Source organism: Paenibacillus baekrokdamisoli, assembly GCF_003945345.1.
Lineage (GTDB): Bacteria > Bacillota > Bacilli > Paenibacillales > Paenibacillaceae > Paenibacillus_Z > Paenibacillus_Z baekrokdamisoli.
Map to the genome: position 1 here is coordinate 4,105,172 of NZ_AP019308.1, position 461,373 is coordinate 4,566,544.

Consider the following 461,373-nt stretch of genomic DNA (forward strand, 5'->3'; position numbering starts at 1 on the left):
ACAGATCCTTCATATAACCGAATAGCTCTTTGCTATCGTTCTCTTCGGACTCTGTCTCCTTCTTATCCTCATCCGACTCAATGCCCAAGTCTCCGCTCGATACAGATTTGAATGCTTTTTCCTTGTAAGTCATGATCATCTTGATCGCGAACTCATCGATATCATCGGTGAAGTACAAGATTTCATAGCCTTTGTCGGACACTATCTCCGTCTGCGGCAGCTTGTCGATTCTCTCGTTCGTCTCACCGGAAGCGTAGTAGATATACTTTTGCTCTTCAGGCATTCTCGATACATACTCATCTAGAGTAACTAGCTTCTTCTCCTTGGAGGAGTAGAACATCAAGAGATCCTGCAGGACGTCTTTGTGCATGCCGTAGTCATTGTAAACACCAAACTTCAGCTGTCTGCCGAAAGACTTGTAGAATTGCTCGTATTGCTCTCTCTCATCCTTAAGCAAGCTTTGCAGCTGGCCCTTTATCTTGCTCTGGATGTTCTTAGCAATAAGCTTCAATTGCCTGTCATGCTGAAGCATCTCCCTAGAGATGTTCAGGGATAGATCCTCCGAATCGACCATTCCTTTAACGAAGCTGAAGAAGTCGGGAAGTAAATCAGCACACTTGTTCATGATCAATACGCCATTGGAATAGAGCTCTAAGCCCTTCTCGAATTCCTTGGAATAATAGTCAAAAGGCGTGCTGCCAGGAATATAAAGAATCGAATTGTATCTGACTACACCATCAACGCTAATATGGATATGTTTCATCGGTTTATCGAAGCCGTAACGCTTCTCTGCATAGAACGTATCGTAATCCTCTGGAGTCAGCTCGCTCTTATTCTTCTTCCAGATCGGAACCTGGCTATTAACAATCTGCTCTTCCTGATAGTCTTCAAATTCATTGTCGCTGCCTTCTTTAGGTCTCTTGCCAGCAACATCCATCTTAATCGGATATCGAATGAAATCAGAGTACTTCTTGATAATCGACTTTAATCGGTACTCCTCCAGAAACTCGTCATAGCTCTCTTCTTCGGTGTTCTCTTTGATTTTCAAAATAACCTCAGTACCCACCGAATCTTTCTCGCATGGCTCGATCGTGTAGCCGTCCGCGCCCATAGATTCCCATTTGTAAGCCACGTCGCTGCCCAATGGCTTGCTAATAACCGTAACAACGTCTGCTACCATGAACGCGGAGTAGAAGCCTACACCGAATTGACCAATGATATCATGGCCATCCTTCGATTCATTCTCTTTCTTGAATGCTAGAGACCCACTCTTGGCAATAACGCCAAGGTTGTTCTCCAGATCCTCTGGTGTCATCCCAATGCCGGTATCCGTGATCGTAAGTATCCGACTGGCTTTGTCAGCTGTTACTTTAACAAAGTAGCTGTCCTTATCGAATACCAAATTCTCATCAGTTAGAGCCTTATAATAAATTTTATCGATGGCATCGCTGCTGTTGGAAATCAACTCTCTTAAGAAGATCTCCTTCTGTGTATAGATGGAGTGGATCATCATATCCAATAGTCTCTTAGATTCTGCTTTGAACTCTTTCACTGCCACTGCTATCTCTCCCTCCGAAAATGAAAAACACATCTTGTTTAGCACTCTAACTATTCGAGTGCCAACACCTATTATATAACATTCCTATTTTTGGTTGTCAATTATGGATTTAATATATTTCTAGCTCAACACTAAAATAAGAGTTTGATAAATGCGAAGCATGGTGCGCATAAGCCCGCTGCGCGGACGGATCATTCTTACGATCGCTGTTATCTCCCTATTTCTTGATTCTATCCCTTAGGGGTAGAAATACGGAGACAAAGGCGAACGCTATCGCTTCTTCAGAACGATTCCGTCCGCTTCGCTAGGTTGTTCGTGATGCGAGCAATTAACGCTATATACGGCATAATCATTTTTACCTCTAATCTCCAAACAATTAAGCTGCAGTCCGTAAGCACATCCGCCATCTATACCTATTTTATCTCCTCCAAACCACACATCCGCTTTGCCGTGGATATCCATAGCTTTTGTATGTCCAAATACTACAATCTTGTCAACTGTAGTTGGATGGTTTAAAAATGGCTCTTTAATGTACATAAACTCGTGTTTAGTTTGTTCTTTCCAATTTTCATATTGTGGATTTAATCCAGCATGAACATAGATATGATGGCTGTCCTCATGGAAAAATGGGAACCCGATGATAATACAAAGTGGGACATGGAAAAGCCCTCCACTTGAGTGCATTGGAGGGCTCACATTAGTTGAAATGAACAATTACTAGTTAAAGATCATTACTAAAGTTTACTAAAGATCTCTACCTTTTAAACAATTACGCCATACATGCAGATCCCGATACTAATAATCAACACTACGATATCTGATTTGCCAATTGTGTATTCCCTTATAACAGTCCGTCCAACATCTCCGCGGTATCCGCGAGATTCCATCGCAATGGCTAAATCCTTGGCACGCTGAATAGATAAGACAAAAAGAGGGATTAGCATAGGGATAACACCGCCGAATCGAGCAAGAGCTCCTCTTCGGTGGAATCCGCCGCCTCTTGCTGTTTGTGCTTTTCGGATGGTATCGAATTCCTCGAATAGGAGCGGAACGAAACGCAAGGCGATAGAGAACATCGTAACGGCATCATGAACGGGAATCTTCCATTTTTTCAGAGGCTCACACAGCTTTTCCATCCCTTCTGCTAATACCATCGGGGAAGTGGTGCGAACGAGCAGGGATAAGACGATGACAACGCCCGCAATCTGCTCACACATCAGAATGCCAGACACGATTCCTTCGTGCGTATAGGTCAACCACCACCAGTGGATCACTTCATCCCCAGGATTAATATTAAGCACGGCATGAAAGATCATTGTCGTCAGGAAGAAAAAGCTCAATGAGAGCATTGTCCAACCAAAGGTGCTCCACCGAAGCTTCGCAGCAGACCAGAGCGCAATCAAGATGATAATTTGGGCAGTCTTAAGGACAGGCGAGTGATGTATCAATAAACTTAGTCCGAATAACGAAAACGCCACTATTTTGATGCGGGGATCCCATTGTTCTACCCAAGAGTTTCGTTTCTCATAAATTAAATAACTGCTTGTGGACATGGGACATTCCTCACTAAGATAGATTGACATGCTTTCGCCATTTCTTCCACAAGCCATGGCCGGCTTATGTCTATGCCGTGATTTTCGTACAGCCACCTGCGGAGTGTAAGTGCAGGCGGTTCCTCCCAACCGAACAAAGATCGCAAGGATTCGCTTGCAAGCTGCTCCTCTGGTGCTCCATCTGCTACGAACACGCCCTGATGAAGAGCAAGCATACGAGGGGCGTGCTCCAGGATCTCCTCCAGCTGATGGCTCACCCAAATCACCGTTGTCCCTTGCTCCTCATTCAGGTTCTTAAGAAGCTCAAACAACGCAATTCGTGAAGACATATCTAAGCCTGCGGTCGGTTCATCCAATAGCAATACTTTGGGCTCTAGTACCAAGACACCGGCTATGGCTACTCTTCGTTTCTCTCCACCGCTTAGCTCCAGTGGGCTGCGCTGTGAGAAAACGGAGTCCTGCATACCTACTGCCTCAAGGGCCTGCCGAATTTTGGTCTCCTTCTCTAGCGCAGTTAATTTGGCATGGCGAAGACCGAATCCGACATCCTCTGCCACCGTTGGGGCAAATAATTGATGCTCTGGATATTGGAACACATAACCAATTTGATCGAATAGCTCAAGCCGTTTATCCAGGTGGGGATTAATACCATCCAGCTCTACTATGCCTTCCGTCGGCTGAGTGAAGCCTTTTATTAATTGTAGAAAAGTCGATTTACCACTGCCAGATAAACCAGCAATCGCAACCTTGGATCCTGATTCAATGGTTAAATCAAGCCCCTTCAAGATCAAGGACGACGGATCGATCTTCTCTCGTTTTTTGGGTTTGCCATGTCGGAAGCGTATGTTATTTAACTTGATTTGCATAGCTTCCTCCCCCATTCATCCAGATTGGCAGCATCCATATCACCCGTATGAACCCCATCTTGCTCCAACATTAATGCCAGCCTGTTCAAATAGGGCAGCTCAAGTCCACATGATTGCAATAACTCTGGCTTTCTCCAAAGCTCTTCAGGTGTCCCAATCGCACGAACACGTCCTTCAGAGAACAAAACCCAACGATCTGCAGCCATTACTTCCTCCATATGATGAGTCACATAGATAAGGGAAAAAGGTCGAAGACGACGGGCCTCGGCCAAAGAAGTGACGAACTGCTTTCGGGCAGATGGATCAAGCATGGAGGTAGCTTCATCGAGGATGAGATATTCAGGTCCGATAGCCAGAACAGCGGCAAGCGCGAGCTTCTGCTTTTCTCCTCCAGATAATTGAGAGACAAGTCGGTCCACGTCTACATTCAGCCCTGCTGTCTGAAGCGCCCATTGAATTCGGGAAGGCATACTCTCACGAGGCCAACTGAAGTTGGACAAGCCAAAAGCAATATCTTCTCCCACCGTAAATCCAACCTGCTGATTTTCTGGATTTTGAAATACCATTTGTACCTTGCGCCGGATAGATGGAATAGAAGCTTGATCCTCCGTGCTTAACTCATCTACTGCTATTGAGCCTTGTTGAGGAAGCTCTATTCCGTTCAAAAGTCTGGATAATGAAGATTTTCCCGAGCCATTCGGCCCGAGAAAAGCGACAAATTCATTCTCTTGAATATCAAGACTTACATTTTGCAAAGCCCACCTGGGATCATCCTCGAAATCGGAATAGGAGAAGAATACGTCATGGATACGAATCATATGAGCATCCCCCTTATGTCTAGTAATAGTTAGCGCTCAGCCCGCGGGACTTCTCCGAATATACTTTTGGAATCTAATGGATCGAATAGTCCTTCGGCCGTATTCGGTATTTGCCAGAAAAAGTTTACATTTAAGCCGAATTCATCTGAAATTTCATGAAAATCTCGCATGAATATACCTTTGCCTGGATCACAAGAAGGACTGTCCGAGATGCCGATACCACCTACAATTTCGTATCCATAGTCTTGGTAGACTTTTAATTGTTCAATTACCGGAAGAAGAATCTTACGATTATGGGCATGAAATTCAGGCGTATCGTATTCTTCTACTGTCATCGGGGGACGTTCTGGACCAAGAAACGTAAATTCTGGACATGGCAGTTGAAAAATACCGTATGCTTGATCGTTTGCCCAATCCACAGCAGATTTCATAACCCCAGGACTTCTAGCTTCTCCCGCCACGACAGCGTTCTGGTTAATCACACAGTGAGAGACGACGACGATTTGTTTATTACGTTGCATAGGAGCCACCTTTTTTACGAGTCGAGCGTTTCAATAAGGATTGTGGAATTCCCTTCAGAACATAATAGATCAGCACGGCCGACAATATTTTATCGACCAAGTTGTCCCAGAGTCTTGGGAAGAATGAAGCAGCGAATACACTAGTACCCGCATTTTTCAACCATAGAACAAAGATATCCTGTGCGCCGCCTGTTAGTCCTCCAAAGACAGCAACAGCAATAACGGTACCAATAACCGGGCATATGATACCAAGGAGAATGCCTGATACAATTGCCGTTTTCAATGTATAGCCGTATCTCGTTGCCGCAAACCCAATAATGAGTCCGACAATAATATTGACTAGCGCGAACGGAATCGAGGTATAGCCAGATGTAACCCCTAATACAAGATTAGTGAGTAATCCAACCAATGCACCCCAATAAGGGCCATATAAAGCAGCAATGAAAATAGTTCCAATTACATCAAGAAAAAGAAAAGGGATCTTCAGGTTGCCAATAACCGTTCCCGCGATCACATTGATCGCAACTGCCAGAGCACTAAGCGTTAGTATTAATGTTCTCTGATTCATAGGTTACCTCCGTCAATTTGGTATAGGATTGCCGGTGAATGAACAGTTGAAGCCACTTCCCCCTTTGTACATACACGAGCCCTGCTGATTACCGGCTTGAATTCAGCGTCTCCGACGGATAACCCCAATAACAAGTAAACATATCAATTTACTTGTTATTATAGGTCAGCTAATTTGTTAATGTCAACAGTTTTAATCGGAATACTATGATTTGATTCGAGATGTACAATAAAACTGAAAATCTGACACACGACGGATACTGGTAACTGCAATTAAGGGTGATGGCTTTCATGGTGGGGGCCCCAAAACAGAACGACTGCTTCCCCGTATCTAGAGGGAAGCAGTCGTTGCATAAAGTGACTTATATTGTGTCTGTCGATGGGGTTGTAACCGTCGTTCGACCTTTAAATCAATTCAGACTTCTGAAGCAGTCTTTGGATAATAGCAGCTGCTTCTGATCTTGTCATATACGCTTTTGGAGCAAGCTCCGTACTGCTTCTGCCCATAATGATTCCTGCGTGCAGGCTGTCGGCCGAAGCGCTTTTCGCCCATACAGATACTAGCTTTTCATCCGCGAACAGACCAAGTAATTCGTCTGCTGCTTTAGATGTAAGCTTCGCTTTCAGACCGGTTATTTTCATTGCTTTTGTGATGATGAGCATGGCCTGCTCTCGTGTAATCAAGTCCCCAGGACGGAATTTTCCATCCTCGAACCCGTTGATTAAACCATACTCATACGCTGTTTGAACAACATCGCTGTACCAGTCCGCTATCTTCACGTCAGTGAATGGGGTTGTTCCGCTGCCTGCTTGCAGCCCCAGTCCCCGAATGAGAATCGCTGCAAATTCAGCTCGAGTCATAGTTCTGTCCGGCAAGTAACGATCTTTGCCTACACCAAGCACCACAAGCCTTGATGCTAAATCTTGGACCGCTGCTTTCGACCAATGGTGCTCTGTATCCTCGAATGCTAGTCGATGACTCACGAGCGTGTAAATACCGTTGTATAGACTATTGATTCTCGCATAATAGACGCCATTGATCTGTTCGATCTTGGTTGGTACATGCGACATTGTTCCATCTTTACCGATAAGAACACCAGTGGTTACTTTCATTGGATTGATGTCGGCTGAGAGCTTAATCTGTCTTTCAACATAACGCTCAAACTTGTCAACCTTCACGGTTTTTCCGGCGTAACTGCCGGTGATTGCAAACTCCACAGGGGTCAACAGCGCTTCATGCGATGATGATGCCTCTGCTAGCGAGATGGAAAGCTTGATGTTCACCTGGCTCAAGTCTGACGGATTGCCCAGTGAAGCTAGTAATCTCTCTACATTTATTGCCGTAACCGGAAGGATCACCGTTGCTCTTTCCGTTTCAAAGCGGATGCTGTGAGACTTTGCATACATCAGCTTGAGAAGCTCGCCGTTCAATTGAACTTCAACATTCTTGGCCGAAGATACCTGAGGAATCGTCAAAAATACTTTCCCCTTTCTCGCCTTGAAGCTTGTTGATTATAGCTTCATTATCAACAAGGGTGGAGATTAGGCTGTACCCTTCTGCAGCTCATCAATAATGTACATCCGTCATCAGATTCAGCTCTGCATTTCTGTCAGCCATAGCTGGTAATGCACATGCTCTACAGCCTTTCGACCTGATTCGACTTCATCATACAGAATCTCACTTAACAAACACTTAACAGGCTTTTGGTAACGCAAAAAAACCTTATGTATCAAGGGTAGTTATGGTATCTCCTCCTATCCATTCGGGAAATTATACCCCAGATTGGAATTCCATAATAACCGCCGATTTGTCGTCTGATTTTTTATGACGGGGAAAATGTATACAGAATGGATCTTGTTCCTCAATGCAGGTTAAATGATCCATATAATGTTCCAAGCCCTTTTTATTGATCTCCATGATGAACTTGTCCCATTTTTGCGGATCGTCGGAAGCCTCAATATGATGAAATAACCCATCGGTTACCGCATAAACCTTACTAACATTAGCTCTGGAGATACGACCATATTCCAAGAAATCTGCAAAGGCAGGATCTCCATTCATGACGGAATATCCCTCTAGGGTATTAGCTTTATTGCGATTGCTTTCCGTTAGGGGAAAGAGCTGAAGCTGGATATCTTCCTTCGAATGGCCAAGTTCTATCAGCTCTTGTTTCTTATTCAGGATTCGTGTATCGAATGCTTCAACCTGATTCCGCGTCAGCACGCGAATGCTTTGATCGTTGTATTGAACGAATAACATGCAATCCCCGCACTGCACATATTCCATATAGGTTGGATGGATCTGCACCACAGCGAATACAGCACTCCATAATTTCCAGCTGCAGGTCACATCAATGCCTTCTGCTTCCATTCGCTGCCTGAGCTCAACATTCGCTGCAAGAACGGCCTCTCTAATATTTATATCTTTGGATTGCACATGTAAATGAGAGGCAACTAATTGGGCCGCAATATAACCTCCTGTGCGCTGATCGTGATCAAGAAACATTTCTATAGAAGAAACACCATCAATCACCCCATAAACCTGCTTATTAGCATTCAGAACCAAGGCATCCTCATTTAAAGCCGAGATCCCCTTCTGGGTGCTGGACTCAACACTGAAATCGACTGAAATATTCTTCGGCATAGGATCATCTCTCTTCCAAATGGGCTGGCTGGAGCTTGGATAGGATCGAGCTCCATCTTTCCTTATGGCTTTCATGCTCATCAACAGGCTGGAAAGCTAGCTTCAAATACGTTTTGATAGCAGGTATCCGAAAATCGTCGGTTTGCAGAACCGCTTTAAGCTTCCCTTCCTTGCGCATTTGCAGTAGAGCAGCAAGGCTCACCGCATAGCCTAAGCCCCAACCTGCATAATCCGGATGTGCGCCGACCATGTGCAAATAACCCGCTTCTTCCTCCAGCTTATCTTGAAACCAAGCAGTAGCTGTAGCCACCGGCGTATCACCAAAGAAGATAAAGATAACCCGCTCCGGGTGAAAATACGGATGACTGCCGATTGCTGTTTGAAAGTCTCTCTCCCTTCCAAAGGAGACGGAAACCAGCTGCTCCCAATGCTGTTCATCTCCGGATTGAAAGGAGCGGATATGAAATCCAGGTGGGCAAATTAATTCCGGCAATTCAAATAAATTGTCATTCTTCATGACTAACTGAGGTAATTTCCTTTCTTCCGTCATCGTTAATCCCTCCGCGAACGAGCTTGGTTATTCTTATTGAAATTCGGAAAGTTGATTACTTGCCCACCAGCAGCCACAGACTCCATCGATAAAGGAAACACACAGCTCAATGTGACCGCATCATATACATCGATGATAGGCGCACGATTCTCTTGAATGGCCGCTATAAACTCCTCCAAAACAAAAAAATCTCCACCGCCATGTCTAGTCTTAGCTGCTTGCTTCTCCCATCGCTTCCATAGAGGATGATCGTATTCTGGCTGATACGTTTGTAAAGGCTCCCACCCATTTTCTCCATCCTCCATCTTAGGAGAACGGCCCCGAAGCCAGATCAGACCTTCTTCTTGATCGTGACGTCCTGACACATAAGCCCCCTCCGTACCTTGCAGCACATAATGCCTCGCATTATGCGGCCGCTCCGAAGACCAATCTACGCGCAACGTGATCAGCACGCCCTTCTTCGTCTTTAGAACGGTTACCGCTGAATCACCCTGCTGCCAATAATCGCTCTGCGCACCCGGATGCCCCTTTCCAAAATGCTCCTCGTAATAGTTTTGTAGAGCACGAGATTTGGAGACAAAGGTCGCCATGCTCTCCAGCTCATCCCCATTACGTTTGTTTAATTCAATCCATTGCGCAACTGGACCGAGCGAGTGGGTCGGATAATTCATCCCGTTATATTGTTGATGAAGCTGGCCTCGCCAGGTTAAGCTCCCATCTGCATGATGAGTCGATTCTCGTAATTCATGAATATAGCTGCCTTCTAAATGCGTGATTTCGCCAAACATTCCCTGCTTCACCATATGATGAATCATCAAATTGGAGCGAGTAAAGCAATAATTTTCTGCCATCATATAGACTAGGCCGGTCTTCTCCACCGTTTCTACAAGCTCCCATGAATCTTCCAACGTATGCGCGGCTATCACTTCACTTAACACATGCTTCCCTGCTTGCAAAGCAGCGATAGCTTGACGTGCATGAAGCAGTAATGGACTGGCCAGAACAACAGCATCAATTGAAGGCTCCTGCAGCATTTTATCGTAATCCGTATAGGTTTGGATCTCCGGATATTTGTCCTTCCATTCCTGCAAGACCTTTTCATTCAAATCGCAGATCGCGACTAACTCGATCCGATCAGCCAGCTCTGAGAGTGCGATATAAAAGCTGCCACCTCGATTACCCCCTACAATAGCAAGACGTACTCGTTTATCTCCCATTCTGCTCAATCCTCCACATGCAGCTCTATTTAACTGAACCGACCACTAATCCTTTTCTAATATAGCGTTGTAACGTCATGTAAATAAGGATGGGGGGAATCGACGTCATCAATAACCCTGCTAATAGTAAAGGCTGATTGGTATCAAATCTTTTTAATATGGTCGCAACCGCCAAGGTCATCGTCTTAAGCTCATCCGATTGCAAAAAAATCAATGGCGTGAATAGGTCATTCCACCAATCGGTTGTATTAAAAATGGCAAGCGTAATGATACCGGATATCGATAAAGGCATGACCACGCGCAGCAGTGTTTGAAAATAATTGGCTCCATCGATCTTAGCGGCAGCCAGAACCTCATTAGGTATTCCCCGCATCAGCGAGGTCAGTAGAAAGATATTGGTAGGGATACTGGTGATTGCCCACATCAGCACAACGGAGACCAAATGATCCACTAAGCCCAAACGTGCCATGATCTGGAAGTTAGGAATAATAAAGGTGATGCTTGGAATGGTCATTGTCGAGATAACCAGTAAGAATAAAGCAGAGCGGTATCGAAATTCAATTTTGGAAAAAGCGTACGAGGCTGGAATGGTGAAGAAGATATTGAGGCTGAAGGCTGCAAGGACACAGAACAGCGTATTCCCAAACAAACGCAGCACATCGAAACGATAATATAAAGCCTCATAATTTAACCCATACCATGTACCGGGAAGCCCACTCGGATTTTTGAAGAAGTCAACGGAGGTTCTTACGCTGTTAATCGCCATATAGAAGATCGGATAAAGCGAAACACAAGCAATCGCCAGCAAAAAGAGAAAAATAACCGCTCTAGAAAACATAAATTTGGGCTTGGACATCGGATAAACTCCTTTTATTCTGCAAAACGATTTGATATACGCAATTGAACCCAAGATATCAATAACACGATGATAAATAAGATAATCGATAACGCACTGGCATAACCAAGCTGACCAGGTGACTGAAAAGCTTTGATATAAATCATATAATCAATAGGTGTGGTCTCTAGGCCCGGCCCTCCGCCAGTAACGGAGAATACGAGAGAAAAGACACCGATGAAACAATAGATGATATTGGTTACTGTAAAATAGAAAATCGTCGGTGTGAGAGAAGGAATGACGATATGGATCAGTCGCTTCCACCAGCTAGCCCCATCCGTCTTGGATGCTTCAATCATTTCTTGAGAAATCGAAGACAGCCCCGATAAAAAGATCAGCGTGCCTTGACCCATCGTTTGCCAATAAAAGCAGAAAATTAGAACCATAAACGCAGTCGGCGTATAGGAAAGCCATTGCAAATGCCACTCGGGAAGCCCGAGAGCCCGGATGATTTGGTTAATCACACCGGACTGGGCAAACATCGTTTTCATTAGAAACCCAACCACGACCGCCGAAAGGATCGTGGGAATATAATAGACGGAGCGAAAAAACCGCCAGCCTGGTACTTCTTCAAACAAGAGAACAGAAACAATCAGGCAGATGAGCAATATTCCCGGAACAGACAGCAAGAAGATCAAATTATTACGAAGCAGCTTCCAAAGCTCGCCGTTCGTTAGAATAAATTTGTAATTGTCCAAACCGATCCACCGTGAGATATTCCCGTCCCACTTCGTAAAGCTGTGAAGGAACGTATTGATCATCGGATAGAAAACGACGATGATCAATACGATTAATGCGGGAACAACGGATAGATAACCGGAAAGTCTTTCTTTTACCATATATCGCATAGGGGGAAGCCTTTCTCAATCCAAGAATAAGTAGCTTACTTCTGTGCTAGTATTTCATTGCGCTTCTGATCAAGCTTCGATAAAAAGTCATCCGCAGAAAGCTGATCCTTGACCACCAATGAATTGAGCGAGTTGATATAACTCGATAGCTCGGAAGGATAAATATTATCCGGCCAAAAAATCGTACTCGGTTCGTTTGCCCATTCCTGCTGTTGAACGATCAACGGGTCTTTAGAAAGGCTCTTGGCATCGATGCCTTTAATATTGATCATGTTATATCCCTCTTCAAAACGCGCAGCCTGTTCTTCTTTACTTAAGAGAAACAGAATAAATTTAACCGTCTCAGCGGGATGCTTGGCGTATTTCGATACCACGAAGTCGCCTCCGCTTCCACCGACACCGCCATCATGGATTAAGGCGGATTCGCTGAAATCAGGAATTTTGATCATCCCCAGATTATCGCCCAGCGCGGCCCTCGCATCTTTGATCCCCTTGAAGCCGCTGAAGATTAAAGCCACCTTACTGTTATAAAATTGCGATTGTGCGCCATCTGTAGTGACAAAGCCTTTCCTATTCAGCTCGATATACTGATTAACGACATCCAGCAATTTCGGATTATGAAAATCCATTTTGCCGTTAACGATATCATTAATACCTGCTGGCCCGATCATTTGGGCGAACCAATAATCGACGAAATAGTCGAACTCTCCATCCTCGCCGAGTCCCATTGGAGTCACATTCTTGTCTTTGATTTTCTGGAGCATGTCCATAAATTCCTTGACGTTGTGCGGACGATTGTTCACTGGATCGACGCCAGCATCTGCAAACAGCTTCTTGTTATATAGGATCGCAATCGTTCCATCTGTTCCATCAGGCACGCCATAGATCGTGCCTTTCTCCGCAAAGTTCTCTGTAACTGCCTTCCAGCCTGTCAGTTGATCGATATCCTCCGGCTTTAAATAATCATTCAAGGGTTGAATGTATGATTTCAAATCCAGCGTATAGTTGCCAGACCAAAGATTCGTTAGATCCGGTCCATTCTTGGCAATGCCAGCCGTTTGAAATTTGGTCATTGCATTCACACCATCAGGAATATTCTGAATATCGATCTTAATGCCAGGATTCGCTGCTTCATAACGCTGGATCGCTTTGTAAATATAGAAGTCTTCCTTTTTCTTCGTCTTGTCATTCTCATCAATAGTTGGGTAGGACGTGTTCCAGAACACCAGTTTAATGTCTTTATCTGTTGAGGCTGTATCGTTTTTCCCGCTCTTGCCGCAGGCCGAGAGCAAGATAATACTTGCTCCCAGCAGCAGCAGAACTCCACTTTTTCTCAAGTTCATGCGCTTTTCCTCCACTACTCTCTTATTTTGTATCTTCGGAAATCATGCCATAGTAACGTGCCATCCAGTAAGGAGCGTTGTATGCATTCCCATAATCCCATGAGCTTTCATCGCCTCCATTGACGACGAACATTGTATCGCCCGGTCTTGTGCGTGGACGTTCATCCGGCGAAACAGCAATCTTCATTGTAGGGTCATCCTTAACAGCTGTTTGGACACGTCTTCCTTCCTGCCTTCTTGTTCTTGTTACAAAAAGGTCACCTTCCTTAACAGCTTTCTTAATATATTGCTTTTTACCAGGGTCGTAGACAATTCCATTCTCCGCTGGCAGACCAGCCGGAGTAACAAGATCTCCACCTGATACTTTGTTGTTATAGCCATCATCCGCATCAACGATTGCTTTAGCAACAAACCAGGAAATATCGGTACGACCTGTAAGATTAACCGAATAATCCGTTCTATCTATTGGCGTACGTTTTAACACCCACGCTGCTTTGTTGAGATCAATTTTAGGCACATTTGGATAAGCAAGCTGATAAATGTAATCCCAGAGCGGTTCATTTTCATACTGCATGTTGGACTGGTACCAGTTATCAACTCCGGCACGGATCATGACAGCAATATCTTGGTCCTCTGCTTGATCAGGAATAGCCAGCAGGCTGTAGTAGGTTAACATAGCTTGCCTCTCATCCGAATAGTTGTACCAAGTGAATGGGTGCGGGTCACCATCTCTACGGCAAGCATAGAAGTAGCTGGCCCAGCGCTGATTCAACCGATTCATGTATCCTACTGCTTCTCCGTTCTGTGGAGGCATTTTAACACCGTTAAGCGCCTGCTGCCCCGCAAGCGGACCTTGTCCTTGGATTCCATTGACTACATCGTTATAGGCATCTTGATTCTCAAATACAGAAGGGTAAATATAATCTCTTGCTACCTTTCTGTATTCATCAAGGAAGATTTGATTGCCTGTAACATAAGCAGCTGTCTTGAAGATCGCCATTAGCTCAGCGGCACGAAGCGGCGTATCTTCACCAGCGTCTTCGGTTTGTCCCATTGTGCTGCCGTCATATTTGCCGGCACTGGTTGGCTGTCCAGTGATATCAACAATCGTGTAGCCATTGTCCATAACATGCCTTGCAAATTCTCCTGCAGCATTAGCGATTAGCTTACCGAGCTCTATATCTGCATTAGGACCTGTGCACAAGGTATCATAAGCAATCTTATACATATACATATGGCCGAGAATTTCATCAGCACTTGTATCGCCTTTATAATAAAGGTCTGATTCCTTTGCACCAAGGCTCTCATAAAGCTTAGCTAGTCTTGCTGGAATTGGATTAACAGAATTAATGACGGAGCCTGCGTGTTCGCCCCAGCCTTTCTTCCTTACATCTGTATTCCCCGTATTTTCTGGGTCTTTTAATGAATCGGTGGTGTTGTAGGAATAGCTCTTGCCATCAATCATTAAGCCCTTTTTGTAATAAATACCGTCCCAGCTATTATCATGAAAGTCGAAGCCTAGTTTGTTGATTCCCATGGTTCGGCTTATAAAGCCTTGTACCGTGCGTTTCTCAGTAGCCGCGGGACCTGTGTAAACATAATCGTTCAGGTTGTTCTTATCTCCGCCGGCTCTTAGATACGAATAGCCCATCATGCCAATATCCATCGAGCTGGACGGAGCTTGCTTCACCTTGACATCTATTTGACCGGAGCGTCCTGTAACATACATCAGCAATAAATCCGCTTCTACCGATCTAGTTGCTCGCATTCGCGCCTCAATTGCTTGAGCGCTATTCGGATTCTTGGCTTCCTCTACTGCAGTACGGAACATTTCACCTGCAATAGCATCAGCTGTCCAGAGCCCATCATTATCCGCTTCAGTGCCACGGTAGTTTCCTGGCGTACCCGAGGCAGTATTAAGGTAAGGCATAGCAATTTGACCTTCTGGGCCGCGGCGAATGTTATTTTTCTCCAAATTATCGCTCATAATCTGTGCTTTATCTTCATAACCCATCAGCTTCATCTCGATATGGGATACGCCAGTTGCCGTTACTGCCCATATGCCGCTGTGATCGTCAGAAAGAATAAATTGCACATCGTCGTCAGGCAAATAACGATGAGTGTTGAAGAACTGGACGACATCACGGGAGTACACTTCACTCTTGTTCACACGTACAACGCCTTTGCTAGAAGCAAGCCATGTCGTCTGGTCTGCGTCTACAATACTGAATCGAATATCCGACGCAGCTACTGGAAGTATTTCCCCAGGAAGACTACCCTCCAATACAGGAATTACTTTATCTGTTGGAGCAGCAATTGCTCCATTTATAAAGCTCTTCACACCATCAGGCAGATTCGTATCTGACTTGGTGTATTTGGTTACGACCTTCTGGAAGACGTCACCAACTTGAGCCGTACCTACATTTGGTTTAACCGTCTGAGCGGCTGTCGGTCTATTCGAGATATCGATAGCAGGCAGCGGTTCAATGTTGTCAGGGTCCGGATCAACGATGAGCCTAGTTCTTACCGTTTGACCGTTGACTACCGCAGTGACAACCGTATTCCCTACTTTAAGTGCCGTAACAATCCCATTCTCGTTCACTGCTGCAACCTCAGTTGAACTTGATTTCCAATCTGTCGCAGCATTAACCTTTGCCATGATAGGCGCAAGATCCACTGTTTTATTGATTTTGCTATTAAGGGTGAGCTTAATATTATAATTAACGACGGTTACCGTAGCTGTATCCTCCTGATCCAAGGCCGATACGCTAATTGTGCTTACACCAGGACCCTCCGCCTTAATTGCGCGTCTGTTGCCATGGTCATCAGACTCTTTAATGCTGCCGTTCTTAGGAATATCCCACTCTGCTTCTGTATCTTGGGCAGCATTCTTAGGAATATTGACATCCACCCATGCAATCTCATCTTTGAAGAGAACGATGTCATGTCCGCCCTTGATCGTAACAGCTCCATTATATGCATTGAAATTAGCTGTCACCTCGGACGCGCTCAGTGCACGTGAGTAGACCTTCACATGATTAATCGCACCTTCAAACAGATGAATAACATCGCCGTAGCCTTCAACATCACCGCCAATAATCAGGTCATTGGTTTCATTGATTGGAAGTGGTTCTGAAGCTGTATTGCTTCCAGCCAAAACGCCATTCACATAAAGCTTGATGGAGCCGTGAGCATAGTTGCCTGCTTGATCCCCATCATAAACAGCCGTGAGGTAAAACATTTTACCTTTTACATCTGGAATAACATCTGATTCTGCCGGATCATCTGAATTTTTGATATCAAACACAAACTTCTTATCTTTAGTTGAATAGTAGAGATAATAGCCGCCATCCTCATAGTTGCCGAGGATATGATACTCATCCTTGGACAAGTCACTATCCGGTGAGATATACACAGCAGTCTCAATCGTCACCGCATCCTGCTTGAACATGCTGCTGTTGTATGGAACTCGTGCAACTGAGCTTGGCTTGCCTCTTTCTCCCTTACCGTCGAGAATGAGTGCCTGCTTGCCAAATACGGAATCATAAGCAACCTTCGCGTTGTTCTCAAGAGCAGCATCGTTATGGTTTAGGGTGCTGTCCAGCACTGATTTACCATTGAGCTTCGTAAAATCCATATCGAGAACATCCGCTTTCAGAGGATCATACCCATCAGGCGCATTCTCTGTTTTGAACTTTGCTGTAAGCGGTGCTGATACTTTGCCATAAGCATCGTGAGCAACGATCGTTACGGTGTAATCAGTATTAGGCGTTAAGCCCTTTGCTTCAAAAGTATGACTTGCCGCCTCCACATAAGGGGAAATGACTGACGGTGCGCCGATAAGCTTGTTATTCACTTTGATTTCGTAGAAATCAACCTTCGTATCGTCAATTGCCTTAGGCCATGACAGAGTCGCTGATACCGCAGTAACAGAAGCTGCTGTCAGCTTGGCATTCTGGTTAAAAGCAGGATTGCTGCTATCTGTCGCATATTTCTTAGCTGAAGTTACAGGATCCTTCAGATCAATAACATAAGGAACTCCGATTACAGCCCCGTTGTTATCCAGTTCTCTTCGTTCAATGACGAGCTTATTGTCATATACCTTCACCATCAAGCCCTGTGATTTGTTCTTGTCCAAATAAATGTCGCTGTCATTGCTGTACCCATGTGCCTGAACAAACGCAACAGCTGAATCATTAATCTTGATAAAGCCATCATCCGCATTCATTGTATTCGGATGCTCAAGCGTGTAATGGGTGTGGCCTGTAAACAGCATGGCATTTTGATGCTTCGCCATAATAGTTTTGAATTTGGTATATTGAGCTGGGTTATCCCAACCCGCACCTTCGCTGCCATAAGTGGTGCCTTTATACGGATAATGGGAGAAAACAAATACCGGCTTGGCAGGGTCTGCCTTCTTCCCCTGTTCATCCTCGCTGATCTTTTTCTCAAGCCAACTGTACTTAGCATCGGACATTTCACTACGGTCGTGATACATCACAATGAAGTGGTAGCCCTTCACCCAAGTATCGAAGAATACACCGGACTTCTCGGTAATCTTATCTACAGCCTCTACCTGATAGCCGGCTGCATTCATGCCTGTCTTATCGTAGAAGCGTTCCGCGGCTTTGAATTTGTCATCACCTAATTCTTTTTTGGCGGCATAATATTCATGATTGCCGGGAGTGATGATAGCCTTGGCCCCAGTCAGCTTCTTCTGGTTAAGCAGATTCATGGCATCGGCATACTGCTGCTCCGTCCCGCTGTCCACCATATCACCGTTGATAACAATGGCATCATACTTAGCCATATCGCCATAAGCTTTCAAGGCTTGCGTGAACTTGGCTGCAGCATCCACCGATACATCATTAATGCCAATATGAGTATCGCTCATAACTGGAAAAGTAAGCAGTGGCGCCTTTTCCGTTGGTGGGTTTGGATCTGATCCATTGCCACCGCCAGTAGGAGGCGTTGTACCCGGATTGGTTGAACCAGAGGTTGCGCCCTCGTTCTTACCAGCAATCCATGCGTTAACTCCATCTTTAAACGTAACATGCGCTGGCTTCTGCGCTAGCGTAGAGCCTTGTGCTTGGATCGATGCATTGTCGATTGTGCCTGCGCCGTTAACTGTAACAGCTGCTTGAAGAGTAAGGTTCGTTACAGCTGCTCCGTCTTCAATTGTCACTACCGAACCGCCGGCATTTGCTGCTGCTATGAAATCAGCAATTGTTCCGCTGATAATAACAACTTTCGCCTTGCCTTCAAGGGTAAGCTTGCTTATTGCTCCCTTGGTGGTAACGGTATGGCTTGGATCAATATTGCCCTGCAGTATAACTTGGCTCAGGGCCGTATCCGAATTGTTCTCCACAATTGCACCAGACCAAACGAGAATCGATGCGGCGCGGCTGCCTTTACCAAAAACAACGCGTACCTTGCCATCTTTTTTGTTGATAAACAGCTTGCCTAGAACCGCGTTCTCCAGCTTGATGCTGTTAGGTCCGCCGCCTTCAACGAATGTGGTTCCAGTGACCTTTACATTCTGAAGTGTAATATCTCCCTCACCAATACCCTGAGTCAGATATAAGTTCCCTTGAATCGTCATATTGGACAGGGTAACATCCTTCGCATTGACAACGAGATTACCTGACTTGTCCCCACTGAAGGTACCCTTAGTAGAAACTAATTCACCCATTACGTTATCGATCATCTTGACCGTTTCAGCCCGAGTGATGGAATCAACAGGAGCGAATTTATTGCCGCCCTTTCCTGCGATAAAGCCCTCACTCTTCATCGCTCCAACGGAGGCCTTCGCCCAGTCTGCAATGGTGGAAGCATCCGCAAAGCTGCTTGCTGCGCTCGCATTCCCCTCAAGCTTGAACGCCTTTGCAACCACTACAGCGGCTTCCTGCCTAGTGATTCGTGCTTTCGGGTTCATGTTGCCTTTGTTATCGCCTTGAATGATTCCGGCACTGTATGCCTTAGAGATGGCATCCTCGTACCAAGCATCCGCCTGTACATCAGGGAATGCTTGCTTCGATTTGTCCGTGAGGCGAAGCACCTTGTTTATAAGAGTTATAAATTCTGCCCGTGTAATCAACGCGTCTGGATGAAGAGAACCATCCGCGTATCCCTCTAGTAGATTTTGCTTCACCCATGCATTGAGCTCCTTTTCTGCCCAATGAGACTTTACATCGGATGATGCCGAATACAGGGTTTGCTGCGTCATAGTAAGCATCATGCAGCAGACAAGCATTAGAGCCAGACAGCTTTTAAACGATTTTTTCATTCTTTTCCCCTCCTCTTTTTCCTTCACTTCAACATTATGAACGGGAAATAAGCGATTGGACATCACGCAGCTTGACCAATCGCTTATCTAGATAGGAGAATTCATTCGATTTATATGAAGATTAAATTTATAGGAATTATGAAGATTGCGGGGCTTTTTATCATCTGATGCGAAATGAGTTATCAGGAAGAAGGAGTAAACTTGGAAGGCGACATGCCGCGAACCTTTTTAAACATACGTGTAAAGGAACTGAGGTTTAAATAGCCCAATTTCTCGGAAATTTCCGTCAAGCTTTTGCCATTCTGCATCATGAGAATGGCCATTTCCGTTTTTTGATGCAGCACATATTCGGTAAACCCCATCTGAGCAACTTCTCTGAACAGCCTGCTTAAGTAGGAGGTGTTCATATGGACCGTATCCGCAATTTCCTGCAAGGAAATCTCTTTATGCAGATGATTATTCACGTACTGCTTGATCAGATCAACGACCCTAGTTTTATCATCTATTTCATCCATGAATGATAGCTGCTGCCTAACTCTCTCCATATCCTCTAGCAGCAGTCGCACGGCATGTTCTAATTTCTGTGTCAGATACATCTGATCAATTAGCTGACGATTCGTGATTTGATGCTCAGAAGCAAGCACATCACTTACCGACCAAATCCGAAATAGAAATTCCGTAAACATATTTTTTACAATATCCGGATGAAGGTGCGGCGTGCTATTTAGTTCAACACACATGGTCATAATATGAGCCCTCACTCGCTCAAATTGCAGCAGCCCAATTTGTTCGTTGATCTCTTTTTTCAAGCTCAGCACCGATTTGGACATCACTTCACTAAGCGGACTCTCCTTCTCACTCACATAAAGCTGACCACCCTGATGATAAAATTGAAGCTGCAGCAGCTCACTTGCTCGGCGATCATTTACCTGCCACTCATGAGGGTGGACGAAAACGCCGCTTTTCCCAATGGAGATAGGAATGCCAAAGCTGTGCTTTAACATTTCCATCCAGCTTAAAATGTCGGCTGCTGCCGGGATATCGTACATAATCAAGTGCCATCTATACTTTTGAATTTCCTCTACCCCACCGATATAACTCTCTCCAAAATGCTGCACAGCTTGCTCGATGATTTTACGGCCAAAGTGCTGCACATCCGTTAAAGAAAATTCGATATTGACCAGTGCATCCAGCTCCAATTGAATAACCCATGCTTGAAACCGACGATTTGTTGTCTTCATAGATGGAGCCATTTCTTGAAGCTGCAGAAGGATTTGACCCGAACTAAACTGAATCCCATTCAACCAATTCTGAAAAAAAACAGTGTCCGGGATTGCTTTCACAGCATTCAGCGTACGCAGCTTTTCTGCTCGATTACGCTCTTGTACAATCTCAGCCGCAATGCTTTTTAGAATCTCGCACAGCTCATCCATATCCAGGGTCGATTTCAAAATGAAATCCGATACATGCAGTTGAATGGCTTCACGTGTGTACTTCATATCCTGATGGCATGTGAGAACAATGAATTTGCTGTCAGGACGATGCGTTCTGGCAAGTTGAATAAATTCGAATCCATTCATTAAAGGAAGCTCAATATCCACAATCACAATGTCAGGAAGATGAATATCAAACAGCTCCGAGGCTTCCAAGCCATCCTTAGCTTCACAGATCAAATCCATTCCTAACGTAGACCAGGGAATAGCTTTTCTTAAGCCCAATCGAACCAAGATTTCATCTTCAACAATCATCACCTTCATAACGAATCTCCTTTCGCCTCTATGCTTGTGTAAGGAAGTATAATTTTCACCTGTGTGCAGCTATGGACTTGGCTTTCAATTTGGATCCCAAAGTCCTTGCCGAATTCCAATTGGATTCGCTGTTCCAAATTGATCAAGCTAATACCAGAACCCGAGGCTTTCCGCTCTGACTTCCGCATTCGACTAGGATCTAACAGATGCTCTAGCATTTGCGGTTCAATGCCGTTGCCGTTATCGACCACACGAAGGATCAGCTTATCCTCTTGAACGTCTGCATGTATTTGTATACAAGGCTCTTTGTCAAATGACGCTGTGAAGCCATGTGTAATCGCGTTTTCTAATATAGGCTGAATCGTAAACTTTGGTATTCTTGCTTCTAGTGATCGCGGATCCAAATTCAGGTGCACTTGGATTTTCTGCATCGAACGAATTTCCTGAAACCGCACATAGCTGAGTGCATATTCTCGTTCCTCTTCCAGCGTACTAAAGATCACATCTGTATTCTTCAAGGTATAATCCAGCATACGAGTTAGCGATAGAATCGCGTCCTCCATCGTTCGATCACCGTGTAGAACAGCCATGAACCGCAGCGAATTTAAACAATTATGCCAAAAATGCGGTCGCATTTGTGATTGCAGCATATGCAGCTCCAATCTTCGCTTTTCACTTTCCCCCTGCTTTATCGTTTCGATTTGAGCTTGAATCTGATCGAAAAATTGATAAATCCCCCGATTCAGCGTTTCCAGCTCTTTAAACCCTCTATAGGGATACGACTTTGGACTTTGGCCTTCTCCTGCATCTTTAACAATGGTCGATAATTGATGAATGGGAAACGTCACTTTGATGTATAAAAAATAAATAAAGGTACCGAGCAATATGATCGAGAGCCCTGTCGTCATCATCGTTGTTCGCCATATATTCATGCTGCCTGAATCCAGAGATTGCAAGGGAGAGACTGAAACTAACACCCACGGCATGGAGGGTATTTGTTTATATTTGTAATAGTACATCGTACCTGAGGAACGAATTTTATCCGAGCCAAAATCCGCATTATTCCTCTTTATATCTTGATATATTTTTTTCGTATCCAGATTCGTTCCCAGAACGGTTGGAGCTTGCGAGGCATAGGAGGAAGAAGATTCATTCTGAAAAAGAATTTCCCCATCTACAGAAAGGATAAAAACGGAGTTCTGTTCATTGATCTGGGCTCTATTGAGCATCCGTTCGATTAATGAGCCATTCATTTCGATCACCAATAAACCTAGAGAAAGGTTATTCTGAATAATGTTTTTGCTTAAGTACAAGGCATTAGACAGCTCGTTATGATGAAAATCGCGCACGATATTGGAATGAATGTAATTGTTGTCCAAAGACACGCGTCGATTAAACCAGGAGAAGTTGGATATGGTTTGTTTTAACTGCTGCTCTTCCTCAGCGTCCAGTGACGGATAGGCGTACATTTGATCTTCATTGGTTAGAACCTGAATGAACAAGGGCAATCTTAGATGATAATAATCGGAAAATGATTGTATATGGTCCTTTATTTTCCCTTTTGCGTTCGCATCATTGTGCTGCAGCGTCGCAATTAATTCTGGATTATTAGATAACGTACGAGCAAAATCATCGATATAATTTAAAGAATTCGCTATATTGACTGATAACGAATCCATGTTCTCAAACATGATTTGGTTGTACTGCTTCTCGATTGTTTTCGTGGATTGCTTACTAATGACATACCCTTGAAAAGCAACAAAAAGTAAAATTAAACAAGCGATAAACACAAAAAATAGTAAATTCCAACCCGAGACAACCCAGCTAAGCTTATGCCTCCATCTCATGCCACCTATCCGCCTCATTCCATATCTGAATGTCATCAGCCGACTCCTGATAATCTCAATCTCTATGAGAAAACAATCTAAGATTAGTATAGCAGTCTTGAAAAAAGCGTTTTTTAAGATTAAGTAAACACGGGCAGCAAAGCTCGCTTCCTTTGGGGTATGTCTTCGCAATGGATAAATACTACCGTGAGTAATTGATAAGATCGACATGGCGCATTAAAGCCCGCTGCGCGGACGGAACATTATTACGATCGCTAACGCTTCTTCAGAACGATTCCGTCCACTCCGCTAAGTTATTTCGCCTAGTCCATGCATTGATAGATGGCTTCGCCCATGCTCAAACTCGTAAGTGGTCCGCTCTCCAATGCGTGATAGATTGCTTAATTTTCCTAGGCTCCATCCCCATTTCGGCTGCGTTTAAGCATAAGGCAGGGAACGATTCATCCCCCTCGAAACGAAGTGCAATAATCTGCTGCAAGGTGAGTCTCGCATCCAATGGTTTGCCTGTCAGCTGAAAATGTCGAAAATTCTCCTCTTGAACAATGCTGCGATCCTGCAAGTTGGTTGCAAACTGCCGAACAAGTACACCTAGTATCACAATACATAATGAAATACCAAAAATTAAAAGGGAAGAATAACTAAATTGCTCTGTGAACAAGTGAACAATAGACGCTACGAAAATAATAATTGTGATTGGTGCTAAGACAAAATGGAACAAAGGAACAAATTTCTTATGATTGTCATAGCTTTGCGGTTTGAGCTTACTCATTTTTTTTGCCTCCCTTTATGACAGATACAACCGAATGGACCTCACCTGTGGGATCCCTTGTTTCATAAACTACTTGATCGGATTGCTTCACACATCCCACCTTCTGCCGCGTAGTAGATCTCTTTAATTTATTCAACAAAGAGACGCAACATCCTGTTAATTCCCTCTTTCTGTTAAAGAAATCGTTCTTTCACTGCAGTTAAATGCCACACCGACGAAGATATAGTGTTAACCATTTATTTATATCGAACGTTTGTTATATAATAAATGAGAGGAAACAACAGTCAGTATCTATAAATGGAGGTGTATAGCAATTCCAAAAGTAGTTGATCATGAACGCTTTCGAACGGAACTGCTAGATCGCTGCTTCGACCTATTTGCCAACAAGACTATATCTTCGTTGACCATGCGGGAAATTGCAAAGCAACTGGGTATTTCAACAGGAAAAATATATCATTATTTTCCTGATAAGCAACAATTGTTCGAGCAGATGGTCCGTCATCTAACAACAAAGGATATCTTTCAAAGTAATTTTGATATTTCGGGCAATACATCGGAGCAACGGCTTAGACATTTGTTCCGGTATGTGTTGGAACAGGAAAACAATTATACTCGAAAATTATTATTCATCGTCGATTATTACCGAAGCACCGATCTCGCAGCGGAACATAGAAACATATTGCATGAAGCGGTAGAGCAGTACATCGCCATGCTTCAGCGAATCGTCCCGAATCGAGAAGACGCCTTTTTTCTTCTTATTATCATTCACGGCTTACTGCTTCTGAGATATTTTGACGGGGGAGAGACGTTGTTTGAGTCGCACGCAAAGCAAGCTATTGAATGGGTAATTAGTCGTGAAAACAAGTAAATTCAAAATACGAGGGTGAACGTGCATGAAGAGAGAACATGGTTATTTGCTATTAACTTTTTTAGGAATCGTGCTACCTTATTGGTACTTTATTCCGTTCCTCCAGACGCACGGATTCGATGTAAAAGAGCTAGTAAACCAATTATTTGTAAACAAAATATCCGGTTTTTTTGCCATGGATGTCATAGTTTCGTCCGTGGTACTATGGTATTTCATTCTAATCGAGGGGAAAAAGCTGGGGATGAAGCGCCTTTGGGTGTACGTAATCGCAAGTTTGGCCGTTGGTGTCTCTCTGGCGTTCCCCTTATTTCTGTATATAAGGGAGCGCCAGAAGAGCAGGGGAGTTTAATTGAATAACCTGCCCTTACGTCATCGCAATTACTCCAACAACGTACACCTTTAATTAAATGACATCCATACCGTATTCCCCAGAACCTCAAAACCTTGTTTAAACCAAAAGTTCCGTGATTTATCCAGTGTATACACATACATTTTCTTATTGGGGTATTTCACTTTAAGCCAGTTAATAAAGAAAGCTGCATACCCCTTGCTTTCGAATTCCTCCAGAACATCTAATGCTTCTATAAATACAAAATCTGTTTTGTTCTTAATATCCACATAGAAGTCCTTTTCTAGGTACCTCTCATCCTGGCTAAAATAATCTTTTTCCGCCTTCTGGATTAACTGTTTCCCATTACTGTATTCCCAAATTACGCCGTACCCGACCATATTATTCTCAGCTTCAATGACGTAGATCTCTCTAGGTATTTCCGATTTATCCTTCTTGCTCAATTCCCCTGCATGATACCCAGATGTTAATTCTCCTAATAGGGACTGCATGTCTTGATTGAATGGTTTTGCAATAATAGTAGGCATTTTCGATCTCCTTTTGCTATGGTATAGCGTGTATAGTCTCTAAAGAAAAAGAAGCAGGGTGCTATTCCGTACCCTACTTCTCATCATTTATTGTGATGTTCGATTGTCCTTAAGCGCCTTTAAGAGTAACTGATTCGTTTCCAGCCGTCAATCCATATTATCGCTTTTGTTATCCATATTATCACTTTATGAGATGAATTTAATTCGACAGCTCCATCCACGATTCCAAAAGTGTATCAAGCTTCGATTGCTCCTCTTCCCGCTCAAGCCACCTTGCTTCAAGCTCGGCAGTATCGCCAGTATGATCCCAAAGGTGCAGGTCTTCATCGATATGAGCTAGCTTCGCTTCAAGTACAGCAATATCAAGCTCCAGCTGCTCACGTCTCCGCTCGTTTGTGCGTGTCATGCTGCTGCTTTCAACCGCCCTTTCTAAGGGCTGCTGTCGATCTGATGCTGCATTGGTTTTCTTCTTTTCGGCGAACTGCGGAATACTCGAACGTTCTCCACGTTTCTCCTTAAAATCATCATAATTGCCGAGATACGCGGCTATCCTGCCTTGATTCAGCTCCCATACGCGTTTCGCCAGACGATTAATAAAATATCGGTCATGGGAAATCGCCAGTACCGTTCCCGGAAAATCCTCCAGTGCCTCTTCCAATGCTTCGCGTGAAGCCATGTCGAGATGATTCGTCGGCTCATCCAGCAGAAGCAGGTTCGGCTTGCGTCTTACAAGCAATGCTAGCCGCAGACGGGACCATTCGCCGCCGGAGAGCATTTGCAGCGGCTTGAAAACGTCAACACCATAGAACAAATATTTGGCCAATATATTTCGCGCTTCGCCTTCCTCCAGACCGCCCTCCGTGCGGAAATAATCCAGTACCGTCAGCTTGTTATCCTTCACCGGCTCCTGCTGAGCCAAATAACCGATCTCTACACGCGCCCCTTGCACGACCTCGCCTGCATCCGGCGCAACCACACCCATAAGCAGTTTGAAAAGCGTCGTTTTCCCCGAGCCATTATCCCCGAGCAGCACGACCTTCTCACCATATTGCAGGCTCCCCTCTGCTCCATTCAAAATCACGCGATCCCCGAATTGCTTGTTCACACCTTCGAATGCGATGACCTTACGACCAGAACGATCAAGAGGGGACAGCTCAAAATCTGCCGTCTTCTGCTCCATGACAGGACGCTTTACTGCCTCCATCCGCTCCAGAGCTTTTCGCATCGAGGCTGCCCGTTTGAAGAACTTTTCATTATCTCCAATGCGCCCCCATTCCTCCAGCTTACGGATCGTTTCTTTCATTTTTTTCATCACCTTCTGCTGCTCTTGATACTGAGCGAACTGCTGCAAAAGGCGCTCTTCCTTCTCCTTCATATACCCGCTGTAGTTGGTGAGATACGTGTGAGCCTCCCCGTCCTCCAGCTCAATCATTTTCGTGCCGACGGCATCGAGAAAATAACGATCATGCGACACGATGACACATGCGCCGTCATAACGTTGAAGAAATTGCTCCAGCCACTCTATACCCTTGAGATCCAGGTGATTCGTCGGCTCATCCAATAGCAGCAAAGCTGGACGAACTACTAACTGGGATGCCAGAACAATACGCGTCTTCTCACCACCGGACAAGCTGGCAAATTTCCGCTGATTGTTGTTTTGATCAATTTGCAAGCCGGCTGCCACTTGATCAATAGCCGTATCCATCTCATAGCCGCCGCCTTGTTCGAATCTCTCTTGAAGCAATGCATATGACTTGAGCAGCTGCTCCATCGCGTCCGGATCGGAGGCTGCCTTAGAGCTGGACATCTGCTGCTCCATGACCGACATTTCCTGCTTCATGACCATCAGCTCCCGATAACCATAGGTAAGCACCTCATATACAGTCAGTTCCTCGAACGCTGCAGGAATTTGCGGCAGATAGCCGATTTGCAAATCCTTCTTAATGGTTAACATACCCTCATCTACCTGCTCATGGCCCGAAATTAATCGGAGCAGCGTTGATTTCCCACTCCCATTGCGGCCGATTAGACCGACTTTTTCACTGTCTTGCAGTTGTAACGTTACCCCATCCAAAACAAGGTTTGCTGCATGGTATTTCTTTATCTGTTGAACGTTAATAATTATCATTGAAAGAGCCTCCTGTTAGATGAAGACCCTAGCTTACATGCACAAAAAGAGCCGCGGCAACAAGCCCGCGACCCTCTGGATGATAAAGCTATCCGTTGTGGTTAAGGTAGGCGTCTTCTCGCGAATGGTTCAAACGTATGTTCATAATTGGACAGACTGATCCCGTTCGCGGAAAATACATGAACAATGCCAGCCATAGCAATCGGCAGCTGGCTAATACGGTTGTTAACCATTTCGTGATTCACCTACCTCACCCCCTCACTTTAATATTGTTACTGTAACATAAACCATGGTGTCGCAGCAATGTAAATACCCCCATTACGCAAATAATGCTTGATGAAATCCCAGTAAGTGCTTACTATAAATATGCATGACTATGTAAGATGAGTTGCCACAAAAAACCATTTATGGGAAATGAGGATAATATTTTGCAAAAGAACGGCACATCCACACCAAAGACAGGTTACTCCCAAGAATTAAAGAGAACGCTTACCATGAAAGATCTGGTCATCTTCGGCTTAATTACGATGCTGCCAATTGCACCAACACAGGTGTATGCAGGTGCATCGATTGCCAGCTTTGGTATGGCCCCATTAGTCTATTTAATTGGTATGATTGCCATGTTTTTCACTGCACTTAGCTATAGTAAAATGAGCCAGGAGTTTCCCATTGCAGGATCCGCCTACTCCTTCGTTCAACGGGGAATGAATCCTCATATCGGGTTTTTAACAGGGTGGTTAATTGTTCTCGATTACATTATTGTACCCGGCTTGTTGGTATCCTTCTCTACCCTATGGTTATCCGTGGTTCTTCCTGACTTCCCTTCATGGCTTCTAATTATTGTGTTCGTCGGACTTATGACTTTCGTGAACGTAAGAGGTATCGAAGTCGGTAAGCGAGTGAATCAATTCTTCCTATTGGGTCAATTAACCCTAATTCTTATCTTTCTGATCTGTGCCATTAAGTTTGTTTTCATCGATGGTCATGGTACTGGAGGCTTCTCGCTTTCTCCTTTCTGGCAATCTGATAAAATAGATCTTAAGTTTATCGCCAATGCCGCTTCCATTGCGATGCTTGGCTTTATCGGTTTTGATGCGATCAGCACTCTCTCTGAGGAAACGAAAGATCCAACAAGAACCGTTGGTAAATCGGTAGTAGCCAGTTTAGTTCTGATCGGCCTGCTGTTCATGGGTCAAGGTTACATGGCATCATTAGCTCATCCTGATTATGCGAATCTGGATGCCGACATGGGATACTTCGACATCATTCGCGAAGTCGGAGGAGACGGCTTGTATTATACCTTTATTATCGCTGGCGTTATCTGCGTAGGTATTTCTAATGCGTTAACGGTACAATCTGCAATATCCCGTGTATTGTTCTCTATGGGTCGTGATAAAGTTATCCCATTCTCCGGTTTCTTAGGTAAAGTACATCCGAAGTATAAAACACCTGCTAACGCATCGATCTTTGTCGGTGTACTGTCCGTGTTTGTTGGACTCTTTATTTCACTGGAAACCTTGACTCGACTAGTCAACTTCGGCGCAATGTCTACCTATATGCTGCTGAATCTTTCCGTTATCACGTATTTCTTCTTTAAAAAGAAACAACGCAGCAACTTCAAGCATCTCATAGGCTATCTGCTCTTCCCGCTCATTGGTTTCTTAGTTATCGGATTTATTTGGACAGGCTTTGATACGTTAACTTACGTTATCGGGTTCTCGTGGCTAGCTATCGGATTGGTCATCGTCGCTATCAAATCTAAAGGATTTAAGGAAGTACCGCCAGCACTTAAGGGCGTATAATGAGGAGGAACAACAATGAGATTAAACAATAGAATCGCTATCGTCACAGGATCAGCGCGCGGTATTGGTTTTGAAATTGCAAGACGTTTTGCCGAAGAGGGAGCTAAGGTAGTCCTTGCTGATATTATCGAAGCCGGAGTTGAATCCGCTCAAGCACTGCATGATTTAGGGCATGATGTTGCATTTTTCCGTACCGATGTAGCAAGCAATGATTCCGTAGAATCACTTGTAGCTTTCACATTAGAGCGTTATGGACGTGTCGATATCCTCGTTAATAATGCCGCTATTAACATCCCAGGATCTATTCTGGAGGTATCCGAGGAGATATGGGACAAGACGTTTGCCGTTAACGTAAAATCTCAATTCCTGTTATCTAGAGCGGTTGTTCCTTTGATGCAAAAGGATGGCGGAGGAACGATCATCAACATGGGTTCAGGTAATAGTTACGTAGCCGAACCTCGTTTATCCGCCTATGTAGCGTCTAAGGGAGCTATTCTCATGCTGACCAAACAGATGGCTTTGGACTTTGCTAAGGACAACATTCGTGTGAACTGTATCTGTCCAGGTTGGGTAGATACATCGTTTAACGATGCCCATTGTGATCTCTATGGTGGCAGAGATGAAGTATTGAAAATGATTGATGATATTCATCCGATTGGAAGAACGATTAAACCAGTGGAAATTGCGAATTCGGCTGTATTCCTTGCTTCTGATGAATCAAGCGCTATTACAGGCACAGGACTTATTGTTGATGGTGGCCTTACAGCTAGGTAATTATATAATTTCCACTTAATAACGACCCTTCGGGGTCGTTTTTTATTCCATGAAAAAATCCCCTTCAAGCAGAAATGTATAGATTCATGAAACCATGAGTCTATACACCTTCTGCCATTAGGGGATGCAGCAACATTCTCTATATGAAAATTTCTAGCGGATCGATTAGGCTGATTCTTCAATTTCCTCATGCACCGTTTTGATCTGAATCATGACCGTAGTCGGATCAGTCAACACTTCAATTCCATCCTGGAAAATGAGATCGGAGACGAGAAGCTGATCACCAGCATCAAGGCCACTTATATCCACTTCCATGGAAGTCGGCAAATCACCAGGCATACAGCGAACTTCTACTTCATAGATTTCCACCTTCAGTACCCCACCTGATTTCAGGCCAATTGCTTCTCCTGCGAAATGGATGGTCACTTTGCTATCCATGATTTGAGTCATGTTCACATGGTGAAAGTCGATATGCATCAATTTGCCCGACATGATTTCCCTTTGTATGTTCTGAACAACGATCGGAACCACTTTTTCATCGGATGTCTTGCCTTGCAGAATCGCGCGTGGATTTTTTTTCAAAATATCCAGCATTTCTTTCTCGTTCACTTCTACGGACAAAGTATCTTTACCAATCCCATACAACACAGCGGGGATGCGTCCCTGTTTTCTTGCTTGATTCAAGTGGGACTTTGTTTCACCAGTGCGCTTGTTTAGTTGAATAAATTTACTCATTTTTACTTCCTGCTCTCTTTTGACCATAAATTCTTGTCAGTTCGATTATAACATGACCATAGAATCTAGTCAAACAAGCCGGTTCTCATCATTCATATTCGATAAAAAAGAAGAGTTGAGAGAACTCACTATCTCGTTCCTCAATTCTTCCTAATATGACTTCCTCCCCGTCATATTGAAACGGGGCCGTTATCTTCATGATGCTCAATCGATTCATCCTTGGTGCTATGACTTTCATCAGCCTCTTCGATTCCAATGAGATGTCCTGGACTGACATTAAAATAGAGACAAAGCTTTAGAAGCAAATCCCTAGGATACTGTACCATCTCATCCTTGTACATACGGCGAACGGAATCAAAGTGGTAATTAATATCTTTTGCAAGCTTTCGTATCGATAATTTGGGATCATGATTTTCCATAACCTCTTTTAATTTACTGCGTATGACTGACATTCATACACCTCCTACGCTAATATATAGGGAAAATGAGGGACAGTCAATAAATTGACAAGAAAAAATGGTCATGTTATATTGGGAACGAGAAAAGTTTAGAATTTTCAGAAAATAAAATACCTCTGTCCCTTTAGAAAATAAAGATCTCTTTGTTTTCTTTTTTTTATTCAAAAAATCGCGGATCCATATGGAGGTTCTTTATATGAAACAAACAAACAGCAATAGGAATATCGTTTTTCTAGGAACCAGCCTGCCCAGAGAATGCGGAATTGCTACCTTTACACAGGATTTAATCGACCAATTCGAACCTATTCAAGGCTTCAATAAACCTCGTATCATTGCAATTAACAACAACGAAAATTACCCCTATCAGGAGCAAGTGATCAGAGAAATAGACCAGCATACGCTATCCGATTATATAGATACAGCCAATTACCTTAACTTTTCAAACGTTGATCTTCTCGTTATTCAGCATGAATTCGGTATCTATGGCGGAGAAAGCGGGGAATATTTGATTCCATTCGTCGAGAAGCTGAATATTCCGTTCATCGTCATTTTTCATACCGTGTTAACGAAGCCTTCTGCCAAGCAGCGGCATATCATGAATCTCGTTGCCAAGTTAAGTGTTAAAGTCGTAACGATGGCGCTGTCAACCGTAAAGGATCTAACCTCTATTTATGGTATTGACTCCAATAAAGTCGCTTTCATTCACCATGGCGTGCCTGATGTCAAAACCGCCTCAAGAGCAAAGCTTAAAGAGCAATATGGCTTCGCAGACCGGAAAATCTTATCCACCTTTGGCTTTCTGAGCCCTGGCAAAGGCATTGAATATGGCATAGAGGCGATGCGCGGAGTGGTCAAACAGCATCCGGATTCTCTTTATATCATCTTTGGGAAAACACATCCGGTAGTCAAACAAGAGACTGGCGAGGTATACAGACAAAAGCTGATGGATCTCGTAAAAGAATTTGATTTGAGTCACAACGTTCTCTTCGTCGACAAGCTATTGACGCAGGAGGAAGTCATTGAGTCACTTGTCATGTCAGACATCTATATGACTCCTTATCTAGGCAAGGATCAGGCTGTTAGCGGCACTTTAGCATATGGAGTCGGTTATGGAAGAGTCATTGTTTCTACACCTTACCGATATGCCGAGGAAATGCTGGCTGAGGACAGAGGCTTGCTGGCAAACTTCCGCGATTCTGCCTCCTTGGAAGCTTGTATCCTCCGATTACTAGATAACCCTACTCTAGTCAAAGAAATGGAAGATCGCACACTTGAACTCGGTAGAACCATGCTGTGGAGTGAAATCGCCAAAACCTATGCCGCCATCTTCCAAGAGAAAATAATGATTTCAGAGTTTGCTAAAGATACTGCTTACGATGCCAGTTTTGCTAAAGCAAAACTCTTAGGAGTGTGATTTAATGGTCGTACAAACGATAGTACCGTTTAAGTCTGATTATTTGTACAGAATAACGGATGATACAGGCATCTTTCAGCATACCAAGTTTGGCGTTCCCGACCGCTCAAAGGGTTATACGACAGATGATAACGCCCGGGCATTAATCGCAGCCGTTTTATTGTACAGCAGCAAGAAGGATTCCGTAACATTAGACCTCATTCATACTTATATTTCCTTCATTCATCACGCACAGAATGCAGACGGAAACTTTAGAAACTTTATGGATTATAACCGCTCCTTCATCGAGGATAGCGGCTCTGAGGATTGTCAAGGACGGACGCTATGGGCACTTGGATTCGCACTCTCCCATGCCTCTTCTCTGCCCGATAATATACTAAATACCTGCCGTTATTTAATCAATCAGGCATTACCGCATATCGAAGCGCTTGGTTCTCCTCGTGCTGGGGCCTATGCCATAATCGGTCTAAGTTACCTGATCGAGACCCCTAATGCTTTAACTTACTCCTTTCCCTACCCCCATACGCCAAGCACCAAGGAAGAGAAAGCGTTCCTGCCCAGAATATTCATTATCAATCTGATCGATACGATAGCAACAAGATTACACAATCAATACTCTAACAATAAGGGGAACGGTTGGAATTGGTTTGAAGACAGCCTAACCTACGGAAATTCAATGCTTCCATGGGCGCTGCTCAAAGCATTCCGTATTTCAGATCGAGTTAGTTTCAGGGAAACGGCTAAGGAAAGCTTGGATTTTCTAGCATCCAAAACCTTCTCTAAAGAAGGCTATTACAAGCCAATTGGCAGCCATGGCTGGCTGCTTCGAGACGGAAAATCCGCTCCCTATGATGAACAGCCGATTGAAGCTTGTGAGATGCTTCTCGCATGTAAGGAGGCCGCGAATGTGCTCCAAGACGCCGCTTATCTGAAACAAGCAGACTTATGCTATGAATGGTATGTCGGACATAATTCATTGGGAATCCCTCTAATTGATCCTCATACCGGGGCTTGCTATGACGGCATCCATTCCGCAGGGCTGAACCTTAATCAAGGCTCGGAGAGTATCATTTCCTTCTCTATTGCCCATTTGGTGATTCATCATGAATAAATTTGCTACGATCCTTGCGGGCGGAGGCGGAACCCGCTTCTGGCCGCTGTCTAGACAAGAGGTTCCGAAGCAGCTTCTGAATATTAGCGGAAACGATATTATGTTGAACGATACGATCGAACGATTCAAAGGCATTATCCCTCAGGAGAATACAGTAATCGTTACGAATCGTTCGCAAGCCGTTTTGCTGGAGAGCATTATGCATAGCAGTGTGTTGAAACACAATATCTTGATCGAGCCGGCCGCGCGAAACACGGCTGCCAGCATCCTTTTCGCGGCATTATCTATCGAGAAATCCCACGGTGATTCTTTGATGGTCGTATTGCCTTCCGATCATTATATAACGGATGAAGAGCAGTTCCGACTTACACTAGATGAAGCCTGTACGGTTGCAATGGAGACGGACAAGATCGTAACGATCGGCATTAAACCGACATTCCCTTCCACCGGCTACGGCTATATCGCTTATAATCAACATCCGATTGCTTCGAATCCTGTGGCCATATACGATGTAGAAGAATTTGTAGAGAAACCGAGCTTCCAGAAAGCACAAGGCTATCTGTCGTCAGGTAATTATCTATGGAATAGCGGGATGTTCATTTGGAAAACATCTGTCATTATTGATAATTACAAGCGTTACCTGCCTAGGCTGTATAAGACGATGCTTCCAATCAGTGAATATCTGGGTACCGAGCAGGAAGAAGAAGTCATTAATAGGATTTATCCGACGCTTCAAAGCATTTCGATTGATTACGGCATCCTTGAGCGCTCCGATGAAGTCATTGTTCTGTCTGGTCAATTTGGCTGGAATGATATTGGCAGCTGGGATGCGCTTGGCGCGATCTTCCCTCCGGATGAATCGGGCAACATTATTAAAGCCAACCACATAGGCATAGATACACGCAATTCGATCATCTATGGGAACGGCAGACTAATTACAACAATAGGCGTAGACGGCTTCATCATTGCGGACACAGGAGATGCGTTATTAATCTGTCCCAAGGAAAAGGCGCAGTCTGTCAAAGAAATCGTTGATCTGCTGAAGGAGAAGGGAATGACCGAATATATTTGATTTCAATAGAATCATCAAAAAGCTCTTCGGGCAATTGAGCCAGGAGAGCTTTTTGACGTCAATTAAGATAATAGAAGGACGAGTATCAAATTACTCTACTCTGATACAAGCCTCTGCCTCATTTAGCATTCTACAGCAGAGTTTAGATTTTTCGTCAAAATACGACATAAAACGATGATTATTATAAGAATTCCACCCATTCTGACCGATAAAAGAGGTGATCCGAAAAATATACATCGTTAAAAAAGGAGCCATAATGACAAAATTAAATTTAAAACACAACCGTCGGACCTTTTCAAGTGTATCACTGAGAGTTAAACTCCCCGTATGGATCAGCCTACTCGTTGTTCTCGTTCTCACCGGATCCAGCATATTTACCTATACGTTTGGGGCCAGAATTGTTCTCATGAAAAGCAAGGATGAAATCAATGCGAATGCAGAACGGATTGGGCAATATTTATTTTCCACTATGCAGCTGGAAGAGCAGAGTCTTTACCTTGTTTCAGGCCATACTGAAATTATGGATTTGCTTAAGCTCAGCAACGGCAAAAATTTATCCGATCAGGACTTCTTCTCTCCTAAAAATGAACTGCAAGTAAAAACGAATGCCATCTTTGCTCAAAGCAAGCTAGGAACCCAAGGCATTGAGGGCATTACACTGATTAATATCCAGGGCAAGGCGATTGCCAGCAGTAGTCCAAGCTCTGTTAAGCTTGATCTCTCTGAACGTGAGTATTTCAAAGTGGCTCTGCGCGGAAAGTTCACCATCAGCGACGCACTCATCTCCAAATCGACAAAAGCCTTAGTTACAGTATTTGCTGAACCCATCAAGGCTGAGGACGGTACCGTGCTTGGCGTATGTGTTTTCACCATTGATAGATCTCTGTTTGTGGATAAGCTGAAAAACATTAAAATTAATGATGAAGGAAGTGTCTTCGTCGTAAGCCGCCAAGGAACGTATATCTATCATTCCACAGTTCCTGGTCTAGTAGGAAAGAAGCTGGATTCGGCATTATTTACAGATATCCTGAAACAAAAAGCATCTGGTGAAATTCTAACGGGGAATATCAAGAACGATAAAACCTATATCCGTTATGCCAAAATCCCAGATGCTGACTGGATGGTTGTCATCGAGGACGACTATGCCGATATTCAAAAACCGTTAGATGTTTTGCTGAATAATATCATTATCGTTACAGCGGTTTCTGTCCTGATCGCAATTGCAGCTGGACTGCTAATATCCAGAGGTATCACGACTCCGATTTCAAGATTAACGGTTCTATTCAAAAATCTCTCTTCCGGAGATTTGACTGTGAGGGCGGATGGAAAGTACTACAGCGAATTTAGAGAATTAGCGGATAGCTTTAATACAATGGCTGCGAAAAACAAAGAGTTGATCGGTCACATGAACACCTCTATCGAGGTGTTGAATACTAGCACAAGCGAGCTAGATCAAACCTCGAAGAGTACCGCTCAATCTCTCCGAGAAACATCGGTGACAACAATGGAAATTGCGAGGGCCATGGAATCTCAATCAAATGAGACCGAACTCATTGTCGGCAAGTTTTATGGATTAGGGGAGCAAATAGCAACAATTAGCCAGACAGCGCAATCCGTAAAAAATCGCTCGGAAGCTATCGTTGAGGTATTCCATACGAGCAATGAAGTGATCGAAAATCTGATAGAAATTAACAATCGGAATGAACAGGAAGTTCAAAAAATTTCTTCTATCACAGCATTACAAGTTGAAAGCTCGAACCATATTCAAGCCATTACAGGGAAGATTGGAGATATTGCCAACCAGACCAACCTGCTCGCTCTGAATGCTTCGATCGAAGCTGCAAGGGCTGGTGAGCATGGAAGAGGATTTGCTGTTGTTGCGGGAGAAATTCGCAAGTTGGCTGAGCAGTCTTCCAAGCAGTCAGCTGAAATCAATGAAATTATCAAACAATCGCTATTGCATGTCAAAGAAAACAACTTGAGCGTCGGTGAAATTCAGACGATAACGTTGAGACAGAATGAGTTCGTCGGCAAAACTCAGCAAGCATTCTCGGTTATTTTGGAGCATGTCAAAGATATTACGATGCAAATTCAGTCAATGGCAAGTGAAGTCACACATATGGCGAAAGATAAAGATGAGGTACTTGAATCAGCCCAAACTCTATCTGCTTCTGGAGAAGAAGTTTCGGCCTCTATCGAAGAGGTAACGGCAACGGTTCAGGATCAATCTTCCATGGTTCAAACACTTGCAGGTATGGTAGAGAGTATAGATAACCTGACCAAGGATCTTGCTAACTGTGCATCACAGTTCAAAGTGAAATAACAAAAAAGGAACCTTAGCGGGGTTTTTGCCACACCATGCATTTGTTAGGGGGGTGCGACAACCCCCTTCTTCTAACATCGGCTCGTTTGGCGGCGCTATTGGATGTTCCACAAACGATACCATAGTTAAGCTTTCTTCGTACCTCTTGTTCCAAATTCTTGAATTTCTGTCTTTACCTTTACTTCTATTGGTATCTCACTAAATGATTCATCCCAATCTTTTTTCACCTTTTTCCACGTCTTGGGATATTTAATACTAAGCTTCTTTCCAAAACCCACTACATCAACCTTAAATTTCTTCTGCGTTTTGGTGAGTGCCCTCTCTGCTGCTTTCTTAATGGATATTTCTATTGCTTGTTCTGCTCTATTAACAAAGTTCGGGTCAAAAGCATTTCCGGGATCAACCCAATCTTCCCGCAACTTTCCTTCTGTCTTAATTTCTACTGTGAAGGAGATCTTACTCCCCTTTACTAGGGGCTTGATTTTAGATGTCATTGACCGAACTTCATATACAATCATCTCGCCACTCTTTGATTCCACACCTTCCATGATTCCCGCGGCTTTCTTTTGTCCCTTCAACCAATTCAATCCTGCAGTCTCCTCCTCTCCTAGCCATCCAATCATCTTTGCAGTCTTTCCTTTAATTACAGCAGCACCGGCAATCTTTGTTTCCTTTTTGGAGGAATCTACCCGCTGAATAACAAAACTGATTTTTCCTGTTATATTTTCCGACATATCGCCCATTTTCATTTCAGGGGACATACTAAAGGAGTTATGGTAATTTTCTGCTAACTCCCTTAGTTCCAAAGCCGGGTTTCTAACGCTTCCCTCTTTTTCAAAAACGTCTCTAGCTTTTCCTTTAGCTATCATTACTCTAATCGATCTTCTCGTTTCTGAATTGCGCATTAGAAAATTGATAATATTATTAAAATCGATGGTCCGTGCCACATCCTCACTGATCACAACTTCTCTCAAATGCTCATAGCTGGGGTAACGCGCTGTACGCGTTGACAATTTGCGTATATTTTCAAAAACAAGGTCACCTTTACTGATGAGATTGATGTAATTTTTCTGTGATTTACCCCCTCCACTTGTAGAAAATTGTTCTGGTATCGCAATATGATGAATCATCATAATTGGATGCTTTCCTCGTATTGTACCTTTCTCTCCTTGTTCTGTTATTCCCTTAGCTGGCTTGTCAAATCCGATACCCAGTACAATCCCGACATCCTCAATCTCCTTTCGATCCCAGCAGCCCATTATGGGAATGAGGAGAAGAAGCCCCAACAATATACAGCTCCTCTTAGCTTTTCTCAATGCCTTTCCTCCTTATCTTGGCGATTAGCCAGAAGCAGGGCGGCATGATACCCGCAACAAACAATGATAGTGTCCATCCGAGAATATCACCAAATTTAAATACATCATTCAAATCGGCAGGAAACATTGCAACCAGATAAATAATGGGCAGAGACGCATAAACGAATGTTTGATGTTTCTTCCGGAAAATCTGACTTAGTCCGAGGGACGAAGTATATTGATAGAGAACAAAAGCAGTGTACATCGATATCACCCAAAGGACGGTAAACAAAGATTCGAATCGTTCAAAGAATCCTCCTGGCAATTCAATGTCCTTGGCTACTGTCATCGTTGGCCAGATCACCGTCTTCAATTCATCTACAGAGATCGTACCGAAAGAGATCACTATGACTAAACCGTACAAGAGGACAACCAGACTAATACCTGCAATTGCAGATTTGACTGCTTTCTGAGGTTCTTTCATGAAAGCAGTTAGAACTAGCATGACTTCGAAACCACTATAAGTAAAGATCGAACTCTTTGTGCCTTTCAATACAGGCATTACTCCATCACCGAGTACCGGACGCATATTATCCAGTTCAAAACTCTGCGAACTGAATACAATAAACGCAATTAAAATAATAATAATAATGGGGAGAAACAGTTCGACAAGACGTGCAATAGGATTTATACCTGCCACCGTGAGATAAGTTGCCACAAACAAAAAGATAATCATTATCACTTCTAGAGGGGTTTTTTCTAATAAGAACATCCGGATTACTTCACCCATAACACGCAGTAGATACCCGGCACAAAGAATGAAATAGACGCTCATTACGATTCCAAAAAACTTGCCCAACAACGGTCCAACTACGATTTGACTGTATTGGTAGAAGGTCTGGTTTGGAAACCGTTGACTTAATTTGACGATTATATATCCAGCCAGTAAGGCGATGAGCCCGCTCAAAATCACGGAGATCCATCCATCGGGAGTTCCGACTTCCTTCGCTATTGCCCGAGGCAATATGAGGATTCCGGTACCGATCATGCTTTTCGATACCATCGCGGTAGTCTGAATCGTTGTGATTTGATCTTTAGGGTTTACAATCATTATGTAAGGGCTCCTTATGCAATCTACTGGCGCTTACGATCTTGCGGTTTGTTCAATTCCGGACGCCACTTCATCATTTTGAGCGGCATTCTTATAATTAGATCCTTCCAATCCCTTGGATTAATGGAGACGAATGGAGACAAATAATTGACCCCAAAACTCTTTAACCGCACAAGATGGACCATGATTAGGATAAAACACAGGATGATCCCGTAAAGACCAAATACAGCAGCTGCCATCATCATCGCAAATCGAAGCATACGGATAGCAATGCCTGCTGCGTACTGCGGAAAGGCAAAGGTAGAAATCGCGGTCAAAGCAACTACAATAACCATGATAGGACTCACAATTGCTGCTTGCACTGCTGCTTGACCAATAACCAAGCCGCCGACTATACCAACTGCTTGCCCAATTGGCTTGGGCAAGCGAAGCCCTGCTTCCCGAAGGATTTCAAGGGTAACTTCCATGATGAGCGCTTCCACGATAGATGGGAAGGGGACCCCTTCTCTTCCTGCAGCGATGGAGATGGCTAGCTTCGTCGGAATTAATCCATGATTATAGGAGATCAATGCAATATAGACGGAAGGAAGGAATAATGCAATGAACGCCGTACCATATCGCATGATGCGGATCAACGAAGCTGGAAGCCATCGATCGTAGTAATCCTCAGGTGAAGTCATCATCATGGAAAATGTGACAGGAACAATCAAAGCTTCCGGGGTCCCGTCAGTCAATAGCGCGATACGTCCCTCCATTAATGCACTCACCACTCGATCCGGGCGCTCTGTATTTTGCACCTGCGGAAACGGGGAGAGATCATTATCTTCAATCAGTTGTTCGATATACCCCGAATCGGGAATCTCATCAATATCGATTCGCTCTATTCTGCTCTTCACTTCATCCACCAGTTCCTGGTTGGTTAATCCTTTGATATAAATCAGGGAAACATTTGTTTGTGAACGGCGTCCAACCTTATAATTAATCATTGTGAAGTTAGAATCTTTGATTCTACGTCGAAGCAGTGCCGTATTATTGCGGATGGTCTCATTAAATCCGTCCCTTGGCCCACGCACAACCGCTTCGGAGACGGGTTCTTCTATCGCTCGACTTTCCCAGCCCATCGTACCAAGGATAAGAACAACGGCCATACCGTCGATGAATAAAGCAGCATTTCCGGACAACACTTCGAGTATACAATCACTCTGGTTGTGAACTTCTTTCACTTCCATGATTGTTATAACAGAATCTGTAATCATATTCTTCAGCTGATCTGCTGAAATGTCGGGATTCTGCTTAAGTACGTCTTGATTCCTCATCAGTGGCTTGATTACTTGTTCGTTTAGAATAGCTTTATCAATCAAACCATCAACATAAACAACAGAGGCTTTCCATTGTGAATCACTTATTATTAATTGGCGGAAAATGACATCCGGACTATGTCCAATGGTTTCTTTCATCATCTGCAGATTAGCCTGTAAACTTTCAGTCAATTGGGAGGCTTCTTGTTGAATTGGTGTCTCTGTCGGCTTTTTTTTCTGCTTTTTCCAATGAAATAACCTAGAAATTCCAAATGGAATAGCGAACGAAATGAAAGCACCCAACCATACATTCAGATTAAGAAAAAACATGATTATTTTGCCGCTCACTAATGATCTCCACCATCTTTTTGAATATTTTAAATGATTGAGTTATTTCTTTCCAACTTCTTATATTATAGTCTTGCCCCTTGGATTAGGGTTTGATTCATAGGGTGTACTGGATTAGACGCCCCCCTCTTACTCGAGTGGCAGTAAGAGAAAGCCAAAAGGCCGCGATGAAAGATTCATCGCAGCCTTTGACATGTCCGGGTTATGATTGTTTATTTGATGGGATTGGTTTTACGCGGTTCTATGCGATTATCGTTCGGTTTCTCCCCGTTTCCTTAGCCCGGTACAAGGCCTTATCCGCCAATTGAAACAGCTCATCGGACGATTCAGCTTGAATGGGAAACTCGGCGATGCCAATGGACACTGTCAGCGGCTTGGAGGTAGGATTATCGCTGTTTTCCATAAACATGCGAATTCTCTCAGCAGCCAAGAAAGCCTCTCTTGCCGCGGTTTCTCTAAGAAGCACAACAAACTCTTCCCCGCCGTAGCGGCAGCATACATCATCAGGTCGAACGAATAAAGCAATCGTTCTGGCAAGCTCCTTAAGCACATCGTCTCCTACTAGATGTCCATAGGTGTCGTTAACTAATTTGAAACGGTCCACATCGATAAGGAGCATCGAGAAGGGAGTTTGATCTTCAATCCATTTGCTGCTGATCAATTCAAACATCCTGCGATTCGTTAATCCGGTTAATGGATCGGTCATGGCCTCGCCCGTTAATTGATCCGTCTGCTTCTGAATAGCCGTCAAAGCCTCGATTATTGCTTTCGTTAACAAATCGGCCTCTCTATTCCAGTGCTGCTTGATCTCCGGAAGCTCTACCTTCTCTCTTCCAACCTTGCTTACCAAATTAGCCAAGCATACGAACGGCTTCGCCAGCCTGCGAGCAAGCCATATAACAAACAGCATCAATAGAGCCAAAGGAGCCAAGGTGAACAACAAAAGTGACTTGATATGTCGGTTCAATTGTTCATTTACGACAGTCATGGGAGTCACGACGATGACTCCCCACCCGTTCTGCGGAACCTTCGTGTACCCCGCGAGCAATTCCTCTCCTAGCAGATTGACATGTCGTTCCTGTCCGCTCTGCCCCTCCACCAACTTGCGCACGATCGGGTTTGCGCTGATATCCTTGCCGATCCGATCTTTGTTCGGATAAAATAACAAGTGCCCATCGGAGCTTACTAAATAGAAATAACTGCCCTTATCGTCTTTTAGATTGTTCCCGAAGATCATATTCAAAATATTGTTCTCCTGCAGGTAAATGGTTCCTCCTATATATCCCTTATATTCGCCGTCCTTGTCGAATAATGGCTCGCTCATAAATACAATGAGCCGTTTGGTATTCGTTGTTATGTAGGGTTGGGAGGTATAGGGCTTCCTCGAAGCCAATGCCTCCTTCGCCGCTTTGGTTGTAATCGACTTGCCTACTGAACCGATGGATGCGGGCGACACGTTCCGGATCTTCCCCTTCTCGTCCACTAAGGCGACAGAATTAAAGTAATTGCTGCTATTACGCATCAATTCCAGTCCGGAATACGCCTCCTCTTTGCTCATGCTTTGGAGATTTGAATAGATGCCTGCGGAATATTGAAGGCTCGCCCGCATTGATTTAAACAAGGAATCGACCGTCTGACTCATATTGCTTGCGCTTGTATAGTTCAATGCAAGCGTTGTATCGATCAATGATTGTTTTTTGGAATGGTAGGAAGCGATCAGAAGCAGGGTCAGCGTCAGTAGAACAGATAGAGTGACCAATCCCGTCAGAAGCGTGGGCAGGCTTACCTTGTTTTTTGCTGTAATTTTTCTCAGGAAAGGCATCTGCCAAAACCCCCGGATGTCATAAAATCAATTTTCCAATCCGCCAATAGGAATGCTTTCCTCACCATGCAGACTTCAATAATCGACTATTCGACGTTTTTTACCAAATCCCTTTTTATTCTCACTGCGCAATGACAATCGTTTGCCATACTCCACCTTCACGCCGATGGATCGCTAAGCTATACAAGAGTCTCATTGGAGCGAACTTCGGCTTACAGAGATAGCGCCCATGCTAGGCGCACACTAAAAAAAGCAGCCAAATCGGCTGCTTAGGTTTAATAAGTTTGGTAGAGTCTAGTGTTGGAGCGCTGGCTTGTACCTGAACACGGTACATGGCACATGGCACGCTCATAGGACGTCGCTTTATTTGAACCGCTGGGCTTGCCTTGAAGGCATAATGGTCAGTTCCGGAATGCTGACATGCTCAGGCTGCTCCAGTGCATAGAGTGCCGCCTCTGCAACATCATCGGGATGTAACGGCAGGACTTTCGAGGCAAACGCGCGAATTTCATCCTCGGAATACCCGGCCACCTGAGAAAATTCCGTTGCCACCGCCCCGGGCTGAATCGTCGTAACTCGAATCCCCTGATCGATTGTCTCCAACCGTAATGCAGACGCTATGGCGTTAACGCCATATTTGGTAGCGCTGTATGGACCTCCTCCGGCAATCACTTCCTTGCCGGCAATGGAGGAGATGATGATGACATCTCCCTTGCCCTGACCTAGCATCGGCGGAAGCCCGTAGTGCAGCGTCAACATTAGACCGTGTACATTCGTCCTATACATCTCCTCCCATCTTTCCAGATCCACTTCTACCAAAGGACTTCGATACCCGAATCCGGCATTGGCGACTACTATATCAAGACGTCCCCAGCGCTTAATCGTTTCATTGATCACATGCTGTACTTCTTCAGCCTTTTGAATATCAGCAGGTACTGCCATAACCTCGTACAATCCCTCTTTATGCAATTCCTGAACCAGCTCATCCAATCGATCCTGTCGACGTGCCACTACAGTCACATAGGCGCCGCGCTTTGCCAGTTTCCTGGCGATCGATGCCCCGATGCCGCTGCTAGCGCCTGTCACCAAGGCCACTTTGCCGATCAGACTCTCCTTGTCATTCCAAGATAGCCCCAAATCATCCAGATTCATTTCGCACCCTCCCGGATTCCAACCTTATTTTGTTAAAAGCACGCGATGAACGCCCTTGCTGCCTCCAGGTGCCGTTCCTATATATAAATATCCGTTATGGCTTGCAGCCGTAGTTACGCCATACAATTTACCTTCCGGATCATGCCAGCTTCCGATAAGCTCTCCCTGCGGACTGAACTCCGCAGCAAGCCCATGCTTCACTGGTGCGCTTGCGCCGTTAAGCAGCGACTGCGGCACTTTGGCCATGGTACTGGCCAACCAAGGGTTGCTATGCATCTGATCTACAAAAGAAAGGCGAGTCGTGAAGATACCGACCCAGAAATGACCTTGCTCATCACGCGTAATGTTGTCTGGGAAGCCTGCGAGATTGTCTGCGAAAATATCAGATGTCCCCTTCTTCGGTCCTTTGAGCCAGTATCTGGTTATCTGATAATGATACGATTCCGCCACAAGTACAAAATCTTCATCCGCGGACAAGGCAACCCCGTTTGCAAAATAGAGGCCTTCTAATAGGACGGTCGTCTTCTTGGTCATTGGATCGTACTTCAGCAAACGTCCATGCGGCTTGTTCTCGGCAATTTCTTTGAAGGTCACTTTGCCATAATCCGAAGTATCGGAGAAATAAATGGAACCATCCTTGGCAATATCAAGCTCGTTAGCCAGATAGATCGGCTTGCCGTCCACATGATCGGCCAATACCTCTATGTTCCCGGATGGGCTTATAGACAGCAGTCCCTTCTTGACATCAGTAACGATCAAATTGCCATTGGCATCGAATATAAGCCCATTAGGCGTTCCTTTGGTGTCTGCAAACAGTTGGGCTTTTTGCGGATTGCCCTCTGCATCGAAAGGAACCTTATAAATCTTCCCGTCTGAATCTCCAGTATATAGCCGGCCTTCTTTATCGAATGTAATGAATTCCGGGAATTGAGGGGCATCCGTAACAAGCTGAGCCGAGCTGAGTTTGTTGTTCTGTTTCCACGGACCCGCTTCCTCAAAAGACGGAGCCGTCGGTGCGGACCATTTTGCCGGCTTAATTGGTGAAGGCATAAGCAAGAAAATGAGTAAGCCTAGAACGAGCACCGCGAGCAGCGATAGCCCCCATCTGCATATCCTAGCACGCAGTGAGCGTTTAGGACGATTCACGCCTTCAGTAGATTTAACGGAGCGATCTTGTGTATTAGGCATTAGTGTGTCTCCTTTGTCATTTTAGCGAGATTTAGATTTGGACTACAATTTTACCGAAATATTGCTTTCCTTCAGCCAAGAGCGCGAATGCTTCTCCAATGCGATCCAGAGGGAATACACGGTCGATGACGGGATGTAAACCATGATGGGCAATCGCTCGATTCATCTTTTCAAAGTGATCCCGGTTGCCGACTTGACTGCCGCGAACAGTTGCGGCTTTCTGCAGGATGCTGGAGACATCGTATTCCGGAATGGTTAAGCCCGATAAGAACCCGACCATACTCACGGTCCCTCCAGTGCGAAGCGCATTTATGGATTTCCCCATCGTTGCCGCTCCTCCGACATCCAGAACATGATCAACTCCGCCAGTCAACTCTAACGCTGCCTTATCCCAATCGGGAACTTCCGAATAGTTTATCGTTTGCCATGCGCCAAGAGCTTTTGCTCGTTCCAGCTTGTCGTTGCTGCTCGACGTGATGATGACTCGGGCTCCAGCCATAAGCGAGAATTGAAGACCGAAGATGGAGACACCGCCTGTTCCTTGCAGCAGCACGGTATCGCCCGCTTGCAAACCACCGTATTCGATTAGCATGCTCCATGCGGTTAATGCCGCGATCGGCAAGGTGGAAGCCTCCTCATAAGTGAGGTGATCGGGAATAGGGACGACTCCGTCTTCATGCAGAACGACATACTCGGCTGCAACTCCGTTCAACGGACCTCCCAGACTTTCTTCTAACACCCCTGGTCTTGGGTTGCCGCCAATGAAGCGCTGTTGAAAATTACCCGCTACTCGGTGTCCGACCTGAAACCTTGTTACTCCTTGGCCAACAGCTACAATTTCTCCCGCTCCGTCTGATAATGGAATGAAGGGGAATTTGACTTCGATCGGCATTAATCCGCTGATGACCACTAGATCCCGGTAATTGAGAGAAGCTGCCCTCATGCGGATCAGCACCTCTTTAGGTCCTGGTGTTGGTATATCGAGTTCCGTCATGGTTAATTCCTCAAAGCCGAAGCCGTTTTTCAGTTGTATAGTTTTCATTTAATTGTCCTCCCTGCGAGATCAGATTGATTACCTGGATTTTTATTATTGCTGTTGTATCCTTCACGCGGACGAAGCATGCTTCCAACAAGCCGAAGACCTTGCTTTCGTGTAATGAAACGCGATAACTGCGCCCCTAGATAATTCTGCACACCCGGAACGACATACACTTTCCCTTCCTTCAGCGCGCGAAGTGCAACCTCTACGACTCTCTCTGGCGTGTCTTTCTTTCCGACGGAGGCTTCTTCCGCTCCTACGACATTAAAGAAACTGGTGTCCGTCGAACCGGGACAAAGTGCAAAGAATTTGATGCCGCGGTTGCGGTTTTCAAACCATAACGCTTGAGTAAACGACAGGACGAAAGCTTTCGTTGCCCCATATACGGCCATATAGGGAAGTGGTTGAAATCCGGCGGTTGAAGCAACATTGATAACTGCACCTGAGCTTCTGCGCAACATGTCCGGCAAGAACAAGTGGGTCATATCTACAACAGCGGCGACATTGAGCATAACCTCTTCATGTTGCCGCTCACCTGACACTTCTTCAAACAAACCATGTGTAGCAAAGCCTGCATTGTTGATCAGCATTTCAATATCCACTTTCAAAAGTCGACATTTCTGATATAACTCGCTGGGAGCGCCCTCTTTCGAAAGATCCATAGAGATAACCTCAGCTTTGATGCCATGCATCTTTCTGAGTTCTGATGCCAGACTCTCAAGCTTGCTCTCCGATCGGGCGACGAGTACCAAATGGCTGCCTTGTTTGGCTAGTTGTCGCGCGAATTGCTCTCCAATACCGGAAGAAGCTCCCGTGACGAGCGCCCATTTCCCTTGCATTGTCATAACACTACTCTCCTTTTAGATACTGTGTTATACTATAGAAACACCGTTACCAAATGACCAAAAATAAAACCTGCATTCCTAACTCCTAAGAAAGTTAAGCGTCATCGCAGTTGGTAACAGTGTTACTCTCGGGATTCATTGTAACCCCGCAATTTTAGAATGTCAATATTATTTTTGAACACCCAACGTCTCTTTGACAACTGCCTAACATCTGTATAAAATTCCTGATAAGAGAGCAAGAAACTTTGTTTCCTGACGAAAATATGATAACCGAAGGTGATGATTATGAGCGATCAAGATATCTCCTCCAATGCGAACACACGAAAGTTGAAAACTTACCAAGAAGCTCGCTTGCAAAATACTGAAAATCTCCGCAAGCTCGTTGTTGATGCTGCGGCAACGCTCTTACAAGAAGAGGGCCCGGAAGCCGTTACGGTGCGTAAAGTAGCGCAGAAAATGGATTGCTCGACAAAAATCATTTATAACTTGTTTGTTAATAAAGAGGGCTTGGCTCAGCAGTTGTATCTGGATGGTTGTAAGCTTCTCGCTAATGAATTCGAGGGGACGCCGCAAGCTGCTGATCCGGCACAGCAAATGCTGAATTTCGGAGAAACCTTTTGGCAATTCGGGCAGCGTTACTCCAGCTATTATAAGCTGATGTTCGGAGGAGCCTTCGCAGATTTCAAACCGGACGAGGAAAGCATGCATGGCACCGCAACAGCCATGCGTCAATTATTGACCGTGATTGGCAATGCGAAAGAGCAAGGACTGATTCCCGACCCGTATGACACGGAATCCGTTATACGTATATTCTGGGCCTCCCTCCACGGCGTTATTCATCTTTATATGGGTGGACATTTGGGAGATGTACAATCGGCCCATGCGGTATACAGGCAAACGTTGTCTTTGATTGTCAGCTCGTTGTTACCAGATCGCAGCACCTAAAGGGGATCACAATCCACCCCGGGCGCATTAAAAAAGGGACAGTGGCCATATCGGCACTGTCCCTTTGCATTACGTTTGCCCACTATATGGTCAGCTATTCTGACGAGAAGCAATGACATTTCGTCAGTAGTCGTATTTATTTCTTTGACATTTTTCCCACTTCAAACACATACTTCTTCAGATAATCCTCTACGGTTATCTTCCTGCAAAGCTCTGCTATCAGATCATAAGGAATGCTAGCTATCTTTTTAAAACGTATACATCCCTTTCCCATATCAAGCTTCGTTGTTACATGCTTCGGATACTCCTCCTGGAACCACGCTAAAATAGCTGGAGAACCATAAATCCCCATATGGTATAGAGCAATAAAGTTCTTCTGGGAAGCTATGCTCATGAATGGGAGAGGTTCCTTAGGATTGGCATGATAGCCTGACGGATAAATACGATGGGGGACGACATAACCAATCATTCCGTAGGCTATTGTTTCTTCAAAACCTTCCGGCAAATTCCCCTTGATCGTTGTTCTTAGCCTCTCCATAGCTTCCTGCCTGTCTTCGGGCAATTGACTGATGTATCCTTCTGGACTATTTGCTTCGTACTTCATCTAATATCCCTCCATTTTGTGTCACTTAGTTCATTCTCTACTTCCTTCAAAAAAGAAAGCACAGCAGCATTCATCTGCCCTAGCCCCGGCTGTTCAATTGGAAAATGGCCAGCGCCCTCTAAAATCACAATTTCCTTTTTACCTTTTATATGATCAAAAAACGGCTTACTGAAACGGTACGGAGTCATAGGGTCAATTTCAGGATGAACGAGTAATACCGGACAAACATCAAAATTTTCAGGTTTTATTACGGGTTGCATATTTAAAAACGTTCTTAATAAGCGTAAAGGGATTTTCGTGCCTGCCGCATGAGTATCTTTAATAATGAGTTTGGTCATTTCAACATTGTTCGTAATCAATTGCATGCGAGATACATGATTAACAGAGATAGGTAAGGGATCTAAGAAAAGAGGGAATTTGTCCATAAAAAATTTACCTAACCGACTAATGAGTTTGTTAGGAGCTAATTGATCACGAACTTCCGATTTACTCGTATCAACAAATGTCGTTGCAATTAACCCTTTAACTCGCTTACTCTGTACGGCCGTGTGATAGGCTAACATGCCTCCAATACTGCTGCCCAGCAAGATAATAGGTTTGCCGTCCCGATTCATTTCCCGATCGATTATCTCAGTAAGTATGTCAATCCAAAGCTGATAATCCAACGTTTTTTTCGACTTCGACTTCGACTTCATATAACTTAAACCATAGGGCGGTAGATCTGGCGACACTACTTCATAACCGTATTTTTGCAGCATTCGTGCATAAGGAGCTAACAATCTGCCATTGCCGCCAGCACCATGAATGAAAACAATTTTTAATTTTGCATGCTCAACAGGCATACGATCTAGATGAATATGAACATTGTTCCAGGTCAACCATTCTTCTACTGGTAAATGATTTTCATTGATCTGCATTTCTTCAGGAAAAAACTTCTGATATTGTTTCCAATAAACGACTGATTCATTATAGGTTGAAATATTATTCATGACTGTTCCGTTCCTTTCTCCCTAAGGGGAGGTCTCATCCCAGTTCGCAACAACAATTGCACCGTTACCAATCCCCCTCCGGCAAAAATATTGAAAGGATAGGTTGTAAAACCATCCATCCGATGATTAGCACCATTTTACCGCAAACTATGCTGTTTGTGCACGAAATCATCCCGAGCTTGCAGGCCAAACCATTTAAGTACAGTAAAAAAAAGGGTTCCCCTTAGGCCTAATTAGACCTTTCGGGACACCCCATCACGAAGTACCTAGCGAAGCGGACGGAAACATTCTGAAGAAGCGATAGCGTTCACCTTTGTCTCCTTATTTCTACCCCTAAGGGATAGAATCAGGAAATAGGGAGACAACAGCGATCGTAAAAATGTTCCGTCCGCGCAGCGGGCTTCTACGCACCATTCTTCGAACTTATCGAGCACTTATTTTAGTGTTGCGCCAAAATCACATTTTAGAAATTTTCGATTACAATTTTCCCAATGGTATTCCCTGTCTCAACTAATGCATGAGCTTTTCTAATCGTAGCTGCATTTATCGGAGATAATTTCTTGTTCATTGTAGTCTTCAATTCCCCAGCATCAATCAATTTACTGATTTCGTTCAATAAAAGATGCTGATTTATCATATCTTCAGTTTGATACATAGATCTAGTAAACATGAATTCCCAAACAAATGTCGCACTCTTACTCTTAAGCACGTTAAGATCAATCGGTTCTTTATTTTCCACTATGGAACAAATTTTCCCTTGAGGTCTTATAACTTCCCCCATGCCTTTCCAGTGGTGATCCATATTATTAAAACAAAGAATGTAATCCACCTGCTCGATATGAATCTGCGCCAATTGCTCCTTCAAGGATCCATGATGATTGATCACATCATCAGCGCCAAGATTCCTTACCCAGCTTATTGTTTCTTCCCGAGAGGCGGTTGCAATAACATGAAGACCCGCCCATTTAGCTAACTGTATCGCAATGGATCCGACTCCTCCTGCACCACCTATAATTAGGACCTTCTTTAATTGGTTCCCCTCTTTATTAGTGGGATCAATAGCTAAGCGTTCGAACATGGCTTCCCATGCTGTAATGGCTGTTAAAGGCAATGCTGCGGATTCCGCATGAGTGAGTGCTGTAGGTTTCTTTCCAACAATTCGCTCGTCCACCAGATGATATTCACTATAAGTACCCGGTCTCGTAATGCTGCCTGCATAATAAACCTCATCACCTACTTTAAACACTTTACAATCCTCACCAACTTCTACTACAACACCACTGGCATCCCAACCAAGCATTCTCGGTTCTTTTTCCGTCAATGCTTTGGGTGAACGTACCTTTACATCTACGGGATTGATAGAAATCGCATTAATTTGGACGAGTAGGTCTTTACCTTGCGGAACGGGTTTCTTTAATTCAATATCCATCAGACTCTCTTCATTTTCAATCGGCAAATATTTTAACAATCCTATAGCTTTCATTCTTATTCCTCCAATATTGTTAGGCATTCCCCTCTGTATTATAGAAGGAAGTCGCAACTTCATGTAAGAGGGCACATTCATGTAGTATAGTATCATTAGTGTGACTAACATATATATGAGGTTGGAGTGATTGATTCATGCGAAATAGAAAAAGCGGTTATGGCTGCCCGGAAGGCTGTCCTGTGGAATCCACATTAGATGTTATAGGCGGGAAATGGAAGGGAGTTATTTTATATTATCTCCTAGATGGCACCAAACGCTTTAATGAGTTACGCAGATTAATGTCAGGCATTACACAGCGGATGTTATCATTACAACTGAGTGAATTAGAGAAGGATGGAATTGTGAATAGAAAGGTTTTTCCCGAGGTTCCGCCTAAAGTAGAGTATTCTGTAACTGAATTTGGTAGGACTTTGGAGCCTATAATCACCCAGATGAATGAGTGGGGAGAGAAATATAAATCAAGAATGAAAGGAGGGGTTTGAAGCGGCCTGCGTGTTTACCGCCAAACAGGTAAACCCTGACTCTGCCTCCATATGCCAACGGCTCCAACAATCAAAATGAAAAGAAATGCAGCAATCAAAAAAGCAAAAATAAATTTATTAGCAGCTTCTTGGTTACCATAGCCCCTTCATTCCTTGCAAAAATCACTCGCTCGTCGTCAATCCTCCGCGGTTTAATCATTGCCATCATCTCCTTCTATCCAAAATAAATCATCCAGTTTTTTGTTAAGTGCCTTACTTAGCGCAAGACAAAGCTTAATAGTCGGATTATACTTTCCAGACTCGATTAAGCAGATGGGCTGCCGGCTAGCACCAATTAAGTCCGCCAGTTCTTCTTGGGTCAAATCTCCTCGTTCAACCCTAGCAATTTGTACAATATATTTTTAGTTTGTACAATATATTTTTAGTTTGTACAATATATTAGTCAATTATATTATATCAAGTTAGCGCGATAATTGATTAAACAAAGTGAGCAAAAAAATGACTGTCGAGGTTTCTCGACAGCCTGAGGCTCCCATTAGGGCGCCTTAATTGTTGTACCTTGTACATATTCGTCCGCGTCTTTCCACTGGACACGTATCGATTTGGAAGTAAACAGATCTGCACCGTCGGAAACTTGAAAGTGAAGATGGGCTTCACTGGAATTCCCTGAGTTACCGCATTTTCCGAGGGCATCTCCTGCCTTAACTTCGTCACCAACTTTGACACTAATCGAACCTTTTTGTAGATGGGCGTAATAGCTGAACTCTCCGTTGCCATGATCAATAACGACATGGTTTCCAGCGGGATGTTTTTCATCCATTGCACCGACAGGTACGTTATCTTTAATGTCATTGACGACTAGAACGACTTTACCTGCAGCTGCCGCCACGATCGGTTGGCCGAAAGCATAATAGCTTTCATTTTTTGCAGCATCACCTTTATAGCTGCTGCCTTTATCCCTCCTAATAATGTCATACGCATAGCGCTGGCTCTCATAGTCGTAATGATAATTGACTAGTGCATTCGTTCCGCCCCAAATGGTAAACCAATTTCCGTGAAAGGGATGCTCGAACGTCGTTTTCGTACGCTGTGCATCCGTCTCCGGGAATTTTTGTATCGTTTTGAAAAGCATACTATGAATAACGTTTTTACTATCGAAAATGGCTTCTACGCCTTTTCCACTCTTACTATCCAGCCACGCATATCTCTTAAAATCATTCTCGGGCAGCAGTGATAGCAATGTATAGGAGGCAGTTCCTTTATGGAATGGAATGCCTATTTTCTTCAAATCCTCTAACGAGATTTGTTTTTTGAAGGCAGGACTCAATTGCGGATAGATACGATCATACTTTTCTTGCTTCAGAAGCCTGGGCAATTGGTCCGGTGCAAAGACTGTCATTTGTGGTGTTTTCTCCTTTTTCACGGAAGTGCTGGTGCTTGTTTGGGAACCTGAGGTCTTGGAGGCTCCTGAGGCTCCTGCGTATGCAGTGACTGAACTGGCGGCAACTGCGCAAATTAGGCTTAGCAGCATGATATTCCGTTTCGTTCTACGATTGTTCTCCATTTCTTCTCTCCCTTTGGCTTCTTAGGGCGCTTTTATAAATGTACCTTGCTCATAATCATCGGCGTCCTTCCAGTGAACGCGCAGCGACTTCGTAGTGAACAGATCCGCACTATTTGCAACCTGGAAATGAAGATGCGGCTCGCTGGAATTACCCGAGTTGCCGCATTTGCCCAGCTTATCTCCGGCTTTCACTTCGTCGCCGACTTTGACGCTGATCGATCCTTTTTGCAGATGGGCGTAGTAGCTGAACTCTCCATTACCATGATCGATAATGACATGGTTCCCAGCTATCTGCTCCTTATTCTCGGTACCGACAGGCTTATTGTCATGGACGTCATTGACGATTTTCACGACTTTGCCTGCTGCGGCAGCTAGTATTGGCTGACCGAAAGCAAAGTAGCTTTCATTTTTGGTGGCATCGCCCTTATAGGTGAATCCATTTTTCACCATAATGATGTCATACGCATAACGCTGCTGCTCGGCCCCGTAATGATAATTGATTAGTTCATTCGCTCCCCCCCAAAAGACAAACCATTTCCCTTGAAAAGGAAGCTGAAATGTCGTTTGGGTACGCTTCGCGTCCGTCTGAGGATACTTTTGCAGCTTACTAAATAAGATGACCTCTATCTTGTTCTTGCTGTCAAACTGAACTTGTATCGTTTTTTCCCCTTTGGGGGCCGTCCAAGCATAGTAGTTGGCATTGTTTAGAGTCACATGACTCACCAGTTTATAGGAGGTGGCGTTCTTGTGGTAAAGGCTGGCTTGTTTCTTGAAATCCTTAAGCGAGTAAACCTTCTTGTATGCGGCTCCTATCTGTCCATAAATACGTTCATATTTCTCTTGTTGCAGCAGCCTTAACAGTTGGTCCGGCTTGAAGGCAGAAGTTTGGGATTGCGAATCATTTACTGCTGCTGATTTCGAGACAGAGCTTACTGATCCTGCCTCAGGCTTGGCGGATTCAGCCGAAGCCGATGCAACGAGTGAGCTCACAGTCAGTGTGCCAGCGAGACTCAACAGCAATAGATTTCTTTTGCTAATGATATTGTTCATCGATTTCCTCTCCTTTATATGGGGTTTCATAAATGAGTGTAAGCGATGAAGTTTATCACCTGCGAAACGAGATCTTATGATTGTATTAATCTGGAGATTGTAAATTAAGGCTCCGTTAAGATTTTATTGTGCTGCTGGAAAAAAACAAATGGTATATTAAATTCATGCTATGTAATAGGGAGATAAGGAAGAGATGAATCAATCGAAGATTCTTATTGTGGATGATGAATCATCCATTCTTAAACTACTGAAAACCGTGTTAAATAAAGAGGGATTCCCATTCGTCGATACAGCCGCAACAGGAGAACAGGCCGTATTAGCCTGCCAAACGACGAAGTATGACCTCATCCTGCTGGACGTTATGCTGCCGAAGCAAAGCGGCTTCGAGATCTGTCCATGGATTCGACAAACAACGGATGCCCCCATCCTTTTCTTAACAGCTCGAATGAGCGATTTTGATAAATTGACCGGATTTGCCGTCGGTGGCGATGATTATATTACGAAGCCATTCAATCCGCTAGAAGTGATTGCGCGTGTCAGGGCACAGCTGCGTCGGTACCACAAAGCTGCCGCAGTTCCCAGTAAGAACCGGATCCACACTTTCAGAACGTTTCAAGTAGACGAATATGCCGGAGAGCTTCGAGTGAATGATGTCACGGTCGATTGTCCCGCTCAGGTATTTCAGCTCCTCTTGTTTTTTTGTCAGAATCCCAACCGGGTATTCAGTAAAAAACAGCTGTATGAGCATGTATGGGGCGAGCAAAGTCTTAGTGACGACAATACAGTCATGGTTCATATCCATCGTATTCGCGAGCGCATTGAACCAAGTCCCAGTGAGCCGATATATTTGATTACGGCGCGCGGCTTAGGTTACAAACTTGTGCAAAGATCAGAGGATCAATGAGATGAACGTCAAGAAAAGGTTTATCTTTCAATATATTAGGCAATTGCTGTTTGTCGGCCTTCTTCTATTGGTTCTTATTTTAGGAACATTTACTTTGACCATTGTGAAGCTGGAGCGACTAGATCAAGAATCGGACTTCATTAAGTCCGGCTTGCCTGTGCTCGCGGACTCCATTACGGAACATGACGGTAAGATACAATTCGATCCGAAACTGCTTGCTCAGGTGCGCAAGCAGGGGGGCTGGCTGCAGGTCATTGGTAAAGATGGAGAGGCTACTGCCGCCTACAATACGCCAGCTGATGTACCAGGACGGTACAATCCTGGTGAGCTGATGAGCTATTGGAAAGCAGAGAAGGATTTCCCTTACGGGCTATATGCATGGATCCAAGAGCTTGATGGACAAAGCTATACACTTTTATACGGGGTAAAGAATGATATTCCCAAGCTCAAAAGAAATTTGCTGCAGCAAGTGACATGGAGAGCGGGCAAGATTGAAGTGAACGGGACCTTCAAGCAAGAGCTCAATGATACTCACGGTTGGATCGAAGTGCTGGACGGCAATGGGAAGGTTCTCGGGGGTTACGGAAAAACGAACGAAGAGGACGAAGCACCAGACCATTATAGCGTTCAGGATTTAATGCTGCGCAGCCAATATCCGGAACGCTATGGCATGCAATTATTTACGGTTTATGATACCGAGTCGGGCAATACCTGGATCATTCATGCTCCACTGTCCTCATCGGCGGCTTCATCGGCCAATGGCGATACGTATAAAGGAATTATTAATGTATTTATCTGGAATGCTGCTGCTTTGCTTGTGATGGTTCTTCTTCTCTTCTTGCTTCTGGCGCTTTGGTATGGTCATCGATTTGGTACACCTATTCTGCATATGATTGATTGGCTGCATCATTTGGCTAAGGGCGAATTACATGAACCTACGGGGCGTAACCCGAAGGGGTTACCTTTTAGCCGTAAACGATCTGGGCGTTTAAAAGGAAGATTCCGTGCACATTCCGAGATGATTGAATCCTTGGCGCATTTAACCGGGACACTGCAAAAGAACGAGCATATTCGCAAGCAGCTGGAGACAACAAGAGAAGACTGGATTGCAGGCGTATCGCATGATATGAAGACGCCGCTTTCTTCCATATTGGGGTACGCACATTTAATGGAATCGAGAACGTATGAATGGTCGCAAGCAGAAATTCGCGAATTTGCTGCCATTATGCGTGAGAAATCCTCTTATATGGATGAAATGATTAACGATTTAACCTTAACGTACCGGTTGAAAAACGAAGCCTTTGCGTTTGAATTTATCCCAACAAACATGAATGAATTCATCGAGCAAACGATACAAAAGTGGAAGCACCATCCTCAATTCGCCAACGTTCCGATTCATTTTACAGCTTCGGAACCATCGATTATCTATCCGATAGATGCCAAATACTTCAGACGTGTGCTGGAGAATCTGCTAGCCAACGCTGCCCTCCATAATCCTGAAGGCACGTGGATCAACGTTTCTATGGTTAAGGATAACGGTTCGCATTTTGTAATCCGGATACAAGATAACGGGGTAGGCATCGATGAAGAAACGAAGCAGCTGCTATTCGAGCGCTACTATCGCGGCACCAATACGGATGAATTAATGCAAGGCACTGGACTCGGTATGGCGATTTCCAAGCAGCTTGTGATTCAACATCAGGGACAGATCGAAGTGCAAAGTCAACCGGGAACTGGGACGACAATTTCATTGATTTTCAGAGCGGCAGAATTATAAAAACCCGACTCCCACAATTGAAAAACAATTCATGTATGCTGCCAAGAGACGGCCCCCCTAAATTCATGGGAGGTCGTCTTATTTTATGTTCAATGCGCTGCCCGAGACCCCGTGAAGTTATATGGACGCTCGTCTAATGCTCGCCCTATTAATTAAGCAATGTAAGTATCACTTTTATCGTATTATCAACAAATGATCGCTTTGGACGAGACTTCATCATTACAGTTAGACCAATTAACGATACGATTAGCGACTGTGATAAAGCCTTCGCGTCTACAACGGTCTCTAGCTCACCTGAATGTATACCTCGTTCAATGGTTTCTTGAAATATGACCGATAGGTACATTTGATGTTCCCTTGTAAGAATTTCAAATTTCTCATCATGAGGCGCAAGTTCGACCATTGTATTGATGCAGAAGCATCCTCGACTGCGACTTTCTGTATATTCCTCAGCAACCACATCTTCAAAAAAAGTGCGAAATGCTTCTTTTACAGATGGATTGTTTTGAAGTCTGGTTCGGGCATCAGAAGCACGGGACATCGTGTATTTGCGCAGCGCAGCTTCGAACAATTCTTTTTTGTCTCCAAAGGCTGAGTATATACTGGGTCGTTGAATTCCCATTCTCGAAGTTAAATCGCTTAATGAGGTAGCTTCATATCCCTTCTCCCAAAATAGTTGCATAGCTGCATCTAATACTTTTTCTTCGTCAAATTCGCGGGTTCGTCCCATAAACAATACCTCTCTTTACTGCCTCTAGTTACGTACCAAACAGTATATTATAATTTTATAATTAGCCGTTTATTTTGTCAAATGCAGGTTAGTTTAACCTAACAAGGGAAGATCACATATTAGTTATAGGCAAGTTAAATCTAATATATTGGTTGACAGTAATCGTTTCTGTGAGTTATATTTACTGGGATTTATAACGTACTGATCAGTACGTTATATCTATCGGTATTTAAATTTAATGGAAATGGGGGGAGTACAAAATGGAGAAGGTTAAAGTAAAAGTAGCAGTCAATGCCGATACAAAGGCGAATTCGTCACAGGGGACGCTCATCACGTCTGATTCCGTTCATAGTTCTTCCATGTTTCGTTATGTGACACTATTGTTTGCGGCTGCCTGCGGGATGTCTGTTGCCAATATCTACTTCGCACAACCACTACTTGATAATCTGTCGAGTGAGTTCAATATTGACTATTCAATCATTGGCATTCTCATTACCATCACTCAGATCTTTTATGCATTGGGACTGTTGCTGCTGGTGCCGCTTGGAGATTTACTGAACCAGCGCCGATTGATTATCGGTCAGATGTTATTATCCACGATAGCTCTGGTTATAGTTGGCACTGCCTCCTCCAGCGCGGTTCTATTCGCAGGTATGGCTTTGGTGGGACTGCTTGCCGTTGTGACGCAGACTATTGTGGCGTTCGCGGCGACAATGGCTGCCCCTGCCGAACGAGGACGTGTCGTTGGCATGGTAACAAGCGGAATTGTAATTGGCATACTTCTTGCGCGAACCATTTCAGGGATATTAACAGATCTTGCGGGTTGGCGTTCCGTATATCTGGTCTCTGCTGCATTGATGCTTCTTATGGTTTGTGTATTATTTAGGGTGCTGCCAAATGTTGAGCGTGAGGTAAAATCACTGTCCTATCCCCAGCTGCTTAGGTCGGTGTTTATGTTGTTCGCACAAGAACGAGTATTGCGTATCCGCGCTATTCTGGCTATGCTGATTTTTACTGCTTTCAGTATTTTGTGGACTTCACTAGTACTTCCTCTTAGCGCGCCGCCATTATCGCTTTCGCACACTGCAATTGGGGCGTTTGGTCTCGCAGGAGTTGCCGGAGCGTTAGCTGCAGCACGAGCGGGGAGGCTAGCTGATCGAGGTTACGGACAGAGAACGACGGGCATAGCTTTGATCCTATTGTTGATATCATGGTTGCTAATCAGCTATACCGAACAGTCGCTGTTCGCATTGGTCATTGGCATTGTTCTTCTTGACTTGGCGGTGCAGGCCGTGCATGTCACTAATCAAAGTATGATCTTCGCATTGAGTACGGAGGCGCGTAGTCGGCTCACCGCCGGGTACATGGTTTTCTATTCTATCGGCAGTGCTACCGGTTCAATTGCTTCGACCCATATCTATGCACACTATGGATGGGACGGGGTATGCTGGCTCGGGGCCTCTGTTAGTGCTTTAGCTCTTCTGTTTTGGGCAATGACCAGCCGCGCTACGGCTGCCGCATTAAAATAAATTGTGTCCTATGATATACAGATATACGGATATGAGGATATACAGATTCAGCAGCATTAATCTGAGCTACAGATCAATCTGCTTGAAAAGAACCGAATAATAGTTCAAAGCTGTTTACAGAGAAAGCTATTAGAATAGGAGAGATTGACCGTGGAGATAGGTATTACTTCGTTTGTAGAAACAAAGCCGGATGTTCAGACAGGTGAAGTGATGAGTCACGCACAGCGATTGCGTGAAGTTGTCGAGGAAATTGTCCTTGCCGATCAAGTGGGACTTGATGTGTTTGGCGTAGGTGAGCATCATCGGAAGGATTATGCGGCATCTTCACCAGCAGTTGTGCTGTCCGCGGCTGCATCGCAGACGAAACGGATTCAGTTGACCAGTGCAGTGACGGTGCTCTCTTCAGCTGATCCGGTGCGCGTTTTTCAGGATTTTGCTACGCTCGATGGCATTTCAAATGGACGTGCGGAGATTATGGCCGGTCGTGGTTCCTTTATAGAATCTTTTCCACTGTTTGGCTATGATTTGAATGACTATGATGAGCTGTTTGAAGAACATTTGGAATTGCTCCTTAAAATACGGGGATCCGAAAAAGTAACCTGGAAGGGCGGGCATCGGCCAGCGATTAACAATTTGGGCGTGTATCCACGGCCCGCTGCCTATTCTTTACCGATATGGATTGGCAGCGGGGGCAATCAGGAGTCTGCTATCCGTGCAGGTCTGCTAGGACTGCCACTGATGCTGGCGATAATTGGTGGAAAACCGACGGATTTTGCACCGCTCGTGCAGCTTTATAAGAAAGCGGCAGCGCACGCTGGTCATGACGAATCGCGGCTTAAGGTTGGGGCGCATTCGATAGGATATATTGCTGAGAATACTGAACTAGCGGCAGATACATTTTTCCCTTCTACCCAGGCAGGCATGAATAAACTCGGAAAGGAGAGGGGATGGGCGCATTATGACCGTTCTAGCTTCGATGCCGCGCGCAGCTTTGAAGGTGCACTGTATGTTGGCGATCCGGAGACTGTTGCCCAAAAGATCATTCACCTTCGCAAAAATGTAGGCGTTACACGATTTATGATGTACGTACCGTTAAGCACTATGCCGCATGCCGAGGTGATGAGAGCCATTGAGCTGCTAGGAACAGAGGTAGCGCCCCGGGTTCGGGAGGAAATAGCCAAGTGGGAAGCTGAGACGGAAATAGGATCATCATTCAATTTGTGAGAAAAACAACAAGGTTGCTCCGTGCCGACTTGAACACAGAGCAGCCTTGTTGTCCCCTCTTACCAACTATTTATTCCACAATCTCACATTGTAATTCATTGGCCCCCAAACGAATCGTTTGGTTTTGGAAAGAAATAAGCTTCTCCTCAGCGGAATCATTCCAGAATACGAAGAGTCTTCTCGCATTATGAATGTATTCCGTCTTGATGATTCCCTCAGGCAGCTCCATGTCGGTATCCAGTGAAAAGGTGCCGTGATAGAAAAATTCGGAGTAGCGGTCGCGTAAGGCGATCAATTCCTTGATATGGCTTGCATAGGCCTCAGCCGCAGTCACTGTTGCCCGACAGCGGTAAATGGAAATGTCAAAGCGATATCCATACACAAAAGCGAAGTGAAGCTGCCGTTTAAAGTCGCTTCTCTCATCATGAATGAACCGATTGGACATAATCGTCTCCGGGAACGTCTGCCGATAAAGCTCGGGGAACGAGTCATCGTCCTTGAAGCTGGCATACCCGCAGCTATGATGGAAATCCAGAAGCGGCGCATAGCAATCGACAACGAATTCAGAGCCGAAAGCTTTGTCCTCCTTGCATAATTCACGCAATTGCTGCAAATTGCGCCGACGCCAAACCGTCTCGTTATCCCCCCGATTTCCATGATCATGTGAGGCATCGAAACAGAGATGAGGAAAATGTCCTGCAATCTGATCGTAGAAAATGGAGTCCGGATTGTAGCTCAGTTTTTGTTGACCGATCTGGATAAGCTGCTTATTCCATTCATCAGTAGCCTGACAGGCAGAGACAAAGCTTTTGTAGCCAAAATTTCGCAGCAGCATGCCGTCATTGTTGAATTTATAATGCTCCCTGTACTCCACACCATCAATATTTTTGCGGCAAATCCGGTGCCCGGTTTCCTTGTAATAGTCTGAGTTTACATCGATCAGTACGCCATTTGTGTAAAGAGCAACACGTCCCCCCCGACGCTGCACTTCCGCAATCGCTGCTTTAAGCCCTTCTTCTCCGCCAAGGGCAGGATCCGGCTCATATACGGGATAACCGTTATCGAAGCCGCCCTTCCACCAACCGAAGAGCAGAATCATTTCAACCCCGACCGCCTTGCCTTCCTCGTAGACTCGCGGTAAATCTTCATAACGGAAGTAAATTTTGCCGAACTGATGCTTCATGATAATTCGCTGCCATCCTCGAAGCTCTTGTACCCATTCGGGTTTCTGCGGTTCGCTGAACCAACCATCCGCCCATTGCCTGTAAATGGCCGAGCCCTTCCGCCAATCCCCGGGAACGAACGCTACTACAGAGGTTGGGGATGAAACTTCTTCTCCTCCTTGCACCAAGGGGAACTGTGAAACGGCTAGAACGAGACGCGGATCGCTGTTGCGCGGACCTATTCCTGCGGCCAACACACAAGTAGTGAAGTTATCATCATGCCGACCTACATAGAGGAAATGCGAACCGCTCTGCACACCGAACCAAGCCATGCTGCCGAAACTCGGATAGGTCATGTCGAGCCAAACCTCATGGTTATCGCTGGACATGTATTCACTATGAGCCCTGTCAATTGCCGTCCAAGGATCTGCAAGTCGGTGTCCATGCCCCTCACTGCGGTACAGAACATCGCGAGAGCGCTGTTCATCCGCAACAACGGATACATCTACGAATGGAAGTTTGACCTCATTGACTCGTACCTCGCTTTGATTGGTTACCTTGTAGGAGAAGTGCAATTGTTCTCCAACTACGAGGATCTGCACGCGAAACAAGACTGGATAGGTATTACCGTCCTCTGCTTCGAGCTGATTATATTGGATAGCCAATCCACCCTCAATTTCGGTTACGATCCCGCTCTGAAGGCTTGAACGAACGGACATGTCGCGAAACTCGCCGTCGTCGAGTTGAACTCTCCAGAAATCCGCCCCTGCACTCTCTTGTAATAGAAGTCCCTCCGCCGACCAACTCACGGACCGTCCCTGCGGATCAACAGCAAACTGTAATTGTCCTGCCTTAATTGAAAGAGTCATTTTCCCCACTCTGTCCTTTCCTTATCTTAAATAAAGACCGCCGTTCACATCCAGGATAACTCCGGTAATGTACCTGGCTTCATCACTGGCCAGGAATACCGCCGCAGCCGCAACGTCTTCAAGCTTCCCTAAGCCTAGAGGGACGGATTCTGTTAACTTGTTTACCTTCTCATCCCCATGCGTTTGAAGCAATAATTCAGTTTCGATAATGCCTGGAGCAATCGCGTTTACGGTAATGCCATAAGGAGCAGCCGTGCGAGCGAGCGTTTTCGTGAAACCGATCTGTCCGCTTTTACTAGCAGCGTAGTGAACATGGCCATACAATGCACCCTGGTGTCCAACGACCGAACTGATGGAAATAATCCTTCCGCTTTTTTGCGGCATCATGATATCCATGGCATACTTGGAACATAAGAACGTGCTCGTCAAGTTGTTGTTGATGATTTCATTCCAACTTTGCAGCGACGTTTCAGCTATCGTTTCCGCTCTGGAAGTGCCGGCATTGTTGACCAGTATATCGAGACGGCCATACTTCTCTACCGCCATATGAAACAATCTTTGGACATCCTCTTCTTGGCTGACATCAGCTTGGATCGCAATGGCCTCCCGCCCTATCGCCTTGACCTGCTCAACAAGCAGAAGTGCTCTTTCATTGACATCAATAGCGTTAATAATCACATTAGCACCGGCTTCAGCCATGCCTAAGATCATCCCGCGTCCGAGACCTTGCGATGACCCCGTAACCAGGACCACCTTTCCAGATAAATCAAACATAACGCTTCTTCACCCCGGTTTCTTATAGGACTCAAAAATAGGGCTCGGCAGCCGGAGGGCGAATTTGAATGAGTTGCCCATTATAATGCCGCAAATCATGCGGGACATAAGGATGTTGGATTGCTGCGTCTTCATTCAATTCTATGCCTAATCCCGGTTTATCCGGGATCGTCATAAATCCATCTTCGAAATGCAACTGCTCGTCCGTAATCTCTTTTCGCCACGGCACATCGCTTGCCATAATTTCCAGATAAAAAAAGTTAGGCGTGCATGCGGCCAATTGCAATGTAGCGGCGTTAGCTACCGGACCGCTTGGATTGTGCGGGGCGAATGGAATATAGTTCGCCTCCGCCATTGCAGCAATTTTGCGGCATTCCATAATGCCTCCGGCATGACTGATATCCGGTTGAACATAGTCCAGCGCTCGTTTCTTAAACACTTCACAGAACGCTTGCCGAGTAAACAATCTTTCCCCACCTGCGATGGCCACCGGAGATTTCTGCCTTACATCTAGCATGGCGTCCAAATTATCTGGTGGAACCGGTTCTTCGAACCACACCGGCTTGAAAGCCTCAATCTCCTTGGCGATCTTGATCGCTGTAGGTACATTAAACCGGCCATGCCCTTCAATGAACAGATCCACGTCATAACCGACTGCCTCTCTCACAACTCCAATGCATTCGAGGGCCTTATCCAGTTCCTCGTTCGAGAGGGTCATGTACGCTTTGCCGAACGGATCCCACTTCAATCCCTTGAAACCTCGCTTCACCGCTTCCTTGGCTTTTACACCAAAATCCTCGACGCAGGTGGCGCCGGCAAACCACCCATTGGCATACACCTTCACCTTCTCGTGAACCTTGCCCCCAAGCAGCCTGTGAACGGGAACGCCCAACGATTTGCCGTTAATGTCCCACAACGCCATCTCCACTGCACTAAGCGCGGACATCAGAACAGCACCGCCTCGCCAGTAGGCATCACGGTATATATTGTGATAATGCGCTTCGATATCAAGCGGGCTTTTACCGATAAGATAACGTTTCAAATCTTCTATTGCCCCAGTTACAGCGTTCTCTTTATACTCCAGCGTTGCTTCGCCAACCCCTGAAATACCTTCATCTGTGTAAATTTTGACGAACACGAAGTTCGTACGGTAACAATCGACGACGAACGTATTCACACCAGTTATTTTCATCTGCACACCCCTAAGAAACCTTATCATATTTTCTTTGTTTAAAATCATCACGCGATCCAAAGGATCGCGTGATGATTGGTATTCACTCTACTTCTTATCCGGATTTTCCTTTTTATAAATTTCTGTGGCTTGTTCAATCCACTGCTGACCACCCGCGTCCAAATATTTAGTCTTGAACGACTCGTATTCTTTGTCGAGATCGCCTTTAGATACGATCAACGAAGTAAAGCCTTCCTTCGTAATGTCCTGCAGAATTTTTCCACTATTGCGCTCGACTTCCGGAATATCATAAAGATAAGCGTCTTCGATCGTATTGTCTGCTGAAAGCTTCAAGCCAGCTTTTGTTTGATCGTTCAACAATTGAACCGAAAAGCCATTGATTCGATTCATCACGCCGTTGTAGGCGAATCCGCCCTCATTTCGCAAGCTAGCGGCATCGTCGTATGGTTTGATCCACTCGAATTTTCCGTTCTCCATTTTGTAATGCTTGTTTTCGATCCCTGCCCAGGTCAATTTGTCACCTTCATCGCTGATCAAGAAATCCAACACCTTCATGACTTCTTCCGGATGCTTGGAGGCTTTGCTGATATGCATCCATGGACCGGAATCCTCAAGGTATAAACGCTGGGTGCCGCCTTGATTGTTCGGGCCCTTAATAACGGTAAACTCAAATTGCGGTTTTGGATCCTCCACGTAACGGGTCAGCCAGTTTTGCGTAGTCCCGTTCGGGGTGAATTCAAACGTCCCCATCTTTCCGTTCCATAACTTCTCAAATTCCTTCAAATTAGAAATCGTGGTAAACTCGGGATCCACCAAGCCTTCTTTATACAATTTATTCAGGAACTTGATTCCATCCATGAATCCGGGCTGCAATAGCCAAGGTATCACTTTCCCGTCAATCAGCTTGCCCCTTCCGACCGGAACGCCGTAAGCCGCAAAGATATGAGCAAACGTACTGTATACATCGCTCTCTTTTCCTCCCGCAAAGTAAGCACCAACGCCGATCGTATCTTTTTTACCGTTGCCGTCAGGATCCTGATTGGCGAATGCTTGCAACACCGTATAGTATTCATCGATCGTCTTTGGAACGGGCAGCTTCAATTTATCCAGCCAGTCTTTACGAATGGTCAAAGCGTTTCCGAATCCCCAACCACGCGGAATGCCGTACACTTTGCCATCCACTTGAGCAGCGCCTTTTAATATGGAACCCTTGTTGTCCGTAATGTTTTTCCCATAGGTCTTCATTAAATCATCCATAGGAATAATCACTTGATTACTAACCAGATCTTTGATTTTCGCTTTATTCGGGTTCAGGAATGCATCGGGCATATCATTTGACGCGATCATCGTATTTAGTTTCGTTTCCAAGTCCGGAGAATCCACAGTCAAAAACTGGACATTCACACCCGTTCTTTTGCGGATTTCCTGGACTACCGTGTTATCTTCAGGAAAGTTAGTCGTCTTGTCGATCAAAATTCGTACCGTTACCGGTTCTGCGGGTTTATTGCTTTCACCTGTTTTATTGCTTTCACCTGGTTTATTGCCTTCTTTGCCTGTGGTCTCTCCGCTAGAGCAAGCGACCATACTAATCGTCATCCCGGCGATTAGTGTCATAATGACTGTCTTCTTTAACTTCAACATATAAGTACCCCCTATGAATGTATCTATTTTGAGAGCTTTCGCTCTTCAAAATCTAACCTTTGATGGATCCTACCATTACGCCTTTGACGTAATATTTTTGCAAGAACGGATACACGATCAGCATCGGAATCACGGAAGCAACAACAGTAGCCATTTTGACCGATTCTTCAGTGACCAATCCGATTGAGGCAGCAAAGTTATCCGTCCCTTGGACCTGCTGTAACGAGCTGCTCTGCAGCATCGTTCGCAAAAACACTTGAAGGACTTGTTTGGCATCGGAGTTGATGTAAAGAATAGCATCAAAATACGAGTTCCAATGGGCTACTCCGTAAAATAAAGCGATTGCGGCGATAACGGGACCCGATACGGGCAGGACTATCGAGAATAAAATACGCATCGGAGTGGCTCCATCAATATTTGCTGATTCTTCGAGCTCGACGGGTAAACTCTGAAAGTAATTTTTCATGATGATCAGGTTCCATGCACTGATAGCGCCTGGAATAATGAGCGACCATATGGAATCGATCAAACCGAGTTCTTTGACAACCAAGTAACTTGGGATCATACCGCCGCTGAACAGCATCGTGAAAAAAATCAGGAGTGTAATGAAGTTTCTTCCCACAAATCTTCGAATGGATAGGGGATAAGCCAACATGGCGGTAAACACAATATTGATCGCAGTCCCTACAACTAAGCGAAAAATAGAGTTTCCATAGGCGTGAAAGATCCCTTTGCTATGAAGCAACAGCTCATATGAAGTTAGAGAAAAACCTTTCATCCAAATAAACAGCCCTCCACCCATAGCCAGCTTCGGATCGCTCAGCGAATACATCAGCACATACCAAAACGGATACAGGGTAACGATGGATAGCAGCAGCACACCGACATTCAAACTGAATTGCCCTATACGTTCTCCCGTCGACATTCTCACCAGGTGATCCTCCTTTGCATGAATGCGGTTACATCAAACCGCTTTCTTTATCAATTTTTTTCGCAATAAAGTTTGTAAATAAAACAAGTACTAGACAAATGAGTGATTTGAACAAACCTGATGCCGTAGCCAAATCGTATTTCGCTTCCTGAAAAGCCAGTTTGAAGATGTACGTGTCTAAAATTTCGCTAACCTCGTAAACCTGTGGGTTGTAGAGAGCGAACACTTGATCCAGACCGGCATTGAGCAAGCTTCCCATACGGAAAATAAGCAGAATGACAATCGTTGTCCGCAAACCCGGCAGCGTAATATGCCAAATTTGCTGCCATTTCTTCGCGCCATCCACTTTAGCCGCCTCGTACATCTGCTGATCAATCGTAGCAATGGTAGCGAGATAAAGAACCGTACCAAAGCCCGCCTCCTTCCAGATATTCGATACGACAAGCAGGCTGCGGAAATATTCCTTGCTGCTCAGCAGGTTGACGGTCGAACCTTCATACCCGAAAAAATCAGCGATTTCTTTTATTACTCCGGTGGATGGAGAGAAGATGGCAAACAAAATTCCTGAAATAATAATCCAAGACACAAAATGAGGCAAATAAATAGCAGTTTGAACGAATCTCTTATATAATTCACGCCGGATTTCATTCAGCATAATAGCCAAAATAATGGGAACCGGAAATGCAAATACCAGTTGGTATAAAGAAATGATGATGGTATTTTTCAAGGCTCTGTCGAATCCGTACATACCGAACAAATTTTTGAAATTTTCCAGCCCAATCCATTCACTGGCGAAAAAACCTTGGTAAATGTTGTATTTTTTAAAAGCAAGCAAAATGCCATACATCGGAATGTAATGGAACACAAGAAAGAACAAAATCCCTGGTATAGCCATGAAATATAACAGCTTGTCTTTCCGGATCTGGGACAATTTTCTTCTCCACTCTAGTGACTTTGCAGACACCTTCAGATTCGTCACTGTTTGATCGCGCAAGACGTCCCCTCCCTTTTTCCTGTAAGCGCTTTATTTTATTGGCGAAAGCAACATCTAGCTATTCGTTTTTTTCCCCGTTGCTTTGATTCTCGCAATCAAATCCTCTTTGGCCTTGATAACGTGATCTCTGGTAATGTTTGCGGCAGCTTCCGCATCTCTATTTTTCAAAGCCTCCAGCAGCATCCGATGATCGTTCGCAATATCGATCCCCCTGTTCGAACCAAATATTTGGCGCATGCTGTCAATGAGTCCCCAATGCCGATCAATAATACGAATCGCTTCGTCATTTTGCGCTAAGTTATTGATAATTTTATGAAAGCTTTCATTAAGCTTCAGGCATAACAACAGCTCCCCTTCCGAGGATGCCTTCTCGTATTGCTCTTCAATGCTGACAAGTCTGTTGTAATCGCTTTCCTTCATGAAAGGTACGCCATTGCGAACTAACATCGTTTCAATCGCCATTCGGATATCGTACATGTCAGACACAAACTTCTCATTCACCTCACGTACGCTTGCTCCTTTATGAGGCAGCAGGCTAACGAGCCCTTCTCCTTGAAGCTGCTGAAGCGCTTCCCGAATCGGCATCTGACTGACGCCGTAACGAGTGGATAAATCGACGATTCGCAAGCGTACGCCTGGTTTAAATACACCCGATAAAATATCTCCGCGCAATTTATCACAAACCCGTGAGTAAGTCGTTTCATTTAATGCTGATTCCGGTATTACATCCATACTCTTCTCTCCTGTTAAACTTATTTATTTGATATTTGATACAATATCATATCCAGATTAACCCTGCAAGCGTTTTTTTGATATTGTATCAAATATCAAATATCAAAAGAATAGCTTACCATTCAAAAACGGACTGCTATTCATCCGAAGTTCGAGAAAAAAATTGATTTAACAAAACAAGCATAATCAGACAGCTAGTCAGCTGTACTGATTATGCTTGTTTCTATGGAGCTGGTAGCTCCACATATAAGTCATTTGCTTCTAATGATTGAGCAAATATAATAGCAAAGACTTTTGAGCATGCATCCTGTTCTCCGCTTGTTGATAGATAACGGATCGTTCTGATTCGATTAGCTCCTCTTCAATTTCGAATCCGGGATGGATAGGCATATCATGCATGATGTAAGGGGAATACCCATTGAGGTTCTTCCTATTCAATTGAAAGGGCAGCATCTGCTCAATTCTTCGTTTTTTCTCACCTTCATAATGACTCTCGTGAAGAAATTCCATATCAACCCACGCGTCCGTATAAACAAAATCAGACTTCGAAACAGCCTCAGATAGACTACTTACGTTCTCCACACATCCGCTTCTGAATGCAGTCTGCATCAGTTCTTCATCCCACGAGGGGGCGTTAATAATAGGAGTCACTAAGAGAAGCTTGATACCTAATGATGTACACCCTGCAATCAAGGAATTTGCTACATTGTTAAGAATTCCAACATAAGTAAGGGTTATCCCCGAGAATGTTCCTGCTGCTTCATAAATGGTCATCAAGTCTGCTAACGCTTGGCAAGGATGATATTTATCGCAACATCCATTGATTACTGGAACTTTGGCGTATTTAGCTAATTCAAGTAGATCGGAATGGTTCTTCAATCTCGCCATGATCACATCACAGTTCCTTGATACATATTGAGCTTCATATTGAATGGGTGAAATACTGAAGTTACTGGAGTCCCAATCCATCGCAACCGAGTACCCACCCATTTGATTGATTGCAGACTGAAAAGATAAGTTTGTTCTAGTGGATGTTTTCTGAAAAAGCATGAGGAGACCTTTTCTTTCGGATGCATGATAAAATTTTTCTGGACTATTCTTAATCTCAATTCCCTTTTGGACGATAGAGTGAAGAGTATCCTTGTTAAATTCTTTCAATGATAATAGATGATTCATTGTATCCCCCTTTTTATTTTATGAATATTTATGCGTTATTATGAATTTATATTCATAATAACGTAAAAGGGGTTATTTGTACACCGTATCAAGTCGCCAACACGAAACAAAAGCGACCCTTAAGAATGATCTGTCTGCGTAGCGTGCTTCTACGCACCATGCTTTAGCTTGCTAGGAAGTTCGTTTTCCACAGAAGGACGCAAATAAAGAGAAAGGCTACCTAAATCGGCAGCCCTTCTCTTTATTTAAATGCAACTGTGTCAAGCTTTTTGGCCTCGAAGGTATGGTTCTCTTGTTCCTCATACAGCATCCCATCCTTAATCGTCACAATACGATCGCATAAATCTAAAACACGCTCATCATGGGTAACCATCACAGCAGCCTTCCCTCTTTGCTTCACCTCTGATGCGATTAACTCTACAACCGCTCTACCCCGTTTAGAATCAAGGCTGGCTGTAGGCTCGTCGGCAAGAATAACGCCTGGATCATTCATGAATGCTCGAGCAATTGCCACCCTTTGACGCTCACCACCAGAGAGCTTTTCTGGATAGTAGTTCATTCGCTGCAGTAATCCTACCTGCTCCAGTAACGCTTTAGCCTTCTGTTCCGCTTCTTTTCCGCCTTTACCCGCTAATTTTGACACGAGTAACAGCTGATCCAACACTTTCAAATACGGAACAAGATTGGAGGCTTGGAAAATGAAGCCCAGATTTTTCACTCTAACCGCACTCATTTCACGTGAAGAGAGATTCGTTATATCCTTCTGATTAATTAAAATACGTCCACTTGAAGGAGAAAGCAGGGCTCCCGCAATGGAGAGAAACGTGCTTTTACCAGAGCCAGAGGGGCCAACAACGGCAACAAACTCCCCCTCTTTAACGTTTAACGAAACTTTTTGTAACGCCGTAACAGCTGTCTCGCCTTCTCCATAAATTTTATTCACATTCTCAAGAATTAGTTTATCCTTCATCATTCAACCCTCCCAATGGCTTCAATGGCATCCACTTTTGCGATCCGATTCAAAGACAACAATGCGCCGACAATCGACACTAGAATAAGCAGACCCGAATATTGAGACAATACATCTGAGCCTAATTCAAATGGCATACTCTCCGGCAGGATCGCACTCACACCAAAGGTAAGTCCAATACTTATGGCAACAGCTACGATCGCAAGAAGTAATACTTGTCCGACTAAATTTACTGCAAGATAGGATGTCTTCGCTCCGATTGCCTTTAGCACACCGAACTGGCTAATTTTCTGCAGGGTGATGACATAGAAGAATACCGCTTGTATAAAGGCTGCAATGACAATCAAGAACGCAATCATCATCGTCAAGGAGCCTTGTTCCTCTTTGAAGCCCGGAATGCCTTGTACGGCCTCTTTCTTCGTAATGACTTCTACATCAGATAAGCTCTTTTGCAGGGAGTCCTTAGTAAGACTGCTTGTTGTAACGACAATCGAACTATAGGAAGCCGTTTTTTTCCCGAAGGATGTTTTCATAAGATTTTCATAATGATCCATATTCATAAATGCTACCGGCGTATGGCTGAATTTCTGATTCTTCGTGAAACCAACGACCTTCCATTCGATTCCTAACTCCTTATCACCCAGCGTATCGCCTAATTGAATGCCTTTTTCTTTAAGCGATGAGTCAAGGACCACTTCGTTGTCAGCACTCATAAGCTTGCCTTCTGTGATGCTGGGCATGAGCGTCCCCTTGGGGTCGACTCCAAAAAGAGCGATATCCATCTTTTTCTTCGAATCATTCTGATAAACAGACAACATTGTTTGAGCAAGCGGCTCGGCTTGTATAGCTCTATCTAGTTTGCGAACTTCATCTAACTTCTCTATAGCTAGCGTAGATCGCGTCAGTTTATGGTCCGAATCTGCCTGTAAGACAAAGTAATCGGCATTCATATCCTTCAAGATTGACGCATTATCTGAGGAAAGCCCGCTGGCTAATCCAGACACGATAAAAGTTAACCATGCAACAAGAACCATAATTAATCCGATTAAAAAATAACGACCTTTCGCATATTTCAATTCGCGCATCGCTAGAAACATAATTCAATCATCTCCATTCATTTTGTTGATAGGTCTAATTTACGTTTGTAATATGAATGGAGTGTGAATGACTCATTACAAAGTCAGCTAACTTACGCATAATGCAAAAAGCTTAAGCCAACTATCGGCTCAAGCTTCGACTTTCATATGGGCGGCTCAACAATGAGTATCTAGTCTCCCACTAATCAATACGTATCTCTTTGATCTGAATATCATTTCGTTTACTTAAATCTATAAATTCTTCGTTAACTTTAATGAATGGGGTCTCAATGTTATGAGGATTCAGTGAAACAACTTCCCCTACTCTCCCATCCGTAAGGACCACATTCTCACCAACCATTCTCTTCACGATGTTAGCTAGAAACACAGAAACAATGCTCGGATCAAGCTCTCCAAAAATCCCTCTCCTCATTTGGCCCACGATTTCATGGAATGGAAGGGGATCGTGATACGGACGCTTAGAAGACATGGCATGAAAAATATCGGCAACTGCTACAATTCTGCTGAAGAACTCGATTTTCCCCTCTTTTAGCCCTAAGGGATAGCCTTTGCCATCATTTCGCTCATGATGCTGAAGGGCTACTAGTGGAATCCGTTGGTCTATACCAATCGTATCCTTCAATAGCTCATATCCATAAACCGTGTGCTTTTTTATCAGCGCAAATTCATCATCCGTTAACTTACCTGGCTTATTCAATATTTCAATGGGTACCTTCACTTTTCCAATATCATGCAAGGTAGCTGCTAGGGAAAGAATAGCAATTTCTGATTCCGTTAAATGCAGCCATCTGCCAATTAGAGTCGATAATATGCCAACCCCAATATTATGCTGATACGTATACTCGTCCGTTGCCTTCACAGCTTCAAATAATTGAAATACATTTGCCTGCTCAGAAGCTTGCTGAACAGCGGGAAGAATGTTCTTCTGTATATCCAGCAATGGAATCTTTCCAGAAGTTCGAATCGACTGAAACAGTTCCTTCGACGTATTAACAACCTGTTTAATGGATTGCTCATATCCGTCTTCATCTTCCGATACGAATACTATAGAATAGAGATCAATGGAATGATTTTTTAATAAGGTAAGATGTTCCTGATAAAGCGTTGTATGTGCAGGGATTAAGGACAACCCGTTCAAATTTGTGATATCACTTTTGACTTTCCTACCAAAGAAGCTATCCATTCCTCACCCTCCAATAAACCCCGAAATCATCCATTTCGGTATCGATTCCATTATTTTTTAAACTTCCAATTATCTGTTTATTATTCTTGTTGCACTTGTCGCTGTACATTTTTCTGTCGGCAATCTTAATAAGATCATTCAATTCCACACCTTCATCTGGATAAGTTGCGTAACCCACTGACACAGAAACGGGCACTGAAATCGTATTCGATAATTTATTTAATTCATTGTGGAGGCGGGTTTGTAATCCGTTCATTCCTGATTGCTCTACGCAAGGTAAAATACCGACAAATTCATCGCCGCCCCACCTAACGATATAGTCCGAATCTCGGAATGACTTCTTAAGTGTGCTTGCAATCAGCTGCAGCACCTGATCACCCGTTGCATGGTCATAATGATCATTGATTGATTTGAAATCATCTACATCAATAAGGAAAATGATAAGCTTCTGCGCTTTTCTATCCGAAATGCGCTTCAATTTTGGGAATAGATCCATTATGAATCGGCGGTTGTAGCTTCCCGTCAATACATCCTTTTCAGAAAGGAATTTGACCTTGTCGTAATGTTTACCGAGCCACCATCCTAAGAATAAGTAGAAGGCTGAGACAAATACAGCAGTCACATCCAAGTAATCATGGGCGATATTGGTATAGAGAAGGAACCCGAGCAAACTTATGACAACGATCAACAGGGATATCATGCGCCCCGTATGTTTCATTTGTTATTGCACCCCTCTTATATTCATGAATTAGGATCTGAGCCCTAGCTTTTCTTATTTCATGGCTGACAATTTTCGAGATTATTCGTTGTATATTTGTAATTCTAACGGTGTGCTGCATATAAAAAAATCCCCCAAATGGGGGATACGTCTCATTCCAATATTTTTAAATCTTTGGCACGTTGCAGTGCTTGCACGCGATTGTTTACTCTAAACTTTCTATACAAGTTTTTTATATGCGACTTTACGGTCTCACCCGTGATGTTCAAATGGTGCGCAATCTCCTTGTTCGACAATCCGCCCGCGATCAACCGTAAAATCTTTGTTTCCTGTTCGGTCACTATTATTTTAAAAGACAGCTCATCTTCCGACGTGACATTCAACGCTAACAGCAGCTGCTTCACATAGGCTAAGGAAGCCGAGGGGGTGTTATTGCTTAAGAGAATCCCTTGCTGCACTTCCAAATATGCGGAAAGCATCTCCGCCATCATAGGACCTTCGTCAATAAAGCTGCGGATATACCCCTCTGGTTCCGCCAAATGCAAAGCGTTCCCTAGCTGATTAAGCGCAGTCTCCGTTTGACCCAAACGCATAAGCGTTATACTTTGCAGAATCAATCCCTTAATTCGATCCCGGAGACGATCTTCCTTGTGGAGTAAATGATCTAGCCGTTCTAATAGGTACAATGCATCTTCCAACCGTCCACATGCCACAAGCACTCTAGCCAAGGTCAGATGCTCTATCATACGATACAGAGAAACCTCATCCGTATGCGCCAGACCGCAGCTTTGCAACCAATCATTTGCATCTTGGACTAAGCCTTGCCGCAGGGATAGACAAGCTTGCTCCGCTTCGATATTTAACATAAATAATTCATAATCGGGGGAGTCTATCTGTGACTTCACATTCGCGAGCAGCTCTGAAGCTCGGTTTGCATTTCCTTGTGCTTGCTGAATCCGCGAAGCGCTAATGGCAATCGAAATCAAAAGCCGCGCAAAGGGCTGTACGTCCTTGCGTGAAAGTGCCTGACTTACATAGAAGTCTGCCTCTTCCAACCGATTCCACTCGTACAGCAATTTGCTATAAGAAGCTAATAAGAGACCGATAAAGGGGTATTTTTCCTTGCCACCAAAAATATGAATCCATTTCGATAAAAAAACATCCGCCGCATGAAGATCATTAATAAAAGCCAAATGATCATCAAACGCATCATAGCCTTGATATCTGTTGCGCCCCATCGTTTGAAAGAAGCTGCCTTCTGGCATATATCGTTCTACCAACTCAAAATAGGCAGACGTTCGCTCCAAGTCCTTTTGAAGATATGAGGTAATCGAACAGAAAAAATAGATATTGCCCATTGCCTGGTTCCATTGCGCATCACTCAATCTCCCCTGCATCCCTTGAAACCGGACTTCGGCTTGCTCTACTCTTCTAAAAGCGGCTTCCCATTCTCCGACTCCCAGCAATACGGATATGTAAAACATTTCAATCATCGGCTTCTCTGCAAAGGAATTTTCCGGTAAAACAGATACCCATCTATTCAACGTAACACTCTTCGATTGCATCAATGTATACAGGTTTTTCTCGATTAGCCGAACGGCATCGTCATATTGTTTTCCTTCTAAAAAATGCTCTACCGCTTCTTCATCAAATCCATGATCCTCCAACCAATTCGCCGCACGGATATGCGCTTGCCTCCATTTATCCGGATCTGATCTGGACAATATTTGCTGCAAAAAATCGGAAAGCAAATGATGATACCTATACCAATTCCTGTGATCATCAAGTGGGATAATAAACAAATTCAGCTGCTCTAGCCTTTCCAATTGCTCCTGACCATTCATTTGACCCGTTACGAACTGACACAGAGAATGATTCATCCGGCTTAAAACGGACGTTTCCAATAAAAAATTGCGCATTGACTCGGATTGATGCTGAAACACTTCTTCTAGCAAATAATCGGAGATATTATGCTGCTGACCGCTAAATTGATGAATAGACTTGGCTATATCATCACTGCGCTTTAGAGAGATCGCCGCCAGCTGCAGCCCGCTAATCCACCCCTCTGTCTGATGGAACAGCTGAGTCACTTGCTCCTTTGTTAACAATAAATCTGTCATATCTCGAAAAAAGACAAGCCCCTCATCCAGTTGAAAGCGCAAGTCCTGCATGTCGATTTGATGTAATTCTCCTTTCGCCAGAAGGCGAGTGGTAGGGATCGACAATTCAGCACGGCTTGCGATATAAAGATGGATATGAGAAGGCAAATGCTCTATCAAATAGATGAACGAATCATGAATAGTAGGAAGCGCAATGAACTGGTAATCGTCGAGAATGATCACCAGTTCGCTAGTTAAACCATTCAGTTCATTCAGCAGCGCCGTAATCACAGGCTCGAAATGTACCGAAGGACCTTTCTCAAGAAGAGACCCGACCGTCTTGCCAAATCCAGGTACTTTCTCCTGAATTGATGCGGTTATATATCTCCAGAACCTTATCCAATCATTATCCTGCCTATCAAGCGACACCCACGCAACAAGTGCACGGCATTGTTTCACCCACTCACTTAACGCCGTTGTTTTCCCGTAACCGGCCTGAGCGGAAACAAGCGTCAACTTGGCTTCCATTCCCTCATTAAGCTTGCGTATCAGCCTCGGTCTGGACACCAAAGCATTACGCCCATGGGGGATATGAAGCTTAGTACTTACAATCATTGGAATATCCTCCGTATTTACAAGATGACTGGAAATGAATTTATAGTAAGAGTGCTTCAAACACCACGATTTCTCAACTTGGAATATTCAATAATTGTATCAATGATCGTCAAATTTCACCACAAAAACTCATCTGCTCAAACAAAGCAGACCTGTCCAAGTACCCGACAGATCTGCTTATTTGTGATGATTCCAGATTTTCCGATAATTGAATCAACTGCTACGCGGCAATGGCTCATTTCTAATGCCGCACGCGTCTAACCAATTAAGCGCCATGAGTAAATTACCGGTCGAGTTCATATGGACCTGATCATAAGTGAGAACTTTCCCTTGCTGAGTCCTCAAGTACTGGGTAAAAACCTGATACTGCGGTACAAGGATCGCAGAGAACTTTTCCGCCATTTCCCTAATAATTTGGTTATACGGAAGCAGTCGCTCGTTCTTCCCATCGTTAGGATTCTCCGAGATGATCGTCGTCTCCATTAAGATCAGAGAAGCGGCCGTCTGCTTCTTCGTCTCCGTCAACAATTCGCGATACGTGTCTCTATATTGCGTAAGACTGACCTCTTTCCAATCATCGTTAATGCCGATGGACACCGATAACCAATCGGGATTTAAAGCAATAACATCCTCTTGCCAGCGTGCCTTAAGGTCCAGAATGGTCTCACCGCTTATTCCTCTGTTCTCCACCTGCAAAGAAACCGCTGGTAAACCGATCGACAGATAATCCCTTACTACCCGTACGTAGCCATTGCCGATCCCCTCCGGATCACTTTTCCTTCCGCAATCCGTGATGCTGTCTCCAATGAATACGATCCTCTGTCCTTGCTGAAATAACATCTGTCATCTGCTCCTCTTAACGACCTTCAGCCGCAGCTTCCTTGTTCGTTTCTTCAATGACCTTCGTACCGCCTTTTGCCAACCATGTTTCCTTGAACTTAGCGAAATCGGCCGTTACGTCCTTGGAGTTGACGATCAGCTTAATCATCTCCTCATTGACTAAATCATTAAGCTGAGTGGGGACGCTCGGATCCAATGCCTTCTCACTAATATTTAAGTACGCCAAAGGGTTAGGGACGGCATAATCCCCGGTAGATTTAGAAAGCGCCACGATATCTTCCTTGTTAGGCATACTGTCAGGAAGATAGTTCGAGTTCCAAGATACAAGCGCTTTAAGACTGAACGCCTTGTCTTTGGATTTTTCTTCATCCGTCATCAGCGGAACAATCTTGTCTCCATCTTTCTTATAATGAACGCCTTCGATCCCGTTAAGCATTAAATCTTGGCCTTCATCCGAGAGGAGGTAGTCCAGCAATTCCAAGGCCTTCTTCTGTTTTTCTTCCGAAATACCGGCATTAATAGACGTTTCACACCAGAAATTGTTGAAGCCGTCCATTCGTTGAATACCTGTTTTTCCTTTCATTGTACCTACCCAAGTAAAGATGGACTTCGGGTCTGCTTCCGGTTTCGCCTGTTTGAACTTGTTATAGATATCATTATAGAACGTTGCATTCGCATTATGGATAATTATTCCAACTTTTCCTGTAACGAATTTCTCAATCTTCTTGTCATCTGTGTTAAGCATGAATTCAGGATCGAGGATCTTCTCGTTGTACATCTTGTTCAAAAATGATACCGCATCCTTCATCTTGTCGGAGATAACCTCAGGCGACCATTGTCCGTCTTTATTCTCCCAGCGATCCGTGCTCGTATCGAACGCATTAAAAATCGGATATTGCCACCATACTCCGCCGGAGCTCGAAGTGTAACCATAAGTATCCTTCTTGTTATTGCCATCAGGGTCATTCTCCGTGAATGCCTTGGCAACTGCGTAGAATTCATCGAGTGTCGTCGGCACTTGCAAATGCAGCTTGTCTAACCAATCTTTGCGAATAAGAATGTTATGCCCGCTTACCGCATCCTTGCCGCTTCCTGCCTCGTTATAAATGGGAAGCGCATAATGCTTATCTCCCGTTGTCTTAGCCAGCACAGCAAAGTTAGCCAGTGACTTTTGGATGTTCGGGTACTGACCAGCATAATCTGAGATCGGAAGGATCATTCCCTCTTTAATCCATTGACGATATTGAACCGGACGGTCAATCCCATAAGAGACGAATACGTCGGGCATTTCGCCGGATGCGATCATGACATTAAGCTTTTCCTCCCAGTCATTCCATGAAGCCGTGATCGGTTTAATACGAATATTTAATTTTTCCTGCAGCTTCTTATAAATTAAGGAATCCGGTGCGTCCGCACCTTCAAACATCCAACTAAATACGGATAACTCAACAGGCTCCGATGATGGGGTAGACGTATCTTCGGTGCCGTTCGTAGACGAAGGGCTTGTAGCTGCTGTTTTCTCGTTATTGTTGCCGCCACAACCGGACAGGATGCTAACTACCGCGAATATAACCATGAATAATAAGACCAGCTTGTTACTTTTTCTAAACATGCATACCCAACTCCCCTAGTATTAGTTAGATTACTTTCTTCTCGTTAAAGGGTCAACTTTTTATTGAACCAATCATCACCCCTTTCACAAAATGCTTCTGAATGAAGGGATATACGATGATGATGGGAACGACGGAGACCATGACAACCGCATTCTTGATCGTATCGCCTAACATGAATTCTTTGCTGACGAAGCTGCCGCCGCGAGTCAGCTCCATATTGTTGTTGATGAGAATATCCCTCAGCACTATGGCTAACGGCCATAGGTCCTTGTCGTTCAGGAACAGCATCGGGACATACCAGTTGTTCCATTGTCCTACGGCAATGAACAATCCAATGGTGACCAGGGAGGGAACCGATAAAGGAAGGATAATCTGGAAAAAGATTCTCATGTATCCCGCACCGTCCATTTTGGCCGACTCTTCGAGCTCGATCGGTATGTTCTGGAAAAAAGTCTTGAGAACGATCATGTTATACGTACTTATCGCAGCCGGGATAATCATAACTGCAAGACTGTTGACCATCCCCAAGCTCTTGATTAACAAATAATAAGGGATGAGTCCCCCACCGAAGAACATTGTGAAGATGATGAAGAGGAATATCGCCGATCTTCCCGGTAAATCTTGCTTGATCAGAGGGTATGCCGTTATAGCGGTTATTAATAATTGATACAAGGTGCCTGCCGCCGTAACAAACAAGGAGACAAGCAGTGATTTAACAATCGTATCTTTAGAGAAGACATATTCGTATGCCTCGAAAGACACTTTTCCAGGAAAGAAATGAAGACTGGATTTGATTGATTCCTCATAAGGCATTATGGAACCCACTAGAACATGCCAGAAGGGATATAAAGTGATCAAAGCCATGAATAGGAGAAATAGAATGTTCAAACCATCGAAAATTTTGCCGGATAGGCTCGTCGACTTAATCATGAGGTATCGCCACCTTTAGTAAATTCCCTGACCGCTCAGCTTCTTAGCTATACTGTTAACCATTACCAACAGAACAAAGTTAATCACATTCAGGAAAAGTCCGATAGCAGTTGCTACGCTATACTTCCCTTGCGTTAGTCCGATACGGTAAACGTAAGTATCGATAACGTCGCCACTGTCGTACACCATCGTGTTGTACAGGTTAAATACTTGGTCGAATCCGCCATTCATCATGCTCCCGAAGTTTAGGATGAGCAGAATGGAGATTATGGGGACCATACTTGGCAGCGTAATGTGAGTAATTTGCTTAAACCGGTTAGCTCCGTCAACAGTTGCAGCCTCGTATAAATCCGGGTTGATGCCCGACAAAGCCGCCAAGTAAATAATGGTCCCCCAGCCGATCTCCTTCCATATGCCCGAGAGAATCAGGAGCGGTCTGAACATGCTGTTGCTCGTCAGGAAATTAACGTTCTCTCCACCAAAAGCTCTAATGATCGTATTGACAAGCCCTTCATTCGAGAGGATGGAGAAAATGATACCCGATATGGTTACCCAGGAGATGAAGTGCGGCAAATAAACAATCGTTTGGATCGAGCGCTTGAAGAGCTTATGACGCACTTCATTTAATAGAATGGCTAGCACAATAGGGGCAGGAAATCCGAATATCAATCTCAACAGGTTTATCTCGATCGTATTGCGAAATACTTGCCAGAACTTATCGGTCTCGAACAGCTTCTCGAAATGCGCGAAGCCTACCCATGGACTCCCCAGAATACCCTTTTTTATCCAGAAATCCTTAAACGCAATGGTTGCCCCATACATGGGGATGTAACTGAAGATAATTAAGAATACAACAGCCGGGAGCAGCATGAGATAGAGCGCTTTATATTTGAAAATCCGCTTCATCAAATCATTTTTAACATCCACTGTTACCGTGCTTGCTGCCATGTGTTCACTTCACCTGCTTCCTTCCGCTCGAATCCGGTGTTGTTAGATAAGGACACATTCGTACTTGTATCCGGTTCGATGTAAATATGATCCGCAGTCGTCGGAATGGTAGCCAGTCTTCTGTTGTTCTCGATGAAGATGTCCCTGCAATGGCTGACCATCAAGCTTCCCTGATAATAATCCCGGTTGGGAACGCAATTCTCGTCTCCGTCCGAATCCGTCTTGACCGCTCCCGCATTTGAATTCATGATCGCATTATCTCGAATAAACACCCGTCTGCAGGAGGATGCATAGATCGCTTGCTGCGGGCAATTCAGTATGGTGTTGTGTTCGATCCTGATCTCATTGAAGACGGGGTAGCATGTTCTTCCTTGCTCCAGGTAGACGCCCATATAGATCACGGCCATGTTCCAGTGGTTCACATCGCTGTTCTCGATCAGATTATTGCGGATCAGGACATTCTCGACGCCGAACCCCTCCGCCCACCGCGCCTCCGCACCGCATTCAATCTGAATCGCGGAGCCTTGGTTCATGTAAAAATGATTATTCTCGACCAAGCCATTGCCGGAATGAAGCAGTATGCCTCTAGCGCGGTTCTGATGAAAGAAATTGTTCCGCACGATATAGTTGCTGGAGTTGTATCTCCGATTGAATAGAATGGATTGATTGGATAGCCCGGAGGGAAGGGGGCTTTCGAACTCAATCGTGCAATGCTGGTTCCGCTCGTCCCATAGCACGCTGGCAATGCTCACAGTAATTCCAGCCGGTGACAAGTCGGTGTTACGGAACTCGATCGGATCGCCTGAGCCAAAGGGATTTCGCCATCCTTGCACGCGGCTTAATCGAATGGTTGTTTCATTGAATCTCTCGAAGCCCTGAACTGAATTATCATGAATATTTAAGCAATCGTCTCCGTTATAGCTGAAATCACAATTCTCGATTATGAAGTAGCCCTGTGAGTTGCTAACGTGACACCCGTCCGCTGTTACAGAGATACAACGGGTCGTTCCGGGACGCTTGATGATTCGGCAATGCTCCAATGCCCAATGATGCTGATCTCCGGTCGTAACGAAGGCATGGCCTGGGGCTGAATAGATCGTCACGTTCGCCATACGCAGGTGTTGATTCCCATGTAATTCAAAGGCATTCGCGTCATAAATGTAATGGCGTACGATATAGGTCTGACCTTGTTTCAGGAAATGGAAGGATTCATGCCTTGGCAGTTCAACGCGGACAATGTTGTTGCTCATCACCGAGATCTTGCCGAATAGATTCCCGTTAATCTCTCGTCCAAGCTCACAGCCTGGCGTCAACGTCCGAGGATTCATCGCATTCATCGTGCGGATAGCCAGAGCCTCCGGAACCAAGTCATACTCAGGGAAGCACAGGTCGAAGGACGATCCGTCTTCCGCAATCGCCTGCACCTGACCAATGCTTGCGAGCTGTCCTGTCTCCCAATCCCAATCCACAATGAAGTCCTGGAATATAGCCCGTTCGCAATGCCGAATGGTGAAATAAGCGGATACGGTGGAAAATATAAATTCAGATCCCCCGCCGTTAAACCGGAAATCCCGCAATCCATCGAATACCGGATGATTTCCATTCAGAAAAGGGTACACCCCTCTCGGGACGGTTAATTCCGCTACTCTCTCTTGCTTGCAATAATCAATGGCTCTCTGGAATGCTGCTTCGTTGCAACACCCTTCCTCTGCTTTCGCGCCGAAATCCGTAACACTGACTTTCTTATATTCCTTCCAAACAGGGCTGTCGATCTGTATATCCATCACACTTGATGACGCTTCATTAAAATTAAGATCCTCCAAGTAAACTTCCCCTTCCAGCCACTCTTGTCTATCTCGTTTCTTTATCTATTCTGATTATGCCATGCGCCGTCATGTGGTTATATGTACTCAGCTTGGAAACTGGGATGTAGTTTGTTACGATGTTCAAGCCATGTCAACCAGCTCAAACTAGAGTTCACACTTTCTCACTTCACAAAAAAATACCCCACGAATCGAATCGCGAGGTATTGAGCCATTTTCTATGCGTGCTAATTAATCCTGTCTTCTTGTGGTTTCATACGCTGTTTGTATTCGAATGGCGATAGACCGACATGCTTCTTAAACAGCTTGCTGAAGTGGGCATAGTCGTCGTAGCCTACTAGTCTTCCCACTTCATAGAGCGAAATATCCTTCTCCAGCAAGGCAATAGCAGCTTCAAGCCTTCTCTGGATCAGGTAGTTGATAAAGCTTTGCCCCTTCTCCTGTTTAAACAAGTGGCTTAAGTAATTCGGGCTAATATAATATTTCTGCGCCATCTCTTTGAGCGATATTCGATGTGCGAACATTCGATCAAGGCTTCGCGTAATCTCTTCTACAATCGGGAGCGCGATTACATCACCTGGCTTCTTCTTCTGTTCTTCAATCATCATCGTCATATCTTCAAGCAGGTCGTGCGGATTCCCATAATGAAGAATAAGATCCTGGGTCATTATGGGATCTATCATGTCTGAGGCGTTAATTGCTGACAGATTGGCAATAGAGACGACAAAAAGATTATAAATCTCGACAAGTCCGTTCAGATGAATACGTCTCTTGGCAATCGCTTTTTGCACGCCGAATAACGCCGCTTCCAAATGCTCCAGCCTGGATGCCTTACTGATCTGTTCCCTTAATGCAGATACCGCTGCATTCACTTTACTCTGATACTGGTAAACACCAGTCTTCCCATTCAAGATTGATGTATCAACCATTAGGTTCGATTGGTGGTAGAGTCTGCCGACTCGACTCCCCGCAACGCTTAGCGAGCTAATTCCGACATCCCATTGTCGATCTGCAGACTTACGTTTAACTTCCCTCAATAAATTTCTTACAGATAACTCAGGAATACATAACAAATATGTCCATTTGTACGAACTGACTCGCCCTCGAAAGAAGGAAATCCCGTATTGCTGAAGCAGACGATCAGCAGAACGCAAGTCTTCATCCGACATTGTTTCTTTGCTCTTCACTGTCACGAATGCATAATGCTTGTCCGATTTGAATGGTATACCGGACATTTTCAATTGTTCAACAACCTGCTGTATCGTCAAATCTTTTTCGATCCACTCCATAAACATCATGGAATGCTTATGGTCTTTCCGGATGCTCTGTTCGTTCTCCATCTCCGATAGTCGCTCCGAGCATCTTGCCAGCGTTTGCAATAATTCCTCGACGTTAACCGGTTTAAGAAGATAATTAAAACAACCGTTCTCAATAGCTTGCTTCGCGTAAGTAAATTCGCTGTACGCGCTCATGAACACAACTAACGTTCGGGGAGACACCCGGTTGACGAATGAAAGGAGATCAAGTCCATTCTTACCTGGCATTCTGATATCGCTTATGACAACATCTATATGTTTGCGTTTCAATAGGCTCTCAGCTGCGTTTACATCATTCAGCGAAGCTGCAATGTTAAACCCCGCTTTATTCCAGTCGATAATCTGCTCCATATCCTTCAGAATCCAAGGCTCGTCATCTACGAGAAGTAAGTTATACATCGTTATCCTCCTTGATTCTGAGTGGGACTGTAATCGTAACTAGCGTACCCCTGTCCTTCCAGCTCCTAATTGTTAATCCATAAGGCTCGCCATAATAAATTTGAATTCTTTTGTGAATGTTTACCAAACCGATTCCTTGACCTAATCCGCCATTATCCATAGCTGAGGAGGATATGCCTTTGAGATCGGCATCTAGACTTTCCATCTTATCCTCGCTCATTCCCATCCCGTTATCCATTACTTGAATCAGCAATTCATCCTTTTCCTTCACGATAGCCTTGATCTTAATGATCCAACGTCCGCTTTTTCCTTCAAGCCCATGGAAAAGAGAATTCTCAACCAATGGCTGTAAAATAAGCTTAACGATAGACTGGCCTCTAAGCGCAGGATCCATCGAAACTTTGAACTGCAGGCGATCTCCGAACCGTATTTTCTGAATGGCAATATATCTTTCCAGATGTTCGAGCTCTTTATAGAGCAGGACGTATTCATCAGTGCGGGTAATATAGCGGAAATAGGAGACTAAATTATCGATAGCCATGGCGACTTCTTTCTTGGCATTGGATAAAGACATTCCTCGAATGGAATGAAGCACGTTATACAAGAAATGGGCATTGATCTGGCTTTGCAGCCCGTTCAGCTGAAAGAGCTGCTTCTCCATCTCCGTCTCATGAAGCTGCTGCTGCGATCGAAGCAAATTATCCGTCAGCTTCTTGATCTGATCTAGCATATTATTATAGTGATCCTGGATCACAGTAATCTCATTCTTATAACCGAACCTCAATTTAGCGTCAAGGTCTCCGCTCGCCGCGCTATCGAAAGCATCCGCCATCTTGGTGATAGGATGAGTCAACCGAATATTAAAGGACACAACAACCAGTATAACGATAAGAATCATAAGGACTATAACCGCTATTAACGAATATTGAATGAAATTGGCCTTCTCCAACAGCTTGTCTTTATTAATCAGAGCAATAAACTTCCAATCCAGACTCTTGATCGGACTCGACTGGTACAAATAATTCACTTTGTCCATACGGACGTTGGATACTTTGTTAATCGGCTGCTTTTCAATAAGAGACTGTATTTTCTTATAATCAAACTGGTTTGTGGAGGAGCCGATAAGGTCCCCATTTTCGTTAACGATATACAGATTGGCTTTGCCATCCAAAGTGCCGGTATGCAAGATTTGCTGGATCCATTTGGTATCAAGAAGCAGAACCCCGATATAGATTCCTTGCAAATACCTATTCTGCTGTATCGATTTAACCTGCCTGAAAGCGAGTAACCCCTTCTCATTATATTTACTTTCTATAGGCGGAGAAATTTGTAATTTGTTATTCAGAAGATTGGTTTGCTTCTTGCGGCTGATATAATCCAGCATTTCTCTGGTCATCAACTGTCCTATCGAGATGATGCGAAAATCATCGGCGTTGATCATTCCGACAGCTTTAATTGTAGGATCTAACGACATGTAAGAGTTCAGGTTTCTCAACAGGGCGTCGGATTCCTGCCAGGACTTGTTCTCAACCATCATTTGTTGGACGTTTCGATTGAAGAAGATAGACTTGGATAATTGGTCTATCCGAACGAAGTATTCATCGAGGCTATTGTTAGTCTGGGTTACAAATTGATCTATATTTGCTAGAGCATTCTTCTTCATAATATTAATATACGAAAAATAACCCACTGACCCCAGTAGGAGTATGGGTAATACAGCTATGCAGATGTTGGTCACGATCATGCGGTAGCTCAATCTATATTTCTGGGTGTAAGAAATTATCTGCTTATACATGAGTGCCTCCGTGAAGTGTTTTGAAAGCGAATACATATAGACAAACAAAGCCTTTCAAGAAATGTAGTAGTCTTCATAATGTCATATTCGACAAAGATAGTCCATGTATTTTTCCATCTGAAGTACATGTTGTATTGTGGGATTATAATGATCTCCTGTACAATTGCAGATCTAACTTCAAAACCATAAAAACACATGCCAGTTCACTTGCTAAACACATGTTAGCTGAAGCTATCGAGGTGATAGATTGGTAAAGATGAAACCACATAAAACGGAGGATGAATAACAATGCAGAGATTAATCTATCATCGAGTAATCATTATTATGATGGCCCTGATGCTTGCAACAATGAGTATTCCGATGGGACTGAGTGTGTCATCTGCTGAAGAATCCCCTAACACGATGCTGCACTCGGACTTTGAGGAGGGAGGATCCTCAGCGTGGACTCCCGTCAGCGGTAATTGGAGCATTGACGAAAGCGGCAACGACACGCTATTCTTTGATGACTTTGATAATGGAAGCGCTGCCCGGTGGACAAATAACGGGGGAACCTGGTCCATTATCCAGAATGGCACTTCTCAAGCTTACCAGCAAAGCAGCGGCAATGGCGCATCCGAGATGATCGCAGGGGATCCTTCCTGGACTGATTATTCCTATGAAGCAGATGTCAAGCTCATGAGTGGCGCAGGTGCCATGATGAATTTCCGCTATCAAGATCGTCAGCATTTCTACTTTTTATACATGAGTTCAGACTACATCAGAATTATGAAACAAGACGGCAGCAATCAAGACTGGTTGAAAGCATACGATGGACCGTCCCTTAAGCTATCGGAATTTGTGCGAATCAAGGTTGAAGTCGCTGGCAATCTAATCAAGGTATACAGGGACGGAGAGTTGGTGTTATCTACTACGGATGACCCTAACTATTTTACTTCCGGGAAAATAGCACTTGCTACATGGGCAAGCGCTGCGGAATTTGATAATGTGTCGGTGAAAAGCACTTCAATGAATCACGTCTATTCGGAGTCAGATAGCAATGGCGGAGAATCCCATGCCGGAGATCTTGCTTGGTCTAATTATTCCGTACAAGCTCAAGTAACTCCAAAAGCTCTAAGTGAAGATGGCACAATAGGCATAAGCTTGCGGTATCAGGATAGCGATAACAGATACAGCATGCAGTACGCCGCTAATGGCAATATTCAAATTATTAAAATCGTGAATGGAGTGGCGACGACTCTTGCGGAAGCCCCCTATAGCATCGTACCCGGCAAGTCCTATTCATGGAAAGGCGTTGCGAGAGGCAAATATTTGGACTTCTATATCAACGACATCAAGCTGCTATCCGCTGTAGATACTGCATTTATTAGAGGTAAGATCTCGCTGCACTTGTCAAAGGCAACGGCAAGCTATGACAATATTACCGTTACCCAAGTATCGGTTCCCGTTGTTTCCGACGGAAATACAACCTATTACGTGAGCTCAAGTATGGGCGATGATGCCAATGACGGATTAAGCGAAGCTGCTCCATGGAAAACATTGAATAAAGTAAACGAAGCCTCATTCCAGGCAGGCGATAATATTCTTCTACGATCCGGAGATATCTGGAACGAACCGCTTATCCTGAAGGGCTCAGGCTCAGAGGCTCTGCCCATCACAATTGCATCCTATGGATCTGGTAATAAACCCATTATTACATGGAATGCTCCAACTGGTGGAGCGGTTGTGACGGGACATAATTTAAGCAACTGGGTTATTAAAGGGCTAGCTGTAAAGATCATCGGCTCTTCAACATTATCTTGGAGCAATATTACAGCAGGCATTCAAATTTTCTATGACAATTCAACGCTTTACAAAAATTTGCTGATCGATGGAAATGATGTATACAGTACGAATTTTAATAGCAATACGAACGGAATTATGATCTCAGCCTTCGTTCCTGGAACGGATAACAAAGAAGCAGCCAGCAATATCACGATATCCAATAATACAGTTCATGACGTGGGCTGGTATGCAATAACAACAACAGGCTGGGATACTGCGAAGAATGAAGAGCTGCGATCACAAATATTGTATGGAAATGTAAAAGTGTCCGGCAACCATGTCTACAGCATGGCCAGCCAAGGTATCGTCGTTCAGAATGCCCATAATTCCGTTATTGAACGCAATGGCGTGCATGATGGAGGGCTGGGGACTGATACTTGGGGACCTGGAGGTCTATGGTTCATAGCCTCACGTGATTCCGTCATCAAGTTTAATGAGGTCTATAACATGAAGGATGCAAGCTCCGGCTACGATGGATCAGGTATCAATGTGGATTGGAACTGCGACAACATCATTGTGCAATATAATTATTCGCATGGTAATAAAGGCAATGGCATCACAACTATGAGTAATTACGGCACCAAAATTTTGAATAATAAAGTTCAGGGCAACCAAGCGCTGCAAGCGAACGGGCGCGGCCAAATCGCTCTCGGTAATTTCACGGGAAGACCGGACCTCTCTACCGGACTTCATGACGTAGAGGTTGCGAACAATACAATTATTGTGGATCTTGATCATACGGTTGCCGTCAACACAGCCTTGAATCCTTATGGCACATGGACAGGCAATTCCATTCATGACAATAACATCATTATTAAAGAAGGGCTAAGCAGCACGGGCGTGTTCAGCATCGACCGGGATACGAGCGTGGATATCATCGATCATAACAACGTCTTTAGCGAACTATCGCAGTTCAGGTCGATCTTCCACGGGACTTCTTACGCAAGCTTGGCTGCCTGGCAAGAAGGAACAGGTTTTGATCAAGCCACTCGGGTGCTTCCCCTGGATCAGAGTTTACCTACAAGCGTCACCGAAGTTGTTGCCGTGCCCGATGGCTATGTGAAATTATCTTGGGCAGCCTCTGCAGATCAGGATGACGAAATCGCGCACTACAATATTTATAGAAGCACGGAGCCAGCATTTACCCCGGCATACTCCAACATGGTTGGTGAATCTACTTCGACTTCTTTTGTAGACCGTGAAGAGGTACAAGCCGGCACTACGTATTACTATAAAATAGAAGCCGAAGACCGGAATGGAAACATAGGCATGACATCAGCAACAGTAAGTATAACTACGGGGCCAACCATTCCGACTGTTGAACAGCCGAAAGTTGTCGACTTTATGTCATTGCGGGATGGTTATTCTTTCAACATTATAGATTTGCCTACCCTGCCTTATATAACAGGCATACCGAATATCCAGAAGGTGCAATTATATGTAGACGATATAATAGCGCAAGAACTGAAAACGCCGCCATATGCTTATACGATTACGGGTCTAAACAACGGAGAGCATCGCTTGAAATATAAAGTATATGATCAAACCGGTGCCAGCATTGAATCCAAACAGATCAGAATAATCAAGCAAGTTAATGCTTTACGCAGTTTATTCACACCAAACAAACCAATCATTGACGGAAGCCTGAATGACTGGAGCTCACCAGATTTTCACATGAATCAACGCTCCCAGGTTAAGAATATCGAGAACAATTTTTCGGATCTTTGGTCTCCGCAGAAGCTGGAAGCTGCCGGGTATACCCGATGGGATGAACAAAATCTATACATGGCTATAGAGGTTTCCGAAGATCAACATCATTTGGCAATTACGAATGCAGAAGACCTATGGAAAGGCTCAAGCGTACAAATAGCCATCGATCCAGAAAGAGGAAACGCTCCCGGTAGTAAAGGGTATACTGAATTTGCGTTCGGACTATCGGATGATGGAGAAATAATGGGGTATCGTTATCATGCCATAACCGGTAAGTCGAATGGTGTGTTTGCCGCAGGTGAAATCAAGATAACCCGTGATCATACAGCTAAGAAAACAAGCTATGAAATCGCCATTCCATGGAACGAGATTATACCTGCAGGTGTTCAGATCAAAGAAGGCTCCGCATTAGGCATTTCAATTCTGGCTAATTATAGTGACGGAAGTTTTAACAATCCGAATAATGGAGACGCCAGGAATGGTTGGATTGAGTACAATAGCGGAATCGGTGCAGGGAAAGCCCCCAATCAATATGGCTATTTGGTGCTAAGCAAGAAACCTTTTGCAGTTCCCACGCTAAGCGGAAAAACCGCAGACGGAAAGGTATTGTTAAGCTGGCTGCCGGTAGATGGCGCAACCGGATATACCCTTAAATCCGGTACGACAACCGGTGTGTACTCCAGCGTCGTTCATGTCGGGAACACAACAAATTATGAAGCAATTGGACTGGCTTTGGGTATAACCCGCTATTTTGCGATAGAAGCTTACGATTCATACGGGGAAAGTGGTCTCTCTAACGAAGTTAACTTTACCCTTGCGTCTACTTCTAACACTGTTCCGAATAACAATACGAATAGCAACAGTCCTGATAAAGCAGTTGTAGTCATTAAGGATGGAACAGCTTATGTGAAGCTCGGAATCAATCAAACGAAAGTCGATGTACCCTTGAGTGAAATCGGGGTATATCCTCTCCAGGTTCAGTTCAATCAAGCTTCAATAACCGTAAGCCAAGCGGTGCTGAATGCTTTGAAGGTGCAGGGCGGTAATATCGATGGCGCATCGGTCGAGGTACGCATGACACCTGTTGCAGATCCAGCTCTGACAGCCACGCCGATCAGCAGCGATAAGGCCCAGATCAAAGTCGCAGGTCAGGTCTACGACTTCAGCGTCTCCTTGCTTACGACCGACCAACGAAGGTTTACAGCCGAGAAATTCTCAGGCGGCATCACCATTTCTTTGCCTTATGATCGAAGCGATGTCAATGAACAGCTTCTGGGTATTTACTATTACAATGAAGTTGCAAAGCAATGGGAATATGTCGGCGGTATCGTCGATAGCGCTTTACAGCAGGTAAGCTTTACCCCACCGCATCCTGGCATCTATTCCGTTCTTGAATACAGGAAGACATTCAGCGATGTACCGTCCGGCCACTGGGCGGAGCAAATGATTCAGAATCTTGCGGCCAAGCATATTATCCAAGGTGTAACTGACTCCAAATTCAACCCATCAGGAACCACCACGCGTGCTGAATTCGTTACGCTACTGGCCAAAGCTCTACAATTGCAGAGCACCGATTCGAATGCTTCTTTTTCCGATGTAAAGTCCGATGCTTGGTACGCTAATAGTATTGCGTCTGCCGTTCAAGCAGGGATTGTTTCAGGTATAAGCACAAGCCATTTCGCACCGGAGCAACAAATTAGTCGCGCAGAAATGGTAACCATGATCATCCGCGCTCTCGGAATTCCAATAAATGTCGAAGCAACGACTCATTATGCCGATGCAAGCGATATCCCGGCATGGGCATTGCCTTACGTTGCCGCCGCTTCGGAAGCAGAGCTTGTGCGAGGAAGAAGCCATAACCAGTTTGCTCCGCAACTGAAGGCTACACGGGCAGAAGCTGCTCAGCTCATTTACAACCTGCTCGGCTACATCGAAGATAAACAACGCTAATCGAATATTGACCGCTTCTGTAGAGTAGAGAACAGAAATTTCATTGGAGGGCGAAAGCCCTCCTTTTACTTGTATTGTATAGGAAGATTGCAGCTAACCTCGGTGCCGGACTAGATCTGGCGTTAGATCAACTGAAAGGCGAACTAAGGCAGAATCGGACGTACCCATCGCATATAATATAGCAACCCGACAACCAGCGCCGCCGCTGTCAGTAGAAATGGCATTCGGTAGTCACCACCAGTCAACATCCATCCCGCAAAATAAGTCGCGCCTGAAGAACCGATACTGCGGAACACGGATCTCATACCCGCGAAGAGGTTCCTTTCTTGTTCCTTAAAGGTAGACATTAACTCGCCGTCCACCAAATTGGAGAGCATGGTGGCGCCTCCCCCGCGAAGCAGAAATAATATCGTAAACATCCATACGGGCATCAGCCAAAAGAGTGCGGAGAAGAGAAAAATATTGATAATAAAAACCGAAAGGATGGCCGTATTCGAGCCGAACCGTTCCAGTACATAAGGGGTCAATAAGGAACTCATGAAGAGGACAATGCCTGTCACGGCCAGCAGCAGAGAAACTTTATCATCCATCCAGTTGAGCCGGTATTTGACGATGACGTTCAAGAACGAACCCGTCATCGCGAGCGCCCCGCCGAGTAAGGCCATGAACAAAGAGAACAGCCAAAGCTTTCTCTTAGGCAGCTTCAGTTTAAGCTTCCAACTGGACAATCTTTCTCGGCTTTTGCCTTGTCTATTCTCATTACGCGCCACGTTACTCTCCGCAGGCAGCCAGAAACCTCGGATAATCCCTTGTATAAGAAGCACCAACCCAGCTAGCAATAGTGGAATCTGATAGCCTATCCCATTCCCCGCTCCAGTTGGCAAGTACCCCGCAATTAATGTTCCTGCACCCGTGAATGCCGTAAAGACAGCGAACATCAAGGAGAATGCACGCATCTCCTCTTTCCGCGAGGCGCAATAATGGAACAATAGCTGCACTTCGGTCGTCTCGACCAGCGTAAAACCGATGGATACCAGAGCTTGAGCCAAATAGAAATAGGCAATCTCCCCACTGAGCGCATAAAGCATATTACCCGCCGCAACAAACAGAATGCCCGTAACCAAAAGTCGCTTGCGCCCAACACGATTTGCAAATATGGATATAGGGATGGCTAATGCTCCCATGATCAAAATACCTACGGATACCAGCGCTCCGATTTGGTCTTCTTTCAATCCTTTGGACAACAAATGCAAATTAAGAACGAGCGCATACATACCAATTCCGATTCCGTACAACGCTTCGGTCATCAAGAACCGCCGAACGCCTACTGGCAAACGCAGTAAGTCTTTTAAATAATCGGACATCTCCTGCTCCTTTCTTTGAACCTGTACAAACAGGAAAGGCCCCTCACGGAGCCCTTCTGGTAGGAAAACCTATAGATGAAGTTAGGATAGAGACGATGGATATCTCTTTACTCCGCTTGTGTCTTTTTCAAATAGGACCGCCATGTGATGCACCACTGCTTCGGATCATCTAAGGACGATTCGTCGTTCCGGTGAACGGTACTGTTATGCGGAGCGGATTTCACGATATCCGGCTGCGTATAGGCTTCGCCCGAGATATGCTCAAGCGCATGGATATATTCATCCAAATCTTCTTTGGAATAAGACTCTGTCGGCTCCAAAGTGAACGGCTGCTTCACGATATACGGGTGGTGCGATGTCCAGTAATGCAGGCCAAAATCGCACATACGGCGAGTGATATCCTCTGTCGTGACACCCGTTTCATCTGTAAGCTGCTTCCAGCTGTAACGAACCTGCTCGAGGCGGCGACCTTTGATATAGGGTGCGCTAGCTCCGCGAATTTGCAGTATTTTATGATAGAGATAGTTGTTGTTCAGTACTGCAATTTGAGCGACATCCTTCAGTCCATCCGGACCTAAGCTCATAATCCAAGCGTAGGAACGCAGCACGGTCTGTGCAACACCATGGAAGCTGCGAACTTTGCCAATGCTGTCTTCCGTTTGGTTAGTCAATACGTAACGGCTTCCGTCATAATCCACGAGCGGCCCTGGTAAAAAACGTTTGAGCTCTTCACTCACGCCAAGAGCACCTGTAGCAGGTCCGCCACACATATGAGGAGCAGCAAACGTCTTATGCAAATTAAAGAAGCTCATGTCGAAGCCCGCTTCCTTCGCACGGGTAATGCCAAGCAAGCCGTTGGCATTGGCTTGATCGTAGAAGCAAATACCGCCTGCTTCATGAACAACGTCCGTAAACTCGCGGATTCGGTGGTTATAGATTCCGGTATCCTCTGGGTTCGCAACGACAAAACCAGCTGTTCGTTCGGACACAGCATTCTTCAGCTTCTCAAGGTCCGGGAAGCCATCTTCGTCAGGATGAAGCGTAATGATTTTGTAGCCTTTTACCGCAGCAGTCGCGGCTTGGGAAGGATGGGAGAAAATCGTCGTAATGATCTCATCCCGCTGATCCCCCTCGCCCCGCGAATCATGGTAGGCGCGAACGATGGAAGCCATTGCGAGCAGCGCCTGCGTGCCGCTGCTTGGCTGGAACGAGAAGGCGTCCATCCCGGAAATCTCACGCATCGCAAGGTCCAGCTTATAGAAAATCTCCAGCATGCCCTGAACGGAATCTGCATCCTGCAGGGGATGAAGCTCCATCATATGGGGCGTGCGGATCAGCATTTCGTTGATGCGCGGAATATATTTCATCGTACAGGTGCCTTGTCCGATCTCGACGTTCATATCTGAGCCGAGTGTCTCTTGAGATAAGCGCAAATAATGCCGAAGCACCTTGGCCTGACCGATTTCGGGAAGCGCCGGCACAGTGCTGCGGCGCATGGACGAAGGAATACGTCCGATTCCGTCTCCTACCTCTGCTGCAATGCCAGCCTCAGTTCCCGGCGGAATGACACCTCGCTCGCCCTTACGGTGAAGTTCAAAAATAACCGGCTCATCCCATTTGGCTTGATGAAAATGACGGACCTTATGATCTCTGCGAATCCTCTTCATGGCGTTTCGTCCTCCCTCTATATAAGTCGATCACGGTTTGCGAACGATAGTTTGAATGGTATCTGCCAGGCGATCCAGATCAGCCTGCGAATGAATTTCAGTGACGCAATAGAGGGCACATTGTCCCCACGCCGGGAAAGCGGCGGACAAATCTTTGCCTCCGAAAATTCCCGCTTCCGACAGCTGCTTGTTAATCTGTGCGACGGTTAAGCCTGTGTTGTTGAAATCAATAACAAACTCCTTGAAGAAAGCTGCTTCACCGAAACGGAGGGAGACACCTGGTATAGCCGAGAGCTTCTTCGCCGCATATTGCGACTTCTGCATGATGGTCTCGCCGACCTCTTGCATGCCAGTTGGCCCAAGTAAGGACAAATAGACGCCAGCCGTTATGCCCCATAATGCAGTCTGGGTACCGACGGATTCCTTCCCCTTCTCGCGAAGCGCGAAGGAGGTACGTTCGTAAGCCACATCACCGAAGCCGTACTCGCCTTCCACCTCAGTCGGCACGATTCCAAACAACCGGGATGGGTATTCCATGACATAGGTCTCTTCATCACGAGTAGCGATAAATCCGGCTTGCCCGCCGCCATAGTTCATATGCATCCCGAGCGGCTGCAAATCTCCGCAGACGATATCGGCGCCATATTGGCTAGGTGGCTGAAGGACGCCAAGTGAAATCGGGTCCACGCCAACGATTGAGATGGCATTCACGGAATGAGCAAGCTCCGAAATGGCTTGGCCTTGGTCTTCGATGATGCCCAGATAACCTGGATTCTCGAAGTAAACGGCTGCCGTGTCGCTCGACAGCTTGCTGCGCAGATCATTCAAGTCCATTTTGCCCGTTGCCTCGTCGATTTCAACAAAACGAAGCTCCATCACGGGCGTGCAGTAGTTGTTGATAATCATCACTTTATCAGGATCGACCGACTGTGGAAGTAAGGCGACCGAGCGGCCAGTAATACGACCTGCCATCCGAATCGCTGTCGAGGCCGCTTGTGCCCAATCAAAGGTAGGGACATTAACGACATCCATATCGACCAGCTCAGCCATCAGACTTTGATACTCGAACAGCGTTTGGAATCGTCCATGATCTTCATAGGGTTCTCCGGCATAAGCCGTTACGAACTCGGAGCGCTGATTGATTTCATCACAGATCGCCGGTATAAAATGCTGCCAGCAGCCCGCTCCGAGAAAATTCAGATAGGCCGCGCCATGCTTGTTCTTCGCAAGCAGACCCTCAATATGACGGCGCAGCTCATACTCCGTCATCGCAGGCGGAAGGTTCATCTCCCGGTTCAGCTTCAATGTATCTGGAATGGCGTCATGGAGCTGTTCCATCGAGGTGAGGCCGATTTCCTTCAGCATCGCATCGCGAACCTCCGGCACGGTGTTCGGTATATAAGGATGGGCATACGTTCTGTTCTCAGACAAAGTTAACGCCTCCATTCATCGTTGTCAGAATAGGTTCTGTCATGCGGCAGCCGAGCCGATTCACCAATCTTTCGTTGCTAGGCTGCTTACAAGATATAAATTGCCGCTTGCGACAGCCTTGTCGTCAATAGGCATGAATTCAGTTGGGACAACAACACTCTTATGCCCTTAATTAGGCAATACCTCCGCCGTCAACAACTAGCACACTTCCCGTTACCCAAGAAGACATATCGCTCGCTAGAAACAAGACCGCATTGGCGATATCACGAGGCGTTCCGAGCCGTTCAAGTGGACGTCCGCCGGCAGAAGCTACCAGGAATGCAGCTTCGTCTTGCTGCAGCTGCTTCGCTTCATCACGCAATAGCGGCGTGTCCGTATCGCCTGGCGATACGCAGTTCACACGAATGTTGGCAATGCCGTGATCGATGGCCATCGCCCGGGTCAGATTCACGACGCCAGCTTTGGCCGCGCAGTAAGCAGCAGCGCGGTCGCCGCCTTTAAGGCCCCAGCCGGAACCAGAGTTAATGATGCTTCCTCCTCCGCTGCGCTCCATGATCGGAATAATATATTTGGAGAGCAGATAAACACCCTTCAAGGAAACATCTATAACTAGATCCCAATCGCGTTCTTCTAGCTCAACAACGGTCTTGCGACGAATAACGCCGGCATTGTTGAACAAAATATCAATTCGACCATGTGCAGCATCAATCTCTGCTGCAACACGCTGACAATCCACCGCAGAGGACACATCACAGCGATAAAAACTCGCTTGTCCCCCCTGCTGTTTGATTCCAGCAACTGCCTGTTCCCCATGGGCTTCGTTAATATCGATAAGGATGGCATACGCCCCGAAGCTGGCTAGCAGCTCAGCTGTTGCAAGGCCGATCCCTGATGCACCGCCAGTCACAACTGCTACTTTTCCTGTTAGGTTCAACACATCTTGTGTGTTAAGCATGGTTTGTTCCCTCCTGTTGTAGGTGTTTCGCTTTCGCTTCTACTCTCATTTGATGACTGAGCCGCTCTGGAGCGGCATCTTCGGATAGATAAGGCTTCAGCAGCATCCGGAAACGGAATGCCTCTGAAGTAACTGTGTTCTCCGGTGATTGAGCAGGTCCGCAGCTATTGCTGCCCAGACCATTCTGTCGGTAATCAAGATTAAGTGTGATGAAGTCCCGCGGAACAAGATCACTTGCATGCGTAGCCGCTTCCAAGTCAGCGTCTGTATAGCGTCGTGCGCTGAATTCAAGCGTCGGCGCACCCGCTGCTAACAGCCCGATTCCGGCACCATCTGTGATGGATACCCACCTAACATCCGTACGATTGCCGTTCTCTTGCGGATAGATATAAGGCGTGAATAGTTCATCAACGGACTTCCTATATACTCCGAAGCGTCCTGCTTCCTTGCTGTCAGAATAATTCTCTCCCGGACCACGGCCGTACCATTTAATGGCATCCATGTCTCCTGGCAGCTCCATTTGGAGTCCAATCTTAGGAAGCATTGCTGGCGGTTTGCCTTCTGGAACGCCGTGAACGTCGATAACGATAAGACCCGAGCCGGTTACGGTGTAGGTCGTTTCACAACGGAAGCCCCAATCGTAAACTGGCGGTGCAATACGGGAAGTCCAGCTTATGCGAATCGTTCCCTCATCCAATCGCTCCCAGCGGCAATTATCGATGCGTTCCGTGAGTCTATCGAGATGCGCCTTGCGCCAGTCGGGCAGGACGTACATATCGTTGTCAATCGGCGCACGCCAGAAATTCAGACGTGGTCCGCTGTTTACAAGCTCTTGGCCGTTTATTCGGAGCGAGCTGATGCCTGATTGCCGAGAGTCGAACGCGATTCGGAATGAATCGTTCGCAAGGACGAGCTGACGTCCTTCCTCTGTGAGGGACAAGCTCCGAATTGGCAGACTAGCGGCTGCCTCATTCCCCACTGCTTCCAGAGCAAACTGCGCCCAAGCGACCGAATGTCCTCGCTCTCCCCATGTGCAAGCTGCCGCAAGCGAAAATCCGACATTCAGCCAGCGCTCCGCATCCTGATCTAATAAGGCAAGCTGCAAATCAGCCCGAATGGGAACGTACAGCTCTGCACTTTCTCCTGGACCAATTCGAGGCAGCACCAGCACTCCGCTTTGGACCGTACGCCCGTCTACTGTAATGCTCCAATCTGCATAGAGATGATCAAGTGTTACAAAATCATAACGATTGAAGATTCTTATGCGACCCTCATTTATATACTCGGCCCTGACAGGCTCGATAATCTTCTTATATTCAATGAGCCCAGGGGATGGCGTCCGATCCGGACGAACAAGACCATCGATGACGAAGTTGCTGTTGTTTGGCACATCACCATAGTCTCCGCCGTACGCGTAATCGTCTTTACCATCAGCCGTCTTCCTGCGAATACCGTGGTCAATCCATTCCCAGACGAAGCCGCCCTGCAGTCTTCTGTATGCATCGAAGGTATCAAAATACGGCTTAAGTCCGCCTGGGCCATTCCCCATCGCATGAGCGAATTCGCAGAGGATATGCGGTTTCGGATGATCGACCATCTGACCGAAGCCTTCCATCTTCTCCACGGAGGAGTACATGGTACTCACAATGTCGCACACTTCCGCTTCTCGATCCTCTTCATAATGAATGAGCCGGGTTGGATCTGCCTGTTTGCACCACTCCGACATCGCTCGGAAGTTGCAGCCGAAGCCGGACTCGTTACCGAGCGACCAGAAAAGGATCGAAGGATGATTCTTATCGCGTTCCACCATACGGCGAACCCGATCTACATACGCTTCCTGCCAGGCAGGATCATCACTTAACTTAGAAATATTGCCCAGAGGCTCGAAGCCATGGGTCTCCAAGTCGGTTTCTTCCATCACATATAAGCCGTATTCATCGCAAATATCGTAGAACCGCGGATCATTCGGATAATGAGCGGTTCTGACCGCATTAATGTTATGCTGCTTCATCATCGTTACATCTTCGATCATCGTGGACAGCGTGACCGTACGCCCCGTATCCGGATGATGATCATGCCGGTTCACGCCTTTGAGCAAAATCGCTTTGCCATTCACTAGGAACTGGCCGTCCTTCACTTCAATCTTACGGAAGCCAACTCGCTGGGCAACCGTCTCGACCACTTGATCATTGTGATCCACCACAATGATCGCCAAATGATAGAGGGCTGGAGCTTCTGCACTCCAGAGCGTAGGGTTCGTGACCGGAATCGCAAACTCAACGAAGATAGACTGATCATCAGCAGCGGCTATTTCATTTACTGCCGAAGAAACAAGCGCGCCTTCTTGATCGAGAAGCTGAAGTCTCACTTCCCCCCGCATTGCTGGTGCTGGTGCTGGTGCTTCTGCTACTGCCTCTGCTACTGCTACTGCCTCTGCTAATGCTTCTCCACTCAGCTCTACCTGCACGGATAGCGTCGCATCACGATAATCGGCGTCCAGCTCCGTTACAATCCGATAGTCCACAATGCGGATAGTGGATGGCTCCGAGATCAAGTAAACATCCCGAAAAATACCACTCATATACCACATATCTTGATCTTCCAAATAGCTGCCGTCCGACCATTGATAGACACGCACAGCCATACGATTCATTCCTGACTTCACATAAGGCGTTAGATCAAACTCCGATGTCAACCGACTTCCTTGGCTGTAACCGACGAATGTCCCGTTGACCCACATATGGAATGCACTATCCACCCCATCGAACTTCACGGCTAGCTTTCTTCCGTCCCAATGCTTCGGAAGCTCAAATTCCCGCACGTAGCTGCCTGTCGGATTATCGTTAGGCACATGAGGAGGATCGACAGGAAACGGGTAATACAAGTCCGTATAATGAGGATGCCCATAACCCTTCAGCTGCCAATGTCCTGGAACTTGGATCTCATCCCAGCCAGATGTATCATAATTCTCTTCATAAAATCCATCCGGTGCCCACTCAGGCCCTTTGGCGTAATTAAACTTCCATTGACCATTCAATGATTTGAACCAAGGAGAGCTTCCTCGGTCATAGCTCATAGCTCCGGCATGATCAGAATAAGGGATAAAATAAGCTCGGCTCTTCGCACGATTTCGCTCCAGCACCCCAAGGTTATCCCAATCGCGTTCTACTTTCTCGTTTCGCATGGCTGCTTCTCCTCTCGAATCACTTTCTATCTCTCTAATAAACTATCCCTTAATCCCCGTACCCGCGATGCCACCAACAATATAACGCTGTGCGAAGAAGAACACTGCTAGCGGCGGGATCGAGATTAGACAAGTAATGGCCATAATAGATTGCATATCAACGCCGAACATGCCCTTGAACTGTGACAATCCGAGCGTCAGTGTGTACTTCGATTGATCATTAAGGAAAATTAGCGGTCCGAGGTAATCATTCCAGCAACTCATAATTTGAAACACGCCGACTAGAATGAGCGAAGGCCCCATAAGCGGAACAATGATCCGCACAAGAATACCGAACTTGTTCGCTCCGTCGATGGTCGCCGCTTCATCCAATTCACGAGGAATCGTCAGAATAAACTGCCTCAGCAAGAAGATGAAGTAAGCCGAGCCAAACCACGAAGGAACGATAAGCGGTTTGAGCGTATTAATCCAGCCCATATAGTTAAACTCCATATACTGCGGAATCATCGTGACTTCCCAAGGGATCATCATTGTCGCGAGTACGACAAGAAACAGCTGATTGCGCCCCCTGAATTCAAATCTCGCGAACCCGTAGGCCACGAGTGTACAGGATATCAACTGGCCAATCGTAGACAACATCGTCACGATGACCGTATTTTTCAGGAATAAGTTAAAGGGCTGAATGGTCCACGCATCCGCGAAGTTACTGAATTTCCAAACAGAAGGAAACCATTTGGGCGGAAAAAGATACAGCTCCGATTGCGATTTGAGCGCTGTCGTCACCGCCCAGAAAAGCGGAGCGGCGAACAGCAGCGAGCAGAAGATCAACAGCGCATAAACGATGATCCGTTTCATGCAGATCTCCCCCTTCCGCCAGACTTGGAATTCTTCTGCGGCTTCCGCTTCATTTCGCCTTCATAGAACACCCAGGCCTCTGACGACTTGAATACAAGGAACGTCAGACTGAGCACAATAAGGAACATGAACCATGCATTTGCTGCGGAATAACCCATTTTGAAAAACTTGAATGCATTCTCGTACATATACATCGCGTAAAAATACGTTGAATTCATCGGGCCGCCTCCAGTGAGCAATAGTGCGAGGGTCAGCTGTTGGAAGGCCGCGATAATGGATGTAATGAGATTGAATAGAATCGTCGGGCTAAGCATCGGAATCGTAACGCTAATGAATTGTCTAATCTTCCCTGCGCCATCGATCGAAGCGGATTCGTAAAGATCCTTCGGTATTCCTTTCAGCCCTGCGAGAAAGACGAGCATCATCGAGCCTTGTCCCCATAGGCTGGCAACGACCATTGCCACTAGAGACCAGTGCGTATCATTCAACCAGTCCGGACCCTGCACACCGATGATCGACAGAAAATAATTCAGAATGCCGTAATCGCCGCTGTACACCCAAGACCAGATCATAGCCAAAGCAACGCCCGAGATTACAGAGGGCAGATAGAATGCTGTTCGAAAAATGGCACTGCCGCGAGTTTTCTGATTAAGCAAAATCGCAAGTCCCAGCGCAACCATAATATTGAGCGGTACAAACAGAGCAGCGAACTTGAGCGTAACGCCGAACGACTTCCAGAACAGCGGATCGTCCGTAAACATTTCTACATAATTGCCTAAACCGATAAAATGCACTTCTCCTACAATCGGCCAATCAAACAATGAGATGATAAGCGAGAACAACAACGGACCTAAAGTGAAAACGAGGAATCCGAAGATCCATGGAAAAATGAAGAGGTAGGGAGCAGCCCCACCCCAACTGCGTTTCCTTCTAGGCTTGAGGCTGGCCGTTTGTTCCCCTGCTTGCTGCGGGTAGGTCTGAGCCATCTCTTAACCTTCTTTCTGTAGAAACTGTAATGTTATTTCAAATAACGCTCGCTATCTTTGACCGCTTGATTCAATGCATCCTGCGCATTACTGCCATGCACGACTGCTTCTACTGCCGCAGATAGCTGTCTATTGACTTCATTCCACTTGGCATTGAGCAGGAATGCCGGTGTATTGTCGGAACGCTGCAGCATCGTGTAATACGGCTTGTACAAAGGATCCTGATCCTTCTTGAGCTCGTTCACGACACTTACTCTTACCGGCAAATCCGCTACGCGCATCTTGATCGCTTCATTGGAAACGTAATATTTGATAAATTCCCAAGCGAGATCCTTCTGCTTCGAATCCTTCGCAATGGATAATGCAGATTCGGCAACTACACCTTTGACCGGTTTGCCTGCGAAAGCTGGCATCTCCACGGTGCCTACATTAATGCCCGCTTGCTTGAACGATTCGAGCGGCCAGATGCCGCTTTCCCACATCGCGATTTTGCCGCCTTTGAAAATGTCCTCGCCGCTTTGTTGTCCTTTGCCGCCAGCTAGCACAGCTGAACCGTTCTTCACCATGTCGCCAAACATTTGAATGGCTCCAGCCGTTTCTTTACTGTTCATGAAACCATTTATCGTTTTGCCGTCATCTGAGATATAAGAGCCACCGTTACTCCAAACAAACCCTTGTAGATCATACGTATCGTTCTCGGCGCGAACACCGAAGCCATACTGCTTCTTCGCTTTATCCGTCAGTTTCTTGGAGATAGCTTGGAAGTCATCCCATGACCAGCCATCCTTCGGATAAGGGATCTTCGCATCATCAAACATCTTCTTGTTATAGTACACAACGCGAGTCGTGAAGCCCGCTGGAATCCCATAGAGTTTGCTATCGATTGTGGCATAATGGAATAATCCGCTGTAGAAATCATCCTTGTTCAGATCCTTATCCCCATTTGCGTAGCTATCAAGCGGCTCAAGTGACTGGTGATACGTTGGAAAATCCCACATGTACATCACATCCGGGGGATTCGTGGCGCCAAAGCCTGCGGCTAGCTTCTGGTCGAAACCGTCCGCGTAAGCTTCTACCTGAACCTTCGTTCCAGGATGGTTCGCTTCGAATTTCTTCGCAATATCCTGCTCGATCTTCAGCGCATCTCCGGTATCCCATGTGGCGAAACGAAGCGTTTTCACATTGGCAGAACCGTTACCGTTCGCAGGCTGTGTCGCCCCGCCGTTCGTGCTTTCGTTATTACCGCCGCATGCTGTAAGCGCGGTCATCGTTAAGGCAGTCGTAAGAACCATGAGTGAAATTTTCTTGTTCATTCTGTCAGCTCCCCTATCAGTGAGTGAGGTATATAATAATTGAACCGCTTTCATCATAACTAAAATGAAAGCGGTTCAAAACCGATAACTATTCGAATGTTTGTGCGTTTTTGTTCGATTCACGAGTGTAGGTGTCCTTCTGTTCGGACTATCCCGTCTTTTTGTTGTGCGCGGTAATGACTAGGCGTTTGGCCCGTGCAGCGCTTGAACCATTTACTGAAATATTTGCTATCGCCAAGCCCCGTGCGCTCGGCAATATCCTGCATCGTAAGTGACGTATCCTTCAATAATCCGTATGCCAGCTTGAGTTTCCTTTTGTATTGAAAAGCGACGAAGCTGTCTCCTACCGCTTTCTTGAACAGGATTGAGAAATGGCTTCGGCTAAGGCCAACCTGTCCCGCTACATCACTAACTGACCATTCCGCCGCTGGATGATCATGCAGCAATTTAACCGCTCGCCAGATCGCTTCTGGCCAATCCGCTGCAGATACGCCGTAGGTTTTCTCCAATTCCGCTTCTTTATGCAAGGCTAACAGTGATTGAAGCCGTTCTTCCGTACTTAAAAGCGGCCCTCTTCTGGCCCACTGTACCTTCGCACTCTCGCTCTTCTTCTCGACAAGCAAGCTATCCGCGGCATTCCGATGCGATTCTGGCACAATCCAGTAGCAGCGCTCCTCCCCATATGGAATAACCGCCCCTTCACAGAGCTGGCGATCTTCATCAACAGCTTCCTTCAAGAGATCAAGCCATGATGCCTCGCAGCCGGAAGTCTTGATCAGATAGATATAGACGGGCTCACCATGGAAGGACCACTCCTTGCGAGTACGCGCCTCCATCTCGCCAACGAGCTTGTCATTATGTCCGTTCAGCCAAGCATACAGCAAGGTACTAAGCCGTTCACCTCCGTCGTTTCCGCTTTCCTCAGAAACCAGAAGAGCCGATGCTGCAAGCTCACTTTGAAACTTCTCCAGCATCCCTTCCAGCTCTTCATCCTCGAAGGCGGTTTTGAGCAGATAGCCGGATGCTCCCAATTTGATCCCTTGCTGGGCATATTCGAAATCCCGGTGGCAGCTGAGCAGGATAATTCTCGTATCTGGAGCCGTTTCCTTTACTCTGCGAGACAATTCGATACCATCCATCTCAGGCATGACAATATCCGTAATAACCACTTGGGGCCGATGCTCCAGGAAGGCTTCCCAGGCTTTGCGGCCATTCGGGGCGTCCGCCACCACTTCCATCCCGTATTTATTCCAAGGGACGGTGGACCGAAGTCCCTTACGGACGATGCTTTCGTCGTCTGCTATTAACACCTTAATGATTTTGTTTGTCTCCATCCGGACTCTCCTCCTTCTTCGGCCACTCCATGATGATCGTTGTCCCTTCACCTTGGGTCGATTGCACCGTTAAGCCATACTGCAGGCCAAAATGCAGCTTGAATTTCTGATTTGCATTTTGCACGCCGAGCCCTCCCCTGCCCTTACGTTTCGCCATATTCGGCAAAAGTAGACCCTTCAGCTTATCCGCTGGAATACCAGCACCGTTATCAGATAGCGTGAGCAGTAAATGATTGCCTTCTTCCCGAACGCTTAACCGAATTACTCCTTTGCCGTCCTCGAATCCATGGAAGAAAATGTTCTCAAACAACGGCTGCAGCGTCATGCGAGGAATCAGATAGCGCCTCAGCAGCTCCTCGCATTCCAGTTCATACTCGAATGCGGGACCATAACGAATTTCCTGGATCTTCAGAAAATGCTCGATCATTCGAAGCTCTCGGCCAAGCGGGATCAGCTCCTGCGAAATATCCAAATTCCCTTCAAGCACCATCGTCAGATGGTACAGCATTTGACGGATATCCTCCGCTCCCTGCAGCCTCGCTTTCCATTGAATGGAGTTTAGCGTGTTGAACAGCAGATGCGGATTGATTTGATAATGGAAGGCCTTCAGCTCCGCTTCCTTCTTAAGACGCTCGCTCCGCTCAACCTCGCCAATTAACGATTGAATGCCGCTCACCATGCTGTTAAAGCTCGTATCCAGACTGCCAAGCTCATCTTTGGCTTCGACCTGCGTCCTCGTATGCAGCTTCCCGAAGCTTACCTTCTGCATCGCATCCTTAAGACGGCGAATTCGCGCTGTAAATCGGGAAGAGAACAAGTACGCCAGTCCAAAGGCCAGCAGACAGGAAGCAATAGCGACGATAATGGTATTTGACCTTATAATGCCAGAAGAGCGATAGAATGATGTGGCAGGCAGCCTCGCCTCGATGCTCCAGCCATTAACAGCAAGCGTTTTGTTCCAGACGATATCGCTATTTTGCGAGGTGAAGGCGGTTGCCGTCTCATAGATAATCCGTCCCTGCGGATCAGCTATTCTCAGGTGAGCCTTCGTATCATTCTCGAACAGCTGGAACATATGAAGCAGATCTTCAGCATTTTCTTCTATTAGAATTTTGCTGCCTCGCAGCGCTCCGTAAGGATTATTGATCGGAACAGCCAAGCCAAGCACCGGTATCCCGTTCTCAATTGTATCCTTCATTCCGTGATTCTGAGGGTAGAATCCCAGCCAATACTTACCAGCATAGGAATTCGACATCGCTTGCCACGCGGGGATACGACTAAGTTTAGAGACATCGAGATTATTTTCCCCATAATAATAGCCTGAGGGGGTAATAATATAGATGCCGATCGTTCGATCGGTTTTAAGCGCTTTCAGAAGGACTTCAAAATCATCCTTGTCCATGATCTCTTTATAAGTAGTCGGAACCTGTTCCCCCAGATCAACCCTCGCAGGATCAAGTAAATAGGAATAGATGGTCTCCGTCGTTTGATTCATTCGGTTCAGATAGGAGCTCGTCTGCTGTTCCAATTGCGCCACTGCGTTCTCGCCATATTTGCCAAACTGGGAATTAATGACCTTCGCGGACTGGTAATAGGACAAGGCCCCAAGCGAGAGCAGCGGAATAATCGTCACAATGAGAAAACAGAATAGCAGCTTGGTACGAATGCTCCGATAAGAGCCTGCCAGAAGGCGGACGTTGAGCTGCTTAAGCAAATAACCCATCATGATGGCGCTCCCCCTCTCGCTTTTCCTGCAAAATCATACTTGAAGTGTAGCATGGACCGCTTGGAGCGAACAATGAATCTTCTCCCTCTATTGGAAGTCCTGGGCGGCGGTAGGTTCAACATCTGCAAAGATTGCCTCCGAAACGTCAAAAGCACCTCCCCTCAGCCCGTTTTTGCGGCGTGGGGGAAGTGCAGCACTTCCTTAGTTTGTATACTCATTACCTAGGATCAGGAATACACTCGACGTCCAGGTAAAAGCCCGATCGCGCAAGCCTTGTCCCGTAATCGCGTCGAAATTCTCAGCCATTCCGCTGCGATCCAGCATCGAGCAGAATCGGCGTGAGACCTCCTCTGCCAGCTCACGATCTCCCGCTGCGGCGACCCCTTCCACAAGCAGCATAGTTGAGGGTGCCCAGATGGGGCCTCGCCAATAGCCGTCCGGATTATAGAAAGAACTATTCACGCTCTCTGTCGCCCATCCATTAGCTGTTAAGAAACGCCCTTCCTCCCTTAGCCCATTCAAAAGAGCTGTGCGGATCGGCTCAGGTAGACGTTTGCCCAGCAGAATCGGAACGAACAAGAGGAGACTGTCTCCTTCGGAAATCTCATGCGTACCAGAGCGGCAAGCCGTAAATCGGCCATCCTTCCAGAAATGGCTAATCATCTTTTCCAGTGTGCCCTCAGCAAGCCGTCGCCATTCGGTCGCTTCTTCCGTATGCCCGAGCAGTCCCGCGATTTCTGCCAAAAGCTCCGCTTGCAGAATAAGAAAGGCTGCTAAATCCGGGCTTTCGACCGGAATGCCATTATTGAAAGCCGTGCTGTTATCCCAGCCAGAGTCGTTGCCGTGATTGTATTGCGGAATTCCATCTCTATCGCCGTCGCGATAACGGAACCACCACTTCGTCCATTTGGACAGAGGTCCATAGACCTCACGAAGCTGCGCGTCCTTGATGTAGTCCGTTCTGGCCATCATCCAGGCAAGTGTCCACCCGTGTATGGGCGGTTTGTTACAGTTCCAGAGCTCATACTTATCATTGATAAAGTCAGGAATCAAGCCGCTCTCATCCTGCCGGTCGAAGAAGATCATGAATTGATCCCACGCCAGCTTCGGATCATGGCGAACAAGCGCCATCGCATTGAAGCAGTGATCCCAGCTCCATATATTCGTCATCCAGTTCTTCGACATATACATCGCTGGTCTGGTCAGACAGCCCTCTGCCGGAACAAAGCAGGACCAAGTGATATAGGCGGCCAGCTCTCGACTTTCTTCCCAGTGCTCTGGCAAGGGTAGACTGCGATCCAGCCACTGGTTAAATTCCTCTTTCACTTGTTTCACAGCATCGTCGAACGATTCCCATTCCGCTCTTGGCTCCCAAACCGTGCGGAATTCTTCAATGGCGAACTCGGAAATACCCGATTGGCCATCTGGCAGGAAATTCGCGATTACGTAGGAGCTTTTGATTTTGTCCCATGGTACTTCCATCTTCAGATCGCCAGTCAGCGCAGTCAGCATGAACCTGCATTCATGCGTAAAGCTGTTCACTTCCCAGCTGCTCGGCGCCGCTTGATACGCATAATCGTAAGCGGCTGTACGGAAGGTCAAGCGAATTCCGCATTTTCTCGTACGAACTCTGAATGTCCGGCGGTCAGAGATACAGATCTCAGCCGTTAAGCCTGCCGGCGATTCAAGCCGAATCCGCTCGGGGCAAGCTTCTGCCTTGAACGGCACGGAATGACCGCTTTCATCCAGCATATCAATATGGAACGCCTCGCCGAATTTATCATCGCCACCACGCACCGTGCGCAGATACAGGCCTTGTTGTCTATCTTGGGCTTCAGGCAGAATCGAGATCGCTAGGAAGGATTCTCTACGGCTGAAAGGTACAATGTTCAGGTCAAAGTTCATTTATCTATCTCCTCGTATAGTATTTCTTGAAGCTATTTGAATGCCAGTTTCCAGCCCCCGAGGGGGCTGGAAGGCCACTTCAAAATTTCCAGCAAATCGCACCTTGAAAATTAAAAAGGGACTGGACTTTCCGGCATGCCTCTGGACAATGGAACTTAGGGTCCATTCGGGGAAATTCTTATTTCTCCTGTAGCACTGTCTACTCTCAAAGTCTGTTTCTCCGGTATTCGTTTGAACTTCTTACCCGCTGGCTGTTCCCTTCGGTAGCCCATGCCCGGTTTTAGCAGGTCCGGGGCAGCTCATGGACCGAAGCGTGTTCTTATATGCGAGGGTGATTGATCTGCGAGTGCGCCGGAGGCATCCCGGAGAGTCCGTTCCCTGGATCCCCTGTAGAAAGGAGGAGATTCCACTTGAAGCTATTTGTCGGTATTGACGTTAGCTCGCAAGAGCTAGAAGCGTGTTTTATGAACTCGGACGGCGATAAGCTGGAATCGTTCAAAGTGAAAAACGACTTGCAGGGGGCTTCCCATCTGCGTGATCGTATCGTCATTGCGGTGGACAAGCATTCGTCTTCGGAAATACACATTGGGCTAGAAGCCACCTCGGTCTACAGCTGGCATCCCGCCATGTACATGCATGAAGATCCAGCGCTGAAAGAGCGAAAGACCAAAGTCTTTACGATCAATCCGAAGCTCGTCAGCAAGTTCAGAGAGGCTTACCCCGACCTAGACAAGACCGACCGTCTCGACGCATGGGTCATTGCAGACCGGCTTCGCTTCGGCAGACTGACGACCACCATCGTCATGCAGGAGCAGTATGTCGCACTTCAGCGCCTAACCCGGATGCGGTTTCACATGGTTCACAACTTGACTCGTGAGAAGCAATACTTCCTGCAGAACTTGTTCTACAAATGCAATGCCTTTACTACCGAAGTGGATAGCTCCGTTTTCGGCCACGCTCTCATGGAAATGCTCTCAGAGAAGTTCAGTCTAGATGACATCGCAACGATGGACGTCACTGATTTGGCTGACTACTTGCGAGATAAGGGACGCAATCGCTTCCCAGACCCAGAGAATGTCGCTCGCTGTATCCAGAAAGCCGCAAGAGCTTCTTACCGACTCTCAAAGGTTGTCGAGGATTCTATTGATCTTGTGCTCGGCACATCCATTCAAGCTATACGGAGTATCCAAGCCCAGCTCAAAGATCTCGACAAGGCCATAGAACGCATTCTTGAAAGCATGCCGGAGTCTAAATGCTTGCGCTCCGTTCCTGGCATTGACCGCGTTTACGCCGCCGGTATCCTCGCTGAAATCGGCAACATAGACCGATTCAACGACCAAGCCGCTGTGGCCAAGTACGCCGGTCTCACATGGCGCAGACACCAGTCCGGCCCGTTTGAAGCAGAAGACACTAAACGCATTAAATCCGGCAACCGTTTCCTTCGCTATTACCTGGTTGAAGCTGCCAACTCGGTGAAAAACCGCGATGATGAATTCGGTGAGTATTACCGGAAGAAATACAAGGAAGTACCCAAGCACCAACACAAACGCGCCCTCGTCTTAACGGCAAGAAAACTTGTGCGTCTGGTCGATGTACTGCTACGCAACGGCCAACTCTACACGCCTAGAAGGAAGGTGAATAGCGCGAAGGATTAACGCCTCCTTTGCCAAGGTCCTTCATTAATTCCCAGTAAAAATATGGTAATTAGACGTTTTTTCTACTGGGTTAGGTTTGATGCGCCCATTTTTCCTGGCTGAAACGCTTTATAGCCAAGATAATTTCCAATTCGTAAGAATCATGGGCTTGACATCATACCGCTGGACTTTACGGAACAGTATGCGCTTTCATTATACCGAAAGGAACGCTGCGGAAGAACCGACAGTTGTTTGTGATGGTTCGGGTATTTGTTGCGTGATGGAGGGTTGTGTGGTGAACAGGGGGCATTTTGTTCGGTTTCAGGGGTGATTTTGTTCGAATGTGTGAGGGCATTTACTAAAATCCTTTACAGATAAAGCTTTTAGTAATTCTGATGTGGACTTAGTACGTCCTTCTATATAGGCTTCCATGCTTTCATTCATCATTTGTCCAAGGTCAGGATTCGATTGGATATCCGCAGCAATGGAATTGTGATCTTCCTCTTGAAGAACGATAGTGAATTTTCCTTTTCCAGGAATAAAGACTTGGCGAACAGAATTCTCTCTGTTCATGTTTGATAACTGTTCCATTAAGTCTTCTGTAGTTCGAACTTCTTCCATTTAATCACCGCCAATCTAAATTTATATTTTCATCATACCATAGTAAACGCTGGAATAAACGAATCAAGTACTCGGCAAAGATGAGGATTGAACCGTTGGCCTCACCCATACAACTTAACCGAACGGATTGTCATAACGTTCCGAGTCATCACTTATGCAGGATGCTACTTTCCAACGGAACGATAAGCTCAAACACCTTAGCAATATCTTCTTGGCTTACATTGAAGTGCTCAAGCGTGCCTTGAAGATGCTTCGCGATGGCTTGGAAATGCTCACGTTGAAGGTTAAATCCCTGATGGGCCTTCTCCATGGATTTGCCCGTATACTGATTAGGTCCGCCGAGAGCAAAGCTAAGGAAATGGGCTTGATGCCTTCGCAGTCGGTCAAGGTCCGTATGCTCAAAAAAACGATTTACCGTTTCATCCTCCAACACGCGTTTGTAGAACTCATCTACTACCGGAGCTAACCCTTCTACTCCCCCGAACTTTGCATACAATGATTGTTCCATACTCGTTCCTCCTCGATCTCTTGTTACCCGCAAGTATAGCTGAATATGATGTTCAATACTGTGAACGGGTTACATTTTGCGATATTTGGGGAACTGTAGAGTAAAGGTTGTCCCTGCACCCTGATTGCTTGACACCTTGATGCTTCCGTCATGCTTCTGCATGATAAGATAGCAATATGACAAGCCAAGCCCGAAGTTCTCCTCCCTCTTCTTCGTTGAATAGAACGGATCAAAGATTTGCGCTTCGGCTTTCTTAGCCAATCCTTTTCCATTATCGGCAAAGTCGATCCGGATTCCGCTCTTGCCCTCATATATTCTTATTGCAAGTGCTCCGCCTTCACCCTCCATGGCATCTATCGCATTGCAGATTAAATTACTGAACACTTCCTGTAGATGGAGCTTATCGCACATCATATCGCCGACGAAGGAATAATCCGTGCTAACGGAAACTCGTTTACTTTCGAGCAGATAACGATTGGAATGCAGCGCATGTGTCATCATATCCATTAAGTTCGCCCCACCTTCCACAAGCTCCACGTCTTCAATTTGCTTCTGAATCCGTTTGACCATATGCATCACTTGCTTTGTTTCTGCCAAAATTCGTTCAATATCTTCGTCTATTTGTTCGCTGCGTTGGGCATGCACATGCTCCTTCACTCTTCCCGTCAGCATGTCAATGTTAGTTATACGATTCTTCACGGCATGGTTAAACATAGCGGCGCCAGATGCAAGTCCTTTTATCATCTGGTCATGCAGTTGTCTCTCGAATCTTATTCTCACCCCAAGTACTCCGAAACGAATTGCAGCAATGATAAAAAAAACAAAGCCGCACCAAACAACGATAGAGAGGTTCAAGTAGCCGTCAAACTTCTGATTCACAGCTCTGTTCATATGGTTGAATACGACAATGGCGATAATCGGCGGAACAAAGAAGCAGGACGTAATGAGCCGATATTTTCTCTTTACACGGTTCTTTTCCTTTAAATAAGAAGAAACAAGCAAGCAGCAGCCCCCCAAATAATAAGGAGCCGTCCATAAGAGCATGAGAATAAAATCAATCTGTATTTCAGGTCTCAACGGACTGACAAGCAGCGTTACAGCGATAGGCAGAGGAAGCACGTAAGCTAGTAATTTCTTGGTGTGGTGGGTTACAGCTTCGGAATAGGAGATTGCGAACATAACAAATCCGTATGGAGAACAAGCTTGAAGGATGAAGAAGAGGAAGCTGCGCAGTTCGGACTGGACAACCACATCGGAAAGACTACCTAAACCGGTAAAAAGCAAAAAAAGAACCGCCCACTTATTTGACTCCTGCTTCGGACCGTAATAATAAAGAAAACCAGCAAGCGACAGATCCAGGATGGCTGAATAAATCAATTTTATTCCCCCCGCCAACTAACTAACCCTACATCGATTATACGTTAGTTAATGTGGTTTGGAAATATTATACAATGCGAGATTTGGGTAAATGAATGGTGAATGTCGCTCCTGTCTCCTGCTTGCTCGCCACTTCTATTTTGCCCCCATGCTTCCGCATGACAAGATAACAATAGGACAGCCCTAGTCCAAAATTGTCCTCCTTATGCTTGGTGGAATAGAAGGGATCGAATATTTTAGGAACAGCTTCCTTGGCAACCCCTTTGCCATTATCGGTAAAATCTATCAAAATGTATTTTTTATTTTCATAGATAGTTATGGAGAGTGCCCCGTTTTCCCCTTCCATCGCATCAATCGCGTTGCGGAGCAAGTTGTTAAACACTTCTTGCAAATGCACCCTGTCGCACAGAATTTGAAATTGTGCAGTATCATTCATCGTGACAGAAATGCGTTTGTTTTCAAATAAATTTCTATTGGCATGCAGGGCATGGCTGACAATATCAATCAGATTGTCGGTATCCTCTATGATCTCTACCTCTTCGATTTGCTTCTGAATTCGTTTGATCATCTGCATCATTTGCTTGGATTCCGCCAGAATAAGCTCAACGTCGCCGTTGATATGTTCATATTGCAGCAGCCGGGAGGTTTCTTTCAACCGTGATGCTAACATGTCAATGTTGGTTATCCGATTCTTCAAGGTATGATTCAGCATGGCTGTGCCTGAAGCAACTCCCGTGATGGTTTGATCAAGCAATTGTTTCTCAAATTTGATTTTCACGCCAAACACGCCGAAGCGAATCGCGAACAAAATATTGATACTAAATACAATCGCTCCAGAAAGATAAAAGTACTCTACTTCATTCACTTGAAAGCCAAATACCCTAACAACATTGTATAACGCAAAATTAACGACAATGGATGGAACAATTACGCATGCAGCGACAAGGCGCAAGGTTTTCTTTTTGGTTTTTTTCTCCTTGATATAAGCAAAAATGAGCAAGAAGCAAGTGGTGAGATAGTATGGAGCATTCCATAATAATAACACTCTGTAATCAACCACAAGATCGGGCTGCTCAGCAGCGAAAGCACACATCATCACGATTGGGAAGAGCAGCCAGACAGCCAACCTGTTGTTCGTGCGACGACTCATCAATTCCGAGTCAACAATGGAGAACATGAGGAATCCATAAGGGGTAACGATCCCCTGCAGAACAATAATCAAAGGATTTGCCTTCGTTAGTGCCATATAAAGCGAGGAATTGCTCCATTGAGAGGATTTCATTGCGGGCAATATCACGTTGGCAATCAAATGTGCCAGATCGTATAGAGCGGCGAAGCTCATTGTGAATAGCAGCCATTTGATCGATTCTTTTTTCGGACCATAAATATACAATAAGGTAACCGCTATTAACCCTAATGTAGACATGTAACCCTCCGATCGTCAACAAGCTTAAAAACTAGTTACTTTATCTGACAACAGATGCTTGTTTTTAACGATAATCCGCTTCTTATTTACTACAATGATGTGATCTGCCTGCAGTTCAGTCAATACTTTCGATACCATTTCTCTCGTGCAGCCTACCATATCAGCAATTTGCTGCTGCGTTAATCGCAAGTTGATCATGATCGTTTGATTGAGCGTAATGCCATATTCCTCGGCTAAACAGAGCAGCTGTTTATAAATGCGTGTGCGTACGTCCAGGAATGTGATGTCATGAATGCGATCGTTGGCTCGCCGCAGCCGCTTGATTAGAATCGTTAGCAGCTTATAAGTAACTCCCGGATTCGTTTCAAGCAAGCCTTGTAAATTACGCCTCTCAATTGCTGCAAGTACTGCTTTGTCCACAACCTCCGCATTGGCCGAGCGACATTCACTTCCATCAAACAATGACATTTCCCCAAAAACATCGCCTTCCTGGAGGGTAGACAGCACAAACTTCTTGCCATTATCGAATCGATTGATTTCCACCGTTCCCGAGAGAACAATATACAATTCATCCCCAATATCACCTTCCATGAAAATAAACGAGTTCTGATCGTACCTCTTTTCACTCATATATTGAGAGGTATGCTCCATGTCACTCGTAGTGAAGTCATCAAAGAATGATAGTGATTTCAATCGCTCTACGTTCATCGGAACACCTTCCTTCATTCCTTCATACTTACTTCTGATAGTATGAACTTTTGATCATAAAAAAAAATACTCAATGAATAGAGTATTTAATCGAATATAATTCTATGGTATAATATTTAACTTTTTAGCCAAATCTACAATTTCACTTGTGTTTTGTTTTTTAAGACGTAACCATTCCAGGTAGGGAAACTTCCCCTTCAATAACTTACTTACTTTAAAAATCTCATTGTTGATCGATTGCTCCGTATAGAATAGCTCATCCGCTATTTGGCTGCGATCATACCCCTCGCTTAGCAAGCGAAGAACTTGCACCTGAAGCTTGGTGATTTGCGATTTTAATTGCTGCTCCTGGGTATTAATCAATTGATTAACCAGCTTCCGCGCCGATGAGTGATGGATTCCCGATTTCTTAGTATGAGCTTGACGAATGGCTTCTGGAATATCACTGTAATATTCCTTCGTAATATAATTGACTACCCGACCGAATGTCATGGCTTGTAGAACCACTTCTTCTAAATCAAATGAAGATAGAATGATGATCTTCAAATCGAACCCTAGCCACTGCGATTCGAGCGCTACATTTAATCCCCCTTGGTAGTCTCCGGAAAGGTTCATATCCAGCAGCAGCACATCGATGGCTGCGGTTCTCAATAGTTCCATTAAATCAGCTTTGGTCCCCGATACACCAACTACCTCGAGATCCGCTTCTTTACCTATATAATCGGATAATAGATCTAGAAATACAGGATCGTCATCACATATACAAACACGAATGGTCATTCATTTCCACCCCATACTGGATAACAATTCGCTAAATAATGATCTATCTCCTTCTTTCCTTTTCCTACAATTAACCCTCATTCTTGTCTATCTATTCCTCACTCACCAACATAATAGAATGATATATCTTGAATGGACGGTACACCTTCCGAGTTCACAATGGTAAGAACGACGCTTCGAACTTTAATCGCAGGAATTCGGATAATCGCCTTGTGGCCAATATTTTGTCCCTCATAAATCGTAATCGGCCGATGCGATTTCTCGGTAATTATGCTGATTTGAAAGTTTCGGACCTGTTCGCCAAGCGTTAAATCTTCTTGAATAACAATATGGTCAAGCAAATGCGGAAGAGTTGGCTCATAAACCCATTCCAGTTCGTTATGCGTACATTGTTTCAAGGTTGCAATAGGGTTCTCAAATCTTCTGCGAATTTCCGATCCCATCGCTTTTAATTGACTTGTGTCTTTAGCCGGCAATAATCCTTGTCGATCAGGACCAATATTCAGCAGCAGGTTAGCACCCCGTCCTACGGAATAATAGTACAAGCCCATGAGCTGATCCAGACTTTTGACGGTATGCTCATCCTGATCGCTATAGAACCAATTCGCCCGCATCTGAACATCGCATTCAGCCGGCAGCCACAATTGTTCCCCTAATGCTTCTTTCTCTTCGGTTAATATTGAAAATTCAGTCGCATCCACCACATTCCAGCAAGGAAGCGGCGCAATACCATCCTCATTCCCTACCCAGCGAAAATCAGGATCTCCCATATTAAAAATTAATAGATTCGGTTGAAGACGGCGAATTTCTCCGATAATTCGTTCCCAATCGTATTCATGATCTTCAGAACCGCAGCCGTCGAACCAAAGGATATCAATGTCTCCGTAGTTGCCTAACAACTCTGTAATTTGATTAACAAAATAATCATCATAAGCCTGTGCGTTCTGATTATAGAAACCCGCAGACCCGTCAAATGGAGAATAGTATAATCCAGGTTTCACATCATATTTACGACAAGCATCAATGAACGCCTTAACGACATCCCCTTTCCCCTCTTTCCAAGGCGATTGTGCGACGGAGAAGTTCGTATACTTGGAGGGCCAGTTAGAGAACCCATCATGGTGTTTAGCCGTAAGTACGGCATAATTCATTCCCGCTTCTTTCGCTGTACGTATCCATTGCTCACAATCCAAATCGGTCGGGTTAAATAACGAAGGGGACATTTCTCTTTCATCAAAATCAACATAACCCTCATAAAAGGTTCTCAGACCAAAATGCACAAACAATCCAAACTCCCACGCCTGATAGGCGAGCTGTTTCGGGGTTGGTTTTATCATCGAATTAAATTTCATTTAAGCACCTCTTATCTTATTTTTGTATAGCTGGATCGATCTTCGATTTTCACATTATGCGAAACTTCAATAAAGCTCTTAATCGCTAAGCTGCATATAGGAAACTAGCGGTTTATGATCAGAAGCTTCAAAGTTATCAACAACATAAATCGCATTCATCGTCCAGTTGTTTGACTCCCGGTACAGGATGTAATCGATTTGATGGATAGGTAATTGAGAAGGCTCCGTGAGCAAGGTTTGACCTAAACTCTCAAGCATCCAATCCTTTTGGAATGCTGTTAATGTAGCACTTGTAGGCGTATCGTTCAGGTCCCCACAAAGCATCGCTGGTTTGCGAGGGAGGGATGCACAATACGTTTCAATCCTGCTTACCGATTCGGTTCGGCTTTGTTCATTGTCCCAATCCAGATGAGTAACAATAAGGGTTATTGATTTCCTAGTACCGTAAATCTCGGTAATATCGGCATCAACGAATAAGGCCGCACGCGGTTCGTTACCTGGAAGAGGGAGATTTCTCAAAACATGGAGTGGATATTTGGATAAAATGGCATTCCCATATTCTCCTCCGTCGTGATAAATGGCTCTCCCGAATACATAATTACTCATTCGAGTTAAGTTCGCTAACGAGGCAGTTTGGTCCACTTTACCGGAACGATTCATGTTCATATCCACTTCCTGCAGAAGTACAAAATCAGGTTCCTCCCCCTTGATTACAGAGGCTATTCGATATAAATCCAATGCGTCATCCGTTCCCACACCGCCATGAATATTATAAGTCATTACTTTTAATACAGGCGCCGCACCCCTAAGAGGCTCACTATTCATTGCCATCCCTCTCCCCTTCTCCATTAGTTGGAATCGTGTAAATTCGGATAATGCTATTATTGCATGGCGCTTATGCTGTTGGTTTATTTTCAAGTGAACTGCTCATATAATCCATGCAACTGATCATGAATTGCATTTCCCCCTCATTTTAATCATGGTAATTTAGAGTGAATCGTACGAGTGTGTAAACGGAGGCCCTTATAATGAGTAATGCAAACGTTAACAATGCAGCTCCCCTAGTCATTCCGAGCTTACTAGAATGGACGGGAGAAATAGGGACATTTCAGTTAAAGGATTCCGCGCAAATCGTCGTAGATTCCCTATTCAGTACGGAGCTTAAGCACACAGCAGCCGCATTAAAGGATGACCTGACTACAGTTACCGGCCATGATGCTGCAATTATCTACGCCAATTCCGCTCAAGCCGGGGACCTCTTCTTGACCTTAAGTACGGATGATGGTGGTATTGGAGATGAAGGGTATTTGCTGGAACTGCAGCCGAGTTCTTCACCCGCGTGAAGCAAATTGGAGACGAACCCTCCGTTAGCAATGCAGGCTCAACACAAAAAATAAGTGCTTTATAAATGCGAATCATTATGCGAAGCAGGTCGCTACGCTGACGGATCATTCTTACGATCGCTGTTGTCTCCCTATTTCTTGATTCTATCCCTTAAGGGTAGAAATCCGGAGACAAAGGCGAACGCTATCGCTTCTTCAGAACGATTCCGTCCGCTTCGCTTTTGTTTCGTGATGGCATACACTGATTATGGTATAGAACCATAATTGCAAAAAGAAAAAGCTATCCCTCAAGTAGCTTGTTTAGCTGTTTGAAGGATAGCTCTTGATGTAACACCTGCTGATTTAAATCAGTTCAGACTTTTTCAGAAGTCTCTGAATAATTGTTGCCACCTCTGCTCTAGAGATGTAGGCCTGTGGAGCAAGTTCAGTGCTGTTTCTTCCAGTAACGACTCCCGCTTGCAGACAGTCTGCAATGCTGATCTTCGCCCATTCCGAAACGTTCTTAGCATCTGTAAATGTGCCCAGCAGCTCGTCAAGCGGTGTATATTTACAATTCCATACCGCTATATCCCATGGCACGATAACCCTTTATTCTTTTCTTGTACATGCTCATGAGAAGAGGTACCTGGATATCGACATAATCGTATATCTGAACATCTTGTTTGTTAGCATGTGATCGGTGTAATCTCCCTGCGTATTGCTGCAAGCTTCCTTTCCATGAGATCGGATGAACTAAAAACAACGTATCTAGCCTAGCATCGTCGAATCCTTCCCCAATCAATTTACCCGTAGCAATAAAAACTCGCTCTTCCGTGTCAGTTATGTTAGCTATCCGTTGCCGGAGTTCCTCTCGCTGCTTTTTACCCATCCCGCCACGCAACACGATCACATTCTTCGCGAACTTTTCCAGTTTCTTTTCAAAATACTCAACATGGGTTGTTCGCTCTGCAAGAAGAATTGGTGATCTTCCTTGATTTAAACATTTTAATAGATCATCGAAAATTAATTCATTCCTTATTTCATCTTCTACTAACAACTGATAAATAGTCTGTATAGAAGGACCGGGAATACCGGGCATCTGAGTAGGTAATTGGAACGATGTATACCTTGGCACTACCTTATGCTCAAAACCTCTCACTAAAGCCTGGGATTTCGCATCAATTCTAGTTCGAATGGGACCACACTGCATAAGTACAATAGGTTGATGTCCATCCTGCCTAGTTGGAGTAGCCGTAAGACCAACGACATATTTGGCATTAGTCTTTTTCAACACTTGTTCGAAACTAAATGCCGAAACATGATGACATTCGTCGACAATGATTTGTCCGTACTCAGTTAAGTAATCCTTTATTTTTCCTTTATTGTTCAAGCTTTGAATGACGGCAATATCTATAATACCCGTTCGTTTCTCCTTCCCGCCCCCTATGACACCGATATCTTTTGAATGTAAATTTAGAAAAGTACTTAATCTTTCCTTCCACTGATCCATCAATTCTCGCCGATGCACCAACACTAAGGTGTTCACTTTTCTGGAAGCGATAATTGAAGCTGCAACTACCGTTTTTCCAAAAGCTGTTGTAGCAGAAAGAATACCCGTATCATGAGCTAGGATTGATCTAGCCGCGGCATCCTGCAAGGTCGATAGTTGTCCTGAAAAATGTAAGTCCACTTCTATTCCCTTGTATCTCTCATCAGTTATCGATAATTCAACACCATACTTCATAAAAAAATTCGAAACTAATTGCAGACAACCTCTAGGAAGAGCAATATGCTTAAGAAAGTCCTCTGCACAACCTATGACACGGGGTTTTCCAAAAGTAGGTAACCGCATGGCCTGGGTTTTATAAAAATCAGGATTTTGAAAGGAAGCAAGCCGCCCAATTCGATTTATCATCCATGCTGATAATCCATTCTTTTCAATATAGATCATATTAGATAGAATGATATGAACCTTCGATGGCAGTGTCATCTCCTTATCTTTTTCATCAAAATCAATTTGCTTATTTTCCCACGGTCTATCTTCTTCTTCCTCTTCCCAAATACCCACGTTTAACACCTTTGAACTCCTTGTAAGCTCTTGTAGTTTACTCTCAACTTGAGATAAACTCATTTTTCTTAAACCAGATAAGAAGCTCCACTGATCTTCATAGGGAGTAAAATTCTCGTCTACGAAAACACTGTTTCCTTCTTTCCGAGGGCCTCCTTGCAAAGGTAGAGCTATCAAATTGCCAAACCCACCTTTTGGAAGCGTATCTTGATTAGGAAATAGACGGTCGTAGGAATCCAGACCAAGCTCATATCTGTTCTCCATTGTTTTGGTTAAAAGAACACAGCCGAATTTCCGAGCTAAACTTGCTTCAGCAGGCTGCTCAAAAAATATCCATATATGCCCCCCATTTCCTGAACGGGAACGTTCCAACGCAACAGGTATCTGAAGATCTTCACAGGTTTTCATGACAGCGGCCGCATCCTGCATCCAATTTTGTTTATCAAAATCAATTGCTAGAAACCAACAAGTTTCATCTTGGAGCATCGGGTAAACTCCGATAGTACGATTAATCTTTGCATCAAGATGACTTGATATAATCTCATCCGTTATGGAGAGAAACTCTCTATGAGAGCACTCCGAACATTTTATTTGAGGTTTCTTACAAACAAAAGACCATTCATTCCCACATGCTGGCGAATACCCTGATTTCCCTGTTTTACTTTCCCATCTATTGGGATATACGTCTTCACGACCACGAAATAGATTACGAAATAAAGCAATCTTTTCACTCGGAGTAGAGTAAATATGGACGTTGCCCTTTTCAGGTTCTTTCTTGGCAATACGTTCATTAATCACAACCGCATCATTAGCAATAGGAGATCGACTAAAACCAATCGTCTCAGAATCATCTTTTGTAATATCAGCAAACTTTTGCTTCAATTGATGATTCTCCTGATTCAAGCGTTCAATTTCCTTCAGGGCAAGCACAAGCCTTTTTTCCAGGTCCTTCATATTCCCTCCGGTAAGCGAACGTTTGTAAGACTAATTTATCAAATGAATGTGAATATGAATATTAGAGACTAGAGTATCACGATTAGCCAAAATATAGCAGCACAAACTATAAAAAGCCGCCCACTCACATTAAATCGTGACAATAGGCGGTGGCTTTATTATTATAAAGAATCTATATTTTTATTAAAGATATTCCGAGTTCATTATGGACAAAGTTCATGTCGGAATCTCTTGATATTAGAGATAATTCATTAACCAGTGCAGTGGCTATAATGATGGCATCTGGGGTCTTTAGCTTTCGTCCCATACCTTTTTGATCCCTTCGAATAGTTCCAGCCAGCTTGGCAATTTCAGATGTTACCTCTATACATCTTTTAGATGTAAATAGTTTTTCTGCCCGCAATTGTTCCTCTGGTTTTAAGCCTGCAAATACCTCGCACTCTGTTATTGTAGAAAGATAAATCGGCATTTTATCTCTTGAGGATTGCTGGATAAAATTGATTACAGTATCCTCATTAATAAGAATTGCAATCGCAATATTCGTGTCAAGCAAGTAACCGCTATTCATGAATCCCATTCCTCGCGTGATCTATTCACTTCTTCGAGTAGTTCTCTACCTCTTTCAGGTGATAACGTCCCAGCTGCTTCAAGAAGATCATCAATGGAATAATCATCCTCTTGAGCTTCGACTGTTTGTTTTTCAAGATCTATGAGAACACGGGCATTATATATATTTAATTTTTGAAGCATCAATTTAATTGCACTTGCCGTTTGATAATCAATTTTTTTGGGAATCATGTTTATCCCTCCAACGCAATTTGATAAATCCATTATATCACACAGTTTAAAGTTTCAACTAACAATGATATCTCTTCCCTTATCCTCGCCTTAAGTGAAAGAATGGGCCACATGCACTCTTTCCGAATTCCGGTAGGATTTATGATATGCGAGTCAACCGACATGATGCGCCAAAGAAGGAGCTTGAAGTGTACGGGAAGCGCTGGCGAATTGAAGTGTTTTTCGCAAAGCCAAGCAAGAACTTGGCTTTGAAAAGTGCCACTCTAGATCCGAAGCACTCCAGCAAGCACATTTGGAGTTACTTTTTGCTGTGGAAATGCTACTAGCCTATATTTTATGACAAGTAAACAAAGAAAAAGAGTAGAAAAAGAGCTACCCCTCAAGCCACTTGTTCAGCTGCTTGAAGGATAGCTCTTGATGTAAGACCTGTTGATTTAAATCAGTTCAGACTTTTTCAGAAGTCTCTGAATAATTGTTGCCACCTCTGCTCTAGAGATGTAGGCTTGTGGAGCAAGTTCAGTGCTGTTTCTTCCAGTAACGACTCCCGCTTGCAGACAGTCTGCGATGCTGATCTTCGCCCATTCCGAAACGTTCTTTGCATCTGTAAATGCACCCAGCAGTTCGTCTAGCGGTTTGGACTGGAGTTTAGCTTTAAGACCCGTAATCTTCATCGCTTTGGCAATAATCGTCATCGCCTGTTCTCTCGTAATTTTGTCCATCGGACGGAAAGTACCGTCTTCGAATCCACTGATCAAGTTATACGAGTAAGCCGTTTGAATAGCACTGCTGTACCACTCCGAAGACTTCACGTCAGAGAATGGAGCAGCTCCATCTTCAAGCTTCAGTCCCAATCCCCGAACCATAATCGCGGCAAACTCCGCGCGTGTAATGTCTTGATCCGGATTAAAGTTATCACTGCCAATACCGCTAATGATCATTCTCGATCCCATGTCATTCACGGCATCTTTTGACCAATGCTGAGCAACATCCTTGAATGCAATCGGATGCCAAACGATGGCGTACGTACTGTTCGTTAAGCTTTTCACTTTGGCGTAGTACTTACCGTCATTAGTGATGATCCTTGTCGGTACATGACGCACGGTTCCATCCGGTTCTACCACGATTCCTGTGGTGATTTTATTAGGATCCACACCTTCAGGAATGGCAATTGTTCTTTCCATATAAGCTTTGAATTTCGACAACTCAATCGTGATATCCCCATAGGATACTTTCACCGTAAAGTTGATCGGCGGAGCTACGATAGTGAAATGACCCTTAACCGCTGAGTTCTCAACAATCTTCATGCTCTCCGCTGTTGGTGCAGCAATTTCAAATTGCACTTTAATATCTTGAAGCGCTACGCTCTTCCCAAGCTGTTTCAATATAGCGTTCATATCAATTTGCTGTGCGGGTATTGTGTAACTAGCGTTCTCGGTTTTGATTTCCAAAATCGACTGCTTTTGATCCATGTTATTGACCATCCGACCGTTCAAGTCCCAGACAACAACATCAGACTTTATAAGGACTGGAATCGTAATCACAGCATGCTGACCAGCTGTCGCTAGCCTATCTTCCAGTTTGTTCTCGTCAATGGTTACGGTTGTGACTGTTTGATCATGTACTTTGGTTGTTGTCGCTGTGCCTGCACTCTCCACTTTGCCATTGACCAGAACATCAACATTAGTAGTCACTGATGTGGTCGGCTGTCCAGTGTAAACAGGAGCAGGAGCAGGAAGGGTCACAGTCGAACTCGTCAATGGAGTCAAGCCTGTTGCATCAAAGGCAAGTTGGGCTCCGTTTACATTCGCTGCGTTCGCTGCTTTCAGACCCGTAAAGGTCGCTACGCCGGAGCTTGCCGTTACGCTCGTAGTTCCTGTAAGCGTCCATGAGCCTGCATCCTTTTTCGATACAGTGATCACGGTCGAACTATCACCTACGCTCGTGTTTCCATAGGCATCAAGAAGCGTAATCACTGGCTGCTGCGCAAACACGCCTCCATTACTTGCAGGTGCTGTAAGGTCAGTTGTCAGTTTCATCGATGACGCAATTCCTGCCGCCGGCGTGATACTAAGTGTATTCGCAGCCGGAGTCGCTACTCCGGCTATGCTGATTCCAATCGTCTGTGCCGAAGCTTTGTTCAGTTTGAGGTTCGCGGTCGCTGCACCGTTTGTGAAAGTCACGCTAATCGTATTCGGCGATGCAGTTAGAGCTGTTCCATTAAAGCTGCCATAGGAGCCATCCGGTGCTACTGTATATCCTGAGATCGTCACGTCAGTAGCTCCGTTAAAAGTCGTATCCGTGTTCCCCAGAGCATCCTTCACCGTTAAGGTGATCGCATTATCCTCACCCGTAATCGGTGTCAATGCAGCTGCTGCTGCCGCTGCTGTCTGCGCAGGTGCAGGTGCCGGTAGGGTCACGGTCGAGCTCGTCAATGGAGTCAAACCTGTTGCATCAAAGGCAAGCTGGGCTCCGCTTACACTCGCTGCGTTGGCTGCTTTTAGGTCAGTAAAGGTTACTACGCCAGAGCTTGCCGTTGCGGTCATAGTTCCTGTAAGTGTCCATGAGCCTGCATCCTCCTTCGATACGGTGATCACGGTCGAACTATCGCCTACGCTCGTGTTTCCATAGGCATCAAGAAGCGTAATCACTGGCTGCTGCGCAAACGCGCCTCCATTACTTGCAGGTTCTATAAGGTCAGTTGTCAGTTTCATCGATGACGCAATGCCTGCCACCGGCGTGATACTAATTGTATTCGTAGCTGGAGTCGCTACTCCGTCTATGCTGATTCCAATCGTCTGTGCCGAAGCTTTGTTCAGTTTGAGGTTCGCTGTCGCTACACCGTTTGTGAAGCTAACACTAATCGTGTTCGGCAACGCACTTAGAGCTGTCCCATTAAAGCTGCCATAGGAGCCGTCCGGTGCCTCTGTATATCCTGAGACCGTCACGTCTTTAGCTCCGCTAAAAGTCGTATCCGTGTTCCCAAGAGCGTTCTTCACCGTTAAGGTGATCGCATTATCCTCACCCGTAATCGGTGTCAATGCAGCTGCTGCTGCCGCTGCTGTCTGCGCAGGTGCAGGTGCCGGAAGGGTCACGGTCGAGCTCGTCAATGGAGTCAAACCGGCAGTATCAAAGGCAAGCTGCGCCCCACTTACACTCGCTGTATTGGCTGTTCCAAGATCAGTAAAGGTCGCTATGCCGGAGCTTGCCGTTGCGGTCATAGTTCCTGTAAGTGTCCAGGAGCCTGCATCCTTCTTCGATACGGTGATCACGGTCGTAATATCGCCTACACTCGTGTTTCCATAGGTATCACGAAGCGTAATCACTGGCTGCTGCGCAAACACGCCTCCATTACTTGCAGGTGCTGTAAGGTCAGTTGTCAGTTTCATCGATGACGCAATGCCTGCCACCGGCGTGATACTAATTGTATTCGTAGCTGGAGTCGCTACTCCGTCTATGCTGATTCCAATCGTCTGTGCCGAAGCTTTGTTCAGTTTGAGGTTCGCTGTCGCTACACCGTTTGTGAAGCTAACACTAATCGTGTTCGGCAACGCACTTAGAGCTGTCCCATTAAAGCTGCCATAGGAGCCGTCCGGTGCCTCTGTATATCCTGAGACCGTCACGTCTTTAGCTCCGCTAAAAGTCGTATCCGTGTTCCCAAGAGCGTTCTTCACCGTTAAGGTGATCGCATTATCCTCACCCGTAATCGGCGTCAATGCAGCTGCTGCTGCCGCTGCTGTCTGCGCAGGTGCAGGTGCCGGAAGGGTCACGGTCGAGCTCGTCAATGGAGTCAAACCGGCAGTATCAAAGGCAAGCTGCGCTCCGCTGACGCTCGCTGTATTAGCTGTTTCAAGATTAGTAAAGGTTGCTACGCCCGAGATTGCCTTAACGGTCGTAGTTCCTGCAAGTGTCCACGAGCCTGCATCCTTCTTCGATACAGTAATCTCAGTCGTACTATCGCCTACGCTCGTGTTTTCATAGGCATCAAGAAGCGTAATCACTGGCTGCTGCGCAAACATGCCTCCATTACTTGCAGGTGCTGTAAGGTCAGTTGTCAGTTTCATCGATGACGCAATGCCTGCCACCGGCGTGATACTAATTGTATTCGTAGCTGGAGTCGCTACTCCGTCTATGCTGATTCCAATCGTCTGCAGCGAAGCTTTGTTCAGTTTGAGGTTCGCTGTCGCTACACCGTTCGTGAAAGTCACGCTAATTGTGTTCGGTGATACGGTGAATGTCGTTCCATTAAAGCTGCCATAAGAGCCATCGGGCGCCTGTGTATATCCCGAGATCGTCACATCATAGACTCCGCTAAAAGTCGTATCCGTGTTCCCCAGAGAGTTCTTCACCGTTAAGGTGATCGCGTCGTTCACACCCGTAATCGGCGTCAATGCAGCTGCCGATGCACCTGCAGTCTGCGCAGGTGCAGGTGCCGGAAGGGTCACGGTCGAGCTCGTCAATGGAGTCAAACCGGCAGTATCAAAGGCAAGCTGCGCTCCGCTTACACTCGCTGTATTGGCTGTTCCAAGATCAGTAAAGGTCGCTATGCCGGAGCTTGCCGTTGCGGTCATAGTTCCTGTAAGTGTCCAGGAGCCTGCATCCTTCTTCGATACGGTGATCACGGTCGTAATATCGCCTACACTCGTGTTTCCATAGGTATCACGAAGCGTAATCACTGGCTGCTGCGCAAACACGCCTCCATTACTTGCAGGTGCTGTAAGGTCAGTTGTCAGTTTCATCGATGACGCAATGCCTGCCACCGGCGTGATACTAATTGTATTCGTAGCTGGAGTCGCTACTCCGTCTATGCTGATTCCAATCGTCTGCAGCGAAGCTTTGTTCAGTTTGAGGTTCGCTGTCGCTACACCGTTCGTGAAAGTCACGCTAATTGTGTTCGGTGATACGGTGAGAGTCGTTCCATTAAAGCTGCCATAAGAGCCATCGGGCGCCTGTGTATATCCCGAGATCGTCACATCATAGATTCCGCTAAAAGTCGTATCCGTGTTCCCCAGAGAGTTCTTCACCGTTAAGGTGATCGCGTCGTTCACACCCGTAATTGGTGTCAATGCAGCTGCCGATGCACCTGCAGTCTGCGCAGGTGCAGGTGCCGGAAGGGTCACGGTCGAGCTCGTCACTTGAGCCAAACCCGCTGCATCAAAGGCAAGCTGCGCTCCGCTGACGCTCGCTGTATTGGCTGCTTTCAGGCTAGTAAAGGTCACTACCCCTGAGCTTGCCGTCGCGGTCATAGTTCCTGCAAGTGTCCACGAGCCTGCATCCTTCTTCGATACAGTAATCTCAGTCGTACTATCGCCTACGCTCGTGTTTTCATAGGCATCAAGAAGCGTAATCACTGGCTGCTGCGCAAACATGCCTCCATTACTTGTAGGTGCTGTAAGGTCAGTTGTCAGCTCCATCGATGACGCGCTGCCTGCCACCGGCGTGATGCTGAGTGTATTCGCAGCAGAAGTCGCTACTCCAGCTATGCTGAACCCAATCGTCTGCAACGAAGCTTTGTTCAGTTTGAGGTTCGCTGTCGCTACACCGTTCGTGAAAGTCACGCTAATTGTGTTCGGTGATACGGTGAGAGTCGTTCCATTAAAGCTGCCATAAGAGCCATCGGGCGCCTGTGTATATCCCGAGATCGTCACATCATAGACTCCGCTAAAAGTCGTATCCGTGTTCCCAAGAGAGTTCTTCACCGTTAAGGTGATCGCATCGTTCACACCCGTTATTGGTGTCAATGCAGCTGCCGATGCACCTGCAGTCTGTGCAGGTGCAGGTGCCGGAAGGGTCACGGTCGAGCTCGTCACTTGAGCCAAACCCGCTGCATCAAAGGCTAGCTGCGCTCCGCTTACACTCGCTGTATTGGCTGCTTTCAGGCTAGTAAAGGTCACTACCCCTGAGCTTGCCGTCGCGGTCATAGTTCCTGCAAGTGTCCACGAGCCTGCATCCTTCTTCGATGCAGTAATCACCGTGCTATTATCGCCTGAGCTCGTGTTTCCATAGGTATCGCGAAGCGTGATCACTGGCTGCTGCGCAAACACGCTTCCATTACTTGCAGGTGCAGTAAGGGCAGTTGTTAACGCCATCGATGACGCACTACCTGCTGCCGGCGTAATGCTGAGTGTATTTGTAGCCGGAGTCGTTACTCCTGTTATGTTAAATCCAATCATCTGTATCGAAGCTTTGTTCAGTTTGAGGTTCGCTGTCGCTACACCGTTTGTGAAAGTAACACTAATCGTGTTCGGTGATGCGGTGAGAGCTGCCCCATTAAAACTGCCATAGGAGCCATCTGGTGCCACTGTATATCCTGAGATCGCCACGTTTTTAGGTCCATTAAAAGTTGTATCCGTGTTCCCCAGAGAGTTCTTCACCGTTAAGGTGATCGCATCGTTCACACCTACTACCGGTGTCGATGTAGCTGCCGATGCGGCTGCTGTATGTGCAGGTGCAGGTAAGGTCGTAAAGGTCTGATCGCTACCAGTAGTGGTTCCCACGTTGTTCACGGCCTTAACTCGGTAATGATAAGTTGTATTTGATAACAAGCTTGAGAGGGACAAGGATGCCGGTGTACTGCCTGAACCTGCAGCAATCGTACCCCCAGTAGTCGCTGCTGTAGTAGTACCGTAGCTAGCGGTTGTACCGTACTCAAAGCTAACGGTAGTGTCAGTTCCGTTGTCATCAACCGTACCGTTCAGTGTCGCTCCCGTGGGAGAAATACCACTCGCGGCACTTGTTGCAGCAGTGGGAGCAACTACAATCGCAATATTATTGATACCAATCCAACTAAAAGTGGATACTGGAATTGGCCTATAAATTCGAGCTTCATCAATGTTCTTAAAGTTGGCATTCGAACTAAGATCTGCATGCACATAATCTTCATTTGTATTCCCAATGAAACTGACTGGAGCGCCTACTGGACTACCATTACTGTAAGCCTGAATATTAAAGGTACCCCCATCCCAATCCCCCCAATCGTTAAAATCCAAAGAAGACATCGAAAAATTAATAGATGACGACGAACTTTTAATGGATATTCCATAACTACCGTTAGGTGGTGCAACCATAGGGGGAACACCCCAAGCATCTGTCATATCGTGATACTCCATACTAGATCCACTTGGAATATGACCACTTACATCAACGGGAGAAATCTGAATTACTATATTTGCAATATCTGCTGATCCACCCTGTCCATCTGTAACTGTCGAACCACTGATACCTGTACTATTTTTAAATGTTATCGTACGGGATCCCACTGCAGCATCCACAGGGAGATTAAGAAAACAAAACACTGCAAGGAAGCAGATTAGAGTCACACCAAGAGTTATCTTCACGGATTTAATTGAAAGGACCCTTTCGTTCCTTCTCTTTTTTTCATTTAATCTAACTAGTTTCATAAAAACCTCCTAGAATATGTAACTGTTTAAACGCAGGGAGACCTGATGCTCTGTGGTTAAGCGCGCGCACACACCGATAACTCTATCCTTGCTAAAACGATCATCCCCCTTTAATTGATATTCGTTCGCAATCCCCATAATAACGTTAGATCATACAACACTTCACTTTTTTTATCCAAAAAAAGTCATTTATATTAGTTCGACATGCCTATAAAAACCCCTTCTTTTTCGCCAAATTTTGCAAGTTTCTTCAACAAAAATAACTCAAGCATGTTGCCGCTTGAGCTACTAATAATGTTTCTTTATTTATCAGTTCCGCTTGTCTATCAGATTGATAATGATCTTAAAATCTGAATCTAATGTTATCTGCTTGTTTTACTTCCTGCTTTACTTCCTTTTTTAAACCACTCGGACTTGGGCTTGCGCACCGGGTTTGCTTTGGATTTAGCAGGCTTTTGGGGTTTTTGGACTGCTGATATCGATGGTCTATCCGCCTTTACAGGCTGCGTTCTACTCATCATTGGATAGGGATGGTCTTTCACTTCAGGAATGGTCTTCCCAATCAATTTCTCAATATCCCTGCGATACGGAATTTCGTCAACTTCGCAAAAGGAGATCGCGATCCCGCTCATTCCTGCTCTACCGGTACGGCCAATTCGATGAACGTAGGTCTCTGGAATATTAGGGAGATTCATGTTGATTACATGCGAAAGCTCCTCAATATCAATTCCTCTTGCCGCGATATCCGTCGCTACCAATACTCGCGTTACGCCACTCCGGAAATTGCTCAATGCACTCTGGCGGGCATTCTGAGATTTGTTTCCATGAATGGCCTGAGCGGCAATATTCACTGCAGTCAACTCGCGCACAACACGGTCAGCACCATGCTTGGTACGAGTGAATACCAGTGCCGAAACAATGGATTTATCTTGTAAAAGGTGATTCAATTGTTTTTGCTTGTTTTCCTTATCTACTAAATAAATAGATTGCTTTATTCGATCCACAGTAGAAGACACCGGAGTAATCTCTACTTTCACTGGATTAACGAGCAGCGCTTTGACCATCTTGGATATTTCTGGGGGCATCGTTGCCGAGAAGAAAAGCGTTTGTCTTTTGCTTGGCAATTTGGTGATGATCTTCTTCACATCATGAATAAAGCCCATATCGAGCATTCTGTCAGCTTCATCCAGTACTAATATTTTGACATGTTTCAAATCAATATGCTTTTGATTGATTAAATCGATGAGTCTGCCCGGAGTTGCAATAATAATATCTGCACCTTGCTTTAGCGCCCGCTCCTGTACTCTTTGCGAAACGCCGCCAACGATAGCAGAACAACGCAATTGGGTGTATTGACTATATGCCTGAATGTTATCAGCAATCTGAAGAGCAAGCTCTCTTGTCGGTGTTAAAATCAATGAGCGAATATGGCGCCCCGTATTCGGTCTCATTTGCTGCTCACTTAATAGCTGGACAATCGGCACAGCAAATGCAGCCGTCTTCCCTGTTCCAGTTTGAGCACAGCCAAGTAAATCTTTACCGGCTAACACAGCTGGAATCGCCTGTTCCTGTATGGGGGTCGGCGTAGTATAGTTCTCTTTGCTTAAAGCTTTTAAGATAGCGGGTATAAGATTCAAATCATTAAATGTCATTTTGTCTCCTTCATATATATGCGTAACTTTTAATACTCTTGAAAACGACTCCACAAACCGTTCCATTACGTCATAACACATAAGGATAACACATATGAGTGTATAAAAAGAAGCGTAAGAAGGAACAACAGAGAGAATTCCTTCTCCCTGTCATTCGATACTAATCCCAGCGGGCTTTCACCCCACTTTTTATCTCTGTATATCCATTATATTACGCCTCATTCAATAGCTTCTTTAGTGTGGCAATATCGTTAACCGACACTAACTGCTCAAGATGATCAAATATCCTTTTCTCATCCCAGTTCCACCATTGAAGCTCCAACAATAATGGAATCATCTCATCACTGAATCGCTTCTTAATAACGTTGGCTGGATTGCCGCCAACAATGGTATACGGTTCAACGTTCTTTACAACCGTTGAATTCGCTGCAACAATTGCACCGTCGCCAATTTTTACCCCCGGCATAATCGTGACATGTTGTCCCAGCCATACATCATTACCAATTAAAGTATCGCCTTTGAAAGGCAACTGCTCTATCGTTGGAGTGACCTTTTCCCAACCGCCGGCAAAAATATTGAAAGGATATGTTGTCAAACCATCCATCCGATGATTAGCACCATTCATAATAAAAGTAACCCCTTCAGCCAGGGCGCAGAACTTACCGATGATCAACTTATCACCTAAGAAGTCATAATGATGCAGAATATTGTCATAGAAATTCTCTGGTGAGTTTGTATTATCGCTGTAGTATGTATAATCACCAATCTCAACGTTTGACCTGCTTGGTAGATTCTTAATGTAACAAACGGTTTTAATATTTTCATTTGGATAAAGCTTATTTCGATCCGGAGCTATTGTCATACTTACACTTCCTCTCTATACGTTGTTGCCTGACTGTCTGTTACGTTTCATATCACGAAGCAATAATTTACCCGTTGCTTCGCTGACTGCAAGGAGTGTGATGGTGCGGAACGCTTGCGGATTGACGATAGGAATTGCTTTTAAAAGAGGGTTGCTAATGTGCGCTGCAATCATTTCGGGAACAATACTAATCCCTGCACCGGCAGCTACATAGCCAAGGATAAAATCACCAAATGGAATCTCACTCTTAATAAAAGGACTCGTACCCTGCTCGGCATAAAGTGAGGACACGCATTTGCGAATGCTGCAAGCAGGCGGGTACATAATCTGGGGTTCGTTTTTGATTTGTTCTAGGGTTAGGGAGTTTAAGGCGGATAGGGGATGGCTGATGGGCAGCACCACATAAAATGACTCGGAAAACAGCTCCCTGCTCCAGAAAAAGCTTGATTCGTATAAAGTATCAATGATGGCTGCATCGATGGTATGATCACGGAGCATGTCCACTAATTGTTCGGAAGTGTTCTGAACGGTGAGATCAACATGAATGCCTTTGGATTCCAAGTCAAAAATAGCCTTCGGAACATAGTAAGCAGACAAGCTGGGAAGTGTTCCTAGTTTTATTTTTTTGCTGCCTGTTAAGGAGTGAATTTCGTTCTGAATCGCTTCAAGCTCGGACAGAACATGAGGAATACGCTGATAAAGCAGCTTGCCAGCCTCCGTCAGCTCAACTCCAGCAGCAGATCGAATGAATAAGGATGTGCCATAAAAAGCTTCCATTTTGCGTATCTGCTTGCTTATTGCAGGATGAGATAGGTTAAGCTTTTCGCTGGCTTTGGCCATACTTTTAAGCTGTGCTGTTACTAAGAAACTTTTAAACACATCCAGATTCATGAAATGTACCTCGCTGTCATTAACATCCTAATACAAGAATATCACACTCCAGTAATTAGGGGTGAAACCATTGGTTGCATCTCTGCAATTATTCTGAAATTCCCGCACTCCTCTTCGGCTGATATGATGTCCTCAGCAGCAGATAAGCAAACACCTACGCTGTAAGTTTCTAGGGAGGAATCAAACATGAAGATCAGTGTAATCGGAACAGGACGTATGGGAAAAGGGTTAGTACAAGTGCTGAGCCCCTTTGTTGAGAAAATAATGTGGGGATCGCGTTCCAGCGAAAAGGTGCTGGGCCTAGTGGAAGCAGGCAAGTATGAACACGTAAAGCCGGTTGAGACTACAGAGGCTCTTCAAGCAGATATTATTATTCATTCTTTATGGTTTCGGGATCTGCAGCCTTGGGCCATAGCGAATGAAAAGACGCTCGCCGGCAAAATCCTCGTTGATATCTCGAATCCTTTCACGGAGGATTTCAAAGATTTTACATTGGATTGGGGAACCTCAGCCGCAGAAGAACTGCAGCGCCTGTTACCTAATACAACTGTTGTCGGTGCGTTCAAGAATACGTTTTTTAAAGTGCTGGAGCAACCGATTTATCAAGGCCAGCAGAGTGATATCTATGTAACTGGAGATGATGAATCTGCCAAGAGGATCGTTATGGACTTGCTTGATCCTATTCCATTTCGTGTTCTTGACGGTGGACGACTTATGAATAATCGGACGATTGAACGAATGACGCTTTTTGAGCGGGAAGTGGCTATTCGATATGGGAATTATCCTTACATTTCCTATCGCATGTTTGGTATTGGCAACTAAATGGCCGCAGACAACGCATGGCCACAGACGACGCATTGTATTATTTTGCAAAATGCATTATAATACGTTTAAACAATTAAGCATTAGAACGGAGTGAGCCATGAACGAATTTACCGGCAATCAGAAGGCCATTCATATTTTCGAGAATCTAAGCCCCTATTTTCAAGGCTTGGGAGACCCCATTCGTCAGCAGATCATAGCGCTGCTGATCGACAAAGAGAGTATGAATGTGACGCAAATCGCTGAGCATATTCCGATGTCGCGGCCTACCGTCTCTCATCACCTGAAAATATTACGGCAAGCAGGGCTGCTTACGGTTCAGAAAAAGGGAACAGAAATGTACTACAGGCTTGAGTTTAACGATGCGATATCGCTTATGAAACAGCTTGTCCAATTCGTGGAAGAGGAATGCCAGTACTAGTGCCATCAACTTGGCTAGTACAATGACATTCCTATTTTTAAAAGCATTACGTTCAATAAATTAAACATATAAACATTTAAACGGAGGTTGGTTTTATGAATAGAAAGAAGGTTCTTATTGTGGGGGGATACGGTGCCGTGGGCGTACAGATCGCCCAAATATTACATGATCGGCACCCCGATCTGGATATTGCACTGGGAGGAAGATCACTGGGAAAAGCAGCACCTTTCGAGTCAGAACGAGTCCAAACAGTCGTTGTTGATACTAATGCGGAAGATCCGCTGCTTCATGCAGGTGACAATGTGTCGCTGATCATTAACTCCGTCAACGATCTGCAGGATCGGCTGCTTCTGTCTGCAGTTAGAAGAAAGATTCCACTCATCGACGTTACGCGGTGGACGGAGATATTCGAACAATCGATCGCCAAATTGAAGAACACAGAGCTTCATGCTCCTGTCGTGCTGTCTTCCGGATGGATGGCGGGAACTGCTTCACTGTTCGCCATGCTGCAGTCGGCCTCACTTCAGAACGTCGCCATCAATATTCATGCGCTTTACTCGCTGCGGGACAAAGCAGGACCTGATTCCGCGGCGTATATGGATCGTATGACCATTCCATTCCATATTAAGGAATCACAGGGAAGTCGTCTTGTATTTCCAATGACCGATCCGGTCAAAGTGCAATTTCCAAACGGATACGCAACAAAATGCTATCGACTCGACACCCCGGATCATGTGACCCTGCCCAAGGCAGGCCATGTCGACACAGCCAGCTTCCGCATCTCCTTCGACAGCAAAGCATCCACCTACACGCTTGTCGGACTGGTCAAGAGCGGAATATTGAAGATGATCAGCGGTGATCGATTCCGTTCGTTTAGACGAAGTCTGCTCTACAATCCGGGTACTGGCAGTGCACATCACGTCCTCATTCACCTTAAGGGCCGTGATCATAATGGGCGCTGGGTTGAACGGAGGATCGCGATTACTGATCCGCTTGGTCAGACTCATCTCACCGCCTTAGGAGCTGCCGTCCAAGCAGAAAAGCTATTGCGATTACCAGAGGACGAACCGCTGGCTCCAGGCATTTATTATCCAGAAGACCTTCCTGATGCGCGGATGGACACCACTGCAATTATCAACTTTTTCAAACAATATGGGGTCCTTATCTCTCACTAATGATCTATAGTTAATCTGCGTTGCAATTATGTATCGTTATAGAAAGCAAATAAGAGCGAGACGATAAGCATTAGCTTATTATCTCGCTCTTCTTGTTAATGCTCAAAGTCAGGAATCCGGCGATATCCCCTTCATACAAGTTTATCCACTGTCCAGCTTATCGTACAATTACTCGCCTTCGATCATTCCGTAATAGCGTCCCATCCAGCTCCAACAGAAGACTAGATCAGTCATGCACAATCCTTTGCTGGCCCAATTTGAATCAAGTTGTAGGGATCGTGGATATTTTTACATGAAAAAAATCCCTCTCTAGGGAAAGAGAGGGCAAACCCACAATAACTTCTCACTTCGTATTTCCGTTCCAAACTAACTGTGAACAACACTCCACGTGCTGGAGATGACATCTTTGTGCTAGGCCTCCTCTAAAATAGCCTTTTTATCGATTAGATCAATCGATCAGCGGTAAATTAAGAACTCAGCTCATCAGTTTTGTTTACATCTAGAATATCCAAAAGAAAAACAAATATTGGAACACCAATTATTAATCCCCATACCCCTAAATAATGTTCCGAAAAAATTAAGATAACAAAACTATAAAACATCGGCAATTTAGTTTTTGAAGACATAAATCTTGGGTTAAGGAAATAACTCTCTATCAAATGAATCACAATTATCATAATACCAACATAGACAATCATCATTACTCCACCAATTTGAAGACCAATTAAGGAGAGTGGAATCATTGAGATAATTACGCCAACAACAGGAATCAAACTGAGTATGAATACTGTAATTGATAAAGCGAATAAATATGGGAAACCCAATATCCACAGACCAATTGTTGTTAGTAGAGTGTTAGTAATTGCGATAAGAAATTGAGCCTCAATTACCTTGCCAAATGAGACAACAAATTTCTTCCCGAAATACTCTGCTTCGTTATAAAACCAAGATATTTTACTTGTCTTGAATTTTGAAGTAAACCTCACAATCCTCTCCTTTTCAAGTAAGAAAAAGAGACTCAGCAACAATGATAAGAAGAATGTTTTTCCCCAGTCACTTAATTTGAGTAAAAATCCAAATCCTTGTTGTGCATATGATTGTAAATCTAAACTATCTAAGGCACTAGTAATACTATCTGGTAGAGAATTAAATTCTGGTGAATTAGACAGTTTTATTAACTCATTTGATACTGCTTTAATCTGATCAACAATTTTCGGTAGCAAATTCGAGATACCAGCAACAAACACTATTATAAGAAGCACATAAATAATAATTATTACTGCTTGGTAATTTATCTTAAAAAATCTATTTATAATCCTTCTAACATTGCTTTGTAGACTATTCATGATGTAGGTAATCAGTAAAGTTAGCAGTATTAGATTTAACATGCTTTGGAGACTAATTAATAAAACGCATATTAATAGTAGTATGGAGAATCTTCTAAACGTTATTGATGATAATATCCCTTTGATATACTCCATTAGCTTTTTTGCTCCTCACTTTAATAAATATAACTACTACAGCCAACCAACCATAACCAAGCTATTGTAATAGACTCGTATGTACCCTGATATATTATATTATACGGCTTGAGGGACTGCTTTCTGCACCCAAGCTCCGATCTTCACGGAATCTGAGAAAGTCAGCTCCACTCCTGCTTCTTGTGGCTTCAACGCAAGTTGTTTTATAGAGTCATTGACTGCCCATGCCTTGCTAAATATGCTTCCTTCTCTTTATAATCCGGCATTATACTTCCAACACGTCTCCAAAAGGATCGATCATGATTCATATGAAGCAGATGACATAGTTCATGGATGATTACATAATCGATCACTTCAATTGGAGCCATGGCAAGGCGATAGTTAAAGGTTAAATTTTTATTTGAACTGCAGCTTCCCCACTTGGTTTTCGACTCTACAACCTCAATGGTTTTGGGCTTTACTCGCAGTTGGTCTTGATATCTACTTATCCGTTCTCCTATTATCTTCTTGCAGCTTGAAATATAGAACTTCTTGAGATTCTTCTTAAGCTCCTCTTCATTTAACTCTTCAGTCTCGATTAACTCATGAAGAAAATATTCTTTCCCCAGATGAAGGAACTTTCCCTGATCTTGATACTCTCTGGTCTTAGGGGCTTTTCGAGCCTCCGCAAGTTGATGCGTCTTCTCCAGTATCCATTTGCCATGATGCTCCACAGCTCTTATGATAGTCTCTTCACTTGTTTCATTGGGGACTTTAACCATTATAATGCCTGCCGTGTCAATATGAATGGAAATCTTCTTCCTAATTCCGTATTGAACATGAAATTCTATTATTGTATTATCCATTTCAATTTTCATAACAACCATCATTTCTATAAGGTTATTTCTAATTCATCAATGCTCGCTGAGCTCACATGCATGATTGATATCATTTTATATATTACCATAAGCGAGAGATGCAGGTCCTTTTCCACTCCAACGACTCCATAAACGTACAGAGATTGGAACAGCAAACAGGGAAGGCGAATGATTATTCATTCGGCCTGCCCTGTTCTGTTACGAATTCATCAACCGACAGGCGGAGCAATCGGAAGCTTAACAGTTATTGTCGTGCCTTCCCCAAGCGTGCTCTTCACTTGAATGCTTCCATGATGAAGAGAGACCATTTTCTTAACGATGGCAAGCCCCAGACCGTTGCCGTTATTGCTGCGATTTCGCGACTTGTCTGCTTTATAGAAGCGTTCGAAAATGGGGTTAAGTTCCTCCGGTGAAATGCCGATCCCCGTATCGGTAATAGACACTTCAACTTCATTGGACTGGTGACTCATACGGATATGGATCATTCCACCGTCCGGCGTGAATTTAATACTGTTCCCGATTATATTCATCCAGATTTGATTAAGCAGATCCGCGTCGGCTGTTATTTTGGCAGCAGCTGGTAGCTCCAGGTCAATACGAATGTTTTTGGCCGACCATTGAGGTTCGCATGTGACAACAATTTGCCTGATTTGCTCCACAAGATTAAACGTCACCGGTTCAAAAGGATGATGTTCCGAGTCCAGAGAAGCGAGTTTAAGTAAATTATCGCCAAGCCGGGACAATCGTCCACTTTCTGCAATAATGATGTCCAGGTAATACACACGATCACCTTCGGCAACCAGGTTATTGTACTTTAAAGCCTTTGCAAAGCCGGAGATGGATGTGAGCGGTGTCTGAATTTCATGAGATACATTGGAAACAAAATCCTGCCTCATCTGCTCCAACTGCTTAAGCTCACTGGCCATTTCATTAAAGCTCTGAGCCAACTCTCCCATTTCATCTGTGCGTTTCAATTTTAATTCCACGTCAAAATCGCCCTTCGCCAGTCGTTTGGTCGCTTTTTTCAACACTTTGAGAGGGTTCACCAAATATCTGGCGGCAATGAGAATACACAAGCTTCCAATCAACAGTGCGAGTAGCAGAACAATAAGCACCATGCGATTGATCATATTTTCGTTCTGAGAGGAATTTTGTAAAAACATCGCATGCTGCTTCCCGTCGAAAGAAAAGGGGATACCGATGAATGCATCTTCTTCCTTGGCTATCGAGCGGTAATATTTACCCTGCAGCACTTTTTGAATCGCTTTGGGTGGAACTTGGATGATATTATTTTTCTCCAAACCGTAGAAGGTTTCTTCTCCAGCATCATTGAATAAATGAATCTGATAAGCAGATAGCTTCACCATACGTTTGATGTAGGTATCCGTATCTTTAGGTTTCGTCTGTTCATAGAGCTGAATGATTTCCTCACCTGCTGCAATCATGTCATTCTGCCCTACTTCGTTAATTTCTTTCTTGAATACAGCAAGTCCGATCAGAGTGGACGTAAGCAGGCTAAAGATAATGACGGCCAGAAACGTAAGAATGACGCGGGCATACAAGGTTTTTATCATGGTGTTACTAACCTGTACCCGAGACTGCGAGCTGCTTCAATTTGAAAATGCTGCGTATCAGCGACAAACTTCTCCCTTATCCGCTTGATGTGGACATCGACAGTCCGGTCATCACCTTCATAATTCATCCCCCAAATCTGCGTGATGAGCTGTTCCCGAGTGAATATTTGACCTGGATGGCTGGCCAGCAAAAACAGCAGTTCGAATTCCTTCAAAGGCAGATTCAGCACTTCGTCTCCCCGAATGACTTGATAAGACCGGCGATTCAGCATGATCCCGCCCAACTGTACGGTCTGGGAGGAAACGATCATAGAACGTTTCAGCAGCGCCTTTACCCTCATTACAAGTTCCATCGGGTCGAACGGTTTCGTCAGATAATCATCCGTTCCAAGCTGGAAGCCCTTCACCTTCTGTGCCGCTTCCGCTTTGACCGTCACCATCAAGAGAGGGATATTCGAATCCCGCTGCCTGATCTCTCTACATAAATCCCAACCGTTCATTACCGGCATCATAATGTCAAGGATCACCAGATCTATCCGAGAATCCTCTATAATGGAGAGGGCTTCGGAACCGTTTGTTGCCTCTACGAGTTCAAACCCTTCATTTCGCAGGAACAAGGACATCAGCTCACGAATGCGAGCGTCATCATCCGCGATAAGTATTGTGGCCATGAGAACGATACCCCCTATCAAATTCTAACATGACAATTTGCACATCTATAGAATGAGCAGGTTCATTATATCGTTAATTGCGCTGCCTTGAAAACTTCCTGCTGAGAATCGGCCGCCATCAGAAGATGGTCATCCCGATTAACAAGGATGACCATCTTCTGATCTGCCAGCGACTCTAATTTCAACCAAACTGCCATCCTAGTAAGTTCCAGTGGTAGAAAAACAGACTCAAAGCCATCGCGGCAAGCACCACAAGCGTGTAATACACCCGCATGAATACATTCCAATATTTATCTCTCCATGCCATAATAGCCGATAGAATCATCGCCACAGTCAATCCAACAAAAATAATGGGCATAACCAGAACTAATTTTACGGAAATGGAAATGTGGCTCAGTCGTTCTAATGTGTCCATATTCATAATGAAAGTAACGATCAGTATGCAGGTTATTAGTCCCCAAACTGCAGTAGCCGCAGAGAGCCAAGCTGCCCGCTTTTGCGGTGCTTCCATCTTGTTAACTGCGCGTATTCGGAAAGCAAATCCGATTAATCCAACGATAAACAGTACAATTGAGCTGCCAAGCAGGGGAAACCAGAACTTCGTTTCATCAATTAAGTGCGCACGCTCGAGCGGCAAGAACGTGAGAAAGTCAAACATCATTTCAGTGACTTCTCCTGATGCATTGGTGCGGAAGCCGATCTGATGCGGGCCTCCAACTTGCTGGAACAAATCCTGTCCAATCGGAACGTACAGCATTTGTTCTTCTCCCTGTCCAATGGCCAACTTGTTATCGGATATGGATATGTTCATCTCAGTCATAAAACCATAAAATTTATCTATATCACTGTAGTTGCGGCGAGTGAACTTATAGGAGCCGGCATATTTCCCGATTATTTCTGCAATGTTGGCGGGCATAGGCGGGAGTTTGACTTCCGGCGCCGGGAAATAGTGGTCGAAAAAGGCTTGTAACATCCCTTCCGCAGCCACTCCACCATCACCGCCGCTATAGGATACAAAAATACCGATTTGCTTATCGGGAACGAGATAAAGTTCCGTACTGAACAGTGTGTCGGCGCCGCCATGAGAAATCAAACGATGTCCGTTGACATTTAGCTCGAAAAAGCCAAGATCTATACCCGGTAAACGTTTATCGAACTGGAACGCCGTCGAATGCATTAATTTGGCGGTTTCCGGCTTCAGAATCTGCTTGTTTTCGTAGCGCCCTTCATTGAGGTGGGCCATCATGAAATGGGCCATATCGAGCGCAGAGACCGACCCCGATCCGGCGGGGCGGAAGCCACCCTCAAACGTAGGCGGTTTGCTGACAAAACTACCGTTCTCACTAGCATAGCCAAGCACTTTATAAGGGTCTAAAGACGCCGGTATAGGTTCCTTAACTGTCGCATATTTCATGTCGAGCGGTTCGAAAATGTTTTTTTGAATATAGTCATCATAAGGCACGCCGCTAACCTCTTCAACAATCAATCCCGCCAAAGAAGCGCCATAGTTGGAATAGGATACCTTCTCGCCTGGCGGCCGAATCCGTGCCAGCATGTGCTTGGAAAGCGTATCGGAAATCGACACGGGCAGTTTCTTCGGATCTGTGGTGATCTGATAGCCGACACCTCCTTCTTCGAACCCCGCAGTATGGGTTAAGAGATGGCGTAACGTGATGGGCTGCTTATAAGTATCCGGTATCTTCACCGTTTTCAAGTATTTGTTGACGTCCGTATCGAGGTCAAGTTTGCCCTGCTCGACCAATTGCATCACCGCTGTCCAGGTGAACAGCTTCGTTGTCGAAGCGATCCGGAACAGGCTGGTTTCAGGGTCTATGGGGACGTTTTTTTCGATGTTAGAATGTCCATAACCTTGGGCGAACAGGAGCTTGTTATCCTTCACAATGGAGATGACTGCCCCTGGAATTTTGAATAGATCCATACTCGATTTCATCTCTTTGTTGACGAACGCCTCAACCTCGGCGGAGTTGTTCAGATCCCCAGGCGCTTCATCCGGTTTAACAGCTTGCTGCGAAGTCGTCTCGGAAGCTGCCGCAGAGACCGGTTCCTGTACCCAGAAGAAGCTCGATCCAATTCCAATTACCAAGAAGGATAGTAAAAGCAGCCCGGCTACAAATTTCTTTTTCCTTAAATCCGGAAAGGTAAACATCTTAGTTGTCGACATCATAAGCCCCCAAAATTCATCGTATTTGTGATTCACACCATTCTCCCGACTTTCCTTGTACCTTTTTTGCACCAAACATTTCCACGACTTTCTTTGGAAAGCTTATCAAAAAGTTATGAACGGACAGTGAACACTTACAACTTTTATTAGGGGCCTGATTAAACACAATCACTGAGCAAAGATGCAAATTGGCAAACTAAAGGGGAAGGCAACTTTGCCTTCCCCTCTTGGCCTATTGTAATCCAGCACATCTGTAATGAATTCTAATCAGCAGATATATACTGAAATACTCCTACCGTTACAAGAAAAATCATCAAGTAAATGAAAATCATGATCAAGACCAAGACACCGAATCTTTTTTTCTTGTGTACTACCTTTTCTTTAATCAAGGAAAGTAAGCTGTTTTTTTGTGCCTCTGTTACACATCGGAGTGGAAGAATCTGCGCCGAACGATCTGTGATAAAGAAATACATTGCATTCTTGGTAGTGATTACTTGTCTTAAGTCGTTCCATTTTATAAGAGCACTCATTGATTCAGATGCAAGTCTTATTCCTTCCTCACTAAATTCATAGCTTTTCGTTTCTTGAATAAATTTATTGTTGTAGCTTTTCTTTGCACTTCTGTATGTAACGATCGGTATTAATATCATGAATAACAACCAAAACCAAACCACTCCCGGAACAGAGAAATAACCCTGATTACTAATAATAGATATCCACGAAACCAGTATAATAAAAGTAACTGTTAGTAGAATAGCCATCGCACTTTTCCTGAACAAATAGCCAAAATTAAATTGCACGAGATCCTTGCTTGTTAGTTTAACTTCGACTGATATATCTCTTGTATGATTCAATATAACTCACCCTTCAAATTCTATTTAGCCATTTGGTCTTGCAAGGATCGGTAGAGTAGAATCCCTCTATGTTGCGGCATGCCGCTCTTCGGGTGCTTGGTCATAGGCTCCAGTTCCACGTATTCACGGAATACAACATCACCACTCAGCTCTGCTCCCTGCCATTTAATCAGATTTCGGACAACATATTGCACATGCTGGCTGTTCGATGCATCCGGTATGAAACAAGCTTCTTCCCATTCATGCTTACGAGACTTCGCATAGTCCTTAATCATAATCGGCTTACATATTCCTCAGGTGTATTGACGAGGTTGAGATTCTTGAACTTCAGGGTATCATGAACAGTTGTGATTATATACCTTAATAGTGACATTCTATCACACAATTTTTCTTATTTGGATAAAATTTCTCAATATATACCGCCATTTCATTGTTCCATCAAAATCCAGATCCTTTTCTGATTGCGCAACGACGACATAAACCATGCGATCTCCAGCAATTTTATAAATGAACTGCTTCGTGTAGCCTCATATGCTGCGACTCCTGAGATTGACGAGACGAATTGCTCTTGTTACAGGACAAGGCAAATAAGAGGGAGACGATAAGCATCCGCTTATTATCCCCCTCTTATGACAATATACTGCACTCTCATACACTACTATTTATTCATCTAGATCCATAGCAGCTACACTGTCTAGCAAAGTAGAATACCCTTGTACATGAAGCCATAACGAATCCCGTACTTTGGGCACATAACAGAAGAAGGATCCGCCGCAGCGGATCCTTCACCTGAGTTAATGCTAAGTTTTGAATATGTATCGGATAATGTCGCAGTATCTTCAATTAAATCTATGTTTTCTGGTTGTGGCTTAGTAGACTCGCTAACAATTGAGTTATCATAAAACAGAAGATTTTTTACTTATTGACAAGAAATCAAAATATTTACCATTGTCAATCCTGCAAATATAGATGATAAGGCCAAAAATGTATAAAATAATAAATTATTTTTATTCATATTTTTAATAGAAGAAACTAGTAGAAAAATAAATAACCCGAAATAAACTGCAATAATAATCTCCATTTTATCCTCCAATAAAAAATAATAGAAGTAGAATATTCTACTTCTATTATTATACTATAAAACCGAATTTTATTGGGTCCAATTCCACTGGTACGCAATATCAGGCGATTTATCATAATTTGTACTTCCTGCGATTTCAATCGTCACAGAACCAGTTATTGGATTGAAGCTAAGCGATCCAGTAACTGCACCTTGTTTATGGAAGTAGTCAGCAACGGCAGCCGAGCTCATTTTTTGTCCAGGAGTGGTGATAGCTTTTTGGATAGCAACTTCTCCCCATCCTTTGTGTTCCTCTGTTGAGAAGTTGTTACCTGTAAGTCCGTTGTCATCTTTACAAGTCGGTGATATGTAGCTTTGTATAATATCTGCAGACCAGCCAATGCCTTTTTTAATAGTGTAATCTGTGTAAGTACTGATATTTCCAGTTGCTTTCTCACAGTACGTATGAGGTAATTGATTTCCATTATGGATGGCTTTGTAATTATATACAGCTGTGGCGGGGATAGCATCAAAGTCGTCGGACCAAGAAATCCCGAACTTATCGGTCAGAGTGTAGTTTGGTTGATACTTCCAATCCCAATAGTAGTCTAACAAAAATTTCTTATATCCAGATGGTGCTGTGATAGAACTTCCTACTAAGCTTCCTGTAAAGTTTGCTAACGATCTTGGAGCAACGGTTAGCGACAACTGTCCATCCTTACCTTCAACAAGATTTCCAACCGTTTCTTCGATGCCTACAAAAGTGCCCTGATTATTGTACAGGTTCACTTTTGTGTCGAGTTCAAATAAAGAAATAACATTTGCAGGATACCCGGCGGAGGTGAGGTAAGCATTAAGTTCTGCTTCTGTCGGTTGCGCGCTAGAAGGAAGTCCTTCTAGCTCCTCTTGTGAAACACCAACCTCATCTACTAAAATACTTTTTGCTGATGTCGTAAGTTCATTAATACCATCACCCTCAGATGTTGCGAAGGCAGAACTGGAAATCGAAAGCATCAGACACAAGCAGCCCAAAGCTAACCCCATAAATCTCTTTCTTTTCATAAAATTTCCTCCTATTCTTTGTATTGGAATCTATCATCTTACAAATATCTAACAAAGTAAAGATAAATTTTCATTAAGAAACCATAATTGTTCCTTAGGCGGCCGCCTTTGCGATAGGGTCGTAAACGCGATGAAAGCAAGTTGAATGGGGTCATAATATGGGTTAACCGGTTCCTATTGGCGGTACCCAATAGAATTTTTTTCAGCAGACACCTAGATCAAAGATATTTTTTTCATATAGTAAGCTAGGACAATTTAAAACCTCTCCTCCCCCGTCTCCTCCTCCTGGTACGGGGTCTCTTTTTGTGTTAAAAGATTTTCATAGCAAGAATACTAAAGAGAACGAATAAGCACAGACATCTGTATATAACCTCATATTTTGTGCAATAGTCTATCCTCTCAAAATTTGAAAGGCGGAGCAATTAGAAGCTAGCGTACGAAAACACAAAAACGGCCTCTTCGCTTTCAATGCGAACAGAGGCCATTTTTTGTAATTGTTCCACGGAATGGAAAATCAGCTCTAATGAACGAATATGGCCAAATTCCGAGATCGTTTTTCTGGCTTTTCTTTTCTATCGGGCTACCCGTAACTAGAGGTAGCGGCTATTTCTATATTGTTTGAGAAAAGGCAAACATCCGTTTTAGTACGGAAAAAAAGCGTTTTATCAATCATTTTGCGTTATTGCTGCGCTGCTGCGGTTGTCTCTTAAACCCCAAAATATATAGTTGAACTATGCAGCTTAGAAACTAGCCTCCTTTTGTGGGGCGAAGATATTTGGGAGCTAAATAAAAGAATTTCTAAGGATAGCGACAAGATCTGAGCATTGAACTCCCATGAAAAATAAATTCGCAGTTACAGAAAAAGGGATCACGAGCAAAATCAATAAAAAAGAGGTCTCGTCAAAAAATAGCTAATAACTACTCCAATAACGAATAAGACAACCACTACCAAAAGCACCTTAATATCTCGACTTACCATATTTGCCTCCTGTAATTAGATTAATTGATCTCTCTCCCTACTAGACTCGCAGGCGGTGTTCGGAAGGGTTTATTCCGAATACCGACAAGAGTGCTATTCCTTTTCTACATATGGGACTTCGTTCCGTTCCGCCGATGGATCGTATACCACTTCTGTTTTTCGTCCGTCTGGATAGACAAGAATGACCTTTCCCTCTACCCCATAGCTGTAAGGTAAACCGGCAGCCCAAGCCTCTGCACGCGCTTTCTCACCGGCGATTCGACCCAACTCATGTAACTCTATCGTTATTTCCTTCATCGCTTCCACCGGCCTTCTGCTTCAGCAATGTCATTCAGGCTAAGTCATATCCATTTACTACTGAAATAAACATTGATACTGGTGTACTTTTAAAGTCATTTCTAACCATAATTCTAATAAATTAAAAAAATTGCAACCAAGTCCACTTTATGGGTGTTCATGTTTTTAGAAGGTAGAACATGCTCTGTTCTAGCCATATATCTCCACTAAAATTAAGAGCATGTTTCGTTGGTTTCATATGTTTCTAGAAAACCTTCTCTAGGAGAATTGTACTTTCTATGAAAAGGAGGGTTTACAGAAGGACTAGGACAAAGTCTGCCGCATTTGCAATTACTTCTTTGTCTTTTGAAACAGGGGACGAATAAACCGCCCTCTTACCGCTCTTTCTTAACACGAGGGAGGTAATGTGATTTGTTTCGGAAGGTTATCCCTCTAGGAGGAATCCTATTATTGGGCTTCTCACTCCTTACCGGTTGTCAGTCATCTAATAACGTTCGAGTCGACAATCCTACAGTACAAAATGACAATACAACCCCAACATCTGCCTTAACAAAACCTAATGCTGATTTAAAACAAGCCGTTGAAGCAAAAGCAACTTTACGTGAACATGTGGCGACTGCATTTCAATATTTGGATAATGGGGATCGAATGGACAATCCCGACGAGTTTTTGGAATACGTAATGGGCAAATTGCAGACATTTCTATCGTTAGATGAATCCATGCAGCTTAACAATGATGCTTTCAGTAAGATATCCAAAGGGATTCAGATTATTGAAGTTCCCAATGGTAGATTCTTTTCGTATCGGGGACAGCCAATTGTTTTTGGTGATTCTGCTCCGTCCTCTTATAGTTTATTGCAGACCTTCTCAGGAGATCATCTATTAGTCTTTAAGATATTTACCGCTGATACACGGCAGCTCTTGAATGCTCAAGTGCTAGGAAATAATCAATTTATTGTGTCGGGAATGGATGTTGAGCGGCCAAGAAAAGCTTTTTTCGATGTTGTTAGCATAAATAAAGGAAAACTCACAATAGAACCAGGGCTAGCGCCATATAATGATGGAACCTGGAATATTGAAAGTACATCCGATTTGATCTCTAGAATGGATAACGAGCTTATCGAGACCTATGCAACCAAGGTAGAGAAGAATAACACGATTGTCAGCTCCAGTGATCAGAAGGAGTTAACACTTAGATGGAACGAGCAGATGAAGAAGCTGGAAGTTCTTAAAAAATAATTGTGAGCTTAAAAGAGAGGGATGTTTTTAAATGAAAAAAACAAGAATTCCATCCAAGTCCATTTTTGCCTTTATCATTACATTATCATTTATTCTAGTACCGACAACATCGTTTGGAGCAGTAGCCCAGAGGCAGACCCCTCTGACTTCACCACCACCAACAGAAATTCGCATGCAGGGTTTTTTCGAGTCAAACAACAAGTATCTCGATCAAGGTGATGTTAGCATTAAAGATAATTTAGATCAAACTGTTACTATTACCGTTAGCACGGTATCAAAATCCACCGTATCTTCGATAGGCGCTACGATCTATCTGCAAAAGTACACAGGCTCTACTTGGATAGATGTGGGGCCTGCAACAACAATAACGGGATCGAATAAATGGTACTTCACAGGAGAGGCCAAAAAAACCACTACCAAGGGGTATTACTTCCGAGCTCGCACGGTTCACTGGGTCAGTAACAACGGCACTTATGAGCAAGGAGAGATCACTTCCGACTACATATTGGCAAACTAATAAAAACTAAGGGGGAAGGCCACTATGCCTTCCCCTTAGTTTATGTTTTTTGCTACTTTAATCATTTCTTCTTTGCTTAAACTTCCCGAGATTGAAACATACATGTTCACAGTCATATACTCCAAACTTACCCTATTATCGTTAGCAATAAAAAGATACGCTTCGTTGCTGTTTATTTTAATCGTTTCTACGGTTCCGCTTTTTTTCGTATTGTTAGAAGTAAGTGTCTCGTTTTTGTCGAGCACTCGTATCGTGATCATCAGCCGTTGACTTGCGTTGTTGTCGTACAATAAGACTGCTTTACCGGCTCTTTCTTGTGTCTGCCTGAAATATAAAGTAATGTCTGTTTGCTTCAATTCCTTAGGAACATAGTTAATTGAAATGGGAGCGAAAGCAACTTGTTTTGATGCTTCCTCCCAAGTATTATATTGCCTTTCAATCATTTCACCGTTATACATATCCGACCCTTCAGAAGTACTGCCGCTATCGCCAGGGGCTGAAGTCTTTGGTTCCGTATCCGCCTTGTCCTTTGAACCGAAGATTAAACTAACCACATCAATTTGTATGCTTTTAATGGTATGAAAAAAAGGAGTAAAGGCTTTAGTAACAGTTGGAGTTCCAAATATGAATGCACCTAATAGGAATGAAGCGGCAACGTAGGGCAGTACTTTAAGACGCTGCAATCTCTTTTGTCGACGTCTCACAACATCTTCAACACGCTTCCAAGATGCTGTTGAATCTGGAACCGTTACATAGTTATTAGAGGCTTCATCGAAGGCATCATCAAACATACGATCAAATTCATCTTTGTTCATGTGCTTCACCCCACTTCCTGTGAACTCTCTTCTTTATTGCTTCTCTGGCTCGGTGTAACTTATATTTGACCGTTTGTTCCGTAGTATCCAGTACATCTGCAATTTCCTTATAACTCATATCTTGCTTCCATCGCAGTTCGACAAGAGCACGGTATTCGGGTTTTAATTCATTCAGACACTCGTCAATCTCTTCAATCATGATTTTTAACTCAACTTCATTCTCAATGGTTTCTGCATCTGTTGCGTATTTGATACTGTCGTTAATAAAAACACTCTCAGCATCAACTTCGTTGCGATTTTTCTTGCTCTTCCTCAAATAATTATAAGTCGTATTTTTGACAACGACTCTAATCCATCCCTTTAACTTGTACTCTGAATCGATATCGGGCAGCTTTCTAATCGCTTTTAAAAATGATTCCTGAATGATATCTTCTGTAGCTGCGTGCTCCTTGACCATATAAATGATGGACCCATAGACCATCCTGTAAAACTCCATATACACTTCTTTCTGCAATTCTGTCTTTAAAGCTCCAAAATGGCATTCAAGCAAGAGGAGCAGTTTACTTTGCATAAATCGGTGATTCCCCCTCAAATTTATATCAAGTATAGGCAAAGAAAGTAAACGAATGCTCAAAATCCAATTATATCCTATCTATTAGTGTATTGGTTCATCATTTTCCAATTTCAGCAGGCTATAATGACTTTTTTAAAAGAGGTGTAAGGTGAGTACCAGAACCTCACGGAATATGAAGGAGAAAGCAAATAAGAGCAAGACGATAAGCATCAGCTTATTGTCTCGCTCTTTCCATTCACTACCGACAGCTGATGAATGAATTGTTTATACATATTCAATATTCATTCTTTGAAGCAGCCAGTATCGAACATTAAATTTCTCAATTCAATTGTTTTATTCTGATACGTACACGAGAATGAAACTAACGGAAGACCGTTCTCAAGCCTAAGTCCAATAATTATCTTCGAACTCCTGTAAAGTATTCCTCAATAACTTCAATTTTTGGTTTGCTAGTATGAAATATATAAAATTCCCGTTCTGGGTTTTCCTTATGATGGAGCTTATAACCTTCCCAAGCACTCATTGAATTACCATATTCTTCAACTAGTGTCATTTCTTCAATCGTTCGTAAACGATTCTTAGATACTACTTTAATTGCTTCTACCAAAACAAAACGACTGGGGTAATGGCTGCAAATTTCAGACCATTTCATATCACACAGTCCCTTCATATCATTTTTCTAGTATAACATACATTTACAATTCCATACCGCGACATCCCATGGCACAATATTCATTTACCCTCTTCATACTTATGATAATAAGAGGGAGACGATTAGGAGTGACCCCCTATTGTCTCCCTCTTATGTTGACTACTCCTTCGAGGCATTCAAGAAAAATAAAGATATAGGTTGTATCGCTCCCGTTACTTTTATCCAGCGTTTCCTACTAACCCTTAATCCTAATCAGTTAAATCCAGTGCAGCTACTCGCTCCTTCAATGTAGAATATCCTTGTACGGATTGAGCGATGTACGAAAGTACAGTTTCACTCCAACCGTAAATATAGAAGGTTTGAGGATCCTGATCTGGAACCATCGCAGTCCGATAAGGCGCTATATCTACGATAAAAGCCTTCACATCACGGTTGATCTTCGAGCGGTACAGTTTCAATTGACTGTAGAACGGGCTCCCGCTGTTTTGCTGCTCATCGGTAATGATGATGATTTGGTCCACTTTTTTTCGCTCCTGGATCAGCTTCTGTATCGGTGCCCCCGTATCTGTTCCACCACGGGCATGTATTTGCGCCGCCTGAGTTAAGATACTATCTTTACGAGAGGGGTTCGCATCGTATACATCCGTATCGAACAGCCAGAACAGGGAGTTCCCCTGCGTCTTCTTATACAACGCCAATGCGAAGACCGAACCGATTTCTAGGTAATCTCCGTCCATCGAGCCTGAAATATCAAGGAAAATAGCCGTACGTTCTCCGAGCTCGGGCAGGTTGTCAAAAGTTAGCTCAGCCGCTTCTCGCAAAGCGTCCCGTAACTCCGGATGTTCGACTTGCCGGAAAGCGGTCGCTAATCGGAACGGCAATATTTTGGCTTTTCTCAGCGCCTGTTTATTGGTTAGACGGTTTACGACATAATCTAGATTCTGCTTTTCCTCCAAAACACCTGCCCTCTGCAAAGCATTCATATGTCGCAGCATTGCGAATGTAGGCATTTGGTAAAGTAGCGCTTCCCAGACTGCCTTGGTTGGCTTAATTGCACCTGTAACTGTTTCATACGGAAGCTTTCCACGTTCGATCCATGTAATCTGCTCATGCTCCGTAGAGGCAAGCTTTAAGCTCTCCAGTGCTTTCACCTGTGGCAGCAAGTCGAGATTAGCCTCTTGCCCGCGCAAATAACGGAATAGTGCCTGCTGCTTCAGGTCATCCGGTTTCGGATGTGCAGTAGCAATGGCATCCCCCAGGCTGTATCCGCGTCCACGTCCGTTGTACTTGATCGCCCAGTATTCAGATATCCCAGATAAGAAGCGGTTCACTTGCCTTTTTACAGCACGACCGCCTTCCCCCCGACCGAGTCCCTTCAGAATCGTTAAGAAATCGGACAAATCGGAAGGAAATCGCACAACCTGCAAGAAGATCTTTGCGAACAAATCTGGGCGATAGACGGACAAAATCGCAAGGCCGAACAGCGGTTGCAACCTCATAAAGCCTTCGTTTCGAGCAAACACAATCGCCTTAGCCATGAAAGTCGGGTTTGTCTCAGCCATCTCGTGATGGAGCTGCGCCGCCTCGGTTAGCAGCACATTTTGGTCCGCATAAAAGGTATTGCTCATTGTGTTGGTGAGAAGTGTCTGCAGATATTGCTCCTCCACAGATCGTGTGAATGCAGGGTAGTTATCTTTGTTAAATATATTGGGCCTAAGAGACCCGAATAGTTTCTTTGCTATACTCATCTTTCGTAAGCCTCCTTAAAGTTCTCGAAGAAGTTGCCTTGTAAACGTTGATAACACTGGTGAGGAAAAGGCAGGATAGGCTGCTGCAGGAGTCGAACCTGCCGGATTGCCCAGGTATATCAGTGCTCGATTAAGTTCGAAGTACCCCATCCCGGCGCCTCACCGGTTATTATTGTATAATTTGTTGGAAACGAAGCGAGGAAGTGATTGAAAAGGCCATTAGTGTCCATATGGACACCATCAATACTTAACCCTAATAAGTCGAAGGATCCCTTTCTGGCGCCTCGCTTCGTGGTTCAATTGTGGAAGATCATCGAGGAAGTTGGTCGGAAGGGGACAATGCTGCTCTACCAACTGAGCTATTCCTCCGATTGGAGGAAGTTGGACTCGAACCAACGACAAGCCGATTAGAAGTCGAAGTAACCCTTCCATGCGCCTCGATGATCTGTTCTGGCCAACACTTTATCATGCCGGCCTTCTGAATCTATCTTCGCTCATTTTCGAGCTTACGAACATGGCGAAAGTATTACGACAGTAGATAAATATTCCAATTTCATTATCACTGCGGCTACTTCTCAGTGAAAGAATAATAAAAGAATCGGCAAGAAAACAAAGAAAAACCGCGCAGCATCAAGCTTTCCCGGTTTTTCGAACGTTAAATATTTTATTATTTATTAAATAAGAAGCACAGCCTCGTTGGCTTATGCTGAGGATATTCAGGATAGGGGTATGATTTCCTTGTGAATATCTATACCTGTGGATATGTTAATAACTTTATTCAAACTTATTCACAGTAAGGATTTTATACTTGTGGGTAATGTGCATAAACCTGTGTATAGTTTTACCTTAAACATCGGTTGGTCCTCATGCACGCCGATCAACGGCACAAAAAAGAGCCGTCCCACAGCCCATTAACGGCCGAATAAACAGCTCTTCCTTTCATTCCTTCACATCATATGCGGTTCTGCTTCTACCTTTGCCTGTTTGCCCTTCGGCTCCGAATGATACCGTTCCGAACCGGTCCATACAGCCGCTACGACTCCCGCGGCAGCCGCGGCGAGCAGAAACCAGAAACCGTACTGCACAGTATCTCCAAGCACTTCACGCAGCACCGCTTTTGTCGCAGCAGGGAGACCCGAATCGACATTCAATAGTGCCTGTGGATCAACGAGCTCCTGAACACCGTCCGCCGACAGATTCAGTTTATCCGCTTGCTCGGCAATCTTGGAAGCGAGTCTGTTGTTAATAATGGCAGACAAAACTGCCGTTCCGAACACGCCGCCGACGGAACGCGAGAATCCTACTGTCGACGTCGCCACGCCTTTGAATTTCTCCTCCGCACTCATGCTGACGGCCATTTGTCCGACCATCATCATAATGCCGATTCCCATGCCGATGAGAACCATAATGAGCCTCATCAGCCATACATTGACGTCAAGCGGCATAGCGATCATCGCTGCAAGTCCCGTTCCAGTCAATATCATGGATAGTAAAATATTCGAGCGCCAGCTCCAGCTCTTAATAAGCGAGGTTCCGACTGATGCTCCCACCATTACTGCGAACATTAATGGAGTTAGTGCGTTGCCGGCATCGCTGACATCGCCGCCAAGGCTGCCCTGTACGAACAGCGGAATGTACACAAGCGCTCCGAACATCATGATCCCTTGTAGAAAGGTCGCTGCAAGTGTGCCGGAAATCACTTTGCTGCGGAACAAGGCCAGAGGAAGAATCGGTTCTTTGACCCTCATCTCCACAATCAAGAAGATAGCCAGGAAGGCAGCGCCCAGCACAAGCAGTCCAACGATTTGCCAGGAAAACCAGGCATAATCAACACCGCCCATTTTCAGCCCCAGAAGGATGGATAATGTAGCGCCGGCAAGTAACAGCGCTCCTGCAACATCGATAGAGGGACGCTTTTCGCCAACCTTGGATTTCACTAGCAACTTGTTCAGTACCAAGAAAATAAAGAGACCGAACGGAAGATTGATGTAAAAATTCCAGCGCCAGTCGAAATATTCCGTAATAAGTGCGCCTAACGACGGTCCTATGACCGACGAAAGAGCAAACACACTCATATACAGCGTGTTATAAATGCCCGCTCTTTCCCTTGGCATGATCGAGAACAACAGTGTAAACGTAATCGGCGTAAGAAAGCCCGCCCCGATACCTTGAATACCGCGAAACAATACAAGCTGCACCATACTGCCGGCCACGCCGCATAAGGCTGAGCCAGCCACAAACAGAACTAAACCAAACATGTAAAATTGTTTTCTTCCATAAATATCGGACAGTTTCCCCGCAATCGGCATGACCACCGTCGATGCAAGCATGTATACAGTAAAAACCCAACTCATTTGGTCGAACCCATGCAGCTTGGCGACAATGGTCGGCAGTGCTGTGGACACGATTGTCTGATCAAGCTGCGTCAAAAAAATGCTAAATAACAGCGCCGCCATCATCCAATTCAAACGGGATTTCGACATTGTACCCGATTCCGTTTCCATGGTACCATCACCTATTCTGCTGCGCTGCTGCTCCGTCACATCCCCATCAGTTTAGCACAACGTTTAATGTAGTCTCGGGGCGATTGGCCGGGAATACGGGCTGCGGAAAAAGCGCCTAGACGGTTAAAAGCATCCTCCAGCATACGCTGAACGCCCTCAGCCGCCGGATTGTCCCGTATCGTCCACACCGCGACCAATCGATCTGCCGCAGACGAACCATCCTGCTCTAGCGTTTGCAGCAGCCGCACGATCCAAGGCGGCATCTCCCCATATTTTGTGGAAGCGAATACAAAGAACAATCGACTGGTGCCAGGCAGCACCTTAAGCTGCTCTTCTTCTTCAATTACGTTCACCGTTACGCCAGTCAGCGACTCCAGACAGCCAAGCAGCTTGGCGGTATCCTCGTGATCACGGTAACCTTGTCCGCCTGGCATAAGAACGGTCACCTCCATACGACCCGCTTCGGTCTCCTCCTGCCTACACCCGCCAATTTCAAGCTTATCTCCTGCCAAAATGCCATGCATCGCAAACTGGATCATCTGCTCGACAACTACCGAATGCAGCTCCTCCGTGCTGCCCTTCAACCCGGTAATCGATTGTAAATCATCTTGTTCCCGGTAGTAAAACTGATTCATCATGCCCCACAAGGAAAATAAAAGCACATTCACATTAAGCTTCGAGTTGATAATGCCCGCTTCTTTCCACTTATTGAACAGCTGCGCCTTCTCCAGAAAATCCTGTGTCCAGGTGGAGGATGCATATTTATTGAAGAGCTCGCCGCCCTCCAGCGCTTCCCAGTGAAAAATTTTGTACAAGTTAGGAATATCGCATTTCAGTTCATAGTGAATTCGAATATATTCCCGAATGATCGACTCCGGATCAAGCCCATCCCAGGACCACTTTTGGACATACGCCTCCCATTGCTGAAAAAGGGCCGTTAACACTTCCTGATAAAGTCTTTCTTTCGAGTCAAAATAATAGTGGATAAGAGCCTGGTTCACTTCCGCCTTCACGGCGATTTCGCTAATTCGCGTTCCTGCAAAACTGCTCGTCGCGAACGCTTCTTCTGCCGCCTTCAAGATGCGTTCCTGAACCGTCACCTTCACTTCTTCCGTTTCGTTTGTTTCCAACAATCGCGTTCCTCCATTTCGGCTTCACGCCATTCGGGATAATCCGAATTTCGACGCAACTTCTTCGGCGATGGTGTACGTTTTCGATTTTGCCTTCGGATTTCCTACTACCGCTGTTATTTTCAATGTCGTCATCCTCCTATTATATTCAATTTCTCGTATTTTCCTCTATAGAAAAGAAGCGGCTCTGTTACGCCGGTCGCAAACTTCCCCATTGTATTTCACTATGACCTTGGATCCAGCAGGGCATTCTCCTTCGCATCTGCGCCCATTGAAGCTTACCTTTTCGGGCTATTGCAAATTTGCCAAGCAGTTAATGCGTAGGCGATAGCTGCATCAACCATATCGTTCACCGTCGGCTGGAACCGGGCTGGTCCGTAAGTGGCCGAAGGGATGTTGAACATATTGAATACATTATGATCACGCCACATGCTGGAATAGATCGGATGGCTAAGAGCAGTTTCTCCGCGGCCTATCGAATGGCTGGCCAAATTAATCGATTCATAGAGTCCCCGTATTTTATCCTTATCCGCTTCAAAGCCTTGTCTGTAGACGATGGGTTCGATTCGTCCTTCAAGCCCTTCCGCTTTCATTAAGGCTTCCAACTGCCGCTGCACATCGGCTATCGACTGCTTCGGCGTCAAATTAACCTCCAAGTAAATGGCACACACCTCGCTGCCGCTGCCCATCATATGCGGATCGCCGCCGCGAATCGCACTGATTTGCACCTTTGGAACCGCTGTTCCAGCATGAGATCGGTACGTATTGACCTGCTCATATTCCACCGCCCAGCGCTGCAGCGCAGCGATCATAATCGCGACTGTCACAAGCGGGCTAGGGTGATCCTTCAGCAAAGGCGGATGCTCCAGTACAGGCGTAAACACGTCCTCGCCATAAATATCGATGCGGTAGCTGGCATGTCCGCAGGACATCCACGTAATGCCGAAATCCGTCCCCTCTGCAGCGATAGCAAAATCCGGTGCTACGCCGCCATGCGTCAGCATATAATGCGCACCAATTTCTTTGCCATGAAACGTCGGGCCTTGAAATTCCTCCACATGCTCTGGACCAATCTCGCCAGGGCTAGCCGTCACATAAAGATGACCTGCCAGTGGAAGACCGGCTTTCTTGAGCGCCTTGGCGGCAATCAACGTACAGGACATCGGTCCCCGGTCGTTCTCAACGGGACGTCCGGAGAATACGCCGTCCTTGAGACGCGCTTCCAGCCACTCGGGCCGTTCAACAGAGCCCGGACGATGCTTCCAGCTGTCTCGCCAGTTATACTGCGGCGACTCCGTATCCAGATGACTCGTGAACAGCAGGTTGCGTCCTGCACTCGTATCTTGCCCGCCGAGTCGTCCAACCACGCTGAAACGATCTTCGATCATGCCCACGCGTTTTGGCGCAAGTCCTTCGCGTTTCATCCATTCATAGACGTAATCGCCTGCGTCTTTCTCATAGCCTGCCAGGCTTCGAATATTGCCCAGCTCCAATATAAGATGAGTCAGTTCCTCGCGGTCCACCGCTTCACGTATTACCTCAACAGCTTCGCGCAGCTCCGAGCTGGAGAACCCCTCCATGCTTTCCGGTATCATGTTCATCGTCATTCACCATCCTTATTTATGCGAAGAGCCCCAGCTAGCAAGTACATCATCAGCCGAAACGATCGTTGCAAAATTCAACGCCATCAGCTTCAACGACATTTCGTGAAGCTCCGGTTCATAAGCGGCGCAGGCATCCGACACGACGAACGTCTCATAATCGCGCATGAAGCCATCGCGAACCGTTGACTCAACACAGCATTCTGTCGTCACTCCCGTTACGATCAACGAAGTCACTCCCAAACGATTTAACATGAGCTCGATATTCGTTCCGACAAAGGCGCTGAAGCGCTGCTTGCCAATTGCATAATCGCCCGGCTCCATACGGAGACGATAATCCTCTGCGCCGAAGGTGCCCGCGCGGCATACCGCCGCGCTTGACGCCTCGATTCCCTGCCTCGCATACAAGGAGAGCATCGCCTTGGAATCGGTCTCTGGAGCAGTAAGCAGCCGGATAAAGATGACAGGAACTGCGGCTTGACGGGCCGCTGCGGCCAGCTCTTCAATCCGGTCGACTGCTTTGTCCACTTCTGTCATCGCCATGCCGAATTCCGCCATTTTGCCATTTGCAGCACAAAAATCATTTTGCACATCGACGATCAATAAGGCCGTTTGCCGCTTGGGCACATCCACTGTCAGATTCATCATATTCGTTCCACCCATCTCTTACTTCGATGCCCTAAGAGCAGGGAGCACCTTTTCACCGAAGAAGCGCAAATCGTCTACATAATCAGGGAAAGTAAGCATCATGCCGTCAATGCCCGACACTTCAATAATATGTTTGATCCGTGCCACGATTGTTTCGAGGCTTCCGGAAATCGTTTCACACATAAACGCGCTCTTCGCACGTGCAACCATCGAGTTCTCGCGACCGTCCGGCTCAAGGCCATAGCTTCTCAGCATGCCTTTGATCGCGCCGAAGTCGGCGCCTTCCTGATAGACACGCATCCGCTCTTCAGCCAGCTCATCCGTATCAGCAGGAATGATGGAGAACATCGCATACGTTTTGACTGTTTTGTTCCGTTCCACAGCCATTTCTTTGGCACGGCGGCTAACTGCTGCCAGCTCCTCCAGGTCACGGCCTCCGATGAAGCAAGCGTCGCCCTCATCAATTGTAAAGCCCATTCCCTTCTCGGATTGTCCGGCACAAATGATCTCCGGACGCGGGCTTTGCAGCGGCTTCGGATAAGACATGCAATCATCCATCTTGAAGTATTCGCCTTCAAAAGTTACGGAATCTTCGGACCACAGCTTCTTCACCGTCTGAATCCATTCCTTCGCTAGATCATAGCGTTGGTCATGATCCAAATGCTCCGGCCACATGCCCATTTGAGCAAATTCATTCGCGAAAGAGCCAGATACGACGTTCATGCCGACACGGCCATTGCTGATTTGGTCAAGCGTCGCGAACATTTTGGCTGCAACTGCCGGATTGTACAGCAGCGTGTGTACGGTCGCATAGATTTTCACGCGAGAAGTCGCTTCCGCCAGGCCAGCCATCAGCGTCATCGATTCAAGCGAAGTTCCCCAGTGATTTGTCGTACCGCCGTATCCACGCCATTTGGCCATCGACATAATGAAATCAAGTCCAGTTTCTTCAGCGATAATAGCTGCTGTTCTATTTTGCTCATAGCTTCCGACTATCTTTGGTGATGTCTCCGAAATAATCCAGCCGCCGTTTGTTACCGGAAGAAAGACACCGAAATCAATGTTGTTATAATCGATAGTAGACATAGTCACTCACTCCAATGATTGAATTTGTATAGGGTTCAAGTGAAGATTGCAAGAACGATCAGATCCATTAGGATTGAGGCCAGATCAATAGTTCTCTATCATAAATGGAATCGATATAACGGTTATCCATTACATCGTTAACATCGAGCGTTTTTTTGATAACTTTGGAATTAAACAGCATCGTAATTTCACGCTGCCATTGCTCGTTTGCTTGCCAAGCTACACCATGGCCTTTTGATTTAGAGCCTTCGAGAATTTTGCTCTCAACGGACCAACGGTTCGTCTCCGCCTTAATATCATAAGTGGACTGGGATTGCTTCTCGAGCACCTTCAACGACTCATCCGGATGAGCTAGCGCATATCCATGTGCTTTGGATACGGCGCGAAGGAAATCTTCAACCGCCTCAGGATGTGCTTTGGCAAAATCGTTGTTTGCTGCAATGACGCCAAATGACGTTTCTGCACCATATTGGCCTGGATCGATCAGGCGCACTTTATGTCCTGCTTGCTCCATAATATAAGGCTCATTGGATTTGTAGACCGTCAAAGCGTCTACTTTGCCAGAACTAAGAATAGTAGGATCATAGCCGACGGAAACACCTTTAATCTTCGTCACATCAACGCCGGAATTCTTGAACATCGCTTCATAGTTGGCAGGGAGAGCACCATGGAAACCAAGCGTTTTGCCTTCCAAATCCTTCGGCCCCTTGATTGGGGAATCATCCATCACCATAATTGCGCCCGTACCGGATGCACCGAATGTCGCAATCCCTTTAATAGGTGCGCCGCTTGCTACGGATTGAATAACTAAGCTAGGTGTACCTGCACTGGCAATTTGGGCTTGGCCTGCCGCTAGAAACTTCATCCCTTCGGAATCAAGTCCCGGCTGAATCTTCACATTCAAGCCAAGCTCTTTGAAGTAGCCAAGCTCTTGGGCCATGACAGTTTCAATATCAGGCGGCGATGCCGCATAGTAGTAACCGGTGATATACGTAATTGTACCCACTTTTTCATTCTCCGCTTTACGTGCGGCCCAATCTGTACCAGATTCCGTTGCTGCAGGCGTATTTGTGCTTGTATTCCCTGGTGTGTTATTGCTTGCAACCGACTCTGCCTTATTCCCGCAGCCTGCTGCCACCAACATTAGACATCCCATCAACAATACGGATAAAACACGCGCCTTCGCCTTTTTCATCACCATCGTACAGTCCTCCACCCATTTATCTATTTTTGTTTGAAAACAACGGAGATCACAGCTGCTGAATTAGTCGTTGCGCTGCTCAGACACATGCCAAGATAGTACTTTTCGTTCTATCAAACGAACTAGGTTCGTCAGGAAGATTCCCATAATCGCCAGCATAAGGATGGCCGCAAACATTCGCTGCATCTGCATATAGTTACCAGCAAGCATAACCAGATTGCCAAGGCCCTCAGTCGCTCCGCTCCACTCGCCTACAACCGCGCCGATAACGCTGAGGCTGACGCAAGTTCTGGCTGCAGAGAATAAGTAGGGCAGACTGTTAGGTAGTCGAAGCTTCATGAAAATTTCGAGCTTGCTTGCATGAAGGGATCGCATAAATTCATAGTTGTTTTCGTCGATGGAGCGGAATCCCGTAATGGAGTTCACTAACATGGGGAAGAAGGTAATAATGGCGGAAATCAATATTTTAGGCATAGCCCCAAAACCGAACCAAATCATTAATAGAGGCGCAATCGCAACGACCGGGGTAACGTTGGCCAGAATGGCGATCGGGAGCAGCGTGCGCTCCAGCAGCCGCGAATGCGCCATGAGTATACCGCCGATAAAAGCAATTAGCGTGCCGGCTAGAAATCCGATGACCGCTTCATACAACGTTACCCATGTGTGCGGCAGGTAGAAAGTGAACTCACTGACTAGCTCCACTAGTACGGAGGAAGGAGTCGGCAGCACCAGCGGGTTAATGTTGAATAGTCGAACACCTAACTCCCACAGGAGGAACAGCCCAATAAAAGCAAGCAGCGGCGGGAAAAAGGATGATTGTGCGAACCAAGCCTTGAATCCCCCTCGGCCGGAATCGGTTGATTGTACCCGTTTTGTGAGCTGCACGGCTTCAACGGCTGCTGCAGCGGCAGCTTTATTATCGCTTTCCAATATGGTCTGGCGCATCATATGCTCATCCCCACCTTTCACGCAATTGCCCTCTAATTAAACTAACGTAATGATGAAACTCGTCGCTGTCTTCAATATCGGGAGTACGTGGACGAGGCAAATCAATATCGATTACTTGTGATATGCGACCTGGCCGGCTCGACATGACGACGACTTTGTCCGAGAGCAGCACGGCTTCACGCAAGCTGTGCGTTACGAATATAACGGTCTTCTGATGGGTTTCCCAAATGTTCAGCAGCTGATAGCTGATCATCTCACGCGTAATTTCATCTAAAGCAGAGAATGGCTCATCCATAAGCAGAATGGGAGCGCCGGAGCCGAAGGCTCTGGCAATACCGACACGCTGCTGCATGCCACCCGATAATTCCTTTGCATAAGCATGGATGAAGTCGCCAAGTCCAACGGACTGAAGCAGCTCCACCGGATCTTCCCGATCACTTAGGTTGATACCAGCCTTGCGGTTAACCTCAAATGGCAGGTTCATATTCTCCAGCACGGTCCTCCAAGGAAACAATGCGGGCGCTTGCGGTACGAAGCCGAATTGCTTAGCGGCTTGCGCCTGCTGCGGCGTTTGTCCACCGACCGAAATCATTCCTTCTGAAGCTTCCATCAAGCCCCCGATAATCCGAAGCAGCGTTGATTTGCCGCAGCCGCTTGGGCCGATCAGACTTACGAAGGTACCTTGCTTAAACTCCAGGTTTACGTCACGCAATGCATCCGTCATCTGTCCACGCCGTACAAAGCGTTTGAATACTTTTTCTACCTTGATGTTAGACAATCAGCATCACCACTTTTGTCGTTTTTTAAGGAGAGCCTGTGCTGCAGCTGTGAGGCTTTAACCAGACGTTTAAACAGTTAGTTAAATTGAATTAACTATTTAGTTAATATCTTTGTCTGTATTCTAGCATGCACAGTTCTTTTGTGTCAACTTATCTAACATATAAAATTGTTTTTTTGATAAATTACTCGAAAAAGAACAGGAATTGAAAGTGAAATGCTGATTACAATGAAGTTATGTTATATTAATGTTATGTATTTAAACATCAAATGCCTGAATTCCCTATTTAAATGATAGGTTATCTCACTAAAAATTACATTAAAACTGTATTTCTTCTCGCAAAAACGCAATAAGAGCTAATTTGAGGGTCTAAGTAGACCTTCAAATTAGCTCTTTTAATTGCAATACTGTTTTGTTGTAGCTATCACGATTAAACAGGTTGCCCATTAGCAAAATGAGCAACCTGTTTTCTTTCGTTGATTCGAACCTTGTTGTATGGGATCATCAAATATGGATTGGTTTTTCTAATCGTAAACGGTATTATTTCAAGGAATCCAATAGATTTCTGGAGATTGCTGCAAGGGTGCGGGGTAATTTTCTGCAAAAGTAAAACAAGGTTATCCTGCACGGCTGCTTTCATCCGTTTGCAGAATAACCTTGTTTGAAATGACTCCAAATAACCTGTTTTTACTTGTTCACTTGCGTCAGCATTTTCAAGATCACGGTTACTGCTTCAGCTCTTGTTGCTGTAGCAGTCGGATCGAATTTGTTGCCGCCTTTCCCTTCGAGCAGACCAAACTTCTTCAATGCGCCTACTGCGCCCTTCGCCCATGATGGAATGTCCTTGTCATCTGCGAAACCAGTTGAGCTATTCGATTCGCTTGCCAGCTTGAGTGTATTCGCAATCATTGCAGCCATCTCAACGCGAGTAATGACTGCATTCGGACGGAAAGTACCGCCCTCATAGCCTTTAATAATCCCAGCTTGTACAGCTTGAGCGACTGCTTGCTGTGCCCATGCTCCGATCTCCGCTTTATCTGTGAAAGTCAGTGCCGCTCCTTCTCCTTGCGGCTTCAGCGCATTCATCAGCATAACCGCGAATTCTGCACGGGTCACCGTCTTACCCGGCTTAAACGTTCCATCGGTATAACCCTTGACGATTCCGCCGCTCACCGCTTGCTTGATGCTAGCTTCAGCCCAGTGTCCAGCGATATCACTAAATGTAATACCTACAGCAGGATCTGTTGGCTGCTCTGGTTTATTCGTAGTTTGGTCAACAACGAGTACCGCATACTTCGTGAAATGATTGACCTCTACAGTAATACGATTCCCGTTTGTCTGGCCGCCTGTGACTTCGACCCAAACCTTCTTCACTTCGTCATAAAAGAATACAGCTGCTCTTTGGTTGCTCTTCACCTTGGATGAATCGAAAACAAAGCTCAGCGTTACCGGTTTAATGAAGTTATTCGTAAAGTTTTTCAAGATCTCGAATACGGAGCTGGCTGGAACCTCATTATTTGTTAGAAGCTTTTGAGTCTCTAGTATTTTGGCAATCGTTAATTTCAGTTCTTCGCTTGTTGCACCTGCCGGAATAGAGATCGTCACTTCATTATCCAAGCTGACCTCACCCGTTCTACCTACTGGAAGCGTTAAACGGCCATCTGTGGAAGTCACTTTGTCATTGCTTGGTGTTGTTATAGCGCCATTGCCATTGCCATTGTCACCGCCGGGTGCTGCATTCACAGTCACCGTATAGGTTACCTTTGTAATTCCATCCTCCGCTGTAACAATAACCTTCGTGCCTGTTGCCAAAACTGTTGCTACGGTCGTTCCGTCTGCATCGTAGACTTGAACCGTTGCACCCGCTGCTGGTGTGATCGCTGCCTTAAATGCAGCTAAAGTTGTTGCATTAGGAATGTTCGTAATGGTTGCACTTGCTGTTCCATTTGCGCTTACTGTTCCAATTGTGGATGTTAACGTTGCTGCATCACTTTTCCAAAAAGCCAGTAATTGAGGATATTGATTGGTGCGCATATACCAATCATTGACAAAATTCCAACCCGAATCCGCATACGTATACGTTTCCTGCTTCTTCATCTCATCGCTTGACTTACCTACGCCTTTACCAGTATCTACTTGCCCAGATGTATCCGTGTTGTAGAAACTGTTGTGGACTACTCCAGCATGGGTAGCGTAACCAACCAAGCCCCCTACGTCTTCACTTCCAGACACATTGCCTATAGAGTAGCTGTTGTTAATTGTTCCATTAAGTTGCGGATTAAAATAACCAACTAAACCGCCTACAGAATATTCTCCAGCCACATTTCCTGTAGCGTAGCTCGTATTAATTGTTCCATAACTGGTACCAATCAAACCGCCTGCTTCTCCATAACCATACACTTTTCCTGAAGCATAGCTTTTGTTGATTATTCCTGCATTAGCATTGTAACCAACTAGTCCACCTACAGAATAACTGTCATCACCATCAACAATGTCAATTCCAGTTACACTTCCTGTTGCGTAGTTGGTATCGATTGTTCCACTATTTGAACCTACTAAACCACCAACACTACTAATTCCACTAACAGTTCCAGTAGCATGGCTGTTGCTAATTTCGGAATTAGAATTAGAATAACCAACCAAACCGCCTACATCGTAATTCCCAGTGACATTTCCTGAAGCATAGCTTTTGTTGATTATTCCTGCGTTAGCATTGTAACCAACTAGTCCACCTACAGAATAACTGTCATCACCATCAACAATGTCAATTCCAGTTACACTTCCTGTTGCGTAGTTGGTATCGATTGTTCCACTATTCGAACCTACTAAACCACCAACATTACCATTTCCGCTTACAGTTCCTTTAGCATTGCTGTTGCTAATTAAGGAATCAGGACTAGTATCACCAACCAAACCACCTACAAAGTTCGTTCCATCCACGTTTCCTTTTGCGAAGCTATTATTGATTGTCCCACCATTGCCTCCAACCAAGCCACCAACTACGCCATCTGTATTATCACTATTCTTCACATTTCCTGTAGCATTGCTGTTGCTGATTGTCCCTAAATTAACTCCAGCCAGACCACCAACTGCGCCACCTTTACTATTATCACTATTCTCCACACTTCCTGTAGCATAACTATCGATGATTATTCCAGCACTTCCATCAGGAAGAGAACTAGCTACAGAGTATTCACTTATTCTTAAATCCGAGACTCTACTAGCATCATAATTAAAGCCAACCAAACCACCTATAGTAGAAGTTCCATTCACAACTGTAGTAGAATCGCCAGTCACAACTGCTGTAGAATGACTTTTACTAATTGTTCCTCCATTGACACCAACTAAGCCGCCGGCTAATCCAGAAGTATCTATACTCCCTTCGGAATAACTGTTACTAACAGTGCCAAAGTTCTCAGCAACCAAGAAACCAGCAAAAACATTTCCATTCACTGTTCCTTTGACGTAGCTGTTACTAATTGAGCCTTCATTCTTACCAGCTAAACCAGCTGTATAGCTATTACCTGTAATATCGACATTCTCCAATGCCATATTTGTGATCGAACCACCCTTACCTATTGCACCAAATAGCCCAACATACTTAATTGACGAATCAATCCATAATCCTGTGATTGTATGGCCATTTCCATTCACATTCCCGTTAAAAGGACTTTCATCTGATCCTATTGGCTCCCAGCCGTTGTCTGTATCCTTAAGATATTCACTTAAATTAATATCTGCTGTCAGTTTGAAATAAGTGTTATTTCCAAAATACCTAGCATCGTCTAGCTGATCAGCATCTGCAATCGTATAAGGGTCTTCTACTGTACCACTCCCGCCACCTATATATTTCGTAGCTGCATAAGCTTTCCCCGCTCCGGCTGTGAACAATCCTGGCATACTGCTGATCACTACCATCATCACCAGAATCAACGCTAATACTTTTGTACTCATACTGTTCCTCTTATTCATACCTCAATATCTCCTCCAACTTCCATTCATTTTATATGGGCTTAAGTATAGGTCCTAGGCATGATAAAATAACACTAACTAAAGTTATGGTTATGCAAATATAGTCGAAAAAGCCAACAAAATTGCGCCTTTTGGCTCCTTTTGCTGGCTCTTACTGCTTACCGTTATCTCATATAACTAATCTAATAATCCTAGTTCTCTTGCTCGTGCAATCGCCTGAACCCGCCGTTTAGCCCCTAATTTCCCGTATAAATTGAATACATAACTTTTGACTGTGCCCTCCGTTAATCCAAAACGATAGGCAATCTCCTTATTGGACAGACCGTCTGCCAGCGCGTATAACGTCTCCGTTTCACGGTTCGTCAGCGGATCGACGAGCGGCTGTGCATCTATGGCGGGAATCGTCGATGGATCATTCCCTGGTTCGCTTGACACACTCGTCTGTGTATGGGAATCCTCCAAGGATTGCAGATAAACCATCCGGGTAATCATGAGCTCCAGCACTTCCAGCCTCTCCGTGGTGAATACGCCTGAGATGAGGTTATTCTCCAAATAAAGGACAGAAGGCAATAACTTCCTTGGAATAAGAATAGGCATACAAAGAACAGATTGCAGCTGATTGTCGCGGATATATGGATCAGCCGCATAAGAGCTGCGCGAAGCATCTGCAAGGACGATGGACTCGCCTGTCTTGATCACATAGCGAACAATGGTCTCCGCATAAGAAGCATCATCATGAGGATCTTCGAGACTGCTTATCACATATCCCTTCTCTGCACCCGAATAGCGAAGGACCGATTCAAGGAATTGATCCCTGACATCCGGGCTTTCTCCTGTATTTGACCATCCCGTAATTTGTCGAATAAGTACTTTATCTTCAACGATAGCAGGCGTCTTATCATATACGGCGGCCTCCTGGTCCGGGTCTGCTTCCTCTGCGAGCACTCTATCTTCTTGCCGTTCAGCAGCTAATAAAGGCAGGGAAGGATATAATTCTCTCAGCCTTCTTACTTTGGCAGCCGCTCCCCACTTGGAATAAGCAGCACAGGCATCCTCCATTAGTACATCCGCTCCGGTGATGCTCCCCTCTTCCCTATAGAATGTGGAAGCCCGTTCGCAGGCGATGGCTTCCATTAATCCGTTCCTTTCCCTGCGCGCTTCGCGGGTCGCATCCTCATATCCTCTAGCAGCAGCTACTCGGTTTCCGTCGATTCGATGGCATTCCGCTGTGATGAGCAGATAAGCCGAAGACTTCTGCCCGTAATAGCCTGACCATTGCTTCATGGCATGCCATTGTTTACTAAGCTTAGCACGAATGCTTTTACGCTCTTCCGGCGGCGCCTCCGCATGAATTGCAGCAAGCGTTAGTGCTTGATAGACATGCTGCTTGCGAACTTGCATCCGAGTCTGTCTGAAGGTATTGAATTTGCCTTGCTCTACCCATTGGAGGGCCTCCTGGTACCGCCCGGACAAATAAGCAATTTCGATCTGGCAGGTGCATATATAATAAACCTCATGATTCAGTGTCTCCTTGAAGCGATCGCTCTGTAACGGAACTACAACTCCATCGTTGTGGCTGTCATCGCCTTGTAATTGCGCCATATACCATCTCGCGATGCGAAAGATGTTGAGCGTTACTTCATCCACAAGCTTCTGGGAAAGCTCTTCATAATCCGTTATTCGTGATGACAATGTATACAGATCCCCGGTATGTGTGGTCGTGCATGTTAGCATTGCAATGCTAACGTACGTCAGATTGGCGGATTCCATCCCGTAATGTATAGCCCTCTCAAAATGTTCAACGCCTTCCTCCGGATTCTGCAGCATTATAGCCAGACCCCTAATATAGTGCAGTCGACATTGCAGGTCCACGCTTACAGAAGATGCTGAAAGTTGAAAGGCTTGATCTATATAATGAAGCCCCGTTTGGAAGAAAGAAATTTTATTCCTAAGAATCACTAAGCCGTATCCAGCAAGAATAAACGCAAACGCTTCGTTATTACCATGCTTCAGACCATAACGAACGAATCTTGAGAACAGAACGGCAGACAGTTCCAAACTTAATGTAAATACCGAAGTCGCTATCGCCATGACCAAATTCGACAAAGCTTTATAATGAGGTTCATCATTTAACGGTAACCGCGGCAGCTCATTGCGCATTCTGTATAATGCGCTTTGCGTCATGAGAACTTCTTTCACGACAGCTGCTTTAGAAGGCTTTCTCGGCAAATGCCAGCCGAATTCCGCCAGCGCCTGCCACCCGATATTGACGGCTGCCTCATCATTCTTCAGATACGTATTCATCGCGATCCGAATCAGGTAAATATGGGATCGCTCCACCAAGCCCGTTGTACGGATCATTAAGCGGTCGAGCAGCTCTTCCGCGCGGTCTACGCGACCGCACATATACTCGCATTCAGGCAGCTCCAGCATTAATCGGTAGGCAAGCGAATTCGTCCCTACCCCATCATCCTTGGTAAGACGCAAGCCCGTTTCCAAGAAGTGCAGCGCAACCGCAAATGCCGTTGTTGCTTTGGACTTCAGCCCGGCCTGAAGATTATACGCAGCCAGCTCCAACTTCTCCGCCTCATGGAACAGCTCACTGCTGCCCAGATTCAGATGATAAACCATGTCGAAGATAGACGATCCCTGCTGGTCGAATGCATGCTCTTGCATCACGCGCCCGATTTTCAAATGTAGGGCTGCTTTTTCCACTTCGGGAATCGTCATATAAGCGGCCTGCTGTACCCGATCATGTAAAAAGGTATATACAAGGTCATCCGCTTCCGCTTTGTCAGCGTCATCCACACGGCCAATTAAACCTTCCTCCTCGACTGAAAGCAAAAGCTTACGTGTAAGAGGCAAGGAATACTCGCTTACTAAGGCAATCAATTCTGGACGGAAGCGATGCCCGGTTGCTGCCGCTATGCCAAGCAGCCCAATTGTTTCATGGGAGAGCATACGAATTCGAGACTCAATCAACTGTAGAATATCAGGATCTTCAGGCATCTGTGTAACTGCCGCTGCATCCCAGGTCCAAATGGCCTGCTTCTCATCAAAATAAAGCTTTTTCTCCCGATACAAGCTGTCCAGAAACCGGTGTAAGTATAGCGGATTCCCACCTGTTCGATGGTAAAGCGCTTCCGCAAGCAATCGGACGCGAGCCGAATTTTCATTGAGAATAGAGGACACAAAATGCCTCACATCGATGTAGGACAGAGGGGAGAGCGCAATATGCTGCACCCGAAGAGGCGTGTCAGCCTTATGCAGGGAAAGTAAATCTCCCATTCCTAAAGCAGCTGCAGCTTGGGTCTCTGCATTATCCATACCGCCTGGCGCTGCTTCCTCTCGGAACGCGCCTATGACTAATAAACTATGCAGGCCCCCGTCATATGCAAGCGTACGAAGGACATCCATCGTAGCAGAATCTGCCCATTGCAGATCGTCCAGAAACATAACGAGAGGATGTTTCCTATCGATAAATACTTTTATAAAAATAGGAAACAAGCGATGGAAACGAATAGCCGCTTCAGCAGGAGGGAGTGGTTCAACAGAAGGAAGTTCTCCGAGAAGCTTCCCCGCTTCCGGTAGAAGCTGTGCGATAACGCCCTTTCCTTGCCCTAATGCCTTTGTTAACTGTGTCTTTATCCTCGCAACTCTTTCTGGCGATTCTCTCCAGACCTGCCGAATCAAGATGCGAAGTGCCTGCAGGATCGGCGAGAGGGGAATATCCCGATTCATCAGATCGCATTTACCCGTAATGAACGGACAGTCTTCCCTTGTAACCCGTACCTGAAGCTCTCGAACAAGCGCGGTTTTACCGCTGCCTGCCCGCCCGGAAACAACTATGAATGCTGATTCCCCGGCACGGGCCCGTTCATAAGCCTCTCGAAGCTTTTCTTCTTCCGTTTCAATGCCGAAGAGATTACGCGGGAGGCGAAACCGACTGGCCTCATCGATACGAGCAATCTCGAAAGGAACGATTTCTCCCCTCTCTTCCATAGATGAAGCACACCGTCTTAGATCGGCTAACAAACCATAAGCACTCTGATAGCGCTCCTCAGGTCCCTTTGCCAACAGCTTCATGATGATGTCTTCGAGCGATCCCGCAATTTCCTGACGCAGCTCTCTTAGCGGTTTAGGCACAATCGCAAGATGAGCATGTACCCACTCTTCAGCACTCTGCGCTTGAAATGGCAAGCACCCTGCCAGCATTTCGTAATACATCATGCCTAGCGCATACAAATCGCTGCGCCCATCAGGCATATGATTGATCCTGCCCGTTTGCTCGGGAGATAGATAGGCGTAATCCGCCTCACGATTGTCTGCTAGCGCCGCTAGATTTGTTTCCTCCCGAATCAGAATACTAGCGGGATTCAGATCGCCTATGACGGTGTTCCTCTTATGTGCCTCATGAACCATTTCCGCCAACACTATCGCTATATGTATGAAAGAGGAAACCTCCATGAAGTTCCCATTCCGTAATTCCTTTAGCCTGATATCCTCTGCTAATGACATGATGTCCAATCCTCCATATGACCTGTCAAAGTACTGCTTAATTTCAGAAATCCAGATACTTCATCCTATTCTATCATTAATTGGTAACACACAGCACTCCACATCTGTCATATGCTGCGGTATGGGGCGTCCCCTCGCCATGACTAATACTGGCTTGACAGAGTGGTTCATCTCCTATATGTTTTATTTATTCTGTCTGTTCGGTATAAATAAATAAATCAGTAGTCTTTCCATGAAACGGGGAATCGAAAAAAATGCCTAAAGTAGGAATGGAACCCAAGCGTCGAGCAGATGTAATTAACGCCACACTAATGTGTATTAGCAGACATGGGATTGATGGCATGACTCTGGATAAAGTCGCTGAGTATGCGAATTGCTCAAAGGGTGTTGTAACTTATTACTTTAAGAATAAAGATAACTTGATTATTGAGGCTTTCAGGTCGTTCTTAGCCTATTATGGTTTGAAGATCAATTCTCAAATTCAGAATACAATGACTCCAGAGGCAATGATCGAGGTCACACTGAAGAACATCCTCCCACCTTATAGCGAGGATACACAAGGGTCAATCAATGTATCGGATCTTGAGGGTATTGAAAGGATGTATATCCCACACGAGGCTCAAGCAAAGCTTTTTCTTCATTTCTTTTCTAAAGCAGTATTGGATCCCAGTTTACAAGAAGTCGTTTCAGCGGGGTATAAGGAAGACATTAAAGGTTTAGTGAAAATCTTTGACTATGGCAGCATGCTAGGGAATATGAAGGTGGATGACTCGAATAGCGCTGCTTATGGCCTGCTAGCAATGGTGGTAGGGCTTAGCTTCTTTAGAGTAGCCAATATTCAGCCAATGAACGGTGAAGATAATCGATATATCTGTGAGGACTATGTCAAAAGGCTAATTGGAGGATGATTATGAAGCCACTAGTTAACTCTGAAGATGAGGAGGTATGCAGAGTGTCAGATGCATTAAAGAGCGATTTTGATTATCCAATGGTCAACATTCCAAGTGGAGAAATAGAATTAAGAGACGATCGAACAAAAAGGATATGGAAGGCCCAAATAAGACCGTTCCTTCTTGCCCAGTATCCTGTAACAATGGAACTGTATTGTGAGATTACGGGAAAATCACCCACTTCTATCGACAGAAATCAAAAGCCGGTTGTGAATATTTCATGGAATGAAGCCATTTACTTATGCAATCTACTTTCTCAGAAAGCTGGATTGAATGAGTGTTATTCTATAAGTAATGACAGTGACGAAATCATCTGTGATTGGGAATCAGACGGTTATCGCCTTCCTTCAGAAGCAGAATGGCAGTATGCATGTAAAGCAAGAACTACTGGATATAGATACGGAGAAATAGATAAGATCGCTTGGTACAATGAAAATTCAGAAGGCGAAATTCATGAAGTAGGACAAAAGGAACCGAATGCATGGGGTCTGTATGACATGGTAGGAAATGCTTGGGAGTGGTGTTGGGATTTATATGATGAGAACGTATATGGATCCTACCGAATTTTTCGCGGTGGCAGCTGGGCTGAAGAGGCCAGGGGTTGTGGGTCTTCGTGCCGTCGTCGCAGCCACCCGTCATTTTGCATCGACGACCTTGGATTCCGCCTTTCCCGGTCTTTTTAATGTGGGGGGCTGATTACAGCACTCCACATGAGTTGACTCCCGTAACATAAACACCAATCTGTAACTTTAACATTGCAGCTTCTTCTCTCAACTCAACTTTCTGCTTTACCAGTATGTACGATTAACTTCTATAGAGTGAAATTTAAGGGCACCCGTTTGGGTGTCCTTAGTTTTGGAATTGAGCTCAGCGAGGCGAACCGTGGCTGTGCAAATCCACAATCCTCCGTTCCACAATCTGTCTGTACCCTCTATGCCAGGACTGATAAGGTTCTCCTCTATCCAATAGTTATTTCGGAACAAATTATGTACGTAGAGAAATAAGGGAGAAATCGGTCTGGGAACGGAATTGGAAAGGGAGAGATTCATTACTGCCAATCAGCCTGCTTCGGCCTCTTCGCTGCTAAGCAACCGGTTCGTGCAAGCGATTTTGATTTCCACGCTGTTTTTGCAAATCGGGATTTGGGTGCCGAAATATCGCCATCCCCGTTTTCACCTTCGGCATTTTGGGACTTGGGTGAAACAAGAAGAGGACACCTCGACCTGTCCGGTCGGGTGTCCTCTTCCTTTATTGCTTTATAGAGTTTGGTTCGATCATTTTCAGCAGGAAACGGAATGTCAAAACAAACCGTACCTAATTAAAACCGGTGCGATTTGGTATGCCGGACACACAATACGAACTGCTGATCGATATCATTTTTCCCCTGAAGGCCGCCAAGCAGCCATCCCTCCCTTCTACTCCCTGCCACATTGGAACATCCAACCATTTCCTGAACAATAGAAAACGATTACTTTTCACCTGCAACCCTGATCCTTAAATGATTATCCAGAACCGCAAACCATTGGTACAACTGGGAATCGGCGGATAGTCAATTTGGTACGTTTCAGATTATTGACGGTTAAGCTTCACGACACCTACACTGGGATTTACCGATAGAAAGCATCGATTTTTTCCACGACTTTTCCCATTGTGCTGGCGATTCTGTTGAACGAATATCGTCGTCTCAATGATCCCGATACTTTGCGTCTATCCTTTCCTGCAGAAATATTTCACGAAAGGCATTTTCCTCGGATCTAACAAAGGAGATCACGATTTTGGCCGGAGGAGGTTCATTCCGGAATGGAGGTGAAGCGATATAAACCCGAGCCGGCCAAATCTGATACATATAAACATGCTGTTATTATTTAGGGAGGTTTAACCATGTCGAATCGCCAAATCGTCAACAAGCGTCTCTTTCATTGCTAGTCAAAGTATGTGTGCTCCCGCTTCTAGCCATGATGCCCCGAACTAAATGCACCCGAGAGTATGAACGATATTTATACGATTTGAAAGCATTTACAAAACAAGATCCTTCAGGGTTTTTATGGAAAAATAAGATCAGAAATTGGAGGCGATCAAGTTGATTAGAAAATCGATAGCCGGTATTTTATCTCTCATGCTAGTGTTTACGATCTTTCCTGGTTTTACATCCGCTGAAAATAATTTGATTGTAGGCAATAATGTCATTCTGGCCAATAACGGTAGCGCCATGTACAAGGTGTTCGTCCATTCAGACGCAGACAGCATGGAGCAGCATGCGGCTGAAGAGCTAGTCGATTATTTGACACAGGTTACCGGTGCTCCGTTTCAACTAACGGTGGACACCGCTCCGCCCAATGATCCAGTGGTACTTGTGGGGAGAAACGCACTGACAGAAAGTCTGGTTCCGGAGCTGACCGGGAATACGTTAGGCGATGACGGCTTTATCATCCGCAAGATAAATCAGAACATAATCATCGCAGGCAGTCATTCACGCGGCACCATGTACGGTGTCAGTTTAAAACCAGCGAGACTGAGCAATTGCCAGAGGTCGCTCTTTTGGCGAACCGAAGAGTGTGGCTGATCAGGAAACTATCTACGCTTGGAAAGTAGTGTTAGCTGTTGAGTAAAGTAAAATTCCGCAAAAAATATCAAAACAGAGCGTTCCATCTGTCGTAAAGTGAGTATATCGATATGGAGGCATTAAAGTGGATTATAAGGATTTGGTAATCAAGGCCATTACCTACATTGAGGATCATCTGACCGATGAGAGCTTAAGCACCAAGGCTATGGAGGCTGCGGGCTATTCGCCGTACCATTTTCACCGGATCTTCCTATCGGTTACGAGAAACTCCGTCTCGGAGTACATACGTAAGCGGAGATTGACTCAAGCAGCATACGATTTATTTTATACCAACCAAAGGATCATAGATATTGCCATCTTGTACCGGTTCGAGTCTCAGGAATCCTTCGCCCGAGCCTTTTGGAAAATGTTCTCCATCTCGCCTGGACAATTTCGAAAGCAAAGGGACATGAAGGACACGCTGTTCCGGGCAATGGAGAAGCTTCCTTTGGATGAAGTGGGGCTACAGCATTTGAATAAGAGCGTCTCCCTCGTGCCAGCTATTGTCTGCCTGAATAAGCTGAATCTGGTCGGCATGTCAATACCGGGTGTTAATTCGGACGAGGTCGGAAAGCTATGGCGGAGCTTTAGGCAGCGTTTGTTTGAAATTGAGCGAAAGCCGGATACGGAAGACATATTTTATGCGGTCATTGAACTTACAGGTAGGCAATGGGAAATCACGTATATCGCTTGTGTCGAGGTGGCTAGCGAGGAGAGTGTAGTTCCCTTGGGAATGGTCGCTAAGCTGCTCCCAGTGGTAACTTATGCGGTTTTTACTCATAAGGGGACATTATCGAGACTCAACGATACGTTCCAGTACATTTATGAAACGTGGTTACCCCAGTCAGGCAGCGTTCGTACGAATTGCCCGGAGTTTGTGCGTTACGACCATCGATATCTAGGACCGATGAACGAGGATTCGGTATTAGACATATATATTCCCGTTGGCTCGCCATATTAGGAGCATGTAGCTCAAGGAGAGGAAGAGATCAAGATGAACAAAATAGAAGACATTGTTGAAGTATATGCAGGTTGCTGCGAGGTACAAATTACCGACAACGCATTGAGGGTGACCGTTCCCATGATCGTGATGTATCCGACAGATGCACCGGAACAGACTGATAGGATAGGGCCGTACTCGTTGGAGGTGGCCAGAGACGCAGCGCCGCTGGATGGAAAATTTAGGCTAGTCCTCATTTCACACGGTACAGGCGGTTCACCGCTTGTGTACCGGTCGCTCGCTCGGCATTTGGCGCGCAGCGGCTTTATCGTTGGCCTGCTCGAACATCCATTCAATAACCGCAACGATAATAGTTTGGAAGGTACTGTCCAAAACCTCACCTATCGCCCCCGGCACCTTCGCATGGCAGCCGACTGGTTTTTTGAAGATGAGAGGTTTAAGGGGCTTCTCCAGCCGGGAGGCCATTCGGTCATCGGGCATTCCATGGGGGGCTACACCGCGCTTGCAGCAGCTGGCGGCATCCCGACCTCCTTCCCTACTGAGAGCCCGGATGGGAAGCCGCAGCAGATCGATGTTCCTTATGATTCACGCATCCGGTCCCTGATTTTGCTAGCCCCGGCGTCCGTTTGGTTCCGTAATGAGGGAGCATTAAGCAACGTTCGGCTCCCCATTCTCATGTTGGATGCCGAGCAAGACCCTTACACACCTCCTTTTCACGCGCAGATCATCATGAATAGTGTTGCTGAACCGCAAATGATTCGCTATCGGACGGTGGAGAATGCCGGACATTATTCCTTCCTGACTCCTTTCCCAGCTGAGATGATTTCACCAGCCTTTCCCCCCTCGCAAGACCCGCCCGGCTTTGATCGCGTGCAATTTCACGAAACGCTGAAGACTGAAGTAGTAGAGTTTCTGTTGACTTAACATTAGGAACAATCACTTTCCGTCGAAATCAAATGTTAACTAAGAGTTCGATTAACTAATCGTTACGCTAACTGGGGAATGTTAGTTCAATAACAGGCTGAAACAGCAGCGGCAGTCTAAGACTTTATTTTCACGTCTTAGTCCGCCGCTGCTTACTTTATTGGAACAGTGGGCTAATCATCACTTCAATTGGGAAGCGGAAGAAGCGTCCAAATACAACCACCAATCGCTATGGGTATTCAAGATCGAAGCCGGAACCTCGCGGGAAATCTCTTCGTTCAGAGTCTGCTTGATCGCGTTCGCTTTCACTTCGTGGGGAACGCAGGAAATAATAGTGGAACTTTCCATAATTTTTCTTACCGTCATCGTAATCGCCTGAGCAGGGACCTGATCGATGGAGTCGAACCAACCCTCGCCCACCTGCTGTCTTTTGCATGCTTCATCCAATTCGACAATCTTATAAGCTTCAGTTGTATCAAAATCCGCCGGAGGATCGTTGAATGCTATGTGCGCATTTTCTCCGATGCCAATGAGTGCCAGATCGATCGGCAACCGGTTGATTTCTTCCGTTAAATCCGCAATATTTCTTGCGACGTCTCCTTCCCCGTTGACCAAATAAGCTTTCTTAACTGGTGCGTAGGACAGAAACCGTTCGCGCAAATATTTTCGGAAGCTCGCGAGATGCGACTCCGGAAGCCCGACATATTCGTCGAGATGAAACATCTCGACCTTGCTCCAATCCACCTGTTTCTGGGCGAGTGCCTCTAAAAAAGGAAATTGCGATGCGCCGGTGGATAAAATAATCCGGGCGGCTCCTTGTTTCTCGATACATCCGTTGATGATCTCAGCCGCTTTGTCCGCCGCTGTTTTACCCAATTGTTCCGCTGTTTCGGCAACATGTAAATGCATGGTGATCCCTCCATAGTTATCAATTAGATTATCGGGCGTAAACCGAACAACCGGCTACAACCGTCTCCCGTACCGAGATGGCATAAGTTTGTTCATCATAATCAAACAGGGTCAAATGAGCGGGGCAGCCAACTTCGAGACGGCCTAAACTCGAAGCCCCCAAAGCTCTGCTAGGACGAACGGTCACCGCTTCAATCGCTTCCCGGAGATCCATGTCCGTGTAACGGATCGCACCGGTTATTCCCCTGTCCAGCGAGTAAGCAGATCCAGCCAGTATGTCTGGGTTCGCTGCCGTTGACAATCGTCCGTCCTCCCGAAGCTCGACTTCATCCCCGATCAGGCTTTTGTATCGTCCGGGCGGCATACCTCCGAATTTGACGCAGTCGCTGACTAGGATCGCTTTGTCGCGTTTTGCGCGTACCATGGCCTTGATCACGGCGGGCTGCAAATGATGGCCATCCGGGATGAACGTTGCCCATAGCCTGTCTTCCGCTAATTGGCTCCAGATGTAGTTAGGGTGTCTTGGGAGAATCGTATGCGAGCCGTTGCCCAAGTGCGTAGAGATCGTCGCTCCCGCATCAACAGCCGAATTCAATTGTTCATCGCTTGCCATCGTATGGCCAATGCATACGATGATATCGTGTTTCACCGACTTTTCGATAAAAGAGATTGCGCCTTCCGTCTCCGGTGCGATCGTCACCATTCGAATCAGCCCGTCCGCCGCATCCTGAAACCGAAGGAACTCCTCCCAGTCCGGTTTGCGGACATGCTGTTTGGAGTGGGCTCCTCGCGGTCCATCTTCCGCAGAGATATAGGGGCCCTCCAAATGAATGCCGTAAATCGATTCGCGAACGGAAGAATCGGATCTTTTGACGGATGCAATCACCTTAATAGACCTTATGATACGATCGTGATCACCGGTAACGACAGTCGGCAAATATGCGGTAATTCCTTTTGAATGCAGAACCTTGGACACGGCAAGAACATCATCCGAAGTCACCGAGGCGTCGTTAAAATCGAACCCGGCGAATCCATTGACCTGCAAATCGATCCATCCCGGTGAAATCCACGCCATGCCCTCTGCCTCTTCGACCTCGCTTATTTCCGCAATTATGCCGTTATGGGCTGTTTTTTCCACAGCGCAGCCCGTTTCCGTATTCCTACCCCGCCATTTCATCTGCATACTCCTTCCTCGGTTAATCCGATGTACAATCATCCTTCTTCTATCTATCATAAGACAAAATAAGTTTCTTGTATTGGTCAATTTTGCTATAATAACACCAAATATGATTTATTTTGTTATGGAGTGATCAAATGCAGACCGGAGAAATCGAAGCCATCGACTACGGTGAGCAAGAGGGCGATTTTTACATCCAACAAGTGATGCGTACGACTCCTTATGAGAAAACAAGCCATTTCCACGGCAACTATGAGATATACTACCTTCTCTCGGGCCGCCGTAATTATTTTATTAAGGATACCGCCTACACGATTGCAGCCGGCGATCTCTTGTTCATCAACAAGCATGACGTCCACAAAACATCCGTGCTCGGATCCTCTCAGCACGAAAGGATAGTTGTCAATTTCAGCGATTCTTTTCTAGGGTCCGGCCATCCGCTGTTTCGTCCCGAACTGCTGCACGTATTTCGCAGAAACAACCACCTCTACCGGCTGAAGCCGCGGGAGCAATGGTTCGTTGAGGATTCTTTCCGCAATATGATAAGCGAGATCGAACGCAAAGAAGACGGATTCGAATTGTCGATCCGCCTTATCCTTGCGCAGCTTCTGCAATTCGCCTCTCGATTGAAGGATGGTTGTGCAGCGGTAACCGACGACCCGCTAAGTCCAACGCATCGGAAGATCGCCGATGTCGTCAAACACATTAACGCTTGCTACCAAGAAAAGCTTCCTCTTTCGGAGTTGTCTAAAACCTTCGACATGAGCCCCGCTTATCTTAGCCGAACCTTCAAGAAGGTGACCGGCTTTACCCTAGTAAGCTATCATAACTTGATACGCATCCGCGAAGCTCAAAAACTGCTGCAAGAAACGGACAAGAAGGTTGCGGAAATATCGGAAAGAGTCGGCTTCGAACAATTCGCCCATTTTAACCGGACATTCAAGAAGACCGCGGGAATGAATCCCCTGCGTTACCGGAAAATTTTTGTGAAGTGAACATATTACTCTGATTGCTAGGACGGCATCCCTAATTCAAAAAACTACACAGGAATGAAGCTGCTCCAGAATGAAGTTCACCTTGGCCAGCTTCGCCGTCACCTTCTGCATTAAATGGTCTAAGGTTAAGAGACAAAAACGGGAGAGTCTGCGCGACACCTACTAGATTTACTAAGAAAAAAGTGTTCCTTCTCGCTTAAACGCACTAAGAGCTAATTTGAGGGTCTAAGTAGACCTTCAAATTAGCTCTTTTGATTGCAATACTGTTTTGTTGTACCTATCTCGAATAAAAGCTTGGCTATCAGGGGCCAAGCTATGAAGGCTCAACAGACCCTCTTAAAGCTTGAATGATCTCCTGAATAGACTTACTGGACACTGGGATATAAAGGGGCTCTTCATTAGCTTGGAGATTTATCACCTTTAGTTCCGGATCATATAACCAAGCTTTACTCAAATTGACGATTGTTCCACGGTCAACCCGCAAGAAGCCCGCCGAATCCAGCAGAAGAGCCCACTCTTCTACCCGTTGAATAGATTGAAACACCTCATTGCCCGTATGGAATAGAAGACTTCCTTTCCTGTTCGTTTGCATATATAGCACATCCCGGTGGACATCGAGCATGTGAATATTTCCTTTGGTATCTTTCACGGGAATCTGCATAGAGGCTCCTTACTTTTGTTATTTAATAACGGAGCAATAGGGAGCAGAGCTGCCGTCTACGACTTTTGGTGATAAGTGACTTAAGAAGAGATCTATCTGTTCGAAACAAATTCGCACACGCTCCTTAGAGGGCACAGGGGTAATTTCCTTTTCAAAAGAGTGGCATTGCAAGCCAAGAACATTTATGAGCAAATCACTACCTACGTTTACATCAGTGAACAAATGGACATGACTTAGCCAGACATCTGGTCTTTGCGATAACTTGGGAAGAATACCATTCACTTTTAAGTAATACGCTTTGAACATAGCATTCACAGCCATCTCCGAAACGGACTGACATTGCTCGTACATCCCATGATTGAAGAAGATTACAGCCGATTCCATGTAACGCTGGGAGATATCATGCCAGTATTGAGGGTTTAACAGCACGCTATGTGATAATGAACGCCATTCATCCAATCGCTTCATCTTCATAGCCTCTCTTCATTAGCTGCATGCAGCAAGGAGTCGGACTCTCATTGCCTTTACGATATATATTACACGATATATGTATCGTTATAAAGCGTAAATTTATTCGATACCATAAGGGTAAAGCAGTTAGGAGTAATCCCTTTGAAATTAAGTGAAGCCAGAAAAAATAAAAATATAGTCCAAGAAGATTTTTCGCATATGATTGATGTATCTTTAAGGTACTACCAGCGGTTAGAAACCGGGAAGTCAATTCCAACCGTTAAGATAGCTTTACGTATATGCAAAATACTAGAGGTTAGCCCATTTGATATTACTGAGTGGCAGGATGAACTACGGTCGTAATTACATCGCCGGTGGAGGGTCAGTACCAGAAACTCATCGGATATAAAGGGGAACGCAAATAAGAGCGAGACGTTAAGCATTAGCTTATTGTCTCGCTCTTATTATTAATATTTTCATCTAGGGGATTCAACGGTTTGCGATATCTATGTTCTACTGAACAGGTGTGATAAATAATGTTTTTCCCCTTTGAAGTGTTACTACTACTCTTTATTTAGCATATCAACAAATTTAATATCCGCTGGAGCAAATGCATATTCATTTAGTTCATTCCGGTACACCCATCGGTAATCGTCATGATCTATAAGGACAATCTCTCCACTAATGTAGGTTGCTTTGTATGCAAATAAACGAATGTATGTTGGACCATATTGATGATCATTTACACCAAATGACTCATAGGAAACAATCTCGATATTCATTTCCTCTAATAGCTCTCTTCGCAGACAATCTTGCACAGTTTCGTTCTTCTCCAGTTTACCGCCTGGGAACTCCCATAGGCCTTCTTGAGCCTTACCTTCTTTACGTCTAGCGATCAAGATTCGACCTAACTTGTCCTCAATTATAGCTGCCGCTACCTCAATCATTTGCTCCCACATCCTAACATGAGACTCCTAATTCGACTCTTACAACGCTTCTTGCTGGTCTAGCTTGGATAGTATTTTATTAAAAAGGTTCATTCTCTAAATATAATTACATCATTCAGTGCCTTTACCACGCGTTGGATAAAGTTTATGTCTTGATTTTCTATGTTTCTAGTATCTCCTGAAGCAAAAGTCAGTTCTACTCTATGCTCTGGTTTATAGAATATCAAATGTACTATTGCTGCAAGAAAAATTACAAGTCCTGCAAAAATAAAGCAACTAAAAATAAATCTTAAATTTTGTCTATATACTACCGTGTTCGTAATAAATCCGAAGACCATTAATGTCACACCCAAAAGAATAAAGCCAATATTATTACCTTTTTTGCCTTCGGTAACTTTTACGGATTCCAGTAAATTGAGAACATACATCTCATCATTAAATGCCAGGCGTTTACTGGTAATTAAGACTTCATTTTCGTTCAGTAGAATTCTTTCCTCCATTTGATCTCCTTCAAGAGTCATGATTACAAGACTTATTCATGTAGGGATCACTAACTCTCAGTAATCCCCACAATCCTACTGGCCAAATTCACCTGTTCATGATCGAGCTCAACCTTCACCCGTCCAAGCCTTCGCTGCTCACGCCATTGCCTGATATCCTCTTCCGTGTTCAGCTTCAGCTCGGCAATCTCCAATGCGCGGTCGAACACATACTTTGAAGTATAGAGAAGTGTATATATTCCACGTCCTCCAGAGACAATTGGTGTGTCCCGCTTCACCCACTTCTCAACAGTAAATTTCACATATAGCTTCTCCTCGTACCTGGTCTCGCCGGAAGCTCGGTAATCTCACGGCGACGAATCACCTTCCAGTCCTTGATCCTCCCGAACCAGTGGATGCCAGATTCTCTCCCTAGAGATTCGAACTTCTTTACGGATTGATAAAAAGCCATTTGATTTCTTAAAGGATTCATATTCACTGAAGGGAGTTTCTGAATCTCATCACTATGTAAACTTTTTTCCATTTCATCACCCCATGTAATCACTATTATCCAATCCTACTCTAATAGGAATTAGATCCCATTCCTTTTGTTTAATCCAGAAACCCTTTCCAATTTCGACAAATAGAAAGACCCCCGCCTACAGTAGCAGGAGTCTCATCTCAATATTAGTTCTATCTACCTTAATCCACCAGACCGCCAACCTCGACACCCATCGTACCAATGAACTGGCTGTTCAGCAGTTTGAAGTGTACCTTGATTCCATCTCTACGGATCTCGATACCGCCAATGATCGTCCGAAGCATCTTCTGCTTTTGTTGGGCTGAAGCCTGGTTAAAACACCTTGCGCCAGTTTGGAATGTGCCGCTTCAGCGTCTCCAGTTACTTCCGTTCGATAAACTAGACTTCCATAAATATAGAAACCCGAGCGCTTAATGCATTCGGGTTTCCTATAGTTAGGTAAATGTGGCTCCATCACTACGATCTCATCAGCGACACACAGCATTCAACATGTGTTGTCTTCCTGTCCATTTAATTCCTTCAGCGAATCCGTCACTTCTCATTTCTTTTCTTATCCTAATCTTTGGTAACCAGTCCCTCTATGCTAAGTTGTTCAAAATCTTCAGACTTAGGTGTCTGATATGGTTTTTCCGAGTGATATTTTTTCTCAAGCTTAAATTGTGAATCTAACTGGTCTAAAAACAATTTTTCAATCGTTTTTTTATCCATACCTTCTGATTCTGCGCATTCTACTAAGTCCTTTATCTTTTGGTTAATTTTACTCAAGATTTTTGAACTCCCTTGCGTATTAACCTTATAGACATCCTCTAACGATATAAATAACTTTGCTTTTCCATCATTCTTCAGCTTAACTATACCTTCACTGTTACCAATGACATAAAGGGGTGACCATTGCAAGTTTAGATTTTCTTTTACACCTTCCCAAGTTCCACTCGATTTTTCTCCTGATATTCTTGATGATGCAACGAGCACAGCATCAGAAGGTGCATGAATAAATTTATTACGCTGCATCGCATATGATCCAGAAAATGGCGCATCGAGTTTTTGAGTGGACATAATCAAAAGTTGCCCATTCTTAATGTACTCTCGGATTTCACGTTTCTTCACCCATTTTGCTAAGCCATCAGCAGGAAATATAACTGCTTTGCCTCCATTTTGAAGAGTAGAATCCACTGCTGTAGAATCTATCCCTCTTGCACCACCAGATATAATTATAACCCCCTGTGTAGCAGCTTCTCTTGCAATTATCTCTGTTTGTGCCAATTCATCAGAGTTTGCATCCCTAGCACCTACTACTCCCAATGCACGATATGACAAAATTGATGGATCACCAGCATAATAAAAAAACGCGGGAACATATTTTTGAGTTAACTTTTTAATACGTTGAGGCATTTCGGATCGAAACATAATTCCATATCCTTGATGAATAATTTCTTCAAGTTCAAGCATTGAGATTCCGAGTTTTCTTCGCGCCTCAATCTTATTTATTATTTTAGTTTTCTGAGAAGTTGTCGCTTGTGTTAATATATTCAACAATGCAGCTGAGTCCATTGACAACAAAGCTTCTGGCTGAAGTTTATGACAACCTAATGACTTAACAATTGTGTTCCACTCCAAGATAGTCAGTGGAATAGTTCTCGTCTGTGATAGCTGAGCACAAAATAAATATGTTGCTTTTTCATTGTCTGTAAACCGCATATTACTCACCTCACATCAATCACTACCGCTCGTTACAGCTAAAGCGAACGGAGTTACTGAAATATTATCAAATGTCTCTCCGAGTAGTTCAGTTGCCACTGTAAATGTCCATTTAGAGTCAACAAAATCATCCACTAATAATATTTGCTGAGTATTCAAATTCACATCTTTATGTATATACAAATAATCTCGGATTCCTTGCTCTTGATGTCGACTATTAAGTGAAGCCTTTTGCTCAGGTTCATTCGGTCTCTTCGCAAGAATATGTGCGTATTTACATTGTAATGTGTTGGCTAGTCGTTGTGCAAATTCAGGAACTAATTTTTGTCGGCGATTCGATGGAATTGGAATGATTGTTAAGTCAGACACCCGAATTTCTTGATCTCTGAAGAAACGCTTTAGCTTATCAGCCGAAGCTTTAACCAGAACATCTGAGAAATAATTATCAACATACTTGCCTCGACTCGCCTCCTGACCGAGTAGTTCATGATAATAACTCAGAGCAAGTCCATTCTCATGCATAAATAACAATTTCCTATTCGTCACCGCTGATTTTTTTCTTGGTTCGATTATTATAAAGCTCTTCTCAAAAAAATCAGAAACTTTATTAATTTCCTTTTCAACTAATATATCATCTGTCCATTTCCAAAATCCAAGACATGTACTACATTTCCCACATGGATGAGCATTTGGATCATCCAGTGCTTTTGTTAAGAATTCCATTTGACAGTCATTTGTTTTCTGAAAATTAATAAGCTCCTGATAATCGCGCATCTTCATATTTATTACAGAATCATAATATTCTTCTTTAGAAAAATAGGGTTTGATTGTACGAGAATATCGACTTCTTGAATCCTTCATTATTAATCCATCAATTAAGAGAAGTTTTATGATTTGGTCTAATATTGATGGTTTAATATTCATTTCCTGTTCTATTGTGGATTTTTTAACCTCATCGTGATTATCTATAAAATTGAGTACCTGTATAATTTGTTTTTGCTGAGGAAAAGAACTATAAATGAAATACTCATTAATTTTGTTTTCCTCAGCGCCACCATATAGGAGTACACAAAATGCCTTATCTATACCACGTCCTGCTCGACCTATTTGCTGATAATGCTCGATAACAGATTTGGGTGTATAATAATGAAAAACAAAACTAATGTCTTCCTTATCATAGCCCATACCTAAAGCAATCGTTGATACAAGTACTTTGATCTCGTTATTAATTAAGTTAGTTTCAAGAGTAATTTTATCTTCCTCATTAAGATCACTGTGATACGCATTTGCATTAATCGCATTATGACGGAGCCATGCTGCAAGGCGTTCGCATTCTCTAATTGTCGTTGCATAAATTATCCCTGAACCATGAAACTTATTGATATTTTTGGCGATCCATGCGAATTTTTCCTCAGCGGTTGGCAAATATAGCTTATGTAAGTACAGTGACTCACGTTGAAGCTCACCGCGAATGATTTCACAGTCACCTATTTGTTGTGACACATCTGCTATAACCCTTTCATTAGCTGTTGCAGTTGTAGCTAAAACAGAAATGTTTTGGGGTAAAATTTGAAGCAGTTGGTGAATTCTTCGATAATCAGGACGAAAATCATGCCCCCAATCAGAAATACAATGTGCTTCATCTACAACTAATAAACCAACCTTTAATCTAGACAAGAGTTCAATAAAATCTCCAAATTGCAATTGTTCCGGAGTAATAAATAATACATCACATTGACCGTTATTACAGCGGTTAATAACTTTTTCTCTTTCTTCAAACGTTTTATTAATTTGACTATTTATACAATCTGCAACGATACCATAATTCTTAGTACTATCAATTTGGTTCCTTGTCAACGCTAATAACGGACTAATAATAAGAGTTGCCCCATCCCCGATCTGACGCATAATTTTTGTAGCGAGGAAGTAAACTAAACTCTTACCCCAACCTGTCTTCTGAACTACTAGAACCCGTTTTTTATTTATAACATTTTCAATAGCTACATCCTGTCCATCACGAAACGTAGCCTCTGCTCCAAATACCTGTCTTAATGATTCTAAAAGCAAAAGAATCCCACCTTTTTGGTTTATTAGTATCCTAAGACACACTCGACTTGTTCCACGACCAAATTTTACATCTTTCTACATATTTCGCTACATCTTATACATAACCTTCCAAACGAATGTTCTGTTTATATTCTTTGTCTCATTATTTCTAGCTGCACAGTATTAATAAGATTTTAAAATCAAATAGCTGATATCTGTGCATGATGGGTTTTCCTCGCAAGAGACTGATCATGAAGGAGCTGGACACAATCAAATGTGTCCGGCTCTTTCTTTTCCAAATTCCATTGTGGGGTGAGTCAAAATGAACCTGCAATGAAAACTTGAACTCACTTCTGTCCCAAACACACTCAGGGAGCAGCAGAAACAGTAACACGATCCGGCAACTTTAGAACAGCTTCCGGTAGTCACAAAACTTTTAGAAGTAACCAAGCAGCAATCGACAAAGATCAAAGGCATTGGCTTAGGAAAGCATGCGACGCCACTCATTCTGTTCTGGTTCTATATACCTTATACCTGTACCTTCTCTAAATACCAGACCCTAAACTTCTATTCACATCGTACCAATAAACTGACTGATTCACAGTTGAAGTACACCTTGAATTTTATCTCCATGGAAAACGAATTAAACCAACGCCGTCACCTTCTGCATAAAATGGTCTAAGGATAAGAGATTGTTGGTTTGAAATCCTCCGAGATAATCCCAGACATCCCCCCCTTACTACTCCTACCTCAAACTGTTCTTACATGCTCAGTTACAAAAACGGGAGAGTCTGCGCGACACCTACTAGATTTACTAAGAAAAAAGTGTTCCTTCTCACAAACGCACTAAGTGCTAATTTGATGGTCTAAGTGGACCTTCAAATTAGCTCTTTTGATTGCAATACTGTTTTGTTGTACCTATCACGATTAAAAAAGCTTGGCTATCTGGGGGCCAAGCTATGAAGGCTCAACAGGCGGCTCAACAGGCTCTCTTAAAGCTTGAATGATCTCCTGAATAGACTTACTGGACACCGGGAGATAAAGGGGCTCTTCATAAGCTTGGAGGTTTAGCACCTTCAGTTCCGGGTCATATAACCAAGCTTTACTCAAATTGACGATTGTTCCACGATCAACCCGCAAGAAGCCCACCGAATGCAGCAGAAGAGCCCACTCTTCTACCCGTTGAATAGATTGAAACACCTCATTGCCCGTATGGAATAGAAGACTTCCTTTCCTGTTCGTTTGCATATATACCACATCCCGCTCTACATGGAGCATGTGAATATTTCCTTTGGTATCTTTCACGGGAATCTGCATAGAGGCTCCTTACTTTTGTTATTTAATAACGGAGCAATAGAGAGCAGAGCTGCCGTCTACGACTTTTGGTGATAAGTGACTTAAGAAGAGATCTATCTGTTCGAAACAAATTCGCACACGCTCCTTAGAGGGCACACGGGTAATTTCCTGTTCAAAAGAGTGGCATTGCAAGCCAAGAACATTTATGAGCAAATCACTACCTACGTTTACATCAGTGAGCAAATGGACATGACTTATCCAGACATCTGGTCTTTGCGGTAACTTGGGGAGAATACCATTCACCTTTAAGTAATACGCTTTGAGCATAGCGTTCACAGCCATCTCCGCAACGGACTGACATTGCTTGTACATCCCATGATTGAAGAAGATTGCAGCCGATTCCATGTATCGCTGGGAGATATCATGCCAGTATTGAGGATTTAATAGCACGCTATGTGATAATGAACGCCATTCATCCAATCGCTTCATTGTCAAAACCTCTCTTTGATATTCGTATGCAGCAAGGAATCTTCAAGGTACTACCGGAAATTAGAACATTTAATTACTAAAATCATTGTTATATATCAAACGGATAATGAATTACTGCCCGCCATGTTCGGACGATCGCCCAAGCGAAGGTACCCCTTCAAACGTAGTATCCTTATATATAAATCACTCTCATATATTTTCTCCTCCCTACTAAGAGCATTTACATGCATTTTAGTAATTATAATACATGTATTTTAATTAGCCAAATATATTTACTTATTTAAATTTCACGTATTAGCTACTATGAGGGAAAGAGACTAGGAGTTGTTTTCCTTTGAAAATAAGTGAAGCCAGGAAAAATAAAGGTATTAGCCAAGAAAAACTGAGCCGTGCTATTAATGTGTCTCTAAAGCACTTTCAAAATATTGAGCATGGAATGACCACTCCCACAGTGAACATCGCCTTGCATATTTGCGAGATATTAGAAGTTGATCCGAGAGAAATTGATGAATGGAAGGACAGACGTGATCCTGTCTAAAACCTCTGTTTTTTTCAAATGGTAGTTAGTGTTTCTGAAGCTCACGGAACACAGCACTGAACACGAAAAAGAGCGAGACTTTTAGGATAGCCCTATCGTCTCGCTCTTTAGTAATAAGTCCCTTTAATAAACATGAGTTCTTCGCAGATCACTGACCCTCAGTAATCCCCACAATTCTACTAGCCAAATCCACCTGTTCATGATCGAGCTCAACCTTCACCCGTCCAAGTCTTCGCTGCTCACGCCATTGCCTGATATCCTCTTCCGTGTTCAGCTTCAGCTCGGCAATCTCCAATGCGCGGTCGAAAACATACTTTGAAGTATAGAGAAGTGTATATATTCCACGTCCTCCAGAGACAATTGGCGTTTCCCGCTTCACCCACTGTTCAACAGTGAATTTCACATATAGCTTCTCCTCCGTACCTGGCCTCGCCGGAAGCTCGGTAATCTCACGGCGCCGAAGTACCTTCCAGTCCTTGATCTTCCCGAACCAGTGAATGCCAGATTCTCTTCCTAGAGATTCGAACTTCTTTACGGACTGATAGAACGCTACATACTCCATTTGTGCGAGCAACGTGTGATCGGTGATATTATCGAGAGGTACATGATAGAACCCATACTTGAGCGCATCATCTAATTGCTCCACTCCACGAAGTGAGCCTACAAGTACATTACGCCCTGCCATCTTGTTCTGGTAATAATCTTTAGTCCCTCTTGGGCGAGTCGAACGCTCGTATGCCTTCTCCGGACTGTCCATAATGATCTCGTCCAGAAAAGCCTCCATCAGCTTAGTCGCGTTCGGCAAGAACGGGAAGGCGCCGACATTAATGAGCTCAATACTCTTATAGAACTTATGCTCTCGGAACTGCTCCTCATCGTGATACGGGAACAACACATATGCTCCGAACATGCTTCGCTCCAGCTCACGTCCACTGCCCTCAGCGTACACAATAGCATCCCGATAACGATGCATCGTATTAATATCAGATTCCTCTGGCCCGGGCGTCCGGTAATCCCTCCGATATGAAGTGCCTTCATAAGCAGAATCTAACCGATACTTTGCATCGAAAATATACTTATACTCCGTATCCGAGTCTTTCTTCTTCAAAGTCAGTACGTTATCCGGCCGTTGTGAGATCGTTGGCGTCTGCTCACCTCGTGGCAAGGTATTGTAGTAAAGTGTGAATACTTCCCCGTTCTTCGGGTTGCGATACACCATTTTCGCTTTCTGTGTCTTATCGAGCGTTACGAAAATCCCGGTGCGGTTCACTTTAATAATATCTTGCTTCAGCAGCTCATACTTGCGGCTCAGCAGATCATGAATTTTCAAGAAACACCAATACTCATACAGCTGCGCCAAGTCCTTCATCGACAGGCGGAACAAGTCGCTCTGAATCGATAAGCCCTTCATTAGCATGAGATAGTTCCGATAGACCTCTCGATACCCCGGTGCCATCTGAAGTACAAGTGTAATCGAGAGCTGACGCATCTCCTTGACCTGAAGAAAATCTAGACCAAGCAGCCTTTGCAGCTGTGATTGCATATCCGCGAGCTTACGAGCAAGTAGCGGATCCTTTAGTCTTCCTTTGTCCGATAAACGCAGCTTCAAATCCTTTAGCTTCTGAGCAATGCGCAGCAGTACCCAACGTACGAACCGATTCTCGTTCGTATCGTAATCAACATACCGCTTCGTCTCCATCGCATGACTCGGATAATAACGCCGCTCGTTGATCGAGATCATACCAAGTTTATCATCCTGCCTAAGAAGATGAGGATGCTTGGCAAGGAAAGCAATATTCTTCTTACCTGGTTTTCTCACTCGTCCCGACTCAACAATCCGATTCTCTACTTGATGCCTGGTGTGTGGCGCACTCTGAATTCGCTCCACTGCTTGCACCAACTGTCCAAACACATGTTGCAAAATCGTGAAGAATTCAGTTAAGCTCTGATGTCTCGTCTCCTTGAGTCCGGTAAGATGATAAGTCTTACGTAGAAAGTCGAACGATAGGTTATAGATCTGCTGATTCACATCGTTTAGGATCATTTGATAATCGCGTTTGTAGTCCATTTTCACAGGAAAAATCTCCAGCTGTAGCCCAAGTACAGCCTGCCCGTATAGACGAAGCTCCAAATCCGTTAATCCAACTTCACTTTGGAAATTGAGAATTCCAGCGAGAATATTGCCTTTTCCAAGTGGCTTTACGGCTTGTCTAATATGAAGATTCTCATGGTAGAAGCTGAGCGGAACGTCTTGCTTCTTCTCAATGACAAGCTCATAAGACTGCGTCTCAAAGAAGATTGGGTATGCAATCTCTCCCCTCTGCCAGTCTTTTAGCTCCTTCGTCTCTGGATTAAAGAGCAAAACTCTCTCTATCTCTAGCGAAGTAGACGGCACATTTATGTTCAAATGGGCAGGTAGTAACTGATTGTCATCGGTTCTATGAAGCTGTAGAGAGTCCACTTTCGGGTGAAACGGCTTACCCTGAAGGTACAGATTAAATAGATTCGTCTCAATGCGAAGCAGCTCAATACTCACATTAGGAGAGCCAATAGGAGGTGAATCCATCTTCCTCTAACCTCCGTAGCATGAAAGCCAGCTTGCGAGCGCTGAGGGGATATTTAGCCTCTGCTTCTTGCCCACTGGATTTCCATTTCGAATAGAGTTCTGATGCATCATCCATCAGATCGTTAATAGGTAAGGACTTCCCAATAGCTTCCTGAAGGAGCTGAAGCAACACTCGCTTCACAGATGAACTGCTTCCTTGTACACGTGGCAACAGCTTTTGTAGCAACTGCAGATCGAAAGCTTTTTCCTCGCTCATTAGTTCAAACTGCTCATTGTAGATCATATAGAAACAGACGGCATCCCTGATGCGGAAACCTACATGCGAATGAATCTGTTCCAGAATGTCGTTCACCTTGACCAGCTTCGCCGTCACCTTCTGCACAAGCTCCTGATTACGATCATAGGCGTCAATTAGCTGCAGGTACTCACTTCGCAAGAAGGGGTTGGTCGTACGCACAGTGGCTGTTTCATTAGTTAATCCACCAGGGAACTGTTCCAAATTGATGTAGTTGAATTCAATTGTATTGGCACGGTCTAACACTTTTTTGCTAAAAGGATGCGTCGTCTCGTCCATATTCACCGTGCCAATGAGATATACATTATCCGGGAACGCTAAGCCGCCATAGATGGGCTGATCTTCGGTGTTTAAACTATCCGAGTGAATAAGTGGTACCGTCACGATTCGCTCATTCCGCCACTCTTGCGTCTCAATCACACTGAGTAAGTCGCTGAAGTAATGCTCAACACGCGCCAAGTTCATCTCATCTAAGCAGACAAAATAGGGCTTATTCCGGTTGCTTTCCTTTGATGCTTCCACCAGCACTTCAGATAGTCGCCCTGGACGGAAAGCTCCCGTTAAGTCCTTGTAGCCGAGCAGATCAGAAGGATCACTCCAGTCTGGTCGAACCGGAATGAGGTTGAATTGATGATTTAGGCTTGTAGCTCCTAGTGCCTCCGCGAAGAGCTTGACCAGCTTGGTTTTGCCCGTACCTGAGACTCCGGCTAGAATGACGAATGGCTTGGTCTTGAGGGATAAATAGAAGTTCTCGATGAGGTCATCTGGAAAGTGGAAGCCTCTGCTTTCGATATAGGATTTAATATGATTGACTCGCTCCACTACCGTTAATGTATCCACAGGCTCCACCTCCACCTCGGCTATATAGCTATATTGATCTCGTGATTTACTAACGTATCCAAGCTCCTCTAGCCAATTCAACATGAATCGCGACCGATTTTCCTGCGTCACGCTTCCCCACTCCTCCTCCATGTTCATGGCAGGGATGAAGACATCGTTGAACCGATTAAGGTTGAATGTAACTAACTCCTCTACCAATGAAATAGCAAGATTCATGACTTTTACAAGGTTGGTTGCATATTCATTATCAATTGAATCGAATAGAAACTGTCTTACGATACGAACCTGCTCTTGACTTAACTGCCAGATTGATTCTCCCTTAACTTGATAATAATCTTTGCCTCGGATCGTTAAGGAATATTCACCAGCCTCTATGGTTAAGAGATCAAGCTCTTGCAGCGCTCTTCCTACATGTTGAATTCTTTCCTTTGGATTCTTCACATCGTCCCCTGAGAATAGGACGGAACCTTGGTTGGATACAAGCTCTTCAATTGAAACATTCCCAGCACGGTGTGCCCCCAAATAGCAGATAATACCTTGACCTAGATAGAGGTGAGCCATCGTATATTTGAATACTACGGGAGTAGGATGTTGAACTTGCTGGGCAGTATGGTCTGCATAAACCTTGTAATTGTCCATTACATTATTCAGATCAGAAATGAGTTGTCCATCACTAGGAATATGGTTACGATCATAGCGAATATAAGCCACCGTAGATACCTGATAATCGCGTCCAATCCCTGTCGAAGTTAGCTGAATATTTTCATCTCGTTGTAAGTCGTTAAGTGGCAGAAGTTGTCTCATTTCCTGTACCTTTTGCTCCAAATATCGATATCCTTCACGTTTTCCATGATCTCTAAGTGGAACTGTTACACCCTGATTCAACGTCAAGTAGACTGCACTCATATCCTCAGCAAATAGGTAAACAACATATTCACCATGCTGAGTAGTGTTCGTTAACCGCTTGTCTAGAATTGCGATCCAAGGAATATTGGCCCAGTTACCTTGCCCAATAGAGCCTTGTACTTTATAATCTCCACCTATGAATGACAAGGATTTAAAGAAATCTGGAATTGAATTCCGAACTAGCTTCCCAACTGGATGACTTGCGAACGTTTGCGTCTTGGATTCTATGTAGTTAGACATGACGTAGTTTATGGAATCTTGTAAAGAGAAAGAAACAGGACGGAGCTGGTTATTGTATTGAATGAGCTCTGACTGTGCATAATTCTTTAATTCTTGTAACAGCTCGTCATCTAAATATGACCATATGTCTGACTTGAACGTAATTGTATCAGAAGTAGTTTCAAGTATGCTGGATAGAGCCTCTATCGGAGTTTTGAGAAGGGAATTTACTTGGGCTAATGTAAAGTCATTCCAACTCTCAGCAACTCCCTGAGGTGGGGAGTCCACTACTTCTCCTTCATCGGTACTTGTTCGGTAATATGACAAAAACCGCTCAGCAACTGCGTTGAGCGGTAGAAATTGAAGTTTGGTTTCGTTATACTCGTCAATAATGGACAGGATTAAGACCATTTTATAAGACTTTTGTCTTACTTTAAATAGGGATGCTAGCTCTACTGGTAGTGTCATATCGTTTCGCTCCAAACCATAATTTGACTAAATGTGTTAAGTTTAGAATTCGATATGATAGTTATAAAGTCCTCTAATGACAACTATGTAGTGATGACATGTCGGCACTTAGGAAATGAGCTGCATCCGTAGAACTCACCTTTTGGACCTTTTCGAAGCATCATCTTTGAACCACATCGACCACAAGTACGTTCAATAGCAGGGAGCTGTTCTCTAACTTTTTTAGCTGATGGAGCAGCCCCTGGGTTTAACTTCAGAATCATTTCAATTAGCTGTTCTCGATTAATCAATATAATGTCATTTGATTTAGCTAGTGAATATGCCTCATCTGTGAAATCTCGATTCGCTACAACCCATCCCTCGGCAGCCTTATAGTGTGCGATTGAAGCCTTGACCTCTTGAACAGACTTTAAACCAACGCTTTTACTATATCGCTTTGCCTGAACAACTATTTTCTTAGCAGCCTTCGTTAACACCAGATCAGCACCATAGTCGCCTGAGGCTCTAGTCACTTCTACCGCATATCCATGTGCCTTAAACAAATGACCAAGATAATGTTCAAATTGTCGTCCATCCATTTCATCAATTTCTTTAATTCCAGATCTCTTTAGCTTTTCTTCGAGAAGAATTCTACGAAAAATCTGAATTGCAACAAATATAACCAAAACAAAGCCAGCTGCTATCCCACCAGCCGCAATTGACTTTGTTAAATTAAAAATCCAGAAGAAAGCCCCGATCACCCCCAGCATGAGGAGACCCTCAATTAACTTCTCTAGCTCTTTCTGCTGCTTTTTCTTTTTCCTCGACATTCTTATGTCCTCTTCTCATTAATGGCTAATCTATTCATTATGTACCTATGTAATGCTTCATCCCTGCAATAAACATAACAGCCTCTCATACCTCTCGACATGAGAATTTTATAAATGTTCTTTACTAATGCGTTCAATTGAGCCGGGTTATCTTTTAACCCTTTCTTCCCCGTCTTGTCTTTGTACTCGGTGTAGTCTGTATAAAGTTCTCCCGTGCTTTCATTGAACTTCAGGTCATTACCAATAATAATGCCTACATATTCGAACTCTAACCCCTGTGTTGTATGGACACAACCAACTTGATTAATCCCATCTGAATGGACTGCCCATGTTTCTCTTATGGAGTGTCCATTCCAAGGCAAGCTAAACTGATGCTCTTCAATAATTACATCTTCTACTTGGCCATTGAAGTTACCATTCTTCTGGTCTGTCCAAGTCCAAGCGAACCCGGCTAATAAGCGAGCTTTCCGACCTTGCTCTTGTTTATCCTTGATTAACTCATATAGTCGATGAGGTGAATCCACTAAACGAAAATCGAAAGTATCTTGATCCCACCCATTGAAATTTCCTGTATCCTGAATTCCAAGTATGTCATCTACCCAATTCAAGAAACCTTCTGCTCCAGCACACCTGAATTGCGCATGTAATTCATATTCATGAATTTCTGATTTTGACTGACTCGCGACTCGTTTGATCTCCGCAATTGTTCCAATATCATCTGGGCGTATTCTTTGATTATCATCTATAAAGAAGACACTAACTTTTGAACTCTTTATTATATCTTCTATCTGACTAACGCCTTTGTACATATAGCTACCTTTACCTTTGAGACGATGCGCTTCATCTACAACTAGAACGTCAAACTCGTCCTCCTTGGTGTCTACAAAACTCCCTGAACCCATGAATAAACTTTTGGTTCTCATCTTAGATAGCGCACTTTGCTTCGTTAGCATTTCAATCATAACATTTCGAAATGATGAGTTTGGTGCAACGAACTTTGTATTTAAACTATTACGTAAGAGCCCTCCTAGAGCATTCATTGAAATAACTGATTTCCCTGTACCGGGTCCACCACGTATTATTATTGTCCGCTTTTTATCTTGTTTCTTGGCTAGTGTAATAATCGTTTCATATGCAATCTTTTGCTCATCAAGCAATACAAAGTCGGAATTCCCTTCAAACAATGCATTAATATGTTCGACTAATGACTTTGAAGGTACGATTTTCCCGTTCTCTATGTCATATAAGATTTGCATCCCTTGGCCTTTACCAACATATTTGAAGATAAAGTCCTGTAATTTTCTAGTTTCATGCGAAAAGAATAACGGCGCTTCTTTTATTGTTTTTTGATATTGTTCGAGCTTGAGTGGTTCGGGATCTTTCTCTCGATAGTTATGTAGGAATGCTACAGAGTGAGAAGTTACACCATTGTCGTATACTGCTTTATTCATATCCACTATAAATTGCCGATAGGACCAAGCTTGATAGGATGGATGTGTTGTCTCTCTAACAGCTCCATTAATAGATGTTCTTACGATATCTTCCTTTTCGGTAGAAAATGCTTCTTCCCATTGTTTCAATTCTACAATGATAAAATTTCTGTTCTGATTTTCATCTTGACCAGCAACAATAAAGTCGATTCGCTTACTTGTTGAAGGAATGTTGTATTCTATCATTACGCCACAATCATCTGAGACCTTTGAGTTTCTTATGATACGCTCCATGAACTGCATAGAGTTATTCCAGGAACGCCATTCGGATACTGAAGGGCGTTTACCTAGTTTCTCAATAAAAGCAGATTCGATGTTTAATGCTATCTTGTTATCATCGACAGCTTCTTTGAATTGGGCTACTGAGCTGCTGTATATAATCAATGGTTAATTCTCCTTTAAACTAAAGAACATGTTATTTTTATAATTCAGAATACTTTTCATAATTCTCCGAGAATATTCCATTCAGATTTTCCTGATTATCTTGAAATGTATTCCATGACAAACTTATAAAAAGTAAGTGTAAAAAACCTCCACTCGGAGGTTTAATGATAAAGTGTTGGTAGAGACTATCGGGATCAAACCGCCGAGCGCTTGCATGCCATGCAAGCGCTCTCCCGCAGTGGTTATTTCACTACCAAAAAAATAGATTATTTTAAACCTTTTTGCACATTAAAAACTTCCCTTTTTAGAAAAGCCGCTAGTCTGGTTTTATCCAAATCAAGTCTTGCCAACCAGCTTACACAATCTTCTCTAGTTATATCAGGTCTTTTTCCAAATTCTCTAGATAGTGAGATTGAAGCGGCTCTAGATAAACCAATTGACATGAACGTTAAAGGAGGCATTGAACAAGCTCCGTATTCAAGAAAACTGGAAATAGGATATATCTTTACATAAGATTCTGTTTTCCCAAGTTCTTCAAGGTGACACTTGAGTAATTGAGTATATAATTGTGTGTATTTAACAAACGTAAATCGTATTTCAGTTTCCAGAGTATCCATAAGTTTTTTTACATGGGATGTAATTTTTGATGGTTTTTCATCAGGTTGTAATCCATGTGCAATTAGTTCAGATAGTGGATTTCCAGCCATCCACTTATGTCCTATTACAGTTAAACGACGTATCTGAGCTTCTGAGTACCTTCCAAGTAGTATATGTTCATTTATTAGAGTGAAAATATAATTGAGTCTGTTAAATGACCCTGACTCAAATGGAAAGTAAGGAAGTAGTGTATTCCAATTTGAAACTTTTTTAAAGTATCGCCAAAGAGAATTTATTCTATCTGGGAGTATTCCTGGATTTTGTTTAAGAATTTCAACTGGTGCAATGTAATCACTAATAATTTCATCTATTGTGTAATCAATATCAGCAAGGAACTTCATATTCTCATCTGTCATATATTTCGAATTTACAAGAGTTTCTCCTAATTCTAAGCGATTTCTTACTACCAAACTAACTATTTGTTCGTTATAATCATCTCTACCTGAGCCTTGTTCCCTGTCTTTTACAAAATCATTTACTTTATCCGATTCTTCTTTTAGTCGCTTTTCAAGAGCAGGTTGAATTTTTTGTGTTCTTGGAGAATTAATTGGATTTTCATCCCAACTTTCAGGTTCTATACAAATAATGTTACCTGATAAATCTTTCCCCATTCTTCCCGCACGACCAGCTAAATTCCAAAAATCAATTCCTTTTAGTGGAGAATCACCCCTTGTAGGTTTATAAATGAAAACATTTTTAGCAGGTAAGTTTAATCCTTCAAGTAAGGTTGAAGTACAACAGACTACTTTAATTAATCCAGCTTTCATAAGGTCTTCAACACCTGATTTGACGATTGCAGGTAGCTTACTGAAATGAAAAGCAATACCAGAACGTATAAAATTTGATAACTCGTACCTTGGATGAATATGTTCCTCAATAAAGTCAGCAAACTCATTTAATTCATCTATATCTTCAGATTTAAATTTCTCTGATTCAAACAAGAACCTTGCAGTCTTTGCAGATTCAATTGGCTCACTAGAATATACAATTGATGTTTGTTCATTCCAAAGATTTGTTACATAATCACAAAGAACTCTTGCCCTAGACACACCTTTACCTGTCGAAGTAAATCCAACAGATCCCAAAGATTTTTCTGCTCCATCGACAATTTCTTTAAGAAAAATATTTTTTTTGATTTTAACTGCTTTTATAAGATTTTGTCTTACAACGGTAGATTCATCAAAATCAGCATTTTCTCTATCATATCCAAAAGTCTCAAGTAAAATTTCAGGATTACTCACAAGAGGACTAGCAAAGAGAATCTTTGTTTCAGACCATACTTTCAATGTGAATTTAATTGCTTCCTCTAGTAATACTCCTCTATCACCATGCTGAATTTCCTGAGCTTCATCTACAATTAATATTTTTACTTTTAGTTTTTGTGCATCATTTGAAGCACAAAGTTGATAAAGCCTCTCTTGAGTTAGTACAAGGACATTGGAAAGATAAGGTTTATCAATAACATTCTGAATATCAGAACTACATGATATATTTATATTTTTAATATTACTTTGTGCTGCAATTTTAAATACATCATCCATTACCTGACGTATAAGGGCTCTTGTAGGAACAATATAAATAACTGTTGAACCTTGATTCTTATAAAGAATATCTAATAAATATCTGATCAAAACATAAGATTTTCCTGCAGATGTCGGAGCAGAAATACTACTGGCAAGAGAATATGTAACAAGGCTCATTACTTTTTTTTGAAATCTTGTTAAAATAGTTGGTTGTTCCATGAAATCTACAGTAAACAATGTTTCATTGACAAGAGCTTCTATTGATGAAAAATAACTTAAATGCTCTTTATACTCTAGCTTCTCGCTCTCAATATTTGATTTATCAAGTACCAATGGAATTGAAGGGAAGTTAGTTAATCTATTTAATATTAGTAAGCAAGAAGATAAAACCCCATATGACAAACTATATTTAGGTAAAATTGTAGTGATTGTGAGAGCTGTTTTTTTATTCTCATCTAATTCAGACATGGATAACATCGCAGCCACTTCAACTAAATATCTTTCATCATCCTGATTAATAAGTTGAGGATGTTGGTTGAGTACTTTGAATGACTCATATATCTCAATGTTTTTTATTTTTGAATAAAGTGATGTAAAACGTTCTTCAATTACTATTTCAGTAATTAATTCATTTATTCTGTTCAAAGGTATTCCCCCCTTGTCTCAGCAACAAATGTAGTTTCAAATTCTTTTATATTACTAAACGGGAGCATAAACCAAACAACCCTATATTTATTAATTGGGCTTAATGAAAATTCTGTTTTAATGTGATTTGCCAAACTTTGAACTTCACCTAAACAGAGTGTTTTTATATGATCTTCCATTTTTGAAAAAGGAATATTTTTTAGTTGTGCTGTTGTTTTTGAATCATAACCTGTAAATACACAAATTGTATATTTAGTATTTGCTCTTACCTTACTATCTGGTTTGGCGAAATCTTTAAGTGCTGCTACTAATTTTTCATCATTTATATCATTCATAGCAAATTGATCTAAGAGATATATATCTTGGTCAACAACTCTTTTCCCGTTCTTTACGCCGAAATGGTCATAGATCGAAGATAATGCCGCTGTAACTGATTGTTTTATATTACTTCTTAGTTTAGATTCACCTATGTATAATATCAGCTCATTATTCTGGTGATCAAAAGAAGCATGAACACCATCGGAACCAAAGTTTTGCATATTAGTATTTGTTTTATGCCCATGCTTAGTTATTACTTTAGGTACTTGTAATATGCCCTCTTTCATCATCCAAAGAATAAACTCGCCCAAATCACCTTGTTTACTTTTACTTACTAAAAGTCTTACCGCATCTCTAGATAATCTCTGAAAGTCTCTAGGGTTTTTACTTTCATAAGCTTCCACAATAACTGCTAGGGAATGAACATATTGCGTTAACATATCAGCAAGGTACTTTGCTAAATCTGTAATTCTTGGTTCACCAAGATCATCTATTTTTAAATAGTAACAATCAACATTCAATCGATATTCAGGTTCACAACATTCGAAATGTAATTGATTAAAAATATTCTCACATGCTTCTTTTTGATCTTTTAATCTAGTTTCCAATAAATTTCGACGTGAACTCATTAGTCAGTCCGCCTTCCATGTTGGGACTATCGTATTAATTATAATTCTATAGTACTACTTACATACCCATAATTCTACTTATTTTACCAATAAATTAGCTTCACTCACTTTCATATCCAACAAGGAGACATCTGCCAAAACAGACAAGCGGTGCTTATCAGACATGGACTTCAAATTTCTATTAATAAAAGTAAAAAGAAGGCTCCTGCTTTGATTAAGCAAGAGCCTTCTTACTATTCTGGTGTAAGTGCTGTTCAATCCTTTTATTAGTAGTGTTCTCTCTTATCCCTACACTACCAATAAAACCAATGCATATGAGCGATACTGTCACATCTCATCTATTCTTTCAGCACCTTATCATTTTCTTACCAGACCCGTAACTTTACTGCAGGGCACAGTTGGATCATGATACACAATATACGCCTTGGAAAACCGGTCGAGGTACGAATTCTCGTGAGATTTTGGGGTAAGGATGATGAGCTTGCGCTGAAGCTCCCGTCCGTACAGATCGAAGACCTTCAACTTACGCTGCTCATCCAGAGCGCTATCGAACTCGTCCAGAACAATAAAACCCGGAGCGGTCTGAAGATTTTGCAGCAAGGCGAGCGCAAACAGAAGGGAACTCAAGGATTCCTCGCCGCCGGATACGCCCTTCCCGACTTTGCCACCGCGAGCCTTGACACTAACATCTTCCAGTGTTCCTCGATGTCCTTCCTTGCGTGCTTTAATAAACAGATTAAAATGTGTCCTCCCCCGGCGATCCTCAAATTGATCCCACTCAATTTCTCCCTCGAATTGAAACAAGCTCATATAGGATTTGAAGCGCTGCTGTATTTCAAGAACCCTCATGTTAATGGTTGTCTCCAACTGGTCCTTCAATTGACCGGTACGTTCCTGATCCTGCTCGAACAAAAGGCTCGTCCGCTTATACTCATCCTGAAGACGATTATATTCCTCTTCAACCACCTTGTAGTTTTCTGGCGCTGCCGGATCGATACCCGTTTCATGTCGGGCATGGTCAAATTTCACTTTACCTGTTTCAAGGTTCGAACGGACTTGAGGTAAGGATGGAAACTGAAGCGAATTCAATGGCTGCTTATCATCATCAGAAAGTACTTCATTATAGATGTGCGAAGCTAACCGCTTGAACTCCTCCAGTTCCTGAATTACGCCCCTCTTTTCTCTGTTCACAGTATCAAGAGATTCGCTTCTTGACTTCAGTTGACTGGCAATCAGACTAAACTTTCGTACCTCGCTCTCCTGCTGATCCTGAATCTCCAGAAGCTTGCGCTGCTTTTTCCGTTTCTCATTTTCCAGCTTGTCCAGTTGCTCCTCGATATTCTCGTAATCATGTTGCAGTTCTTTATGCTGATCATCTAAGTTTTGTAGGTGACACTGTTTGGCGGTCAACGCTTCATATTTCTCCTTCTGCTGACCTAGTCTCACGTAAAATTCGGCTTCTCCATGTAGCTCGTTATGTTCATGTTCCAACTTCACTTGCTTTTTTATTAGCTCTGTTTGATCTTGTCGCAGCTTCCGTATCTGCTCCAGCAGCTCCGTTCTTTTGTCTACTTCTTCTGCATACTTATTGACTATGCTAACCCGCTCATGCTCCCTCGTCATAAAAGCTTCCGCTTCCCGAACTAATTGAATAATGCTATTCAACTCTTGCAGTTTCTTTGTAGCTTGACGGATCGACTCTTCACCTCTCTGAATCTTGAGGGACAATTCATAGATACTCTTCCCAATTTCTTCCTTGCGAGCGATAAGAGCACGTGTGCTCAAAATATAACGTTTCTTTTCTTGTGAACCGCGAATCCCCATCGAATCTATCAGCATCCCATTTTCAATCCGAAGATCACCGTCCTTGAAAAACTGCTCTACCCACCACAGAGCCTTTACTGCATGTGGAAACTCCTCCTCCTCGTTCAGTCCTCCTTTCACCCGAAGCTGCAGCGACTTCAGCTCCGTTACTGAACGATCAGGCACCACCTTACGCAACGGTACATGGTACAGGTCATTCGGAGCGGCAACCATATATCCATCAAAAAATATCGTGTACTTAATCGAATTAAAACGCTCTTCCAATTTGAGGTGTGCGGACTCGCTCAGCTCCACCAATTCACGTAAAGCATATGCCCTAATCCCTCTTCCATTGAAATATGCCAAAGAGTCCATTTGCCGCCGGGACCAATCGTGCTCATCATCAAGCCGAGCAAGTTCTTCTTCTAACTCACTCATGCTGTTCATATTCTTCAACCTATCATCCTTAGCCATGGAAATGGATTTATCCAGCCGTTCTAGCTCTTCCTGTACATAATGGCTACTCATATATTGACGAAGCCGCTCCTGATGCTCGATCTCCTTCACTTTATCCTGCTCGATTGCAGCCTCTAGTCTGGATATTCCGCGCGATAGATTCTCACTCTCAGTCTCATCTCTCTCGATATCAAGCTTCAGCTTAGCCTCTCGCTCAGCCGTATCAGTCATTTGTGAGGTAACGTGTGCTAACTGCTGCTTGACTTCCTCCTCCGTCCGAGTAATACGCTCCTTTTCTTTGCTGACATCCTGAAGCTCCAGCCCCAGCTGAGCAACAACCTTCTTGATTCCCCCCATTTCAGCATCAAGTGCTTGAAGCTGTTCTTCATATTGAGAATGTTCAGCTTTTAGCAGATTGATCCTCAGAAGTAAATCTATCAGCTGCTCTCCAACCTCAGCTGCACCCTCTTTTATTCCCACTATATGATCCTGCTGCTGTTCCTTATCAAGCTCAAGCTGCTCCAATTGGCTGCTCAACTGCTCTTGCTCGCGCTTATAATAGTCTTCCAAATGAAGCAGAGAACTGGCATACAATTTACCGCCTTCAAGCAAGCGCCGCTGATTGTCTTCATACCGATCAAGATCTGATTTCTTCATCTTTAACCCTTGCTTCTTATAAGCTACATTATTTTCAGCAACACGTAGTGTCTCCTGCGTCTCCTTCAGTTTCTCGATGCTCTCTTCCCAGTTGCGCTGCACCTGATCAATACCATGCATTTCTGCAAATATTCGAAATCTCTCCTCAGGGTGCATCACCGCAAACTGATTGACCTCCTGCTGATACCAGATGAGATAAAACATATCCGGATCGATCTTGTACTTGTACTGGAGATCCCTCTTATATCCAGTGAAATTGTACTGACGGTCGCCGGAGGTATATCGAACTACTTCCTCCCATGCCCGAATGTCGTCACCGGAGGAAATGACGAATTCCTTCTTGATCGGCTGTCCTGGCTCCTGAAGGATATAAAGTGCAAATTCAATAAACTCAGGTGCATCGATCCGTATATGACCCTCATTCTTAAAAAGCAACCTGATATGAGCCTTCCAGATCTCATCCGGTGCCAGATTGCGCGACCTTAGACCCTCAAGTTCAACCTTAGAAGAGTACAATACAGCCCCCATACAGTACGTTATCGTTGATTTTCCCGCTCCATTCGGCCCAGTAATAAGAACATGCTCTTCCTGTCCGGATAAATCCATTTTGGTACCCTCATAATCTCGAATGCCGCTAAACCACATTTGCCAAGGTATCATCGTTATGACTCCGTTCCTTCCTGATACAGGTTATATCGTTTGAAAAATTTCAACACTTCTTCCTTGTTTAGCTGATTGGACTGACTGAATTCCACCATACGACGCAAGAAAGAATCCGAGAACATATGCACGCCAATCGCTGTAATTTGATAAGCCTTCTCAGGAGAATTCGTGTCGTATTCCTCAAGCGCCCCAATCTTCCGAAGCTGATCAATATTAAGCAGCAAGCGCTGATTCGCCTTCGTAGTCTCATGCCCAAACGCATGTAGCAATTGATCAAAAAGTGTGAATTCATGCTGCAGCACCTCCTGCTGATAGAACATGAACAACAGAATCGCCAGACTTTCCTTGGATAACGTACTGCGAGCGGCTCTAGCCGGAACTCTCATCATAACTACAACTTGATCTCGTTTCTCATCATAAATAACTTGAAAAAAGCGGCTTACCGCCTGATTGACCCGCTGCAAAAATGAATCAAATTTTTTATCCCCTTCTGAAATCCGCAGCAGCTTCTCAACCTCTCTTCTCGATAAACCGAAATTACCGGCACGAATTGTAGCGGAAGAAGAAAACAAAATATTCATAAACGCCAGTTCCTCTTCTTCAGTCAACATCCCTTTCAGTGATTGCATCACGTTGAGTGGATTAGTATTGAGACTCTCTAGGTATCCATCGGTATCCACTCGCTCCCGTGCAACTGCTCCCGCTTCGAAAAAGTTCGTTTCCTGCTCAGACATATTCTCCACTCCCCTCATTCCTCACTATCTCGTCCAATCGTGCTCGGCTGCTTCGTTTCTTAATGAGTTTATTTCGATCATCACGACTCATCCACTCCCATTTTTTCTCATAAAGCGGCTGGTCAATCACTTTCTCCTTTGATGCCTCATCGATCGTTATTTTCTTGTTGCCGACCAAAGCTGCAATAGCAGTCAACGAATTGATGGCATCACCCCATTCCGCGGAGGTTGCCTCGATCATCACCTGCTCCATCAGGGCTTCTTCGACCTGTTCCATATATCTTTCAATGGCGTCCGTCTGAATCATTGATTTCGTAAGCAACCACTGAGATTCCCCCATCAGCTCACCCAAGTGATCAATGGATATTTCCTCTTCCATATATATCACTTCCATCTCTTCTTCCCTTATCGGATCAGTCAAAGGCTCATACGCCTCCAGGTAATGAACGGATTCGCGGATAGCATCTGCCGATATGGGCGCAGCAAATTTAACGGGTACCCATAATCCGTCTGAGGATTCTCCTTCATACTGATCTTGCTCCATAAAGCTCATAAGCTGATGAGCGTTCGGTATATCCGATTCTAGTGGAGGATCATACATCTTCAAGATGAATTCTCTTACCTTTTCAGGATTAATGGTGGATGAGAGCACCGTTTGCTGCATTGTCGTAAACTTTAAATATTTATTGATCATCCCAATACTAAGGTTCGTTCCCTCAGCGAGCACAGCCGTTCCTTGATGCATCAGATTGCTCAAAACGAGGCTATCCTCCAGCGTCTGGAATTGACGAAACCGCTCCTTTAGCTTCACCTCTAACTCCTGCATGAGCTGATGAATGATTTCAAGCTGGGGCAAAGCATTTCGATCAGCAAGCATCTCCAACTCCCGCTCATTCATCAGCTTAATGGCATTCTCGACGTTTCGAATCATACTGGCAATTTTGTTGCCGCCCGATATACCGTGATCATCATAGGCCTCGCTGATCTCAGCATCTCGTCTGGCCTGAAACAGTGAGCGTCCAATATCGTCATGCATATAATAGGCAAGGGAATCGTTAGCGAGCCGAATAAGAGCATCCATCATTCGTTTACCAACATCCCGCATCTTCAGCTGCCTTGTTTGCTTGGAAATCCAGTTGTACTTGACGAGCACATTGATAATTTGCTCTACCTTTTTCCTGCTGGGAGGCTCCGGGTCGCTATAACGGTTCTTGTAGCGATAATACAGCGTATCCGAATTCTCGATCGGTTCGTCAAGCCCAAGCGCTTCTTCATTAATCAATTGAATAATCCGTAAGAACCGTAAAATTTCAGAAGGTGTTTGGAACGCATTCTGTGATCCCAGGTCACTCAGCACCCCTGATAAGTAAGTGATATCCCTCATCGACTGAAGCATTTCGGGCGAGGACTCACTATTTTGAAAAATCGATATTAATGGTTGATCCACTGTCTCCAAATCTCTGCCTCCCCTAATATTAGCTCCTGCTCCAGCCGAACTTCCTGAAGAAGAGCCCTCATATACTGTTGATAATTAGACCAATCTTTCATCACCTTGTGATCGTGACAAATCCATTTCAGCGTAAGAGGATACGCAGAAACCACTTCAGCCATTTCTCCAGCAATGAGAAGACCATCCTCATCGTAGTCGCTCCAGAAGATCACTTGACGAATGTGACTGTTTATTAGCGAATTATGGATGAACCTCTTATGTGAGCTTCTCAGGTGACCATCTACACATACAATCAGTGAGCCTGTCTCCCGCAAAAAATCACGCTCGGCAGCCAACCGCGTCAAAATCCCGCGATTCTCGACCAACCAGAGAGTCGTTGCATCCGTACTGTACTGATCCTGTGCGATAGAAAGATCCGTCAATGCATGAACAGGACCCGCCTGATAACACGACCAATGCCCGCTCAGATGCCCCGCGAAATATAAAGGCGTAATCTTTCCAGGACTAATCAACCCCAAGATTTCCGCAGATTGCCCACTCCACTCCTCTAGAGAGCTGATAAATTCATCTTTGTAATCATCAAATGCTTTGGATCCTCCGATGCCGCCATAATATTGTGCTCCGATCTCTTTCCAATCGAACGCCGCTTTACAACTAGATATCATTATGAACGCCAGTAGAAATAATAAAAATTTGATCTTTTTCACCGTGCTCCAACTCAAAGGTAATAAGTCTGATCCAGCAAGCTCTTCAACCTTCCAATACATGCTGACTGACACATGATGCGTGAGTAGAGACAGAATGGCTTCTCGCTCTCTATTGTTACTAACCAAATCTTTTAGTACCTTTTGAGCTTCTAGCTGATAGCTCGCAAACTGTCTTATCCGCTCCTGCTGTTCTTGATCTATTTTATTCTGCAGATATACAAATAAACGGTAGCCCATCCGATAGTGAACTCGTTCTATCGTTCTCCCGTCTCGCTCAAAGCGCATTTCCTTCATAATCCATCCCATATTTATCCACTCAAAGGCTTGTAGATCATCTTCAATAATCGCTCGCTTACCGAGAGTCCATTTTAATAAAGGCATATCCGGGGTTTGATTATCCTCTTGCAAATGTGCAGTCAACGATAGCGTTAAAGTACCAACCTTCCGGAAGGTACGTGCTGTCCATTTTACGATGCCGACTTCAACTACAGACGATGTAATTCTAGTATAATTATCTGTATCCAGTTGCTCGCCGCTTTTTATGATATACTGCGATACATATTCAAAGACGTTTTCTATTGCGATCACCATACCCCTCACAGTATCAGTTATTTACTAAGTCTCTCTAACTCTTACTGTTTATTCTATCAATAAAGCAGTAGAGTTGCAGTAGAGCAATATTGGTATATAAGATCCACACGCTACTTCTGTCAGGAAAAATAAAAAAACTCCGCCGAGTGATAGAGGAGGTTGCTGGTTGATTCGTTTAACATTCTTTAAAGCACTTTGACAGGTCGATCCGCCTTGGAGTTGTTGAACCCCATATAGAGCTGCACGACTTCATCCCCACGAAGGCTGCCTGTGTTTTTTAATAAGCAGCAGGCAGTGATACCTTCCTCTCTCGACACAAACGAAGGTTGTGATAGTTCAAATGTGGTATAGGACAATCCATAACCGTAGGCTAGGCACGGCTCAATCGCCTCTTTTTCCAAAAGAGTATACCCATGGTAATAACCATAAGCAATTTGAGTAGCATCCCAATCCACCTGTGGTAAATCACTTTCCCTCTTGGGCAGAACAAAAGGGAGTTTCCCGCCGAGATTTATGTCTCCAAACGAAGTTTTGGCAATAACCGTTCCTCCCTCCATCCCAGGGTAGTGTGCCATGAGAATAGCCGGAACACTGTCTTTCCACAATCATAATCATGTTGCCACCGATGAGTACGACTGCGGTATTAGGGTTGACGGAGCCAATAGTCTGAAAGAGTTCGATATCATCTTTTTGCAGCCCTAATGATTGGACACAGTCACCGTCAACCGACTTGGCGACGTCCGTATCTGCAACGAATTCACCCTCGTCGTTGTGGTTGTATCCAGCTATCAAAACGACTGCATCGGCTGATCGAGCCAGTTTTGCAGCATCGTCCATATCTCACCTTTATAGAAGACCACTTCACAATCGGGCAACAATTTATGTTTTGGATATCAGCCTGCAGCGACCTTACACCAAACCCCCGATTTGCCCGTACAATACCCTATACGCTGTAATTTAGGGGGGACATGATGATACGAATTTCGGGTTCTGATGTAGACCAAATAGATACATCCACGCTGTCGGAATTGGAAAGATCGATTTTACAAAAAAAGCAGAAAAGCTCGGTCACCTATCTATACGATTCTCCCACCGCATTGTTATTCGAGTTGAATATGCGAAGCAAAATCGTGGAGGCGGCCAAAGCGATGAATGCAAGTCACGTAAGCTTCGCCACTTTTCATAATTCCCGAGCCAATGACAAGTTTTGGTCCCGAACGGATAATGGAGGTTTCCGACAAAAAGCCGGTGTCTTAACCTCCGACGCGATAAACGATATTTTTAAGAATAGTCGGCTGTACGGGTTTGAGTGCGCAACCGCAATGGTCATTATTTTGTATAAGGCAACGCTCGATTCGATCGGCAAAGACAGATTTAATACCTATTTCAAGGATTTGTTCTTGTATGATTGGAATTATGACAACCACTTGCGGTTAGTTAGAGTGAATGATAAGAATGAAGCGTATCCAGGGGATGTTCTCTATTTTGAAAATCCCGACCATAACCCGAAAACTCCGGAATGGCAGGGCGAGAACGCTATTATGCTTGCGGATAACCTATATTTCGGGCATGGCATAGGGATCAGAACGGAAGAGGGAATAATAGCCAGCCTTAATACAAACAGGAGATCGGGCAGTACGACATCCGCTTTCTTATCGGATGAGGTGGAGCATCCTGACTTTGAATATTTGCGCAAGCTTGAGAACCCTATTATGGCCAGAATAGGTATGCATACTTACATTTACAGAAGATTAGGATCGTGATAAACAGAGTATCTTGTGACCTTGTTCCAAAAATAAGCAGACGGTAGTCCGAGAATCTTCTACAGATTCTCGAACCCCGCTGCTTATTCTCTGCTCCTAACCAATAATACACAGCACTCCACATGTGTTGTGTGCAAAACTGTCACTTCTCATCTTTTATTTCGAACTATCAATATTAAAACATTGTCTTATTCAGTTAATCCACTGCTCAGACCAATAAGCTTTCATAAAATTAAGGAGGCGTTCCAACACTTCAATCCCTTGTTCTTCAGTCTCTTTCGCTGCACGCAGCAGTTCAACTGCACGGACCGCTGTAACTGGATCATCAGGCTGCCCGCCTTGAGGGAAAGGGAACATGTCCCTCATTTCGATCAAAGCGGCTGCCGTTTTCTCATAATGCGCTGCCGCTTCGGCTGCCAAACTACGTACGGTTCGTTCAACAACGTTATCTCCGCTCCAACGGATCACAATCTCGCGCAAAAACTGCTCCGCATATTCACGTGCATCACTGACTACCGCAATATTGTAAGCATTGCCGAAAGGGTCGACAGCACGCCGCTCCAAACAGGCGATCCATGCATCATAACCAGCGAGGCCGATCATATATTTGCCTTGAAAAATGTGCTGCCATTCTCTTCCTCTCGTATGATCAACGATCATATCGAGCGCCATGCGAAGAATTTCATATTTCGAATGCGGGAGACTTTCATTGATCGTCGTCACCCAGAGCATGTTCCGATTCTCGACGAAGTCCGTATACGAAATGGTTCCCTCCTTGGAAACATCCTTAGCATGAAATACTTGTTTCTCATCATCATACCCGTATATAAGCCCAAATTCCGGTATGAAGAGGTCGAATGAAATGGCTGGTATCCCCTTATCGACGGACTGCTGAATCAATGCCATCACCTTCTCCACCTTTTCCGGGGTAAAGGGCTTTTGTGTATCAGATAAGTTACTAATAAATCCTAGATTGCATAAATTACGTCTAATCAGGTAACCGCCAGGGAACATGGTTGGTCCAGCGACATCAATATGTTCGGGATCGATGTTCATTCGGAAAGCATGCCCCGTTATCCCCATGACATCCACCAATGAGTAATACTTTTTGTCCGTGTAGTCGAGCGCACCGTGAATCGCAGCGGCGGCAGTCGTCCACGTCTTGGTCCAGTCCTTGCTTTTCATTTCGTTCATAGCTGACCTCCATATTAGAAATGGGTTCGAGGGAAGGCTGGTTACCCACTACATTTGCGGAGCACGTAAAATATTAACTCGTTTCAAGCCAAGCTCCGCACGGTGCTGCACATATATGAAGATCGTAACGCGAATTCGTTCCTTTTGCACTTTTGCTCGAGATCGGGACAGGAGGTTATATACGTTCGCTGTCGTCGTTTCAAACAATTCGGCAATTTCTGACGGGGACAACTCTCTGAAGAAATGCGCTTCGAAAATTTGCCTCTCCCATCTACTCAAACAGTGCAGCAACGAGTGAAGATTTTCCATCAATTCACGGCGAAGAAGATTTCTCACAGGATCATTGCTTTGTTTAGCCTCTTCATCAGCAGAACAGGATAATCTGAACAGGATGCGGTCGATATCTCCCCAGTCCATGGATTGACTGTCTTCTCTGAAACGATTCACTGTCGCAGCACTTGTGGAACCGAAACCAGTAAATGGCTGTTCTTTGCCGTATTGCCCGCCCCGACGAAGCTTCGTATACGCTTGATTGCGAATGATCCGCTGCAGCCACGGAAGAAACCGACTCGTGTCCACTAAGGTGCCGAGATGTAGAAATGCTCGAATGAGTGCGTCCTGAACAATATCTTCCGCCAAATGTGCATCGCGCGCAATCTTGTTTGCCCAGCCATAAGCTTGTGCGCGATGCGTACGGACAAGCTCGCTGAATGCTTCTTGGTCCCCGCTGCGAGCTCGTTCGACGAGCTCTCGATCGGCCTTATTTGGATCGGCCGCCTTAAGACGGGTCATCCGTTCGATTTGATTACCGCCATGTATAATGGGCGAACTCTTGGACTCAATAGGCTGCTCCGAACCAACACAATCAACTTTGTTTGATCCAAGTTCTCTGCCCAATCGTTCCCCTCCTTACCCTCTAATGATCGGATGCCATTCAAAGCGGAAATCTATCATCGATATTTCATTTATCCAAAGATCATTCTCTCAACAGCTAATGTATCTCTTCTAACAGCATTAAAGCTTGAGTAAGAAACTTCCCTGTAAGCGAACCTTCCGTTCTGGATACCTGCTCAGGTGTGCCGGATGCCACGATCATGCCACCATTTCGTCCACCATCAGGACCCATATCGATAACATAGTCAGCGACCTTGATCAAATCCAGATGGTGCTCGATTACAAGGACCGAATGTCCAGCATCTACAAGCTGCTGCAGGCAATCAATAAGCTTCTGTATATCACTGAGGTGCAAGCCAGTGGTCGGTTCGTCCAGCACGTACAGGTTGTGGCTGCCTCTCTTCATCTTGCTAAGCTCATAAGCAAGCTTGATCCGCTGCGCTTCCCCGCCAGACAATGTCGTTGAGGACTGACCGAGCCTTAGGTAACCTAGCCCAAGTTGATTGAGTACGTTCAGCTTATGCTGAATATACGCCTGCCCTTCAAAATACTCCACTGCTTCTTCTATGCTCATGTCAAGCACATCCGCGATGCTCTTGCCATTCAGCTTAACATCCAGCACTTCTTCATTAAATCTTGCCCCTTTGCAAGTAGGGCATAAGGTTTCTACATCCGGCATAAACTGCAGCTGCGTGACGATAATACCTTCACCCGAGCAATTCTCGCAGCGTCCGCCATTTTTCTGATTGAAGCTGAAATCATTCTTGCTCAGATTAATGCCTGCTGCCTGAGCTTCTCCCGCAAACAACTCACGAACACGATCAAAAAAACCGACATATGTCGCTGGGTTGGAACGAGAGCTTCTCCCGATAGGTGACTGATCAATCGTAATAATGCCCGTTAGTGACTCATGGCCTGTGAGTGAGTCATGCTCACCGGGTACAATCCTTGCATCATGAAAAATGGAATATAGCTGCTTGCACATCACCTCATTGATGAGAGTGCTCTTGCCTGATCCAGACACGCCGGTTATGCAGACCAAGGCACCAAGAGGAATGTCGACATTAACACTGCGTAGATTATTCGCTCTTGCCCCGCGGATCGATATAGCAAGTCCAGTCAGAGGACGGCGCCTGGAGGGAATCTCAATCGTGCGAGCCCCAGATATGAATGCTCCCGTTACCGATTCTGGAGCAGCTGCAAGCTGCTCTGCTGTGCCTTCCGCAATAATGTGTCCGCCATTTCGTCCTGGCCCCGGACCAATTTCGATAATATGATCCGCGCTGCGAATCGTGTCCATATCATGTTCAACGACGATAATCGTATTACCTAAATCTCGTAGTTTTTTTAGTGTATTCATAATACGAGAGCTATCTCTCGCATGAAGGCCGATGCTTGGCTCATCCAGCACATACAGCATCCCCATAAGACCCGAGCTGATCTGCGTAGACAATCGGATTCGCTGCGCTTCCCCACCTGATATGGTATCTGAACGCCGCCCTAAACTGAGATAATCAAGCCCGATGTCCAGAAGCAGGAGCAGACGTGACATGATTTCCTTCGTAATTTGTGTACCTATGTGCACTTTCGACTCAACAAATTCCAGATTGCTCAAAAAATGCTGCAGCTCGCTAAGTGACATAACGCTCATCTCGTGTATATCCGCACCGCCAACTCGAACGCAAAATCGCTGAGGCTTCATTTTTTTGCCTTCGCAATCCGGACATGTATGCTCAATCATCACTCTTTTATAAAACTCACTTTCACCTGGGCTTCCTTGCCTTTTCAAATAAAGCTTGTACCACCAATTGATGATGTGTACGAAGCCGCCAAAGTTCATCATTTTCCCTTCATGCCTGAATTGCGATTTGCTTGCTCCTGCGTCAGGGATAAAAGGAAATTTCTCATTTTTTGTACCATAATACAGCATTTGAAGTACGGAATCGGGCATATCCTTCAATGGAGTATCCAGATCGAAACCATAGTGCTTCGCCATACTTTTCACAAGCGACCATATCCAAGTGCCTTTACTGGAGGTGCTAAGCAGCTTGGGCTCAATAGCGCCTTTGTTTATGCTTTTATTGCTATCTTTTACAAGGAAACGAGCTTCAGCTCGCATGAATGTTCCGATGCCTCCACATGTTCTGCACGCGCTGCCTGAATCATTGAATGAGAAGTATTGGGGCTGAGGTTCCCCCATTGTAAGATGATGCTCCGGACAAGCAAAGTTTTCATAAAACTGCTTTGAATCGTAAATGGCATCGCGGGGAAACGAAACAAGTTCAAAACGTATGAAGCCTTCCCCGACTAGATTTAAGCTGTTTTCAATCGTTTTTGTAAGCACCTTGTAGATGTCTGGCTTGACGATCACCTTGTCCACCACAATCTCCATGCGATACTCCGCTTCCTCTTCAAGCTCGACGAGATCACTAAGATTGGTCCGAATACCATCAATCAAGATGGTCCTGAAGCCTTTCGAGCGGATTTCATCAAAGGTCGTTTCATAGGTTTCCCCGTAGATTTTGTAAATAGGAGCAAGCACCTCAAGCTCAGTTCCCTCTGGAAGCTGCTGTATGTGTTCGATCATTTGCGAAGGCGTTCGAATAGGAACCAGGTGATCACAAAATGGACAGCTTGCTTCGCCTACCGATGCAAACAGTAATCGCATGAAATCATAAGTATCCGTCATCGTTCCGACTGTCGAGCGCGGATTAATAATGCCCTTCTTTTGCTCAATCGCAATGACCGGAGAAAGCCCGAAGACGAAGTCTACCTCTGGCTTCTTCACTTGATTCATCCGGCTCTTTGCATAGGTCGATAAGGAATCGAGAAACCGCCGCTGCCCTTCACCATAAATGACATCAAATGCAAGTGAAGATTTCCCTGATCCGCTTACACCGGTAATTACTGTCAGCTTGTCACGCGGGATATTTACATCAATATTTTGCAAATTGTTTTGCCTTGCTCCACGAACCTCAATATGCTTTTTCATCCGTTCATCCACACCACCATCTCTTCATTCTCGTAAGCATACGCAGGTTCTAGCAGTGGGACCCTGCTTTTAGGTGTTGCTTTTGTTTCCGCTTCCAATTTGATAATCAAGCCTCGCTCAGCAAGCCAGTCGCAGGCTACTGCCATCGAACCCGTATCTATAGGGATTAACACGCCAAATTTCCTCACAAGATCGGTCACCGTGCGAGTGTCTGCTTCTTCTTTTAGGTAACTGAGAATAGCTTGGAATAGAGATTCAGCCCTTTGATTCAAGAAATGGTTGATGAGCTTCAAGGCTGCCTCAACCTTCTTTTTATGTACTTCACCAGCTACTAGTTCTATATATATGGCATGAAACAAATCGGGGTTGTAATGGAGTGCCTGCTGAACAACCTCACGCATAGGAATATCTCCCTGCATAACCACTTCTATTTGTGCAAGCACGTCAACCATTTTTATAATCCAAGCGGCACTATAAATAGCATCGTCTTTGATATAAAGCCATTTCTCTGCCTTTGCGAGTAAGGACAACGAGTAGCTGCCCAAAATAACAAGCTGCAGCTCGCGATCTCTCTCACCCACATGGCGAATTTGCTCAAGATATTCTGCGATCGAAGCATCCTTAGTGAAAAGCAACGTACTTCGAGTCAGAATGGAGTGATCGAATGAGCTTTGCATGGAACGCTCCAACCACCGCTTGAATTCGTTGCGTGTCTGAATGCTCGTATTGATAGGAATATCATTTTCTACAAAGCACGTATAACCGGTACTCAGCTTCTGATCGTGTACAATCAGCTTTAGATCGATATCTGATTTTTCCCAGACCTGATCATAAGACATACTCCCCAGCAGAATGGCAGCAATGACCTGATCATCGTTTTTAATTTTCTCTACAAACGTTTCTAACGCCTCGCGATAGAGAGCCGTTATATTCTTCGATTGTTTCGTATCCAACTGTTTCACTCCTTCGTTAGCATCATCGGTGGTACCCTCTTAATAACAGATGCCATTCACTGAGATAATCTATCATTATTGTTAACGATTTATTTTTAATAGTCAAATATTACCATGAAATTTAAAACCGACTTAGCTCTTCGAATATCATTGCTACATTCAAGCCCAACTGCCAAGCTGATGAACCGCTCCTTATAGATTTCATAAACGGGATCGGCAAATTACAAATTCCCTTCAATCGCAATTTCATCCACATGCTCTAGCGTTGTTATCACCCACCGACTTACATAATCTATAAATTCAGCGCTAGATGGGTTATTGAATGCAAGTTGCGTCCAATGCTTCAGGATCATTTTCCATTCCGGCTTACTAATAAAATTCATGCCAGTGTGATCAAAGCCAATACCCAAATTTTCACGCCAACGTCCCTGCTCATCTTCTGCATAAGGAAATAAATGATAGCCAATTTTTCCATCAGCACGATGATGAAATTGCCGTACATCGATGAATTTTCCTCTTTGATCGATATGAAGAGTTAAGGTGGGATGCCCCATATGTTCTTTCATTTGTAAGACGATTTTCTCGAATTGCTTCCGCCTTCCATCATCTTCCAAATGATTAAAAAAGCTGCATTTCAATAGGAAATGCCCACTCCAAAAAAACTGTTTCCTCTTGTACAGCTGTTATAGAAAAGCCCGTTTCAACTAGAAAGAAGTGAGCTGTGCGTGGTAGAGGGATGACCTTGCATTTATACAGAGGGAACAGGAACAGTGGGACTTAAAATTCATCAAGCATTTTCGTGGTTTCTTCTGGTGACCGAAGTTGGACATAATTTCCTTTTTCATTTATCGTAAAATGTCCTTTGAAAGCATCTGGCATTGCATTGTATTGTTTTTCTTCTTGTGCATATGCCTGAATAAAACAAGCGTATCCAAATCTATTTACTAAATACGGTAACCCAAAAGCAGAACGAATCAACTCATATTCTTGATAGTTATATGGTGTATTTTCAGGACGCTTCATCAGAATTTCTATAAACTTAGACATCAGTTTCTCTACTTCTTTTTCAGTGGCATAATTCGCGTATCCTCGGATTGCAGTCAATCTCATATCTAGATAGCGTTCTTTTTTAAAGGCTTTGAAGAAAAAATCCTTCAAATCAATATCCTCACAAAACACAAGTGACATCATTATTGTGTTACGAATGTACAATTTTTTTGCTAAAGAATATAGTTCTGTTAAAAATTCAACATCTGCACTTGACAACGCTATGGTCTTGCATTTTTCCAGCAGCTGTTGGAAATCATTTTTATTTTCAAATCCCTTTTTTTGAGACATTTTCTTGAGCTCTTCAACTACGTCTGGCATTTGATGTATTCCTCCATAATAAAATTGTTCTACGTAATCATTTTACAGCATTTCCAAAAAACAAGATTTGGAGCGTGGTAAGCAACAATCTGTCAGCAAGCGTTTGTTCGCATAAAAAAACCTCCCGATTGGAGGTGAATGAGTTATTTATTTTCATAACGTACTAATCCGTAGCTCATAAAAATACTGCACAATTGGATGCTTTAACTTCATCTTCTCGGTCATGTTTAAAATTCGCTTTTTCCCAACTCGTCTGTCCACCAAAGCTAAAATATTCAATAAGATATCATTACTCGCTATGCTTTCCTCTATAGAAGTGGATAAAAACTTAGTAGCTTCAACTATAAAATTTGATTTACTTAATGATGACTGTGCTGACAAAAGCTCCTTTGCATATTCTGATTTTTTCCTACTTCTTGCCATTACTTTTAGACGATCCTCAGGAACTATCCCCTTGGTATCTTTTCTAACCGCTTCAATTTCTTCATTGCTGATAGGAATTTGGATATCTGAATCATTCTTAATTTCCAGCTCTGTCTGATACCATCTGATTGAGGTAGTTATATCACTCATATTGAGTACGTTCTTTTTATCTACCGCAATATAACAAAGTCCTGCTTTATCAGGTAAATAACGGTAACTGGTTGCGCGGTATTCGACCCTCCCAAATAACGCAGGACTGAGAAAACTCTCCAGTTGTTGCTTCAATTTGCTCCAGGACATGTAATCCTCCTATGTTCTATATGATAAATACCTATTGAGGCAGCCGTTCTATTATCCATCATACAATAACCAACACATCGATCATACTACTCCGAGTATATGTTCGCATGAAAAAACCTCCACCGCTGTGGGGAGAGGTCAACATAATGCTTGCTATCAATTAGAACGAATTCTAAAGTCATCTCTTCCTTAAATATTATGATTAGGGATACGAACATTTCCATAAATAAACTTGAGGCAAGTACAATACTTCAGAAAAATCAGGGATTATTCACAAGATACTGCTTTAATCTATGAAATTCCCTATAAATCTGCAATAGTTCACTTTCTTTCCATTGAATGAGTTGTTCCAGCTCTTCCATTCTATCTCGAATAGCACTCAAATCCTCACGCTCTGCCTGAATTTCCCTGCATCCAAAATTTTCATAGGCCCAAACTTCCGCAGATGCCCGGCCATCACTTCGATAAATAGCAGAGAATGCCTCAAAAATGGCATTAATGATTTGCCGACGTTCGTAATTCAAAACTCCTAATCCATTCTTAGCGTGAGCAATTGCCTGCATAAGCTGGAACTCATTTAGTTTACCTCGTGTATTCTCTCCTCTTTCAATTTCACTAGATAATTCCGGATAGACCGATTGAAACAGCTCCGTTTCGGTTATCATTTCTTCTATCGTTATTGTGGATATATTATCCATTTCATCACATCCCGAAGTGTAGTTCATTCCTTACAGCTATCTTATAAATTTCGCAGCTATCTTCTTTTTCGGTCCTATATAAAAAAAAAAAGCGGAAATAGCGCAGCTTACGCTCTATTGTTCCGCATTAATTATATTTGACCTTAGACTAGGAACGTTTGTCTCTTCCAGTACCTTTGACAATTTGATTCAGAACTTCCGAAGCCACTAAACCTACAGCGATAGCACCCGAGATAAGAAAGGCTTCAGCAGCAGCTGAAAGAGCGCCTGTGTAGTCTTTCTGAACGAATAATCGCATGGCCTCATAAGCAAGTCCTCCTGGTACAAGCGGAATAATGCCTGATACACTATAAACAATAATTGGCTTCCGGTACGCCTTGGAGAATAGATGACCGATGATCGTAACGGCGAAAGATGCGGCAAGAGTTGCAACAATCGGGTCGACTGTTCTCAGAAACATAAGGTACGTCATCCATCCCACCATACCGATAAAGCCGCAGTGGAGTATGGATTTGCGCGGTGCATAGAACAGGATACCGAATGCTGCAGATGCAAAGAAGCTAGTTAATAAATGTGTCAATATGTATATCATGTCTCTGCTCCCTTATCCCATCCAGTTTAATACAACGACAATCCCAGTCCCGATGGCAAAAGCCGTAAGGAACGCTTCAGAGCCTTTGGATAGACCTGAAACCAAATGTCCAGCCATGAGATCTCGAACAGCATTTGTAATTAAAAGTCCGGGTACAAGAGGCATAACGGAACCAATTACGATTTTATCGAACTGAATGCCAAGATTCACCTCCACTAAGAGGCTTGCCAGCACTCCGATGATTAAAGATGCCGTAAACTCAGAAAAGAATTTAATATGCACATATCTTTGGACTTTAATAAGACAGAAGTACCCGAAACCACCAGCTAATACAGCTGGTATAACGTCTTTCCACAGCCCCCCGAACATGATGAGGAAACAGCCGCTCGCCAATCCAGCAACAGTCATACTGAATCCTATAGGATAGACCTTCTCTGATGCTTCGACCTCTTTCAACAACTGATAGGCCTCTTGAACAGTGAGCTCTCCATTGCTGATCCGCCTAGAAATCCCATTAACTTCAGTTACCTTATCAAGCCGAATGGTACGGTCCGATATTCGCGCTAATCTAGTTATGTCTGCTCCTTCAATGGAAAATAGAATCGCGGTTGGCGTGACATAGCTATGAGATTCAATAATCCCATAGGATTGAGATATCCGTGTCATCGTATCTTCCACCCTGTAGGTTTCGGCACCATTCTGCAGCATCAGCTTTCCTGCTAATAGACATACCTCAACAATTTGCTTCATTTCTTTCACTTCCTTGTTAATTAACTTCCGTTATCTTAAACGACTTTAGTCATAACGTATTCTTCAAGTTCAACCGAATAAAATATAGCACACTACCGCATTTTTATGTATATTTTTGAGTATATACAGTTAAATGTTACAATAGTCATAACTGATCTTGCCGTTTTTTTGACAGTATGAGTCGATTGTTAAAGCAAACGATGATATGATTTTAACTAATCATTCAGGATCAATGTATGTATATACGAGGAAATACAGATGGTGTTTGTTAGTACAAGAGGAAATGTTGGGAAAATAGGGTACGAGATTAGGGGTCATTTTGTGACAAACGGTATGGGAATGACTGCCGATTAGAACCATCAATATTAGACACTCCACATGTGTCGTATGCGGGAACATAGCCTACTTGGTTCCCATCTGCCGCGATGAACTAAATCCTAGCAGTTACACAGGCTTGCCTTCCGCCATATACTTAGCATCGCCATCCCGGGAACGATCGCTTGAATTTTGAGCGGTTTCAGCTGCAAAGCGATGCGATGCTCCTGAAGCCGGGTTATGTCGAGCAGATGAGACATGCACCGACCTTTTACTGTGTACAATTCCTGATTCCCAGATGCTGTGCGACCTCTCTGTAACTTGAAGATCCCCTCTAAGTTCACTCGTTTCTTCATGATCACATGAAGGTTTTTTTGAGTGTCTACTTAAAGGGGATAATACCAGCAGCGAGCTGAAGCTCTTCTTCACCTTATTCATAACTGTACATGAGCAATTCTCGCCCGACTTCTCGGCATCAATGCTATTATCGATAACCCGATCAATCCGTTCATCAACAGCAGGTGGGGCGTAGAGGCAAATCGCTCGGTCTCGGCCAGCTTCAGCTTCCAATAGGAATTCGCTTCTTCCTCGCCAACAGGAATTTCCATCCCGTTATGATACCAATTCGCGAACAAAATACCGAGACCGTTTCTCCTGTTTATTTATTTGCTTCGTTGATAATACTAAGCGAATCATTAAGAGCAGATTTACACTTGCTTGCATCGGGGCTTCCTGAACGAACGGCTGCTAAAACAACGTCAATCGTTCCATCAATTTTGGTCCACGTTTTTCCATCCATCTTCCTAAGCTTAGGTTCCGACACGTCCCATTGATGTTCCAAATTGTCTGCGCCTTTTTTCGCAGCAGCAAAGTCATTCGCGTTTACAGCGTTTAGCATGTCGTTTTCGATTGTGACAAAATCAGTATAGGGTCCAGTTGGTTTATTTGGCGACGAATCGGTTTGCGATGCTGTTTGATTTGCTTCGTTTATGACGCTAAGTGAATCATTAAGTGCAGATTTGCTCTGGCTGGCATCTGGTTTACCCGAACGAACGGCTGCCAGCACAACGTCAATCGTTCCATCGATTTTGGTCCATGTCGTGCCGTCCGTTTTTCTAAGCTTCGGCTCCGATACATCCCATTGATGTTCCAAGTCGTCAGCGCCTTTCTTCGCAGCAGCAAAGTCATCGGCGTTTACGGCTTTTAGCATATCGTTTTCGATTTTATCAAAATCGTTTAATTGTCCAGCTAATGTAGCTGCTTGTGTAGAATCGATTTGCGTGGCTATGTTTTTGCTTAAGCCCACATAGCCGCCGATAACGACGACTAAGAAAACACATAGGACCGCAACGGTTTGCATCAGAACATTTTTCTTGCTTCCTCTTGATTGCTCTGTTTCCGCTGCTTCGCTTTTTCCCGTTGTATCGAATTTAGTAACCGCAAGGAATACGATGATAGCGAGAATCGCGATAAGAAAAATCACGCTTGTAACGGTTGTCCCCAACCCTAACGCGCCATTGAGTTTGGGTTGAGAGAGGTAATCCCCTAAGGAAGCACCGAGCGGACGAGTAAGGATATACGCAATCCAGAATGCCAATATCCCGTTCAGCTTCAAGAATTTCCAGCCCAGGAATGCGCAAGCGATTATAATAATGACGGACAGCCCAGTGTTAAGATAACCAAGACCGAGTTGTTCCGAAAATAAATCGCCGACTGCCGTTCCAAGCGCAAATGTGAAAAGAATAGTTAGCCAATAGAAAACTTCTCTTTTTCTTGTGAAAATCGAGTGAATCGAGAGTGTTTTTTCGCTAAGATACCAAAAAAGAAAAACTAATCCCAGCAGCACGGAGAACACGATGGTACTCGTCTCAAGCGGTATTCCGACATTGTCAGTTAAATTATCCGTGACTAACGTCCCGAATACGCTTATAAGCACAACCGTTAGCCAATAAATGCCCGGAACATATTTAGTTGCTCTGAATTGAAAAAACAAGACAATGAAAAACGCTATGCCCATGGCTACTGTAGTGAGCGTTAAACCAAATCCAAGACTGAAATTCAAGAAATCAGCAAAGGTTTCACCGACCGTTGTGCATAAAATCTTGACGATCCAAAAGAAAATCGTAACTTCCGGTACCTTGTTAAGCAAAATTTTCAACTTATTTGGGTTCGCTTCCATTCATAAGTCCCTCTCTTTGCTGTGGTTGACCACAACTTATTTTTATTACTCCCTCAATCAATCAATGAGATCTGTTTTTAAAACGCGTCATCATAGTGAGTGTAAAATAACATTACTATAGTTTGATTAAAGGCTCATTAGAAAACTATTAATTATTAATATTACTCATTACTAGGGCAGCGACTTGTAACCTCCAACTTCGAATAAAAAAGAGGGACGCGAAATCGCTCGCATCCCTGTATATAACGGCATTGGGCAAGGGGGCCGATGTGGCCAGAAGATCGGTAAATCCGCAGTCGGCCAGCATTCGGCAAGTTTGCGCCCACATCCTGCCATCGATTCGATTTTTCTCTGAAAACATGGTCAGGATTTCGCAAATACGGTTTTTTTCCTGCGGCTGCGGAGAAAAACAGAACCCGAATTTTTCTCCGCCGAATCATGGCTCATTTCGTATTCTCCTCCTCTCTGATGCTGCTTCACAAACTTCCCATGAACGCCCTATCATCCTCCTCGCATATTCGTCAAAATTGGATAAACAACGACAGCGTACCAAACCGTCCTTCCAAAACGCTCCCAAAAAAACAGAGAGCCGCTCTCTCTGTTTGTCCCGCTAAAACAGCCTTGGCTCGATCATCGATCGAATCAAGGCTGCTTCATGATACTGACTATTTTCCGGAAGACGTTCCATTAATTAAGCTGGAAGCACGCAATAGCTTGAGTACGATCGTCGCTACCTCGGCTCGGGTAATCTTTGCCTTGGGCTCAATCTTATCAGCTGTACGGCCACGTACAATGCCCGATTGGATCAACTGGGCGATACTGTTCTGTGCCCATTTCGAGGCTTGGCTGCTGTCCGTGTAAGCGGATAGCGTCGCCTTCATCGTACCGGGCTGAACCTCCTTAGCCAAGCCGACCAGCTTCATCGCATTCGCAATGATGGCCATCGCTTCTTCCCTCGTAATGGCATTCATCGGTTTGAACTCTCCGGTCGTATAGCCGTTGACCAGCTTGAATTCCGCAGCTACAGCCACGTACTCTGCATACCAATCCGTCTGCTTCACGTCGCTGAACCGATGCTCCGCATTCGCTCCTCTCTTCAAGCCGAGCGCTTGAACAAGAATGGCAACGAACTCGGCACGCGTAATGGAACGATTCGGCTCGAATTTGCCAACGGAAGTTCCCTTAATAATCGTCCTTGCTGCCAGATCGTGGACGGTTGCTGCTGCCCAATGTCCTTGCACATCGCCAAACGAAAGCTCTTTGCTGATCAACGCGAAAGGTCCGTTGTACAAGCTGCTAATAATGGCAAACCGCTCTCCATCGCGAATTTCGATGCGAGTCGGCATGTGCAGCAGGGCACCATTGCTTGCCAGTGAGACGCCTGTCGTTATACTCGACATCTGGGCGTCATCCGCAATGCGGATAGCACGCTGAACATAGCTGTTGAATTGATCGACTACTGCTTTCTTACCGTTCAGCTCTGCTGAAATCGAGAACTGGACAGGGCTTACTTTCATGACCGCCTTGTTGGTTCCAGCCAGCGTCTTCATCTTCGTCTCGACTGCTGGATCAGCAAGCGCAATCGTGAATGTAACTTGTACGCTGCTGAGGTCCGTAGGATTGCCCAGCTTAGCGAAGAGCTTCTTGCTGTCGATAGCTGCTGCTGGCACGGTATAGATCGCCAGCTTGCTCTCGATACGGAATACTCCTGCTTGTTGAATCATGGATTTCAACAATTCACCGTTCATCACCACTTGAACATACTTGGAATCCGTCACTTGCGGAACCTTCAGCACGCTGCCTGTTGGCGATACGCTGACTTGCTTCATGATCGCTTCGTTATCTACGGTGATGACCGCTGTCATTGTCCCATTCGCCGAATGCTCTTCCAGCTTCGCGGTATCTTTCTGTACCTGCTCGTTCACGTACAGGTCGATCAAGCGAGCGCTGGAATACATGTCTTCTTCTGTCAGAACCAGCAGCTGGAATCTAACGATACGATTATCGCTGTCGACCTCATACACCGCAATATAACGATTGTTCTTCGGATCGACGCCCCCTATATCGCTGCCAAGCCGGTAAGGATCGATGACTCCTTTGCCAACTGGAGCTGGGTCGCCAATATTCGGAACTGCAACCGGCTTGTCTGAAACTTGAACGACAATCCGGTTCCCCTTGCTTGGAGGCGGTGTAGTGACTTTAGTCGTTCCATTCTTGCTGCCTTGATCAAGCGTGGCTGATGGATTGAAGGCCGGCGCAGGATATTTGCCATTGCTTGAAGATCCACCGCTCAGCTCTTCAGCGACAACCTGAAAACGACTGAAGCGATTAATATCAAACGCGATCCCTGTTGGCAGTCCATTCTCATACTCGATCGTACCTGCCAGCAGCTCCGTCGTTCCGTCCGAATGTTCAACGAACACATGCAACGTCGATACGTCAATCCCTCGAAGCATGGCACTGCTCAGCGGCAGAACGACCTTCGTCGTGCTTCCGGTCAAATTCGTTTCAATCTTTCTTGGAATGTCGAGACGCTTGAATCCCCCGTGCTTTGCTGCCTGGTTCAACAGGGAGCTGGATTTCAGCGCGTCCGCGGCATCGCTCTGCTCTGCTTCATTACGGACAGGAACGATTCGGAAAAACAGATCCGATCCTTGATCCGCCAGCTTTGCCAGCGCAGCCCTATCGAGATAAATGCTGCCTTCATCCGTACGGATTTCGAGCAGTCCGTTCCGATCCGCAATTGCTGTAATGGCACTGCTTGGAATTTCAATAGCGAATTCATCCGCTGGATTTTGCGCTGGCTGGCTCATATTCAGCCTGACTGTACGATTCGCTTCTTTACTATCGCCCGGATTGAAGTTATTCGTTAATTGCTCCATCTTCGCCGGATCGACGATGATGGTATCGATTCTGGTTCCATCGGAAAGCTGTGTTCTCAGGATCGTGAATTGAACCTTGCTTAGCGTACCGTCCGGATTAGCAGTCGCTTCTGCCGTTCTTCCCGTCGGTTGCCTTGTCTGATTCGCATCCTTAGCGACCGTCTTGTTGGTGATGACCATCAAGAATGTCTTCGTAATCGAAGCCGTCCCTCTCGTAATCTTCGCGGTCAGCACGAGATGTTTGTCCTTGCTCTCAGGCCTTGTGACCGTTGCATGGACGCTGCCGTCTTGCGTTGCAATGTCGATCGTGCTCGGATCAGCGGAAGACCATGCGATGGATGTACCGTGCAATCCTTTAGCCAGCATAAGGAATGGCAGCGTGACGGATTCCCAAGTATCCCCTTGCGCGAACGTGAAGGCGTTATCGATGGTCAGATTTTTCGCAGCCTCGCGAACCGCATCTTCATCCGTCAGCTTGACAACCTTCACGACGAACGTCTTGGTCGTTACCGCCCCTGTCTCATTGTCTCGAATGATAGCCGTCAGCGTGACATACACATCCTGAGCGTCTACATCAGGACGAGTGACATGTCCATTAGCGTCGATGTAGGCTTCATTGCTGGATATCCACGTAACGGTGGATTTGCTGGATGGCCCTTTGCCAGGCAAATACAACGTCTTGGATACACGCTCTGCATTATCGCCTTCCTGATATCCAATGGCGAGCTGATCGCTGTCCTGCTGCAGTTGACCTGGAATAGGTGAAATATCTTGCTGATTCAACATAATCAAGCGGAATTTCACGACTTTTCCATTCTCATCCACTTCATACACACCAATATAACGATTGATCCTCGCATCTACACCTGGAATATCGCTGCCTTTCACATACGGGTTGATGACATCACTTCCCGTTGGCGCATCGTCTCCTGCGTTCGGCGTCTCGATGATACGCGAGGACACTTTCACGCGCAGATGATTGTTTGCTCCAGGTGTAAGGTTCACGATATCCGTTGTACATGGTTTCGTGCCTGGAACAGTGACAGGCTTCGGCGTAAAGTCCGGTGCTGGCGTCGGCTTAGGCATAGGGTTCACGTCTTTATCATTCAACACGATCAGACGGAAGCTTACGATTTTGCCTTGTGCATCCACCTCGTACAGTCCGATAAAACGATTCACTTTGGCATCTACGCCCGGAATGTCGCTGCCTGGCGTATACGGATCAATGACGCCTGTCGTTGGCGCACTATCACCGATGCTCGGTGTCGCGATAACACTCGAGGATACTTTGATGATAAAGTGATTATTCTCGCCATTTGGCGCACCAGGAATGCCGGTTGTGCCCGGCTTGGTTCCCGGATGTGGTGCCGGAGAGCCCGGATTCACGTCTTTATCGTTCAACACGATCAGGCGGAATTTCACCACTTTGCCTTGCGAATCAACCTCGTATACACCGACGTAGCGATTTACTTTCGCATCCACGCCCGGAATATCGTCGCCTTGATACGGGTTAATGATTCCAGTGCCTGAAGGCGCATCGTCACCGATGCTCGGCGTCGCAATGATGCTCGAAGACACTTTGATGACCAGATGGTTCCCTTCCCCCGGCGTCACGCCCGGTATACCCGTAGTACCCGGTTCGGATCCCGGCTGCGGCTTAGGCTTCGGCGTAAAGCCTGGTACTGGCTTCGGCGTTGGTGTCACGTCCTTCTCGCTTAGTACGATCAGACGGAACTTAACTACTTTGCCTTGTGCGTTCACTTCGTATAGACCGATGTAGCGGTTTACTCTCGCATCGACGCCCGGAATATCATCGCCTTCTTGGTACGAATTGATCACGCCCGTTGTTGGCGCGTCATCTCCTTCATTTGGCGTATCGATTACAGACTGGGACACTTTAACAACCAGATGGTTCCCTTCTCCCGGCGTTACGCCCGGAATGCCAGTTGTGCCCGGATTCGTTCCCGGCTGTGGCTTAGGCGTCGGTGTAAAGCCCGGTACTGACTTCGGATCGTTCACGTCACCGTCGTTCAATACGATCAGGGAGAACTTCACGACTTTGCCTTGCGCGTTTACTTCATAGAGGCCAATGTAGCGGTTGACCTTCGTATCCGCGCCAGGAATATCGTCTCCTGCTTGGTACGGATTGATCACGCCTGTTGTCGGCGCGTCATCTCCCTCGCTTGGCGTGTCGATAATCACCGATGAAACTTTAACGACCAGGTGATTGTCTCCACCCGGCTGCACGCCCGGTATGACCGTCGTGCCCGGTTTCGTTCCCGGCTTCGGATCCGGTGTCGGTGTAACGCCAGGTACTGGTACCGGATGAGGCGTCGGTGTCACATCATTCTCATTCAATATGATCAAAGTGAACTTCACCACTTTGCCTTGTGCATCCACTTCATATAGGCCGATGTATCGATTGACCTTCGCATCCACGCCTGGAATATCGTCACCTGCTTGGTATGGATTGATCACACCCGTTGTCGGCGCGTTATCTCCCATATTAGGCGTTTCGATAACCTTCTGGGATACTTGGACGACTAGATGGTTGCCTGCTCCAGGCGTCACGCCTGGAATGTCCGTCGTGCCCGGTTTCGTTCCCGGCTTCGGATCAGGCGTCGGCGTAAAGCCCGGTACTGGCGGCGTTGGCGCTGGAGAACCAGGATTCACGTCACCATTGTTCAGTACGATTAGTCGGAACTTCACCACTTTGCCTTGCGCATTGACTTCATAGAGTCCAATGTAGCGGTTGACCTTCGCATCCACGCCCGGAATATCATCGCCTGCTTGGTATGGATCGATCACGCCCGTTGTCGGCGCGACATCTCCCTCATTCGGCGTATCGATAACTACTGGTGACACTTTAACGACCAGATGGTTGCCTTCCCCCGTCGTTACGCCCGGTATGCCGGTTGTATCCGGCCCGGTTCCCGGCTCAGGATCCGGTGTCGGCGTAAAGCCCGGTACTGGCGTCAGCTGCGGCGTCGGTGTCACGTCCTTCTCGCTCAGTACGATCAGAGTGAACTTCACCACTTTGCCTTGCGCAGTCACTTCATAGAGTCCGATGTAGCGGTTGACCTTCGCATCCACACCCGGAATATCATGGCCTGCTTGATAAGGAGCGATCACGCCCTGTGTCGGCGCGTCATCTCCCTCGCTTGGTGTAACGATGACAGTCTGGGACACTTTGACGACCAGATGGTTGCCTACTCCTGGTTGCACGACTGGTATGCCCGTCGTACCCGGATCGGTCCCCGGCTGTGGCTTAGGCGTCGGCGTAAAGCCTGGAACTAGAATCGGATCTATCACGTCCTCATCGTTCAGTACGATCAGAGAAAACTTCACCACTTTGCCTTGCGCGTTTACTTCGTAGATCCCGATGTAGCGGTTGACCTTCGCGTCCGCGCCTGGAATATCGTCGACCGCTTGGTACGGATCGATCACGCCCGTTGTCGGCGCAGCATCACCCACGTTCGGCGTATCAATGATCTTCGAAGACACTTTCACAATCAAATGGTTGCCTTCCTCAGAGGTCGCACCCGGCAGGTCTGTTGTACCCGGTTTCGTTCCCGGCACAGGATCTGGCTTCGGCGTGAAGCTTGGTACCGGATTCGGTTCATTCACATCTTCATCGTTCAATACGATGAGACGGAACTTCACCACTTTCCCTTGCGCATTGACCTCATATAGTCCGATATAACGGTTGATCTTCGGATCCGCGCCTTTAATGTCAGCCCCCGGCGTATACGGATCGATAATCCCCTCGCCTGATGGGGCAGCATCACCGACATTCGGTGTAGCAATGACCTTCGAAGACACTTTGACGAGCAAATGATTGTTCTCTTCTTTTGTCACATTTGGTATGCCTGGTCTGCCCGGCACGGGACCCGGTGCAGGCTCAGGAATCGGATCGAAGCCCGGCGCTGGCACTTCGTCTGACGTTATGTCCTTATCGTTCAATACGATCAGAGTGAACTTCACCACTTTACCTTGCGCAGTCACTTCATAGATTCCGATAAAACGGTTGACCTTCGCATCCACGCCCGGTATATCGGCGTCTGCTTGGTACGGATTAATAATGCCATTGCCTGAAGGGGCAGCATCGCCCACGTTTGGCGTCGCAATAATGCTTGCAGAAACTTTCACACGCAAGTGATTGCCCGCTTCCGGCTTGACGCCCGGAACGCCCGTGGTGTCCGGCTGCTTGCCAGGATGCGGTCTAGGCGTCGGATCAAAGCCTGGCGCTGGCGTCGGCTGCGGAACAGGATTCACGTCTTTATCGTTCAGAATATAGAGACGGAATTTGACCACTTTGCCCTTCGAGTCGATTTCATAAAGACCAATATAGCGGTTGCCTTTGGCGTCAACGCCAGAAATATCGTCCCCGCTATGATAAGGATCCGTAACGCCGAGACCCGTTGGCGCATCATCGCCGACGTTAGGCGTCTCAATGACATGGGCGGATACTTTCGCAAGAAAGTGATTGCCGGCTCCCGGCTTCCCATCCGGAAGACTCGTCGTGCCCGGGTTATGCCCTGGCTCCGGCTCTGGCACTGGATCAAAGCCTGGCGCCGGCTTTGGAGCAGGGTATGGCTTCCAATCGCCATCCTTCAGTACGATGAGACTGAACTTGACCACTTTGCCTGCTGGATTAACTTCATACAATCCAATATAGCGGTTTACCTTTGAATCTACGCCTGGGATGTCATTCCCCTTTGTGTAAGGGTTAATGACGCCGTTCCCAGATGGAGCATCATCGCCGACGCTAGGCGTAGCGATCATCGTCGAAGATACTTTCACACGCAGATGATTCGGCCCTGTCGGCTCCGTGTTCGGGATGCCGGTTGTTCCCGGATCTTTCCCTGGTTCAGGCTTAGGTGCGGGATTGAAGACAGGTGCTGGCGGCTGCTTGTCCCACTTCGCATACAACGTCAGGTTGGAATCCACCTTATCTTGAGCGAAATCCCACCGATTCGCATATGCTTTGTCCTTGAACCACCCGGCAAACGCATAGCCTGCCCGGGTCGGCTCTGCCGGGCCGGAAACCTTCGATCCCGCCGTAATGTTCTTAATCGGGTCGACCGCGCTTCCTTCCATTGCGTCGAAGCTTACCGTGAATCCTTTCGGTTTCATGGACGCCGACTTTGGAGCCAGGAATCTTCCCTGAATAAAATGCATGTTTCCCGATATTCTATCGTTAAGTTTAACCTGAGCAAGCACTGTCTGTTTTTTGACATCGATGACGTACAAGGAATCGTAGGAAAGCGCATAGGCTTGATTATTGTCATCCGAATAATTGACAACGCGCGTCCCGTTCGTACTCACTCGTTTCGTGCCGTAATCGTAATTGACATCTGATTTCTCAAAAAGATAAAGATTGGGGGAACCATTTGCATCCTCATTATAAAGAACATACTTCTCATCGGATGATACATCAATCGATGCGGACATCGTCGTCCAAGGACCGGACGTATTGGTGTTATAGCTTTTTGATTGTTTCGTTGCAAGATCATAAATTTCGAAGCTCTTACTCATATTCGCAAAATAAAGCTTCGTGCCTGACGCATTGACCGCTATGCTCGAAGCGCCGCCATTGCGTAGCTTTCCCTCCAAACGATCACTTACGGTGTCGACCGTATAAACCCCCATCAAAGTGCCGACATATAGGGTGTCGCCTACAGTCAAAAGGCTGGCGGGATTCTCATTATCGATAGGGATGGTTTTCTCTACCGTTAATGTGCTTGTATTAATAACGCGGACTTCCTGCGAAGCGCCCACGTATGCTTTACGGCCATCCGAAGAATAGACGACACTTGTCGCGTTAGACCCGACCGGAACGACTGCCACTACAGCGTTCGTGATGGGATCAATCGCCGTAATAATGCCATAGGCCGAATCCACGACAAGCACTTGCTCGCCCGTCGGGCTTATGGCTACGCCGACGGAGGATTTGCCTACCGGGATCAACTCTTGCTGCATCACGTTCGTATCCATATCGAATACGTCCACGAAACCGGATATTAGAGGAAGATAGATTTTATGCAGAACCGCCCGATAGTCATCCTCCGATGTCGGTTTATTCGGTATCCACTTCGCGTAAAGCGTTATATCGGCGTTCACCGTATCGGCATCGAATTGCCACGGGCCGGCATAAGACAGGTCCTTATACCATCCACCGAACGTAAAGCCCGCCCGGACAGGAGCGCTCGGAGCTTCAATCCTCGATCCAGAACCGATACCGGTTATATAAGGAACTGCGCTTCCGTACTGCGAATCGAAGCTAGCCGTTAATCCCGAAGCGTATGTGACAGTCGCAACCTGAACCATAAAGGATCCGATCGCGGCGGCTCCGCTGCTCAGACCCACCCTGGAAACCTCGCTGCCTGCTTGAAGATCAACGATACTGAAACTGTTGCTGGCATTCAAAATATAGGCAAAGCTGCCATCTGCCAGCAGTCCGATTGCGGAAGGCTGCTTGGCCAGGTCTATCGTTCGGATTAGGTTATACGGTCTTGCGGTGCTGTACACCCCTATCTTGCCATTGTTAATTCCAATTTCCGCTGCATACAATTCCCGACCATCGGCCGAAATTTCAGCCGCAACCGCGGTCGTCGTCGGAATTCGGGCTTCGATCCTTCCCTTGGCAACGTCAAAGACCAGGATGGAGCCGTTGCCGCTCGCGAAATACAGCTTCGTACCTGCTGAGTTCGCGACAATTTGGGATGGTGAGTCGAATAAGCTGCCGCTGTCTCTGAAGCTTCTCCGCCAACTATCTTCTACTGTATCGTAAACATCAATGTAATAGCCTAAATTGTTTTGGACACCGCTGAGGTACACTTTATTGCCAACTACCGCCACATTTCTATAATAACCCGCATAATCACTCTCCTTAATGACTGTCAGAGTAACGGTGTCAATGATTGAAATACCGCGGATAGTGGCAACATAGGCCTTGCTGCCATCAGCCTTGTAAGCTATTCCCGCGGGTGCCCCATTAATCGTAATCGTCTTCTTGACCGTATCATCGTTTGGATCAATGACCGAGACGGAATTATCGCCTTGATTGGCTATCAGCACTTGCGAACCGTTCGGATGGTAACCCACGCTGACGGGTTTCTTTCCGACTTTGATTCTGGCCTTCTGAACGGTGCTCGTATTGAGGTCGAATACGTCCACATAGTAATTCGACCCGGATACTGCCGTACTAGGTATGTAAGCTTTGCGATAAGACAGCGGCTTGCTCTCCGAATTGATGGCCCATTTGGCATACAAGGTCCTATCGGAGGTGACCATATCCGTCGCAAAATGCCATTTATTCTGCAATTGTTGATCCTTGAACCAGCCGGCGAACGTATAGCCTTCACGCGTCGGAGCGGCCGGAAGTTCAATTCTCGAGCCTTGAATGAGATTCACTGGCTCAACCGGACTTCCTGCTTGAGAATCGAAGCTTACCGTGTAGTAGGAAGCATTCGCCAGCATGGCTGAAGTAGCCATGAAGGTGCCTGTTATCTTATGCCCCGTATAGATACCGATATCTTTTCTGCTCTTCGTCTTGAGATCAATGATGCTGACGGAGGAATCATTGACCGAATAAAGACTATTGCCGTCCGCTGACATCCCTATAGCCTGCGGTGAGAATGCAGGGAGGAAATCAATTATATTATTCGTTGCCGCATCGATGACCTGGATCTGACTACTTCCAGAAACCGTTACATACACCCTGTTGCCATCCGGGGAAACCTCGACGTTCCCCGGCTTCTTTGTTTGGTCAGGAAAGGCGCCTACTGCAATGTTCTTTTCTAATTTCTGTGTCGCCACATCAATAACGGAGACAGACCAATCGTCTTGATTGGCAGTATAAACCTTGGTGCCCGCCGGATTGACAGACATCCCGGTAATATTGCTTCCTGCCCGAATCGTTGTCGACAAAGCTTCATCTGTAGTCGTATCAATCATGGAGACGGTTCCACCATATGTGCCTACGTAAATGTAGCTTCCGACCGATACCTGGGATAGTGCATTACTGATGTGGATGGACTTCAACGCTTTAAGCGCTGCCGTGTCAATTACTGTGACGCCGGAGTCCGTTGCCACATATGCTTTGCTACCATCCTTGTTGAAGGCTACGCTTCTAGGGGGCGAGCCTACTCGAATTGTTGCAATGACCTCATCCATTTGCGGATGAACCACAGACACGGTTAAATCTGAGTTATTGGTGACGAATACTTGCGTGCCGTTAGGATTGACGGCCGCACTGGTAGGGCAGTCCCCAACCTTGATTTTTCCGGTCTCCACGGTACCGGTCACCAGATCCATCACATCCAACGTGCCCTTATTATAGTTCGGAATATAAGCTTTCTGATAGACTGAAAGGGCGCCTGTCGGAGCAGCGCCAGCCGATGCCGTTCTGTTTCCGAATGGAATCGTTCCGACAATAATCGCCACGATATTCAATATCAGCAGCAATCGACATGCCATCTTCCTCATTCGTAGTTCCCACCTCTCGTTCTTATATGTAGCACAGATCACCTTAACCATATTAACAAAGGGCTCTTAACAACTACTTAAACCCGACGATTCTCTCTTGCAATTCAGATAAGAAGCTTGTATAAGTAAAGAAAAAGATTCCCCCTCGTGAACCCAACACAATCAATATTGAATCGGGGCATGAAAGTGAGACTGGTCAAAGAACGTTTCTTGGCTGCAATTGCCGCAGTCCTATTCCTAATTCTTATCGTCGTTATTCGACATCTTTCAGCAGCGCCAAACGACACTCCGTTGGCGAAGCAAGGCGTACTGCAGTTGCCGAACGGAGTGCTTCAACATCAAAAGATCATACGGCTCGATGGAGAATGGATATTTTATCCTCACCAATTGCTGACTCCAGACGAAATCTATCGCATGAAGCCAGAGAACAGCTACATGCAGGTTCCCGGCAATTGGAGTACGGGTACGCTGCACAACGGCAAGAAGATGGACGGGCACGGGGAAGGAACCTATCGCTTATTCATTCGCAATGCTCCTGCGGATATGGCGCTTGCGATCAATAAGCAGTACATACGGTTTGCCGATGCGATGTTTGTAGATGGCAAGCTGCTCGGGCAATCCGGCGTGCCGGGCTCTTCTAAGGGCGGATATACGCCGCGCAATGTGCCTTACACCGTATATTTCGAGCCGAGAGGGACCGAGATCGAAATCGTACTTCAAGTTGCCAATTTCGACTCGCAGGAGGGTGGAATATTCAATTCCATCGAACTGGGGCCAAGCAAGCAGCTCGAACGCAGGAAGAACCTGCAAATGGTTCTGGAGCTTACCATAACGCTGCTTTTGCTAACCTTTTCATTTCTTTTTCTATACGTGTATGGGTTTATTCAACGCAACCGTATTGTGCTGCTCCATTCTTTGTTCTTCCTCTGCTTCGCAGCGGCTGTCATTACGAACGGAGAACGGTTGCTGCTGGACCTTCTGCCGATGTTACCCTTTGAGATCGCTTTCAAAATCAAATATTTATCTGTCTATCTGATGCCTGTGCTTGTCATGCAGATCGTGAACCAAATTGCCGCTGGGCGTTTTGTTGCCAAGCTCCTGCAAGCCTCAAGCGCAGCAGTCGGACTGTATGGACTGTTCATATTGGCTGCTCCTTTTCGCATGTATACGCTCGTTCAAGACCCCATGTATTTACTGAACATGTGCTTCTATTTCGCCATCATCGTTTATCTGCTGGCTATGTATTGGAGGAAGCGTTATGGCTCCATCTCGCGCGATCAATTCCAGCTGCTGATTCTCTCCGTCGGGATGGTGCTGCTGATCAGCATACTGTCGATTGCAAGCAGCAGCAACCTCGTCAGTCAGACCGTAGTCAATGAAATTACATTGCTCGAGATGGTGTTATTCGCCTTCTTCCTGATTTATCAATACGGCCGTTCTTATGAAGCCATGCAGCAGCTCACTAAGAAGCTGCAGCAAGCAGACCAGATGAAGGATGACTTCCTTCTGCTTACGTCGCATGAATTGAACACACCACTTCATGGTATGATTCATTTATCTCAATCCGTGCTAGCTTCGCCCTTGCGCAAACAAAATGAATCCGATGCTCGCAAGAAGCTGGAAATGATTCGTAACATCGCCTATCGGATGTCCAATACGGTGAATGACTTGATCGACACTTCCCGATTCAAGGACGGCAGACTGAACGTGGCAGTCCAGACGGTAGATCTTGTAACCAGCCTATCCGTCGTGACAGAAGTATTCGGCTTTCTATCGCTCAGCAAAGGTGTCGTTCTTAGCCACCAAATTGATCTTGAATCCCGATATGTGCGTGCAGACGAGAGGCGTTTGCTGCAAGTTCTCTATAACATTATGTATTTCAATATGGGTATGCCGGATCTGAAAGAAATCCATATTTCATGCCAAAGAGAAGGCGATCGGGTCGTCATCTCTATCCTTTGCAAGCAGGAGCAAGTAAGCAGAGCCATTAAGGACACAGGCCACACCCCGGTTATGCATGATGACGAGGACCTTCAATCCAGGCTGGACTTTTCCCGCAAGCTGATTCAGCAAATGGACGGGCAATTGATCGTGTTACAAGCCATACCGTTAATTCGGGTCAGTCTGCCCATCGTTGATCGCGAAGATGCTGCTGCCTCGATCGTTGCTGATGACGATGCCAACCCTTCAGTCGAAGCGATGGTGGCAGCCACAGCCCAAGCGGATAGCAATGCTTCAGCGGCTACTATTGTTCTGGCAACAGCCAACCTGGTCGACCTGGAGCATTTATATAGTCTGCTTTCGATGGAAGGGTTCCGAATCGTTGTGACAACTTCCGATGCTGCGGCATATGAGGCTTTATCCACCAGCGAAGTACCCGATTTGCTTATCGTTGACGCTCATCTCCCGTCCGGGAACGGCTACTCTCTCTGCAAGAGGCTGCGCCAGGAATACAGTCAGGTTGAACTGCCTGTGCTGTTCATTCATGCTCGCAGTACGCCGGCAGATATCGAGGCATGCATTGCCGCTGGAGGCAATGATTTCATTAACCGCCCGCTTGATGCAGGCGAAATTCTCGTGCGCGTTCATACGCTGCTCGGGGTTAAACGATTGGTCAAGGAATCTGCGGCTAATGAAATGGCTTTCTTGCGTTCGCAGATTAAACCTCATTTTTTGTATAACGCACTAGGTACAATCATGTCGCTCTGCTATACGGACGGCGCCAAGGCAGGCGAGCTGCTCGGCGTGTTCAGTCGGTATTTGCGCATACTGTTTCACTTCGACAATACGGAAGAGCTGATCCCTTTAAGCAAAGAGATGGAGTTGATCAGCGCCTACCTGGATATTGAGAAGGAACGTTTCGGTTCCCGGCTTAGCGTTCAGATGGATGTCGATCCATCGTTGCATTCGTGCCGGATGATGCCGCTCTTGATCGAGCCTCTTGTCGAGAACGCCATTCGTCACGGCGTTTCCAAGAAAGTGAGCGGCGGTACGGTGAAGCTGTCGATACGCAAGCATAACGATAAAGTTCAGGTCATCGTGGAGGACGATGGAGTTGGCATGACATCGCAGCAAATCAGCCGATTATTCGAACGACCTTCCAACGAGCAAGGGATCGGACTGTTCAATATTTCCAGACGACTGAAGCACTTGAACGGTCGCGCACCGGTCGTGGTCAGTGAGCATGGCATCGGAACCAAAGTAATGATTGAATTCCCGTTACAATCCTGAACATATGGAGGTCGCAGCATGCTGCAAGCTTTTCTCGTTGATGACGAATTACATATGCTGAATATGCTTGAAATGTTTTTGCTTCGAACAGGCAAAGTCGAAATCGCCGGGCGTTTCTCCAACGCATACGAAGCAATAGAAGCGATCCGGCACAATGCCGCAGCGGATGTGTGGTTTCTGGATATTGAGATGCCCGGGATGACTGGGCTAGAGCTCGCAGAGCATATTCATTCGGGCAATCCGAACGCCGCCATCGTATTCGTCACAGCCTATCACCAATATGCCATTGAAGCGTTCGATATAGCCGCCGTCGATTACTTGCTTAAACCTGTGGAAATGGCGAGACTGATGAAGACGATTGAACGAATTTCGATCGAAGCTCCCGTTCGACCGTTCTCCCGAGCCCAAGCGAATGAACCGCAATTGCAGATCCAACTGCTTGGAGCATTCCATGTTAGCAAGATGGATGGCAGCAGCTTGAGCTGGAGAACCGCCAAGGAGAAAGAGTTGTTCGCCTATCTGCTGCTGCATTATAATACTGCCGTTCATCGCGATAAGTTCATTGCACAGCTATGGCCAAATGAACGATACGAGAAAGCCAAAATTTATTTGCATACCTGTGTCAGCTTTCTAAGAAAGGACTTGCGTAATTGCGGACTTGACAATGTCATTCTTTATGAACGGGAAACTTATCGGTTGAACGCTCAACAAGTAAGCTCCGATTATATGGCGATTATGAGCTGCACACCGAGCGAATTGAATGATCGACAGCTGTCTATCGCCGAGGTGGAACAGGCACTGCAGATTTATAAAGGCGGCCTGCTAACGGATGAAGACTATCCTTGGGCCTATGAAGCGGCTGCACAGTTGGATAATATGGTGGTTACGCTCTTCTTGAAGCTTATTAAACATTATATGGATCAGGAAGAATATAGCCTTGCGGTCAAAGCGGCTATGCAAGTAATTGAGCATTCGCCTTACGAAGAAGAAGCATACAGGCTCCTCATGCAAGCGTATTTGTCGCAGGGAAAGCACGATCGGGTTCTGAAAACTTATCGTTGGCTTGAAGATAAGCTTGGAGAGCTGCGCATACAGCCTTCCTTGCTGACGAAGCAGGTCTTTGAACAAATTCAGTAAGGCAGTCTCCGCTGATACCCCGGGGGGTAGCCGAATTCATCAACCATTACCTTGGGAAAGCTTAGAGGTTTATAATCCGACCATAGAGACGCTGAACATTCCCATGGACAAGATTGCTGAAATCTCGATTATTGTTTCCGGCAATGCCAAGCTGTGGGACGTTGGGATAAGTGAAAAAAAGCATTGGTGGCAATAAACGCCAACGGGGGGACGCGATCGATTTCGCGTCTCTTTTTTATTCGAAGTTGGAGGTTGACGGATCATTTCCATGTGGCTATTAATCAAATCCGTTTTGGGAGATTCATCGTCCTGTTTATCTTGGCGATTCTCGTTCTTGAGACGCTCCAGTCTTTAACTCACCTAGGCGCGTTTGATGTAGATGATGTGATATCCAATACATTGGGCGGAGCGATCGGATATGTCGTCTACAGGGCTGGGTTCTCTTCAACCATTATCACCGCATTTTTAATGCAGCGGTTTACGACCCGGGAGCTTTAGACGCAGTGACTCTTTGACAATCACTCTCCGCATCTCAATCGTTGTCAGACTGGCTTCTGGATCGACGCCACCAACATGTTCTTATCTTGAGGCTTAACTCCCAAAATATTGCACATATCAGTAGCTTTTACCCAATCGGCACAATACAGATAATTGGTAAACAGGTTTTTTTTGCTTTAGGCTTTGCCTGCTTTTGCTTTCATCCAATTATATACTAAATAAAGGAAAAACTCTGAGTTCTAGAGAATATGGGTATTAAGCATCTTTATCCATGAGAGGAGTATGACTATGAATAATGAAGAGACCAAAGAAATGATTGAAAATTATGTTGAGGCCTATAATTCATTTGATGTCGAGGGGATTGTTAAGCTCTTGCATAAGGATATCCTGTTCAGGAATTTTTCTAATGATGAACTTAACACGGAGACAAGAGGAACAGAAGAGTTCAGAGAACTAGCAGAACAGTCGGCAAAGATTTTCTCTAGTCGTCGTCAGACAATTATTGACTATCGTGCTATAGATGACAAAGTAGAAGTACAAATTGATTATGAAGGAAAACTGGCTGTAGATTTGCCTAACGGATTAAAGATTGGAGATACGCTCCAACTAAAAGGGAAGTCCGTATTTGGGATCAAAGAAGGAAAACTATCATTAATTGAAGATTATAGTTGAGTAACACGGCGAGATGTCGCATGACTGAGATAAGCGATCAACACTATTAGTCTTTCCTGACCAACAGGGGTGAATTCGTTATCGTCTTTCCCTCGCGGCAAAAAAAGCCAAAGCCAATGATCAAGCTCCAGCTCTGTTTGCAGTTGTTTGTATGCCTCTTTAACGTTTCTCGGAAAGGGCTCTTTGCACGGTTCTATGCAGTCTGCCCTGTTCAACGGGCTTCACGATGTAGTCATAGGCATTCACTTCGAATGCATCCGAGGCATATTCTTTGTAGGACGTGACAAAAATGATCTTCATCCGTCTGTCGCTCCCTCTTAATCGTTTGGCAAACTCAACACCATTCTCTCTTGGCATCCTAATATCCAGAAATATCAAGTCCACCTCATGATCCGCCAAATAGGAGAATGCGGTCGCAGTCTCTTGGAAGCTTCCCACAATCTCGATCTCAGCCACCTTAGCGAGCATCCGTTTCATAATGAAGTGCATGGCCTTTTCGTCATCGATAATTACGACCTTCAACTACACCCCTCCTTACTCGTTGCAAGAAGTACAGTATAACTCTTCCCGATGACGTCGCAATGACAAACTACCACATCAACAAGAGCCCTAATAAGAAGGGCTCTCGATCTCATCCGTATGTTATGATTCCAGCTCATTATGGGCGATCGCGCTATCACCTTTTGGCGTTAATCCAACGGTTGACTGACCAGCATGTGGTAAAGACCTTTAGCAGCCATTAGCTGCTCATGAGTACCTGACTCTGCAATAACCCCTTGATCCAGTACGAGAATGCGGTCCGCATGCCGGATGGTGCTTAGTCGATGCGCGATGATGAGGGTCGTTCGATCTTTGAGTATCGTACTCATATTCCGCTGAATCGTCCTCTCGGATTCATTGTCTAGCGCGCTCGTCGCTTCGTCGAATATCAGAATGCGCGGATTGCCGATCAGCGCCCTCGCAATAGCGATACGCTGGCGCTGCCCTCCGGACAAGCTCGCACCCCGCTCCCCAACCTGTGTATCGTAGCCATTCGGAAATGTCATAATGAATTCATGCGCTCCCGCAAGCATGGAAGCGGCCATCACCTCATCCATCGAAGCATCGGGAATTTGATAAGCAATATTTTCATGAATCGTTCCGCTGAAGAGCCCCGCTTCCTGCTGTACGACTCCGATTTGCTTACGGAGCGTAGCGGCCTGCACCTGCTTCAGGTCGTGCCCGTCGATGCGAACCGTCCCGCTACTTGGCGCATATAGCTTAAGCAGTAGATTCGCCAGGGTCGATTTCCCTGACCCGCTTCGACCGACGATGGCAATTGTCTGGCCCGGAGCCATGTCGAAGGAAATATTCTGCAGTACATTCTTCCCGTCGGAATCATAGCGGAACGATACGCGTTCGAATGCAATCATCCCCTGCAGCTTCGGCAGCGCTGTCAATCGGGTAGGATCGGGTTCCTCCTGCTCCGTCTCGAATACGTCGTCAAGCCGTTCCAAGGCAATGCGCACGCCTTGAAACTGATCCCACATCCCGATTAAGCCAAGCGCCGCGCCCGTTACGAGCGCATACACCGCGCTGAAAGCCATCAGTTCCCCGACGGTCAGCTTCTCCCCGATAATAAACTCGGCACCGGCGTACAGCACGGTTACGCCACTTAACGTTTGCAGCACTGTGGCAACGGAGCCGGAGAAGAGGCCGATTTTCCAACCCTTCATTTGGATGGCAATAGACTGGCGGAACTTGCTCTCCACTTTCTTTCGAACCTCGTCTTCAGCCGCGAGGGCTTTCACGGTACGCATGGAGCCGATGGTTTCCACTAGCGCGTTCTGTAAGTCCACATCGGCTTGAAATTGCTTCCTGCTGTTGCGCTTCATCAGCGGAGTCACGATCAGCGTTAGCGCAATGAAGCATGGGATGAACGCCAGCGCGATCCAGGCCAGCGTCACGCTATAAGTGAACATAATGACCATGTATACGACGATCGTCATCACGTTCAACACGGCATTCATGCTGTTCGTGACGAGAAAATGACGGATGACCTGATTTTCCCCGGCGCGCGTCAAGATGTCGCCTACTTTCCGCGTGGCGAAGTAGCGCATAGGCAAGCGAAACACATGCCGATAGAAGCTCATGATCATGTCGATGTCTATTTTCGTGAATGTATTCGCAATGACCCATTCCCTGATCGATTGAACGAGTAAGGTCAACAGTGAGACACCTAACATGACGATCAACATCACGTTCAGGTCGTCGTAATTTCCGCCGATAAGCACCCGGTCGATCACCTGCTGCGTAAACAGCGGGAGCGCCAGATTAATGACTTGCAATAGCAAGGTCAAGCACACGAGATGGAACAACGCCTGCTTGCGGGGGGCAAAAAAAGCCCAGTAACGCCCAAAAGAAGGCTTCGACTCTTCTTGCTCGAAGAAAGCTTCGACAGGCTTCAGAAACACCGTGTTCAGCGTCCATCCCTTCAGAAAGTCTTCATGCGAATAAGTCAGTAAACCGATACCCGGGTCGGCCACCGTCACATATCGTTCGTCTACTTTGACGACCACGACATAATGATTGCCTTTCCAATGGGCAATAGCAGGCAGCGTCTGCTCAGCCAACCCCTTCAAGCTGCTGCGGACCGCCTCCGCTTGAAAGCCGATCGATTCCGCCGTTTTGCAGAGATTGAATAGCGTGCTTCCTTCCAAGCCTACTTGCGCCAGCTCTCTTAGCCGATGAATGCTCAGGCGCTTGCCGTAGTGCTGGGCGATCATGGAGAGACAGGTTGGCCCGCAGTCCAACTCGCTTTGCTGAATGCGCACCGGGAACCGGCTCCTTAAGCCCCAAGCCCTCCGACCGCCATCTCGCTGCCGCTTCTCTTGCTCGGCCTCTTCCGCAATGCTATCGGAAGCGTAACCTGCGCGATCCTCTGCGGTAACGTTCACTTCCGTATTCCGAGGTGCATCCGCATGTTGTAAATAAGCAGAAGCGATACCGATAATCGTTTCCCTGACCTTCGGATATTTCATAATTAACTTGTCGAAATCGTTCTTGGCCAGGCTGAACACGGAAACCGCTTCGTCAGCTACGACGCTGGCCTTGCGAGGATCGCCGGTCAACAGCGCGAGCTCTCCGAAAAACTCCCCTGCCTTTACCGTATTAAGCTTCCGCCCTCCCTCACTTTCCTTCAGTACGGAAGCCGTACCGGAACGAAGAATATAGAAAGCGTCTCCTGCCTCCCCTTCACTGACGATCGCATGTCCAGGAGCATATTCCTTCATGACCATAATATCAAGCAGTGAGCGCAGCTCCTGATGATGCAGCGGGGCAAACAGCGCCGTCCGCTTCAAAAATTTGCGCATCGCATCATCGGCCAATTGTTCAAGCAAGTACACCCTCAATTCGGGGTGCGCGTCGATCATTTGCATAAACATGGTTCTGGACAATCTTAGCAGCTTTAGCTTCGTCGACGCCCTCAGCGTATGTTCTTGAAATTCTTCATTCAGCAGCGCTTCCTGTCCGAAATGTGAGCCTGATTCCATTACGCCTAAATTGAGCTCCTTGCCATCCTTATCCTTACCGATCATTCGCACTTTGCCCGTCAAGATGAGATGGAAGGAATCTCCTCGTTCCCCTGCCTGAATAATCGTGTCTCCCATATGGAAAGAAAGCTTCTCAAAGGAGGCAAATACCTCCTCTTTCTCCTGTGGCGACAGCACTTGAAAAATAGGGATCGAATCCAAAATCATAGCATCTAAATCTAGCATTCCCGAGCCTCCCGAACGATCAGCCTAATGGCTCCCCTGCCAAATAGCCCCATAGTTTAACATCGACTTCCGATCTTTTTACAGCTTCGTTCAGCCACTCTTCAAAAAGCAAATCGGCAAGCTTTAGCCGAACCTCCTCGGTCAGTTCAGCCGGAATGACTTCCCAAACGTGCAGCAGCCGATAGAAAGAACCGAACGGAAAAGGTCCCACCGTTTGTCCGGCTTCCGAACCGAATACGGCCGCTTCTTCTTCACCGTTTAATTCGGCTCGACCAACCCACCCGAAGTATCCGCCGTCATACTTGCTGCTGCTGTTCAAACAATAGGTTTGCGCCAGCTTGTAGAACGGCTCGCCCTCCTCAAGCTGAAATAGCAGCTCTTGCGCCTGCTCCCTGCTGCCGATTACCAATTGAGAAACATTAGCTTTATCAAAGGAAAGTCGGTTTTCCAGAAAATAAGCATCTATCCGATCTTCCGATACGATACACTTCACCTTCTCTGTCAGAAGCTGGACTTTGGCCGACTCGAACAGATCGGCTGTCACCAACCCTCGCATACTCAGCCAAGCCAAGGTTTCTGCCGCGCTGTATAACCCCAATTGCTGCCGCATCTCACTCACTTTCGCTTTCCATTCCAGCTCATCGATTGATAGATTGTGCTGCTCAGCAAACTCCAGCGTAACGGCTCTTCGAATGCTATCCTCGATAGCGGTAAACCCGCCCTCCATGCACGCAAGTTTGAGTACATCGCGCAGACGCCATTCCGCACCGTTCACGCTAAACGTTACAAGTTCCATAGCATCCATAATAAGTCACCTCTTCACGTTGAAATAGAAAAAACCTAACGACAGTTAGGTTTTCCCATTTCAACAACTATTTTTACAAGAATCCATTCATCGCTACATGCTGAATATGTCGTTTGAGCTTTAGCTTGAACCTGGGATTTTGTTTGGTATTGAGCTTTGTTCGAATTTGGGTGGTGGAGTGAATTGTAATCCTGGGTTGGTTGGGATTACTACTGGCGGTAGTTTAGGACTGGCAATATAGCCAAACTGGCCTGCACTGAAATTGCTTGAACCGCTTGGATTGTTTACCCTGATCTGACCATCTAATACTTGTACGTAGAGTCCGGGGCTTAAGGGAAGTGTTGGGCTTAAGGGGGCTGTTGTCCCTCCTCCGGTTGTTTCTTTCATTTCCTGCTCCGTCAACGGCTTCTCCAAATCGTCAAGCTCAAAATCTTTTGATTCTTTGTCATTGGACATTGCTAATTCCTCCCGTTCATTAGGCAGATCTAGCTTAATTGGTGTAAATGTCTTAAAAGTATGATATTTATCATGTTAACATAAAAAGTTAATTTTGTAAGTGGTTACAGGCACGACAATAAAAATCCCCTCCCAAGAGCGTGCGGTTCAATAACCGCTTGGGAAGGGATCGTAAGTTATGATTTAGAACGTGAGGATAACCTATTATCTCTACTTAAATCAATCCGGACTTTTGTAGAAGTTTCTGAATAATCGTGGCTACCTCTGCTCTCGTCATGTAAGCTTTCGGAGCAAGTTGGGAGCTGGTTCTCCCTGAAACGACCCCTGCTTGAACGCTGTCCGCAATGCTGCTTAGCGCCCAATTGGATGCATCTGCCGTATCCGCGTACGGTCGTAGGGTTGCGTCGGCCGATTGGACAGGCAGCTTGCTTTTCAACTCCGTGATTGTCATGGCTTTGGCGATCATCACCATGGCTTGTTCTCGGGTAATGTTATCGTTCGGACGGAACGTACCGTCTGCAAAGCCATTGATCAGATGATGCGCATAAGCTGTGTTTATCGCGCTGCTGTACCAATCCGCCGTCTTTACATCCGAGAATGGCGTCGCTGCGTTTTCAAGCTTAAGGCCCAATCCCCGAACGATAATAGCTGCAAACTCAGCGCGGGTGACATTCCGGTCAGGGCTGAACTGCCCGTTGCCATTGCCGCTAATGATCATTCGCGATCCCATATCGTTGACAGCATTTTTAGCCCAGTGGTTCGCAACATCGTTAAATTCGAGCGGATGCCATACAACAGAGTACGTACTGTTGGTCAAGCTGTTCACTTTAGCGTAATACTTGCCGTCGATAAGCTCAATTTTAGTTGGCACATGGCGTACAGTTCCATCTGGATCGACAACGACAGCAGTTGTAATATTGTTCGGGTCTACGCCATCTGGAATCGCAATCGTTCTTTCCACATAGGCGTTGAAATTCTCTACCTTGACCGTTGTGCCTCCATGTGTAGCGCTAACTGTAAACTCAACTGGCGGCGTGACAAGGGTAAACGTTCCTTTGGCTGCCGCATTCTCCACTACCTTCACCGTATCCGCTGTCGGTGCAGCGATTTCGATCTGCACCTTGATGTCTTGAAGAGCTACCGACTTCCCGACTTGATCGGATAGGGCACGGATGTTAATTTGATGTGCAGGGAGCGTATACGTCGCTTTATCCGTTTGGATGACTAGAACCGCTTGCTTGTCTTCCATGTTTTTCACGATTTGACCGTTGAGTTCACCGACAACCACATCGGATTTGGCGTTCACCGGAATCGTAACCACGGCATGCTGGCCTACCGCCGCGAGCCTGTCATCCAGTTTCTTCTGGTCGAGAACGACCGTCGTTACCGTTTGACCATTCTGCTTGGTTGTCGTTGCGGTTCCCGCACTCTCTACTTTTCCGTTGACGAGTATATCCACACCAGTAATCGTGGTCCCCGGTGTTGTTGTCGTCGATCCGGAAGGCGTGTTGCCGCTGGATGGCGAACTCGGGATGACGGCATTGGATACAGTGGAAGATTCGCTGCTTCCCTTGCCATTGATTGCCTTCACCGTAAACGTATAGCTCGTTCCATTAGTCAGGCCTGTGAGGGTAATCGGACTTGTCATTCCGGTTATGACCGCGTTTCCTGGTGAAGCTGTCACCTCATACCCCGTAATCGCACTTCCGCCATTGTCCGTTGGAGCCGTAAAGGTAATGGTGGCTTGCCCGTTTCCAGCGGCCGCCGTCACACCCGTTGGTGCTGCCGGAGCGGTTGCCGGAGTCGCGCTTGCCTGATTGGATTCCGCGCTCAAACCTCCCAAACCGCCTGCCTTCACCATAAAGTAATAGGTTGTTCCGTTGAGCAGATTGTCGACGTTATAGGTTACGTCAGTCACGGAAGTCATTTCGTCATCGCTAAATTGATTCGGAACATTCGACATATACAGATTGTAATAAGTCGCTCCCGTTACGGCACTCCACTTCAGCGAAACCTGACGATCTCCTCCTGTAGCCAGAAGGTTCTGCGGATTCCCAGGAGCGTTCGGCAAGTTCACCGTTTGGGTTACTTTAAATGTCACATCCGTCATCTGACTTGCCGATACCGTGATTGTTGCGGTATACGTACCGGCTGGCAAGCCGTCTTTCGCTTGGACAGTAAAGCTTGTTGCGGGCGCTCCGCTGTTTAGAGTCGCGGTTGGTTGCGTGATCACAAAATCGTTCACATTTGTGCCGCTAAGCGTTGCCGACAGATTCGTCAAATGACCTGTACCGCTATTCGTTACTTGGATGGTTGTTGTCTCTTGCGAACCTGATTCGTAACCTTGAGTAAGTGCAGTTGCCGTTTGATCGGCGATTGCACTAATCGTATAGGTAAGTGCTTCGTTAACTGTAATCTTGGCTGCGCTGCTCTTCGCCGTGGCCGTTTGACTGCCTATCGCGCTGCTATTCGTATTCGTTACGATGACATAGTAATACATCGTTCCCGTTGTTGCCGTCGGCGCTTCATACGATGCGTTCGTTGCGTTGCTAATCGCTGTGCCGTCGATATTGCTATTCGTCGTGTTGCTGTACCACTGGTAGCTCAGCGTTCCTCCGTCGCTCGACGTCGCCGCTACGGCCAAGACCGGGCTGGTGCCGCCTACGATCGCCGTCTGATCCTCCGGCTGTGTGCCGATGGTCGGCGCTGCCGCATTCTGTCCGAACACGGCGACAGTTGTCGTCTTCGTGTCCGTCGTTCCGGCATCCACCCACGCGCTGCCGTCCCACGTTTGCTTCGCAAAAGTAGCCGTTACCGTATAGCTGCCTGCAGCTGTGGTCGTATAAGTGGAGCTGTAGATTCCTCCGCTTAAGCTGAAACTTCCAGATTTGCCGCTCTCCGTCGATGTCCAGCTTATCGGAACGAACCTTGCAGCGCCATTCCCCCCTCCCGTTGCCGACTGCCGGTCTCCCGTCGCCGTCAGCGTCACCGAGCCGCCTTCCAGGACACGGCCTGGGCTGGCACTGGCCCTATTGCTTGCTGCATCAGCTATCGTTTCCGCGAATGAAATCGTCCCGGAAAACCCCACCGCCACAAACATACCGTTGCCGTAGGCGACGCTAGAAAAACCAGCCGTGGTGACTAGTGGGACGCTCGTCCAGCTCGCTCCGTCGGTTGACGTCACAATCGGCATCGTTTTATCGCTCGTCACTGCCACAAATAGGCCGTCGCCGTAGGCGATGCTATAAAGATATTGCGTGGTACCCGATGTGACGCTTGTCCAGCTCGCTCCATCCGCGGAAGTCAATATGGTCCCATTGCTTCCTACTGCTACAAACTTGCCGCCGTCGTAGACGATCTTATTAAGCGAATTCGTGGTACCCGAAGTTCGGCTTGTCCAGCTCGCACCGTCCGTGGAGGTCAATACCACACCGCTCATTCCACCGCTCCCGACCGCTACAAATGTACCGCTGCCGTAGGCGATGCCTGACATCATGTTATAACCGCCACCCGTTTGGCTTGTCCAGCTTTGTCCATCCGCGGAAGTTAATAAGGTCCCGCTGCTTCCTACAGCCACAAACTTTCCGTCACCAAAAGCAACGCTATAAAGATAATTCGTGGTACCCGATGTGGCGCTTGTCCAGCTCGTTCCGTCCGCGGAGGTCAATATGGCCCCTTCGCCGCCCACTGCCACAAACTTGCCGTTACCGTAGGCAGCCATGTTAAGCAGCTTCCTGGTATCCGTAATTTGTCTTGTCCAACTCGCTCCGTTCGTGGAGGTCAGAACCTGTCCATTGTTCCCCACCGCTACATACTTCTCGTTGCCGTAGGCGACGCCTGTAAGATATTCATTCGTTATGCTCAAGCTTGTCCAACTCGCTCCGTCAGCGGAGGTCAGGATCGTCCCGCTCGCCCCCACCGTCATAAACATGCCGTTGCCGTAGGCGACGTCAGTAAGAACGGTGTACGAACCCGACGTCCGGCTTGTCCAGGCCGCTCCGTCGGCGGAGGTCAGGATCACCCCGTCTCTTCCTGTTGCCACTAACGTTCCATTGCCAGAGGTGACTCCTTCAAGATCACTCGAGGTGCCCGACGTCCGGTTTGTCCAGCTCGTTCCATTAGCGGAGGTCAGGATCGTTCCGCTATCCCCCACCGCCACAAACTTGCCGCCGTCGTAGGTGACGCCATTAAGATATTCCGTAGTGCCCGGCGTACGGGATGTCCAGGTCGTTCCGTCCGCGGAAGTCAAGAGCACTCCATTGCTCCCCACCGTTACAAACACGCCGTTGCCATAGGCAACATCAAAAAGAAATTTCGAAGTGCCCGATGTGCGTTTTGTCCAGTTCTTTCCATCCGCAGAAGTACTTATATAAGCACTGCCGCCATATGAGCCGCTATGTCCCACTGCCACAAACGTACCGTTGCCGTAGGTGACACCAAAAATAGGTAGATCGGTGGTATTCGAATCGCGGCTTGTCCAGGTCTCCGCATCAGTGGAAGTGACGATCGCTCCGTTCGTGCCTACCGCGACATATGTGTTATTGCCGAAGGTGACATCATCAAGGCGTTGATTAGTGCCTGACGTGCGTCTTGTCCAATTCACTCCATCACTGGAGGTCAGGATCGTTCCCACTTCGTCCACATTGCCCCCCACTGCCATAAACATGCCGTTGGCGAAAGTGACGGAACTCAAATACTCACCCGTGACTTTTGGACTCACCGTATTCCAATTGCTGAGAGCAGCCGCAGCCGCAAAAGTAGGGATCAGTCCTGCTACAAGAAACAACACCGTTAATACAGAGATAGAACGTTTGATCATCATACCACTCACCTTTCGCTATTATTCGACCCGATTAATTTATGTACAGGTCAAATATCGTCTTTATTCGACATTATACTCAGCCATCTTGAACCGAATTTGAACATAACAAAGCGGCCCCCGCCGTCTTGGCAGACGGGAGAGCCGCTCGAAATTCCGGTTTCATTCTGTTCTTAAAACGCTGATAAAGGATTCAACGCCAATACCCTCATGTCGATGTCCGACAAAACGCCTAGTTCGCCGGTGAACAAGACTCTCATTTCCCTCTCATGCGCCTCAGCCGCTTCCTCATTGTTCATCAGCAGATGCAGCGCGATGGTTTTGGCGTGAATACACTTGGTGAATGGCTGCACATTCATGGCGCATAATCTAAGGCATAGTTAAGCATTACTTCTAACATCTTACATGTTTGCGTTTGAAACCAAGCCCCCCTTTATCTACTGCCTTTTGAATTCGTTCGGAAGCGAGCAGGAAACTGCTTTTTTTCTTGTCCTGTTTGACTTCTACCGGGCCTACTGCCTTTGCGGTCTGGACCGCCTTATCATGGAGCGGCAAATAGGATACCCCCACTGTGTACATAAAATTATTCATAGCGTATTTCGTTCGTTCGGGAGAACCGTGAATCGTATTTTCCACAATATCAAGCATATTGGCAATTTTGCTTTCGGAAAATTCAACGTCCGGGCGATTCCCCAAAAGCCAGCAGTAACAACTCCAGCCCGCCGACATTCTTAGTTCTTCGCCGCTTGCGATCCATTTATCGGCAACTTCTTGTGCAATATCTGTCTCTGCCAAGGTTACTGCAACCACAAAATCAGACAGCATATAGAAATAAGCCGCATCGATCCAACGCTCAAAATCCGCTTCAGTCATCGCTTTGGGATCTGCAATTATTCCGGCAAAGTACATAGCGTCGTAGTTCCCTGTAGCGTAAAGCTGCTCAGCCAAAGGTTGATTTATTTTTATTTTTTTGACAATGGGCTTCATTTCGCCTGTAGCCACGCCAAAAAGCGGTTCGTGCGCGCCATTGGATTCGTAAATTTTCTTGGTTCGCTCCTTGCCGAGAGCTTCAAGCTCCTGCATCACCATTTCTACATTCATTGTGTATCACTTCCTTCTTTTGAGCTTTTTGCCCTTAAGGTTTAAGCCTTCAATACTTACTATTAAGACTATATCAGATTTTGTAAGTTTTTACGGCTTCAAATCCTTGATTTTGAAGGCTCACGACGAAAAAAGCTACCGCGCACCTACTGCGCTACCTACCCCTGTTGATATAATACTGAGGAAAGGAGTGTTTCCCCTTTCAAATAGTGCTCCACCGATTCTTCATCGAACCCATTATTCTCTAACCAATTCGCCGCGCGGATATGCGCTTCTGCAAGAAATCGGAAAGCAAATGATGATACCGATACCAATTCCGCCCCTCGTCCAAAGGGATGCACGCATAGTGGATATGAAGCTTAGTACGCACAATCAATATTAATCCCTCCGACTGTTATTCGGGCTCCGTTAGCAGTCATAAACATCCCGATTCGGGGAAAGTGAGAATCGACGGGTATGACCTGAAAGCGAACTTCAAAGCAGCTATTTCGCAAGTTGGCGCCATAATCGAGATTGTACAGCTGGCATCGGAAAGTGGACCAAATTGCATATTCCCCATAACCTTGAAACTCGCGTACTTCAAGAACTTCCTTGCCATTGATACCCCCTTTATTTCGTAAAGAAAAAGCTCAAAATTATCACTTTGAGCTTTTTCTAAAGGTTATGATTTTTAGGTAAATGATGCTTCAAATCAATACTCCCTCACCAGCGACACATAGAACTCTACATGCCTTGTAGCGGTGATAATGATGCCGTATGAAGCTCTATGCATTTATTCTCCACTAAAGCTTTTGGCCCATTCAGCAACCCTCCGACTACTTTCTTCTTCTGACAAATCCTCAATCCTACTCATAATAGACCATCTTACTCCAAAAGGATCCAATATACTTCCGAATCGATCACCTGAAACAAAGTTTACAACCGGTTCCCTTACTTTTGCTCCTCTTGCTACCGCATTTTCAATTACCTGATCAACATTAATTACGTAAATTCCTAAAGAATAACATGCATTGTCTTCATCTGGCGGCAAGACCAATTTATATGCCGGATTCGCTGCTCCCAGCTGCAAAAAACCATTCCCAAAATCTAATTCCGCATGAACAATTATTTTATTGCCATTTCCATCAGCATATTCAGTAATATCCTTAACCCTTGCATTGAAAACAGTTTTATAGAACTCTATTGCTTCAGAAGGATTCTTCACTGTTATAAATGGGGTAATAGATGTACAGCCGTTGGGTGTTCCATTCTTTGTATATTTACCTGACACTCCCATATATTTCATGCTTTCAGTCATTTTTACTCCTCCTTTAAATGATCATAACCTATCAATTTTATGCTTATACCTTCATTGGATTGCATTCATCAACTCATAGAAATATTTGGATTCTTGAGTCTTATTAAGACTATACCAGGCATCTAATGTTTCTGAAGAAAACACATCCAGAGCTTTCAAGACTTGTACAGAAAATTCCAATGGAGCTATTCCAGATGCAGTGATCAGTTTTCCATCCGTTACAGCAGACTCCATTTTGTAATACTTTTCGCCCGTGTAAGTGGGGCAGATCATTTTAAGGTATTCCAGATCATTGCTTGTATGCAGGCGTGAATTCAGCAATCCTGTCTGAGCAAGTCCCATTGTAGCACCACAAATCGCTGCAACCCATATACCTTCCTTTAAACACCTCTGGGCGATTTTTAAGATGGGTTGGTGAATTATTTCTGTCCATGTATCTCCACCGGGTAAAATCAATGTATCTGTGCTTTCAATGCTGCACTCATCCAGTTTGATGTCAGGCAGTATTTTCAATCCGCCCATTGTAGTTACAGGAGTCTTTTCAATTCCCACGGTAACTATTTTTGATGGGGCCAGCCCCTTTTTATAATATCTTCCCGAGTTCAGTTCGGCAGTTAAGTAACCTATTTCCCAGTCTGCCATTGTGTCAAACACATAAAGATATACCGTATTACTCATTTGCAAGTTCTCCTTATTTTACAATTCATCAAGTGATACCAACCATCCATCGGTAATCAATGATTATCATCATTATAAAATAGCTTCACTGACATCTGCTGTCAGTGAAGCTATCAAAGCTGATAATATTCCATTAACTCCGACGTAACAGCAACAAGTTTTTCCTTCAAACTCTGTGGTTCGATGACTTGAATGGATTTCCCGTAGGATAGGAGAAAATAAGGGACATAGGTATGAATTGATTTTTCCTCAAGTAAAAAGATTGCTTGATTTGATGTCCGCTCTTTCAGATGATGCCCCAAAAACCAATGCAGGCATAAGTCATCCAATGCCTCTGACCTGCCTCCGATAATTAAAGAAATTAACCCGTCCTTGCCCACTAAATCAGGTAACAGATTTTGCATAAAAAATTCACGGGCCGAAAAAGCTTCAGAACGCTTAAATATGATTTGAGTACGCTTGATTTGTAGAATCCGGTCTGCCCGAAAGCTGCGGATCTCATTCCTTAGATGGCAAAATGCAACTGTGTACCATTTATTGTTCCAATAAACCATTCCATAGGGGTCTATCACCCTATTCATGTGTCGTACTTCACGGCTTGTGCGATAATCAATTTCTACAGAAAATTCGTTTGCTACAGCCTGCTCCAATTCCGCCAATACCGGCTGAAGAGAAGGGTCTCCCATGCGGTTTATAACTTCAAATCCGGCTAAATGACGACTAAGTATACTTTCCTGCTCCTGATTCGAATACATTTTCAATTTCGATGTCGCATTGTTTAATGCCTCACTCAAAGGGTATCCGGCTTCTTTTGCAAAAACAGCAGCATGAAGGAGTGCCTTTTTTTCTTCAATATCAAATAGCAGAGGTGCTCTGATAAAATTATTCAGCAAGCTATACCCGCCATTATGACCTGTGTCGGATATTATAGGCACTCCACTGGCACATAGTGCATCAATATACCGATAAACTGTCCTTATATTTATTTCTAACTTTTCGGATATTTGTTTTGCAGTCATTTTCACGCCCGAATTTAGCATCCATAGAATGGCCAGCATATTATCGTTTTTTGGCATAACATGTACCTCATCTTTTATTAGATCTCAATATTCACTAGCGTTGCATAAAAGTTTTTAGAATCTTCAAAAATTTCTGTACTTTTCGCATTCAAGCATAAAAAAATCCTTTACAATGGTTATGGTAGGTAATACCTGTCCATAATCCACTGAAAAGGATAGCTCATGGACAAGAATACTCTATTTTCATCATTTGGTAAATGGCTAGCGCCAATTTGTACGAAAACATTCACAGATCGTGTCAACGAAATCAATCAGGATAAGTACGTAAAAAAACAAACGACTCTTGCTTACTTCAAGCTCTTTCTGCTTGCGGAGTTGAAAGGACGAGACGGACTTCGCGACATAGCAAATGATGTATTGTCCCTAGAAATTCAACGCGAGCTCAATCTTCCTTCCATTTCAGCAGCGCAATTGAGTCGAAAACATAATCAGGTCGATCCTGCATTACTTGAACAGGTATTCACCCGGTTGGTGAAGCAAATCCATTCACGCGCTAATCCTCATCGCTCCCGTAACAAGCTCAAGATTATCGACTCCACGACGATTGTGCTTTGCTTGCAGAAATTTAAGTGGGCGCACTTTCGATCTACGAAGGCCGGAATCAAGTTGCACTCGCGTATTGCGTATTGGGATGACGAGGATGTTTATCCAGATCAAGTAAAGGTTACACCCGCTAAGGTTAATGATCGGAATCTGTTAGAAGAACTAGCCGATGAAGAAGGGGTTACGTATGTGTTCGACCGAGGCTATGTCGATTATGCAGCCTACGACCGATTCTGCATGAATCAGATTTTCTTCGTTACGCGATTGAAAAATAACGCGGTTATTGAGTCACTCCATACGTATGACCTGCCGCCCAATAGTACGGTTAGCTTGGATGAGAAAATCAGGGTTGGCACGCAACAGAAGCGAATGAAACATCCGCTTCGTATGGTTCAAACGGTTGATTCCGAAGGCAATCTGCTGTTCTTGCTAACGAATCGGTTTGATCTGACGGCAGACGAGATTGGTGAAATGTATCGAAGTCGCTGGGCCATCGAAACGTTCTTCAAGTGGATGAAACAACACATTAAGATCAAGACATTCTACGGTACAAGCGAAAATGCTGTGATGAATCAGGTATGGATGGCACTTATTGCTTACTGCTTGTTGGCACTGGTAAAACAAGAAACGAACACGAAGCATTCGTTGCTGGAAATTAGTCGTATACTGAAAGTGCTACTATGGCGTTCTTGCAGAGAGTGGTTCGACCTGATGAACCGCCCTCCCAGCCGAAAGTCTGCCGGACGGAAGAAGAAAGAGATCCCGTGAATGAAGCGAAACTGTCGCCAATGCACATAAATACATAAATTTTACCAAATGGATAGAGTTACCTCTAAGAGGCTATCGACCTTTTGGTTTTCGTATAGAAATATTATTTTCTTAATTTTCTGTTAATGATGTGATGAGGTTTTATGCAACGCTAGTGCTCAATATTTTATTGTTTGCATACACGCCCTAATCATTTAATCCCTTTCCACCCAGAATTTGCTGCATATATTTTTCAACCCTTGACTCTCGAGTTTTGGATTGTTTGGGTTCAGAAAAATAAAGAATGTATGCTCTTTGCCGTCCCGGCGTCAATGCTTCAAAAGCAGTTCTCAAGGCAGGGATTTCATCGAATTTATTTTGAAATTCTTCAGGAATTATGAATTCTGTATTCTTTTTAAAACTCACTTCCAAATCGGCTTTTTCAACTTCAATGGCTTCATAAATATAGGCTTTCAAGATGGTTTCCATTTCAACTATTTCTCGAACATTGGTGAACCGAATCTGGCGCGCCGCCTGTACATTCTCCGTTTGTTGGATTAGGATACCATGAGCATCTTTTAACAAGGCACCTTTGTGAAACAGCACGTCCCAAATCCGTCCCCAACTACTCTATCCACTCACTCAAAACCCTTATAAATCAAGGAACATACCACTCCACATGGGATGAGTGCTGACGGTAGAATAAAATAAGATGTTGGTTGTATTCACCTAATCAAACAACCTAATATCAGCCGCTTTTACATGGCATGGTAATTGCTCGTATGTTCCCATTTCTTTAATTATTGGATATATTTCTTGTAGTGCTTCTTTACTCAGTTTTCCGATTGTTGAATACTTTACCATATCCTTTGATGTTATTCCTGAGAATGCTCTTGCAAAATGGTTAGTCGGTAAGACCGCTGTAATTCCTATACCATAGTTTGCTGCCGAAAATGGTGTATATTCGCCAATAAGAATCTCTCCTGCATTATTTATCAGCTTTAAAACATGATTCTCAATATCTTTTTCACATACGACCATTAAATGTTCTGGTGCGAACCAATTTATAAAATCACAAGCCTTATCAACGTCTGATGCGACAATGATTGCCCCCTTACCATTAGGACCAAAGACATTTTGTAAATATTGTCTTCTTTTACCTTCAACCTCATCAATGCATTTCAAAAGAAGGGCTTCAACCTTTTTAGCAAGGGTTATAGAGGTTGTGACAAGTATAGAAGAGGAATCAGGACCATGTTCCCCTTCATTGATTAAATCATATGCAATTTTTAGCGGATCAGCGGTTTCATCTGCAAAAATTACACACTCTGTGGGACCGATACCTAATACACTCTTTTTACCGTATGTCATTGCAACGCTCATTGCCGCCGCAATACCTCCTGGTCCTGGACCAAAGATTCCATCAACTTCGGGAATGGATTCTGTACCTTGAGCAAATCCTGCTATTATCGATACACCATTTCCTATTACGAATTGGTCTGCTCCAGCAAGTTTTGCCGCCGCTACCGTTCCCTGATCTCCAAATCCATCATTTAACGGAGGCATCCCTACAACGATTTTTTTTACTCCTGCTACTTTCGCCGCTACAACCAACATGATGGAAGTTGAGATTAACGGACCTTTCCTTGCGGGTATCCATATACCGACAGAATCTAACGGGCTTATATTTTCTCCAATAACTGTTCCAGGTCTTATTTGCTTTTCCCATGATTTCGGCAACATAGCTATGTTAGCATCTTGCACATTTTTAATTGCTTGTTCTATTGCAAATCGGAATGATGGTGATAGTGAAGATATGCTACTTTCAACATATTCACTTGAAAGAATTAGTCCATCCAATACAACATCGTCATATTTCTTTGTTAGACTTCTAATCCCATCATCGCCTATATTGGCAACCTCATCAAATATCGATAAAACTCCATTTAGTACATCTCTGTTAAAAAGCGTTTTGTGTGTTTTGAACCGTCCTGAAAGAAATTCATTTTGTTCTGGAATTTTGTAAACAATACTTTGACTCTGCATCATTGTTGCCTCCCTTTTTTTGTAAACAAAAAGAGCCATGTAGGATAAAAAATACCCACATGACTCTTATAGTTCAAGTCCGTAGGTATAACGCCAATAAGCGTTTGTACCTACGGAAAAAATTCCGTCATACAAACGCCTAACTATGATGATGGTTATAGGATTTAGTAAGAACGACTACAAAACAGTTCATTAAGATTAACCTCCTCAACCATGCTTGGACTTATTATAAATTGCGACCTTTTGTTTGTAAAGAGTTTCCAACCCTTCATTTCTAAATACAATTTTTTGAATGAGTTATTAACCATGACAATGCATCGATCACTATCATGGCGTCTGAGAGGACCTCACGGTCCTCTACATATGCGTTATCTCAAAATTATTCAATGCCTGACCCATTTGTATATCCTCCCTGTCAAGCCTCAAGTGGTCCCGCAGTGATCCGCTTAGTTCAGCAAAGGTCAAGCACATACCGGCGGATCGCCTGTGCTACTCCGTCTTCCATGTTGCTGCCCGTGACAGCCTTCGCCAGGCGCTTCACTTCGTCCTGGGCATTCCCCATCGCCACGCCGATCCCCGCTTCAAGCAGCATCGTTTTGTCGTTTAAGCTGTCTCCAACCGCCATCACCTGCGACATTGACAAAGCGTACAGATCGCATACTTCACGTACACCGCTCGCTTTGGAAACGCCTGGCGGATTGACTTCAATATTATACGGCTGGGAATTGGTGATCTCGAATGGGCCTACATTCATTACCTTATGACGAATCCGCTCCAGTTGTTTCGGATCTTCCGAATCAAAGCCGAACTTCAGCCATACGGTCTCTTCCGTAACATCGTTCCAATTATTAGGGGTGATGATGGCCTCCGTTGTATGCCCAAAAAAATGACAGTTTTCCTCTTGCGAAATATGATGAAATGCCCTGATCGTTCCGGAATCCAACGTATGGCGTTTGTGCAGCTTATCTGGAGACGTCCATACTTCACTCCCGTTGACCGTTACGATCGGAGAATCCAGACTCAGTTCCTGCCAGTAAAGCTTTGTGCTTCGCACTTCCCTCCCCGTAGCCACAATGACCGTTACTCCCCGGGAGCGAGCTTCCGCTATCGCTTTGCGGTTTTCTTCAGAAACTTCGGAACATTCGTTGAGCAGCGTTCCGTCAAGATCAAGCGCGATCAATTTAATTCTGCCCATTTCAAGAAACCTCCTATCAAATCGAAAATAGGATTCATATTCAAGTCAAGTATTCTCATTCACATAGAGTTCGCTGGGTTGAATTCGATGGACGCCGCCCTGCAGCAGTTCCGGCAAAGCTGTCCATATCGTTGCCTTGCATGACTTGTTTGCATATCCCGTCGCCGATATTTTCGGCAAATCGGAATGTGTTTATCAGGGTACCTACTTCCTGATAAACTTGGCAGTGGGCATATTTCGCATACTTATGGTTTATGCTCGCATAAGCCTTCAGCAGTTGTCCGCCTTCGCAACGATCTGCAGAGCCTCCTGAGTCGTCTCATAGAATCGACTCCGTCTAGGTACGAATTGAAGCGCAGTGCTCATAATTTCGATCGGATCGCGCAGCACATGTCTCGCCGTCCATGCAAAGTTACTCTGCTGAAGGAATAGCCAATTGAGCGACGACCGGATAATGATCCGAAGGATACCGTCCGTCAATCATCCGTCGGTCAATTTGAATGGATAACACTTGCACGTCAGGAGTAACAAAAATATAGTCGATCGGCTCTCCATCCATTCTTCCGGAATAGTTATCATGGAATGATGTTCCTACGGGTCCAACCATCACGGAATAAGCATCCGACATGTCCACAAGCGCCTCATCCCAAACTGGCTCTCCCCTCATAAAGCGGATCACCGCATTATCAGGCTGTGAGTTGAAGTCCCCTGTCAATAAGACAGGGACATCTTTTGCAGCCCTCAGTTCCTTGATTCGCTCCCATATAAGCCGAACACCTTGTTCCTTGGCCTGCTGCCCCTGATGATCTAAGTGGGTGTTGAAGAATAGTAACTCCGTACCTATGCCCTTATGCCGAAAGTGCGCCCAGGTACAAATACGCGGCAGAGAGCTGTCCCAGCTAATACTTGCCGGAACCTCCGGCTGCTCGGATAACCAGAAGGTGCCGTGTTCCACAATGTCCAGTTCGTCTTTTTTGAAAAAGATAGCGCAGAGCTCATCTCCACGATCTCCAAGCCGACCCTCGCCGACCCAATGATATTCCTCTAACTGCAGATCCTCAAGCATACCGATATGTCCTTCCTGGGTACCCATAAGCAGCGGACTATGCTCTTTGATCATTGCTGCCATTTTATCGTAACGGTACTCCCACGCATTATCGCCATCCGGTGCCAAGTAGGTTCTCAAGTTAAAAGTCATCAAAGTAATATTCATCGTTGCCCCGCCCCCAGCATCATTTAATATTATTTCCCCGGTTGTAATCCTTCAAAGCTTTGTTGCTTGCACCGTGATGGACCTCCAAAATGTCACATAATTACTTCTTTGAAGTTGTAACTATTAAGAACTCTTCGATTTCTGATTTATTCGGAATGCTTTCTAGCGCCCCTTTTCGTGTAATTTTAATTGCCGCAGCAGCAGAAGCAAATCGCAGAGTCTCTTCCGTAATATTATTCGAACCGGTCGTTGCAGCCAATACTCCTATGAAGGTATCCCCAGCTACTGTCGTATCAACAGCTTGTACGTTGAAGGCTAGGACATGTATAACCGTACCGTTACTATCAGTGAACAATGATCCTTTATTTCCGAATGTCAGTACGACTTTCCCTACTCCTCCATCTATTAACTTTGCAGATGCTTGAATGGCTTGGATATCATTGGACACAGAAATTCCAGTTAAGGACTCGGCTTCAGATTCATTGAGAATTAACACATCAATGAAATGAAGTATATCTAACGTATACGAATATTTGTTTATGCTGTGATACACGAGTATACGAATGATACTGTCTGATATTTCAACTACGCTGCTCTCCCTCCAAACAGAAATTTCGACATGAAAGCTATATGATGTATTTATGGGTGGAATGCCATTTTCAACCCCCTGAGGAAGATTTTTCAGTACCGGATAATTTTTGTATTTCGTTTAGGTTAAGAATACAAATCTTCTTGTTCTCCATCTTTAAAAAACCTTCCTGTTGAAATTCAGGCCATTCTCCGTTTCTATCCCAAAAATAGGGGAGAGCGCCCAATTCGATAACGGGGCGTCTCTCCCTTATTAGACCTTTATTTTATTCCTTTTTCATCACGGTTGAAATGTTGGAGCAGCAGATCTCTTTGTTCGACTAACGTACATGGATTCACTGCGGCTCCGATCAGAAAGTGATCCCTGAACACCTCATGCAGCATTGGCGCCGATCGTAGGGATTCACTCAATGGTTTGTTCAACAAGGCAGTTCCCCTCATCATGGGACATTCCATTCAAATTCACTCTTTCACGCTCCCCAACTGCAGCCCGGCAACGAAATGCTTTTGCAAGAAAGGATATACGACGAGAATCGGCAACGATGCCACGATCGTAATCGCCGCCCGAATGGATAATGGCGTAATCAGCCCTTCCGCCCCGCCTTGTTTAACTCCCGCCGACAAGCTCGAACTGGCGTTGGAATTCGTAGTCGAAGATAGCAACTTGATCAGCTCGAACTGCAGCGTGCTCAAATTTTGCTTCGAGGAAGCGTACAGAAACGTATCGAACCAGGAGTTCCACTGTCCTACGGCGATGAATAATGCGATGGTAGCAAGTACCGGCTTGCATAGGGGCAGGATAACGCTAACGAAAACGCGAAAGTCTCCGCCGCCGTCAATCTTGACCGACTCGATCAGGCTTTCGGGAAGCGTCCGAATGTACGTCCGAATGACAAGCATGTTAAAAGCGCTGATCAGCCCCGGCAAAATGTAAACCATGAAATGGTTCAACAGATGCAAATCCTTGATCAGGAAATACGACGGGATCAGACCGGCGCTGAAATACATCGTAAGAACGAAAATCAAGGTTATCGGCTTCCGGAACATATACTCATTGCGGCTGACCGTATAAGCGAGCATCGCGGTAAGATATACGCCCAGTACGGTGCCGATTACGGTCCGGGCGACGGACATCCAGAAGGCATGCGCCACATGGCCGGTAACGAACACGGCTTCGTAGTTTTCGAACGTCCAAACCCGGGGCAGCAAGTAAATGCCGCCTCGCGTCGTGTCGGTCCCTACGTTGAAAGAAACCGCAAGCGTATTGAGAAACGGATACATCGTAACGACGACAATGAGCAACATAATCGCATAGTTGAACGAATGAAACAGCAGCGGCTCCGCCTTGAATCGTCTTTTGCTCACTAGCATTCGGAGCCCTCCTTAAATCAATTTTTCTTCGCCAAGACGTTTGGCGATCCTATTGGCCATAAATAGCAGGATGATGCTGACAACGGTTTTGAATATGCCGGCAGCCGTACCAAGCGAATAGTTCCCGATCTTGAGACCGTATTTCAGCACGAAAATGTCGATCGTTTCCGAATAATCGCTGACTTGCCCGTTGCCGAGGAAATATTGTACCTCGAAGCCTCCGCCGTTTAGCATCCAACCGATATTGAGAATTAGCAATATAATGATGACAGGCTTAATGCCCGGCAGCGTAATGTGCAATATTTTGCGAATGCGACTCGCTCCGTCGATATCCGCTGCTTCATAGAGGGCCGGATCAATGGAAGCGATCGCGGCTAAGTAGATGATGGCGTTCCAGCCGACTTCCTTCCATACGTTCGCGGCTCCGACGATCCCCCAGAAATATTTGCCTTCTCCAAGCCACAAAATCGGCGTGTCGATCAAATGAAGCTTCATCAGCACGATATTGACAATGCCGTCCTCGGTGGACAGCGACGTTGAGACGATACCCGTGACGATAACCCACGATAGAAAATGCGGCAGGTATGAGATCGTCTGAATCGCTCGTTTGAGAAAAGTCTTTTTAATCTCATTCAGTAAAATCGCGAAGCCGATCGCGGTCATGAAGCCGAGCACCAAACTGATGAGACTCATGGAGATCGTGTTACGTAGCACTCGTACGAATCCGTCATCTTGGAATAAGAAGCGGAATTGGTCGAGCCCTACCCATTTCTGATCGAAAATCGAGTGCCCCGGTTGATATTGTTGGAAGGCCATAAGCCAGCCCCAGATCGGTACGTAGTTGAAAATAATGACGTATATGAGCAATGGAAAAGACATAAAGATAAGCTGCTTCTGGCTGACCATCCGTCTCCAGACCTTCTCGGTCCGCCGCATAGGCTTTGCTGCAATTTCTTTTCCCAGGACCGCGTTAGGCATCGGCTTTAACTCCTTGTCTGTTGCTAGCGGAAGGCAAGAGGATTCCCCTTGCCTTCTGCCTGCCTCTAATTAATTGCTCCAATTATCCTGGCGCCATTTCAGTTGCTCGTTGATGCGATCCAAGTAAGCTTTGGTATCTACTTTCTCCATTGCCTTACCGTAATCGGCCCAGACGCTTTCGAATTGATCCGCTTTGGACAAGATGGATTTCGGCAAATATTTGAGCGCGAGATCCTTCATCTTCTGTTCGGCGATCTTGGCTGGCGAACCTTCGATCAGATCGATGTTCCATGCCGGATAAGAAACCCGGTTTTCAGGCGGCTGCGAGAAGAGGTCGGAACGAAACTTCAAGCCGTATGCCGAGAACAATTCCTTGTCGATCGGCTTGAGCGTCGCGAAATATTCATCGGGTTGGTTGCCAGGAGAATCCGCGTTGCCGTCGGCGTACGTGCCTTGAAAATGCGGAAGGGCGTCGTAGAGCGCATAGGCTCTATTCGCTTGCTTCCATGCGACGTCATCGGATTTTTTGCGCTGTTCATCCGTACGGAAGAACTTTCCGTCGCTGCCGACTTGATAGTCTTCTCCTTCGATTCCCCAGCTGAACACTTTTTGCCATTTCTCGGTCATGATCGTATCCAAGAACTTGATGATTTTGACCGGATCCTTCGCATTAACCGTAATGCCGAACCCGTTACCCAGATTCAGAGGCGGACGTTCCATATAATAGTCCTTGATGCTCGCGTCATAGACGAGCGGGAAGCCGAAGTACGTCCGATCGAATTTTTGTTGAGAAATAAGCGTGTTTTCGCTTTGACTGAAGTTCCATTGATGGTCGAACATCCCGAGCACGCGGCCGCTGGCGATTTTGGCCAAATATTGATCGTAGTTTTGCGCAAACGCCTCGTTATCGATCATCCCTTTGGCGTTCTCCTCGTTCAGCTTCTTGAAATAAGGCTTCGCGACATCCGTAGCCTCGAATAGCGATGCAACGTTCGTCTTCGGATCTACGATTACGCCGCCATCGTTCGGATAGCCTGCTAGATGCTCCGGCGCGTTCCTCAATTCGAATACACGCCAGTCGAAGGCAAGCGTCGTATATCCGATCGTCGGTTGTCCGTCGATTTGCGGATATTTCGCTTTATACTTCTCAAGCAGGTTGAAGTAATCGTCCAACGTCTTCAGCTTCGGATAACCGAATTCCTTGAGCACCGCTTTCTGAATATAGAATGCCGGTCCGTTATAAAACGTCGCGTTGTAGGTGCCTTGAATTACGCCATAGTTAGGCAGCCAATAAATATGCCCGTCGCCCGGGTCCTTCAGCTTGTTCCAGACTTTGGCGTAGTGAGCTTTAAGGTTAGGAGCGTACTGTTCGATCAAGTCTTCCAAAGGGATGACGGCTTTGGCTGCCGTCAACTTCTGATTAGACGTAATCAAGTCCGGATAATCTCCACCGGCGATCATTACGCCGAGCTTCTGTTCCAGGTCGCCAACTAAATATTCTTCTTTCAGCGTAACGCCTAGCTCGTCTTTCATTTTCTTATATATCTTATTGGTGTCCGTCGGGACCACGCCGCCTCCTCCGTTGAACAAGGAAATCGTCAACGGTTCGGGCGCAGCGTCCTCAGAAGCGCTCGCAGAAGGCGACTGACTTGGTTTTTCGGTAGACTGGGATGTCGATGGGCTGCTATCGTTATTTCCCTTTTTCGAACAGCCTGCAGCTACGATACTGAATACGAAAACTAGTAAGATCAATCCTAGGGCTGTCTTTCTTGCATAAACCCTCATTGTGAATCCCCCTCGTCGGAATTAGAGCAAAGCGGCGCGCAATCGCCTTGCCTCTCTTAATTATCGCGATTATGAATGCGGTTACAATTCACGGATTAAAGCTTATCCCCCCCGAAAAATATAATTGATTACGCTTTAATCCAAGAAACCGCGCGAACGACCGTAAGGAGGCTACCTCGCCATAGACCGATAAATAGAGGGCTTCATTCTCACTCTCATCTCGAATTGCTGCAGGAAATAGTTGTATTGGCCGTATCCGACTTCCTCGGCAATCGTGCTCGTTTTAAAATCCGTCTCGCGGAGCAATCGTTTCGCCTCCTCGATTCGCAAATCGTGGATTCGATCCAACAAACCGAAACCGTGCTTATCCTGATAGGCTTTGCCTAAATAAACGGGATTCAAATAATAAAGGCTCGCGATCTGTTTGATAGACAAGCCGGCGCGATAATTCTCCTGGATATAACGGTCGATAACGGCCATCGTGCCGCCCGGATTACGCGCTTGTAACGCACGGATTTCTTCCATGACCTCGTTTGCGTAAGCTAGAATGCCTTCCGGCGTGCCAGAGTGCGACGAATGCTCCGTTCCCGGCCGGCGCAATAAACCGGAAGGTTCCCCTCCCAGCTCTTGAAGGAGACGCGCGCATTGAAATTCCAGATGGCTTACGAGCATGCCGACCCACTCCGGAGAATGAGTTCCGATTTCGTCGAACAGCTGCCGGATGGCAGCGGACGCTTTGTCCGGATTGAGCCGCTCGATCGCTTCCAGGATCAGCATAATAGGCCGAACCGCTTCGAACGGGATTCGCGATTCGCCGGGGATGGCCGCGGCAGTCGTTACGGGACTGCCTCTTTGGCGCGACGATTCCAGACGGAGGCGTACTTTCCGTAACACCTCCGCTGCCTCTTCCCGAATAATCGGCTTCAGTAAATAATGATTTATGCCCAGTATCAGTGCCCTCTTGGCATACGGGAATTCGCTGTAGCCGCTCACGATAACGAATTCCGGATGCTGCCGGTCTTCGTTCCGTATACGATCGATTAAATCCAGACCGTTCATGACGGGCATGCGGATGTCCGTCACGACGACGTCCGGCCCGACTCGTCCGATTGCCTCGAGCGCCTCTTCCCCGCTCTGGCATACTCCGCACACGCGAAAACCGTGCTCCTCCCAATCTACGAATAGTTGCATGCCCTCGATCGCCAGAGGTTCATCGTCCACAAGCAATACCGAGTACATTAGGTGTCAACCTCCCGTTCTTCCTAAGCTTGCTCCCGTTTCCAGGGATGAGGGTAAGGCAGGGATCCGTATTCTGATCTTCGTACCTATATTCATCCCGCTCTCGATAGACAGATCGACATGATCTCCATAATGCAGCTTTAGCCTCTTATATACGTTGCGGAGCCCGATATTCTCGTCCGCGTTCAGTCCGTCGTTCAGTTGGTTGCGAATTTCGCCCAGCCGATCTGGGTCGATTCCTTTGCCGTTATCCTCGACCATAATCCATAGGTAAGCGTCCACCCGCTGCGCTTCAATTCGGATGTAGCGCTGTCCTTTGACCGATTGCAGCCCATGCTTGCATGCATTCTCGACGAGCGGCTGAATACACATCTTAGGTACGTAACACCGGGAGGCGTCATCTTCGATCTCAAGCGTATAATCGAACCGATCGGTGAACCGGAACTTCTCTATTTTCAAGTACATTTCGGTAAAATGAAGTTCATCCTGCAAGGTTACGGCGTCGTCTGACCAACTTAACATACGGCGAAGCAGAAGGGATAAGCTCTTGATGATGTCCGTCACCTCGGTGTATCCGTTCTTCACGCTGACGACGAGAAGGGCGTTTAACGTATTGAACAGAAAATGCGGATTCATCTGGCTTTGCAGTAGCTTCATTTCCGCCCGAACCCCTTCCAGCTGCAAATCCTTTTGTTGGATTTCGAGCTTGTATACGTCATTGATCAGGGTCTGGATCTTCGTGGTCATCCGATTAAAGCTGCGAATTAGCCCGCCGATTTCATCCTTTCCTTCGGGAAACAAGATCAGATCGAATTTCTCGTCCTTGGCCTTGTCCATGTGGCGGGAGAGCCTCTTGATCCGGTAATTGTAGGAACGCAGGATGATGAAAATAAGAGAGGTCGGCACCAGGATACTGATCGCCGCCAGCAGCCAGATGAACCTTTCCGAGTCATTCAGCGAAGCTTGAAACAAGCCGCCGTCCGCCACGCCGGCCATGGTCCAGCCTTGGATATAGGATGCTGTGCCAAGCCGGCTATTGAATGTCAGGCCTTCATCGCCGGTTGGCGGCGGAGACGCGGAAGAGGACATAAACAATGCGGAAGGAAACACGATTTGCCCGCCGTCGTCTACGATTCGCAAATTCATATAAGGCTTTTCCTGGCTCAGAATCGAGTCTACTCCGCTGACATTGATATCGATTTTCAAATACTTCACGTAATGGCCGTAGATCGGAAATCCGTTCAGTTTCCGGATGATGCTAAGATACTCCCTGATATTGCTTGAGTTCATCGGATCGGTGTCTTTGTAAGCCATGATGTTCACGGAAGACGGGGAATCCGCGACTTTCCGGTACCAAGGACTATTCTTCACGGCGTCGTCTAGATGAAAATAGTTGCCGCCGCTTGCGATCGTCTCGTTCTCCGTATAGATGGAGATGTTCTCGACGTACGGATAAGCGGATAAGAACGGCTTCATTTTCTCGCTTAGAACGCTATTATAGCTGTCGTAATAAGCGACGATATCGGAATAATCCTGGTCCATCAACTCGTACAAGGAACGGTCGGTCGCCACGGAATGGCTTAAAGTAACGCCGCCCAGGATGAAGTCCATCGCTTTGGTAGATGCCCGGTTGAGCGTCATTTGGAGATTGTTTTTCTCGCGGGTTTCAATGTTCTGGGATACTTGCTGGAAGAAAAGCGCGGTTATCGTAAGAATAGGGACAAGAATGCACAGTAAATAAATGAGCAAAAATTTCCAAGTAAGCGGAATATCATTGACGAATTTCAGCCATCCGCCGGTTGTGCGCATCCGTGTTCCTCCATTCAGTCAGCTTTTTTATATTGGGAAGGGAGGGTATTCGTGAATTGTTTGAATTTCGACGCGAACAGTTCCGGATCCACGTAGCCGACACTTCGCGCGACGTTGGCGACTTTCAGGTCGGTTCTTCGCAACAGCTTCTGCGCTTCCGCGATCCGGATAGAGTGAACATAATCGAGAAAGGACATGCCGACGGTTTTCTTGAACAGCTGTCCGAGATACGCCGGCTGAATATACAACTCTTGGGCGACTTGCTTGAGCTTAAGCGGCTTGCGAAAGTGATGACGAACATATCGCGCCGCTTCTCCGGCCACTCCCTCTTTCAGTCTGCGTTGTGCGAGATTTGTTGCCGCTTCCTTGCAAAGTGCCGTTAAGTCCACAAGCCAGGAGTCTTCGGAGGAATCCGCGAACATCGACGAATGAAGAAATACCCTTTCGCCCATTTCCTCGAACGTTTCTTGTTCCGATATTCTGCGAATCAGATCTAAAATCATGTTCGCAACGAAGGACCGTAAACCCGCTTCGGGAGCCGTTCGCTTCATATGCCAGTACAGCCGTTTCGCCGCTGTCTCGATTCGGTCGACGTCATTGTTCTCGATGGCAAATAGCAAAGCTTCTTCTTCCTTCAGCGAGTCCCCTTCCTGCTCGTGCTGAGTGCCGTATTCGGCCTCTTTCCGTTCCGCTTCCCACTCATTGCGGAGTTCGGATAAAGTAAGATGAATCTCATCGGTATCGATCGGTTTCAGCCAATAATTCCGAACGGAATATTGGAGCGCTTTGTGAGCGTAAGAGAAATCGTCGTGACCGCTTAGAATGACGAATAGAGCGCACTGCCGGGTGGCGGCGCACTTCTCGATTAATTGCAGCCCGTCGATGATCGGCATGCAAACGTCGGTGACGACCAAATCGGGGTTAAGCTGCTTTATGAGCTCGAATGCGTCTTCGCCATCGCAGGCTTCGCCGCATATGGCAAACCCGTGGCTTTTCCAATCGACCATAAGCCGAAGTCCTTCCAGCACAAGCGGCTCATCGTCTACCAACAACACTCGATACATCCCGCTCACTTCCTTATTCGAAGATACGAGTTCTATTCTCTTCCTTCGTTCCCACTCTACTTTATGTGCTTTCAAATGTCAGTTCAGAAAATAAACGATCATCCCCCTAATATTATTGCATTTTCCTCAAGAATCACAATGGTAAATTTGCCAATAATTATAATACTAAAAAAGCTAACCCCACCGCCATGAATCATGCTTGCGAAGTCAACTCTTACTTGATCCTTACGGCTGTTTGACGCGCCTGAAATTTATTCAAATATTGTTTCGATGTAAATAACCGCCGAGCGTGGATTCGGGACATCGTAGGGATGTTTGATTAAAATCATTTTTTACAAAAACCACTCCGAACTTTATGTTAATATTTACTAAGGAAAATTGAACGGGAGGGTAAGAACATGAAACGTACGGAGGTTTCCTTTGATATTGAGAAGTTACCACTGACCATCAGGCAGTATATAAATGGGGCAACAATTTATGATAGTAGTTGTTCCGAAAATGCAAAGACACTTTTTGTTTCGGGTGCAGAACGTGCTTTTCTAAAGATAAGCAAAAGAGGTTCACTTGAACGTGAATACAAAATGACAAAATTTTTACATAAACATAACTTCGCACCGAATGCCATAGCCTATGAATCAGAATTAGATTATGATTATTTATTTACAGAAGCGGTAAATGGTGAAGACGGAACAGCAGTGCTACACATTGAGAATCCTAGTAAATTGGCATGTGTGTTCGGTGAATATCTAAAAATGTTGCATTCACTTCCTACCGAGGGCTGTCCATATGACAATAGAACTAATGAATTGTTAAACGAATCACAAATTAAGGGAATAGACCTTAGTGTTATGAATGAGTACAACTATTCAGCTATTGACAATGTGGTAATTCATGGTGATTACTGCTTACCTAATATCATAATGGATAACTTTTCATTCAAAGGTTTTATTGATTTAGGATATGGTGAGGTAGGCGACAGACACTACGATATTTATTGGGGAATATGGACACTAAATTATAACTTGAAGACTGATAGATACAGGCAGTTATTTTTAGATGCATATGGAAGAAGTGATATTGACGAGGACGGACTCAATTACTTTACAAAACTCATTAAGTTGACGGATTAATATCATCAATTAGCAGTATTCATTCAACAAAAAAGAGGGGCTTTCGCCCCTCTTTGCTATTTCCGCCAATACATCTCCGATTTAATTGTCCTTCCGCACTAACAGTGAACAACATTCCACATGTGAGGAGTAGACAGTGACAACAATCAAAAATGTGTCCAGAGGATCGGTGTTTGCTCTGTACCAAAAACTACCTTTGGACACGAAATTCGATCATACTTCAACTTCTACTCTTGCATCAATTGCTTGTCTTAATTTGATGTCTCTATGAATGAAATTACCGTTATCCAGGAGTGCTGACACTTCTTCATAAACTAATGCTTTTTTTAGAGGGTCTCTGATTGTTAATATCATGCAAAATTCTTGATTAAGATCTATTCTAGTTGCTTCTGCTTTTTTTTCTATTGCATCTCGATATAATCCCTCAATCTTCAAATACCATTTTTTGGGCGATTGCACATACTTCTCTTTATTCTTGCTTGTCAGTTCTGATAAATCAATGGCGTACTTTTTGTTTGGATAAAATTTATTTCCATACTGAAGTAACATTTTCTCTGAATTTGAAAAGGTCTTAAGCTGTTCAATGGGCTTCTTCTTACTAAAAATTGAAGAATTAAGCAAATTCTGCCCACCTTCACGCCCTATCTCATTCTTAATTATTGGTTTAGTTGTATCTCGGAATGTCTTTTGATCGTAAGTACCGAATTTAACGTCTATGTTCGACTGACAATACTCTGGCCCTTGTTCGCCATCCACTATTGGTGAATTTACAACCGTTAAAATGATTTGTCCCGTAAAATACCCTTGATCATCAATTAGCGATTCTGGATATGGAAAATCAAGTATCTCAATAAACTCCCCTTTATTTAAACCCTCTCGTAGTATCAGTGTTATTTCAGAAGGGTCGTTGTAGAGAATATCATCAGCTAAAGTTGGAAGCCCAAACCCCATCTGATTTACCTTATCATTTATTTCCATTTCTATACCTTCAGGGTATTTTGCCGTATGTAGTATTAAAGCTTTAAGTAGTACAGGATCAAAATCTTCTCTTAACTTGTGATTTAAATTGGCTATTATTGCGGAAACCCTTGGAGTCGAAAAGCTCGTCCCTACAGCTTTTCTGCAAGTCCCATCTGGTCCAAAGGATTGTACACCATTGGGGACCGCCTTTCCATTTTTGACGCCACTATTTCCGCCATAATGGACAAGTTCAGGTTTAATGATAAAAGACGGCCCTGGACCAACCCGACTGAAAGGAGATGGGTGATTTAATTTAACAAGATCACCAGCATTTTGGGAGTGAGCTATTGAACCTACCGTTATTGCTCTAATTGATTCTGCGCCGCGTGCAATTTTACTCACAGGTTTACCAATTTCAAAATTGTTACAATTTCCTGCGGACTTAATAATTAAAACTTCATTATCATCTTGAATACTATCTAAACCTATTCCAAAATCCGAAAAATCACTTACCTCTTCGTTAGTACCCAGTGACATGTTCCATATCTTAATGACATTTTTGTTCTTTTCGATGACTTCCCTAATATTTGCAATCAAATCAGCTTCACTAATACTGTCTTTTGTTTTATCTGGAATTACAATTGCTTCGTACAGATAGCAACCATCTAAACCAGTAAAAACTTGACCCTCTAATAGGTCGCTAAAGGCAACAATTCCTCCCACAAATGTTCCATGTCCTCGATTAATTAGATTTGCAGGGACACTCGAGTGACTACCTTTAATCCACGATCTTAGCTCAAATATTGGCGCTATTCCAGAATCCAATATACCTACAATTGGATAATCTGAATCTTTATTCGGTTCTGGGAACTCGATGTCCAGATCAGAAAAAAAACTATCTTCCGTCACCTCGTACATGGGCATAGGTTCGATGGATTGAATGGCATTAAAGTCACTTATAGTATCGATTGAAAGTGCCGAATCTGTAGTTACTTCATAAATTTTTAATGTCTGTGAATAGTTAACTATTTTTTTCAATTGAAGATGCTCATTTGATGATAGTAACTCTAAAAAAATAGATTCGGTGATTTTATTGATATGAGTATCGTTGTAATTAAAGAGCTTCACTTTTAGTATCAATCTTCCGTCTTTTTTCGGGAAGTTTTCAGGTTCTTTAATCTTTGGTTTAAATGCTTCAATGTTCTCAACGGCAGATACAGCTTTTGCATTCTTTTTAAAAGAATCTAATTTCTTGCTTATCTCCTTAAGGTCTGTTACTGAATCAACCCTTATTAATAGGTCATACTCTTCATTTAATCCAATAGTTTTCTCAATTTTCTTTCCAGTAAATAGTTGAGTTATTTCAGAACGATGGGATTTGGCCAATGCATCAGTATTAACTTTAGCCTTTATTACAGTGGGAACATTTTTATACTTATTTAGTTTGCCCTCCAATTGACTCTCGGCTATTTTAAAATTCTGAATAAGTTCATTTGAATGGGCCTTTAATTCTTCACCTTGCAAAACCCACTTCGGAGGAATGTCACTTCCTCCCCCTTCGGTGTACCTTTCGTCAACTTCGTTCCTTTTTTGAAAAAACTTAATCGGCAGGTTATTTTTTTTCAATGTTTATCACCGTCTTTCTTCATTAAATTTCTTACTTGTCTAATAGAAATTCCCAATAAATTAGAAATATCCTGTTGAGTAGCCCCATACTGACTAAGAAAAGAAGCAAGTGGTATATCTTCCTCATTTAATCCTTGATAAGAATACACTTCAAATAACATAGAGGCGTATGTCAATATTTCTTTTTCTGCAATAATTGCGCTCTTTATTGCTTTGTAACAAACAGTTTTAATATCCGACGGAGATAGTCCAATCATCGCTTGAGATAATATACCTAAACGCTTTTCATCATTCACAAAGTCATTTTGCATGGTGTCTAAAAAAAGACTTATTAATCTTGAAACATCATTTTCTTTGGGTTTCGATATCTCAATAACATTTGCAAATCTTCGCCATACTGCGGTATCAAGTAATTTCTCATGATTTGTAGCGGCAATTAAAATATTGTTTTTATTGAAATCATCTATATTTTGAAGCAAGCTATTCACTACTCGCTTGAGCTCACCAACCTCTTGCTCATCATTTCTCGCTTTAGCAATGGCATCAAATTCATCTAAGAAAAGAATACAGGGTCTTTCCTTGGCATATTCAAATATTTTCCTTATGTTCTTTGCTGTACTACCAAGCAACGATGAAATAATTCCATCTAATTTAGCGGTTACTAATGGCATAGATGTTTGTTGAGAAATATAATGGGCGATACTTGTTTTTCCACAACCTGGCGGTCCATATAATAATAAAGATTCAGGTAACTCGATACCATGACTCAAAAACTTATTTCGATTTTTTAAAGATAAGATGTAATTATCCACTTTCATACGGGTCATTTCGTTCAATATAAGCGATTCCGCTGTAACGTTATCATTGATAGTCACATCCACCATGTCTAAACGGCTATCTTGATCTACAGGTTTGGAGAGAAACTCATCCATATAAATAGGATGTGCTTTTCTTTTTTCTAATAGGCTTATTATCCTTTCTGCAAATTTTTTTTCACCGTCATTCATTAATTTTTCGGCTAACAATGATGCGTAGCTTTGAACCTTGTCTCGGTTTTTCTCCAATCCACCCTCAATTATTTTTATTATCTCAGTTGTCATATGCATGATTTATCGCTCCTCAGTAAAAGACGCTTACAGTAATAAATATACCACTTCATTCGATATAGTGCACGATTTTCAAAAATAAAATTACGTTTTTGTTAGTTTTATTACGAATTTCGCACTTTCTCCACCAATCAAATAAAAAACAACCGAAACACTTTTTTTTGTGCGCACAGTATGTGCGTACATCAACTTTTCAGAAGAATATTCTACGGAGCAGTGTAAAACGTGGTAAGTCATTTTGTTCCTCTCACATCATCGGCTACGATACGTTACTCGCGGCGGTGAAGAATGACCTTAAAGAACTTATTGGCAGTAATGTCAGATTGGACAGGTTGTACGATGCTGTAAAAGGGAAAGTCGGTCTAAAACAATCTGCTTTAACCAAAGAGTTGCATAAGCTGAAAAAGCATCAAGAACAATTAGAGAAGAACGTCCAAGGACTTATTACCCTCTTCTCAAATCAAGCATTAACTCTTGGTGCTTTTACCGTCCAAAATCATCGTATTCACGCGGAGCAAGAAGCACTTGCTAAACGTAAAGTTGAGTTGGATTCCATTCTCGAAGCACAAAAAGACACGGAAGAGCAATTCCGTGCCTTTCAGAAACAAATCGCTTTATTTGCGAAACTTGATATTGATGATGAGCAAGTTCTAAAACAGTTGCTTCATCAAGTAATTGATAAGATAAAAGTCCATCAAGATGGCACTATCAAGATTCACTACAATATCGCCCAACCTCAAGTACTGGGCGAATTACTACAAGGGGCTTAGTCATTAGCCCCTTTCAATTTAAGTAACACTGTACACTCCACATGCACCGTATGCGGGAACATAGGCTATTTGGTTCCCATCTGCCGCGGCGTGGTAACACCTAGATTTATTTGGGCTTTCTACATTTGAGCATGGTTAACGTTGGTTGTTGTTTGCCCGAAAATGAGAGCTTTCGTCCCCAATCCGTCCCCTACACCCAAAACAGAATCGTTCAGCTAATGGTCAGATTTTTTTGTGATACGAGCGAGGATTCACTGTTGTACCGGTTTTGAAGAAATGTTAGAAAGTCACATCCAATCGAATATAAGGGTTAGGTGTGTTTAGGTAACTCAAAAAGTCAGTTCGAGCTTATTGACATAGAACGCTGATATTGGAAAAAAGACAACCAATCGAGGCTGTCTTCTCGTCATAAACTTCCATTTTCACTAACTTGACTGATTATTCTTTCTCACTAAGCTTTCAGGAAAACCGTTTTAATCGAAGTAAAGAACTCGATGGCCGCCTGCCCTTGCTCTCTCGAATGAGAACTGGATTGCTTCATTCCGCCGAAAGGAGCTTGCAGCTCGACGCCTGCCGTTTCGGCGTTAATGCGGACTAAGCCTGCATCCATATCGGCGATAAAAGCAAGGATATTCCTGATATTTTGCGTGAAAATGGATGCGCTTAGTCCATATTCGACGTCGTTTGCAAGCGAGATCGCTTCTTCCAAATTATCGAAAGGGACAAGCGCTAGCACCGGTCCGAAAATTTCCTCTTGAGCGATCGTCATATTCGAGGTCACTCCGTCGAATACGGTCGGTTGCACGTAATACCCAATCTTCAATTCCTCGTCGGCAGGGATACCTCCTCCGCAGAGCAAGCTCGCGCCTTCCTCGATCCCCTTGTTGATGTAAGAGAGGACGGTATCCCGCTGTTTTTCGTTCGCACAAGGCCCCATCCACGTTGCAGAATCGTTTCCGTTCCCCAGCTTCAGCTGCTTCACTTGATCCACTAGCTTCGTACGGAATGTTTCATAGACCGAAGCATGTACAAGAATTCTGCTCGTAGCCGTACACTTCTGTCCGGTTGATTTCAATCCGCCGCTGATAGCCGCTTCCACCGCCAAATCGAGGTTCGCGTCTTCCGCAACGATAAGTGGATTTTTCCCACCCATTTCCAATTGAAATTTCGCGCCGCGGGATAGAGCGGTTTGCCCGATCTGTTTCCCTACCTTGTTGGAGCCCGTAAAGGTGATGCCTTGAATATCGGGATGCCGCGCAATGCCGCCGCCGATCACTGCGCCGTCACCAGTGACCATGTTGATAACACCTGGCGGAAGACCCGCTTCTTCAAAACAAGCTAGAAGCTTAGCAGCCGTAATGGACGTTTCAATAGCTGGTTTTATCACGACAGTATTACCATATATAAGCGCCGGCGCCATTTTCCACATCGGGATCGCGACCGGGAAATTCCATGGCGTTATAACGCCTACGACCCCCAGAGGCACCCGAGTGGTGAACATCATTGCCTCATTGTCGGTCGAAGGAATAACGTCGCCGATCTTTCGCATGCCTTCCCCGGCATAATAACGGAGAATCGCGACGCCGCGAGCCGTTTCGCCTTTGCATTCGGCTAAGGTTTTGCCCATCTCGCGCATCATCGTTTCCCCGATATCAGCTATCCTTGACTCCAACAGGTTGGCTGCCTTGAACAGATAATCGCCCCGCGCCGCGCCCGAGAGCTTACGCCATGCCCCCTTGGCACGATTAGCCGCGCTCACCGCAAGCTCTAGATCCGCTTCATCGGAATTTTGCACATAGCCGACGATGTCGTTCGTATTGGCCGGATTAATGCTTGCAGTCACCCTTCCCGTTAAGGATGGGCTCCATTTCCCGTCGATATAGTTAAGATAAGTTTGCTCTATCGTCATTTTCTATTCCCTCCATCCTTGGTTGCGGCATTAGTTCACGGTTGGAATTCCTAAGCCTTTGGCGAACTTGCCGGATTGAACGGCAGAGGAGTTATACCGTTCCAATAATTGCAGACCCAGATGGGCTCTGTTCACTTTTTCCATGCATTGGATTCTGGCAACCTCTTTGTTATGGGCCCCTGCAGGGTAAACGCTAGTCGCGTTGCGCAGCCCGAATTTCAAGTAAACCGGTGAGGCGATTCTTACGATTTCCGGAATTTCATAATTCCGAATAAACCCGCCCATATCATCCGGTGACTCGATATAGAGATCAACGGGCGCATCAACGACTGTACGAATCGACGACAATTGCGGAAGCGTAATATCTCCGGTCAAATTCAACGTATTGCCGCCGAGCTCCGTTATGATTTTCGCGCTTACCGGGTTTGTCGGACTCATCATCGCGGAGATCTTGACGACCAAGTCGGTCGGCAATTGTCCTTTGTTTTTGGCTTGATCGATCAGCCATACTAAGCCTTCGTCAGCCACAAGTACGCTGCGAATGCCTAGATCCGTCGCGCGAAAAATATCCTCTAGCGCATAGAGCAGTTGATCCATCCCCGCATGTCTTCCGCCAAGCACCTTACCGCTGCTGCTAAGAGCCATCCCGCCAATATCGAAGCTCATTCGAGGACCGACGAAGAGGCACACTTCCATCCCTTCCGTATTCCCCATCTGTGCCATGTCGCGGATTTCTGAGTCGCTTAACAGCATAATGCCGCTGCCCTGAGATACCCGATTTACCGTTATCCCGAATTTCTTGGACTCCGCGATGACGCTTTCCAAGATTGCAGGTCCTTCCACGGAAGGAATTTCCACCCGATAATGCGCGCCATCTTCGAATCTCTTCTCGCTTGTGGGGAGCTGATACTGTTCCTTGTCCGGCAGGCCAAGACTGGCCGCGAATGCTTGTGCTCTACTCATCACTGTTTCCTCCAAAGTCATCATCCGAAAAGAATGAGTGACTGATTTAACTATCCTCTTCCTACGGTCGGTTCGATAAAAGGAACTTCATCTTCGGAGTTCGGTCGCAGGTTGTCGAGATCGCAGCCTTCGTCGGCCTGCAGGACATGATCCGCGTACATCCGCATATATCCGCGTTTGTGCAAGCGAACAGGCGACCAAGCTTTCATTCGCTCACGTATTTCTGTGTCGGTAAGCTCAACATGAAGGGTTCCCTGTTCCAAATCGACTTCGATCCAATCGCCGCTGCGGATCGCCGCGAGCGGCCCTCCGAGCTGCGCTTCCGGAGAAACGTGCAGGATATTGGTGCCGTAGCTCGTTCCGCTCATTCGCGCATCGCTAATTCTGACCATATCCCGCACGCCCAGCTTCAACAGCTTTTTCGGAATCGGCAGCGCTCCCCATTCGGGCATCCCTGCACCGATCGGACCGCAATTTCGCAGAACGAGCACCGATGTCTCGTCGACTTCCAGTTCTTCGCTATCTATTCGTTCATGCATGTCTTCATAGCTATCGAATACGATCGCTTGGCCCCTGTGCTTCCCGTTGATAAACGAACTCGCGGCGCGTTTTAGAATCGCGCCAGAAGGCGCTAAATTGCCCGTGAGCACAGCAATGCCAACATCCGTTTTGAAGGGTTCGCCTAATGTGGAAATAATATCGTCACGGTAAGAAGCAGCACCGCGATAGACTTCTTCAAGCGTAGTTCCCAAAGCGGTAAGACTGGTCGTATCCAATTGAGGCAGCAGCCTGCCGATCACGGCTCCAAGCCCGCCCGCTTCGAAAAAATCATCCATGCTGTGCTCACCGCTCGGCTGAAGATTAACAAGCAGCGGAATGCCTGCGGACAGTTCTTCATAACGCTTCAAGGGAATGCGGATGCCAAGGCGCCCCGCGATCGCGGTCAAATGGATAACCGCATTGGTGGAGCCCCCGATCGCCGCAAGCAGCTTGATGGCGTTATCGAATGCGGCTTCCGTCATCAGGCGGGACGGAGTCAATCCCTCCCTGACCATCGCTACGATTCGTTTCCCCGTCTCTTCCGCCGCCCATTTGCGGCTGGCATGCGTAGCCGGAATCGTGGATGTGCCCGGAAGCATCATACCGAGCATTTCGGACAAGCATTTCATGCTGGAGGAGGTCCCCATAACGGGGCACCCTCCCTGCGTGCACGAAATGCATTTTTCCAGCTCCGTCCATTCCTCTTCGGTTAACAGTCCGGCATTGTAATCATCCATTAACCGCCAAAGATCGGTACCGTAATTCACTTTCTTCCCGCGAAAAGTTCCGGATGCCCGATGCCCGGCAGCAAGCTGAAGCGACGGGATATTGCTGCTGGCTGCGCCCATAAGCTGGGCCGGCGTCGTCTTGTCGCATTCGCAAAGCATCACCGCGCCGTCGACAGGCAATCCCCGTATGGACTCCTCGACATCCATTGCCATCAAGTTGCGATAGGGTAAATCCGAGGGTTTCAGAAAATCGGAAGGCGCCGTAATCGTATGCATCTCGATCGGGTACCCTCCGGCGAGAAGAACCCCTCGTTTGACGAATTCTACTAATTCTTTATGCGGCGCATTGCAGCTATTCAAATCACTCCACGAGTTGAAAATACCTATAATGGGTTTGCCTACGAACGATTCCGGAACATGTCCATTCGCCCTCATGGCCGACAAATGCTGGAACCTGGTTTCTTTGGACGGATGTTTAAACCATCGATCGCTGCGCAAAGGCATGTCTAGATCACCTCTTCAATCCGAATTCGCGTTATCGTCTTGACTTGTTCGCCAGGCTGAAGAACGCGGAAACCGGTCAATTCCTCTGGAAGCTGCTGCAAATTGGGCGCATCCGTGATCCAAGTATACGGCTCCGGGCAAAGATAACCTTGTTTGGAATCATGATTGTAAACCACCCAATGTTTGAACTGCTCGTCGGCGCCGTACACGACGCGAATTCCGGAGCCCGAATCCGTCAGCACCGCTTCGTTCGCTCCGATGTTGGCCGTTTGGAAAGCATCGTCCAGCGCATGCCCGACAAGGCTTTTCCCCTCCCGCAACTGTTCCAAATAAGGGATATCTACTAGCTCCCCTGTCGGCAAGAATCGTTCGTTCAGCACCCATTGCTTATCCGCATTAAGCGCAAAACGGCATGACGTCAAATCCCCGGAACCGTTAAACGGGAAATTAAAGGTCGTATGATAACCAAGCCCCCAAGGAAACGGAGCGCTATCCTGGCTGCTAACCGTCGCTTCGACGGTTAGCGACGTCTGCTCCAAAACGAACCGCATATGAACGGTAAATAGATGAGGAAATTGCGCTAGAATCCCTTCGTGTTCCTCCGAATGAATGATCGTCTCCAGCACGATTCGTTCTCCCTCGGCTTCGGCCCGCATGAGCTTCCACGGCGCGTCGAACAGCAAACCATGGGTATGATTGTGTTCTGAAGGGTCGTTAATGTTAAAGCCATACTTCATGCCGTTATATTCAAACATACCATCGGCTATCCGATTCGGAGGGAAAAGAATCGGCAGTCCGTACATGAACGGATCCGCTTCGTACTCTTCTCGGCTTTGCGGGAATCGCAGTAAATCAAGGCTTTTGCTTATGGAGCGCAAAGACAATAAGTTGCTCCCCCATGACGGGACTAAAACAATTTCCAGCTCCTCATTCCGCGCTCTTATCGCGGTTTCGCCGTAAAGGTCAAACTGTTCGATTGCCATTTAGCCAGCCCCTTCAATTAAAATGCTGTCTCATCGCAGTAAGGCTTGGCATTTGAAGAATCTCGTCCAACAGCGCCCTCGCCTGTTGTTCGGAACGGGTCCACGGATCCATTAGAATTAATTGAACAAGGTCTTCATAGCTTCCGCTTTCGTAAGCTTGCAGCTCAATCTCGACCGGTGCGACGCGATCGCGCAGCGCATATTGAATGACAGGCTTAGGCAAGCCTTTGGTTTTAATGCCTTGAACGCCTATTCCGCTGACGTAACAAGGAATCTCCACCTGAAAATCCAGCGGAATGCCAGGCACGTAATTGCTGTCGTTCAAAATATTAAGGATCATGACCCTAGGAACATCGCACGCGATCGCTTCGATAAATGGAATCATCGGTTCCGTCGAATGCTCCGGCGGGTAGCTATCCATCACGTTCTCGTCCGTATTCTCGGAAACTTGTCGGATTTTCTCTACGCCCGCGGCTCCCCCCGCGAAGTAAAGGTCCCGCCACCAGGCCTGAGGATCTTCCTTGTAGAAACGCTCAGTCTCTTCATCCGCATGATGCCAGGCCGGCCAAGCGCCGCCTCCCGGATTTCCCGTATCGCCGATCGGAAATACGCCGAACTTCTTGTATAGATCGAGCGCTTTTGGTCCCAACCAATCGCAAGTACCGCATTCCTCGATATAGGCTGCCGATTTTTCTTCTATCCAGCGATCCAAAATGGGGAATGCATCTTCGCCTTTGTAGCGGAACTCCGTCAACCAGATGAAATGGTTTACGCCCGGAATCTCGTATGTAATATGTTCTGGGTCGAGCCCGATCACCTCGGCGACGGCCCTTACTCCGTTCGAACCATGACAAAAACCTGCAAGCTTGGCCTGCGGATACTTGCGTTGCAAGTAAGTTACGCCGGCCATGACCGGATTGGATACGAGCATATACCAAGCATTCGGACAAATTTCCAGTACGTCCTGCATAACCGATTCCATCAACCGCAACTGATCGAAATTGATCCAGAATCCTTCGTCATGCATCACGTGAAGGCTTCCGCCGAAGCGATACCCGTGTCTTTGCGCAATCTCCCAGCCGTCTTTCAGACGTTGATGTCCTCCGATCAGCGCGGCAAGCATGACAAAGTCGGCTCCGCGAAGCGATTCTCTCCGATCCGTCGTTTTTTCCAGAACCAGACGAATATTCGCTTCTTTGGCATAACGTTCGCAAAGTGAATAGGCGCTGTTCAAACGCTGCTCGTCGATGTCCATGAAGCTGATCACGCTGCCTTCAAGGGAAGGCGTAAGGCAAATATCTTTAATAAGACTTAGGGAAAACATAGCCGAGCCTGCTCCGATAATACTGATTTTAGCCACGAGTATAACCTCCAAATTAGAATGATAGATGATGAATAAAGCTAGTCTTCAGATCGCGGCCGATGCCGCCCCGTCGATGCTCAGATTAGAACCGTTGACGACAACGGATTCATCCGAGGCCAGGAACAGCACCGCGTATGCCACTTCGCGCGTTGTAGCCATTCTTCCGAGCGGCTGCTGCTGTTTGATAATCGGGTACAATTTATCCATACCTCCCATGCTATCGGCGAGTCGAACGTTCATATCCGTTTCGACCCACCCCGGAGAAATGGCGTTGCAGCGAATGCCTTTCTCGGCATACGAGACGGCAATTTCTTTGGTTAAGCCGATAATACCCGCTTTAGAAGCGGAGTAGGCGGTATAACCCGGCTCCGTCAGTGAAGCCATCACGGACGACGTATTAATAATGGAGCCGCCGTTTCCTTTAAGCATCTCGGGAATCGCTTTTTTGCACATCAGGAACATCGATTTCAAGTTGACCTGCAACACTTCGTCCCACGTTTCTTCGGGATAATCCAAAATATCGCCGACGGGCATAATTCCTGCATTGTTGAACACGATATCGAGTTGACCGTAGGCGTTGACCGCGCAGGCAACCGCGCGTTCTGCGGTTTCCATCAAGCCGACATTCCCGCATACGATTTCGCAGCTTCCGCCCGATTCGCGGATTTCCGAGGCGACTTCGTTTAACTTTTCTTCGTGTATGTCGACCAGCACAAGCTTCGCGTCCTCTTCAGCGAAGAGCAGCGCGGTTCCTTTGCCGATTCCCGAGGCCGCCCCCGTGACGATGGCTACTTTTGAATAAAGGCGACCTTGCTTCGTTTGATTCGTACTCATGAGCATGACATCCTTTCTCTCCGTCGTTTCATCCTTGCCTTTTGTAAAAGCGACCTCCCTTGGAGGGAGGTCATTGCCTTGATTTCTTATTTACTTTTGCTCTTCAGAAGCTCATCGCCGTCATTCGTGATTTTCTACCCCTTAACACTTCCCATGACCAATCCTTTGGTAAAATGCTTTTGCAGAAAAGGATATACCATCAACACGGGTAAGGTTGCGACAAAAATCTGGGCGGCGCGGGTAGTCTGGTCCGAGATCAACCGCATCATATTTAAATCCTTAGAGGTAATCGTTTTGGTATCGTACGAAGTAAGGGCTTTTTGTAAGAAGCTTTGCAAAGGATAGTTCTTGGGATGGTTCATGTACAATATACCGTCGAACCACGAGTTCCAATGTCCCACAATACTAAACAGCGCAATGGTTGCAATAGCGGGTGTTGCTAACGGTAAGACGACTCTGAACAAGCTTGTAAATGGTCCTGCGCCGTCGATGCTTGCAGCCTCTTCCATCTCTGCAGGTAAATCTCGAATAAAGTTCATCAACAAAATGATGGAAAAGATAGGTATCAAACCAGGCAACACCAAAACCCATATATTGTTGATAAGACCATATTTCATATACGTCATATACTCGGGTATAAGTCCGCCTCCAAAAAGCATCGGGATGAGCAGGAAGTAAGTATAAAACTCCCTCCCCTTAAACTTTTGGCTGCTTTTCGCCATCGGATACGCTGTGATAAACACAATAAACAGCGTGAGTGGCACAGCGAGAACCAGACGTTTGAGCGTAACAACAAATGCGTGCCAGAACGCTGCGTTTTGCAACACATATTTATAAGACTCCAATGTTGCATCTACCGGCCAGATACTAACTTTCCCACTGGACGCGGCGAAAGAGGAGCTAAATGAGAGAGCGAGTATATGCACTAGAGGAAGTATGCATATTAGCGAGATCAAGCTCAGAAAGATCAGGTTGCAAATCATAAACGCTTTTCTCTGCCAACTGGTTTTTATTCCGTTCTTCACCTTTGTTGTTCTCATAGCAGCTCCTAAAAAATTTTATATTCGGTTAAGCGATATGCCAGCCTATAAGATATAACGATTAACACGAAGGAGACGATCGACTTGATAAGGCTCACGGCAGTCGATATCGAAAACAACATATCCTTGATACCCAATCGGTACACAAACGTGTCCAGTATATCTCCTGTTTCATATACGACTGGATTGTACAAGTTATAAATCTGATCAAATCCGGCATCAAGGATGCTGCCGATGGAGAGCACCGTCATGAGCACCACAATATTAGTGATACCTGGCAGCGTTATGTGTCGCATCTGCTGATAATAGCTTGCTCCATCCACTTTGGCCGCCTCGTACAAGGAAGGATCTATACTCGTAAGTGCTGCCAAATATACGATGGTACCGAACCCGAAGCTTTTCCAGGTATCGGTGATAATGATCACATTAGGGAACCAATTTTTATCCCCCAAGAAGAAAACCGGGTCGATACCGAATATCTTCATCACATTATTTACCAACCCGTTGGTAGGAGACAGTATCTCGATAAAGACACCCGCCAATATGACCCAGCTAAGAAAATAAGGGAGATATACGATGGTCTGTACCGAACGGACAAATAATCTGTTACGCACCTCGTTTAGCAGTAGTGCAAAAATGATCGGCACCAGCAGACCGAGAATAATCTTCATGATAGAAATATAAAGCGTGTTGAACATGACCTGCTGAATGTTGTCCAGCGTGAACAGACGCACAAAATTGTCAAACCCCACGAAGCTAGAGCCGAAAATGCCGTCAGTCGGAGTAAAGTCTTGAAAAGCCATAATGATGCCGAACATAGGTACATAAGAAAATAGGATGAGAAAAATACAAGCTGGCAGCATAAGGCCATGATAGGTAAGCTGCGTTTTCAAAACATACCGGTTTAACTTTTTGTGTGGGATATACGCTTGTTTCTGCTTCACGGTTACACCTCTACTTATTCTGCTGTACCGATTCTCGTACTTCTTTTACAATCTGCTGGCCGCCGCTGGCATCCCAGTCTTTGACAAAATCATCAAATGCATCGATAGGTGCTGCGCCCATAATAATCTTCACATAGACTTCGAGCTTCTTCGTTTCAAGTACACCCCATTTCTTTCTCATCGTCTCTGTACCGGTGCTAAAGTATTCTTCCTGCAGTACCAGATTATTTTTCATATAATAGTTCAGAATTCCGCTAGCACTATCGGGTCCATACATTTTGTAGGTAATATAGTCGTCCTCGGTGGGATTTTTAATGTAACGCATTACACCCTCATAATACATCTCGTTGGAGGGGGACATTTCGCCCACATCTTTGCCCGCCATCTTGTCTTGAATTTTAAGATAGTACCCGATGTCCTCATGGGCAAGCCATGGTTTGACCTGACTAAACTTGGCAGGCATTTCGCCTTTTTCATTTTTGTGGTATTTAAGAATATTTTCCTTACTGCCATATGCTTTTTCAAACCAGAGATTGAACATTTTCACAATTGCTTCAGGATGTTCATAGCCTTTGCGAATGACATAATAAGTGTCTGGACCTGCAACCCCCATTACCTTGGCGTCACCGCCATCAGCACCATAGATCTTGAGGGGTATCCATTCGGCACCCATCTCGCGGTGAGAAGCCCCTAGCGGCCAATCGACCGCATACCAAGGCAACCAGGCAACGCCTACTTTGCTGCTGTCAATTGCTTTGGTAAACTGATTCCAGTCATTGGCGCCAAACTCGCGGTTGATCAAGCCTTCGTTGAATGCTTTATTCAAGAATGCAAGCGCAGCTTTGGTTTCAGGCTGTGTGCCGCCATACACAATTTCCCCGTTAGCATTTTTCACCCAAGATTTAGGATGCGACCCAAAGCTGTCAAACAAGCCAATCAACTCATCTAACGAGTTACTTGTCGTAAAGGCATAAGTGTCCTTCGCACCGTTACCATCAGGGTCATCATTAGTAAAGGCTTTCATTACCTTATATAAATCATCGAAATTTTTGGGAACTTCAAGCTTCAATTTATCCAACCAATCTTTGCGCAGCCAGGTGACGACCCCGGCACTTTCAAGGTACCCCTGAGTAGCAGGCAGCGCATACAGAGTTCCATTTATTTTGGACATATCCATACAAATGCCGCTGTCTGCGACAAGAAACTTTTTGGTTTTTTCACTGGCATACTTTTCGTACACCTCGGTCAAATCTGCAGCCAAACCCGATTTAACTAGCATTTCAAACTGCTTGCGGTTTACAGCCATCAGGTCAGGGATTTGGCCTGAAGCGATTTGCAGATTCAGTTTTTCTTCCAGCTGCGCGCTACTTACGACAAACATATCTTCAAAATTGATCCCTAGATCGTCCCGGTATGCATCGATCCAAACATTGTCTTCTTGCGTTTGGCCATCGATTTTCTCGCTAGAAGGGTCGGACTCTGCGGTTCCCACCGTTAGAGTGATCTTGGGCTCATATTTGCCTGCCGTCTCATTCCAGCTTGATAAACCTTTACTCTGGCTGTTGTTGTCCCCTTCAGATTTTGCAGGCGAGCCCGCGCAAGCCGTTAAAGAGAAAAGAAATGTCGTTATGATTGCGCTTACAAACAGACGATTCATAAATATCCTCCTTGTATACTCGTGCTTGTCATGCAGTCCGAATGGTCTAGGAACAGATCATTATTCCTTACCAAACGCTTTGTATTACCCTAATGATAATTCGTTTATCAATTGAAAAATAGTTACGTTTTCTTTGTATTTATGTACTTTTCGTTGGAATTTTTTACTGACCCTGCTGCAGATTCTTACTCAATTGAAAGGTGTTTTCGGTATTCCTGAGGCGTAATTCCAGTCATTTTCTTGAAAAACCGGCTGAAATAAGAGGCATTGTCATAGCCGACATTGCGCGCAATCTCGTGAATCTTATGTTTGGGGTCTGTCAGCATTTCTTTGCAGATCCGGATACGTTCGACCTTTACATAATCAGACATGTTCATTCCAACCTGCTGTTTGAATAAATGTGACAGGTAAGAGGAATTTAAGTACACGACATCTGCAAGCATGATGAGTGATAAATCTTTGTCCATATTTTGATTTATATATTTAAGTACGATTCCAATTTCTCGGCTGATGCCATTGGTCGCATTAGATGAGCAGGATGCTTCATACTTGGTCGTTTCGGGTAAAATGATAGAGCAATCAAAATCACAGCACTTTTGCATGGTTTCTTTGAACTGAGTATACTTTGTGTGTAAACTCGCTACGCTAACGGCCTGTGTGGAATAGATGATGTTAACGTACTGCCCTGTCAAATGATAAAAACTTTCCTGCGTATTTTCGTACATAACAAAGAGAGATTTTAAGAATATGGCGGCTTCCCCATAGACTCCACCAAGATTCTTGAGCTGTGCCAGCAACGTAACCTCTGACACACCTGTCTCCACCAGTTCATAAGAGAAATGAGGTTTCAGAAATTCCGCCAGTGAAGACTCGAGCGCCATCATCACAAAGGCTCGCTGCGAGACATCCCGCACTTCAATTGCAAGCAACGCCATTTCCATTGGACGCGAAAAATCCAATGTACCGCCTACTCTTCCATCGAACTCATCCAAACCGATTTCACCATATAACAGGCACCGTAGATGGCTGTTTCTTATAGCGCCATCCCACTTTTGGGATTGCAGCTTTAGTTTTTCCGTCAGTCTGAACATCTCCTGGTCACTTTCCACCTCTGCAATTGCTTTTTCCACAGCATCAAATAAAACCTCGTCACCTTCGCTTTTTAGCACATACGCTGTCACCTCAAAGTCGATGGCTCTTTTTGCATACTCGAAATTGTCATGAGCAGATAACACTAGTTTTTTCGTTTTAGGATGATAAACCGAAATCGCTTTTAACAAATCGAGACCGGATACAAAGGGCATACTGATGTCTGTCATCAAAATATGAAAGCTTCCCATCGCCATCAAGTCAAGGCATTCATCCGCAGAATAAGCTTTGTATACTTCAACCATCCCGCCAAAATGCTCAGATATGGCTTGTTTAAGCCAATCGGTTATTGCCGCTTCATCATCAACCACAATCATTCGATACATCCTTATACACCTCTCGTTTCAGTGTCTTGTGAGCTATAGGGTATTTTAATATCTACCTGGCATCCTCCACTGGCGGCATTGGTTACAGACACACCATAATCGGTTCCAAATTTGATTTTTAATCGTTTGTTGATGTTAAAAATGGCAGAATCGGATGGTGCGTCCGGCAGCAAAAGTTCTTTCTTGAATTTATCTAAAAGGTCATCCTCTATCCCTTTGCCATTATCAGAAATGCGAATGATAAGTTCTTGGCCTTCCTGCCTAATTGTTAACACAACCTGCAGACTTTCGCGTTTGTATCCAATACCGTACATAAAGATGTTTTCTATAAAGGGCTGCAGGATAAGCCGCGGCACCTCTACCTGCAATAGGGATGGATCTTCATAATGCACATCAATGGATACCCTGGAGCCGTAACGTTTTTTCATGATCTTCATATACGCTTCCGTGTGCAGCATTTCTTCCTGCAACAACACATCACTGCGCGAATTTTTGGTCAGAAATTTATAGTACTGACTCAAACTGATCGAGAATTCCTCTGCGTTCTCGTTGTCGCCCTCTTTTATCATATGATGCAAAACATAAAAGCTGTTGTATAAAAAGTGCGGGTTGATTTGCGATTGTAATTGCTGGTAAATTGCACGTTGTGCATAGATCTCTTTGATATAGTTTTCGTTAATTAAGTCACTCAGCTTCACGGACATGGTGTTGAAGTTCCGATACAGATAGGAGATTTCATCATTACTCTTGCGTTCAAGCCGAGTAGAAAAATCTCCTTTCTCTACTTGCTTAAATCCATCTATCAACTTCTTAATCGGTTTTTTTACAAGCCGCCCCACCACGATAAAATAAGAGGCAATCGCCGCCACCGTACATAAAAGCACAAAAAACATACTGGTATAAAATCGTTCTAAAAATGAAAAAACATTATATGTAGGCACAAGACTGTAAATAGTGAAATCCCCCAGAGAAGAGGAGGTTTGAATCAATAAGTTATGGGGGAGATCAGTATTCTTAACAGCAAAGTCGGATTGTATCAAATCCCGTGCAGCCTCGCTCGTTGGATTGTACAGGTACTTTTCTTCGTTACCATGAAAAGCAAAAATGATTTCCTCATTTGCAAATCTCTTCTGAGTGTCCACAAGCTTCCATAATTTTTGCATATCAATTTCTGCTGCTATATTCACTGCTGGATCTTCCAAATATCCGCTTTTTGATGCTATAAACATTCTCCCGTCCCACATCACGACACGCTTGTAATCGTGATAGAAAGACCTGATCTTGTTATCTTCTTCCGCGTTGAATTCTTCCAATCCATTCTTCGCTGAAAAACGCCTGTTGGCGGAAGGTATATTTGCCCAAACATCTGAAAAAAGCCGGCTGGTATCAATTGTGTTCTGGAATCTTTCTCGAAAGCGATTGATTGCGGAGATTCCATTATAGTCGATACCATCGGGACCGCTATTGTTAAACTCATTCCAGTCGCTCATATTGGATATCTTGAACAATTGTTGCTTGACATAATCGATATCACTCTCCACCATTTTCATCAATTCACTCTGATTTTGCTGGATTGATTCAATTGCATTGACTTTTAATGAAGACATACTTTGATAAAAAAAGATGAGCATACCAATGACTACTGGTATATTTACCAGCAGCAGGATCACGATCAATTTAGAAAAAAAAGAATTTCGGAGCTTGTTCATTCGTTGTCATCCCCCAAAAAGCTACCTCCCTTAGAGGGAGATTATTTCATTGAACTCTTATTTGCTCTTCAGAAGCCCACCCGCATTTCGGATCAAGCTGCCTCGATAAAAAAGAATAGTACCACCTATTGCCATCATAACCGCCATCTGTTCGCGGGTAATCGGGCTGTCCGGAGCAAACTTGTTATTGCCGATGCCCTGCACGATCTTGTTCTGCACCGCCCATTCGATGTAAGGCATGGCAGCGCTTGTGCTTGAAACATCAGTGAAGCTATTTTGCTTGTACTCGTTCATGTCAGCACCGGAGAGCATGCCCAGCGCCATAAGGAAGTCCGCGCGGTGGCTACCGATCAGTACCTTTGCCGCATCAGATAGCTTGTTAACAGGATTCACTCCGAACGGCGACGTCTCCCACCGCCTGAGGTCTAAAACTCATTAATTTCACTGAAAATTCTGAGTTTATTTTTCCCAAGCTGTTTGGTGACGACACAGTATTGAACGACAATCCGGACAATTTGCTTTTTCAGGGCGAAAGCACATTTTTTTATTTATCAATTCGATATGTTGACACTACGCACTCCACATGGCTTGAGTATCGGTCACTAAACTTTTGGTTTAAAGAAAAGCAGTGGGAGGAGCAAATCTGTAACTGATTTGCGGTATCCCATCTGCTGTGACTTCAATTCTTTCTACCAATCTATGAAGCATATCGGAAGTAAGCTCTTTTAGTTTCATGAACCTTTGTAGTTCTTCCTTCATCCGAGTAATCATAACGTCCAGTCCTTTGGTCTGTGCCACGGTAGATAGAGTACACTTCTTCATTTGAAGTTGTTCGATGTTACTTTTAATCTCTGCTGTAACATCTTTGTATTCAGCCTCAGTAATCTTATCCGATGCTAAGAGTCTGATTAAACCCTTTCGTTCATCGTTTAACTTCTGAAGTTGTTTCTCTACCACTTCCAATTGCTTGGTTAGCTGTTTCCTTGCAGTAGACGCTTTTGCTTCAACTCGCCCCAACACATCCTTCTGATTTAAGGCTTCTGTCCATGTACGGATATCTTCAAGGATGATGGACTTCAGAGCCTCTTCCTTGATTGTGTGCTGACTACATGCATGCTTTCCATGTTTCTGATGAGTACCACACACGTAACCTTTGCGGTTGTTCAGATATCAAAGGCTTTGACCGCAATCAGCGCAGTAAGCAACATTAGTAAACAGATGCTTTTTGTATTTAGGTCGTTTCTTCTTACGACTTTCCATGTGCCTCTGTACAGCTTCAAAGTCTTCATGGGAGACAACAGGAGCGTGGGTATTTGGAATAATTACTTGAGCATCTTTAGCAACCTCAGTACGCACCTTGTTCGTTACACTAAGCGTTGTTTCCCTGCAAAGAACGAGGTCACCAGTATAATGAGGGTTAGTCAGGATTTTCTTGATAGTTGTGCCCTGCCAGTAAAGCCCTGCATTTACTTTACAGCGACTTGAGCAGGTGTAGGAAAGCCTTCTTTGATTAAGGTTCTAACGATTGAATCAAAGCCTTTCCCCTCCAAGTAAAGCCGATACACCCGTCTTACTACCTCAGGCGTTCCATCATTTCTGATGTATAGTTTCCCTTCCCCCACAGTGTAACCGTAAGGAGGAATAGAACCCTTAAACTTACCTTTTTGAGCCTGAGTGCGTATCACTGCTTTAATCCGTTCACTGGTTCTCTGAGACTCTTGTTCGTACATTCATGCGTAAAGTCCGAACATACTACGATTGCCTTCGATTGTGTTAACGGCATTATCAAGGGTTATTATGTGAGTATCGCTTCTTTCAGCCATATCTTTTATCTCATAAGATAGTTTGCCATTACGAGCCAAACGAGATAATTCCTTAGCTAAAATCACATCAAACTTCCGCTGTTTTGCGTCCTCTATGAGTCTTTGCAAATTCGGACGTTTATCAGTAGTCCCACTTTCAACATCTTGATAGATTCCGTGTAACTCCCACCCTTTTTCCTCAATAAAATTAAAGAAGAGGGGTTGTTGATTATCAAGGCTTTTCTTTTGTTCCTCTTTATCTGTAGAAACACGAATAAATACTGCACGTCTCATGATAAAATCTCTCCTTTATCACAAGATGCATCGGTGTCAGCATCTTCATTATACTCGTTCTCGTTGAGTTCTTCTAATACCCTTTCAATTTCAGAATCAATCAACGGCAGAAACAAATCTAAGAAGGACTTACCTTCTTCTGCAAAGATTCTAATTGCTGTCATGTAGCCCCTCCTAGATTAGTTTATAGCCGAATAGCTAATTTCATGTGGACTTAGTATAGTAGCCTGAGGGCTCTTTTCAAGTAATTTCATACGATTACTGAATGTTCCCTTATTGTATAGTTGTTTCATGGTAGCGTACCCAAATGCTTTACCCAGTGAAGTAAAACCAATTATCGTTTCCGCTACTTGTACAGACTTCACTGATTCAAGCCATTCAATTGTTAATTCTTGAGTTCCACTAAATACAAGGTGCGGACTGATTTTTCGAGTTATATAGACAAAGAACTCTTTAGTAAGCAAATCTTTTGCCCGCTTGTCCATCGAGTACTCTCTCATTTCGTGTTCGGAGGGGGAAACCTCCATTCTCAAGATACCTTTCGCCTGCTCAATTACACTCGATGGAGCGTCTTTTCTTCGCCACTCTTTCTCCTTGTCGTAAAACATGATTCTACTGCTGTTGTTCTGCCAAATTACCGTTTCTGTTTGGTAGTTGAAAAAGATAGTCTGTAACCTTATTTCCAACATTAAAGTTCCAACAGACATCAATCCTCTTCACTTTCCATTCGCTACGGTCAATATCAACTTTTAATACATTGCGTAACTGATGAGAAAGCAATGTGTAGAAAAATTCGACATCCCTTGTTGTTAGAAGGACTATATTTTCACTGAAAATGAATTTGGGAATAGATAATTCCACTTCTAGAACAAAGGTAGTCGTGCTATATTTTACAAATGGACTCCGATTACATACGAATGTATAGACATCTGTAATCAATCTGGTATTTTTATCAAGATATGTTGTTACCTTTGCATCTAGTGTTTCAAGAACAACAGACTCTACCACGATGTTCTCAGCTTTCAATCGAACTGTATCAAACACAAAAAATCTCTCCCTGTAAAATCAAAATTTTGTTAGTAAGGTGTTACAGGAACTCGAATTGGTGTGCACAGCCAATTAGTCCTTACACTAAGAATGGTCGGGGTATCCTAACGCTTAGTTGCGATACACTTCATAACCTTCTCACCGTATCTATCGTGGCGACTATGCATTGTGTTGCGATTAGTGCATTTTTATTTGATTTTCACAAAAACGTGAGAAAGCGAAGGTAGGCTAATAACACCTTTTAATGATGGTAACTAACCATTTTACAGTTCTCCCTAGTGCGTCTCTTAAAAGAAATAGGTTATGAATTTAAAGCATTATTGTACGCACAACATATTTGCAAATAAATCGTAGGGGTATTACAACAGTAAAACGGATGAGAGATGAAAGTATTCGTTTAAGCGCCACCCACCCCCTTCTACACAAAAAAGCCTCAGAGCATTGTCTCTGAGGCAATCTTTTATATCCCGTCTCCTAACTATATATCTCCGACTTTCACATTATAAACAGCATCCATGCTAATCAAGACTATAATTGAAATCGGCCTTTGCTTTTATTCCAAAGTGACTTCCAAGAACGTGTACAGTTCCGATAAAATCAACTTTATATTTGTTAGTGTATCTATTATCCCTTATATCTTGGTAGTTCAATGTAATATAAATGGAAGGAATCAACAATGGCCGTTGAAGTTTCTTTTTATCATAATACTCTTTCATATGTGTAAAATCCTTATCAGAAAGCATAATGAAATTATTTATATTGTAAATACTAGATATAATTATTCCATTTGTCTTACTATTTATCGGTAAGGATATTCCCTCTTCATTTTCAATATAAGCAATTTGCTCGCTTTGTACAAATTTATCTCCACTGTATTCAATTTGCTCTACTGGATTCATAAATATCCACAATAAATTTCTATCCGTTACAAAGGCATCTTCCTTCAAAATTTCAATAATTATTTCAACATTTTTAGCATACCCCATGCCAGTGTTTACTATAGCAATATTAAATAACTGAGATAAGGAAGGAAAATGACTATAATTTTTAATATCATCTTTTTTATTAACTTCCGAATACTTTTCAGGGTAAAATAACAAAGATTCCTCACTATCAAAAGTTATCAATAAATGTGGTTTTATACGTTCATTTTTTTCTTCTGAAAGAGACTTTTGTAATTCTTCACTTATTATCTTTTTAACCTCAGAGGGGAATTTATCAATCTTTAGATTCATTTCATTATTAACCCCAAGAATTGCCCTTGTCGTATCATAAATCCTTTCTGTTTTCCAATAAATATTGTTATTTTGTAATAATCTGCGAATTTCAATATCTTGTTGAAGATTATTTTGTAAAGTAACGGTGAAATACCTAATAAAATCAGTCTGAATCGAAGACGTAATGCCATACCCCTTCAAGTCTATTTCTACGAAAGTTAGCTCTTCCTCAAATAAATTACTTGAAACAAGTTCAAGTAGTGTATTATTTTCCACTATTAACGTTATTGTCTCTTCAGACATCTCATCATTTTTTATAAACTGACTAATGCACAAATCAATTGTTTTTTCAAAAGCAATTCTGATTCTAGTTTCAATGCTTTCTTTTTGCAATTGGTCTAAACTTTTGATTACATTTTTTTTAAATATGTAATTTGTTATAAAACCTGAGGCTGAACTAGCCAATTTACCAATCGTTAAGAGTTCCACAGTCACAGACTCCTATATCATTATAATTTTTCTTTGCACCTTTAATAAAAAAGCATACAATAACACATGTCTAATATATCAACCTTTCATATTAGTAAAAAAAATAATATCAAGCTAACTCGTTTTTTATTATCTTTCTTAAATCATTTATAAAATGTCGATCTCTCACTACAGAGGAAGTAGATATTAACTCCCACCATAGGGAGTTTTCATAACAGAACGATTCATTTGATTCCTCTTGGCGATTTCCGACTCTCCAGTTTTCCCCGATTGTCAGCTTATCTTTAAACCTAACAACAGAGGCATAAATTGCATCACCATCTATTACATACTGTCCCAAAGTGTTATTCACCTCCACATTACATGGATAAGCAGCGACAGCTTGAATATCATTTACCACATCTTCATACAATTGTTTCAATTCATAGAGTGCTGATAGGTCAATCACTATTGTTGCTACGTATGACTCCCGTCTTCTTGGCAAATCAATAAAATCATGGGCATATCCTAACAAAGTTTTGATTTCTTCTTCTTCGTTGGAATAAGGGCTAGCTAACCCCGCTTCTGATAATTCATATCTATTACAAATCCATACTGAAACTTTTCTAATAAGCAGAGTATACGCATCTATCCGATTAAACGCTTTTAGAAGTAAGGAGGAAGAAACTATTGAAACTGCATATTTATCGGAAATTGGAGAGAAAAATCCGGAATTGTTGTTTATTAAGGTTTCTAGTATGTCTGCTGTTTCCTCAGCTACTGATACCTCTTGTCGTTTAATTTGAAGTAAACCAAGAAGACCTAAAACCTCCATTAGTTGCGAACATATTACCGGATAAGCTATGAAGGATAAAACTCCCCGAGTATGTTGATAGAAAACTGACTCGTCCTCTCTATAAGATTGTCTGATTGGCTCGATAAATTTAAGTGCATTAACCATAAAATGGTCCTCTGCCAGTCTTAAACAATCTTCTGACCACTTTGGTAAAGACCCGATATCATGCAACGCATGTACCATTGCTCGTACTGGAAAAAGACTGACGTATGTTGCCATAGCTAACCTATTTGTATTTATTAACTCGTGAGTGAATAGTGTAGACTCTAAAATTACTCCGAGGAAGGAACGTTTATCCTTAGATAAACATTTATCTATCCATCTTCGGGAATATTGCTCTAATTCCTTGAAATTCGATTCGTTTTTCTTTAGCTTGGACAACAATTGTAATAAATCCGGTGTTTCTTCAATCAGCCCTAAAGGACTAATTCCACCAGTAAGCATCATCTCTATTAAAGTGTCGATATCCCATACTTTAAAACCTATTTTCCCTTCAGATTTACATCTATCATTGTATTGTTGCGCAGAAACGGTAGCCCCACCAACGAGTCTACCCGTTGTAATAAGAATAATTTCTCTTTCTAACTCTTCATCAAATGAAGGATGAGAGAGAGGGTTAATTCTTGCCTCTTCAATTTGCCATCGAATTTGACCCCAGTCAGCAAGTCCAATGTTTCCACCTTTTGATTGAAATACATATTGAACTGTCTTTTCACCTTCTATTTTTTTTGCTATAAAATCCTTTCCGAACTCGTACGCACCGTGAGTGAAATGAATGTCATGGAATCCGTTCTTCAACAAGATGCAAAGAAGGGGGATGTCAAATTGCCTTTCGTTCAATGTTTCAATATAACTTACGAGTGCGTTTCTTAGCAAAGAAATCATCCCTCTTCCGTGAAATTATCTCTTCCATTTGTTTTTGTTGGTGTTCGCTCGGTGGATTATCTTCAAGAACCTTTCGCATGGGGATGTATGAACACCGTAGGCATGTTCGGACTACCATCATCATTAAAAGTAATCTCTATTTTCTCCAACAATTCTAAGAACAAGTCGAATGAGAAGGGTTGACCTCTACCATCTACCACCTGACCGCTTACATCACATACTTCCCCTAAAAATTGAAAAATTTGAGGAACGAGCGATTCAATTCCGGAGTCAGATGCTTCATCAATACTTTTTATCAAAGCCTCAACATTAGTCCTCGTAATCACATCAAACGGTATATTAAACTTCATTTCAATTTTTGCAGGTTCTTTGTCTAAAATGACTTCATCAGCACTAGTCCGCATACGAGCAGGCCCTTCATGACTAATTGTCCCTATTCCGGACAATAATTCATTCTTTAACGACATGAATGACCTAGTGGTATCTTGGAAGTAATTTATAAAAGCATCTTCATATTCAGGAAGTGCGGTAATAATCTTTGCTTCGTGTTTTAAATTTGGTTTATCCATAACTTCACCATCCAATTTAAATTAATACCATTATACATTTTCTTCCTACAAGAAAAATAGCCCCTCATAGAGGAGCTAAACACAGATGAATCTTATAATCAGTAGTGAATAGCACATATGTGTTGAGTAAAGTGCTATACGATCTGCCCATAATTAACAAGCATCACTTAATGAACTTTTGAGATGATATCTTTATTTATTGACCATGACATCTTTTGAATTTCTTACCACTACCGCAAGGGCAGGTTTCATTTCTACCAACTTTTTTCCTAAATAGCTCCCTTTAGATTTACTTAAAGCAGCAAAGTCGAATGGGTTTCCATTCAATACAAAATCCTGAAACGCTAGATGAGGGTCAGCCTCATTGATAATTTGGTTTTGTCGTGGAACTTCAGTCAACTTATTAATTAATCCCTCAATTGTTATTGGGCATTTTAAATATTTTATAAAGTCTTCTATATTAGGTTCACTATTCCATAGTTTCTGCTGACTAATCACATTTCGTGACCCTGCTTCCACTTTAATCTCTTCCACTTTTGGGTCTAAGAAGAACTTAAGAAATGACGAAACATCTGTAATGTAAGCACCTGATTCTATTCTTCCGGTAAAATCAAAAATATTAGTACAAACTATTTTTATTATATCGTCCGCAACAATTGGTGTTTTAGGTAAAGGAATATTCATATTCTCCAAAACTTTGTCCCATTGCTTGATTAGTATGTCAGCTCTTCGATTAACTTGGGTGACCCCATAAAAAATATCATCTTCTCTTTGCTTAATCTCTTTTGAAGAAAAGGGATGATTCAAACATTTTAATTCGATTAATACAACCTTATTCTTAAAAGTAGCTATCAAATCGTACTCCACGTCTCTACCATCGTATGCCTCAAACTTAACTTTAGAGGTGTTGACAGAAACATGCGACGCTAGACTTAAGACTTCTTTTATTTCTTTTTCGAGTTCAGTACCCTTAGCCGAAATATTAATATCCCAGTGCGATAGATGTCTTCCAACAATCCGGTTCATGTTCATTTGTATGACTAAATGGGTCGTAAAGACAACTCGCTCATCCCCAATGTATATCAAAGGTTGTGAGAAAATATCTAACAGCGGCTTTGGTCTAAACACGAACAATTCAATTATCTTCTTAGCCTTTTCTTCGTCCAAACCTGATAATTCAGCAAAATGGGATTCTAACTCCTTTAATTCAAATATTGGAGTTAAATATGTAAAGTCATCATCTGCAAAATGAGAATGTGAGTTTGTTCGATATACAAAAGCTAAAGACATTAAGTACTTAAAACCTTCGAATAATTCACTCAATCTAATATTTTTATCTTGTCCAATCATTATATGATCAACGAGTGAGCCCAAATCTTCGTTTAATTGTCGCTTCGATACATCCAGAGCACCTTCAACCACCTGCTCTCCAAGTTGGAAAACTTCCCTCTCTAAATTGAAAATAGATGAAGGCGATGATAAGGAGAAATTAGATTTTTGCTCAATTTCTTTGATAGTATGCGACATTTTCTCGAAGTCATTTCTCTTCGCAAAATTAATATAATCCCTATACTTATATCTTTGGACAGCAACTCTTTCCTTTTTATAGTCATCAGCATTTGGTGCACTGTAATAATGAGCATAAACTTTTTTATCAATCTCATGTCGTGTAAAATTCCATCCCCTAAACTTAACCTTAGACCACAGTTCATCTAGATAGCCTCTGTGTAAGGCTAAATACATTATTTCTTGAAGACTCGGTATACCATAAGGGGAAATATCCTGATAGGCCTTAATTTCTTGATTATCGATTTTCCCACTAGCCTTGAAGTGGAGTAGCCTTATCAAGGTATCCATAATCTCTAAATTGGTTTCCATAACATCAGCAACAGAAACCTGTTTTTCAGTCTCAGGTAATTCATGCTCCATACCTGTTACATAACCTTGACTGCTAATTTTACTACTCATTTTCTTATTAGCATAAAAAGATTGGCTTTCAATAAATGTACAAAGCATTTGAATTTGTTTAGTAAAGGGATAGTTCAAAAAATCGTTTTTAAATAATCTTTCTTCATTACTTTTTGCCGCCCTGTGAATGTCATTTATAGTGCTTACAATTTTAATAAAAGTGTTTTTGAAATCTGTAGAAAATTCCCCATCTCCATTTTCAAAGCATCTCTGTACTAATCTGCAAGCCTTAAAGAAAAACTCCAATTCTTCTTTTCTGAACTTCCTACTTAAGGGGTCGGTTAAACATCCACTAAGCATAAAGTTCCTATAAAACTTTTTACCATCGAAAATAAAAAGACCGATAATCTGTTTTGCGCACGATTCCAAATCTTGATCGCTAATGTATTTTTTTAAACCTTCATAAGTGAATTCGCTCATTACGTTATAGTCCTTTCAAGTTATCTCTGAAAAAATGTTTTTGAAACCATTTTTCTAATGATAACTTATTTTCTTAAGTAGTTAAATAAAAACCCTTCCACATTTTGGGAAGGGTTTGATCACCGATGCACCTTGTATTCAATCGTTTCTTATTAGTAGTGAACAACACTCCACATGCACCGTATGCGGGAACATAGGTTAGTTGGCTGACATTTGTTGAAGTAGACTAAAGCCTTGATTTATAAGGGTTTTCTATACTATAGTCTGGATCCGTTGGGTTGTCGTTTGATCGCTAATGACAGCTTTCGTCCCCACTTCGTCCCCAACTTACCCAAATCAACTCTATGGATAGAGTAGCACGATGTATTGTCGAATTGTAGTAATCAAAAGGGAAGAGGCATCTCATGAGATTCCTCTTTCCCTAACGAACAAAGGCTGGAAGCCTGAAACATACTGAATCCGGGGTTTTACAGCGTGCACTAGAATTGCGTAAAGAACTAGCATCGCGAAGCGTGGAGCAAATTATTCGTATCTTAGAGCTTGAAGGGCTGGCGGAACCTGGTGTGCTTAGACCGCGTACCGTTTCCCGCTATTTCCAGGAGCAAGGGCTGGAGTCCTAAAGACGTACGTCGGGAAGTAAAAAAAGCCTTTCGTCACTTCGAGCATGATGCGGCCAACGATTGCTGGCAGGCCGACACGAATCACTGGGGGTACATTCCGGATCCAAAGGACCCCAGCAAACGGAAGAAAGTATACTTGATCGCGATCATGGATGACCACAGCCGCAAAATGATGCATGGTGAGTTCTTTTATGAAGAGAGGTATCCACGACTGGAGCGCTGCGTGCAAAAAGCGGTGCTGAAGCATGACGTACCCCATATCTTCTTCTGCGATAATGGTTCTGTTTACAGCACCAAGCAGTTCAATATTATTTGTGCCCGAATGGGCACCAAGCTTATCCACGCCAAGCCTTACTCGCCAGAATCCAAGGGGAAAATTGAAAAGCTTCCGCTATGTAGATTCGATCTTTACTGATGAAGCGCATTTACTCATTAACCAAGGCAAAATTACGACCTTGGAGCAGCTCAACATCTACTTTCATTCGTGGATGGAGTCTTACAACAACCGTGTCCACCGTACGACGAAACAAACGCCGAAGCATAGATTTGAAGCAAGTAGTGAATCTATTCGCCATATGACAGCTGAAGAACTGCAAACCCTGTTTTTATGGGGGGAAGAGCGATCGGTGCGTAAAACATCCGTCGTTGAGATTGAAGGCAACGTCTACGATGTTGACACCTCGCTCAAAGGGAAGAAAATCCAGGTTCGATACAACCCATTTGATCTGTCGATGATTCAGATATGGAATGACGTTCGCTACGAGGATGCGAGATCGGCTGAACTACGTAGCCAGAAGCATTCTAAACTCCCCGCGGATCAGGAAGAAGCACAGACAACAGCCATAGGTTCTAACTATTTAGAGCGTCTAAAGGCAGAGCAAGAAGCGAAAAAGCGCAAAGAGCTTGGGACGACAAGCTTTGCTAAGCTCAAGGAAAAGAAGAAGCGGGGTGATTTGCCATGCTAGCCTTCTTCGGGATGAAACAAGCCCCTTTCACACGAGAGATTGCGCCGGAGCAATTATTCCACTCCACCAGCCAAAAGGAAGCGATGGCGCGACTAGAATATGCTGTTCAGGAGCGTCAAGCCTGCATGTTAACCGGAGAAGCCGGGATGGGCAAAACGACCATGGTGCGCGCTTTTGCCAAACAGCTTGAATCCTCTCGTACGCATTACGAATACATTTATGATTCAGCGCTTACTCCCAAGCTGTTCTACCGAGAAGTGCTAGAGAGGTTCGGCATGAACGGGGCATCGCGTCCGACTGTGCTTAAAAGACAATACCAGACTTGCTTACTAGACTTGTATGAGCAAGACTAGAAAACAACGGTCATCGTTATTGACGAGGCACATCGTCTTTCAGAAACGATGATGCAGGAGGTTCGATTTTTACTGAATTTTAAAGAAGATTCCATATCACCACTGGCTTTAATCCTGATCGGACAACCTAGCTTACGCAACCAACTCAAGGCGAGACATCTGGATGCCATTGATCAGCGGATACAAACGAGATACCAGTTCCAAGGGTTCTCAGAAGACGAGGGCTTACATCCAGCACCAAGTCAGGGTTTCTGGATCGATACAGGAGATATTCTCGGAGGAAGCGTTGGTCGCGATTCACCAATTTGGTCATGGTGTGCCTAGAAAAATTAATACCTTGTGCAGCCAGTCACTATTAGATGCGTTCGTGCGTGAAAACAAGATTGTTGGTGAAGCGCATGTCCGCCGCGCTATGAACGAGCTGTAATTCCCGACACACATCTAGGCTGGATACTGTCGGTCAGTGGCAGTGCGGGTGACCGTGCGTGAGTTGCTACGTCAATGCCTCTGGCCATTCATCCGACAAGAAGACTGGCTGCAGACAGTATTTTCGTATTTAACATTAGAAGTATAAAATTCCTGTGACAAGAATCTTTCTTTAAAACCCTCTTCAACATCAAAATTATAGATAAATCGTGGAATAAGTAAGAAGGTAAGCGCTTTAATATTACAAATATTATACAAGCCCAAAAGTGCACTCATCTGTGTATTGAATATACAATCTACCCATAAATCATTGTAAGGGATTAATTCTAGTACTTCTTTCAAAATTATTACCCCACTTCATGTAATATAGTCTTAGCAAATATTGAATGAATATATTATTTAGGTTACTACTTAGGTATCTCTAGAAGCTAAATTGGCCCTTAAAAGCAGAAGTGAGTGAAGAAAGAATCGGAAGGTTTTGTTTGCGGAACGTAGCGATTATACTGCGGATACGAGCAAATTGCATTGCATTAGATAGCGTTCGATAGGAGCCAGATACTTTTATTTTAATTTTCACCATGCGAATGTCACGCTCGGCTTGGTTGTTATCAAAGGGAACGTAGGCATCACGAATAAAGCGAAGAATGGCTTCTTTGTGAAGCTGAAGTCGCTGCCCCAGATTTGCTGCTTTGCTCTTTTTCTTTCTGCCCGCTGGACGTACGTGTTCGGTATGTTCTCCAGTAGCCCATTCTTTCTGCCCTTCAATAAGAATGCCATCATAACGAGCTTCCATTGCTTGGAGCACCTCTTCTTCGAGCGCTACTCCTGCTGTGCGAGCTTTCTTCACCACTTCCCAGCTCTCTTGAAGAAATGCTTTCATATCAGTCGCCCAAGGCTGGTTATCATAGGTTTCAATGCCTATGCATTCGCGTAATAAATGAGCGTTACATAACGCATGGAGAAAGTTGTAGACCTCTTTGAAGTATGTGGCGTAGCAATCATGCACCAGTGTGTTTGTGAATCGAGGCAAGAAGTCCAGTTCCTTTATTGCATTGCTTCCACGGCTTTCATTAACGCCGATCAATGTCCAATCGGAATTGGACATCACATGTAGCCAGTGACCTTTCCTCTCTACGAGCAAGCCCGTTTCATCGGCGTGCACGACAGGGCTTTCTAATAACTGATTGCGAATGACACCTTCGAACGGTTCTAGTACTTCGGACATTCGCTTCATTGTAGTGAGTAAAGTAGCTTCACTAGGTCGATAACCGGTAAGATCATGAAAGAATTGGGAGATTCGCTCAAGCGGAATCATCTGATACATGTTTAAGTAGGTCGTCCATGAGGCAAAGCTTGCTCCATATTGAGTAGGCGCTTTTACCTGGTCGGGGAATGAAGCCTGTTGCAGGGTTTGACAGTTCGGACAGCATTTCTTCTGAATACGATGCTCGGTCACGAAAATGCATGGTTTTGGTAGATCGAACACTTGACGCTTCTCCCATTCAAGTTCCGGTACATCTTCGAGTGAACAAGCACATTGTGAACAGGTGGAAATCGTATATTCGACGATTTCATCAGGTCTGTCCGCCCTTCTTTCCGCCTGGCTTACGTTGATTAACTGGTTTACGCATGCCATCACTGGAAGGCGGTTTGCTGTTGTTTTTCGAGTTTTGACCCAGTTGTCTTTCCAAATCCTTCACTCGGTCTTCCAGTTGCTCGATTCGCTGGGCTTGCTGTTCAATGGTTTGAGTTAACATCGTGATAAAGGCTGCAATTTCTGGATCTCCTTTGCTGATTCCTAAGATTTGCTCTGGCGTTAGCTTCACGATGTAACCTCTTTTCCATTCTCTTATTTGTTTTCAATTCTATCTTAATTTCCAAGAGTTTCATATATGGGTACCTAAGTAGTAACTTATTTAGAGCAGTTGATAGGAATTATCACACATACCTTTCTATCATTATAATGCATTAATTTCAGTATTTACAATATCATCCTTTCCATCATAAATATTGTTTCCATTAGTCAATATATTTCAACTACTTCGCGAAGGACCATTAGATATAATATAAAATGTCTCTGTCAATGTGAGCTTCTCCTCTCAGTATAAGGATTACGAAGTGGAATTTATACATCCGACAACCGCGTCTCAACTCTTGCGTCGTAAAACAGTTTTACAGAAGTCGACTTATACTTCCAAGTGGCCCAATGAGCGCTAGCTTGTTTCCTGTGCGTTGCTCTGCTCTCGGTGCACTTTGCACAGCAATAGTTAAGGACACTTGTGATACCGTGTGGAATGTCGCTATTCGCAGTTTTAGCATTCTTCCTCCAGCTAATTCTAAAAAATGATTTGGTGGAATCTTGGGAGACTGCTCTCCCTTCTGTACCTTCAGTCGATCAGAGATCTGTCATTCGCCGTGGACTAACCAACTGTTATTCGTGTAATTTTCGGATGCTCAGCACTCGTAAACAGCCCTAAGTCCCTTCGATTGCAAATCGTCTACAAACTCGTTATGGCTCATCTTCCGCATCTCAAAACTTAGTACCGCTTGAATAAATTTGTCGCATCAGAATATATAAAACGATTAATTTTCGAGAGGGATAATGTTGTTTTTTATGCTAAATCATGGGATAATAAAGTCAATGTGTCATTTGGAAATGATTGAAAAAGTAATGCACTGCTTAAATAAACTGTTCCTAAAAAGGTTATATCTACACTAGTTGAAGTTAGGAAAAAAACATATTGGAGAGTGTTTAATGTGAACCATAATTTAAAAGATTCCTACATATCCTTTTTTATTGAGAAAGGTCATGCAAAGTTAGATTCAGCATCTGTAATTCCAGTAAATGACCCTACATGTCTGTTTAATACAGCCGGTATGCAACCTATTGTGCCATTTTTGTTAGGAGAGCCGCACCACCTTGGAAAGCGTTTAGTTAACTTCCAGAAATGTTTTCGATTAACTGATTTAGATTCTGTAGGAGACAAGACTCACCACACGTTTTTTGAGATGCTAGGCAATTGGTCGCTAGGTGACTATTTCAAAAAGGAGTCAATTACTTGGAGTTATGAGTTTTTAACAGAAAAACTAATGATTCCAATTGAAAAATTAGCAGTAACGGTTTTCGAAGGTAATGAGTTTGTGGAACGGGATGAGGAATCGGCCCAAACTTGGTTGTCTCTGGGTATTCCTAAAGAAAGAATTTCATACTTACCAGCTGAAGATAATTGGTGGCCTAGTTTGGATCAAACAGGGCCTTGTGGTCCAGATACAGAAATTTTTTATTGGAGCGATACTGAAAACCCTGCACCACCAAAACACGACCCAACAGACAATCGTTGGGTTGAAATATGGAACAATGTCTTTATGCAGTATAAACGTCTTGAAAATGGAGAATTTGTTCCGCTATCTCAAAAAAATGTAGATACAGGTATGGGCGTAGAGCGTGTAACTGCTCTTTTAGCTGGTGTAGATGATAATTACAAGACTGATATCTGGTTACCGATAATAAAAAAGATTGAAGACATATCAAAGAAAATATATGATGATGAAAACTATACAAAGTCAATTAGAATTGTAGCAGATCATATGAGGGCAATTGTAATGATTGCATCAGATGATGCTGGAATTCGTCCATCAAATACAGATAGAGGCTATATTTTACGAAGATTGATTAGACGTATGGTTAGATATATGAATCAACTTGGTGTCGATATTAGCACTGATTTCGAGACGCCTATTGTTGATATTATTGTAAGGCAATTTTCTTCATTTTATGAAGAAGTTCATAGAAATAAAGAACAAGTTTTAGTTGTTATTAAAGAAGAAAAAGATAAATTTGCTAAAACATTAGAAAAAGGTTTAGGAGAGATTAAAAAAGCATTATCCAAGCTTGAAAATGGTATTCTTCCAGGGGACGTTGCTTTTAAATTATATGATACATATGGATTTCCGATTGAATTAACCGAAGAAGTTGCTAATGAAAAGAATATTTCGGTTGACTTGGATGGATTTAGAGAAAAAGTTAAAGAACACCAAGATAAATCAAGGGTTGGTGCAGACAAAAAATTTAAAGGTGGCCTAGCTGAGTCAAATCCTCAGACAGCACGTCTTCATACGGCGACCCATTTATTGCAAGCTGCCCTTAAGAAAATATTAGGTAACGACATTTCGCAAAAAGGAAGTAATATTACAATAGATCGATTGCGATTTGATTTCAACTTTCCAAGAAAATTAACTAGTGAGGAAATACAACAAGTTGAAGATTTAGTTAATGTGATTGTCCAACAGGATCTTATTATTACTCACGAGACAATGAATATTGAAAATGCTTATAGGTCCGGTGCAATTGGAGTTTTTGGTGAAAGTTATGGTGAAAATGTGCTTGTTTACAATATAGGTGATTTTTCAAAAGAAATATGCGGCGGGCCTCATGCTAATTCAACTAGGGAATTGGGTGTATTTAAGATACTCAAAGAAGAATCTATTTCCTCAGGAGTAAGAAGAATTAAGGCTGTCACCCATTCTATTTGAGAAATTTAACTTTCAATAAGATATAAGAGATATTTCTGTATTAAATTAACTAAGTGATGTAAACTAAAAGGAATCATATATGGTGAACTGTAGGCTATCGAAAATTTTCGATAGCCTACAATTACCCACTTTTGAAAGTAGCCTCGTTAATATTGTAATAAAATCGCAAAATGTCCCGCTTGAATAAATGAACTGCCTTCAAGATAATCATCTTTCAAACTTAAATCCCTATAAACGACATAACGAAAACCCTGAGGCAGCTTTTCAGCCTTCGCAATTGTCGATGACGATTAAAATAAAATGAATCTTCAATTAATTTTTATAATTCTTGATAAAGTTTTCAGATAGTATAGGGGTAAAACCATTCGATTTATTATATAAGAAAAGTTCAACCTTAAGTCCGATTACTCTTTACGCTTTCTCCTCTAGATATAAAAAAGAACCCCCTAAAATGACCGAGAAGTTAACTCCAAGGTAACATTAGAGGGTGCCGTTACGAAAACACGCAGGTTCCACAAAATCTGAATATCACAATAATAGATCTTTCAAGTACTTTCTGACAACGGTTTCTTTATTTATTTTTTCGAATAATCCAAAAAATACAATCATCAGAGAAATTTTCAACTTCAATTGATTCCTTACATATCTCTGATCTTAGTTTACATTCTACAAGTTCAAAATTAGACTTAAGTATACAAGATACGATTTCTTCGTAAGTAGGAGAATGAATAAAGATTTCTGAATTAGTTTTATTTATTATGATATCTCCAAATTCAAAAAGTCGGTCATCTTGAATTCCTTTATCCCATTTCTGTTTTTCTTTCTTCCAGAAAGAAAGGTACTTTTTATCATTTCTATTATGAGTGGTAAAAATTAAATAACCTTTTGGTTTCAAAACTCTATTTATTTCTTTTAGCGCTTGAGTTCGATTTTCAATTGTAGGAATATGCATTAAACCATTAAATGAAAATAGAGAAAAATCAAAAGATTCATCATCATATTCTAATTTTGTCGCATTTCCAGTGTGAAATGGTATAGAGTAATTGTGAAAATTATTAATTTCATTAGCTCTAGTAATCATTTCCTCTGAGAGATCTACACCAATTAAATTTTTGTAACCCATTTTAAACAACGAAAAAGTTGTTCTTCCTGTGCCACACCCTATATCTAAAATATCTCCCGATTTATCAAAATATTTTTGAATTAACATACATTCGGATGTCCAAAGCCCAACTAGGCTAACTGCTTCATAGTAGTCGTTTACAATATTTTTATTATTAAATTGATGAGTTAGAAATTGATCATCAATACGCATATCCAAGTAACCTCCTTCTACCGCAAATATGAGTTATAGTACTATCACTTATAAGTAATTGTATTATCTGCATCCATTACTATGTTATACGGAACACCAAAACGATCTTGAAGGATATACATTAATTCAGTTGATCCCATTCCCGAATTTACTTTCAAAAACTTTTTTGCTGAGTCTATATTTTTTTTATAATTATTATAGTATTTTTGTAAGTAACATTGTATATCATTAATATATAATTTATAAGAAGGATCCTGCATTACTAGAACTTTAGTTATATCATCGAATAATGAAGACTTATTATATTTTGCGATATTAATGACAATTTTCTTTATCAGAGATTTTAATATATATCCTTGTTTTTTGTTTCCTGGAACTATTCCTTCTTCTACGAGTTTTTTTATTCCCTTCATAAAAGACAAAATGTATTTTGCATCTTCTTTATTTAATCCTAAGCTTATTACTCCCAACAGGTTTTTTTTGTTACTCTCAAAATTAAAATAATCAATACCGTTTTTATATGATAGTAACCTTTCAACACCAAAACCAATATCAATATATTGTTTATTTATAATGGGATTATTAATAATAATAAAGTTACCCAAAGCTAAATGTCTATCGCAATCACAAAAAAAATCACACGAATCATTACACTTTGGTCTATTAGGGTGAATATATGCTAAGGACATACCTACTCCGTAGAAATCATAACATTCTCCATATTTCCAACGTACAGTGTATTTATCTGTATTTTGATCCAATGTATAATAGGGCCTTGAGATAGTCTTTTTCCAAAGATCAATTAGCATGCCATCTTGTGAGTGTATTACCGCAAAAAGATTATCCTCTGGAATATTCCCGACTTCTTTAATAAAATTTATCCAATCCTTCATTACTCGATTAGCTTCTGTAGCTAAAGATGCTACACCTAACATAGTGAACATCATATAATCTGTCATATTGTTTCTAAAACATTGTTGTACGATAGCTGTGCTATCTAAATTTTCCCCAACTTGTATTTCTTCCTTAACTCTTGCAATAGTTGAGTTTATAAACAATAGTGTTGGATCATCAGTTATGATGGAATCATCGTCTAATATTGAGTAATTCAAACTTTTGTAGTAATTTGTGAATTTTAAAACTATTTCTTCTACTTCAATTATCACTTTATTGAACCTCCTTTAAAGGAATGTTCCTCCTCAACTAGCAAATCAAATATAGTTTGAAGATTAATCCGACAGCAACTAATCTATACTTATGATGTCTATTGTTTAGGTCATAAGAAGAAAGCAAAGTTTCAAACTTTGCTTTCCATCCTCTTTGAAAGAAAGAGAATACGTAAAAGAAAAGAAAAAATTTACTTACTCCATCATTTCTATTTTTGTCCTATTAGTAGATAACTTAATGGTACCATACCTTGATGCTCATCGAGTTTATTGTAAATCCCTGCGATGTCATTCGGTAATTCCTTAAACATTTTTATAGAGAAATTATTCTCAATAATAGCAGATACAATATCTGAAGTCTTATGCATAAACCAGCAATTTTGCTTACCATGATCATTCGTATGCCCTATATAGTCTAAGCTATTAAAACTGTATTGAGCACCTGAAAAAAAGTAAGGCCGTATTATTTCAAACTGGGATTTTTGTAACTGTCTATCATCATTAATAATTTCTGTTATTGGGTGCATATCATAAATAACCAGTTGTCCATCTTCAGCTAGCCAATGAAACACCTTTTGAAATAGTAAATCTAAATCATGAAGCCATCGAAGTGAGCCAGTTGTAAAAAGGACTATATCAAACATGCCTTCAAACTCTACAGACTGTAGATCATAAATATCACAGTTATAAAATTTGACTTCTTCAATTGCTTCAGAAGTGTTAATTCTTGCTTCTTCAATACTAAGGCTAGAAATGTCTACACCAACGCATAGATTTGCTCCATTTTTTTTTAGCGCAATTAGTTCGAGACCATTATTACAACAAATTTGTAATATTTTTTTCTTAGAGAAATTAACTTTATTATCAAGATTCGTTAACACTAACTCAGGAAATACTTTTTCCATTTCGTATTCTAGTTTGATCCCTTTTTCCTGCCGGGCTTTTTGGTGCAGTGTGGTAGCATACTCCCATGCCTCTTTATTTATTTCTGAATACTTTTTATTTTTGTCCATGTTTATTTTCTCCTGATCAGAATACCATTGCAGTATAAATAGTCTAAGTTCATGTGAATAAATGACTTTATAGCATCTTCTGGTGTTTCCACAATTGGCTCCCCTGCAGCATTAAATGATGTATTTATTAGCATGGGGATATTTGTAATGTTCATAAATTCTCTTATAAGACTGTAATAATTCAAATTAGACTCTTTTGTGACGAGTTGAATTCTCGAGGTTCCATCAATATGAACTACTGCTTTAATTAACTCTCTTTTTTCTTCTTTACAATAGGAAACTTTAAGCATATACTTGTCCATATATTTATCAATATCATTAAAAAATAGGTGTGCAAACTCACTTAAAACAGAAGGCGCAATCGGTCTAAAAAGTTCTCTCCCTTTTAATGTATTTACTCGATCTCTTATCTCATCAAAACGTGGATCAGCTACAATACTTCTATTCCCAAGGGCCCTTGCGCCATACTCACTCTTTCCATTATAAAAACCTATAATATTGCCTTCTGATATTAATTTTGCAGTTAGCTCAAATACATTACCTTCTTTACAATCTACAATAGATACATCCGAGTTGAATTTTTCAATTATTTTCATACTAGCGTCTTTGTTATAATTTAAGCCTAAATACATGAATTCATCATATGTCTTCTTAGGCATTAATACATTATTAGACATATCAGACTTTAATATACTGCAATAGATTGCATTACCTAAGGCTTGTCCTGGATCGCTCGGATAAGGAGGAACGAATACATCACAGTTTAAATTAGTTTCGATTTCTCTATTCATAATTCCATTTAGAGCGATCCCACCAGATATACAAACGTTTTTTATTCCTGTGAGTTTTTGCAAGTAGTCAATTTTCTTTACTGACCATTTATTTAGTTGACTTTGTATAAAATATGCCAAGTTTTTATAATCGCTTGATTCTTGAAAATCCTTGTTGTTGCCTTCAACTATACTAACATTATTCATTTCGAAAAAATTCCAGATATCATTGAAGCTATCATATGTTTCTTTTATGTTTGAGTATAAACTACCATCTTCATTCATTCCCCATAAATCTAGTTGCTCATACTCTTTGGGAAGAGTACCATATGAACTTAATCCCATTGTCTTTCCTACATTTAAATATGAGCCATAGCCCACATATTCGTTAAATTTGTTATATGCTTTTCCAAATGCAACCGATCCAGGCGCAGCAAAATCTCTTCCTATTAAAACTATCTCATTTCCTTTCGCCCAAAAATAACTATTCCTTTCACAGTAATTGTACATAATGTTTTTTGACTCATCATTTTTCCCGAAAAGTAAGCTACCCTCATTATCTGCGACCACTATAATAGCTTCATCGAATGGCGATAAGTAATATGCAGCACATGCATGTGAGAGATGATGTGAGCCTAATACAACTAATTTTTCCGGTGTGCTTTCTATTCCTATTTCCTTTAAATGCAATTTAATCATTTTTTCTCTCGGAATCATAGCATTTCCATAAAAACTGATGCAAAAATAATCAATATCTTCAACCGTTAGATTATTCTCGATTAATATGGCTTGTAATGATGCTTTAAAACCACCTTCATCTTTAATTCTTGAAATTCTATCTTCAGCTAGTGCATTCTTTATTTTACCATCGATTATCAGGGCACATGAACCGGAGTTTACTGTCATCATTGACGAATCAAACTGTGAGTTTATTCCTATAATCTTCATGTTATTCTCCTTAAAATTGGACTTTGAGCAAGCTATACTTTGTTAAATATGATTAAATAACTTAGGTACTTTAACTTGTGATTTGATTTTAAGTAGCAATTATAAATGTTTCAATTAAAATAGTTCTACCCATCTATTGGGATAAATACTTTTTCTGAATCTTAATACCAGAACACTATATCCCTGATATTTCCTTAATTCATTACTCATCATTTTGATATTATATAGTCTATTAAAGATTGCATCTGATACGTTTTTATCCTGAATGTTTAATCTTTGGACTGCTGCAGCGGTACTGCAATTACAATAATATTTAATTTCTTCAATAGTTTCAGGTTCAATACTGTTTTTATCTTCATATATTATTTCAAATTTATTATACATTCCCATAATTTCTTTATAGCTTTCGGTGGTTGGTCTTATTCCAAATACGGACTTTGCCCTATCTAAAACTTCATCTGGAACTTCACTTGTTACAAAGAATGGAGAGGCGAGGATATATCCACCATCATGTAAAAACTCAATGCAGCGATCCATCATTTTCTGCGGATCAGGGAAGAACTTCAATCCTCCACCTATTAGAATATGGCTAAATTTTTCATCTGATTGGAATTGATAACCATCGCACTGAACATACTCTATCCTAGAATTTGGTGAAAAGGTTTCCTTATTATAACGTGCACTTTCAACTGCGTATGGAGATAGATCAAAACCTATTCCACTACAATTAGTTAGGGTTGCTGTTTCTCTTAGTTGAAATCCTGTAGTACTTGCAACCTGCAGTAGTCTAGAATCGCTATTTACTTTCCCATAATTAATCCACTTTGAAATAGTAGTAAATGCTCCAGGTAACACATTCCACTGATTAATAAATCCTACAAAGTCTGTATATCCCAGTTCATCAATAAATTTTTTTGTTATCATAATTATAGCTCACTCCTAATATTAGTATATTATTTAATAATTAATGTCTTTACTTTTCCTGTTTTAGGATCTGATAAAATTTTATCAACAATTTCGAAGGTTATTATTACATCATTACCTAATAATTTTCTTAACTCCTTTTCATAAAACATAATTACTTCAGATTCTTTATCTTTATTTCTCAAGTTAAGTACCAATGTCATAGAAGATTCAGAGTCTTTCACAATTTGATATTGGTCAATAATATATTCATTGCTTGTCTGATTAACTATATTTGTAAGTGAAGATATAAGAATCGCATGAATTGTTTTACCACCAATAGTAAAGAATTCAACTGATCTACCTTGTTTCAATAAAAGCGTATACTCCTTCCCACATTTACATTTTTCATTTGTAACAAGTCCAATATCCCCTATTCTATATCTAACTAATGGCCAAGATTTGTTGGACATGGTGGTAATAACAAGTTCGTTATCATTTATCTTATTATTATAGATAGATTCAACAAATACATCCTGATCAAAAATATGAGAGTTATTGTAATTACAAGTATACGCTATAGCCCAAAACTCACTTGATCCGTAATGATTTGCAACAGGTGAATTTAATGTGCTCTTTAGCCAATTAATAGTTTCTTCAGAAATAAACTCTCCAGTGACCTCTATTAATTCAAATTTGTGATTTAACAGATTATTCTTTTCAACTACGCGAGCTAAATTTACAATAGATGAAGCTGGACCCCAAATGAACTTTGGTTTGAACTTTAATATTTCATTCCAGTATTGCTCTAGCTTTTCCTCACTTAAATCAAAGGATGATAAGTATAATTTATTTTCTTTGAGAAATATGGAATCTGTAATAATGGAGTCTGAATATGTCCTTACAGCATAGAATTGTGCCATTTTGTCTAGAGGTCTAAGTGATGGTGCTATAGACCTTCTTGCCCTCCATAGTTTTTGGGCATAGATTAAACTTTCAGCCTTAGATTTATAGCAAATTAATTGCAATCCCTGAGTACCACTTGTAGTTTCCACTTCTAATGATTGAACATCTACTGTATTAGAAATAAACTTCTTAGAATCATTGTTAATGCTATCCTTTTTTAAAATAGGTAGTGTTTTAAAAAAATCGTATGTGAAATTATCTAAACTAGGCAATTCTAGTTTAATAAGTTCTGAATAATAAGGTACTGTATTAATACAATGCTTCAACATTTCATATAATTTACTTTTTGAATGGTCAAAGTATAAATCTTCCATCAGCATTCTCCTCAAAGTCTTTCCATATTTGTGACTCCATAGGACCTTCGCTTCCTTGGTACTTACCATTGTAAAGTACAATATCCCCTACCGTTTTCCAAAATGTAACTTGACCTATAGGCATATTTCTATACACCTTCAATGGTTGAATTACATGTATCTGCAGAGTCCATTGGTTTATTGAACCGATATCGATTAAGTCTGCAGTGATATGTACAAATAAACCTAATCTTCCGGTAGAAGATCTTCCTGTCATAATAGGTACATATTTTGTGCTCCCCATTGTTTCCAATGTATAGCCTAGATAGAGTTTGTCAGGAAATAACACAATTCCTTCGTCGGGGATATTTATTATTTCTACTTCTTGTTTCTCCTTTGGATCTATTAAGTTATTTTTATACACCTTCAGATAGTCACCCAAATGGAAATTGTAAGAATTCGGATTAATATTGTTGTTGTCAAATGGTGAAATGTAGATTTCCCCAATTTTATGTTTGTTGCAAATCTCTTGACCAGTGAGAATCATTACACCACCTCCAATGCTAACTTATTATAGAATTCGCTTATATGGGGTTCATTGTATTTGTGATATAAACCATTGTACAAACTGGTTTCTCCTTGAACTTCCCAAAAGCTGACTTGACCAATTTTCATGTATGCATAGACTTTTAGAGGTTGAACTGTGGTTAATTCAAGTGTCCAACAATGTTTGGCTCCAAGATGACCAAGAGGAGCAGTAATTTGGAGAAACAGACCTAAGCGCCCAACAGAAGATCTTCCTATTAATTGAGTTACGTAGTAATCACTCCCTATCTCTTCAACCGTGGATCCCAAATATAATTTATTGGGCACTAAAACCAGACCTTCTTTTGGTATTTCTATCCTCTTAAAAGAAGTTTTTTGTTTTGAGTCAATAACGCCATTTTGCAATTCATAAATTATTGGTGCTAACCTATAGTTATAGCTATTCGGATTAATATTCTCTCTAATATACGGTGAAATGTGTATTCGTCCACTTTTTACTTGCTTTTCTATTTCTAATCCAGTGAGTATCATTTTACAATTATTCCTTTCTAAGTTATGATGATTGTCTTAAATCATCAATAAGCTCTCCTTTTTCTAAAACAATAACTCTATTACAGTAAGATATCGCTGATTTACTATGGGCAATTGTAATTACTGTTTGATGTTGATTTTCACGAATTGAATTAAGCACTTTCTGCTCAGATTTACCATCTAGATTTGATGTGGCTTCATCTAGCATTAGTATTTTTGCCTTTTTCAATAAGGATCGTGCAATTACAATTCGTTGCTTTTGTCCTCCAGATAATTTAACACCATTCTCTCCTATGAATGTACCGTATCCCTCGGGGAAATCTTTTATTTGATTATGGATATCCGCCTTTTCACAGATTGCTTCAATTTCTTCCTTACTTGCTTTTGAATTTACTAACATAAGATTTTCTGTGATTGAGAGATTAAAAATATAACTTTTTTGCATAACAACTTCCATCTGTTTATAAAGATACTGTGGCTCATATTCTTCAAGAGGAATACCATCGATATATACCGTACCTTGAGAGGGTGTGCAAACTCCACTCATTAGTTTGAGTAAAGTACTCTTCCCAGAACCACTACTTCCAACTATTGCAATTTTTTCGCCCGGTGAAATAGTTAAATTAATATTTTTAACTCCTTCATTAGTTTTTTCATCATAAATAAATGACACATTTGACAATCTGATCTCACCTTTAAACTCTGATTGAACTTTACGCGAATGACTTTTAGTATTAATTTTTAATATTTCCAACACTCTTTTTATACCAGACGAATCTTTCTGTAGCTCTATATCAAGATTGTTTATACTATTTATTCCAGTAAAAAATTGTTCGTAATATTTCATAAATATAATAAGACTCCCTACAGTTAGTTCACCTTTGAATATAAACAAACCACCAAGGAAATATAAATTCATACGCGTTATGAAGAAATCCTTAAAAGCTATAAAACTTCGATTTCCATACCAGTACATTTGTCGTTTAAAAAACAACCTGCTAAGAACTTTCCAATGTCTTGTAAAATCAATACTTTGTCTTCTCTCTATTCCAAGAGCCTTAATTTCTTTTACTTTTCTTAAAGTCTCTTGAAGCCAAGCTTCATACTTCCCCCATTCATAACGATAGCTTTCAGATGTTTTTCTCACTCCACCACCAAGCCACCGAACCATCCAAAAAGATAATGGAACCATGAAAAATCCAAATAGGGCTAGTTTCCAATTAATGAATAATAATATTGTTCCATTAACTATAGATAAAATAAAAAAGAATCCGTAATCCAAAACTTGCGAAGTTACAAACTTCTCACATAGGTCAACATCCTCATTTATACGGTTTTTTAAGTCCCCTCCTGAATATTTAGTTTTCAACAAAAAATCAAAATTCATTATTTTTTTCCACAGAGATTTCCTTAGATACAATGAAAATTTCATGCTAAATCTATTGGAATATTGCATCTGAAAATATTGTAAGAGTGTCTCTACTAAATATATACATATAAAACCCATAGTAATAACTAATAAAATAGAGGTATCATGTTTTATCATTACTTCATCAATCAAAAGTTTAAATAAGTAGGGAGAAGCTATTCCTGTGAGTAATAAGCCTATTTTCATACAAGCAAGAATAGAAAGATTAAACTTGTGCATACGGAGAAATTCACGAAGAGAGATTAAAGTATCAAATCTAACCCGATCAAATAATTTCTTCATTGAGACCTCCTTTGGAAACATAATTATCGTTAAAGATCTTGGCGTATTCAGTACATTCTCGGATGAGATTTTCATGATTACCAACTGCTTTTATACTTCCTGCATGTAAAAATATTATTCGGTCTGCTTGCCGAATGGTCGACAATCGGTGAGCAATCGTTAGGGTAGTCCGATTATGACTAAGCTCATGCAGAGCATTTTGAATGATCATCTCTGCATCACCATCAAGTGCCGAGGTTGCCTCGTCAAAAATAAGAATTTTGGGATTTTTCAGAAAAATTCTAGCGATAGCAATGCGTTGTATCTGCCCTCCTGAAAACTGTCGTCCTCCCTCCCCTACTTTGGTATTTAATCCATCGGGTAAATTATCGATGAGATCCTTTATATTTGCTCGCTCTAGAGCTATTAATATTTCTTCTTCAGTAGCATTCCGCTTTGCTAACTGTAAGTTGGATTTTATAGTACCATCAAATAAAACTGGTTCTTGCATTACAACCCCAACGTTTTGACGTAAGGAACGAACTGAATACTTATTAATGTCAATTCCATCAATCTGAATTGAACCATGATTAGGCTTATAAAATCTAAGAAGAAGATTAATTAGAGTTGACTTGCCTGATCCACTCACCCCCACTAATGCTACGCTTTCATTGGTACTCAGAGTCAATGATAGTTCTGAAAGTATATTTATTTCAGGTTCATAACCGAAGGAGATATTATTAAATTTCACTACTCCTTTTGATACCTTTAACTGTTCTCCATGCTTTTCTTCCTCTTGCTCTTTCCACAACTCAAATATTCTTCTGATTGAAACACGATTTTGTTGAAATCTTGTATTGGCCCCACTTAAGCTATTTAATAATGAATTGGCTTGATTGAAGTACTCTATTGTAGCTATAAATGCACCAACGGTAAACTTCCCTTTTATTATTAGAAAGGCTGAAACAGTATAAAGAATTAGATCAGAACATAGTGAGATGAACGTGATAATTCGATTAGATGATAATTCAAGAAAATTATTTTTATTTTTAAGAGGAATTAACTTAGATAGCAGAACAACAAATTTCCGTGTGACATTTCGTTCACTTGCTAATAGGTGAATATCTCTCAATCCATTAAAAATTTCCAATACCCAGCTAATCGTTTTACCATACTCTGTTCTGTATAAATCTAAATTCCGCTTAATATACCTACCAAATAACATAGAAATGTAAACCGATAATGGGACAATTATGAACATGAGTATCGCAAGACGATAATTCATTATCGTGATCAAAACAATTGCAGTGAGTAGCCTCAGAGAATTAGCAATTGCATAAAAAAAGTTCCAGTGTAAAAAATTCATGAATTCCTCTGAGTCATTATTGATCAGAGTAATAATGTTACCCGTTTGAGAATCTTGAAACCAACTTGTTTTGATTAAAAATATCTTTTCAAAAATCTTTTTTCTTATATCGAATAAGAAGCGTGTCATAAGATATGACCACACCGCATTTAAAATTAAATGCAATGATTGTTCGTTCAGGTAAATAAGAACGTATACCAATATAATATGAACAAATATTTCTTTATTATGATTGTAAAAGGCCTCATCGACTAACATGCCGAATATATATGGATATAACATGCCTACAAAGGATGTTACTACAACACACAGAAAGAGGTTAGTTAGGCTCCATTTATATGGTTTGGCTAACTGCAAGATAATTTTCAACTCTTGTTTTAATCCCACTGTTAATTCTCCTATCTAAAAAAGAAAAGTAATACCACGACTATCAATAACGTAGAGAAAAGGGAAAAAACAGGAGTTTTAACTGCGATAAACATAATGAACTTTTTAATACCATCTTCACCTCTTAAATCTTGAAATTTGACATTGAATGAAATAACTTTTTTTTAGTAACTTCTTATAATTTAATTTTAGCCTCTCAAATATTTAAACGATGAATTTTCAAGTTCATATCAGTTGTAATTTTAAATATCTATTTATAATACAAAACTTGTACTAGAGAATTCGAGAATCAAGATTAAATACTTGCCCACTAATTCCATTAAACATGTCTGAAGACATATAAAGTATAAAATTCACTAAATCATCTAAAGAAGGATCAAGATTAAGGACACTTTTATCGATTGCTACTTGCCTTTTAAACTCATCATGACGGTTTAGATCAGTTGGAATAAACCCAGGACACAAAGCATTAACACTTATATTGAATTTCCCTAATTCTTTTGCGAGTGCTTTTGTAAATCCAATGACTCCTGCTTTTGAAGCACAATAATTGGTTTGGCCTTCACTTCCATGTTGTCCTTTCAACGAGGTAATATTAATAATCTTTCCAGCTTTTTTTTTAATCATCTCTTTCGAAAATACTTTTGAGCAATAGAAAACACTACTTAGATTAGTTGCGACAATATCATTCCATTGCTGATCAGTCATAAATGAGATGAGGTTATCACTACAAATCCCTGCATTATTAATAAGTACATCAATTTTCCCAAAAGATTGAATTGTTTTTTCACAAAGAAGACCCACTTGTTTTATATCTCGAACGTCAGCTCTAATAGCAATACATTTGGGAGTAATCGAATTAACTTCAAATAATAATTCTTCAGCACTTGCTTGATTTTGATAGTAGTTTATAACAATATTCGCACCTTCGGTTGCAAATTTCCGAATAAGCTCTCTGCCAATGCCTCTAGAGGATCCCGTTACAACAATCGTCTTATTCCTCACATCTATAATCACTAATATCCCGCCTTAATTTTAGAGGCTAATAATCTTGGTTTTAGAAGCGTTTAATTTTCCCAGTTTTTGTTTTATTCAAGTTTTCAACTATTATTATTCTTGCTGGAACCTTAAATCTCGTTAAATTCATGTGGCAGTACTTATTTATATCATGTTGGATGTTTTTTATATCCTTTTTATCCCCATGAATAACAATTTTAGCAATGGGAACTTCCCCTAATAATTCATGACTTTCTTTAATAACAATTGCTTCTTTGATTAAAGGATATTGTAATAAAACTTCCTCAATCTCTTCGGGATATATATTCATCCCTCCACTAATAATTACATTCTTTTTCCTACCTACTAAATAAATATATTGATCTTGATCGTATTTAGCTAAGTCACCTGTATATAACCAACCATCTTGCAACACTTTACTAGTTTCTCCAATTTGTTTATAGTAACCTTTCATTACATTTTCACCTTTTACAATAATCTCACCAATCACCTCTGCCGCTACTTCTTCGCCATTATGGTTGACGATTTTGACGCTAACATTGGGAAGGGCTTTTCCAACTGAACCTATTTTTCTAAGAGCGTCTTCAGGTAGTAAACAAGTTACCCTAGGAGCAGCTTCTGTCTGTCCATAGGTATGCACAAATCCAATTGATGGAAATTCATCTATAAGTTTCCTCAACTTATCAACGGGCATAATTCCTCCACCGAAGCATATGTAACGTAAAGATGATATATCAAAGCGTTGTTTTTCTTTATGTTGAAGTAATAGAAAGAGAACAGATGGAACTGTCGTGAAATTTGTGATTTGTTCTTTCTCCACTAGTTGAAGGAATTGTTTTGGCGAGAACATGGTATGTAAAATTACAATCGTTCCACCCAAACAAAGGTGCGTTAAAAATTGAGCTGTATTACAATATCCAAAAAACATTGGCAACTGGACAAGTGAAATGTCATCTGAATTTAGTTGCAATGACTCAATATTGGAATTAATGTTAGATATTAGATTCCGATGACTTAGCATAACTCGTTTAGGGTTGCTCGTCGTTCCAGAAGTATGTAACATAATTGCTATTTGATCTGATTCGTCATCATATTTAAGGTCATCATTATTGTATTGAAGCATTTTCTTATCATTGATTAAAATTATCTCATCCGAATCAACAATTACGATTCGCGTGGCCTGCTCCATGCCAGATAGCATTTCTTTCAAAATATTTAAATTCGAAAAGTTCGTAATTATTAACTCTGCTTGACAATATATTAATGTACTTTCTATTTCAGCCTTCTTTGCTAAAGTGGAAATTGGAATAATTACTTTATCACATAACGTTATCGCAAAATAGGAAACAGCATATTGAATTGAGTTTGGTAAAAATATGGCTATATGATTCGAGAAAGTTGTTAATGGTTTTAATCGGTTAGCCAAAATACTTGCTTGATCAAGTAATTGATCATAAGAAATGGTTTCATTTCCAAATATTATAGCTGTTTTATTGTTTCCCCTTTGCCTTAACACTATATCTTTAATTAACATCTGAATCACCTTTCTATATAAGTCAGAAAAATGCTTGTATTTTTTCGATAACCATAACAATTTTTTCTATAGTTTCGAAGTTTTCTAGCAATAGATACTCATCATCAAATGTTATTCCCATTTCTTCTTCTAGTGCGACGATTAGTTGAATCGCTGTTAAAGAATCTAATCCATGTTCCATTAAATTTATATCCATACCCAATGAATCTTTTTTTTTCAATACTTCTAGCACCTTGTTGTGTACAATTTTAGTTGTATCCATTACTTTTCTTTTCCTCCTGCCGCTTTCAAATTACAATATAATACAGTATACTACAAGATATGAACTCCTATTACAATGGATTCTGTAATATCAACTTCTCTTTATTTTGTTAATTTATTACTGTTTATTAGATTCCAAAATTCGGATTTTCTGTTTTCTTTTAAAAGAATTAAATGTTTTCGTAAATTTGCAGACTCGGATTGGGGTAGTTAATAAGATCCTATAGGGTATTCACAAAGTAGCAGGAGTTTGAAATTGAATTTTTTAAAGGGACTCGCTATTCTTCAGGGGGGACCAGAGACTATTCACTTTACAATGCAAAATCGAGTAAGGCGTGCATGAAGCATTCCACATTTTTTTATTTTCATTCAACACTTGGGATGAGGGCTAAATGCCAACGTTTGATGCAGTCAATGTTTAGTACTTACAAATTGCATATAAGGATGTTACTCGATGGAAATATTTTCAGTTAATGATGTATGTCTATTTCCAGAACAGACAAGTTACATCCATACGTCCAGAAATTGTTCCGTATTTATTAGGTGTCAAGGCCACGCTTTATTGATTCACAAGAAAAATTCTGATGATATAATTAACGAAGATTTATTAGTTACTCGTACGTCATTTAGTGAATTAAAAATCCGAGCTAACCATAAACCAATTAGATTGTCAGTACTTATATTTGATGAAAGTATTCTTATGTCAAAGATCAAGAACAATATTTATTCAATTAAATCTATGCCCGAAGAAATAATTAAACTAGCAGATAAACTTATTATAAATAATATCGAAAACGATACCACAGCATTTTCATTTCTTATTAGAGAAATACAATTGCATATTTTGAATCTAAATGAGGATTTTCCTGTTATAAAAAACAAAATTGATCCAAGGCTTATCAAAATAAATAGGTATCTACGCCAAAATTACAAAGAAACTATTACCCTTCAATTACTAAGTGATATGGTACATGTTAATCCTGTATATTTAAGTAATTCCTATTCGCATGTATTTAAAATATCTCCAATTCATCATTTAAATACATATCGTATAAATGAATCAAAAAAATTATTGTGTAGTTTAGAGAAGTCTTTAAGTAGCATTGCTGAATCAGTTGGGTTCTCGTCTTCTTCACATTTTTGTGCTACTTTTAAGCGATACACTTCAATGAGTCCAGCTGAATATAGACAACAACTAAAAATCGAACCAAAAAAAGAACTATTCACGGTCTCAATTGAACTATGACCCGGAAGGTGGGCACTTTGAAAAAAGTGCCCACCTTCCGGTTTTTTGCGTTTATAATGTAGTCTAACAAGACAAGAAGCGAGGTCAAATACATGACAGATAGCAAGAAGTCCTCAAAGAAACGACATCGTTTTACGGAGCACCAGATGGGACAGTTGGAAGTCAATGCCCACGTCCTACACGTTTCAGAAAAATCCATTAGCTATTCGCCTGCTTTTAAGTTAGCTGCTTTAAAGGCCTACCAGCAAGGAAAGACGCCACAGGAAATATTTATTGATGCAGGATTTCAATTAGATGTAATCGGTAGCCGGAAACCTAATGAATGTTTAAAACGATGGCGCTCCGCTCATGCTTTACACGGCGAAGATGGCCTTCTTGAAGAGCGAAGAGGCAAAGGGGCAACGGGTCGTAAACCCAAAGAAGACCTGTCCTTGGAGGAAGAACTAAAGCGTGCTAAGGCACAGATCAAGCTGCTGGAAATGGAGAACGACTTTCTAAAAAAGCTAGAGGAACGAGAGAGGCAGGTGAGAGCGAGCAAACACTGAGCCCCTCAGAATCCTTCGAGCTCATCAACCAAACGATCCGTCTCCACGCTGCTCAGGGGATGACAAGCTATCTATCTAGACTGTCTGAGGTTAGCAAAAGTGGCTACTACCGCTGGCTTCATGCGGAGCAAACACGTCAGATTAAAGAAGTATCCGACGAGCAAGATCTCATCCTCATAAAGAACCAATTTAACGCATTCAACAAAAAGGCGGGAACGCTCGTCATTAAAATGTTCAACGGGGACACATGGAGAATTTCATTAAAGAAGCGAAGAACGGATTTGCTTGCCATAAGATGAGCAGCACCGCATTTGAAACCAATGCAGTTAAATTGCAACTGGCGATGTTGGCGTACAACTTCAACAACTGGTTTCGTCAACTGTGTTTACCCGAGAAGCTAAAACCAAGCCGTATGGAGACGTTACGTACCAAGCTAATTAAAATTGCAGGGAAACTGATCTATTCCGGTCGCTATTGGACATGGAAATTGTGTAGCTCCTGCGTTTACTGAGAACCATTCATCCAAACGCTGAACAATATCCAACGTTTACCAAGGTTTGAGTGACGGTTAGCTCATTCTAGAAAAATATCAAAAGTTACATTCCAGCATAACGGGAAAGTGTGTCCGTTTTCACGTCCATATATTGGATATTTTTGAATCCCTACATAATTGCTTAAGAAATCCGCTAGGTTGCATCTTCTTCATTTAGATTTGAGTGATTTCCGAAGATGAAAACCCCTTTATTTTCCATTTTAACCAAGCAACTCAAGGCTCTATGAATATTTCAGGGGTAAGTAAGCACAGGTTGATTGGGTTATTTTTGAGTATATTCAAATCAATATTAAAAGTAGGTGTATACATTTATTATAGTGCTTATTTATTCGCGTACATTGTATCTAAATATACAGTTGATAAGAAAGCGGAGAGCTTAACGGCTGTCATAAAAGAGTTTTGACGTACTTTGAAGGAATGATAAAACCCTGTTTGTATGACAATAGAAAGATACTTGTCATCGAGAAAGAATTGCAAGGTATCTTGTCTGAGTAGTAGATAATCGGCATATTTATATCTTACCTACTGAATCCTTATACACTTTGATAGTACAGGGTAAGCCTCATACACGGGGAACGTTTGTATACATTGAAGCTCCTACTCAAATAGGTAGTTGAGATAATCAAATCCATTTTCTTTTGCTGATCCCATTACGCTATATAGGATCTCGCTCCAACAGAAGGTTTGATGGAGCGTTAGCCGCGGTTACTTACTAGCTCCCCCCCGTATAATACCACCTTATTCCCACTGGTTGCGGCAATAGGTGAAAGAAAGAAGAGCTACATGCATTCGAAACTACCGTACAGATGCTTGAAGAAGGGAGTTCCGAATGTTCTTCTTTCTCTTTTCGTCACGGTCGATTTCTCCTCAAATGTAATGTCTGTAGTTTACTAGACCACAATTTTTATGTCCAGATGAGTGTAACCGATCCAATATTCAGTTTCATTTCTTAGAGCAACAACAAAAGTTAGTCACCTATATTACATATTTCACGGATGAAACACGCTTCTTCTACCTGTCCGCTTTATTAGTGTTTTCAACAGAAACTTATACTATTTGTTTGATTTTTAATATCAAGTTTTTTAGAATATCCTCTTCTTGTTGTTCTATTTGTTTAATGAGTACACTCAACTTATCCTTTTCATAAGTTCCAAAAGCATTAGTAATATTAAATTTTAGAGTAGAATTAAATACAATAGTAGCTGTCTTTACTAGTTTCTCGCTGTTAATAATTAGATCATCTATGTTATTTAGATATCCCATTTTCGTTAAAAATTTTATTCGTTCTAATAAAGCCGCTTTATGTTCAAGTAACAAACGAAAGACTCTTTTGTCCCAAAAAGTTGTGTTCGCCTTAATGTAGGATAATATATATTCATACACATCTTTTCCATAAGCATCTTGTTCATTTATTGGAATATTAAAGTATTTAAACTGTGCATCATTCTTACCATTTAAAAAGTCTTCCATTTGATTTAATATAAATAAAATATTAAAATGAAAATCTTCCTTTCTAGGAATTATTAATCCTAATGTACTTTGCGATGCATTATCCTTAGTTGAGCAAAATATAAATCCATCGCGAAAATTATCATAAGATACCTTTTCGGTAACAAATTGACCTTCTCTGTTATACGCTACTACATTAAGTATCTTTTCATCATCATCATAACCTATTACTAAAATATCATGAAAAAAACTTTCTGAATAATAGGCCCACCTGTTCGGTAAGAAGTATTCGTTGATATATGTACTCACATAATATCCATGATTCAATGAAACTATAATAAACTGAATCGGATCTTCAGTAATATCTTCTACAAAAGATTTTGTAAGATATGTTCTGCTTAAAAAAGGGTTTACTAATGATGAAAAAACTAACTTATGATCTTCTAAGTTTAAATTTTTTTTAGGGCAACACAATTGTATATAGTTCATATGATACCATGGTATTGACTCTTCTATCGTTGACGTTATTCCTAATTCACAGCCTATATAGTTAAATGTCCTAATAGGAGGAACAATAAAAGGGAGTAGCTTTTTCATAATATTTTCTCCTCGAAAAATGTATTATTCTTAATTTCTACTTTACTTCTGTAACCCAATTCCATCGGAACTAGCGATAACCATCATTACTCTAAAAAATCGATTGGATTACGGATTGCGATTTCACCTGAACCTGACAGCGTTAATGTATTCAAGTCGGGCAAAGTAAAGTGTTGTTGCTTTATTTGACGAGCAGGTCCGTACCGTATGCAAATTGACGAAACTTCGTCCCTGTACTGTCATTTAATTCTAGTAGAACCTGTTCAAAAAGCTCACAAATATATAAAAAAATATCAATAATTCCCAACCAACACCATGCTTTTCCATTATCAATTGCAGTGAATCCTCCAGATTTCATGAATTGGTTCAGATCCAATTATATACAAATAAGTCTCCCCGTACAAGATAGCCTCAACTAATAGATTTATTATTCATTTTGGGATTATTATATCTTGTATCCAATACTATAAAAATTTTATACGAAAAGAGTTAGTATTAGATAAAAACTACTCAGTTTAATTATTTAATAGATGCAATTGATCGTAACCTTTGTACGCTAATGAATATCCTGAATCCGTGACGATCTACGTCCCCGTGTTCTTTTAGTTCTGGATGCTCTTCTAATCAGATCCAGTCGACATCATTGTGGGTAGAATCCAGCCCGAAGCAGAGCCCCCTGTTTGTGAGCGCTCGAATTGGCGTATTCATAAACGGTTTTCAACGGAAATGAAAGTAGAGACGACGTAACTGCGGGAACCAAGGACTGTAACGACCAAAAGCAAGCTTGAAGCTGCGGGCATGCTTCACAAAACGAGCCGAAACGAGCATGAGATCTTGAATGACGGTTCGAATTCGTTGACGAAATACTTTTTTCTTCGTTGGTGCATCAGGCTCTGTGAGCGCAATTTGTCCAATTAAACGAAGCATATTATAAGCAAATAAGCCAAGATGAAGAACAAGGTCATTCGTAGCAAACTTCCCAGAGGGTAGACGTTCGAGATCCAGTTCAGATTTAATCTCACTATGAAACTGTTCACTGGTCGCATGGTCTTTATAGAGGGAAACGATCTGCTCCTCCGAGCACGGAAGGATTGTCAAGAACAGGGCCATTTCAATTTCAGGAACGAGCAGCAACTGTCCATCTCGCTCCGCTGTTCGCTCGGTAATTTGGTAAACGAGCTGAACCGGCTTAATAAACCGTTCCGGCTGAACCGTCATCGAACCGAGATAGACTTTCTTACCCGGGCGGGTTTCTTCACAACGCCCCTCACGCTTTGCGAGTTCGAGCCAATGCTCGGGTTTATCTTTGCGTGGGTTTCGCTTGATGATGAAATCGACTTCCTGATCCAAGCAGAGATTCACATTATCTGCAGCATCGTTACCCGCATCCATCTGTAAGAGTAGTGGTACAGAAGAGATTCACCTTGCATACCGAATGCTTACATCAATGAAGTCATCTGCCTCTTTTTGCACATGCGTTTTGCCTTCACGTAGCTACACGTTTACGCCGTATCCTTCTTGTCCCAGGTAGGCAAAGAATGGCGAGTAACCATCAAAGCCTTTATAGGTACGAGAAACGCCTTCTTTTTTCGTATTTGAATTATCAAAGGGCGAGACATCCAAATCGAGGGGTAAATAGGCTTTCTGTTCGTCATGGTCAAAGGTAATCTGAACAGGTGTAAGTGGCGCTCTTGCTCGTTTGAGTAAATCAGCAGACTCTTCAAGTACAATCTTCTGCCATTGGCCCAAAGGAGCTGCTTGATCAAAACGCTGACGCAGAGTCGGGCTGGAAGTTAGCTTCCGAATACCAAGTGCCTTGGAGAAGAAGGCGTCTTTACGGAAAGGCTCGATATGATCAAAATCGCTTTTACCTTGGCAAAGAAGCCCTAGGTAGGCACGGACGTTATCAGCGTGAGAAATCGTGGGAACGTTGGTGTCACCAACCGAACTTTGAGTCGTTTATTCAAATGCGTATCGGCTAGCAGTTGACCAACTAAGATAAGTCCAGCGCGAGAAGTTAAATAATCACTGGAAGTTTCGAGGGTAAATTTAGTAGACATGAATATTCACCTCACGGGTGAAATGGTATTGCTGAAATCTATCGTTTTCACCAAAGCTATTTTACGGATTCAGGGATTCTTCAATTTCTTGCATATAATCTTCAATAATATCTCTAATTTTTTTTTCATCTTCACAGGTTGAGATTTTACTACTCAGTTCTTTAATGTTGTTGAAGAATCGTCGCCTTTCATCTTTTCGATTTTCCCTAAAATTAAGTATATCGCTTGGCTGTAAATCAATTATATTAATTGGAATAAAGTTATTAATAGTAATACAAGCTAGTTGGGTCTGGGATTCGCCTTCATAGTCTGAAATATTACCATCATGTTGAAAGAAATTTGAACCACACCATGCTTCTGCATAATCTGTGGAAAGGGATATATCATTTCTTTTTGCAATATAATTGGCTAGAAATAGCATGTATATAGACCCTATTTCGTGCGGTACATTGAGCCAGTCTTTATTCTTTGCATCTTTTGCTAAAATTAATTCTCGCAATTTTACGTCTGCTTTGTCTTTGTGTAACTTAATATCATGACTTATGCAGTTCATCCCAACTACTGGAACTTCGCTAATTTTACATAAAGTTGCTATAAAACCCGAAAAACCACTTGACTTTCTGGGATCATCACAATAATTGCGGAGAATACCCTTCCTATCGGGGTATATCCTCTACATATCAGGTGATCTTAAATGAATTCAAAACTGGAAAAGCCCCGCTTTCGCTAAGCGAATGCGCGGGAGCGCCCATTTTACGCACACTCTGGGACAAATTTGATTTTTCGTTTCTCTTATCGCAGTCCGGTATTTCAAAACGTAACGGCGCACCCGCATGGATGCTTTGTTTTCTCTACGTCATCGGTCTAGCTTCGGGCTGCACGGCTGTGTCTCAAATGGCAACCCTGGCTGCCAAGGATGCCGTTCTCCGCGAGATGTTCAAACCGTACAAATTGGCGCGCAGTACACCCTGAGCCGATTATTTACCACATCCTTTGCATGGCGCACCTTTGGGAAAAAGCGGGTAGCCCGTCTCCAGCAGGACGAGGACATGCAACTACGCGAAGGGGACGCGATTAATTTGGATGATACCCACAGCAATCACCCTTTCGCCAAGTACTTGCCCTATCTCTGCTGGCTCAAAGACTCATCCACCAAAGCCTATAGCTGGTGTATGAATGTGATCGTGTTACAGGCGGTTTTGCAAAACGGTCTTGAATACCCGCTCTATTACAGTGTGTGACGTAAAGCCGAAGAAGGCGAACGCAACCTCTCTATGCTTGAGTTGTCCAAACAAATGCTGCTTATGCTGCGCGAGAGCGTCTCGTGCCGGCTAAGGATTGCCATGGATCGTTGGCTTTTGTGTAAGGATTTCTTTGTCTTCCTCATGGCTCCCAACTTTGACTGGGTAACCAAAGCCAAGCGCAACACCGCGCTTTACCTCAAGGTAAGCGAGCCCGGCCGACACGAACGATATCTACCGGTTTCCGCACGTCAATTGATTAAAGAAGCATAAAAATCTCTTGTGATTAAAGGAACAACCGGATTGACAGCTCTAGCACTTGCCGATATCTATATGAAATTACCGTACCCTGATGTTGGACGAAAAGGGCAGCCCACGGTGAAGCATCGTTTCGTTCCGATCGCCGCAGTCGTTGCCATTCGTTTAAAAGAAGATGAGGAATCCACTGCGACGGTCGAGGAGGGGGAAGATTCCCAAGCCACCTATAAGGGAGCCTATTTGATTATTAGCAACCGCCACGATGCTCCGAAAGAAGCGCTTGCCGTTTACGGGAAACGCTGGCGCATCGAAGTGTTCTTCCGAACTGCCAAGCAGGAGCTTGGTTTTGAATCCTGTCATTCTACATCCGAAGCGCATCAGCATGCGCATTTGGAGTTAATTTTCACCACAGAGACGCTCCTTGCTTACGCCTTATGGCAATTAAACAAAGAAAAAACGAGTGAGGAAAGCTGCACCCACGGCGAAATGGTACGCGGCCTCTTCCACACTCGTTGTCAGGTCCGTCGCAGAAACCACCAGGGATCCGAACGAATCTATGTCGATTTTGACATAGAAGCGCTCCGCTTTGCAACTCTTATCTCAGCTTACTGGCCTCTCCAGCTTCTCATCACATGGTGGCCCGTTTATTCAAGCATAGATTCTCACAAATACCAATTAATCTCGTGAACTGCATAAGTCATGCATTTTAGTGGACACTGGTAATACATCCAGATGCAGATCATATAGGTGGTTTGGATTTTTTTGTTCCCATTGCTGCCGTTGCTACCGTTGTCGTCTGCTAGTTCTCTTGTCTGTTTCCAAAAGATGTTTTGATTTTCTTTCCAGCGGAAAATCTCAATCATTTAAATTAGATTCGAGATCACGGAGTGAAGGATCATAGATTCTTTGACTTTGAGATTCATCACCAGATCTTTTATTTTCTCAATATCAGATATTTTTCGAGTGATATTGTACTTCAAGACTACGTTCTTAAGAATTACGCTCTTTTTTTCTATCTCTCTATATTCATTGATAATATCACGTTCCTGAAGAAAATCTCTCTCAAATAAATACTCTAACCGGAAAGACATTAGCTTTTTGTGCTCATAAAGCAAATGGTAGTCTCTTATGTCGAGTTTTTCTAAAGCTGTTTTTTTTCGATCAATTAATGCGATAAATTGATCATATATAGCAACACCGTATATAAACTCGCTACAGTGAATTTTATTACAACGTATCCCACCCTTGTGTGATGAATCTTTGGATTCTACATACTCTTCTAACATTATTTTCAATGAGGAATATTCAAATGAATTAGAATTTTCATTTTGTTGATTATCTTTTATGGCTTGGTATAGAACAATATCATCACAATGGGACTGAAATCTCCAACTTTCAAATTGTACATTTTCAAAACCCTGTACTATTTCAGAAAAAGACGCTTTAAAATTTCCGAAGATACCATCTCCATAGTATCCGAATAAGTTGAAATATTGTTCATTAGAATCATATCCACAGATAAAAATGTCATGGTCATGATGTCTTTTCTTATAAAAATAACTTTTTTCCGATAAATAGTAATCATCAACAAACAAATACACATAATTATTCATATTAATTGTTTCAATAATAAAATCAATAAGGGATATATTGAATTTTTTGAGAAGAGCCCTTTGTATTCTTCTTTTAATCATAAAAGAATTAACTTCACAAATTTCATCAATATCGAAGAAATTTATATCAACATGTTCATCTAATTCTTTCGGACAAGCCAATTGGATGAGTTTATCAACATACCAATGTTTAAATCCACTATGCAGCCCCATGACGGAAAGAGGAAAAGCGGAACCTTGATAACAATTTGACACTGGTTCAGTTAAAGGAAGAAGTTTTTTCATTCATCTCATTCTCCTTGTTGTTTTTTATGAGGCTTAGAATCCGTACAGATTCTAAGGCGGATTTTTTTAAAAATCCTGAATGGTATCGTTTGCAAGAAACTATAGGCAGAGTTGGGATATATTCAATAGTAGGATAAATTGTTAAAACTTACAACTTTTATTATTGTGAAGCAATTCAGATAATCGGATCTAATAGAATTGTCGGGTGGCAAGAACATATACGCTCCGCATGAGTATGAAGGAGGAATCGGAATCAGACAATGTTCTTGTCATCCGACGTAAGCAGTGAACTGGGGAGACCCTCCCCTGCACGTGTTTTTTATTCGCAGACCCGTAAAGAAACGATCTATAAGTTCAAAAAGGTGAAGTGATCCGTTTGCAGGAAGGGAGTCCGAGGGGCTCATAGTACTGAGGAACTGCAGGACAACACAACCTGCAGGAGGGAAGGAGCCCTGCTTTGTTCATGTTTCTTAAGGAGGTACGAGTCAGTGAATGCCCAAGGGCTAACAACACCAAAGGAAAACGTTCAACAACTCCAAGAGAAGCTAGGCCATGCGGCCAAGGGAAACAAGAAGCGAAGATTCCATGCTTTGTATGACAGCAGTGCAGGATCGGCTTGATTATGTTTTCTGCTCAATTGCGCTGCCGAGATGGAAGGAAGTCCGAACTCACGTTGGATATCTCGGCACAATACGTCATTTGCAATGTCACGAAGCCCGTCGCGCCCTTGCAACTCCGCGTGAAGAAAAAGCTTGAAGTAAGCGAGCGTCGTTAGTTTCTTCACGTATTTGTCTTGACCGATTTCATTAACGCTATCTATGAACGTTTCGTACAAATTGGCTCTAACCATTTACCAAATGAAGAAAATAGGGTATCCTTGTCCATGCGTGAAATCCTTTCGGTGGATTATGGACAGGAGCTACCTGTCATTCCATTTGTAAAGGATTTTTTTGTTGCCTGGACAATTAGATACCTGAATATTGTGATTATTCAGATAATATTAATGCAACGCTAGTGACATTCGATAATAAAATTTATGATATTATCATTGTTATTATTTAAAAGCTCCCTTGGAATTGAGAAGGTTTTCTCCATAAAGGATAATTATCACTTTTTCCATCGTAAGAGTAAAAATCAATTTTATATCCTTGTGTTGGCTCATTAAAATGAGTATAGAGTTGGATATAGTTACAATAGTACCAAGGCAGATAATCGCTATAATTTAATAAAATAGATAGGGGGGGCGAGCATGATGTAGTAAACCGATAATAGGTGGAATCATAATCTCTAATTCTGTTTCATTCCTATCCCACTTTCATAGAGAATTAATGACACTCCCAGGCTCTCTAAGCCCGGGCTTAGTAATAAGTAATAGTTGATCCAGCACCGAGCAACATATCTTTTTTGTAATATCGCTATCGTTGCGTTATTGCTGTCACATATAGCAGGTTAAATGTCATCTAAGAATATCATAGTATATACATCTTAAATAAAAAATCATCAATTTCTAGGGATACTGGACGTGTTAATAAAAATACTCCAATAGGGAATATTGCTCAGAAGAATATCTCAATCAAATTAGAAAAGCGAGGGCTCCATGTTTCATCAAAGCGATCGAGTTCAGGAAATGTTAACATCGTACTGACTCTTCAGTGCTTCATATGTCCTCCTATCACTTACAGTGAATGAGGGAATGTGGAGCTTAAACTCTGTAAGACATGAGATGAGTGGAGAACACAATTAACCACTTTATACAAGTGGGTAAGGTTAAATTTACTTATTGTAAAACAGCGAAATCATAATATTAAGAGAGTGTTCCAGAAATAATCTGTCCTAAAAGGATGTAGCATCTTATAATTTCAGTAAAATAAAGGAATCTTTATTTTTGCGAATTTGTTTATTTTTTGGTATTGCAAAAGGAGGAATTTTTTTGAAAAGAGTTGGTGTAGCATCTGCTTTAATTACTGATGATGATGGCAATTTATTAGTCGTTAAAAATGTTAAGGGCGATTCATGTTATTGGAGTCTCCCAGGCGGTGCAGTTGAAGAAGGAGAAACTCTGGAACAAGCAGTAATACGCGAGGTAAAAGAGGAAACAGGATTTAACATTGCAATTTCAGGATTAAGTTCTCTTAGGGAAATGTTCTTCACCCAAACAGGGCACCATGCCTTCTTTGTTTCATTTTTTGCAAAGGTTATTGATGGTAAAATGGATATTCATGATCCAGACAATGATATAGCAGAAGTACGATGGGTAGATATTCAAACTGCAGGGGAACTCATGCCATCCTTGATGGAAAAGCTAAAAATCAATTCCGCTACAAACAAATCCTCGGCCTTTTATGCATTTGAAGGACGCATTAACTAATAAAAGTCCCAATTTTATAGACATTTATGTATTCCTCAATTCAACTTTAAACTTCACTACATCTAGTATTTCATAAAGGTAACATGCTTCCGCTTCTCTTTTTGGTACCTACACGTTATAAATGATAGCGTCTCATGATATGAATAGTACGTGTACAGACTCCCTTACTGCGAACGATCAAACCAGAAATTATGGTGCTACAAGATGTCAAGACAGTTATTTTAATATAGTTAAGGTGTGAAATGATTCACAATGTTGAGGAGTTGCTACGGTGTGACTGTTCTAATACTTCGACTAAGATGGAAAAATGATTAATTATTTCCAATAGAACATTGTCCATTTGTGGTGGACATAGCTCAAGTGAAGGCGCGGGAGGAAAGATTCTTCCTCCGTTATTCAGATGTGGATAAGAGTACAACCTCAAGGTTTTATACTGTACAAGTATTATCGAAACCATCATTTCTATATTATTAACTTAATGATCATAGTTAACAAATAGCCGAACAATTCCAATGGAATTGTTCGGCTATTTGTTTTGCCAAAGGAGGTGACCACCTAATGAGAGATAAAGGAAATGTTTACTTAGTTCTTGGACAATTAGAAGACAACTATGCCGTTTCTTCTGTTGACGAAATTCATCTTGTTGCTATTTACTCGAAAAGGAGCCTAAACAATGTTCGATAAATTGAAATATGTTACTGATGCTGTCCATGCCAAAATACCTGTGAGTATTCAACTCTTACTTTGGGCTGCAATAGATACCATGATCGTTAATAAAAGAGATTACTTACAAGTATTTAATATCAAATCAATCTATCAAGAAGGTGTTTTCAAATTGTGTATTGTTCATACGCAAGAAGAACCCAACTATGTTAAAGAACATAGCACGGTTATAAGTGTTCAAATCAATGAGAAACTCTATGTAATTGATATTGGTCCATACAGCACGATGCTTTTAGCAATTGAATATTGCTATCCACCACTATAGTAGCTATAAAATATCTGCTCTCGAAACTCGAACAGTACTACTTACACTTTTACATTTAACGGAGATGGTAATCATTCCAATAAATCTTGAAATTACATCTTATTTTTAAGAGAAGCCCCCTGCCACGGATTAGATAACAGTGTGGAACACGCATTCAGTTCAGAAGAGTCAGATACAAGATTGTCCAAAATCATGAAGTGGTTGCCTTTCCAATGAGTTTCTTGGTGAAGTTGTAAGATTTGAACCCGTAGGATGCTTACAGAATGGCAATAAGACATGACTCTCGCCAAACAGAACACCAAATAGGGGCTCGTACGAGCCCCTATTTGGTGTTCTCCAACAGTCACGATGGCAGCGGTAGCATAAATTTGCTATGACCCAATCCGAATCGTACGCCAAAATACATTGGACATAGTTTAACCAAAGCTAAGCGAATATGGAAGACGATTCATATCGGTAATATTAAATCTAAACTGGAAGAAGCCAAGAAGACGTTACTCTATGCCGAGCAGTAATTGGACAAGCTTGGTGCTGAAATTGATCGGCTTCAACGGATAAAAACACCTGATCTAAAACAGGTCGGCATCGGACTTCGCCACTCATGCAAAACCACTTAGAGAAACAGCATCCTATAAGGAAAATCTGTTCTAGAACGATGGAAGGAAATCCGCTTATTGACAAACTTTTAAATTGATACTTGCTTCAGCATGATCGATTGTTGATCAAATTACCCCAAACATTAGGAGGACAAGTATTTTATGAAAAGTACTAAGCTCGAACTGAAATATTTACTCGCCAACTCCATTCGAGAGAAGCAAGATAGCTATATTATCGAAGAGATCTTTGCCCGTTTTCCTACAAGAGAAGAACTGATCGAAGTCACCGAACAGGAACTAACTTCGATCAAAGGCATCGGACAAATGAAAGCGCGGCAGATCCTGGCTGCGTTAAAGCTCGCTCAAACATTGTCTATATCTAATCCATCTACTTATAAGATCCGCACCCCAGAGGATGTTTATAAGTTAGTCGGGCCTGAGTTACGTTTTTTGAAAGTTGAGCACTTTGTAATATTGTTACTTAATTCTAAAAACGGCGTTATCGCTAAGGAACTTATATCGATTGGTTGTCTTAACGCTTGTATAGTACATCCGAGAGAAGTGTTCCGGCCGGCCATTAAGCGCAGTAGTGCATCGATTATATGTGTCCATAATCATCCCAGTGGAGATCCAGACCCAAGCTCGGAGGATGAAGCAATCACGAAACGCTTAACCGAGGCTGGAACTATAATCGGGATCGATGTACTCGATCATATCGTCATCGGTCATCAAAAATATGTGAGTTTAAAAGAACGAGGGTTAATGTGAAATCACACATTAACCCTCGTTTAATTTATGGAGGTAATCCAGTCCAGTGACAAACATGTACCTGCTATGCTCAGGATGGCAGTAAACTACCTTCTTCTCTGTTATAGCCCATTCAGGTTACTCACTGGGGTTATTTTGCCACACTCATTGGTGGCAAATATCTGGAATACGAAGTCATGCGCGACGACGATCTCTTATCTCAACTTCTGCGGCTTTCCAGTGATTTTTAGCACCTCTGTATGTTGTTACTTGCGGAAGAATATTAGACAAACCTCCGCGCAAGATTTCACAATCAAAATATATATTATAGACTAGACATCATGCTAGATGATGGTCGCCATAAAAAGAGGCCGGAACGTAGGGTTCGGAGCATAGAAGCAATAATATCTCTTCCCCCTTCTATTTTTTATCCCTAAACCATAATAGTTGCTTCACAAAGCTATAGATATCTTCTTGCTCTTCTTTTGTTCTTCCCTTAAGCTCGTAGGCGATCCTCTCAATAAATGATGAATCTGCCCTTTCCGCAACAACTTTATCGAACTGAAACAACTCTTCAATCCCAACATCCAACGCAGTCGCAATTTTTTCAAGACTAATAATGGTCGCACTTTTCTCACCACGTTCAACCTGTCCGATATATGAAGTGTTAATTCCAGCTTTAAATGCCAGCTTCTCCTGGCTTAAACCCCTATGTTGTCTTAAAGCTCTAATCTTTTCTCCGACAAGTATAACGACGTCACTCACAAGTTCTCACCTATCTTCCATACACTTATATGAAAACGATAGACGGAACCAGAATTAGCAACAACATCCTATAGTATTTATATTAAACAGTGACTATAGGCGTTGTATTTTGTTGTCGAATTGCATATAATTATAGAAAATCATGGAAACCCTTGTAGATATCAGTTACACTCTTCACTATGTGGAATGATTCAATAGACCCATGACTAATTACATTATTGGAGGAGTATTAGATGAAAACCATTAGTATATTACAACGAGGACCCTGACCATCTCCAAGCAAAATCAATTAGATATCAACCACAAACAGAGTGGTCTAACGACTCCAAGTTCAGCAATATTGGTTCGGAAAAGCCACGGTAAAAAAGTCAGAGCACGGCGACTGGCAATTGATTAATTACGAAGTTTCCCTCAAGTAATGAGCTAATTTAATATGATCCAGAAAGGTGATAGTCCTATGAAAAAGTGGTTTTTTACTCTCTTATTTATTATCATTTGTCTGTTTATGAGCAATTCAGCTCTTGCAAAATCATCAGTCAATCTTCCAGTCGTTAATACATATGTCAGTGGGAATGCAAATCATTTGCTCATCAGTTCAGATAGCAAATATGCCTTTACAGCTGGTAACTCTCAAGCCTATATCTGGCGATTAAATGGCGGTCAAAGTAAAGAGATCGTCGATTTATCCTATCAATTCGTTCGTGACGCTGCTTTTAGCCCCGATGGGCAGCAACTTGTTGTTTCTGCTGGCGCACCTTACAGTTCGTTATCATCACAGCTCGTATTCTATGATAGTCAGTCCGGGAATGAAACCAAGAAAATTTCGGTAGGCTATGATAATATGGCGAACTCCCTTGCCTTTTCAAACGATGGCAAATCACTCGTTATCGGCTTAAGAGGACAAATCTCCATCATTGATCTTACGTCTAACACAGAAAAATTAAAGCTGTCGATCAATCAATATGCTAATATTATTCGATTCCATCCAAAACAAGATCAATTTGCAGTAGTAATCTGCGAAGATTATCGGGATGGAGAACCAGTTATTCTTCAAATTCGAGATGCTCATACGGGAGAGATTCTTAAATCCTTTGGTGACATCCTCCCTAAATGGATTTATAACGATAGAGACTTTCTTGATATGGCTTATTCTCCGGATGGGAAATATTTGATTCTTTCTACTCAAAACGGACAATCAGGTACGCTAGTATTCGATGTGCAAAATGATTATAAGCGGATTGCCACTATCTCTCAAAATGGCAGTGTATCATTCAATGCAGATAGCACCCTTGCAGTCATTGGAAATCAAGTTTTTCGTGTCAATCAATTTGGGAAGCCATTGAATGGGATATCAAGTGATTTAGTGAATCCTTATTTAGTGAATTTATCTCCAGATGGACGGTATCTAGTGACTTTATACCAGGACAAAGTGAGAGTATTTGATGCCGCTTCATTATCTAAAATGAAAGTAGAAGTTTCAGGCCGTAGTGAGGGTTATGTCCCTTCCCCAGTTGTTGTGAATGGAACGGGGATGTTTCCAATTGGTAAAATCCTTAACGTTCTTGACATCAGTGGAACAGAGACAGTCGTTCGCGATCCCAAACCAACTTATTCCTATGTAACTTTTCGTGGAAGTTGTTATGCTATATCCGAAGGAAAAACCGAGGTTACAGAATATGTAGTAGATGAATCAGGAGTCTGCTTTGAGCCAACCGGGAAAGTCTATAAACTTGAAAAAGCAGCTCTATATGTTGATAGGGAAGGAATCTATGTACCGCTGAGTTTCATCTCAGAAGTCATCGTTGGTCCTAAAAATGACACGATATACCAGTCAGATGACAATATTTTGGTATTTAACATGTATACATGGGATGAGTTGGATTCTAAAGAACCAGAGAAACCAAATAAACCAACCATTCCAGTTACTATACCAATTACACTAGCAATGAAAATTAATAGCCCCTGGCTTCTGACCACAGATGATGGAAATCTATTCGACGACAAGGACCATAATGTTACACCCGTTACTCGCCAAGGCACAACGCTCCTGCCTATCGCGCCGATCATTAGCAAATTAGGCGGTAAAACGACATGGAACAGCACCGAGAAAAAAGTTACGATAACACTCAATAAAAATACGATAGAATTATGGATTGATCGTAAAACTGCATTAGTAAACGGAGTTAGTAAAGCGTTAACTGTCCCTCCAACTTCTATTAAGGGCAGAACGATGATCCCTGTAAGATTTGTAACTGAAAATCTCGGTGCTGATGTAAAATGGTATAAGGATTCGCAGATGTTGGTAATTTACTATGGCGGTGCAGTGGAAAACGCCACCGATTTATTCACCTTCGAATATAAGCTCACCTTACTCGATCCTTATCAAAAGAAAGAGGATAATAAGACGACGCTTGAAGATGTAGTGAAGGAAAATCAAAAGAAACATGACCAAGTAAAATATAACGATAAAGACCCGTTAGATTATTATGGAAAAATGATACATGTTGGGGACATTGTCGATTCAGGTACATTCGATGGGGTCGTAAAGAAAATCAACGGAACAAAAGTACTCGTCTACTGGAATCATGCCAGTTTCTTAGTTGATACAGGCAAGGAAAAAGAAACGGCTGCATTGTTCGGAATCAAGTGGCTCTCTGAACAGTGGGTAGAAGCTAAAACGGTTACGTTTAGTGGATCTGGGTACTGATGAACTGCATTACCAAGTAAAATTCCATAGAGTACACAGAGGCATTCTAAGCCATCTGTGTACTTTTTTTATCTCTACAAAGGAAAATTTAATGAAGAATAACGCCCAATAATGGTTTGCAATGTGTATTAATGAACAATTTAATAAACAAAACTAAAGGATGACAAATAATGTATGATGATTATAATGAAATAATAACGATAGAAGAACTCGCAGCAATTTTACGAATTGGCATGAATAGTGCTTATAAACTGGTACACTCAGGGGAAATATCGTCGTTTAGAGTTAATAATTCACATAGAATTCAACGGAGTGCAGTTACTGATTTCATTATCAGCAGGAGCACCAGTTACAGCCGACTAAGGAGATTATTGAGTGAGCAATGTTATACATAAATTCAACATCACCAGAAACAATGAAAATGCTGACCAGTATATACAATTTGCCAGCACGTGGGCCCAAGGGGATTACCAAGCCTTCAATACTGGCTGAGTATGTATTCGAGAAGTGTTTCCATCTAATACCGAATGAAATTAAGGAGTTCTTTAACGTCGGGGGAAAAACAAACTCTATTCTAAAGTCCGAATTAATTATGCATATGATAATTAATGCATATATGGTCCACCTTGCTGACACCGAAGGGAACATAAAGCGAAACGGGTCTTTGTTTACTAAGGTAAATAAATTTTTTGAAATTTCAAATACTGACGAAAAGAAGCCAGTAAGTGACTTATTCGGATCTAAGGATCTTCCCCGAGTTGCAAATGAACACTTTAATAAATTAGGAATTCACTGGATTTTGCCTCCTTTGAGCAACAGTTCCCATGCCATCCCTGCCTTCGCATCTCCATTAATTGCATTTCAAGCTGTTCATGTTGATTCCCATAAGGTCATGAAAAGCTACACCGATAGTCAACATAGCCGCAACTTTCTCAAGCAGCATAAGGATAAGGGCGCGAAACTGCACTTGCATTTTTACGATAATTTTAAATATCTGCTAGATCAATTCCCTACTATCGACAAAATTGAACGCCTGTTCGAAAATAATCGATTAGTGTATCATCCTACCCTCAACAGGATTCTTTTTGAACGTGAGTATCAAATAGGACTCGCAAGTAAGATCGCAATAATAACTTACCAATTTCCCGATGAAGTCAAAAATCAATACTATCGAATATTGAGCACAATCGCTATGCTCCCCAATGTTAATGGTAGATTGTATTATTTAACCGCTATCATACTTGGAATCCCCTTAACTTCTCGAAGTAATGGAAGCCAAGTGCTTCAATCATTAACTATAGACGAGCATTTAATCAGAATTAATAAATTAAGCACTTCTCTTATAGGCATGGGGTTGATAACCATCCCAGTTATGGAGGCCTATTTTCTATACTTATGTAACAAGGGAAACTTCCCATTTGAAAATATGAATATGAAAACTGTCATGGAGAATTACGGACAAATGAGTTTTATCGATGACCGAGTTGAGCCAGTAAACGTTCTACGTTATGGTGTAAAAATGCCGGGTGCAAGATTGGAGGGCGAATGGGAACTTGTTGACTTACCCTTTGCTCGGATTCGAGATATTATAATAAACCTCAATAGAGCTTTAGATATTCAAAGGGATTCTTTGAGTAATATTTACTTGACACCACATCAATACTTAAAAGAGAATGGCTTAGACAAATATGATCTGCTGTCGTTAAATGAGGATCAAGTGGTCCGTGCTGTTTCGGAAGTTATCAAAGAAAAATACTTTCCTTATATATCAAACAGTCGTTGATTTTGCATTACAACAAATGGGGTTGTCTCTCTTACGAGAGCAGCTCCATTTTTTTAGTTTCGCATTATATCATAATGTAACATTAAAAACTAGACGTTTTTCCTAAAAAAGTGGCATTGTTTGCCGAGAGTTTTTTGGAATTTTATGAAGTATGATTCATTTACAGAGGCGATTCACAAAAACGAATTCTAAGGAGAGAGAAACGAATGATCCCAAAAACTTTGCTCAATGACATGACCGAAAAGGAAAACAAGCTTGCTTTTCTGCAATTAAAAAAGAAATTGGATATTCAGTTATTGGCTAGTAACGGGGAAGAATCCTGCGCTGTTATCGATGATACATTACTTCACCCGTTCAATCTAATCATTGCTGTTGTAAGTAACGAGGGAAGATCCTGTATTGGTCAATATGCCAAGAAGAATTTTTCATACCATTCCACTCTGCCAACCAATTTAACAAGAGTTTGGGTAGACTGTCGGGATGAGGGCATTAAATTTCATGTCAATAGCAACGGAAAACATTTTGAACTTTCTAATGATAAGGATACCCCTAACGACATGTTAATGATTGTAATCCTCCATTGCCCTGATTTTGTTCAGCTTTCATTATACGATGGACAACTAGCTTTACAGAAGGTAAGTCATATATTCACATCTTCAAAACACGCAGGCGACAAAATCAATGTCGTAGCTCACAGTATGCTCAATCGGTATTTTCCAGGATTGTTTGAACATCTACTCCAACTTGAAGGTGATAATCATGAGTCTCAATAAGCGTATACTGCATGGTAAAGAAGATCTCTCCCATTACAATGCATACGATGAGGCACTAAAGAACTTATCAACCGGAAGGCTAAGTCGAGAAAAATTGGAACCAAAAAACACTGAATTTACGAATACTGATTATACCAACATCAACAAAGGTAGTATTCAAAACAATTATGGTCAACCCCATGATATATACAAAGATGAGTTCGATGTAACCTCTTCCACTCTTACACGAGGTAAGGTAGGGAAAACATACCATAAACAGCACAACGACCAGATTGACGGACGCATAGAGAAAACAGCCGACATCATACCAATCGCTCCCGGCAATCAAATTGATGATGCAAGCAAAGTGCCAGATTCACGGGTACCAATTGATGTTCAAGCAAAAATAGCATTTCTTAAAAAGCGGAAAGTACTATGCTGTGGTGATATTGTATACCTCTATGAGGACGATTTTGGTTGCTATGAGGAACAAACCGAAATAAGTCTTTTTGTGGCTATTCGAAAAAGTTTAAGCCCAGAAATGGATATGAAACTAGGAAAATACAAACTTACTGATGTTGTTCATCGCATAGTCAGTAGTCCAGATCATCAAACTACAAACGATAAGTTTGACAGTCATACCCATTTAATCAACTTTAAGAATTGTGTGTTTAACATCAAGGACGAAACGACTTTTCCCCACAGTCCTGACTATCTATTCACTAGTTACATTGATGCCGAATACGGAGAAAAAGATCCCCGTATTCAGGTTTATCACTCGAATCAAAATGGCAAACACTCAAGCCATGGCTACTACTTTTTGAAGTTTTTAGAAGATTGCACACACGGCGATCCACTCAAAATGAAGTCTCTGCAGCAATTAACAGGATACATAATCAGCAACGAATGGCGGGCTAAAAAGTTCTTCGTCATGATTGGCCTCCCGCATACAGGAAAAAGCGTTTGGTTGTCGTTATGGAGTTCGTTAATTGGTCCTAAATATACAACAGCAATGTCATTAAAACAATTGGGTGAAACACGGTTTATGGTAGCAGAGTTGTTTAAATCGAAGCTAAATATTAGCGCAGAAATGGACACGAACGGTTCTATAAAGGCTTCTGATGTCATTAAGACCGTAACAGGAGGCGACCTCGTGACAGGAGAAAAGAAAGGGAAGGATGCCTTTCATTTCTATGGAAAGACCAAGCTCGTAGCAGCAGGCAATCACATGCCGTTACTTGAAAAACTTGATGGCACATCAGCCTTTACCGACCGAATATTATTTTTAATTTTCAAAAATATCATTCCAGAAGAACAGAGGGATAAGACATTAATGGAAAAGTTGATTAACGAGAAATCATTTATCGTTGAATGGGCACTAGAAGGATTACGCGAGTTGATGAAAAACAACCTGGTTTTCACAGAGAGCGTGGACGCACATGCTTTCAAGCTACGCTATATCAATGAGATAAATAACGTTACAGAATTTATCAGTGACATGTGCCATATAAACCTAGCCAACAAAGAATGTAAGGTGCATCGCAAAGTCATATTCCCTATATACAATCAATACTGTCTCGATAACGGCTATAAATCACTCAGTAGACAGGAATTTTTCGCTGAAATCTTAAATCTCAACGTAAAGCCGGGAAAAATTAGAATTAATGATTCTACACCTTTGGAAGGATTTCGAGGCCTTCGACTTTTAACTCGAGATGAACGGAAATTAAAACTTATAGAAGAACAGTAAGTTTTAATGGCTACCTTGGCTACATCATCTAAAAGTCCCGCATTTCTAAGCAATTCTAGCATTCCTTTCGTAGCTCGTAATGTCTACATTACCGCTACAATGAGCTACAATAACAACCATTCGCTACAACACACGCGTCAATCACCCTATCACAAATATATATTATTCATCTGACAGTACATAGAAAGAGGTGAACTCCCTATGCTTTCTAATAAAGATTTATATTGGGTAAACGAAGATCATAAACAGAATTTCCATCGATGCATTGCACAATTTAAGTACCACAATAGTGCGGCTCATCCTGAAATATTCAAATGCTTTTTACTTAAAGCTCAACTCAGTGGACCATTTGACTGGTATTTCGAGAGATTAGAAGTCACTACAGAAGTTGATTCTGATATCGATTCCTTTGCCAAGGGCGATACATCGCCCCTAACCGGCCAAACAACTGCTCTCGTTCGTCTAGCTCTAAATCTCTGGAACGGTTAGAATTCGATCTTGCAGAAGGCCTTACCATTTGGGATTCCGATCTTTACAGGGTTGCTCTGCAAGCAATCGATCTAAGAAGACGCAAACTAGAGTTACTCATCCATTAACACACAACCTATTTCAGGAGAGTGAATCGAATGAACCATACTCAGCAACTAGTTACAACTAACCCAAACTTAACTCATCAAAATCAGGTCCAAACTTATAATACACTCACATTTTCTGAAGCTTGGGAGTTCTTCTTCCAAGGAAAAATATCCAAGGATAAGCTCTATAGCGAAGTACGGGCTGGTAAAATCCCCCACCTTCGCTTAGGAACCAAAATTTTGTTCAGAAGTGCCACCTTGGAAACTTGGTTCCAACAACAGGAACTTAATAGCATACGTTAAAACCGTATTGGAAGGCTCGTGTCTCTCACAAGCCTTCCAATTTATGAGGATTGGGTAATTGAGCAGAATCAGGAGGTAATTATATGGCTAGCTTAGAACAACGCGGTGAAAATTCTTGGAGGCTTGTAGTTGAGACAGGTTATGATCCGAGCGGCAAGCGCCTCAAACGTTACAAAACAATCAAAATCGAAGATAAAGCACTTTTGAAAACTACCAAACGGTTAAAAGACCATCTGCAGGAAGAACTCATGAAATTCAAGATTGAAGTGGAAGCCGGTGAGTATATTGCACCTGAGAAGATGACGTTTGGGGCATTTGTGAAAGAGTGGGAAGACAAATATGCAAATAGACATCTGGCAGAAAAGACCTTATACACTTATCGATCTAACTTGAAAAATCGAATTCTACCAGTTTTTAGCCATTTACGGATCGACCAAATCAAAACCATGCACATCGTTAGCTTTATTAACTCCCTGTCAGATGAGGGTAAGAGAAAAGGGTTTAGAAAGGGAGATTTATCTGCTGGTTCAATTGAGATCAATCATCGGATATTGAAAAATATTTTTACTCGTGCTGTTGACTGGAAATTAATCAAGGACAATCCGGTTGTGGGAGCGAAGAAGCCTCTCGTCAAACATAAAGTAATCATTCCCTACGATGAAGAAGAGGTTCAGACGCTCTTGAATGCATTGCAGAAAGAACCTATTCATTGGAAGGTCATGATAATCCTAGCCCTTACGACTGGATTAAGGCGAGGTGAACTTCTTGGTCTGGAGTGGAAACACATCGACTGGAATTCAGGCATTATCGACGTTGTACAAAGCGTTTCAATGTCTCCCGCAGGAATAGCTCATGTAAAAGAACCGAAAACAAAAAACTCTAAACGTAAAGTTTCGCTACCCAGTTCCATGTTAGAGGACCTACGAGACTATTATCGTCACAAGATGAAAGAACGCAATAATATTGACGATAGATGGAATGGTGGAGATTATTGTTTCGTATTTTGTCATCCTGACGGCAAGGCTTTTCACCAGGAAAGACCCTATCTATGGTTTCGAAACTTCATCCAGAAAAATAAGCTCCGATACATCCGATTTCATGATCTACGCCATACATCAGCCACTCTCCTTATTAATCAAGGAGTCCATGCTAAAATCATCTCTGAGCGACTTGGGCATGGGAATATCAATACAACGATGAATGTTTATGGACATGCACTAAGATCCGCAGATCAGTCCGCTGCCGACAAATTCGAGAACATTCTAACACGAAAACAGGGACGGAAATAACATTCCGTCCCCATTTCGTCCCCAACTCCCCTATCAGCTCACTCAAAACCCTTATATATCAAGAGACAAACGCTCTCGATATGCACCGTATGCGGGAACATATCCACCGGCTGCACCTCAACCGTCCGATAACCGCCATCTTCCAATACACGCAAGTCCCTTGCCAATGTCGAAGGATTACACGACACATACACCACTCGCTCCGGCTTCATCGCCAGAATCGTCTCCAGCAAGGCCTCATCGCAGCCCTTGCGGGGCGGATCGACCACGATCACATCCGGCACAATGCCTTCTTTCCTCCAACGTGGAATAACAATCTCCGCCGCACCAGCTTCAAACGAAGCATTACCAATTCCGTTCAAAGCCGCATTCCTACCCGCATCCTCAATCGCCTCCGGCACAATCTCAACGCCATACACACGACCAGCGCGCCTCGCGAGGAACAGCGAGATCGTCCCAATCCCGCAATACGCATCAATAACCGTCTCCGACCCGGTTAATCCTGCATACTCAACCGCCTTGCGGTACAATTCCACCGTCTGCAAGGGGTTCACTTGATAGAACGACCTCGCTGAGATCGCGAAGCGGATCTCATCCAGCTCATCATAGATCACTTCACTACCCCACAACACACGCGTCTCATCGCCAAAGATGACGTTCGTCTTGCGCGTATTCACGTTCTGAACAATGCTCTTCACGCTTGGAAAAGCCTCACGAATCCGCTCAATCCAGCGTTCCACCTGCGGAATCCGCTGGCCATTCGTAATGAGTACGACCATCGCTTCGCCGGTGACGAAGCCGACTCGAACCATCACATGACGCAGCAGCCCGCGACCAGTCTCTTCATTATAGGCACTCACGCCAAGCTCGCGAGCGATAGACTTCACCGTACCGATGATGTCATCATTGTCGGAATGCTGGATGAGACAAGCTTCCATATCAATAATCCGATGACTGCCATGTGCATAGAAGCCGCCGATCAGGCGCTCCTTACCAGAACCTGAACCCGCAGATGGAGCATCCACAACTGTCCCAATCGGCACCGAAGCCTTATTCCGATAACGCCAAGGCTCATCCATCCCAATCGTCGGATGGACCACAATCCCTTGTTCTTCATTCTGTTCACCATCCATACTGTCCACAGCACCAGCAACTCGCAGCTTCCCGATCCGCTCCAAATTATCCACCACATGCTGCCGCTTCCAGCCCAGCTGGCCGCTATAACTCAAGTGCTGCAGCTGGCAGCCGCCGCACTGCTTGAAGATCCCGCACGGTGCTTCCACTCGGTCGGGACTCGCTACGACCAGCTCCATCATCTTCGCATAGCCATACGTTTTCTTGACCTTTAGCACCTTGGCGCGTACGCGCTCGCCAGGAAGTGCTCCCTGAATAAAAAGGGTAAAGCCGTCTGCACGGCCCACCCCTTCACCCTCATGCGTCAAGCCGACAATGTCGACCATGACTTCGTCATTTTTAGTTACCGGTACGCTCATTTTTGCTTTTATCGCTCCGTTATGTTCAATTGGTTGTATTAGCGGTAAGTTGAATTCCCCGCTTCATCCACTATAAAATTCAAATGTGAAGGCAGCATCGTGAACGTGCACGGCAGCGTACCGCCGTATTCACCGTCCAGATTGAGCTGCACATAATCAGGCGTCGTCACGATCAACTCATTCGTCTGGAAATGAACGATATGCGGATCGTTGAAATGCTCGCCGCGAAGTGCGAGCGATGCAATCCGGATGAACTCGCCAAGGTTGCACTTCTTCAGAACAATGACATCGAACATCCCATCGTCTAGACTTGCCTCTGGCGCAAGCTTCTCGAAGCCGCCGACTGAATTGCTATTGCAAATAAGGAACAGCATGATCTCCTCATGAATATCCTCGATTTCCTTCGCCTGAATCTTCAGCTCCGTCGGCCGTAGACGGGTCATTTTCTCCAGACCCTTCATATAATACGCAAGCTGCCCAATCATCGTCTTAAGCTTGCTTGGCACCTCATAGGTCAGCTCCGTCATGGAACCGCCACCAGCAATGTTGATGAAATACCGCTGGTTCGCCCTTCCTAGATCAATCGGTTTGTAATACTGCTGGGTGATAAGGTCACACGCATACTCCCAATGCTTCGGAATGCCTAACGCACGGGCAAAATCATTCGTCGTTCCCAAGGGCAATATCCCAATTGGAGGACGAACATCCTTATCCGCTATACCATTAATGACTTCATACAACGTACCGTCTCCGCCCGCTGCAATAATCATGTCGAAGCCGCGATCCGCCGCCTCTGCTGCCGCTATGGTCGCATCGCCTTCGCTCGACGTTGCATGGCAGCTCGTCTCGATGCCGCCCTTCTCCAGTCGCTGAAGGATATCCGGCAGACGCTTCTTGATCTCTTCCCGCCCTGATGTCGGGTTATAAATTAATCTGGCTCGCTTTATCGTCATTCCAACCAACCTCCGGCACTTTCCAGCCGTATAAGCACTTCTGGCCCCTACGACTAATTCGCAGGCAAAGTGCCTGCTACCTATCTCTATCCTTATACAGACATCATTCACTCGAATCTCGTGTGCCTAATCATGCCCAATATGAAGTCCTACCAGCCATTCGTTAATCTGCCGCTCCATCCAGCGCGTCACGCAAGGATGCGGCAGCATCGCCCTTCCGTTATAACGATAAATTAGACCATCCAGCCTCATCGGAATCACAGTCCGTGTAAAATATCCGTCGCTCAGAAACAGCGGAACGACGATGATGGCCTCATCTGGCCGCTTGCGCTGAACAGCCTTCATCACGCATGCCGCCTGATTTGGCAGCAGCATCGCAATATCTGCTCCAGCGAAGCCGCCGAGCTCCCGCATCCGCTCTGCGAGAAGCGTCATTCCTTCTCGCCAGCGTCCATAGAAGCCCGCTTCCCGGGAGCCATGCGCCACAAGCAGCAGCCGCTCACGCTCCGGCGTCTCAATAAGCTCGCGAATATTCGCATGCAGTAGCTCAGCAATCGCTTCATCATCATTGATCGGCTGGCCGAAATGTATGCGGGTATCTGCATGCCAGCGGAACCGCTCCAGCTCACCTTCACGCCTCATAGATACCGGAGGCTGGCCGAAGGCTTGGGCAATATCGTCCACATGCGTGCTGCCGGACGAAACAAAGAACGGAAGGACATATAGATCCGTTATGCCTTCCGCTTCAAGCTGATCTATGCCATCTTGGATGAGCCGTCCCTCGACAATTTCCAGAAACGACGAAACGACCGGCACAGGAACTCCGCCGATAGTCAATTTCTTCCTTACTTCTCTTCCGTTCTCTAGCTGCTCGCTAGTAGACCGGCGCACGGCATCCGAGCTGGATACGGCCGCGACTGCTTCGTCCACCAGCCGCACCCACTCCGCTTCACGCGACCCGTGGCTAATGACGAGCACTCCGGGCTTCATCGTTAGCGACCCGCCCGCTCCAGCGCCATTTTGTACCCGTCATTCCCGTAATTAAGACAACGCTTCACACGTGATATCGTCGCAGTGCTTGCGCCAGTCTCTGCTTCTATCTGATTATATGTCGCGCCTTTACCCAGCATACGCGCTACTTCAAGCCGCTGAGACAACGACTGAATCTCATTCACCGTGCACAAGTCATCGAAAAATATATAGCATTCTTCTACCGTCTTAAGCGTCAGAACCGCCTCGAACAGCTGGTCGAACGTCTTATCGTTCAGCTTCTTAAGCTGCATCGTTTGCTCACTCCCACCCGAACTAATATGCTCATTGTATCGGTTTCCAGTCTAATTTTCAAGCATTAGCGCACTCCTGCTTTAAAGGGCAGAAGAACTATCGTGACCAATGAGCCAAGGCATTCGCGGAAAATTCACTTGTCGATGCGGGCATTCGTCCAATCCATACGTTTGCCTATTCCATAGACTACTATATAAAATGCTAAAAAAGGTTGTGATCCGTGTGAAATATCGCTACGATCCGTCCGCTAGAAACTTCACTTACCCCGGCCAAATGCAATTCCCGGGCATATCCGATCCCTTCTTCGACGGCGGCATGAGTAATACAACATTGGGAAATAACCCATTCCCATATGATGAATCACAATTCGCGCCTGGTGTACCAAGCATTTCCATGCAACCAGCACCGATAAGCGATGAGTCCTCACTCATCACGCTTCCCGGTAAGGCAGCCGCCGAAGCGGCTACCAGCGGAAAGGCAGGCTTCAATCTTGGCAACAGCATCAACGACATTAAAGGAATCATTGATCGAATGGGCGGCATAGACGGCATCGTCTCCACCATGACCAAAGTCCAGAAAGTGGTGGGCAGCATCGGCCAAATGGCACCACTCATTAAGGTGCTAGCCGGTTCCTTTGGGAAAAAAGGTAAAGCGAACGCAGGCGGCGAGGATGAATACAAGCCGCCGCGCCGTAAGAAACAACGTCGCCGTACAGGGAGCCCTAAGAGTGCAGGCGGCAGCAAACCAGGCAGACAACGCCGCCCCGTCCCCCGCAAACGCTAACCCAAAGAAGAAGAGTGACGCAAAAAGCTGAATGCCCTCAAGCAGGCATTCAGCTTTTTTTCAGCATGATCAGGACATCCTCATCCATCTCTATTCGAACAACGCAATGACGCGGTAAATGAGCGCCGCGAGAATCATAGTAATCGGAATCGTGATGATCCACGAGATAACGATTCGGCCAGCAAGCCCCCATTTGACAGCGGAGAAACGCTTCGCACTGCCCACACCGAGAATCGATGATGTGATAACATGCGTCGTACTAACCGGCAGATGCGCCAACGTTGCCGTTAGAATAATACTCGCGGATGTAATATCAGCCGCGAACCCGTTAATCGGCTCGATTTTGAAAATCTTCGTTCCCATTGTCTTGATGATCTTCCAGCCGCCGATGGAGGTACCCAGTGCCATCGCTGTCGCAGCAGATATTTTAACCCAGAGCGGAATATGATCCGTATTATCCTGCAAGCCAGCAGCAACAAGCGCGAACGTGATGATCCCCATCGCCTTCTGCGCGTCATTCGTCCCGTGCGTGAAGGATTGGAAGGCTGCTGTCAGAACTTGTCCCGAACGGAACACTTTGTTCACCTGATGAGGGCTGGACTTAGCAAAGATCTGCTTCAAGATCCACATCACGATGAAGCCGACCGTAAACGCGATCAATGGAGAAAAAATAAGTGCCTTCAGAATATCGATAAAGCCGGCGCTATTTATTGCTTTGAAGCCCGCTGCACTTACTACAGCTCCCGTAAGAGAGCCAATCAGTGCATGTGACGATGAGGAGGGAATTCCCACCCACCAGGTGAGCAGACCCCATATAATGGAAGAAATAAGCGTCGCAATGACCACATAGACCCCAATATGACTCCCTGCTGCACCGAGCGAGGCAGGATCGGCGATTTTGCCCCCGATCGTCTTGGCAATACCGGTAAAGAGCATCGCACCAACAAAGTTCATCACCGAAGCGAGAATAATCGCAAGCCGCGGTGACAAAGCTCTAGTCGATACGGTAGTCGCAATTGCATTCGCCGTATCGTGAAAGCCATTTATAAAATCAAATCCAAGCGCAAGAAAGATAACGATGCCGACTAATACGTAGATATCCATAATTCCCTCGTCACCTGCTCCTTAGCTGTTACGCATGATGATGGTTTCGAGTGTATTCGCGACATCCTCACAGTAGTCGGTCGTTTGCTCAAGCCGCTCATAAATTTCTTTTCGTTTAATAAGCTCAATCGGATCCTTCACATTCGTGAACAAGCTCTTCACGCAAATACGCAGCAGGTCGTCTGCTTGGTTCTCCAGCTCGTTAATATGAATAGCCGGCTCACGCATAGCAAGCAGCTTCTTCTCCGAAAGCAGGTAGATCGCTTTCTTAATTTGCTGGGCACAGCGAAGAATGTTCTCAGCGAACAGGGTGATGTACTCGTCCGGCTCATGTACGCCATACATTTCGAAACGTGAAGCACACGCTTCAATACCATCGAGAACATCATCAAGCGACGTAGTCAGCGCCATAATATCTTCACGCTCAATGGGCGTAATGAATGTCTTGTTAAGCTCAGTAAGAATGGTATGTACATGGCGGTCACATTTGGTCTCGTATTCTTTCATGACCTTCGCAAACTGACTGACATCCTTGAGATTCGATACCTGCTGTTCAAAATATTGGACAGCCTCAAGAATCGTATCTGCCATTGCTTCGAGCGTTGTAAAGAAAATATCCTTTTTCTTAAACATGAGTATCCCCTTCGCCTATGATGCATAGTTAACGTTGCCGGTACGATTTCAAACACATGAAACCGACAATATCTTAACATAGTTTACCTTGTATTTGTTAAGGGATTGTAAAGGTTTTATGACTTTTTTAAAAAACGTTAACTTTTGGTCCCCTTTCGCCCCCCACTGCCCTCCTATTGTTTTCCTTTACCGCTTTTTTTAACCGTCAACATGAAAAAGAAGCCAAAGCGATTCAATCGCCTTAGCTATAGCTCACATGACCTGCAAAGGTCGGTGTCATCGGAACGATATGATAGAACGTCTTGCCTGGGACGAATGGCAGCTCCTGCCCGTCCTTCATAAGCCGGATGACGCCATCCGCGCTTCTCACCCAAGTGCACTCTACCGCTTTGCCAAGCTGAATCAGCACCGCCGGTCCACCCGACTCCAAGTCGATATCCAGCCGTCCGTAATCATCATATGTGTGATGCTTGGCTCCAATAACAACAAGGTTCGTCGCAGACAACTGGTCGCCAGTTGTTAGATCGGTATGCGGCTTCCCATTAATCGAGCGAAGATAGACATTCTTCGTCGCCTCATATTCATAAGAAACCTTGTAATTCTTAAGTAGAAAGGACAGGTTCACTGTCGCTGCAGGCGCACCGCTTGCCGTTGCTCCCGTATCAGCGAATGGAAAGGTTGGAATCGTCACCGTCTGTTTATACTTCTTCTTCAGCACCCCCGCACGAAGCTTCTCGATGGTGGAATAGAGATTATGCGGCGGCTTGCGGAATGACTCTCGGTAAAAGTAGCTTCCCGCGTTCGTAATTTCATCGAGATAATCTTTATGATGATGCTGCAGCAGATCATAACCATCATTACTAGCACCTGAGTGGACTAACACGCCGCCCAGCGCCTCACCGATCCGAATAAGATAAGGGCGATTACTTCGAATAGGTCCGATCGGGTCTGTGAAAGAATCACTTTGGAAAATCGCTACAATTCGCGTTATTCCACCTTCAGCCAGAACCTCCCATAACATATCCGCATGCGGCAGACCTGATTGGGGACGAGCCTTCGAGAAATTATTAATCATAATGGCAAAAGGCCGCTGCACAGGTTCACTCTTCACAGCTAACCCGGTAAGTGGAGCAATTAATGATGGCGGATCAATGGGTGCAGGCTCATTGGTCGTATCTCCAGGAGCAGGCTCAGTATTTGCGATCGGCTCCGCCTTGTTGCCGCCGGAATTGTCTGCTTTACCGCTGCACCCAGCCAGTACTCCCGCCATGAGCATCGTCACTACCAACAGTCCTATAGCTGCACGTATTATCTTTCGGTCTCTAACCATCATCTCTGAAAGCCCACCCTCTGCGTATTCTTATCGGCATTTCCTTATTGTTCCTATTAAACCATAAGGGCAAGTAGATTGTCTTGCTTTGAAGCGTGAATAACCGATGCTGCTGGCTAGAGAATCCGTGTCCGCTCGCGGTATTTCATCGGCTGCTCACCTGTGAATCGCTTGAACCATTTGCAAAAGTAATGAACGCTCCCAAATGCAAGCTTCTCCGCTATATCAGTTGAGCTTAAATCTGTTTGCTCGAGCAGACGTTTGGCAGCCTGCAGCTTCTTATCTAGGTGGTAGGCATGTGGCGCCAAGCCTACACGCTCCTTGAATAACCGTGATATGTAATCGCTGCTGTATGAGGTCCACTGCTTTAGCCAACTCGGATCGTAGGCTTGCTCTGCCTTCTGCATAAGCTGTTCCTTCACGCTTTCAACAAGTCGATCTAGCGGAGACACCGCATACGCTTTACTGTGGACCCAGCGGAACAGCAGTGCCACAAGCTGTGTGATTATTCCTCTGAGCAGCATAGGAGACATCTTATGTTCTCTATTATATTCCTCTACCAGACCTTCGAAGAATGGAAGAGGCCACATGCCGCATTGAATATAAAAGGGGAGTTCCTGATCCGTTAGCTCGCATGTGAGCAGCTGCTCTTCAGAGACTGCAATAATCGTGCCGCGCAAATCATAGGGCATGTCGCTCAAGTAACCACTCGGGGTAAAATGCAGCCCATACAGCACAAAAGGCTCCTTCATATCGGCCTGTATGGAGTGAGGCATACCCGGACCGTAGCAGAAGAGACTGCCGGCTTGAGCTCGATAGCGATGGCTGCCGATGCGAACCATTCCAGCTCCCCGCTGCACGAATAACCACTGATAATCACTAATGATACGCGGGCCAAAATGTTCGCCAGGCTTGCATTCCAGCCGATTGGCATAATGTACGATGGGATGAAACTCATCCTTGTCCGGTGTTCCATGCAGCATGCCTGATATCCTCCTTCTTCTGAGGAGCGGTAATGTCATTCTTCTATGGGTAGGATTCATTCCGATAAATGACAATCCTAACGGATACGTTGCAAATACGTGTTGCACTGCCCGTGCTATTCTACAGCTATCCAATAAAGGAGTTGTTTCTTATGACTGTAAATCATATGCAGGACAATGACAAGCGGCCGATTACCGGAGTATTTGAGGATTCTTCCTCTCTGCTGGAGCATCCCGATCAGCTGCGTGAGCGTGCTGAGGAGGATGGTTTGTTGTTTTTTCGGGGATTGCTGAGCCGTGATCGCGTAATGGCTTTACGTCTGGATATTATGGAGATTCTGGGCCGCTCGGGCGTGATGAATAATCAGTTCCCGCTTCAAGCTGGTCTGGCCGATGTGGAGGCTGTCAACCAGTATACAGCCGATGAATTACAATGGAACGGTGTCGGTGTTACCCGTGACATGTATCTCGCCATTCAGAAGCTGGAATCCTTTCATGCGCTCGCCCACTCGCCCGAGCTTATCTCTATGTATGAGGCGCTGTTCGGAGCTGCTCCCTTCATCCATCCTCGTCACATTGGACGAATCATGCTCCCGCATCACAGCTCGAAGATTACGCCCTCCCATCAGGATTTTCTGCATATCCAAGGCGCTTCTAACACCTGGACCTGCTGGACTCCGCTCGGTGATGTGCCGTATGAGCTTGGCGGACTTGCCATCCTTCGGGGGAGCCACAAAGCCGGGCTGCTTGGAGTAACTGAAGCGCCAGGGGCAGGCGGACTCGAGAGCATCCTATGCGGGCTCGATTATGAATGGCTATCCATCGACTACGAAGCTGGAGATATCGTGACTTTCCACAGCCATACGGTTCACAAGTCTATGCCGAACCAGCTTCCTGGACGCATTCGGGTATCCTGCGATTACCGTTACCAACCGGAACAGGAAGATATTGAAGCCGCCTCTCTCCTTCCACATGGCCCTTATACATGGGAGGAGTTATATGAAGACTGGCAGCGAGGAGATCTCCAGTATTATTGGAAGTCGCGCAAGCTTGCCTTAAGCTCCTTTGATGAGAGCATTCGCTGGCAGAAGGATAAGATCTGTTAAGTATTGAGCCAATGGATAATGAGAGCTCAATAATAGGGACCGCCAAGAGGGGGCCACACATTACGCTCCCTCGGTATGATTTAGTTTTCTCACGAATGCTCGCTTATTCGCAGGATTTTGCCCATATTACTTAGGTAAGTGAATATCAATCGTTGTTCCTTGTCCAATTAGACTATTCACTTTTATCTCTCCATCATGCGCCTGAATAATATCATGCGCAATAGCCATGCCAAGTCCGGAACCCTTATGCAGCTCTCCCGTATTTGTCCCCCGATAATACCGATCAAAGATTCTTTGGAGCTCCTCGTGTTTAATTCCTTTGCCATTATCCGCTATTCTGATATGGGTACGCTGACCTTTCTCAACGCTCACTTTTATACGGACATCATCATCATTATGGACAATGGAATTGTAGATCAAGTTACTGATCGCTCTACGAATCAAAATTTCATCGATGTCTAATTTAATGATCTCATCGCTAAACTGAAATTCAATATTTCGATTGGAATATTTGGCATCATTCAGAGTATCAATGACGACATTCCTCAAAAGAGTCACAATGTTTATATTCTTTTTATTTAAGGTTAGTTCTTTATTTTTTAATCGAGCAGACAAATTTAAATCTTCAATCACTTCTTTCAAATACAGTGACTTTCGTTCGATAATTTCCGCATATTCTCTCATTTCCTCAAGTGAAAAATGATATTCGGCATCTTTCATCATTTCCGCATAGCCTTGGATAGAGGCTAATGGTGTTTTAATATCATGTGAGATATTCCCGATCCATTCATCTTTCATCATATCTAATTTTTTTCTTTCGTTTTCGTTTGCTTTTAGCTCATAGGATAAATAATTTACATTATTAAAAACATCTTTATAAATCCCTTTAGGATCATAGTTTATATGATATTCTTTGTTAGCCAACCTTTTGATCCCATCAATTAACGAATTTAGTGGTTGCGTTAGCCTTTTACTGAATAAATATCCAATGAACAGAGCAATCAAACCATCTATGCATATGACAAGGATACTTCCTACTTTTAACAGACGCACAATATCCCGCATGTCATATGACAATACTTGTCTTTGAAAAAAACGATTCTCAAATCCCATAAAGTAACTATAATATTTGTTTTCTACTTTTTTCCCACTAATAAAGACTGTTGTGACTCCGTTTATTTCTTTATATTTGTACATTTGGATAATATCTAAGGGCGTATACTTTTCTTTTACGCCTTCAGGTACTCGATAACCGTAGATCTGTTTGCCATCTTCGTCTAATATTTGGATCCATGCTTTATTATGGACGAGCTCCTCTTTGCCCTTGTTAGTAATGGCCACCTGATGATTGGAGATCATAACTTGATCCTGAAAACGTCTGGTAATGGCTTCGGCAGAGGTTTCTTTACTAAGAAAAATGGGTCCCTCTAAAACAGATTGGGCTATAACTAATCCTACTAGGAGAAGGATGTTTATAATAACAACTAAAATGACAATCAGAACGATTGCTACCAGAAACCTCCCAGTCAACCTCCATTTCATAGGCTATTCATCCTTTACCACAAGCTTATATCCCAATCCTTTCACCGTGATCAGGTATTTTGGATTAGAAGGCTCTTCCTCTATTTTCTCACGTAATCTTCTGACGTGTACCATCACCGTGTTATCAAAACCAAAGAAATCTTCACCCCAAACCTTATCATAGAGATTTTCTTTGCTGATAATCTGATTGGGGTGTTTAAGGAAAAGGGTTATTAATCCAAGCTCCTTGGGCTTTAATTCGATCATTTCTCCGTTCTTTCTTAACTCTACTCTTTGTTCATCTAATTCAAAGGGTCCAATTTTTATGATGGGATCCGCTTTTTCTTCAACCTGCTGATAATCAGCTCTTCTAAGCTGAGCTTTAATTCTATAAGCCACTTCTTTCGGACTAAATGGCTTTGTTATATAATCGTCACCACCGATAGCGAGACCTAAGATTTTATCAATCTCTTCTGCTTTTGCGGATAGAAACAAGATAGGTACATTTGAAATGCTTCTAATCTTTTTACATACCTCATAGCCTTCCCCATCTGGAAGCATGATATCTAAAATCACAATATCCGGTTCTATCTCTTGAAATTGACTAAATCCATCCGCTGCTGTTGCAGCCGTATAAACATTCTCTATGCCTTCCTTGATAAAAACGGTTTTTAACAGCCGTAAAATATCCTCTTCATCGTCGACAATTAAAACCTTTTTATTTAGCGACATGGCATAACCTCCCTACTGCTTAGGCTTTCTTTCATAATGCGGGCGTTCCTTTTAGCTTTTCTTTGACTTTGTCGGGCAATTCATCTGCCTTCACTTCCTGATAGGAGCTTACTCCCTTACTTTTGACGTACAAGCATAGAAAGGCTTCTTTACGCAGTTCTTTGGAAGCTGTAAAGGTGAGCATTTTTCCCTGGCCCTTTTTGTCAAAGCCTTGCAAGGTATACTCATAGTACACCATCTTCTGTCCGCTATCTGATTTCTCTTCCATTTTCTTACCGTCATTAATCTGAGCATAATACGACTCTGCACCTATTCTGTTAATATTAACATTTTGAATAAAAACTAAAAATCCAATCATAATAGCAATAATTACGGATACAGCTATTGTTACTTTTTTCATGGTTCTACTCCTTGATATGATTTATTTTATTTCGTCACGATTTTGTAGTAAGCATTTACGGTTAAAAAGTAATAAAAGATATACATACATAAATATACTCCCATACAAATGACAACTGGAATGACTAAGTTCGTTTGCAGCAGCTTGGATAAAGCAGTTAAGGCCACAGCACAATGTACGATCCCAGCAAGTAACGGAAGAGCGAATATAAATAGGACCTGTTTAGCAATTGATTTTCTCACTTCTTTTTTATTCACACCGATTTTGTATAAAATCTGATACCGTCCTTTGTCTGAGTTCGCTTCTGTTAATTGTTTAAAGTAAATAATGCTGCCTGTTGCAGCCAGAAAGACGAGCCCCAGGAATCCACCCATGAAAATCATTAAGCCGGATGACTCCAACCCCGCAGTAAAGTCCATATAGAAGCTTGAGAACGCTGCTTTATTCGGCAAGACCGCTTGGAGCTCTTTTGTTAATTGCTTTGCCTTATCCTCGTGGGTAATACCATACGCTTCTAGGCTGACCGGGCTTGTTTCTTTTTCTAAACGAGCGAAAAGTTCATCACTGATCACAACAGTTGAATACACAGTATGAAGATTCAAAACACTATATTTCTTTAGATCCTTGAATGTAATGTTCTCCCCGCCGCTATTCGCTTTTAAGAGTATTGTTGCACCTACATATTTGGGTGACATGCCTTCCATGTATACTGGATCTAATGCAGCAGCTTCATTGGCATTTAAAGAAAGTACATCGTCTCTTCCCTGTAATTTTACCAATTGATTAAAATCCCGGTTTGAAATAAGCGTGTATGTCTGTTCGGTACTTGCATATGCATTGTTCAGATTTGTTGCATCAGCATCCATTTGAATAACTGTAATGGTATTATGATAGATAACCTTGTGATTCTGATTGTGCGAAATGATATCCTCTGCCTGTTTGGTTAAGCTGCTACCTGTAGCCATAAACATCATGCTGTTTGGATTAACCTTCTCAACTGTACTTCTATTGTTGTAATACAAGCTGTACGCCGTTCCAACAGCCGTTAGTGTTGTGGCACTAAGCACGGCAATGATGGTTAACGTACGAGCATTTCCTTTAATACGATATAGAAGCTGGGATGTACCGATTAAGTTAATCCCTTTCCAATAGCTGTTTTTATTTTTTCTTGAAATTTTCAATAGAGTAACGGTTAATGCACTAAATAAAACATACGTACCGAGAATAACGGTTATTAAGATGATGAGTGGCGTTAGCATAAAACCTAGGGATTTCCAAATCATTGACTCCATAAAGTTTTGCAGCGCAAGCCAGTAACCGATACCTATTAAAACAACGGATAATAAAGCAATGATAAAAGATGTCTTTGGTTCTTGTTCGCTTTCTTGATCAGCGTGAAATAATTCAATTAATTTAAAGCGATAAATTAACCGATAGCCTTGAAACGAAGTAATTAACGTAATGATGGAGAAGATGATGATCGTGTTTATGATGGCTTCAGATGAAACAGAGAAATTCACGATGGCATCATAACCCATGACCTTCATTAATAACGACACAAAGAACTTAGATAACAACGAGCCAAGAGCAATCCCTATAATGAGCGCCAGAATTCCCATAATAAAGTTCTCATAAAAAAGCATTCGGCCTATTTGCTTCTTACGCAACCCTAGTAATGAATAAAGCCCGACCTCTTTTTTACGTTTCCGAGTAAAGAAAGAGTTAGAATACCAGATAAAGATGGCCACGAAGATCATTAACACGATCGCCGCTCCGCTAAATACCGAGCTGATTTTGGGTGATGCGTCAGAAGCAGATTGAATGGTATGATCATATTTTAATGAAACGAATGTGAAGTAAATAATGATGCTAAAAATCATTGATGCAAAATATAAGAAATAGTTGGTGAAATTGTTCCTGATATTTTTTCTGGCAATACTAAAGAGTGTCATTATGCCCACCCCCTAGTGAAGCGAGGATCTCTAATATCTGTTGGAAAAATCCCTTGCGTGACTGTTTCTCTTTATGAAGCTCTGTAAAGAGTTGACCATCATTAATGAAGATAACCCGCTTACAGTAACTTGCCGCATACGCATCGTGAGTGACCATCATAATGGTCGATTTGTTGTTTTCATTTAGTGTGCTTAAGCTCTCCAGCAAGCTTGTTGCTGATTTTGAATCGAGCGCACCCGTCGGCTCGTCCGTCAGAATCAGGCTTGGATTTGCGACAATGGCGCGGGATGCCGCTGCTCGCTGTTTTTGGCCTCCAGAGATATGGTAGGGGTATTTATCTAAAATTCCCCGAATACCAAAAGTATCCGCAATCTCATTGACCCGCTGTTCGATTTTTGTTGCCGGCACCTTTGACAAGGCAAGCGGAAGCAAAATATTTTCTTTTACCGTTAAAGTATCAAGTAAATTATAGTCCTGAAAAATAAACCCCAGCTTATTCCGGCGAAAGTCCGATAATTGTTCCTCCTTCATTTTGACGATATTTTGACCAGCGATAATGATATCGCCTGACGATGGTGTATCAATTGTTGAAAAAATATTTAGCAACGTTGTCTTGCCGGCTCCGGATGGTCCCATGATACCGACAAATTCGCCTTCTTGAATCTCGAGATTGATGTCTTGTAAGGCTGTATACACATTTCCTTTCGTACCAAACTTTTTTTGCACATTTTTTGCTTGTAAGATTGTTTCCATGTTGATACCCCCATAAGTTTCCTATAGAAGTTATTGTAACTCTTGAACCTTACACCATTCTGATTTAAACCTTTCATAAACCTTAAAAAAAGCAGCAAATCCACAAGTAGGATTTGCTGCTTTTTTTGATTTAACCAATCTGTAAAATAGATTGTGTAAACTCCCAAACCTGCACAGGATGCTCAAAATGCCCTGAAGGCAGGTTAGTCATGCCCGTATGCTCGCATAGAAGACTCTCAGATCCGCATACTAAGGGATAAACTGCTGGAAGCCTGACCCGCAGGGCCGGGGCCAATCTTCCTCAGTAATTGCCTTGGAGGTGGCGGGAATGTCAGCATTGCTCCACTGGATAACCAATCATTGGTTAACCTTAGTGCTTATTATTGGGATCGCTTCAGCAATTACTTACATCAGCATCAAGCACAAATCTCTATTTTATAGAGAATAGCCAGCTCGACAAGAGCTGGCTGCCACGATAGAAGTCGATCATTCGATCGACTGTCCAATCTCTTCTATCTTCTTAAGCGGAAGACGAATGGTGACCGTCGTTCCTTCGCCCATTGCGCTATCTAGGCGGAAGGTACCGCCGTGCAGCTCGACAATTTCTTTGCATATCGCAAGTCCTAGACCGCTTCCCGATCGCTGGCTGCTGCCTTTATAGAACTTCTCCGTCACATGCGGCAAATCCTCAGGTGAGATCCCACTCCCCGTATCCATAACACTGACGCGCACCCAATCGCCTTCCTGATCCGCTGCAACGGTTATGGAACCGCCCTTAGGCGTGAATTTCAATGCATTGTCCAGCACGTTGATGAACACCTGCTTCAGTCGGTTCGCATCGGCTTCAACTGGCAAGGTGGGATGGCCATAGTTGCCAATAATTCGGATGCTCTCCTTCTGAGCGCGAGCCTCAAACTGTTTCAAGGTCTCCCGCATGGGCTTGATCAAGTCAAGCATCTCGGGATGAAGGACGATACTCTTCGCATACAGTTTCGAGAAATCGAGCAAGTCTTCAACAAGACCTGACAGGCGATCCGTCTCACGATCAATAATCGCAAGGCCCATCTGCATCTCCTCAATATCAGCAGGATCTCCAGAAGCAAGCGTCTCGCTCCAGCCCTTTATTGACGTAAGCGGTGTCCGAAGCTCATGAGAGATGGAGGATATAAAATCCTCCTTCAGCTTCTCGCGTCTCGTTAGCTCGGAAGCCATCGTGTTGAGCGTTTCTGACAACCGACCGATCTCATCGCGATCGCGAATGTCCGCCCGCTTGGTCCATTCCCCCTCCGCCATTTGTTCCGCTACCCGGGTCAAGTTGCGAATAGGCCTTGCAATCCGGTTCGCGATCCATATGCTCATCGTAAAGAAGAGCAAGACAACGACTACACCGACCAAGACTCCGATCCACAACATGTTGCGAATGATATCATCGACCTGCTGCAGCGATGCGGTGTAACGAAACATGGCGACAACACGCTGCTCCTGTTTGACCGGCAAAGTCACCGCTGCAATCCGCTCGTGTGTGAGCGGATCTAATCCACGCCAAACTCCCTTTTCTCCATCTATGCCTTTCAGAACATCGGGCGTCGCTAGCGCAGTTCCATTACCTGGAAGACCATCGCTGTCTACAACGATTTTGCCTGTATTATCAAGCAGCTCGAGCTTCGATATGCCGTTCGTCATATTTTGCAGCATGTAGCTGGCCTTATCCTTCATCGGCAGGTACGCGATGTTGCGATTATGCAGCGCCGCCTCAGTCTCTGCCCGTTGAAGCACGGAACCAACCGCACTGCTGTAATAGTAATTCCATACTAATGCCGCGAACATCGTACCGAGCATGACGATAACAAGCACGATTAATACGCCGTAGCTCCATACGATTCGAGTTCGGAGACTCGTCATTGCTGCTCGCTCCGTTTCCACCGGTAGCCAAAGCCCCAAAGCGTCTCAATATACTGAGGTTCAGAAGGCGCATCCTCGATTTTTTGGCGGATACGCCGGATGTTTACATCCACGATCTTCAAGTCTCCGATAAAATGTCGTCCCCACACCGCATCCAATATCGCATCACGGCTTAATCCCTCTCCAACACGCTCCATAAGCAGCATCACAAGAGTCCATTCCGTCGGTGTCAGCACGATTTCATTATCACGCTTCCATAGTCTGCGCTCAGCCGCAGATAAACGAAAAGGCCCGGAGCACAGCTCTCCTGGAAGCGCCTTGGCCTTGGGCTGGTTCCCTGCTGAAGCCGAAAGGCTAGAGAATTGGCCTGTCGACTCGTTCCCAGCGTTAGCTGGAGAATGGCTGCCAATATCTCCACTTGAGCTAGCGGGAAGAACGTCAGAGTCAGGGATTGATGACCTCGATTCATGACCCTGTTCCTGTGCCTGATTCTGTGTCTGGTCTCTGTTTTGTCCTGACGTTTGTCCTGACGTTTGTCCTGACGTTTGTCCTGACGGAGCATTCTGTCCAGTAACCTGCCCATTCGCAGGATTCTGTCCAATAATCTGCCCAAGCGCATCGGATTGCTGATCAGCCACTAAGGCTTCAGGCCCGCTGCTGCGCTGCTCGCTCCCAGCAGCCTCTGGCCATGACAAGCCGCCTGGCATCATCCGCCGGTTCAGCGAATGGAGGCGCGCAATAAGCTCGCCAGGGCTAAATGGCTTCTGCACATAATCGTCGGCACCAAGCTCAAGGCCACGGATTTTATCCTCTTCCTGCGACTTCGCTGTCAGCATGATGATGCCCATGCGCGGAAACCGCGCACGAAGCTGCTCGCATACTTCGAATCCGCTGATTGTCGGGAGCATCACATCAAGCAGTGCAACGTCAAAAGGCGGAGATGCCGCCTCTGCTAATGCCAGTGCGGTCTCCCCGTCTTCAGCTTCCGTAACATCCATTCCATTACGTTTCAAATTTATTCGAATGAAGCCACGAATGGCTTCCTCATCCTCTAATAGTAATATTCGCAAAAGCCATTCCCTCCTACAGCAGCATTAATTATCAGGCAGCAAGGTGAACCCATTCTTCAGCGAAGTCTCACTGAGCGGCAAGGGGTTAGGTTCATCATTCTGGTCCAGCTTATCCCATACGGCATAATAGACCATTCCACCCGCCTGATTCAATAGGATATACTTGTTCGATTCGTCCTGAAGCTGTTTCTCCTTCTCCTCCCAATCATTCAGCGGAACAACCCGAATAACAATAACCTCTACACGTTTACCCGTCTTCGCATTGTAGTAATCAATGGCAATGTCGGATTTGCCACCCTCTTTAGGATGCCGAAATGTATAATCCTTCCATCCAATCGGAATGCGCAGGGCATAGTTCTGCTCATAATCGGCATAGCGTTCTCCCACTACATGAAAGTGTCCTTCTCCGTCCCACTGCTTATACTGTTCAATCCATACTAATTCGCTATAGGGAACTCCGTCTGCTTGACCTGGGGCTTCACGCTGCACATGAATGTCGAGTATGCCGTCACCATTCCCGTCACCGCCAACCAAAGCACCCATTTCATTTTCATCAGCCGGGTTATTCATTTGCTTGGTAGGGTAGATCTTTATTAACTTTCCTTTGTCCCACAGCAGCATCGTCGTGTTCGAGGAATGGGCGCCAACGACAGCATCCGTGATGATGCCGTAGCGCTTAGGCGCGATTTTGCCGATCGATATATTATAATACCCGTTTACAGAACCATCCATAGGTGAAGTAGCATCTGCAATCACAGCCCCCCCTAAGAACCGGAAGACATGAATCGACGCCTTCATCTTCTGACTATTCAAACGAATCAGTACAAGCTCCGACTTCCCATCTCCGTCCACATCGCCTTGCGACATCGTGTCATAGGAAAGCTCCTTGAGCGGCTTCAATGGCTCTTTCCCATTATAAGTGGAATCCACATGATAAATATTGAGCAAATGCTCAGGTTCGCCGTACTGATTCCAACCAATGAGTATCTCTGGCTTGCCATCATTATCCAAATCCACAACCCGCAGAACATCAATGCCATAATTGGATGATTCCGCGAATGTGAACCAATATTTCCAGCCGCCCTTGCCATTCGTTCTAAGCACCATTACCTGCTGTGCATCATTGTTATTCGCAAAAGTAACGATAGCCTCCTGCTGGCCGTCTCCATCGATATCAGCTTTGATCACCGCTGAATTCGATTTCTCCTGAACGGGGAGCGCTAGCTTCGCCCGCGATGGCAGTGCTTCTCGCACTGCAGTTGCAAGTACCGCATTCTCCGGTGTGGACTGCGGATTAAGCAGCAAATCAGCCGGAGTAGCTGTATATTGACAACCCGTAATAGCCAGCAGAACAAGGATACTAAACCCAATTAACCCAATCCGCCGTGCCCAATTAAGTCGCTTCATCTATCTCTTCGCGCCCTCCTTTCATACATCCGTGCAGCAACCCCCGCCGCTAGACGCTTTGAACCCTAGAACGCTTAAGTAATTTTCGCTGCTATTTGGCCTTGTGGTTCTCTTCCTTGGCAGATAGTAGCTCCTCCACCGTAACGAAGGTGTAGCCCTTCTTCTTCAAATCTTGAATAATAAGCGGTACAAGCTGTACGGTATGGTGAATGGATTTACCTCCAAAAGAGTGCATGAGAATGATTCCGCCCGGATGTGTATTCTTATTCACATTCGCTCGCATCTTCGCTACTGAATCGCCTGCCCAATCCTTCGTATCGACCGTCCAGCCAATGAGCTCACGATTATTCTGACTCATAATATCTTTAACAAGCGGTGAAACGGCACCATAAGGTGCTCGTACGAGACACGGAACGAAGCCCACTGTCCGCTGGAACAGAATGTCTGTCCATTTGATTTGATTCTTAATGCTATTACTGTCCATCTTACTTAAATCCGGATGATTATACGAATGATTGCCGAGTGCATGCCCATCTTTAACGATGCGTTTCATGATGTCAGGATACTTCTTTACTTGAGAACCAACTGTGAAGAAAGTGGCTTTCACCTTATATGTTTTTAAAATATCCAAAATAGCAGGTGTATATCTATGATCCGGTCCATCATCAAATGTAAGAGCAACAAGCTTGCTGCCTGGCGCCACTGTATAATGAACTTCAGCCGAAGTTGGTTTATCCAGAACGACTGCTGGTGGTGCTGGAGGTACTGGCGGCTTCGTTTGCTGCTCTGTTTGTCCAGTGTCACCGTCAGCAGTTTGCACCTTGCCATTGGTACCCGTTCCGTCCGGATCAAGATCAGCGTTTATAATCGTACCTGGTTTATTGTCGTTATTTACCGTTTGAACAGGACCACGTGCGGCATGATCCGCCCATATATTCCACATACTATGTGTACTTAAGCCTATTACGATTGCAACCATTGCAACTATTAGGATGACTGCGGGTAGACGCCGTCGCTGTTTCCTTCTGCTTCTCTGTATCATACCTCGATCTCCTCGCCTATGCTATAAGACCATATTATCGGAATTTGAACTTCAATTTGTTACAAAGAAGTAACATCGCAGTTGGAAATGTTAGGGCTACTCGAAATATGTCGTTGTATCCGCGAATGTCATACGCATTTATAGTGTTAAAACACAAAAAAGTCCCCTATATTTAAGGAGACCAAAGGAGGCCACTATATGCACACGGTATGGGCTTAGAAGTTCTGAGTTGTTGTATGTAAGTTCTCGGCGGAGATGGCGACCTTCATCGTCGCTGAGCCAACCTCTACGATCACTTGAACTAAAGCTTCCAATTCTAATTCTACCTTGTTGACCTCACCCAAGCTGCTATCCAGAGAGAATAGAATTCGATTAAACGTCTCTCTTGTTTGCTCCGATTCTTGCTGACCTAATCCCACTTGGATCTTTACCTCTTCTATCGATTGCACAACCGCCTGCGTATGTACAATCGATTGTTCAATGAATTCACTTATTTGCTTTACCGCTTTACCGGTATCCTCCGAAAGCTTCTTCACTTCTCCCGCCACCACTGCAAAGCCTGCTCCGTGTTTGCCAGCTCTTGCAGCTTCAATGCCTGCGTTAAGCGACAAAAGCTTGGTCTGACCAGCAATTTCCTGCACAATACGGACAATCGTTTTAATTTGCTCAGACGAATGGATAAGCTGTACAACGGAAATCTCCATTTGTAAGGAACGCTCATGAATAGATGTAATCCTGCGTTCAAGCTCATTTATTTTCTCTGATCCCGTAATTGCAAGCTCGCGTGAGCTCTGAGCCATATTCGCACTATAGAGGAACGATGCATTAACTTGGCTGCTGCTGGCGATAAGCTCCTCGGTTGAAGCACTTGTCTGTTCCGTTAGTGCGGCGATTTCTTGGCTTACGAGACCAATTTTGTGCTTTACTTCTTCTCGAACCTGCTTGTTGTAGCTTTCTTTTTGCTTGGTATTTTCCTTGTCATACGCCTCGATAACCAGCTGCTGCTCGAAGTTAAGCAGCTTGGTAATCGCTTTTCCGTAGATCAAGCTCTGCTGAGGGTCTTTGGTATAACGGTGAACGATATTCAGAAAGGTATTTTGAAGATTCTGAAAGCTCCCGATATACCATTTCGGCTCTAACCCGATGCGCTGATGGACCTCAGCTATTCGCAGACGTTTCTCAATATACTCGCTGTTAATGCGGCCGCTGAATATTTCTATGATATGCTGCTTCAAAGTGCCTCTGAGTCGTTCAATCGTGCTATGTTCGGTAATAATTCCCTTAAGAACCGTCACTTCAACGATCGTAGCATAGAAAGCTTCAATGATTTCATCGATATGCTCGATAATCATGGGTTGAATGGAGTGAATGACTCGCAAATCTTCTGCGGACAGATCGATCATCTTCATTTGTGTTGTCAGCTGATGATTATCAACTTCAATTAATGCCTCCGTTTGATGAACTTGCTGAATCTTACTTGAAGGTACAGGTCTTTGATCGATTAGTTTGCCGAACCATTTTGGCATGAGGACCACACTCCCTTTAAGTAACGCAGCTCGAGCTGCTCAGACGGCATAGGACGATCAATAAAATAACCTTGTACAATATCGCAGTTCATCGCTTGCAGATATTTCAGCTGCTCCTGAGTCTCAACCCCCTCAGCAATGACCCGAAGATTCATGCCATGCGACATGTCGATAATGGCTTTCGTTATGACTGCGCTCTTCGAATCGCTTGTCAGCTCCTGGACAAAGCTCTTGTCGATCTTCAGAATATCGATAGGGAACTGTTTCATATAACCGAGTGCCGAATAGCCTTTGCCGAAATCGTCTATCGCGATTTGGAAGCCTATCGATTTGAGCTCATGCAGAATAGGCAGCACCGATTCAATGTCGTTCATGCTGCTGCTTTCCGTTATCTCGATTACGATATGCTGAGGGTCGCAGCAGGTCTGGCGGACAATATCGCCAATAGAGCTAGCTAAATCCGGTACGAGAAACTGCCGAGCTGATAAATTCACTGCAATGGCCGGAACGGCTAACGATGCGGAAAGCCAGCTGTTGAGCTGTGCGCATACTTCCTTCAATACCCATTTGCCAATATCCATAATGATGCCGGTTTCCTCGGCAATAGGGATGAATTCTCCAGGGGAAACGGAGCCGAGTCTAGGATGATTCCAACGGATCAGCGCCTCCATGCCTTCCAAATGACCCGTGCTTGCGCTGACCTGCGGCTGATAATAGAGGGTCAACTGATTTTTGGCAATTGCCCATCTTAGCTCGTTCTCCACATCAAGCTTACGTAGGAAGGTGTTGATGATGCGTTCATTGAAAAACTGGTGTCCGCCATTCTGGATTTTGGCTTGGTACATGGCCAAATCGGCGTGCTTGACCAGCGTTTCGAAATCGCCGCCATGCTTCGGAAACATGCAGATTCCAATGCTTGCGCTAATATAAAGCTCATTGTCCTCTACCCAAAAAGGCATTTTGATATGGGAAATGAGATGATTGGCGATCATCATCGCTTCTTCCTGCTCCTGCAAATCCTGCAGAACGATAATAAACTCGTCTCCACCCAACCGAGATACGATATCCCCCTTCCTCACGACAGAGCTCAGCCTTTTGGCAACCAGCTGGAGCAGCGAGTCTCCAATGTTGTGTCCCAAAGAGTCGTTGACCATCTTGAATCGATCAAGGTCAATAAAAAATACAGCCAGTTTCCGGTTCATTTTCATTGCATTCACGGTTGCTTCATTGACCAATTCGCTAAGTAAGGTTCGATTAGGCAGCCCCGTCAATTTATCGAAATGAGCCAAATATTTCAGATGCTCCTCGGATTGTTTACGCTCCGTAATATCCGTGAACATCCCGATGTAATTCGTAATATTTCCCTTTTCATCCCGCAAAGTCGTGATGGATAGCCACTCGGGGTACAGTTCACCGTTCTTTCTCTTGTTACAAATCTCACCTTCCCAGAAGCCGGTCGAGTGAATTCTTTCCCACATTTTAATGTAAAAAAACTGATTCTGCTGGCCGGAGTGAAGCAATCGCGGTGTATGCCCAACAGCTTCCTGTTCCGTGTATCCAGTCATCGTTGTGAAGGCTTGATTGACCGATAAAATTTTGAGCTGTTTGTCCGTAATCATAATTCCCTCGCTGGCATTGCTGAACACTTGCGCGTGTAGTCGAAGCTTAGAAAGCGTATGCTTACGGTGAGTAATATCAGAAAATATGCCCACGTAATTGATTAGAATCCCGTTCTCATCCTTGACGGAGCTAATAGAGAGCCACTCGGGATAGACTTCCCCGTTTTTTCGCCGGTTCCAGATCTCCCCTTGCCATTTTCCGTCCTTATGGATGGATGCCCAAATGTTGACGTAGAATTCTGAATCCTGGCAATCTGATTTCAGTATGTTCGGGTTTTGTCCGATGACTTCCGACTCGTCATAACCTGTTATGGATGTGAAGGCAGGGTTTACGCTCACGATTCTGGAGTGGTGATCCGTCACCATAATCGCTTCCTGCGAATCATGAAATATTCTGGCATAAGGCAACACAAGGTTATCCGGTGCTTGTCTATTCCAATGGGTATCTGTATGTCGTGTATGTGTCATTAAAGCCCCTCTCTGCTGCAGCACAGGTGCATCCCTTGTGTTAAACCTTTATACCTGCCATATCTAGACGTTCTCTTAGTTGTTCGTGGACGTCTTGAAACGAAACACTAGCATTATAGTCTGTGGCGATATTCTGCACCGCCAGCAATAGGCCAAGCCCCGAGCTGTCCATTTCTGTAACTGTCCCGAGATGAAAAGTAAGACTGTGAAATTTTTGTTGTATGAGCGGAAACAATTTTTGCCTGATGGAGGTTGCTTCTTTTACGCCGATAATTCCAGTTAGAATGACGTCTATTTGTTGGTTGCTATTCCTTATTTCATAGCACATAAGCAAACCTCCCTTTGAATTCCAAACCGAAATTGTTTATTATCGTGGTCTTTGTCGAACGGAGTTTAAATCGAATACCTATTCTTAACTATATATACCGTGTATGCCAAATTTTTTCTGTGACAATAATCACATTTAAAAAGGGCTCAACACTAAAATAAGTGCTTGATATATTCAAAAGCCTTGTGCGCAGAAGTCCGCTTTGCTGCCGGATCATTCTTACGATCGCTGTTGTCTCCCTATTTCTTGATTCTATCCCTTAGGGGTAGAAATACGGAGACAAAGGCGAACGCTATCGCTTCTTCAGAACGACTCGTCCGCTTCGCTTTTGTTTCGTGATGGCAAGCACTCATTATGATTTAGAACCTTAAAAAGCACCCCTAATTCACCATGCGATGAATGAGGGGTGCTTTTTGTGAGAATCCTTTTTCAACGTTTCGATAGGCTCGTTTCCCATTCCTGGAATTTCGATTATTTCTTGTTGCGATCAACTTCGCCGTAATCCTGTGGATCTTTTATCGTTTTGCTAGCTATCACTGCCCCTTGCGAGCTTAACCCCTTAAGTTCATACGGAGCAGCCGAGGACTTAGGAAGAAGAACGAACCAAATGGTATCACCTGAGGCGGATTTGACAAGCTTGGCAGCATAGATACCATGTTCTTTACCACTCACGCTAACCTCAACCTCTATATTTTCAATTGAAGGATCTCTCACGATTCCGAACATTAATGGAAAAGGGTAATTTACCCCCTTCAGCTCCTGCATGCTCATATATTCAAGCACGGATTTGGAAGCCGTGGTGTGTGACATCCCATACCCGCCTCCACATCCCCATTTCCAACCGAGCCATGTTTGACGCATGTAATCGACTTGAAGATTGGATCTGCCCGTAGAAGCAGCTCTCTGGGTGAATAATAACACTCCCCCTTGAATAGGCTCTCCGTGAATCACCTTGATTCCGGGCAGCCTCCGAAACTTCTCTAGTGCCTCCTCAGGTGTTGAACCGAGTGGGATATGAAGGGAATCATCCATACCTATCACATGCGACAACTTTCGATCTGCGAACCCCCCGGGTATATCGTTAGCAACAATTAGACCTAGAATCAATAAGATACCGGCTAGAATGGATCCACTCATTACCCAAACAAGGCGCATTCTGTTTCTTTGCTTTGGCTCCTGCACCTTGTTTTGGATCATACCGATGCAAGCTGAAGAAGGGATTCTTCGCTCATTGAAGGGGCTCTGCGTTCGTAAACGTTCATCCAGGCCAGATTGATCATTCCCCCTATGTTCAACCATGTCCATCCACCTCCTTCATCCGTTTAGCCAATTTGGCCCGGGCACGGTGCAAACGGGACTTCACTGTCCCTGTGCTAATTCCAAGCAGCTCGGATAATTCGGCATGTGATAGTCCGTAATGATTGTCAAGAATTAAGATTTCTCGATATATTCGCGGCAGCTCAAGGACAGATTTCCACAGCTCATCCATGCTAGCTCCAGCAAAATAATCTGATTCCGCAGATTGCACCTTCCGTGAATCCTTGAACAATCCGATAAGTGTAACTCTTTTGATAAAAGCTGACTTTTGGTAATTGAACGCAATATTGCGAGCAATTCTGAACAGCCAGGTTTTCCACTCGCATTGCCCTCGAAAAGAGTCAATTGAACGAAAAGCCCGAATAAAGGTTTCTTGGGCAATATCCTCCGCTAGATGCTCTTGGCGCGTCAGGAACAGGGCATATTGCCACACGTCATGCCAGTACTGATTCACAAGTGTCTCAATCTCAGGCGGATTAACCTTTAAGATGCTGCTCAGGTAATCATTCTCCATGGGTTCTCCCCCTCTATCTAACAGACAACTCAAACAGGAAAAGGTTCCCACTTTTATTTTATCACGAGGCAAGAAGAACCGGCTGACTCCGTCCTCTGGCAGCGAGGCAAGTTTCTTCCACAAAAATAAAAAGCACCCTACATGCAGGGCGCTTCTCACGAAATATTCTCATTTTCTCGGCAATACTAACCGGTTGCGGTTATTTCGATTGGACATCCTCTACCTGCATCTCAAGTAAGTTCGAAATTCCGGGATAGCTCATCAATTCCATACCCACTGTCCAGACCTTCACCTTCTGACCTACCTTCAGCTCGTAAAAGGACAGCCTTTTATATGACGTTACTTATTGACTTTCCCCGCTTCAATCAATATTCGCAATGTACCATTTGCCTTCTTTATCTTTTAACGAGGTATAGGTGTTATTGCTATACTTAACTACACCGTTCTCCAAAACCTCGTAACCAATCACGATATCCTTGCGCTTCGTCTCCTTATCGTACGGAGCTATGCGGACTATTTCGGTGAACCGATACTTGTTCTTATTATCGATGAGAAAATCTAATGCATCTCCGTTAGGCCCGACGGTTGCATGTAGAGCCGACTTATCTTTGGCTGCAATCGCTGTAGTGCTTTTCTTCACAAGCTGAAGGACTGCCTCTTCATCGTCATCTGCTCCCTTAGGAAAGTCGATCGCTACGCCAGGCTTGAACGCTTTGGGATCAGCCACATACCGCATCATCCGCAGCACATTCATGAATAGTGGAAGTGTCGTATCCTTTTCCTTCTCAAAATAATGCAATCTCACTACTAGCTCATGACCTTGCGCTGTGATGTTGAAGAAATCATAGTAGCTGCCGTACTGATCCTTCTCCGTGCCGGCATACTCCTTGTACTTAACAAGCGCAGGGTTCGAAAAGTTGGAATCGACCGTCACCTGACCTTTCTCAAACAGGGAGAAAAGGTTCCGCTGCTTATCCATTCCCCATTCGGTGCCATCCTCCAGCTTATAGGTCTCCATCGTCTCTGGAATATAAAAGCCGAAAGGCTGGTTAGGATCCTTCTGAAAAATAGCCGCCGTTTTAGTGCCCTCGAACCCATCTAATCGATCCGTACCGTCATAATAGGAAACGCCATCTGGAAAAACAGTCACTTTCGTCGTGTCTTTTCCTGTATCGGTTGTTACCTCTGGTTTCGTCTCTGGTTTTGTCTCTGGTTTCGTTTCCTGGTCTGTCTTTGCCGTTTCATTCGATTGTGGATCTTTCGTGACTTCAGTTGTCTTCCCATTGCTCGTATCATTACATGCTGTTAAGATGGATAAAGTAAAAACAGCTAGGACCATTATCTTCCTTAGTTTTCTTTTCAATCTCAATCACCTCGCTTGTTAGACGCAAGGTATATTGAAAATGTTTCCAGATAATGAACTTTAATGGGCTTTTATTTTTCAGAAAATGAGTAGAACCGCAGCTTGGGCTTATGGATTGAGGAGGCACCACATGAAGAAGTTAAAGTTCATTATTCCGGGGTTCTTGATCCTCGCGGTCATAGGTGGAATCGTGATTAATTTACTGCTCCACGTCACCGTGAGTGCGGACAACATTGTAGTGAAGGATATTAAGGTCTCTGACGGCGTACTGTCTCTGACAGGTGACTTTAGTGATAGTGCCCTTGATTACAAAGGATTCAATATCAGATTCGAAGGCGATAAATTATACATCATGATTAAAGGCAGCCTATTGTCTTTTGGCCAAAAGGACAGCTCCTTTCAATTCACATTAGATAGTAAGGAACACGGCAAAATAACAGAGGTCTTTCTTCAGGACAGCTCTCATACGCGTAAAATTTGGCCGGCAGCTTAACCAGAAATGCAGCAGTAATCAATTAAGGAACAGAGCCTTCAAGAATAACCAGCTATCGCCGTCCTTCTTATATTTTAATAATAGATGCCCCAAGCCTGTAAAGCGCTTGGGGCGTCTATTTGTGCTTCTTATAATAATTCGCTTAACTGAACGACGAGCTTGGCACTTTCGGCCCGCGTGCCGCTGGCAAACGGTTGGAATTGGCCGCTACCGTTGCCGTTCACTAGCCCGAGCTCTTTCGCTTTAGCCACCGCTTGCTTCGCCCATTCCTTCGCGTCTCCCATATCAGAGAACGAAGCGGAGCCAGACATCGGTACATCCCCAGCGTGTAGATGCTCATAAGCCCTAACGATCATGGCCGCCATCTCCTGACGGGAGATAGAAGCGTTCGGATTAAACTTATCCGATGAGGTACCCGTAACTAATCCTGCCTCTTTCGCCGCTGCAACTGCTTCCGCATACCAGGCATTTGCCCCTACGTCGCTGAAGCCGGAAGCTGCTGAAGCCGTCAATCCTAGCTCGCGTACAAGCATAGCGGCGAATTCGGCCCGTGTTACCTCTCGGGTCGGAGCAAAATTCGAGTTGTCTACGCCTTGAACGCTATGTCTAGCCGATAACTGCGTAATGTAGTCGTATGCCCAGTGGCTTTCCACTACATCCATGTATGTCTTCTTGTAATCAAGTAGCATATACGTATGTCCAGCAGCCATTTTCACTTCTGTTTTCCCGGCTGACTTCACGCCTTTTACATAAACGGCTGAACCGTCTTCAAGAATTTCGTACAAGCCTGTTAGCTTGTTGCCCGCGCCAACCGGCAGCGTTAACGTCATGCTCGCGCTTTTCTTCTCTTGGCGTTTGCCATCAGGTTGAAGCGATGATAGCTCAAGGCGGAAGGCCGATCCAATCGCGCTTAAATTTGCTTGCTCCTTTTGCTGTACTCTACGGACAATTTCCGTTGAAGACGCCGCGTCTTCAACGATCACATTCAGGGCTAATAGATCATTCGCCCCTAGACCTACTGCCGCTTCACGCAATTGAGCTGGGCTTAGCTTTAAGCTTGTCTTCCCGCCAATAGTAAACGTAAGTCCTCCGTTAGCTAGCACATCAGCAGCATTCATCGGCAGTCGAAGTTCACCGCCCTTGCCTTCCACGTTTAAGGTCAGTTTGCCGGCTTTAACGGCTGCCTCCCAGTCGGTTTTTGAGACAAGATTGTCAGGCAATACGGTCGGCCCAGGAGTAACGACTCCCGGCGATGGAGTGACGCTAGGCGCATCCTTCTTCTCGATCGAGTAGTCATCAATCAAATCTCCGCTTTCCGTACGAGCCTGAATCGAGATCTTATCATGGCTAACTTGAATTGCAGAGTATATCGGAACGTGTTCATCATACATGAAATCGAGATAATCATACTTTGTTCCATCGTAGAACTTCCAGCCAGATGTTCCTCCTGCCAAATAGACAGTCCCACGCTCTCCATTCTTCAATGGCTTACCCTTTTTCATCGGATACGTGTGCGAGTAGACGTGATCGTGGCCTTCCAGCACCAAGTCTACTCCCAATTCTTCTAGTATGGGTCCGAAATAGGTTTGTGTATTTTCGATCAAATCCCCGCGTCCCTTTTCGGTATGATAAACAGGCTTATGGAACATAACCATTTTCCATTTTTTGTTGCTCTTCTGAATATCCTCGCGCAGCCATTCTGCTTGCTTGGCCATGGTTACTACGTCACCTTCGGAATTCATCACGATAAAATGCACCTCGCCTGAATCGAAGGAATAGGCGTATTCTTTCATGAAATCCGGTCCGTTTTTAGGAAGCTCCCATCCCTTGGCGAAAATCTCTTTGCCATCACCTCCAACATCATGATTACCCATCGCGTAACCCGAAGGAATCGAGGTTGCGTAAAACGACGTAGCTTTCCAGATCTGGGTCCACTCATCTAAGTAATTTCCGTCGTCAACAATGTCACCGCCATGCATAATGAACTGGGTGTTCGGATAATTTGTAAAAGCGTCTGTCATCAGTTTTTGATAGTTTTCAATTCCATTATCACTATTGGCATGCGAATCGGATATGAATACGAAAGAAGTGGGCTTATCCTGCGCGGGATCCGCTGTCTTGTAATCGTACCATGTACTCCAATGTCCTTCGTAGCCAACCCTGTAACGATATTTCGTACCCGGCTCAAGACCAGTAACCGATGCCTGATGGAACTTAATTTCGACTAAGGGACCATTCTTTTCACGATGGATCACTTGCACTTCCGTAAGCGCGTCTTGCATGATCGATTTCGTTGGCTCGCTTTCCTTCATGTACTGAATAGAGGTTTGTTGAACTCTAGGTGCAGTCTGCCATCCTACGTTCATCATTGTTCTCATATCTTCGGCAACAAAGGTTTGCACATATTGCGGATCGTCATTACCAAACTGATCAACAATCTCCATGCTCATACTCTCGGTGCTGCCGCCGTCCTTGACCGCTTGCAGTATCCAAGTGCCTTTCGCAAGGGTTAAGAGCGGCGTATGAATTTCTCCTTTTGAATCCGTTAAGCCAATGCCTAGTTTAAGATCATTCTGCTGAACATCAGCAGTAGATATATAACCTTTCCTGGATCCATCAGGCATATACACATTTACAAATCCGGAGTTGCTTCCTGTTGTTGCGATAAATTGCTGATCTTTCTTTACCGCTAGCAAAGATGTCGTGCCGTCGGCGTTTCTATATATATTGGAATTCGCAGCTGTCACGGTCACATATGTCTGAGGACCGTTTGGATCTAAGTACTCGATCGCCGCTCCTGCCACCGGTGCTCCGGCGTGATTGGTAACGGTGATTATGCTCTGCGTTTGCAAACCCGTTCCCTTGATTGCCAAGTTGTACGGGAACGTGATCTTATAGTTAATCGGAGCGGCAAAGGAATTCACCGAAGTGCCGCCCGTATAACCGAAGGCGCCTTCTGCCATGCGTATTTGCTTAAATGTCTCGCCGCGTTCCATCTTGGCCGTTCTAGTGAATTCGAAATCGATACTTGCCAAAGGATTCACGTTGTCTCCTTGCAAACCATCTGCGCTAAACTTAACATAACCGCCTACATTATCGATAGTGGTCAGCACGTTGCTCAGGTCGGAACGCCCGGTTATTGCTTTCACCTGCAGAGTCGCCGGGTCGAACTTGAGCTTGGTATGTACGCTATTTGCCGCGCCTACACCCTTCGCTCCGAGCTGTAATCGGTAAATGTCGCTGCTAAGTGATTCTTCCGGTGCCTCCATGGTAAGCCGTGCCCCATGCTCTATGTTGAAAGAATAATCTGCCGTTGCAGGATTACCGGATTTATCTCTAATTGTCGCATTCACTTCATAATAGCCGCCATCAAGCGGTACTTCTGGGTGATACGTAATCAATTTATTGGTCGGATCGTAGGCGTAGGACGCCGATGTAACAGACTGTCCATTCACGATCAGTTGGATCGCGTTTGGATCGATACCCGTTCCAACGTCATCCGCAGACAGGGTAATATCGGATAGCGGTGCGTTCAAAGTCTGATTTGGCGTCGGTGAAGTCGGAGTGACCACGGGCACGGTCATATCTTCACCAACCGGTTCATCATAAATAAGCCTGACGTCGTCAATCCAAAGCGAACCTTTATTCTTCTTGCTCATTTGTCTTTGCTTCACCTGGAAGTAAAACCACAGAGAGCCCGGCACAGACATATCCGGCCCTATTGTAGCTTCTACATATTTCCAACCACTCCAGTCTATACCTGTCACTTCATCCCTTATATCATAATTTCTAGTCGAGCCAGCTGCATTACGAAACTTAACGGTTACACCATGTCCTTCGTTATTGCCATATACCCACATCCCGATTTTCTTGGGAACCCTGCCTGTCAACGGTACTACTTGAGTTTTATCGCCCACAGCAAATTGAGAGGGATTATCTGTAACTCCAATAAAATCATAATCAAATCGTAAGGACTTTGCCCCATTACGAACGTATTTCTCATTCGTTTCTAGCGCGAGAGTGACGCCTTTATTGCGTATACTGTCCAAGTATAATTCGTCCAAGCTGACTTTTTCGAAATCTTCCACCATGACGACACCGCTAGGATCCGCAGGAATCACGGGAGTGGCATAAACGGTGGACGAGGATGTAGGGGGTGCTGGTATGTACGGGAATAGAACCACCATTGCCACTATTCCGATCAAAACTCTCTTAAAAAAAAGATGATGATAACTCACAAACCTTCACGCTCCTTAAGTTGTTCTACCTATTTGACTTACAAATGAAAGCCATATTTATAACGTTTCAATGTCATCGAAAATTAATGATGAACTCTCACAACCTTCACACTCCTCTAGTTATTCTTGTTGGCTCTACTGGACAACCACGCAATATCTACCATAACTTTACAGTGTTTTCGTGAGATCATCCTTATGTAAAGCATTTAAGAAGGACCGCCAGAGCAGTACTCCCTGGCGGTCCTTCTAGGTTTGGTGGGATCATAAAGAATGCGATTAAACTTGAATTACTTCGCTTCCTGTATCGACATTTCGATAAAGAATAAAAAATGCTGGCAGCACCTAAACAGGTACTACCAGCATTTTATTCTATTTGTTAACTAAACGCCTTCGCAGCAATATCCGTACGAACCTGCATGCCTTCGAAGTGGATAACCGACACCGCTTCGTATGCCCGAGCGCGCGCAAACCTTATTTCCGCCTACTGGCCAAGAATCTCTCTACGACCCTTTGGCCCATTTATTCAAGAATAGATTCTCACAATTACCGATTAATCTCATGATCTGCATAAGTCATGCTGTTAAACCTAAACCAAAAAACTGAGATACAACTATGGTAGTATAATGAAGAGGAGGTAACCATATGTCATTTTTAAGATCGAAAAAGATAATAGTCTTAATACTGGTTATCGCAATAGCACTCATCATAAGTGAACAATTTACAGCGGTACAACACCTGACTGCAAAGACAACTTGCCAACTTTATGTATTCTTGAAGTATGATAATAAAGATCTAAAATTTAAAGAGGTTGAGTATGTTCCCCAGTTTGGCGATTATTTTGTTTCCTATGAAGACAAGACTCAAAAAAAGTATTCATTTATTGTGAGTCCACAATTTTTCCCAATTTTAGTTAAATATGATTCACTCGAGAGTACACCTTAATTTAGGCATGATTAATCCGCCACTTAATCGAAAGCAATTTCTATGTGATTTAAATTGAATTAAGTCGATCTCCCACTATCGACATTTCGATAATGAATACAAAAATGCTGGCAGCACCTTCACAGGTACTACCAGCATTTTAGATGCAATATTCTACTTGTTACTTAAGCGCCTTCGCAGCAATATCTGTACGAACCTGCATGCCTTCGAAGTGGATAACCGACACCGCTTCGTATGCACGAGCGCGTGCTTCTGCAAGATCTCGGCCGCGGCCGACGATGCCGAGCACACGCCCGCCGTTCGTTACAAGGCTGCCGTCTTTCTCAGCGGTACCTGCGTGGAACACAAGTGCGCCCTGTGCTTTGGCAGCATCCAAGCCTTCAATGACATGGCCTTTTGGATAATTGCCTGGATAACCTTCAGAAGCGGCAATTACACATACCGCAGCTTCATCGTTCCACTCAATATCAAGCTGATCCAAACGACCATTAATCGATGCTAGAATAATATCAAGAAGGTCTGTCTTCAAACGCGGCAGTACGACCTGCGTCTCTGGATCGCCCATACGCGCATTGAATTCGATCGTCTTTGGACCGTCTTTTGTAATCATAAGACCTGCGAAGAGAACGCCTCGGAATGGACGACCTTCACTGACCATCGCTTTAGCTGTTGGCTTAATGATTGTCTCAATCGCCTCTTCCACGATTGCGGGATCGATATGCGGAAGTGGTGTATAGGTACCCATTCCACCTGTATTCGGGCCTTTATCATTGTCGAAGATCGGTTTATGATCCTGAGCAGGAACCATCGCACGAACGGTTTCCCCGTCAACGAAAGCTAGAATCGACATTTCTTGTCCTTCAAGGAATTCCTCGATAACGACACGGCCGCCAGATTCACCGAAGACTTTACCAACCATCATGTCATGAAGCGCTTGCTCCGCTTCTTCCATGGAGTAGGCCACGGTTACACCTTTACCAGCCGCAAGTCCATCCGCTTTGATAACAATCGGAACCGATTGTTCACGAAGGTAAGCGAGTGCCGATTCATGATCAGTGAACGTCTCGTATTTTGCCGTAATGATATTGTACTTCTTCAGCAGATTCTTCATGAAGATCTTACTGCCTTCAATCTCTGCCGCATTCTTGCGTGGGCCATAGATCGGAATGTTCTGCTCCTCGAACGCATCCACAATGCCTTCTGCAAGCGGATCATCCGGTCCGACTACCACAAGATCAACCGAATGATCGATGGCGAATTGAATGAGATCCGCGAACTTGTTAACCGGAATCGGTGCAATTTCGGCAAGCTCCGCTATTCCTGCGTTACCTGGCGCGCAGTAGATTTTCTTTACCTTCTCGCTATTGTTAAGCGCCCAGACGATCGCATGCTCTCGTCCGCCGCCGCCGATGACCATTACTCGCAAAGGAAACCCTCCCATTGTAACGATTTAAGAAAATTAATGTTTAAAATGACGTACGCCCGTCAGCACCATTGCGATATTATTGGCATTGGCTACCGCGATGGATTCTGCATCCTTAATGGAACCACCTGGCTGAATAACGGCTGTAATACCAGCTTTGGCAGCAATCTCAAGTGTATCTCCCATCGGGAAGAATGCATCAGAAGCTAGCACAGAGCCTACTGCTTTCTCACCCGCTTGCTCAATAGCAATACGAGCCGCGCCTACACGGTTCATTTGACCTGCGCCAACACCGACCGTCATATTATCGGAAGCCAGAAGAATAGCGTTCGACTTCACATGCTTAACAACCTTCCAGCCGAACAACAATTGCTTCAGCTCTTCAGCGGTTGGTTTACGGTCCGTTACCACTTGGATATCGTCTTCCGTCAAGCTGTGTACGTCGCTCTCTTGGACAACCATACCGCCGTCCACACTCGTTAGGAGCCATTCCGGCTTACGCTCTCCAGCTGCTTGCAGCTCGCCGAGCTTCATCAGACGGATATTCTTCTTCTTCGTCAGCACATCGAGTGCTTCAGGAGTAAAGTCCGGTGCAATGATGATCTCTAGAAAAATCTCTCCGAGCAATTGTGCAGTCTCTAAGCCAATCGTCCGGTTAGCTGCAACGATTCCTCCGAAGATAGAGGTTGGATCAGCGGAATACGCCTTTTGATAAGCCTCGTGAATATCCTTGCCGATCCCAACGCCGCATGGGTTCATATGCTTCACCGCTACAACAGCAGGCTCATTGAATTCCTTCACTATAGCAAGCGCAGCGTTCGCGTCATTGATGTTGTTGTAGGAAAGCTCTTTGCCGTGCAGCTGCTCTGCAGTCGTAATATTGCCGGGTGCTGCAAGTGGCTTACGGTAGAACGCTGCCTTCTGATGCGGATTCTCTCCGTAACGAAGATCCTGAACCTTCTCGTAAGTTACCGTGTAGCTCTCTGGAAGTGGATTACCTTGAAGCTTGGATAGGTAGTCCCCAATTAGCGCATCATAAGCGCCAGTGTGACGGAATACTTTTGCAGCAAGCACTTTACGCGTTTCAATCGTTGTATCGCCCTGTGCCTTCACTTCATCTAGAACGGTCTGATAGTCAGCTGAGTCAACAACAACCGTAACGAACGCATGGTTCTTCGCAGCTGAGCGAAGCATGGTCGGTCCACCGATATCGATATTCTCGATTGCATCCTCATAGGATACATCAGGTTTAGCGATTGTTGCTGCAAAAGGGTAGAGGTTCACGACTACAAGATCGATGTAATCCAGACCAAGCTCAGTCATTGCTTTCTGGTGCTCTTCATCATCACGAACAGCAAGAAGACCGCTATGCACAGCAGGGTGCAGTGTCTTTACTCGTCCATCTAGAATCTCAGGGAAGCCCGTCACTTCAGAAATACCAACAACCGGAACGCCTTCCTTCTCAAGCAGGCTCGCAGTTCCACCAGTCGAAATAATTTGTACGCCTAACCCCGCAAGTGCCCGTGAAAACTCCACAATTCCCGTTTTGTCGGACACACTAATTAATGCTCTACGAATTGCCACAATGAACGCCTCCTACAAGTTTATACCTACCCGATTATTCCTTTATTGTTACAAAACGACCCGCAAGCTTAACGGCACCCGCAGCAATTCGCTGAACCACCCAAGGGAGCAGTTCTTGCTCCGCCGCGTGAATTCGCGTTGCCAGCGTCGCTTCCGTGTCGCCATCCTGCACGGCGACTGCACGCTGTGCGATTACGGGTCCAGTGTCCATTCCGCCATCTACATAATGAACGGTAACACCTGTTATTTTCACACCATAATCGAGCGCTTGTTTGATTCCATTAACCCCCGGGAAAGCAGGAAGTAAAGCCGGATGAACATTAATCATTTGACCATAGAACGGTTCTACGATGACAGGGGTAAGTATCCGCATATAGCCCGCAAGCACGATCAGTTCAACGCCGCGCCGCTGCAGCTCAGCGATAATCTCCCTCTCGTAAGCTTCGCGAGAAGCATATTCTTTGGGACGAAATACGAAGGTCTCCACACCCGCAAGGCGTGCACGCTCCACAACTGGCGCTTCCGGCTTATCACAAACAAGAAGCTCGAGGCTTGCGCCCTCGAGCCGTCCTTGGTTTGCTGCATCCGCCAACGCTTGGAAGTTTGTTCCTTGCCCTGATGCGAATACGGCGATGCGTAAACCAGCCACTATACGTCCGCTCCCGTAAAGGTCACAATGCGGCTGCCTTCCGTTACATTACCGATTCGATAAACGTCTTCACCGAGCTCGCGCGCGATTGAAATCGCCTCTTCCGCTTGATCAGCAGGCACGACAACGATCATCCCAACGCCCATGTTAAACGTTGTGAACATATCACGGTTCGTAATGCTGCCCTTCTCTTGCATCAGCTTGAAGATCGGTTGAATCGGCCATGAGCCGTATTCCACGTTCACATTTACGCCCTCAGGCAGTACCCGTGGGATATTCTCAATGAATCCGCCACCTGTAATATGAGCCATCCCTTTAACCGTTACCCGTTTGATGAGCTCCAGTACGGATTTCACATAGATGCGAGTAGGTTCAATGACAACATCACCAAGCTTCTTGCCTTCTAGTTCAGGAAGTGCTTGATCTAAGCTATAACCCGCTTGCTCCAGCAGCAATCTGCGAACAAGAGAGAAGCCGTTACTGTGAATGCCGCTTGAAGCAAGTCCAAGAACAACATCACCAGGAGCAATTGTGGAACCATCGATAATATTCTTCTTATCTACGATACCTACTGTGAACCCAGCAATATCATATTCTTCGCCTTGATACATACCAGGCATCTCAGCCGTTTCACCGCCGATTAGTGCGCAGCCGGATTGAATACAGCCATCTGAGATTCCTTTGACAATTGCTTCGATTTTGGCTGGCTCAACTTTGCCGCAAGCCAGATAATCGAGGAAAAATAATGGCTCTGCGCCTTGAACGATAATATCGTTCACACACATAGCAACCGCATCGATACCAATGGTATCATGCTTATCCATGGCAAAAGCGATCTTCAGCTTCGTACCGACACCGTCTGTACCGGAAACAAGAACGGGCTCATCATACTTGTCTTTATTAAGGCCAAATAATCCACCGAATCCGCCAAGCTCAGTCAACACTTCCGGACGAAAAGTTTTCTTTACGTGCTTCTTCATACGTTCGACCGCTTCATTACCAGCTGCGATATCAACGCCGGCTTGTTTATAAGCTTCTGCCACTAGGGTCACCTCTTAAGAGTTATTGTGTGGCTTCACCCAACCGAAAGGCTAAGCAAAAATCCAATTTCATCTACAAAAGCGTTAACGCCGCATAGAATTCACGGCGTTAACTGCCTAATTAACAGCTGCAGCTTTTCTCTGAGGTTGGATCAACCGGTGTCGGGTAATCGTTGTCGAAGCAAGCCAGGCACATGCCCCGGTTGTATTCGCCATCGTTACCGCCAACTGCCTCGATAAAGCCATCATGACTTAGGAAGTAAATCGAATCTGCATTGATCGCCTGCCGAATCTCTTCAACGGACTTCTGCGAAGCGATCAGCTCCTTACGATCCGGTGTGTCAATTCCATAATAACAAGGGTTCTTGAAAGGGGGTGATGTGATCCGTACATGAACCTCGGTCGCTCCGGCTTCGCGAAGCAAATTCACGATTCTCAGGCTCGTTGTTCCACGCACGATCGAGTCATCGATCATCACGACACGTTTACCTTCAACTACTTTACGAACGGCCGAGAGCTTCATCTTAACGCCCTTCTCACGAAGCTCCTGTGAAGGCTGAATGAACGTGCGGCCAGTATATTTATTCTTAATGAGTCCAAGCTCATAAGGAATACCCGTTTGCTCGGCATAGCCGATTGCAGCGGAAATACTGGAATCCGGTACACCTGTTACGATATCTGCATCGACAAAAGCTTCAAGTGCCAGCTTTTGACCCATACGTTTACGTGCCGAGTGAAGGTTAATCCCGTTAATATCGCTATCTGGCCTTGCAAAATAGATATATTCCATCGCACATGTCGCACGGCGTTCCAGCTTCTCAAAGCGATCCTCATGCAGACCGTCTTTATCTAAAACAAGCATTTCACCCGGTTGAATATCCCGTTCATAGATGGCACCGCATGTCTCCAAGGCACATGTCTCCGAGGCAAAAACATAACCGCCGTCGAGCTTACCCATAACGAGTGGACGCAGCCCATGCTCATCCGATGCAACTAGCAGCTTATCGTTGGTCATAATCAGAAAAGCAAAACCGCCAATCACACGCTGCAGCGCATCCTTAGCCGCACTGACAAAGTCCTTGCTCGAGCGAGCGATTAGATGAGCAATGACTTCCGTATCACTCGTTGTTTGGAAAATCGATCCTTGATTCTCCAATTCCTTACGGATGGAAGGTGCATTCACTATATTGCCGTTCGTTGCAATAGCGAGGTCACCATCGCGATATTTGAAGATAAGCGGCTGTGCATTCGCAAGCTTGCTCTCGCCTGCTGTAGAATACCGAACGTGGCCAATAACACGGTCACCTGGCAATCCCTCTAGCGTCTTCTGGTCGAAGACTTCCTTAACAAGGCCCATGCCGCGATGATAGTTAAAGGCTCCTTTAACGGAATCTACCGCGCACATACCGGAGCTTTCTTCGCCCCTATGCTGCAGCGCATGCAGCCCATAATAACCAATTGAAGCAGCATCCGGGATGCCAAACACCCCGAATACACCGCACTCTTCACGTAATTTATCAAATATATCGTCTCGACCAATACCTTCGTTGTAATGACTGCCTGTCCACAGCTGTGGCAGCTTCATCACTTCATCAGACATGGAATCGCATCCTTCCAGACCTTCTCAAGCTGCTCAACCGGTGCATGAACGCCCGGTTTACCATTGATGTTAATCGTCAATCCGCTGCCTCGTACAACACCGAGCTCTGCATTCGGTACGCCTTGCTCTGTCAAGTAGTCTGTCAGCTTCGTTGCCAGCTCCGGTTTAACCGAAAGCAGGATCCGTGATTGTGTTTCGCTGAACAACGCTGCATCTGCGCGAAGTTCTGTAATGACATTAACATCTGCGCCAAGCTTGCCGCTTATGCTTGATTCTGCCAAAGCAACTGCAAGTCCGCCTTCGGACAAGTCATGTGCAGAAGCTACAAGTCCTTGTTGAATCGCATGAAGAACGCTGTTCAACAATGTTTTCTCCGTTGCGAGATCGATCTGTGGCGGACGGCCTTCCGACTTGCCATTCAGCACATATTGAAGCTCACTGCCGCCAAGCTCGTTCTTCGTTTCGCCGGCAAGAATGATGATATCTCCTTCGGCCTTAAAGCCTTGCGTTGTAATGTGGTCTACGTCATGTACAAGTCCAACCATACCGATTACCGGTGTTGGGTAAATTGCACCCTTGGCATTCTCGTTGTACAAGCTTACGTTACCGCCAATAACAGGCGTATCAAGGATACGGCAAGCATCTGAGATACCATCTGCCGCCTTCTCAAGCTGCCAGAACACTTCCGGTTTCTCCGGGCTTCCAAAGTTAAGGTTATCCGTAATCGCGAGCGGTTCAGCACCGGAGCAAACAATATTACGTGCTGCTTCGGCAACGGCAATACGTCCGCCAACCTCTGGGTCGAGGTAAACATAACGGCCATTACAGTCCGTTGTCATCGCTAATGCTTTGCGTGTACCGCGAATAGTTACTACCGCCGCATCGGAACCTGGCTGAACAGCCGTGCTCGTACGAACCATGTAGTCATATTGGTTATATACCCATTCTTTACTGGCAACTGTTGGTGACGCCAGAATTTGCTTAAGAGCGTCAGTCAAATCCGTAACCTCTGGGTATGCTGTTGTATCAATAGCCCCATTAGCTGCATAATAAGCAGGCTCTTGGGATGGCTTGTCATACATCGGGCACTCATCTACAAGTGCAGTTACCGGCATATCCGCCACTTCTTCACCTTGGTGGAACAAACGCAAACGGCCATCGTCGGTTACTTTACCGACTTTCACACAGATGATGCCCCAGCGGTCAAAAATCTCTTGTGCTTGCGCTTCATGACGCGGCTCAACGACGAAGAGCATACGCTCTTGCGATTCGGAAAGCATCATCTCGTAAGGCGTCATACCTTCTTCGCGCTGCGGCACTTCATCGAGGTAGAGCTCAAGGCCGTTACCAGCTTTGGACGCCATCTCTGCGCTGGAGCACGTAAGACCTGCTGCGCCCATATCTTGAATCCCGACTACGATTCCGGAGTCAATAAGTTCAAGCGTAGCTTCCATAACCAGCTTCTCCATGAATGGATCGCCAACCTGTACCGCTGTACGCTTCTCTTCCGATTCTTCGGATAGTTCGACGGATGCGAAGGTCGCCCCGTGAATCCCATCACGGCCTGTAGCTGGTCCGACGTAGAATACCGGATTGCCAACACCTTTGGCTACACCGCGTTGGATTTTATCATGATCAATAAGGCCCACACACATCGCGTTAACGAGCGGATTGCCTTCGTAGCTTTCGTCAAACATAACTTCCCCTGCAACGGTAGGAATACCGATACAGTTTCCATAACCCGCAATACCTGAAACGACATTCTCGAACAAATATTTCACACGCGGATTCTCGAGTTTACCGAAGCGCAAGCTGTTCAACAGAGCTACCGGACGAGCACCCATGGAGAAAATATCACGGATAATTCCGCCTACGCCTGTCGCCGCGCCTTGGTAAGGCTCTACCGCAGATGGATGGTTATGTGATTCGATCTTGAACACAACCGCTTGGTTGTCACCGATATCGACGATACCTGCGCCTTCGCCTGGTCCCATAAGCACCTTTGGTCCAGTAATCGGGAACTTCTTGAGTATTTTTTTGGAGTTCTTATAGGAGCAGTGCTCTGACCACATAACGCTGAATACACCGATTTCGGTATAGTTCGGCTTACGGCCCAGAAACCCGCAAATGAGTTCATATTCGTGATCGGTAACACCGAATTGCGTATAAATCCGCTGCTCTGCGATTTGTTCCGCTGTCGGTTCTTTAGCCGTTAATTGCTGCGCCATGTTGTTCCCTCCATGCATTCAAAATCGATGTAAACATCCGTTTGCCGTCTTCCGAGCCAAGCAGCTGATCAATTGCGCGCTCTGGATGCGGCATCATGCCGACCACATTGCCACGCTCATTACTAACGCCTGCGATATTCTCAAGCGAACCATTTGGGTTGCTTTCATTAGTAGCATAACGGAACACAATTTGGTTATTTGCTTTAAGCTGCGCTAGCGTTGCATCGTCGCAGTAGTAGTTTCCTTCGCCGTGAGCGATAGGGATGTTGATAAGTTCGCCTGGTGCATACTGACTAGTGAATGGCGTTTTGTTGTTAACTACTTCCAGCTGTACTTGATGACAGCGGAATTTCATGCCGTTGTTACGAAGAAGCGCTCCAGGCAGGAGGCGTGCTTCTGTCAAAATTTGAAATCCGTTGCAAATGCCAAGCACGAACTTACCGGCTTCAGCTGCTTTGACAATTTCATTCATGACGGGAGCAAACTGTGCAATTGCGCCGCAGCGCAGGTAATCCCCGTAAGAGAAACCGCCCGGTATAAGAATGGCGTCATACGCGGAAAGATCCGTTGCCGTATGCCACACATAGTCGACTTCTTGGCCAATTGTGTCTTCGACCGCTTTGTAGCAATCTATGTCACAGTTCGACGCTGGAAAAACGATTACCGCGAACTTCATCGTTTAACCCTCCAATTCAAAACGGTAGTCTTCGATAACCGTGTTAGCCAGCAGCTTCTCGCACATAGCCTTCAGGCGTGCTTCCGCTTCCGCGCGGTCTGTTGTGTTCAAATCGAGCTCGAGATATTTGCCGATACGTACTTTGCCAACTTCGTCAAAGCCCATGGAGTGAAGGGCGCCTTGTACGGCGCTGCCTTGTGGATCGAGTACGTTCTGCTTGATTGTTACGTAGACTGTTGCTTTCATGGGTGGGTCGCCTCCTGGAAAATTATCTTTGTTTCGCGCAGATGGTGGGGCGGAAAATGGGGGTTGCGCAAAACGCTGGGAGTACCCGCCTCCGTCGCTGTTGAACCCCGGAATCTTGATTCCACTCTTACGGTGGATTCCCGGGTTCAAAGGCGATCACTTCGTTCTCCGGCGGGTATCCCGCTTTTTTGCTCCACACATTTTCCTGAAACCATTTCTCTCTTGCAAGATGCGCTAGGGAGCAACGGGCGCTTAGCCCGCTATTCGCCGCACGCGGTTATGGAAGTGCGAGACATCTTTGCTTGTCCCGCGGGTTATAGTAGTAACTTCACGATAAAGAGCAAAAGGTCAAAGGCGGAAGTGATTCCCGCTTTCAGCGTTTTCTGTTAGCGCTATACCTTCTGCGCTTATTCAAATTTATAAGTTCGGGCGCTTGCGGCGCTAGGATCGAGAGCGTTGCGCTTTGCGCTAGTTCGAGAGCATTGCGCTTCGCGCTAGTTCGAGAGCATTGCGCTTCGTGCTAGTTCGAGAGCATTGCGCTTCGCGCTAGTTCGAGAGCATTGCGCTTCGTGCTAGTTCGAGAGCATTGCGCTTCGCGCTAGTTCGAGAGCGTTGCGCTTTGCGCTAGTTCGAGAGCGTTGCGTTTCGCGCTAGTTCGAGAGCGTTGCGCTTCGCGCTAGTTCGAGAGTGTTGCGCTTCGCGCTAGTTCGAGAGTGTTGCGCTTCGCGCTAGGATCGAGAGCGTTGCGCTTGGCGCTAGTTCGAGAGCATGGCGCTTGGCGCGCTTAGAGAGCTTGGCCGGTTAAGACTTTGTAGATGTCCAGGTAGCGGCGGGTTGTTTCTTCTACCACCGCTGTAGGTAATGGAGCCGGTTTGCTGTTTTGGTCCCAGTCGGAACCAAGCAGATAGGTACGAACCGGCTCTTTGTCCATGCTGTCAATCTCGATGTCGAGCGCATAGTTCTCTTTGGCCCAGAAGCGTGATGAATCTGGGGTGAAGATTTCATCGATCAGGATGACTTTGCCGTCGATAAGTCCGAATTCGAATTTGCAATCAGCTAGTATGATGCCGCGTTCTTCGCAGAAGCTGCGAGCAAATTCATAGAGCTTGATGCTTTGGTCACGGAGTTCTATAGCGAGCTCCGAGCCAACCATCTCCTGCATCTTCTCGAATGGGATATCTTCGTCGTGACCGACATCATTCTTGGCTGCTGGCGTGAACAACGGTTGATCAAACCGCTCATTCTTGCGAAGACCAGCCCGAAGCTCGATTCCGTTAATTGCCGATGTTTTCACATATTGTCTCCAACCGCCGCCAGTGATATAGCCCCGAACGACACATTCGATATCAATACGCTCTGCTTTCTTGGAAACCATGATCCGATTCTTCAGCAGCCCAGGCTCAGTAACAAGATCACCCAGCTTCTCTACATCGGTATGCACGATATGGTTCTCTATAATAGCTGCCGTCTGTTCGAACCAGAAGGCTGACAATCGATTGAGTACATTGCCCTTCTCCGGTACAGCCGGATCGAGCACATAATCGAATGCACTAATTCGATCCGTTACAACGATCAGGTAATGCTCGCCTAGATCATACAGCTCACGTACTTTACCTTTATATAGCAAAGGTGCTTTGATATAGTCCACAGCCGTGGACAACGCTTGTGTAGTCATTGCACTTGCTCCCCTTCCGCTCAACAATTAGATCAAATTAGATCAATTCAAGACGTTTGAAAATCGTATCCACATGCTTCAGATGCCAGGTTGGATTGAAGCAATCTTCAATTTCTTCAGCGGAGAGAACAGCTGTGATCTCTGGTGTAGATTCAATAATATCGCGGAATTGGCGCTGTTCTTCCCAAGCTTGCATCGCACGTGGTTGAACGGTGTCATAGGCTTGCTCACGGCTGAAGCCTTTGTCGATCAGCTTCGTCAGGACGCGTCCAGAGAACGGAACGCCATAAGTGCGCTGCATGTTGCGTTTCATATTCTCAGGGAACACTTGCAGGTTCTTGATGATATTACCCAGACGATTCAGCATGTAGTTAAGCAGCATCGTTGCATCTGGTAAAATAATACGTTCTACGGAAGAGTGGCTAATATCGCGCTCATGCCACAATGGCACGTTCTCGTAAGCGGTGATCATGTGACCACGAATTACGCGGGATAGACCAGAGATGTTCTCGCAGCCGATTGGATTGCGTTTATGTGGCATAGCCGATGAACCCTTTTGACCTTTGGCGAAAGGCTCTTCCACTTCACGGAATTCACTCTTTTGAAGGGCGCGGATTTCGGTAGCGAATTTATCAAGTGATGAAGCAACTAAAGCGAGTGTTGCCATATATTCAGCATGACGATCGCGCTGAAGCGTCTGCGTCGAGATCGGTGCTGGTGAAATGCCGAGCTTGCGGCATGTGAATTCTTCGATGAATGGATCGATGTCAGCGTAAGTACCTACTGCTCCGGACATTTTACCGAACTGAACGCCGTTTGCGGCATGGCGGAAACGCTCTAGGTTACGTTTCATTTCCTCGTACCAAAGTGCAAGCTTAAGTCCGAAAGTAGTCGGCTGCGCATGAACACCATGCGTACGACCCATCATGGCTGTATCTTTATAAGTCACGGCTTGGCCGCGCAGAATATCAATGAAGTTCGTGATGTCGCGCTCTAGAATTTCATTGGCTTGACGAAGGATATAACCCATTGCCGTATCGACAACGTCCGTCGAAGTAAGACCGTAGTGAACCCATTTACGCTCAGGACCAACTGACTCCGATACCGCACGAGTAAAAGCAATAACGTCATGACGAGTTTCCAGTTCAATTTCGTTAATGCGGTCAATGTCAAAGCTTGCGTTACGACGAAGCGCCTCGACATCCTCACGTGGAATAGCGCCTAGCTCTACCCATGCCTCACATGCACAAAGCTCGACTTCAAGCCATGCCTTGAATTTATTCTCTTCGGTCCATATTGCTCTCATTTCCGGTCTGCTGTAGCGTTCTAACATGAGTTTTAAGCCCTCCAAATATTGGTTTCGGTAATCCAAGCCAGTGCATCATCTACTTGCGCAGCAAGCACGTTCACATGACCCATCTTCCGTTTATGTTTTGCTTCATGCTTCCCATATAAATGTACCTTCGGGGCAACGCCCAAACGGTCCGCCGCTTCATCAATAACAGCCATCCGCTCAAGCAGCGGTTCTACATGCTCACCGAGCACATTCACCATTACGACAGGTGTCAGTAGTGCAGTGTCACCAAGCGGCAGGCCGCAAACTGCCCGTACATGCTGCTCGAATTGCGACGTGCGGCATGCTTCCATCGTATAATGGCCGCTGTTATGCGGTCGTGGCGCCAGCTCATTGACGAATAGTTCTCCATCTGCTGTGAGGAATAATTCCACCGCGATAAGACCGACAGCCCCAAGTCCTTCAGCTATCCGTGCAGCTAGGCGTTCTGCTTCCCGCTGAACGGTCTCATCCACCCTTGCAGGGACGATAGATAGATGCAGAATATTGTCGATATGAATATTCTCCGCTGCCGGGAATGTTCGAATCTCGCCTTGCGGGCTTCTAGCTGCTATAACAGATAATTCTTTCTCGAATCGGATAAACTGTTCAAGCACAAGCTCTGTACCTGCACGGTTCAACGTCTCGAAAGCTTCATCAATCTCAGCTTCATCTCGGATGACCCATTGACCCTTGCCATCATAGCCTCCAGTCGCCGTCTTCAATACGCATGGAAGACCGAACTGAGCAACACCTGCACGAAGCTCGTCTACGTTGCCGACCTCACAGTAAGGTGCAACCTTTACGCCCGCTGCTTCAATTGCGCGTTTCTCCCGCAAACGATGCTGCGTCGTATAAAGCAGCTCACTTCCTTGCGGCACATAGGATTCTTCCATCAGCATGGCAGCAACGCCCGCATCAACGTTCTCGAATTCATACGTGATGACATCGGCGCGCTTCGCAAGCTCATGGGCAGCATCGCGATCGTCATAATTCGCGATAATTTGCTCGGCCACTTGGCCGCAAGGAGCATCCGGTGTCGGATCAAGCGCGATGAAACGGTAACCCATAGCACTTCCGGCATTAGCCATCATTCGGCCAAGCTGTCCGCCGCCCAAGATTCCAATTGTCGAGCCTGGCAGTATAACCTTCGCAGATTTGGCAGCGGCTTGACCTTTATGATCAATACCATCAACCCTGCTGGATTCACTCTTAGCTGCCGATTCAGCAGCCTCGCCAACCTCAATTTCGCAGCCATCTACACCACAGGTGCCCATAGGATCACTCTTCAGCCAGCTCGTAAGTGAAACGAGTCCGCCTCCCTGCTTCTCTGCTTCACTCATAGGGTATCGCTGCTTTCTAGCACTTCTTGCTGCACACGATCTCGCCGTGCCTGCACGCGAGCTTGAATCTCGGGATCAAAGGCTCCCAGAATCTGACCAGCGAGCAATCCAGCGTTCGTACCGCCGGCATTGCCAATGGCTACTGTTGCAACGGGGATGCCGCCTGGCATCTGAACAATGGAAAGCAGTGAATCCAGTCCATTCAAATTCGAGGACTTCACGGGAACGCCAATTACCGGCAATATCGTCTTTGCAGCGACCATGCCGGGTAAATGTGCAGCTCCGCCTGCTCCCGCTATAATGACCTTTAGTCCACGGGATGCGGCAGATTCCGCGTATTCAAACATCAAATCCGGCGTTCGATGCGCCGAAACGACTTTCTTCTCATAAGGAATTTGCAGCTCTTCCAGCACGTCACAGGCTAGCTTCATTGTTTCCCAATCTGATTTGCTGCCCATGATAACGCCTACTTTAGCAGACATGCGATTAAAACCACCTTTTATAGTAGATATCACGATTACAGCTTACTTTGCGCATGAATCGTCACTGTTAACCAGTTGAATAGATCTGCTTCACATAGGATGGCATAACAGCTCTTATAATTTAAGAGCTCAGCCTGACAAAAAACAACATTTTTCTCCCCTAATCAAGCAAAAAAGCCCCTCAGCACCGTTTCCAATCGTGGAATGCTTCGGGACATAGAAAGCCTTAACAAAGAATAGCTTGCTTGACCGGTAACAAAAAAGGGATGACTACTGGAGAAGTTCACGTCTCACAGCGGGTCAGTTCCTGTACGGTAAAGACAACATCAGGCTGCCCCATGATGGCGACAACCTGTTTCTTCGTATCATAGGCTCGTAGTCCGAAAATTAATGGTTCCGGGTAGATACTCTCAGGCCTTATTCCTGAGTATATACGAGGGATAAATTAGTCTAAATCAAACACTTCTCAACTACCTTTAGTTTATCAATCCTCCGTCAGAATGTCAACGCAAAAACACGAACATTAATCTACAACCAACGATTAAAGTTCGTCTTTAGCGTATTTTCCATAGACAACGATCGCTCTTTTCGAGTCAGCTGGATTTTTACTGCCAAAAGAGTTAACCACCTTCCGGCAATACAGGATTTATAAGTAAAGATGGATGAGAAATAATACGACAAACAGGATTGCAGCGGAGAAATGCCACTTACGCTGAGAAGTGGTAGTGACCTTCTTCTGCTTCCTTGAAGCGAAGACCATTCCAATTACAGAAACGATCACAAGTCCCGTTAATGCACCCAACCCTGTAATGAGATCCTTCAAGCTATGTTTTGCGGCAAATAGAAAGAACGCTCCATGGCTGACTGCGACAAGGAGGATAAACCAGCCAATGAAGGTATGATTGCGTTTCAGGAATAGCATCACGCTTCTTAATAGTGGGAACACAACACTTGGCTTTCCTTTAAGCACAATCATCAGCTCTCGCAGAACCCAGTAACCCATCGCTGCATAGAGACCGAATTCAGCTGGCTTCGAGATAAGCGTCCCGATCTCCTTCATTCTTCTTACGGTACCTAGATTCGGCCATTGTGTTAACACTTTGGACCATGAATTCGTAAGTGTGACAAAAAGCGCGAGTGTAGTCATTATCATAAGCACTGTTAAGAACACCCGAAGTAGTGCGGTCAAAGGATATTTTCTTACGGCTTGGATCCATCGTGGCATATCACACACTTCCTTTTAGGTTGTTAAAGATTTCCTCCAGTATAAACGGGCGATCTTAATCCTAAATGAGAGAATATAGGAGGTAATGAGAGAAGAGTAGGAAAGCAAAAATTCTGGAAAGCCGAAAGTGGACAGTGGAGATATAAATAAGGGGTAAGCTCTACTTACCCCAACCCAAAACATAAAATTCTTATCTGTCAAAAAAGACCACTCCACAGGCGGGAGCAGTCTCTTCTTATTAGGTCCAGTTCTATGGTTTCCTTTAGCTTAACCTTGGCTGCCGATAAACGCATACCGTGCAATAATGAGAATCGCCAGGATCCACATGAGCCAATGCACCTTGTAGCCGCCAGCTTTCTTGCCAGCAAGGTTAGCAATGGTCGCAAGCAGCACATAGGACACGATTCCGAATGAAACACCGTTCGCGATATTGTAAGTAAATGGCATAAGGGCAATCGTGAAGAAGGATGGAATGGCATAGACCATGTCTTGGAAGTCAATTTCTTTGATGGATTGAACCATCAGCACACCTACGATAATAAGGGCAGCAGCTGTAGCTGAACCCGGAATCAGCGAGATGATCGGCCATAGGAATAGCGCACATAAGAAGGCGATCCCGGTTGTCACTGCAGTAAGACCTGTACGTCCGCCTTGAGCGATACCCGCCGAGCTCTCGACGAATACGGTCACGGTGCTTGTACCAAGCATTGCGCCGCCGCTGACACCGATCGCATCCACGAACATCGCTTTACCAACAATTTTCTTGCCCTTCTCTGGATCCTTCATCACGCCAGCACGGTTCGCCGTACCAACGAGTGTTCCAAAGGTATCGAATAGTTCAACGAATGTGAACGTAGCGATAATCGAGATAATGCCTGTGTGCCATACGCCTGCCCAGTCGAAATTCCAGAAGTTCATTTGTGTGAAGTCTGGTGACCAGGATTGTCCCTTTAACGTCTCGCTAACATTAACATCGCCCGTAATAATCGCAACGATGGTCGTTCCGATAATACCGAAGAGGATCGCACCTGGGACACGAAGCACCATCAGTACAGAGATGATCAGCAAGCCGATAAGTGTAAGGTATACACTTGGGCTGCCGAGGTTGCCCATATGAATAACGGACTCAAAGCTTAAGATATCCGTAAATACACCTTTAGGAATATCTGTTACCACGTTCTCGACTCCGATTGTCATAAGTCCGCTGTTCTTCAAGCCGATAATTGTAATGAATAATCCAATACCAACCGTGATTGCATGCTTCAGGCTATCTGGAACAGCCGTGAGGAGCATTTGGCGGATCTGGGTAATCGTTAAGATGAGAAAAATAATACCGGAGATAAAGACAGCTGTTAATGCCATTTCAGGTGAGATGGGGTGATCCGTTGCTTTGGATGCAAGCACAGTTGCTGCGAAATATGCATTGAGTCCCATACCCGGTGCAAGTGCTGCTGGAAAGTTAACGAATAGTCCCATCGCAATGGTGAAAATACCGCCTGCAAGTGCGGTCGCAAGAAAGACCGAATATGCGCTAAGCCCTGCTCCTCCCAGAATTCCTGGGTTGACTGCCAATATGTACGCCATCGTCATGAATGTCGTGAGGCCAGCCATAATCTCTGTTCTTACATTTGTTCCGTTTTCCTTCAACCGAAAGAAACTACGCATTTTTTAATATACCCTCCTCAAAAAATGTGGTCAGAACAAACAAGAAACCCAAGCTATAAAATGCCAATATTGGCATTCTAACCTAGGTTCCACGCAAAACAAGAAAAGTATACACGTTGGACCAACAGCCGTGTTACTCATCTCGCTCTTCGTAGACAGATCATTAAGGTGATCTCGTAGAGACTCTCAAGCCGATTCCTGAGATTATACGAAAAGATATGCAGTTTGTACGATTCTTGAATATTCTAGCGAGCAACTACGAAAAGTTGTCAATGGAAAACGTTTGCTTTCCGAACAATATTCTTCATTTTTACAAAAGCGAGTAGCAGGTGGTTTAGACGTAATATCGTACACGATCCGGTTCACGTTATCGACTTCGTTAACGATCCGAACCGAGATTTTCTCAGGAACATCCCAAGGAATCCGCGCCCAGTCCGCGGTCAGACAAGTGTACTTCGGTCTCCATTAATTTCCTTTAAGCGTATTCGTAATTTGCGCCTTGGACTTTAGTTCTTCCAGCCATGCAGGGGAAAGTTCGGCAACCTTCTGGCTAATGAGCTGTTCCCGGATTTCAGCTTTCTTCTCTTCAAGCGTCGCTGCCTTCGCTGCCTTATGGTCTGATACTTTGATGATGTGATAACCAAACTGCGACTTTATCGGTCCACCCAGCTCACCAACCTTAAGCGAGAACGCTGCTTTCTCAAACTCAGCGACCATTTCCCCTCTGCCGAAGAAACCAAGATCACCACCAGCATTCTTACTGCCTGTGTCAATTGATTTATCTTTCGCCAGCTTCGCAAAATCCGCGCCTCCTTTCAGCTGCTTCATAATTTCGTCAGCTTCTGCTTTCGTTGCGACCAGAATATGCGATGCTTTCACCTGCTCAGGCTGATCGAACATGGCTCTGTTTGCCTCAAAATATTGTTTCACATCTTCGTCTGTCACTTTCACACGCGGCTCTACGAGCTTGCGAATGCGAAGCTGCATCGGTGTTTGCTTCTTCAAATCTTCGAGCGTCATGCCCGCTTGCTGCAGCGCAGTTTGAAAATCCGATTCAGACGGGAACCGCTTCTTGATTTTCGCAATTTCCGCTTCCACATCTTGGTCAGTGATTACGATGCCTTTCTTCTTCGCCTCTTGCTTAACAAGCTCTTCTTGAATCAGGTTGTCCAGCATTTGCTTTCCGCCAACTGCAGCCATCGTATCGTACAGCTGGTTCTTGGTAATGGATACGCCATTAACTGAACCGATCGCTTCATTACCGCCATCACCTAATGGAGACTTTTCGGGCCTGCTTGCAATAATGACTGAATTCGAAGAGGCATTAAAGTTGACATTTGCACCGAGCATCTCAGCGGCGGCGCGGATAGGGACGTAAGTAACGCCCTTAATTGATACCGGTTCTACAGTTGATTTCTGACCATTTACAATCAAGGTCATTTTCGTTGCGGCGTACGCTCCCGCACCTGCCGCAAGCGTCATACCCGCTACGACCAGTGCAGTTACCCCAACTCTACGAAATAGGATGTTGCCTTTACTTCTACTCATAAAAATAAACCTCCCGCTGGAATCATTTCCGATGACTATTAATGAATTTCATACTAGAATTCTACATCATTACTTTGGTTATATATAGCATTTCGATCCGTTCTTTAATTTGGTCATAAAAAAACTCCCTTCTATTTGCTAAATAACGCAAATAGAAGGGAGTAACTTTTTAGCAATCTATTCCCACTCGATCGTAGCTGGTGGTTTCGAGGTAATATCATAGACAATCCGGTTGACGTTATCGACTTCGTTAACGATCCGAACCGAGATTTTCTCAAGAACATCCCACGGAATACGTGCCCAATCCGCTGTCATGCCGTCAATGGAAGTTACCGCGCGAATACCTACCGTGTAGGAATACGTACGAGCATCACCCATAACGCCAACACTCTTCATGTTCGGCAGCGCCGTGAAGTACTGCCAAATTTCCCGATCCAGACCGGCTTTGATGATTTCATCACGGAGAATCGCATCAGATTCGCGAACGATCGTCAGCTTCTCATCCGTTACTTCACCAAGCACACGGATTGCAAGACCCGGACCTGGGAAAGGTTGACGCCATACGATGGCATCCGGCAAACCGCACTCGGAGCCAACTTTACGAACCTCATCCTTGAACAGCGCCTTCAGCGGTTCAACAAGCTTGAACTTGATGTCCTCTGGCAAACCGCCAACATTGTGGTGAGACTTGATCGTTTGCGCTGTCGCCGTGCCGCTCTCAACGATATCCGTGTACAGCGTACCTTGAGCAAGGAATTCAAAGTCGTCGAATTTATCGGATTCTTCTTGGAAGACATAGATAAACTCGTTACCAATGATTTTACGCTTCTGCTCCGGATCGTCGACACCCTTCAGCTTGCCTAGGAAACGCTCGCTTGCATCGATTTTGACAACCTTCATATCGAACTTGCCAACGAATGTCTCCATGACGCCTTCGGCTTCGTCTTTGCGGAGCAAGCCATGATCGATGAACATACAAGTAAGCTGATCGCCGATCGCTTTGTGAAGAAGAATAGCAACAACGGATGAATCAACCCCGCCAGACAACGCACAAAGTACCTTGCTGCTGCCGACTTGATTGCGAATATCGCGAATCGTATCTTCAATAAAGGTCTCCATGCTCCAAGTACCTTCGCAGCCACAAACGTTGAAAAGGAAATTGTGAATCATTTCATTCCCTTGAACGGAGTGACGTACTTCTGGATGGAATTGAACGGCATAGAGCTTGCGTTCTATATGACTCATTGCCGCGATTGGCGCGTGATCCGTGCTTGCATCAACGCGGAAGCCAGTCGGCAATTCAACAACATGGTCGCCATGACTCATCCATACCGTTTGTCGGTTCTCCAAGCCTTGTACGAGATGGCTGCCATCAACAAAATCCACTTCAGCCTTCCCATACTCACGTTTACCCGCACGCTCAACCTTACCTTCAAGCTGATGTGCCATTAACTGCATGCCGTAGCAAATACCGAAAATTGGCAGTCCAAGCTCATAAATAGCAGGGTCAACTAGTGGCGACTTCTCCTCATACACACTTGACGGTCCTCCCGAGAACACAATACCTTTCGGCTGCAGCTCACGGATCCGTTCTGCCGTCGTATTGTAGGGCAGCAGCTCGCTGTATACACCTAAATCCCGAATGCGTCGTGCAATTAACTGGTTGTATTGTCCGCCGAAATCGAGGACAACGATCATTTCATTTGGCTTGTCCAATTGTTTAAAGCCTCCCTTAAATCATTGTGTCAATTATAGCTATAGGAGTTTGGGACAGTCAAGGCAGAAGGACAATGGAAAAAAACTGACATCCACAGCCTCAGCTTTTGGATGTCAGTTTGTAGTATCGCCTAAATGGAGGAACTGGATTGTGGTTGCGTTTGTATTTGCGATTGCGCTTTGTCGGCGGCTTGGTTCATTTTGTTCCTTGCCAGCTTAAGATAGCCATAGACATTCTGCAGATCGCTTTCTTCTACGAAGCGAAGGCGAACGGGTCCGGCCGCATCATTGATGTAAGATTTAAGCGCCGATGCACCGCCGCCAAGCACGTAAAAGCATTGAATATCGGGATACTTTTTCCACTTTTTAACGATTAGATCGACCACTTTATTAGCCGCTCGCGAGAAATAGGTATCGACAATCGGCCGAATATCCGCTTGACCTTCTCCTACACGCTGAATAATATATTCGCGGTTCTTAAGTCGTTGAATTAGCTTCGTACGGCTTGGGAAACGATGACCGAATTGATCCTCGACATCACGGATAATGTTATCTAGATAGCCCGACAGACCGAACTGCTCTCCGGTACTGAACTGATTGTCGATGCTCATCCGCTTAATAACTGGAAAGTCTGTCGTGAGAGCACCCATCTCACAAATTCCGATACAGCCATAATAAAGCTCTTCATTCTTCACCTGAAGGTTATCATGCGTAGCCATATGGAACAAAGCCGCAGCACCCTCAATTGAAACAACGGCCTGACGGATAATGACGCGAATAGACTTCCCTTTCAACTTCGGCGTAGAGAGAAACGTGACCTGATGCTCGCCAACGAGCCGTTCTTCGAAGGTTTTGTGGAAGCCTGCATAGGTCCGAACCGGCAAGCCCGTTCCGATCACATACTCCACGACTGGAGCTGTCTGTCCTTGCGTCGGCTCGTAGTCCTGATTCTGATGGGTCAAGCCTGCATAGGCCAAAGCTGTTAAAGCCACGATCAAGGATTGGTCACTTGTCGCCTTGTTATCCGTCTCTTCCAGCTCCGAATTATCCTGATCCTCCATAGCAAGAAGTCCTACGAAATAACGTTGATTATTCTTCTTCAGCTTGGGACTATGTACCTCAACATCCAGTGCATTGACAGGCGAGTCTTCCTCTTGAAATACATGCCGTTCATAGCCGGGAGAAACGATGCTTGGTATTACGATTGGTTCTGGTGATCCTTCTACCACTACTTTTACACTATCATTACCTACATCAATTCCAGCCAATCTTATCACAATAGAAACCCCCGTTCGTTGTTGTATATATCGTCGGTATTCGAATATTAATTTAGCTTATTTATGACAAATTTCTATTTGTTTCGAGGTTTTTTTCACTAATATAAGTTTTTTGACGAATTATGCCGAATAAAATCAATACAAGCTTTTCTAATCTATTAATTCCAAGATTTACTTGAATATAGCGATAAAGGAGATCCCCCACTGATGTTCAAAATTAAAAATCGCAAAATGAATTCCGAGATCCCTGATACTTTTATCGGCGATGGTACTGTGGTCGAAGGAAAAATCCGCTCCGCTGGGGGCGTATGCCTTGAAGGCAAGCTTAGTGGAGATCTAGATTGTGAAGGCGATGTGAGGATTGCAGAAAGTGGCATCGCTAATTCCAACATCACGGCTAAAAATGTTTTCTTGGCTGGCCAAATAACAGGTAACGTCACAATCACAGGCAAGCTAACCATTACTTCAACCGGTAAGCTCTACGGCAATCTATCAGCAGCTACTCTTTCCATTGAGGAAGGCGGTCTCTTTCAGGGCAGCAGCACGATGGATCATGATCAGATAAGTACCGGATTGGAGCTGCGCAGCGGACTCGAACGCCGCAGCGGCTTTGACCGTCGCAGCGCTATCGAGGGGATCTGGATGAGCGAGGAGCGCAGGGTTCATGTCGAACGAAGAAATTGCGAGGAAAGCGCAGCTAGTGCCGAGCAGTGGGAGGAGTCGGAGCGCAGAGAGGGCGCCGACAGAAGAGATAGCGCGGACCGAAGAAATAGTGAAGATCGTAGAGATAGAGCAGACCGAGGAAATAATGAAGATCGTAGAGATAGAGCAGACCGAGGAAATAGTGAGAATCGAAGCACTCTAGCAAGCATTGGGGAGAATGATAGTGAGATGGACAGCGAACCTAATGAGAGTGCCGCCCCACCTGCCATTAGCAGTATAAGAGAGAGCGGCAGAGCTTTTATGAATAGTATTAACGAAAAATCTCTTCAAGTAACGGCAAACGAACCTCCAACTGAGAAAGAGCATGCGAGCAATTTGCATGCTATCGAGCTTACAGAGAACGAGGAGGAAGACAACCAACTGAGTACTGCCTCCTCTGCTGCGAATGTGCAGCATCCAGATCAAAACCATATTCAGGATCAGATTGTGCAAATCGAAGAACACTTGCCTCCTGCTGTAGATGTAACGATCAATTCTTCCAATATTGAAGAAGTGAATGAAGCTGTCCTTCTTCATAAGGAAGAGACTGTAATCAGCGATATTATAAGTACTGTGGAAAGCCCGCTGTATGTTGAGTCTGAGCAGCTTCCCATGACCAATGAAACGATGAAGCAGGAAGAATCCCATTCACAGCCTTTGTCTAATAATAAGATCTACGGAGATCCTGCGGCGCTGCTTAAGAATTGGTAATGAAGGAAATATGAATGGGTAATGAAGGTAATAGGTGAATAACGAAGGGACTGTTCCATTTGGTAGCCAAGGCTGCTGAGGAAGGGTCCCTTTTTGCATGATGAAATCTCATAGTCCTATACATTTCCATCCATCCAAGATATCATTTTCCAAGAAGGTGCAGGGGTAAACAAGATTCGCTTCGTCTATATACGTGGAGAGGGGGAGAAGGACATCTATGAACAGCGCGTGATCGAACAAGTGCTTGCGGGAGATACAGAAGCTTTCCGGACAATCATTGACCATTATGAAGCTTATCTATACCAGGTCGCATTATCCGTTCTGCATCATCCTAAGGATGCAGAAGATGCCGCGCAAGAAGCATTCGTAAAGATCTACTTCTCTCTCTCTAAGTATCAAGGCCAAGGGTTCAAAACCTGGTTGACCCGAATCGTCGTCCATACGGCAATCGATTATAAGCGAAAGCTAGGCACGCGGAGAGAAACACTTGGAGCCATGGACAGCAATGAGCTTGCTGCTGCGGCCTTCGAGCAAACCGCTGCTCCTGAATCGGTTGAAGATGACCTGCTGCGTAAAGAACGCGCACAGCTAATTGCCTGTTACCTAAGCGAAATACCAGATAATTATCGCCACGTAGTCGTGGCCTTCTATATGGAAGAAAAGTCTCATATGCAAATTGCCAGCGAACATGGAATCGCAGTAAAAACCGTGGAATCCAAGCTATACCGAGCAAGAACCTGGATGAAGAAGCATTGGAAGGAGGAGGATTTCCGATGAGTCATGCAACGATGCAAGAATGGCAGCTGTACGCCGCTGGCACGCTTTCTCTAGCTAGATCTGAAGAGCTTGATCAGCATCTCTATGCGTGCGAGGAATGCCTAGCTATTTATATGGATGTGATAGATATGATCACTGCGGTTGATCATCAAGTGACACCACCCGTGTTTGCAGAGGAAAAGAAAGGGGATTTTGCTGATCGAGTGATGTCCGCCATTCATGAGGCTGCTTCCCTAGAAACCTTTGAAACCTTTGAAGCCTTTGAAGCCTTTGAAGCAGTGAGCAATGAAAATGGGAATACGCAAAAGATCCATTTGGAGAAGCAAACAGAACTTGATACTGTTCAAATTGATACGACTAGAGTTATTAAACCCCATTTGGTCGTAGTTGCTCCTTCTAGTCGGAATGGCGTTTCTCGCAGCCGTATGCCACTCATTTGCAAGCCGCTCTTCCAATACACCGTCGCCGCTGTCGTCACCCTTATACTTGTGGCTTCGGGCGTTTTCCAGGATGTCGGCGCATATGCTGGGCGAGCTGAGCCCATTGATCTCACGAGTGCAAACGGGGCGATATCAACAGAATCGTTCTCACAGCGCTTAATGGAGAAAACAACATCCTTACTTGATACCTTACATCCCACCCGTATAGGAGGTCATCCACATGAATAAAAGTCCTTTAGCCGCTTTTCTGCTCTCTTTCATTCCAGGCCTTGGTCATCTCTATCTTGGCCGCTTCTTTCGTGCATTCATATATGCAATCGGCTTCTTTGGTCCACTGGGATTAATTGCGCTTCTCGAAATCTCTAATGGTGGAAGCACCGACTCTAGAGTAATTCTCATGCTGCTTTTCGTCTCTTTTGTCATAGGTCTTATTAATATCATTGATATGATCGTCTCCCTGTTAAAGCCTACTCCTCAGTACCGCGACCAATTAGCTCCACCTCCACCTCCTGCAAATGGGAATGTCTTCACTGACTACGGGAGCAATGGTTCTAGTAACATTCAGCAAAATGAACGCTTTTTCACGATCATCCTCTCGCTTATTCCCGGTCTGTCGCATTTTCAACTCGGGCTTATGCAGCGTGGATTGACCTTTATCGTCGGCTTCTTCGGACTGTTTGCCATGATCGCTTTTGTCAGCTTCATTACGCATGAGACCGGGGTTTTCATCTTCCTTGTGGGACTGCCGATCATTATGTTCTATGGACTCTTCGATGCCATGCAGCTTCTTAATCGCAAGCAGCGCGGCGAAGAAATTATTGACCGTACGATCTTCGAGGACTTTGAACAGAATCGTGAAACGGGACGTAAAAGCAAAGCAGTCGCCCTGCTATTAGCTGTCTTCCCAGGTGCAGGTCATCTCTATCTTGGCTTGCAGAAGCGCGGCCTGCAGCTTATGGCTGCCTTTCTACTGACTGTTTATCTGATGGACGCCCTGAGACTTTCCCTCTTTCTTTACCTGATTCCGATCTTATGGTTCTTGAGTCTGTTTGACGCCATGCAGCTTGTTTCTAAGCAGGGAGAGGAAGAACTGAAGGATATTCCTCTAGTAGATGGACTGATGAATCACCAGAAATGGATTGGTTTGGGGCTAATGGCAATTGGCGCTTACTACTTATTCGATAATGCCATTCTCCGCATGATTGAACAGGAGTTCCCGCAATGGAGACTGTCGTATTGGTTCCAGCGTTATGCACAGGTAACGGTTGTCTCGGTATTATTCATCTTTGGCGGATTTAAGCTTATGCTCGGCAGCAAGAATAAAACACCTCACGAGGAGGTCGACAAAAACCAATGAAACGCTGGCGAGTAGGTACCTTATCCATGGGTTTATCCCTTATCCTGATTGGTGTAACAATATTGCTATCTAGCTGGAATCACGCATCAGCCGTAGATATTTTGCTTAACTGGTGGCCTGCTGTGTTTATTCTGCTCGGCTTAGAAATCATCTTTTTCCTAGCGATCAAGAGCAAAGAACAGCCTATTATTCATTATGATATTTTCAGCATTCTATTTGTCGGCGTGCTCTGTTGTCTTTGTATCGGCTTTGCTGCTGCCACAGCAAGCGGTTTAACCCATGAAATCCAATATGCGATAGGCAGCGAGGATCGTACCTACGATGTTCCCACCATTGATCAGCCCGTTCCCGCCAGTGTGACTCGGATCGTTGTACAAACTAGCGGCTCCATTCCAAAAATCGATAAAATTACCGAGCGCAAGATGCATCTATTCGGCACTTATCGGATTCGGCAATATCAAGATGAAAAAGGAGCTTTGCTGCAGGCAGCGGATATCACCACCATTCATACAATTGACCACACGATGTATATCTCAATCAAGGCACTGCCGCAGCGCATCGGATTGAATGATTCCTATCCCTCGACAACGCTAACGATGGCTGTTCCAAAGGACCTTCCTCTCGAGCTTAGAGGTGCTAATAACGAGCCTATACAGTAGGCGTGAAGGCGTAATGGAAATGGGTATGCGAATAATTGGTTTGGTGCGATAAAAAGGCAAACTGAGAAAAGCTAAACGTGAAAAGGCTAACGTAAGGTCAATTGGACCTTTGTGTTAGCCTTTTTTCAGTTCTGTTAAAGCTTACAACTCTTGAGCTTTTCGAGGGCTTTTGGAGAGTTTAAAGACTCTACAAAGACTCTACAATGGGCAAAACAACGGGCAAGCTCCACTTCTTCACACTGTCATCACTTACTTTAGACAGTTTGAACGACTCCAGCGGAGCGAGGCTGCTTCGTTGGAGGCAAGCTTCGAACCGCAGATAATAGGTCTGCCAGCTCCAACTGCGTTGGCAGCTCAAGCCACTCCGCTCCATAGCGCGCCTGCTCGTCCCATCGCACGAGCTGTGTGATGAGCTGCGCGGTTTGCGGCGGCAGGACTAGTGCCGCCGTGTATTCACGCGCAGTGCTTTGCGGCAGTTTTGCGCCGCAGCGAGTGTAGAGCTCGCGCCAGCAAGCATCCGCGAGCGCGAGGAACTGCCCGCGGGCCGCTAGGTGCCGGCCCGCGGTTAGTGCGCTGCCGTACTTATGCAGCGCACCTGCGAACGCATCGCGTTCGCGCCTGCGCCACGCCGCCGCGATCAAGCCGGCGGCGCCTGTGGCGCCCGCGGCTAGCGCGGCCATGGCCCATGGCCTGGCCGACGCGGCGCTGCGCGCCGCTTGCGCGAGGGCATGCGCCCCGCGCTCCGCGGCATCGGCGGCCCGCGTCGCGGCCGCCTGCAGCTGCACTGCGGCGCGCCCGGCAAGCCGCCGGACGCCAGCGGCTTCGCCGGCAGCCCCGGCGGCGGAATGCCCCGCCGCCGCCGCAAGATCCTGCTGCGCAGCATCGGCGGAATTACCGGCCGATGCTGCTCCGCCAACGGCGCCAGCTGCGCTGCTTGGCGCCGCAAGCCCCGGAGTCGGCTCGAAGGCCACCCAGCCGCTTCCCGGTATATAAACCTCCACCCATGCGTGCGCATCACTGGCTCGCACGGTATACATCTGCGTCTTCGCCTCTCCCGCTCCGGTCAGCGAAGCTGCTGCTTCGCCCGGAGCAAAGCCCTTCACGTACCGCGCAGGAATCCCCTGCGTACGCAGCATTACCGCCATTGCGGAAGCAAAATGAACACAATAGCCTTGCTTTTGCTCGAATAAAAAATCATCCACAAAATCCGTTCCCGCTGTTGGTATCGATGTATTCTTCATCGTATACGTATAGTGGGTTCGTAAGTATGTTTCTATTGCTTTGGCTTTATCATAACGTCCAGCACTCGCTCCTGCCTGATCAATAATCTGGCTCGCTAACGCTCCAATACGTGCTGGCAGTCCTTCTGGCAGCTTCGTATCCACCTGCAAAATAGCTTCAAGTTCAGGACTAGCAGGCTCGTTCGCATCCTTCTCCTTCTTCAAAAAAGCTGCCGATAGATTAGGCTGTACGGTGGATACGGTATATTGGATAATGCGCTCCTTGTCTGTTGCAGGATATAGCGCATGCGTCAGCTTATCCTGTCTGTAAAGATGGTCAGCTGTTCCATCGACAGACTGAAGGGCAACAATCTGTGAATCAGGCCCAGCTGTGAGCAAGGGCCAGCCCGCAGTTGGATAGGCAACCGAAACCGTCTGCTGAAATACCTCTGGTTCACTTACAACCACTTGCCCAGTAACCTTTGTATGAACCCCGATGCCCGAGCTCTCTTTCTCATCAAAGCTGCCCATACTTCCTACTATTCCCGCCAAAACATGCTCTGATTGCTCCAAACTGTTCCCTTTATTCTTCACAGCAATTGCCGTCCCAAACCCACCGGTACCAACCAAATCCCGCGCTGCTATAGCTGGGTTTCCACTCAAACCACCTATAGTCCGCTCCTCCAGCTGTGAGTTTTCCTGCTCCCAGCCGTGCCCGTTGTAGCTGCTTTTGCTCTCGCCGCGCAGATAGGCAGCTGTCGCTGACTGAACAGTGAATAGTACAGTACTGCTCGGGGATATCGGTGCACCGAGTACACGATCATCGAATCCATAGCCTGTTAATCCTTCCGATCCCAAAGCTTTCTCCGCGGTCATAGCCTCCAAGCTCTTTCCCTGAATAACCGCTGTCATTCGCTCCTTAGTCAAATGCAGCTTGCCCCAATTAACAGCATCCGCTGCCCAAGGAGCTGGTTCCGAAGCCGCAGTCTTCCCCCAAGCAGCACCAATTCCTACTGCGACGATAATCACTGACAGCCACGCTGCCCCACTCCACCAGCTCATCGCCCAGCCTGCCAGGGTAGGGTTACGGCCTGCCACCTTCCTCACGTGCACAATCTTTATTCCGCTGAGCCTCTCCATCCGAGGAACAGTCAATAATGCGCTCAACAGCAAACCCTCCGCACATGTGCGAAGAAGACCAGGGAATACATCCATGCCGAAGAATCCATACAGAACGAGCAAATAAACCGCAGTTAATGCAGTCAGCCCAAGTCCCCACTGCCGCAGCCACATCAAGGATTGCACCGCTAGCGCCATCATCCCGAGTCCTGCGATAAGCAGCAAAGTCCGTGTTTCCCCACTGAGCTGAAGCTGCCCTTCCATCACCCGCAGCATATCACTCTTCAGCGCCTGTACAAGACCCATGAAAGCTTCATAATTGGACGTATATTGAATGTTGAACAAAAGCATCACCGTCCCAAGGCAGACGACACTGTTTAAGAGGAACGAAATCAACATTGGAGGTACGAATACGCCGATTCCTAAGAATAATCCGACCGCCATAATAACGGGGCCTATTCGGTAAAGCTCCGTATAAGCTTCCAAGTGAGATAGCGGGAGCACCCATTCTATAATCAACCCGAACAGCAGCAGGCTTGTAATAAGACGTCGAGAGCTTAAATTGAAGAAGCTTAAGCTCGCTTTCTCCATCTCCCGGTTACTTGGCTTCGTCCCGTTAGCTAATTGAGGCACTGACATCAACGCGGCCCCCTTCCATAGCAGTAGGGTGATTATCTTGATACGCTGCAGGCACCGGCATCCCTTTTACGAAGCAGCCTGTCCCACTCAGTCGCTCCTGCCATTCCCGCTCCCTCTGCTGAGACTCCATCACACCGCCTCCATATGCCAAAAGCAAATAAAGCCGAACACCCCGAATGCCAGCAAGCTTCGCACCATAAGCTACACTTTGAAGTTCGGTCCCATCCCCATTATTCATCCGTCCAAAATCAGGCCTTATACTTCCCGCTTCTATCGTTCCCTCCGTACTAGCATGTCCCACTGCCAAACAAATGATGGCTGCACCTCGCGGCATTTGTCCGACTATTCCTGCTAGAGAGTCAAATAGCAGCTTCACTCCATTTGCCTGTATTCTGGCAAGCTTGTCCTCTGCAAGCCGAAGCGCTGCCTTATCCCCTGCACGAACAGTAACCCTCTCTTCTTCAAGGCTATTGCTTAGAATCTCAACCCCTTTGCCCTGCTCGAAGGCTCGCCTCAGCGCCATTGCAGCACGTCCGACATTGGCATCAAAAAGCCGCATTTCTTTTCCATACGCCTTTTGCGATGCTTCAAGCAAAATAATAACTTCACTAGGCTGCTCCGCATTGCTGATTCTTGTCTGCATGCCTAGACCTCTGGCCATCGCACGCCAATCGATGCGCCGCAGTGGATCGCCCGGGGTATAGGTGCGCACCTCAGGTCCCATTCCATCTCTGCTTACCCTCGCCGCAGCGGTCAAAGTTAGCCCCGATGCTGAAGCAACGGGTCTATCATTACTCGCATTCACCCCAGGAATGGCGCCAGGAAACCCTTTCCAATGCTCACCTGCTGGAGGCTGCGGCTTTACAAGAACAGAACTCGCACAGGAAAGTTCAAGCGTTCGAACCGTCATCCCAAGTAAATCACCGATCGAAATACGAATCGGCTGAAAGTCCAGCTCTCCCCGCTGCAGTCCTGTTACCATGTACCGGAACATTAATACTCGACTGAACCCCGGCACCGTAACGGTTCGATAGGGAACAACTGCATTTTGCGGAATCGTAAGATTCGCAATCCCCTCACTCACGCCAAGCCACATCAACGGTAACGGTCTGCTGAGCCGAACGAATACTTGAACCATCATTTGTCCGCCGTCCACCAATAGCCTCTCTTCTTCAATGATCCGCTCCACAGAGATACGTCCGGCTGCAGCGTAGGGCACCATGCAAACGCAAAGAAAAACGGCAGTCATCATAGCGAGGAAAAACCATTCCACAGCACCCCCTCGTGCATACTCAGCCGCAGCACTGGCAGCGAGCAGTACAATTAAGACGATTCTTGCAAAATACCGGCTATGCAGCTTACTTGCTTCAGCAGTATTTACGCCCGCAGCATTCAATTCACGAGCCGCAGCTTTAATCCTTTTCCCGCTATTCTTGTACATGCTGGATTTCTTAGTATCTGTCTCTACCCGATTTACTTTATCTGTAATAGTCCCCGATTTCCCTATCTGCGAGTTATTCCCAAGCACCCTAGACTTCCTAATCTTAACTGTCTTTATCTTATTCGCCTGTCTGTCTGAGTCCTCTTGCTTCGTCCTACGTTTGGAATTGCCAGAGCCCGTCCTCCTAGCAGCTCTACTCCCCACGCTTCCGTCGTTTGCCTCTATATCCCACACCGATTGCGGTTCACTCCCGCTGCTCATCTTCTTCGCCCGCCTTCAGTGATAGCCGATGGTATCGGTACAGCGGTCAAAATACGGCTTAGTACATCAGCTGCGCATACACCACTTACAGCAGCACCATCATTCACGATGAAGCGATGAGCCATCACAGGCTCAGCCGTTATCTTCAAATCATCCGGCACGACAAACCGTCGTCCTGCCACATAAGCAGTTGCTTGAGCCGCACGGATCCAGTCGCGAGTAGCTCTCGGACTTGCTCCTAGCTCCAGCTCCACCGCAGAACGCGTTGCTCCAACAACCTGCACCGCATAAGTGAGCAAGGCCGAATGAACATGTACCGACTGTGCGTCGCGCTGCATTCGCAGCCATTCCTCTGGAATAATAACAGGTCTGAGAAATTCAGGAATTAATCGCTGCGGAGCGATCTCCAGCATACGAATCTCATCCTCTTCGGACGGATAGCCGACGGATAGCCTCATCATGAAGCGATCTAATTGCGCTTCAGGCAGCGGATAGGTGCCATCATCACGCAGTGGGTTTTGCGTTGCAAGCAGCATGAAAGGCTGCGGCAGCCGGATGGTCTCGCCATCGGCCGTTACGCTCCGCTCTTCCATCGCTTCAAGAAGTGCCGATTGTGTTCGCGGCGGTGTCCGATTAATCTCATCAGCCAGCACGACATTGGCCATCAGCGGACCTTGACGGAATACGAGTTCACCCCGCTTACCATCCCATACCAAGCCGCCTACCACATCAGCAGGCAGCATATCTGAGGTAAACTGAATACGCCGGAATTCCCCGCCCATTACGCGTGCAATCGCACGTACAAGCAGCGTTTTGCCAACGCCAGGCACATCCTCCAGCAGTACATGCCCACCAGCAAGCAAGGCGGCGAAAACCTGAGCTACCAGCTCGCTTTTGCCTAGAAGGACACTATTCACCCTAGCCATCATTAGCTTCAACAATTGATTCGCGGCTTCTGGCCAGCTATCTTGTTCAGCAGCTGCAGGCAGCGCACCCGTCTGCTGCTCCTCCGCCAGTTGTTGCTTTGGAATCATATGACTCCACGTCCTTTCTTCTCCCTATTCCTTCACACTGAGACTTCCACACATTCGCACTCTCGCACTCTCGTACTCTCGCACACTTATACTTTTCCTCTATCTTCCCTATGGTTCTATTTGATAGTTTCGCCAGTTCAAGCCTTCTTTACACCTGCTCGGTTATGAATCAAACCAAAAAAAGCCCTCCAATGATATTGGAGAGCACCGACCTGAAATTATAATTACCGATATTATCTTACACAATCGTACAGGACTAACCACTTTCGGTTAAAAAACTCCAGTATCAATAAAAGCTGTCCTCAAACAGCCGAAGCCATTTTTAGAGACAGCCCTATTCGTAACATTCATAAATGGAATGACCGCTCGCCTGTTCGTAATCACTTTTCACGCAAAATTCACAGGGTACTCGCTGCTTCAAGCACTTCCTGAACATGCGCTTTCACTCTCAAATTGCGCCATTCACGAACAAGCTTGCCTTTCTCATTGATCAGGAAGGTCGAGCGAACTAAGCCCATATATTCACGTCCATACAGCTTCTTCAGCTGCCAGACTCCATACAATTCACAGACTTTGTGCTCCGTATCTGCAAGCAGCTCGAAAGGCAGCTCATATTTGGATGCAAATCGTTCATGTGTCGCCACTGTATCTATGCTGATCCCCAGCACAACGGCATTAGAAGCACCGAAAGCTGCATAATTGTCGCGGAAATCACAGGATTCCTGTGTGCAAGCGGGCGTTAAGTCCTTCGGGTAGAAGAAGAGAATAACCTTCTTACCGCTATAATCACTAAGCTTCACCTCGCGTCCACCGATGGTGGGGAGGGTGAAGTCAGGTGCTTTTTTGCCTACGAACGCTTTTGCCTTTATTGCAGCCATAAGATTTTTTATTCCCCTTATCCGTTATTCTTGTGCTGTCCCTTATCCGTTATTCTTGTGCTATCCCCCGTCCTGCTACCCCCTAAGAGCCTGCCCCGCTGTACCGTTTCACACCACGATTCCAAATCATCAGCCCCAGAGTCAAGAATACGATCCCCATCACTGGTGTTAGTAGCGCAAGCGTTGATAATCCATCTTCATTCCGATGAAGAAAATAGGAAGCAGGGATGACGCCGACAAAAGCAAAAGGAAGAATCCAAGTCAACAGGAAACGAATGGCTTTGTTATAAATATTAACCGGATAACGGCCATAATTCTGAATATTATACATCAGCGGCAGGATGCCCGTCGGAGCATCGGAATAGAACGAAATCGCCGTCAGTGCCGTGTATAGCCCCGCGTAAATACAGAAAGCTCCAATGACAAATACGACAAGCATCAGCACATCTAAGACCTCGAAGGGAAGCCCAAGCTGCGTCCAGCTCAGCACCATAATAATAGCTCCAACAAGCGAGCCGAATAATGAAGGCGGGTCCACGTTCTCGAGCAGCACTTGGTATAGATTATAGGCTGGACGCGTCAGGATACGGTCCATTTCGCCTTTTACAATATAACGCTCACTGAAGTTCCAGATATTAAACAAGGCGCCGAATATTCCGGAAGGCACCATGAAGAAGCCATAAACGAACACGACCTCTGCCTCCGACCAGCCTCCAAGTGATGGCGTATGCTGGAACACAATGAGAATGAATATGAGGTTAACGCCTTGAAAAAGTAGATCCGATAAAACCTCTATCCAAAAATCCATGCGGTAAGTGAGCTTTACCTTGGCATAATTCTTCATATACTCAACAAATAACGTCCAATAAAACATCTCTTATCAACCTCCCTGCACGAACAGCCGAGTCCGCGCCTGCCGCCATACCCATGTAATCGGAATGATCAGCACGAGGAACCAGATGACTTGAATACCTAGTACGAGCCATACCTCATGACCCGTTGTTCTTCCTGTGAATACAGAGCTTGGCAAATACGTAATCGCTTGAAAAGGCAGCCACTTCATTGTGACTGCAAGCCATCCCGGAAAGAAGGAGATCGGCACGACAACACCTGAGAACAAATCGACCAGCACCCGCTTCATGCGAAGCATACCTTCATTATTTTCGACGAAGAAGGCGAATAATCCAACCAGCATATTGATTTGCGTATTAATCAAAAAGCTAAACACCAGCATGACAAAATACAGCAGCCATATGCTCGGATCAGTCGGCAGCTTGACCGGGAAGATCAAACATACGATCGCAAGGCCAGGCACCATGAACAGCAGCAGCCGGAAGATGCCTTCACCAAACCCTTGCATTAATTTAACAAACAAATAATTGTAAGGCCGAATGAACTGGATCGCAACGCTGCCGTCGCGTATTTCATTGGCAATCTCACGGTCAAGGTTGTTAAAATAGAACGCTCTCGCCATCCAAGAAACAGCTACATACGTCGTCATCTGAGCCAGTGTGAATCCGCCTAGCTCCTTCTGCACCCCATAAATAGCTTCCCACAAAAAATAATAAGCACCGATGTTTATTGCATAGATAATAATACCGCTGTAATAGTTGACTCGATAGGCAAGCATCATGAGAAAACGGATACGAATGAGGTCCAGATAAGCGCTATTCATTACGCTCAGGCTCCTTTACTTTGTTACCCGTAGCGCTATTATCGCCATTCCCTTTATTCTCCATGTTGTCTTCAGCAGCTGGCTGCTCGACTGTATCCGTTCCACTCTCTCGCAGCTTATCTGTCGCTTCCTTGGAGGCTGTCCCAGATTGATAAATTTCTCGGACGATCTCATCTGTATTGGTTTCTGTAATTTTAATATCCCGAATGTCTGCACCACCGCCTACCACTCTCGATAGGGCATCCGACACATTAACGGAATGGGGCAGCCACATCGTCGCAGTGAGCTCATTATCGACTGACCAAGTAACACCATCCAATCCTTCCGTTTGCGCATGCAAGCTAGACAACTCAGGCATCTGTCCGAATTGAAACTGGATTTCTCGTCCCTTGCTCCACCTTGTCTTCAGCTCATCCAGGCTGCCATCATAGATAATCCGCCCATCATCTAGCATAATGACTCTTGAACAAAGGGCCTCTATGTCCTGCAAATCATGGGTGGTCAGCAGAATCGTAGTGCCCTGCTCGCGGTTTATTTTTTTAAGAAATTCTCGAATTTCCGTTTTCACCACAATATCTAGACCGATAGTTGGCTCATCTAGGAATAGAATAGACGGATTATGAAGTAAGGAGGCCACTAGCTCACAGCGCATACGCTGTCCAAGACTTAGCTTGCGTACCGGACGATTCAACAGCTCTCCAAGCTCCAGCCTTTCTACAAGCTCATCCAACCGCTTGCGGAATTCCGCCTCAGGTACGCGGTATACCTTGCGAAGAAGCTGGAAGGATTCAATAACGCCGATATCCCACCACAGTTGACTGCGCTGACCGAATACGACACCAATGCCGCTCACGAACTTCTCACGGTCTTTGTAAGGCACGAATCCGTTTACCTCTATGTGACCAGAGGTTGGAACTAGGATACCGGTTAACATTTTGATCGTGGTTGATTTGCCTGCACCATTCTCACCAATATAACCGCATATTTCACCTTGAGGAATTTGAAATGATATATCCTTCACCGCAGTAATTTCATTGTATTCTCGCTTGAACAAATCCTTCAACGCGCCGGTGAGACCTTCACGGTTTTTCTGCACTTGAAACTGCTTGCGTAAATCCTTCACATCAATTGCCAGCATAGGCTCTTTTTCTACCTTTCTCGTTCGACATTTCCTGGGAAATATCTGTCTTTTTCATAGTTAATATATAAAACTTGCTTCTATACGACAATCCATTTTATAATTTTATGATATGTAATACTATAGGCAGTTTAATTATTCGTAAACCTTGTCGCTTATATGCACCTACACCTACTCTATTATACCAATTTTAACGCCATCATATTTCTTAAATACTGAGGAGGATATTCATGCCGCGTAAGCAGCAAAAGGACCCTAAGAAAAAAAGACCGTGGAAATGGGTAATACTCGGAATCGCTATCGTTGTTGTCGCGATTGTGGGCGTCTATATTTATAATCTTAATCATTCATTAGGCGGATTAAGCAAATCAAAAGATCAATCCATATTTGGTGGATTCAAAGATAACCCGACAGAAAAACCCGCAGTATGGGAAGGCACGGAGAGAGTTAATATTCTTATTATGGGCGGCGACAATCGCGGCTTGAAGAAAAGCGAGACGGCTCGCTCCGATTCCATGCTCGTTGCCTCTGTTGATCCTGTAACGAAGAAGGCTCATCTCTTCTCGGTGCTTCGTGATACTTATGTTCCTATTGCAGGCCATGATGAAGGCCGCGTTAATACGGCGCTTGCGCTAGGCGGGCCTAACCTTGCCATGAAGACCATTGGCGGAATGCTTGGACTTGATATTCAATATTATGTGTATACAGACTTCGAGGGATTCAAATCACTTGTAGATGCTATTGGCGGTATACAAAATTTTGATGTTGAGAAAAATATGAACTATGTCGATAATGCGGACGGTAACCGCTATGATATTCATCTTAAAAAAGGAATTCAAGACCTTGATGGTACGACAGCACTGCAGTATGTTCGCTTCCGTCATGATGCAATGAGTGATTTCACACGAACTGAGCGTCAGCGCAAGCTGCTGTCTGCAGTAGCGGATAAAATGAAATCGGGCTGGACGGTTGTTAATCTTAGTAAAATTATTGACAGCATCAGTCCTTACGTAGAGACGAACATCACAGTATCGGATATGCTCAAGCTAGCCCAGCTAGGCCTTTCCACTTCCATTGGTGGATCTTCGCAAGTACCTCCGATGGATTTAATCGGGGAAAAGAAAGTCGGCGGCGCATCGGTTCTCTCCATAAGCGATGACAAAGCGCTGCTTGATTACGTACAAAGCGAGATTGCCAAAGATACAGCAGTTACGACACCAGCGGCTGCGGGTACAGATTCTACAGAGGCTGGAAGCAGCAACAGCCAATCAACGAATAATACGAAGAGCAACACGACTTCCAAAGGTAAGTAATCGCTCCTTATAAGATTCAAGTACGTAGAGGGTGGATTCTGACCAATCGGCAGAATCACCCTCTTTCTTACGAAATGCTTAGATTATGCTTACGAAGTGCATTTCTTACGAAATGCTTAGATTATGCTTACGATGTGCATTTCTAAAGAAATGCTTAGATTACGCTTACGATGTGCATTTCTAAAGAAATGCTTAGGAGGGTTCATTATGTCCATTCAACGTTCACGTTCGGAAATGCTTTATGCTGAAGCACTTGAGCATATTGTCGGCGGTGTTAATAGTCCGTCCCGTTCTTTTAAAGCGGTTGGCGGAGGCGCGCCTGTTTTTATGAAACGCGGAAGTGGTGCTCATTTCTGGGATGTAGACGGCAACCGCTACATCGATTATTTATGTGCATACGGGCCAATCATTACAGGTCATGCCCATCCGCACATTACGGCAGCCATTGTACAGGCTGCTGAGAATGGAACACTATATGGAACGCCAACCGAGCTTGAGATTGAGCTCGCACGCAAATTGAAAACAGCTATTCCATCGATGGATAAAGTTCGATTCGTCAATTCCGGCACAGAAGCGGTAATGACAACGATTCGTGTCGCCCGTGCCTATACGAAGCGCAGCAAAATCATCAAATTCGCTGGCTGTTACCACGGCCATTCTGATCTCGTGCTCGTAGCTGCAGGTTCAGGTCCATCTACGCTCGGCATACCTGATAGCGCTGGCGTTCCTAAGAGCATTGCAAGCGAAGTTATCACAGTCCCATTCAACGATCTCGCCAGCCTGCAGCAAGCGCTTGACCACTGGGGAAAAGATATAGCAGCGGTCATGGTTGAGCCAATTGTCGGCAACTTTGGCATGGTTATGCCTGAGCCCGGCTTCCTAGAAGGGCTATGCAAGATGACTCGCGAAGCCGGCGCACTCGTTATTTACGACGAGGTCATCAGCGCCTTCCGCTTCCATTACGGCAGCGCACAGACTTATGCAGCCTTTCCAGACAAGCAAGCGATAGAACCGGACCTGACTGCACTTGGCAAAATCATAGGCGGCGGTTTGCCGATCGGCGCCTATGGCGGCCGTAAAGAAGTCATGGCTCAGGTTGCACCGTTAGGACCAGCCTATCAAGCGGGAACGATGGCGGGCAACCCTGCCTCTATCTCCGCCGGTATAGCATGTCTAGAGGTGCTCCAGACCCCTGGCGTGTATGAACGTATGGAGGCACTTACGATTCAGTTAGCCGACGCCTTGCAGCAATCTGCCAATCACTATGGCATTCCACTGACGATCAATCGGATTCGAGGCTCCTTCTCGGCGCATTTCTGCGACCATCCCGTCACGAACTATGAGGAAGCACAGGATACAGATGGCGAGCAATTTGCTCAGTTCTTCCGCTTGATGCTGGATCAGGGCATTTGCCTAGCTCCATCCAAGTATGAAGCGTGGTTCCTAACCACTGCACATACCGAGCAGGATATTATAGAGACCATTACAGCAGCGGATAATAGCTTCAAAACAATGCGCGCTGGTCAATAAGCATTCGACTGTCGGGAAAGCCTATGATAAAGGGACGCCGCCTCTTATTAATTAGAGGTGGCGTCCCTTTCGCTTCACTAAGTTTCTTCTTTTTGTTCTTCCCTGATTAAGAGTCAAGAAATCAGCGCAATCATTTCGGCTTCTAAGGTATAACTTTCTGGCTCAAACTCATATTCAGTGGTTGACTATTTTGAAACAGGCCCGTTATAACAGGGGCTTTTCCCGGTAACCTTGCTGAGCGGACTGTGGAACCGCTATTCAGATCAGAAAACGACTCCAAACAAGTTTAGCGGACACAGGTTCCGCTATCAACTAAAATGCAGCTGATTTCAGAAGATTTGCTGGAGAATAGCGTCTTCTCTGTCCTTTAATCCACCTACATGCAGCGATTGGACTGAAATAAGAGCTCTCCTGTCCGCTCAGCATCTGATTACTTTCGTCGTCAACCACTAGTTTTGGTGTTGAGCCAGTTTTCTTACTTCTTATCTACAACCGAAGCAATGATGGTAATGCTTATTGGAATGATAATAATGGCACCGACAACCAGCCAGCTGCTCGGGCGCGCCATGTTAACCGTCCAGCCAATTCCAAAGCGTTTGGGCACGAATAAAGCAGGGTCATCAGCATTGTAATAGAAGGCGCCGCCGCCCTTCCAATGCTTTTCCTCATTGGAGGCTCCCCATGTGTTATGCGTAATCCCTTTTCGATGAAGATAAAGAATCAATACAATGACACTCCCTAGAATAACGACGGGAAGTGCAATCATGACGACCTTGAGAATATCCATAGACCATTCGTAAATGATAGATCCCTGAATATAACTGAATAAGAGGATGATCAGCAAGGACAAACCATACAGAAAAACAGAGCTCGTAAATCGAAATTTCTGCTCCTTATCCATCGACTCCGCCGCTTGACTCGGATCCAGCTGCTGCTTGGCTATTCGGGTTATAAAGTTAGTGCCTATGAATAATACAATCATCAACAACTGAATAATGTTTAGCATAAATACCGATCCAAAGCTTTTGCTTGCATATCGATCTGGCTCGAAGCTTCCATTGTAATGGGTAATTAATGTTTCAGGGATACGATCCCATTGCAGAGCAGCGAATACCACGGAAACGATAACGATACCCAGATGAACAAGATACCAGCCATTAGCGAGTACCAGACGTTGACTGCGAAACTTTAAGCTAGCCACGCGACGAGTCTCGACCGGCTGCTCCCATCCGTTATTTATTTTCATACGAGCTGCAGCCCTGTAATGCCGGGCATTCACGAGTAGCAGCCCTACTAGTTCGACCGTTAGAGCAGTTGGAACTATCACCTGCGTTATGCCTCCAGTCAGCCAGCCCGCCAATACCCCAGCAGCGATTCCACCTATAATTGCGAATATAGACTGAATGATATAGCTCCGCTTTAGCGAACGAATACCGGGTTCCAGACGATTAGCTGCTGGAACAACAACTCCGAACAAATTCGATTGTGTTCCCAGTAAAGGAACAAGTATGACCAGAGCACCTACACACAAATAAGTTACGATGAAAGAAATCCAAACCAGTTCACTCATGTTCATTCCAGATTATCCCCCTTATACATCAAGTCACCTCTATATACGGCGAGGCTAGCAGCTACGAATTCGGACTCTGACATCCCTCTTACAACTGCCTCCGAAGCCACAGAACGAAGCTGACGATGCAGCTTATCTATAAAAGCCTCGGTTACACCAGGCATCTCTCCCGGCTGCACGACAACACCCTTCTTGCGATGAACCTGTAGAAAGCCATCCTGTTTCAGTACCTGATAAGCTTTGTTGACCGTATGCAAATTAATGCCCAGATCAGAGGCAAGACTTCGAACGGATGGCATCGCATCGCCCGGATTAAGCTCTCCAGATGCGATACCTTCTACGATCTGCTGTGCAATTTGAGCAAAAATAGGCCGATCCGATTGCAGCTCTAGCTCAATAAACATCTCATCGCTCTCCTAGAACATCTGTTATATTCCGAATATAACAGATGTCGCATTTTCATTCAAGATTCTTTTTAATTTCCGCTCTGAATTCATTGCTATATAAGTTGAACTTAAGAAACGAACAATGAGCCGCTGCACAGATGGAATGTTCTTCCGATCGAAATCCGGTCTCAAAGGCGAACGCTGACGCTTCTCCAGAATCATCCATCTGCTCCGCTCACTTGTTATAGCTCTAGTTCAACTTATTTAATTACTAATAGACAAAAAAAACGCATCATCTCCCGTCCTTACTGCGACGGAGATGATGCGTGAACTTTCACATTCTTACCTAATCATTAAACCATATAGCTAGCTGCTTCCTTCAGCTTTCATCAGCTCATCAACAAAAGCATCATGAATATGTCCATTTGAAGCGGCAACATTACGAACGCCAAGATTGTACGGGTTCCCTTTTGAATCTGTTACACGGCCGCCGGATTCAGTCACCAGTAGTGATCCAGCAGCCAAATCCCATGAATTCAAGCCATATTCCCAAAATCCGCTTAATCGGCCTGCAGCTACATAGGCCATATGTAACGCAGCGGAGCCGCTAGAGCGAATATTACGCACTTGTGGGACAAGCGCTTGAAGCCCTTTCATATTCATTGGCAAGGCATAATTCGGATCAGCTGGGAAACCCGTTGCAAGCAAACTATCACGAAGCGTTTGCTCCCCAGAGGCCTCCATACGCCGACCGCGTACATAAGCACCCTTCCCTTTCTCTGCAACGAACAACTCGTCCCGCATCGGGTCATACACAACACCTACGATTACTTCGCCTTTATGTGCTAGCGCAATGGAGACAGAGAAGAATGGAAAGCCATGCACAAAGTTGGTTGTCCCATCAATAGGGTCGACCACCCAGAGGTATTCAGCATCCTTCACGCTTTGGAGTGCACGGTCCGATGCTTCCGGTCCAGGCTGAACACCTTCTTCACCCAAAAAGGAGTGATGAGGAAAATGCGTTTGCACTAAGTTACGAATCATCATCTCCGCACCTTTGTCCACTTCGGTAACGAGGTCTTGAGCAGAATATTTTAACGATAGGCTTGTATGGCTGCCTAGCTTAGTTTTAATCCATTCACCAGCTTTCGCCGCGCAATTAATTGCTACAGGGGTAAAGCTTTTCCCCCCAATAGTAGGGATGTCGTTCTGATCATTCACGTTCGATCACACTACTTTCCTATAACTCTGTTATGGTATTACTATACGTCACCAGAATGGCAAAGTTTCGCCCGAATTGTGCCATCGCTGTTAAAGTTGGGTCACGCCTTCAGTAATTAATTCAATGGAGAGCAGAATCAGAGTTAGTCTTAGAAGCCAGAGCAGTCCTTTGCCTGTCATTTTACCTGCGATAATCGCACCGATCTTGCCGCCAAACCAAGCACCCGGAACAAGCGCAAGCACAATCCATAATTGAATCTCTCCCAGTGCTGCATGAACACCGCTGCCTAGAATAGAGGATAAAAAGATGACAAACATAGAGGTAGCTGTTGCCACATGCGGTGGAAAACGAAAAAGCAGTACCATCATCGGTACGAACAGAGAACCTCCGCCAATACCGAACAAGCCCGATATAAGACCTACGCAGAATCCGATAATTAGCGCCGGCAGAATGGCATAACCATATGTATGAATGCTCCCATCCTCATCCGTAAATGTTCGTTCAATTGGCCATTTCCTAGATACCGGCTTCAGAAAATCGCGTGCAATTAATAGGCCTGCCATAAGCAGCATGAAAATGCCAAATACAAGCTGAAAGACGCCATTTTGCAAATATCGCGTTATTGCCGAACCAAGCATAGCTGCTGGACCGCTCGTTATGAACAAAAGCCAGCCACTGCGAAAGTCTACCCGTTTCTTCTTCGCGTAGGAGAGCGTCGATGCAAGCGCAGTCACAATAAGTACGGCCAAAGAAGTTCCAACTGCAACCTCATGATTAATCTCCGAGCCCGTCAAGCGAGATCCAAGCAGAATAAGTGTGGGGACGATAATAATGCCGCCGCCGAGTCCAACTACGCTGCCAAAAATAGAAGCAATGAATCCCAGTACAACCAGACCCAAAAGCGCCAGCATAAATTTATCCCTCTTCTAAATTGTAATATCTTCTTGTAATATCTTCTAGTTTAACCTATCTTACATTAAAATTCGCCACTTTGCTTATGATGGACTACAAATTATTGTTATAAGGACTTTCAAGATATCGATGAAAGGTTGTAATTATGCAAATTCATCGTACAGCTTCATTCCCAATTTGAACGCCGTAGTAAGATAAATACCATTCTACAAACCTTGGGATCCCCTCTTCAATGGACGTCCTTGGTTCATAATTGACTTCCTGCCGCAAGCTTTCTACATCTGCATACGTTTCAAGCATATCGCCTGGCTGCATCTTCTCCAGGTTGATGATCGCTTTGCGACCTATAGATCGCTCTAAAACCTCGATATACTTCATTAGCTCAACCGGCCTGCCGCTGCCGATATTATGAATCCGGTAAGGCGCATAGCTCACGGCTGGATTTGGGTGATCGCCTTTCCAACTCTTATCGCCTTGCGGTGCTTGCGGAATGAGCCTGATAATACCCTCGATAATATCATCAATATAGGTAAAGTCCCGCTTCATCTGCCCTTTATTAAAAACGGTAATCGGTTCACCTGCAACAATCGATTTCGTGAATGTGAACAGTGCCATATCCGGCCTTCCCCATGGTCCATATACGGTAAAAAACCGCAGGCCTGTCGTCGGTATCTGAAACAGATGACTGTAGGAATGCGCCATGAGTTCATTTGCTTTTTTTGTCGCTGCATACAGACTTAGCGGGTGGTCTGCATGATCGGAAACCGAGAATGGCATAGCTGTATTAGCTCCATACACGGAGCTTGACGAACCGTAGAGCAGATGACTCGTTCCATAAGAACGACAAGCCTCCAGCACATTTAAGAAACCAGTCACATTGGAATCTACATAGGCATGTGGAGATAATAAGCTGTGCCGAACGCCCGCTTGAGCCGCAAGGTGCAGCACCGCATCCGGCTTGTAGGCTTCAAAGACAGCATTCATTGCCCCACGGTCTTCAAGCGCTGCGTTCACAAAGGTAAAGCCGGTACTTTCCTGCAGAAGCTTAAGACGTGACTGCTTCAACGATGGATCATAGTAGTCATTCAAATTATCATATCCGATTACCGTACCACCCTCAGCCAACCACCTTCTTGCCGCATGAAACCCGATAAACCCTGCAGAGCCTGTAACAAGTAACGATTTCAATACCTTTTGCCTCCTAAATGTCTAACCGCACGGCACCTAATAAAAAAGAACTGCCGCGTAGCAGTTCCTTGTGTGTGGGCGCCCTTCTCATTCGCTATCTAGGCACCTGTATGTTTAAGAAGAGTTAAATCTCAATGCTTGCTCCATCAATAACCCGGATGCTCTCGCCTGCGGCTTCAAGTTCCCGAAAATCATCCATCAGCTTAAATAAAGCAGCATCCTTCTGCTTCGCTTCAAGCATACAATCAAGCCGATCTACGGAGCCTGCCGCTTCCTTCAAGAATCGAAAGAGAGGTGCCACCTCCACGTTATCTGCATGACAGCGCGGATCCTTCTCACTCTTCGGACTTGATACGTGAATCTTCGTCGGCAGCAAGAAGTTAGCTCCTTCAGCGAGCCTTCCTGGAGCTGCATGACGTCCATCCTTATCATAATCTCCCGTTTGCCACGTCCTTAAGATACGCGGCCACAAGTCACCAAAGAGAGTGGTGTCTGTCTCACCGCCATCATTAACCGCATGATGATGAATGTCCAGCACCATCGGGGTGCCTACAGCTTCCGCTGCGGCTAACGTCTCTCTAGCTGTAAACGTCTTATCATCATTCTCCAGCGTAATCCGTCGTTTGAACTTATCATCCAATTCGCTGAACTGCTTGATGAACCGCTCAGCCGATGTAGGCTTGTCCCCATAAGCACCGCCGACATGTATATTGCATTTGGCCTCCTCATCAAGCCCCATTGCCTCCAGCATTTGCAAATGATACGCGAGAACATCTTTGGACTTCGCCAGCACCTCTGGTCGAGGTGTGCTGAATACACAGAAATGGTCGGGATGGAAGGATACACGCATCTGCTTTTCTCTCACGAACCTCCCGATATCGGCAAATGCTTCCTGCAGATAGGACCAAGGAAGCCACTCCTTCAGCTCGTCATGAGTAGCAAGCGGTATAAGTTTGGAGGAGAAACGATACATCCTAATATCATGCGTGTAACAATGCCGCAGCAATCGCAGCGTATTCTTCAGATTATCTTCAGCGGTTCGCTCCAGCTTGCGCAGAGCTGCTTCACGATCGTTCAGCTTCGAAAAAGTAGCAAAGGTCATGGTGTGTGAAGGTGAGGCGTTCGTAAGGCGCATGCTCATCGCGACAAAGCCGAAGCGGACAATCATTCTTTTTCCCCGAAGAACATCTCGAATGCTAGCGCTGTCTGTATGCGTGCTTCTTCCTCCGTCAGTTTGCGTATAAGCTCCATCTCCACCTGCGTAATCTCTTCACCTTGAAAGTTGATCTCGGCAATGGATACGAGAATACGGACAATGGCTATGGCCTCATTCTCAGGTGTATAGGCGATGACCTTTTGACCTGTTGGATAGACGCGAAAACCGCTTTTCACCATTTTGCCACGGCCGTATTCAAGAAGCTCGTACAGCTCCTGTGCCGATTTAAACTTGCAGACCGAGTTGAATTCCGTTGCGAATCCCATCATCTTCCCTCCTCCCTACAATTATGTGCACTTGCATGTCTTATTTATGTAGAGCTACTTCGATTATGTTGACAATGGAAAATCCGGCCTGCTAGACCGGACTTCCTCCGCCATAATCAATGCGTTGTTTCTCGGCATGCCGGGAAAGAGCGAGCGCAATCAGCGTGTCCAGCAGCTCTCCGTATGAAACGCCGCTTTCCTTAAACATCAAAGGGTACATACTGAAGGGAGTAAAGCCTGGCATCGTGTTCACTTCATTAATGAACAGCTGACCGTCCTCTTTGCGCATGAAGAAGTCGATGCGGGAAAGTCCCGACCCATCGATAGCTAGGAAGGCCCGAATTGCCATTTCACGAACCGCTTCGGCTGTTTCGGCCGGAATATTCGCTGGAATATGCATCATAGACTTTCCATCGGTGTACTTCGCTTTGTAATCATAGAATTCGCTTGAGGAGGTGATTTCACCCGGCAGCGATGCACGGGGATCATCGTTACCTAAAACGCCAACCTCAATCTCACGTGCATCAACGAATTCCTCAACAATGACCTTACGGTCAAAGCGGAGAGCATAATCAACACCTTCAATCAGCTCTTCACGATTACGTGCTTTGGAGATGCCGACACTTGATCCCAGATTCGCCGGTTTAATGAAACAAGGGTAACCCAGCGCCACTTCAATTTCCATAATGAAAAAGGCCTTGTCCTTCTCCCATTGTGTCCGGTTGAAGTAACGGAATACACATTGTGGCAGTCCTTCTTGCGCAAATACTTTCTTCATTGTAATTTTATCCATCCCTACCGCTGAGGCAAGCACGCCTGCACCTACGTAAGGAATGTTCGCCATCTCAAGCATGCCCTGAATCGTACCGTCTTCACCAAACGTTCCATGCAGGAGCGGAAACACGACATCCAGCGTTTCATTGACCACCTTCGGGCCGCTGCTGGCTGCAGAAGTAAGGCTGCTTATTCCCGTAAACACAGGCATTACTGCATCTGTACCGGAAGTGGCATTGCCACCGGCGAGTCTCAGCAGCTCAAGATCATTGGGAGGTGCGAGCAGAGCCTCACCCGCACGCCACTCCCCGTCTTTAGTAATATAGAAAGGTTTAATCTCGTATTGGTTATAATCAAAAGCCTTCATAACTGCAAGCGCTGTTTGGAGCGATACTTCATGCTCGCCCGAGCGTCCACCGTACACGAGTCCAACGCGTACCTTGTCCCTCATAGTCAAATCCTCCGGTTACATATAATTTCCCCACTCTTGCCCATTAAAACTCATCATGAATATGAAAAAAACGGTATTTGGTTTGCTTTGTCCACGCATAAGAATCCCGATAATCCCAGTAACGATGGCGACTTGGCACGGTATTGGCGTTTACAAGCGGCATGCCGAAGGCATCAAAGGCAGTTACAACCGTGCTGTGCTGAAAGCGATTGTCCCCGCTCCAATCATAGGTAATGACATCACCTAAGGCTAATTGATCAGCGGAGCTGACAATCGTTGCTCTGAGCGCTTCATGGCGGGGAGCTGATAGATAATTCTGCAGGGCATTAGACACAGCCCAGCTGTAGCTCCAATCCTCACGTCCACCGCTTCGTCCTCGATACCACCAGCCCAAATTCCTTTTACCAGTATAATTCATCGGTGCGCTGCCTGCAAAGAGGCACTGGGACACATAGTTCGTACAATTCACCTCGAAATTCTCATAGGCGGGGTTCGCTTCATTCCACCAGCGATCGGCATAAGCAGCTACTAAATCACGCCTGTAATGAATTCCAGCTCTTTGATGTTTGAAATGAGGCAAAACATCATAATTTATATAAGGTATGGATTGCGGTTTACCTATTTCGGTCTGATCATATTCGTAACCTGGAAGCGAGGGGGCAAAGGAATCCGATATACTGTACCTTGGCCGTCTCTCAGAAACAATAGGCTCGATGCGGGATATGCGATAACCCCTGCCATCGGCAGCCAACCAGAGCCGTTCCCGATCAAAGCGCTCCTCTGTATAATTACGGCCTTGCTGCTCGATTATGCGCTTCGTACGAAGCTCAATAAGAACAATGACCTCAGTTAGCGAACCAGACTCGATTATGCGTATCAGCTCAGCACTCGTTTCACTTCGCGTTGCTAAAGCACCGCGAAGCAATTCCTGTTCACGGAGTCTGGAGAGGCGCTGACTAAACCGGGAGAGGTGATCCCGATCTGAAACAAGCTCCTCAAATGCTTGCGCGTAACGGTCAATTTCGGATTGATTATAAAGCTTCACATACGCGTGAACAGCAGCTTTCCATCCAGTAAGTTCAGGCTCCTTAGCGTTCTGCCCGACCTCGCTGCCATTATTCGAGATCCGAGGTGAGATACGATTGGCTTTATTTCCTGATCTTGACCTTGTCCCTGAACCCAGCTTTGTTCCGTTTCTCGGCATGACGATTCCTCCCTGCAATCAGTTCTAATGCTCCGTGCTTGCAAAGTAGTTTCAGTATATGAGCAGCCTTGTGAATTCATGTAAATCTGCTGGAAACAACTTCTTAAAGCAATATTATGGGCTGTCAATCATGTTTGATTCGGATGCTTCAGCCGGCAGAAAGCAGTCAGAAAGCGACTAGGCGGTGGTAAGAGGGAGACATACGACCTGATTTCACGAATCCCAAGCAGGGCATGGTGTGAGAACGATTTTCATTATCAATTTTTGCAGGTTAAAAACAGTCAAATACCAAAAAATAAGCAGCTTGTTGATGATATTTGGACTTTCTTATCTGAGCAAAAAACGCTATACTAAGGTTATGATTGTTTTTGAAATTGTGTTTCACACAATGAAACATAAATTGTGATTTTTCAGATTCGTTATCAGACAAAGAGCCATAAGGAGGCGTCATTTGTAATGACTAAGCAAAACGATTATTCCGTCCGCGAAACACTTGAAGTCAGCGGTAAGCCCTTCGCGTACTACCGACTAGCCGGACTAGAAGAGCAAGGACTAGGCAACATCTCCAAACTGCCTTTCTCCATTAAGGTTCTCCTCGAAGCTGCTGTTCGTCAATTCGACGGACGTGCCATCACAAAGGAGCACGTTAAACAACTAGCAACATGGGCCGATGGCCGCGAAGACAAAGAAATCCCATTCATTCCAGCACGTATCGTGCTTCAAGATTTTACAGGTGTTCCGGTTGTTGTCGATTTGGCAGCGATGCGCGACACCGTTAAGAAATCAGGCGGCGATCCTAAACAAATCAATCCGCTCGTACCGGTTGATCTTGTCATTGACCACTCCGTTATGGTTGATGCCTTCGGAACTCCTGAAGCGCTTGAATATAATACGAGCATTGAATTTAAACGTAATGAAGAGCGCTACCGTTTCCTTCGCTGGGCACAAACAGCATTTGATAACTTCCGTGCTGTACCACCAGGAACAGGTATCGTTCACCAAGTTAACCTTGAGTACTTGGCATCCGTTGCCGCAACAAAAACAACAGACGGCGAAACTGTCGTTTACCCAGATTCCCTTGTTGGAACGGACTCCCATACTACAATGATCAATGGTCTTGGCGTTGTTGGCTGGGGCGTTGGCGGTATTGAAGCAGAAGCTGGTATGCTTGGACAACCACTTTACTTCGTTACACCTGAGGTTATTGGCTTCCGCCTAACAGGCAGCCTTTCTGAAGGCGCAACTGCAACTGACCTTGCTTTGACCGTTACGCAGATCCTTCGTAAAAAAGGTGTTGTTGGTAAATTCGTTGAGTTCTTCGGACCTGGTCTTTCCAACATCAGCCTTGCAGACCGTGCAACGGTTGCGAACATGGCTCCTGAGTATGGTGCTACTGTTGGTTTCTTCCCGGTTGATGATGAAACGTTGAACTTCTTGCGCAACACAGGTCGTACAGAAGAACAAATCGCACTGGTTGAGGCTTATTACAAAGCACAAGGCATGTTCCGTTATGATGACACGCCAGAGCCAGCTTTCACAGGCATTGTTGAGCTAGACTTGTCGACAATCGTGCCTTCCCTTGCTGGACCTAAGCGTCCACAGGACCGCGTTGAGTTAACAGCAATGAAAGAATCCTTCAACAGCATCATCCGTACTCCGATTGATAAAGGCGGCTATGGCCTGACCGATAACAAAATCGAAGAAATGGTTGAAGTGAAGCATAAGGACGGTTCCGTTAGCAAAATGGGAACGGGTGCCGTTGTTATCGCAGCTATCACAAGCTGTACGAATACATCCAACCCTAGCGTAATGCTCGGTGCAGCGCTTGTAGCTAAGAAAGCTGTAGAACGCGGCTTGAAGAAACCAGCTTACGTGAAGAGCTCGTTAACACCTGGTTCACTCGTCGTTACCGAATATTTGAAAAAAGCAGGACTTATGGAATCCCTTGAAGCTCTAGGCTTCCACGTTGCTGGTTACGGCTGCGCGACTTGTATCGGTAACTCCGGTCCATTGCCAGACGAAGTCAGCCAAGCCGTTGCTGATAACGACATGACGGTCGCTGCTGTTCTATCCGGTAACCGGAACTTTGAAGGCCGTGTTCATGCTCAGGTTAAAGCGAACTACCTGGCTTCACCGCCGCTAGTTGTCGCTTATGCGCTGGCAGGAACCGTTAATATCGACCTTTCTTCCGATCCAATCGGTTATGATCAGGCTAATCAACCTGTGTACTTGAAAGACATTTGGCCAACTTCCAAAGAAATCGCTGATGCCATTGCCATTGCAATGAGCCCAGAGATGTTCCGTGATAAATACGCTAACGTCTTCACACAAAATGAGCGTTGGAACGCGATTGATGTCCCTGAGGGTGAAATCTACGAGTGGGATGCCAAATCAACTTATATTCAGAACCCGCCGTTCTTCGAAGGCCTTGGACCAGATGTGGGTGATATTGCCGACATTAAAGGATCAAGCGTGCTTGCTTTGCTTGGCGATTCTGTTACTACAGATCACATCTCACCAGCCGGTAACATTACCACCAACAGCCCTGCTGGCGAATACCTAATCAAACATGGTGTTAACAAAGTAGACTTCAACTCCTACGGCTCACGCCGTGGTAACCATGAAGTTATGATGCGCGGTACTTTCGCGAACATCCGGATTCGTAACCAAGTGGCACCAGGCACAGAAGGCGGCGTTACGACTTACCTGCCAACTGAAGAAGTTATGTCGATCTACGATGCATCGATGCTCTATCAGGAAAAAGGTACTAACCTTGTCGTTCTTGCAGGTAAAGAATACGGCACAGGCAGCTCCCGTGACTGGGCAGCAAAAGGTACATTCCTGCTAGGTGTAAAAGCTGTAATCGCTGAGAGCTTCGAACGTATTCACCGTTCCAACTTGGTAGGTATGGGCGTTCTTCCGCTTCAATTCCAAGAAGGAAATGGCTGGAAAGCGTTGAACATTACAGGCCGCGAGAAATTCGATATTATCGGTCTGAATAACGATATCCAAGCAGGTCAGACGGTTCAAGTTATCGCTACACGCGAAGACGGTTCAACTTTCGAATTCCCAGCGACCGCTCGTTTGGACTCAATGGTTGATGTAGACTACTACCGCAACGGCGGTATCTTGCAAGCTGTACTTCGCCAAATGATTGCTGCTAACAACGCTTAATTAGTAATAAATGCTTAAAGGGACAGTACCCTCCACACGGAGAGGCACTGTCCCTTTTTGTATATCTGATTTTCTAAATCATTATCAGTCTGCTTGCCTACTTCAGCATAGCCCCGAGCCGGCTCGCTGCTTCAATGATAGCTGGCGCTTGCTCGCGCATCTTCTGCAGCGTCAGACGGCTGGCAGGACCAGAGACCGACAAGGCTGCGACTAGCTTGCCTGCTCTCGTAAAGATCGGCGCAGACACTGCAGCGGCGCCCTGCTCCCGCTCCTCAATACTCGTCGCATAGCCAAGCTTGCGAATTTCCTCCAGCTGCTCACGATATAGCTCCTTATCAAAGGAATCCGGCCAAGAGCCATCTGCGAGGAGCTCCTCTTGTTTGGCGATCTCCTCGAATGCGATAAGCACTTTACTCGATGCCCCGACATAAAGGGGCATTCTTGCTCCTACCGGCGCTACCCGCCGAACGGCCTGTGCGCTCTGCACCGCTTGAATACGAATACGTTCATTCCCATCGCGCAGATAGAGGCTAATCGTCTCGCCTAATGTCTCGCCAAGCAGCTCCATCTCCGGCAAGCTAATGACAGCCGGATCATCGGCTCCGGACATATTGGCCGACAGTTCCCATATGCGCAGCCCAAGTCTATAACGATCGGAAGCCGAGTCTCGCGCTACGAAGCCTCGATCTTCGAGCGTTGCTAGCATGCGATGAACCGTGCTTTTATGAAGCCCAACATTGTCAGCAATCTCGGTCATCGCCCATTCATTACGACTCGTGAAGCAAAGCAATATATCAAGTGCCCGTTCAACGGCGCGAACGGTCGACTTTCCATCCTCAGACATAGCAGCTACCTCCTAAAAGCATCCATAAAGTTTCATCCAATGAAACTTAGTTACACCTAGTATAGCTTAATAAGTGCATAGAGGTAAAGCTAACCTTAACAAGCCTGACTTATTTTACAGTCATATTACAAGACGTTAACAAGTCGTCGACAATCGTTGACAGGCCTTCGTTTGAACCATACGATAGGAGTATAGAACTACATAAAGCGCTTTCAACAATTGCCAGAAGGGGGACTTCATCATGAGTACAGTTATTACACCCTTACTTCCTGCCGGCGGTTTCGCACCCGGTGTATTGCCATCCCCCAGTCCTGCTTCACAATCGGCGGACAGAGCTACGATTAACTCTCGACGCAAACATATCGCTGTTGCAATTTTATCCGCTTTTATAGCCATGATTCTATTCGCCGTTCTTGCTTTTCACGGTTATGTAGCTTGGATTATTGCCCATCCTTATGTTGCGCCGCTAACCTCTAATCCTAAGATCGCCAAGAATCTCGATTATACAGATGTCTCATTCCCAAGCAAGAGCGGCCATACCAATGTTCACGGCTGGTATATTCCTGCGACAGCCGGCTCTTCCGAGCTTCCAAGAACACTAGCGACTGCAGCATTCAAAACTTCTGGCAGCGCAAGCCCCACCACTTTAGCGGCAGCTGCGGCTCCATCCAACCGCACCATCGTATTCAGCCATGGTTATGGTGCGAACCGCGAAGAGACCTGGGTGCCGATGTATGATCTAGCTAATCTGCTGCACCGTCTACACTATAATGTCTTCATGTTCGATTACGGTTATGCCTCTTCAACGGATCGCTCGCCAGCAACCGGCGGTATTGAAGAATCGAAGCAGCTGCTTGCAGCTGTTCAGTATGCACGCTCACAAGGAGCAGATCAGGTCGTCGTCTGGGGCTTCTCAATGGGAGCTGGAACGGCCCTGCAGGCCGCTCTGCAAACCGACAGCACAGACCGAATTGACGCTTTGCTGCTGGACAGTTTATTCCTAACAAGTCCTGAATCTCTATATGGCAATGTTCGTCAATATTTGGACCTGCCTCGTTATCCGTCCATGCCGCTAATTGAAGGGATGCTGCATTTCTTTACAGGAACGGACTTCAACAAAATCCCTACTGAACAAGTCATTTCGACAGCTTACAACATCCCGATGTATATCATGCATGGAACGGATGACGTAAAGGCTCCCCTTGCAACGGCTGAGAAGATCGCTTCCCTACAATCCAATTTGCTCTCAAGAGAATGGATCGTCAAGGGTGGAAAACACGAGATGCTGTTCCAAACGCGATCGAAGGAATACATTCAACGCGCTGCTTTATTTTTAAGCCAAGTGGATGCCGCTCGTAAAACAACTTCCACCACATAGATTAGCCTATTATGCGGATAACAAGCACTTTCTTATGCATCATGCAGCAAGGCAACAAAAAAAGACTCTCCTTGACTCCGCGAAATGCGAATCGTCAAGGAGAGTCTTTCTCCTACTAGGCTGCTATTTGATTAAGGAGAGAAATTCCGAACGGAGCGCTGCACTCTTGCGGAATTCACCGCGTACAGCAGAGGTGACCGTCTGACTTCCCGGCTTCTTCACACCGCGTGCACACATGCAGAGATGTTCACCCTCAACAACTACCATTACACCATGCGGCTGCAGCACTTCTTCCAAAATATTAGCAATCTGCGAAGTAATCCGTTCCTGTACCTGCAAACGTCTTGATATTGCTTCAACGAGTCGTGCAAACTTGCTTAGACCAGCAATTTTGCCACTCGGAATATATCCAATATGAACTTTGCCGAAGAAAGGCGCCATATGATGCTCGCATTGGCTGTAGTATACAATATCCTTAACAATGACAAGCTCTTCATGCTGCTCATCAAAGGTAACGCCAAGTACATCTCGGGGGTCAACATCGTAGCCCGCGAATATCTCTTCATACATCCGTGTGACGCGTGCTGGCGTTTCTTGCAGCCCTTCACGGTCAACATCTTCCCCAATTAAGCTTAGAATCTGCTTAATATGATATTCAATCTGTTCCCGATTATCTGAAACGATAGAATTCACGTAATCTTTTTTTCCCGCCATTCTATTCGTCCCCCTTTCCTATCCCGCAAGCAGCTATTATCGGCGACCGCCTGGTTTTTGGTTTCTCATCATTTGCTGCGCTTTTTGCATTTGCTGGTTGTTCATATTGTAGCCCATTTGCTTCGCCATCTTTTTCAGCATTTCTGGGTCGTTCTGCATTTTTTCAAGCTGTTTGCGCAAATAGTATACACCTGCAAAAAATCCGCCCACAGCACCCACTATGAGCGTCACAATCGAGATAATGACCGTCCACATTATTCTATCACCATACCTTATCCTTATTATACAAGCACATATTGCACCCTATCATAGCATGTAGGGAGCCTGATTCGCAAACGATAGCCTTTGGTACCTTTAGCCCAATACTTGTTCAATAAACACGGTGTTTTCCTTTGCTAAATCCACCTCACGGCTCTCAATGGACTCTTCACCGTCACGTTCTCTTTCTAGCAGGCGCACGATAGGACGGCCAGGCAAGCCTCTGTGCTGACCTACAACAACACCATGCTCCCTAGTCGATAACTTTACGGAGACGCCATTGGGATAAATCGAGACCACGCGCATAAACTGCACAAGAATCTCACGATCGAGCTCTTTGCCGGACATAGACAGCATCCGCTCGCATGCCTCATGCGGCAGCATTCGCCTGCCTCCAGTCTCCTGCTGCAGCAAATTATCATACGTATTCGCGACAGCGACAATACGAGAGTACAAATGAATCTGATCGCCGACGAGCTGTCTAGGCTCACCTGTACCATCCACATGCTCATGGTGCTGCAGAGCGACATGAGCGATCAGCAAGCTGAATTCACGCTTAGCCTTTAGAATTTCGAAGCCTCGCCATGTATGCCGGTCAGGCTCACTCTCGCCTTCTTGCTGTTCCATGAGCGGTTTACCAACATCATGCAGGAGCGAGCCGATCGCAAGCTCTTTGAGTTGGATTTGATTCAGATTGGAATTGATACCAAGCAGCGTAGCAATTATACAGACATTCATGGCATGGATGAAGCCCGCATTATCCCGTGTTCGGATATCATTGAGCTGGATGAGCACCTCTTTATTCCGGATGACGTCCTCCAGCAAATCATCAATCGACACACTTATCGCACGAGAGTTGAAATCCTTCCCCGAACGTATGGCATCCGTCGTCTCAGACATATTGCGGATAATACTTCGTTTGGTTTCATCCGATAAAATCTCTTCCGGTTCAACATCATCGAACTCAGCATCTTTGATATATAAACTGGTGACTCCAATTCGTTTCAGCGTGCTTATCATATACACGGTTAGCTGAATGCCTGATGACAATAGAACCGTTCCATTCAATGCGTAGATCGTTTTCCCCAGAAGATGACCGGGCTCAACCGCTTCCATATCCACATACCTCACGAGCACTCACCTCTCTTCTTCTGATGGATCATGCTGTTTTTTTCTTCAAGGTAAACAGGTCTCCTAGGCTCTCCTATCGCGATTCAGCCGCGTTCAGGCTCGACAACGCCGTATGCAGCGCTTCTTGTACAACAGCATCCCGCTCGCTCGCTAATGCTTGCTCTAGCGCCGCTAGGGCGGTGTCGCCTCCGATGCGGCCAAGCGACCAAGCCGCTGTCGCTCGCAGCTCAAAACGCGGATCCTCTCGAAGCACACCCGTCAGAGCGGGAATCGCGCTTGCATCCTTAAAGTTGCCAAGCGCAATAATCGCGTTACGCTGGATCGGCTTACGTCCTCTCCAAGCAGAAGATGTTGAACCATAGATGTCTTTGAATGCCCGATTCCCTATCGTAAGTAAAGGTACAAGGAGCGGCTTGGCCTTCTCGTTATCCGGCTGGAGCTCCGGCTGATGCGTCCAGTTCTTCCCCTTATTCTCAGGGCAGACGACTTGACAGGTGTCACAGCCATACAGCCGATTGCCGATTTTACGCATTAACTCATCCGTCACAACACCTTTGGTCTGGGTGACAAAAGAAATGCACCGCTGTGAATTCAGCTGGCCCGGAGCAACAAGCGCGTCGGTCGGACAGGCATCGATACAAGCGGTGCATTCGCCGCAGCTTTCGGTTACGGGCTTGTCGGGTGGGAGTGGTAAATTCGTAATCATTTCCCCCAAATAGACCCATGAACCCCACTCTGGTGTAATAATTGCACAGTTACTGCCGCTCCACCCGATACCTGCTCGCTGCGCTACAGCACGGTCGGAGAGCGCACCAGTGTCCACCATGCTTAACACACGGCAGGAAGGCACCCGCTCAATCAGCCAAGCTTCAAGACGCGCTAAGCGGTCTCGAAGCACGGTATGGTAATCCTCACCCCAGGCTGAACGTGCGAGAATACCGCGCCTTGCCCCAGGCTCGGACTTCGGAGGATCCTGCAGCTTAGAAGGATACGCAATTGCTATGGCGATAATAGACTGCGGGTTATCGAATAGCAGCGCAGGTTCCGTGCGCTTATTCAGATCAGGCTCCTCGAAGCCGGACTCATAGCCTAGCTCCCGATGTCTTAGCAGCCTCTGCTTTAATTCAGTGAACGGCTCTACGGAGGCAATGCCGATTTTATCAATGCCAAGCTCGGCCGCCGCAGCTTTCATATCCGTCTTCAGCTTGTCCCATGTTGTTTGAATGTCCACTCGGCGCCCTCCTCAGCTCATCATCATCTACTTCAACACGCAACCAAAACAAATCAGCAGCTATAAAGCCTTCAACTTAATAATCGGCCATAATATGAAATCCGCACGCCCTCGAATCATATCCAGCGGAACAGGTCCGAATGAGCGGCTGTCCTTGCTTGCACGGGCATGACGATTATCTCCCATGACGAAATAAGTATCCGTCTTCAGCTTAATAGGTCCATAATCGAAATCTGCTATTTCTGTATCCGTGTAGGGCTCAACCACCAATTCCCCGTTGCGATAGAGCTGTCCTTGACGAATCTCAATCGTATCGCCAGGAATACCCACCACTCGTTTCACTAAGTACTCTTTCTTATCTTCTCCATTAGAAGGATCCTTCAGAATAATGACATCGCTTATTTGCGGAGATCCCCCGAACATGTAGGTATATTTATTAACGAAGAGCCATTCCTTCTCATAAAGCGTTGGCTGCATGGATTGACCTTTTACCGTAGATAAATTGAATACGAAAAAATGAAGCAGCAGCACAACTATAACCGCGATAATAAGCGTCCTTGACCACTCCCATAGTTCCGTTGTCCAAACAGGCTTCTTGCCCTGCGGTTTCCCTTGCTTCCCCTTCTTGCTAGACTTTTCCTTATTCACTGGTTTAGCAAGCGGCTGTGCATGTGAGCGTTTACGAGGTCCGACGGAAGTCGTTTCGGCATCGCTAGAGGAATCTGAATAACCATTCATGTCTGCTACACCTCGCCTGTATGTTTGTTCCACATCTCGTAATAGGCAATAATCGCCTCATGATTAAAGGGCGCTTGACCTTGATCAATACGAGCTTCTAATGCATGCAGGCCCTCTATCACCTTTTGGTTCACTTCCGCCGAGTAATGATAAAGCGTCTTATGGAGCTCATATTCCTCTTGATCAACGACCTGCGATACGCCGCGATGCGAAATAATAATATCAAGATCATAATCAATATACGTAAGTACTTCGTTCTGAAAAAAGGGGGGGGAAGCGATATTGCAATAATAGCGTACTCCTGCCTCTTCAAGCAGGCCAACCACATTAAACCATTGGCCAGGAATAAAGAAAGAAACAGCAGGCACACGGCTAATCCACTGCTTGCCATCGGCCTCTTGAATCGGAGTCTGTCTGTTAATGAAGACATGCATCGACTCCGCTGCATGATCAGGATGCAGCAGTTTGTCAGGCACTAACCAATTCTCCAGCCACATGCGGTGCAGGTGACCATCATGTTTGAAGCTTTTAATAATAGAAGGAAGGTACATTTCCATATTACTCTGCGCTCCCATAGCAGTTCTTACTTATAAGAAAAGCATATCTGACCGCCAAAATCAATGACGTTCAAGATATGCTCATCTCTTTATTCTATAAAAATAGTAAGGTGTGATCGTTGCAGCATTAACCTGCTACAATACTAAGCTTCTGGAACGAGCGGAAAAAGTCCGTTGCCGCATAGCCAAGCGATTCATAAAGTGAAAGAATCGGTTCATTATGCTCGTCCGCCGTAATTAAAATCTTCGTTACATTCCGCTGCTCGAATCGCTGACGCAGCGACCCAATAAGCAATTTCCCCATTCCTTGACGCCGATAGTCCGGATGCACAGCTATACGGTAGTAGTAGCCCTTGTTGTCATCGATCGTACCGATAATAATACCGGCAATTTCATCGCCTCGGGATGCCACAAGCACCAATTCACTGTCCCATGACAGCTGACGGGCAAAGGCCTCCATCGTAAGCTCGTAGCACTCTTCCGACAAAACAGTTTCTAACAGCTCAGTAACAGGCCGGTAATCGGATAATTGGAAAGAACGAACGTCCATAACTCAAACCCCTCTATGTGCAGTATGAGAAAACACCTATTAACGAAGAAACGCCGTGACAATCGACCAACAAGAAAAGAATATAATTACTCATAAAAAATTTAGGTAAAGTTAATAATACGACAAATTTGTGCGAATTCCTTCTAAAATCTTTAAAAAACCTTAAAAATATCATGAAATATCGGAAATCCTGTTGAAAGCGCTTTATAGTAAACGTTTTCAACATTTATCGCCTTCCTTTTCTTTCTTTTCCTTCTTTTTTCGACAGTAAAAAAGCTCCGGCCTATAGGACCAAAGCTTCAGGGATGTATTAAGCGCGTTCATATAAATAATGAAATAATGCTTCCTTCCAAGGACGCAAATCGCTCATTCCATGTCGATGTATCGCTCCATGATTCAACACAGAGTAGCTAGGTCTGGGAGCCGGCCGCGGAAACTCTTCAGTCAAACAAGGCTCTACCTTGATCGACAATGCCCTTTGCTTGAAGATTGCTTGGGCAAAATCATACCAAGAGCAGCTGCCTGTATTAGAAGCATGATAAATACCATAGTTCTCTGTCTGGACTAATTGGAGCAAAAAATGTGCAAGATCCAGCGAATACGTAGGGGATCCAATCTGATCACTGACCACCTTCAACGATTGTTGATCATTGGCTAGCTTCAGCATGGTGTGAACAAAATTATGGCCATACTTACCAAAAACCCATGAGGTTCGAACGATGAAATAACGACTAAGCAGGGAAGCTACTGCTAATTCACCAGCTAGCTTCGATTTTCCATAGACGGATTGCGGATTAGTTGAATCATTTTCTTCATACGGAAGCTTTCCTTGCCCATCAAATACGTAATCCGTACTCAAGTAACAAAGCTTGGCTCCACATTCCTTTGCAGATGCTGCGATATTATAGGTGCCCTCACTATTAATACGAAAGGCCTCTTCAGGCTCGGATTCAGCCTTGTCGACAGCCGTGTAGGCGGCACAGTGTATGATGACATCCGGCCTATACTCGCTAATCACATGTCGACATTGCTCTAGGCTTGTAATGTCCAAGCCATCTCTCCCCAAGCCTTTAATGTCTAATCCGTTAATCGACAGGTTCGCAAGCTCTGCACCCAATTGACCGTTAGCCCCAGTAATGAACACCTTCAATAGGGCGGCTGTCATGAATGCTCTTCCTCCATTTTGTCGTATTTAAGCCTATTATAGTGTCGGTAGGCGCCAGACATAATTTGCTCCATCCATCCCGCTTGACTTAAGTACCATTGAATCGTTTTCTTCAAGCCCTTCTCATAGTCATATTGAGGCTGCCAACCGAGCTTGGCGCGAATTTTTCCAGCATCGATTCCATAACGGCGATCATGACCTAGACGGTCGGTTACATACGTAATCAGTGATTCAGGCTTTCCAAGCTCGGCAAGAATGGCAGTGACCACTTCAAGATTGCTGCGCTCATTGCTGCCTCCTACATTGTAAACCTCGCCTGGCTGTCCATGGTGAAGAACCAAATCGATGGCTTGGCAATGATCCTCCACATAAAGCCAGTCACGAACATTTAATCCATCCCCATATACAGGTAATGGCTTACCTTCCAGTGCATTGTGAATCATAAGCGGGATTAGCTTCTCCGGAAATTGATAAGGCCCATAGTTATTCGAACAGCGTGTAATGTTACTATTCAGTCCAAAAGTTTCATGGTAAGCGCGAACCATGAGATCCGCACCCGCTTTGCTTGCAGAATACGGACTATTCGGGGCAAGAGGCGTTGTCTCCGTGAATAACCCCGTATCACCAAGCGTTCCGTAAACCTCGTCTGTTGATATTTGTACGAACTTGGCAACCCCGTATTGCTTGGATAGATCTAATAAAACCTGCGTCCCCATGATATTCGTACGAACAAATAGATCAGGCTGTACAATACTTCGATCCACATGGGATTCCGCTGCAAAGTTGACAACTGCGTCGATGCCTTTGGCGAACAAAGGCTCTATTTGTTCACGTGCTGCTATATCTGCTTTGACGAATTGATAGCGGGGCAGCTGCTCGACCTCAATCAAATTGTGAAGATTCCCGGCATAGGTGAGGGCGTCTATATTTATAAGCAAATAATCGGGGTATCTGCTCGCCATATAGCGAATAAAATGACTGCCAATAAACCCGGCTCCTCCGGTGATTAATAACTTCATCGCATTATCACTCACCCTTCGTATACCATGTTTATTTCCGCCTCGGCAAGAAGTGGATGGCTCGCATCTTTATCGGACACGATAACCTCTGCCGCTGGCCAATCGATAGCAAGTGTGGGATCATTCCATGCAATTCCCCGATCATGCTCCTTTGAATATAATGCATCTACTTTGTATTGCACCTCGCAGCTCGGAACAAGTGTACAGAACCCGTGCGCGAAGCCTTTTGGAACAAGAAGCTGACGTTTATTAGCTGCACTAAGAATAAAGCCCTGCCACTGGCCAAAGGTAGGCGATCCCCTGCGTATATCAACAACCACATCGTAGACAGCCCCCGAACTTACACGAACAAGCTTCGTTTGCGCCTTGGGATAAAGCTGGTAATGGAGGCCGCGCAGCACCCCGGATTCAACAGATAAGGAATGATTATCTTGGATAAAGTCAGACTGAATTCCTCCCCCCTTATATAGAATTTCATTGTAGCTCTCGAAAAAAAAACCCCGCTGATCGTGAAAAACTGTCGGTTCTATCAGCTTTACGCCAGCTAACTTTGAATCTATAATTCTCATAACCATTCCACCTACTCTACATATCGTTATTATATTTATATTCCAACCAGTCCTTCGCTGCTTTTAGGTTAATGCGGTTTTTCTTGGCACCGAATCTATAAAATTAGAATGGGAAAGGGCGGAATGGACCATGCTAATTTCGTTAGAGGTGATTATTAAAGGAAGGTGACTTTACAAACAATTATGTTGCTTTATAGGTTAAGAAGTTAGATAATGGGTATAAGAAGAAACAATAATCGTTCGATATTCCCGAACCGTTGTCGTGAACATCTCGCAGCTCGGTTCTGTCCCGGCTTGCTGGTAGAACAGGTTTCTTCCATAAAATTTAGTACATATACTTAGGAGGTTTTTTGAATTATGGCCCACCAATTGCCTGCATTGCCTTATGCTAACAACGCATTAGAGCCGCATATCGACGAAACAACGATGATGATTCACCACGACCGTCATCATAACGCTTATGTAACAAACTTGAATGCTGCACTGGAGTCCGCTCCTGAGCTTCAAGGCAAATCCATTGAGGATCTGCTTGCTGATCTAAGCAGCGTTCCTGAAGCAATCCGCACAGCTGTCCGCAACAACGGCGGCGGCCATGCTAACCACTCCCTATTCTGGGAAACAATCGCTCCAAATGCTGGCGGCGCACCAACAGGCGCATTGGCTGATGCAATTGCTAATGAATTGGGCGGTTTCGACCAATTCAAAGCTGATTTTGCTAAAGCAGCTACAACTCGCTTCGGCAGCGGCTGGGCTTGGCTTGCGCTTGGTAAAGATGGCAAGCTTAAAGTGTACAGCCTTCCTAACCAAGACAGCCCGATCTTCGAAGGCGACACGCCTCTTCTTGGTCTGGATGTATGGGAGCATGCTTACTACCTGAACTACCAAAACAAACGTCCTGACTACATCGCAGCGTTCTGGAACGTTGTGAACTGGTCAGAAGTTGGCAAACGTTACGACGCAGCAAAATAAGTTTTTCCACACAAACAAACAGGACCTGCAGCGATCACTCGCGCAGGTCCTGTTTGTTTGCTTCATTTTATAGATGGGAATTTATAGCTGTGCGAATCTGTTCTAGGGTACGGATCAACTCAACATTCTCAATCGTATGCTCACATTGTTTCCGATAAACAACCTCTTCTGTATATTGATCCAAGTAACGATCTACTACATCGTAAGGTGTTCCCTTCCTCTCCAGCCGCTCTCGCACGGTCTGTTTATCTACATAGATGAAGATTCGAATGACTCTATCTTTAAACAAATTTTTAAATAGGGAAGCTCCCTCGCTGTTGAGAATCAGATAAGCATGCTTGCCGTTTGCTAGCGCTCGATCTAACTCCTGATGCCGGATTCCATATCGCTCTTTGCCAATGGTGGTGGATTGAAGAAGTTGGCCGCTGCGCTCCAGCTCTACGAATTCGTCATGTGAGATGTAATGATAATCCCGATCTTGACCTTCTGTAGCTCTTGGTACGCGTGTCGTACATGAAAGCACATGATAGAGCCCAAGCTCGGATCCGATCTGCTTCGCAATTGTTTTTCTTCCCGAACCACTCGTTCCCGTAAATATGAAGATCATTGGTTCTGCTGCCATGATGATGCCCCCTCGCATTGCCTAGTAGTGTAAGGCTATTCGATTGCAAATGCGATACTGCCGATTGTTGATTCTGGATGTCTATTACTTCTTTCGACAAAAAGGGAGCCGTTTCCTGTCTCTAATAAGGTTTAGCTGTGACACGATTTAATGCCGTTAATAACTCCCCATTAAACTTTTCCAGTTCATCATAGAATACCCCGTGTCCACTATGTCCGAAAGGCACAATTCTGGAATGTTGAATCCCTCTATGGAGGAGTTCAGCTAATGGATAGGGACATATTTTATCCAGCATCCCATAGAGAATAGTAGTAGGCAATTGAACATAAGGCAGATCCCCACGCAAGTCCTCATCACGCAGCGCTTCCAACCCTCTAATCGTCCCAATGGAGGAGGCCTCTACTCCTAAGCCATTAAACCAACTCCGGAACGGTTCGCTAATTGAGCTCGCAAAAAAGTTCTTACCGAAGTCATCCACCATCTTAGGACGATCTACATAGGTCGAAGCTATAAGTGCATTAACCTCTTCTCTAGGCAGCCCATACGGAAAATCAGGACGTTGGATGAAAGAGGGTGCTGCTGCAGATGCGAGAATTAGCAAGGACATCCGATAGGCGGCATGTCTAGTTATGTAGCGTATTGCGATGGCTCCGCCCATGGAGAACCCGACAAGTGTAGCATTTTCAATTCGCAGTGCCTCTACAACTATCCGGATATCATCAGCCATTCGATTGTAATTATAACCCTGCCAGGGCGCATCCGACTTCCCAAAGCCACGCAAATCCACACGAATGCAGCGATAGCCATAATGGGGCAGCACGTTTATCTGATACTCATACATTTTATGATTAATTGGCCAACCGTGGATGAAGAGAACGGGTTTTCCTTGCCCTATCTCCTCCACGTAGATTCTGACGCCTCTTTCCACTTCAATATAGGCATGCATATACTCATCCACCTTTCACGCTTTCGTCCATTTATGTCTATACAATTCTAGAGTCATATATTAATGAAGTTCACGAAAATGCACACGAAATGGGCGATAGCCGCATAAAATGAATCGAGACATTTACCTATACGCATTGGAAAAGGAGACTAACGCGAATGTCGTATAACTTGTACATCCCCGGTCCAGCACCGGGAAGCAATTCCAATACTTATTCAAAAAGAGATTGTGGCTGCGGCGGCCCCCGAGGATTAATACCTGGACTCGGTGGACTTGGCGGAGCGGGCGGCGGTATGTTCCCCGGTGGACCGGGTGGGACCGGCGGCGGCATGTTCCCAGGCGGACCAGGTGGGACCGGTGGCGGCATGTTCCCCGGTGGACCAGGTGGGACCGGCGGCGGTATGTTCCCCGGTGGACCAGGTGGGACCGGCGGCGGTATGTTCCCCGGTGGACCGGGTGGGACCGGCGGCGGCATGTTCCCCGGCGGACCAGGTGGGACTGGCGGCGGCATGTTCCCCGGTGGACCGGGTGGGACCGGCGGCGGTATGTTCCCCGGTGGACCAGGTGGGACCGGTGGCGGTATGTTCCCAGGCGGACCAGGTGGGACTGGCGGCGGCATGTTCCCCGGTGGACCAGGTGGGACCGGCGGCATGTTCCCCGGTGGACCGGGTGGGACCGGCGGCGGCATGTTCCCAGGCGGACCAGGTGGGACCGGTGGCGGCATGTTCCCCGGCGGACCGGGTGGGACCGGTGGCGGCATGTTCCCTGGCGGACCAGGTGGGACCGGCGGCGGTATGTTCCCTGGCGGACCAGGAGGAACTGGCGGCGGCATGTTCCCTGGCGGACCGGGTGGGACCGGTGGCGGTATGTTCCCCGGTGGACCGGGTGGGACCGGCGGCGGTATGTTCCCCGGTGGGATGGGCGGACTCGGCGGTGGCGGCATGTTCCCCGGCGGACCGGGTGGGACCGGTGGCGGCATGTTCCCCGGTGGGATGGGTGGACTCGGCGGCGGTATGTTCCCCGGTGGACCAGGCGGGACCGGCGGCGGTATGTTCCCCGGTGGGATGGGCGGACTCGGCGGCGGCCGCATGTTCCCACCACCGCCACCACCACCAGGGCCAGGACCAGGGCCAGGACCATTCCCTCCTGGACCAGGACCTTTTCCACCTGGGCCAGGACCGTTTCCTCCTGGACCAGGACCTTTCCCACCTTTTCATAACTTCGTGACCGTTGTTATTAATGGAGGTCGCTTCTTTCCATGGGTTACGCAAGCCTATACGGTTCGCCACTACCCTGGAATGTCCATTTATCAGGCATTAGTCTCTACAGGGGTCATTCGTTTTGGTAGAGATGGTCAAATAATAGCCGTGAATGGCATTGTTATCACAGGCAGTGTCGATACGATTCTCCGCATAAATGGTCGAGCAATACCGGAATCCCTCATTTACCTGCCTGTGCATAACCGAGATACGATTTCAGTTGACCTCGTTATTACTGGGCTCGGATCCATCCTTCCTCGTAATGAGAGTGAATCTAACGACTTAATCCAAGAGCAAGTCGTAAATAATTATGATCTTCTTCAGCAGCAAACAGAGTAAATCATATAACAGATCCAGAATGTAATGAGACCTGGCAGCATCCAAGTAGAACCGGCTAACGCCGTCCTTGACGGCGAAGCAAGTTTCTTCCCACTGAAATATAAGCAAAGTATGGAGAAAACTTATACTTTTTTACAATTGAGAAAAGGGTCGAGTCAAAGTGAAATCCACTTTGACTCGACCCTTTTTAGCTTGCTTCCCCTTAGTGGGAGCTTGCTTCTTCCTTGATTGCTTTCAAGCGCTTCATCACATCATTGGCCCCACGGCCAAAGTAATCATGCAGCAGGTTATACTCCGCGTATAGCTTATCGTAAACGACTACGTTCTCTGGAATCGGTTTAAACGATTCTTCACGAACTCGAGCCATGGATGCAGCTGCGTCAACAATATTGTCGTAGCCGCCCTTCGAAGCGCCTGCTGCTACTGCACCAAACATTGCTGCACCGAGTGCAGGTGTTTGTTTCGATGCCGCAACTTTAATCTCCCGATTCGTCACATCCGCATAAATCTGCATCAGCAGACGGTTCTTCTGTGGCAATCCGCCGCAGGCGTACAGCTCATTCACTTCAACGCCATTACTATGGAAGGCTTCAACGATTTTACGTGTGCCAAATGCAGTTGCTTCAAGCAGCGCGCGGTAGATTTCTTGCGGCTTCGTCAACAGCGTTACTCCGATAATTAAGCCGGTCAGATTCGTATCGACCAGAACAGAACGATTACCATTCCACCAGTCCAGTGCTAACACACCTGATTCGCCTGCGTTCAGCTCAGAAGCTTGCTTTTCCAGCCATTCGTGGACATGAATGCCTTCTTGTTCAGCAGCCTTCACTACGTAAGCCGGAACCGCTTCATCCACATACCATGCAAAAATATCTCCAACCGCAGATTGCCCTGCTTCATAACCAAAATAACCCGGAATAATGCCATCTTCAACCACGCCGCACATGCCTTCAACCTGTTTCTCTTCCGCACCAAGCAGCAAATGGCAAATCGATGTTCCCATTGCCATGACAAGCTTGCCTGGTGTTACAACACCAACCGCTGGAACAGCCGCATGAGCATCTATATTGCCAACAGCGATCGCAATACCTGCAGCTAGCCCCATTCGCGAGGCCATATCAGCCGTAAGCTCGCCCGCTTTGGTACCCAGCTGCATAACAGCTCCACGCAGCTTCGTTTCGGCTAATTCTTCGAGCTTCGGATCTAACGCCTTGAAGAAATCACGGCTAGGGTAGCCATCCTTCTTGTGCCAAACCGATTTATAGCCAGCCGTACAACTATTACGTACAATGTTCCCCGTCATTTGACCCACAACCCAGTCGGCAGCTTCGACGAATTTGTCTGCAGATTCATAAATGTCTGGTGCTTCGTTCAAAATTTGCCACGCTTTGGCAAGCATCCATTCCGAAGAAATTTTACCGCCATAACGGGGAAGGAAGGCTTCGCCACGTTGAGCCGCGATATCATTAACGAGATTAGCTTCATCCTGTGCGGCATGATGCTTCCATAGCTTTACCCAGCTATGCGGATTCTCTATAAAGGAAGGATTAAAGCAAAGCGGCTGTCCAGACTTATCAATGGGCAGCATGGTGCAAGCTGTAAAATCGATGCCAAGTCCAATGACTTCATTCGGATCAATACCCGATTCTTTCATAACAGCAGGGACGGATTGCTCCAACACTTCGATATAGTCAGCCGGATGCTGCAACGCCCAATCATGCTCTAGCTTCAATCCGGTTTCTGGCAATTTCTCATCGATAACCCCATGCCGATAAGGGGTTACATGCTCCGCAATCTCTGCTCCGTCTGCAAGACGAACAAGTACGGCACGCCCGGATTCCGTACCATAGTCCACACCAATCGCATATTTGCTCATTCTCGTTCCTCCTAAAGTTTTACGAAGTAAAACACTTCGTAAGCATAAGCTAAGTTTTACGAAGTAAAACACTTCGTAAGCATAAGCTAAAAGTTTCACCTTACGTTCTGCCTTTACTCTTGGGCTCTAAACCATAATCAGTGCTTGCCAACACGAAATAAAAGCGAAGCGGACGGAAACGTTCTGAGAAGCGATAGCGTTCGCCTTTGTCTCCTTATTTCTACCCCTAGGGATAGAATCAAGAAATAAGGAGACAACAGCGATCGTAAGAATGATCCGTCCGCGCAGCGGGCTTCTACGCACAATGCTTCGAATTTAAGCACTTATTTTAGTGTTAAGCCTACTTTTGACCATAATAGGCATTCTGCCCATGCTTGCGGAGATAGTGGCGATCAAGGAGATGCTGATCCATAGGCTGCGCATTCGGATTAAGTGCATAAGTATGAAGTGCCATCTTCGAAACTTCCTCAACGACCACCGCGTTGTGAACCGCATTATGCGGATCTTTGCCCCAACAGAAAGGAGCGTGGCTGTAAACCAATGCCGCTGGCACCTGATTCGGGTCAAAACCACCCTGCACAAACGTTTCAATAATGACATTGCCTGTTTCCAACTCATACGCACCTTTGATTTCGCTCTCCATCATAGGCCGCGTGCAAGGTATTTCACCATAAAAGTAATCCCCATGCGTCGTTCCCAAAGCTGGCACAGCGCGTCCAGCTTGGGCCCAGCTTGTTGCCCAAGGTGAGTGGGTATGAACAATACCGCCGATATCTTTAAATGCGCGGTACAAAGCAGCATGTGTCGGGGTATCCGAAGAAGGCCGCAGATCCCCCTCGACAACATGGCCTTCTAAATCAACAAGCACGATTTGTTCTGGCCGAAGCTCCTCATAAGGAACACCGCTCGGTTTAATAGCAACCAGACCACGCTCACGATCTATTCCACTCACATTGCCCCATGTGAACGTAACAAGACCGTATTTGGGCAAATCCATATTCGCCTCATAGACCGCCTGCTTTAAAGATTCCAGCATCAAAAACCCTCCTACCTTATCCGACACAAACTGTCTTTCTGCATAGGTGAAATAAAAAATCTGTGTGTCAAACCGGATATATAAATGATATTCTAGTTTTCATTATAACTTGTACGTACAAGTGTGTCACGTCTTTAATTTGCGCCCTCGTGCGGAGCAGCACCTGAGGATTCCCGCAAAATAAGCTTAGGCTCGTAGATAATATCAGACATTGGCTCGTGCATATCCTTATGCTCTAGCAAGTGATTAAGCAGAGCAACTGCATCCTCGCCCATCTTTATCTTTGGATGTTCCAGTGTGGTCAGCTTCACCTCTGTAGCAGTTGCAAGGGACGAATTATCGAACCCAATAATAGACAGATCATTAGGCACACGCAGTCCACATGGCCTGATCACATCCAGCAGCCTAACTGCCAGCTCATCGTTGTAACAAACAATAGCGGTAGGCCTTTCGTGCGGTTCCCGATTAAGGAGGGCAGCGAGTACTTCGGCCGGCTTCGTTTCTTTCTCCTCGGTCGAGTAACGGACTAAATATTCAGGAACTAACGGAAGCTGTCTCTCCCGTAGACTTTTCAAAAAGCCTCGCATTCGGTACACGCCCTGAAAATCATCCGTTTTAAAGAAACCCGCAATTCGTTTATGTCCGAGCTTAGCCAAATGCTCAGCTGCACGGAAACCGCCAAGCTCATCATCAACCTTCAAGCAGGGCGCATCCAAATCACTATATCGCTCATTCAGCATGACATAAGGAATTTTTCTCGCTTCCAAAGCAAGGAATAGATCCAGGTTCGGATTCCCTTCCGCACTCTTGGTAGGTTCTATAATCAGTCCATTCAGCTGCTGCAGTAGCATGGACTCTAAGCTTTCACGTTCCTTCGCCTTTGCATTATCCGTGCTTGCAAGCAGCAATCTGGCACCCTGACTCCGAAGCGCCGATTCAACACCGCGAATAATAGTGGGGAAAATATAGTTTGATATATGTGTCGTCATAAGTCCGATGGTCAACCCTTGGGGAGTTCGCCGTCCATTCTCCAAGGCTTCGGCTACAAACGTTCCTTTTCCTTGCGCACGATAAAGCCATCCGTCAGCTTCCAGTTCGCCGAGTGCCTGACGCACCGTTTGACGGCTCATCGCGAATCGGGCTGCTATTTCATTCTCCGACGGCAGCTTGTCGTGAGGCTTGAACTGCACCGTAGCAATCCAAGATATGATCTCTTCCTTCAACTGCATATATTTGGGCGGAACCTGTTCCTTCACTTGAAACCTCCTAAAAGTTTTTGCGTGGCTTTGCCCGATTTGCCGATGGATAATCGGCATATTCAAGCAAAAACTACCTCGTAAGCATAATCTAGGTTTTTGCGTGGCTTTGCCCGATTTGCCGATGGATAATCGGCAGTTCAAGCAAAAACTACTTCGTAAGCATAATCTAAGTTTTTGCGTGGCTTTGCCCGATCTGCCGATTAATAATCGGCATATTCAAGCAAAAACTACTTCGTAAGCATAATCTAAGTTTTTGAGTGGCTTTGCCCGATTTGCCGATGGATAATCGGCATAATCAAGCAAAAACTACCTCGTAAGCATAAACTAAGTTTTTGCGTGGCTTTGCCCGATTTGCCGATGGATAATCGGCATATTCAAGCAAAAACTACCTCGTAAGCATAATCTAAGTTTTTGCGTGGCTTTGCCCGATCTGCCCTACAACTTGTATGCCTCTAGTATATCACGCCCTCAACTTGTACGTACATACTGTCCGCCAAGGTGCGCAGATCCCTTTTGACAGCAACCTAATGGGAAGATAACATAGGAATGAGATCGAAAGTAAAGGGGTGTTCACCATGTCCGCGAAGGAATCAAATGAAGCAATAGAATCGCAACCCGTAACCAAGCCAGCCGGAGCTGGCTACATCCGCCTTATTATTCTTTTGCTCGCTTCATTGTTTCTTATTAGTGTGCTTATCGAGGTATTTCTAGCTGGAATGGCTTCCTTAGTGAACGCAACACATTGGAAGGATCACACTACATTTGTTCATTTTTTCGAAATGCTGCCTGTAGGTATTTTCGTTTTATCATTCGTTGCCAAGATTGGCGGTGCCGTTCGTTGGCTGAGTCTAACCCTTGTGGGATTCATTGGTTTACAATATATTACGGTTAACTTGGTGGATACAATCCCTATGCTCGCAGCCATGCATCCCGTCTTTGCCATCGTCCTATTCTGGCTTTCAATCGTTATGGTTAAAAAGTCTTTCGTTGTTTGGAGACACGGATTGCACCATCACCGTACTTAACTGAATCGAAGAAGATAACAAATGATCCGCATGCCCCTGGTACAAGCTCACCAGGACATGCGGATCATTTGGTTCCAATCTATCTTTTACTTTACATTCACAACGAATGGAACAACAATGACATGCCCATCACGTTGAAATTGCCCCCATATTTTGTATTGACCGCTTGTGGGAAACACGGTTGCAAAGGTAGCTTTGGGACCTGCTGCATGTTCATCCAGCGGATGGACATGCAGGTAGTTCTCTACTTCACTGTCCACAATAACGACATGACCGACCGCCCCTAAGTAGGGCTCAAGGTCAGTGACTGCAGCCCCGCTTGCTTTTTCCTCAAAGGTGAAGGTCATTTCGTCCTCTTGGCCAGCCTGCGGCGGATGCGCAAAAGTAAGGCTAACATTCATGCCGCCTGTACTCCGCTCCAGCTGTTTGTCCGTCAATAGTACCGGCTCATGCATTGCCTCCCCCTGTACCTCAACCCATTCGCTTCGCCACAAGGGATTACCGCCAACAGGCCTGAAATCAGCAATCAGCTTATAGTCACCAGCAGCAGGAAAAGTCACCGGCACTTCAAAAACACCAGGCTCACCCGTCTCCACCGGATGGACGTGCATAAATTGAGACAGCCCTCGGCTTACTAGGATGAGATGAAGCTTTTTCTCGTGGCTGATTTCGAGCTGCTTCACTGGAATAGGCATACCCTCAGCGTCCATAATCGTCATCCGCAGCTTGGCGGTTTCGCCTGCTTTTGGCATACCCGAAGCCCATGACCACTTCACTTGAATGCCCTCACTTTGGACAGGAGCAAGCTCCATCTCCATGTCCATATCCATATGCCCATGATTGGGATGCGCATTATGCTGCGTATCTGGATTTACAACTGACTCATCTTCGTTCAAGCTCATATGACCCATCGCTATGTCCGTCTTCTTCTCGCTGCCATCCTTCGCCCCAACCAAACTGCAATTGGAGTTACCCATGATGAGGAGGATTATAGTCCCCGCTAGCAGAAACGGCTTCAAAACCTTCATACCTCTATTCATTATCGCAATCTTCCGCCCCTCGCTTCACCAGCCGAGGGACAGCTATTCATAAGCTCCGTTACCCTCGGCCGTCTGCTATTCCGAGCCGCTTGAGCAGGTATTCTCGCACATCGCGTCCCAAGTCTTCTCGTTCCAATGCCAAATCTATGGTTGCCTGCACAAAGCCCAGCTTATCCCCTACATCGTACCTTCGTCCTTGAAATTGGAAGGCTTGAAGCGGAGATTGGATGTTTAACCGCTGCAGGCTATCCGTAAGTTGAATCTCCCCGCCTTTCCCAGGCGTTGCTTTCTCCAAATAGTCGAAAATCGATGGCTCCAGCAAATATCGGCCAACCACAGCCAGATTGGAGGGCGCTTCGCCAGGTGCCGGTTTCTCAATTAGACTGCTCACTCGCCCCGTCATGTCGCCTTTCTCCAAAGCGACGATCCCATACTTATGGGTCTGGTCCCACGGAACCTCCATCACAGCAACAACGGAAGATCGTTTCGCTTCATAGAGATCGATCATTTGTTTCAGACAAGGCGGTTCCGATAGCAAAATATCATCGCCAAGCAGCACGGCAAATGGCTCATTTTCCACAAAACTACGCGCACTCAGTACAGCATGCCCTAGCCCCAGCGGCTCACGCTGCCGGATATAGCAGATATCCGCCATATGCGAAATCTTTTGCACAAGCTCCAGCATTTCCGACTTTCCATGGGATTCAAGCTCATACTCTAGCTCAACCGATTTATCAAAATGATCCTCGATCGCTCGTTTGTTACGCCCTGTAACAATCATAATACTCTCAATCCCAGATGCCACAGCTTCCTCGACGATGTACTGAATGGCAGGCTTATCAATCAGCGGCAGCATCTCTTTAGGCTGGGCTTTGGTGGCAGGCAAGAAGCGCGTGCCCAAACCGCCAGCTGGAATGATCGCTTTACGAACAACTTTTCCAGTCATATGTAGATCCCCCTAATATTTATTATTTTCATCATAACCGTATTGTTCTAAACGTTCTATGTTGTTTTTATATTGGAGAAATCAAAAAAATTCACAACTTTCGATTGGACAGGAGATAAAATAAAACGCATGAGCTCCCTCCAACCATTTGGAGAGAACTATTGTATTGACATCTCCCCATAAGCTTATTTATAATGATTATAATATAGAATTTATTATTATCTGGTTTCAACCCTTTCTATTTGCGGTTAAGAAAAGGAGAGATGATGACATGGAACAAATCGTCATAGTAGGAACAGGTCCAGCCGGGTTAACGGCGGCCATTTATCTCGCACGTGCTGGTTATAGTCCTCTTGTATTAGAAGGAGCACAGCCAGGCGGACAGCTGACCACGACAACTGAGGTGGAGAATTACCCGGGATTCCCAGATGGTATTCTGGGCTCTGAGCTCATGTCCAATATGCGCAAGCAAGCCCAACGCTTCGGCGCTAGATTCCAAACGGGTTGGGTTCAGTCCACTGATCTTTCGGAACGCCCGTTTAAGCTTACAATGGAAACCGGGAGCGAAATAATCGCGCAAGCCATGATTATTTCGACGGGCGCTTCGGCAAGATATATGGGTATCCCTGGCGAACGTGAGAATGTTGGACGAGGGGTCAGCACATGCGCAACATGTGACGGATTCTTTTTCCGCGGTAAAAAAATCATTGTTGTCGGTGGCGGCGATTCCGCGATGGAGGAAGCTGTCTTCCTTACAAGATTCGCGTCAGAAGTAACTCTTGTACACCGTAGAGATGAATTACGCGCATCAAAAATCATGCAGGATCGGGCTAGGGCCAATGAAAAAATCAAATGGCGCCTCAATGTTACACCACTCGAAGTAGCAGCTACGGAACAAGGCCTGTCTGGACTCCGAGTACGCGATAATCTAACAGGCGAAGAAGTATTGCTAGAAGCTGACGGTATATTCGTTGCAATCGGTCATACGCCGAACACGACATTCCTAGGCGGACAAATTACGACAGATGAGCAAGGGTATATTGTTGTGGATCCCGGCACTTCTCAAACCAATTTGCCTGGTGTATATGCCTGTGGAGATGTTCAGGATCGTCATTATCGACAAGCGATTACGGCTGCAGGCAGCGGCTGTATGGCGGCATTAGATTGTGAGCATGATCTGGGAGCTTTAGGTATGGAGCCAGCTGCAAATGAAGCCGTTAGCGGTCGCATTAACTAACAAACCATTACAGAGGGAGCGTGTCGTTATGACAAAATTACATTCGATTCTAAACAAACAAATTTCCACTTGGAGCGTTCTCTATATGAAGCTTCACAACTTTCACTGGTATGTGAAGGGTAATCAATTTTTCACCCTGCATGTGAAATTCCAAGAGCTGTATGAAGAATCAACCCTTCATCTGGATGATTTGGCTGAGCGCTTGCTTGCGTTGGAAGGGAAACCTGTCGCTTCATTGAGCGAACATCTGGAGCTCTCCAGCGTTAAGGAAGCAACAGGTAAGGAAACACCTGAACAAATGGTGGATACTCTTATTGCAGACTTCACCACTGTGGCTAGCGAGCTCAAAGAAGGTATGGACGAAGCGCAGAAAAAAGGCGATGAAACGACTGGTGACATGCTGCTTGCCATTCACAAATCGCTTGAGAAACATATCTGGATGCTTAAAGCGTTTAATGGCCGTTAAGTTAAACCCCATTAAGCTTTCCTATTTGTACATCAAAGAGGTCATTCTTAGCCGTATCGGGCTGAGAATGACCTCTTTTAGCATCTAAATCATTAACCATGTGAAAAAAGCTGGCGATACTCCCGAGGGGATAGGCCTTCATATTTGGAAAAGCAGGATGTGAAATAGGCGGCTTGATTAAAGCCGACCTCTTCCGCAATCCTTGCTATTGGACGATCCGTTTGCAGTAGACTTAGCTTGGCCTACTCCAATCTGTAATGAAGCAAATATTGCATGGGTGAGCAGCCATATTCCTTTTGCATACATCGTGCGATGTAAACAGGATGAAAGTTCATACTTTCGCTAAGTGCTCGCGCTGTAATCTCTCCCTGAAAATGCTTCCTTAAGTACGCTGCTGCTTGATTGGCACATGCCGAGCTAGGCGTCGAGCTGTCTACCTCACTGGAAGCCACTGTCTGGTTTTAAAATTAATGCGCAGCCTCCAGGCACCTCATACTCTCTATTCTCTTCCCCCAAAAACAAGCAGCCCTCTTGAACAACAAGCAGATCGAATACTTGTATATGATGACGACTGACATGTCTTGTACCAACTGCATTATTCGTAAAGCCGCTCGAGATATAGTACGGCAGAGGGGGTACTGTAAATTGCAGCAAATACATAGCGATGCCCCTTCAAGAGTTATGGTTGGAAAATTGAAAGAATCCGTTCAAATTCTAATAGATGAAAACCAGTATACCATCTATAATTTGAACAGACTACATATTCCAGGGTCACATGAACTGGAGCCGCCACATTTGGCAGGAGGTAACCGATAATCGTGAAGAACCGTTCCAATCTTGATAAGTTTTCGTTATGGCTGCTCGCATGGCCCATCTTTATTGAAGTCTTCCTTCAGACTCTGCTTGGCACTGTCGACACGCTCATGGTTAGCCGTATATCTGATGATGCCGTAGCCGTCGTTGGTTTCTCTAATCAGCTGTTCAATGCTTTAACAACCTTATTTATAACTATCGCTGGTGGTGCCGGCATTCTTATTGCGCAAAAGCTCGGCTCCAAACGCACCGAGGACGCTCGAACAATAGCTGTTATAGCCGTTAAAGCCAGCGGGATGATCGGCCTGTTGATTAGTATCGTGCTTTATCTTCAGCCTCATTTCATTGCAAGATTGCTTAACCTGCCGGAGCATCTACTGCCTCTCTCCGATACGTATATATCAATCGCCGGTGGCGGCATGGTCCTCTCTGCGCTTATGGCAGCGCTTAGTACCGTTATTCGTAATACGGGGAATACGAGAGGTCCCATGTACACAGCCGTTGGGATTAATATCATTCACGTGCTGCTCAACTACGGTTTTATTTTCGGTGCATTTGGCTTTCCGCAATGGGGGCTCACCGGGGTATCAATCTCCACCTTGGTCAGTCGTCTTCTTGCGGTCCTTCTGTTGTTCTATATGTTCATCCATTCCTTTGAACGCAAGGTTGGATTGGCAGATATTCGGCTCAAAGACAGCAAGCTGTTCAAAGAGGTGCTGCGTATTGGCTGGCCGCTTGGCGTCAATATGTCCTGCTGGGTATTCTCTCAGCTCGTTATCTATACGTTTCTGGCCACGCTTGGAACGAAGGAGCTTGCTGCACGAACGTATATGAATACGCTGGAATCGTTCTGCTTCATGCTTGGCTATGCTTTTGCGCTGGCTGCTCAAATTCAAATTGCCCATCTTTATGGTGCCAAGCGAACGAAAGAAGCTTATAAAAGTGCATACAAGGCGCTTTATGTTGGACTTATCGTCGTTTCCTTCAATGCCTTGCTTCTTTACCTGCTGGGTAAGCGACTTCTTGGCTTGTTTACCGATGATAAAGAAATTATCGCAATGGGAATCTCCCTGCTCGCATTGAACTTCCTCCTCCAGCCTGGCAAAATGATCAATATGGCTTTGGGTAATGCGCTGAATGCCGTCGGAGATACTCGCTATATGATGGTAATCTCGATAGCATCCATGGGAATCGTTGCGACAGGCTGCTCGTATTTGTTCGGTATCCACCTTGGCTGGGGACTGATCGGGATTTACTGCTGTATGATCGCAGATGAGTATGTACGGGGCTTCCTCGTTTTCATTAGGTGGCGGGACCGGAAGGTTTTGCGAAAGATAGAAGCTTCGCAGGGTGATTCGCTTTCGGGGCAACAAGTTCACGCTGTGCGAGGGGTTCGTTTGGAGGCATAAGTTACGGAACAACAAAAAGAGAAACTCGCCCTTGATTGAGCGAGTTCCTCTTTTTGTTATGACTAGTTAATCTGAAGCAGCGGAGCGAGCAGAATCGTTCTGGAGAAACGAAGTGTTCGCCTTTGCAGCCGGATTCTTACCTATTTATGTTTCATACAATCAAAGAATCTGGCTGCAACAGCGATCGGAGGAATGATCTGCTCGCGCAGCGATAGCCATTCCATTTATATAGGCCGCCATACAAAGATTGGCCTTTCCTTGTTAGCGATTACTTCTCTTACTTCTTCTTACTCGCTGCGATTTGCTCGGCAAGCTCATTCAAGAATGCCCAACGATCCATGTAATGCTCCAGCTTCGCTTCAAGTTCCTGCTGCTCTTTAATAATCTGCTGAAGCAGCATGGAATCGCTGTTGGCTGCTTCCATTCGCTGATGAAGCAATTGCAAAGCCTCTTCTGCCTTAGCGATATCTTCATCAATCGTATCGAATTCCTTTTGCTCCTTGTAGGTCATCTTCATCGAGCGGGCTGGCTCAGCCCCACTGGAGCTTACAGCATCATTTTGCGCATCAACGGTCGTGCTTGCCTTACGCTCTGTACCGCTGCTCGAATTAGCTGTGTTGTTCGCACGTGCTGCGGCTGTCCCGCCATTATCAGCCGAGCGTAAGCCATATGCTGCGACATACGCTTCATAGTCAGAGAAGTTGCCGACATGCTGGGTAATAACGCCATCGCCTTCAAAAGCAAGGATGCGGTCCATCGTCCGGTCCAAGAAGTAGCGATCATGGGATACCACGAATACAACGCCGGGAAAATCATCTAAGTAATCCTCAAGCACAGTCAGTGTCGTAATATCGAGATCATTCGTCGGCTCATCGAGCAGCAGGACATTGGGGGCTTCCATTAGGACGCGCAGCAGCTGAAGACGCCGCTTCTCGCCGCCTGATAGCTTCGCGATCGGTGTCCATTGCTGCGTTGGCGGGAACAGGAATCGTTCAAGCATCTGCGATGCGGTGATCGTTGTTCCATCCCCAGTCGTCACACGCTCAGCACTCTCGCGGATATAGTCGATAACACGAAGGTTATCGTCCATTTCCTCTCTCTCCTGAGAGAACACACCTAGCTTTACGGTAAAGCCAAGCGATACTTCTCCTGAATCAGGCAAGAGCTTGCCTGCAATCAGCTTAAGCAGAGTTGACTTACCCAGTCCATTGCGACCAACGATACCGACGCGATCTTCAGGAACCGCAATATAACTAAAGTCACGAATGACGGTCCGACCCTCAAAGGATTTGTTCAAGCCTTCTATTTCAACGATTTTCTTGCCTAATCGGGATGAAGCTACTGAGACATCCAGCTTGCCCCCAGCTTTCTCAGGTGCACTTGCCTTGAGCGCTTCGAAGCGTTGAATCCGTGCCTGCTGTTTCGTTGAACGGGCCTTGGCCCCGCGCCGCATCCAAGCCAGCTCATTGCGCAGCAGATTCTTGCGCTTGGATTCCGAAGCTGCTTCTCGTTCCTCGCGGTCAAGCTTCAGTTCAAGAAACTGACTGTAGTTGGCCGTGTAGAAATGCGCACGACCGCGATCGAGCTCCAGCGTTCGATTGCTGACACGATCCAGGAAATACCGATCATGCGTAATCATAAGCAATGCGCCTTTACGCTTCTGCAGCATCTGCTCCAGCCACGCAACCGATTCATTATCAATATGGTTGGTAGGCTCATCAAGCAGCAGGACATCGGACGGTTGAATCAGCGCTGCCGCCATCGCAACCCGCTTGCGCTGTCCGCCGGATAAGGTACCCAGCTTATCATCAAACCTGGCAATGCCAAGCTTCATCAGAGCCGTCTTCGCTTCGCTCTCTAAGCCCCATGCTTCCAGCTCATCCATCTGCTGGTTAGCACGAACTAATTGATCCTGCATGCCGGTATCATCCGGGAGCAGTTCAAGCGCCTTAAGCGCCTCTGCATAGGCGCGGACTGCGCGCATATGGGCGGACTCTCCGCTTAATACATGCTCAAGCACCGTCATTTCCGGATCGAACTGCGGGTTCTGCGAGAGCATCTGCACAGTCACTCCCCCTACAACAAGAATAGAGCCCGAATCAGGGGGCTCTATTCCTGCAACAACGTTCAAGAACGTCGATTTACCGGTTCCGTTCACACCGATAATCCCGATTTTGTCGCCCATCTCTACGCCGAACGACACGTCCTCGAACAATACTTTCTCACCGTAACTCTTTGAAATATGATCAACCGTTAATACGTGCATGTCTATTCCCGCCTAACTTTAGTAAATCTCAGAACACCCTTGATGATGATCGGCGCTCTTACCTCTACTAACTTTAAACGATAAGCTAAGCTTCAATCAAATCTTTCTTTCTAAAAGCTTCAATGGATTGCTCTGCACGAGCTGCAATTGCCGCCATTGTGCGAACCGCTTCAACGGGATAAATGCCCGATGCCGTCTCACCGGAAAGCATAACGGCGTCCGAGCCGTCCCAGATTGCGTTAGCAACATCGCAGGTCTCAGCGCGTGTCGGCCGCGGCTGGCTTTGCATGGATTCCAGCATTTGTGTCGCAGTAACGACGAATTTACCAGCCTGATTACAAGCTGCAATCATCACCTTTTGAGCATAGGGTACGTCTTCAAGAGGGATCTCAACACCCAAGTCACCACGAGCAACCATGATGCTGTCAGATGCTTCAATTATGGCTTCAAGCTCGTCCAAGCCTTCTTGATTCTCGATCTTCGACATGATCTGAGTGCTGCCAGCCCCTAGCTCTGTTAACAGTTGTCTCACTTCACGTACATCCTCAGCACGACGAACGAATGACATCGCGATCATCTCGACGCCCATTTCTACGCCAAACTTGATATGCAGCTTATCCTTCTCCGTTACACCTGGCAGACTAGTCTGTATACCCGGCAGATTAACACCTTTACGCGATTTGATGATGCCGCCGTTTTTAATGACACAAACCACATCGGAACCCTCAATACGAACGACCTGCAGTTCGATCAATCCATCATCGATCATGATCCGCGAACCCACGCTAACATCCTGCGCCAAGTCATAAGAAACGGAGATCCTTTTCTCTGTACCGATGATTTGTTCCGTCGTCAAAGTAAGAAATTCACCACTTTGAAGCAAGTAAGAAGGCGCCTCAAGAAGCCCTGTCCGAATCTCCGGTCCTTTAATATCAAGCATGATCGCTACCGGTACATTCAGCTTGCTTGCCACTTGACGAACATTCACGATACGCTCGCGGTGATCATCTAGTACGCCATGTGCAAGATTCAATCTCGCTATATTCATTCCTGCACGAATCATCTCTTCCAAAGTTTCCAAAGACATACATGCCGGTCCCATTGTACAAACGATTGAAGTCTTTTTCATGTCCGTCCACTCCCTACGCTGATTACTTCCTACTTCTTATTCTAGAAGAAGGTTTGCAGAAGAGCGATGTACTATAGTACAGTAATTGTACTATAGTACGATAAGAACGGTGTGTGTGACATGTTTAACATTTTTGACATCCGCCTAGAACGCGGAATCCTCACCCAAGAAAGCCGAATATTAGGGGCAGACTGTTATTCGCTCATCTGGGTTCGATTCGGTCAATGTGTGTTTACCTTCAGGGGCAAAACAATCATCTGCCGCAAGAATGAGCTTCTTCTTATTCCAGCAGGCATTCCCGCGGCAGAGCTTCGAGGAACGGGCGGCATTCGCGAGAGCATGATGGTCCGCTTCAGCCCAAACGGCGCATTCACCACAGGATCTCTTCCTATATTAGCGCGAACCGAGCCCTTACGCTGGATGACACATATGCCCGAACTCCTGCTCGAGAAGCTTCTCGTCATCGTTGAGCAGTGGACGGAGCGCGACCGCTATTTCTCCGTGATGTGCGCTGCGCTGCTCACCGAGCTCATTGTAACGATCAACCGCGAGGTAGATGAGGGGGAAAAGGCGCCTTCCTCCATTCAACACATCGAGCGTATGAAACGATACATTGAGGATCAGTACCGCAGCAAGATTACCAAAGTCGAGATGGGTACGTGCATCGGTGTCAGTCCTAATTATGCAGCAGCGCTTTTTCGTAAAGTAACGGGGCTGACCATCAGCGAATATGTCCACCTCAAACGGATGAAGACTGCGCATTATATGCTTCAGCATTCTCAGCTGACGGTGCAGGATATATCGGACCATCTTGGCTACAGCGATCCTTCCTATTTCAATCGTGTATTCAAGCGAATTGTCGGCAAGCTTCCTTCTGAGGTCAGTGCGGAGCGAACGATCCGGGAGTAGCGCAGCATAGAAGTCCGCTGCGCTGACGGATCGTTCTTACGATTGCTGTTGTCTCCCTATTTCTTGATTCTATCCCTTAGGGGTAGAAATAAGGAGACAAAGGCGAACGCTATCGCTTCTTCAGAACGATTCCGTCCGCTTTGCTAGGCTAATCTTGATGGCAGGCGCTGATTATAAATTAGAGTCAAAATATAAATATTTTTCCGTGAACCAAACCTCCTCCTCCGCCATCTAATCCATAGAAACAAACCTAAACCAAGCAAATAACGCAGCCAGTCATATATCGTCACACATTTTAGATTTTAATCCGATAATACATATGGGAGGAAATTTCCATCTGTATTATTACATAGGAATGACCTCTAATTGACGAGAAGGGTTTGTATTTTTCATGGGAAGTATTCAACGTACGTTAGCGTGTCTGATTCTAGTCTCGATGCTATTCGGAGTAACAGTCTCTGCCCAGCCAAATAAACAGGATAATTCTGTAGAAACAGAGTGGGAAGGGTTGTACAATCAAACGTCCGATCTCAAGGGGCATTGGGCGGAACAGTTGTTTCAATGGGCAATCATGCAACGTATTATCGACGGGTATCCGGACGGGACCTTCAAACCGAACAAGTCAGTGGGTGAGGCGGAATTTCTAAAAGCCTTATACAGAGCCTTCGGTGCAGCTCTGCCAAATAGTGCAACTTATAGTTGGACTGACGGTCCATACAGACTAGCAAAATATTGGAATCATCCCACGCTTGGTTCTAGTAAGCCCGAGCTGCGGTTAGCGCCAATCACTCGCGGAAGGGCGGCCGAAATAATTACTGCCGCGCAAGGCGTTCATTACGAAGGTCGCGATGCCATTGTGTATCTGGTCGGAAATGGACTGACGAATGGCAAGATGGCGACATTGGAGGGATTTAGAGCAAATGATGAGTTAACTCGTGGAGAGGCGATCCAATGGATTCGGCAGCTTACCCTCAAGGGGATGATGGAGATAAAGGAACGGCCTGTAGCACTATCTGATCGCAGCCTGCTTCCAGTTTCACCTAGTGTGACAGCTGAAAGGCTGCCCGAATTCAGTACAGAACCTGTTACTAAAGACGATTTCAATCTTATAGGGATAACCCCCCCCTATGGCCTTGAAGCTAGGCGATTCCAAAGAGTCGATTGATGGTTTATTTGGTGTATCTGATAACACGGATGTCTTTAATATGAATATGTACCCGTTGTTTTCTGTGCATTATAATGAAAAGGGATTACTCGATGCCTGGAAAATGGATATCGACTCAAATACGGCAGAAGCAAATCCTTTATTTATAACGAATAAGGGTATCGTACTTGGTAAAAGTACATTATTCGATGTCCTGCAGCAATACGGAACCGTGGGTTATGAAGGTGATGGTATGGCGAATTATTTATATGAGAAGACCACCTATGGAAGTTTTCGCTCACCGACCTCGATGTCCTCATATTTCCAAATTAAAGCCCCTGAAAAAGTATTTGTGATTTCGTTTCTGTTTGATAAGACAACCCTAAAGGTCACCTATATCAATGTTTCCTGGCTCCCGTATGCACGCGGTGACGTTGATTAACGAATTTCAATTACATGCAGGCGGCAGTCTCAGTGCTAGATCCGGAATATTTACTAAGTTATACTCCTTATCCTGCTTATCTCTATGGGCACAAGAAAGAAGTCCTAAGCAGCATATCATTCATGCTCAGGACTTCTTTCTGTTTCTCTCTATGTTTATGGCTTCGTTGTAACTTCAACCGTTCTCGCACCCGTATTCCAGGTCACTCCAATTCCGAGTAAATCACCAATATCCTTAACAGGGATATAGAGGGCGTTGTTGATCGTCGCAGGCGCAAAGGTTAAAGGTATTTGTTTGCCTCCCACAACTGCATAAGAAGCCCCTTCGCTAAGCGCAAATATCCGATCGCCATACGTTACCGTTGTCTGTTTGTTCTGCTTGTTATAGTTGACTTTGGCCCCTATCGCTTCCGTCAGGAAACGTAGTGGAACGAACATCCGGTTAGCACTCGTCATCATGCTCGGCTCGAATTGACGCACTTTTCCATCTATCGTTAGTTTGGCTGAAGCCTTACTGAATGCCCCCGAGTCTGCGCCTATTGGTTTGCGAAGCTCTGCCGGAACATCGAATGCATACACCTTACCTTCCGCTTGCGCGAGCAGTGTATTTCCTACTATCTGGAAAGCTCCATAATTTCGAGCTGCTGTCTTATATCGGAACAACGGCTTGCCTGTCGTCACATTGAAGGCGAATATATCACCGTCTGTCTGTCCCACATACATACCCGAATTGATAATATCCATGCGGCTGACCGGATTATCCAAACCCGCGTAACCCACGTCAGTATTATCGCCTATTTTGCGCCCATGAATGCCCATATTTTCCTCGTCTTTAAAGAACATTTTTCCGTTATACGGGCCGGCAATCCACTTGCCTGAATCATAGATAAGTGTTGGCTTGATTACTGATATATCCGCATCAAAATTAGTCTTATAGATGCCCGCGCCTCCAACTACAGCATACACATCATTCTGATCCATGATCACCCGCTCTGGGTACTGATACATCGGGTCTTTGCCTTCTTCCAGTGGGAAAAAGGACTTGCTGGCCGTAATCTTACCTGTAGTCAGATCCACTACGTCGATGTCGACAAAGTATTTGCTTGTATCATTTTTTGGCCAGTCGTCTAGAAAATAGAGTTTATTCCCATCTACCTTGAGCGGACCTGTATGGCTTCCTTGCAGTCTCCATAGAGTTTTCCCTGTAGCAGCGTCGATCGCGTAGAAGGTGTTGACCGTTATAGCACCAGATTCCACTGCGCCGACAAGCAGAGTATGACCTACTCGCTGAGGCATCTGGGGAAAGCTTAATCCAGCTGTACGCCAGTTTTCTTTACCTGTGGATGAATGAATAGAGATCAGTCCTGCTGCACTAGAGAGATAAATAGCGGTTCCATCTACTGACAAGTCCAAGATTGCCGATTGTCCCTGCTGAGGTTTAGCCTTCACTTGGTAAATACGCGTTCCCTTGCCTGTCGCAGCAGCCACCCGATAGATGCTGCCATCCGCTGTGTACGCATATAAGAAATCCCCATACAGATGCACGGAGTTCGTCTGCAGCTTACTTCCGTAAGACCATAAGGTTGTTCCCGACGTTACGCTTTTCGCTATTAGTACGCCATCCTTTACATAGAACAAGCTGCTATTTCCAGTCACAACATTCGGCACTAGACTTAATTCATTGAGAGGCTTGCCGATATCAGTTGTCCACCTAGGCTTGGCCAAAGGAACATTACTCTCCCCACTAAAGGATAACCCCTCGTAGCTTGTATTTGAGTTATTTTGTGCCATAACTTGTTGACCCGAACCTATAATAATCGATAGAATGACCCCTGCACTAAGCAGGCTAATCGCCGTTTTCTTCCAATTTCCCATTAGAAGCTCCTCCTATCTATTTGGATATCATCTGCATTCCTCTTGACGTGTCCATGTCGGGAAAGGTTTCATCCAAAACGAAGGCATCCCTTCTCTGTTACCCAAAGTCCAAATGCTGGTAAACATAACATTATTCAATAAAAAAAGCGCCAATCGGCGCTTTCTTCATTCCTGCTAATGTTCATAGTGTTCAAATCCATTTCGGACGGGGCGCCTCAAACTCCACTCTGTCACCTCGGGTAGTAGAGATTGGAATAGCGATCATCCGCATGGCATCCATCGGACGAAGCATGGCCTTTAGCTCAAATGGAAATCTCGAGTCCCGCTTCAGCCAATCATCGATATCCTCCGGCTCTAATATCGCAGGCATCCGCGTTTCATAAGGAGCAACCATCAAATTAGGCGCTGTCATCAGCATCGTGCAGGTGCGAACCTCCTCACCCGAAGCCGGCTTGAATACATCATAGAGCCCCGCGATCGCAAAGGTCCCGCTCCGCATCGATATCTTCACGCGGTGGGTCAATTTCCCCTCTGTTCTGGATAAGTAGAAGCCGCTGCACGGAATGATGCATCGCTGTTTCTTCACAATTCGGTCGAAAATCGGCTTTTGCAGCAGCTCTGAGCTATCCATATGAACGGAATCCTTTGCCCAGAATGGGACTAGACCCCAACGATAATCATCCAGCGTCCGGTTGTTCTTCTCTTCGATAATGACGGAGATTGATTCTGTCGTATTCCTTTCATGACGATTAGAGGAGTAGGACAGCACTTGATTGATTTGAAACTTCTCGGTAAGCTCTGCAGTCTCTGCCACAATGGATATGGATTGGCACATCTTGATGAATCACCTCTTTAGTTAGTGGTTTTCATCTATTATTTGTCACCACATCCAAAAACATGTACCGTCCTGAACAAAAGATAGCTCATCATCCACCAGCAGTAATTTATACCTGAAAGCGCCTCCTTACTATGATAAAATCTAATGATATGCTAGCCTGTTGTGAAATCGCAAACAACTTTCTTTATAAGATGTGCTGTAAAGAAAACAAATATAAAGGTTCTATAT

381 protein-coding genes, 1 tRNA gene, 5 pseudogenes and 2 riboswitches (1 of these 389 running past the window's edge) are annotated in these 461,373 nt (G+C 44.8%); of the genes and pseudogenes, 86 read left to right on the top strand and 301 right to left on the bottom strand.

Going from position 1 to position 461,373, the window contains the following annotated elements; genetic code table 11:
* From htpG to EKN16_RS18300, 18 genes are all read right to left on the bottom strand, one after another.
* Positions 1–1,558, bottom strand: partial view of a molecular chaperone HtpG gene (htpG, locus tag EKN16_RS18215; protein ID WP_125660269.1) — the 5' portion only. Its footprint begins 323 nt before the window's first position; only the first 1,558 of its 1,881 coding nucleotides appear in the window; the start codon lies at positions 1,556–1,558; its stop codon lies beyond the left edge, outside the window.
* 270 nt (positions 1,559–1,828) lie between these two features.
* The gene (locus EKN16_RS32325) at positions 1,829–2,095 is read right to left on the bottom strand and encodes a hypothetical protein (RefSeq protein ID WP_164522862.1); all 267 of its coding nucleotides are present in this window, start codon (positions 2,093–2,095) and stop codon (positions 1,829–1,831) included.
* Between the two features lie 224 nt (positions 2,096–2,319).
* Positions 2,320–3,111 carry an energy-coupling factor transporter transmembrane component T family protein gene (locus EKN16_RS18225; RefSeq protein WP_125660276.1) on the bottom strand — a complete coding sequence of 264 codons (792 nt, stop codon included), beginning with the start codon at positions 3,109–3,111 and terminating at the stop codon, positions 2,320–2,322.
* Positions 3,090–3,977: an energy-coupling factor ABC transporter ATP-binding protein gene (locus EKN16_RS18230; protein ID WP_125660278.1), complete on the bottom strand. Its 888-nt coding sequence runs from the start codon at positions 3,975–3,977 to the stop codon at positions 3,090–3,092. The genes EKN16_RS18225 and EKN16_RS18230 overlap by 22 nt, the downstream gene beginning before the upstream one ends.
* Complete coding sequence (locus EKN16_RS18235; RefSeq protein ID WP_125660281.1) at positions 3,962–4,795, bottom strand: ATP-binding cassette domain-containing protein; 834 nt, start codon at positions 4,793–4,795, stop codon at positions 3,962–3,964. The genes EKN16_RS18230 and EKN16_RS18235 overlap by 16 nt, the downstream gene beginning before the upstream one ends.
* A 29-nt stretch (positions 4,796–4,824) precedes the next feature.
* Positions 4,825–5,316, bottom strand: coding sequence for a CD3072 family TudS-related putative desulfidase (locus tag EKN16_RS18240; protein ID WP_125660285.1), 492 nt, complete (start codon positions 5,314–5,316; stop codon positions 4,825–4,827).
* The gene (locus tag EKN16_RS18245) at positions 5,306–5,884 is read right to left on the bottom strand and encodes a CD3073 family putative ECF transporter S component (RefSeq protein WP_125660288.1); all 579 of its coding nucleotides are present in this window, start codon (positions 5,882–5,884) and stop codon (positions 5,306–5,308) included. Before EKN16_RS18245 ends, EKN16_RS18240 begins: the two co-directional genes overlap by 11 nt.
* 404 nt (positions 5,885–6,288) lie before the next feature.
* Positions 6,289–7,359 carry an S-layer homology domain-containing protein gene (locus EKN16_RS18250; protein ID WP_125660291.1) on the bottom strand — a complete coding sequence of 357 codons (1,071 nt, stop codon included), beginning with the start codon at positions 7,357–7,359 and terminating at the stop codon, positions 6,289–6,291.
* 295 nt (positions 7,360–7,654) lie between these two features.
* On the bottom strand, positions 7,655–8,527 hold the full coding sequence (locus EKN16_RS18255) for a protein phosphatase 2C domain-containing protein (RefSeq protein ID WP_164522863.1): 873 nt from the start codon (positions 8,525–8,527) through the stop codon (positions 7,655–7,657).
* A 4-nt stretch (positions 8,528–8,531) separates the two neighbouring features.
* Entirely contained in the window at positions 8,532–9,077 is a 546-nt protein-coding gene (locus EKN16_RS18260) for a GNAT family N-acetyltransferase (RefSeq protein ID WP_125660297.1), read from the bottom strand.
* Between the two features lie 2 nt (positions 9,078–9,079).
* Complete coding sequence (locus tag EKN16_RS18265; RefSeq protein WP_125660300.1) at positions 9,080–10,294, bottom strand: Gfo/Idh/MocA family protein; 1,215 nt, start codon at positions 10,292–10,294, stop codon at positions 9,080–9,082.
* Between the two features lie 25 nt (positions 10,295–10,319).
* Positions 10,320–11,150, bottom strand: a complete 831-nt coding sequence (locus EKN16_RS18270) for a carbohydrate ABC transporter permease (protein ID WP_125660303.1) — start codon at positions 11,148–11,150, stop codon at positions 10,320–10,322.
* Between the two features lie 14 nt (positions 11,151–11,164).
* Positions 11,165–12,028, bottom strand: a complete 864-nt coding sequence (locus tag EKN16_RS18275) for a carbohydrate ABC transporter permease (RefSeq protein WP_197719095.1) — start codon at positions 12,026–12,028, stop codon at positions 11,165–11,167.
* Positions 12,029–12,072: 44 nt separating this feature from the next.
* On the bottom strand, positions 12,073–13,380 hold the full coding sequence (locus EKN16_RS18280; protein WP_125660309.1) for an ABC transporter substrate-binding protein: 1,308 nt from the start codon (positions 13,378–13,380) through the stop codon (positions 12,073–12,075).
* A gap of 22 nt (positions 13,381–13,402) precedes the next feature.
* Positions 13,403–19,666 carry an S-layer homology domain-containing protein gene (locus tag EKN16_RS18285; protein ID WP_164522864.1) on the bottom strand — a complete coding sequence of 2,088 codons (6,264 nt, stop codon included), beginning with the start codon at positions 19,664–19,666 and terminating at the stop codon, positions 13,403–13,405.
* Positions 19,667–19,848: 182 nt separating this feature from the next.
* On the bottom strand, positions 19,849–21,423 hold the full coding sequence (locus tag EKN16_RS18290) for a response regulator transcription factor (RefSeq protein ID WP_125660316.1): 1,575 nt from the start codon (positions 21,421–21,423) through the stop codon (positions 19,849–19,851).
* The gene (locus tag EKN16_RS18295) at positions 21,420–23,261 is read right to left on the bottom strand and encodes a sensor histidine kinase (RefSeq protein WP_164522865.1); all 1,842 of its coding nucleotides are present in this window, start codon (positions 23,259–23,261) and stop codon (positions 21,420–21,422) included. Before EKN16_RS18295 ends, EKN16_RS18290 begins: the two co-directional genes overlap by 4 nt.
* A 337-nt stretch (positions 23,262–23,598) precedes the next feature.
* On the bottom strand, positions 23,599–24,030 hold the full coding sequence (locus tag EKN16_RS18300) for a DUF6526 family protein (protein WP_125660322.1): 432 nt from the start codon (positions 24,028–24,030) through the stop codon (positions 23,599–23,601).
* Positions 24,031–24,382: 352 nt separating this feature from the next.
* Here EKN16_RS18300 and EKN16_RS18305 point away from each other — a divergent pair, with 352 nt between their 5' ends.
* Positions 24,383–24,898: a TetR/AcrR family transcriptional regulator gene (locus tag EKN16_RS18305; RefSeq protein WP_221226876.1), complete on the top strand. Its 516-nt coding sequence runs from the start codon at positions 24,383–24,385 to the stop codon at positions 24,896–24,898.
* Between the two features lie 25 nt (positions 24,899–24,923).
* Positions 24,924–25,247, top strand: coding sequence for a DUF2834 domain-containing protein (locus EKN16_RS18310; RefSeq protein WP_125660328.1), 324 nt, complete (start codon positions 24,924–24,926; stop codon positions 25,245–25,247).
* Between the two features lie 50 nt (positions 25,248–25,297).
* Here the strand turns inward: EKN16_RS18310 and EKN16_RS18315 are convergent, their stop codons facing one another.
* The 3 genes from EKN16_RS18315 to EKN16_RS32330 form a co-directional block, all read right to left on the bottom strand.
* A complete protein-coding gene (locus tag EKN16_RS18315) occupies positions 25,298–25,774 on the bottom strand; it encodes a GCN5 family acetyltransferase (protein ID WP_125660331.1) in 477 nt (158 codons plus the stop codon).
* 199 nt (positions 25,775–25,973) lie between these two features.
* Positions 25,974–27,902, bottom strand: coding sequence for a ribosomal protection-like ABC-F family protein (gene abc-f, locus EKN16_RS18320; protein WP_125660334.1), 1,929 nt, complete (start codon positions 27,900–27,902; stop codon positions 25,974–25,976).
* Positions 27,903–28,003: 101 nt separating this feature from the next.
* On the bottom strand, positions 28,004–28,147 hold the full coding sequence (locus EKN16_RS32330; RefSeq protein WP_164522866.1) for a hypothetical protein: 144 nt from the start codon (positions 28,145–28,147) through the stop codon (positions 28,004–28,006).
* Between the two features lie 162 nt (positions 28,148–28,309).
* Between EKN16_RS32330 and EKN16_RS18325 the strand changes: the two genes are divergently transcribed.
* Together EKN16_RS18325 and EKN16_RS18330 are read left to right on the top strand one after the other, a co-directional pair.
* Positions 28,310–29,704 (top strand): APC family permease, encoded by a 1,395-nt coding sequence (locus EKN16_RS18325; protein ID WP_125660337.1) that lies wholly within the window; start codon positions 28,310–28,312, stop codon positions 29,702–29,704.
* A 15-nt stretch (positions 29,705–29,719) separates the two neighbouring features.
* Positions 29,720–30,478, top strand: a complete 759-nt coding sequence (locus EKN16_RS18330) for an SDR family NAD(P)-dependent oxidoreductase (protein WP_125660341.1) — start codon at positions 29,720–29,722, stop codon at positions 30,476–30,478.
* Positions 30,479–30,643: 165 nt separating this feature from the next.
* Here EKN16_RS18330 and EKN16_RS18335 read toward each other — a convergent pair whose 3' ends face one another.
* From EKN16_RS18335 to EKN16_RS18345, 3 genes are all read right to left on the bottom strand, one after another.
* The gene (locus EKN16_RS18335; protein ID WP_164522867.1) at positions 30,644–31,213 is read right to left on the bottom strand and encodes a 50S ribosomal protein L25; all 570 of its coding nucleotides are present in this window, start codon (positions 31,211–31,213) and stop codon (positions 30,644–30,646) included.
* Between the two features lie 88 nt (positions 31,214–31,301).
* Positions 31,302–31,451, bottom strand: coding sequence for a DUF1861 family protein (locus EKN16_RS33075; protein WP_408636287.1), 150 nt, complete (start codon positions 31,449–31,451; stop codon positions 31,302–31,304).
* A complete protein-coding gene (locus EKN16_RS18345) occupies positions 31,384–31,665 on the bottom strand; it encodes a helix-turn-helix domain-containing protein (protein ID WP_125660350.1) in 282 nt (93 codons plus the stop codon). The genes EKN16_RS33075 and EKN16_RS18345 overlap by 68 nt, the downstream gene beginning before the upstream one ends.
* 202 nt (positions 31,666–31,867) lie before the next feature.
* Here EKN16_RS18345 and EKN16_RS18350 point away from each other — a divergent pair, with 202 nt between their 5' ends.
* From EKN16_RS18350 to EKN16_RS18365, 4 genes are all read left to right on the top strand, one after another.
* Entirely contained in the window at positions 31,868–33,085 is a 1,218-nt protein-coding gene (locus tag EKN16_RS18350) for a glycosyltransferase family 4 protein (protein ID WP_125660352.1), read from the top strand.
* Positions 33,086–33,089: 4 nt separating this feature from the next.
* Positions 33,090–34,196, top strand: coding sequence for a glycosyltransferase (locus EKN16_RS18355; RefSeq protein WP_125660355.1), 1,107 nt, complete (start codon positions 33,090–33,092; stop codon positions 34,194–34,196).
* The gene (locus EKN16_RS18360; RefSeq protein WP_125660358.1) at positions 34,189–35,268 is read left to right on the top strand and encodes a mannose-1-phosphate guanylyltransferase; all 1,080 of its coding nucleotides are present in this window, start codon (positions 34,189–34,191) and stop codon (positions 35,266–35,268) included. The genes EKN16_RS18355 and EKN16_RS18360 overlap by 8 nt, the downstream gene beginning before the upstream one ends.
* A gap of 256 nt (positions 35,269–35,524) precedes the next feature.
* Entirely contained in the window at positions 35,525–37,591 is a 2,067-nt protein-coding gene (locus EKN16_RS18365; protein ID WP_125660361.1) for a methyl-accepting chemotaxis protein, read from the top strand.
* A gap of 125 nt (positions 37,592–37,716) precedes the next feature.
* Here EKN16_RS18365 and EKN16_RS18370 read toward each other — a convergent pair whose 3' ends face one another.
* The 8 genes from EKN16_RS18370 to EKN16_RS18405 all read right to left on the bottom strand — a co-directional run bounded on the left by EKN16_RS18370 (position 37,717) and on the right by EKN16_RS18405 (position 47,689).
* Positions 37,717–38,907 (bottom strand): Ger(x)C family spore germination protein, encoded by a 1,191-nt coding sequence (locus EKN16_RS18370; protein WP_125660364.1) that lies wholly within the window; start codon positions 38,905–38,907, stop codon positions 37,717–37,719.
* The gene (locus EKN16_RS18375; RefSeq protein ID WP_125660367.1) at positions 38,894–39,997 is read right to left on the bottom strand and encodes a GerAB/ArcD/ProY family transporter; all 1,104 of its coding nucleotides are present in this window, start codon (positions 39,995–39,997) and stop codon (positions 38,894–38,896) included. Before EKN16_RS18375 ends, EKN16_RS18370 begins: the two co-directional genes overlap by 14 nt.
* 23 nt (positions 39,998–40,020) lie before the next feature.
* Positions 40,021–41,562 (bottom strand): spore germination protein, encoded by a 1,542-nt coding sequence (locus EKN16_RS18380; RefSeq protein ID WP_375782096.1) that lies wholly within the window; start codon positions 41,560–41,562, stop codon positions 40,021–40,023.
* Positions 41,563–41,884: 322 nt separating this feature from the next.
* Positions 41,885–43,465 (bottom strand): sensor domain-containing diguanylate cyclase, encoded by a 1,581-nt coding sequence (locus EKN16_RS18385; protein WP_125660379.1) that lies wholly within the window; start codon positions 43,463–43,465, stop codon positions 41,885–41,887.
* Positions 43,466–43,828: 363 nt separating this feature from the next.
* The gene (locus tag EKN16_RS18390; protein WP_125660381.1) at positions 43,829–44,617 is read right to left on the bottom strand and encodes an SDR family oxidoreductase; all 789 of its coding nucleotides are present in this window, start codon (positions 44,615–44,617) and stop codon (positions 43,829–43,831) included.
* 24 nt (positions 44,618–44,641) lie between these two features.
* Positions 44,642–45,805 (bottom strand): SMP-30/gluconolactonase/LRE family protein, encoded by a 1,164-nt coding sequence (locus EKN16_RS18395; RefSeq protein ID WP_125660383.1) that lies wholly within the window; start codon positions 45,803–45,805, stop codon positions 44,642–44,644.
* Positions 45,806–45,836: 31 nt separating this feature from the next.
* On the bottom strand, positions 45,837–46,847 hold the full coding sequence (locus EKN16_RS18400; RefSeq protein WP_125660385.1) for a zinc-dependent alcohol dehydrogenase family protein: 1,011 nt from the start codon (positions 46,845–46,847) through the stop codon (positions 45,837–45,839).
* Positions 46,844–47,689 (bottom strand): SDR family NAD(P)-dependent oxidoreductase, encoded by an 846-nt coding sequence (locus EKN16_RS18405; protein WP_125660387.1) that lies wholly within the window; start codon positions 47,687–47,689, stop codon positions 46,844–46,846. The genes EKN16_RS18400 and EKN16_RS18405 overlap by 4 nt, the downstream gene beginning before the upstream one ends.
* A 285-nt stretch (positions 47,690–47,974) precedes the next feature.
* Between EKN16_RS18405 and EKN16_RS18410 the strand changes: the two genes are divergently transcribed.
* Positions 47,975–48,634, top strand: coding sequence for a TetR/AcrR family transcriptional regulator (locus EKN16_RS18410; protein WP_125660389.1), 660 nt, complete (start codon positions 47,975–47,977; stop codon positions 48,632–48,634).
* Positions 48,635–48,770: 136 nt separating this feature from the next.
* Here EKN16_RS18410 and EKN16_RS18415 read toward each other — a convergent pair whose 3' ends face one another.
* From EKN16_RS18415 to EKN16_RS18430, 3 genes are all read right to left on the bottom strand, one after another.
* Positions 48,771–49,238, bottom strand: a complete 468-nt coding sequence (locus tag EKN16_RS18415) for a DUF1801 domain-containing protein (protein ID WP_125660392.1) — start codon at positions 49,236–49,238, stop codon at positions 48,771–48,773.
* Positions 49,235–50,227 carry an alpha/beta hydrolase gene (locus EKN16_RS18420; protein WP_125660395.1) on the bottom strand — a complete coding sequence of 331 codons (993 nt, stop codon included), beginning with the start codon at positions 50,225–50,227 and terminating at the stop codon, positions 49,235–49,237. Before EKN16_RS18420 ends, EKN16_RS18415 begins: the two co-directional genes overlap by 4 nt.
* Before the next feature lie 463 nt (positions 50,228–50,690).
* Positions 50,691–51,710 carry a zinc-binding alcohol dehydrogenase family protein gene (locus tag EKN16_RS18430; protein WP_125660398.1) on the bottom strand — a complete coding sequence of 340 codons (1,020 nt, stop codon included), beginning with the start codon at positions 51,708–51,710 and terminating at the stop codon, positions 50,691–50,693.
* A 137-nt stretch (positions 51,711–51,847) separates the two neighbouring features.
* Between EKN16_RS18430 and EKN16_RS18435 the strand changes: the two genes are divergently transcribed.
* A complete protein-coding gene (locus tag EKN16_RS18435; protein ID WP_125660400.1) occupies positions 51,848–52,195 on the top strand; it encodes a winged helix-turn-helix transcriptional regulator in 348 nt (115 codons plus the stop codon).
* A gap of 191 nt (positions 52,196–52,386) precedes the next feature.
* On the opposite strand, the gene EKN16_RS18440 is transcribed toward EKN16_RS18435, so the two are convergent.
* From EKN16_RS18440 to EKN16_RS18450, 3 genes are all read right to left on the bottom strand, one after another.
* A complete protein-coding gene (locus EKN16_RS18440) occupies positions 52,387–52,590 on the bottom strand; it encodes a helix-turn-helix transcriptional regulator (protein ID WP_125660402.1) in 204 nt (67 codons plus the stop codon).
* A gap of 140 nt (positions 52,591–52,730) precedes the next feature.
* Positions 52,731–53,759 (bottom strand): M23 family metallopeptidase, encoded by a 1,029-nt coding sequence (locus EKN16_RS18445; RefSeq protein ID WP_125660404.1) that lies wholly within the window; start codon positions 53,757–53,759, stop codon positions 52,731–52,733.
* Between the two features lie 21 nt (positions 53,760–53,780).
* The gene (locus EKN16_RS18450; RefSeq protein ID WP_164522868.1) at positions 53,781–54,809 is read right to left on the bottom strand and encodes a M23 family metallopeptidase; all 1,029 of its coding nucleotides are present in this window, start codon (positions 54,807–54,809) and stop codon (positions 53,781–53,783) included.
* 193 nt (positions 54,810–55,002) lie between these two features.
* Between EKN16_RS18450 and EKN16_RS18455 the strand changes: the two genes are divergently transcribed.
* The gene (locus EKN16_RS18455) at positions 55,003–55,713 is read left to right on the top strand and encodes a response regulator transcription factor (RefSeq protein WP_125660408.1); all 711 of its coding nucleotides are present in this window, start codon (positions 55,003–55,005) and stop codon (positions 55,711–55,713) included.
* A 1-nt stretch (position 55,714) separates the two neighbouring features.
* Positions 55,715–57,490, top strand: coding sequence for a sensor histidine kinase (locus EKN16_RS18460; protein WP_125660410.1), 1,776 nt, complete (start codon positions 55,715–55,717; stop codon positions 57,488–57,490).
* A gap of 148 nt (positions 57,491–57,638) precedes the next feature.
* Here the strand turns inward: EKN16_RS18460 and EKN16_RS18465 are convergent, their stop codons facing one another.
* Positions 57,639–58,220 carry a TetR/AcrR family transcriptional regulator gene (locus tag EKN16_RS18465; RefSeq protein ID WP_125660412.1) on the bottom strand — a complete coding sequence of 194 codons (582 nt, stop codon included), beginning with the start codon at positions 58,218–58,220 and terminating at the stop codon, positions 57,639–57,641.
* Positions 58,221–58,579: 359 nt separating this feature from the next.
* Between EKN16_RS18465 and EKN16_RS18470 the strand changes: the two genes are divergently transcribed.
* Complete coding sequence (locus tag EKN16_RS18470) at positions 58,580–59,749, top strand: MFS transporter (protein ID WP_232016559.1); 1,170 nt, start codon at positions 58,580–58,582, stop codon at positions 59,747–59,749.
* Positions 59,750–59,899: 150 nt separating this feature from the next.
* Positions 59,900–60,973, top strand: coding sequence for an LLM class flavin-dependent oxidoreductase (locus tag EKN16_RS18475; RefSeq protein ID WP_125660416.1), 1,074 nt, complete (start codon positions 59,900–59,902; stop codon positions 60,971–60,973).
* 70 nt (positions 60,974–61,043) lie between these two features.
* On the opposite strand, the gene EKN16_RS18480 is transcribed toward EKN16_RS18475, so the two are convergent.
* The 20 genes from EKN16_RS18480 to EKN16_RS18575 all read right to left on the bottom strand — a co-directional run bounded on the left by EKN16_RS18480 (position 61,044) and on the right by EKN16_RS18575 (position 86,659).
* Entirely contained in the window at positions 61,044–63,005 is a 1,962-nt protein-coding gene (locus EKN16_RS18480; RefSeq protein ID WP_164522869.1) for a DUF6259 domain-containing protein, read from the bottom strand.
* Positions 63,006–63,026: 21 nt separating this feature from the next.
* Positions 63,027–63,779 carry an SDR family NAD(P)-dependent oxidoreductase gene (locus EKN16_RS18485; protein ID WP_125660420.1) on the bottom strand — a complete coding sequence of 251 codons (753 nt, stop codon included), beginning with the start codon at positions 63,777–63,779 and terminating at the stop codon, positions 63,027–63,029.
* Positions 63,780–63,810: 31 nt separating this feature from the next.
* On the bottom strand, positions 63,811–64,971 hold the full coding sequence (dgoD, locus tag EKN16_RS18490) for a galactonate dehydratase (RefSeq protein WP_125660423.1): 1,161 nt from the start codon (positions 64,969–64,971) through the stop codon (positions 63,811–63,813).
* Positions 64,972–65,058: 87 nt separating this feature from the next.
* Positions 65,059–66,612, bottom strand: coding sequence for an extracellular solute-binding protein (locus EKN16_RS18495; RefSeq protein WP_125660426.1), 1,554 nt, complete (start codon positions 66,610–66,612; stop codon positions 65,059–65,061).
* Between the two features lie 52 nt (positions 66,613–66,664).
* Positions 66,665–67,537 carry a carbohydrate ABC transporter permease gene (locus tag EKN16_RS18500; RefSeq protein ID WP_125666401.1) on the bottom strand — a complete coding sequence of 291 codons (873 nt, stop codon included), beginning with the start codon at positions 67,535–67,537 and terminating at the stop codon, positions 66,665–66,667.
* A gap of 34 nt (positions 67,538–67,571) precedes the next feature.
* Positions 67,572–68,198, bottom strand: coding sequence for an ABC transporter permease subunit (locus EKN16_RS33775; RefSeq protein WP_375782094.1), 627 nt, complete (start codon positions 68,196–68,198; stop codon positions 67,572–67,574).
* Between the two features lie 393 nt (positions 68,199–68,591).
* A complete protein-coding gene (locus tag EKN16_RS18510) occupies positions 68,592–69,269 on the bottom strand; it encodes a GntR family transcriptional regulator (protein ID WP_125660429.1) in 678 nt (225 codons plus the stop codon).
* A gap of 261 nt (positions 69,270–69,530) precedes the next feature.
* Entirely contained in the window at positions 69,531–70,445 is a 915-nt protein-coding gene (locus EKN16_RS18515) for an ornithine carbamoyltransferase (protein WP_125660431.1), read from the bottom strand.
* Between the two features lie 241 nt (positions 70,446–70,686).
* Entirely contained in the window at positions 70,687–71,418 is a 732-nt protein-coding gene (locus EKN16_RS18520; RefSeq protein ID WP_125660434.1) for an ABC transporter ATP-binding protein, read from the bottom strand.
* Entirely contained in the window at positions 71,415–72,512 is a 1,098-nt protein-coding gene (locus EKN16_RS18525) for an ABC transporter permease (protein WP_125660437.1), read from the bottom strand. The genes EKN16_RS18520 and EKN16_RS18525 overlap by 4 nt, the downstream gene beginning before the upstream one ends.
* A 181-nt stretch (positions 72,513–72,693) precedes the next feature.
* A complete protein-coding gene (locus EKN16_RS18530; protein ID WP_125660440.1) occupies positions 72,694–73,695 on the bottom strand; it encodes an HD-GYP domain-containing protein in 1,002 nt (333 codons plus the stop codon).
* Positions 73,688–74,413: a GGDEF domain-containing protein gene (locus EKN16_RS18535; protein WP_125660443.1), complete on the bottom strand. Its 726-nt coding sequence runs from the start codon at positions 74,411–74,413 to the stop codon at positions 73,688–73,690. The genes EKN16_RS18530 and EKN16_RS18535 overlap by 8 nt, the downstream gene beginning before the upstream one ends.
* A gap of 152 nt (positions 74,414–74,565) precedes the next feature.
* The gene (locus EKN16_RS18540) at positions 74,566–77,127 is read right to left on the bottom strand and encodes a winged helix-turn-helix domain-containing protein (RefSeq protein WP_125660446.1); all 2,562 of its coding nucleotides are present in this window, start codon (positions 77,125–77,127) and stop codon (positions 74,566–74,568) included.
* 213 nt (positions 77,128–77,340) lie between these two features.
* Entirely contained in the window at positions 77,341–77,967 is a 627-nt protein-coding gene (locus EKN16_RS18545; RefSeq protein ID WP_125660449.1) for an SGNH/GDSL hydrolase family protein, read from the bottom strand.
* 16 nt (positions 77,968–77,983) lie between these two features.
* Positions 77,984–79,579 (bottom strand): extracellular solute-binding protein, encoded by a 1,596-nt coding sequence (locus tag EKN16_RS18550; protein WP_125660452.1) that lies wholly within the window; start codon positions 79,577–79,579, stop codon positions 77,984–77,986.
* A 52-nt stretch (positions 79,580–79,631) separates the two neighbouring features.
* Positions 79,632–80,510 carry a carbohydrate ABC transporter permease gene (locus EKN16_RS18555; RefSeq protein ID WP_221226871.1) on the bottom strand — a complete coding sequence of 293 codons (879 nt, stop codon included), beginning with the start codon at positions 80,508–80,510 and terminating at the stop codon, positions 79,632–79,634.
* Positions 80,511–80,525: 15 nt separating this feature from the next.
* The gene (locus EKN16_RS18560) at positions 80,526–81,458 is read right to left on the bottom strand and encodes an ABC transporter permease (protein ID WP_125660455.1); all 933 of its coding nucleotides are present in this window, start codon (positions 81,456–81,458) and stop codon (positions 80,526–80,528) included.
* Positions 81,440–83,281: a right-handed parallel beta-helix repeat-containing protein gene (locus EKN16_RS18565; protein ID WP_125660458.1), complete on the bottom strand. Its 1,842-nt coding sequence runs from the start codon at positions 83,279–83,281 to the stop codon at positions 81,440–81,442. Before EKN16_RS18565 ends, EKN16_RS18560 begins: the two co-directional genes overlap by 19 nt.
* Positions 83,282–83,508: 227 nt before the next feature.
* On the bottom strand, positions 83,509–84,996 hold the full coding sequence (locus EKN16_RS18570) for a response regulator transcription factor (RefSeq protein ID WP_125660461.1): 1,488 nt from the start codon (positions 84,994–84,996) through the stop codon (positions 83,509–83,511).
* Positions 84,989–86,659: a sensor histidine kinase gene (locus EKN16_RS18575; protein ID WP_221226870.1), complete on the bottom strand. Its 1,671-nt coding sequence runs from the start codon at positions 86,657–86,659 to the stop codon at positions 84,989–84,991. The genes EKN16_RS18570 and EKN16_RS18575 overlap by 8 nt, the downstream gene beginning before the upstream one ends.
* Before the next feature lie 420 nt (positions 86,660–87,079).
* Here EKN16_RS18575 and EKN16_RS18580 point away from each other — a divergent pair, with 420 nt between their 5' ends.
* Positions 87,080–92,272 carry an S-layer homology domain-containing protein gene (locus EKN16_RS18580; RefSeq protein WP_125660467.1) on the top strand — a complete coding sequence of 1,731 codons (5,193 nt, stop codon included), beginning with the start codon at positions 87,080–87,082 and terminating at the stop codon, positions 92,270–92,272.
* 143 nt (positions 92,273–92,415) lie between these two features.
* On the opposite strand, the gene EKN16_RS18585 is transcribed toward EKN16_RS18580, so the two are convergent.
* From EKN16_RS18585 to EKN16_RS18635, 11 genes are all read right to left on the bottom strand, one after another.
* Positions 92,416–93,636: an MFS transporter gene (locus tag EKN16_RS18585; RefSeq protein WP_125660470.1), complete on the bottom strand. Its 1,221-nt coding sequence runs from the start codon at positions 93,634–93,636 to the stop codon at positions 92,416–92,418.
* A gap of 107 nt (positions 93,637–93,743) precedes the next feature.
* The gene (gene gcvPB / locus EKN16_RS18590) at positions 93,744–95,303 is read right to left on the bottom strand and encodes an aminomethyl-transferring glycine dehydrogenase subunit GcvPB (RefSeq protein WP_125660473.1); all 1,560 of its coding nucleotides are present in this window, start codon (positions 95,301–95,303) and stop codon (positions 93,744–93,746) included.
* Between the two features lie 30 nt (positions 95,304–95,333).
* Positions 95,334–96,734 carry an aminomethyl-transferring glycine dehydrogenase subunit GcvPA gene (gcvPA, locus tag EKN16_RS18595; protein ID WP_125660476.1) on the bottom strand — a complete coding sequence of 467 codons (1,401 nt, stop codon included), beginning with the start codon at positions 96,732–96,734 and terminating at the stop codon, positions 95,334–95,336.
* Positions 96,735–96,906: 172 nt separating this feature from the next.
* Positions 96,907–97,689 carry an SDR family NAD(P)-dependent oxidoreductase gene (locus tag EKN16_RS18600; protein ID WP_125660479.1) on the bottom strand — a complete coding sequence of 261 codons (783 nt, stop codon included), beginning with the start codon at positions 97,687–97,689 and terminating at the stop codon, positions 96,907–96,909.
* On the bottom strand, positions 97,682–100,873 hold the full coding sequence (locus EKN16_RS18605; RefSeq protein WP_125660482.1) for a beta-galactosidase, LacZ type: 3,192 nt from the start codon (positions 100,871–100,873) through the stop codon (positions 97,682–97,684). The genes EKN16_RS18600 and EKN16_RS18605 overlap by 8 nt, the downstream gene beginning before the upstream one ends.
* 42 nt (positions 100,874–100,915) lie before the next feature.
* On the bottom strand, positions 100,916–101,728 hold the full coding sequence (locus EKN16_RS18610) for a carbohydrate ABC transporter permease (protein ID WP_125660485.1): 813 nt from the start codon (positions 101,726–101,728) through the stop codon (positions 100,916–100,918).
* Positions 101,725–102,714 carry a carbohydrate ABC transporter permease gene (locus EKN16_RS18615; protein WP_125660488.1) on the bottom strand — a complete coding sequence of 330 codons (990 nt, stop codon included), beginning with the start codon at positions 102,712–102,714 and terminating at the stop codon, positions 101,725–101,727. The genes EKN16_RS18610 and EKN16_RS18615 overlap by 4 nt, the downstream gene beginning before the upstream one ends.
* A 32-nt stretch (positions 102,715–102,746) precedes the next feature.
* Positions 102,747–104,027 carry an ABC transporter substrate-binding protein gene (locus EKN16_RS18620; protein WP_125660491.1) on the bottom strand — a complete coding sequence of 427 codons (1,281 nt, stop codon included), beginning with the start codon at positions 104,025–104,027 and terminating at the stop codon, positions 102,747–102,749.
* A gap of 119 nt (positions 104,028–104,146) precedes the next feature.
* Positions 104,147–105,361 carry a response regulator transcription factor gene (locus EKN16_RS18625; protein ID WP_125660494.1) on the bottom strand — a complete coding sequence of 405 codons (1,215 nt, stop codon included), beginning with the start codon at positions 105,359–105,361 and terminating at the stop codon, positions 104,147–104,149.
* A complete protein-coding gene (locus tag EKN16_RS18630; protein ID WP_125666406.1) occupies positions 105,339–107,084 on the bottom strand; it encodes a sensor histidine kinase in 1,746 nt (581 codons plus the stop codon). Before EKN16_RS18630 ends, EKN16_RS18625 begins: the two co-directional genes overlap by 23 nt.
* Positions 107,085–107,288: 204 nt before the next feature.
* The gene (locus EKN16_RS18635) at positions 107,289–108,992 is read right to left on the bottom strand and encodes an amylo-alpha-1,6-glucosidase (protein WP_125660497.1); all 1,704 of its coding nucleotides are present in this window, start codon (positions 108,990–108,992) and stop codon (positions 107,289–107,291) included.
* Between the two features lie 410 nt (positions 108,993–109,402).
* Between EKN16_RS18635 and EKN16_RS18640 the strand changes: the two genes are divergently transcribed.
* A complete protein-coding gene (locus EKN16_RS18640; RefSeq protein WP_125654929.1) occupies positions 109,403–110,647 on the top strand; it encodes an IS110 family RNA-guided transposase in 1,245 nt (414 codons plus the stop codon).
* Between the two features lie 300 nt (positions 110,648–110,947).
* On the opposite strand, the gene EKN16_RS18645 is transcribed toward EKN16_RS18640, so the two are convergent.
* The 8 genes from EKN16_RS18645 to EKN16_RS18680 all read right to left on the bottom strand — a co-directional run bounded on the left by EKN16_RS18645 (position 110,948) and on the right by EKN16_RS18680 (position 118,229).
* Positions 110,948–111,247, bottom strand: coding sequence for a hypothetical protein (locus tag EKN16_RS18645; RefSeq protein WP_125660500.1), 300 nt, complete (start codon positions 111,245–111,247; stop codon positions 110,948–110,950).
* 148 nt (positions 111,248–111,395) lie between these two features.
* On the bottom strand, positions 111,396–111,755 hold the full coding sequence (locus EKN16_RS18650) for a group I truncated hemoglobin (protein ID WP_125660503.1): 360 nt from the start codon (positions 111,753–111,755) through the stop codon (positions 111,396–111,398).
* A gap of 69 nt (positions 111,756–111,824) precedes the next feature.
* Positions 111,825–113,132, bottom strand: coding sequence for a sensor histidine kinase (locus EKN16_RS18655; RefSeq protein WP_125660506.1), 1,308 nt, complete (start codon positions 113,130–113,132; stop codon positions 111,825–111,827).
* A gap of 67 nt (positions 113,133–113,199) precedes the next feature.
* Positions 113,200–114,558 carry a sensor histidine kinase gene (locus EKN16_RS18660; protein WP_125660509.1) on the bottom strand — a complete coding sequence of 453 codons (1,359 nt, stop codon included), beginning with the start codon at positions 114,556–114,558 and terminating at the stop codon, positions 113,200–113,202.
* A gap of 24 nt (positions 114,559–114,582) precedes the next feature.
* Entirely contained in the window at positions 114,583–115,266 is a 684-nt protein-coding gene (locus EKN16_RS18665; protein WP_164522871.1) for a Crp/Fnr family transcriptional regulator, read from the bottom strand.
* A gap of 102 nt (positions 115,267–115,368) precedes the next feature.
* Positions 115,369–116,046, bottom strand: a complete 678-nt coding sequence (locus EKN16_RS18670; protein ID WP_125660515.1) for a response regulator transcription factor — start codon at positions 116,044–116,046, stop codon at positions 115,369–115,371.
* A gap of 98 nt (positions 116,047–116,144) precedes the next feature.
* Positions 116,145–117,398: an alpha-L-fucosidase gene (locus EKN16_RS18675; protein WP_125660519.1), complete on the bottom strand. Its 1,254-nt coding sequence runs from the start codon at positions 117,396–117,398 to the stop codon at positions 116,145–116,147.
* A 78-nt stretch (positions 117,399–117,476) separates the two neighbouring features.
* Positions 117,477–118,229, bottom strand: coding sequence for an endonuclease/exonuclease/phosphatase family protein (locus EKN16_RS18680; protein ID WP_183530659.1), 753 nt, complete (start codon positions 118,227–118,229; stop codon positions 117,477–117,479).
* A 197-nt stretch (positions 118,230–118,426) separates the two neighbouring features.
* Here EKN16_RS18680 and EKN16_RS18685 point away from each other — a divergent pair, with 197 nt between their 5' ends.
* Complete coding sequence (locus EKN16_RS18685) at positions 118,427–118,741, top strand: glycoside hydrolase family 20 zincin-like fold domain-containing protein (RefSeq protein ID WP_125660524.1); 315 nt, start codon at positions 118,427–118,429, stop codon at positions 118,739–118,741.
* Positions 118,742–119,083: 342 nt separating this feature from the next.
* On the opposite strand, the gene EKN16_RS18690 is transcribed toward EKN16_RS18685, so the two are convergent.
* The 8 genes from EKN16_RS18690 to EKN16_RS18725 form a co-directional block, all read right to left on the bottom strand.
* A complete protein-coding gene (locus EKN16_RS18690; RefSeq protein ID WP_164522872.1) occupies positions 119,084–119,320 on the bottom strand; it encodes an S-layer homology domain-containing protein in 237 nt (78 codons plus the stop codon).
* On the bottom strand, positions 119,289–121,742 hold the full coding sequence (locus EKN16_RS18695; protein ID WP_125660530.1) for a TOTE conflict system archaeo-eukaryotic primase domain-containing protein: 2,454 nt from the start codon (positions 121,740–121,742) through the stop codon (positions 119,289–119,291). The genes EKN16_RS18690 and EKN16_RS18695 overlap by 32 nt, the downstream gene beginning before the upstream one ends.
* A gap of 172 nt (positions 121,743–121,914) precedes the next feature.
* Positions 121,915–122,310 carry a type II toxin-antitoxin system VapC family toxin gene (locus EKN16_RS18700; protein ID WP_232015836.1) on the bottom strand — a complete coding sequence of 132 codons (396 nt, stop codon included), beginning with the start codon at positions 122,308–122,310 and terminating at the stop codon, positions 121,915–121,917.
* Entirely contained in the window at positions 122,307–122,540 is a 234-nt protein-coding gene (locus EKN16_RS18705) for a hypothetical protein (RefSeq protein ID WP_125660536.1), read from the bottom strand. Before EKN16_RS18705 ends, EKN16_RS18700 begins: the two co-directional genes overlap by 4 nt.
* 434 nt (positions 122,541–122,974) lie before the next feature.
* Complete coding sequence (locus EKN16_RS18710) at positions 122,975–129,937, bottom strand: S-layer homology domain-containing protein (protein ID WP_125660539.1); 6,963 nt, start codon at positions 129,935–129,937, stop codon at positions 122,975–122,977.
* A 362-nt stretch (positions 129,938–130,299) separates the two neighbouring features.
* Positions 130,300–131,589, bottom strand: a complete 1,290-nt coding sequence (locus EKN16_RS18715) for a DEAD/DEAH box helicase (RefSeq protein WP_125660542.1) — start codon at positions 131,587–131,589, stop codon at positions 130,300–130,302.
* A 211-nt stretch (positions 131,590–131,800) separates the two neighbouring features.
* Complete coding sequence (locus EKN16_RS18720; RefSeq protein WP_125660545.1) at positions 131,801–132,451, bottom strand: Vat family streptogramin A O-acetyltransferase; 651 nt, start codon at positions 132,449–132,451, stop codon at positions 131,801–131,803.
* A 15-nt stretch (positions 132,452–132,466) separates the two neighbouring features.
* Positions 132,467–133,342 carry a LysR family transcriptional regulator gene (locus EKN16_RS18725; protein WP_125660548.1) on the bottom strand — a complete coding sequence of 292 codons (876 nt, stop codon included), beginning with the start codon at positions 133,340–133,342 and terminating at the stop codon, positions 132,467–132,469.
* 186 nt (positions 133,343–133,528) lie between these two features.
* On the opposite strand from EKN16_RS18725, the gene EKN16_RS18730 reads away from it, so the two are divergent.
* The 3 genes from EKN16_RS18730 (at position 133,529) to EKN16_RS18740 (ending at position 135,760) form a co-directional block, all read left to right on the top strand.
* Positions 133,529–134,164 carry an NADPH-dependent F420 reductase gene (locus tag EKN16_RS18730; RefSeq protein WP_125660551.1) on the top strand — a complete coding sequence of 212 codons (636 nt, stop codon included), beginning with the start codon at positions 133,529–133,531 and terminating at the stop codon, positions 134,162–134,164.
* 100 nt (positions 134,165–134,264) lie between these two features.
* Positions 134,265–134,585, top strand: coding sequence for an ArsR/SmtB family transcription factor (locus tag EKN16_RS18735; protein WP_125660554.1), 321 nt, complete (start codon positions 134,265–134,267; stop codon positions 134,583–134,585).
* Positions 134,586–134,680: 95 nt separating this feature from the next.
* Positions 134,681–135,760, top strand: coding sequence for a saccharopine dehydrogenase family protein (locus EKN16_RS18740; protein ID WP_125660557.1), 1,080 nt, complete (start codon positions 134,681–134,683; stop codon positions 135,758–135,760).
* Positions 135,761–136,227: 467 nt separating this feature from the next.
* Here EKN16_RS18740 and EKN16_RS18745 read toward each other — a convergent pair whose 3' ends face one another.
* From EKN16_RS18745 to EKN16_RS18785, 9 genes are all read right to left on the bottom strand, one after another.
* Entirely contained in the window at positions 136,228–137,241 is a 1,014-nt protein-coding gene (locus EKN16_RS18745) for an AI-2E family transporter (protein ID WP_125660559.1), read from the bottom strand.
* Between the two features lie 203 nt (positions 137,242–137,444).
* A complete protein-coding gene (locus EKN16_RS18750; RefSeq protein ID WP_125660562.1) occupies positions 137,445–138,098 on the bottom strand; it encodes a M48 family metallopeptidase in 654 nt (217 codons plus the stop codon).
* A gap of 209 nt (positions 138,099–138,307) precedes the next feature.
* Positions 138,308–139,672 carry a HAMP domain-containing sensor histidine kinase gene (locus EKN16_RS18755; RefSeq protein ID WP_125660565.1) on the bottom strand — a complete coding sequence of 455 codons (1,365 nt, stop codon included), beginning with the start codon at positions 139,670–139,672 and terminating at the stop codon, positions 138,308–138,310.
* Positions 139,669–140,343, bottom strand: coding sequence for a response regulator transcription factor (locus EKN16_RS18760; protein WP_125660568.1), 675 nt, complete (start codon positions 140,341–140,343; stop codon positions 139,669–139,671). Before EKN16_RS18760 ends, EKN16_RS18755 begins: the two co-directional genes overlap by 4 nt.
* Positions 140,344–140,524: 181 nt before the next feature.
* Positions 140,525–142,561: a serine hydrolase domain-containing protein gene (locus tag EKN16_RS18765; protein ID WP_232015839.1), complete on the bottom strand. Its 2,037-nt coding sequence runs from the start codon at positions 142,559–142,561 to the stop codon at positions 140,525–140,527.
* A 227-nt stretch (positions 142,562–142,788) separates the two neighbouring features.
* The gene (locus EKN16_RS18770) at positions 142,789–143,379 is read right to left on the bottom strand and encodes a YcxB family protein (protein ID WP_125660571.1); all 591 of its coding nucleotides are present in this window, start codon (positions 143,377–143,379) and stop codon (positions 142,789–142,791) included.
* A gap of 20 nt (positions 143,380–143,399) precedes the next feature.
* Complete coding sequence (locus EKN16_RS18775; protein WP_125660574.1) at positions 143,400–143,654, bottom strand: ATP-grasp domain-containing protein; 255 nt, start codon at positions 143,652–143,654, stop codon at positions 143,400–143,402.
* 875 nt (positions 143,655–144,529) lie between these two features.
* Entirely contained in the window at positions 144,530–145,501 is a 972-nt protein-coding gene (locus EKN16_RS18780; RefSeq protein ID WP_125660577.1) for a hypothetical protein, read from the bottom strand.
* 1,072 nt (positions 145,502–146,573) lie between these two features.
* Positions 146,574–146,777: a hypothetical protein gene (locus EKN16_RS18785; RefSeq protein ID WP_125660580.1), complete on the bottom strand. Its 204-nt coding sequence runs from the start codon at positions 146,775–146,777 to the stop codon at positions 146,574–146,576.
* Between the two features lie 450 nt (positions 146,778–147,227).
* On the opposite strand from EKN16_RS18785, the gene EKN16_RS18790 reads away from it, so the two are divergent.
* Positions 147,228–148,016 carry a hypothetical protein gene (locus EKN16_RS18790; RefSeq protein WP_125660584.1) on the top strand — a complete coding sequence of 263 codons (789 nt, stop codon included), beginning with the start codon at positions 147,228–147,230 and terminating at the stop codon, positions 148,014–148,016.
* Positions 148,017–148,047: 31 nt separating this feature from the next.
* Positions 148,048–148,533 (top strand): hypothetical protein, encoded by a 486-nt coding sequence (locus EKN16_RS18795; RefSeq protein WP_125660587.1) that lies wholly within the window; start codon positions 148,048–148,050, stop codon positions 148,531–148,533.
* 35 nt (positions 148,534–148,568) lie between these two features.
* Here EKN16_RS18795 and EKN16_RS18800 read toward each other — a convergent pair whose 3' ends face one another.
* From EKN16_RS18800 to EKN16_RS18870, 17 genes are all read right to left on the bottom strand, one after another.
* Complete coding sequence (locus EKN16_RS18800; RefSeq protein ID WP_125660590.1) at positions 148,569–149,348, bottom strand: DUF4367 domain-containing protein; 780 nt, start codon at positions 149,346–149,348, stop codon at positions 148,569–148,571.
* The gene (locus EKN16_RS18805; RefSeq protein ID WP_125660593.1) at positions 149,335–149,919 is read right to left on the bottom strand and encodes an RNA polymerase sigma factor; all 585 of its coding nucleotides are present in this window, start codon (positions 149,917–149,919) and stop codon (positions 149,335–149,337) included. The genes EKN16_RS18800 and EKN16_RS18805 overlap by 14 nt, the downstream gene beginning before the upstream one ends.
* 400 nt (positions 149,920–150,319) lie before the next feature.
* The gene (locus tag EKN16_RS18810) at positions 150,320–150,574 is read right to left on the bottom strand and encodes a hypothetical protein (RefSeq protein WP_125660596.1); all 255 of its coding nucleotides are present in this window, start codon (positions 150,572–150,574) and stop codon (positions 150,320–150,322) included.
* Positions 150,575–150,822: 248 nt separating this feature from the next.
* A complete protein-coding gene (locus tag EKN16_RS18815) occupies positions 150,823–152,322 on the bottom strand; it encodes a TROVE domain-containing protein (RefSeq protein WP_125660599.1) in 1,500 nt (499 codons plus the stop codon).
* A 372-nt stretch (positions 152,323–152,694) separates the two neighbouring features.
* Positions 152,695–152,752: transfer RNA gene (locus EKN16_RS32335), tRNA-OTHER, on the bottom strand.
* 517 nt (positions 152,753–153,269) lie between these two features.
* Positions 153,270–154,826 (bottom strand): DHA2 family efflux MFS transporter permease subunit, encoded by a 1,557-nt coding sequence (locus tag EKN16_RS18820; RefSeq protein ID WP_125660602.1) that lies wholly within the window; start codon positions 154,824–154,826, stop codon positions 153,270–153,272.
* A 35-nt stretch (positions 154,827–154,861) separates the two neighbouring features.
* Complete coding sequence (locus tag EKN16_RS18825; RefSeq protein ID WP_125660605.1) at positions 154,862–155,959, bottom strand: TetR/AcrR family transcriptional regulator; 1,098 nt, start codon at positions 155,957–155,959, stop codon at positions 154,862–154,864.
* 21 nt (positions 155,960–155,980) lie between these two features.
* Complete coding sequence (locus EKN16_RS33505) at positions 155,981–156,082, bottom strand: NAD(P)H-dependent oxidoreductase (RefSeq protein ID WP_164522874.1); 102 nt, start codon at positions 156,080–156,082, stop codon at positions 155,981–155,983.
* Positions 156,083–156,234: 152 nt separating this feature from the next.
* Positions 156,235–157,557 carry a zinc-binding metallopeptidase family protein gene (locus tag EKN16_RS18830; protein ID WP_197719097.1) on the bottom strand — a complete coding sequence of 441 codons (1,323 nt, stop codon included), beginning with the start codon at positions 157,555–157,557 and terminating at the stop codon, positions 156,235–156,237.
* A gap of 15 nt (positions 157,558–157,572) precedes the next feature.
* Positions 157,573–158,205 carry a cysteine hydrolase family protein gene (locus EKN16_RS18835; RefSeq protein ID WP_164522875.1) on the bottom strand — a complete coding sequence of 211 codons (633 nt, stop codon included), beginning with the start codon at positions 158,203–158,205 and terminating at the stop codon, positions 157,573–157,575.
* Between the two features lie 18 nt (positions 158,206–158,223).
* Entirely contained in the window at positions 158,224–159,291 is a 1,068-nt protein-coding gene (locus EKN16_RS18840; protein ID WP_125660611.1) for an LLM class flavin-dependent oxidoreductase, read from the bottom strand.
* 67 nt (positions 159,292–159,358) lie between these two features.
* On the bottom strand, positions 159,359–160,492 hold the full coding sequence (locus EKN16_RS18845) for an ABC transporter substrate-binding protein (protein ID WP_125660614.1): 1,134 nt from the start codon (positions 160,490–160,492) through the stop codon (positions 159,359–159,361).
* A gap of 63 nt (positions 160,493–160,555) precedes the next feature.
* Positions 160,556–161,440, bottom strand: coding sequence for an ABC transporter permease (locus tag EKN16_RS18850; protein WP_125660617.1), 885 nt, complete (start codon positions 161,438–161,440; stop codon positions 160,556–160,558).
* Between the two features lie 4 nt (positions 161,441–161,444).
* Positions 161,445–162,218, bottom strand: a complete 774-nt coding sequence (locus tag EKN16_RS18855) for an ABC transporter ATP-binding protein (protein ID WP_125660620.1) — start codon at positions 162,216–162,218, stop codon at positions 161,445–161,447.
* A 430-nt stretch (positions 162,219–162,648) separates the two neighbouring features.
* Positions 162,649–162,858 carry a hypothetical protein gene (locus EKN16_RS18860; RefSeq protein ID WP_125660623.1) on the bottom strand — a complete coding sequence of 70 codons (210 nt, stop codon included), beginning with the start codon at positions 162,856–162,858 and terminating at the stop codon, positions 162,649–162,651.
* A 47-nt stretch (positions 162,859–162,905) separates the two neighbouring features.
* On the bottom strand, positions 162,906–166,190 hold the full coding sequence (locus EKN16_RS18865; RefSeq protein ID WP_125660626.1) for an S-layer homology domain-containing protein: 3,285 nt from the start codon (positions 166,188–166,190) through the stop codon (positions 162,906–162,908).
* Positions 166,191–166,367: 177 nt separating this feature from the next.
* Complete coding sequence (locus EKN16_RS18870) at positions 166,368–170,708, bottom strand: AAA family ATPase (protein WP_125660629.1); 4,341 nt, start codon at positions 170,706–170,708, stop codon at positions 166,368–166,370.
* A gap of 254 nt (positions 170,709–170,962) precedes the next feature.
* Between EKN16_RS18870 and EKN16_RS18875 the strand changes: the two genes are divergently transcribed.
* From EKN16_RS18875 to EKN16_RS18900, 6 genes are all read left to right on the top strand, one after another.
* Positions 170,963–171,616: a TetR/AcrR family transcriptional regulator gene (locus EKN16_RS18875; protein ID WP_125660632.1), complete on the top strand. Its 654-nt coding sequence runs from the start codon at positions 170,963–170,965 to the stop codon at positions 171,614–171,616.
* 80 nt (positions 171,617–171,696) lie between these two features.
* A complete protein-coding gene (locus tag EKN16_RS18880; RefSeq protein WP_179955634.1) occupies positions 171,697–172,341 on the top strand; it encodes a formylglycine-generating enzyme family protein in 645 nt (214 codons plus the stop codon).
* A 346-nt stretch (positions 172,342–172,687) separates the two neighbouring features.
* The gene (locus tag EKN16_RS18885; RefSeq protein ID WP_125660638.1) at positions 172,688–173,119 is read left to right on the top strand and encodes a hypothetical protein; all 432 of its coding nucleotides are present in this window, start codon (positions 172,688–172,690) and stop codon (positions 173,117–173,119) included.
* A 619-nt stretch (positions 173,120–173,738) separates the two neighbouring features.
* The gene (locus EKN16_RS18890) at positions 173,739–174,221 is read left to right on the top strand and encodes an alpha-glucuronidase family glycosyl hydrolase (RefSeq protein WP_125660641.1); all 483 of its coding nucleotides are present in this window, start codon (positions 173,739–173,741) and stop codon (positions 174,219–174,221) included.
* A gap of 124 nt (positions 174,222–174,345) precedes the next feature.
* Positions 174,346–175,221 (top strand): effector binding domain-containing protein, encoded by an 876-nt coding sequence (locus EKN16_RS18895; RefSeq protein WP_125660644.1) that lies wholly within the window; start codon positions 174,346–174,348, stop codon positions 175,219–175,221.
* 33 nt (positions 175,222–175,254) lie between these two features.
* Positions 175,255–176,145, top strand: coding sequence for an alpha/beta hydrolase family protein (locus tag EKN16_RS18900; RefSeq protein WP_125660648.1), 891 nt, complete (start codon positions 175,255–175,257; stop codon positions 176,143–176,145).
* 180 nt (positions 176,146–176,325) lie between these two features.
* Here the strand turns inward: EKN16_RS18900 and EKN16_RS18905 are convergent, their stop codons facing one another.
* Positions 176,326–177,054, bottom strand: a complete 729-nt coding sequence (locus EKN16_RS18905) for a glucosamine-6-phosphate deaminase (RefSeq protein WP_125660650.1) — start codon at positions 177,052–177,054, stop codon at positions 176,326–176,328.
* A 28-nt stretch (positions 177,055–177,082) separates the two neighbouring features.
* A complete protein-coding gene (nagA, locus tag EKN16_RS18910) occupies positions 177,083–178,231 on the bottom strand; it encodes an N-acetylglucosamine-6-phosphate deacetylase (RefSeq protein ID WP_125660653.1) in 1,149 nt (382 codons plus the stop codon).
* Positions 178,232–178,368: 137 nt separating this feature from the next.
* On the opposite strand from nagA, the gene EKN16_RS18915 reads away from it, so the two are divergent.
* Complete coding sequence (locus EKN16_RS18915) at positions 178,369–179,226, top strand: AraC family transcriptional regulator (protein WP_125660656.1); 858 nt, start codon at positions 178,369–178,371, stop codon at positions 179,224–179,226.
* A 313-nt stretch (positions 179,227–179,539) separates the two neighbouring features.
* On the opposite strand, the gene EKN16_RS18920 is transcribed toward EKN16_RS18915, so the two are convergent.
* On the bottom strand, positions 179,540–179,887 hold the full coding sequence (locus tag EKN16_RS18920) for a LytTR family transcriptional regulator DNA-binding domain-containing protein (protein ID WP_125660659.1): 348 nt from the start codon (positions 179,885–179,887) through the stop codon (positions 179,540–179,542).
* A gap of 18 nt (positions 179,888–179,905) precedes the next feature.
* Entirely contained in the window at positions 179,906–180,355 is a 450-nt protein-coding gene (locus tag EKN16_RS18925; protein WP_125660660.1) for a hypothetical protein, read from the bottom strand.
* Positions 180,356–180,499: 144 nt separating this feature from the next.
* On the opposite strand from EKN16_RS18925, the gene EKN16_RS18930 reads away from it, so the two are divergent.
* Complete coding sequence (locus EKN16_RS18930) at positions 180,500–180,700, top strand: helix-turn-helix transcriptional regulator (RefSeq protein ID WP_125660663.1); 201 nt, start codon at positions 180,500–180,502, stop codon at positions 180,698–180,700.
* Positions 180,701–180,900: 200 nt separating this feature from the next.
* Here EKN16_RS18930 and EKN16_RS18935 read toward each other — a convergent pair whose 3' ends face one another.
* The 9 genes from EKN16_RS18935 to EKN16_RS18965 all read right to left on the bottom strand — a co-directional run bounded on the left by EKN16_RS18935 (position 180,901) and on the right by EKN16_RS18965 (position 187,833).
* Positions 180,901–181,296, bottom strand: coding sequence for a (deoxy)nucleoside triphosphate pyrophosphohydrolase (locus tag EKN16_RS18935; protein WP_311545940.1), 396 nt, complete (start codon positions 181,294–181,296; stop codon positions 180,901–180,903).
* 77 nt (positions 181,297–181,373) lie between these two features.
* Complete coding sequence (locus EKN16_RS18940) at positions 181,374–181,805, bottom strand: DUF6232 family protein (RefSeq protein ID WP_232015841.1); 432 nt, start codon at positions 181,803–181,805, stop codon at positions 181,374–181,376.
* Positions 181,806–181,834: 29 nt separating this feature from the next.
* On the bottom strand, positions 181,835–182,086 hold the full coding sequence (locus EKN16_RS33080; protein WP_232015844.1) for a DUF8743 domain-containing protein: 252 nt from the start codon (positions 182,084–182,086) through the stop codon (positions 181,835–181,837).
* On the bottom strand, positions 182,083–182,307 hold the full coding sequence (locus tag EKN16_RS33085) for a DUF8743 domain-containing protein (RefSeq protein WP_232015846.1): 225 nt from the start codon (positions 182,305–182,307) through the stop codon (positions 182,083–182,085). The genes EKN16_RS33080 and EKN16_RS33085 overlap by 4 nt, the downstream gene beginning before the upstream one ends.
* Before the next feature lie 158 nt (positions 182,308–182,465).
* Positions 182,466–182,588 (bottom strand): hypothetical protein, encoded by a 123-nt coding sequence (locus EKN16_RS33510; RefSeq protein ID WP_260182402.1) that lies wholly within the window; start codon positions 182,586–182,588, stop codon positions 182,466–182,468.
* 271 nt (positions 182,589–182,859) lie between these two features.
* A complete protein-coding gene (locus EKN16_RS18950) occupies positions 182,860–184,002 on the bottom strand; it encodes a DNA-processing protein DprA (protein ID WP_125660671.1) in 1,143 nt (380 codons plus the stop codon).
* 15 nt (positions 184,003–184,017) lie between these two features.
* Complete coding sequence (locus EKN16_RS18955) at positions 184,018–186,069, bottom strand: RecQ family ATP-dependent DNA helicase (RefSeq protein WP_164522876.1); 2,052 nt, start codon at positions 186,067–186,069, stop codon at positions 184,018–184,020.
* Between the two features lie 936 nt (positions 186,070–187,005).
* Positions 187,006–187,365, bottom strand: coding sequence for a LytTR family transcriptional regulator DNA-binding domain-containing protein (locus EKN16_RS18960; protein ID WP_125660677.1), 360 nt, complete (start codon positions 187,363–187,365; stop codon positions 187,006–187,008).
* A gap of 18 nt (positions 187,366–187,383) precedes the next feature.
* Complete coding sequence (locus EKN16_RS18965; RefSeq protein ID WP_125660679.1) at positions 187,384–187,833, bottom strand: HEPN domain-containing protein; 450 nt, start codon at positions 187,831–187,833, stop codon at positions 187,384–187,386.
* Between the two features lie 334 nt (positions 187,834–188,167).
* On the opposite strand from EKN16_RS18965, the gene EKN16_RS18970 reads away from it, so the two are divergent.
* On the top strand, positions 188,168–188,371 hold the full coding sequence (locus EKN16_RS18970; RefSeq protein WP_125660682.1) for a helix-turn-helix domain-containing protein: 204 nt from the start codon (positions 188,168–188,170) through the stop codon (positions 188,369–188,371).
* Positions 188,372–188,519: 148 nt separating this feature from the next.
* On the opposite strand, the gene EKN16_RS18975 is transcribed toward EKN16_RS18970, so the two are convergent.
* The 11 genes from EKN16_RS18975 to EKN16_RS32715 all read right to left on the bottom strand — a co-directional run bounded on the left by EKN16_RS18975 (position 188,520) and on the right by EKN16_RS32715 (position 207,786).
* Positions 188,520–190,937, bottom strand: a complete 2,418-nt coding sequence (locus EKN16_RS18975; protein ID WP_125660685.1) for a restriction endonuclease-like protein — start codon at positions 190,935–190,937, stop codon at positions 188,520–188,522.
* Positions 190,909–193,665 (bottom strand): MrcB family domain-containing protein, encoded by a 2,757-nt coding sequence (locus EKN16_RS18980; RefSeq protein ID WP_164522877.1) that lies wholly within the window; start codon positions 193,663–193,665, stop codon positions 190,909–190,911. The genes EKN16_RS18975 and EKN16_RS18980 overlap by 29 nt, the downstream gene beginning before the upstream one ends.
* 83 nt (positions 193,666–193,748) lie before the next feature.
* Positions 193,749–194,474, bottom strand: coding sequence for a restriction endonuclease (locus EKN16_RS18985; RefSeq protein WP_125660688.1), 726 nt, complete (start codon positions 194,472–194,474; stop codon positions 193,749–193,751).
* Between the two features lie 2 nt (positions 194,475–194,476).
* Positions 194,477–196,348, bottom strand: a complete 1,872-nt coding sequence (locus EKN16_RS18990; RefSeq protein ID WP_125660691.1) for a DUF2075 domain-containing protein — start codon at positions 196,346–196,348, stop codon at positions 194,477–194,479.
* A 266-nt stretch (positions 196,349–196,614) separates the two neighbouring features.
* Positions 196,615–199,173: a DEAD/DEAH box helicase gene (locus tag EKN16_RS18995; protein ID WP_125660694.1), complete on the bottom strand. Its 2,559-nt coding sequence runs from the start codon at positions 199,171–199,173 to the stop codon at positions 196,615–196,617.
* Complete coding sequence (locus EKN16_RS19000; protein ID WP_125660697.1) at positions 199,170–200,120, bottom strand: HamA C-terminal domain-containing protein; 951 nt, start codon at positions 200,118–200,120, stop codon at positions 199,170–199,172. Before EKN16_RS19000 ends, EKN16_RS18995 begins: the two co-directional genes overlap by 4 nt.
* A 357-nt stretch (positions 200,121–200,477) precedes the next feature.
* On the bottom strand, positions 200,478–203,696 hold the full coding sequence (locus EKN16_RS19005) for an AAA family ATPase (RefSeq protein ID WP_125660700.1): 3,219 nt from the start codon (positions 203,694–203,696) through the stop codon (positions 200,478–200,480).
* A 2-nt stretch (positions 203,697–203,698) separates the two neighbouring features.
* Entirely contained in the window at positions 203,699–204,328 is a 630-nt protein-coding gene (locus EKN16_RS19010; protein WP_125666416.1) for a hypothetical protein, read from the bottom strand.
* 97 nt (positions 204,329–204,425) lie between these two features.
* The gene (locus EKN16_RS19015; RefSeq protein WP_125660703.1) at positions 204,426–205,889 is read right to left on the bottom strand and encodes a hypothetical protein; all 1,464 of its coding nucleotides are present in this window, start codon (positions 205,887–205,889) and stop codon (positions 204,426–204,428) included.
* On the bottom strand, positions 205,865–207,181 hold the full coding sequence (locus EKN16_RS19020; RefSeq protein ID WP_125660706.1) for a DUF2399 domain-containing protein: 1,317 nt from the start codon (positions 207,179–207,181) through the stop codon (positions 205,865–205,867). The genes EKN16_RS19015 and EKN16_RS19020 overlap by 25 nt, the downstream gene beginning before the upstream one ends.
* A 185-nt stretch (positions 207,182–207,366) precedes the next feature.
* Positions 207,367–207,786: a glycoside hydrolase family 3 C-terminal domain-containing protein gene (locus EKN16_RS32715; RefSeq protein ID WP_375782037.1), complete on the bottom strand. Its 420-nt coding sequence runs from the start codon at positions 207,784–207,786 to the stop codon at positions 207,367–207,369.
* Between the two features lie 363 nt (positions 207,787–208,149).
* Here EKN16_RS32715 and EKN16_RS19030 point away from each other — a divergent pair, with 363 nt between their 5' ends.
* Entirely contained in the window at positions 208,150–208,944 is a 795-nt protein-coding gene (locus tag EKN16_RS19030) for a protein-glutamine gamma-glutamyltransferase (protein ID WP_232015847.1), read from the top strand.
* Between the two features lie 192 nt (positions 208,945–209,136).
* On the opposite strand, the gene EKN16_RS19035 is transcribed toward EKN16_RS19030, so the two are convergent.
* The 13 genes from EKN16_RS19035 to EKN16_RS19095 form a co-directional block, all read right to left on the bottom strand.
* Positions 209,137–210,138 carry a hypothetical protein gene (locus EKN16_RS19035; RefSeq protein ID WP_125660709.1) on the bottom strand — a complete coding sequence of 334 codons (1,002 nt, stop codon included), beginning with the start codon at positions 210,136–210,138 and terminating at the stop codon, positions 209,137–209,139.
* 48 nt (positions 210,139–210,186) lie between these two features.
* Positions 210,187–211,035, bottom strand: a complete 849-nt coding sequence (locus EKN16_RS19040) for an RNA polymerase sigma factor (RefSeq protein ID WP_125660712.1) — start codon at positions 211,033–211,035, stop codon at positions 210,187–210,189.
* 94 nt (positions 211,036–211,129) lie between these two features.
* Positions 211,130–214,024, bottom strand: coding sequence for an excinuclease ABC subunit UvrA (gene uvrA, locus EKN16_RS19045; RefSeq protein WP_125660715.1), 2,895 nt, complete (start codon positions 214,022–214,024; stop codon positions 211,130–211,132).
* Positions 214,021–214,977, bottom strand: a complete 957-nt coding sequence (locus EKN16_RS19050; protein WP_125660718.1) for a nucleotidyltransferase domain-containing protein — start codon at positions 214,975–214,977, stop codon at positions 214,021–214,023. Before EKN16_RS19050 ends, uvrA begins: the two co-directional genes overlap by 4 nt.
* A gap of 221 nt (positions 214,978–215,198) precedes the next feature.
* Positions 215,199–215,543 (bottom strand): hypothetical protein, encoded by a 345-nt coding sequence (locus EKN16_RS19055; protein ID WP_125660721.1) that lies wholly within the window; start codon positions 215,541–215,543, stop codon positions 215,199–215,201.
* A gap of 211 nt (positions 215,544–215,754) precedes the next feature.
* Positions 215,755–216,345 carry a hypothetical protein gene (locus tag EKN16_RS19060; protein ID WP_125660724.1) on the bottom strand — a complete coding sequence of 197 codons (591 nt, stop codon included), beginning with the start codon at positions 216,343–216,345 and terminating at the stop codon, positions 215,755–215,757.
* 153 nt (positions 216,346–216,498) lie between these two features.
* Positions 216,499–217,068, bottom strand: coding sequence for an SF0329 family protein (locus EKN16_RS19065; RefSeq protein WP_125660727.1), 570 nt, complete (start codon positions 217,066–217,068; stop codon positions 216,499–216,501).
* Positions 217,069–217,328: 260 nt separating this feature from the next.
* Complete coding sequence (locus EKN16_RS19070) at positions 217,329–217,766, bottom strand: hypothetical protein (protein ID WP_125660731.1); 438 nt, start codon at positions 217,764–217,766, stop codon at positions 217,329–217,331.
* A 148-nt stretch (positions 217,767–217,914) separates the two neighbouring features.
* On the bottom strand, positions 217,915–218,358 hold the full coding sequence (locus tag EKN16_RS19075; RefSeq protein ID WP_125660734.1) for a threonine/serine exporter family protein: 444 nt from the start codon (positions 218,356–218,358) through the stop codon (positions 217,915–217,917).
* Positions 218,359–218,370: 12 nt separating this feature from the next.
* Positions 218,371–219,108: a threonine/serine exporter family protein gene (locus EKN16_RS19080; RefSeq protein WP_125660738.1), complete on the bottom strand. Its 738-nt coding sequence runs from the start codon at positions 219,106–219,108 to the stop codon at positions 218,371–218,373.
* Positions 219,109–219,552: 444 nt separating this feature from the next.
* Positions 219,553–219,993 (bottom strand): hypothetical protein, encoded by a 441-nt coding sequence (locus EKN16_RS19085; RefSeq protein WP_125660741.1) that lies wholly within the window; start codon positions 219,991–219,993, stop codon positions 219,553–219,555.
* An 88-nt stretch (positions 219,994–220,081) separates the two neighbouring features.
* On the bottom strand, positions 220,082–221,602 hold the full coding sequence (locus EKN16_RS19090) for a COG4705 family protein (protein WP_125660744.1): 1,521 nt from the start codon (positions 221,600–221,602) through the stop codon (positions 220,082–220,084).
* 665 nt (positions 221,603–222,267) lie between these two features.
* Positions 222,268–232,974, bottom strand: coding sequence for an InlB B-repeat-containing protein (locus EKN16_RS19095; RefSeq protein ID WP_164522878.1), 10,707 nt, complete (start codon positions 232,972–232,974; stop codon positions 222,268–222,270).
* Between the two features lie 147 nt (positions 232,975–233,121).
* On the opposite strand from EKN16_RS19095, the gene EKN16_RS19100 reads away from it, so the two are divergent.
* The 5 genes from EKN16_RS19100 to EKN16_RS19120 all read left to right on the top strand — a co-directional run bounded on the left by EKN16_RS19100 (position 233,122) and on the right by EKN16_RS19120 (position 238,512).
* A complete protein-coding gene (locus EKN16_RS19100) occupies positions 233,122–236,205 on the top strand; it encodes a histidine kinase (RefSeq protein ID WP_125660750.1) in 3,084 nt (1,027 codons plus the stop codon).
* 18 nt (positions 236,206–236,223) lie between these two features.
* On the top strand, positions 236,224–237,342 hold the full coding sequence (locus EKN16_RS19105) for a response regulator (RefSeq protein WP_125660753.1): 1,119 nt from the start codon (positions 236,224–236,226) through the stop codon (positions 237,340–237,342).
* Complete coding sequence (locus tag EKN16_RS19110) at positions 237,326–237,538, top strand: hypothetical protein (protein WP_125660756.1); 213 nt, start codon at positions 237,326–237,328, stop codon at positions 237,536–237,538. The genes EKN16_RS19105 and EKN16_RS19110 overlap by 17 nt, the downstream gene beginning before the upstream one ends.
* 74 nt (positions 237,539–237,612) lie before the next feature.
* Positions 237,613–237,840 carry a VanZ family protein gene (locus tag EKN16_RS19115; protein ID WP_311545922.1) on the top strand — a complete coding sequence of 76 codons (228 nt, stop codon included), beginning with the start codon at positions 237,613–237,615 and terminating at the stop codon, positions 237,838–237,840.
* Positions 237,841–238,128: 288 nt separating this feature from the next.
* Positions 238,129–238,512, top strand: coding sequence for a nuclear transport factor 2 family protein (locus tag EKN16_RS19120; RefSeq protein ID WP_125660763.1), 384 nt, complete (start codon positions 238,129–238,131; stop codon positions 238,510–238,512).
* 159 nt (positions 238,513–238,671) lie between these two features.
* Here EKN16_RS19120 and EKN16_RS19125 read toward each other — a convergent pair whose 3' ends face one another.
* From EKN16_RS19125 to EKN16_RS19175, 10 genes are all read right to left on the bottom strand, one after another.
* Positions 238,672–239,034 carry a LytR/AlgR family response regulator transcription factor gene (locus tag EKN16_RS19125; RefSeq protein ID WP_125660766.1) on the bottom strand — a complete coding sequence of 121 codons (363 nt, stop codon included), beginning with the start codon at positions 239,032–239,034 and terminating at the stop codon, positions 238,672–238,674.
* 167 nt (positions 239,035–239,201) lie between these two features.
* The gene (locus tag EKN16_RS19130) at positions 239,202–242,270 is read right to left on the bottom strand and encodes a peptidase domain-containing ABC transporter (RefSeq protein ID WP_125660769.1); all 3,069 of its coding nucleotides are present in this window, start codon (positions 242,268–242,270) and stop codon (positions 239,202–239,204) included.
* 19 nt (positions 242,271–242,289) lie between these two features.
* The gene (locus tag EKN16_RS19135; protein ID WP_125660772.1) at positions 242,290–243,075 is read right to left on the bottom strand and encodes a peptidylprolyl isomerase; all 786 of its coding nucleotides are present in this window, start codon (positions 243,073–243,075) and stop codon (positions 242,290–242,292) included.
* Positions 243,076–243,195: 120 nt separating this feature from the next.
* On the bottom strand, positions 243,196–243,531 hold the full coding sequence (locus tag EKN16_RS19140; protein WP_125660775.1) for a hypothetical protein: 336 nt from the start codon (positions 243,529–243,531) through the stop codon (positions 243,196–243,198).
* Between the two features lie 214 nt (positions 243,532–243,745).
* On the bottom strand, positions 243,746–248,353 hold the full coding sequence (locus tag EKN16_RS19145) for an S-layer homology domain-containing protein (protein ID WP_232015851.1): 4,608 nt from the start codon (positions 248,351–248,353) through the stop codon (positions 243,746–243,748).
* A gap of 170 nt (positions 248,354–248,523) precedes the next feature.
* A complete protein-coding gene (locus tag EKN16_RS19155) occupies positions 248,524–248,709 on the bottom strand; it encodes a hypothetical protein (protein WP_125660778.1) in 186 nt (61 codons plus the stop codon).
* 34 nt (positions 248,710–248,743) lie between these two features.
* Complete coding sequence (locus EKN16_RS19160) at positions 248,744–249,451, bottom strand: DNA alkylation repair protein (protein ID WP_125660781.1); 708 nt, start codon at positions 249,449–249,451, stop codon at positions 248,744–248,746.
* A 772-nt stretch (positions 249,452–250,223) separates the two neighbouring features.
* The gene (locus EKN16_RS19165) at positions 250,224–250,748 is read right to left on the bottom strand and encodes a VOC family protein (RefSeq protein ID WP_125660784.1); all 525 of its coding nucleotides are present in this window, start codon (positions 250,746–250,748) and stop codon (positions 250,224–250,226) included.
* A gap of 51 nt (positions 250,749–250,799) precedes the next feature.
* Positions 250,800–251,426 carry a type 1 glutamine amidotransferase family protein gene (locus tag EKN16_RS19170; RefSeq protein WP_125660787.1) on the bottom strand — a complete coding sequence of 209 codons (627 nt, stop codon included), beginning with the start codon at positions 251,424–251,426 and terminating at the stop codon, positions 250,800–250,802.
* 113 nt (positions 251,427–251,539) lie between these two features.
* Positions 251,540–252,502, bottom strand: coding sequence for a helix-turn-helix transcriptional regulator (locus EKN16_RS19175; protein WP_125660790.1), 963 nt, complete (start codon positions 252,500–252,502; stop codon positions 251,540–251,542).
* Positions 252,503–252,667: 165 nt separating this feature from the next.
* Here EKN16_RS19175 and EKN16_RS19180 point away from each other — a divergent pair, with 165 nt between their 5' ends.
* Positions 252,668–253,816, top strand: a complete 1,149-nt coding sequence (locus tag EKN16_RS19180; RefSeq protein ID WP_125660794.1) for an IS4 family transposase — start codon at positions 252,668–252,670, stop codon at positions 253,814–253,816.
* Between the two features lie 186 nt (positions 253,817–254,002).
* Here EKN16_RS19180 and EKN16_RS19185 read toward each other — a convergent pair.
* The 13 genes and pseudogenes from EKN16_RS19185 to EKN16_RS19235 form a co-directional block, all read right to left on the bottom strand.
* Positions 254,003–254,401, bottom strand: a pseudogene (locus EKN16_RS19185) (YdeI/OmpD-associated family protein); the annotation flags it as partial.
* 123 nt (positions 254,402–254,524) lie between these two features.
* Positions 254,525–255,844: a histidinol dehydrogenase gene (gene hisD / locus EKN16_RS19190; RefSeq protein ID WP_164522880.1), complete on the bottom strand. Its 1,320-nt coding sequence runs from the start codon at positions 255,842–255,844 to the stop codon at positions 254,525–254,527.
* Between the two features lie 448 nt (positions 255,845–256,292).
* The gene (locus tag EKN16_RS19195) at positions 256,293–257,036 is read right to left on the bottom strand and encodes a Cof-type HAD-IIB family hydrolase (protein ID WP_125660800.1); all 744 of its coding nucleotides are present in this window, start codon (positions 257,034–257,036) and stop codon (positions 256,293–256,295) included.
* 45 nt (positions 257,037–257,081) lie between these two features.
* The gene (locus tag EKN16_RS33515; protein ID WP_269462711.1) at positions 257,082–257,216 is read right to left on the bottom strand and encodes a hypothetical protein; all 135 of its coding nucleotides are present in this window, start codon (positions 257,214–257,216) and stop codon (positions 257,082–257,084) included.
* A 232-nt stretch (positions 257,217–257,448) separates the two neighbouring features.
* Complete coding sequence (locus tag EKN16_RS19200; protein WP_125660803.1) at positions 257,449–258,249, bottom strand: endonuclease/exonuclease/phosphatase family protein; 801 nt, start codon at positions 258,247–258,249, stop codon at positions 257,449–257,451.
* A gap of 100 nt (positions 258,250–258,349) precedes the next feature.
* Complete coding sequence (locus EKN16_RS19205; protein ID WP_164522881.1) at positions 258,350–258,802, bottom strand: PfkB family carbohydrate kinase; 453 nt, start codon at positions 258,800–258,802, stop codon at positions 258,350–258,352.
* A gap of 296 nt (positions 258,803–259,098) precedes the next feature.
* On the bottom strand, positions 259,099–259,260 hold the full coding sequence (locus EKN16_RS32345) for a hypothetical protein (RefSeq protein ID WP_164522882.1): 162 nt from the start codon (positions 259,258–259,260) through the stop codon (positions 259,099–259,101).
* Positions 259,261–259,299: 39 nt separating this feature from the next.
* The gene (locus tag EKN16_RS19210; protein ID WP_125660808.1) at positions 259,300–260,208 is read right to left on the bottom strand and encodes a carbohydrate ABC transporter permease; all 909 of its coding nucleotides are present in this window, start codon (positions 260,206–260,208) and stop codon (positions 259,300–259,302) included.
* A gap of 12 nt (positions 260,209–260,220) precedes the next feature.
* On the bottom strand, positions 260,221–261,144 hold the full coding sequence (locus tag EKN16_RS19215; RefSeq protein WP_232016563.1) for an ABC transporter permease: 924 nt from the start codon (positions 261,142–261,144) through the stop codon (positions 260,221–260,223).
* A gap of 111 nt (positions 261,145–261,255) precedes the next feature.
* Complete coding sequence (locus EKN16_RS19220; protein ID WP_125660814.1) at positions 261,256–262,971, bottom strand: ABC transporter substrate-binding protein; 1,716 nt, start codon at positions 262,969–262,971, stop codon at positions 261,256–261,258.
* 171 nt (positions 262,972–263,142) lie between these two features.
* Entirely contained in the window at positions 263,143–264,210 is a 1,068-nt protein-coding gene (locus tag EKN16_RS19225; RefSeq protein WP_125660816.1) for a response regulator, read from the bottom strand.
* Positions 264,211–264,216: 6 nt separating this feature from the next.
* Entirely contained in the window at positions 264,217–266,019 is a 1,803-nt protein-coding gene (locus EKN16_RS19230; RefSeq protein WP_125660819.1) for a sensor histidine kinase, read from the bottom strand.
* A gap of 14 nt (positions 266,020–266,033) precedes the next feature.
* Positions 266,034–267,158, bottom strand: a complete 1,125-nt coding sequence (locus EKN16_RS19235; protein WP_125660822.1) for a response regulator transcription factor — start codon at positions 267,156–267,158, stop codon at positions 266,034–266,036.
* 323 nt (positions 267,159–267,481) lie between these two features.
* On the opposite strand from EKN16_RS19235, the gene EKN16_RS19240 reads away from it, so the two are divergent.
* Positions 267,482–268,213 (top strand): aminoglycoside 3'-phosphotransferase, encoded by a 732-nt coding sequence (locus EKN16_RS19240; RefSeq protein ID WP_125660826.1) that lies wholly within the window; start codon positions 267,482–267,484, stop codon positions 268,211–268,213.
* 213 nt (positions 268,214–268,426) lie between these two features.
* On the opposite strand, the gene EKN16_RS19245 is transcribed toward EKN16_RS19240, so the two are convergent.
* Together EKN16_RS19245 and EKN16_RS19250 are read right to left on the bottom strand one after the other, a co-directional pair.
* Positions 268,427–270,799: a S8 family peptidase gene (locus EKN16_RS19245; protein ID WP_125660830.1), complete on the bottom strand. Its 2,373-nt coding sequence runs from the start codon at positions 270,797–270,799 to the stop codon at positions 268,427–268,429.
* Positions 270,796–271,905 (bottom strand): AAA family ATPase, encoded by a 1,110-nt coding sequence (locus EKN16_RS19250; RefSeq protein WP_197719099.1) that lies wholly within the window; start codon positions 271,903–271,905, stop codon positions 270,796–270,798. Before EKN16_RS19250 ends, EKN16_RS19245 begins: the two co-directional genes overlap by 4 nt.
* A 323-nt stretch (positions 271,906–272,228) precedes the next feature.
* Between EKN16_RS19250 and EKN16_RS33090 the strand changes: the two genes are divergently transcribed.
* Positions 272,229–272,675 (top strand): hypothetical protein, encoded by a 447-nt coding sequence (locus EKN16_RS33090; RefSeq protein ID WP_232015853.1) that lies wholly within the window; start codon positions 272,229–272,231, stop codon positions 272,673–272,675.
* Between the two features lie 451 nt (positions 272,676–273,126).
* Here the strand turns inward: EKN16_RS33090 and gucD are convergent, their stop codons facing one another.
* The 23 genes from gucD to EKN16_RS33880 all read right to left on the bottom strand — a co-directional run bounded on the left by gucD (position 273,127) and on the right by EKN16_RS33880 (position 296,850).
* Positions 273,127–274,584, bottom strand: coding sequence for an alpha-ketoglutaric semialdehyde dehydrogenase GucD (gene gucD / locus EKN16_RS19260; RefSeq protein ID WP_125660833.1), 1,458 nt, complete (start codon positions 274,582–274,584; stop codon positions 273,127–273,129).
* A gap of 30 nt (positions 274,585–274,614) precedes the next feature.
* Positions 274,615–275,547 carry a hypothetical protein gene (locus EKN16_RS19265; RefSeq protein WP_125660836.1) on the bottom strand — a complete coding sequence of 311 codons (933 nt, stop codon included), beginning with the start codon at positions 275,545–275,547 and terminating at the stop codon, positions 274,615–274,617.
* 50 nt (positions 275,548–275,597) lie between these two features.
* Positions 275,598–277,319: a dihydroxy-acid dehydratase gene (locus EKN16_RS19270; protein ID WP_125660838.1), complete on the bottom strand. Its 1,722-nt coding sequence runs from the start codon at positions 277,317–277,319 to the stop codon at positions 275,598–275,600.
* A 2-nt stretch (positions 277,320–277,321) separates the two neighbouring features.
* Entirely contained in the window at positions 277,322–278,302 is a 981-nt protein-coding gene (locus tag EKN16_RS19275; protein ID WP_125660841.1) for an aldose 1-epimerase, read from the bottom strand.
* Between the two features lie 13 nt (positions 278,303–278,315).
* Positions 278,316–279,662 (bottom strand): family 4 glycosyl hydrolase, encoded by a 1,347-nt coding sequence (locus EKN16_RS19280; RefSeq protein WP_125660844.1) that lies wholly within the window; start codon positions 279,660–279,662, stop codon positions 278,316–278,318.
* A gap of 48 nt (positions 279,663–279,710) precedes the next feature.
* Entirely contained in the window at positions 279,711–280,499 is a 789-nt protein-coding gene (locus tag EKN16_RS19285) for an SDR family NAD(P)-dependent oxidoreductase (RefSeq protein WP_164522885.1), read from the bottom strand.
* Between the two features lie 134 nt (positions 280,500–280,633).
* Positions 280,634–281,344, bottom strand: coding sequence for a carbohydrate ABC transporter permease (locus EKN16_RS19290; protein WP_260182398.1), 711 nt, complete (start codon positions 281,342–281,344; stop codon positions 280,634–280,636).
* Positions 281,345–281,547: 203 nt separating this feature from the next.
* Positions 281,548–282,501 (bottom strand): ABC transporter permease, encoded by a 954-nt coding sequence (locus EKN16_RS19295; RefSeq protein WP_375782040.1) that lies wholly within the window; start codon positions 282,499–282,501, stop codon positions 281,548–281,550.
* Complete coding sequence (locus tag EKN16_RS19300; protein ID WP_125660854.1) at positions 282,494–284,140, bottom strand: type 2 periplasmic-binding domain-containing protein; 1,647 nt, start codon at positions 284,138–284,140, stop codon at positions 282,494–282,496. The genes EKN16_RS19295 and EKN16_RS19300 overlap by 8 nt, the downstream gene beginning before the upstream one ends.
* 185 nt (positions 284,141–284,325) lie before the next feature.
* Positions 284,326–285,606, bottom strand: coding sequence for a response regulator transcription factor (locus tag EKN16_RS19305; protein ID WP_164522886.1), 1,281 nt, complete (start codon positions 285,604–285,606; stop codon positions 284,326–284,328).
* An 11-nt stretch (positions 285,607–285,617) separates the two neighbouring features.
* The gene (locus EKN16_RS19310; protein WP_125660858.1) at positions 285,618–287,324 is read right to left on the bottom strand and encodes a sensor histidine kinase; all 1,707 of its coding nucleotides are present in this window, start codon (positions 287,322–287,324) and stop codon (positions 285,618–285,620) included.
* Between the two features lie 57 nt (positions 287,325–287,381).
* On the bottom strand, positions 287,382–287,717 hold the full coding sequence (locus EKN16_RS19315; protein ID WP_125660861.1) for an S-layer homology domain-containing protein: 336 nt from the start codon (positions 287,715–287,717) through the stop codon (positions 287,382–287,384).
* Positions 287,718–287,939: 222 nt separating this feature from the next.
* A complete protein-coding gene (locus EKN16_RS33095; protein WP_232015855.1) occupies positions 287,940–288,470 on the bottom strand; it encodes a hypothetical protein in 531 nt (176 codons plus the stop codon).
* Positions 288,471–288,494: 24 nt separating this feature from the next.
* Entirely contained in the window at positions 288,495–288,761 is a 267-nt protein-coding gene (locus tag EKN16_RS33100; RefSeq protein ID WP_331852382.1) for a recombinase family protein, read from the bottom strand.
* Positions 288,762–288,790: 29 nt separating this feature from the next.
* Positions 288,791–289,054, bottom strand: coding sequence for a recombinase family protein (locus EKN16_RS33105; protein WP_232015857.1), 264 nt, complete (start codon positions 289,052–289,054; stop codon positions 288,791–288,793).
* Positions 289,055–289,420, bottom strand: coding sequence for a recombinase family protein (locus EKN16_RS33110; RefSeq protein WP_232015858.1), 366 nt, complete (start codon positions 289,418–289,420; stop codon positions 289,055–289,057).
* Positions 289,417–289,584, bottom strand: a complete 168-nt coding sequence (locus tag EKN16_RS32350; protein WP_164522887.1) for a hypothetical protein — start codon at positions 289,582–289,584, stop codon at positions 289,417–289,419. Before EKN16_RS32350 ends, EKN16_RS33110 begins: the two co-directional genes overlap by 4 nt.
* 15 nt (positions 289,585–289,599) lie before the next feature.
* Complete coding sequence (locus tag EKN16_RS19325) at positions 289,600–290,028, bottom strand: ANTAR domain-containing protein (RefSeq protein ID WP_125660864.1); 429 nt, start codon at positions 290,026–290,028, stop codon at positions 289,600–289,602.
* 4 nt (positions 290,029–290,032) lie between these two features.
* Positions 290,033–290,464, bottom strand: a complete 432-nt coding sequence (locus EKN16_RS19330; RefSeq protein WP_125660867.1) for a hypothetical protein — start codon at positions 290,462–290,464, stop codon at positions 290,033–290,035.
* A 521-nt stretch (positions 290,465–290,985) separates the two neighbouring features.
* Positions 290,986–292,173, bottom strand: coding sequence for a hypothetical protein (locus tag EKN16_RS19335; protein ID WP_125660871.1), 1,188 nt, complete (start codon positions 292,171–292,173; stop codon positions 290,986–290,988).
* A gap of 109 nt (positions 292,174–292,282) precedes the next feature.
* On the bottom strand, positions 292,283–293,809 hold the full coding sequence (locus EKN16_RS19340; protein ID WP_125660874.1) for a hypothetical protein: 1,527 nt from the start codon (positions 293,807–293,809) through the stop codon (positions 292,283–292,285).
* 146 nt (positions 293,810–293,955) lie between these two features.
* Complete coding sequence (locus tag EKN16_RS19345; RefSeq protein WP_125660877.1) at positions 293,956–294,462, bottom strand: hypothetical protein; 507 nt, start codon at positions 294,460–294,462, stop codon at positions 293,956–293,958.
* Between the two features lie 192 nt (positions 294,463–294,654).
* Positions 294,655–296,850 (bottom strand): hypothetical protein, encoded by a 2,196-nt coding sequence (locus tag EKN16_RS33880; protein WP_232015861.1) that lies wholly within the window; start codon positions 296,848–296,850, stop codon positions 294,655–294,657.
* 561 nt (positions 296,851–297,411) lie between these two features.
* Between EKN16_RS33880 and EKN16_RS19355 the strand changes: the two genes are divergently transcribed.
* The 4 genes and pseudogenes from EKN16_RS19355 (at position 297,412) to EKN16_RS33120 (ending at position 299,215) form a co-directional block, all read left to right on the top strand.
* A complete protein-coding gene (locus EKN16_RS19355) occupies positions 297,412–297,885 on the top strand; it encodes a DDE-type integrase/transposase/recombinase (protein ID WP_164522890.1) in 474 nt (157 codons plus the stop codon).
* On the top strand, positions 297,848–298,435 hold the full coding sequence (locus EKN16_RS19360) for a Mu transposase C-terminal domain-containing protein (protein WP_125660884.1): 588 nt from the start codon (positions 297,848–297,850) through the stop codon (positions 298,433–298,435). Before EKN16_RS19355 ends, EKN16_RS19360 begins: the two co-directional genes overlap by 38 nt.
* A 146-nt stretch (positions 298,436–298,581) precedes the next feature.
* Positions 298,582–299,112, top strand: a pseudogene (locus EKN16_RS19365) (ExeA family protein).
* The gene (locus EKN16_RS33120) at positions 299,018–299,215 is read left to right on the top strand and encodes an AAA family ATPase (protein ID WP_232016567.1); all 198 of its coding nucleotides are present in this window, start codon (positions 299,018–299,020) and stop codon (positions 299,213–299,215) included. The pseudogene EKN16_RS19365 and the gene EKN16_RS33120 overlap by 95 nt, the downstream one beginning before the upstream one ends.
* A 420-nt stretch (positions 299,216–299,635) precedes the next feature.
* On the opposite strand, the gene tnpC is transcribed toward EKN16_RS33120, so the two are convergent.
* A complete protein-coding gene (gene tnpC / locus EKN16_RS19370; RefSeq protein ID WP_125660887.1) occupies positions 299,636–300,850 on the bottom strand; it encodes an IS66 family transposase in 1,215 nt (404 codons plus the stop codon).
* Positions 300,789–301,040 (bottom strand): DUF6444 domain-containing protein, encoded by a 252-nt coding sequence (locus tag EKN16_RS19375; RefSeq protein ID WP_125660890.1) that lies wholly within the window; start codon positions 301,038–301,040, stop codon positions 300,789–300,791. The genes tnpC and EKN16_RS19375 overlap by 62 nt, the downstream gene beginning before the upstream one ends.
* Before the next feature lie 931 nt (positions 301,041–301,971).
* Between EKN16_RS19375 and EKN16_RS19380 the strand changes: the two genes are divergently transcribed.
* Entirely contained in the window at positions 301,972–303,747 is a 1,776-nt protein-coding gene (locus EKN16_RS19380) for an alanine--tRNA ligase (protein WP_125660892.1), read from the top strand.
* 571 nt (positions 303,748–304,318) lie between these two features.
* Here EKN16_RS19380 and EKN16_RS19385 read toward each other — a convergent pair.
* The 13 genes from EKN16_RS19385 to EKN16_RS19445 form a co-directional block, all read right to left on the bottom strand.
* On the bottom strand, positions 304,319–305,062 hold the full coding sequence (locus EKN16_RS19385; RefSeq protein ID WP_125660896.1) for a class I SAM-dependent methyltransferase: 744 nt from the start codon (positions 305,060–305,062) through the stop codon (positions 304,319–304,321).
* A 44-nt stretch (positions 305,063–305,106) separates the two neighbouring features.
* Complete coding sequence (locus EKN16_RS19390; protein WP_125660899.1) at positions 305,107–306,228, bottom strand: alanine--tRNA ligase-related protein; 1,122 nt, start codon at positions 306,226–306,228, stop codon at positions 305,107–305,109.
* Between the two features lie 209 nt (positions 306,229–306,437).
* Entirely contained in the window at positions 306,438–307,241 is an 804-nt protein-coding gene (locus tag EKN16_RS19395; RefSeq protein ID WP_125660902.1) for a class I SAM-dependent methyltransferase, read from the bottom strand.
* Between the two features lie 2 nt (positions 307,242–307,243).
* Positions 307,244–308,959, bottom strand: a complete 1,716-nt coding sequence (locus EKN16_RS19400) for a carbamoyltransferase C-terminal domain-containing protein (RefSeq protein WP_125660905.1) — start codon at positions 308,957–308,959, stop codon at positions 307,244–307,246.
* Positions 308,960–309,073: 114 nt separating this feature from the next.
* On the bottom strand, positions 309,074–309,883 hold the full coding sequence (locus tag EKN16_RS19405) for a class I SAM-dependent methyltransferase (RefSeq protein ID WP_125660908.1): 810 nt from the start codon (positions 309,881–309,883) through the stop codon (positions 309,074–309,076).
* A 29-nt stretch (positions 309,884–309,912) separates the two neighbouring features.
* Positions 309,913–311,142 carry a phenylacetate--CoA ligase family protein gene (locus tag EKN16_RS19410; RefSeq protein WP_125660913.1) on the bottom strand — a complete coding sequence of 410 codons (1,230 nt, stop codon included), beginning with the start codon at positions 311,140–311,142 and terminating at the stop codon, positions 309,913–309,915.
* Positions 311,123–311,668: a dCTP deaminase gene (locus EKN16_RS19415; RefSeq protein WP_125660916.1), complete on the bottom strand. Its 546-nt coding sequence runs from the start codon at positions 311,666–311,668 to the stop codon at positions 311,123–311,125. The genes EKN16_RS19410 and EKN16_RS19415 overlap by 20 nt, the downstream gene beginning before the upstream one ends.
* Positions 311,668–312,198 carry a dCTP deaminase gene (locus EKN16_RS19420; protein WP_125660919.1) on the bottom strand — a complete coding sequence of 177 codons (531 nt, stop codon included), beginning with the start codon at positions 312,196–312,198 and terminating at the stop codon, positions 311,668–311,670. Before EKN16_RS19420 ends, EKN16_RS19415 begins: the two co-directional genes overlap by 1 nt.
* A 22-nt stretch (positions 312,199–312,220) precedes the next feature.
* The gene (locus EKN16_RS19425; RefSeq protein WP_164522891.1) at positions 312,221–313,909 is read right to left on the bottom strand and encodes an ABC transporter ATP-binding protein; all 1,689 of its coding nucleotides are present in this window, start codon (positions 313,907–313,909) and stop codon (positions 312,221–312,223) included.
* Entirely contained in the window at positions 313,893–315,641 is a 1,749-nt protein-coding gene (locus tag EKN16_RS19430; RefSeq protein WP_125660925.1) for an ABC transporter ATP-binding protein, read from the bottom strand. Before EKN16_RS19430 ends, EKN16_RS19425 begins: the two co-directional genes overlap by 17 nt.
* 273 nt (positions 315,642–315,914) lie before the next feature.
* The gene (locus tag EKN16_RS19435; RefSeq protein WP_164522892.1) at positions 315,915–316,658 is read right to left on the bottom strand and encodes an SDR family NAD(P)-dependent oxidoreductase; all 744 of its coding nucleotides are present in this window, start codon (positions 316,656–316,658) and stop codon (positions 315,915–315,917) included.
* A gap of 40 nt (positions 316,659–316,698) precedes the next feature.
* Positions 316,699–318,192, bottom strand: a complete 1,494-nt coding sequence (locus EKN16_RS19440) for a class I adenylate-forming enzyme family protein (RefSeq protein WP_125660931.1) — start codon at positions 318,190–318,192, stop codon at positions 316,699–316,701.
* A gap of 22 nt (positions 318,193–318,214) precedes the next feature.
* Positions 318,215–318,454: a phosphopantetheine-binding protein gene (locus tag EKN16_RS19445; protein ID WP_125660934.1), complete on the bottom strand. Its 240-nt coding sequence runs from the start codon at positions 318,452–318,454 to the stop codon at positions 318,215–318,217.
* A gap of 453 nt (positions 318,455–318,907) precedes the next feature.
* Here EKN16_RS19445 and EKN16_RS19450 point away from each other — a divergent pair, with 453 nt between their 5' ends.
* The 3 genes from EKN16_RS19450 (at position 318,908) to EKN16_RS19465 (ending at position 320,755) form a co-directional block, all read left to right on the top strand.
* Positions 318,908–319,699 carry a helix-turn-helix domain-containing protein gene (locus EKN16_RS19450; RefSeq protein ID WP_125660937.1) on the top strand — a complete coding sequence of 264 codons (792 nt, stop codon included), beginning with the start codon at positions 318,908–318,910 and terminating at the stop codon, positions 319,697–319,699.
* A 92-nt stretch (positions 319,700–319,791) separates the two neighbouring features.
* Positions 319,792–320,244 (top strand): HTH domain-containing protein, encoded by a 453-nt coding sequence (locus EKN16_RS19455; protein WP_125660941.1) that lies wholly within the window; start codon positions 319,792–319,794, stop codon positions 320,242–320,244.
* 247 nt (positions 320,245–320,491) lie between these two features.
* Positions 320,492–320,755, top strand: a complete 264-nt coding sequence (locus EKN16_RS19465; protein WP_125660947.1) for a transposase — start codon at positions 320,492–320,494, stop codon at positions 320,753–320,755.
* A 1,089-nt stretch (positions 320,756–321,844) separates the two neighbouring features.
* Here EKN16_RS19465 and EKN16_RS19470 read toward each other — a convergent pair.
* The 4 genes and pseudogenes from EKN16_RS19470 to EKN16_RS19480 form a co-directional block, all read right to left on the bottom strand.
* Positions 321,845–322,843, bottom strand: a complete 999-nt coding sequence (locus EKN16_RS19470) for a hypothetical protein (protein WP_125660950.1) — start codon at positions 322,841–322,843, stop codon at positions 321,845–321,847.
* A 181-nt stretch (positions 322,844–323,024) separates the two neighbouring features.
* Positions 323,025–323,201 carry a hypothetical protein gene (locus EKN16_RS33125; protein WP_232015863.1) on the bottom strand — a complete coding sequence of 59 codons (177 nt, stop codon included), beginning with the start codon at positions 323,199–323,201 and terminating at the stop codon, positions 323,025–323,027.
* A gap of 359 nt (positions 323,202–323,560) precedes the next feature.
* Positions 323,561–324,903: pseudogene (locus EKN16_RS19475) on the bottom strand (IS1380 family transposase).
* Positions 324,904–324,964: 61 nt separating this feature from the next.
* Positions 324,965–325,402, bottom strand: coding sequence for a DUF6236 family protein (locus EKN16_RS19480; RefSeq protein ID WP_125660953.1), 438 nt, complete (start codon positions 325,400–325,402; stop codon positions 324,965–324,967).
* A gap of 334 nt (positions 325,403–325,736) precedes the next feature.
* On the opposite strand from EKN16_RS19480, the gene EKN16_RS19485 reads away from it, so the two are divergent.
* Genes EKN16_RS19485 through EKN16_RS19495 form a run of 3 tightly spaced genes read left to right on the top strand, consistent with a single transcriptional unit; the run spans position 325,737 to position 327,089 of the window.
* Positions 325,737–326,144 (top strand): hypothetical protein, encoded by a 408-nt coding sequence (locus tag EKN16_RS19485; protein WP_125660956.1) that lies wholly within the window; start codon positions 325,737–325,739, stop codon positions 326,142–326,144.
* 42 nt (positions 326,145–326,186) lie between these two features.
* On the top strand, positions 326,187–326,417 hold the full coding sequence (locus tag EKN16_RS19490) for a hypothetical protein (protein WP_125660959.1): 231 nt from the start codon (positions 326,187–326,189) through the stop codon (positions 326,415–326,417).
* Positions 326,418–326,426: 9 nt separating this feature from the next.
* Positions 326,427–327,089: a transposase gene (locus EKN16_RS19495; RefSeq protein ID WP_197719100.1), complete on the top strand. Its 663-nt coding sequence runs from the start codon at positions 326,427–326,429 to the stop codon at positions 327,087–327,089.
* A 176-nt stretch (positions 327,090–327,265) separates the two neighbouring features.
* On the opposite strand, the gene EKN16_RS19500 is transcribed toward EKN16_RS19495, so the two are convergent.
* Both EKN16_RS19500 and EKN16_RS32670 read right to left on the bottom strand, forming a co-directional pair.
* Positions 327,266–328,300, bottom strand: a complete 1,035-nt coding sequence (locus EKN16_RS19500) for a hypothetical protein (RefSeq protein WP_125660962.1) — start codon at positions 328,298–328,300, stop codon at positions 327,266–327,268.
* Positions 328,301–328,826: 526 nt separating this feature from the next.
* Positions 328,827–329,150, bottom strand: a complete 324-nt coding sequence (locus tag EKN16_RS32670; RefSeq protein ID WP_125660965.1) for a DUF4372 domain-containing protein — start codon at positions 329,148–329,150, stop codon at positions 328,827–328,829.
* Positions 329,151–330,230: 1,080 nt separating this feature from the next.
* On the opposite strand from EKN16_RS32670, the gene EKN16_RS19515 reads away from it, so the two are divergent.
* The 5 genes from EKN16_RS19515 (at position 330,231) to radC (ending at position 333,020) form a co-directional block, all read left to right on the top strand.
* Positions 330,231–330,668 (top strand): NUDIX hydrolase, encoded by a 438-nt coding sequence (locus EKN16_RS19515; protein ID WP_125660968.1) that lies wholly within the window; start codon positions 330,231–330,233, stop codon positions 330,666–330,668.
* Positions 330,669–331,226: 558 nt separating this feature from the next.
* Complete coding sequence (locus EKN16_RS33520) at positions 331,227–331,352, top strand: hypothetical protein (protein WP_260182396.1); 126 nt, start codon at positions 331,227–331,229, stop codon at positions 331,350–331,352.
* Entirely contained in the window at positions 331,342–331,656 is a 315-nt protein-coding gene (locus EKN16_RS19520; RefSeq protein WP_125660971.1) for a DUF960 family protein, read from the top strand. The genes EKN16_RS33520 and EKN16_RS19520 overlap by 11 nt, the downstream gene beginning before the upstream one ends.
* 263 nt (positions 331,657–331,919) lie before the next feature.
* Positions 331,920–332,033 (top strand): DUF932 domain-containing protein, encoded by a 114-nt coding sequence (locus tag EKN16_RS33780; protein WP_125660974.1) that lies wholly within the window; start codon positions 331,920–331,922, stop codon positions 332,031–332,033.
* 381 nt (positions 332,034–332,414) lie between these two features.
* A complete protein-coding gene (gene radC / locus EKN16_RS19530; RefSeq protein ID WP_125660977.1) occupies positions 332,415–333,020 on the top strand; it encodes a RadC family protein in 606 nt (201 codons plus the stop codon).
* Between the two features lie 399 nt (positions 333,021–333,419).
* Here the strand turns inward: radC and EKN16_RS19535 are convergent, their stop codons facing one another.
* Positions 333,420–333,764 carry a helix-turn-helix domain-containing protein gene (locus EKN16_RS19535; protein ID WP_125660980.1) on the bottom strand — a complete coding sequence of 115 codons (345 nt, stop codon included), beginning with the start codon at positions 333,762–333,764 and terminating at the stop codon, positions 333,420–333,422.
* Between the two features lie 457 nt (positions 333,765–334,221).
* On the opposite strand from EKN16_RS19535, the gene EKN16_RS19540 reads away from it, so the two are divergent.
* The 8 genes from EKN16_RS19540 to EKN16_RS19575 all read left to right on the top strand — a co-directional run bounded on the left by EKN16_RS19540 (position 334,222) and on the right by EKN16_RS19575 (position 342,923).
* Positions 334,222–336,471 (top strand): stalk domain-containing protein, encoded by a 2,250-nt coding sequence (locus EKN16_RS19540; protein WP_164522893.1) that lies wholly within the window; start codon positions 334,222–334,224, stop codon positions 336,469–336,471.
* Positions 336,472–336,641: 170 nt separating this feature from the next.
* Positions 336,642–336,866, top strand: a complete 225-nt coding sequence (locus EKN16_RS19545; RefSeq protein WP_125660986.1) for a helix-turn-helix domain-containing protein — start codon at positions 336,642–336,644, stop codon at positions 336,864–336,866.
* Positions 336,867–337,135: 269 nt separating this feature from the next.
* A complete protein-coding gene (locus tag EKN16_RS19550) occupies positions 337,136–338,254 on the top strand; it encodes a hypothetical protein (RefSeq protein ID WP_164522894.1) in 1,119 nt (372 codons plus the stop codon).
* A gap of 206 nt (positions 338,255–338,460) precedes the next feature.
* Positions 338,461–339,027, top strand: coding sequence for a hypothetical protein (locus EKN16_RS19555; RefSeq protein ID WP_125660992.1), 567 nt, complete (start codon positions 338,461–338,463; stop codon positions 339,025–339,027).
* The gene (locus EKN16_RS19560; RefSeq protein ID WP_125660995.1) at positions 339,014–340,756 is read left to right on the top strand and encodes a phage/plasmid primase, P4 family; all 1,743 of its coding nucleotides are present in this window, start codon (positions 339,014–339,016) and stop codon (positions 340,754–340,756) included. The genes EKN16_RS19555 and EKN16_RS19560 overlap by 14 nt, the downstream gene beginning before the upstream one ends.
* A gap of 201 nt (positions 340,757–340,957) precedes the next feature.
* Positions 340,958–341,245: a hypothetical protein gene (locus tag EKN16_RS19565; RefSeq protein ID WP_125660998.1), complete on the top strand. Its 288-nt coding sequence runs from the start codon at positions 340,958–340,960 to the stop codon at positions 341,243–341,245.
* Between the two features lie 137 nt (positions 341,246–341,382).
* Entirely contained in the window at positions 341,383–341,634 is a 252-nt protein-coding gene (locus EKN16_RS19570; protein WP_125661001.1) for a helix-turn-helix domain-containing protein, read from the top strand.
* Between the two features lie 83 nt (positions 341,635–341,717).
* Complete coding sequence (locus tag EKN16_RS19575) at positions 341,718–342,923, top strand: site-specific integrase (RefSeq protein WP_125661004.1); 1,206 nt, start codon at positions 341,718–341,720, stop codon at positions 342,921–342,923.
* Positions 342,924–342,961: 38 nt separating this feature from the next.
* On the opposite strand, the gene rlmD is transcribed toward EKN16_RS19575, so the two are convergent.
* The 4 genes from rlmD to EKN16_RS19595 all read right to left on the bottom strand — a co-directional run bounded on the left by rlmD (position 342,962) and on the right by EKN16_RS19595 (position 346,652).
* Positions 342,962–344,416: a 23S rRNA (uracil(1939)-C(5))-methyltransferase RlmD gene (gene rlmD / locus EKN16_RS19580; protein ID WP_125661007.1), complete on the bottom strand. Its 1,455-nt coding sequence runs from the start codon at positions 344,414–344,416 to the stop codon at positions 342,962–342,964.
* A gap of 38 nt (positions 344,417–344,454) precedes the next feature.
* A complete protein-coding gene (locus EKN16_RS19585; RefSeq protein WP_125661010.1) occupies positions 344,455–345,369 on the bottom strand; it encodes a diacylglycerol kinase in 915 nt (304 codons plus the stop codon).
* Positions 345,370–345,495: 126 nt separating this feature from the next.
* Entirely contained in the window at positions 345,496–346,359 is an 864-nt protein-coding gene (locus EKN16_RS19590; RefSeq protein WP_125661013.1) for a sirohydrochlorin chelatase, read from the bottom strand.
* A gap of 2 nt (positions 346,360–346,361) precedes the next feature.
* Positions 346,362–346,652 (bottom strand): YerC/YecD family TrpR-related protein, encoded by a 291-nt coding sequence (locus EKN16_RS19595; protein WP_125661016.1) that lies wholly within the window; start codon positions 346,650–346,652, stop codon positions 346,362–346,364.
* 199 nt (positions 346,653–346,851) lie between these two features.
* Between EKN16_RS19595 and EKN16_RS19600 the strand changes: the two genes are divergently transcribed.
* Positions 346,852–347,436, top strand: coding sequence for a hypothetical protein (locus EKN16_RS19600; protein WP_125661019.1), 585 nt, complete (start codon positions 346,852–346,854; stop codon positions 347,434–347,436).
* A 90-nt stretch (positions 347,437–347,526) separates the two neighbouring features.
* Here EKN16_RS19600 and EKN16_RS19605 read toward each other — a convergent pair whose 3' ends face one another.
* The 4 genes from EKN16_RS19605 to EKN16_RS19620 all read right to left on the bottom strand — a co-directional run bounded on the left by EKN16_RS19605 (position 347,527) and on the right by EKN16_RS19620 (position 351,486).
* The gene (locus EKN16_RS19605) at positions 347,527–348,540 is read right to left on the bottom strand and encodes an inorganic phosphate transporter (protein WP_125661022.1); all 1,014 of its coding nucleotides are present in this window, start codon (positions 348,538–348,540) and stop codon (positions 347,527–347,529) included.
* A gap of 21 nt (positions 348,541–348,561) precedes the next feature.
* Entirely contained in the window at positions 348,562–349,173 is a 612-nt protein-coding gene (locus EKN16_RS19610; protein WP_125661025.1) for a DUF47 domain-containing protein, read from the bottom strand.
* 241 nt (positions 349,174–349,414) lie between these two features.
* Positions 349,415–350,506: a DUF3048 domain-containing protein gene (locus tag EKN16_RS19615; protein WP_311545881.1), complete on the bottom strand. Its 1,092-nt coding sequence runs from the start codon at positions 350,504–350,506 to the stop codon at positions 349,415–349,417.
* A gap of 113 nt (positions 350,507–350,619) precedes the next feature.
* Positions 350,620–351,486 carry an AraC family transcriptional regulator gene (locus tag EKN16_RS19620; RefSeq protein ID WP_164522895.1) on the bottom strand — a complete coding sequence of 289 codons (867 nt, stop codon included), beginning with the start codon at positions 351,484–351,486 and terminating at the stop codon, positions 350,620–350,622.
* A gap of 152 nt (positions 351,487–351,638) precedes the next feature.
* Between EKN16_RS19620 and EKN16_RS19625 the strand changes: the two genes are divergently transcribed.
* Positions 351,639–352,592 (top strand): phytanoyl-CoA dioxygenase family protein, encoded by a 954-nt coding sequence (locus EKN16_RS19625; protein WP_164522896.1) that lies wholly within the window; start codon positions 351,639–351,641, stop codon positions 352,590–352,592.
* Between the two features lie 126 nt (positions 352,593–352,718).
* Here EKN16_RS19625 and EKN16_RS19630 read toward each other — a convergent pair whose 3' ends face one another.
* From EKN16_RS19630 to EKN16_RS19705, 15 genes are all read right to left on the bottom strand, one after another.
* On the bottom strand, positions 352,719–354,134 hold the full coding sequence (locus EKN16_RS19630; RefSeq protein ID WP_125661034.1) for a sensor histidine kinase: 1,416 nt from the start codon (positions 354,132–354,134) through the stop codon (positions 352,719–352,721).
* A gap of 3 nt (positions 354,135–354,137) precedes the next feature.
* Entirely contained in the window at positions 354,138–354,845 is a 708-nt protein-coding gene (locus EKN16_RS19635) for a response regulator transcription factor (RefSeq protein ID WP_125661037.1), read from the bottom strand.
* Positions 354,846–354,876: 31 nt separating this feature from the next.
* Positions 354,877–355,245 carry a YxeA family protein gene (locus EKN16_RS19640; protein ID WP_125661040.1) on the bottom strand — a complete coding sequence of 123 codons (369 nt, stop codon included), beginning with the start codon at positions 355,243–355,245 and terminating at the stop codon, positions 354,877–354,879.
* 26 nt (positions 355,246–355,271) lie between these two features.
* Positions 355,272–357,197, bottom strand: coding sequence for an FtsX-like permease family protein (locus EKN16_RS19645; RefSeq protein WP_125661043.1), 1,926 nt, complete (start codon positions 357,195–357,197; stop codon positions 355,272–355,274).
* On the bottom strand, positions 357,184–357,951 hold the full coding sequence (locus EKN16_RS19650) for an ABC transporter ATP-binding protein (RefSeq protein WP_125661045.1): 768 nt from the start codon (positions 357,949–357,951) through the stop codon (positions 357,184–357,186). Before EKN16_RS19650 ends, EKN16_RS19645 begins: the two co-directional genes overlap by 14 nt.
* A 486-nt stretch (positions 357,952–358,437) precedes the next feature.
* On the bottom strand, positions 358,438–359,853 hold the full coding sequence (locus EKN16_RS19655) for a sensor histidine kinase (RefSeq protein ID WP_125661048.1): 1,416 nt from the start codon (positions 359,851–359,853) through the stop codon (positions 358,438–358,440).
* On the bottom strand, positions 359,850–360,923 hold the full coding sequence (locus EKN16_RS33785) for a response regulator transcription factor (RefSeq protein WP_375782036.1): 1,074 nt from the start codon (positions 360,921–360,923) through the stop codon (positions 359,850–359,852). The genes EKN16_RS19655 and EKN16_RS33785 overlap by 4 nt, the downstream gene beginning before the upstream one ends.
* Positions 360,924–360,947: 24 nt before the next feature.
* Positions 360,948–362,330, bottom strand: coding sequence for an FG-GAP repeat domain-containing protein (locus EKN16_RS19670; RefSeq protein ID WP_125661051.1), 1,383 nt, complete (start codon positions 362,328–362,330; stop codon positions 360,948–360,950).
* A gap of 91 nt (positions 362,331–362,421) precedes the next feature.
* Positions 362,422–363,372, bottom strand: a complete 951-nt coding sequence (locus EKN16_RS19675; protein WP_125661054.1) for a polysaccharide deacetylase family protein — start codon at positions 363,370–363,372, stop codon at positions 362,422–362,424.
* 215 nt (positions 363,373–363,587) lie between these two features.
* Positions 363,588–364,898 (bottom strand): globin-coupled sensor protein, encoded by a 1,311-nt coding sequence (locus EKN16_RS19680; protein ID WP_125661057.1) that lies wholly within the window; start codon positions 364,896–364,898, stop codon positions 363,588–363,590.
* Positions 364,874–366,985, bottom strand: coding sequence for an EAL domain-containing protein (locus EKN16_RS19685; protein ID WP_125661059.1), 2,112 nt, complete (start codon positions 366,983–366,985; stop codon positions 364,874–364,876). The genes EKN16_RS19680 and EKN16_RS19685 overlap by 25 nt, the downstream gene beginning before the upstream one ends.
* A 40-nt stretch (positions 366,986–367,025) precedes the next feature.
* Positions 367,026–367,313 (bottom strand): STAS domain-containing protein, encoded by a 288-nt coding sequence (locus EKN16_RS19690; protein ID WP_125661062.1) that lies wholly within the window; start codon positions 367,311–367,313, stop codon positions 367,026–367,028.
* 471 nt (positions 367,314–367,784) lie between these two features.
* On the bottom strand, positions 367,785–368,612 hold the full coding sequence (locus EKN16_RS19695) for a hypothetical protein (RefSeq protein ID WP_125661064.1): 828 nt from the start codon (positions 368,610–368,612) through the stop codon (positions 367,785–367,787).
* Positions 368,605–369,144, bottom strand: coding sequence for an RNA polymerase sigma factor (locus tag EKN16_RS19700; protein WP_125661067.1), 540 nt, complete (start codon positions 369,142–369,144; stop codon positions 368,605–368,607). Before EKN16_RS19700 ends, EKN16_RS19695 begins: the two co-directional genes overlap by 8 nt.
* Before the next feature lie 361 nt (positions 369,145–369,505).
* Entirely contained in the window at positions 369,506–370,507 is a 1,002-nt protein-coding gene (locus EKN16_RS19705) for a hypothetical protein (protein ID WP_183530644.1), read from the bottom strand.
* Positions 370,508–370,637: 130 nt separating this feature from the next.
* Here EKN16_RS19705 and EKN16_RS19710 point away from each other — a divergent pair, with 130 nt between their 5' ends.
* A complete protein-coding gene (locus EKN16_RS19710) occupies positions 370,638–371,000 on the top strand; it encodes a hypothetical protein (RefSeq protein WP_125661072.1) in 363 nt (120 codons plus the stop codon).
* 128 nt (positions 371,001–371,128) lie between these two features.
* Here EKN16_RS19710 and EKN16_RS19715 read toward each other — a convergent pair whose 3' ends face one another.
* The gene (locus EKN16_RS19715) at positions 371,129–375,238 is read right to left on the bottom strand and encodes an S-layer homology domain-containing protein (protein WP_125661075.1); all 4,110 of its coding nucleotides are present in this window, start codon (positions 375,236–375,238) and stop codon (positions 371,129–371,131) included.
* Between the two features lie 642 nt (positions 375,239–375,880).
* Here EKN16_RS19715 and EKN16_RS19725 point away from each other — a divergent pair.
* A complete protein-coding gene (locus EKN16_RS19725; RefSeq protein WP_125661079.1) occupies positions 375,881–376,180 on the top strand; it encodes a hypothetical protein in 300 nt (99 codons plus the stop codon).
* 160 nt (positions 376,181–376,340) lie between these two features.
* On the opposite strand, the gene purD is transcribed toward EKN16_RS19725, so the two are convergent.
* The 18 genes and pseudogenes from purD to EKN16_RS19815 all read right to left on the bottom strand — a co-directional run bounded on the left by purD (position 376,341) and on the right by EKN16_RS19815 (position 397,890).
* Entirely contained in the window at positions 376,341–377,606 is a 1,266-nt protein-coding gene (purD, locus tag EKN16_RS19730) for a phosphoribosylamine--glycine ligase (protein WP_125661082.1), read from the bottom strand.
* Positions 377,607–377,639: 33 nt separating this feature from the next.
* Positions 377,640–379,187 carry a bifunctional phosphoribosylaminoimidazolecarboxamide formyltransferase/IMP cyclohydrolase gene (gene purH, locus EKN16_RS19735; protein WP_125661085.1) on the bottom strand — a complete coding sequence of 516 codons (1,548 nt, stop codon included), beginning with the start codon at positions 379,185–379,187 and terminating at the stop codon, positions 377,640–377,642.
* A gap of 34 nt (positions 379,188–379,221) precedes the next feature.
* On the bottom strand, positions 379,222–379,836 hold the full coding sequence (gene purN, locus EKN16_RS19740) for a phosphoribosylglycinamide formyltransferase (protein ID WP_125661088.1): 615 nt from the start codon (positions 379,834–379,836) through the stop codon (positions 379,222–379,224).
* Complete coding sequence (gene purM, locus EKN16_RS19745) at positions 379,836–380,879, bottom strand: phosphoribosylformylglycinamidine cyclo-ligase (RefSeq protein ID WP_125661090.1); 1,044 nt, start codon at positions 380,877–380,879, stop codon at positions 379,836–379,838. The genes purN and purM overlap by 1 nt, the downstream gene beginning before the upstream one ends.
* 118 nt (positions 380,880–380,997) lie before the next feature.
* Positions 380,998–382,476 (bottom strand): amidophosphoribosyltransferase, encoded by a 1,479-nt coding sequence (gene purF / locus EKN16_RS19750; protein WP_125661093.1) that lies wholly within the window; start codon positions 382,474–382,476, stop codon positions 380,998–381,000.
* Positions 382,461–384,704 carry a phosphoribosylformylglycinamidine synthase subunit PurL gene (gene purL, locus EKN16_RS19755; protein WP_125661096.1) on the bottom strand — a complete coding sequence of 748 codons (2,244 nt, stop codon included), beginning with the start codon at positions 384,702–384,704 and terminating at the stop codon, positions 382,461–382,463. Before purL ends, purF begins: the two co-directional genes overlap by 16 nt.
* Positions 384,682–385,380, bottom strand: a complete 699-nt coding sequence (gene purQ / locus EKN16_RS19760) for a phosphoribosylformylglycinamidine synthase subunit PurQ (protein ID WP_125661099.1) — start codon at positions 385,378–385,380, stop codon at positions 384,682–384,684. Before purQ ends, purL begins: the two co-directional genes overlap by 23 nt.
* A 3-nt stretch (positions 385,381–385,383) precedes the next feature.
* Positions 385,384–385,626, bottom strand: coding sequence for a phosphoribosylformylglycinamidine synthase subunit PurS (gene purS, locus EKN16_RS19765; RefSeq protein WP_125661102.1), 243 nt, complete (start codon positions 385,624–385,626; stop codon positions 385,384–385,386).
* A 784-nt stretch (positions 385,627–386,410) separates the two neighbouring features.
* Positions 386,411–387,301 carry a phosphoribosylaminoimidazolesuccinocarboxamide synthase gene (locus EKN16_RS19770; protein WP_125661105.1) on the bottom strand — a complete coding sequence of 297 codons (891 nt, stop codon included), beginning with the start codon at positions 387,299–387,301 and terminating at the stop codon, positions 386,411–386,413.
* Positions 387,302–387,338: 37 nt separating this feature from the next.
* Positions 387,339–388,634 carry an adenylosuccinate lyase gene (purB, locus tag EKN16_RS19775; protein WP_125661107.1) on the bottom strand — a complete coding sequence of 432 codons (1,296 nt, stop codon included), beginning with the start codon at positions 388,632–388,634 and terminating at the stop codon, positions 387,339–387,341.
* Positions 388,635–388,639: 5 nt separating this feature from the next.
* Positions 388,640–389,977, bottom strand: coding sequence for a 5-(carboxyamino)imidazole ribonucleotide synthase (purK, locus tag EKN16_RS19780; protein ID WP_232015865.1), 1,338 nt, complete (start codon positions 389,975–389,977; stop codon positions 388,640–388,642).
* The gene (purE, locus tag EKN16_RS19785) at positions 389,974–390,459 is read right to left on the bottom strand and encodes a 5-(carboxyamino)imidazole ribonucleotide mutase (protein WP_125661110.1); all 486 of its coding nucleotides are present in this window, start codon (positions 390,457–390,459) and stop codon (positions 389,974–389,976) included. The genes purK and purE overlap by 4 nt, the downstream gene beginning before the upstream one ends.
* A 356-nt stretch (positions 390,460–390,815) precedes the next feature.
* Positions 390,816–390,916, bottom strand: a riboswitch (purine riboswitch).
* Between the two features lie 189 nt (positions 390,917–391,105).
* Positions 391,106–391,684: a hypothetical protein gene (locus EKN16_RS19790; protein ID WP_125661114.1), complete on the bottom strand. Its 579-nt coding sequence runs from the start codon at positions 391,682–391,684 to the stop codon at positions 391,106–391,108.
* A gap of 267 nt (positions 391,685–391,951) precedes the next feature.
* Complete coding sequence (locus tag EKN16_RS19795) at positions 391,952–393,349, bottom strand: NCS2 family permease (protein ID WP_125661117.1); 1,398 nt, start codon at positions 393,347–393,349, stop codon at positions 391,952–391,954.
* Between the two features lie 132 nt (positions 393,350–393,481).
* Positions 393,482–393,581, bottom strand: a riboswitch (purine riboswitch).
* Positions 393,582–393,670: 89 nt separating this feature from the next.
* Positions 393,671–393,793: pseudogene (locus EKN16_RS33635) on the bottom strand (GMP synthase (glutamine-hydrolyzing)); the annotation flags it as partial.
* 21 nt (positions 393,794–393,814) lie between these two features.
* Positions 393,815–394,897 carry a peptidylprolyl isomerase gene (locus tag EKN16_RS19805; RefSeq protein WP_125661120.1) on the bottom strand — a complete coding sequence of 361 codons (1,083 nt, stop codon included), beginning with the start codon at positions 394,895–394,897 and terminating at the stop codon, positions 393,815–393,817.
* Positions 394,898–395,074: 177 nt separating this feature from the next.
* Positions 395,075–396,613, bottom strand: a complete 1,539-nt coding sequence (guaA, locus tag EKN16_RS19810) for a glutamine-hydrolyzing GMP synthase (RefSeq protein ID WP_125661123.1) — start codon at positions 396,611–396,613, stop codon at positions 395,075–395,077.
* 131 nt (positions 396,614–396,744) lie between these two features.
* Positions 396,745–397,890: a ParM/StbA family protein gene (locus EKN16_RS19815; RefSeq protein ID WP_125661126.1), complete on the bottom strand. Its 1,146-nt coding sequence runs from the start codon at positions 397,888–397,890 to the stop codon at positions 396,745–396,747.
* A gap of 207 nt (positions 397,891–398,097) precedes the next feature.
* On the opposite strand from EKN16_RS19815, the gene EKN16_RS19820 reads away from it, so the two are divergent.
* From EKN16_RS19820 to EKN16_RS19840, 5 genes are all read left to right on the top strand, one after another.
* Positions 398,098–399,303, top strand: a complete 1,206-nt coding sequence (locus EKN16_RS19820) for a bactofilin family protein (protein WP_125661129.1) — start codon at positions 398,098–398,100, stop codon at positions 399,301–399,303.
* Between the two features lie 228 nt (positions 399,304–399,531).
* Positions 399,532–400,080: an RNA polymerase sigma factor gene (locus EKN16_RS19825; RefSeq protein ID WP_232015868.1), complete on the top strand. Its 549-nt coding sequence runs from the start codon at positions 399,532–399,534 to the stop codon at positions 400,078–400,080.
* Positions 400,077–400,748 (top strand): anti-sigma factor family protein, encoded by a 672-nt coding sequence (locus tag EKN16_RS19830; RefSeq protein WP_125661135.1) that lies wholly within the window; start codon positions 400,077–400,079, stop codon positions 400,746–400,748. Before EKN16_RS19825 ends, EKN16_RS19830 begins: the two co-directional genes overlap by 4 nt.
* Positions 400,741–401,877: a hypothetical protein gene (locus EKN16_RS19835; RefSeq protein WP_125661138.1), complete on the top strand. Its 1,137-nt coding sequence runs from the start codon at positions 400,741–400,743 to the stop codon at positions 401,875–401,877. Before EKN16_RS19830 ends, EKN16_RS19835 begins: the two co-directional genes overlap by 8 nt.
* Entirely contained in the window at positions 401,874–402,536 is a 663-nt protein-coding gene (locus EKN16_RS19840; RefSeq protein WP_125661141.1) for a LiaF transmembrane domain-containing protein, read from the top strand. The genes EKN16_RS19835 and EKN16_RS19840 overlap by 4 nt, the downstream gene beginning before the upstream one ends.
* Positions 402,537–402,790: 254 nt before the next feature.
* Here EKN16_RS19840 and EKN16_RS19845 read toward each other — a convergent pair whose 3' ends face one another.
* From EKN16_RS19845 to EKN16_RS19875, 7 genes are all read right to left on the bottom strand, one after another.
* Positions 402,791–405,514, bottom strand: a complete 2,724-nt coding sequence (locus EKN16_RS19845) for a transglutaminase-like domain-containing protein (RefSeq protein WP_232015869.1) — start codon at positions 405,512–405,514, stop codon at positions 402,791–402,793.
* Complete coding sequence (locus EKN16_RS19850) at positions 405,492–407,216, bottom strand: DUF58 domain-containing protein (RefSeq protein ID WP_125661144.1); 1,725 nt, start codon at positions 407,214–407,216, stop codon at positions 405,492–405,494. The genes EKN16_RS19845 and EKN16_RS19850 overlap by 23 nt, the downstream gene beginning before the upstream one ends.
* The gene (locus EKN16_RS19855) at positions 407,213–408,250 is read right to left on the bottom strand and encodes an AAA family ATPase (protein WP_125661147.1); all 1,038 of its coding nucleotides are present in this window, start codon (positions 408,248–408,250) and stop codon (positions 407,213–407,215) included. Before EKN16_RS19855 ends, EKN16_RS19850 begins: the two co-directional genes overlap by 4 nt.
* Positions 408,251–408,648: 398 nt before the next feature.
* Complete coding sequence (gene bcp, locus EKN16_RS19860; RefSeq protein WP_125661150.1) at positions 408,649–409,128, bottom strand: thioredoxin-dependent thiol peroxidase; 480 nt, start codon at positions 409,126–409,128, stop codon at positions 408,649–408,651.
* A gap of 82 nt (positions 409,129–409,210) precedes the next feature.
* Positions 409,211–410,002, bottom strand: a complete 792-nt coding sequence (locus EKN16_RS19865; RefSeq protein ID WP_125661153.1) for an ABC transporter permease — start codon at positions 410,000–410,002, stop codon at positions 409,211–409,213.
* 6 nt (positions 410,003–410,008) lie between these two features.
* The gene (locus EKN16_RS19870) at positions 410,009–410,803 is read right to left on the bottom strand and encodes an ABC transporter permease (protein ID WP_125661156.1); all 795 of its coding nucleotides are present in this window, start codon (positions 410,801–410,803) and stop codon (positions 410,009–410,011) included.
* A complete protein-coding gene (locus EKN16_RS19875) occupies positions 410,796–411,941 on the bottom strand; it encodes an ABC transporter ATP-binding protein (RefSeq protein WP_125661159.1) in 1,146 nt (381 codons plus the stop codon). Before EKN16_RS19875 ends, EKN16_RS19870 begins: the two co-directional genes overlap by 8 nt.
* Positions 411,942–412,171: 230 nt before the next feature.
* On the opposite strand from EKN16_RS19875, the gene EKN16_RS19880 reads away from it, so the two are divergent.
* Both EKN16_RS19880 and EKN16_RS19885 read left to right on the top strand, forming a co-directional pair.
* Positions 412,172–413,254 carry an LCP family protein gene (locus EKN16_RS19880; RefSeq protein ID WP_125661163.1) on the top strand — a complete coding sequence of 361 codons (1,083 nt, stop codon included), beginning with the start codon at positions 412,172–412,174 and terminating at the stop codon, positions 413,252–413,254.
* Positions 413,255–413,461: 207 nt separating this feature from the next.
* The gene (locus EKN16_RS19885; RefSeq protein ID WP_125661166.1) at positions 413,462–414,784 is read left to right on the top strand and encodes a glutamate-1-semialdehyde 2,1-aminomutase; all 1,323 of its coding nucleotides are present in this window, start codon (positions 413,462–413,464) and stop codon (positions 414,782–414,784) included.
* Positions 414,785–415,259: 475 nt separating this feature from the next.
* Here the strand turns inward: EKN16_RS19885 and EKN16_RS19890 are convergent, their stop codons facing one another.
* The 9 genes from EKN16_RS19890 to EKN16_RS19930 form a co-directional block, all read right to left on the bottom strand.
* Complete coding sequence (locus tag EKN16_RS19890) at positions 415,260–416,360, bottom strand: DUF1648 domain-containing protein (protein WP_125661169.1); 1,101 nt, start codon at positions 416,358–416,360, stop codon at positions 415,260–415,262.
* Positions 416,357–416,758, bottom strand: a complete 402-nt coding sequence (locus EKN16_RS19895) for a GntR family transcriptional regulator (protein ID WP_125661172.1) — start codon at positions 416,756–416,758, stop codon at positions 416,357–416,359. The genes EKN16_RS19890 and EKN16_RS19895 overlap by 4 nt, the downstream gene beginning before the upstream one ends.
* Before the next feature lie 348 nt (positions 416,759–417,106).
* The gene (locus EKN16_RS19900; protein WP_125661175.1) at positions 417,107–417,961 is read right to left on the bottom strand and encodes an inositol monophosphatase family protein; all 855 of its coding nucleotides are present in this window, start codon (positions 417,959–417,961) and stop codon (positions 417,107–417,109) included.
* A gap of 90 nt (positions 417,962–418,051) precedes the next feature.
* A complete protein-coding gene (locus tag EKN16_RS19905; protein ID WP_179955552.1) occupies positions 418,052–418,873 on the bottom strand; it encodes a sulfite exporter TauE/SafE family protein in 822 nt (273 codons plus the stop codon).
* Between the two features lie 154 nt (positions 418,874–419,027).
* Complete coding sequence (locus EKN16_RS19910; RefSeq protein WP_125661177.1) at positions 419,028–420,062, bottom strand: NAD-dependent epimerase; 1,035 nt, start codon at positions 420,060–420,062, stop codon at positions 419,028–419,030.
* Positions 420,063–420,186: 124 nt separating this feature from the next.
* Positions 420,187–421,230: a UV DNA damage repair endonuclease UvsE gene (gene uvsE, locus EKN16_RS19915; protein ID WP_125661180.1), complete on the bottom strand. Its 1,044-nt coding sequence runs from the start codon at positions 421,228–421,230 to the stop codon at positions 420,187–420,189.
* Complete coding sequence (locus EKN16_RS19920; RefSeq protein WP_125666442.1) at positions 421,227–421,544, bottom strand: hypothetical protein; 318 nt, start codon at positions 421,542–421,544, stop codon at positions 421,227–421,229. The genes uvsE and EKN16_RS19920 overlap by 4 nt, the downstream gene beginning before the upstream one ends.
* A 91-nt stretch (positions 421,545–421,635) precedes the next feature.
* Positions 421,636–422,769 (bottom strand): D-alanine--D-alanine ligase, encoded by a 1,134-nt coding sequence (locus EKN16_RS19925; protein ID WP_125661183.1) that lies wholly within the window; start codon positions 422,767–422,769, stop codon positions 421,636–421,638.
* A gap of 43 nt (positions 422,770–422,812) precedes the next feature.
* Positions 422,813–423,973 (bottom strand): amidase domain-containing protein, encoded by a 1,161-nt coding sequence (locus EKN16_RS19930; protein WP_125661186.1) that lies wholly within the window; start codon positions 423,971–423,973, stop codon positions 422,813–422,815.
* A gap of 456 nt (positions 423,974–424,429) precedes the next feature.
* On the opposite strand from EKN16_RS19930, the gene acnA reads away from it, so the two are divergent.
* Positions 424,430–427,147 (top strand): aconitate hydratase AcnA, encoded by a 2,718-nt coding sequence (acnA, locus tag EKN16_RS19935; RefSeq protein WP_125661189.1) that lies wholly within the window; start codon positions 424,430–424,432, stop codon positions 427,145–427,147.
* Positions 427,148–427,244: 97 nt separating this feature from the next.
* Here the strand turns inward: acnA and EKN16_RS19940 are convergent, their stop codons facing one another.
* The gene (locus EKN16_RS19940; RefSeq protein WP_125661193.1) at positions 427,245–427,991 is read right to left on the bottom strand and encodes an IclR family transcriptional regulator; all 747 of its coding nucleotides are present in this window, start codon (positions 427,989–427,991) and stop codon (positions 427,245–427,247) included.
* 241 nt (positions 427,992–428,232) lie between these two features.
* Here EKN16_RS19940 and EKN16_RS19945 point away from each other — a divergent pair, with 241 nt between their 5' ends.
* A complete protein-coding gene (locus EKN16_RS19945) occupies positions 428,233–429,369 on the top strand; it encodes an alpha/beta hydrolase (protein ID WP_125661196.1) in 1,137 nt (378 codons plus the stop codon).
* Positions 429,370–429,492: 123 nt separating this feature from the next.
* On the opposite strand, the gene folE is transcribed toward EKN16_RS19945, so the two are convergent.
* From folE to rfbC, 10 genes are all read right to left on the bottom strand, one after another.
* Positions 429,493–430,083, bottom strand: coding sequence for a GTP cyclohydrolase I FolE (gene folE, locus EKN16_RS19950; protein WP_125661199.1), 591 nt, complete (start codon positions 430,081–430,083; stop codon positions 429,493–429,495).
* 36 nt (positions 430,084–430,119) lie between these two features.
* Positions 430,120–430,338, bottom strand: a complete 219-nt coding sequence (locus EKN16_RS19955) for a YneF family protein (RefSeq protein WP_125661202.1) — start codon at positions 430,336–430,338, stop codon at positions 430,120–430,122.
* Between the two features lie 99 nt (positions 430,339–430,437).
* The gene (locus EKN16_RS19960) at positions 430,438–431,472 is read right to left on the bottom strand and encodes an HD-GYP domain-containing protein (RefSeq protein ID WP_125661205.1); all 1,035 of its coding nucleotides are present in this window, start codon (positions 431,470–431,472) and stop codon (positions 430,438–430,440) included.
* A gap of 73 nt (positions 431,473–431,545) precedes the next feature.
* Positions 431,546–432,664, bottom strand: a complete 1,119-nt coding sequence (gene queG, locus EKN16_RS19965; RefSeq protein WP_125666444.1) for a tRNA epoxyqueuosine(34) reductase QueG — start codon at positions 432,662–432,664, stop codon at positions 431,546–431,548.
* A gap of 99 nt (positions 432,665–432,763) precedes the next feature.
* Entirely contained in the window at positions 432,764–433,441 is a 678-nt protein-coding gene (lepB, locus tag EKN16_RS19970; RefSeq protein ID WP_125661208.1) for a signal peptidase I, read from the bottom strand.
* A gap of 5 nt (positions 433,442–433,446) precedes the next feature.
* Positions 433,447–433,998 (bottom strand): DUF402 domain-containing protein, encoded by a 552-nt coding sequence (locus EKN16_RS19975; RefSeq protein ID WP_125661211.1) that lies wholly within the window; start codon positions 433,996–433,998, stop codon positions 433,447–433,449.
* A gap of 127 nt (positions 433,999–434,125) precedes the next feature.
* Positions 434,126–434,548: a GNAT family N-acetyltransferase gene (locus EKN16_RS19980; protein ID WP_125661214.1), complete on the bottom strand. Its 423-nt coding sequence runs from the start codon at positions 434,546–434,548 to the stop codon at positions 434,126–434,128.
* A gap of 310 nt (positions 434,549–434,858) precedes the next feature.
* A complete protein-coding gene (gene rfbD, locus EKN16_RS19985) occupies positions 434,859–435,698 on the bottom strand; it encodes a dTDP-4-dehydrorhamnose reductase (RefSeq protein WP_125666445.1) in 840 nt (279 codons plus the stop codon).
* Between the two features lie 11 nt (positions 435,699–435,709).
* A complete protein-coding gene (gene rfbB, locus EKN16_RS19990) occupies positions 435,710–436,732 on the bottom strand; it encodes a dTDP-glucose 4,6-dehydratase (protein ID WP_125661218.1) in 1,023 nt (340 codons plus the stop codon).
* A gap of 11 nt (positions 436,733–436,743) precedes the next feature.
* Positions 436,744–437,301, bottom strand: a complete 558-nt coding sequence (gene rfbC / locus EKN16_RS19995; RefSeq protein ID WP_125661222.1) for a dTDP-4-dehydrorhamnose 3,5-epimerase — start codon at positions 437,299–437,301, stop codon at positions 436,744–436,746.
* A 357-nt stretch (positions 437,302–437,658) separates the two neighbouring features.
* Between rfbC and EKN16_RS20000 the strand changes: the two genes are divergently transcribed.
* A complete protein-coding gene (locus EKN16_RS20000) occupies positions 437,659–438,270 on the top strand; it encodes a superoxide dismutase (RefSeq protein WP_125661225.1) in 612 nt (203 codons plus the stop codon).
* 67 nt (positions 438,271–438,337) lie between these two features.
* On the opposite strand, the gene EKN16_RS20005 is transcribed toward EKN16_RS20000, so the two are convergent.
* Positions 438,338–438,892 carry a guanylate kinase gene (locus tag EKN16_RS20005; protein WP_164522898.1) on the bottom strand — a complete coding sequence of 185 codons (555 nt, stop codon included), beginning with the start codon at positions 438,890–438,892 and terminating at the stop codon, positions 438,338–438,340.
* 121 nt (positions 438,893–439,013) lie between these two features.
* Positions 439,014–439,838: an alpha/beta fold hydrolase gene (locus EKN16_RS20010; RefSeq protein ID WP_125661230.1), complete on the bottom strand. Its 825-nt coding sequence runs from the start codon at positions 439,836–439,838 to the stop codon at positions 439,014–439,016.
* Positions 439,839–439,996: 158 nt separating this feature from the next.
* On the opposite strand from EKN16_RS20010, the gene EKN16_RS33530 reads away from it, so the two are divergent.
* Positions 439,997–441,436: a hypothetical protein gene (locus tag EKN16_RS33530; RefSeq protein WP_125661233.1), complete on the top strand. Its 1,440-nt coding sequence runs from the start codon at positions 439,997–439,999 to the stop codon at positions 441,434–441,436.
* Between the two features lie 202 nt (positions 441,437–441,638).
* Here the strand turns inward: EKN16_RS33530 and EKN16_RS20020 are convergent, their stop codons facing one another.
* The 3 genes from EKN16_RS20020 to EKN16_RS20030 all read right to left on the bottom strand — a co-directional run bounded on the left by EKN16_RS20020 (position 441,639) and on the right by EKN16_RS20030 (position 445,604).
* Positions 441,639–443,312 (bottom strand): ribulokinase, encoded by a 1,674-nt coding sequence (locus EKN16_RS20020; protein WP_125661236.1) that lies wholly within the window; start codon positions 443,310–443,312, stop codon positions 441,639–441,641.
* A gap of 340 nt (positions 443,313–443,652) precedes the next feature.
* Positions 443,653–444,348 carry an L-ribulose-5-phosphate 4-epimerase gene (gene araD, locus EKN16_RS20025; protein WP_125661239.1) on the bottom strand — a complete coding sequence of 232 codons (696 nt, stop codon included), beginning with the start codon at positions 444,346–444,348 and terminating at the stop codon, positions 443,653–443,655.
* Positions 444,349–444,482: 134 nt separating this feature from the next.
* The gene (locus EKN16_RS20030; RefSeq protein ID WP_125661242.1) at positions 444,483–445,604 is read right to left on the bottom strand and encodes a GntR family transcriptional regulator; all 1,122 of its coding nucleotides are present in this window, start codon (positions 445,602–445,604) and stop codon (positions 444,483–444,485) included.
* 578 nt (positions 445,605–446,182) lie between these two features.
* Between EKN16_RS20030 and EKN16_RS20035 the strand changes: the two genes are divergently transcribed.
* Complete coding sequence (locus EKN16_RS20035) at positions 446,183–446,632, top strand: DUF6220 domain-containing protein (protein WP_125661245.1); 450 nt, start codon at positions 446,183–446,185, stop codon at positions 446,630–446,632.
* A gap of 86 nt (positions 446,633–446,718) precedes the next feature.
* Here the strand turns inward: EKN16_RS20035 and EKN16_RS20040 are convergent, their stop codons facing one another.
* Both EKN16_RS20040 and galU read right to left on the bottom strand, forming a co-directional pair.
* A complete protein-coding gene (locus tag EKN16_RS20040; RefSeq protein ID WP_232015870.1) occupies positions 446,719–447,609 on the bottom strand; it encodes a DUF8832 domain-containing protein in 891 nt (296 codons plus the stop codon).
* Between the two features lie 121 nt (positions 447,610–447,730).
* On the bottom strand, positions 447,731–448,618 hold the full coding sequence (gene galU, locus EKN16_RS20045; RefSeq protein WP_125661248.1) for a UTP--glucose-1-phosphate uridylyltransferase GalU: 888 nt from the start codon (positions 448,616–448,618) through the stop codon (positions 447,731–447,733).
* A gap of 271 nt (positions 448,619–448,889) precedes the next feature.
* On the opposite strand from galU, the gene trxB reads away from it, so the two are divergent.
* A complete protein-coding gene (trxB, locus tag EKN16_RS20050; RefSeq protein ID WP_125661252.1) occupies positions 448,890–449,855 on the top strand; it encodes a thioredoxin-disulfide reductase in 966 nt (321 codons plus the stop codon).
* 28 nt (positions 449,856–449,883) lie between these two features.
* Complete coding sequence (locus EKN16_RS20055) at positions 449,884–450,321, top strand: Dps family protein (protein WP_125661255.1); 438 nt, start codon at positions 449,884–449,886, stop codon at positions 450,319–450,321.
* Between the two features lie 92 nt (positions 450,322–450,413).
* Here EKN16_RS20055 and EKN16_RS33790 read toward each other — a convergent pair whose 3' ends face one another.
* A complete protein-coding gene (locus EKN16_RS33790) occupies positions 450,414–450,548 on the bottom strand; it encodes an AraC family transcriptional regulator (RefSeq protein ID WP_408636407.1) in 135 nt (44 codons plus the stop codon).
* 211 nt (positions 450,549–450,759) lie between these two features.
* Positions 450,760–450,981: a hypothetical protein gene (locus EKN16_RS33795; RefSeq protein WP_375782035.1), complete on the bottom strand. Its 222-nt coding sequence runs from the start codon at positions 450,979–450,981 to the stop codon at positions 450,760–450,762.
* A 158-nt stretch (positions 450,982–451,139) separates the two neighbouring features.
* Here EKN16_RS33795 and EKN16_RS20065 point away from each other — a divergent pair, with 158 nt between their 5' ends.
* Positions 451,140–452,543: an MATE family efflux transporter gene (locus tag EKN16_RS20065; protein WP_375782034.1), complete on the top strand. Its 1,404-nt coding sequence runs from the start codon at positions 451,140–451,142 to the stop codon at positions 452,541–452,543.
* A 277-nt stretch (positions 452,544–452,820) separates the two neighbouring features.
* Here the strand turns inward: EKN16_RS20065 and EKN16_RS20070 are convergent, their stop codons facing one another.
* Together EKN16_RS20070 and pyk are read right to left on the bottom strand one after the other, a co-directional pair.
* Positions 452,821–454,809: an ABC-F family ATP-binding cassette domain-containing protein gene (locus tag EKN16_RS20070; RefSeq protein ID WP_125661258.1), complete on the bottom strand. Its 1,989-nt coding sequence runs from the start codon at positions 454,807–454,809 to the stop codon at positions 452,821–452,823.
* Between the two features lie 112 nt (positions 454,810–454,921).
* Positions 454,922–455,938, bottom strand: a pseudogene (gene pyk, locus EKN16_RS20075) (pyruvate kinase); the annotation flags it as partial.
* Between the two features lie 120 nt (positions 455,939–456,058).
* Here pyk and EKN16_RS20080 point away from each other — a divergent pair.
* The 3 genes from EKN16_RS20080 (at position 456,059) to EKN16_RS20090 (ending at position 458,433) form a co-directional block, all read left to right on the top strand.
* A complete protein-coding gene (locus EKN16_RS20080) occupies positions 456,059–456,847 on the top strand; it encodes a helix-turn-helix transcriptional regulator (RefSeq protein ID WP_125661263.1) in 789 nt (262 codons plus the stop codon).
* Between the two features lie 391 nt (positions 456,848–457,238).
* On the top strand, positions 457,239–458,012 hold the full coding sequence (locus tag EKN16_RS20085; protein WP_125661266.1) for an S-layer homology domain-containing protein: 774 nt from the start codon (positions 457,239–457,241) through the stop codon (positions 458,010–458,012).
* Positions 457,975–458,433, top strand: coding sequence for a hypothetical protein (locus EKN16_RS20090; protein ID WP_125661269.1), 459 nt, complete (start codon positions 457,975–457,977; stop codon positions 458,431–458,433). Before EKN16_RS20085 ends, EKN16_RS20090 begins: the two co-directional genes overlap by 38 nt.
* Before the next feature lie 155 nt (positions 458,434–458,588).
* Here the strand turns inward: EKN16_RS20090 and EKN16_RS20095 are convergent, their stop codons facing one another.
* Entirely contained in the window at positions 458,589–460,307 is a 1,719-nt protein-coding gene (locus EKN16_RS20095; RefSeq protein ID WP_125661272.1) for a stalk domain-containing protein, read from the bottom strand.
* 190 nt (positions 460,308–460,497) lie between these two features.
* Positions 460,498–461,142: an SOS response-associated peptidase gene (locus EKN16_RS20100; RefSeq protein ID WP_125661275.1), complete on the bottom strand. Its 645-nt coding sequence runs from the start codon at positions 461,140–461,142 to the stop codon at positions 460,498–460,500.
* Between the last annotated feature and the right edge of the window lie 231 nt (positions 461,143–461,373).

Coding starts and splice junctions, on each gene's coding strand:
- EKN16_RS32325 (WP_164522862.1), bottom strand. CDS start 2,095: ATGTACATTAAAGAGCCATTTTTAAACCATCCAACTACAGTTGACAAG.
- EKN16_RS18225 (WP_125660276.1), bottom strand. CDS start 3,111: ATGTCCACAAGCAGTTATTTAATTTATGAGAAACGAAACTCTTGGGTA.
- EKN16_RS18230 (WP_125660278.1), bottom strand. CDS start 3,977: ATGCAAATCAAGTTAAATAACATACGCTTCCGACATGGCAAACCCAAA.
- EKN16_RS18235 (WP_125660281.1), bottom strand. CDS start 4,795: ATGATTCGTATCCATGACGTATTCTTCTCCTATTCCGATTTCGAGGAT.
- EKN16_RS18240 (WP_125660285.1), bottom strand. CDS start 5,316: ATGCAACGTAATAAACAAATCGTCGTCGTCTCTCACTGTGTGATTAAC.
- EKN16_RS18245 (WP_125660288.1), bottom strand. CDS start 5,884: ATGAATCAGAGAACATTAATACTAACGCTTAGTGCTCTGGCAGTTGCG.
- EKN16_RS18255 (WP_164522863.1), bottom strand. CDS start 8,527: ATGCCGAAGAATATTTCAGTCGATTTCAGTGTTGAGTCCAGCACCCAG.
- EKN16_RS18260 (WP_125660297.1), bottom strand. CDS start 9,077: ATGACGGAAGAAAGGAAATTACCTCAGTTAGTCATGAAGAATGACAAT.
- EKN16_RS18265 (WP_125660300.1), bottom strand. CDS start 10,294: ATGGGAGATAAACGAGTACGTCTTGCTATTGTAGGGGGTAATCGAGGT.
- EKN16_RS18270 (WP_125660303.1), bottom strand. CDS start 11,150: ATGTCCAAGCCCAAATTTATGTTTTCTAGAGCGGTTATTTTTCTCTTT.
- EKN16_RS18275 (WP_197719095.1), bottom strand. CDS start 12,028: ATGGTAAAAGAAAGACTTTCCGGTTATCTATCCGTTGTTCCCGCATTA.
- EKN16_RS18280 (WP_125660309.1), bottom strand. CDS start 13,380: ATGAACTTGAGAAAAAGTGGAGTTCTGCTGCTGCTGGGAGCAAGTATT.
- EKN16_RS18285 (WP_164522864.1), bottom strand. CDS start 19,666: ATGAAAAAATCGTTTAAAAGCTGTCTGGCTCTAATGCTTGTCTGCTGC.
- EKN16_RS18290 (WP_125660316.1), bottom strand. CDS start 21,423: ATGAAGGTGATGATTGTTGAAGATGAAATCTTGGTTCGATTGGGCTTA.
- EKN16_RS18295 (WP_164522865.1), bottom strand. CDS start 23,261: ATGAGATGGAGGCATAAGCTTAGCTGGGTTGTCTCGGGTTGGAATTTA.
- EKN16_RS18300 (WP_125660322.1), bottom strand. CDS start 24,030: ATGAGTAAGCTCAAACCGCAAAGCTATGACAATCATAAGAAATTTGTT.
- EKN16_RS18310 (WP_125660328.1), top strand. CDS start 24,924: ATGAAGAGAGAACATGGTTATTTGCTATTAACTTTTTTAGGAATCGTG.
- EKN16_RS18315 (WP_125660331.1), bottom strand. CDS start 25,774: ATGCCTACTATTATTGCAAAACCATTCAATCAAGACATGCAGTCCCTA.
- abc-f (WP_125660334.1), bottom strand. CDS start 27,902: ATGATAATTATTAACGTTCAACAGATAAAGAAATACCATGCAGCAAAC.
- EKN16_RS18325 (WP_125660337.1), top strand. CDS start 28,310: ATGGGAAATGAGGATAATATTTTGCAAAAGAACGGCACATCCACACCA.
- EKN16_RS18330 (WP_125660341.1), top strand. CDS start 29,720: ATGAGATTAAACAATAGAATCGCTATCGTCACAGGATCAGCGCGCGGT.
- EKN16_RS18335 (WP_164522867.1), bottom strand. CDS start 31,213: ATGAGTAAATTTATTCAACTAAACAAGCGCACTGGTGAAACAAAGTCC.
- EKN16_RS33075 (WP_408636287.1), bottom strand. CDS start 31,451: ATGAAAGTCATAGCACCAAGGATGAATCGATTGAGCATCATGAAGATA.
- EKN16_RS18345 (WP_125660350.1), bottom strand. CDS start 31,665: ATGTCAGTCATACGCAGTAAATTAAAAGAGGTTATGGAAAATCATGAT.
- EKN16_RS18350 (WP_125660352.1), top strand. CDS start 31,868: ATGAAACAAACAAACAGCAATAGGAATATCGTTTTTCTAGGAACCAGC.
- EKN16_RS18355 (WP_125660355.1), top strand. CDS start 33,090: ATGGTCGTACAAACGATAGTACCGTTTAAGTCTGATTATTTGTACAGA.
- EKN16_RS18360 (WP_125660358.1), top strand. CDS start 34,189: ATGAATAAATTTGCTACGATCCTTGCGGGCGGAGGCGGAACCCGCTTC.
- EKN16_RS18365 (WP_125660361.1), top strand. CDS start 35,525: ATGACAAAATTAAATTTAAAACACAACCGTCGGACCTTTTCAAGTGTA.
- EKN16_RS18375 (WP_125660367.1), bottom strand. CDS start 39,997: ATGATTGTAAACCCTAAAGATCAAATCACAACGATTCAGACTACCGCG.
- EKN16_RS18385 (WP_125660379.1), bottom strand. CDS start 43,465: ATGCCTTTCCTGAGAAAAATTACAGCAAAAAACAAGGTAAGCCTGCCC.
- EKN16_RS18390 (WP_125660381.1), bottom strand. CDS start 44,617: ATGAATCTGGATGATTTGGGGCTATCTTGGAATGACAAGGAGAGTCTG.
- EKN16_RS18395 (WP_125660383.1), bottom strand. CDS start 45,805: ATGCCTAATACACAAGATCGCTCCGTTAAATCTACTGAAGGCGTGAAT.
- EKN16_RS18400 (WP_125660385.1), bottom strand. CDS start 46,847: ATGAAAACTATACAACTGAAAAACGGCTTCGGCTTTGAGGAATTAACC.
- EKN16_RS18405 (WP_125660387.1), bottom strand. CDS start 47,689: ATGACAATGCAAGGGAAATGGGCGCTCGTCACGGGAGCTTCTTCCGGT.
- EKN16_RS18410 (WP_125660389.1), top strand. CDS start 47,975: ATGAGCGATCAAGATATCTCCTCCAATGCGAACACACGAAAGTTGAAA.
- EKN16_RS18415 (WP_125660392.1), bottom strand. CDS start 49,238: ATGAAGTACGAAGCAAATAGTCCAGAAGGATACATCAGTCAATTGCCC.
- EKN16_RS18420 (WP_125660395.1), bottom strand. CDS start 50,227: ATGAATAATATTTCAACCTATAATGAATCAGTCGTTTATTGGAAACAA.
- EKN16_RS18430 (WP_125660398.1), bottom strand. CDS start 51,710: ATGAAAGCTATAGGATTGTTAAAATATTTGCCGATTGAAAATGAAGAG.
- EKN16_RS18435 (WP_125660400.1), top strand. CDS start 51,848: ATGCGAAATAGAAAAAGCGGTTATGGCTGCCCGGAAGGCTGTCCTGTG.
- EKN16_RS18445 (WP_125660404.1), bottom strand. CDS start 53,759: ATGGAGAACAATCGTAGAACGAAACGGAATATCATGCTGCTAAGCCTA.
- EKN16_RS18450 (WP_164522868.1), bottom strand. CDS start 54,809: ATGAACAATATCATTAGCAAAAGAAATCTATTGCTGTTGAGTCTCGCT.
- EKN16_RS18455 (WP_125660408.1), top strand. CDS start 55,003: ATGAATCAATCGAAGATTCTTATTGTGGATGATGAATCATCCATTCTT.
- EKN16_RS18460 (WP_125660410.1), top strand. CDS start 55,715: ATGAACGTCAAGAAAAGGTTTATCTTTCAATATATTAGGCAATTGCTG.
- EKN16_RS18465 (WP_125660412.1), bottom strand. CDS start 58,220: ATGGGACGAACCCGCGAATTTGACGAAGAAAAAGTATTAGATGCAGCT.
- EKN16_RS18470 (WP_232016559.1), top strand. CDS start 58,580: ATGTTTCGTTATGTGACACTATTGTTTGCGGCTGCCTGCGGGATGTCT.
- EKN16_RS18480 (WP_164522869.1), bottom strand. CDS start 63,005: ATGACTCTTTCAATTAAGGCAGGACAATTACAGTTTGCTGTTGATCCG.
- EKN16_RS18485 (WP_125660420.1), bottom strand. CDS start 63,779: ATGTTTGATTTATCTGGAAAGGTGGTCCTGGTTACGGGGTCATCGCAA.
- dgoD (WP_125660423.1), bottom strand. CDS start 64,971: ATGAAAATAACTGGTGTGAATACGTTCGTCGTCGATTGTTACCGTACG.
- EKN16_RS18495 (WP_125660426.1), bottom strand. CDS start 66,612: ATGTTGAAGTTAAAGAAGACAGTCATTATGACACTAATCGCCGGGATG.
- EKN16_RS18500 (WP_125666401.1), bottom strand. CDS start 67,537: ATGTCGACGGGAGAACGTATAGGGCAATTCAGTTTGAATGTCGGTGTG.
- EKN16_RS33775 (WP_375782094.1), bottom strand. CDS start 68,198: ATGCTGAATGAAATCCGGCGTGAATTATATAAGAGATTCGTTCAAACT.
- EKN16_RS18510 (WP_125660429.1), bottom strand. CDS start 69,269: ATGGATGTAATACCGGAATCAGCATTAAATGAAACGACTTACTCACGG.
- EKN16_RS18515 (WP_125660431.1), bottom strand. CDS start 70,445: ATGAATCATCTATTATCATTGAAAGAATTTAACAAGGATACTCTTCAC.
- EKN16_RS18520 (WP_125660434.1), bottom strand. CDS start 71,418: ATGATGAAGGATAAACTAATTCTTGAGAATGTGAATAAAATTTATGGA.
- EKN16_RS18525 (WP_125660437.1), bottom strand. CDS start 72,512: ATGTTTCTAGCGATGCGCGAATTGAAATATGCGAAAGGTCGTTATTTT.
- EKN16_RS18530 (WP_125660440.1), bottom strand. CDS start 73,695: ATGGATAGCTTCTTTGGTAGGAAAGTCAAAAGTGATATCACAAATTTG.
- EKN16_RS18535 (WP_125660443.1), bottom strand. CDS start 74,413: ATGAAACATACGGGGCGCATGATATCCCTGTTGATCGTTGTCATAAGT.
- EKN16_RS18540 (WP_125660446.1), bottom strand. CDS start 77,127: ATGATTGTAAGTACTAAGCTTCATATCCCCCATGGGCGTAATGCTTTG.
- EKN16_RS18545 (WP_125660449.1), bottom strand. CDS start 77,967: ATGTTATTTCAGCAAGGACAGAGGATCGTATTCATTGGAGACAGCATC.
- EKN16_RS18550 (WP_125660452.1), bottom strand. CDS start 79,579: ATGTTTAGAAAAAGTAACAAGCTGGTCTTATTATTCATGGTTATATTC.
- EKN16_RS18555 (WP_221226871.1), bottom strand. CDS start 80,510: ATGATTAAGTCGACGAGCCTATCCGGCAAAATTTTCGATGGTTTGAAC.
- EKN16_RS18560 (WP_125660455.1), bottom strand. CDS start 81,458: ATGGCAGCAAGCACGGTAACAGTGGATGTTAAAAATGATTTGATGAAG.
- EKN16_RS18570 (WP_125660461.1), bottom strand. CDS start 84,996: ATGTATAACTTACTTCTCGTAGATGACGAGCCTTGGATTCTGAAGGAT.
- EKN16_RS18575 (WP_221226870.1), bottom strand. CDS start 86,659: ATGAAGAAGAATGCTCTAGCAAATATAGATCAATTTGTAACCCAGACT.
- EKN16_RS18580 (WP_125660467.1), top strand. CDS start 87,080: ATGCAGAGATTAATCTATCATCGAGTAATCATTATTATGATGGCCCTG.
- EKN16_RS18585 (WP_125660470.1), bottom strand. CDS start 93,636: ATGTCCGATTATTTAAAAGACTTACTGCGTTTGCCAGTAGGCGTTCGG.
- gcvPB (WP_125660473.1), bottom strand. CDS start 95,303: ATGAAGAGGATTCGCAGAGATCATAAGGTCCGTCATTTTCATCAAGCC.
- EKN16_RS18600 (WP_125660479.1), bottom strand. CDS start 97,689: ATGCTTAACACACAAGATGTGTTGAACCTAACAGGAAAAGTAGCAGTT.
- EKN16_RS18605 (WP_125660482.1), bottom strand. CDS start 100,873: ATGCGAAACGAGAAAGTAGAACGCGATTGGGATAACCTTGGGGTGCTG.
- EKN16_RS18610 (WP_125660485.1), bottom strand. CDS start 101,728: ATGAAACGGATCATCGTTTATGCGCTGTTGATCTTCTGCTCGCTGCTG.
- EKN16_RS18615 (WP_125660488.1), bottom strand. CDS start 102,714: ATGGCTCAGACCTACCCGCAGCAAGCAGGGGAACAAACGGCCAGCCTC.
- EKN16_RS18620 (WP_125660491.1), bottom strand. CDS start 104,027: ATGAACAAGAAAATTTCACTCATGGTTCTTACGACTGCCTTAACGATG.
- EKN16_RS18625 (WP_125660494.1), bottom strand. CDS start 105,361: ATGGAGACAAACAAAATCATTAAGGTGTTAATAGCAGACGACGAAAGC.
- EKN16_RS18630 (WP_125666406.1), bottom strand. CDS start 107,084: ATGGGTTATTTGCTTAAGCAGCTCAACGTCCGCCTTCTGGCAGGCTCT.
- EKN16_RS18635 (WP_125660497.1), bottom strand. CDS start 108,992: ATGAACTTTGACCTGAACATTGTACCTTTCAGCCGTAGAGAATCCTTC.
- EKN16_RS18645 (WP_125660500.1), bottom strand. CDS start 111,247: ATGGAAGAAGTTCGAACTACAGAAGACTTAATGGAACAGTTATCAAAC.
- EKN16_RS18650 (WP_125660503.1), bottom strand. CDS start 111,755: ATGGAACAATCATTGTATGCAAAGTTCGGGGGAGTAGAAGGGTTAGCT.
- EKN16_RS18660 (WP_125660509.1), bottom strand. CDS start 114,558: ATGTCTACATTAGGGTTAATAGCGGTTACCTTATTGTATATTTATGGT.
- EKN16_RS18665 (WP_164522871.1), bottom strand. CDS start 115,266: ATGAACGTAGAGCGATTGAAATCACTATCATTCTTTGATGACTTCACT.
- EKN16_RS18670 (WP_125660515.1), bottom strand. CDS start 116,046: ATGACCATTCGTGTTTGTATATGTGATGACGATCCTGTATTTCTAGAT.
- EKN16_RS18675 (WP_125660519.1), bottom strand. CDS start 117,398: ATGAAATTTAATTCGATGATAAAACCAACCCCGAAACAGCTCGCCTAT.
- EKN16_RS18680 (WP_183530659.1), bottom strand. CDS start 118,229: ATGGCAATGAATAGTGAGCCTCTTAGGGGTGCGGCGCCTGTATTAAAA.
- EKN16_RS18685 (WP_125660524.1), top strand. CDS start 118,427: ATGAGTAATGCAAACGTTAACAATGCAGCTCCCCTAGTCATTCCGAGC.
- EKN16_RS18695 (WP_125660530.1), bottom strand. CDS start 121,742: ATGAAGGACCTGGAAAAAAGGCTTGTGCTTGCCCTGAAGGAAATTGAA.
- EKN16_RS18700 (WP_232015836.1), bottom strand. CDS start 122,310: ATGAATAGCGGTTACTTGCTTGACACGAATATTGCGATTGCAATTCTT.
- EKN16_RS18705 (WP_125660536.1), bottom strand. CDS start 122,540: ATGATTCCCAAAAAAATTGATTATCAAACGGCAAGTGCAATTAAATTG.
- EKN16_RS18710 (WP_125660539.1), bottom strand. CDS start 129,937: ATGAAACTAGTTAGATTAAATGAAAAAAAGAGAAGGAACGAAAGGGTC.
- EKN16_RS18715 (WP_125660542.1), bottom strand. CDS start 131,589: ATGACATTTAATGATTTGAATCTTATACCCGCTATCTTAAAAGCTTTA.
- EKN16_RS18720 (WP_125660545.1), bottom strand. CDS start 132,451: ATGACAATAGCTCCGGATCGAAATAAGCTTTATCCAAATGAAAATATT.
- EKN16_RS18725 (WP_125660548.1), bottom strand. CDS start 133,342: ATGAATCTGGATGTGTTTAAAAGTTTCTTAGTAACAGCACAGCTTAAA.
- EKN16_RS18730 (WP_125660551.1), top strand. CDS start 133,529: ATGAAGATCAGTGTAATCGGAACAGGACGTATGGGAAAAGGGTTAGTA.
- EKN16_RS18735 (WP_125660554.1), top strand. CDS start 134,265: ATGAACGAATTTACCGGCAATCAGAAGGCCATTCATATTTTCGAGAAT.
- EKN16_RS18740 (WP_125660557.1), top strand. CDS start 134,681: ATGAATAGAAAGAAGGTTCTTATTGTGGGGGGATACGGTGCCGTGGGC.
- EKN16_RS18745 (WP_125660559.1), bottom strand. CDS start 137,241: ATGGAGTATATCAAAGGGATATTATCATCAATAACGTTTAGAAGATTC.
- EKN16_RS18750 (WP_125660562.1), bottom strand. CDS start 138,098: ATGAAAATTGAAATGGATAATACAATAATAGAATTTCATGTTCAATAC.
- EKN16_RS18755 (WP_125660565.1), bottom strand. CDS start 139,672: ATGATAAAAACCTTGTATGCCCGCGTCATTCTTACGTTTCTGGCCGTC.
- EKN16_RS18760 (WP_125660568.1), bottom strand. CDS start 140,343: ATGGCCACAATACTTATCGCGGATGATGACGCTCGCATTCGTGAGCTG.
- EKN16_RS18775 (WP_125660574.1), bottom strand. CDS start 143,654: ATGATTAAGGACTATGCGAAGTCTCGTAAGCATGAATGGGAAGAAGCT.
- EKN16_RS18780 (WP_125660577.1), bottom strand. CDS start 145,501: ATGAAAAGAAAGAGATTTATGGGGTTAGCTTTGGGCTGCTTGTGTCTG.
- EKN16_RS18785 (WP_125660580.1), bottom strand. CDS start 146,777: ATGAAGGAAATAACGATAGAGTTACATGAGTTGGGTCGAATCGCCGGT.
- EKN16_RS18795 (WP_125660587.1), top strand. CDS start 148,048: ATGAAAAAAACAAGAATTCCATCCAAGTCCATTTTTGCCTTTATCATT.
- EKN16_RS18800 (WP_125660590.1), bottom strand. CDS start 149,348: ATGAACAAAGATGAATTTGATCGTATGTTTGATGATGCCTTCGATGAA.
- EKN16_RS18805 (WP_125660593.1), bottom strand. CDS start 149,919: ATGCAAAGTAAACTGCTCCTCTTGCTTGAATGCCATTTTGGAGCTTTA.
- EKN16_RS18810 (WP_125660596.1), bottom strand. CDS start 150,574: ATGAAATGGTCTGAAATTTGCAGCCATTACCCCAGTCGTTTTGTTTTG.
- EKN16_RS18815 (WP_125660599.1), bottom strand. CDS start 152,322: ATGAGTATAGCAAAGAAACTATTCGGGTCTCTTAGGCCCAATATATTT.
- EKN16_RS18820 (WP_125660602.1), bottom strand. CDS start 154,826: ATGGAAACGGAATCGGGTACAATGTCGAAATCCCGTTTGAATTGGATG.
- EKN16_RS18830 (WP_197719097.1), bottom strand. CDS start 157,557: ATGAACATGATACCGGAAAGCATGGAGGGGTTCTCCAGCTCGGAGCTG.
- EKN16_RS18835 (WP_164522875.1), bottom strand. CDS start 158,205: ATGATGAATCTGACAGTGGATGTGCCCAAGCGGCAAACGGCCTTATTG.
- EKN16_RS18840 (WP_125660611.1), bottom strand. CDS start 159,291: ATGTCTACTATCGATTATAACAACATTGATTTCGGTGTCTTTCTTCCG.
- EKN16_RS18845 (WP_125660614.1), bottom strand. CDS start 160,492: ATGGTGATGAAAAAGGCGAAGGCGCGTGTTTTATCCGTATTGTTGATG.
- EKN16_RS18850 (WP_125660617.1), bottom strand. CDS start 161,440: ATGATGCGCCAGACCATATTGGAAAGCGATAATAAAGCTGCCGCTGCA.
- EKN16_RS18860 (WP_125660623.1), bottom strand. CDS start 162,858: ATGAAAGCAGCCGTGCAGGATAACCTTGTTTTACTTTTGCAGAAAATT.
- EKN16_RS18865 (WP_125660626.1), bottom strand. CDS start 166,190: ATGAATAAGAGGAACAGTATGAGTACAAAAGTATTAGCGTTGATTCTG.
- EKN16_RS18870 (WP_125660629.1), bottom strand. CDS start 170,708: ATGTCATTAGCAGAGGATATCAGGCTAAAGGAATTACGGAATGGGAAC.
- EKN16_RS18875 (WP_125660632.1), top strand. CDS start 170,963: ATGCCTAAAGTAGGAATGGAACCCAAGCGTCGAGCAGATGTAATTAAC.
- EKN16_RS18880 (WP_179955634.1), top strand. CDS start 171,697: ATGGTCAACATTCCAAGTGGAGAAATAGAATTAAGAGACGATCGAACA.
- EKN16_RS18900 (WP_125660648.1), top strand. CDS start 175,255: ATGAACAAAATAGAAGACATTGTTGAAGTATATGCAGGTTGCTGCGAG.
- EKN16_RS18905 (WP_125660650.1), bottom strand. CDS start 177,054: ATGCATTTACATGTTGCCGAAACAGCGGAACAATTGGGTAAAACAGCG.
- nagA (WP_125660653.1), bottom strand. CDS start 178,231: ATGAAATGGCGGGGTAGGAATACGGAAACGGGCTGCGCTGTGGAAAAA.
- EKN16_RS18915 (WP_125660656.1), top strand. CDS start 178,369: ATGCAGACCGGAGAAATCGAAGCCATCGACTACGGTGAGCAAGAGGGC.
- EKN16_RS18920 (WP_125660659.1), bottom strand. CDS start 179,887: ATGCAGATTCCCGTGAAAGATACCAAAGGAAATATTCACATGCTCGAT.
- EKN16_RS18925 (WP_125660660.1), bottom strand. CDS start 180,355: ATGAAGCGATTGGATGAATGGCGTTCATTATCACATAGCGTGCTGTTA.
- EKN16_RS18935 (WP_311545940.1), bottom strand. CDS start 181,296: ATGTGGGAGCAAATGATTGAGGTAGCGGCAGCTATAATTGAGGACAAG.
- EKN16_RS18940 (WP_232015841.1), bottom strand. CDS start 181,805: ATGACTCTTGAAGGAGATCAAATGGAGGAAAGAATTCTACTGAACGAA.
- EKN16_RS33085 (WP_232015846.1), bottom strand. CDS start 182,307: ATGGAAAAAAGTTTACATAGTGATGAGATTCAGAAACTCCCTTCAGTG.
- EKN16_RS33510 (WP_260182402.1), bottom strand. CDS start 182,588: ATGCTTCGGACGATCATTGGCGGTATCGAGATCCGTAGAGATGGAATC.
- EKN16_RS18950 (WP_125660671.1), bottom strand. CDS start 184,002: ATGCGGTTTACAGACAATGAAAAAGCAACATATTTATTTTGTGCTCAG.
- EKN16_RS18960 (WP_125660677.1), bottom strand. CDS start 187,365: ATGCAGATTCCCGTGAAAGATACCAAAGGAAATATTCACATGCTCCAT.
- EKN16_RS18965 (WP_125660679.1), bottom strand. CDS start 187,833: ATGAAGCGATTGGATGAATGGCGTTCATTATCACATAGCGTGCTATTA.
- EKN16_RS18975 (WP_125660685.1), bottom strand. CDS start 190,937: ATGGATTCACCTCCTATTGGCTCTCCTAATGTGAGTATTGAGCTGCTT.
- EKN16_RS18980 (WP_164522877.1), bottom strand. CDS start 193,665: ATGACACTACCAGTAGAGCTAGCATCCCTATTTAAAGTAAGACAAAAG.
- EKN16_RS18985 (WP_125660688.1), bottom strand. CDS start 194,474: ATGTCGAGGAAAAAGAAAAAGCAGCAGAAAGAGCTAGAGAAGTTAATT.
- EKN16_RS19000 (WP_125660697.1), bottom strand. CDS start 200,120: ATGAGTTCACGTCGAAATTTATTGGAAACTAGATTAAAAGATCAAAAA.
- EKN16_RS19005 (WP_125660700.1), bottom strand. CDS start 203,696: ATGATACCTTGGCAAATGTGGTTTAGCGGCATTCGAGATTATGAGGGT.
- EKN16_RS19010 (WP_125666416.1), bottom strand. CDS start 204,328: ATGCAATCACTGAAAGGGATGTTGACTGAAGAAGAGGAACTGGCGTTT.
- EKN16_RS19020 (WP_125660706.1), bottom strand. CDS start 207,181: ATGGTGATCGCAATAGAAAACGTCTTTGAATATGTATCGCAGTATATC.
- EKN16_RS19030 (WP_232015847.1), top strand. CDS start 208,150: ATGATGATACGAATTTCGGGTTCTGATGTAGACCAAATAGATACATCC.
- EKN16_RS19035 (WP_125660709.1), bottom strand. CDS start 210,138: ATGAACGAAATGAAAAGCAAGGACTGGACCAAGACGTGGACGACTGCC.
- uvrA (WP_125660715.1), bottom strand. CDS start 214,024: ATGAAAAAGCATATTGAGGTTCGTGGAGCAAGGCAAAACAATTTGCAA.
- EKN16_RS19055 (WP_125660721.1), bottom strand. CDS start 215,543: ATGAAAGAACATATGGGGCATCCCACCTTAACTCTTCATATCGATCAA.
- EKN16_RS19060 (WP_125660724.1), bottom strand. CDS start 216,345: ATGCCAGACGTAGTTGAAGAGCTCAAGAAAATGTCTCAAAAAAAGGGA.
- EKN16_RS19065 (WP_125660727.1), bottom strand. CDS start 217,068: ATGTCCTGGAGCAAATTGAAGCAACAACTGGAGAGTTTTCTCAGTCCT.
- EKN16_RS19070 (WP_125660731.1), bottom strand. CDS start 217,766: ATGGATAATATATCCACAATAACGATAGAAGAAATGATAACCGAAACG.
- EKN16_RS19075 (WP_125660734.1), bottom strand. CDS start 218,358: ATGATATACATATTGACACATTTATTAACTAGCTTCTTTGCATCTGCA.
- EKN16_RS19080 (WP_125660738.1), bottom strand. CDS start 219,108: ATGAAGCAAATTGTTGAGGTATGTCTATTAGCAGGAAAGCTGATGCTG.
- EKN16_RS19090 (WP_125660744.1), bottom strand. CDS start 221,602: ATGGAAGCGAACCCAAATAAGTTGAAAATTTTGCTTAACAAGGTACCG.
- EKN16_RS19095 (WP_164522878.1), bottom strand. CDS start 232,974: ATGAGGAAGATGGCATGTCGATTGCTGCTGATATTGAATATCGTGGCG.
- EKN16_RS19105 (WP_125660753.1), top strand. CDS start 236,224: ATGCTGCAAGCTTTTCTCGTTGATGACGAATTACATATGCTGAATATG.
- EKN16_RS19120 (WP_125660763.1), top strand. CDS start 238,129: ATGAATAATGAAGAGACCAAAGAAATGATTGAAAATTATGTTGAGGCC.
- EKN16_RS19130 (WP_125660769.1), bottom strand. CDS start 242,270: ATGCTAGATTTAGATGCTATGATTTTGGATTCGATCCCTATTTTTCAA.
- EKN16_RS19135 (WP_125660772.1), bottom strand. CDS start 243,075: ATGGATGCTATGGAACTTGTAACGTTTAGCGTGAACGGTGCGGAATGG.
- EKN16_RS19140 (WP_125660775.1), bottom strand. CDS start 243,531: ATGTCCAATGACAAAGAATCAAAAGATTTTGAGCTTGACGATTTGGAG.
- EKN16_RS19145 (WP_232015851.1), bottom strand. CDS start 248,353: ATGATGATCAAACGTTCTATCTCTGTATTAACGGTGTTGTTTCTTGTA.
- EKN16_RS19155 (WP_125660778.1), bottom strand. CDS start 248,709: ATGAATGTGCAGCCATTCACCAAGTGTATTCACGCCAAAACCATCGCG.
- EKN16_RS19160 (WP_125660781.1), bottom strand. CDS start 249,451: ATGAATGTAGAAATGGTGATGCAGGAGCTTGAAGCTCTCGGCAAGGAG.
- EKN16_RS19165 (WP_125660784.1), bottom strand. CDS start 250,748: ATGACTGAAAGCATGAAATATATGGGAGTGTCAGGTAAATATACAAAG.
- EKN16_RS19170 (WP_125660787.1), bottom strand. CDS start 251,426: ATGAGTAATACGGTATATCTTTATGTGTTTGACACAATGGCAGACTGG.
- EKN16_RS19175 (WP_125660790.1), bottom strand. CDS start 252,502: ATGCCAAAAAACGATAATATGCTGGCCATTCTATGGATGCTAAATTCG.
- EKN16_RS19180 (WP_125660794.1), top strand. CDS start 252,668: ATGGACAAGAATACTCTATTTTCATCATTTGGTAAATGGCTAGCGCCA.
- hisD (WP_164522880.1), bottom strand. CDS start 255,844: ATGATGCAGAGTCAAAGTATTGTTTACAAAATTCCAGAACAAAATGAA.
- EKN16_RS19195 (WP_125660800.1), bottom strand. CDS start 257,036: ATGGGCAGAATTAAATTGATCGCGCTTGATCTTGACGGAACGCTGCTC.
- EKN16_RS19200 (WP_125660803.1), bottom strand. CDS start 258,249: ATGAATATTACTTTGATGACTTTTAACTTGAGAACCTACTTGGCACCG.
- EKN16_RS19210 (WP_125660808.1), bottom strand. CDS start 260,208: ATGCTAGTGAGCAAAAGACGATTCAAGGCGGAGCCGCTGCTGTTTCAT.
- EKN16_RS19215 (WP_232016563.1), bottom strand. CDS start 261,144: ATGCGGCGGACCGAGAAGGTCTGGAGACGGATGGTCAGCCAGAAGCAG.
- EKN16_RS19220 (WP_125660814.1), bottom strand. CDS start 262,971: ATGAGGGTTTATGCAAGAAAGACAGCCCTAGGATTGATCTTACTAGTT.
- EKN16_RS19225 (WP_125660816.1), bottom strand. CDS start 264,210: ATGTACTCGGTATTGCTTGTGGACGATGAACCTCTGGCGATCGAGGGC.
- EKN16_RS19230 (WP_125660819.1), bottom strand. CDS start 266,019: ATGCGCACAACCGGCGGATGGCTGAAATTCGTCAATGATATTCCGCTT.
- EKN16_RS19240 (WP_125660826.1), top strand. CDS start 267,482: ATGAAACGTACGGAGGTTTCCTTTGATATTGAGAAGTTACCACTGACC.
- EKN16_RS19250 (WP_197719099.1), bottom strand. CDS start 271,905: ATGCATATGACAACTGAGATAATAAAAATAATTGAGGGTGGATTGGAG.
- gucD (WP_125660833.1), bottom strand. CDS start 274,584: ATGACGATAGAGCAAACTTATCTTAACTATATCGACGGGAAATGGAGC.
- EKN16_RS19265 (WP_125660836.1), bottom strand. CDS start 275,547: ATGAGTAGAGCACAAGCATTCGCGGCCAGTCTTGGCCTGCCGGACAAG.
- EKN16_RS19270 (WP_125660838.1), bottom strand. CDS start 277,319: ATGCCTTTGCGCAGCGATCGATGGTTTAAACATCCGTCCAAAGAAACC.
- EKN16_RS19275 (WP_125660841.1), bottom strand. CDS start 278,302: ATGGCAATCGAACAGTTTGACCTTTACGGCGAAACCGCGATAAGAGCG.
- EKN16_RS19285 (WP_164522885.1), bottom strand. CDS start 280,499: ATGAGTACGAATCAAACGAAGCAAGGTCGCCTTTATTCAAAAGTAGCC.
- EKN16_RS19300 (WP_125660854.1), bottom strand. CDS start 284,140: ATGAATCGTCTGTTTGTAAGCGCAATCATAACGACATTTCTTTTCTCT.
- EKN16_RS19305 (WP_164522886.1), bottom strand. CDS start 285,606: ATGATTGTGGTTGATGATGAAGCGGCAATAACCGATTGGCTTAAACAA.
- EKN16_RS19310 (WP_125660858.1), bottom strand. CDS start 287,324: ATGAACAAGCTCCGAAATTCTTTTTTTTCTAAATTGATCGTGATCCTG.
- EKN16_RS33105 (WP_232015857.1), bottom strand. CDS start 289,054: ATGTACGAACAAGAGTCTCAGAGAACCAGTGAACGGATTAAAGCAGTG.
- EKN16_RS33110 (WP_232015858.1), bottom strand. CDS start 289,420: ATGAGACGTGCAGTATTTATTCGTGTTTCTACAGATAAAGAGGAACAA.
- EKN16_RS32350 (WP_164522887.1), bottom strand. CDS start 289,584: ATGACAGCAATTAGAATCTTTGCAGAAGAAGGTAAGTCCTTCTTAGAT.
- EKN16_RS19325 (WP_125660864.1), bottom strand. CDS start 290,028: ATGTTTTACGACAAGGAGAAAGAGTGGCGAAGAAAAGACGCTCCATCG.
- EKN16_RS19345 (WP_125660877.1), bottom strand. CDS start 294,462: ATGGATAAACCAAATTTAAAACACGAAGCAAAGATTATTACCGCACTT.
- EKN16_RS33880 (WP_232015861.1), bottom strand. CDS start 296,850: ATGAGCGAATTCACTTATGAAGGTTTAAAAAAATACATTAGCGATCAA.
- tnpC (WP_125660887.1), bottom strand. CDS start 300,850: ATGGCATGCGTAAACCAGTTAATCAACGTAAGCCAGGCGGAAAGAAGG.
- EKN16_RS19385 (WP_125660896.1), bottom strand. CDS start 305,062: ATGCGTATTGATGATCAATTTCTAACTCATCAATTTAATAATAAAAAT.
- EKN16_RS19395 (WP_125660902.1), bottom strand. CDS start 307,241: ATGGACAAAAATAAAAAGTATTCAGAAATAAATAAAGAGGCATGGGAG.
- EKN16_RS19400 (WP_125660905.1), bottom strand. CDS start 308,959: ATGAAGATTATAGGAATAAACTCACAGTTTGATTCGTCAATGATGACA.
- EKN16_RS19405 (WP_125660908.1), bottom strand. CDS start 309,883: ATGATAACAAAAAAATTTATTGATGAACTGGGATATACAGACTTTGTA.
- EKN16_RS19410 (WP_125660913.1), bottom strand. CDS start 311,142: ATGGAAGATTTATACTTTGACCATTCAAAAAGTAAATTATATGAAATG.
- EKN16_RS19415 (WP_125660916.1), bottom strand. CDS start 311,668: ATGATTCTCACTGGTCAAGAGATTTGCAACAAACATAAAATTGGGGAA.
- EKN16_RS19420 (WP_125660919.1), bottom strand. CDS start 312,198: ATGATACTCACTGGATTAGAAATAGAAAAGCAAGTAAAAAGTGGACGA.
- EKN16_RS19425 (WP_164522891.1), bottom strand. CDS start 313,909: ATGAAGAAATTATTTGATCGGGTTAGATTTGATACTTTAATCTCTCTT.
- EKN16_RS19440 (WP_125660931.1), bottom strand. CDS start 318,192: ATGTTAATTAAAGATATAGTGTTAAGGCAAAGGGGAAACAATAAAACA.
- EKN16_RS19445 (WP_125660934.1), bottom strand. CDS start 318,454: ATGGATACAACTAAAATTGTACACAACAAGGTGCTAGAAGTATTGAAA.
- EKN16_RS19450 (WP_125660937.1), top strand. CDS start 318,908: ATGGAAATATTTTCAGTTAATGATGTATGTCTATTTCCAGAACAGACA.
- EKN16_RS19455 (WP_125660941.1), top strand. CDS start 319,792: ATGACAGATAGCAAGAAGTCCTCAAAGAAACGACATCGTTTTACGGAG.
- EKN16_RS19465 (WP_125660947.1), top strand. CDS start 320,492: ATGGAGAATTTCATTAAAGAAGCGAAGAACGGATTTGCTTGCCATAAG.
- EKN16_RS19470 (WP_125660950.1), bottom strand. CDS start 322,843: ATGAAAAAGCTACTCCCTTTTATTGTTCCTCCTATTAGGACATTTAAC.
- EKN16_RS33125 (WP_232015863.1), bottom strand. CDS start 323,201: ATGAAATCTGGAGGATTCACTGCAATTGATAATGGAAAAGCATGGTGT.
- EKN16_RS19485 (WP_125660956.1), top strand. CDS start 325,737: ATGGATGCTTTGTTTTCTCTACGTCATCGGTCTAGCTTCGGGCTGCAC.
- EKN16_RS19500 (WP_125660962.1), bottom strand. CDS start 328,300: ATGAAAAAACTTCTTCCTTTAACTGAACCAGTGTCAAATTGTTATCAA.
- EKN16_RS32670 (WP_125660965.1), bottom strand. CDS start 329,150: ATGGTTAGAGCCAATTTGTACGAAACGTTCATAGATAGCGTTAATGAA.
- EKN16_RS33520 (WP_260182396.1), top strand. CDS start 331,227: ATGAGAGATAAAGGAAATGTTTACTTAGTTCTTGGACAATTAGAAGAC.
- EKN16_RS19520 (WP_125660971.1), top strand. CDS start 331,342: ATGTTCGATAAATTGAAATATGTTACTGATGCTGTCCATGCCAAAATA.
- EKN16_RS33780 (WP_125660974.1), top strand. CDS start 331,920: ATGGCAATAAGACATGACTCTCGCCAAACAGAACACCAAATAGGGGCT.
- radC (WP_125660977.1), top strand. CDS start 332,415: ATGAAAAGTACTAAGCTCGAACTGAAATATTTACTCGCCAACTCCATT.
- EKN16_RS19540 (WP_164522893.1), top strand. CDS start 334,222: ATGAAAAAGTGGTTTTTTACTCTCTTATTTATTATCATTTGTCTGTTT.
- EKN16_RS19545 (WP_125660986.1), top strand. CDS start 336,642: ATGTATGATGATTATAATGAAATAATAACGATAGAAGAACTCGCAGCA.
- EKN16_RS19555 (WP_125660992.1), top strand. CDS start 338,461: ATGATCCCAAAAACTTTGCTCAATGACATGACCGAAAAGGAAAACAAG.
- EKN16_RS19560 (WP_125660995.1), top strand. CDS start 339,014: ATGAGTCTCAATAAGCGTATACTGCATGGTAAAGAAGATCTCTCCCAT.
- EKN16_RS19565 (WP_125660998.1), top strand. CDS start 340,958: ATGCTTTCTAATAAAGATTTATATTGGGTAAACGAAGATCATAAACAG.
- EKN16_RS19570 (WP_125661001.1), top strand. CDS start 341,383: ATGAACCATACTCAGCAACTAGTTACAACTAACCCAAACTTAACTCAT.
- EKN16_RS19575 (WP_125661004.1), top strand. CDS start 341,718: ATGGCTAGCTTAGAACAACGCGGTGAAAATTCTTGGAGGCTTGTAGTT.
- rlmD (WP_125661007.1), bottom strand. CDS start 344,416: ATGAGCGTACCGGTAACTAAAAATGACGAAGTCATGGTCGACATTGTC.
- EKN16_RS19585 (WP_125661010.1), bottom strand. CDS start 345,369: ATGACGATAAAGCGAGCCAGATTAATTTATAACCCGACATCAGGGCGG.
- EKN16_RS19590 (WP_125661013.1), bottom strand. CDS start 346,359: ATGAAGCCCGGAGTGCTCGTCATTAGCCACGGGTCGCGTGAAGCGGAG.
- EKN16_RS19595 (WP_125661016.1), bottom strand. CDS start 346,652: ATGCAGCTTAAGAAGCTGAACGATAAGACGTTCGACCAGCTGTTCGAG.
- EKN16_RS19600 (WP_125661019.1), top strand. CDS start 346,852: ATGCTAAAAAAGGTTGTGATCCGTGTGAAATATCGCTACGATCCGTCC.
- EKN16_RS19605 (WP_125661022.1), bottom strand. CDS start 348,540: ATGGATATCTACGTATTAGTCGGCATCGTTATCTTTCTTGCGCTTGGA.
- EKN16_RS19610 (WP_125661025.1), bottom strand. CDS start 349,173: ATGTTTAAGAAAAAGGATATTTTCTTTACAACGCTCGAAGCAATGGCA.
- EKN16_RS19615 (WP_311545881.1), bottom strand. CDS start 350,506: ATGATGGTTAGAGACCGAAAGATAATACGTGCAGCTATAGGACTGTTG.
- EKN16_RS19620 (WP_164522895.1), bottom strand. CDS start 351,486: ATGCTGCATGGAACACCGGACAAGGATGAGTTTCATCCCATCGTACAT.
- EKN16_RS19625 (WP_164522896.1), top strand. CDS start 351,639: ATGACTGTAAATCATATGCAGGACAATGACAAGCGGCCGATTACCGGA.
- EKN16_RS19630 (WP_125661034.1), bottom strand. CDS start 354,134: ATGAAATGGAGGTTGACTGGGAGGTTTCTGGTAGCAATCGTTCTGATT.
- EKN16_RS19635 (WP_125661037.1), bottom strand. CDS start 354,845: ATGTCGCTAAATAAAAAGGTTTTAATTGTCGACGATGAAGAGGATATT.
- EKN16_RS19640 (WP_125661040.1), bottom strand. CDS start 355,245: ATGAAAAAAGTAACAATAGCTGTATCCGTAATTATTGCTATTATGATT.
- EKN16_RS19645 (WP_125661043.1), bottom strand. CDS start 357,197: ATGACACTCTTTAGTATTGCCAGAAAAAATATCAGGAACAATTTCACC.
- EKN16_RS19650 (WP_125661045.1), bottom strand. CDS start 357,951: ATGGAAACAATCTTACAAGCAAAAAATGTGCAAAAAAAGTTTGGTACG.
- EKN16_RS19655 (WP_125661048.1), bottom strand. CDS start 359,853: ATGACGAGTCTCCGAACTCGAATCGTATGGAGCTACGGCGTATTAATC.
- EKN16_RS19670 (WP_125661051.1), bottom strand. CDS start 362,330: ATGAAGCGACTTAATTGGGCACGGCGGATTGGGTTAATTGGGTTTAGT.
- EKN16_RS19675 (WP_125661054.1), bottom strand. CDS start 363,372: ATGATACAGAGAAGCAGAAGGAAACAGCGACGGCGTCTACCCGCAGTC.
- EKN16_RS19680 (WP_125661057.1), bottom strand. CDS start 364,898: ATGCCAAAATGGTTCGGCAAACTAATCGATCAAAGACCTGTACCTTCA.
- EKN16_RS19685 (WP_125661059.1), bottom strand. CDS start 366,985: ATGACACATACACGACATACAGATACCCATTGGAATAGACAAGCACCG.
- EKN16_RS19690 (WP_125661062.1), bottom strand. CDS start 367,313: ATGTGCTATGAAATAAGGAATAGCAACCAACAAATAGACGTCATTCTA.
- EKN16_RS19695 (WP_125661064.1), bottom strand. CDS start 368,612: ATGGTTGAACATAGGGGGAATGATCAATCTGGCCTGGATGAACGTTTA.
- EKN16_RS19700 (WP_125661067.1), bottom strand. CDS start 369,144: ATGGAGAATGATTACCTGAGCAGCATCTTAAAGGTTAATCCGCCTGAG.
- EKN16_RS19710 (WP_125661072.1), top strand. CDS start 370,638: ATGAAGAAGTTAAAGTTCATTATTCCGGGGTTCTTGATCCTCGCGGTC.
- EKN16_RS19725 (WP_125661079.1), top strand. CDS start 375,881: ATGTCATTTTTAAGATCGAAAAAGATAATAGTCTTAATACTGGTTATC.
- purF (WP_125661093.1), bottom strand. CDS start 382,476: ATGTCTGATGAAGTGATGAAGCTGCCACAGCTGTGGACAGGCAGTCAT.
- purL (WP_125661096.1), bottom strand. CDS start 384,704: ATGGCGCAGCAATTAACGGCTAAAGAACCGACAGCGGAACAAATCGCA.
- purQ (WP_125661099.1), bottom strand. CDS start 385,380: ATGAAGTTCGCGGTAATCGTTTTTCCAGCGTCGAACTGTGACATAGAT.
- purS (WP_125661102.1), bottom strand. CDS start 385,626: ATGAAAGCAACAGTCTACGTAACAATCAAGCAGAACGTACTCGATCCA.
- EKN16_RS19770 (WP_125661105.1), bottom strand. CDS start 387,301: ATGACTACACAAGCGTTGTCCACGGCTGTGGACTATATCAAAGCACCT.
- purB (WP_125661107.1), bottom strand. CDS start 388,634: ATGTTAGAACGCTACAGCAGACCGGAAATGAGAGCAATATGGACCGAA.
- purK (WP_232015865.1), bottom strand. CDS start 389,977: ATGAGTGAAGCAGAGAAGCAGGGAGGCGGACTCGTTTCACTTACGAGC.
- purE (WP_125661110.1), bottom strand. CDS start 390,459: ATGTCTGCTAAAGTAGGCGTTATCATGGGCAGCAAATCAGATTGGGAA.
- EKN16_RS19790 (WP_125661114.1), bottom strand. CDS start 391,684: ATGCCACGATGGATCCAAGCCGTAAGAAAATATCCTTTGACCGCACTA.
- EKN16_RS19795 (WP_125661117.1), bottom strand. CDS start 393,349: ATGCGTAGTTTCTTTCGGTTGAAGGAAAACGGAACAAATGTAAGAACA.
- EKN16_RS19805 (WP_125661120.1), bottom strand. CDS start 394,897: ATGAGTAGAAGTAAAGGCAACATCCTATTTCGTAGAGTTGGGGTAACT.
- EKN16_RS19820 (WP_125661129.1), top strand. CDS start 398,098: ATGTTCAAAATTAAAAATCGCAAAATGAATTCCGAGATCCCTGATACT.
- EKN16_RS19830 (WP_125661135.1), top strand. CDS start 400,077: ATGAGTCATGCAACGATGCAAGAATGGCAGCTGTACGCCGCTGGCACG.
- EKN16_RS19835 (WP_125661138.1), top strand. CDS start 400,741: ATGAATAAAAGTCCTTTAGCCGCTTTTCTGCTCTCTTTCATTCCAGGC.
- EKN16_RS19840 (WP_125661141.1), top strand. CDS start 401,874: ATGAAACGCTGGCGAGTAGGTACCTTATCCATGGGTTTATCCCTTATC.
- EKN16_RS19845 (WP_232015869.1), bottom strand. CDS start 405,514: ATGTCAGTGCCTCAATTAGCTAACGGGACGAAGCCAAGTAACCGGGAG.
- EKN16_RS19850 (WP_125661144.1), bottom strand. CDS start 407,216: ATGAGCAGCGGGAGTGAACCGCAATCGGTGTGGGATATAGAGGCAAAC.
- EKN16_RS19855 (WP_125661147.1), bottom strand. CDS start 408,250: ATGATTCCAAAGCAACAACTGGCGGAGGAGCAGCAGACGGGTGCGCTG.
- bcp (WP_125661150.1), bottom strand. CDS start 409,128: ATGGCTGCAATAAAGGCAAAAGCGTTCGTAGGCAAAAAAGCACCTGAC.
- EKN16_RS19865 (WP_125661153.1), bottom strand. CDS start 410,002: ATGTTTTATTGGACGTTATTTGTTGAGTATATGAAGAATTATGCCAAG.
- EKN16_RS19870 (WP_125661156.1), bottom strand. CDS start 410,803: ATGAATAGCGCTTATCTGGACCTCATTCGTATCCGTTTTCTCATGATG.
- EKN16_RS19875 (WP_125661159.1), bottom strand. CDS start 411,941: ATGCTGGCAATTGATGTGAAGGATTTACGCAAGCAGTTTCAAGTGCAG.
- EKN16_RS19880 (WP_125661163.1), top strand. CDS start 412,172: ATGCCGCGTAAGCAGCAAAAGGACCCTAAGAAAAAAAGACCGTGGAAA.
- EKN16_RS19885 (WP_125661166.1), top strand. CDS start 413,462: ATGTCCATTCAACGTTCACGTTCGGAAATGCTTTATGCTGAAGCACTT.
- EKN16_RS19890 (WP_125661169.1), bottom strand. CDS start 416,360: ATGAACATGAGTGAACTGGTTTGGATTTCTTTCATCGTAACTTATTTG.
- EKN16_RS19895 (WP_125661172.1), bottom strand. CDS start 416,758: ATGTTTATTGAGCTAGAGCTGCAATCGGATCGGCCTATTTTTGCTCAA.
- EKN16_RS19905 (WP_179955552.1), bottom strand. CDS start 418,873: ATGCTGGCGCTTTTGGGTCTGGTTGTACTGGGATTCATTGCTTCTATT.
- uvsE (WP_125661180.1), bottom strand. CDS start 421,230: ATGATTGTCCGCTTCGGCTTTGTCGCGATGAGCATGCGCCTTACGAAC.
- EKN16_RS19920 (WP_125666442.1), bottom strand. CDS start 421,544: ATGGGATTCGCAACGGAATTCAACTCGGTCTGCAAGTTTAAATCGGCA.
- EKN16_RS19925 (WP_125661183.1), bottom strand. CDS start 422,769: ATGAGGGACAAGGTACGCGTTGGACTCGTGTACGGTGGACGCTCGGGC.
- EKN16_RS19930 (WP_125661186.1), bottom strand. CDS start 423,973: ATGCCGAGAAACGGAACAAAGCTGGGTTCAGGGACAAGGTCAAGATCA.
- acnA (WP_125661189.1), top strand. CDS start 424,430: ATGACTAAGCAAAACGATTATTCCGTCCGCGAAACACTTGAAGTCAGC.
- EKN16_RS19940 (WP_125661193.1), bottom strand. CDS start 427,991: ATGTCTGAGGATGGAAAGTCGACCGTTCGCGCCGTTGAACGGGCACTT.
- EKN16_RS19945 (WP_125661196.1), top strand. CDS start 428,233: ATGAGTACAGTTATTACACCCTTACTTCCTGCCGGCGGTTTCGCACCC.
- folE (WP_125661199.1), bottom strand. CDS start 430,083: ATGGCGGGAAAAAAAGATTACGTGAATTCTATCGTTTCAGATAATCGG.
- EKN16_RS19955 (WP_125661202.1), bottom strand. CDS start 430,338: ATGTGGACGGTCATTATCTCGATTGTGACGCTCATAGTGGGTGCTGTG.
- queG (WP_125666444.1), bottom strand. CDS start 432,664: ATGAAAGCTGCGGCGGCCGAGCTTGGCATTGATAAAATCGGCATTGCC.
- lepB (WP_125661208.1), bottom strand. CDS start 433,441: ATGAATGGTTATTCAGATTCCTCTAGCGATGCCGAAACGACTTCCGTC.
- EKN16_RS19975 (WP_125661211.1), bottom strand. CDS start 433,998: ATGGAAATGTACCTTCCTTCTATTATTAAAAGCTTCAAACATGATGGT.
- EKN16_RS19980 (WP_125661214.1), bottom strand. CDS start 434,548: ATGGACGTTCGTTCTTTCCAATTATCCGATTACCGGCCTGTTACTGAG.
- rfbB (WP_125661218.1), bottom strand. CDS start 436,732: ATGAAGTTATTAATCACCGGAGGAGCCGGGTTTATTGGCAGTCATTTT.
- rfbC (WP_125661222.1), bottom strand. CDS start 437,301: ATGAGAATTATAGATTCAAAGTTAGCTGGCGTAAAGCTGATAGAACCG.
- EKN16_RS20000 (WP_125661225.1), top strand. CDS start 437,659: ATGGCCCACCAATTGCCTGCATTGCCTTATGCTAACAACGCATTAGAG.
- EKN16_RS20005 (WP_164522898.1), bottom strand. CDS start 438,892: ATGGCAGCAGAACCAATGATCTTCATATTTACGGGAACGAGTGGTTCG.
- EKN16_RS20010 (WP_125661230.1), bottom strand. CDS start 439,838: ATGCATGCCTATATTGAAGTGGAAAGAGGCGTCAGAATCTACGTGGAG.
- EKN16_RS33530 (WP_125661233.1), top strand. CDS start 439,997: ATGTCGTATAACTTGTACATCCCCGGTCCAGCACCGGGAAGCAATTCC.
- EKN16_RS20020 (WP_125661236.1), bottom strand. CDS start 443,312: ATGAGCAAATATGCGATTGGTGTGGACTATGGTACGGAATCCGGGCGT.
- araD (WP_125661239.1), bottom strand. CDS start 444,348: ATGCTGGAATCTTTAAAGCAGGCGGTCTATGAGGCGAATATGGATTTG.
- EKN16_RS20035 (WP_125661245.1), top strand. CDS start 446,183: ATGTCCGCGAAGGAATCAAATGAAGCAATAGAATCGCAACCCGTAACC.
- EKN16_RS20040 (WP_232015870.1), bottom strand. CDS start 447,609: ATGGGTAACTCCAATTGCAGTTTGGTTGGGGCGAAGGATGGCAGCGAG.
- galU (WP_125661248.1), bottom strand. CDS start 448,618: ATGACTGGAAAAGTTGTTCGTAAAGCGATCATTCCAGCTGGCGGTTTG.
- trxB (WP_125661252.1), top strand. CDS start 448,890: ATGGAACAAATCGTCATAGTAGGAACAGGTCCAGCCGGGTTAACGGCG.
- EKN16_RS20055 (WP_125661255.1), top strand. CDS start 449,884: ATGACAAAATTACATTCGATTCTAAACAAACAAATTTCCACTTGGAGC.
- EKN16_RS33795 (WP_375782035.1), bottom strand. CDS start 450,981: ATGTATTTGCTGCAATTTACAGTACCCCCTCTGCCGTACTATATCTCG.
- EKN16_RS20070 (WP_125661258.1), bottom strand. CDS start 454,809: ATGCACGTATTAACGGTTGATCATATTTCAAAGAGTTACGGTGAGAAA.
- EKN16_RS20080 (WP_125661263.1), top strand. CDS start 456,059: ATGTTTAACATTTTTGACATCCGCCTAGAACGCGGAATCCTCACCCAA.
- EKN16_RS20085 (WP_125661266.1), top strand. CDS start 457,239: ATGGGAAGTATTCAACGTACGTTAGCGTGTCTGATTCTAGTCTCGATG.
- EKN16_RS20090 (WP_125661269.1), top strand. CDS start 457,975: ATGGCCTTGAAGCTAGGCGATTCCAAAGAGTCGATTGATGGTTTATTT.
- EKN16_RS20095 (WP_125661272.1), bottom strand. CDS start 460,307: ATGGGAAATTGGAAGAAAACGGCGATTAGCCTGCTTAGTGCAGGGGTC.
- EKN16_RS20100 (WP_125661275.1), bottom strand. CDS start 461,142: ATGTGCCAATCCATATCCATTGTGGCAGAGACTGCAGAGCTTACCGAG.